The sequence below is a fragment of the Trichocoleus sp. DQ-A1 genome, assembly GCF_039961955.1.
Lineage (GTDB): Bacteria > Cyanobacteriota > Cyanobacteriia > Cyanobacteriales > FACHB-T130 > FACHB-T130.
This window is the reverse complement of the sequence record NZ_JAMPKE010000001.1, coordinates 1-461,373: the sequence shown is the minus strand read 5'-3', so window position 1 is coordinate 461,373 and position 461,373 is coordinate 1. Positions and strand designations below refer to the sequence as shown.

Annotated in this window: 397 protein-coding genes, 8 pseudogenes and 1 riboswitch (1 of these 406 only partly in view); of the genes and pseudogenes, 217 read left to right on the top strand and 188 right to left on the bottom strand. The window is 46.9% G+C overall.

The annotated features are described in order from the left end of the window. Positions 1-1,305, top strand: the 3' portion of a protein-coding gene (locus NDI33_RS02025; protein WP_199302594.1) for a DNA phosphorothioation system restriction enzyme. It extends 93 nt beyond the left edge of the window; 1,305 of the gene's 1,398 nt are visible here — the last part of the coding sequence; its start codon lies beyond the left edge, outside the window; it ends in the stop codon at positions 1,303-1,305. A gap of 202 nt (positions 1,306-1,507) precedes the next feature. Here the strand turns inward: NDI33_RS02025 and dndD are convergent, their stop codons facing one another. From dndD to dndB, 5 genes are read right to left on the bottom strand one after another with little or no spacing between them, the layout of a single operon-like run. Beyond that, positions 1,508-3,493: a DNA sulfur modification protein DndD gene (gene dndD / locus NDI33_RS02020; RefSeq protein ID WP_190678476.1), complete on the bottom strand. Its 1,986-nt coding sequence runs from the start codon at positions 3,491-3,493 to the stop codon at positions 1,508-1,510. Between the two features lie 58 nt (positions 3,494-3,551). After that, complete coding sequence (gene dndC / locus NDI33_RS02015) at positions 3,552-5,111, bottom strand: DNA phosphorothioation system sulfurtransferase DndC (RefSeq protein WP_190678475.1); 1,560 nt, start codon at positions 5,109-5,111, stop codon at positions 3,552-3,554. Positions 5,112-5,121: 10 nt separating this feature from the next. Next, complete coding sequence (locus tag NDI33_RS02010) at positions 5,122-6,069, bottom strand: HNH endonuclease signature motif containing protein (RefSeq protein WP_199302584.1); 948 nt, start codon at positions 6,067-6,069, stop codon at positions 5,122-5,124. Between the two features lie 16 nt (positions 6,070-6,085). After that, complete coding sequence (locus NDI33_RS02005; protein ID WP_190678474.1) at positions 6,086-7,816, bottom strand: hypothetical protein; 1,731 nt, start codon at positions 7,814-7,816, stop codon at positions 6,086-6,088. Continuing rightward, the gene (gene dndB / locus NDI33_RS02000) at positions 7,813-8,901 is read right to left on the bottom strand and encodes a DNA sulfur modification protein DndB (RefSeq protein ID WP_190678473.1); all 1,089 of its coding nucleotides are present in this window, start codon (positions 8,899-8,901) and stop codon (positions 7,813-7,815) included. The genes NDI33_RS02005 and dndB overlap by 4 nt, the downstream gene beginning before the upstream one ends. Before the next feature lie 129 nt (positions 8,902-9,030). Between dndB and NDI33_RS01995 the strand changes: the two genes are divergently transcribed. Further along, positions 9,031-10,632, top strand: coding sequence for a DGQHR domain-containing protein (locus tag NDI33_RS01995; RefSeq protein ID WP_190678472.1), 1,602 nt, complete (start codon positions 9,031-9,033; stop codon positions 10,630-10,632). Positions 10,633-10,753: 121 nt separating this feature from the next. Here NDI33_RS01995 and NDI33_RS01990 read toward each other — a convergent pair whose 3' ends face one another. The 11 genes and pseudogenes from NDI33_RS01990 to NDI33_RS01940 all read right to left on the bottom strand — a co-directional run bounded on the left by NDI33_RS01990 (position 10,754) and on the right by NDI33_RS01940 (position 20,601). Then, positions 10,754-11,797: an endonuclease/exonuclease/phosphatase family protein gene (locus NDI33_RS01990; RefSeq protein WP_190678471.1), complete on the bottom strand. Its 1,044-nt coding sequence runs from the start codon at positions 11,795-11,797 to the stop codon at positions 10,754-10,756. A gap of 202 nt (positions 11,798-11,999) precedes the next feature. After that, positions 12,000-12,470, bottom strand: coding sequence for a DNA phosphorothioation-associated protein 4 (locus tag NDI33_RS01985; RefSeq protein WP_190529799.1), 471 nt, complete (start codon positions 12,468-12,470; stop codon positions 12,000-12,002). 78 nt (positions 12,471-12,548) lie between these two features. Next, positions 12,549-12,695 carry a hypothetical protein gene (locus NDI33_RS01980; protein ID WP_348245612.1) on the bottom strand — a complete coding sequence of 49 codons (147 nt, stop codon included), beginning with the start codon at positions 12,693-12,695 and terminating at the stop codon, positions 12,549-12,551. 145 nt (positions 12,696-12,840) lie between these two features. Then, positions 12,841-13,394, bottom strand: a pseudogene (locus tag NDI33_RS01975) (Uma2 family endonuclease). A 51-nt stretch (positions 13,395-13,445) separates the two neighbouring features. Beyond that, the gene (locus tag NDI33_RS01970; RefSeq protein ID WP_190678470.1) at positions 13,446-13,997 is read right to left on the bottom strand and encodes a Uma2 family endonuclease; all 552 of its coding nucleotides are present in this window, start codon (positions 13,995-13,997) and stop codon (positions 13,446-13,448) included. A gap of 6 nt (positions 13,998-14,003) precedes the next feature. Beyond that, positions 14,004-15,950: a DUF3370 family protein gene (locus tag NDI33_RS01965; RefSeq protein ID WP_190678469.1), complete on the bottom strand. Its 1,947-nt coding sequence runs from the start codon at positions 15,948-15,950 to the stop codon at positions 14,004-14,006. Between the two features lie 247 nt (positions 15,951-16,197). Then, on the bottom strand, positions 16,198-16,944 hold the full coding sequence (locus NDI33_RS01960; protein WP_190678467.1) for an SAM-dependent methyltransferase: 747 nt from the start codon (positions 16,942-16,944) through the stop codon (positions 16,198-16,200). Positions 16,945-17,025: 81 nt separating this feature from the next. After that, positions 17,026-17,679: a Uma2 family endonuclease gene (locus NDI33_RS01955; protein ID WP_190678465.1), complete on the bottom strand. Its 654-nt coding sequence runs from the start codon at positions 17,677-17,679 to the stop codon at positions 17,026-17,028. After that, positions 17,669-19,735, bottom strand: coding sequence for an AAA family ATPase (locus NDI33_RS01950; RefSeq protein WP_190678463.1), 2,067 nt, complete (start codon positions 19,733-19,735; stop codon positions 17,669-17,671). Before NDI33_RS01950 ends, NDI33_RS01955 begins: the two co-directional genes overlap by 11 nt. Then, positions 19,732-19,905, bottom strand: a complete 174-nt coding sequence (locus tag NDI33_RS01945) for a hypothetical protein (RefSeq protein WP_190411017.1) — start codon at positions 19,903-19,905, stop codon at positions 19,732-19,734. Before NDI33_RS01945 ends, NDI33_RS01950 begins: the two co-directional genes overlap by 4 nt. Positions 19,906-20,184: 279 nt before the next feature. Beyond that, positions 20,185-20,601 carry a hypothetical protein gene (locus NDI33_RS01940; RefSeq protein WP_190411018.1) on the bottom strand — a complete coding sequence of 139 codons (417 nt, stop codon included), beginning with the start codon at positions 20,599-20,601 and terminating at the stop codon, positions 20,185-20,187. A 588-nt stretch (positions 20,602-21,189) separates the two neighbouring features. Between NDI33_RS01940 and dndE the strand changes: the two genes are divergently transcribed. Then, positions 21,190-21,597: a DNA sulfur modification protein DndE gene (gene dndE / locus NDI33_RS01935; protein WP_190666860.1), complete on the top strand. Its 408-nt coding sequence runs from the start codon at positions 21,190-21,192 to the stop codon at positions 21,595-21,597. 5 nt (positions 21,598-21,602) lie between these two features. Here the strand turns inward: dndE and NDI33_RS01930 are convergent, their stop codons facing one another. Further along, positions 21,603-22,811, bottom strand: coding sequence for a class I SAM-dependent methyltransferase (locus NDI33_RS01930; protein ID WP_190678462.1), 1,209 nt, complete (start codon positions 22,809-22,811; stop codon positions 21,603-21,605). Positions 22,812-22,822: 11 nt separating this feature from the next. Then, positions 22,823-23,830 carry a PfkB family carbohydrate kinase gene (locus NDI33_RS01925; protein WP_190678461.1) on the bottom strand — a complete coding sequence of 336 codons (1,008 nt, stop codon included), beginning with the start codon at positions 23,828-23,830 and terminating at the stop codon, positions 22,823-22,825. Positions 23,831-24,031: 201 nt separating this feature from the next. Here NDI33_RS01925 and NDI33_RS01920 point away from each other — a divergent pair, with 201 nt between their 5' ends. From NDI33_RS01920 to NDI33_RS01895, 6 genes are all read left to right on the top strand, one after another. Next, positions 24,032-24,307 carry a LuxR C-terminal-related transcriptional regulator gene (locus tag NDI33_RS01920; protein WP_190411022.1) on the top strand — a complete coding sequence of 92 codons (276 nt, stop codon included), beginning with the start codon at positions 24,032-24,034 and terminating at the stop codon, positions 24,305-24,307. A 401-nt stretch (positions 24,308-24,708) separates the two neighbouring features. Next, entirely contained in the window at positions 24,709-25,302 is a 594-nt protein-coding gene (locus NDI33_RS01915) for a PD40 domain-containing protein (RefSeq protein ID WP_190666865.1), read from the top strand. A 385-nt stretch (positions 25,303-25,687) separates the two neighbouring features. Continuing rightward, on the top strand, positions 25,688-27,154 hold the full coding sequence (locus NDI33_RS01910; protein ID WP_190678459.1) for an ATP-binding protein: 1,467 nt from the start codon (positions 25,688-25,690) through the stop codon (positions 27,152-27,154). Positions 27,155-27,315: 161 nt separating this feature from the next. After that, entirely contained in the window at positions 27,316-27,975 is a 660-nt protein-coding gene (locus tag NDI33_RS01905; RefSeq protein WP_190411025.1) for a DUF6391 domain-containing protein, read from the top strand. A gap of 81 nt (positions 27,976-28,056) precedes the next feature. Further along, entirely contained in the window at positions 28,057-28,434 is a 378-nt protein-coding gene (locus NDI33_RS01900) for a photosystem I reaction center subunit IV (protein ID WP_190411026.1), read from the top strand. 3 nt (positions 28,435-28,437) lie between these two features. Next, complete coding sequence (locus tag NDI33_RS01895; protein WP_190678457.1) at positions 28,438-29,283, top strand: DNA-formamidopyrimidine glycosylase; 846 nt, start codon at positions 28,438-28,440, stop codon at positions 29,281-29,283. Positions 29,284-29,344: 61 nt separating this feature from the next. Here the strand turns inward: NDI33_RS01895 and NDI33_RS01890 are convergent, their stop codons facing one another. Continuing rightward, positions 29,345-30,787 carry a methyl-accepting chemotaxis protein gene (locus NDI33_RS01890; protein ID WP_347275945.1) on the bottom strand — a complete coding sequence of 481 codons (1,443 nt, stop codon included), beginning with the start codon at positions 30,785-30,787 and terminating at the stop codon, positions 29,345-29,347. Positions 30,788-31,516: 729 nt separating this feature from the next. Between NDI33_RS01890 and NDI33_RS01885 the strand changes: the two genes are divergently transcribed. Both NDI33_RS01885 and NDI33_RS01880 read left to right on the top strand, forming a co-directional pair. Then, positions 31,517-31,732, top strand: a complete 216-nt coding sequence (locus NDI33_RS01885) for an NAD(P)H-quinone oxidoreductase subunit O (RefSeq protein WP_190678455.1) — start codon at positions 31,517-31,519, stop codon at positions 31,730-31,732. A 497-nt stretch (positions 31,733-32,229) separates the two neighbouring features. Further along, a complete protein-coding gene (locus NDI33_RS01880; protein WP_190678453.1) occupies positions 32,230-34,248 on the top strand; it encodes a right-handed parallel beta-helix repeat-containing protein in 2,019 nt (672 codons plus the stop codon). A 302-nt stretch (positions 34,249-34,550) separates the two neighbouring features. Here NDI33_RS01880 and NDI33_RS01875 read toward each other — a convergent pair whose 3' ends face one another. Then, on the bottom strand, positions 34,551-34,673 hold the full coding sequence (locus NDI33_RS01875; protein WP_190411030.1) for a photosystem II protein Y: 123 nt from the start codon (positions 34,671-34,673) through the stop codon (positions 34,551-34,553). A gap of 120 nt (positions 34,674-34,793) precedes the next feature. Next, on the bottom strand, positions 34,794-35,348 hold the full coding sequence (locus NDI33_RS01870) for a gamma carbonic anhydrase family protein (protein WP_190678452.1): 555 nt from the start codon (positions 35,346-35,348) through the stop codon (positions 34,794-34,796). Positions 35,349-35,474: 126 nt separating this feature from the next. On the opposite strand from NDI33_RS01870, the gene NDI33_RS01865 reads away from it, so the two are divergent. From NDI33_RS01865 to NDI33_RS01840, 6 genes are all read left to right on the top strand, one after another. Then, the gene (locus tag NDI33_RS01865) at positions 35,475-35,984 is read left to right on the top strand and encodes a TIGR02652 family protein (RefSeq protein ID WP_190411032.1); all 510 of its coding nucleotides are present in this window, start codon (positions 35,475-35,477) and stop codon (positions 35,982-35,984) included. A 136-nt stretch (positions 35,985-36,120) separates the two neighbouring features. Continuing rightward, entirely contained in the window at positions 36,121-36,573 is a 453-nt protein-coding gene (locus NDI33_RS01860; RefSeq protein WP_190678450.1) for a VOC family protein, read from the top strand. Positions 36,574-36,877: 304 nt separating this feature from the next. Further along, positions 36,878-37,633 carry an energy-coupling factor ABC transporter permease gene (locus NDI33_RS01855; protein ID WP_190434947.1) on the top strand — a complete coding sequence of 252 codons (756 nt, stop codon included), beginning with the start codon at positions 36,878-36,880 and terminating at the stop codon, positions 37,631-37,633. Positions 37,634-37,676: 43 nt separating this feature from the next. Further along, a complete protein-coding gene (locus NDI33_RS01850) occupies positions 37,677-38,066 on the top strand; it encodes a PDGLE domain-containing protein (protein ID WP_190678444.1) in 390 nt (129 codons plus the stop codon). Positions 38,067-38,085: 19 nt separating this feature from the next. Next, on the top strand, positions 38,086-38,859 hold the full coding sequence (cbiQ, locus tag NDI33_RS01845) for a cobalt ECF transporter T component CbiQ (protein ID WP_190678442.1): 774 nt from the start codon (positions 38,086-38,088) through the stop codon (positions 38,857-38,859). A 25-nt stretch (positions 38,860-38,884) separates the two neighbouring features. Further along, the gene (locus tag NDI33_RS01840) at positions 38,885-39,670 is read left to right on the top strand and encodes an ATP-binding cassette domain-containing protein (protein WP_190678441.1); all 786 of its coding nucleotides are present in this window, start codon (positions 38,885-38,887) and stop codon (positions 39,668-39,670) included. 84 nt (positions 39,671-39,754) lie between these two features. On the opposite strand, the gene NDI33_RS01835 is transcribed toward NDI33_RS01840, so the two are convergent. From NDI33_RS01835 to NDI33_RS01780, 12 genes are all read right to left on the bottom strand, one after another. Then, complete coding sequence (locus NDI33_RS01835; protein WP_190678439.1) at positions 39,755-42,463, bottom strand: CHAT domain-containing protein; 2,709 nt, start codon at positions 42,461-42,463, stop codon at positions 39,755-39,757. Next, on the bottom strand, positions 42,415-44,184 hold the full coding sequence (locus NDI33_RS01830; protein WP_190678437.1) for a ShlB/FhaC/HecB family hemolysin secretion/activation protein: 1,770 nt from the start codon (positions 44,182-44,184) through the stop codon (positions 42,415-42,417). The genes NDI33_RS01835 and NDI33_RS01830 overlap by 49 nt, the downstream gene beginning before the upstream one ends. Continuing rightward, a complete protein-coding gene (locus tag NDI33_RS01825) occupies positions 44,174-46,579 on the bottom strand; it encodes a filamentous hemagglutinin N-terminal domain-containing protein (RefSeq protein ID WP_190678436.1) in 2,406 nt (801 codons plus the stop codon). The genes NDI33_RS01830 and NDI33_RS01825 overlap by 11 nt, the downstream gene beginning before the upstream one ends. A 148-nt stretch (positions 46,580-46,727) precedes the next feature. Then, positions 46,728-49,358 (bottom strand): S-layer family protein, encoded by a 2,631-nt coding sequence (locus NDI33_RS01820; protein ID WP_190678434.1) that lies wholly within the window; start codon positions 49,356-49,358, stop codon positions 46,728-46,730. 161 nt (positions 49,359-49,519) lie between these two features. After that, positions 49,520-50,053 (bottom strand): hypothetical protein, encoded by a 534-nt coding sequence (locus tag NDI33_RS01815; protein WP_190678433.1) that lies wholly within the window; start codon positions 50,051-50,053, stop codon positions 49,520-49,522. A 447-nt stretch (positions 50,054-50,500) separates the two neighbouring features. Beyond that, complete coding sequence (locus NDI33_RS01810; protein ID WP_190678432.1) at positions 50,501-51,037, bottom strand: calcium-binding protein; 537 nt, start codon at positions 51,035-51,037, stop codon at positions 50,501-50,503. A 374-nt stretch (positions 51,038-51,411) separates the two neighbouring features. Next, on the bottom strand, positions 51,412-52,470 hold the full coding sequence (locus tag NDI33_RS01805) for a DUF928 domain-containing protein (RefSeq protein WP_190678431.1): 1,059 nt from the start codon (positions 52,468-52,470) through the stop codon (positions 51,412-51,414). A gap of 32 nt (positions 52,471-52,502) precedes the next feature. Beyond that, positions 52,503-54,764, bottom strand: a complete 2,262-nt coding sequence (locus NDI33_RS01800; protein WP_348245611.1) for a CHASE2 domain-containing protein — start codon at positions 54,762-54,764, stop codon at positions 52,503-52,505. Positions 54,765-54,985: 221 nt separating this feature from the next. After that, the gene (locus tag NDI33_RS01795; protein WP_190678429.1) at positions 54,986-55,981 is read right to left on the bottom strand and encodes a DUF1822 family protein; all 996 of its coding nucleotides are present in this window, start codon (positions 55,979-55,981) and stop codon (positions 54,986-54,988) included. Between the two features lie 23 nt (positions 55,982-56,004). Beyond that, entirely contained in the window at positions 56,005-56,655 is a 651-nt protein-coding gene (locus tag NDI33_RS01790) for a sigma-70 family RNA polymerase sigma factor (RefSeq protein ID WP_190426806.1), read from the bottom strand. 335 nt (positions 56,656-56,990) lie between these two features. Continuing rightward, on the bottom strand, positions 56,991-57,179 hold the full coding sequence (locus NDI33_RS01785; RefSeq protein ID WP_190434979.1) for a hypothetical protein: 189 nt from the start codon (positions 57,177-57,179) through the stop codon (positions 56,991-56,993). Then, on the bottom strand, positions 57,179-57,328 hold the full coding sequence (locus NDI33_RS01780; RefSeq protein WP_190529744.1) for a hypothetical protein: 150 nt from the start codon (positions 57,326-57,328) through the stop codon (positions 57,179-57,181). Before NDI33_RS01780 ends, NDI33_RS01785 begins: the two co-directional genes overlap by 1 nt. 43 nt (positions 57,329-57,371) lie before the next feature. On the opposite strand from NDI33_RS01780, the gene NDI33_RS01775 reads away from it, so the two are divergent. The 12 genes from NDI33_RS01775 (at position 57,372) to NDI33_RS01720 (ending at position 74,475) form a co-directional block, all read left to right on the top strand. Next, positions 57,372-58,073 carry a calcium-binding protein gene (locus NDI33_RS01775; RefSeq protein ID WP_190411048.1) on the top strand — a complete coding sequence of 234 codons (702 nt, stop codon included), beginning with the start codon at positions 57,372-57,374 and terminating at the stop codon, positions 58,071-58,073. A 437-nt stretch (positions 58,074-58,510) separates the two neighbouring features. After that, on the top strand, positions 58,511-59,260 hold the full coding sequence (locus NDI33_RS01770) for a calcium-binding protein (protein ID WP_190678428.1): 750 nt from the start codon (positions 58,511-58,513) through the stop codon (positions 59,258-59,260). 335 nt (positions 59,261-59,595) lie between these two features. Then, a complete protein-coding gene (locus tag NDI33_RS01765) occupies positions 59,596-59,835 on the top strand; it encodes a hypothetical protein (protein WP_190426808.1) in 240 nt (79 codons plus the stop codon). A 677-nt stretch (positions 59,836-60,512) separates the two neighbouring features. Continuing rightward, positions 60,513-61,556 carry a calcium-binding protein gene (locus tag NDI33_RS01760; RefSeq protein WP_190678427.1) on the top strand — a complete coding sequence of 348 codons (1,044 nt, stop codon included), beginning with the start codon at positions 60,513-60,515 and terminating at the stop codon, positions 61,554-61,556. Between the two features lie 9 nt (positions 61,557-61,565). Beyond that, positions 61,566-64,391: an S-layer family protein gene (locus tag NDI33_RS01755; protein ID WP_190678425.1), complete on the top strand. Its 2,826-nt coding sequence runs from the start codon at positions 61,566-61,568 to the stop codon at positions 64,389-64,391. Positions 64,392-64,533: 142 nt separating this feature from the next. Next, complete coding sequence (locus tag NDI33_RS01750; protein ID WP_190678424.1) at positions 64,534-65,319, top strand: peptidylprolyl isomerase; 786 nt, start codon at positions 64,534-64,536, stop codon at positions 65,317-65,319. Positions 65,320-65,603: 284 nt separating this feature from the next. Continuing rightward, the gene (locus tag NDI33_RS01745) at positions 65,604-68,573 is read left to right on the top strand and encodes a peptidase domain-containing ABC transporter (RefSeq protein WP_190678423.1); all 2,970 of its coding nucleotides are present in this window, start codon (positions 65,604-65,606) and stop codon (positions 68,571-68,573) included. Positions 68,574-68,765: 192 nt separating this feature from the next. Continuing rightward, positions 68,766-70,322, top strand: a complete 1,557-nt coding sequence (locus NDI33_RS01740; RefSeq protein ID WP_190678422.1) for an HlyD family efflux transporter periplasmic adaptor subunit — start codon at positions 68,766-68,768, stop codon at positions 70,320-70,322. A gap of 124 nt (positions 70,323-70,446) precedes the next feature. Then, the gene (locus NDI33_RS01735) at positions 70,447-71,115 is read left to right on the top strand and encodes a glutathione S-transferase family protein (RefSeq protein WP_190678421.1); all 669 of its coding nucleotides are present in this window, start codon (positions 70,447-70,449) and stop codon (positions 71,113-71,115) included. A 215-nt stretch (positions 71,116-71,330) separates the two neighbouring features. Continuing rightward, positions 71,331-72,158: a type I methionyl aminopeptidase gene (gene map, locus NDI33_RS01730; RefSeq protein WP_190678420.1), complete on the top strand. Its 828-nt coding sequence runs from the start codon at positions 71,331-71,333 to the stop codon at positions 72,156-72,158. 178 nt (positions 72,159-72,336) lie between these two features. Continuing rightward, the gene (locus tag NDI33_RS01725) at positions 72,337-72,981 is read left to right on the top strand and encodes a Uma2 family endonuclease (protein ID WP_190678419.1); all 645 of its coding nucleotides are present in this window, start codon (positions 72,337-72,339) and stop codon (positions 72,979-72,981) included. A 90-nt stretch (positions 72,982-73,071) separates the two neighbouring features. Continuing rightward, positions 73,072-74,475 carry an amidase gene (locus NDI33_RS01720; protein ID WP_190678418.1) on the top strand — a complete coding sequence of 468 codons (1,404 nt, stop codon included), beginning with the start codon at positions 73,072-73,074 and terminating at the stop codon, positions 74,473-74,475. Between the two features lie 118 nt (positions 74,476-74,593). Here the strand turns inward: NDI33_RS01720 and NDI33_RS01715 are convergent, their stop codons facing one another. From NDI33_RS01715 to NDI33_RS01705, 3 genes are all read right to left on the bottom strand, one after another. Beyond that, positions 74,594-75,346, bottom strand: coding sequence for an SDR family oxidoreductase (locus tag NDI33_RS01715; RefSeq protein WP_190678416.1), 753 nt, complete (start codon positions 75,344-75,346; stop codon positions 74,594-74,596). 112 nt (positions 75,347-75,458) lie between these two features. Next, the gene (locus NDI33_RS01710) at positions 75,459-76,070 is read right to left on the bottom strand and encodes a DsbA family oxidoreductase (protein ID WP_190678415.1); all 612 of its coding nucleotides are present in this window, start codon (positions 76,068-76,070) and stop codon (positions 75,459-75,461) included. Between the two features lie 424 nt (positions 76,071-76,494). Then, positions 76,495-77,586, bottom strand: coding sequence for an EndoU domain-containing protein (locus tag NDI33_RS01705; RefSeq protein WP_242033255.1), 1,092 nt, complete (start codon positions 77,584-77,586; stop codon positions 76,495-76,497). Positions 77,587-77,841: 255 nt separating this feature from the next. Here NDI33_RS01705 and NDI33_RS01700 point away from each other — a divergent pair, with 255 nt between their 5' ends. Then, entirely contained in the window at positions 77,842-79,650 is a 1,809-nt protein-coding gene (locus NDI33_RS01700; RefSeq protein WP_190678413.1) for a tetratricopeptide repeat protein, read from the top strand. A 73-nt stretch (positions 79,651-79,723) separates the two neighbouring features. Here the strand turns inward: NDI33_RS01700 and crtW are convergent, their stop codons facing one another. Then, positions 79,724-80,497, bottom strand: coding sequence for a beta-carotene ketolase CrtW (gene crtW, locus NDI33_RS01695; protein ID WP_190678411.1), 774 nt, complete (start codon positions 80,495-80,497; stop codon positions 79,724-79,726). Between the two features lie 403 nt (positions 80,498-80,900). Continuing rightward, positions 80,901-81,107 (bottom strand): chlorophyll a/b-binding protein, encoded by a 207-nt coding sequence (locus NDI33_RS01690; protein WP_190410163.1) that lies wholly within the window; start codon positions 81,105-81,107, stop codon positions 80,901-80,903. Positions 81,108-81,373: 266 nt separating this feature from the next. Here NDI33_RS01690 and NDI33_RS01685 point away from each other — a divergent pair, with 266 nt between their 5' ends. Next, positions 81,374-82,195 (top strand): SDR family oxidoreductase, encoded by an 822-nt coding sequence (locus NDI33_RS01685; RefSeq protein WP_190430800.1) that lies wholly within the window; start codon positions 81,374-81,376, stop codon positions 82,193-82,195. 108 nt (positions 82,196-82,303) lie between these two features. Here the strand turns inward: NDI33_RS01685 and NDI33_RS01680 are convergent, their stop codons facing one another. Then, complete coding sequence (locus NDI33_RS01680; protein ID WP_348245610.1) at positions 82,304-84,889, bottom strand: CHAT domain-containing tetratricopeptide repeat protein; 2,586 nt, start codon at positions 84,887-84,889, stop codon at positions 82,304-82,306. Positions 84,890-84,991: 102 nt separating this feature from the next. On the opposite strand from NDI33_RS01680, the gene NDI33_RS01675 reads away from it, so the two are divergent. Further along, on the top strand, positions 84,992-85,210 hold the full coding sequence (locus NDI33_RS01675; RefSeq protein ID WP_190528860.1) for a hypothetical protein: 219 nt from the start codon (positions 84,992-84,994) through the stop codon (positions 85,208-85,210). Positions 85,211-85,503: 293 nt separating this feature from the next. Here NDI33_RS01675 and ilvC read toward each other — a convergent pair whose 3' ends face one another. Both ilvC and NDI33_RS01665 read right to left on the bottom strand, forming a co-directional pair. Next, positions 85,504-86,499, bottom strand: coding sequence for a ketol-acid reductoisomerase (gene ilvC / locus NDI33_RS01670; protein ID WP_190410160.1), 996 nt, complete (start codon positions 86,497-86,499; stop codon positions 85,504-85,506). A 168-nt stretch (positions 86,500-86,667) separates the two neighbouring features. Continuing rightward, positions 86,668-87,396, bottom strand: a complete 729-nt coding sequence (locus NDI33_RS01665; RefSeq protein WP_190410159.1) for a DUF3891 family protein — start codon at positions 87,394-87,396, stop codon at positions 86,668-86,670. 228 nt (positions 87,397-87,624) lie between these two features. On the opposite strand from NDI33_RS01665, the gene NDI33_RS01660 reads away from it, so the two are divergent. From NDI33_RS01660 to NDI33_RS01650, 3 genes are all read left to right on the top strand, one after another. Next, the gene (locus NDI33_RS01660) at positions 87,625-88,572 is read left to right on the top strand and encodes a DUF4349 domain-containing protein (protein WP_190678408.1); all 948 of its coding nucleotides are present in this window, start codon (positions 87,625-87,627) and stop codon (positions 88,570-88,572) included. Between the two features lie 178 nt (positions 88,573-88,750). Then, positions 88,751-90,295 (top strand): SagB/ThcOx family dehydrogenase, encoded by a 1,545-nt coding sequence (locus NDI33_RS01655; RefSeq protein ID WP_190678599.1) that lies wholly within the window; start codon positions 88,751-88,753, stop codon positions 90,293-90,295. Positions 90,296-90,433: 138 nt separating this feature from the next. Next, complete coding sequence (locus tag NDI33_RS01650; RefSeq protein ID WP_190410157.1) at positions 90,434-91,375, top strand: ribonuclease III domain-containing protein; 942 nt, start codon at positions 90,434-90,436, stop codon at positions 91,373-91,375. A 320-nt stretch (positions 91,376-91,695) separates the two neighbouring features. Here the strand turns inward: NDI33_RS01650 and NDI33_RS01645 are convergent, their stop codons facing one another. Then, the gene (locus NDI33_RS01645) at positions 91,696-92,049 is read right to left on the bottom strand and encodes a PhoD-like phosphatase N-terminal domain-containing protein (RefSeq protein ID WP_199299647.1); all 354 of its coding nucleotides are present in this window, start codon (positions 92,047-92,049) and stop codon (positions 91,696-91,698) included. Between the two features lie 401 nt (positions 92,050-92,450). Between NDI33_RS01645 and NDI33_RS01640 the strand changes: the two genes are divergently transcribed. Further along, positions 92,451-92,831, top strand: a complete 381-nt coding sequence (locus tag NDI33_RS01640; RefSeq protein ID WP_190410155.1) for a response regulator — start codon at positions 92,451-92,453, stop codon at positions 92,829-92,831. Between the two features lie 24 nt (positions 92,832-92,855). Here the strand turns inward: NDI33_RS01640 and NDI33_RS01635 are convergent, their stop codons facing one another. Continuing rightward, entirely contained in the window at positions 92,856-93,449 is a 594-nt protein-coding gene (locus tag NDI33_RS01635) for a class I SAM-dependent methyltransferase (protein ID WP_190436525.1), read from the bottom strand. A 127-nt stretch (positions 93,450-93,576) separates the two neighbouring features. Next, positions 93,577-94,962, bottom strand: coding sequence for a tRNA uridine-5-carboxymethylaminomethyl(34) synthesis GTPase MnmE (mnmE, locus tag NDI33_RS01630; protein WP_190410153.1), 1,386 nt, complete (start codon positions 94,960-94,962; stop codon positions 93,577-93,579). Positions 94,963-95,021: 59 nt separating this feature from the next. On the opposite strand from mnmE, the gene NDI33_RS01625 reads away from it, so the two are divergent. After that, positions 95,022-96,020 (top strand): mechanosensitive ion channel domain-containing protein, encoded by a 999-nt coding sequence (locus NDI33_RS01625; RefSeq protein WP_190410152.1) that lies wholly within the window; start codon positions 95,022-95,024, stop codon positions 96,018-96,020. Continuing rightward, positions 95,995-97,131, top strand: a complete 1,137-nt coding sequence (locus NDI33_RS01620) for a mechanosensitive ion channel domain-containing protein (protein ID WP_190410151.1) — start codon at positions 95,995-95,997, stop codon at positions 97,129-97,131. Before NDI33_RS01625 ends, NDI33_RS01620 begins: the two co-directional genes overlap by 26 nt. A gap of 79 nt (positions 97,132-97,210) precedes the next feature. On the opposite strand, the gene NDI33_RS01615 is transcribed toward NDI33_RS01620, so the two are convergent. Together NDI33_RS01615 and NDI33_RS01610 are read right to left on the bottom strand one after the other, a co-directional pair. Then, positions 97,211-97,738 (bottom strand): hypothetical protein, encoded by a 528-nt coding sequence (locus tag NDI33_RS01615; RefSeq protein ID WP_242028965.1) that lies wholly within the window; start codon positions 97,736-97,738, stop codon positions 97,211-97,213. An 861-nt stretch (positions 97,739-98,599) separates the two neighbouring features. Continuing rightward, positions 98,600-98,941, bottom strand: a pseudogene (locus NDI33_RS01610) (SulP family inorganic anion transporter); the annotation flags it as partial. Between the two features lie 375 nt (positions 98,942-99,316). Here NDI33_RS01610 and NDI33_RS01605 point away from each other — a divergent pair. The 3 genes from NDI33_RS01605 (at position 99,317) to NDI33_RS01595 (ending at position 103,702) form a co-directional block, all read left to right on the top strand. Then, positions 99,317-101,161: a family 10 glycosylhydrolase gene (locus tag NDI33_RS01605; protein WP_190678406.1), complete on the top strand. Its 1,845-nt coding sequence runs from the start codon at positions 99,317-99,319 to the stop codon at positions 101,159-101,161. A 272-nt stretch (positions 101,162-101,433) separates the two neighbouring features. Beyond that, positions 101,434-102,774, top strand: coding sequence for a MurT ligase domain-containing protein (locus NDI33_RS01600; RefSeq protein ID WP_190678404.1), 1,341 nt, complete (start codon positions 101,434-101,436; stop codon positions 102,772-102,774). 103 nt (positions 102,775-102,877) lie between these two features. Beyond that, a complete protein-coding gene (locus tag NDI33_RS01595; RefSeq protein ID WP_190528801.1) occupies positions 102,878-103,702 on the top strand; it encodes a type 1 glutamine amidotransferase in 825 nt (274 codons plus the stop codon). A gap of 200 nt (positions 103,703-103,902) precedes the next feature. Here NDI33_RS01595 and NDI33_RS01590 read toward each other — a convergent pair. The 4 genes and pseudogenes from NDI33_RS01590 to NDI33_RS01575 form a co-directional block, all read right to left on the bottom strand. Further along, positions 103,903-105,255: pseudogene (locus NDI33_RS01590) on the bottom strand (IS4 family transposase). A gap of 298 nt (positions 105,256-105,553) precedes the next feature. Beyond that, positions 105,554-106,003, bottom strand: coding sequence for a GAF domain-containing protein (locus NDI33_RS01585; RefSeq protein ID WP_190678402.1), 450 nt, complete (start codon positions 106,001-106,003; stop codon positions 105,554-105,556). 156 nt (positions 106,004-106,159) lie between these two features. Continuing rightward, complete coding sequence (locus tag NDI33_RS01580; RefSeq protein ID WP_190534782.1) at positions 106,160-106,984, bottom strand: SDR family NAD(P)-dependent oxidoreductase; 825 nt, start codon at positions 106,982-106,984, stop codon at positions 106,160-106,162. A gap of 528 nt (positions 106,985-107,512) precedes the next feature. Then, positions 107,513-107,698, bottom strand: coding sequence for a hypothetical protein (locus tag NDI33_RS01575; RefSeq protein ID WP_190678401.1), 186 nt, complete (start codon positions 107,696-107,698; stop codon positions 107,513-107,515). A 68-nt stretch (positions 107,699-107,766) separates the two neighbouring features. Between NDI33_RS01575 and NDI33_RS01570 the strand changes: the two genes are divergently transcribed. Next, the gene (locus tag NDI33_RS01570; RefSeq protein ID WP_190678399.1) at positions 107,767-108,651 is read left to right on the top strand and encodes a mechanosensitive ion channel family protein; all 885 of its coding nucleotides are present in this window, start codon (positions 107,767-107,769) and stop codon (positions 108,649-108,651) included. A 64-nt stretch (positions 108,652-108,715) separates the two neighbouring features. On the opposite strand, the gene NDI33_RS01565 is transcribed toward NDI33_RS01570, so the two are convergent. From NDI33_RS01565 to purE, 5 genes are all read right to left on the bottom strand, one after another. Beyond that, positions 108,716-109,921: a 4-hydroxy-3-methylbut-2-enyl diphosphate reductase gene (locus NDI33_RS01565; RefSeq protein WP_190427982.1), complete on the bottom strand. Its 1,206-nt coding sequence runs from the start codon at positions 109,919-109,921 to the stop codon at positions 108,716-108,718. Between the two features lie 99 nt (positions 109,922-110,020). Then, complete coding sequence (locus NDI33_RS01560; RefSeq protein ID WP_339380495.1) at positions 110,021-110,887, bottom strand: SGNH/GDSL hydrolase family protein; 867 nt, start codon at positions 110,885-110,887, stop codon at positions 110,021-110,023. Positions 110,888-110,979: 92 nt separating this feature from the next. Continuing rightward, on the bottom strand, positions 110,980-112,467 hold the full coding sequence (locus tag NDI33_RS01555) for an ammonium transporter (protein WP_347275944.1): 1,488 nt from the start codon (positions 112,465-112,467) through the stop codon (positions 110,980-110,982). A 248-nt stretch (positions 112,468-112,715) separates the two neighbouring features. After that, positions 112,716-114,326, bottom strand: a complete 1,611-nt coding sequence (gene amt, locus NDI33_RS01550) for an ammonium transporter (protein ID WP_190678397.1) — start codon at positions 114,324-114,326, stop codon at positions 112,716-112,718. Between the two features lie 789 nt (positions 114,327-115,115). Further along, on the bottom strand, positions 115,116-115,637 hold the full coding sequence (gene purE / locus NDI33_RS01545; protein WP_190678395.1) for a 5-(carboxyamino)imidazole ribonucleotide mutase: 522 nt from the start codon (positions 115,635-115,637) through the stop codon (positions 115,116-115,118). A 75-nt stretch (positions 115,638-115,712) separates the two neighbouring features. On the opposite strand from purE, the gene nagA reads away from it, so the two are divergent. The 4 genes from nagA to NDI33_RS01525 all read left to right on the top strand — a co-directional run bounded on the left by nagA (position 115,713) and on the right by NDI33_RS01525 (position 118,641). Next, complete coding sequence (gene nagA, locus NDI33_RS01540) at positions 115,713-116,987, top strand: N-acetylglucosamine-6-phosphate deacetylase (RefSeq protein ID WP_190678393.1); 1,275 nt, start codon at positions 115,713-115,715, stop codon at positions 116,985-116,987. 111 nt (positions 116,988-117,098) lie between these two features. Beyond that, positions 117,099-117,785, top strand: a complete 687-nt coding sequence (bchM, locus tag NDI33_RS01535; protein WP_190678391.1) for a magnesium protoporphyrin IX methyltransferase — start codon at positions 117,099-117,101, stop codon at positions 117,783-117,785. 41 nt (positions 117,786-117,826) lie between these two features. Beyond that, positions 117,827-118,249: a hypothetical protein gene (locus NDI33_RS01530; RefSeq protein WP_190678389.1), complete on the top strand. Its 423-nt coding sequence runs from the start codon at positions 117,827-117,829 to the stop codon at positions 118,247-118,249. A gap of 17 nt (positions 118,250-118,266) precedes the next feature. Beyond that, complete coding sequence (locus NDI33_RS01525) at positions 118,267-118,641, top strand: DUF423 domain-containing protein (RefSeq protein WP_190534835.1); 375 nt, start codon at positions 118,267-118,269, stop codon at positions 118,639-118,641. On the opposite strand, the gene NDI33_RS01520 is transcribed toward NDI33_RS01525, so the two are convergent. From NDI33_RS01520 to NDI33_RS01500, 5 genes are all read right to left on the bottom strand, one after another. After that, complete coding sequence (locus tag NDI33_RS01520) at positions 118,638-119,258, bottom strand: dual specificity protein phosphatase family protein (protein WP_190678387.1); 621 nt, start codon at positions 119,256-119,258, stop codon at positions 118,638-118,640. The two genes, NDI33_RS01525 and NDI33_RS01520, sit on opposite strands and share 4 nt — an antisense overlap. A 510-nt stretch (positions 119,259-119,768) precedes the next feature. Then, entirely contained in the window at positions 119,769-120,533 is a 765-nt protein-coding gene (locus NDI33_RS01515; protein WP_190678385.1) for a nucleotidyltransferase domain-containing protein, read from the bottom strand. Positions 120,534-120,810: 277 nt separating this feature from the next. Beyond that, positions 120,811-121,173, bottom strand: a complete 363-nt coding sequence (locus tag NDI33_RS01510; protein WP_190526948.1) for a DUF6717 family protein — start codon at positions 121,171-121,173, stop codon at positions 120,811-120,813. Between the two features lie 393 nt (positions 121,174-121,566). Beyond that, positions 121,567-122,502 carry a nucleotidyltransferase domain-containing protein gene (locus NDI33_RS01505; protein WP_190678383.1) on the bottom strand — a complete coding sequence of 312 codons (936 nt, stop codon included), beginning with the start codon at positions 122,500-122,502 and terminating at the stop codon, positions 121,567-121,569. A gap of 32 nt (positions 122,503-122,534) precedes the next feature. Beyond that, positions 122,535-122,702 (bottom strand): hypothetical protein, encoded by a 168-nt coding sequence (locus NDI33_RS01500; RefSeq protein ID WP_190526749.1) that lies wholly within the window; start codon positions 122,700-122,702, stop codon positions 122,535-122,537. A 123-nt stretch (positions 122,703-122,825) separates the two neighbouring features. Here NDI33_RS01500 and egtC point away from each other — a divergent pair, with 123 nt between their 5' ends. The 3 genes from egtC to egtD all read left to right on the top strand — a co-directional run bounded on the left by egtC (position 122,826) and on the right by egtD (position 126,438). Then, positions 122,826-123,614, top strand: coding sequence for an ergothioneine biosynthesis protein EgtC (gene egtC / locus NDI33_RS01495; protein ID WP_190678381.1), 789 nt, complete (start codon positions 122,826-122,828; stop codon positions 123,612-123,614). Further along, positions 123,604-124,893, top strand: coding sequence for an SUMF1/EgtB/PvdO family nonheme iron enzyme (locus NDI33_RS01490; protein ID WP_347275947.1), 1,290 nt, complete (start codon positions 123,604-123,606; stop codon positions 124,891-124,893). The genes egtC and NDI33_RS01490 overlap by 11 nt, the downstream gene beginning before the upstream one ends. Before the next feature lie 495 nt (positions 124,894-125,388). Then, positions 125,389-126,438, top strand: a complete 1,050-nt coding sequence (egtD, locus tag NDI33_RS01485; RefSeq protein WP_190678379.1) for an L-histidine N(alpha)-methyltransferase — start codon at positions 125,389-125,391, stop codon at positions 126,436-126,438. 289 nt (positions 126,439-126,727) lie between these two features. Here the strand turns inward: egtD and NDI33_RS01480 are convergent, their stop codons facing one another. After that, the gene (locus NDI33_RS01480; RefSeq protein WP_190678377.1) at positions 126,728-127,399 is read right to left on the bottom strand and encodes a DUF4214 domain-containing protein; all 672 of its coding nucleotides are present in this window, start codon (positions 127,397-127,399) and stop codon (positions 126,728-126,730) included. 572 nt (positions 127,400-127,971) lie between these two features. On the opposite strand from NDI33_RS01480, the gene NDI33_RS01475 reads away from it, so the two are divergent. Further along, positions 127,972-128,208 carry a hypothetical protein gene (locus tag NDI33_RS01475; RefSeq protein ID WP_190411381.1) on the top strand — a complete coding sequence of 79 codons (237 nt, stop codon included), beginning with the start codon at positions 127,972-127,974 and terminating at the stop codon, positions 128,206-128,208. Positions 128,209-128,412: 204 nt separating this feature from the next. On the opposite strand, the gene NDI33_RS01470 is transcribed toward NDI33_RS01475, so the two are convergent. Beyond that, positions 128,413-128,631: a hypothetical protein gene (locus NDI33_RS01470; protein WP_190411380.1), complete on the bottom strand. Its 219-nt coding sequence runs from the start codon at positions 128,629-128,631 to the stop codon at positions 128,413-128,415. 298 nt (positions 128,632-128,929) lie between these two features. Further along, complete coding sequence (locus NDI33_RS01465) at positions 128,930-129,535, bottom strand: thylakoid membrane photosystem I accumulation factor (protein WP_190411379.1); 606 nt, start codon at positions 129,533-129,535, stop codon at positions 128,930-128,932. 83 nt (positions 129,536-129,618) lie between these two features. On the opposite strand from NDI33_RS01465, the gene NDI33_RS01460 reads away from it, so the two are divergent. From NDI33_RS01460 to NDI33_RS01450, 3 genes are all read left to right on the top strand, one after another. Then, positions 129,619-130,488, top strand: a complete 870-nt coding sequence (locus NDI33_RS01460) for a FecR family protein (RefSeq protein WP_190678375.1) — start codon at positions 129,619-129,621, stop codon at positions 130,486-130,488. Positions 130,489-131,006: 518 nt separating this feature from the next. Further along, positions 131,007-132,884, top strand: a complete 1,878-nt coding sequence (locus NDI33_RS01455) for an adenylate/guanylate cyclase domain-containing protein (protein ID WP_199302582.1) — start codon at positions 131,007-131,009, stop codon at positions 132,882-132,884. Between the two features lie 15 nt (positions 132,885-132,899). After that, the gene (locus NDI33_RS01450; protein WP_190678373.1) at positions 132,900-133,406 is read left to right on the top strand and encodes a hypothetical protein; all 507 of its coding nucleotides are present in this window, start codon (positions 132,900-132,902) and stop codon (positions 133,404-133,406) included. A gap of 31 nt (positions 133,407-133,437) precedes the next feature. On the opposite strand, the gene NDI33_RS01445 is transcribed toward NDI33_RS01450, so the two are convergent. From NDI33_RS01445 to NDI33_RS01420, 6 genes are all read right to left on the bottom strand, one after another. Next, on the bottom strand, positions 133,438-133,875 hold the full coding sequence (locus NDI33_RS01445) for a hypothetical protein (protein ID WP_190678372.1): 438 nt from the start codon (positions 133,873-133,875) through the stop codon (positions 133,438-133,440). Between the two features lie 504 nt (positions 133,876-134,379). Then, positions 134,380-137,013 (bottom strand): DNA mismatch repair protein MutS, encoded by a 2,634-nt coding sequence (gene mutS, locus NDI33_RS01440; RefSeq protein WP_190678370.1) that lies wholly within the window; start codon positions 137,011-137,013, stop codon positions 134,380-134,382. Positions 137,014-137,189: 176 nt separating this feature from the next. After that, complete coding sequence (locus NDI33_RS01435; protein ID WP_190678368.1) at positions 137,190-138,053, bottom strand: aminotransferase class IV; 864 nt, start codon at positions 138,051-138,053, stop codon at positions 137,190-137,192. 49 nt (positions 138,054-138,102) lie between these two features. Continuing rightward, on the bottom strand, positions 138,103-139,227 hold the full coding sequence (locus NDI33_RS01430; RefSeq protein WP_190678593.1) for an AI-2E family transporter: 1,125 nt from the start codon (positions 139,225-139,227) through the stop codon (positions 138,103-138,105). A gap of 71 nt (positions 139,228-139,298) precedes the next feature. Continuing rightward, complete coding sequence (locus NDI33_RS01425) at positions 139,299-139,745, bottom strand: NUDIX hydrolase (protein WP_190678366.1); 447 nt, start codon at positions 139,743-139,745, stop codon at positions 139,299-139,301. Further along, a complete protein-coding gene (locus tag NDI33_RS01420) occupies positions 139,735-140,181 on the bottom strand; it encodes a hypothetical protein (RefSeq protein WP_190526956.1) in 447 nt (148 codons plus the stop codon). The genes NDI33_RS01425 and NDI33_RS01420 overlap by 11 nt, the downstream gene beginning before the upstream one ends. Before the next feature lie 326 nt (positions 140,182-140,507). Between NDI33_RS01420 and folD the strand changes: the two genes are divergently transcribed. From folD to NDI33_RS01405, 3 genes are all read left to right on the top strand, one after another. Continuing rightward, entirely contained in the window at positions 140,508-141,383 is an 876-nt protein-coding gene (gene folD / locus NDI33_RS01415; protein WP_190678364.1) for a bifunctional methylenetetrahydrofolate dehydrogenase/methenyltetrahydrofolate cyclohydrolase FolD, read from the top strand. A gap of 146 nt (positions 141,384-141,529) precedes the next feature. Next, positions 141,530-142,459, top strand: a complete 930-nt coding sequence (gene crtE, locus NDI33_RS01410; protein ID WP_190678362.1) for a geranylgeranyl diphosphate synthase CrtE — start codon at positions 141,530-141,532, stop codon at positions 142,457-142,459. 104 nt (positions 142,460-142,563) lie between these two features. Beyond that, positions 142,564-143,019, top strand: a complete 456-nt coding sequence (locus tag NDI33_RS01405; RefSeq protein WP_190411370.1) for a divergent PAP2 family protein — start codon at positions 142,564-142,566, stop codon at positions 143,017-143,019. A 59-nt stretch (positions 143,020-143,078) separates the two neighbouring features. Here NDI33_RS01405 and NDI33_RS01400 read toward each other — a convergent pair whose 3' ends face one another. The 4 genes from NDI33_RS01400 to NDI33_RS01385 form a co-directional block, all read right to left on the bottom strand. Beyond that, complete coding sequence (locus NDI33_RS01400; protein ID WP_190678361.1) at positions 143,079-143,687, bottom strand: hypothetical protein; 609 nt, start codon at positions 143,685-143,687, stop codon at positions 143,079-143,081. Positions 143,688-143,746: 59 nt separating this feature from the next. Beyond that, complete coding sequence (locus NDI33_RS01395; protein WP_190678360.1) at positions 143,747-144,076, bottom strand: MgPME-cyclase complex family protein; 330 nt, start codon at positions 144,074-144,076, stop codon at positions 143,747-143,749. Positions 144,077-144,170: 94 nt separating this feature from the next. Continuing rightward, a complete protein-coding gene (locus NDI33_RS01390; protein WP_190678359.1) occupies positions 144,171-144,893 on the bottom strand; it encodes a pyridoxine 5'-phosphate synthase in 723 nt (240 codons plus the stop codon). Positions 144,894-145,245: 352 nt separating this feature from the next. After that, positions 145,246-145,722 (bottom strand): CRR6 family NdhI maturation factor, encoded by a 477-nt coding sequence (locus NDI33_RS01385; RefSeq protein WP_190411366.1) that lies wholly within the window; start codon positions 145,720-145,722, stop codon positions 145,246-145,248. A 612-nt stretch (positions 145,723-146,334) separates the two neighbouring features. Here NDI33_RS01385 and NDI33_RS01380 point away from each other — a divergent pair. Next, on the top strand, positions 146,335-146,727 hold the full coding sequence (locus NDI33_RS01380) for a helix-turn-helix transcriptional regulator (protein WP_242033252.1): 393 nt from the start codon (positions 146,335-146,337) through the stop codon (positions 146,725-146,727). Between the two features lie 126 nt (positions 146,728-146,853). Then, positions 146,854-147,318, top strand: coding sequence for a Fur family transcriptional regulator (locus NDI33_RS01375; RefSeq protein ID WP_190411365.1), 465 nt, complete (start codon positions 146,854-146,856; stop codon positions 147,316-147,318). A 314-nt stretch (positions 147,319-147,632) separates the two neighbouring features. On the opposite strand, the gene NDI33_RS01370 is transcribed toward NDI33_RS01375, so the two are convergent. Beyond that, entirely contained in the window at positions 147,633-150,980 is a 3,348-nt protein-coding gene (locus NDI33_RS01370; RefSeq protein WP_190678358.1) for a pentapeptide repeat-containing protein, read from the bottom strand. Between the two features lie 342 nt (positions 150,981-151,322). Here NDI33_RS01370 and NDI33_RS01365 point away from each other — a divergent pair, with 342 nt between their 5' ends. Further along, complete coding sequence (locus NDI33_RS01365; protein ID WP_190678357.1) at positions 151,323-153,242, top strand: hypothetical protein; 1,920 nt, start codon at positions 151,323-151,325, stop codon at positions 153,240-153,242. 15 nt (positions 153,243-153,257) lie between these two features. Here the strand turns inward: NDI33_RS01365 and NDI33_RS01360 are convergent, their stop codons facing one another. Both NDI33_RS01360 and NDI33_RS01355 read right to left on the bottom strand, forming a co-directional pair. After that, positions 153,258-153,425 (bottom strand): hypothetical protein, encoded by a 168-nt coding sequence (locus NDI33_RS01360; RefSeq protein WP_206753699.1) that lies wholly within the window; start codon positions 153,423-153,425, stop codon positions 153,258-153,260. 15 nt (positions 153,426-153,440) lie between these two features. Continuing rightward, on the bottom strand, positions 153,441-153,944 hold the full coding sequence (locus tag NDI33_RS01355; protein ID WP_190678356.1) for a peptidoglycan-binding domain-containing protein: 504 nt from the start codon (positions 153,942-153,944) through the stop codon (positions 153,441-153,443). 399 nt (positions 153,945-154,343) lie between these two features. Between NDI33_RS01355 and NDI33_RS01350 the strand changes: the two genes are divergently transcribed. The 3 genes from NDI33_RS01350 to NDI33_RS01340 all read left to right on the top strand — a co-directional run bounded on the left by NDI33_RS01350 (position 154,344) and on the right by NDI33_RS01340 (position 159,389). After that, the gene (locus NDI33_RS01350; protein WP_277878940.1) at positions 154,344-154,475 is read left to right on the top strand and encodes a hypothetical protein; all 132 of its coding nucleotides are present in this window, start codon (positions 154,344-154,346) and stop codon (positions 154,473-154,475) included. Positions 154,476-154,523: 48 nt separating this feature from the next. After that, on the top strand, positions 154,524-156,389 hold the full coding sequence (locus tag NDI33_RS01345; protein ID WP_190678355.1) for a DUF3685 domain-containing protein: 1,866 nt from the start codon (positions 154,524-154,526) through the stop codon (positions 156,387-156,389). Positions 156,390-156,626: 237 nt separating this feature from the next. Then, positions 156,627-159,389 carry an MHYT domain-containing protein gene (locus NDI33_RS01340; protein WP_190678354.1) on the top strand — a complete coding sequence of 921 codons (2,763 nt, stop codon included), beginning with the start codon at positions 156,627-156,629 and terminating at the stop codon, positions 159,387-159,389. A gap of 190 nt (positions 159,390-159,579) precedes the next feature. On the opposite strand, the pseudogene NDI33_RS01335 reads toward NDI33_RS01340, so the two are convergent. Then, positions 159,580-159,690 (bottom strand): annotated as a pseudogene (locus tag NDI33_RS01335) (ISAs1 family transposase); the annotation flags it as partial. A gap of 154 nt (positions 159,691-159,844) precedes the next feature. Then, the gene (locus NDI33_RS01330) at positions 159,845-160,174 is read right to left on the bottom strand and encodes a hypothetical protein (protein ID WP_190678353.1); all 330 of its coding nucleotides are present in this window, start codon (positions 160,172-160,174) and stop codon (positions 159,845-159,847) included. Between the two features lie 212 nt (positions 160,175-160,386). On the opposite strand from NDI33_RS01330, the gene NDI33_RS01325 reads away from it, so the two are divergent. Further along, on the top strand, positions 160,387-160,689 hold the full coding sequence (locus tag NDI33_RS01325) for a hypothetical protein (protein ID WP_190678352.1): 303 nt from the start codon (positions 160,387-160,389) through the stop codon (positions 160,687-160,689). A gap of 86 nt (positions 160,690-160,775) precedes the next feature. Here NDI33_RS01325 and NDI33_RS01320 read toward each other — a convergent pair whose 3' ends face one another. The 4 genes from NDI33_RS01320 to NDI33_RS01305 all read right to left on the bottom strand — a co-directional run bounded on the left by NDI33_RS01320 (position 160,776) and on the right by NDI33_RS01305 (position 164,463). Further along, the gene (locus NDI33_RS01320) at positions 160,776-161,510 is read right to left on the bottom strand and encodes a hypothetical protein (protein ID WP_190678351.1); all 735 of its coding nucleotides are present in this window, start codon (positions 161,508-161,510) and stop codon (positions 160,776-160,778) included. A gap of 126 nt (positions 161,511-161,636) precedes the next feature. Next, the gene (locus tag NDI33_RS01315) at positions 161,637-162,011 is read right to left on the bottom strand and encodes a transposase (RefSeq protein WP_190678350.1); all 375 of its coding nucleotides are present in this window, start codon (positions 162,009-162,011) and stop codon (positions 161,637-161,639) included. 350 nt (positions 162,012-162,361) lie between these two features. After that, positions 162,362-162,907, bottom strand: a complete 546-nt coding sequence (locus NDI33_RS01310; RefSeq protein ID WP_190436411.1) for an SH3 domain-containing protein — start codon at positions 162,905-162,907, stop codon at positions 162,362-162,364. A 47-nt stretch (positions 162,908-162,954) separates the two neighbouring features. After that, complete coding sequence (locus NDI33_RS01305; protein WP_190532808.1) at positions 162,955-164,463, bottom strand: UbiD family decarboxylase; 1,509 nt, start codon at positions 164,461-164,463, stop codon at positions 162,955-162,957. Between the two features lie 114 nt (positions 164,464-164,577). Between NDI33_RS01305 and NDI33_RS01300 the strand changes: the two genes are divergently transcribed. Continuing rightward, complete coding sequence (locus NDI33_RS01300; protein ID WP_190678348.1) at positions 164,578-166,323, top strand: NYN domain-containing protein; 1,746 nt, start codon at positions 164,578-164,580, stop codon at positions 166,321-166,323. A 41-nt stretch (positions 166,324-166,364) separates the two neighbouring features. On the opposite strand, the gene NDI33_RS01295 is transcribed toward NDI33_RS01300, so the two are convergent. Next, positions 166,365-167,837: a cyclic nucleotide-binding domain-containing protein gene (locus NDI33_RS01295; RefSeq protein WP_190678347.1), complete on the bottom strand. Its 1,473-nt coding sequence runs from the start codon at positions 167,835-167,837 to the stop codon at positions 166,365-166,367. A gap of 341 nt (positions 167,838-168,178) precedes the next feature. Between NDI33_RS01295 and NDI33_RS01290 the strand changes: the two genes are divergently transcribed. The 3 genes from NDI33_RS01290 to NDI33_RS01280 all read left to right on the top strand — a co-directional run bounded on the left by NDI33_RS01290 (position 168,179) and on the right by NDI33_RS01280 (position 171,035). Next, a complete protein-coding gene (locus tag NDI33_RS01290; protein WP_190678345.1) occupies positions 168,179-168,880 on the top strand; it encodes an SDR family oxidoreductase in 702 nt (233 codons plus the stop codon). A gap of 225 nt (positions 168,881-169,105) precedes the next feature. Then, entirely contained in the window at positions 169,106-170,227 is a 1,122-nt protein-coding gene (gene hppD / locus NDI33_RS01285; protein ID WP_190411410.1) for a 4-hydroxyphenylpyruvate dioxygenase, read from the top strand. A gap of 79 nt (positions 170,228-170,306) precedes the next feature. After that, entirely contained in the window at positions 170,307-171,035 is a 729-nt protein-coding gene (locus NDI33_RS01280; RefSeq protein WP_190678343.1) for an HAD family hydrolase, read from the top strand. A 34-nt stretch (positions 171,036-171,069) separates the two neighbouring features. Here NDI33_RS01280 and NDI33_RS01275 read toward each other — a convergent pair whose 3' ends face one another. Beyond that, positions 171,070-171,693, bottom strand: coding sequence for a CPP1-like family protein (locus tag NDI33_RS01275; protein WP_190411412.1), 624 nt, complete (start codon positions 171,691-171,693; stop codon positions 171,070-171,072). A 464-nt stretch (positions 171,694-172,157) separates the two neighbouring features. Then, positions 172,158-172,439, bottom strand: a complete 282-nt coding sequence (locus NDI33_RS01270) for a hypothetical protein (protein WP_190426037.1) — start codon at positions 172,437-172,439, stop codon at positions 172,158-172,160. A 23-nt stretch (positions 172,440-172,462) separates the two neighbouring features. On the opposite strand from NDI33_RS01270, the gene NDI33_RS01265 reads away from it, so the two are divergent. Continuing rightward, a complete protein-coding gene (locus NDI33_RS01265; RefSeq protein ID WP_190411414.1) occupies positions 172,463-173,197 on the top strand; it encodes a response regulator transcription factor in 735 nt (244 codons plus the stop codon). A 74-nt stretch (positions 173,198-173,271) separates the two neighbouring features. Further along, the gene (modA, locus tag NDI33_RS01260) at positions 173,272-174,114 is read left to right on the top strand and encodes a molybdate ABC transporter substrate-binding protein (RefSeq protein WP_242033251.1); all 843 of its coding nucleotides are present in this window, start codon (positions 173,272-173,274) and stop codon (positions 174,112-174,114) included. Between the two features lie 194 nt (positions 174,115-174,308). On the opposite strand, the gene NDI33_RS01255 is transcribed toward modA, so the two are convergent. Further along, entirely contained in the window at positions 174,309-174,581 is a 273-nt protein-coding gene (locus tag NDI33_RS01255) for a TatA/E family twin arginine-targeting protein translocase (RefSeq protein WP_190411416.1), read from the bottom strand. 132 nt (positions 174,582-174,713) lie between these two features. After that, entirely contained in the window at positions 174,714-174,917 is a 204-nt protein-coding gene (psbH, locus tag NDI33_RS01250; RefSeq protein ID WP_190411417.1) for a photosystem II reaction center protein PsbH, read from the bottom strand. 83 nt (positions 174,918-175,000) lie between these two features. Between psbH and psbN the strand changes: the two genes are divergently transcribed. Continuing rightward, positions 175,001-175,132 carry a photosystem II reaction center protein PsbN gene (gene psbN / locus NDI33_RS01245; RefSeq protein WP_190411418.1) on the top strand — a complete coding sequence of 44 codons (132 nt, stop codon included), beginning with the start codon at positions 175,001-175,003 and terminating at the stop codon, positions 175,130-175,132. Here the strand turns inward: psbN and NDI33_RS01240 are convergent. Then, on the bottom strand, positions 175,092-175,382 hold the full coding sequence (locus NDI33_RS01240; RefSeq protein WP_190411486.1) for a hypothetical protein: 291 nt from the start codon (positions 175,380-175,382) through the stop codon (positions 175,092-175,094). The genes psbN and NDI33_RS01240 overlap by 41 nt on opposite strands. A 101-nt stretch (positions 175,383-175,483) precedes the next feature. Then, a riboswitch (guanidine-I (ykkC/yxkD leader) is annotated at positions 175,484-175,617 on the top strand. A gap of 116 nt (positions 175,618-175,733) precedes the next feature. On the opposite strand from NDI33_RS01240, the gene speB reads away from it, so the two are divergent. The 8 genes from speB to NDI33_RS01200 all read left to right on the top strand — a co-directional run bounded on the left by speB (position 175,734) and on the right by NDI33_RS01200 (position 182,456). After that, entirely contained in the window at positions 175,734-176,927 is a 1,194-nt protein-coding gene (gene speB / locus NDI33_RS01235) for an agmatinase (RefSeq protein ID WP_190411419.1), read from the top strand. A gap of 3 nt (positions 176,928-176,930) precedes the next feature. Continuing rightward, positions 176,931-177,317: a hydrogenase maturation nickel metallochaperone HypA gene (gene hypA / locus NDI33_RS01230; protein WP_199299643.1), complete on the top strand. Its 387-nt coding sequence runs from the start codon at positions 176,931-176,933 to the stop codon at positions 177,315-177,317. Further along, entirely contained in the window at positions 177,301-178,011 is a 711-nt protein-coding gene (gene hypB / locus NDI33_RS01225; RefSeq protein WP_190678341.1) for a hydrogenase nickel incorporation protein HypB, read from the top strand. Before hypA ends, hypB begins: the two co-directional genes overlap by 17 nt. Before the next feature lie 28 nt (positions 178,012-178,039). Continuing rightward, positions 178,040-179,059: an ABC transporter substrate-binding protein gene (locus NDI33_RS01220; protein ID WP_190678340.1), complete on the top strand. Its 1,020-nt coding sequence runs from the start codon at positions 178,040-178,042 to the stop codon at positions 179,057-179,059. Further along, positions 179,056-179,904, top strand: coding sequence for an ABC transporter permease (locus NDI33_RS01215; RefSeq protein WP_190411422.1), 849 nt, complete (start codon positions 179,056-179,058; stop codon positions 179,902-179,904). The genes NDI33_RS01220 and NDI33_RS01215 overlap by 4 nt, the downstream gene beginning before the upstream one ends. Before the next feature lie 106 nt (positions 179,905-180,010). Then, a complete protein-coding gene (locus NDI33_RS01210) occupies positions 180,011-180,814 on the top strand; it encodes an ABC transporter ATP-binding protein (protein ID WP_190411423.1) in 804 nt (267 codons plus the stop codon). 336 nt (positions 180,815-181,150) lie between these two features. After that, positions 181,151-181,930, top strand: coding sequence for a cysteine hydrolase family protein (locus NDI33_RS01205; RefSeq protein WP_190411424.1), 780 nt, complete (start codon positions 181,151-181,153; stop codon positions 181,928-181,930). 70 nt (positions 181,931-182,000) lie between these two features. Continuing rightward, positions 182,001-182,456 (top strand): cupin domain-containing protein, encoded by a 456-nt coding sequence (locus NDI33_RS01200; RefSeq protein ID WP_190532768.1) that lies wholly within the window; start codon positions 182,001-182,003, stop codon positions 182,454-182,456. 219 nt (positions 182,457-182,675) lie between these two features. Here NDI33_RS01200 and NDI33_RS01195 read toward each other — a convergent pair whose 3' ends face one another. After that, a complete protein-coding gene (locus NDI33_RS01195) occupies positions 182,676-183,512 on the bottom strand; it encodes a sulfite exporter TauE/SafE family protein (protein WP_190678338.1) in 837 nt (278 codons plus the stop codon). Positions 183,513-183,588: 76 nt separating this feature from the next. Further along, entirely contained in the window at positions 183,589-184,758 is a 1,170-nt protein-coding gene (locus NDI33_RS01190; protein ID WP_190678588.1) for an FAD-binding oxidoreductase, read from the bottom strand. Positions 184,759-184,968: 210 nt separating this feature from the next. On the opposite strand from NDI33_RS01190, the gene NDI33_RS01185 reads away from it, so the two are divergent. The 4 genes from NDI33_RS01185 (at position 184,969) to NDI33_RS01170 (ending at position 188,218) form a co-directional block, all read left to right on the top strand. Beyond that, positions 184,969-185,490: a hypothetical protein gene (locus tag NDI33_RS01185; RefSeq protein WP_190678336.1), complete on the top strand. Its 522-nt coding sequence runs from the start codon at positions 184,969-184,971 to the stop codon at positions 185,488-185,490. A gap of 149 nt (positions 185,491-185,639) precedes the next feature. Further along, complete coding sequence (locus tag NDI33_RS01180) at positions 185,640-186,269, top strand: class I SAM-dependent methyltransferase (protein WP_190678334.1); 630 nt, start codon at positions 185,640-185,642, stop codon at positions 186,267-186,269. A gap of 181 nt (positions 186,270-186,450) precedes the next feature. Then, positions 186,451-187,836: a DegT/DnrJ/EryC1/StrS family aminotransferase gene (locus tag NDI33_RS01175; protein ID WP_190678332.1), complete on the top strand. Its 1,386-nt coding sequence runs from the start codon at positions 186,451-186,453 to the stop codon at positions 187,834-187,836. A 193-nt stretch (positions 187,837-188,029) separates the two neighbouring features. Next, on the top strand, positions 188,030-188,218 hold the full coding sequence (locus tag NDI33_RS01170; RefSeq protein WP_190411487.1) for a hypothetical protein: 189 nt from the start codon (positions 188,030-188,032) through the stop codon (positions 188,216-188,218). 320 nt (positions 188,219-188,538) lie between these two features. Here the strand turns inward: NDI33_RS01170 and NDI33_RS01165 are convergent, their stop codons facing one another. Together NDI33_RS01165 and NDI33_RS01160 are read right to left on the bottom strand one after the other, a co-directional pair. Further along, a complete protein-coding gene (locus NDI33_RS01165; protein WP_190678330.1) occupies positions 188,539-189,939 on the bottom strand; it encodes an AtzE family amidohydrolase in 1,401 nt (466 codons plus the stop codon). Next, positions 189,936-190,121: a DUF4089 domain-containing protein gene (locus NDI33_RS01160; RefSeq protein WP_190411431.1), complete on the bottom strand. Its 186-nt coding sequence runs from the start codon at positions 190,119-190,121 to the stop codon at positions 189,936-189,938. Before NDI33_RS01160 ends, NDI33_RS01165 begins: the two co-directional genes overlap by 4 nt. A 421-nt stretch (positions 190,122-190,542) precedes the next feature. Between NDI33_RS01160 and NDI33_RS01155 the strand changes: the two genes are divergently transcribed. From NDI33_RS01155 to NDI33_RS01125, 7 genes are all read left to right on the top strand, one after another. Next, positions 190,543-193,908, top strand: a complete 3,366-nt coding sequence (locus tag NDI33_RS01155; protein WP_190678328.1) for a PAS domain S-box protein — start codon at positions 190,543-190,545, stop codon at positions 193,906-193,908. A 70-nt stretch (positions 193,909-193,978) separates the two neighbouring features. After that, positions 193,979-194,440, top strand: coding sequence for a response regulator (locus NDI33_RS01150; RefSeq protein ID WP_190411433.1), 462 nt, complete (start codon positions 193,979-193,981; stop codon positions 194,438-194,440). A gap of 204 nt (positions 194,441-194,644) precedes the next feature. After that, positions 194,645-197,299: a response regulator gene (locus NDI33_RS01145; RefSeq protein WP_190678326.1), complete on the top strand. Its 2,655-nt coding sequence runs from the start codon at positions 194,645-194,647 to the stop codon at positions 197,297-197,299. 590 nt (positions 197,300-197,889) lie between these two features. Then, complete coding sequence (locus NDI33_RS01140) at positions 197,890-199,218, top strand: ABC transporter substrate-binding protein (protein WP_190678324.1); 1,329 nt, start codon at positions 197,890-197,892, stop codon at positions 199,216-199,218. A gap of 121 nt (positions 199,219-199,339) precedes the next feature. Next, positions 199,340-200,251, top strand: a complete 912-nt coding sequence (locus NDI33_RS01135; protein ID WP_190411436.1) for an ABC transporter permease subunit — start codon at positions 199,340-199,342, stop codon at positions 200,249-200,251. An 81-nt stretch (positions 200,252-200,332) separates the two neighbouring features. Beyond that, positions 200,333-201,139 (top strand): carbohydrate ABC transporter permease, encoded by an 807-nt coding sequence (locus tag NDI33_RS01130; RefSeq protein ID WP_242028893.1) that lies wholly within the window; start codon positions 200,333-200,335, stop codon positions 201,137-201,139. Between the two features lie 147 nt (positions 201,140-201,286). Next, positions 201,287-202,387: an ABC transporter ATP-binding protein gene (locus tag NDI33_RS01125; protein WP_190678322.1), complete on the top strand. Its 1,101-nt coding sequence runs from the start codon at positions 201,287-201,289 to the stop codon at positions 202,385-202,387. A gap of 202 nt (positions 202,388-202,589) precedes the next feature. Here NDI33_RS01125 and NDI33_RS01120 read toward each other — a convergent pair whose 3' ends face one another. Then, positions 202,590-204,407, bottom strand: coding sequence for an iron uptake porin (locus NDI33_RS01120; RefSeq protein ID WP_190678320.1), 1,818 nt, complete (start codon positions 204,405-204,407; stop codon positions 202,590-202,592). 526 nt (positions 204,408-204,933) lie between these two features. On the opposite strand from NDI33_RS01120, the gene NDI33_RS01115 reads away from it, so the two are divergent. The 4 genes from NDI33_RS01115 (at position 204,934) to upp (ending at position 209,410) form a co-directional block, all read left to right on the top strand. Continuing rightward, positions 204,934-205,488, top strand: a complete 555-nt coding sequence (locus NDI33_RS01115; RefSeq protein WP_190526853.1) for a DUF2808 domain-containing protein — start codon at positions 204,934-204,936, stop codon at positions 205,486-205,488. Between the two features lie 480 nt (positions 205,489-205,968). Then, entirely contained in the window at positions 205,969-207,234 is a 1,266-nt protein-coding gene (locus NDI33_RS01110) for a GTP cyclohydrolase II (protein WP_190678318.1), read from the top strand. 72 nt (positions 207,235-207,306) lie between these two features. Next, the gene (locus tag NDI33_RS01105; protein ID WP_190678316.1) at positions 207,307-208,542 is read left to right on the top strand and encodes a URC4/urg3 family protein; all 1,236 of its coding nucleotides are present in this window, start codon (positions 207,307-207,309) and stop codon (positions 208,540-208,542) included. Between the two features lie 232 nt (positions 208,543-208,774). Continuing rightward, a complete protein-coding gene (gene upp / locus NDI33_RS01100) occupies positions 208,775-209,410 on the top strand; it encodes a uracil phosphoribosyltransferase (RefSeq protein WP_190678314.1) in 636 nt (211 codons plus the stop codon). A 10-nt stretch (positions 209,411-209,420) separates the two neighbouring features. Here upp and NDI33_RS01095 read toward each other — a convergent pair whose 3' ends face one another. The 7 genes from NDI33_RS01095 to NDI33_RS01065 form a co-directional block, all read right to left on the bottom strand. Further along, positions 209,421-210,080 carry an HAD family hydrolase gene (locus NDI33_RS01095; protein ID WP_190678311.1) on the bottom strand — a complete coding sequence of 220 codons (660 nt, stop codon included), beginning with the start codon at positions 210,078-210,080 and terminating at the stop codon, positions 209,421-209,423. After that, a complete protein-coding gene (locus tag NDI33_RS01090; protein WP_190678309.1) occupies positions 210,077-211,012 on the bottom strand; it encodes an ABC transporter permease in 936 nt (311 codons plus the stop codon). The genes NDI33_RS01095 and NDI33_RS01090 overlap by 4 nt, the downstream gene beginning before the upstream one ends. A 244-nt stretch (positions 211,013-211,256) precedes the next feature. Then, positions 211,257-213,041, bottom strand: coding sequence for a pyruvate kinase (gene pyk, locus NDI33_RS01085; RefSeq protein ID WP_190678307.1), 1,785 nt, complete (start codon positions 213,039-213,041; stop codon positions 211,257-211,259). Between the two features lie 143 nt (positions 213,042-213,184). Further along, positions 213,185-213,688: a pentapeptide repeat-containing protein gene (locus tag NDI33_RS01080; RefSeq protein ID WP_190411447.1), complete on the bottom strand. Its 504-nt coding sequence runs from the start codon at positions 213,686-213,688 to the stop codon at positions 213,185-213,187. A gap of 131 nt (positions 213,689-213,819) precedes the next feature. After that, entirely contained in the window at positions 213,820-215,112 is a 1,293-nt protein-coding gene (locus NDI33_RS01075; protein WP_190678306.1) for a pentapeptide repeat-containing protein, read from the bottom strand. Between the two features lie 33 nt (positions 215,113-215,145). Next, positions 215,146-216,504, bottom strand: coding sequence for a sorbosone dehydrogenase family protein (locus tag NDI33_RS01070; RefSeq protein WP_190678304.1), 1,359 nt, complete (start codon positions 216,502-216,504; stop codon positions 215,146-215,148). 167 nt (positions 216,505-216,671) lie between these two features. After that, positions 216,672-217,889: an RNA ligase family protein gene (locus tag NDI33_RS01065; RefSeq protein WP_347275943.1), complete on the bottom strand. Its 1,218-nt coding sequence runs from the start codon at positions 217,887-217,889 to the stop codon at positions 216,672-216,674. Between the two features lie 80 nt (positions 217,890-217,969). Between NDI33_RS01065 and NDI33_RS01060 the strand changes: the two genes are divergently transcribed. Beyond that, entirely contained in the window at positions 217,970-218,188 is a 219-nt protein-coding gene (locus tag NDI33_RS01060) for a hypothetical protein (RefSeq protein ID WP_190532721.1), read from the top strand. A gap of 279 nt (positions 218,189-218,467) precedes the next feature. Next, positions 218,468-220,336 (top strand): ATP-binding protein, encoded by a 1,869-nt coding sequence (locus tag NDI33_RS01055; protein ID WP_190678302.1) that lies wholly within the window; start codon positions 218,468-218,470, stop codon positions 220,334-220,336. Positions 220,337-220,762: 426 nt separating this feature from the next. On the opposite strand, the gene NDI33_RS01050 is transcribed toward NDI33_RS01055, so the two are convergent. From NDI33_RS01050 to NDI33_RS01035, 4 genes are all read right to left on the bottom strand, one after another. Beyond that, on the bottom strand, positions 220,763-221,443 hold the full coding sequence (locus NDI33_RS01050) for a chromophore lyase CpcT/CpeT (protein ID WP_199302579.1): 681 nt from the start codon (positions 221,441-221,443) through the stop codon (positions 220,763-220,765). Between the two features lie 15 nt (positions 221,444-221,458). Beyond that, positions 221,459-221,875 (bottom strand): hypothetical protein, encoded by a 417-nt coding sequence (locus NDI33_RS01045; RefSeq protein ID WP_190430818.1) that lies wholly within the window; start codon positions 221,873-221,875, stop codon positions 221,459-221,461. Positions 221,876-221,908: 33 nt separating this feature from the next. Next, the gene (locus NDI33_RS01040; protein WP_242033250.1) at positions 221,909-222,778 is read right to left on the bottom strand and encodes an FAD-binding domain-containing protein; all 870 of its coding nucleotides are present in this window, start codon (positions 222,776-222,778) and stop codon (positions 221,909-221,911) included. Between the two features lie 132 nt (positions 222,779-222,910). Continuing rightward, the gene (locus NDI33_RS01035; RefSeq protein ID WP_190678300.1) at positions 222,911-223,594 is read right to left on the bottom strand and encodes an S-layer homology domain-containing protein; all 684 of its coding nucleotides are present in this window, start codon (positions 223,592-223,594) and stop codon (positions 222,911-222,913) included. Positions 223,595-224,288: 694 nt separating this feature from the next. On the opposite strand from NDI33_RS01035, the gene NDI33_RS01030 reads away from it, so the two are divergent. From NDI33_RS01030 to NDI33_RS01015, 4 genes are all read left to right on the top strand, one after another. Further along, positions 224,289-226,085 (top strand): serine/threonine-protein kinase, encoded by a 1,797-nt coding sequence (locus NDI33_RS01030; protein WP_190678298.1) that lies wholly within the window; start codon positions 224,289-224,291, stop codon positions 226,083-226,085. 773 nt (positions 226,086-226,858) lie between these two features. Continuing rightward, complete coding sequence (locus tag NDI33_RS01025; RefSeq protein WP_190678296.1) at positions 226,859-229,072, top strand: polysaccharide biosynthesis tyrosine autokinase; 2,214 nt, start codon at positions 226,859-226,861, stop codon at positions 229,070-229,072. Positions 229,073-230,169: 1,097 nt separating this feature from the next. Next, on the top strand, positions 230,170-231,417 hold the full coding sequence (locus NDI33_RS01020; protein WP_190430324.1) for a glycosyltransferase family 4 protein: 1,248 nt from the start codon (positions 230,170-230,172) through the stop codon (positions 231,415-231,417). Continuing rightward, positions 231,414-232,601, top strand: coding sequence for a glycosyltransferase family 4 protein (locus NDI33_RS01015; protein WP_190678295.1), 1,188 nt, complete (start codon positions 231,414-231,416; stop codon positions 232,599-232,601). Before NDI33_RS01020 ends, NDI33_RS01015 begins: the two co-directional genes overlap by 4 nt. A gap of 691 nt (positions 232,602-233,292) precedes the next feature. Here the strand turns inward: NDI33_RS01015 and NDI33_RS01010 are convergent. Both NDI33_RS01010 and NDI33_RS01005 read right to left on the bottom strand, forming a co-directional pair. Further along, positions 233,293-233,478, bottom strand: a complete 186-nt coding sequence (locus NDI33_RS01010) for a hypothetical protein (RefSeq protein WP_190678293.1) — start codon at positions 233,476-233,478, stop codon at positions 233,293-233,295. Positions 233,479-233,827: 349 nt separating this feature from the next. Continuing rightward, on the bottom strand, positions 233,828-234,229 hold the full coding sequence (locus tag NDI33_RS01005) for a hypothetical protein (RefSeq protein WP_190678291.1): 402 nt from the start codon (positions 234,227-234,229) through the stop codon (positions 233,828-233,830). Positions 234,230-235,299: 1,070 nt separating this feature from the next. On the opposite strand from NDI33_RS01005, the gene NDI33_RS01000 reads away from it, so the two are divergent. The 5 genes from NDI33_RS01000 to NDI33_RS00980 all read left to right on the top strand — a co-directional run bounded on the left by NDI33_RS01000 (position 235,300) and on the right by NDI33_RS00980 (position 242,640). Continuing rightward, positions 235,300-236,700, top strand: a complete 1,401-nt coding sequence (locus tag NDI33_RS01000; protein WP_190678288.1) for an oligosaccharide flippase family protein — start codon at positions 235,300-235,302, stop codon at positions 236,698-236,700. A 125-nt stretch (positions 236,701-236,825) separates the two neighbouring features. Further along, positions 236,826-238,118, top strand: a complete 1,293-nt coding sequence (locus NDI33_RS00995) for an O-antigen ligase (RefSeq protein WP_190678285.1) — start codon at positions 236,826-236,828, stop codon at positions 238,116-238,118. A gap of 105 nt (positions 238,119-238,223) precedes the next feature. Beyond that, positions 238,224-239,321 carry a glycosyltransferase gene (locus tag NDI33_RS00990; protein WP_190678283.1) on the top strand — a complete coding sequence of 366 codons (1,098 nt, stop codon included), beginning with the start codon at positions 238,224-238,226 and terminating at the stop codon, positions 239,319-239,321. A 74-nt stretch (positions 239,322-239,395) separates the two neighbouring features. After that, a complete protein-coding gene (locus NDI33_RS00985) occupies positions 239,396-240,343 on the top strand; it encodes a glycosyltransferase (RefSeq protein ID WP_190678280.1) in 948 nt (315 codons plus the stop codon). A 119-nt stretch (positions 240,344-240,462) separates the two neighbouring features. Further along, positions 240,463-242,640, top strand: coding sequence for a hypothetical protein (locus tag NDI33_RS00980; protein ID WP_190678277.1), 2,178 nt, complete (start codon positions 240,463-240,465; stop codon positions 242,638-242,640). A 284-nt stretch (positions 242,641-242,924) separates the two neighbouring features. Here the strand turns inward: NDI33_RS00980 and NDI33_RS00975 are convergent, their stop codons facing one another. The 4 genes from NDI33_RS00975 to rpmI all read right to left on the bottom strand — a co-directional run bounded on the left by NDI33_RS00975 (position 242,925) and on the right by rpmI (position 245,081). Beyond that, entirely contained in the window at positions 242,925-243,452 is a 528-nt protein-coding gene (locus NDI33_RS00975; RefSeq protein WP_190413797.1) for a tetratricopeptide repeat protein, read from the bottom strand. 97 nt (positions 243,453-243,549) lie between these two features. Further along, a complete protein-coding gene (locus NDI33_RS00970; protein WP_190678581.1) occupies positions 243,550-244,323 on the bottom strand; it encodes a transporter substrate-binding domain-containing protein in 774 nt (257 codons plus the stop codon). 98 nt (positions 244,324-244,421) lie between these two features. Then, positions 244,422-244,778, bottom strand: coding sequence for a 50S ribosomal protein L20 (gene rplT / locus NDI33_RS00965; RefSeq protein ID WP_190413799.1), 357 nt, complete (start codon positions 244,776-244,778; stop codon positions 244,422-244,424). A 105-nt stretch (positions 244,779-244,883) separates the two neighbouring features. Next, on the bottom strand, positions 244,884-245,081 hold the full coding sequence (gene rpmI / locus NDI33_RS00960; protein ID WP_190413800.1) for a 50S ribosomal protein L35: 198 nt from the start codon (positions 245,079-245,081) through the stop codon (positions 244,884-244,886). Between the two features lie 130 nt (positions 245,082-245,211). On the opposite strand from rpmI, the gene NDI33_RS00955 reads away from it, so the two are divergent. Further along, on the top strand, positions 245,212-245,655 hold the full coding sequence (locus NDI33_RS00955) for a late competence development ComFB family protein (protein WP_190526900.1): 444 nt from the start codon (positions 245,212-245,214) through the stop codon (positions 245,653-245,655). A gap of 54 nt (positions 245,656-245,709) precedes the next feature. Here NDI33_RS00955 and galK read toward each other — a convergent pair whose 3' ends face one another. Together galK and NDI33_RS00945 are read right to left on the bottom strand one after the other, a co-directional pair. After that, positions 245,710-246,768: a galactokinase gene (gene galK / locus NDI33_RS00950; protein ID WP_190678579.1), complete on the bottom strand. Its 1,059-nt coding sequence runs from the start codon at positions 246,766-246,768 to the stop codon at positions 245,710-245,712. A 184-nt stretch (positions 246,769-246,952) separates the two neighbouring features. Further along, a complete protein-coding gene (locus tag NDI33_RS00945) occupies positions 246,953-247,426 on the bottom strand; it encodes a tryptophan-rich sensory protein (protein ID WP_190413802.1) in 474 nt (157 codons plus the stop codon). A gap of 688 nt (positions 247,427-248,114) precedes the next feature. On the opposite strand from NDI33_RS00945, the gene NDI33_RS00940 reads away from it, so the two are divergent. The 4 genes from NDI33_RS00940 to NDI33_RS00925 all read left to right on the top strand — a co-directional run bounded on the left by NDI33_RS00940 (position 248,115) and on the right by NDI33_RS00925 (position 251,747). After that, entirely contained in the window at positions 248,115-248,765 is a 651-nt protein-coding gene (locus NDI33_RS00940) for a PEP-CTERM sorting domain-containing protein (RefSeq protein WP_190436301.1), read from the top strand. A gap of 145 nt (positions 248,766-248,910) precedes the next feature. Next, the gene (locus NDI33_RS00935) at positions 248,911-249,525 is read left to right on the top strand and encodes a PEP-CTERM sorting domain-containing protein (protein WP_190678274.1); all 615 of its coding nucleotides are present in this window, start codon (positions 248,911-248,913) and stop codon (positions 249,523-249,525) included. Between the two features lie 135 nt (positions 249,526-249,660). Beyond that, complete coding sequence (locus NDI33_RS00930) at positions 249,661-250,950, top strand: choice-of-anchor tandem repeat NxxGxxAF-containing protein (RefSeq protein ID WP_199302578.1); 1,290 nt, start codon at positions 249,661-249,663, stop codon at positions 250,948-250,950. Between the two features lie 74 nt (positions 250,951-251,024). Continuing rightward, on the top strand, positions 251,025-251,747 hold the full coding sequence (locus NDI33_RS00925) for a PEP-CTERM sorting domain-containing protein (protein ID WP_199302577.1): 723 nt from the start codon (positions 251,025-251,027) through the stop codon (positions 251,745-251,747). Position 251,748: 1 nt separating this feature from the next. Here NDI33_RS00925 and NDI33_RS00920 read toward each other — a convergent pair whose 3' ends face one another. Further along, complete coding sequence (locus NDI33_RS00920; protein ID WP_190678574.1) at positions 251,749-254,106, bottom strand: ATP-dependent helicase; 2,358 nt, start codon at positions 254,104-254,106, stop codon at positions 251,749-251,751. A 238-nt stretch (positions 254,107-254,344) separates the two neighbouring features. On the opposite strand from NDI33_RS00920, the gene NDI33_RS00915 reads away from it, so the two are divergent. Further along, complete coding sequence (locus tag NDI33_RS00915; protein ID WP_190678271.1) at positions 254,345-256,165, top strand: glycosyltransferase family 39 protein; 1,821 nt, start codon at positions 254,345-254,347, stop codon at positions 256,163-256,165. 307 nt (positions 256,166-256,472) lie between these two features. Here NDI33_RS00915 and NDI33_RS00910 read toward each other — a convergent pair whose 3' ends face one another. Beyond that, positions 256,473-257,573 (bottom strand): RuBisCO accumulation factor 1, encoded by a 1,101-nt coding sequence (locus NDI33_RS00910; protein WP_190678268.1) that lies wholly within the window; start codon positions 257,571-257,573, stop codon positions 256,473-256,475. 244 nt (positions 257,574-257,817) lie between these two features. Between NDI33_RS00910 and NDI33_RS00905 the strand changes: the two genes are divergently transcribed. The 4 genes from NDI33_RS00905 to NDI33_RS00890 all read left to right on the top strand — a co-directional run bounded on the left by NDI33_RS00905 (position 257,818) and on the right by NDI33_RS00890 (position 262,329). Then, positions 257,818-258,762, top strand: coding sequence for a response regulator (locus tag NDI33_RS00905; protein ID WP_190678265.1), 945 nt, complete (start codon positions 257,818-257,820; stop codon positions 258,760-258,762). Between the two features lie 66 nt (positions 258,763-258,828). After that, positions 258,829-259,530 carry a bifunctional demethylmenaquinone methyltransferase/2-methoxy-6-polyprenyl-1,4-benzoquinol methylase UbiE gene (gene ubiE, locus NDI33_RS00900; RefSeq protein WP_190678263.1) on the top strand — a complete coding sequence of 234 codons (702 nt, stop codon included), beginning with the start codon at positions 258,829-258,831 and terminating at the stop codon, positions 259,528-259,530. Positions 259,531-259,670: 140 nt separating this feature from the next. Beyond that, complete coding sequence (locus NDI33_RS00895) at positions 259,671-260,900, top strand: DUF445 family protein (protein WP_190532681.1); 1,230 nt, start codon at positions 259,671-259,673, stop codon at positions 260,898-260,900. A gap of 46 nt (positions 260,901-260,946) precedes the next feature. Then, a complete protein-coding gene (locus tag NDI33_RS00890) occupies positions 260,947-262,329 on the top strand; it encodes a serine/threonine-protein kinase (protein WP_190678260.1) in 1,383 nt (460 codons plus the stop codon). 70 nt (positions 262,330-262,399) lie between these two features. On the opposite strand, the gene NDI33_RS00885 is transcribed toward NDI33_RS00890, so the two are convergent. Beyond that, positions 262,400-262,855, bottom strand: a complete 456-nt coding sequence (locus tag NDI33_RS00885) for a hypothetical protein (protein ID WP_190678258.1) — start codon at positions 262,853-262,855, stop codon at positions 262,400-262,402. A 118-nt stretch (positions 262,856-262,973) separates the two neighbouring features. On the opposite strand from NDI33_RS00885, the gene NDI33_RS00880 reads away from it, so the two are divergent. Then, positions 262,974-263,195 (top strand): helix-turn-helix transcriptional regulator, encoded by a 222-nt coding sequence (locus NDI33_RS00880; protein WP_190413812.1) that lies wholly within the window; start codon positions 262,974-262,976, stop codon positions 263,193-263,195. 329 nt (positions 263,196-263,524) lie between these two features. Here the strand turns inward: NDI33_RS00880 and NDI33_RS00875 are convergent, their stop codons facing one another. Next, complete coding sequence (locus tag NDI33_RS00875; protein WP_190678255.1) at positions 263,525-263,920, bottom strand: hypothetical protein; 396 nt, start codon at positions 263,918-263,920, stop codon at positions 263,525-263,527. Positions 263,921-264,253: 333 nt separating this feature from the next. On the opposite strand from NDI33_RS00875, the gene NDI33_RS00870 reads away from it, so the two are divergent. Next, positions 264,254-265,153, top strand: a complete 900-nt coding sequence (locus NDI33_RS00870; RefSeq protein ID WP_190678252.1) for a class I SAM-dependent methyltransferase — start codon at positions 264,254-264,256, stop codon at positions 265,151-265,153. 364 nt (positions 265,154-265,517) lie between these two features. Here the strand turns inward: NDI33_RS00870 and NDI33_RS00865 are convergent, their stop codons facing one another. Further along, the gene (locus tag NDI33_RS00865) at positions 265,518-266,501 is read right to left on the bottom strand and encodes an AraC family transcriptional regulator (RefSeq protein ID WP_190678249.1); all 984 of its coding nucleotides are present in this window, start codon (positions 266,499-266,501) and stop codon (positions 265,518-265,520) included. Between the two features lie 359 nt (positions 266,502-266,860). On the opposite strand from NDI33_RS00865, the gene NDI33_RS00860 reads away from it, so the two are divergent. The 7 genes and pseudogenes from NDI33_RS00860 to NDI33_RS00830 form a co-directional block, all read left to right on the top strand. Further along, the gene (locus tag NDI33_RS00860) at positions 266,861-267,364 is read left to right on the top strand and encodes a cupin domain-containing protein (protein ID WP_190678246.1); all 504 of its coding nucleotides are present in this window, start codon (positions 266,861-266,863) and stop codon (positions 267,362-267,364) included. Continuing rightward, positions 267,364-267,891, top strand: a complete 528-nt coding sequence (locus NDI33_RS00855; protein ID WP_199302576.1) for a cyclophilin-like fold protein — start codon at positions 267,364-267,366, stop codon at positions 267,889-267,891. Before NDI33_RS00860 ends, NDI33_RS00855 begins: the two co-directional genes overlap by 1 nt. Positions 267,892-267,974: 83 nt before the next feature. Beyond that, on the top strand, positions 267,975-269,066 hold the full coding sequence (locus NDI33_RS00850; protein ID WP_190678243.1) for an alpha/beta hydrolase: 1,092 nt from the start codon (positions 267,975-267,977) through the stop codon (positions 269,064-269,066). A 30-nt stretch (positions 269,067-269,096) separates the two neighbouring features. Beyond that, positions 269,097-269,882 carry an SDR family oxidoreductase gene (locus tag NDI33_RS00845; RefSeq protein ID WP_190678240.1) on the top strand — a complete coding sequence of 262 codons (786 nt, stop codon included), beginning with the start codon at positions 269,097-269,099 and terminating at the stop codon, positions 269,880-269,882. Then, entirely contained in the window at positions 269,863-270,207 is a 345-nt protein-coding gene (locus NDI33_RS00840; protein ID WP_190678236.1) for a hypothetical protein, read from the top strand. Before NDI33_RS00845 ends, NDI33_RS00840 begins: the two co-directional genes overlap by 20 nt. After that, positions 270,107-271,168 carry an NAD(P)-dependent alcohol dehydrogenase gene (locus NDI33_RS00835; RefSeq protein ID WP_190678233.1) on the top strand — a complete coding sequence of 354 codons (1,062 nt, stop codon included), beginning with the start codon at positions 270,107-270,109 and terminating at the stop codon, positions 271,166-271,168. Before NDI33_RS00840 ends, NDI33_RS00835 begins: the two co-directional genes overlap by 101 nt. 293 nt (positions 271,169-271,461) lie before the next feature. Then, positions 271,462-271,713: pseudogene (locus NDI33_RS00830) on the top strand (alpha/beta hydrolase); the annotation flags it as partial. A gap of 346 nt (positions 271,714-272,059) precedes the next feature. On the opposite strand, the gene rsgA reads toward NDI33_RS00830, so the two are convergent. The 5 genes from rsgA to grpE all read right to left on the bottom strand — a co-directional run bounded on the left by rsgA (position 272,060) and on the right by grpE (position 277,613). Further along, positions 272,060-273,232 (bottom strand): small ribosomal subunit biogenesis GTPase RsgA, encoded by a 1,173-nt coding sequence (gene rsgA, locus NDI33_RS00825; protein ID WP_190678230.1) that lies wholly within the window; start codon positions 273,230-273,232, stop codon positions 272,060-272,062. Beyond that, on the bottom strand, positions 273,229-273,504 hold the full coding sequence (locus NDI33_RS00820; protein ID WP_190413870.1) for a sulfurtransferase TusA family protein: 276 nt from the start codon (positions 273,502-273,504) through the stop codon (positions 273,229-273,231). Before NDI33_RS00820 ends, rsgA begins: the two co-directional genes overlap by 4 nt. Continuing rightward, positions 273,504-274,628 carry a molecular chaperone DnaJ gene (gene dnaJ, locus NDI33_RS00815; RefSeq protein WP_190526929.1) on the bottom strand — a complete coding sequence of 375 codons (1,125 nt, stop codon included), beginning with the start codon at positions 274,626-274,628 and terminating at the stop codon, positions 273,504-273,506. Before dnaJ ends, NDI33_RS00820 begins: the two co-directional genes overlap by 1 nt. A 101-nt stretch (positions 274,629-274,729) precedes the next feature. Continuing rightward, positions 274,730-276,688, bottom strand: coding sequence for a molecular chaperone DnaK (dnaK, locus tag NDI33_RS00810; protein WP_190427811.1), 1,959 nt, complete (start codon positions 276,686-276,688; stop codon positions 274,730-274,732). Positions 276,689-276,833: 145 nt separating this feature from the next. Continuing rightward, on the bottom strand, positions 276,834-277,613 hold the full coding sequence (grpE, locus tag NDI33_RS00805) for a nucleotide exchange factor GrpE (RefSeq protein WP_190427797.1): 780 nt from the start codon (positions 277,611-277,613) through the stop codon (positions 276,834-276,836). Between the two features lie 839 nt (positions 277,614-278,452). On the opposite strand from grpE, the gene NDI33_RS00800 reads away from it, so the two are divergent. The 4 genes from NDI33_RS00800 (at position 278,453) to NDI33_RS00785 (ending at position 283,786) form a co-directional block, all read left to right on the top strand. After that, positions 278,453-280,444, top strand: coding sequence for a GspE/PulE family protein (locus NDI33_RS00800; RefSeq protein ID WP_190678227.1), 1,992 nt, complete (start codon positions 278,453-278,455; stop codon positions 280,442-280,444). Positions 280,445-280,552: 108 nt separating this feature from the next. Next, positions 280,553-281,659, top strand: coding sequence for a type IV pilus twitching motility protein PilT (locus tag NDI33_RS00795; RefSeq protein ID WP_190413828.1), 1,107 nt, complete (start codon positions 280,553-280,555; stop codon positions 281,657-281,659). A gap of 186 nt (positions 281,660-281,845) precedes the next feature. Continuing rightward, positions 281,846-283,072, top strand: coding sequence for a type II secretion system F family protein (locus tag NDI33_RS00790; protein ID WP_190678225.1), 1,227 nt, complete (start codon positions 281,846-281,848; stop codon positions 283,070-283,072). Positions 283,073-283,198: 126 nt separating this feature from the next. Further along, the gene (locus NDI33_RS00785) at positions 283,199-283,786 is read left to right on the top strand and encodes a hypothetical protein (protein WP_190678222.1); all 588 of its coding nucleotides are present in this window, start codon (positions 283,199-283,201) and stop codon (positions 283,784-283,786) included. Between the two features lie 59 nt (positions 283,787-283,845). Here NDI33_RS00785 and NDI33_RS00780 read toward each other — a convergent pair whose 3' ends face one another. Further along, positions 283,846-284,868: a saccharopine dehydrogenase-like oxidoreductase gene (locus NDI33_RS00780; protein ID WP_190678219.1), complete on the bottom strand. Its 1,023-nt coding sequence runs from the start codon at positions 284,866-284,868 to the stop codon at positions 283,846-283,848. A 365-nt stretch (positions 284,869-285,233) separates the two neighbouring features. On the opposite strand from NDI33_RS00780, the gene NDI33_RS00775 reads away from it, so the two are divergent. From NDI33_RS00775 to NDI33_RS00765, 3 genes are read left to right on the top strand one after another with little or no spacing between them, the layout of a single operon-like run. Then, complete coding sequence (locus tag NDI33_RS00775; protein WP_190678570.1) at positions 285,234-285,443, top strand: DUF2997 domain-containing protein; 210 nt, start codon at positions 285,234-285,236, stop codon at positions 285,441-285,443. A 47-nt stretch (positions 285,444-285,490) separates the two neighbouring features. Beyond that, positions 285,491-285,877, top strand: a complete 387-nt coding sequence (locus tag NDI33_RS00770; RefSeq protein WP_190413833.1) for a DUF1257 domain-containing protein — start codon at positions 285,491-285,493, stop codon at positions 285,875-285,877. Continuing rightward, entirely contained in the window at positions 285,877-286,329 is a 453-nt protein-coding gene (locus tag NDI33_RS00765; protein WP_190678217.1) for a ferredoxin, read from the top strand. Before NDI33_RS00770 ends, NDI33_RS00765 begins: the two co-directional genes overlap by 1 nt. A gap of 110 nt (positions 286,330-286,439) precedes the next feature. On the opposite strand, the gene NDI33_RS00760 is transcribed toward NDI33_RS00765, so the two are convergent. Further along, positions 286,440-289,028 carry a DUF3769 domain-containing protein gene (locus NDI33_RS00760; protein WP_190678214.1) on the bottom strand — a complete coding sequence of 863 codons (2,589 nt, stop codon included), beginning with the start codon at positions 289,026-289,028 and terminating at the stop codon, positions 286,440-286,442. Positions 289,029-289,148: 120 nt separating this feature from the next. Continuing rightward, complete coding sequence (locus NDI33_RS00755) at positions 289,149-289,265, bottom strand: photosystem II reaction center protein I (RefSeq protein WP_190413836.1); 117 nt, start codon at positions 289,263-289,265, stop codon at positions 289,149-289,151. Positions 289,266-289,899: 634 nt separating this feature from the next. On the opposite strand from NDI33_RS00755, the gene glgP reads away from it, so the two are divergent. Further along, complete coding sequence (glgP, locus tag NDI33_RS00750) at positions 289,900-292,533, top strand: alpha-glucan family phosphorylase (RefSeq protein ID WP_190678212.1); 2,634 nt, start codon at positions 289,900-289,902, stop codon at positions 292,531-292,533. 33 nt (positions 292,534-292,566) lie between these two features. Here glgP and NDI33_RS00745 read toward each other — a convergent pair whose 3' ends face one another. After that, positions 292,567-293,331: a DUF429 domain-containing protein gene (locus NDI33_RS00745; RefSeq protein WP_190678569.1), complete on the bottom strand. Its 765-nt coding sequence runs from the start codon at positions 293,329-293,331 to the stop codon at positions 292,567-292,569. 640 nt (positions 293,332-293,971) lie between these two features. Here NDI33_RS00745 and trpS point away from each other — a divergent pair. From trpS to NDI33_RS00715, 6 genes are all read left to right on the top strand, one after another. After that, entirely contained in the window at positions 293,972-294,979 is a 1,008-nt protein-coding gene (gene trpS / locus NDI33_RS00740) for a tryptophan--tRNA ligase (protein ID WP_190678209.1), read from the top strand. Positions 294,980-295,029: 50 nt separating this feature from the next. Further along, complete coding sequence (locus NDI33_RS00735; RefSeq protein WP_190678207.1) at positions 295,030-296,037, top strand: methylenetetrahydrofolate reductase; 1,008 nt, start codon at positions 295,030-295,032, stop codon at positions 296,035-296,037. Then, entirely contained in the window at positions 295,991-297,049 is a 1,059-nt protein-coding gene (locus tag NDI33_RS00730; RefSeq protein ID WP_190678204.1) for an isochorismatase, read from the top strand. Before NDI33_RS00735 ends, NDI33_RS00730 begins: the two co-directional genes overlap by 47 nt. A gap of 137 nt (positions 297,050-297,186) precedes the next feature. Next, on the top strand, positions 297,187-298,533 hold the full coding sequence (locus tag NDI33_RS00725) for an ATP-binding protein (protein ID WP_190678202.1): 1,347 nt from the start codon (positions 297,187-297,189) through the stop codon (positions 298,531-298,533). After that, the gene (locus tag NDI33_RS00720) at positions 298,533-299,789 is read left to right on the top strand and encodes a tetratricopeptide repeat protein (protein ID WP_190678196.1); all 1,257 of its coding nucleotides are present in this window, start codon (positions 298,533-298,535) and stop codon (positions 299,787-299,789) included. Before NDI33_RS00725 ends, NDI33_RS00720 begins: the two co-directional genes overlap by 1 nt. A 110-nt stretch (positions 299,790-299,899) precedes the next feature. After that, positions 299,900-301,174, top strand: a complete 1,275-nt coding sequence (locus tag NDI33_RS00715) for a tetratricopeptide repeat protein (RefSeq protein WP_190678193.1) — start codon at positions 299,900-299,902, stop codon at positions 301,172-301,174. A 198-nt stretch (positions 301,175-301,372) separates the two neighbouring features. On the opposite strand, the gene NDI33_RS00710 is transcribed toward NDI33_RS00715, so the two are convergent. Continuing rightward, positions 301,373-302,143 carry an anti-sigma factor gene (locus NDI33_RS00710; RefSeq protein ID WP_190528560.1) on the bottom strand — a complete coding sequence of 257 codons (771 nt, stop codon included), beginning with the start codon at positions 302,141-302,143 and terminating at the stop codon, positions 301,373-301,375. Positions 302,144-302,150: 7 nt separating this feature from the next. Beyond that, complete coding sequence (locus NDI33_RS00705; protein ID WP_190429200.1) at positions 302,151-302,741, bottom strand: sigma-70 family RNA polymerase sigma factor; 591 nt, start codon at positions 302,739-302,741, stop codon at positions 302,151-302,153. Positions 302,742-303,278: 537 nt separating this feature from the next. On the opposite strand from NDI33_RS00705, the gene phaE reads away from it, so the two are divergent. The 3 genes from phaE (at position 303,279) to NDI33_RS00690 (ending at position 306,421) form a co-directional block, all read left to right on the top strand. Continuing rightward, complete coding sequence (gene phaE, locus NDI33_RS00700; RefSeq protein WP_190429201.1) at positions 303,279-304,193, top strand: class III poly(R)-hydroxyalkanoic acid synthase subunit PhaE; 915 nt, start codon at positions 303,279-303,281, stop codon at positions 304,191-304,193. A gap of 7 nt (positions 304,194-304,200) precedes the next feature. After that, complete coding sequence (gene phaC, locus NDI33_RS00695; protein WP_190528564.1) at positions 304,201-305,253, top strand: class III poly(R)-hydroxyalkanoic acid synthase subunit PhaC; 1,053 nt, start codon at positions 304,201-304,203, stop codon at positions 305,251-305,253. 451 nt (positions 305,254-305,704) lie between these two features. After that, on the top strand, positions 305,705-306,421 hold the full coding sequence (locus NDI33_RS00690; RefSeq protein ID WP_190528566.1) for a Crp/Fnr family transcriptional regulator: 717 nt from the start codon (positions 305,705-305,707) through the stop codon (positions 306,419-306,421). A 104-nt stretch (positions 306,422-306,525) separates the two neighbouring features. On the opposite strand, the gene NDI33_RS00685 is transcribed toward NDI33_RS00690, so the two are convergent. Further along, positions 306,526-306,714 (bottom strand): hypothetical protein, encoded by a 189-nt coding sequence (locus NDI33_RS00685; RefSeq protein WP_190678183.1) that lies wholly within the window; start codon positions 306,712-306,714, stop codon positions 306,526-306,528. 453 nt (positions 306,715-307,167) lie between these two features. Between NDI33_RS00685 and NDI33_RS00680 the strand changes: the two genes are divergently transcribed. Then, positions 307,168-307,704, top strand: coding sequence for an HAD-IIIA family hydrolase (locus NDI33_RS00680; protein ID WP_190678180.1), 537 nt, complete (start codon positions 307,168-307,170; stop codon positions 307,702-307,704). Between the two features lie 15 nt (positions 307,705-307,719). Beyond that, positions 307,720-307,965: a hypothetical protein gene (locus tag NDI33_RS00675; protein ID WP_190429206.1), complete on the top strand. Its 246-nt coding sequence runs from the start codon at positions 307,720-307,722 to the stop codon at positions 307,963-307,965. A gap of 105 nt (positions 307,966-308,070) precedes the next feature. Here the strand turns inward: NDI33_RS00675 and NDI33_RS00670 are convergent, their stop codons facing one another. The 7 genes from NDI33_RS00670 to NDI33_RS00640 form a co-directional block, all read right to left on the bottom strand. Further along, on the bottom strand, positions 308,071-309,702 hold the full coding sequence (locus NDI33_RS00670) for an NAD(P)/FAD-dependent oxidoreductase (protein WP_190678177.1): 1,632 nt from the start codon (positions 309,700-309,702) through the stop codon (positions 308,071-308,073). Between the two features lie 287 nt (positions 309,703-309,989). Continuing rightward, positions 309,990-310,460: a DUF4383 domain-containing protein gene (locus tag NDI33_RS00665; protein ID WP_190413853.1), complete on the bottom strand. Its 471-nt coding sequence runs from the start codon at positions 310,458-310,460 to the stop codon at positions 309,990-309,992. 98 nt (positions 310,461-310,558) lie between these two features. Then, positions 310,559-310,765 (bottom strand): chlorophyll a/b-binding protein, encoded by a 207-nt coding sequence (locus NDI33_RS00660; protein ID WP_190413854.1) that lies wholly within the window; start codon positions 310,763-310,765, stop codon positions 310,559-310,561. A 186-nt stretch (positions 310,766-310,951) separates the two neighbouring features. Further along, positions 310,952-311,332: a hypothetical protein gene (locus NDI33_RS00655; protein WP_190678174.1), complete on the bottom strand. Its 381-nt coding sequence runs from the start codon at positions 311,330-311,332 to the stop codon at positions 310,952-310,954. A gap of 383 nt (positions 311,333-311,715) precedes the next feature. Further along, a complete protein-coding gene (locus NDI33_RS00650) occupies positions 311,716-311,955 on the bottom strand; it encodes a hypothetical protein (protein ID WP_190436200.1) in 240 nt (79 codons plus the stop codon). A 593-nt stretch (positions 311,956-312,548) separates the two neighbouring features. Beyond that, complete coding sequence (locus NDI33_RS00645; RefSeq protein WP_190678168.1) at positions 312,549-313,511, bottom strand: aldo/keto reductase; 963 nt, start codon at positions 313,509-313,511, stop codon at positions 312,549-312,551. 122 nt (positions 313,512-313,633) lie between these two features. Continuing rightward, complete coding sequence (locus tag NDI33_RS00640; RefSeq protein WP_190678165.1) at positions 313,634-314,140, bottom strand: N-acetyltransferase; 507 nt, start codon at positions 314,138-314,140, stop codon at positions 313,634-313,636. A gap of 121 nt (positions 314,141-314,261) precedes the next feature. Here NDI33_RS00640 and NDI33_RS00635 point away from each other — a divergent pair, with 121 nt between their 5' ends. Next, positions 314,262-314,687: a nuclear transport factor 2 family protein gene (locus tag NDI33_RS00635; protein ID WP_190430596.1), complete on the top strand. Its 426-nt coding sequence runs from the start codon at positions 314,262-314,264 to the stop codon at positions 314,685-314,687. A gap of 208 nt (positions 314,688-314,895) precedes the next feature. On the opposite strand, the gene NDI33_RS00630 is transcribed toward NDI33_RS00635, so the two are convergent. The 3 genes from NDI33_RS00630 to NDI33_RS00620 form a co-directional block, all read right to left on the bottom strand. Next, positions 314,896-315,924: a chemotaxis protein CheB gene (locus NDI33_RS00630; RefSeq protein ID WP_339380190.1), complete on the bottom strand. Its 1,029-nt coding sequence runs from the start codon at positions 315,922-315,924 to the stop codon at positions 314,896-314,898. 408 nt (positions 315,925-316,332) lie between these two features. Beyond that, positions 316,333-316,530 (bottom strand): hypothetical protein, encoded by a 198-nt coding sequence (locus tag NDI33_RS00625; RefSeq protein ID WP_190678163.1) that lies wholly within the window; start codon positions 316,528-316,530, stop codon positions 316,333-316,335. A gap of 112 nt (positions 316,531-316,642) precedes the next feature. Further along, the gene (locus tag NDI33_RS00620; protein ID WP_190430598.1) at positions 316,643-317,176 is read right to left on the bottom strand and encodes a vitamin K epoxide reductase family protein; all 534 of its coding nucleotides are present in this window, start codon (positions 317,174-317,176) and stop codon (positions 316,643-316,645) included. Positions 317,177-317,581: 405 nt separating this feature from the next. Between NDI33_RS00620 and NDI33_RS00615 the strand changes: the two genes are divergently transcribed. Continuing rightward, the gene (locus NDI33_RS00615) at positions 317,582-317,989 is read left to right on the top strand and encodes a response regulator (RefSeq protein WP_190412129.1); all 408 of its coding nucleotides are present in this window, start codon (positions 317,582-317,584) and stop codon (positions 317,987-317,989) included. Positions 317,990-318,035: 46 nt separating this feature from the next. On the opposite strand, the gene NDI33_RS00610 is transcribed toward NDI33_RS00615, so the two are convergent. After that, positions 318,036-319,262, bottom strand: coding sequence for a sensor histidine kinase (locus NDI33_RS00610; RefSeq protein WP_190678161.1), 1,227 nt, complete (start codon positions 319,260-319,262; stop codon positions 318,036-318,038). A gap of 417 nt (positions 319,263-319,679) precedes the next feature. Beyond that, complete coding sequence (locus tag NDI33_RS00605; protein WP_190678158.1) at positions 319,680-319,961, bottom strand: hypothetical protein; 282 nt, start codon at positions 319,959-319,961, stop codon at positions 319,680-319,682. A 364-nt stretch (positions 319,962-320,325) separates the two neighbouring features. On the opposite strand from NDI33_RS00605, the gene phaA reads away from it, so the two are divergent. The 5 genes from phaA (at position 320,326) to NDI33_RS00580 (ending at position 325,923) form a co-directional block, all read left to right on the top strand. Then, positions 320,326-321,516 carry an acetyl-CoA acetyltransferase PhaA gene (gene phaA / locus NDI33_RS00600; protein WP_190678155.1) on the top strand — a complete coding sequence of 397 codons (1,191 nt, stop codon included), beginning with the start codon at positions 320,326-320,328 and terminating at the stop codon, positions 321,514-321,516. Positions 321,517-321,852: 336 nt separating this feature from the next. Then, entirely contained in the window at positions 321,853-322,890 is a 1,038-nt protein-coding gene (locus NDI33_RS00595) for a hemerythrin domain-containing protein (RefSeq protein ID WP_190678152.1), read from the top strand. Positions 322,891-323,084: 194 nt separating this feature from the next. Next, positions 323,085-323,807: an acetoacetyl-CoA reductase PhaB gene (gene phaB / locus NDI33_RS00590; RefSeq protein WP_190678150.1), complete on the top strand. Its 723-nt coding sequence runs from the start codon at positions 323,085-323,087 to the stop codon at positions 323,805-323,807. Between the two features lie 83 nt (positions 323,808-323,890). Continuing rightward, positions 323,891-324,745: an alpha/beta fold hydrolase gene (locus NDI33_RS00585; protein ID WP_347275942.1), complete on the top strand. Its 855-nt coding sequence runs from the start codon at positions 323,891-323,893 to the stop codon at positions 324,743-324,745. Between the two features lie 158 nt (positions 324,746-324,903). Beyond that, positions 324,904-325,923 carry an SDR family oxidoreductase gene (locus NDI33_RS00580; RefSeq protein ID WP_190678142.1) on the top strand — a complete coding sequence of 340 codons (1,020 nt, stop codon included), beginning with the start codon at positions 324,904-324,906 and terminating at the stop codon, positions 325,921-325,923. Here NDI33_RS00580 and NDI33_RS00575 read toward each other — a convergent pair. Continuing rightward, a complete protein-coding gene (locus tag NDI33_RS00575; RefSeq protein WP_190426079.1) occupies positions 325,907-326,134 on the bottom strand; it encodes a hypothetical protein in 228 nt (75 codons plus the stop codon). The genes NDI33_RS00580 and NDI33_RS00575 overlap by 17 nt on opposite strands. A gap of 112 nt (positions 326,135-326,246) precedes the next feature. Continuing rightward, positions 326,247-326,735 (bottom strand): DUF6335 family protein, encoded by a 489-nt coding sequence (locus NDI33_RS00570; RefSeq protein WP_190426083.1) that lies wholly within the window; start codon positions 326,733-326,735, stop codon positions 326,247-326,249. 508 nt (positions 326,736-327,243) lie between these two features. Here NDI33_RS00570 and NDI33_RS00565 point away from each other — a divergent pair. Further along, complete coding sequence (locus tag NDI33_RS00565; protein WP_190678140.1) at positions 327,244-328,254, top strand: SDR family oxidoreductase; 1,011 nt, start codon at positions 327,244-327,246, stop codon at positions 328,252-328,254. A 96-nt stretch (positions 328,255-328,350) separates the two neighbouring features. Here the strand turns inward: NDI33_RS00565 and NDI33_RS00560 are convergent, their stop codons facing one another. From NDI33_RS00560 to NDI33_RS00550, 3 genes are all read right to left on the bottom strand, one after another. Beyond that, a complete protein-coding gene (locus NDI33_RS00560) occupies positions 328,351-329,481 on the bottom strand; it encodes a CO2 hydration protein (RefSeq protein WP_190528613.1) in 1,131 nt (376 codons plus the stop codon). A 156-nt stretch (positions 329,482-329,637) separates the two neighbouring features. Continuing rightward, a complete protein-coding gene (locus tag NDI33_RS00555; RefSeq protein WP_190412282.1) occupies positions 329,638-331,149 on the bottom strand; it encodes an NADH-quinone oxidoreductase subunit M in 1,512 nt (503 codons plus the stop codon). A 90-nt stretch (positions 331,150-331,239) separates the two neighbouring features. Beyond that, positions 331,240-333,111, bottom strand: coding sequence for an NAD(P)H-quinone oxidoreductase subunit F (locus NDI33_RS00550; RefSeq protein WP_190678567.1), 1,872 nt, complete (start codon positions 333,109-333,111; stop codon positions 331,240-331,242). Between the two features lie 673 nt (positions 333,112-333,784). On the opposite strand from NDI33_RS00550, the gene NDI33_RS00545 reads away from it, so the two are divergent. From NDI33_RS00545 to NDI33_RS00510, 8 genes are all read left to right on the top strand, one after another. Further along, positions 333,785-334,093 (top strand): carbon dioxide-concentrating mechanism protein CcmK, encoded by a 309-nt coding sequence (locus NDI33_RS00545; protein ID WP_190412141.1) that lies wholly within the window; start codon positions 333,785-333,787, stop codon positions 334,091-334,093. A gap of 132 nt (positions 334,094-334,225) precedes the next feature. Beyond that, positions 334,226-334,567, top strand: a complete 342-nt coding sequence (locus tag NDI33_RS00540) for a BMC domain-containing protein (protein ID WP_190412142.1) — start codon at positions 334,226-334,228, stop codon at positions 334,565-334,567. A 101-nt stretch (positions 334,568-334,668) separates the two neighbouring features. Beyond that, on the top strand, positions 334,669-334,971 hold the full coding sequence (locus NDI33_RS00535) for a EutN/CcmL family microcompartment protein (RefSeq protein WP_190412143.1): 303 nt from the start codon (positions 334,669-334,671) through the stop codon (positions 334,969-334,971). Positions 334,972-335,002: 31 nt separating this feature from the next. After that, positions 335,003-336,679 carry a ribulose bisphosphate carboxylase small subunit gene (locus NDI33_RS00530; RefSeq protein WP_190678138.1) on the top strand — a complete coding sequence of 559 codons (1,677 nt, stop codon included), beginning with the start codon at positions 335,003-335,005 and terminating at the stop codon, positions 336,677-336,679. 29 nt (positions 336,680-336,708) lie between these two features. After that, positions 336,709-337,491, top strand: a complete 783-nt coding sequence (locus NDI33_RS00525) for a carbon dioxide concentrating mechanism protein (RefSeq protein ID WP_242033249.1) — start codon at positions 336,709-336,711, stop codon at positions 337,489-337,491. Positions 337,492-337,593: 102 nt separating this feature from the next. Further along, entirely contained in the window at positions 337,594-338,358 is a 765-nt protein-coding gene (locus NDI33_RS00520; RefSeq protein WP_347275941.1) for a BMC domain-containing protein, read from the top strand. A gap of 296 nt (positions 338,359-338,654) precedes the next feature. After that, positions 338,655-339,578 carry a LysR family transcriptional regulator gene (locus tag NDI33_RS00515; protein WP_190412145.1) on the top strand — a complete coding sequence of 308 codons (924 nt, stop codon included), beginning with the start codon at positions 338,655-338,657 and terminating at the stop codon, positions 339,576-339,578. Between the two features lie 148 nt (positions 339,579-339,726). Then, complete coding sequence (locus NDI33_RS00510) at positions 339,727-340,767, top strand: leucine-rich repeat domain-containing protein (RefSeq protein ID WP_190678135.1); 1,041 nt, start codon at positions 339,727-339,729, stop codon at positions 340,765-340,767. Positions 340,768-340,813: 46 nt separating this feature from the next. Here NDI33_RS00510 and NDI33_RS00505 read toward each other — a convergent pair whose 3' ends face one another. Together NDI33_RS00505 and NDI33_RS00500 are read right to left on the bottom strand one after the other, a co-directional pair. Continuing rightward, positions 340,814-342,346, bottom strand: coding sequence for a mercuric reductase (locus tag NDI33_RS00505; RefSeq protein ID WP_190678133.1), 1,533 nt, complete (start codon positions 342,344-342,346; stop codon positions 340,814-340,816). Then, positions 342,346-343,089, bottom strand: a complete 744-nt coding sequence (locus NDI33_RS00500; RefSeq protein ID WP_190678129.1) for a TVP38/TMEM64 family protein — start codon at positions 343,087-343,089, stop codon at positions 342,346-342,348. The genes NDI33_RS00505 and NDI33_RS00500 overlap by 1 nt, the downstream gene beginning before the upstream one ends. A 454-nt stretch (positions 343,090-343,543) precedes the next feature. Between NDI33_RS00500 and NDI33_RS00495 the strand changes: the two genes are divergently transcribed. After that, positions 343,544-343,765: a hypothetical protein gene (locus tag NDI33_RS00495; protein WP_190436149.1), complete on the top strand. Its 222-nt coding sequence runs from the start codon at positions 343,544-343,546 to the stop codon at positions 343,763-343,765. Positions 343,766-343,886: 121 nt separating this feature from the next. Beyond that, complete coding sequence (locus tag NDI33_RS00490; RefSeq protein WP_190678126.1) at positions 343,887-344,588, top strand: class I SAM-dependent methyltransferase; 702 nt, start codon at positions 343,887-343,889, stop codon at positions 344,586-344,588. 50 nt (positions 344,589-344,638) lie between these two features. On the opposite strand, the gene NDI33_RS00485 is transcribed toward NDI33_RS00490, so the two are convergent. Both NDI33_RS00485 and NDI33_RS00480 read right to left on the bottom strand, forming a co-directional pair. Further along, positions 344,639-345,139, bottom strand: coding sequence for an ureidoglycolate lyase (locus tag NDI33_RS00485; RefSeq protein WP_190436143.1), 501 nt, complete (start codon positions 345,137-345,139; stop codon positions 344,639-344,641). Positions 345,140-345,339: 200 nt separating this feature from the next. Beyond that, entirely contained in the window at positions 345,340-345,762 is a 423-nt protein-coding gene (locus NDI33_RS00480) for a DoxX family protein (RefSeq protein WP_190668246.1), read from the bottom strand. A 198-nt stretch (positions 345,763-345,960) separates the two neighbouring features. Between NDI33_RS00480 and NDI33_RS00475 the strand changes: the two genes are divergently transcribed. The 4 genes from NDI33_RS00475 (at position 345,961) to NDI33_RS00460 (ending at position 350,421) form a co-directional block, all read left to right on the top strand. Beyond that, complete coding sequence (locus NDI33_RS00475; protein WP_190678122.1) at positions 345,961-347,025, top strand: BMP family protein; 1,065 nt, start codon at positions 345,961-345,963, stop codon at positions 347,023-347,025. A gap of 89 nt (positions 347,026-347,114) precedes the next feature. After that, positions 347,115-348,650 (top strand): ABC transporter ATP-binding protein, encoded by a 1,536-nt coding sequence (locus tag NDI33_RS00470; protein ID WP_190678119.1) that lies wholly within the window; start codon positions 347,115-347,117, stop codon positions 348,648-348,650. 62 nt (positions 348,651-348,712) lie between these two features. After that, complete coding sequence (locus tag NDI33_RS00465) at positions 348,713-349,372, top strand: DUF1877 family protein (RefSeq protein WP_190678116.1); 660 nt, start codon at positions 348,713-348,715, stop codon at positions 349,370-349,372. A gap of 8 nt (positions 349,373-349,380) precedes the next feature. Next, positions 349,381-350,421 (top strand): ABC transporter permease, encoded by a 1,041-nt coding sequence (locus NDI33_RS00460; protein ID WP_190678113.1) that lies wholly within the window; start codon positions 349,381-349,383, stop codon positions 350,419-350,421. Between the two features lie 7 nt (positions 350,422-350,428). Here the strand turns inward: NDI33_RS00460 and NDI33_RS00455 are convergent, their stop codons facing one another. Then, entirely contained in the window at positions 350,429-351,625 is a 1,197-nt protein-coding gene (locus tag NDI33_RS00455) for a histidine kinase (RefSeq protein ID WP_190412155.1), read from the bottom strand. Between the two features lie 114 nt (positions 351,626-351,739). Here NDI33_RS00455 and NDI33_RS00450 point away from each other — a divergent pair, with 114 nt between their 5' ends. Both NDI33_RS00450 and NDI33_RS00445 read left to right on the top strand, forming a co-directional pair. Continuing rightward, positions 351,740-353,437 (top strand): DUF2079 domain-containing protein, encoded by a 1,698-nt coding sequence (locus NDI33_RS00450; RefSeq protein ID WP_190678108.1) that lies wholly within the window; start codon positions 351,740-351,742, stop codon positions 353,435-353,437. A 576-nt stretch (positions 353,438-354,013) separates the two neighbouring features. Continuing rightward, positions 354,014-355,204 (top strand): glycosyltransferase family 4 protein, encoded by a 1,191-nt coding sequence (locus tag NDI33_RS00445; RefSeq protein ID WP_190536477.1) that lies wholly within the window; start codon positions 354,014-354,016, stop codon positions 355,202-355,204. A 16-nt stretch (positions 355,205-355,220) separates the two neighbouring features. On the opposite strand, the gene NDI33_RS00440 is transcribed toward NDI33_RS00445, so the two are convergent. From NDI33_RS00440 to NDI33_RS00425, 4 genes and pseudogenes are all read right to left on the bottom strand, one after another. Next, complete coding sequence (locus NDI33_RS00440) at positions 355,221-355,373, bottom strand: hypothetical protein (RefSeq protein WP_190436125.1); 153 nt, start codon at positions 355,371-355,373, stop codon at positions 355,221-355,223. Then, positions 355,300-355,498: pseudogene (locus NDI33_RS00435) on the bottom strand (serine/threonine protein phosphatase); the annotation flags it as partial. The gene NDI33_RS00440 and the pseudogene NDI33_RS00435, both read right to left, overlap by 74 nt. Positions 355,499-355,580: 82 nt before the next feature. Further along, positions 355,581-358,283, bottom strand: a complete 2,703-nt coding sequence (locus NDI33_RS00430) for a TIGR03960 family B12-binding radical SAM protein (RefSeq protein ID WP_190678105.1) — start codon at positions 358,281-358,283, stop codon at positions 355,581-355,583. Between the two features lie 116 nt (positions 358,284-358,399). After that, the gene (locus NDI33_RS00425; protein WP_190429570.1) at positions 358,400-358,738 is read right to left on the bottom strand and encodes an STAS domain-containing protein; all 339 of its coding nucleotides are present in this window, start codon (positions 358,736-358,738) and stop codon (positions 358,400-358,402) included. Between the two features lie 538 nt (positions 358,739-359,276). Here NDI33_RS00425 and NDI33_RS00420 point away from each other — a divergent pair. Beyond that, positions 359,277-359,471: a hypothetical protein gene (locus NDI33_RS00420; RefSeq protein WP_190412161.1), complete on the top strand. Its 195-nt coding sequence runs from the start codon at positions 359,277-359,279 to the stop codon at positions 359,469-359,471. Between the two features lie 156 nt (positions 359,472-359,627). Next, positions 359,628-360,382, top strand: a pseudogene (locus NDI33_RS00415) (aminotransferase class I/II-fold pyridoxal phosphate-dependent enzyme). On the opposite strand, the gene NDI33_RS00410 reads toward NDI33_RS00415, so the two are convergent. Then, positions 360,370-360,753 (bottom strand): hypothetical protein, encoded by a 384-nt coding sequence (locus tag NDI33_RS00410; protein ID WP_190412162.1) that lies wholly within the window; start codon positions 360,751-360,753, stop codon positions 360,370-360,372. The pseudogene NDI33_RS00415 and the gene NDI33_RS00410 sit on opposite strands and share 13 nt — an antisense overlap. Here NDI33_RS00410 and NDI33_RS00405 point away from each other — a divergent pair. The 3 genes from NDI33_RS00405 to NDI33_RS00395 all read left to right on the top strand — a co-directional run bounded on the left by NDI33_RS00405 (position 360,745) and on the right by NDI33_RS00395 (position 361,428). Further along, positions 360,745-360,888, top strand: coding sequence for a hypothetical protein (locus NDI33_RS00405; RefSeq protein ID WP_190678102.1), 144 nt, complete (start codon positions 360,745-360,747; stop codon positions 360,886-360,888). The genes NDI33_RS00410 and NDI33_RS00405 overlap by 9 nt on opposite strands. 63 nt (positions 360,889-360,951) lie before the next feature. Then, on the top strand, positions 360,952-361,023 hold the full coding sequence (locus NDI33_RS00400; RefSeq protein ID WP_190678563.1) for a hypothetical protein: 72 nt from the start codon (positions 360,952-360,954) through the stop codon (positions 361,021-361,023). Positions 361,024-361,218: 195 nt separating this feature from the next. Continuing rightward, on the top strand, positions 361,219-361,428 hold the full coding sequence (locus tag NDI33_RS00395; RefSeq protein WP_190678100.1) for a hypothetical protein: 210 nt from the start codon (positions 361,219-361,221) through the stop codon (positions 361,426-361,428). A gap of 128 nt (positions 361,429-361,556) precedes the next feature. Here the strand turns inward: NDI33_RS00395 and mutY are convergent, their stop codons facing one another. From mutY to NDI33_RS00380, 3 genes are all read right to left on the bottom strand, one after another. After that, positions 361,557-362,681, bottom strand: a complete 1,125-nt coding sequence (gene mutY, locus NDI33_RS00390; protein WP_190678098.1) for an A/G-specific adenine glycosylase — start codon at positions 362,679-362,681, stop codon at positions 361,557-361,559. Positions 362,682-362,711: 30 nt separating this feature from the next. Then, entirely contained in the window at positions 362,712-363,059 is a 348-nt protein-coding gene (locus NDI33_RS00385) for a DUF760 domain-containing protein (RefSeq protein WP_190412166.1), read from the bottom strand. A 355-nt stretch (positions 363,060-363,414) separates the two neighbouring features. Next, positions 363,415-364,374, bottom strand: coding sequence for an RNA polymerase sigma factor, RpoD/SigA family (locus tag NDI33_RS00380; RefSeq protein WP_190412167.1), 960 nt, complete (start codon positions 364,372-364,374; stop codon positions 363,415-363,417). A 729-nt stretch (positions 364,375-365,103) separates the two neighbouring features. On the opposite strand from NDI33_RS00380, the gene NDI33_RS00375 reads away from it, so the two are divergent. Beyond that, positions 365,104-365,748 carry a histidine phosphatase family protein gene (locus tag NDI33_RS00375; protein WP_190436114.1) on the top strand — a complete coding sequence of 215 codons (645 nt, stop codon included), beginning with the start codon at positions 365,104-365,106 and terminating at the stop codon, positions 365,746-365,748. 4 nt (positions 365,749-365,752) lie between these two features. Then, positions 365,753-366,799: a glucokinase gene (locus tag NDI33_RS00370; protein WP_190436112.1), complete on the top strand. Its 1,047-nt coding sequence runs from the start codon at positions 365,753-365,755 to the stop codon at positions 366,797-366,799. An 88-nt stretch (positions 366,800-366,887) separates the two neighbouring features. Here NDI33_RS00370 and NDI33_RS00365 read toward each other — a convergent pair whose 3' ends face one another. Continuing rightward, complete coding sequence (locus NDI33_RS00365) at positions 366,888-368,222, bottom strand: ABC transporter substrate-binding protein (protein ID WP_190678095.1); 1,335 nt, start codon at positions 368,220-368,222, stop codon at positions 366,888-366,890. 435 nt (positions 368,223-368,657) lie between these two features. Between NDI33_RS00365 and NDI33_RS00360 the strand changes: the two genes are divergently transcribed. The 3 genes from NDI33_RS00360 (at position 368,658) to NDI33_RS00350 (ending at position 371,831) form a co-directional block, all read left to right on the top strand. Next, a complete protein-coding gene (locus NDI33_RS00360; RefSeq protein WP_190412171.1) occupies positions 368,658-369,431 on the top strand; it encodes a YebC/PmpR family DNA-binding transcriptional regulator in 774 nt (257 codons plus the stop codon). Positions 369,432-369,634: 203 nt separating this feature from the next. Next, positions 369,635-370,090 carry an orange carotenoid protein N-terminal domain-containing protein gene (locus NDI33_RS00355; protein ID WP_190412172.1) on the top strand — a complete coding sequence of 152 codons (456 nt, stop codon included), beginning with the start codon at positions 369,635-369,637 and terminating at the stop codon, positions 370,088-370,090. A 394-nt stretch (positions 370,091-370,484) separates the two neighbouring features. Continuing rightward, on the top strand, positions 370,485-371,831 hold the full coding sequence (locus NDI33_RS00350; protein ID WP_190678092.1) for an FAD-dependent hydroxylase: 1,347 nt from the start codon (positions 370,485-370,487) through the stop codon (positions 371,829-371,831). On the opposite strand, the gene NDI33_RS00345 is transcribed toward NDI33_RS00350, so the two are convergent. Then, positions 371,797-372,630 (bottom strand): slipin family protein, encoded by an 834-nt coding sequence (locus NDI33_RS00345; RefSeq protein ID WP_190429825.1) that lies wholly within the window; start codon positions 372,628-372,630, stop codon positions 371,797-371,799. The genes NDI33_RS00350 and NDI33_RS00345 overlap by 35 nt on opposite strands. Before the next feature lie 648 nt (positions 372,631-373,278). Here NDI33_RS00345 and NDI33_RS00340 point away from each other — a divergent pair. Together NDI33_RS00340 and NDI33_RS00335 are read left to right on the top strand one after the other, a co-directional pair. After that, a complete protein-coding gene (locus tag NDI33_RS00340; protein ID WP_190678089.1) occupies positions 373,279-374,688 on the top strand; it encodes a hypothetical protein in 1,410 nt (469 codons plus the stop codon). 356 nt (positions 374,689-375,044) lie between these two features. Next, positions 375,045-376,451 (top strand): CHAT domain-containing protein, encoded by a 1,407-nt coding sequence (locus tag NDI33_RS00335; protein ID WP_190678086.1) that lies wholly within the window; start codon positions 375,045-375,047, stop codon positions 376,449-376,451. Positions 376,452-376,462: 11 nt separating this feature from the next. Here NDI33_RS00335 and NDI33_RS00330 read toward each other — a convergent pair whose 3' ends face one another. Further along, complete coding sequence (locus tag NDI33_RS00330; RefSeq protein WP_190678084.1) at positions 376,463-378,052, bottom strand: glycoside hydrolase family 57 protein; 1,590 nt, start codon at positions 378,050-378,052, stop codon at positions 376,463-376,465. A gap of 212 nt (positions 378,053-378,264) precedes the next feature. On the opposite strand from NDI33_RS00330, the gene NDI33_RS00325 reads away from it, so the two are divergent. Both NDI33_RS00325 and NDI33_RS00320 read left to right on the top strand, forming a co-directional pair. Then, a complete protein-coding gene (locus NDI33_RS00325) occupies positions 378,265-379,029 on the top strand; it encodes a hypothetical protein (RefSeq protein WP_190412178.1) in 765 nt (254 codons plus the stop codon). Between the two features lie 203 nt (positions 379,030-379,232). Further along, entirely contained in the window at positions 379,233-380,471 is a 1,239-nt protein-coding gene (locus NDI33_RS00320) for an EcsC family protein (RefSeq protein WP_190678081.1), read from the top strand. A 145-nt stretch (positions 380,472-380,616) separates the two neighbouring features. Here NDI33_RS00320 and NDI33_RS00315 read toward each other — a convergent pair whose 3' ends face one another. Then, positions 380,617-380,841 carry a hypothetical protein gene (locus NDI33_RS00315; RefSeq protein ID WP_190428854.1) on the bottom strand — a complete coding sequence of 75 codons (225 nt, stop codon included), beginning with the start codon at positions 380,839-380,841 and terminating at the stop codon, positions 380,617-380,619. A 237-nt stretch (positions 380,842-381,078) separates the two neighbouring features. Between NDI33_RS00315 and NDI33_RS00310 the strand changes: the two genes are divergently transcribed. Beyond that, complete coding sequence (locus NDI33_RS00310) at positions 381,079-381,870, top strand: cobyrinic acid a,c-diamide synthase (RefSeq protein ID WP_190428855.1); 792 nt, start codon at positions 381,079-381,081, stop codon at positions 381,868-381,870. Positions 381,871-382,075: 205 nt separating this feature from the next. Here the strand turns inward: NDI33_RS00310 and petA are convergent, their stop codons facing one another. Together petA and petC are read right to left on the bottom strand one after the other, a co-directional pair. Then, positions 382,076-383,065: a cytochrome f gene (gene petA / locus NDI33_RS00305; RefSeq protein ID WP_190412181.1), complete on the bottom strand. Its 990-nt coding sequence runs from the start codon at positions 383,063-383,065 to the stop codon at positions 382,076-382,078. 175 nt (positions 383,066-383,240) lie between these two features. After that, a complete protein-coding gene (petC, locus tag NDI33_RS00300; RefSeq protein ID WP_190412182.1) occupies positions 383,241-383,780 on the bottom strand; it encodes a cytochrome b6-f complex iron-sulfur subunit in 540 nt (179 codons plus the stop codon). A gap of 236 nt (positions 383,781-384,016) precedes the next feature. Between petC and NDI33_RS00295 the strand changes: the two genes are divergently transcribed. Next, entirely contained in the window at positions 384,017-384,334 is a 318-nt protein-coding gene (locus NDI33_RS00295) for a DUF3067 family protein (RefSeq protein WP_190678078.1), read from the top strand. A gap of 552 nt (positions 384,335-384,886) precedes the next feature. On the opposite strand, the gene tatC is transcribed toward NDI33_RS00295, so the two are convergent. The 5 genes from tatC to NDI33_RS00270 all read right to left on the bottom strand — a co-directional run bounded on the left by tatC (position 384,887) and on the right by NDI33_RS00270 (position 392,538). Further along, complete coding sequence (gene tatC, locus NDI33_RS00290; protein ID WP_190412185.1) at positions 384,887-385,690, bottom strand: twin-arginine translocase subunit TatC; 804 nt, start codon at positions 385,688-385,690, stop codon at positions 384,887-384,889. Between the two features lie 235 nt (positions 385,691-385,925). Then, complete coding sequence (locus NDI33_RS00285; RefSeq protein WP_190678075.1) at positions 385,926-388,190, bottom strand: transglycosylase SLT domain-containing protein; 2,265 nt, start codon at positions 388,188-388,190, stop codon at positions 385,926-385,928. Beyond that, the gene (locus NDI33_RS00280; protein ID WP_190436084.1) at positions 388,187-388,396 is read right to left on the bottom strand and encodes a hypothetical protein; all 210 of its coding nucleotides are present in this window, start codon (positions 388,394-388,396) and stop codon (positions 388,187-388,189) included. The genes NDI33_RS00285 and NDI33_RS00280 overlap by 4 nt, the downstream gene beginning before the upstream one ends. Before the next feature lie 755 nt (positions 388,397-389,151). Beyond that, the gene (locus NDI33_RS00275; RefSeq protein ID WP_190678072.1) at positions 389,152-391,383 is read right to left on the bottom strand and encodes a transglycosylase SLT domain-containing protein; all 2,232 of its coding nucleotides are present in this window, start codon (positions 391,381-391,383) and stop codon (positions 389,152-389,154) included. 48 nt (positions 391,384-391,431) lie between these two features. After that, positions 391,432-392,538, bottom strand: coding sequence for a class I SAM-dependent methyltransferase (locus tag NDI33_RS00270; RefSeq protein ID WP_190678069.1), 1,107 nt, complete (start codon positions 392,536-392,538; stop codon positions 391,432-391,434). Between the two features lie 145 nt (positions 392,539-392,683). Here NDI33_RS00270 and NDI33_RS00265 point away from each other — a divergent pair, with 145 nt between their 5' ends. Continuing rightward, on the top strand, positions 392,684-394,159 hold the full coding sequence (locus NDI33_RS00265) for a leucyl aminopeptidase (RefSeq protein WP_190678066.1): 1,476 nt from the start codon (positions 392,684-392,686) through the stop codon (positions 394,157-394,159). A gap of 101 nt (positions 394,160-394,260) precedes the next feature. On the opposite strand, the gene NDI33_RS00260 is transcribed toward NDI33_RS00265, so the two are convergent. After that, positions 394,261-394,452: a hypothetical protein gene (locus NDI33_RS00260; protein ID WP_190428861.1), complete on the bottom strand. Its 192-nt coding sequence runs from the start codon at positions 394,450-394,452 to the stop codon at positions 394,261-394,263. A gap of 900 nt (positions 394,453-395,352) precedes the next feature. On the opposite strand from NDI33_RS00260, the gene hpsE (NDI33_RS00255) reads away from it, so the two are divergent. The 19 genes from hpsE (NDI33_RS00255) to NDI33_RS00165 all read left to right on the top strand — a co-directional run bounded on the left by hpsE (NDI33_RS00255) (position 395,353) and on the right by NDI33_RS00165 (position 416,227). Continuing rightward, complete coding sequence (hpsE, locus tag NDI33_RS00255) at positions 395,353-396,381, top strand: hormogonium polysaccharide biosynthesis glycosyltransferase HpsE (RefSeq protein WP_190412193.1); 1,029 nt, start codon at positions 395,353-395,355, stop codon at positions 396,379-396,381. 124 nt (positions 396,382-396,505) lie between these two features. After that, positions 396,506-397,483 carry a hormogonium polysaccharide biosynthesis glycosyltransferase HpsE gene (gene hpsE, locus NDI33_RS00250; RefSeq protein WP_190412194.1) on the top strand — a complete coding sequence of 326 codons (978 nt, stop codon included), beginning with the start codon at positions 396,506-396,508 and terminating at the stop codon, positions 397,481-397,483. A 185-nt stretch (positions 397,484-397,668) separates the two neighbouring features. Next, entirely contained in the window at positions 397,669-398,838 is a 1,170-nt protein-coding gene (locus NDI33_RS00245; RefSeq protein WP_190678063.1) for a glycosyltransferase, read from the top strand. A gap of 74 nt (positions 398,839-398,912) precedes the next feature. Beyond that, a complete protein-coding gene (locus NDI33_RS00240) occupies positions 398,913-399,779 on the top strand; it encodes a glycosyltransferase (protein ID WP_190678060.1) in 867 nt (288 codons plus the stop codon). Positions 399,780-399,819: 40 nt separating this feature from the next. Then, the gene (locus NDI33_RS00235; protein WP_190678058.1) at positions 399,820-401,124 is read left to right on the top strand and encodes a hypothetical protein; all 1,305 of its coding nucleotides are present in this window, start codon (positions 399,820-399,822) and stop codon (positions 401,122-401,124) included. A gap of 148 nt (positions 401,125-401,272) precedes the next feature. Further along, entirely contained in the window at positions 401,273-402,688 is a 1,416-nt protein-coding gene (locus NDI33_RS00230; protein ID WP_190678055.1) for a glycosyltransferase family 87 protein, read from the top strand. Between the two features lie 571 nt (positions 402,689-403,259). Beyond that, positions 403,260-404,240 (top strand): decaprenyl-phosphate phosphoribosyltransferase, encoded by a 981-nt coding sequence (locus NDI33_RS00225; RefSeq protein WP_190678052.1) that lies wholly within the window; start codon positions 403,260-403,262, stop codon positions 404,238-404,240. 67 nt (positions 404,241-404,307) lie between these two features. Then, complete coding sequence (locus tag NDI33_RS00220) at positions 404,308-404,892, top strand: YqeG family HAD IIIA-type phosphatase (protein ID WP_190412200.1); 585 nt, start codon at positions 404,308-404,310, stop codon at positions 404,890-404,892. 45 nt (positions 404,893-404,937) lie between these two features. Then, positions 404,938-405,285: an SMR family transporter gene (locus NDI33_RS00215; RefSeq protein WP_190412201.1), complete on the top strand. Its 348-nt coding sequence runs from the start codon at positions 404,938-404,940 to the stop codon at positions 405,283-405,285. 308 nt (positions 405,286-405,593) lie between these two features. Beyond that, a complete protein-coding gene (gene rfbF / locus NDI33_RS00210; protein ID WP_190412202.1) occupies positions 405,594-406,367 on the top strand; it encodes a glucose-1-phosphate cytidylyltransferase in 774 nt (257 codons plus the stop codon). 53 nt (positions 406,368-406,420) lie between these two features. Continuing rightward, on the top strand, positions 406,421-407,635 hold the full coding sequence (lhgO, locus tag NDI33_RS00205; protein ID WP_190536455.1) for an L-2-hydroxyglutarate oxidase: 1,215 nt from the start codon (positions 406,421-406,423) through the stop codon (positions 407,633-407,635). 11 nt (positions 407,636-407,646) lie between these two features. Then, entirely contained in the window at positions 407,647-408,696 is a 1,050-nt protein-coding gene (locus NDI33_RS00200) for an SDR family oxidoreductase (protein WP_190412204.1), read from the top strand. Beyond that, positions 408,683-409,924 carry a class I SAM-dependent methyltransferase gene (locus tag NDI33_RS00195; protein WP_190412205.1) on the top strand — a complete coding sequence of 414 codons (1,242 nt, stop codon included), beginning with the start codon at positions 408,683-408,685 and terminating at the stop codon, positions 409,922-409,924. The genes NDI33_RS00200 and NDI33_RS00195 overlap by 14 nt, the downstream gene beginning before the upstream one ends. Then, entirely contained in the window at positions 409,921-410,469 is a 549-nt protein-coding gene (gene rfbC, locus NDI33_RS00190; RefSeq protein WP_190412206.1) for a dTDP-4-dehydrorhamnose 3,5-epimerase, read from the top strand. The genes NDI33_RS00195 and rfbC overlap by 4 nt, the downstream gene beginning before the upstream one ends. Positions 410,470-410,573: 104 nt before the next feature. After that, positions 410,574-411,515, top strand: coding sequence for a hypothetical protein (locus NDI33_RS00185; RefSeq protein WP_190412207.1), 942 nt, complete (start codon positions 410,574-410,576; stop codon positions 411,513-411,515). A 313-nt stretch (positions 411,516-411,828) separates the two neighbouring features. Next, positions 411,829-413,106, top strand: coding sequence for a DUF4910 domain-containing protein (locus NDI33_RS00180; protein ID WP_190412288.1), 1,278 nt, complete (start codon positions 411,829-411,831; stop codon positions 413,104-413,106). 31 nt (positions 413,107-413,137) lie between these two features. Further along, complete coding sequence (locus NDI33_RS00175; RefSeq protein WP_190412208.1) at positions 413,138-413,863, top strand: SDR family oxidoreductase; 726 nt, start codon at positions 413,138-413,140, stop codon at positions 413,861-413,863. A gap of 164 nt (positions 413,864-414,027) precedes the next feature. Then, positions 414,028-415,371 (top strand): glycosyltransferase family 87 protein, encoded by a 1,344-nt coding sequence (locus NDI33_RS00170; RefSeq protein WP_190678049.1) that lies wholly within the window; start codon positions 414,028-414,030, stop codon positions 415,369-415,371. A gap of 310 nt (positions 415,372-415,681) precedes the next feature. Further along, positions 415,682-416,227 (top strand): hypothetical protein, encoded by a 546-nt coding sequence (locus NDI33_RS00165; RefSeq protein WP_199302573.1) that lies wholly within the window; start codon positions 415,682-415,684, stop codon positions 416,225-416,227. A gap of 44 nt (positions 416,228-416,271) precedes the next feature. Here the strand turns inward: NDI33_RS00165 and NDI33_RS00160 are convergent, their stop codons facing one another. Continuing rightward, positions 416,272-416,970 (bottom strand): hypothetical protein, encoded by a 699-nt coding sequence (locus NDI33_RS00160; protein ID WP_190678046.1) that lies wholly within the window; start codon positions 416,968-416,970, stop codon positions 416,272-416,274. 563 nt (positions 416,971-417,533) lie between these two features. Here NDI33_RS00160 and NDI33_RS00155 point away from each other — a divergent pair. From NDI33_RS00155 to NDI33_RS00145, 3 genes are read left to right on the top strand one after another with little or no spacing between them, the layout of a single operon-like run. Then, positions 417,534-418,334 carry an alpha/beta hydrolase gene (locus NDI33_RS00155; RefSeq protein WP_190412211.1) on the top strand — a complete coding sequence of 267 codons (801 nt, stop codon included), beginning with the start codon at positions 417,534-417,536 and terminating at the stop codon, positions 418,332-418,334. Further along, complete coding sequence (locus NDI33_RS00150; RefSeq protein WP_242033248.1) at positions 418,319-422,035, top strand: response regulator; 3,717 nt, start codon at positions 418,319-418,321, stop codon at positions 422,033-422,035. Before NDI33_RS00155 ends, NDI33_RS00150 begins: the two co-directional genes overlap by 16 nt. A gap of 2 nt (positions 422,036-422,037) precedes the next feature. Further along, positions 422,038-424,425 carry a response regulator gene (locus NDI33_RS00145; RefSeq protein WP_190412212.1) on the top strand — a complete coding sequence of 796 codons (2,388 nt, stop codon included), beginning with the start codon at positions 422,038-422,040 and terminating at the stop codon, positions 424,423-424,425. A 22-nt stretch (positions 424,426-424,447) separates the two neighbouring features. Here the strand turns inward: NDI33_RS00145 and NDI33_RS00140 are convergent, their stop codons facing one another. After that, entirely contained in the window at positions 424,448-425,116 is a 669-nt protein-coding gene (locus NDI33_RS00140) for a hypothetical protein (RefSeq protein ID WP_190412213.1), read from the bottom strand. Between the two features lie 62 nt (positions 425,117-425,178). Beyond that, entirely contained in the window at positions 425,179-426,135 is a 957-nt protein-coding gene (locus NDI33_RS00135; RefSeq protein ID WP_190412290.1) for a glycosyltransferase, read from the bottom strand. A gap of 471 nt (positions 426,136-426,606) precedes the next feature. Here NDI33_RS00135 and NDI33_RS00130 point away from each other — a divergent pair, with 471 nt between their 5' ends. Then, positions 426,607-428,163 carry a serine/threonine-protein kinase gene (locus NDI33_RS00130; RefSeq protein WP_242033247.1) on the top strand — a complete coding sequence of 519 codons (1,557 nt, stop codon included), beginning with the start codon at positions 426,607-426,609 and terminating at the stop codon, positions 428,161-428,163. A gap of 123 nt (positions 428,164-428,286) precedes the next feature. Continuing rightward, positions 428,287-430,263: a serine/threonine-protein kinase gene (locus NDI33_RS00125; protein WP_190678043.1), complete on the top strand. Its 1,977-nt coding sequence runs from the start codon at positions 428,287-428,289 to the stop codon at positions 430,261-430,263. A gap of 25 nt (positions 430,264-430,288) precedes the next feature. Here NDI33_RS00125 and NDI33_RS00120 read toward each other — a convergent pair whose 3' ends face one another. The 7 genes from NDI33_RS00120 to NDI33_RS00090 form a co-directional block, all read right to left on the bottom strand. Then, the gene (locus NDI33_RS00120) at positions 430,289-431,359 is read right to left on the bottom strand and encodes an LOG family protein (protein ID WP_190678040.1); all 1,071 of its coding nucleotides are present in this window, start codon (positions 431,357-431,359) and stop codon (positions 430,289-430,291) included. A gap of 375 nt (positions 431,360-431,734) precedes the next feature. Continuing rightward, positions 431,735-432,058 (bottom strand): thioredoxin, encoded by a 324-nt coding sequence (gene trxA, locus NDI33_RS00115; RefSeq protein WP_190412216.1) that lies wholly within the window; start codon positions 432,056-432,058, stop codon positions 431,735-431,737. Between the two features lie 314 nt (positions 432,059-432,372). Beyond that, positions 432,373-433,536 (bottom strand): GuaB3 family IMP dehydrogenase-related protein, encoded by a 1,164-nt coding sequence (locus NDI33_RS00110; RefSeq protein WP_190412217.1) that lies wholly within the window; start codon positions 433,534-433,536, stop codon positions 432,373-432,375. A 45-nt stretch (positions 433,537-433,581) separates the two neighbouring features. Next, complete coding sequence (locus NDI33_RS00105; RefSeq protein WP_190678037.1) at positions 433,582-433,938, bottom strand: hypothetical protein; 357 nt, start codon at positions 433,936-433,938, stop codon at positions 433,582-433,584. A gap of 62 nt (positions 433,939-434,000) precedes the next feature. Continuing rightward, positions 434,001-434,612, bottom strand: a complete 612-nt coding sequence (locus NDI33_RS00100; RefSeq protein ID WP_190678034.1) for a hypothetical protein — start codon at positions 434,610-434,612, stop codon at positions 434,001-434,003. Positions 434,613-434,801: 189 nt separating this feature from the next. Then, the gene (locus tag NDI33_RS00095) at positions 434,802-436,925 is read right to left on the bottom strand and encodes an SPFH domain-containing protein (protein WP_190678031.1); all 2,124 of its coding nucleotides are present in this window, start codon (positions 436,923-436,925) and stop codon (positions 434,802-434,804) included. 171 nt (positions 436,926-437,096) lie between these two features. Then, positions 437,097-437,789: an OB-fold-containig protein gene (locus NDI33_RS00090; protein ID WP_190678028.1), complete on the bottom strand. Its 693-nt coding sequence runs from the start codon at positions 437,787-437,789 to the stop codon at positions 437,097-437,099. Positions 437,790-438,398: 609 nt separating this feature from the next. Here NDI33_RS00090 and NDI33_RS00085 point away from each other — a divergent pair. The 5 genes from NDI33_RS00085 (at position 438,399) to NDI33_RS00065 (ending at position 445,107) form a co-directional block, all read left to right on the top strand. Further along, complete coding sequence (locus tag NDI33_RS00085) at positions 438,399-438,638, top strand: hypothetical protein (protein WP_190678024.1); 240 nt, start codon at positions 438,399-438,401, stop codon at positions 438,636-438,638. 102 nt (positions 438,639-438,740) lie between these two features. After that, complete coding sequence (locus NDI33_RS00080; RefSeq protein WP_190678021.1) at positions 438,741-441,197, top strand: endonuclease MutS2; 2,457 nt, start codon at positions 438,741-438,743, stop codon at positions 441,195-441,197. A 143-nt stretch (positions 441,198-441,340) separates the two neighbouring features. Further along, positions 441,341-441,931, top strand: a complete 591-nt coding sequence (locus NDI33_RS00075; RefSeq protein WP_190536439.1) for a DUF3038 domain-containing protein — start codon at positions 441,341-441,343, stop codon at positions 441,929-441,931. Positions 441,932-441,972: 41 nt separating this feature from the next. Then, positions 441,973-443,622, top strand: a complete 1,650-nt coding sequence (locus tag NDI33_RS00070; RefSeq protein ID WP_190678018.1) for a DUF4335 domain-containing protein — start codon at positions 441,973-441,975, stop codon at positions 443,620-443,622. A gap of 531 nt (positions 443,623-444,153) precedes the next feature. Next, on the top strand, positions 444,154-445,107 hold the full coding sequence (locus tag NDI33_RS00065) for a tetratricopeptide repeat protein (protein WP_348245608.1): 954 nt from the start codon (positions 444,154-444,156) through the stop codon (positions 445,105-445,107). Between the two features lie 57 nt (positions 445,108-445,164). Here NDI33_RS00065 and NDI33_RS00060 read toward each other — a convergent pair whose 3' ends face one another. Further along, the gene (locus NDI33_RS00060) at positions 445,165-447,189 is read right to left on the bottom strand and encodes a hypothetical protein (RefSeq protein WP_190678013.1); all 2,025 of its coding nucleotides are present in this window, start codon (positions 447,187-447,189) and stop codon (positions 445,165-445,167) included. A gap of 67 nt (positions 447,190-447,256) precedes the next feature. Between NDI33_RS00060 and NDI33_RS00055 the strand changes: the two genes are divergently transcribed. After that, positions 447,257-450,523, top strand: coding sequence for an alpha-mannosidase (locus tag NDI33_RS00055; RefSeq protein WP_190678010.1), 3,267 nt, complete (start codon positions 447,257-447,259; stop codon positions 450,521-450,523). A gap of 12 nt (positions 450,524-450,535) precedes the next feature. Beyond that, the gene (locus NDI33_RS00050) at positions 450,536-451,084 is read left to right on the top strand and encodes a GAF domain-containing protein (RefSeq protein WP_190437237.1); all 549 of its coding nucleotides are present in this window, start codon (positions 450,536-450,538) and stop codon (positions 451,082-451,084) included. Positions 451,085-451,570: 486 nt separating this feature from the next. Here the strand turns inward: NDI33_RS00050 and NDI33_RS00045 are convergent, their stop codons facing one another. Further along, positions 451,571-452,041, bottom strand: a complete 471-nt coding sequence (locus tag NDI33_RS00045) for a regulatory protein RecX (protein WP_190437231.1) — start codon at positions 452,039-452,041, stop codon at positions 451,571-451,573. Positions 452,042-452,238: 197 nt separating this feature from the next. Further along, positions 452,239-453,000 carry a Mut7-C RNAse domain-containing protein gene (locus NDI33_RS00040; protein ID WP_190437229.1) on the bottom strand — a complete coding sequence of 254 codons (762 nt, stop codon included), beginning with the start codon at positions 452,998-453,000 and terminating at the stop codon, positions 452,239-452,241. A 389-nt stretch (positions 453,001-453,389) separates the two neighbouring features. Here NDI33_RS00040 and NDI33_RS00035 point away from each other — a divergent pair, with 389 nt between their 5' ends. Together NDI33_RS00035 and NDI33_RS00030 are read left to right on the top strand one after the other, a co-directional pair. Beyond that, positions 453,390-454,769, top strand: a complete 1,380-nt coding sequence (locus tag NDI33_RS00035; RefSeq protein ID WP_190678007.1) for a VWA domain-containing protein — start codon at positions 453,390-453,392, stop codon at positions 454,767-454,769. Beyond that, the gene (locus NDI33_RS00030; RefSeq protein WP_190678004.1) at positions 454,751-455,749 is read left to right on the top strand and encodes a DUF6569 family protein; all 999 of its coding nucleotides are present in this window, start codon (positions 454,751-454,753) and stop codon (positions 455,747-455,749) included. The genes NDI33_RS00035 and NDI33_RS00030 overlap by 19 nt, the downstream gene beginning before the upstream one ends. Before the next feature lie 224 nt (positions 455,750-455,973). On the opposite strand, the gene NDI33_RS00025 is transcribed toward NDI33_RS00030, so the two are convergent. From NDI33_RS00025 to NDI33_RS00015, 3 genes are all read right to left on the bottom strand, one after another. Beyond that, positions 455,974-456,540: a DUF4126 domain-containing protein gene (locus NDI33_RS00025; RefSeq protein WP_190678001.1), complete on the bottom strand. Its 567-nt coding sequence runs from the start codon at positions 456,538-456,540 to the stop codon at positions 455,974-455,976. Between the two features lie 11 nt (positions 456,541-456,551). After that, the gene (locus NDI33_RS00020; protein WP_190677998.1) at positions 456,552-457,277 is read right to left on the bottom strand and encodes a pentapeptide repeat-containing protein; all 726 of its coding nucleotides are present in this window, start codon (positions 457,275-457,277) and stop codon (positions 456,552-456,554) included. 118 nt (positions 457,278-457,395) lie between these two features. Continuing rightward, positions 457,396-459,888, bottom strand: a complete 2,493-nt coding sequence (locus NDI33_RS00015) for a glycoside hydrolase family 15 protein (protein ID WP_190677995.1) — start codon at positions 459,886-459,888, stop codon at positions 457,396-457,398. A 308-nt stretch (positions 459,889-460,196) separates the two neighbouring features. Between NDI33_RS00015 and NDI33_RS00010 the strand changes: the two genes are divergently transcribed. Beyond that, positions 460,197-460,979, top strand: a complete 783-nt coding sequence (locus NDI33_RS00010; RefSeq protein ID WP_190677992.1) for an SAM-dependent chlorinase/fluorinase — start codon at positions 460,197-460,199, stop codon at positions 460,977-460,979. 288 nt (positions 460,980-461,267) lie between these two features. Here the strand turns inward: NDI33_RS00010 and NDI33_RS00005 are convergent. Beyond that, a pseudogene (locus tag NDI33_RS00005) lies at positions 461,268-461,373 on the bottom strand (IS1 family transposase); the annotation flags it as partial.

Here is a 461,373-nt window from a genome sequence, read left to right as displayed (position 1 = left end):
AGCTGGTTTGCCAATCAAGGCAGAGGAACGCTGAAGATGGCGACGGGGAGTGGAAAGACGATTACGGCGCTAGCGATCGCTACCTCACTTTATCAACAAATTGCCTTGCAAGTATTGGTAGTCGTGTGTCCCTATCGACATCTGGTGACACAGTGGGCGCGAGAATGCGAGAAATTTGGACTACAGCCAGTTTTAGCTTTTGAGAATGTACGCAACTGGCAGAGTCAGCTATCAACGCAACTCTACAATCTGCGTTCTGGCAATCAACGGTTTCTCACACTCATTACAACAAATGCCACCTTGATGAGTGAAGGATTGCAATCTCAACTTAAATATTTTCCAGACAAAACGCTAATTGTAGGAGATGAAGCGCATAATCTCGGTGCAAGGCAGTTGGAGAAGAGTTTGCCTTCTAAGGTGGGGTTAAGACTGGCGCTGTCGGCAACACCGGAACGGTATTTTGATGATGAAGGAACGCAATCTTTATTTGATTATTTTGGCAGAGTTTTAGAGCCGGAATTTACGCTGAAAGATGCAATTCAACAGGGGGCGTTGGTGCATTATTTGTACTACCCTATCCTGGTAGAACTAACAGAGGCAGAAGCCCGTGCTTATGTAAAATTAACCGCTAGGATTGGCAGGGCGCTGTTGTTCCAGGAACGCGAGAACGGTGCTAGCAAAAGCAATTGGGAAGACCGTGAAGAACTCAAGCCATTGTTGATGCAACGGGCGAGATTAATTGGCGCTGCTACCAACAAGTTAACTGCTTTGCGCCAGTTAATGAGTAAACGCTTGGACACGACGCACACTTTATTTTATTGCGGAGATGGTTCTGTAGAAAGCACGCGCCAATTGAAAGCCGTTGCTAAAATTTTGGGAGATGAATTGGGATACCGAATTAACACTTACACCGCCCAAACTCCATTATCAGAAAGAGAAAATTTGCGGCGTCAATTTGAGACGGGAGATTTACAAGGTTTGGTGGCGATTCGCTGTCTAGATGAGGGTGTAGATATTCCAGAAATTCAGAATGCTGTAATTTTAGCTAGTAGCAGCAATCCGCGCCAATTTATTCAGCGTCGAGGACGAATTTTGCGCCCTCACCCAGGCAAGCAACGCGCCACTTTATTTGACATGATTGTACTGCCACCAGAGTTAGATCGGGAAACTTTGGAAGTAGAACGCAATTTATTAAGAAAGGAATTGCGGCGATTTGTAGAGTTTGCTGACTTAGCGGATAATGCGGGCGAAGCTAGAGTAAAATTACTGGCTTTACAGAGAAACTACGATTTGATGGATATGTAATGCTTTGGCTCAACAATATAGCGCTTCTCGTTTAGATGGACGACAGTTTAACCCCACCCCTGCCCCTCCCCGCAAGGGAGGAGGGGAAATAATTCAAAGCCTCTCTCCTAGGAGGAGAGAGGTTTGGAGAGAGGTCAAAATTGTAGTGCTTAAAAGTGAGAACCGCTATAGTATCCTAAATTTCTATATCACCAGAAATATATCACCAGAAATAACCGGGTACTACGGTTGTCTGCCGATCGCTTGTGTCATACTTCAGCAGATACTCGTGAGCGATCGCATCCAATTCTCGCAACCTTTCGGCTTCAGTTTTGCCAACTTCAGTATCAGTCGATAATAGAATCACCTGATGACTGGCAGAGGGAAAATATCGCTCAACTAAATTCTGTCGGTGAGAAGAATCTAGTCGCCCCAGCGGTGTGTCGATTGCTACAGGTAAGTGGTGTCCGGCGACTCGTGCTAATCCCCATAAGAAAGCGATCGCTAGTAATTGCTTTTCTCCGGCTGAGAGGCGATGCTTTGGTACGGGTTGTCCCTGCGGATCGTAAATAGAAAGGCTGAAGGTTTGAGTGTCAATGGCTACGCGATGCACTAGGTCAGATTTGTGCAGAAGATAGCGGAAACACTCGGTTACTTCTATTTCTAATTTATTGAGTTTTTTCAGGGTTAATTTTTCCCGAAATAGCTTGAGAGTCGCTTGGACTTTGGCGACGGAGACGATAATGTGCTGATTATTCTTTAGCTTGATATTGTCTTCGCTATAGTCTGCTAATTCTTTTTTGGTTTTAGCGATCGCTCTCATTAATTCTTCACAACGGCGGGTAGCCATTTCATGAGCAACTTGAGCTTTTGCGACTGCATTATTCGCTTCTCTAACAGCGTCTTGTAGTTGTTGATACGCTTCTGGAGAAGCAGCAGTGGCTATCTGTCTATCGAGAGCATCTATCTCAATTTCTAGGTTTTCTAGTTCTTCTAGTTTTTCTTTGGCTCTAAATTTAGCAGTATTGATGCCAAAATTTAAGAAGTTATCCAGTTCCTTAATTTCTTCTAATTCTGCTAATAACCAGGGACTTTCATTGTTCGCAATTTCTTCCTCAAGTTGTTGATTTTCTTGGTCTAGGAAAAATTTTATTTTGTCAAGTTGCTCGGAAACTAATGACAATTCGGCAATATAATTTAGGAGACGATAGTCTCGTTCTACCAAAACATCCCGTGCGATTTTTTTCTGTTGTTGGCGGCTTTCCTTTTCGGCTTGGCATTTAGCTTGTTCAAGCAAGGGAGAAATTAAAGTGAGGGGAAAGCTATCAGCAGCTAATTCTCGCAGCGCTTCCCGCGTTTTTTCTGCCTGGGTTGTGAAATGGTCTTTTTGTTTTTCTAGACGGTTGCGATCGCTGGCAATTTTCCCCCCTTCGTAGAGAAATTTTTCAGAGGCTTCGCGCTGCTTTTCTTCAGCCCTATCTAACTTAGTTTGCAGAGAAATTTTTTCTTCTTTTGCAGCTTGTAATTCATCTTTTTGTACATTAAATCTTTGTTCAATTTCTTCTAACGTAGCCAGTTCTTTTGCGCTAGCAATTTCTTTGCGCTTACGGCTAACGAGGATATCTAAATCCGCGGATAGGCGTTCTGAGAGTTCTAAGCCTAATAGCGATTGAATTGCCCCTACAACTAAAGGGGGTGGAGTATCTAATTCGGCAAGTTCTTTTACCTGTTCACCGTCAAACAAAAATAGATTAGAAATTCCCAACGGTAGCAGGTTCTCGATGTATTCATCCCAGGTGCTGGCAAGGGCTTTATCGGGCCATTCTTCATCTACTAGAATACCAAGGGTATCTTTTCCCTCTTTGGGGTCTTTTTCCCAATATCTGACAACTCTTAAAGTAGTAGGTTTGTCGTCTTGAATGACTTCAAAAGCTAATTCAATTCTGGCTTTTTCTGTGGGTGGGGTGTTGCGGTTGACTGACTGGGTAAGAAAGTCGTTATAGCTTAAGTTGCCGCGTGTAGAACATTGGGCGCGAGAACCGTATAAGGCAAGGCGAATGGCGTCCATGAGGGTCGTTTTCCCGCCGCCGTTCATGCCGCCAATTAAGATAATCGGGCGAGTATTTTCATCCGTTTCGGGGCGGAGGTTGATGACTTGTCGCCCTAGATAAGGGCCGAAATTTTGCAGGACGAGTTCGAGAAATATCACAGCTTATTGAGAATAGGTAATCGGTAACAGCTAATGGGTAATCGGGAATAAACAGCACTTATTCATTAGCGTCATCTGCTTTTGGCAATGGAAATTTCATGCTTGCCCAAGTTAGCTGTTTCACTTTGTCAATATCTTCTTCGACAACAGCATTTTTCAAGTCCCGCTTTTCGTGGGCATTTTGAATTGCATCTTCTTTCGATCGAGAACTGCTTTCAAAGCATTTGTCCAATTTCTCGTAGACGCCGCGCCGCGATTTGACATGAAATTGGCGTTCTGTATCTAGCAGTTTCGCCATCAGTTCTAGGTGCATTTCATCATTGCAGATTTCTTGTAGCACTTCCCACTCGTCAGTACCTAGGAGTTTCCTCTCAGCACCTGGACGAATGTCTTGGAACGATTCGCCTGTGACTTCTTCGTAAATACGCGGCAAACTGTCATCAAATTCGTGTTTTTCTTCTAACCAAATGCGGCGAATTTCGCTTAATTCATCCTGGGTAATTAGGGTGATATCGCGCATTTCTAGAGGTGCAGTGCGGCGAACTTGGGTTTGTGCTTCTAAGACTCGTCTCAACCAATGTTCTCGCCAGTATTTTGTATAGGGGCCAGGAATTGGTTCAACTGAGGTTTCGCCGTCTACATTGCGCTCAAAAAGTTGAACATCGCCCCAAATTCTACGAAAATCCCTTTTGTTGCGATCATTGTGAATATCTAATTCACGGCGTATATCTAAAAGAGGCTGTAGCCACTCTTTTTCTTCATCATTCTGGATCATTGCCTCCATTGATTTATCTTGACTAACCATTGTACAAACCCAGCAGCCAAAGCGAGAATCCCCACAGCTAGGGGTAGAAGTATCCACAACTAGAGGACATTCATTATCTGCTGTTGCACCTCGATACATGGAAAATAAGTCTTTATTGCTATATCCCCAAGGGTTTGGCGACTGATTAAGGTAAATCCATACTTCATCGTTGCGCCAGTCCTCAATAGGGGTATATGCAAGAGCGTTAACTAAACTTGATCTAGGGCTAAGACGATCGCGAACTCGTCCTTTTTCATGTTTTGCCATTACGGTAGCGCGTTTGTTGCTTTCAGCTTTACGCATACCCAAGACAAGAATTACCTCACCACTGGCACGAACCATGTCACGAATAAATCGGTTAGCAGGCTGTATTTTTAAGCGCTCTGTACACCAACGAAACCGCATTCGAGGTGCTGGATATCCCTTCCCTATTAAGCACACCCAGAAAGTTTCTTTAATCTCTGGATAGAGCAAGTGGGGTTCTATAGGCATTTCTTGTTCTTGTGCAGCAACCTTCATCTGTTTTAGGGAATTGCTAACCCAAGCAGAAACTATTGGATTCTCTACCAGAGTATCTGTTGTAATAACATGAATTGTCTTAGCGCGTTTCTCTGGTGGGAGAGCAGAGACTGCATTCCAAATTAGCTGTACGACTGCCGTACTATCTTTACCCCCGGAATATCCAATTACCCAAGGGATCTCATCCGAACAGTAAAGTTCTTGAATTTCAGTAGTTAAAGATTGAATATCTTCAACTAGATCCGCAACTGTACTTCTATCTTGTTTTTTGGCTGATTCTTGTTTTGTAGTCATTTGTCTCTCTCTATTGACGCATTTGTTCCGCAACTTTCCTACTTACTAGACGGGTGGAGCCTATAGGATCGTGTTCTGAGCATATAACACGCAAATTTGTTGGATTCATAGCGCCTTCAGGATGCTTATGAACTACTGTCAGTTGAGCATTATCTACGGTCTTATCGCAGCCATCCTCGTACTCACAGCGTCTACGCACAGACAGAAGTCGAACAATCCAAAATGGATGAGGTACGCTTTGTTTTCCAAGTTTTGGATGTTCTACTATACGCGGCTTGATTGCAACGTCATATATAGATATTCGATCGCTTTTATGAGAGTTGCACCATCCACAGGCTAGACGAAGGTTATCTTCCTCTTTTCCACCTTTGGAAAAAGGTACAGCATGGTCAACTTCAACGGAAATATTACGTCGAGACAGACCATGCAAGGTTATGTAATCAATGAATTGGGGTTGAGGTGGTTCTGGATAGTGATCGTATTCCAAAAACTTATTTTCAGACCATTTGGTAAATTTATATCCACAAATCCAACAACGGGGTTCTGTTCCAGAAATATCCCATAAAAGCTTTTTAGTATCTAAGCTAATAGAACTACGATTCTGAGGACTTCTACGCTGAACTTCTTTATCTATCAATCTCGAAATATATTTTGTAAGTGTTTTGCGCTCCTGCTCAGAAATTCCAGTAAAAATAAAAGGTACTCTTTTTTGAACAAATCCGACTATATGAGCATAGCCTTGAGTAGATTTAGTAAATATTTCAGGATCGCAAATTGACTCAATGAACCATTGCGTCCACAGTATATGTATATCAGCCCTAAGTAGAGAACCCCGACCACTCATAATAAAGTCGGGGACTCTCTGATTAGCGATTTTACTTAGAACCTGTATGTCCCAGTAGGCTTCCAGCTTATCTGCTGTAGTGTTAAGGAAAGAATAAATTTCTTCAAACTCCATGAATTTACTAAACCTTTTATCCTAGTGGCAATCGATAGCGCTCTTTGCTAGGTAATTTAACTGGGTCTTTTCTATACTCTAACCACTCCTTTGACCATCTTTTCCGAATACCAGGAACATCTTTCTTTACTCCGGTCAAGTTCCAATCCCGATTAAAGTAGTCTGTATTAACGCCCTTTAACCAGTCATCTACAAGTGTAGGTACTTCCTGTACATTATCTATTCCTATACGTCGTTCACATAAATATTGGAAGAAATCAGATGCAAGAATTGTTAAAGACGTTTTATTGAAAATATTTGACTGTTTAGGATTGCCCCAATAATGCCATGCTTCATCATTATTTTTATCGGCTAATTTATCACGTACTGTACTCCAGAAGGATATAAATACATCCCGCCATGAACCATTAAGCTTGTGCCAGTATTCAAAAGAATTTTTGCAACCTTCGGCTTCCCATTTCTCTACAATTTTTGAGGTAAATAAGTAATCACGTTTCCATTTGTCAGCATAATCAACATTTTCATGGAAAAGTTTACCTCCCTTTAAATCTCGAAATATTTTAACTATAGATGCAAGAACATTCCACTTCAATCGCTCTTTGGTATCAGAAGCAAGCCCTCTTTCAACTAAATTGAAAAAAGGACTAACTGGGTATCGGGCAAGAAATGTTACAGCTCGTGATTCTTCAAGCTTAATACCAGCATTTTCAAGTCGATCTGCCACTCTCCCCAATTCTTCAGAAGAAAGGCTAGTAGATACAATTGTTCCGAGAAGTGCAGGTTTGATAGGAGTTGCTTTCTGATTGACAACTACGAACTGAAAAACCTGCTCTGCTGGATCAGTATTCATGAGAAGTGAAACTGGAAGCTTTCGAGCTGCTTCAACTTCAATTTTTCGTTGAACTTCCTCTGGCTCAACTCTCTCGTTGAAGAGTGCTTCTTCTATAGAGTTTTTGTAAAAATCTTCGTTCACTAACTTTTTTGCTGATGTAATTGCTGCACGCAATCTATGTTGCCCATCAACAACAACTATTGGCTGGAGGAAAGAGATCAGTGCGTCTTTTGAATAATCAAGGAAAGTATCATCATTAAAGGTGTCTTTTATTTCCTCTAAAACTGAAATATAAGCTGTAACTTCTTGCCAAAAATCCTCAATATGAGATTCTTCACTGAAGGCTAGCCCTACATCTTCATCATTGTCTACATTTTCACTAGATTCCTGTTCATCTAATGATTCAGATGTATCTTCCTGAACGCTATCTTCAATTTTTGCACGTTCTTTTAGTTCTCTAATAAGGCTGTCAGAGACTTGATTTTCAATAAGTCCAGATACCCGACGCTCTAAATTAGATTTAACCCTTTTTAGTAATTCTAGTAAACTTAATTCTTCTAAAAATTCTGTAGTTATAGCTAAAAAACCATGTTGGATAGCATCAATGGAACCCTCTTCACTAGGTTCAAATTCTACTTTTGACCAATCGGGCTGGCGCAATGCACAAAGCAAAGGATTCTGGATTATGTTTTTCTCATTTCGATAAAAATCAGCAATCTCATTAATACGTTTCTTACTCTCTTCTCGCTGAAACCCTGTAGTTTCTTGAGTTCCAATTTTCTTCTTTTGGGGTACTCCTGCCCACATATCAATCTCTATTGCAGAAGCACCAAAAAGCACTAACCAGTCACCAGAATCAGTTTGTCGAATACGAACTGCCTTATATTTGAATTCTTGCTGTTTTCCTGTACTCATTTCCCTCTCCTTATTAAACGGGCATTCTCTAACCGTTCCTCTTCCGCTGTAAGCGGCAAATTCAGGTGCTTTTTAATATAAGCACTCATCTGAGTGACACTGGTGCGGGATTTAGAAATCCCACCACTAGACATAATTATCCCTTCCCAATCAGGGTTAGAGCGCGACCAGTCGATTTGTTGCAAACCTTCTAGATGTGAGTCCCAGTTTTCCGGATAAAGCGACAGCAAACTTGCTCCAACAGCGCCTAAACTAGCGATCGCGATCGCGTGACTATGCACGTAATCCCGTCGGATTTCGCCTGCACTGACCTTCCCGTGTAGAACTTGCTCCCACGCTGGGATATAGCGACTAACTGCATTCCAGTAACGGACTGCTCGTTCAATCTGCTGTTCAGTCTCCTGGCGATCCGTTAGCAGGGCAAGAGTAGCATTATAGATGCTGTTGAGAGTAAATAGCTTGCCGGAACGAGTAGGCAGCGTACTGCGTTCCGTATCCGTCAGGTTTCTAAAAACCTGGACTTGCTTGACTACTGACCTCACCCAGTTTGTTTTCTCGTCCCGATGATCGTAAAGAATGTTTAGCGATGGATCGGCATCGACTGCATAGCGGTTTAAATCAATAAACATCTGCTGCGATCGCTTTAGACCAATATCTAAAAAGAAGATAACCGCGATCGTTTCATACCCCAGTTCGGGATTTTCCTTCAGCGCCATTTCCAACGCCGCCCGTCGATGTTGCCCGTCATGGATGGCAAACCGCGCATCCATCGGCACCTTCAAGCGTCCAATTTTCCGTGCTTCTGTCTCTGTACCTATCGGTTCAAAAGTGATATCTGCGTCAATCGATGCCGTAATTGCCGAGAAAATGTAGTTAGTCGGATTGTTCAATATATATCGGGCAATTTCTGGCACGCGGGTGCGGTTAAGCGATCGCGTTGTCCTCATTTCCGGCGGCATTTCCCCATCGTCCAACGGGAACAGCTTGGGGATAAATCGCACCGGACACATCGAAACGTAGTATTCTCGCTCTGCCTGAATTCCCCGAATCACAGGCAAAACGTACTCAAAGGAGGGGGTAAGCATAAATACCCAGCCTTATTTAGTTTTGGACACAATCTCAGTATACATAAAGTTTTTAAAAACTAAGTTTGACATAACAAGTTTTGACTGATAGTTTTTAAAAATTAATTGAATTCCCCGCTCAATCTGCCTATGAACAGCCCCAGCAACCCTACAACTGACCTTGCCACCCAGATTTTGGAACGGGAAAACCAAGAAAAACAGGCGATCGCGCTCCTTTTAGATAGATATCTGGCGCGGAACGACCAATTCCTGGTTCAGAAGATAGAAATGGGCGGCACGGAGGCGTATATCGGTTCGGCAACTCTAGAATGGTTCGCCAGTCGCGTTCGATTCGCGTCTCGCCTACCGCTTTTCCGGCAAAAATTCGACCCAGAGAAAGACAATGTGGAAATCGACGCCGAGAGTATTGAAGAAATTCAGCAACGACCCCTAGATTGGTCGCGTCAAGCGCCCTTGACGCAGTATTTAGCAGCTCGAAAAACTCACAAATTCCCGCCAGTTCTAGTAGTTGTCAATCAACCTTGGGTAGACAATCCTAATGCTGCCGAGTGGGATGCAAGCGGACGGGCGATTAAATCTGCTGCTGATTTTATGGCACTAGATAAAGACGGCAAAGTAGGGTTGTTGAACGTTTCCCCAGATGTCACGATTTTTGCCTTGGATGGTCAACATCGACTGATGGGAGTGCAAGGTTTAATGGAGTTGCTTCAAACGGGAAAACTCCCACGATATAAAAAAGATAAAAAGCCTTCAGGAGCTGTTATTACAATTGACGATCTCAGGCAGAGCTATGAGATAGACCCGGCTTATTTGCAAAACTTAGCTAAAGAAAAGATAGGCATTGAATTTATTTCAGCAGTCGTGACTGGAGAGACACGGGAACAGGCACGACGACGAGTGAGATCCATCTTTGTCCATGTCAATCTCATGGCTGTACCTTTAAGTAAAGGTCAGATGGCACAGCTAGATGAAGATGATGCATTTTCAATTGTTGCCCGAAAAGTTGCTGTCACCCATCCTCTACTAAAAGATGTTGACGGGCGCAATCCTCGTGTCAATTGGGATAGTGCAACAGTTGCTGCTAAGTCAACCGTTTTAACTACCCTGCAAGCGCTCAAAGAAATGTCTGAACGCTACTTAGAATATAAATTCCCCAAGTGGAAACCTGTGGGCAAAAAGGGTCTAATTCCGATGCGCCCTGATGATGGAGAACTAGAGGAGGGAATTGAGGAATTTAAGCAACTTTTCGACTATTTAACCACTCTGCTCAGTTTTCAAAGGCTAGAAAATGGCGCAGAAACCCCGGAAATGCGCCGCTTCAATTTTGAAAAAGGTGGGGGGGAAGGAAATATACTTTTCCGCCCAGTTGGGCAAGTTGCCTTAGCTCAAGCTTTAGGAATTTTGGTTTTTAAAAAGGGATTTTCGCTAAAAACTATTTTTGCAAAGCTTCAGAAATACGATGCGGATGATGGCTTCAGCGGCATGGAGTCTCCTAATTCTCTTTGGTATGGCGTTTTGTACGATCCGAATAAAAAGCGCGTTTCAGTTGCCGGAAAAGACTTAGCTGCAAGATTAATTGTTTACTTGCTGGGTGGTGTTGATGATGACATGGAACGTGCAGAAATTCGCCGCGCGGTAGCTGAAGGAAGAACAATCGAAGATAAAGCAATGGGATTTAATGGCAAGTTTGTAGAGCCAAGGCAGGTAGGATTACCGCCAATCTTATCTTGAGCTTTGCCTTCTAGATACGGCTTTCGTGTAACTGAATGAGTTCCTAAGTTCCAGACGCGACTAATTGCGCCTGGAACAAACTATCAAAATTGTTTTGACAGATTACTACTGATTTTATGACTCAACCAGATTTGAGATAAATGAGTTCTGCTTCTACGGGTAAGTGATCTGAACCTGTTGTCAGTAAAACTTTGCTAGAGTGAGAACCCCAATGTTTTGAATACCCAATATAGTCAATTCTGAAGAGAGGATAATTTAATTTTGAAGTTGAGTTTTTAATCAGGAAGCTTAGTTCCCAGCCATGAGGCCAAGTAAAGCCAAAACCTAACCCTGATGTTTGGAAGGAATCTTGCATAACTGTTCTTAAATAATGATAGTCTTGCGACTGGTCTGTCATATTAAAATCACCAGCCACAATAAATGGCTTGGTTTCTTTCTGGAGCCGCTGCACTAAATCCTGAATTTCTGCCGAGCGTTTTGTGTAATCATAAATCGGGACAGTGAGGAAAGGCAAAATTTTCTGAGGACGAATCCAGGGAGAGATAACTTGAATGTTATAAACAACTACGTCTTGCTGATTAATTTGGGTAATCGCTCGTTGCTGAATTTCTTGATGACCCGCTAGGTGTAAATTTTCGGAGAATAAAATTGGATATTTGCTGAGGATTGCCACGCTTTGGGCATAAACTTGGTAGGGGTAGGATGTCTGTAAGCGAGGAAAGGCTTTTTCAGTATGTCTGCGAACAATTTCTTGTAAACAAATGATATCGGGTTGTTGTTGTTGAATTAATTTAACTAAATTTTGGGAACTAGTTTTATGCCAACTGTTGTTTAAGGATAAAATTCTGATATGAGGCTGGGAACTGTTTGATCGTAAAGCGTGAGGATAAAAGTATTTCAGATGCAACCAACTGACCAGAAAGATGCAAGCAATCGATGAAATAATCGAGAACCATCGTTTTTTTATAATTGAAAATGCCAATAGTGGTAAAATTAAGATCGGTAAAAAAATAAAAGGGATAAAGGTGCTAACAAAGCCAACAAGCCAGAAGTTCTCCCAAAATATTAGTCTCAGCAGGAAATACAAGACAATGAATCCTGAGTAGGCGTAAGCCAAAATTTGAGTGACTAACCTCAAAATTCGGCAAAATTTAATCGCAATCATTTCCTGGCTTGATTAAATTATTTTGTGTATCGTTGGATGTGTAAAAGATTTTCCCGACGAACCACGTTAGCGTTTGCGTAGCGGCACGGATGCGCTTAGCTATGCGCGTTAATGCTCGCTAAGTACACGAGGGAGAGAAAAAATTTAATGATTCATGTAAATTAGCTAGATAAACTTGTCGGACGTAATAATAAAAGCTAACTTAAGTGAGAAACCTGCTGAGATCGAATTCCCCTTCTACTGGTTCTTCCTTATTACGTTCAGAACTAAGGATTAATAAAAGGGTGGCTGTATAGTCTACTGTTCCCCGCAACTCATCTTGTATAATCTCTAACCCTCCGTTGGCATATTCTTCAAAAATCCGGATACGTTGCTCTTCAGAATTTTCATCAGTCGGGGAGAGAATTTTTATGTCTTTAGTTTCAGCGATCGCTAATAACTGGATTACCCGGTCGGTTCCTCTAGATACAAAAACCTCTAGCGCGATCGCACCCGGTTCCCTTTTGGAGATTTCCCCTAAAGGCGATCGCTTTTTCCGCTTCGCCCCCAAGGCTGCTGCAAACGCGATCGCATCAGCGTAGGTTTGGAAAGGGCCAGTTGTGCTATCAGATGCGACTAAGGCTTGCACCAAATCAGCTTTATCTTTCGCAATTCTGATTCTATTTGCACCCATTGTGTTAATATTTTTTGCTTAAATACTCATAACGAATTGAAATAGCGATCGCTCTGTTCATCTTCTAAGCTAAAATATTCATTTTTTGCCTTGGGAACGTTTCAATCTTTGCTCCAGATATATTTTTCCCAAGCTAACCAACTCCTTGCCAAGCCTAAAAATTGTTCCCCCAAGCTCAAGAACACCTTTCGGCTTTTTGAATTCGGTTTCTTGAGGCAAATCCACTTTTTCCTTTTTCTTGGGCTGACGAGGCGCTGGGTCAAATCCTTTAGGCTTTTGAGTCATAGTCTGATTAGAAAATAAGACTTTGCACAATGAACTTTCTTTATATTATCTGCCGAACCGATGCAGATACAGAGCGATCCTCAGATTAGGGAAACAGTTGATTCACTGGAACTTCAATCTCTGGAAAGGCAAGAGGGGAAAAGATGGCATCTCCATCTAAAATAGTTTCTTGTTGATAATTTGCTTTTCCCGGTTCGCGGAAAACGTAAACTCGTCGCGTGTTCACATCCAGAACCCAGTAATCAGCAATCCCAGCTTTGGCATAAGTGCGTGCTTTCAGCTTGCAATCTCTATTTAGAGTAGAATCTGCCACTTCAACTAACAGGAAGATATCATCGGGTGTAGGGTGACGCTCAAGATGCGGGGATCGATACGAACAACAGCAATATTGGGTTCGGGTTCTGAGTTGGGGCGCAGCGTAATCGGTAACTGCATCCGCAGGAACGCTTGATTTGTCAGTAGACTGTTGAGATAGTTGAACGCCCGTTGCGTTGCAGCAGCATGGGGAGGTTGTTGAGGACTCATTTCTAGAATCTGTCCTTCTAGGAGTTCCACTTGCTCGTCAGTTGTCAGAATTTCTGCCTCGATCATGCGTTGGTACTCATCTACAGTCCACAAGCGTATACCAGTTACAGTCATAGAATTTTAGCTGTAAAAATAGCTTGATTGAGTGTTATTAAAAGTGGGCGTCTAAACAAACAAATCGTCTACTGCCATCAACCATCCCGGCACAGCGGGTTCAGCTTCAGCCACCTCACCACGACGGTAAACTTGCGGCTTTGAGGGGTTGCTAGCACGATACACCTTGACAACTTCCGCCTTGAGTACATCTACATCCCATACCACCAGCGTACCCGCCGCAAAGTAATCCCGGCGCTTGGCTGCCATTTCCGCTTCTGCTGCCTCACCGTAATCATTCACGCTTCTCACTTCAGCAGCAAAAACGGGTGCCCCTTCTAAGAACTTTCCGCCGCTAGGGTTGCCGATGTAGAATGCAGCATCAGGGCTGAAAGAGCGGCGGTTTGGAAGATTGACAATAAAGCCAACATTATCAGGCAAAGCATAACCACTTTTGGTGCTGCGTTCGTAATCGCGTAGGCTAACATATATTTCACCTCCTGCACGTCCTGGCAGAAAACCTGTCGCCGCCATCAGTACCAATTCTCCGTTTACAATTTCCGCTTTGCCATTTTCCGGTATGCGGTATAAAGCTTCAATTGTTGTTTCTGTTTTTAAATTCATTGTGAGTTACCCATTTGTGCTGATGGTGAGAACCTGCGGCGGTGTGGAATCTGGAGGATAGAGAAAATCTACCTGTACAAGTCTTTTGTCACCTGGCGGCATCTTTAGCGTTACCAATGGTTCTCCCGCTTGTCCGCGTCGCTGTACCAGATGCACGTAGCGCGTCTTTTCCACTCCATTATCATCGTTGTAACGCAACCTGACTGTGCCTCGAAAAAACACTTGCTTAGTGAGGGGATTTAAGAACAAAAGTCTATCGGTTCCTCCCTCATCCTTCAGGGGTGTTTGCACGGATACAGTAACAGTTTGGGTTTGATTAGTAGAGTTTTTCAGCGGCAAAGTGAGATTGTATTCCACCCCATAGTTGCTGTGGGCAAAATACGCCGTATCGGGATAGCGAACTAGCATCGGGGCGCTTTGAATTTGCTTTGTGCCGAGGGTAATGAGATGCAGAGTGCCTAATACATAAGAAAACGCTTTCCCCGGCTGAGGAATCGTTAAATCTGAGGAATTAGAACCATCGGTCATTTGTGCTTGCCATTGTGCCCCTTGGGACACACCCGCCACGCGGCTAAAAACTGTAGGTTCTCTGGGAGGATCTAACGGTGTGGGAATTGGATCGCGCTTCCCCGCCAAACCGCCTGTATTCAGCAGCTTTTGCCATTCAGCCAAGGTAGGTGTCCTCTCGCTACCATTGCCATTGCGGGGGGCATTCATGGCTAAATTGGCAACATAAATCGGGCGATCGCTCGACAACCGTATCATTGTGGAGCGACCATTGGATGAAGGAGCCTTCACCGGAATTGGCTGATTCATCAGCATTTGGCTTTGTCCCGGTGGAATTGTCACCTTTTGGGAGAATTTCTCCTGCCTAATTCCTCGCAGCACATCGTTCATCGTCCGACTGCCAGGGCCAGAGTAGACGGTGCCGTTAGGATTATCTTGAATATCTGGCAAGGAAATAAACGGCGCATCGGGAGTGGAAAGGTAACTTGCTGCTTGCAGCACTTCGACGGTGGCAGGTTGATCGCCGGGATTGTGCAAAATCACGCCTTGGTAGAGGGTGCGCGTTTGCGAGGAATTTTCCGCCCTGGCGATGTGGTGAGAAAATAAATCAAATCGTCCCTGGAAGGGGAAATTTAAATGCGCTTCCGGCACCTGTTTGCCTGCTGGGGGGAAAGTAGACAGCAGAATGCCTTCAGTTGTCACGAGTTCGGGACTGTTGCTGTTAAAGGTGGGAACTGCATCGAGTTTTCCCGGTAAAGTCCGCACCTCCATCGGTTGCACTTCCACCCCGGCAATATACTGCGGTGGAATCGTATAAATGTTTAACGCCCGACACATCGACGCTGCCACTTCGCCTCTGGTGGCGCTGCGATTGGGGTTGAGTTGTTTGACGTTGGGATAATTGACGACAAGGGTGCCCACGGCGGCGGAAGCGATCGCATTTTGGGCATAACTTGGAATCTGCGCCGCATCGTTAAAATACTGCCCCAGCGTCTGACTGACATTTTCCGGGATGGGATAATTTGCCGCACCTGCTATAACGCCGATTGCTTGCACTCTGGGAATGGCTTGACTCGGTTGAAAAATCCCGCCTGGATAACCCGAAAAAAAGCCTTTTTGATAAGCGGTAGCGATCGCTTTATTCGCCCAGTGACTAGCAGGCACATCTCTAAAAGCTGTGCTGCTACGCTTTACTGGCGCATTCGGGAAGGCATTCAACATCAGCACCGCCGCCTCAGCGCGTGTCACCGTTGCTTCTGGGCGAAAGCTGCCATCCGGGTAGCCTGTCACTAACTTTCTTTGGGCTAACTGAGTAATGCAATCTTTCGCCCAATGGCTTTGAATGTCAGAAAAAGCGGCAGTACTGGGCGTTGATAAACCCAACAGAGACACAAAAAGAACGGAAGTAACGGCAGGATTTGTCAGGAATTTGAGAGTTTTAACCATTAAAAGGCTTGAATGTCAACGAAAGTCTTTGAAGTATTTTTAGACAAATTTGTTGCCAGCGGATAGCGATGCGCGATCGCCCTGTATCTACAACGCTGATTCAGTAATCCTAGGGAGAATCTCTTTCCTGCTATAGGAAGGCAGTAATTTTCCCCTTTTCCTTGCAGGGAAGAGGACTGGGGGGTTAGGTTTTTGATTGCTAAATCAATGTTGTAGTAACATTGCAGGAGTGCTCCACCGACTAATTTTATTTATAAACTACGCAGCCATACATAAAAACTGGCTCGCTAGCCTCAATTGGTTTTGCCGATAAGTCAGCCTGCCACGCCTCAACTGGCAGGATACCATGCTCAGTTAATTGCCAGCGTCCCAGCAGCGCTCGGATCGTTTCGGGATTACGCATATAAACATGCGCCCCCATCGAGTCCAATAGTTCTAGCATTTCCGGATACACGATCCCCGCTTCACCATCAAAATCCAGCGCCAGGAAACTACCCGCCGGTGCCCAATCATAGAGTTGATCGAGCATCTGGGTCATAATTTCATCAGGGATAAAGGCTGCAACACCGACAAAAACCATACCTAAACGCCGAATTGCCCCCAGCACTTGTGCAACAACCGCTCGATCGAGCGTATCCAGGTTTGTCGCATCGCAGAAGGTGTAGCCAGCGTTCGAGTTCTCGGCTAAAATCTCTTGACCCAGTTTGATATTTGCTCGATCGATATCGGTATAAAGAACCTTTGCTTGCGGTACAACTTCATGCACATTCCCACAAGTTGGTAATCCGGAACCAAAAACAATAAATTGGTTAATTCCCTGAGATTCGATATAGCGGGATACCTGACCAATGTAGTCTCGTAACTTGCGAAAAACGGTTGGGAAATCAGGATATACTCCGGCACAAACTTTGGCTGCTTCCACATCAATTGGGAAGTAATGAGAACCGCCAAGCCAATAATCAATTATCCGGGCTGTGTTGGGAGAAACTTCCATTCTTACTCCTTTGGCGGATAAATTTTAAAAATAGCGATCGCTATTTTTAGCCTCTTCTGTATGAGAAGCCTTTTTAGCTGATTAGCTAAATGATTGTAGCAGCCAGCGAGTAATTGCCCCATCATCCTCAGATTGGCTGCGTTGCAGTGCTTCTTCAACGAGGGAAAGTGTCAATCCCGGTAATACCAACGACTCTTGGATTTCGCCACTCCGCCCATCGGAAATTGAGAATGCGATCGCATCATCTGCACTCGCATCAACGACCCAATATTCTCGGACTCCTACACGTTCATAAATTAACCGCTTCATCCCCAGATCGTCATTCACGGATGATGCCCCAATTTCAATCACTAAGGCAGGCGGTTGAAACTCATTCAAATTGATTGGCGAGTTTGTTCGTGGTGGTAATTGAAACTCAGCGCCGATATAATAAGACAAATCCGGTTGAAATTCGCCTACCCCTCTTTGGCGGAAAGTGGCATTGTTTAACTCTACAATTCTAATATTTCTAAGTGTAGCAAACATTTTAACAACGCTAGAAACAATAGAATTTTCCCTAGCATGAAGTGGTCCAACTGCTGCCATTTCGATCCTCATGTAGCCCCGATCGTAATAAAACCTACCATTTTTATAAGCAGGATTATCAGCTAGTGCAATAAATTCTTCCCAAGGTGCTTTTATCCAGGTATCTGTCACTAAATTCTGTTGTACAGCCGATGATGAACTAGAAATCATAATCCACCTCTACAATCTCGGTATATTCAAACTCGTTAGGACTTTGCCTAACTAAATCGTAATCGTTTCCGTTTAATTCAATCGAATCTTTTTCGCATTCCGGCTTAGAAGAGTAATAAGTCAATACATATTGCCTACCAATCCGAGTAGCGATTTCTGCGGCTACTTCACCGCGCCATTGAGTTTTAGTGACTAAAACCACTAACTGATTTGCTAATCTGGGAATTGTCTTCGCAATTTGCCGCCGATAAATTTCATCCAAACTTCCGAAGGGAGAATCCATTACGATTGGAAAGGTGCTGCTATCTGGTACCATCAGCATTTCCTTATGGCTCCACTCGCGAACCCTATCGATAATGCTACCGATAAACGATAAGCTGAGAATTTGATTTTCTCCCGTAGAAGCGGCGACGGGTGACTCTGAACCGGCGGTATTTTCTACTAATGTTAGCTCATACTTTTCACTAAGTTTGGGGATATAGGGGGTAAAGGAAATCTCACTAAAAATTTCTTGTACCCGCTTTTCTAGCTGCACGCGAAACTGTTGATCCAAACGCGATCGCACTTCGGTTAATCGCTCAATTGCATCCTGGGTTGCGGCGATTCTGCGCTGGGCTAGAGCTTGCTTTGCCTCATTCATCTCATGTTTTGCAATTTGCTTACCTAAGTTTTCAACTTCAGTTTGAATATCTGCAATTTTTTGTCTATTTTCCCCTTCTTCTAAGGTTAACTCTCGGATTTTTGTTTCAATTCCATCTAATTGCTTTTGAAAATCGCGGATTTCTTCACTAGGATCTTTTCTTAACTTATCCCTAATTTCATCTAGTTGCGTCTCTAGTTGAGAGATTGTTTGTCTAAACTGATTGATATTTCCTTGCTCTGTATCCACCTCTTCCCAAAATGCTGGTGCTTGCTTATCAATTTCATCTACTTGGGCACTCATACGAATTGCGGTTTCCTCAACAGCCGCAATTCCCGCTTTATCCAACCAGCTTTCAACACTTTCATAAGCAGCCGTTCCCTCAGGCAATTCCGTACCGCAAATACAGCGTTGTTGAGATAATAAATTTGTGACAAACTGCCGATCAATTCCAGATGGTAACTCGCCTCGCTGTCGCAAATTATCAATAATTGCTCGGAATGCTGCTGTTGTCTCGGATAATAAAACTGTGTAGCCTTGGGTTGAAATAGCCCGTTTTAATGCTTCCTGGCTTCTTTTGAGATTTTGTTGATTTACGGCTTTCTGTTCTTCCAGAGATTTTCGTTCTTCTTCTAAACTTTTAGCCGCATCGAGTTCCCGTAACTGATTGCTAATTTCTTTTTTAAGCGTCTGTTGAGCTGCTAACTCTTCCCCAATTTCTGTTTGACGATTAGATAAGCGATCGCTTTCTTTTTCTCTCTGCTCTTTCTTCTTTAACAACTGCTGAGTTTGAGAGTCGCCAATCGCTTTTAACTCAGCTTCTAGCATTTTTCTTGCGTTTCCCAGATGATTGATAGCACGAGTTAAAACTTCGACTCCCAAAAGTTTTTTCGTCGCTTCGGCGATTTCCTCTTTTTTTTCGGAGCGGACAATTTGCTCGATTCGCTCTCCATCAAAAAAGAAATACTGATGCAAACTTTCGGGTAATATTCGCCCAATAATATCTTCCGGATGCTGGGTAGGCAATCTCCAAATTCCATCATCCCCGGCGATTTGCATATACAGCTTGCTTTCGCCTTTCTCGATGGTTGCACCCTTATAAGCGCGACACTCGCGTTTTGCTCGGTAGCGTTTATCGTTATGCTCCCAAGTAACTTCCACCCAGCATTCTACTGAAAAGCCTGGTTTGGCTTCTGCAAGCGATCGCTTATTTACTAACTGCTCTTGTGAAGCAAAAGCGGCACTAAATTTCTCGTACAATACCCACGTAAATGCATTTAACAGCGTTGTTTTTCCCGCACCATTATTGCCGTGGATAATCGTAGTATTTTCTTCCTCTCCACAGGAAAGCAAAATTTCTGGAGTCTTACCATAAAATTGCCGAAAATTGCATAATTTGATGGAAGTTAGCTTCATCGCACCACTTCCTTCACAATTGTCAAAATATCATCATTGATATTGCGCGGTTGTTTCATGTAGAGCTTATCTTTCTCCGCCTGTAATACTCGCTCAATGATTTGATAAACTTCTGATGGAGCTGTCGTAATTGGCTCCTGTACTTCATTTAAATAGGGTTCTTTTGTCATTTGGCTTACCACCCTGCAAATCAACTCTATTTTATTTTTAAACGCTTTAGGTAGCAAAAGTTAACCGCAAAGGTACGCACAGAGGAATTATTGCTCTGTGCGTACCTTTGCGGTTTCCTTCGCGTCCTCTGCGTTTAAAAAGAATTAAAGGAATATAGCTTTTGGAAAGCTACACCACAAGGCACTCTAGGAATGCTCTTAGAGTGCCGTATAGTCATTATTGAATCACTTCTCCCCAGCCCTCCCCACTGGCAGGAAGATAAATTGAGCTTAGATTACTTATAAGGGGCAAACATCTAAAGGTGTTGCGTTAGTACTCGAAGCAGTCGCAGTTCGCCGTTTTCCCGGAATCGCTAAAGTCCAGACTAAGTTGCCTCCGTCGAACTTTACGCTAAAGGCATTGTATACACGTCCCGACAAGAACGATGTTGTCTGCCCACGATTCTCCGGGCTGGGAGTGAATTTGTTATACACGCCAACCGGATTGTCAACAGTTGCGCTGTTTTCATTTTTATAACCAAAATAAGCAATGTAAGGTCCAGTAGGGCAAGATACGACACCCTCCAGAACTGGAGTCAGTGGCTTATTAGCTTGAGTTACTGGGATGATCGCCTCTTCAGCTGCTGAGGCTGCTGTTGCGAAAGCAACCAACGTTGCTGTAAATGTAGCTGCTGATAACTTGTTGAGTATGTTCATAGAATTAAGGCTTTTAAAAAGCTATGGTGTAAAAGGTTGCGCGTAGCGCCAAGGATGAATTTTTAAAGCATTCCTCAAACTTTCAGGATTAAAGTAGGGTTTGCTAGCTGTTGAGCAAGTTTACATTAATTACTCAACCTCTAATCAGAGGGCTTTGATTTACATATAACTGTTGTTTAAGGTGGAATTATAGTGGCTATTTTCATTGATACAGGTAGAGGGAAAATCAATGAATTGTCATTTCATCGTGTAACTTGATGGCTTTAAGTAACTGTTCTATATTCAGGAATTCGGTAAAATACTTAAACTTGAGGTTAAGTGTCCGCATTTTTCCTCTGGTTACATACTTACGTAGAGACTTGTTGTCATCCAGATAAGCGCTTATGCGTAAGTTTCACCTGCCACCCATTATGTAAATTTACAGATAATTCTGTCATCCTTAAGAAATATTTGTTTACAAAATATTTACTTGCGCCCGGTTTAATCTAAAGAATTAGAAGAGGCTCCGTGCTTAGCACTCCTTGGAAGCGATCGCTTTCGGGCGAGTAAGCCTCACGTTTTATCGTTTAAGGCTCTATTTAAAGACTGATGGAACCACCCATTGACCGCATTCGCCTGTCTCAAACAGCCAAAGATCAGTTAAGTAAGCTCAAGCGCAACACTAAAATCGATCAGTGGAATATTCTTTGCCGCTGGGCATTTTGTCGCTCTCTCGCAGAGCCAACAATCCCTTCGCCGGTGCCAATTCCAGCAGATAGTAATGTCGAAATGACTTGGCGCGTCTTTGGAGGAGAATTGTCTGATATTCTGTTAATTGCCTTAAAGCAGCGCTGCTACAACGATAGATTAGGAACCGATCGGGAGACTTTGGCGACTCAATTTCGCCTGCATTTGCATCGCGGGATTGGTTATTTAGCAGGCGATCCGAATATCAAGAAAATTGAAAATTTAATTGAAGTTGCTGAAACAATTAAAAATGAAAAAGCAAATTTTTAATTGTTTTATGGCATCGTCAAACCTTTGAGCTTTAGCTTTCTCTCTTCCTCGCTTAGCCCTTTGCACTGCACCAGTACGCCAAAACCCCCCAATCCGGTTGGATCGATGAGCTGGTGTAGGGCGTCACGACGGCGCAGTACATCCATAATGCTTTGCTGCTCGGCAATCGGGCGATAGCTATGGGAAAGGACAGCAATGCGATCGCCCAATCCCAGCGCCATCAGAAACAACGCCTGTTTCGTAAAACCCACCCATGCCAAGCCGCAGCGATCGCCCCAACGCTCCAAGGCAGTAAAATCCACATGAGCGGTGATATCCTGTTGCCCAATCTGCACGTAAGGATCGTTATGGTGCCGATGCTGGTAATAACACTGAAGCGTCCCCTGACTCCGCTGGGGATTGTAATATCGAGCCGCTGGGTAGCCGTAGTCAATCGTCAACAAATACCCGCGCTTCAGCTTATCGGCAACTGTACTCAGCCAAGCACCAGCGGCTAGATTAATCTCGCTGCGATAGCCATCTGCATAGGCAGCAGAGGGCAACTCAAGCCCCACTAAATCAAAATACTCAGTCAGTTGAGGCGTAGAAAGTTCGCCGATTACTTCCTCAAAATGGGTTCCATCCGGCATGGTGACATAGATTTCTTGGAGCTTCCCTTGCGCGATCGCAAACTGATGCACTGGCAATGCATCCACCAACTCATTAGAAAAAAAGCAGCCAGTTATCGAAGCGCTAGGTATCTCCTCCAGAGAACACCACCTAACGGGTGTAGCGCCTTGCATTTGGGCGAATATTGGGGCTAATTTCTGCAACACCTGCTGCTGTTGGGAAATTAGCCCCGCTGCCTTTTCAACGATCAGGTACTCTAAGGCATGAAAGAATGCTGGATGATGCTGGTGTAAATGCAGCAGAATATCTGCTGCTAGGAGTCCTTGTCCCGCCCCCATTTCCACAAGCGTAAATTGCGCCGGACGTCCCAAAATGTCCCACATTTGGACAAATTGCTCAGCCAGCAGTTCGCCAAAGTCGGCACCCAGATTGGGAGCGGTAAAAAAATCACCTTCCGGCCCAATGTTGACGGCGTTTGTGGCATAGTAGCCGTAGTCCGGCTCGTACAGCACCCACTCCATATACTGAGCAAAGGTAATCCGCTGGTTGGGACTGTTGGCAATGCGCTCACCAATCAAGCTCAAGAGCGATTCAGACTCGTGCATCAACGATTCTTTCAACCTTCAACCTTTACCGTTTTGAGGAAGTCTTCCACTTCAGCCGCCGTTGGCTGTGCAGCGATCGCTCCCGGCTTCATTGCGGTGATCCCACCCACTGCATTTGCATAAGTTACCACCTGCTTTGCCATTTCAGCATCAGCGAGATGTTGAATACCATGCTTGCACAACTGATCGATGAACCCGGCAAGGAACCCATCCCCCGCGCCTGTGGTATCTACCACCTTGACGGAAAAAGCTGGCACCTTGTCTTCATTCCCACCCAAGCAGTAAGCACAGCCTTTTTCACCGCCGGTCACTAAAACGCCCTCTACTGAATCCAGACGGTAAGCGATCGCGCCAGCATCGGTGGTTTCAAATAACCATTCAGCTTCTTCGTCAGTGATTTTGAGGAAATCGACGTGCTTGATCAGTTCCTGAATCATCGGCTTGGAATCGCTGGGATCGGGCCAGAACATATCGCGCCGATTCACATCTAGCACAATTTTGACATTGTACCGATCTGCTAGTTCCAGGGCTTTCGTAATTGCCGCTCGCGCATCAGGATAAGCTAACTCCAGACTTCCCAGGACGAGAAAATCAGCGTTTTCAAACAAAGCTTCTGGCAATGCAGACGCTTGTAGGTGCGTATCGGAAAATTCTGTCGTGTCACGAGTTTCTTTTGCAGAAGTGGAGCTAACGCCAAATGCGGCAAATTCCCGTTCGCCCGATAGCGATCGCACTACATAAACTTGCCGCGTCGGTGCGGTGTCATGGCGCTGCACGCCCGTACTATCCACACCCACTTCCTGCAACAACTGCACCAATCGATCTCCCGGCTGATCCTTACCTACACAGCCGATAAATCCAGAAGGGGTTCCCAACTTGACCAAAGCACACGCCACATTTGCGGGTGCGCCGCCCGGATAAGGCGTCCAAGATTCGACATCTTCAAGCGATCGCCCCAGTTGATCGGCTAGACAATCAAACAAAATTTCTCCGAGGCAGAGAACGCGGGGATGGGTCACAACTGCACTCCTTGTCAACATGAACTCAGCCTACCAGAGCCTCTACCCCCTAGATCCGGATATTCACAGAAGCTCAAGATGATCCCAGCCTTTTTGAGGTGGGAGATATTGTCTCAATCCCAGTCACGAACGGGCTTACCCCCAAAGGATCTTCTAAAATTAAAGAGATAGTAAGTAGATATAACTAAGGAAAAAATACTTATGGCTGGTAGCGAGACTTATACCCCCGCGACACTCTCCGAGCGAGAACTGCAAATCATTGAGCTAGTTGCTGCTGGCTTAACGAATCATGACATCGCCCAAAAGCTGGAAATCAGCAAACGAACCGTGGATAACCACATCAGCAATGTATTGACAAAAACCAAGACTGACAATCGGGTGGCGCTGCTACGCTGGGCTTTGCAATGGGGCAAAGTTTGTATCAATGAAGTCAACTGCTGTACCTTGCCCACACCGGCGGATGAAGTGATTTCCTAAGCGAGCAACCGGGAAACCCTGCGATAAAAGACAATCGTCATTAGTCATTGGTCATGGGTTGTTGGTTATGGGTTGTTGGTTATGGGTTGTTGGTCAGTCAATTATTGCGAATTGTACGGATAAGCGAATTCATGGCGAATTGTCAACTGCTTTTCAATTCGTCAATAGCTGATTCGCTAGCAAACGAATCAATCAGGGTCGCGGATTAAATAACCTACATCCCTTCACCTCGTAGATTGGGTTAAGCGATCGCGTTACCCAACGCTACATTCAGTACTTTGGTTGGGTGGTCGTAACATCAAACGCCACATCGAAAGGGCGGGGGGAATCTCCGCCCTTTTGACGTACTTCCCCGACCAGACTGAAGTTATTTAATATCTATTCCGAAAAACTAATGACAAATGACTAAACACAAACGTTATCTGCCAGTTTTAGCAGTTGGTTTATTTGCCGCCTTGAGTGGATGTCGCGATCGCGGCTTGCTCACTCCGCCTCCGCAACTGCTGGGAGCCTCCCTCAACAGCTTAGCCGCCGAACAAGAACCCCGCTTTTCTTACGATGGTCGCTACCTCGTCTTTACCTCAAGCCGCCAAGCCCATCGCGGCGTCTATCTTTACGACGTTCAGCGCCGTCGCCTTATCCCTCTCCCCGGACTCAACCAATCGGGTGTCATCCACGAACAGCCAGATATCAGTGCCGATGGTCGCTACATCGTCTACATCTCCGAGGAACGGGGCAAACCAGATGTCTTTGTTTATGACCGCCAAAGCCTGCAATCTGAGGTCATTACCGACAATATTCTCGGTGAAGTCCGCCGTCCCACCATTAGCGGGAACGGTCGATTTATTGCCTTTGAATCCAATCGTTCCGGGCAGTGGGACATTGAAATTTACGATCGTGGCCCCAGTGTCGAATTATCCTTACCCACCAGTCGTTCGGCACCTCTAAACAGCCCTGAAGCCCCCGCCTCAACCACACCAGCGGCTCCCAATTGATGGACGCATCCCACTAAAGTTAAATAGCAGGGGTTGACCTGCTGTAGAGACATGATTAACCGCGAGTCTTCTGCAACCCTTCTAAATTTGGCTGACTCGGTAACTTTACGCTTCGTTTGTGATAAATAAACCGATGCTCTAGAAGTTCTTGTATCTGCGATTACGTTCCAACTTAACACTGACGATTGCTTTAGGCATAAGTCCGAAAAAACAATCGCGATCGCGGACGATTTTTTACAATCAGAATATTGATTGAAAATCACTTATTATAAAAATAATTTTATTTAATAAATTTAACTAAATAAATTATCGCAAACTAAATTTCAACGTAGCTAGGGAAATTTTTCCAAAAAAAGTGAAATGTTCTTGTTGATGAATGCTCACAATGCTTAAGGAAACAGAATCAGCTTCTTCTTTGGAACAGCCATTAACCGTCTTACTCGTTGACGATCAAGCTCTGGTCGGTGTAGCAATACGTCGGATGCTTGCAACTGAAGAAGATATCATTTTTCACTATTGTAGTGAGCCGACTCAAGCAATTCAAATGGCGACAGAAGTTGCTCCAACAGTCATCTTACAAGATTTAGTAATGCCCGAAATTAACGGGTTACTGTTGGTGCGGTTTTTTCGGGCTAATTCCGCAACGCGAGATGTTCCGATTATTGTACTTTCAGCGAAAGAAGATCCAGCAGTCAAAGCGGAAGCCTTTGCTCTGGATGTAAATGACTACTTGATAAAACTGCCAGACAAAATTGAGCTAATCGCTCGTATCCGCTATCACTCCAAAGCTTATATTAACTTTATCAAACAGGCTCGGTTGCACGCCCAAGTAGAAGCACAAGTCGAAATGCTCAGCGAGAAATCTCGACAACTGACTGAAGCCTTAACACAACTGCAAAATACTCAAGCTCGGCTCATTCAATCTGAAAAAATGGCGAGTTTGGGTCAACTGGTTGCCGGTGTTGTCCACGCCATCAACAACCCAGTTAATTTCATCTACGGCAACCTCACTTATCTAGATGAATATACTCAAGCTTTATTGGATTTGTTGGTAGTTTATCAGCAAGAATATCCTCAGCCGTCTTTAAGGATTCAGGAACAAGCAGAAGAAATCGATCTAAATTTTCTAATTGAAGACTTGCCCAGAATGTTGTCTTCCATGAAAGTAGGCGCTGACAGAATTTGTCAGATTGTTTCGAGTTTGCGTAACTTCTCGCGCTTAGATGAATCAGCCATGAAGCCGGTCAATATTCATGAAGGAATTGAGAGTACCTTACTAATATTGCAGCATCGACTGAAAGCTAAAACAGAACATTCGGGAATTCAGCTCCTCAAAGAGTATGGAAATTTACCCCCGGTAGAGTGTTATGCCGGACAACTCAATCAGGTGTTTTTGAACATTCTCAGCAATGCGATTGATGCCTTGAATGATTATGACAAAGAGCGATCGCCTGATGAAATCCGCAACCATCCCAGCCGGATCGTCATCCAAACCTCAATTGTCAGCACTCAGGGTTCGGCGGTCAGCGAACACACAACTGACAATCAAACAAATAATCAACAGGACGCACACGGCACAGTGGTGCCCCTAGTTGCTGATAAAGTAGCGATTCGGATTATCGATAATGGGCCGGGTATCGCTTCCGAAGTAAAGTCACGCATTTTTAATTCTTTTTTCACCACTAAAAATGTGGAAAGAGAAACAGGGCTGGGATTAGCCATCAGCTATCAAATTGTCGTTGAGAAGCACGGTGGAAGCTTGCAATGCTTTTCAGAGCCAGGAAAAGGAACAGAATTCGCAATCGAAATTCCCATTCAGCAGCCTGCTCATCAATCTACCTTGCTGGAGTAGCCTTTCAACAACTCAACCGACAAAACCCCAACGTGACCGGCTTTTGAGCGCGAGTAGCAGGAGTGGCAATCTCACAAAAATTTGCAACGGCTCAAAGGCGTAAACGCTAAAGTTGAAAAACATCCCAGTTAATCTATCTGCTTTTGGAGTAGTTCTACTCTATGACTACTGCTTCTGCTTCTTCTCAGACTGGCAACTTCTGGAGCTTTGACTGGAGCTTTGACTCCCCAGCTCCTCAACCGACACAAGATGCCGATCTCCTCAGAACCCTGAACTTTGTTCCTGGGCTAAAGGAAATCCTGATGCTGCGTCAGGTTCATGCCTTAGAACACGCCACGGTTTGGGTCTTGAGCGACACCTGTAACTCCCCGAACGCCAGGGGTGTATCAACCTCCAGGCAACTAGATAACAACACTCTAGGAGGTCTTTCCACCGACCAAGGATTTTACCTCTACGGTCAAGTCAACAGCGCTGATTTGCATCGTGCTGTTCGCACTGCCCTCCGGCGCATTACCCGTGGAGAATGGAACCTCGCCGTGCATCCGCGTTGCGGCACGAATTTGTCAGTCGGGATGCTTGTCACCGCCGGACTCGCCTTGGGTATCCATCTCGTCCTGCCTCGTGGCCCCATCGAGCAACTTTTGGGTTTAGGCATCGCTACCACCGCTGCTGCCCAATTAACGCCCGATCTGGGCGGTCTTGCCCAACAATACATTACAACCTCCATTCCCTTTAATTTGGCGATAGAAGACATTTCGGCAACGCCTGACATCTGGGGTCGTCCCGCTCACTTCGTCCGACTGCGTTGGATCGAACAGTAATAAAACTTAAAGACTGGGAGGCTCAGCAGCTCCCGATCGAGTAGTACGCTGTACCTTAATGACGTAAGGGAAAAAACACTTATGGTTCAACGTGGTTCAAAAGTTCAGATTCTCCGCAAAGAATCTTTCTGGTTTCAGGATACTGGGACTGTTGCTTCCATAGACCAGAGCGGCATCAAATACCCAGTGATTGTCCGTTTCAATAATGTCAACTACGCTGGCGTTAATACCAACAACTTTGCCATGAACGAAGTGGTAGAGGTTGAAGCACCCAAGGCAGCAGGGAAGAAACCCACTACTGCCGCTTCCGGTGGCAAACAAACCACCATCGACGAGCGGACTCGCAGAACAGGTCAGGGCAACCGAGTTCTTGATGGGAAGGCCAGCGCTGCACCAGAGTCTGGAGAAGGTAGCTCAGTTGTACAAGGCTCTCCCAATCAGGGAACTGACTCACGTTAAGTTGTGCCAGAACTGCCTGAAGTTGAAACAGTTCGCCGGGGTCTAAATAAATTGACCCTGAATCAGGAAATATGGGGTGGCGATGTGTTGCTTGAACGCACAATTGCCCACCCCCTTTCCTCTGTAGATTTTTTGGCTGGGCTTGCCGGTTCAGTTATTACTCAGTGGCACCGGCGTGGTAAATACCTGCTGGCAGAACTCTCCTCATCTGCCTGGTTGGGCGTTCACCTGCGAATGACGGGTCAGCTGCTATGGCTTGACTCGCAGGAATCACTCCAGAAACATACGCGAGTGCGGCTGTTCTTTACCAGTGAGAAGACCAGTGAGAAGGAGTTGCGCTTTGTTGACCAGCGAACCTTTGGCAAGATGTGGTGGGTACCGCCAGGAACACCGCCAGAAAGCATCATCACTGGTTTACAGGTTTTAGGTCCCGATCCCTTTTCCACAGCGTTTTCCGTGGAGTACCTGGCGCTGGCACTGCAAAATCGCCGCCGTCCCATCAAAACCGCTCTGCTAGATCAATCTCTGGTGGCTGGAGTCGGCAATATCTATGCTGATGAAGCGTTGTTTCTCAGTGGTGTGCCACCCAAAACCCTTTGTGCCGATCTAAAATTAGCGCAAATTGAGCGTTTGAGAGGGGCAATTATTCAAGTGTTGCAAGCCAGTATTGAGGCTGGGGGAACGACTTTTAGTAACTTTCTCAACGTGCAGGGCGTTAACGGCAACTATGGCGGGGTCGCCTGGGTTTATAACCGCACGGGTGTCCCCTGTCGAGTTTGTAGCACACCGATTGAGCGCATTAGATTAGCCGGACGCTCCGCGCATTTTTGCCCCCAGTGTCAGGGCTAGAATGTCAGCCCTATAAAATGCAGATGAGCAGGGGTGCCGGGGCGAGGGAGTTATCAATTAGCTAGACAATTGACTTCAGGTTTAGGGCTGCTTCGTTGAGGTTTTGGGTGCCCGCTTTGGTTTGCCCGATCCCACTCGCCGTTTCTTTTGCTCCCTGGTTGAGGACGTTCATGGCATCAACGACTTGTTGAATCGCGATCGCTTGTTGTTGGGCACTCAAGGCAATTTGTTGGCTGTTTGTAACTACATGGTTGATGGCGTTCGTCATCCCCGTGAAGGCATCCGCAGTTTGATGAGAGAACTGTACCCCGGCTTCCACCGTCTTCGTGCCCTCCGCTGTCACTTTTACGGTTGAATTAATCGCGCGTTGGATGTCAACGACGAGGGTGTTGATTTCTTGCGCTGACTTCTTGCTTTGATCGGCGAGTTTCCGAATTTCCCCCGCCACCACCGCAAATCCCTTGCCATGTTCTCCAGCCCGAACCGCCTCTACAGCAGCATTCAGCGCTAGCATATTTGTCTGGTTCGCGAGATCGCTTACCAAGTTTGTAATGTTGCTAATTTGATGAGTTTGTTCGTTCAGTTGCAGAATTTGAGCCGCGATCGCTTCTACCTTCTCGCTGAGCGTCGCCATCCCTCCCAGAGTTTGCTGCACGGCTTCGGTTCCCCCTTCTGCTAATATCAGAGCCTGACGCGCTCCCGCAGAGGCTGCTGCGGCTTGTTGCGCCGATTGCAGGGAAGAAGTCCCCAACTCATCCATCGTTGTAGTAGTTTGATTCACCGAACTGGCTTGAGAGACAGCGATGCGTTCTTGCTGTTCAACGGTGCTAGCGATCGCTCTGGAAGAGTGCGCGATCGCATCGACGATCTCATTAATCTGCTGGCTGATGCGCGAAGCGATTAACGAACCAATTCCCAAAGCAAATATTGCAGATAATGCTGCACCGAGCCAAACTACTAAAGTGAGCCAGTACATAGCGGCATCTTGTTGTTTAGCTTGTGCTGCCAACTGATTATTTGCTTGCCTAAGCATATCCTCACGCCACTCGTTAATTTCGAGCATCCGTACAGATTTCGTTAACTCAACAGCCTCAGCAATTTTACCGCTATCGAGCAAGTCGAATATCTTTCTAGACTTCTCATCAATTTCCTGACCTGTCTCCACAACTTTAGTCAAAATTTCTCGCTGCTGAGGGTCTTGAATTCGTCTATCTAAAAATGTGGATGCCTCTCGAAATAACTCACTTCCTTCTTCGTATGTTTTCTGGTAGCTTTTATCTCTAGGAAAAACTACATGACCTCTGGTATTCCGTAACATTACTGATATACCAAGAACCATTTCGTCTATTTGTATAATAGTGTTTTGTATACCTTTGACCTTTTCCGCAACTTTAGCGACTTTGTTAATGTTGTACTGCACCACTCCTGCCACGCCCATTGCCAATAAAATCGGAACAGAATATCCTAGCAAAATGCGGGATTTCAGTTTTAATTGCTTATTCACAGAGTTACTCCTTCCTTGGCTGCTGGCTGCTACTTGCCTGTTTGAGCGTTATTTACTTAGTGAGATGATCTAAGATAACTTGGTTTAACTTAAAATTAAATAACCATTTAAAAAATATTTTATGCTTGAAAAAACTACTTTGCTCGTACATTCAAGAGCAGCATATTTATCAATTTAGCCCATCCTATTACTAGAAAGTTACAAATAATATCAATGATTTTTGTATCTAAATTCGGTTATTATTGCACGAAGTCAGAAAAGACACGTAGGCGATCGCATTCGCGAAGCGGCTCTTAAATAGCTAGCAATTAGCAAAAGAAAAAATAAGGCAAAAAGAGATTGATAGATGCACCAGTTGAATTGGATTTATATATAGATTCCCTCTTCTAGCCTCAGCCGCTTGGATGCAGTTTAAGCTGATTTAACATATAGCAATCCCCTATTAGATGCAGTACAGTTTAACCCCAAGCCTGCCCCTCACCGTTCACTCAGAGAGGTTCAATATTCCACCCTCTCCGTTCACACAGAGGGGTTGGGGTGAGGTTCCGAGTGTAGATTGCACTCAAATGAGAACCGCTATCAGCAGATTTTGGCTAACGCATTAGCTTTTTTGAATCGGATGCAAAAATAGCTAAGACAAGGTTCTGAGCTAATCTGCTTCCAGATGATTCGCTTGCCTTCATAGAAACTAAAATAGGGATGAACTAGAGACAAAGGTAAAACAAAAACATGGCAGTTAAAAGCGGCGATTTGGTTCGTGCTGTGCGAGAAAAATTGGAAAACAGTCTGGAAGCTCAAGCTAGTGACTCGCGCTTCCCTTCCTACATATTTGAAACCAAGGGTGAAGTTGTGCAATTGCGGGGTGACTACGCCCTTGTCAAATTTGGTCAGGTGCCAGCACCAAATGTCTGGTTGCGTGCGGATCAGCTAGAACCATTTAAGTAAACTCAACGGTTAGCTACTACCTTTTAAGTAGACGCACCATCTAACTAAGGTTTCAGCTTGCGGAGAGCCGATTCCAAATGGGCGGGTTGAAACTGTCCCTATTGACAGCTGACGTGCTGTACGGGCATTTTTCACCCGCCCTTGCCCTCAACGCTAACGGTTGAGCGCTGATGATTACAATAGAGCGATTTGCTACGAGCAACACCGCTTCGCTACCGCGCCTACCAACTTTCGATAAGCAAGAACAACTCTTCAGTAAATTCTCGTTCTGAAGACGCTGAAGTTTTTCTATCGTCCGAATTTTTACGGATTCCAGTAAAGCCCCAGAGGGCTATGATGTACCGCATAGTACGCTCTTTTCTAATCGTTTATTTAAGCACTTTTACTAGCGACCCATCTGGAGAAAAGGATGTTTTTTCACTTTAATTTTTCTCATTTTTTACCTATATTTTTAATGCAGAATTGATAGGATTTTAGTATAAAACTAATTTAACTGATTGAAACGTTATAGTTTTATGATGAATTATTTAAACAAAAATGTTCGGATTATTAGAAAGTTATTTTCAATTTTTATTACAGTATTCTGTCTAGTCTTGATTAGTAGCAAAGCAAACCTACCTGGTTCAGCCTCTGCACAAGACTCAAAAGTTTACTATGTATCGCCCTCTGGAGCAGATTCCAATTCGGGAACTTTATCTAAACCCTTTCAAAATATCCAAAAGTGTGCCAGTGTAGCGACGGCTGGATATACTTGTTTGATTCAAGGCGGGATTTATCGAGAAACTGTTATCCCTGCTAATTCTGGAACTGCTGGAAAACCTATTACTTTTAAAGCTTATCAAAACGAACAAGTAACAATTAGCGGTGCAGACCCGATTTCTAATTGGACTCTGCACAATCACCCCAGCGGAAAAGTCTATAAAGCAACAATGAACTGGGATTTAGGTGAAGGGAATAACCAGGTTTTTGTAAATGATGAAATGATGGTCGAGGCTAGATGGCCTAATATTAACAAAAACCCAGCACAAATTACTAGTAAAGACAAAGCGATCGCTGATGGTGGTTTAATTAGCAACCCAAATGCTGCTGATAATTCACGAGTCAGCGGCACAATTTTAGATGAGGCTTTAAGTGACTTTCCTACTGGTTTTTGGAATAACGCCAAAATTAATCACGTTCCGGGTCCAAATTGGGCACCCCATACCAGCACGATTACCAGTCACACCCCTAAAACTATTAATTTTAGCGACTATCAATATTATGCAAACTCTCTAGGCTATGCTCCAAAAGCGGGGAATTATTACTATATTTGGGGTAAGTATGAAGCTTTGGATGCTCCAAAAGAATGGTTTAAAGATGCTTCGGGAAACTTATATCTATGGACAATAGATGGAAGTAATCCGGCAAGCAAACGTGTAGAAGTCAAAAAAAGACAATGGGCATTTGATATTAACAATAAATCTAATATAAACGTAGAGAATATAAATATTTTTGCGGCAGGTATCCACTCAAATAATAGTTCAAACATTTTAATTAATAAAGTCAAGCTTTTGTATGGTTCTAATTTTGCAGTAATTCCCCATCTTTGGTATGACCAAGGAGCGCCAGCTATTTTATTGGGAGGAAATAATAACGAAGTAAAAAATAGCGAAATTAGGTATGCGGCAGGATCGGGAATTAGAATCGAAGGCAATTCGAGTAAAATTACTAATTCTATTATCCACGATACAAATTACTCCGGTACTAGCAGCGCCATCCATATTAAAGGCGCAGGCAATGCAATTATGTACAACACTCTATTTGATTTAGGAACTCCGGGCGCGATCAATATCAATGAGTTGACGCAGGGCAAGGTGATGTACAACGAAGCATTTAATATGGGGCGGCAAAATAGCGACGGAGGTACGGTGCAGGCATGGGGACATGATGGCAAAGGGACTGAGATTGCCTATAATAAAATTCACGATAGTCAAGCAGAATACAACCCCAGTTTGCATTATTTTGGCAGCATGGGAATTTATTTAGACGGCAACAGTTCTAACTATGTAGTGCATCACAATGTTCTGTGGAATATTCCCAAGCATGGGATTGCGATTAACAGTCACGGCACTCCCTGTCTAAATACAAATAGGCAAGTGTATAACAACACTGTAGATGGAGAGATTTGGTGGGAACCGTCTGGATCTAATATGAAAGGCACTATCCTCAAAAATAATATTGCTAAAGAATTTAAAGATACCCAGTCCGCAGGGGGGATGACAGTGGAAAACAATATTGTCATGGAAAAAGATGCGGCGGGTCAAATCACTGTTCCCGATGTACAGTTTGTAAATAGAAGCAACCACGACTATCAACTCACTGCTACTTCTGCGGCTGTAGATAAAGGTGCGGTCATTTCTCCTTACACCAATGGATTTGTAGGGAAGCAACCAGATATTGGCGCTTTTGAATACAATAAGAAACCGTGGACGGCTGGTGCCGCGATCGCTCAAGAAGATTTGTCTGTCTTGAAGTGACACTCTCCGCATTGATAGGGCGGATATTCTTCGTTCAATGATTCGGCTTGCCAATCTCCTGTTCGCGAAGCGGCGCGTCAGCGCGAGCATTCGGATCTAAAATCCCTCGGAACCTCACCCCCAGCCACTCTCCGTGGACGGAGAGGGAGAATAAAATATTGAACTCATCCACGAAGAGCGGGAAGGGGCAGCGGTAGAGTTAGGTCGTACTCCTTATCCAGTCTTCTCTACCAAGAACCCCCTCGATCCTCTCTGACTAAGGGGAACAAGGGGGTTACTGCTAATTACTTGTATTGTCTCGTTCAGGATCTGTTGAGAAAACCCTGAATTTGTTTCAGAGCATACGGAAGAATATTAAACCCTGCCCAGCCTGCTGCTGCGATAATTGGCAGCAAAACGATTAACACGCGCCAGTCAAACTCCATTGAAGTTTCCTCTCTTATTGCTTAAAGATTTTTGAACAATTCTCATATTTTATTTTTAGGCATCGGGGGACAGTTTGATACATCCCTTGACTTATCCGGACTCCTTAACTTTCCCAGACATCAATGGGACGTCGTAAATCCCAGATCCGTCCCCTTGCCTGCATGAACCAAAGCTAGCTTCTCGTAGCGCCTCGCGTGTTCGAGCAGTTCTGCCGTCTCAGCCTCAGAAAGTTCGCGCACCCGCTTGGCAGGCATCCCCACCATCAGCGACAAAGGGGGCACGTCCTTCGTCACCACACAACCAGCACCGATAAGACTCCCAGCACCCACGCGCACGCCATCTAGCACCACTGCACCAATGCCAATCAGGCAACCGCGTTCAATATGAGCCGAATGAATCACAGCGCGATGCCCGATGGTTACATGATCTTCCACAATGGTTGGCTTGCCCGGATCGCCGTGCAAAATCGCCCCATCCTGAATATTCGTCCGGTCTCCAATTTCAATGCGTTCTACATCTCCTCGCACCACAGCCCCGAACCAGATGCTGACCCCTGCACCAATCTTTACCCAACCCATGACAACGGCATTCGGGGCGACAAAGGCAGCTAAGGAGAGATCGGGGCTAGGCCAATAGGAATTATCGGCACCGAAGGACGGGTTTAAATTACTCACAAGATGTGCTCAGTGACTCCACAAAATAACCACACTCTTTATGGTGAGGGCGAAGCTTCACCTACACAGATATAATAAAGCCACTGGCACCGTTGGACAGATACATAGAATGCCGATACAGACTCCATGATGAATCCAGGCTTACAGTACCCTATCTTTGGCCCGGAGATTCACTGCCCCCATTGCCGCCAAACGATTCCGGCCTTGACGCTGACGGATACTTATCTGTGTCCGCGTCATGGTGCTTTTGAGGCAGATCCGAAGACTGGTGAACTGATTCATTTACAGTCTGGGCGTCACTGGCGTCGGTGGAGTGATGAATGGTACCGGCAACATACCCATCCGGATGGGATTCGGTTTGAGATTCACGAAGCCCTAGACCGGCTGTATACTCAAGGCTACCGAGCGACGCGAGTCATTATTGCCAGTCGTTATCGGGAGTTAATTAGTGCTTATCTGGAACGCAGCACCCCTTGGCGGGGGCAGTCAGATCCGCCGAAACCCAGGCTGTACGGATTGCCGGTAGAGTTTAGCCCGGAACCGGAAGAAGAACCCTGTTGGGAAGTGATTAATTTCGATTTGGAAAAAGAACCGGGTATCCCTGTGAGATATCCTTATTTTCGGTTGTTTGAATAATTTCGTTCGTGATTAGTCATTTGTGATTAGTCATTGGTCATTTGTGATTAGTTATTGTCAATTGGGTAAAGACTGGCAGACGATCGCGAAGGACTAAACACTAAGGGCTAAAGACTGATCGCAAAGGACAAAAATCATGCATCATGTTTCGATCCGCACGGCAAATATTCATCGCGCGATCGCTTTCTACGAACATCTGGGATTTACTGTCTGCGAACGCTTCACCGCCGGGATCACCCTCGCCTGCTGGATGGAGGGTAGTCTCGGACGCATTGAATTAATCCAGATTCCACAACCAAAACCCGCCCCCGATGCTTTTGGAGATGAGCATTACGTCGGGTATTACCATTTGTCTTTTGATATCACCGATACCGCATCTGATTTGCCGAGTTGGTTAAATTCTCTAAAAGAACGCTTTGATGAGGCAGCACAGACTTCTCCAGAGCAGTTCTTTCCCCTGAAGGTACTTTTAGAGCCAACGCAGCAAATGATCGGCTCAAGCGTCTACGAAGTTGCTTTCATTGCCGATACCGACGGCTTACCCCTGGAATTTATCCGCGTTTTGAGCAGCAGAGGCTCGGCAAATTAAGTGTTATTAATTGGGGAAATGATGTTGCAGGGTAGCCCCTACAACATCATTTTTTGATTTCGCAATGTCCTGACGCGCAAATGCGATCGCTTATACACCTTGCGATCGCAGATTTTCTGAATCTCAGTCTTAGAGAGGAGGAGTATTCCTTCAAATTATGCCAAAAGTAACAGATTTCTTCACCATACAATGATTCACTTAAAAATCCTCAATGCCCCCCTATCGCATTGCTTTTTTTGAAAAATTTATGTTTTATTAGAGGGTTGGATTTATTAAATAATCTGGCAGTAAAGGACAATTTTTAATGATAATTACAGCCCCGCTCCCTAGTATTGTCTCCTCTGGCTTACTGCACTGGATAATACAGCCGCAGTTAGCCTTGCACATTCCAGATGGCTTCTTGAGCTTGCCCGTTAGCCTCGTGACATGGGTACTCGCCATCGGACTGATTGCACTCGCCCTCAATCGAGTGCAGGCTGACTACCAGGAACGGGCAGTCCCGCTGATGGGTGTGTGTGGAGCCTTTATTTTTGCCGCCCAAATGATTAATTTCCCGATTCCAGGGGGCACCTCCGGACACCTGCTGGGTGGGACGCTCGCGGGAGTTTTACTTGGCCCGTGGGCGGGATCGCTCGTCATGGTAGCGGTCTTCATCGTCCAGGCAGTCTTGTTTCAAGATGGTGGACTGACTGTACTAGGAGCCAACATCACCAATATGGGACTCATTGGCACCTTTGCGGGTTACTACCTCTACAAAACAATTCGGTTTGCCTTAGGGCGGGATAACTGGCGGGGAATGTTAGTGGGGACGGCAATTGCAGCTTGGGCAAGCGTGTTTATTGCCTCGATTTTGACAGCAGTACAACTAGCTTTGTCCGGAACAGTGCCCTTTGGGGTAGCCGTAGGGGCAATGGCATTTTGGCACGTCCTAATCGGCATTGGAGAATCACTGATTACCGTCGTAGCAGTGAGTTATGTATGGCGATCGCGTCCCGATCTGTTGTTCGATCCACCCCGCCGAGCTGTTTCCACTGCATCTCGTTCGCTGTCACAGCGTTAAGCACTGCGTGCATCTAGTTATATAGGGAAGGGATAAAACGTTTATGAGTAGCAACCTCTCACGGGAACGCAACCGGGCTTTTGTCATCACTGGGTTGGGCGTTGCCCTGCTGATTGCAATTTTTCTGTCTCCATTCGCTAGCTCAGATCCAGACGGATTAGACCGAGTTTCTCAGGATCTAAAGTTTGAGGATAAAGCAGCCGAAGAAGCACCTGCTCAAAAATTACCCTTTTACGCTGTTTTTGAAGAATATGCCCTCAGAGGCGTACCAGAAGGACTCGCCACACCCTTAGCCGGTTTGATTGGAACCTTAACAACATTTGGTTTGGCTTGGGGGATTGGGAAGTTGGTGGTTCGCAATTCCGTTTCATCTTCCTCAGACTATGAAATCCCCTCGTCCTCAGATAATCCAGATGGCCCCCTGGATAGATAAGAACTAAAGCGTAAAGCGAATGCTGCTGCACATTATTGCCGTTCAACTAGATGCCGATAGCGATCGCAAAACTCCCTGGCACTCATTAGCACCCCGGACTCGAATCCTGTGTACGCTACTGCTTGTATTTGCGATCGCCCTGACGCCAAACGGACGCTGGTGGACTTGGGCAATCTATGGGTTAGGCGTGCTAGGCGTCATCCTGCTGAGTCGAGTCACTTGGAGCATCCTGCTGAAGCGAATCGCCGTTGAATTTGCTTTTATTGGCGTTGTACTGCTGGGCACTTTGTTTCGGGACGGCGGCGAGGTGCTGTGGTCTTGGGGAGTGCTACGGATTACCACCGTCGGGCTGATGGTTTTGGGTAGCGTGACGCTCAAGGCGCTGCTCTCTCTGATGATGCTAAATGTGCTGACTTTAACCACTTCGGTTGCAGCGCTGCTGAATGGATTAGTCGCCTTGCGAACCCCACCGCTGTTGGTGGCGATTCTGGCATCCATGTATCGCTACATCAGCGTCCTGATTGGGGAGGTTAACGCCATGCGTCGGGCAGCAGCCTCTCGCAACTTGATGGGCAGCAACCACTGGCAACGCCAAGTCATTGGCAACATGATGGGAACGCTATTTATCCGTACCTATGAGCGGGGGGAACGGGTTTATCAGGCAATGCTATCGCGGGGTTATCAAGGACTACCGCCCGTCGAGAAGGTGCCGTCGGGCGGACGCCGCGACATTGTGGCTTTAACCTTAACCGTAATTTTGGCGCTACTGGGACAAGTTGTTTATTTATTCTAAAAATTTTTAATTTTAAATTTTTGCTATGCACCATAATCCAATATTTATCCAAAATCTTAGCTATATCTACCCCGACGGAACTCATGCACTCAGGGGAATTAATTTATCGATTAAAGCAACGGAACGGGTGGCATTAATTGGAGCCAATGGTTCGGGAAAATCCACTTTGCAGTTACATCTGAATGGAATTCTCTTACCCGAAGAGGGAGAAATCATCATTGGAGAATGGCCTGTCAGAAGGGAGAATTTGCAAAAAATTCGGAATTTTGTGGGACTGGTATTTCAGAATCCAGATAATCAGTTATTTATGCCCACAGTTTGGGAAGATGTTGCCTTTGGCCCAATGAATCAAGGCTTGCGAGACAAGGAACTCACTGCACGAGTGCTTCAGGCGATGGCAGCGGTGGATATCGATCCAGAACGCTATGGACAGAGGAATACAGATAATTTATCTGGAGGCGAAAAGAAGCGGATTGCGATCGCAGGCGTGTTGGCAATGAACCCCCAAGTGTTGGTATTTGACGAACCCTCGGCTCAGCTAGATCCCCGTTCTCGTCGCCAGTTGATCGAGTTGTTAAAAAGCTTGCCGCTGACGCAACTGATTGCCACCCACGACTTAGATTTAGCCTTGGAGTTATGCGATCGCACGGTAGTCTTGAGTCAGGGTCAGGTCGTCTACGATGGTGCAACGGAGCAGGTGATGAGCGATCCTGATTTCTTAGTTCAGCACTCTCTAGAGTCGCCTCTCTGCTACAGTCGCCCTTACTGCCAGCTTGAAGATGCGCCGGTTAAAGAGCGCGTTCTGGTTTGAAATTCAATACTTTTCTGTGAATTACCGATAGTTCCCCACTGCATTCAAACAAGATATTGCTATAGATTTGAAATCTTCCCGCAACTATAGCCAATTCCCCACTAGCACGTAGGGTGCCCAGTAACGGGGATGCTGGTATCGGGGATTCTGCAACAAAGACAGCTGGGCAAACCGGAGTGCTTCCGCTTTCGTCTCCTTGGTATTCGTTAACTCTTGATAAAACTGACTCATCAGAAGGGCGCTACTCTCATCGTCCAGCGACCAGAGAGACGCGAGGGTACTCCGCGCCCCAGCGCGTACCGCAACCCCAGCCAGTCCTAAAGCCGCCCGTTTGTCCCCGGTAGCAGTTTGGCAAGCACTGAGGACGAGTAATTCGATCGCAGTTGGTCGGTTCGTATCTCTAATTCGGAGTAAATTATCCAACTGAGTGACATTAATCCGATTATCCCAAGTCAGAATAAATGTCTCCTCAGCTTTAGAACTGAATTGACCGTGAGTGGCAAGATGTACAACTGGGAAGGAAACCGCATTCATTTCTTTTTGGAAAGCGGTACTAGTAAATTCCTGATTGAGCAGTACCGTAGTGGGCACTACAGATTTAATCTGATTTAATTCCAGCGTCACATTGTTGAGCGCAGCAAACCCTTGGCGAGATTCAGTAATTCCGGCAGTTAAAGCTTTGATTTTTCCCCGTTCTAAAGATTTGGGGCCGAGTAACTGCAACCCTGGAGTTAATGCAACGCCATACTTTTGGACAAGGTATTGTTGACCGTCGTAGAGTGCCGCCATCGGGATATTTCGCAAGGAACCATCTAGGACAAATACCAAAGTTTTAATGTTGCTCGCGAGATCCTGCGATGCAGGTAAAATCAACCAATCATAGACTTGCTTGGATAAAGCTTGAGTTTCTTTCAGCGTGTAAGGTTTGGTCAGTTGCTTTCGCAAGTCTCCGACAATTCTTTCTACTTCACTCTGGTTGATATCAGTTTTGTAGTGGCGTAGCGGTTGTTGAGGTAACTTGAGAATGACTTCTAATCGGTCTGCCAAAATAATCGGATAGATGACTGCGGCGGTCGGATCGTCTTTATCGATGACTTGGTCGATTTGGACTGTTTTGCCTTGCAAACAGGCGGTGCGAAAGAAATTATCGAGTTCAGCAAGTTGCAGCGATTCAATTGTGTTACGGGCTAGTTTGAGATTGTCTTGACTCGGCTTTGAAGTTCCCTCTGTTTGCAATAGCAACTCGACAAGCTGCCGATAGATAGGCTCAACTTCTTCTCGAAAAGAAAACTGAACGTCAGGATTAATGGTAACTAAATCGCTGCGGAGAGATTGGAGAATATTCACCGCTTCCGTGTAAGCAGTGATCGCGTCTTTGGTTTTTCCCTGCGCTTTCAATAAGCGTCCTAATTGCCATTGCCAGCGATAGGAAATATCTGAGACGTTAATTGATTGGGCAAGAAGTAACGCTTGCCGAGTCAAGTCTTGGGCATTCTGCAATTGCTGAGTTTGTTCGTATAGTCCGCCGAGATGTCCCAGCGCATAAGCTTCTGCCCTGATATCTTGGATACTTTTGGCTTGTTGAACTGCATTCGCCAACACCTGACCGATTTCTGTCCAGGAGGAAGTATTTGCAGTGTCAGCTTGTTTGAGCCGCGTCAAACTTTGGGCAAAATTAATCTTGGCATAAACAGCCGTGCGACTGGGGGGTAAACTCGCAATTTCCGCTTGCATTTGGGAACCCAACGCCTTGGCAGCGCTCAATTGCTTCGTTTCCACCAACAAGCTCAATTGATTGAGTTTGGCTTGGTTGCGAGTCATTGGGGAAGGAGCGGTTGATTCAGCTTGTTGATAAAACTTTAAAGCTGCTTCCGTATCCTGTTGCGATCGCGCGGTATTTCCTAAACCCAGGAACGCTGCACTAATCTCTGGGGGAGAGTTGAGTTGCTGGGCGACATCCAAACTTTGCTGCAAAACCTGCCGGGACTTCTCTAAATCACCAACGACGCGGAGGGTGTTACCGAAAGAACTGAGAGCGATCGCTTTCATCGGATTGGGTTGATTCGCCAGCGTCTCCTCTACCTGAGTTAACGCCTTCGCAGCTTGACGATAACGCCCTAAAGATTGCAGCGCTAAGCTTTGGTTAATTAAGCTACCCGTAATTCCCGCCTTGTCGCCTGCTTGCGTATAAATAGCCGCCGCTTGTTCCCAAGTTGTTAAAGCTTGTTCCGCTTGTCCGAGTGCCAATTGCAGCTGTCCTTGGATGTTGAAAGCTTGGGCGAGAACCGGCAAGTGGTCTTTGTTGGGATTTCTCGCTTCTAATAGTTTCAGGCTGTTTGCGATCGCTTCCGTTGCCTCCGTCCACTGTCCGAGTTGTTGGTAAGCTAACGACAGAAAGCTCAACGTAGAAGCTTGATTTAGGATATCTCCTTGCGTTTGAAAAGTGTTTGCCGCTTGTTGCCAAATCCTTACCGCCTCAACAAACTGCCCAGTTTCATAAAATTCTCGTCCCTGTTGTACTTGAGTTGTATTGGTTAGTTCGGTAACGTCTAATGCAATGCTTCTCGAATCGGGGAAACCTAATCCCCTAACCCCCTTCCCTACAAGGGACGGGGGAATCGCTCTTTGTCCCTCTCCTACTAGGAGAGGGGTTGGGGGAGAGGTATCCAACAGCAGCGAATGAGAGTGTACCTTTTGACCCCAGGAAAGCAAAAGGGTCAAAGTTAATCCCAAAAGCCCGTACTTTAGAAAAGATTGTACTGCACGGAAAAGTACAGACCGTTTTCTTGCCATGTTCTTTCCCTCGAAGAGAGATTCACTAAAGGAATTCCCCAGTCCAGGCGGGCGCTGAAGCGTGGTGATTGCCGCCACTGCAATCCTAACCCAACCGATAAAAGTCTATTGGGTTCAGGATCTTCTCTGCCCGAACTGTTCCAGGCGGTGCCAAAATCGACGAACGGAATGATTTGGAGAACGCCCTGCACTTGGGGGACGCGCAGCACTGGGTACTGAAGTTCTGCACTTAGCAAGACGCCGTTATCCGTCAGCAGAGCATCCTGACGATAACCCCGAATGCTTTCTAAGCCGCCTAAACCAAATTGTTCTAAAGGGACTAGCGTTCTATCTGCTAGTTGCACGTTGCCACGCACCAATAGCAACGTTTCTGGGGCGAGGAGGCGTACCCACTGGGCTTGCCCTTGCCATGAATAAAAGCGGCTATCGGGACCAGATTCGTTAAGGGTGGCATCAAAGGCACCAAGTCCGATATTAAATTGCGATCGCAAGGCAATGACTTGGCGAGTCCCGGTTTGCGTCCATTCCTGAAACAATCGTAATGCTGATATCCGGGTGCGTCCCTCGTCATCAGCGCCCGCCGACAGGGGAAACGGAATCTCTAGCAAAGAAGTTTCGCTTTCCCGCCGAGATGCTGTTAAACCGACGGTGAATTGTTGGGTGGGGGTTTGAACAATTGGCTGGCGCAGGGTCAATTCGTAGTAGCGCGAGGCGGCATAAATATCGAGACGGTCGAAGGGTGGCTCAATCACATCGCTGGATGTGGTGCCGTAGCTGACGCTGAACGTGCCATTGTAAGGATTAATTGGCAGTGTGTAGGAAGTATCAAAACTATCGCTGCCATCTGTATTGCTGTAGGCAAGGCTTAAACCATCTCCCAAACCGAATAAATTCGCTTCATTCACTTGCAAGCGACGTCGGAAGCTGCCCACGCTGGGAGAACGACCGTTATCGATGCCGATTTGGGTGCTAAAGGTCTTCGCCTCTGTTATCCGAACCTCCAGCAAACTGAATCCCGGACGGGTTCCAGCGGAGAGTTCCGCAGATAAATTGGCAATCAGCGGATTGAGTTGCAGCAGTTGTAATGCTTCGAGAAGACGCTCTCGATTGAGAGGCTTTGATGTGGCGACAGCCAAACGCGATCGCACGTAGTTGGAATTTAACCGTCGCGTGCCACTAATTTTAATGTCTTCTAAGCCGCCTTCGACAACCTGAATGGTGACGACGCCGTTCTGAATTGTTTGGTTGGCGGGAATCAGGGCACCTGACGTAATATACCCTTGGTTGACGTAAAACTCGGTGACAGCAGTTCGAGCTTGCAGCAGTTCGGCAAAGGAAATTGGTCGATTGGTAAACGGCTTGGTAATTTCCGCTAGCTTTTCGGAACTGAAAGCTGTATTGCCGATGAATTCAAACTTTTCCACCGTAATGTTGCCAGGAACCGTCTCCCCCGGTGTCTCCTCGTCTGGGGAAGGCTGGGTGGGGGACTGGAGTAAGTCTTCTGGCGGCGGTAGTGGGGCAGGCGTTTCTGGGGACGGAAGCGGGGAAGGGGAGGGAGGTGGCGGTTGAATGATGTCTTGTGGCGGAGGGAGTTGAGGTTGAGCCGAGTCAATCGTTTCCGGAAGCGATCGCGCTGCTTGCGCCGTCAAGCAGATACTCAGGATTGCTAAACCCAGCCGAAGATACAATAAGCGATCGCCCCCAGAAAAATTACGGTACATGGCACTTAGCGGTTGTTAGCCCGGAATGAAGAGAGGAGTACGGAACAGCAGCGGTGAGAACGACTTCGCCTCGATCGTTTTTCACCCAACCTTGTGCTTCTACCAACGGCTCTTTTGTCAAGTTTGACTGTATGGCAACATCCTTTTGGGAGTGAGTGGAAGCTGGTGCAACCTGACGCCAATCTGTCCAAACGGCGTTGCTAGTTCGGGTTTCGCTAGGATTATCTGGCAACCCTCCGCTTCCCGTCACGGTGAAAGAACTCGCAACGTTGCTGCCACTCGCCGGACAAGTTTGCGCCACCAATCCAGAAGCATCGACCAATTCTGCTGGTAAAGTCGCTAACCCGCGACTGGGATCGACATCCAGGGTATTAATTTGTACGGTGCCATCGACCCCAAATTCCGAACTCGCAGTGATGTCACTTTGGGAGGTTGGGCGCGATCGCAACTGGCTACCAAAGATACTAGAAGTGGTGATGTTGATACTCCCTCCCCGACCTTGGAAGGCATTGGCGGTAATATCGCTATTTTCAGCTGGGACAGCGACGATGAATTTGGCATTAATGTCCACATTCCCACCATCTCCACCTGCTTTTGCAGTGCCTGCGGTGGTGGAAAGGTTACTATTGCGGCGCAGCAATAATAAGTCTTGCACTCGCAATCGAATATTCCCGCCGTCACCGGATACAGTTTGGGCGTTGAGGGTCGCCCCATTGTCTAGCAGGATAGAGCCAGAGTCAATTTCGAGTTCCCCAGCTTTTCCTAACCCTTGACTGCCCACAGAGATTTGTCCCCGATCCCGAACCGTTAACAACTGAGTTTTAACCGTCAGACTTCCCCCATCTCCGGTCGAAAATGCCGGAAGATTACTGCTATCGGAGGGGGAACCATCTCCGTCTCGGATGACATCGGCAGGGTTGCCGGTTCCAGCAAACAATCTGCTGCGAAGCTTTCCATTTCCTGAAGTCCCAATCAGTTCTACCAACTCAGAGGCATTCACCTCCACATTTCCCCCGAAACCTGCCCCAAAAGTAGCCGCAGAGACTTCTGCCCCATTTCGGATCGTCAATTTCCGAGTGGTAATCGTTAAGTTTCCAGCTTTCCCATTGCCTCTAGAAGTTTGAACCGACAATCCACTGGGACGGCGATCGCTCGGTGCGGTGCCACTCAGTTCCACCCGATCGGTGGCATAGACGTTGATACTTCCTCCCTGCCCCGTTCCGGAACCACTCGCTGATATCCGCGCCCCATCCCGAACTAGCAATTGCCGGGTCGTAATTGTCACGTTTCCCGCATCTCCCCCTGCATCTTTAACATCACTGGCGAGTTTGCTGGGTTTTTGACCATCCGCTGAGGTGCCGATCAGTTCTACCGAATCAGAGACATTGATGTCGATAATCCCTCCTTTCCCCTTGCCGGTGGTTGTTGCAGAGACCTGAGAACCCCCTTGAATGGTTAGCCGCACAGCTTGGATAAAGATTCCTTGCCCATTTCGATTCCCCAACGTATTTGCAGAAACTTTTGACTCATCGCTAAATGTCACCTGTCTGCCGGAAAGCTGGATCGCCCCGCTACCTTGACTGCTGACATCAATCGCTGCTTGATTCGTGAGGGATATATCTGCTTGGACGACGCTATCTAGAAATTTCAAGCGCCAACGATTGCCTTCGACATTCAGCTTTACGGTTCCTGGTTCTGCGACTCCTGCCAACTCGACTCGACCACTCCGCGCTTGTAAAAGCCCGCCCTTCCAACTCACATCACCGCCTAATAACAACAAAGTCTGATTTTCCGAGACTTTCAGGGTGCTAGCAGAACCCACGATTGGTTTAGGCAGTTGTGAAGAGATAAACCCGCTAGGGTCGCCAACCATCGTCAGTAAGCTACTCGATCCCCCTGGATTGGTGGCGCTAAACTGACTACCATCCGCCCATACCAAAGCATCCAGAGTTGTGGCAACAAAAGAGCCTCTGGTGGCACTACCGACATTGAGTTGAGCCTTTGGCCCGAAGTGAATGCCACTGGGATTGATCAAGAAGAAGTTGACCGGCTGATCGGTAAAAATTGAGCCGTTAATCAAGGAGGGAGAACCCCCTGTAACACGGGACAGAATATTTTGGATATTGGCGGCGCTGCTAAAACCCGCTACCTCGCCTGCGTTGAGGCTAAATTTTCCAAAGCTGTGGAACAGATTACTGCCGACGGTTTGACCCGCTGATTGAGGAATAACGTAATTAGGACCCGTTAAGGTTTTTACCAAGCCGAGGCTGCCATCAAGGGTGATATTTTGGGCGATCGCGCGATCGCTCCCAGCGGCGATCGTACCCAGCGCGATCGCGCTTCTTATCCAACAAGGGTGGCAATGCAGCGATCGAAGCACTCTGCGAATTAACACGCTTGGCTAGCATTACCTTGACGGTAAGGTTTCCGTATATTCACGCAATAGCCTAACACAGCCTACCCATTTAGATGCTCACGTTTAACCTTTTTCCATAAAAGTTGAACTAACTTGCTAACACTGAATCATCAAGACGCGATCGCAATTAGCGAGGACACTGGGACGCTAACGCTAAACTCTTAGGGGAAGAAGAAACAGCAGCCATCAGCACGACTTCACCTTGATGATTTCTCCCCCATCCAGTCGCTTCCACGAAAGGTATCGCCGGGGAATGAGTCTGAGATTTAGCAACCGCAGTTGAACGAGGGGAAGCTTTTGCAGCGTGCGAGATCCGATTTGGACGACTTGTTTGAGAAATTCGCCAATCTGTCCAAACGGCGCTGCTGCTTCGGGTTTCGCTAGGATTGTCCGGCAATCCACCGCGCCCAGTCAAGATGAATTCACTTTGTGCAAGCCTCCCACCCGTCGGACAAGTTTGTGCCACCAATCCAGACGCATCGACCAATTCTGCGGGTAAAGTCGCTAACCCGCGACTGGGATCGACATCCAAGGTATTGATATTGACTGCGCCATTTACACCAAATTCCGAACTCGCCGTGATGTCACTTTCTGGCGTCAGGCGGGGGCGAAACTGGGTGCCAAAGATGCCAGAGGTGGTGATATTGATATTCCCTCCCCGACCCTCAAAGGCATTCGCAGTAATGTCACTATTTTCTTCAGGGACGGCAACGATAAATTTGGCATTGATGTCCATATTGCCGCCGTTTCCGCCTGTCTTATCAGTGCCTGCGGTGGTGGAAATGCTACTGCCGTGGCGTAACTGCAATAAATCCTGCACCTGTAGAGTAATATTGCCCCCATTTCCCGATTTGGTTGTCGCGGTAAGGGCGGCTTGGTTGTCTAAAAGAATCGAACCTGCCTCGATTTCTAGATTGCCTGCATTTCCCGTCCTTTGGCTGCTGACATTGACTTGAGCGCCATCTTGGACAATTAACTGCCCCGTCGTAATTTTTAAGTCTCCCGCAGTTCCAGTCCCTGATGTTTGAGTCAGCAAGCTGCTGGCTTGCCCATCTGCCGATATTCCTACCAACTGCACAGACTTCTTGGCGGTGATGGTCAATTTTCCTCCCTGACCCTCCCCTAAAGTTCCCGCCGATACCAACGCTCCATTCTGGACAGTCAACTGTCCCGTTTCAATCGTCAAGTCTCCCGCTGCGGCGCTACCTGCCGTCCCCACCAACAAGCCGCTTCTGAACTGACTATTTTTGGATGTTCCCATGAGTTGCACCGAATCTGCGGTGACGCTCACCGTTCCGCCTTTACCTGTCGCCCCGCCAAAAGTAGAAGCGGAAACTTGTGCCCCGTCCTGGGCAATCAACTGTCCGGTTTTCACGGTCAAGCCTCCAGCAGATCCGGAGCCGCCTTGAGTCACCGCAAATAAACCGCTAGGATTCCCTTTTGCGGAGGTGCCAATCAATTGTACGGACTCTTGTGCGGTGACACTCAATTTTCCGCCCTGACCTGCATCAACCGTAGAAACTGAGACCTGCGCCCCATCTTTGAGAGTCAGCTGACCTGTTTTCAGCGTCAAGTTTCCGGCGGCTCCCGCACCTTCAGTTTGAGTAAACAAGCCGCTAACATCTACCCCATCCGCTGAAGTGCCAATCAATTCCACAAACTTTGCCGCAGATACGGTTAATGTTCCCCCCTGACCCGTGCTGAAAGTAACACTTCCTATCTGTGCCCCATCTTTGACAATCAACTGTCCCGTTTCAATTGTTACGTCTCCAGCCGCTCCATCTCCGATAGTCTGCGTTAACAAGCGGCTTCCTGCTAACACTTCGAGGGACTCCTGTGCAGTTACGGTAATCGTCCCCCCTGGTTCTGACCCGATGGTATTCGCCTCAATTTTTGAGCTATCGGTGAGCGTAATCCGCTTGCCTGAAAGCTGGATAGCACCGCTACCCTCACCACTGGTATCAATGAGCGCTTTTTTTGTTAGGGAAATATTTGCGAGTTGCACCCCTGCCGGAAAATTCAAATGCAGATTGTTACCATCAACATTTAGCCCTACAGTTGCTGCTTGCGCCACTCCTCCCAACTCGACGCTACCGCCGGGAGCTTTTAACTGCCCTGCTTGCAACTCTATATCCCCACCCACTAACAACAAACTCCGACCATCAGGAACTTGTAAACCTATCTCAGAAGATTGAATGACAATCGGCTGAGGGGCAATTTGATTAAATAAAAAAGCCGAAGGATTGACCGTTAGAACTGGGGGAACATTCGGCGCAGAAGCACTGAAAAAACCCTGAGTGTCAAACGCAATTGCATTCGCTGTCGTCGCTACAAACGAACCACCGATATCCAGAGAAGCCTTTGAGCCAAAGAGAATCCCATTGGGGTTAATTAAAAATAGATTGGCATCGCCAATTACCCCCAGCGTTCCCAGAATCTCGGAACGACTTCCTCCTGTCACCCGACTCAGTATGTTTTTAATCGCTGGAGGAGGAAGAAAATAGGCGGCTCCAATTTCTCCAATATCGAATTGTTTAAAACTATGAAACAAGTTGGAATCCCGTGTTGCACCGCTAAAGATAAATTCAACCGGAATGCCAGGAGCAACAGGTACCACTACAGAACTTTCCGTTCCTAAGGTTTCATCGGGTACGATTTGGGCACATACGCGACTGACTTTGAAAAGCGCCCCTACTATCGCCAACGAGCATACCAGCCCCAACTGCAAAGTCTGCTGGAGCCAGCTTTTAGGGTTCACGGCATTTGTCTCCATTCCGGTAAGTGAAAAACTGAGTAAGGTATTTCACTGCAACAAAGCTTATAAGATGTCTAGAAAGTTTTCGCTCTTTCCTAACCCGGCTTAAAAAGGGAAATTGAGCGTTTAAATACTCCCAGATTGACCCGAAATTTCAATGCTACCTATTCGGTGAAGCTCAAGTTCAAACTTGACTCGAATAAAGTTGCAAAATTTACGCGATCGCTCACCAAACTACTAGGGTCAATTTTTAGAGTTTGGCTGACTAAGTTGCTATTTGCTAAAGCGAACCCAACCAGAGGTCGCTCGTTAAGCATTGCGCCTACGATATGTTTGAAATGGGCAGGAACGTTAGGAGTCGGAGTAGCGGGCACATAACTTTTGATGGCATCCTGAGCTACATTGAAGTCTTTAATGATGTCAAAACCATCAGCACTTTGGACATAATAGCCAACTCCCGGCTGTATGCCCCAGCTAATAACGTTGGTAAATATAAAAATATCACTGCCAGCATCGCCCGTGAGAGTGTCAAAGCCAGCACCTCCAACTAAGGTATCATCGCCAGCGCCACCGATGAGATCGTCAATGCCATCGCCGCCATAGAGGTCATCCTTTCCTTCAAAACCAGTAATGGTGTCATTTTCTACACTCCCCTTTAAATTCGGGTCATTTCCAGAAGTGCCGTTGATAATTGCCATGTTAATTCCTCTTTATTAATATTTTTGTTGGTAGTTTAGTGTAAAAAAAATACAATGATAAACGCCCGCTTTTGTACAAATTCACTCAGTTAAAAACTCTATCATTGTGCGGCTAAATGCGAGATTAGTTGTATAGCAATTCAAGGGTTGGAGGCATTGAGTGACAATTTGCCATTGGAATTAGACTAAGGGCATAGAACTGATTGAAACTAATCTCTTGAGCGACAAGTTTTAAACTTTTATTTTATAAGTCTAACTGTTTTTAGGACTTGTTACCAGGCGCTTGTTTTGGCAAAACATATTTGTGATAGCTCGTTTAAGTGTCACCTAATTGAGTGACACTTAACTGAGATAATTCAATCTTATCTGGCATATTTATCTGAGCGCTAGAACAGTGATAGCTAAGCGTTTTTACTAGGTCATGTCTAGCGCTCAAATTTCGGAAAATTAAAACAGCAACGATTGTGTGAAAATCGCGTTGAATCCCGACTCAAATTGATTTACATAACTTATGCGATCGATCAAAAAACCACTAACGTCAAGCGTTGGAAATGTGCTGACAAAGCCGCTATTTGTCAGCGCGCCAAGAACATCCCCTGGAGGTATGATGGGTGGGCCTGTAACGTGTTTAAAATGGGGAGGAATACCAGGCTCAGAAACAAATGCTTTGATAGCATCCTGATCTGGATTAAAGTCTGTAATGGTGTCAAAACCATCCGCACTCTGAACATGGACAACGCCGCCCGACGGTGGAGTGTGGTTAATATAGCCTTTAAATACAAAGATATCAGCGCCAGGACCGCCTGTGAGAGTGTCAAAGCCAGCACCTCCAACTAAGGTATCCTTGCCTTCTCCACCGTTGAGGGTATCTATGCCATTGCCGCCATAGAGGTTATCGTTTCCGGCAAAACCATTGATGGTGTCATTTTCTGTGCCTCCCGTCAAATTAGGGTCGTTTCCCAAAGTGCCATTGATAAGTGCCATATTAATTAGTCCTTGAAAAAATTAGTGGTTTGGCTCTGATTTTAGTGTTGAAATATACAACACTGAAGTTTCCTACCTTTTTAGGAACACATTTATCTACAAACCGAATTTTTAGCTTCCGGATTCTTTAGTATTTTTTGAACAAAAGTGAAATTTAGTTATGTAAGCAGGGCTGAAGCTAACAGCATCGATTGATAGGAATCTTGTTTTAATGGTGAGCTAGCCCTTCAGATACCCGGCTTCTCTCTTGAAGTCGGGTATCTCGCCTTCACGAATCATTGAGGAGTGCGATCGCTTCGATGTCAAATCCGGTGAATTACCGCATAATCCGCGATCGCCTGCCAAAGCCTTGAGGCCACATTAGACTTGTTTGTTTACTGTTGTTGAGCGGTGCAGCAATCAATTACAGGTTCTTGAGCGATCGCTTCCAAGCCACCAGAGTTTAATAAAGTTACCCAATCATTCGTGAGGGCAGCATCGTTGGGATTCGCACTCCGGAGTTCAGCAAGAGCAGTGAGGGCATCATGCCAGATTCCTTGTTTGGCATAAAGAACCACACGTTCCCGTGGGGTTGCTTTCTGTAACTGACTCATCAAAGTGGCAGAAGGTGCAATCCGCTGAACTGACCCTTCAACCAAGGGCGGAGCATCCGGATCGCAATTAATCATAAAAAACCAACGGTACATCTTGCCCACTTTTAGCGGCGCTACTGTAGCCGGAAGACGCACTTTGACTACACCAGGCTGCTTTTGGGATGCGATGAACTTGGTTTGATAGACATTGTTACCTTGGTCATCCTGTAGGATGAATTCCACAGGCAGGTCGGGTGTGAGCGCATAAGGAATGTAATACCAAAAGGTAGGAGCCTCAGAAGCCGTTAATGCCCATACGGACTCAAAGGTTTTTAAGGGTGAGTTCCCAGATTCTCCTTCATTCAAACTTGTCTGAGTCGCAGGCACCAAGGCAGTCAGAGGCTCCTCGCCGATCGCGGCTGGACACGTACCACGGCTAGCCCCTCCTCGCTGTCGTCCAGCGGGGGCGCTGCGGTCTGCTGGCGGTGGTGGCGCGTTGAACAGCAGGGTGCCGGGGCTACGGCTAGCGCCTCCTTGCCGTCGTCCAGTGGGGGCGCTACGGTCTGCTGGTGGTGGTGGCGCGTTGGACTGTACGGTTAAGACTTCTGCGAAAGCAGGTTTTACGGGGATTTGCGTCAAACTGCCGATAAAAGCAACTAGGAAGAGGGTAGGCCATTTGGCACCGCTTGTATTAGGAGACCTCTCCCCCAACCCCTCTCCTGCAAGGCGAGGGGAGTTCGGCTCCCCGTTCCCTGGTAGGAAAGGCTCATGGGGGCTTAGGTTTTTCAGGTGCAAGATATAAGGTTTGGCACGCTGCGCGATCGCTCTGGCAAGGATTATCTGTTTAAAAGGGAACTTCATATAGCTAGTCGAAGGAATTTTAAGGTGAGTGACTATCGTCTAGCTCGAAAGGTTGCATACACGGCTACGCTGGTGCTGCTCGCTACCAAGGCTAGCGCTGGTGGAACCAAAGGCACCCAACAACCGCTTTGTATTAACAGTGCCAAGCATAAACCATACAACAAGATTTGTGCGGCGGCGATCGCTATCCCTAAGTGGACCGGGGACTTCAGATAGCAGACGAACAACCCTCCCAGTAAAGACCAGCCCCAAATCCAAAAAACTTCGCCCCACTGAGGCCACACCCATAATAGCGATCGCCCATCTTTCACTGCACTAATCATTTGACTCACCATTTGCGCTTGCACAAATACTCCCGGCATTTGCTTTTCAGCCCACTGACCTTGACTGTAGGGTGTGAGCCAATAGTCATGAAAACTGTTAGCACTCGTGCCGATCAAAACAATGCGATCCTTGATGGAATTGGGATCGATCTGACCGTTGAGAACTTCTCTGAGGGTCACTCGATCCGCAATATTTTCCGGGGAGCGGTGGGAGCGATAATTCAGCAGCACTTGATGACCCCAGGCATCGGTTCCTTGGTAGCCACCTGTAAAACTCTCCAAAGGCTTAAAAACCACCTTACCCAGTTGCAAGAACCCCTCTGAATTAATTGTCGGTACAATGCCTTCTGCCGCTAAATAACGGAATGCTAATTGGGCGCTGAAGGCGTAGTAAGCCGTACAGGGAGAGGCAGGGTCTGGTTTCAGCGATAACAGATGGCGACGAACCACTCCATCGGAATCGACCATGAAATCACTAAACCCTAAACGTTCTGTTGGGATTTCTGGCGGTGCTGGAATCCCCGGTTCACCCGCCTGGGGATCGCTGACTTTGCAAATACCAATTAAGCGATCGCTTTGGCGTAACCGATTGGCTAAATCTTTCTGACTGGGTAATGCTGGAAAATCTCGATAAATATCTAAGCCAATCGCTCGCGGTTTATACTGCTCTAGTTTCTGCAACAGTTGATTGAGTGCCGGATCTGACAACGACCCACGCCTCTGTTCTGGATTCTGAGCTTGAACATCTGCTTCAGTAATGGTAATCACCAAAAGGCGCGGATCTGGCTTTTCATCGGGTCGCCTGGTCAGTATTTGGTCAAAAGCTTTTAGTTCTAATGATTGCAGCATTCCCTGATGCCGTACCCCCGCAATCAATGATGCGATCGCTACGCTGGCAAGCAACGCTACCCGCAGTCGTCCCCGCCAGGTTTGAGCTTGAGTCTGGGAGGTTCGGGAGGGGGATGGTAGTGGGGAATCGAGAATCGGGAATTCTTCTTTCCTTTTTCCAACAATTCCTTGCCAAGTCGGTGGCAACACGGCCGGATTTTGGCAAACGATTGGCAACCAAGTCGCGCAAGGAAATTTAGCTTCTAGTCCTTGCAATCTTTCCCGTGCTTCCCGTACTGCTAAATAAAAAGACTCACCACGAGCAAAGGCTTCGAGAAAAGACTTCAAAAATTCTTGTGCAACCTTATCCGGTACGGGTTCCCGCATCACAATAATTTGCGGAATATGTAAAGAAGCCAAATCTTTTGCCAAACCTAACCCATCGCAAGAGTTAAAAATCGCGATTTTTAACCCGCGTTCAACCGCTTTTTTTAATCCATATTTAAGTTCTTCTATTGATAAGCTTTCTGTTTGATTAATATAAATTTGTCCCGTCCCGCCATTCTTCTGGCTATAACTATGACCCGCAAAAAATAAAATATCCCAGCCTTGTTTCCAAAGCTGTTCGGTTAATTCTTCCCGTTGTGGTTCTACCAGAAATCTGATTTCTGCGTTGGGTAATTGCTCTAATAAAATCCGATCGGCTTGGGTATTAATTCCCGTACTATTCCCCAAAATTGCTAAAATTCTCACCTTCTCGATAGGCGATGAGAGTTGTTCTACACGTTCGTAGACTGGAGCGCTTAAAGCAATTTCGGCTTTTGGGTAGCGATCGCATAATTCCCAAAGATGCCAAGGTAATTTCCGTAGCTGAACGTCTTCAGTTTGAATAATGAACCGAATTTCATCGGCAGGAACTAATTGTTCTAAGAGTTTTTCTCGAATTGCCCGAAACGGCTCCGAATTCAGCCAGACATTTAAGCGATCGCGCAATACATTGGCTGCCAAACTACAGTCATCAATCTTGGCAACATTAGTCGGTTGACTAATTTTTGCTTCTAGTCTGTAGGGCACTCCCAAACGACGATAAGCCGTTGTCCAGATGGTGTAGTGTTGGGGAATTTCTGGAGCGGGAGGTAACATTCCAACGCTTTCTATCGAAGGGCGTTCACCATCGTTCCCAATTTGTAATGAGACTGGGAAACCTTCTTCAAAAGAACCACTCCATAGTTTTATAACAACTAATTTAACCATTTTGACGGTAGGACGATTAGTTTTCAGCAATTAAATGTAAGGGTTGTTTCCAGATAACTGGAAAAATTGCTCTTGGATTACAAGAGGTGTCTCAAGTTTACAAATAATCGCTAAATAACAAAGTCTTCTTGAATGCTGGCATTCCCCAAAGCGACTCTAACGCTAAACTGTTCTCCAGAATTGCCACTAAACTCTAATTGAATGTAATCATCTGCATCTCTTGACTCGGCTTCTAGAAAAGTAGAGCCAGATTCATCGAGGACAATCAATTGGAGAGAAGGGGGTAGATAAGCTTGATTACCCCTAGGATGCACCTGAAGAAGAATATTCGTTTTCTCCTCAGATTCTGGATTGATTTCAACAACTAAAGCGACAGAAAGGTCGGCAATCTCTACCCCTAAGTCTATCAATTTTGCTTTGCGAACGGCAGCTTCTGGCTGTTCCAAACTGGGAGCAAGTACATCGCCTCTAAAACTAAAGGCTAGATTTGATTCAGGCGGAGTTAGCAAGGTTTCAACGGTTTGCCAACCGGCTTCAAAAACATTGTTGAACCACTGGCTCAAGTTGGCTTGGGTTCTGCGGAAAGCAGGGGTGAGGGACGATGCAGCAGCTGTAATCGGATGCATTAATTCCTGCAAGCGATCGAGTAAATCTTCAGGCGATCGCAATTGACCGATCGACAACTCTGAGGTAGTGACGCTGGGGGTAAATCCCAACACACTTGCCTCTCGCATCGATTCATCGATTTGAACCATCACATAGCCAATTCGATCTGACCAAACTTCGGGGGGAATGTGGCAGATTTGTTCGGTGCTTCTCAACGGACGACATTCTAAGCGACCGAGTCCCCGCACTTCCAGGTCAGCTACATCAGAACATAAGCGTACGATGGGATTCCAGCTATCACTGGCTGCAAGATTGGTGGGAATCCCCATCATCTGCAAGTAATCATTGACCACACAGACAGATAGGGTATTCAACAGAACTTGCTCTGCTTTGTGCGGCGTCGGCTGCTGAGTGGCAAACTGCTGTGCTATTGTGCGTGCGGCTTGGGTAATCGGTAACGGTAGGGCAAAATCTTCTAGTTCGTGGGGGTTAAAAGTCATGGTTGGGAGGCTCCGTTCTTTATTTATAGATATCCCTCCGATTCACCAAATTTACGCAAGCGAGGGATACATTGGCGCTGATAAAAACTGCTCAATGTGGAAATGGGGAGGTTAAATTCCGCTGAAAGCTCTTTCCAACCAGCTTCTGGGGGTAAGCGTCGCAAGATTAACGCTTGAGCATTCACTTCGGGACGACCGGCAATGTGCGTGCGGCGCAACTCACCTTGAGAATCGGCTTCCACCCACTTTATGATGTCGTCCAACAAGGGGGGAACATCCGGAGTGGCTTCCAGACTATCCACCGGGTCAGTCGTTTCACCGATATCGCCCGACTTTGACCTTTTGGCTTGACCTGTAACGGTTCTCGATTCTTGTTTTTTACCGTCAATATAGAAATCTTGAAGCCGCCGTTTCAGGTAGGTATTCAGCCAGGTGATGACACTGCTGCGATTCGGGTCATAAGCTTCGCCGGTATTCCCTTCACAGATGTTTTGACAGAAATACACCCAGGTCTGTTGCAGTGCATCTTCATAGTAAGGCGTATATTCTTTCCAAAGCTTGTGTGCGATTAAGCGGATCACCCTAGTTAAGTTTTTCTGGCGCTGGGCACTTCCATGCGGGTGCATACAGGCTTCTTTCACCAGATAGCGAAGCTTTGACTCTAGTCCATCCATAATTTGCGATCGCCCCTTCGGTTGATACAGCGCCAATTTTGTCTGGAAGCGTATCTATTTAAGATAACTTTCCCCTTGATGTCTACTCCATACAGTTAGAGATTACGGATTCTCGATGGCTGATGAGTGAGGATTCCGGCAGGTGGCAAGGAAGAACTAGGCGCGTAATTATGCGTTCTTCAAGGATAGCGATCGCTCTGGTTGAAAGTAAATAGCCCAACTGTCGCACGATTCAGTGACACTCATTTGAGCGATCCAAGATATGTTTCAACGTCAAAAGCAATTGTTAACGCCGCTTTGAACAACATTTATCTACAGTGCCAAAGCTGAAAAGCCTATGTAGGAAGGGTTTTCATTTCCTCTCTCCCCACTGAGCTGAGGCACAACCACCCATATTTGCCAATTTTATGTAAACGTTTGTAACGACCTGCATAATTGGCTCTACTCAGGCTGACAAGTGCATAGAGGTCAACGAAATGCAACGGGGAGATTAACAACCCAACTTCTGGTTTCCCACGCATCATCACCAGCCTCCAGTCAACAGAGCAACGAGCGATGTCCGAAAGCTCTCTAGAAGTGCAACGGCGAACAATAACACTTCTTGAACATACAAACCTTTCGGACATCCGCCGCCACCAATCAACCGATTCAAGCGATTGATTGATTCCAACACACCAAACAACACCAATTCTCATCCTTACTAAAGAGCAAAGATTATGGCGATTATCAACGGCACCATTTACAACGACACACTCAACGGCACCGCTTACAATGATTCCATTTACGCCAAAGACGGGAACGATACAGTTTATGGCGGAAGTGGCAATGACTACATTGATGGCTGGTATGGCAACGACAACCTCTATGGTCAAGATGGCAATGACACCATCCTCGGTTACTACGGCGATGACTACATCAATGGCGGCTACGGCAACGACAGTCTCTATGGCGAAGTAGGCAACGACCACATGGATGGCTGGTATGGGGATGACTACCTATCCGGTGGTGCAGGCAACGACACGATGCTGGGCTACTATGGCAACGACAGCCTGTATGGCGGCACTGGCAGTGACAAACTCTATGGCGAAGCCGGTAAGGACTACCTGAATGGTTATGGCGGCACGGTTGGTGAATACGATACCTTGAGTGGTGGCAGCGAAGGTGACACCTTCGTTCTGGGTACCGCTAGTAGTGTCTCTTACCTGGGTGGTGGCTACGCAACCATCACTGACTTCAAGTGGAATGAGGGCGACAAGATTCAGGTCAAGGGCAGCTACACTGACTACACCCTGAGTAAGAGCTATGACTTCGGAGGCACCACGGCGCTGGATACAGCAATCTATAAGGGCAATGACTTGATTGCGGTGGTTCAGGATACGACCAATGTTTACGCTTCTGCTGACTTTGTCAGCGTCTAGGTTGACACATCGGGATAACTTGACTCGATAACTTCACCTCCCCTCAGAGACATGAATCTCTGGGGGGCTTTTTTCTTTTCTGTTTACGCGATCGCTACCCTTACTTGAACTGTATGGTTGCACAATTTCATGTAAACGTTTGTAACAACTTGCATAACTAGCGCTACTCAGGCTGACAAGTGCATAGAGGTCAACAAAATGCACCAGGGAAAAAACAAAGTAAATTCTGGTTTTCCCAGCAGCATCAACCGCCTCCAGTCGATAGAGCAACCAGCGAGATTCAAAAGCTCTCTAGAAGTGCAACGGCGAACAATAACATTTCCTGAGAATACAAACCTTTTGGACATCACTGACCACCAATCAACCGATTCAAGCGATTGATTGATTCCAACACCCCGACCAACACCAATCCTAAGCAATCCTAAAGAGCAAAGATTATGGCGATTATTAACGGCACCGCTTACAACGACAACAACACCTACAACGGCCCCGGCTATCCTTTCAACTATCACGGTCAGATCATCGGCACTGCCTACGACGATTCTATCTATGCTGGAGCCGGTGACGATATTGTGAAAGCTGGCGCAGGCAATGACTACGTAGATGGTTGGACTGGCAACGACAGCCTCTATGGTGAAGATGGTAATGACACTATCCTCGGCTATGACGGCGATGACTACATCAATGGCGGCTACGGCAACGACAGCCTCTATGGTGAAGCAGGCAACGACCACATGGATGGCTGGTATGGGGATGACTACCTATCCGGTGGTGCGGGCAACGACACGATGCTGGGCTACTATGGCAACGACAGCCTGTATGGCGGCACTGGCAGTGACAAACTCTATGGCGAAGCCGGTAAGGATTCCCTGAATGGTTATGGCGGCACGGTTGGTGAATACGATACCTTGAGTGGTGGCAGCGAGGGTGACACCTTCGTGCTAGGTACCGCTTACGGTGGCGTCTCTTACCTGGGTGGTGGCTACGCAACCATCACTGACTTCAAGTGGAATGAGGGCGACAAGATTCAGGTCAAGGGCAGCTACACTGACTACACCCTGAGTAAGAGCTATGACTTCGGAGGCACCACGGCGCTGGATACGGCAATCTATAAGGGCAATGACTTGATTGCGGTGGTTCAGGATACGACCAATGTTTACGCTTCTGCTGACTTTGTCAGCGTTTAGGTTGACACATCGGGATAACTTGACTCGATAACTTCACCTCCCCTCAGAGACATGATTCTCTGAGGGGCTTTTTTTTCTGCTGAGGCAATGACTACCCCTAACTGAACAATATGAAAGGGACATCAAATGACCCTAAAGAGGGCGGGATTGCACAGGTAAAGTGCCCAAATATATTGCTGTACCTGCCGATTAGCAGAATAATTGTAAACGTTTGTAAAGCTTTGCAAAACTACTGCACTTGTATCTGACAAGTCTATAGCGGTTCCTTTAGAACCCAATCTCATTGAGACCGCAACCAGGGTACAAACCTCGATCGTCCCGGAAGGTATAAACCAATGAAGGCGCAGTGGAAAAGAGTATTCGTTAAAACAACTGTTTGGCTAGTTACTGAGATTATTCTGAACCTCTTGGGACTCGATAACCTAGCTGATTACAACGAATTTATTCTTGAGCAAAAGAAAATGATGGCAATGAACCATTTATTTGCGCCAACTCTCACTAATAAACTTTGCCTCTATTGGCTTGATTGTGACTCTGCGTTCCAGATGCCACTGGGCTTAGCACCTAAATTCTAAGGAACCTAAAGACAATAGAAGTTAAGAATATTAGGCAATTCTACATTTTGAGAATAAATTTTGGGTTAACGAGTGCCATTGATTTATAGAAATTATACTACCAATCTAAAGGTAGAGCAGTTGGTCAATTGCAGGCAAAATTCAGTTGTAAAAATAAGCTAAGAAGGTATCAACAGCTAAAATAAATGCTTTATATTATTAGTAATTAGGGTAGATTAATTTTAAAGGATTTTGAGCTGTTCTGCTTTCGCTTTCTAATGCTTTGCATCGTCTAAGGGCTGGCGCGTCCTTGACGGTTCGTTAAAAAATATCGGACCAATCAAATCGGGTTGCTATAGGAAGGAATTGGTAATTTCCCGCGATTGACTGCACTTTACTCAATGTTTTGTTTTTTTGGAGACAGGGTAGCTTTGGCTTGATGCCTAAATTTTAGTTTTACGAGAGAGTAGCCGTTCCTCTAATTTATCCATGTTAAGGAAAGGCTGAAATGATGGCACGAATAAACCCGTTTTATTAAGGTTTCCTCAAGCTGCTACGATAAAAATCACTTCCCTGAGTTTTTGAGGCGATCGCGTTTCTTTTCTTTACAGCAATCTTCAAAATTTTTTGCTTTCGGCAAACATCTGCTCTGAATCAAAACTTACTTTCATATCTACCTGTTCTGGAGGGATGAAGTTATGGAATTTGAAGATGCGATCGTTGACGAGCAAGAAGGGACAGGGATTCCTATATTTCTAGCTACCGAAGGCAGCGGTGACTACGATCTTCCAGGAGGACAAGGTAACTTCAACGAGTGGGAACAGAACTTTGACGAACCCTGGTTTGCTAAGGCTGATGTCAAGTTTGTGGACGGGCAAGCGTCTATCCCCCTGCAAATTTTTAACGATAATGTCGTTGATGGAAATGACACTCTAGTATGGACCATTAAGGACTCAGCTCCTTTTGGGTTTACGCAGGAGACCTATACATTCAAGGAAAACGATGCCAACAATCCGAACAACGGCGTTGTTCCAATTCAGTTAAGCCTCAACTCGAATATTAAAACTGCCGTGATTACCATCGAAGATGCTAACAGTATTGTTACTCCCATCTTCGGTAATGCCGCCAACAACTCTCTATATGGCGATCAGGGGGATGACGTTGTTTATGCGAAAGCCGGGAAAGACTACGTCAATGGCTGGAACGGCAACGATAGCTTTTACGGTGAAGCCGGGAAGGACACGCTACTGGGTGGTTTTGGCAACGACTATCTGAATGGGGGCTACGGTAAAGACAAGCTGTACGGCGAAGCGGGAAATGATATTTTAGATGGTTTAAATGGGAATGACAGCCTTTATGGGGATGCTGGCGATGACCTTCTGATGGGCTGGTCTGGTAACGATTGGCTATCTGGCGGCGACGGGAATGATGTCCTCAAGGGTCAGGTTGGCAAGGACACTCTCGGCGGCGGTTTTGGCAATGACAGGCTGACGGGTGGTGAGGGGGCGGATAAATTTGTCTTTAATTCTCCGGGGGAGGGAATTGATAACATCCTGGACTTCAATTCCCTAGAGGGGGATAAGATTCAGATTTCTGCTAGTGGTTTCGGCATTGGGAAAGGTCAATCCGATAAGTTCAGCTACGACAGCAGCACAGGTGCTTTGTTCTTTGAGCAGACACAGTTGGCGTCTGTGCAAATCGATTCGGGTTTTGTCCTTACCTCAGACATGATTATTGTTTAAAGATCGTGCGTGCAAAATGGCACGCTATTCTGGGAAGCGATCGCCTTTTTCATCCTGACAGACGTCTGGATACGTTTTTACTCAGGTAAATGGTTGAATCCGACCCAGTTACGGGGTTTGTGTATGAAACTGCGTTCTCTGTCATTTTGGCTTTTTGGCAGTCTTTCCGGGTTCTGTCTGATGACAACCAGCCCCATGCAGGCGCAAATTGTCGAGGATTCAACCCTACCCCAGCCTTCCATCGTTACTCAAAGTGGGAACACCAGAATAATTACCGGAGGTACGCAAGCTACCTCCAACTTGTTCCACAGCTTTGAGGAATTTTCGATTCCGACTAACGGCAGTGCTTACTTTAACAATGCTGCCAATATTCAAAACATCATCAGCCGCGTCACGGGTTCCTCAGAGTCTAAGATTGACGGCTTGATTCGAGCCAACGGAACCGCCAATCTATTTCTAATCAACCCCAACGGGATTACTTTTGGCTCGAATGCGGCGCTGAAGATTGGCGGATCTTTTTTGGCGAGTACGGCGACTAGCCTCAACTTAGCTGATGGAACTTCGTTCAGCGCCACGAATCCCCAAACGACACCGCTGCTGACAGTCAGCGTCCCAATTGGTTTGCAATTTGGAAAACCAGCCGCCAGCATTCAAGTGCAGGGGGCGAAACTGCAAGTGCCGTCTGGGAAAACCTTGGGGCTAGTGGGTGGTAACTTGACGCTCGTGGGAGGAAGATTACAGGCGGCGGGGGGACGGATTGAATTAGGCAGCGTGGCTGGAGCATTCACACCCGCTTCCCCCGTCCAAGTTAACCTCACCCCAACTGCCCAAGGCTATGCGCTGGGGTATCCGAATATCCAGAACTTCCAAGACATCCAGTTTCAGCAAACGACGGTAACGACCAGCGGCAATGGGGGAGGCGATATCCACGCCCAAGGTAGGCGGATCGCGCTTACAGAGGGTTCTCAGATGCTGGCGAATACCTTGGGTTCAGCACCCGGAGGGACTTTAGCGGTCACTGGCTCGGAGTTGGTGGAAATTAGTGGCAGTTCGCCTAGTGGCGATCGCAGTGGTTTATTTGCCAGGGTTAATTCAAAAACAGCCACCGGATCTGGGGGAAATCTGACCGTTGAAACCGGAAAATTCATTGTCCGGGATGGGGCGCAAGTCTCCACTTCTACTTTCGGTCAAGGGCAGGGCGGGAATTTAACGGTGCGGGCGACCGATTCGGTAGAAGTCAGTGGCAGATCGAGCGATCGCGAAATTGGGAGTGGATTGCGGGCTACAGTCCAAGGGGGAGCGACAGGGGATGGGGGAAATCTAACCGTTGAAACTGGACAATTGATTGTCCGAGATGGAGCCGAAGTAACAACTTCTACTTTTGGGCAAGGGAAAGCCGGAGATTTGACCGTAAAAGCGACCCAAGTGCAAGCGATGGGTTATGGTTTCGACGAAAACAATACGCTCAGGCAAAGCAGTTTGCGTGCCCAAGTAGAACAAAACGCCACCGGAACTGGAGGAAATTTAACTATAGAGAGCGATCGCTTGAGCGTTCAAAATGGGGCACAAGTTGCAGTGACGACGCTTAGCAAGTTTAGCCAAGCCAAGGCAGGCACTTTGACCGTTCGAGCTTCAGACGTTGAACTGGCGGGGGTTGCGGTTTCCGCAGACGGTCAATTGCTGACAAATCAGCTCGGTTTGCCTTTTCCGAGCGGCTTATTTTCCGGCAGCGGTATCGGTTCCCAGGCAGATGGAGGAGCCTTAAGCGTTGAGACTGAACGATTGCTCGTCCGCGATGGAGCCGTCATCCAGACTTCTACTTTAGGTGCAGGGGATGCAGGAAATTTAACCGTTCAAGCTTCCGAGTTTGTGGAATTAGCGGGTACTGCTAAAGGCAGTCAGTTTCCCAGTAGCCTGCTCGCTGTTTCTGGCGGAATTCCTGGATTTCCAGGGGTTTTTGACGCCACAGGTCGCGGGGGAAGTCTGAGGGTTAATACTGGAAAGTTGACGATCCGGGATGGGGCAGCTGTAGCCGCAAGTAGTTTTAATCCAGCGAACGATGCCAAAGGTGCTGGCAACCTTGAGCTGACTGCTCAAAGCCTGAGTTTAGATAACCAGGCAACGATTACGGCGGCAACTGCATCCGGCAATGGGGGAAATATGGTGCTAGTGCAGGATTTGTTGCTGCTGCGCCACAACAGTAAAATCTCAAGTACCGCAGGCATTGCAGGTGCGGGTGGCAATGGCGGCAACATCACGATTAATAGCTCATTCATCGTCGCCGTCCCTGGGGAAAATAGCGACATTACTGCCAATGCTTTTACTGGCAATGGGGGGAGTATCCAAATTACGACTCAAGGCATCTTTGGAATTCAGTTTCGGGAAGACGAAACTCTCTTGAGCGACATCACCGCCAGTTCTGAGTTTGGCGTGGACGGTGTGGTGGAAATCAATACGCCGGATGTTGACCCCAGTCGCGGTGTAGTCGCTTTACCGACCGACTTAGTGGATGCCTCTGGACTGATTGCATCCAGTTGTGGAGCCACGGTCGGGCAACAAAAAAGTGAATTGGTCGTTACCGGACGCGGTGGAATTCCACCCAATCCCGGCGAAACCCTCAGCAGCCACCTCGTTTGGAGTGATTTGCGCCTGATAACTCAGCAAGCCGGAAATCTTCCGAATCCTGCGGTTGTTCCCAGCCGTCCGGCTACCGGGGAGAGTTCCAGGCAGTTGATGGAAGCCCAAGGATGGGTGAGGAATAACTTTGGCGAGGTCATTCTCACCGCGCGATCGCCCACAGGGGTGCCTCACGCCACTTCCTGCGCTGGCTCCTAGAGAGGCGTACAAGTAAAGTTTTGTAACATATTGCATAATTCCTGATTTTTCGGCTGATACATCCTTAGAGATTTGCAGATTTTGTCAGAGCAATCGCGCTCAAAATATCAGTCGCAAACCAGAAATTCAAAGGGACTCAGGTATGACTACAGCTTTACAAATCGGTAATCGCACCCTCACAGCTGAGGAAATCATTCCCCTACTGGCTAGCTACCAAATGTTTCCTCAATTGCTGCGTGAGAGCATTATTGATAGCGCGATCGCTTCTTTTAACTGTACGCCTGAAGAAATTGCTCATGCCTGCGGGAATTTCTACCAGCAAAATCAACTGACTTCTGAAGCCGAACAGCAAGCTTGGCTAGAGCGCTACAGGATGAGCCAAGAGCATTTAGAAGCCTTGACAACCCGGAAGTTAAGAATTGAAAAATTTAAACAAGCGACTTGGGGTAACAAACTAGAATCTTATTTTCTCAAGCGCAAAGGTCAATTGGATCAAGCCATTTATTCGTTGATTCGGACGAAAGATCCAGGCATTGCCCAAGAACTTTATTTCCGCCTTTCCGAACAAGAGCAATCTTTTAGCGAACTGGCGGCTGAGTATTCCCAAGGGCCTGAAGCACAAACGGGTGGAACTATCGGCCCGGTAGAGATTGGGACTCTCCACCCACATCTGGCGAGACTGCTATCGGTTAGTCAAAAGAATCAACTTTGGTCGCCCAGACCTTTAGGTGAATGGATGGTCATTGTGCGCCTAGAAAAGTTAGTTCCCGCCCAATTAAATGAATTCATGCGTCAACGATTGCTGCGAGAACTTTTTGAAACGTGGGTGCAAGAGCAAATCGGGAACCTACCCGAAGCAGATAAAATTTGGCTGGGGGCTGCAACAAATCGTAAAGTTGAACCAAGCGGTCAACTGGCAGCGGCGTAAACGAGCGATCGCTAAGTAGAGCATCGCTCTATTTAGGTGTTAAAAACAACTTCAAGAATACGCATTTTTCTTGCATTGAACTATTCTGATAAACTACAGAAGAGTGGTGCTAAACCTGTCAAAATGATTCAAACGGATCTGAGGCATCACTTATTAAAATATTCTGTTTTTTTCAGCAAAAGCATCGGTTTTAATTGTAATAGATTGTAAATATTTGAATAAGGAGGGTGGCTTTCTTTCCCATCAAGTAGCAGCTTGGATGGAGAGCGTAGCCGCAAAACGGGATGACCCATACGGCAATTAGTATCAAAGAAATTCTCGCTGGTATATCTCCGTTTAATCAACTGCCATCGGTTGTCTTAGAAAGAGTTGCAACAAAATTTCAATTTTTGCGCTACCGCATGGGACAGGCAATGTTTGTGCGAGAAACAATGCCAGCGCAAATTGCCATCATCTATCAAGGGCAAGCCCGCCTTTTAGGTTATGACCCCCGGAGCCAAGCACCTGTCACCCTGAAATTATTAGAACCCGGAGAAATTCTCGGATGGGTTAGCTTAATTCGGGGAACAGCTTGCGAGACAGCGATCGCTTCGACAGAAACCATTTGTTTAATCCTCCCAGACGCCGATTTTTTAGCTTTATTAAACCAGGAACGCTCATTTGCGGCTGCTTTTGAAAACCGTTGTTCTTTGATTGAAGTCTTCGATCTGATTGGGGAAGAATTGGCGCGTCAAGCTGATGGGACAACCAATCTCAAGGAACTCACTTTAAAAGCGGTTTCAGACGCAACGATTCTCAACTTACCCCCCGGAAAAACTCCCCTCAGCAAGATAGATCCTAACTGGGTATGGCTGGTGAGTGGCGGAACCGCCGCTGATTTCCCCGTAGGGAGCCGCTTAATACCGAGTACACCCGGAAATTTACACGTAGAAGGCGCGAGAGGGGTTCGTTTATTGGGCTTGCAGAAGTCAATCCTGTTTCCCTCGGAATCGAAAGACGCGATCGCATTGGCATCGGCGTCTCTTGCCCCTACAACTGACTGGGAAGCGATTCCCTACGCGCCGGAACAACCTCCATCTGGTGAAACGGCGACGACTTATAAACACGAGAAACACCCCTACATCTACGGGAGAGGTCGTCTGGATGCAACAATAGCTTGCTTCCAAATGCTGTCTCAGCACTTGGGGATACCTTTCCGACGGGATGTCATCAAGAGAGTCTTAGTCAATCACCTCAAGCACACCGAGAACTTATCTCTGCAATTTTGCGGTGCGGTGGCTGAGTTAACGGGGTTAAATACGCAATTAATTAAAGTGCCTGCGGCTGCGGTGTGTCGCTTGCAAGCTCCCGCCATGATTAGCTGGCAAGATAGTTTTGCGATTCTTTACAAAATTAGCGATCGCGAGTTAGTGCTGGCGGTGCCAGAAGTTGGCATCTTACGCAAAAAACCCGCCCAATTTATGGAAGCGTGGGGGCCAGAAGGGGAAGTTCTGCTGCTCCGACCCACAAAAGAAGCTTCTAAAGAGCGGTTTAGCCTGCGTTGGTTTTTACCTTCTATCTATCGCTACCGCAAGGTTTTAATAGAAGTTTTAATTGCTTCCATTTTTGTACAAATCTTTGGTTTAGTAAATCCTCTGATGACTCAGGTGATTATTGACAAAGTTCTTGTACAAAACAGTATTGATACTTTATCTGTTTTAGGCATTTTCTTAGTCGTAGTCGCTGCCGTCGAATCTGTTTTGACCAGTTTACGCACGCATTTATTTGTTGATACCACTAACCGGATGGACTTGGCTTTAGGCTCAGAGGTCATCAGTCACCTTTTACGCCTGCCTTTGTCCTATTTTGAACGGCGACCTGTCGGGGAACTTGCTACTCGCGTTCATGAACTCGAAAATATTCGCTCCTTCTTAACTGGAACTGCGTTAACTGTAGTGTTAGATGCCATCTTTTCAGTCATCTACATTGCGGTGATGTTAATTTACAGTGGAGTGCTAACGCTAGTCGCCTTAGCGACAGTGCCATTGTTTGCTTTGCTAACACTTGGAGTGTCACCGATCATTCGGCAGCAGTCGCGGGTGAAAGCCGAGCGTAACGCCGAAACTCAATCTTATTTAGTGGAAGTTCTGTCAGGAATCCAAACAGTTAAAGCGCAAAATTTGGAACTGCGATCGCGCTGGCAATGGCAAGAGCGTTATGGTCGTTATATCAGTGCTGGATTTAAGACAGTTTCTACCTCTACTACTGCCAGTTCAATTAGCAGTTTTCTGAATAAACTCTCCAGTTTATTAGTGTTATGGGCTGGAGCTTATTTAGTCTTAAAAGGAGAATTAACATTAGGACAATTAATTGCTTTCCGCATCCTTTCCGGTTATGTAACCAGTCCGTTATTGCGATTAGTACAACTGTGGCAAAACTTTCAAGAAACCGCTTTATCTCTTGAGCGACTGGGCGATGTTCTCGACGCCAATCTCGAAGCAGATGAAACCGATCGCCACAACATTCTCATGCCAGCCATTCAAGGAAGCGTGAAGTTTGAAAATGTTTCTTTCAGCTTCAATCCTAGCGGCGCTCTTCAGCTAAGTAATATTAATCTGGACTTTCCAGCAGGGCTATTTATCGGCATCGTAGGACAAAGTGGATCGGGTAAAAGTACCCTGACAAAACTTTTACCCAGACTCTATGAGCCAAGATCGGGGCGGATTATCATTGATGACTACGATATTAGTAAGGTAGAACTTTATTCCCTGCGGCGTCAGATTGGAATGGTGCTTCAAGATACTCTCTTGTTTGATGGGACAGTGCAGGAAAATATTGCGCTGACGAATCCAGATGCGAGCGATGAGGAAATCATTGAAGCCGCCAAGGTAGCTTTTGCCCACGACTTTATCATGGCTTTGCCGAACGGCTACAACACTCGCGTCGGAGAACGGGGTTCTGCCTTATCGGGAGGACAAAGACAGCGAATTGCGATCGCGCGTACCGTTTTACAAAATCCTCAGTTACTGATTTTAGACGAAGCGACCAGCGCTTTGGACTACAACGCCGAGCGACAAGTCTGTTTAAATCTAGCCTCGACATTCCGCGATCGCACTGTATTTTTTATTACCCATCGTTTAACTACAATTAGAAATGCCAGTCTGATTTTGATGATGGATCAAGGTGCAGTCGTTGAACAGGGCACTCATGATGAATTAATGGCTCTCCGAGGTCGCTACTACTGTCTGTATCAACAACAAGAAGCGCAACTATAGAAATCTGAATGGGAATTGCTAATGGTTAATGGCTAATTGCTAATGGGTAGCTAATCACTCTCCCTTTCCCACTCTCACCCTCTATTATTCAGTCCGCAAACACAGCACCGCTTCGCTAACACTCTTCAGTCCTCAACTCTCAGTCCTCAGTCCTTAACCCTTAGTCCTCAGTCCTCAAAACTATTGTCAGCTATGCTTCAACAAAATGGAAAACAATCTAACCAGCATCTATCTTTAGTACCCAACACAGTTCCAACTCCTAATCCTAATCAGGAAGTAACACCACCCGCCTCTACCTCAAACAACTTCGATCAAGCTGTTATTCTTCAACAATCCCCGACTTGGTCTCGTGCGATTGTTTGGGGAATCATGGGAATGACAACTTTTGTGATAGTTTGGGCTTCTGTATTCCAAATTGAAGAAGCCATTCCTGCGACTGGCAAACTGGAACCTCAAGGTGCTGTTAAGGAAGTTCAAGCTCCAATAGCAGGGGTAGTGAAAGCAATTTACGTCAAGGATGGGCAACGAGTAAAAAAAGGGGATAAACTGCTGAGTTTAGACTCGCAAACGGCTCAGGCTCAGTTGACTTCCCTAAATAAAATTCAGACAGCATTAAAGCAAGAAAATCAGTTTTATCGTTCGCAAATAAAAGGCGCAGATTTCCCCGCAGCGATAGATGGAGAGACGGCTCAACTAAAACTGCCATTAGAGTTAGTCTCTCTGACTAAAGTGCGATCCTCTTTAGCGTCAGAAAATCAACTGTATCGCGCTCAACTAAGAGGTTCTTCTAAAGGAACAAGTCTTAGCTTAGATCAACAGCAGCGTTTTCAATCGAGTATAGCAGAACTCAATTCTCGCGTTGCGACTGCTAGGTTGGAAGCTGAGCAATTGGAAAAGCAGCTAAGTCAAACTCAGGTAGAGATAGCGAGTTCTAAAGACCTATTAGAGGTGAATCAGGGGATTCTCGACGATATAGAACCAATCATGAAGCAAGGAGCAGTTTCCCGCGTGCAATACCTGAAGCAGAAGCAGGATGTACGCACTCGCAAAGCTGAGGTGGATCAACTGACTCAGGAACAGAAGCGGTTACAGCTAGCGATCGCGCAAGCGAATGAAAAGCTGCAAAATACCATCGCTTTGACTAAACAAGATTTGCAAACCAAAATTGCTGAGAATGAAAAACGTTTGGCAGAAATTGACGATCAGCTAAACAAGGCAATTGTAGAAAACAACAAGCGCCTTGCAGAAATTGACAGCCAAATGAGTCAAGCGGAACAAAATTTAAAATATCAAGAAATTAAAGCTCCGGTAGATGGAACCATCTTTGAGCTAAAACCTCATGGGCCAGGTTTTGTTACTAATTCTACCGAACCCGTTTTAAAAATCGTTCCAAGTGACAGCCTAGTTGCTAAAGTTTTTATCACAAATAAAGATATCGGCTTTGTGAAAGAAGGAATGGAAGCAGATATTAGAATTGATTCTTTTCCATTCCGAGAATTTGGCGATACGAAAGGTCGTTTAACCTGGATTGGATCGGATGCTCTACCACCCGAACAAATTCGCCCTTATTATACGTTTCCTGCCAAAGTTAGCTTAAATAATCAGTCTCTTTTAATTAAAGGTCGAGAAGTCCCGCTGCAATCAGGGATGTCGGTAAGTGTCAACCTGAAGGTACGTAAACGCACAATCATGAGCATTTTCACTGATTTATTTATGGATAAAGTTGAAGGCTTAAAGACGGTTCGCTAGTGTTTCTTAGCAGAAAGATGGAATAGGGAGAGGGAAGTCGGCGATAAAGTTGCAGACGCGATCGCGCTCGTTGCCAGACCAGGGAGTGAGTATCCTAGGAAATAAGTTCTGGAGAGGTATCCTCATGCTGAAGCTTTATCACACCCCCCTTTCCGCCAACTCAAGGCGCGTATGGGTGGCGCTACTGGAGAAAGAAATTCCCTTTGAGCTGGTATCGCTGAATATGGATGGCGATCAATTTCAACCAGAATTTCTAGCGATGAATCCCTTCCACCACATTCCAGTTTTAGTGGATGATGGCTTTAACGTCATAGAATCCTTAGCCATCCTTGACTATCTAGAGGCAAAATATCCCACTCCTGCCTTGCTTCCTACGGATGTCAAGGCGCTAGCAACCGTGCGGATGGTAGAAATGGTGACTGTCAACGAACTGTTACCTGCCATAAACCCATTCGCGAATCAAATGATGGGCTTGGATGCAGACGCACAGCAGTTGGAGCAGTCAAAGCAGAAGATTCTGACAGTATTGAACTTTTTTGAGAGTTTACTGGGCGACGATCGATACTTTGCGGGTAGCCCTAGTCTCACCCTCGCCGAGATTGTCGCCGGAACGATGGTGCCGTTATTGCCTATGCTAGGCGTATCGCTGGATAACCATCCCAAACTGAGTGCCTGGTGTGAGAACTTGACGCAGCGTCCTGCATGGCAAAAAACCCAGCCCACTCAGGAGGCAATTGAAGCCTTTAAGCCTCGATTCAAGGAGTTGATGGCAGCGCGGCAGAACCAGTCTTAATACCAGTTGGTAGCTGTAACCGTGAACCGATTTAGATGCGAGAACAACCGTGGAGCCTCCCGCCCTAGGAATGGTTTCAACAAAGTTAACTTAAGATAATAAATACCTGACAAATTAACAGGGAGAGTCCTTCCTCAGTCGTCAATCACCCCAGAAGCAGGCGGGAGGAGCGATCGCTTTACCCTGTTGACATCCCACCACTCGCCATCTGTCAAATGAACATCCTGAACAATCTGCTTTTCCAACCCGCTCAACCTCCCCGCGAGAAAAAACAACGTCGTGGCGTTGAAATTAAGTCACAGCGTGAAATTGAAATCATGCGACAGGCGGCGAAGATTGTGGCAACCGTGCTGAAAGAAATTCAAGAGATGGTGCAGCCTGGTATGACAACGGCGGATTTAGACGCTTATGCCGAAAAGCGCATCCGCGAAATGGGGGCAACACCCAGTTTTAAGGGATATCACGGCTTCCCCGCTTCCATTTGCTCCAGCATCAACAACGAAGTCGTACATGGCATTCCCAACGCCAAAAAAGTCATTCGGACTGGCGATGTCTTGAAAGTTGATACAGGTGCTTATTTCCAGGGCTATCACGGTGATTCCTGCATTACCATCGCCGTGGGTGAGGTGACACCAGAAGCGGCTAAGTTAATCCGCGTGGCAGAAGAAGCACTCTTCAAAGGAATTGAACAAGTTAAAGCTGGAGCCTACTTGCTCGACCTTGCAGGTGCCATTCAAGACCATGTGCTAAGCAATGGTTTTAGTATTGTGGAAGACTTCACCGGACACGGTGTTGGGCGGAATTTGCACGAAGAACCGTCTGTTTTTAATTTCCGTACCCGTGAAATGCCAAATGTCAAGCTTCGGGCTGGAATGACTTTGGCAATTGAGCCGATTTTAAATGCTGGTTCAAAGTTTACCCGCATCTTATCCGACAAGTGGACGGCAGTGACGGTGGATAATGCCCTGTCAGCTCAGTTTGAGCATACCGTGCTGGTGACGGAAGATGGATATGAGATTTTGACCGACCGCTCGAAAGTTTAACGCATCGTTACATTGATTGACCCGCAGTATAAAATGCTGGGACTATACAAACAAAGCTCGCCTATGCGGGCTTTGTTTATTTTTATAGAATAAGTTGATAAAGCGATCGCATCTTGATACAAATTCTATTCTCATCTCTAAAATTCGAAATTTAAAATAGCTATGAGCAGGTGGCAATATGTACCAAACAGCACAAGAATTAGAAGCACAAATGCCAGATGCTACAAAACTTTTGAGCGATGAACCAGAAATGGAAAGTTCTTTGCACTACAAGCAACTAGCTTTATTGGTGAGTTGCTTAGAATGGCTTTGGCGCGATCGCAATGATTTTTTTATTGGCGCTAATCTGACAGTTTATTTTAGTCGGCAGCAATTGCGAAATCGAGACTTTAGAGGACCAGACTTTTTCCTGGTGAAAAACACAGAAAAAAAAGAGCGACCATCTTGGGTAGTGTGGGAGGAAGAAGGCAAATATCCCGATTTAATTATCGAATTACTGTCCAATACGACTGCTAGCATTGACCGAAATCTCAAAAAAGAGTTGTATCAAAACCGCTTTCGCACGCCAGAATACTTTTGGTTCGATCCCGAAAGTTTAGAGTTAGCAGGTTTCCGGTTGGTAGGAGAACAATATCAAGCGATCGCGCCCAACCCTCAAGGCTGGCTGTGGAGTGAGGTTCTAGATTTGTATTTGGGTATAGAAGCCGGAAAATTGCGCTACTTTATCCCAGAAGGTTCTCTAGTTCTTACCCCAGAAGAGGCAGCAGAACGACTAGCAGAACAACTGCGATCGCTTGGTGTCGAGCCGGATACTTTAGGTTAGAGCGATCGCGTGAAACAATGGCAAGCTAGGATTTTATTGCCTAGACGCGCTTAGGCGTTCAAGATCAAGTAGCGATCGCCCAAAGTCCCCATGAATCAAACTGATTTAGCTTTTACCCCAGCGATAGAACAGGCGCGGCTCATCCGCAGCAAACAAGTATCACCGCTAGAGTTGGTGGAACTTTACCTGGAACGCATTCAGAGACTGGATTCCCAACTGGGGAGTTATTTTACCGTCATGGCAGATATGGCGCTTGCCGATGCCCAGGCGAAGACGGAAGCATTGGCAGGCAACACAGAAGAATTTCCGCCCTTTTTTGGGGTACCCATTTCGATTAAAGACCTCAACCCCGTTGCTGGTGTTCGCTGTACCTACGGAACAGCGGCGCTGATGGACAAAATTGCCGCTTATGATGATGCGGTGGTGACGCGGATTAAGCTGGCGGGGTTTACGATTCTCGGTAAGACGGCGACTTCTGAACTGGGTTCTTTCCCTTATACAGAACCTCCGGCGTTTCCACCCGCCCGGAATCCGTGGAATCTCGACTATACACCAGGGGGATCGAGTGGGGGCGCTGCGGCGGCTACGGCGGCGGGGTTGTGCGCGATCGCTCAAGGTTCTGATGGCGGCGGTTCGGTGCGCGGTCCCGCCGCTTGTTGTGGTTTAGTCGGCATTAAACCCTCCAGGGGTCGGGTGTCTTATGCACCTGTGGGCGATCATCTAAATGGCATTGCAACCAATGGCTGCTTGGCGCGTAACGTTGCCGATGCTGCCGCCCTTCTGGATGTCATGTCTGGTTATGTCGCGGGCGATCCCTACTGGTTGCCCGACCCAGGAACGACTTTTCTTGCCGCAACTGCCCAAAAATTGGGGTCTTTGCGGATTGCTTTTTCTACAACAATTCCCCCGATAGGCGAAGCCGATTCGGCATCTGGGCAAGCCGTCCAAAAAACTGTGCAATTGCTAGAAGAAATGGGTCATACCGTTGAACCCGGTTGTCCAGATTTTACCGATTTAATCAAACCTTTTTCCAAAGTTTGGCAAGCTGGTGTAGCGGCGACGGGGATTCCCGGCGACTACCTGGAACCGATGAATCGCTGGATGTTAGAGCAATCCGGTTCTGCGGGTGAATATCTGCAAGCGGTTACTCAGATGCAAATTATGGCACGGCGCATTGTTGCCTTTTTTGACAACTATGACGTTTTGGTAGTGCCAACTTATATGCATCAGCCAATTCGGATTGGCGAGTGGGCGCACCTGAATCCGGAGGAAAGATTGCAGAAAATCATTCAGTGGATCGCTCCGTGTCCCCCATTCAATGCCACCGGACAGCCTGCAATCTCACTTCCGACTGGTTTTGACGCCAACGGGTTGCCAATCGGCGTGCAGTTAGTGGGACGCCCCGCTGACGAAACCACGTTGATTGCCCTCGCGGCACAACTAGAAGCTGCAAAACTTTGGAGCGATCGCCGTCCTGACTTTGCCGCGCAATAAAATCGATATCTGTATCTGTGTCTCGTTCCCTATCTCAGATAGGGAACGAGTGCGAAGGTTCCTTGACCAATGACCTCGACCTGGCGCTGCTCTACGCCGATCCTTTCGGTTAAATTCGTTAGAGTTCCTGAATCCGCGGACGAATCAACAACTCACCAATATTGACGTGTTCAGGTTGGCTCACCACGTAAAGAATCGCGTTGGCAATGTCTTCCGCTTGCAGAATATCCGCACCCGGAGCATAAAAACCGCCTTGTCCGGTCACAGCTTTTTTGGTTGCCTCGTGCTTGATCGAATCGGTAAGTTCAGTCGCCACCGCCCCTGGTTCAATGTCTGTCACCCGCACGCCATATTCAATTGCCTCTTGGCGCAAACTATCGGAGATGGCGCGCACCGCAAATTTGGTTCCGCAATAGACAGCCCCCCCTTTAAAAGCAAAGCGTCCAGCCACCGATCCCAGATTCACAATATGACCGTGCTTGCGCTTAGCCATGCCGGGAAGGACAGCATGAATGGTGTAGAGGAGTCCCTTCAGGTTCACATCAATCATCCGCTCCCACTCATCCACACGCCCTTCCAGCATCGGTGCCAGAGGCATTAAACCAGCGTTATTGATCAGGATGTCCACGCCACCCATTGTTTCCAGTTCCTCCCCAAGCTGTGCCACAGCTTCCCGATTCGTTACGTCCAACGGTTTGATCATCGCCTGACCGCCTGCACGTTCAATTTCCTGGGAAAGCTGTTCGAGTTGCTCTGTGCGGCGTGCCGACAAAACGACTTTCGCTCCGTTCTGAGCCAATATTTTGGCGGTCGCTGCGCCGATGCCGCTACTAGCACCCGTAATCCAAGCTCGTCCTGAAAGGATTGCCATATTTTATCTCCTGTAATGACTAGAGTTGTACTTTACCCATCCCGATGGGGATGAATTTGTCGGTTAGGGAATTCACGCCAATGGTTAGAAAAATGGGCAGTTTAGGCGATCGCTATTTTTGACTAAGATTGCCCTCCAATGCCTGATCAATGGCTCGTTCCAAGCTTTCTTGACTTAACAAACCCGGCAAAATGCGATCGCCAATCATAAATGTCGGGACTGAGGTAATACCGACTTCTTTGCGAGTCTGTTCTAATGCCTGCTGATGAGCTGTTTTATACCTTCGAGTTTCCAAGGATTCTCTAAACTCTTTTTCATCCAGCCCAATTTCTCCCGCTAACTGCGTCAAAATCTCGATATTGCCAATATCCCGATCTTCTTGAAAAAACGCTCGGAGAAGACGGTCATTGTATTCGTTAGCTTTACCATGTTCTCTAGCGTACTGATAACCCTCGAACGCTAGATGTGTATGTGGTTGTGGCGAGATAGTTGGTAGCTTGATCTCAACACCCATTTTTCTTGCTAGCGGATAGACTGACTGCTTCCACACCGTTTGAAGATAATCGTCTTCCGGTTTCAGCGTCGCCTGTGGTGATGGTCGAAGCTCAAAGGGTAGCCACTCAACTTCAACGTCCTTTCCCTGAATGGCTGCTTCTAGGGGGAATTCGGCTAGAAAACAGTATGGACAAACGTAGTCAGAAAAAACTTTGATTTTAAGAGTCATGGCAAATTTCTCTTAACAAACGGTGGCGCAGTGCGATTAACTGCCAATCTTGCTGGTTCAAGCGCTAAAAGAGCGATCGCGTCTTTACTTCCGAGGTACTGGACAAGCATCAATAATTGCTAGGTGCTAGCTGGCAGCGAACCGAACCAGGGTTAGCCATGTCTGCGCCTTCAACTCAAGCCCAAGCAATCCATTCGTTTTTCCAATCTTCAATGATGTCTGCATCCCATTCAATATCCCCCTCAAATCCTACTGGCGCTATTTCCGCCCACCTTCCATCTGAGGTATCAGTTGCAGAATATTGATACTCCCCCTATCCTCTCAATTTATAGAAGGATTTAGGGGGAGCAAAACGGGACAAATAGGTTCTAGAAGACGTGTGTGTATACGCTATGAGCAACGGGGCGGGGATGAAGTTATTCAATTAACTTTTGCACGCTTTTCCCCCAGGAGTCGCATCAGGATAAAAAGTAACGATTGCATCTCGACTCTTGACAAAAACCGCCTTATAAGATTTTTTCGTTTCATCATCCTGCACTGTTAAAATGCAAGCTCCCTGAGCATTTCCCTGCGCTTTCAATGCTTTTGTCGCATCTAATAACATTTCTTTGGCATCGCTGACGAGAGCGTATCCTTTGATATTATCTTTCCAAGTTTGACCATCCTTTTTGATGAATACTCCCAGAGTATAAACTAGCCCTGGAACCACCTCTTCTTTGTTCAAATTATTCGCAAGTCGTCCGCCAATTCCTTGTTCTTGCAGTTCTCGATATCTGCCAAAAAAGTGTAGCCCGCCAATCTTCGTTGCCCCTTCGAGTTCACCACAAAAGATATGTTCAAAGCCGCCTCTTGCAGACCAAGCAGCCGTTAAATCGTCGAGAAATTCTGCTTCTGTACTGCGGACGGCACGCAGTTCCCCACCCACCGCTTGTTGAATTTCACGCAGTACATCTCGATTTTCTGACATCAATTGTTTGAAAGCACTTGCTGGAACTTTGCTGCCAATCGACCCGCAGGTTCTCAACACTGCTTGGTCAAAAGCATTGAGTTGGGGTAATGGCGGTGTGATGTCTGCTTTTTGCCCGCGTGGAAAGCCATGAAGCTCTGGAGTATTAACACTATCAAAAAAGGGTAGTACCGATGTCGATGCCTGCGTTACCGTGCCGGAGTTCGGTTCAGACATCGCATCTGTTGTGGGGGAAAAATTACCACAATCAGCACTAACCCAGCGACGTTCTGGCTTAGCACCAGGGACTGCAAGCTGAATAAACTTTCGCTTTGGAGAATTGAAGCCAATTGCTTGATAACGCTGACCGTTTGAGACTTGGATATTACCCGGATTTATCCCGTTAATTGCTCGTGGTGCTACACAAGTGCGTGTAGCGGTGAAAGTTCCAGAGGGCGGGACTTGAGCGTAAGCAGCATCGATTGATAGTAGCGGAATGATTCCGAGCAAGAAAATGGCAATTTTGAGCATTGGGCTTGCGCCTAAACTAATAAAAAAATTACGTTGCATAATTGTTAAGGCAAGAATCCGTAGGATTACGTTAATAGATGAGGGCGTTGACAGAGTATATTTAAGCGTTTTTTATAAAAATCCGGACATTTATTGCCAGCTCCCGAAAGGATAAGATAATCATACTTTTCTAATTTTTTTAAACCTGGTAAGAGTTTATTTTACTTTACAGATAAAGTGTTAAATATTAATTTTGAAAAGGGAATAAATGGTCGCGCTTATGCTATTCTTGAAGTCTAAAATTAAGCTCTCGCTATGGCAGACTACGGCAATTTAAAGAAGGCGATCGCATTGCTAGGGCAATCCCGCAGAGAGAAAAAGGCGAACCAAAGATTTTTTACTTTTAGTTTATTTCTGTTAAGTTTTTATTATGTAAGTGTTAGTTTTTACTGCTCCAAGATACTGGCGCAGCCAGCGCCGCAGCCACCCCTAGAGTTGAAGGACATTGATTACTGGGGGAGTTTGTGTGACTTATTGGGGGACGAGAAGAAATATGCAGAAGCCGTCGCCGCTTGCGACCAAGCGATCGCCCTCGATCCCAAAAAGCCGAAAATCTGGACTGACCGAGTGGATGGGCTGCTAGGACAAGCAAAATACACCGAAGCCCTGGTTTCTGCTGATAAGGCTATCCGCCTCAAACCCGACTATTCCCTAGCTTTGGCGGCTCGGTGCATTGCCCTCGCCAACTTAGGCAAATATGAAGACGCGATCGCGTCTTGTGACAAAGCACTCAGAGGCGATGGAAATTGGGAGAACAATACGCCGCTGATCGCTTGGTATAACAAAGGCTTAGCGCAAAGGAAGTTGGGACAGAACGCCGAAGCGATCGCTTCTTTTGACCAAGCCTTAGAAATTAAATCAGATTATTCCTTAGCTTTAGCGGATCGATGCGCTGCACTGTCTGCGTCTGGGCAATATTCACAAGCGATCGCGGCTTGCGATTTGGCGCTGAAAAGTGATGCTGATTGGGGCGCTGGGACTCCAGCCATCGCCTGGTACAACCGAGGTGTGGCGCTCAAAAAATTAAGTCAGTACCAAGAAGCGATCGCTTCTTACGATCAAGCTTTGGCGCTGAATCCCACAGACGCCACCGCTTGGACTGAACATGGCGTTTTGCTGTCACTGGTGGGTAAGTACGCCCAAGCACTCCCCTCTCAGGAAATGGCGGTGAAATTGAGTCCCACGTACTCTGTAGCGCTGGCGAACCAGTGCGCGACGCTAAACAAAGTCAGCAAGTACGAAGACGCCGCCGCCGCCTGCGATAAAGCATTGCAAGGAGATGGAAGATGGGGTGAGGCGAGTCCATCATTAGCCTGGGATCAGCGGGGAAATGCTTTAGCTGGACAAGGCAAGTACGAAGAAGCATTAGCCTCTCACGATCGCGCCATCGGTCTTAACCCTGATTACCCGGAAGCTTGGAACAACCGCAGCGTTACCCTGTGGTTTTTGGGAAGATACTCCGAAGCCATCGTTTCGAGCGATCGCGCCACCAGCCTTAATCCTAACTATGCCCAAGCTTGGTTCAACAAAGGCAGGATACTTAGGACAGTAAAAGATTATCCCAAAGCACTCGCCGCTTACGATCAAGCGATTAAAAGTAGCGATCCGAACTTCAATCAATCGCTGCTTGCCGATATCTGGGCGAACCGAACGGTGGTGCTATGGCATTTGGGAAGAAACCCCGAAGCCCTCGCCTCAAGCGATCGCGCGATTAGCCTCAATCCTGAATTATCACAAGCTTGGTACAACCGAGGCGTCGTGTTAGTCGCTTTAGAACGGTATGAAGAAGCGATCGCCGCTTACGCCCAGGCGATTCGCATTACGCCCAATGATGCGAATAGTCTTGCCGGTCGAGGGGTTGCCCTCTTGTTGTTAGATCGGTTAGAAGAAGCGATCGCTGTCTTTGATGAAGTGTTGAAACTCGATCCAAAAAACACTTTAGCGTTGGAAAACAAAACCCTAGCAACGCAAAAATTAGAAGAAAAGAAGTTGGAAGAACAAAAATTGGAAGAGAAAAAGAAAAATAGTCTCCCACCACCTAAAAAATTACCGATTAAGAAGTAATAAAAAAGGGGCGTATCTAATACGCCCCTTCTATCTATTTACAATGGCAATTGGCAGTACAAACGGTGATTTGTCAACTAGAGGTCTGATTCATTCTGTAAGCTTCTGGTAGCTGCCACCAAGGAAGATGAGGATGTTCGTGATGTTCCTCGTGGTAGCCAAAATGATAACAGGTGATAAATGACCAGAAAACTGGCAGAGCATTGGTTTTGGCGCGATGAGGATCTGTATAACCCTCTTGTGGCTCTCGATGAGGCAGGAAAGTACCGAAAAAGAATAACTGTACCGAACTTAAAATTGAAGGAATCACCCAAAATAAAGTCAAATTCAATTCGGGGATCGGCAGGGTGAAAGCAATCAGGTTATAGAAAGCCATTAAAGCAAACAAGCGTTTCCAGCTCCAATAACCTTTCATAAAGTGAAAGTACCAGGCAAAAAAGTTTTTATGCTGACTGTTATGAAAATCCGGATCGAATTCGCTTGCTGGGTGCTGGTGGTGTACCCCATGCTTTTTCAATAACTCGTCAAAAGAAAAGAATCCATACAACAATAATACCAATGAACCTATCAAGTTATTAATCTTACGGTTTTCAGGAAATACCACTCCATGCATTGCATCATGGGCGGTAATGAATAATCCTGTATACAGAAACATTTGCCAAACGATCGCGGGGATTCTCCACACTGTAGGAATTTGCGACCAGTCAAGAGACATCAAGAAAACCAGACTGCTTGCCCAGATGCCAATAATAGTAAAAGCAATTACAAGTCCAATAATTGGATTTTCACTTCTTTGTATTCGCGGAAGTTTCGCTTGTTGCAGAGGTGCGTGTTCGAGCTGAATCATGCTTGTATAAATTTGTAGCTTTCCTTTCGAGCAAAAATTTAGGAGCTAATAGCGAAGCGATCGCTACCTTATCCTGAAGAACCTGCGATCGCGCTTGGTTTACAACGATACTCATCCTTCAAAAATCGGTTGAGTGCAAGTCCCTCTGGGAAGAAAACCTGTTGATGCTCGGTAGTTTGGATGAGATAGCGCTTCCTTTTTGTTAAATACTGTAAAAATAATATAACTATTGTAAAGGATAGCTGGTACTGCGATCCGAACCAGAGACGTTTAACCGCCGCCTCTGACTGCACCTCAGTCGCAAGCTCATCGAGTGCTTGACCGTCCGGCTCGCAGATGAAGTTTTTATCTACAACTGCCAGCCAGACGAGTCTTGCAAGTCAATCATTAGCGGGTACAGACATTAGCGGGTATAGGAAACCAGGTGCAGCACGTCCCGAACGACGCTGTAGCCTGCGAAATCCCAAAGTAGGTAAGCTAAAAAGCCGATCATCGCCAAGCGTCCGTTCCATAGCTCAGCTTGAGGATTCCAGCCAAACAGAAAGGCATTACGGTCTTTGCCATTGTAGGCGCTAGCAACAGGTGGTAAATCAGTAGGGCGAGTCTGCATCGTTTACATTCCTTAACAAATTGATTACGCATACATCCTAACTACCCCATTAATCTCTGCTCTCTGTCTATAGTCCCAAACTGCATTTAATTCTCAAGGAAGATGTAAGGGGTTTTAGAGAAAGTAATTTATATCACAAAGTTCATCGGATTTATGTGAGCAGAACTACAGCAGTTTTTATTAAAAACTCTGACGAAAGCTAGAGGATTTCCCAGTTTTTGTTGAACAAACTTAGAGAGCAAAGCACTATTATTTGAAATAACCGTATGGCTTCCACAGTACTAATTACAGGTGCTTCTCAAGGCATCGGCAAAGCAACTGCTCTCTTGTTTGCCCAGAAAGGATATGACTTAGTAATGGCGGCGCGTCAGGCTGACCGCTTGGAAGCGGCAGCACAGGAAGTGCGATCGCTCGGTCGAAAAGCCCTAGCTGTTCCCACCGATGTGAGAGACCCAGAACAGGTGAAAAGCCTGGTTGAGAAGGCGCTGGAAGAATATGGCGCTATCGATGTGCTGATCAATAATGCAGGTCGTTATATATCCGGGCCAGCAGACTCGTTTTCCCTAGACGATTGGCACCAGACGATAGACCTCAACCTGTGGGGATATATTCATACGATTCACGCCCTATTACCTCATTTTCTAGAGCGAAAACAGGGCACGATTGTTAATCTGAGTTCTATCGGCGGCAAAGTCCCCGTTCCTTATCTTGTGCCTTATAATACCAGCAAGTTTGCGGTAACTGGATTGACCGAAGCGCTGCACTCAGAACTCGCACCCAAAGGCATTCATGTTTGTGGGATTTACCCGAATCTAATCAAGAGTAGTTTGATGGAACGGGCAATCTTTGGAGGTAAGAATGTAGAAGATGCCCAAGCGCGTCGAGATCAGCTCGATCTGGTGCTGAGTACCCCAGTGGTGGAGAAGCCGGAGGATGTGGCAAAGGCAATTTGGGAGGCGGTGAAGCATCAGCGGGCTGAGGTGTTGGTCGGTTCCGCCAATCTATCGAAAGCCTCTTACAATATGTTTCCCGGCTTTATGCAGTGGGTGTTTCGGAAAACCTTCCAGCTCAAAGATAAGGAAGCATAGCCATATCGCCCCTCATTCAGCAATCTGGGAAGAACCCCTCCCCGCAAAGGCGCTGTCTCGTCTTTGGGCCTTTGCGCGAAAAATATTTGTATGTACTAACCGCGATAGTTATCTGGGTTCCCCAATTAAGGTGAATCCTGCCCAGTCTTTAGGATTGGGATTTTGTTGCTTGATTTTGAGCATGGCTTGGCGCAAGGCTTTGGCTTTATCGTCGTTCTGCTTCAACTGCTTGTAAAATTCACTCATTAACGCACCTGTGGGAGCATCTGGCTCAGACCACAAAGGCACGATCGCAGTCGGAACACCCGCTGCAATCAGAGAAGTAGACAAACCAATTACTCCATCGCCAGTTGTTTTACCCTTGCCGTTTTCAACAGCAGTGAAAACGACTAATTCAGGACGCAGGTGTTGCCCTTTGGGTTGGGCAAAAGATTCCAGAATTTCAGCAGAAGTAAGTAAGCCATTATCGGAACCACCGGGAGAAAGTGCGATCGCACCGGGTACACCTTGGCGCTTCACATCATCCAGAATCGCATAAGTTCCGAGATGAACGCTCTTCGCTTTCCGCATCTGTTCCAAAACCGCCGCCTTTGTCGCCTGGTTGCCAATTAGCAAAGATTTTGTCTTGAGAAAATCAGCGATTTCTAAGGCTTGCTGTTCTGCATTTGCTAGCGGCGGTAACGCTTTCGGTGCTTGCCCCAGTGCTGGTGCAATTCGCGGCATCACGGGATTTCCGACCACCAGACGATTACCCCCAGACGTTTTTCCTCGTTGTTCTTTGGTTAAAGCAAGTACCTGAATTGCCGGTGCTGTCAGAATGGTATGTTTATCGATCAGGGAGTTGCCATAAACATCCACTAAAGCCGCAAACGGAATCCGAAACATTTCTTTTTGCGGAATAAAGATAACACGGGCATTTGGGTCTTCTGGCAATAAATCGGCAATTGGTTTAATTAATAGTTGATGCAGTTGCAGCAACGGTTTGGGCTGAATGATTGGCGCTTTCGCTGGTGAGGAAGTTGCATTTCCGGCTGGCGCTTGTCCTGAACTTTCTTTGGGTTTCGGAGGATTGGCAGGCGCTTGCAATCCTAGAGATTCAGGAATTTTGGCAATTACATTTTCGATGGAAGAGACGGGGAAAATTGTATTTTGGGCACCCAGTTCGATGCGACGAAACGTCACTTCCCCACTAGGCGGAATCACCCAAACATAAAGTCCTTCATCGGGAATAATTGAATATTCAACGAGTGTGGCGTTTTCTTGTTTGGCGATTTTTTTAATTTCTTCAATCGTGGGGAAAGTCAGCTTCTTCGGTGCGGGTTTTAAACCCGCTCCCACGGGTTCGGTAGATAACCGCAGCCGCAATAAATCGACAATCGACCTGATCCGCCCTTGTTCAGCCATTTCTAAGGCGGCAATCGGCTGTTTTTGAGCAATTAAAACTTGTTGCAAGCGCTGATAAGTCGTTGTTTGCGCGTCCAAATAGCGATTGGTGCTGCCTAAGTTGGCACGGATAGCATCCCAAGTTTTAACTGAATTGAGTAAGGTTTCTTTGGCTTCTTCTGGTTTACCTGATTTGAGAAGCGCGAATGCCAAATTATTCAGCGCCGTCCCTTCTGCCAAGCGATCGCCTGTTTTCCTCGCCGCCTCTAGGGGTTCTTGATACAGCGCGATCGCTTGCTCAAATTGCCCCGCATTTTGGTAAGTTTTTGCCAAATTATTCAGGGCAATCAGTTGCAATGCGGCATCACCACTTTTTTGAGCGATCGCAACTTGCTGTCTTCTGACTTCAATCGCTTCTGGATATTGCCCCTGCGCCTCGAAAGCGTCCGCAATACTGTTGAGAAAATACCCTTCTTCCGTGACGTTGCCGCTTTTCCGAGCAATTAGCAACTGCTGCTGATAAAAGTCAATGGCTTCCGGGTATTGTCCCAAGGTGCGATAAGCTTCTGCCAGGTTATTGAGAGAATCCAGCACTGCATTCGGATTGCGGCTTTCTCGTGCCGTCGCGAGCTGTTCTTTGTAAAGTGCGATCGCTTCTGGATATTCTCCCTCTGATTCGTGAGCGATTCCCACATTCCCTAGAAAAGCCGCTTCTCGTTTTGGGTTGCCGATTTCTTGTCTCAGCTTTTGCGCTGCATCGCGAAAATCTTTCGCTTGTTTTTCATCCCCCAGATAGAAGTAAGCATTGCCCAAATTATCTAACGCCTTAGCCGCGCCCGGTTGATCGCCGATGCCTTGCAGAATGTCTAAGCTCTGGTAGTAGAATGCAAGCGATCGCAAATATTGCCCTAACGTGAAGTAAGTTTCGCCAATATTCAACAGCACATTCGCTTCACCCGGGCGCGAACCGATCTCTTGGTAGAGTTTGAGTGCCCTTTGCAAAGACTTTAAGGCTTCTTGAAATTGTCCCGTTTGATGCTGCCGAATTCCTAGTTGCAGCAGTTTGTCTGCGTTGAATTCGCTAGCGCTTTGCCTGTCAGATGTCTGGGATCGATTATCAATGGTGACGGGATCTGGTTTAACAACCTGTTTCGTTATGGCTGCTTTCTCTGTACGGGCGGTTTGTAAGCTTTTCCTGACACCACTGATAAAATCCTCGTCTCCTTGCGCCTGGGAATTCTTCAGGATATTTTCTCGTTCCGATGCTGCTGATAAGGGGGGTAATAAATAGAAAGGCGCGAGTAAAGACAAGACAGCCGCCCAAAACAGATAAAATCCCTTTTGACTGTTTAACTTTTCCTGTTTTTGAGGGAACAATAGAAGAAAGTACCTTAGAAAAATTTTCATACGATTGTGGATAAAAAGACAGTTACGCCATTGGTGATTATTTTAGCTTTGATGTTTATTGGTTTTGGCGATCGCGTTCTGCCAAAACCCTTAAGTACAGCTAGTTTCAACACCCGAACCGCTTTGAATAATTCTTTACTGGGATTATTTCCTACCAAGAAACCCAGAAATGTTTACGAGCGAACCGAAAAAGCCATTGAACAAGAGGAAAAAGGAACCAAATAGTTAATCGGTAATGGGTTAGTGGAAAATGTTCATTCCCATTATCCATTACCGATGACTGGTACTTCCGAGCGCATTTATAAAGAAAAAGGAAAGTTGTCAGGGAGCCGGTTTTTCTCCATATAAAACTTTACACATAATAAATAAGCAGCAATCCTTCCCGGTTAGTGCTGTAATCGTTGGGGGAATCTTAAATGAGGCATCATAAAGAATGAATTGGTATTGCACAAACTTAAAAACCCGTTTTCTTTAAAGAAAACGGGTTTTTAATCAGGGTTATTTTCCTGTCTAACGGCTTATACTTTCTTCAACCAGCTAAACATTGCCCGTAAATCTTTGCCAACTTCCTCAATAGGATGTTCGGCTTCCTGACGCCGCATCGCTGTAAATCCGGCTTTTCCAGATTGATTTTCTAGCACAAATTCACGAGCAAATTGACCCGATTGAATTTCTTGGAGAATTTTCCGCATCTCAGTGCGGGTTTGGTCGGTGACAATCCGAGGGCCACGGGTCAAATCGCCATACTCAGCAGTATTGGAGATACTATCGCGCATTTTGGCTAAACCGCCTTCCACAACCAAGTCAACAATCAGTTTGACTTCATGGAGACATTCAAAATAAGCCAATTCCGGCTGATAGCCAGCAGCAACAAGCGTTTCAAAACCCGCTTTAATCAGCGCACTTAAGCCGCCGCAAAGCACAACTTGTTCGCCAAATAGATCGGTTTCAGTTTCTTCCCGGAAAGTCGTTTCTAAGATTCCGGCACGAGTACCGCCGACACCTTTCGCGTAAGCCATCGCGCGATCGCGTGCTTGTCCAGTGGCATCTTGATACACCGCAAATAAACAAGGCACACCTTCACCCTGTTCGTAAGTGCGTCGCACCAAATGTCCTGGTCCCTTCGGTGCTACCATCACTACATCTACATTCTCAGGCGGGACAACCTGACCAAAGTGAATATTGAAGCCGTGGGCAAAGGCTAATACCTTTCCTTCGGTTAAATGAGGCGCAATTTCATTGGTATAAACTGTTCTTTGTGCCTCATCAGGCAGCAGAATCATAATGAAATCAGCCGCTGCGGCAGCATCAGCGACCGTGTGGACAGCTAAACCAGCTTCTTTCGCTTTTTGAGCCGACTTACTACCCGGATACAGCCCGACAATGACATTCATGCCACTATCTTTGAGATTGAGGGCGTGGGCGTGACCTTGAGAGCCATAGCCGATGATAGCAATGGTTTTTCCGCTTAATAAATCTAAGTTGGCATCGTTGTCATAATACATCCGGGCCATAGGGGCAACTCCTTGGAGCAAGCATCTTGAGTAGTGCAAACTCTTAATTCTATCAAACTACGTCAAGATCACCCTAGGCTTAGAAAATTGGTAATGGGTAATGGTTAGTAGTCGCGAGTCCTTGGTTTGTTGCGACTGACTCATGACCAATTACCCATTATCCATTCGTCAAGACTTCACTAACGTCCACTCTAAAAGGTCGATCGGTGCTTCTTGAAGTGCGTGCGTGAGTTCATCATTTGAGTCGAATTTCACTTGGCTGAGATAGCACGCTTCCACATTTACCGTAAACTTTTCCTCTTCAAAAGGCCAAGGTTTCACGGTGAGATTCCCATCGCTACGCTGCACCACATCATAGCGCTTTCCGTCTGGCCCCTTGCTGATTTCCAAAGCCCGCTCACCAGCAGGCAACTCGTGATTGCAGAGGATGAGTGAGAAGCGATCGCACCATTGCATAAATGCATAAGCTTTATCGGCTTCCTTTTGGGTAATCTTCAACCCCTTAATCCATTGCTTTTGATGCTCTTTTTGCTCATCCAGAAATTTGTCCAATTCTGGCGACTCTCCCCGTTTCCCTTCATTGAGAAAGCTGGTATGCATCGAAATCAACAAAGCAACCCAGCGCCCTCGGTAGCGGGAATTCTGCGTCAGTGTAGCCAGCTTTTTGAGATCCGTTTTCTTGTCGAGGGTAAAGTCCAAGGGTGCCCCCGCTTCGGTGAGGTGATTTCCTTCCCACTCGCGTTCTAAGTCGTCGTGATGGGAAATTGCCGCTACCGTCTCGATCAAGCGTTCTGGGCGATCTTTTTGGTGCCAGTGACCCGCTATTTGAGCAGCTAGCAAGGCATGGGCGCGATGATAAATGACTTCCCAACCATTTTCAACTAAGTTAGCAATCACGAAAAACAGTCCTTTTTTCCTCGAATTCTCGATCTAGTGTGAAGTAAATTAACAAAGCACGTATCTAGCTTAGGGAAGCCGTTAGATGCGATCGCGCTCATCGGATTAGAGAAAGTATCGTCGCCCTTTCCTATCACCGCAACACCCTGTGTTGCATAAACCGCAACAATCAGCGTGCCCCTTTTTTCAGTAAGGCATACTGGCAATAACTAAATTGGGGGTTATGCAATGAACGGCTCACTTCATCCAAAGCTAAAACCTTCTTTATTCTTAAGCGCCTTGCTGGGAGGCATCGTTTTAACCAGTTGTGCCTCTTCTTTTGAACAAAAGACACAACTGGCGCAACTCGCGCCTACCGCCCCAAATTCAGAGCCAATGGCAAATTCAGCAGCCGAAGCCGGAGCCGTTCGCTCCCAAAACATAGCAAGCCCTGCTGGGGCGAAGGCTCAGGTGCCGAGACAGCGCCCCCAATTGATCAAAAACGCCGAACTATCGGTGAGTGTCAACTCCATCGAAAAAAGTATTGAAATCGCCTCAAAAATTGTTAAACAACAGCAGGGCGACTTGCTAGGATTCCAAGATCAAAAACCCAAAGACGAAAACGCCCGTCACACTGCATCCATGCAAATTCGGGTTCCTCAAGAGCAGCTCGAAACCAGTCTCGATTTCTTAGCAAAACTGGGAACCGTACAGCGCCGCACCCTCACCGCTGAAGATGTTACCGATCAACTCGTGGATAACGAAGCCCGACTGCGGAACCTGCGGAAACAGGAAAGCACCTTACTCAAAATTATGGAACGCTCCGGCTCAGTGGGGGATGTCTTGAAAGTTGCCAACGAACTCAGCAACGTGCGGCAAAATATCGAACAGCTGGATGCACAACTGAAAAGCTTACGCAGTCGAGTCGCCTACTCTACCATTACCCTAACTTTGGAAGAAGCTGTTGCAGGTATTCCCCCAGCGCGACCTTTAGGTTCAGACGTTCGGGAAACCTGGAACCAGGCAACGCACTCTTTGGGCGAACTCACCACCAGCTTGATCCGGTTGGCGATTTGGTTAGCAGTTTTCAGCCCATTTTTGCTGGTGTTAGTGGCGGTTCCCGTTGGCTATCACCGCTTCAAGCATCCGCGATCGCAATCAGCCCCTCAACCGTCCGAACCCCCGCACGTCGGTTAATCTGCGGGTTTGTCAATCTTAATTTTAAGAATTGGGGAAACTGCTATTCGCCCCGAAAGACCGTTAAAACAGGACGAATCCAGAACGACACAGATTTATTTGTACTTAACGGTACGACACGTTTGCTGCTGGGGATGGCAAGATGGAAGGCGAAGCGGAAGCGTTGCTAGACAGCTGTATGCCAGAATTGCGAGTATCAATTGCTCAGCACTATCACGAGCGGACTAAATACGATCCCCAGACGCTCGCCTCTAAGAGCCAGGGGCTGGACTGGGAGCGTCAACCAGTGCCTTTTAAAGACTACAAAATTGGCTCAACCTATGACCTGAAGCCCTATTTAACAGAAATACCAGAGGCGTTAGTCGATGAGGGCGAAAAAACCCAAGCATGGCGTCGCCTGTCGCGGCTGCTGTTTTGCAGCTATGGCTTGACGGCTAAAGTAATGACAATGGGAAATCCGATGTATCTGCGGGCAGCCCCCTCCGCCGGGGGATTGTACCCAGCGGAGATTTATTTAATTTCCCGTGGGACGCCGCTTTTACCACCCGGACTCTATAACTATCAGCCTCAGAGCCATTCTTTAATTCATTTTTGGGAAAGTGATGCCTGGAAAGCGCTGCAAACAGCTTGTTTTTGGCATCCGGTGTTAGACAGTATCCAATTGTGCCTCGTCACCACAGCCGTCTTCTACCGTTCTGCTTGGCGCTATCAAGACCGAGCTTATCGGCGGATTTTTTTGGATACGGGGCATCTGCTGGGCAATATTGAGCTGGCGAGTGCCCTCAATGACTACCGCCCTCACTTAATTGGGGGGTTTGCGGATCGGGCAGTGAATGAGTTACTTTACCTCGATCCAAAGGAGGAAGGAGCAATTTGCGCGATCGCTCTGGCAGACTTGCTGGATGTGAAACAAAACTTGCCCCTCAGTCCGACTGCATTGCCCTCTGTCACCCAAACGGACTATCCTAATATCCCCGATGGTGAATTGCTCGGCTACTGCCACCAAGCAACGCAGATTGAGGAAACCCAGCAGATAACGGGCAAAACGCCCATCTCACAAGATGTCCTGCAACCGCCAACTCCCGATGATAAATACAACTTTCCCTTCTGTCTCAAGGTTTCAACCGTCACGACGCCAATTGATTGGGCAGCAAATTTGCACGACTTGGAAACAACCATTCTCAAGCGGCGCTCGACTCGTGCCTACACGGGGGAAGATCTAACTCTAGAGGAACTGAAAGCTTTATTAGATTTCACCTACCAACCCCAGCACTACATCGACCAAGGTTTAGATAGCTCTCCAGACTATTTTGATTTAAATTTAATCGAAACCTTTATCGCCGTGTCTGGGGTAGAAGGACTGGAGGAAGGCTGCTACTATTACGCACCGAAAGCTCAGGAATTGCGGCAAATCCGCTTTAAAAATTTCCGCCAGGAATTGCACTATCTGTGCCTGGGGCAAGATTTGGGTAGAGATGCGGGAGCGGTGCTATTCCACACAGCAGATTTGAAAACAGCTGTGGCGCAGTATGGCGATCGCGTTTATCGTTATTTACACATGGATGCCGGTCATTTAGGGCAACGGCTGAATTTAGCCGCCATTCACCTTGGTCTAGGCGTCAGCGGCATCGGCGGCTTCTTTGATAACCAGGTGAATGAAGTCTTGGGTATCCCTGCTGATGAAGCGGTTGTGTACATCACCACCTTAGGGCGTCCGAGATAAAGGCAAGTAAAAGGCAAAAGGAAAAAGAAAAAATCGTTGTAAATTTTAAGATTGCCCATTGATTTTTTCAATCTCAAATCTAAAATTTCTTTTTCCTTTTGCCTTCGTTAATTAGGCATTTCATAGAGGAAAAAGAAGATGGCATGGAACCCAGAAACGGTCGAAAATAAAATTGGCCTCCGTTTCAAAGACAAGAACCTACTCCGCCTCGCCCTAACCCACACCTCCTTTGCCACCCAAATCGGCGAATCTGGGCAAGACAATCAGCGGTTAGAATTCCTCGGCAAGGCGATTCTCAACTTCGTGGTTGCTGACTACCTTTACGAACGCTGCCCCTATCTAGAGGTCAGCAAATTCTCAGTTTTGCAAGACAAGCTCGTTGAGGGAGAAAGGCTGACCAAGCTTTGGTTCCAATTAGGGTTAGGAGAAGACCTGTTGCTGGGTTCGGGTGAAGACTGGAACCTGCTGCGCCAGAAGGTGAATAACCCCTTTAAAGATGCATGTGAAGCGTTATTAGGTGCAATGTACCTCGATCGTCGTTTCTCGCAGACGCAGAAATGGATCGTCAAGCACTTAATCGCTCCGGTTCTGGAGCATCATCTTCAAAACTTGAAGGAGCGTAAGCAGCCGAATAAACAGTTAGAATTTTTGGGCGACGGGATCATCAATGCTGCTGTCTCCGATTACCTGTATCGCAAATTTCCCCACATTCGTACAGGCATTCTCTCCACTTTGCGAAAGCAGCTGATCAACTCTCACAAGTTAGCTCAATTGAAGTCTCATCTGAGGTCGGAAGACTCAATTTTACTAGGGCGAGAGTCGGAAAAAATTGGCAGTTTATCGTTCAAGGCAATATTAGGGGAAGTCTACAATTACCATGAACGTAGCTTCTCTGATACGTGTAATTGGTTTAAGCGCTTTATCCAAGAAGATGAAGTTTTTACTCTGGCAATCCCGTTACTTCTGGAAGACGGAAAACACAAGGAGTGGATTATCAAGAAAGTCATGGGATATGAAGGTCAGCGATACAAAGAAGGCGTAGAACGCTTTAATCAGCTGATGGAGCGGGAAGTTTCTTAAAAAGTCAGGACTTACGCACGAGTAACGGAAAAATGAACCGCGTTTGCGGAGCCTGCGCGTTAGCGCTTAGGCACGAAGGAATAAGAGTTTGAGAGAGTTTTTGCGTAAGTCCTAAAAGTGCTAGATACTGTTAGCGTAGCGGCGTACTTGCGGACTGATCGACTTATTCTCTGTTCCAGGAGCAGTCTGGAAGAGAAAATATAGAGCGGATATACGACTTTTGTAGTGCGGAAACTGCCTTGTGCGGGGGCGCTGTAGATGTTGATATCAGATAATCTTGGAAGGGGACTCGATAGAATATCTGCTGACCTAATGGCAAGTCAGCCAGGTAAATCCGTGTAAATCCGTGCTGTGAAATCGCTGTTTTCCAGGGCAGCAGGTCCCACAACCCGCTGCACATTCCGGAATGACTCGGTTGTCGAATATTTCACAATCATGCGTCCAGGGCGATTACAACGGCTCCATACGACGGCGCTGTTACCTGTGATGTCGCCGCTAGCAACCCCAAACGGGATTTGCGGACGCATCTTATCCGATGTCACAATAGCAGGGGCAGCGACTTGTGCTTGTCCAGATTTTGATAATAAATCTGCGGCAACGATCCCGCCTCCAGTCAGGGTACAGCCAAGTAGAAACCGACGACGGTTCAGCCGCGATCGCAGTTTTCCTTCCATGAATTGAAAATTATTAGTTATAACCGATACATAGAGTTGAATAAAAATCGGAACCCAAACACGACTCTGTATGCTTACGTATAAGGATGTTGACCGGAATTTGGCTTCTCCGTATTTAGACGGATATTTACATAATCTTTACAGCTTTTCTGGAAAAACTCGGAGGAACTTTGAAGATTAAGCAAAGATGTCCGTTGATTGATAATCGGATTTCACAGCGATCGCTTAAAATATAACGGAAAGAAACCGGAAAAATTACGTGTATTTACGTAAACAATTTTTAGACTCATAAGCGAAAATGAGCGGAAGTAGATAAGTTTTATCTAACCAAAGGCAATTCGACTTGGGGTGCGCTGATTTTTTTCCCGCGAACATTTGAACCTCGTAAGTAGGTAGGAGTTATGACTACAGTTCTGGTGGTGGAAGACAGTCACACGCAACGGGAGATGATCTCACGCCTCCTTCAAGAGAGCGGGCTGAGTGTTACTGTGGCTTGTGACGGTGTCGAAGCGCTGGAGCAAATGGAGGGCAATTGTCCGGATTTAGTGGTGCTAGATATTGTGCTACCCCGGATGAATGGCTACGAAGTTTGCCGTAAAATTAGAGCCGACTCCAAAACCCAGAAGGTAGCTGTGGTGATGTGTTCAGCCAAACGGGAAGAATTCGATCGCTACTGGGGAATGAAGCAAGGCGCAGATGCCTATATTTCTAAACCTTTTGAACCCCACGAGCTAGTCGGAACCGTTAAACAATTGCTGCGAGAAACAAGTGTGAGGAACTAAGTTGGGCAGAGGGTGAGCAATGCCTTACTCTCCTTGTCCATAAGTTCGTTGATAAAGCCGCGATCGCACGCGGTTACACATGATTTCGTCTAAGCAAAGCCATCCCCATTCTGGCTTCAAGTGAGGTCGCTTGTTTGGGGTAATAATTATCATTGAATGGGCAATTAGACCTAGTTGGTAAACGACGATCGGCAAACGTGACTCTGGCAGCAAATGCATCGCAAAGCTGCACACAATCAAACTATAATGCCGGTTGTTGAGAATTCCAGAGGCAATGTCCTCAAAAGTATAGGGTTCAGCTTCTTTACCCGTGCGATTTAAATAGGCATTGTAGGTATAGGGATCGATGCCATCAATGTTGGTACATCCTAAACTTTGCAGCGCTAAAGTTACTTCGCCGCTGCCACAAGCTAAGTCTAATACTTTGTGAAAATCTAGCTGCCACTGACTGGCTGCAAGTTGCAAAACTTTTTGAATGGCGGATTCTTGAGGATTTCGGTATTCATCTCCAAATTGTTCGTAGAAACCTTGGACGCTATATTGTTCGTATCCTTTCCGAATCGCTTGGCGCTGGTTAGAAGAGGTAGATTTTCCTGAGTTTTGCTTGTGCTTGTGCATAATATTAAATTGTCTGTATTGTGATTATGCCCTCAGCTTGAATGGGGCTATACAAACAATTAGCCCTACCTACGGGGGCTACAGAATAATGCATTTTGGTAATAGAGACTTCTGAAAAACTCATTACCTATTTCCCAATACAAAATCGGCTAAAAATGCGATCGAGAACCGATTCTGTGACTTCCTCTCCGGTGATTTCTCCTAAAGCTTGAATGGCACCCCGCAAGTCAATTGTCCAGAAGTCGAGAGGGAGTTGATCGGTAATCGTAGCCAGCACTTGTTCCAAAGAAGTTTTAGCCCTCGTTAGCGCCGCTGCTTGCCGCTGGTTAATCGCTAAATCCAAGTCGGCTGCCTTGAGGTTGCTGGTGTGTACGGCATCCAAAATGGCTTCTTCTAGGGCGTCAATGCCTTGGTTATGGGCGGCTGCGGTGGGTACAACCCGGTGAATAGTGTCTGGGAGGGAAAATTCTGGAATCTCCCCAACCAGGTCAACTTTGTTAATCACTAAAATGAGGGGGCGGTGTTGTACCTGTTCGTAGATTTCTCCATCAGCGGGCGTCCAACCGGCTTGGGCATCAATGGTGAGTAGTACCAAGTCAGCGGCTTGGGCGGCATCGCGCGATCGCTCAACCCCAATCTTTTCCACGACATCAGCGGTATCCCGAATCCCGGCAGTATCTAGCACTTGCACGGGAATTCCACCGACGACCAGAGTCGATTCTACAACGTCGCGAGTGGTGCCGGGAAGGTCGGTGACGATGGCGCGATCGCTCCGACTCCAAGCATTCAGCAAACTCGATTTCCCGACGTTGGGACGCCCGACAATTGCCACTTTTAAGCCAGTGCGGAGGAGTTCGCCTTGTGCGGCAGTTGCCAAGATTTTTGTAGTTTCTGCCAATATCTGCTCGATTTGGGCGATGATATCCGCTTCATCCAACGGTGGCAAGTCTTCCTCAAAGTCGATTCGGGCTTCAATTTCTGCCAAGATGTCGAGGCAAGTGGTACGCAGGGAGCGAATCGGCTTTTGCAACTTCCCTTGCAACCCGGCAAGCGCTGATTGAGCCGCTTGAGGCGATTTCGCTCCCACGAGATCGGAAATACTCTCCGCCTGCGTCAAATCCAAACGCCCATTCAGAAACGCCCGCAGGGTAAACTCTCCCGGCTGTGCTAATTTTGCCCCCGCCTCCAAACACAGCTGCAATACCTGCTGCACTGGCATAATTCCGCCGTGGCAGTGGAACTCTACCACATCTTCGCGGGTGTAGGAGCGAGGCGCTTGCATCATCAACAACAGTGCTTCATCTACCACATCATGCGTCTGGGGATGGCGCACATATCCGTAGAGGATGCGGTGAGATTCCCACTGCTGCTTCCCTGGTGCGTGGAAGAGGGTACGCGCGATCGCGATCGCTTCCGCTCCCGATACGCGCACGATCCCCACACTCCCCTGCTGGGGAACAACAGCGGTAGCGATCGCGGCGATTGTTCCCCCCTGCACAAACGTTTCAGACATCTTGCCTTGAGATTCGGGTTAAATGAAAAGCTTATCAATTTCCATTCTGCTGTAATAAAGTGGAAGAATTACCAGAATTCTCAGAAGTTGTGCAATTAGTTTCTTCCCAGGCTCTTGAAGCCTATCAAAAAGTCGTTAAGCCTTATGAGGGTTTATTGGGAGTTGTCATTGGGCTAGCGATCGCTGACACTGCCATACACTTAATCCCGGCTTTTTTTCAGTCGGGTTTAATCGAATTTGCAGTTAGTTTATCTCTCGCGATCGCTGCCTGTTGGTTGGGTTCTCGCCTGTTTAAGCGGGTTTTTGATATCTATCTCTTAGATGCTGCGATCAACAGCGGACGTAAAATCAATAGCGAACTGCTAATTCTGGCTAAATTAATTGCTAATTTCATTATTGTATTTTTGATTATCGTTATTTTTGCCGAAACTCATAAAATTAATATTTTTGGTTTAGTAGCCAGTTTAGGGATTGGCGGCTTAGCTGTTGCCTTTGCTGCTCAAAAAACTTTGGAACAAGTATTAGGAGGCATTGTCATTTATCTCGATCGTCCCTTTGTTGTCGATGACTATATTGGCTTGCCAGATGGGATTTTTGGCAGAGTTGAGTCAATTGGCTGGCGTTCCACCAGAATTCGCACCTCTGGCAAAGGAACATTGGTAATCGTACCGAATAGTTCCTTAACACAGGTGAATATTGAGAATTTTTCGGGTGCCAAGAAAGTTATGGCTCTCATCTACTTAAACTTCGACCGAAAAATTGAGAACGAAGAACGTGCCTTAATTCGTCAAGTCATCTTAGACAGTACAGAGGATATTTTTGGAATCGACTCGCGCAACACCGAAGTTACATTTAAAGATTTGAGCAAGGATAGCGAGAGCAAAACGCAAGCACAAATCACTTTTTTTATCTTAGGTTCTAGCGAAGTGTCGATGGGATTGCGGCGTCAACTCCTCGATATTGCGAGTCAAAATATTACAGATAAATTGAAATATTACGGGATTGTCTTCGACATTGAAGAACCAACAATTTATGTGGATTCACCCATTACTATCTAATCTAAACCTTGCCGATATTCGTTATCAGGTTCTTCAAATTGATATTTCCAAACCCCTTATTTTCTTGCTGTTTGTCCTCCTGTCTTTGCTATTGGGACGATACACACCTGGGATCAGCAAATTAATCGTCCGCCGCTTTGCATCGGAGAAAGTAACGAGTATTTATGAAGACTTAATCGAGCCAATCAAACACTTGTTTAGAGTGGCGGGTACATTTATCCTTATCTCTCTTTCTCTAACCTGGATTGAAGATTATCAATCCCTTTATAAATTAATCAAACCTTTTGTAGATTTAGCTGTCATTGTTAGCGTAGCTTGGTTAATATCCCGGTTGTTTCGGCAGTTTATCCGAATTTATGGAATTGATATACTTGGGAAATTTAGTCGAGATTTTGATGAACTGATTTTGGTAATTGAGACTTTAGTAAATGTTGCGATCGGCTTCATCGCCATTCTGGCTTTTGCTCAAAGTCAGCAATTCAATTTAGTTGGCTTGATGGCAAGTTTAGGCATTGGTGGATTGGCGGTGGCGTTTGCGGCTCAAAAGACTCTAGAGCAGCTTTTAGGGACGATTGTTTTGTATTTAGATCGCCCTTTTGTTCCTGGGGATTATATTCGTCTGCCTTCAATTGGCAATGTACCTGGAGGTTTGTTTGGTCGCGTTGAATCGATTGGTTTGCGCTCTACTAAGATTCGCACGGCGGCTAAAAGTACGTTATATATTGTGCCCAATTCCACATTGGCAAATTTAGAAATTGAGAATGTGACGATGGGCAAGAAGGTAATGGTTTTACTTTATCTAGATTTTTTTGGGTTACTAGAAGATCGGGAACAGGCGCTAGTACAGCAAGTCATTAATCAGAGTACAGACTCTGTGTTCGGGATCGATCCAGGTAGTACAAATATTACTTTAATAAATAATGCGGAAAAGCAAACAACGAGAGCGAGGGTAACGTTTTTTATTCTGGGTTCCAGTGAAAACTCGATTCAACTGCGAAAGCATCTACTGGAATTGGCGAACGAAAAAATCTCCAAGCATCTGCTCGAGTATGGCATAGAGTTTAAGATGCAGGAACCAACAATTTATGTTGAGTCACCAGTGACTATTTAATGACGCCTATACAGTTATGGCTAGATAGGTCATCCTAGAGACTGCCAGCGCGTTAGTCATCTTGCAGGATGCTCCTCTTTCAAGCGGTGATGGCTGTCCACTCTATCGACTGATTGTTGGGAACCTCAAATCGAATAGCAGTAGTCGCCCAGTTTTTAAAATCAGGTGCCATCCGAGTCAGCTTTTGCAGAATTTCATCGCTCACCCACAACACTAGCGGAAAAGCGAACTGCTTGCGGAACTGATTCCGGACGAGGTTCGTCGAGGTAAGTACTTGATTAATGTCCACCACAGACTCTAGACCGAAGACCATCAAGGCTTGCGGCTGCCGATCTTCAATTGTTTTTTGAATCGTTGTATAAAGCGTCTTTACCGAAGGATGCAGGACGAGTTCTTGAATTTCGACCGTGGAGATTTCTTTTAGCAGCTTTGCCATTTGCTCTTGTAACTGGGGATAGTTACAAGACACCAAAATCAGCGAGAACTCACCTTGAGAAAGCGCGATCGCCTTGGCGAGTCTTCTGAGCGAGCGCTTGTGGTTTGCCTGAACATCTTCTGAATCATAAAGGTCAGTCATGGCGAGTACCAAAGGGAGTTTAATTAACATTTTTTCAATCTAAGTTTCTTTTTGCTTCCTTATATCGGGTGATTTTGGGAGCGTTCGGTCGATCGCGTCCTAACAGGACAATGACTGCTATCTTTTCGCTTCGTGATCTCTATCACTTAATTTAAGTGATCTCAGCTTGCCTGTCCAAAGGTAGCTAGAACAGTGCTGAGCTTGGATTGAGAGTCCTATAGGGGTTGTTGAATGTATGCGTACACCCGGTTATTTGCTACACAGGGGCATTCGGCTTTTCCCTTAACAAGGAATAAAATGTAATAAAACTTAACATATCGTTATAGTTCTTAAAGTCACAAGTGCTGGCTCTGGACATGGAATGCCAACGGCTCGATCGGACAACACTACGATGTGCTAAGAGCGCTCTTACTTTGCTGGATGTTGGCGGCATACGAATGTCCTAGACCTTACGTATTTTATGAAAAGCCGCAACTCTAATTTTTGAAACTACCTACAGCTTGTGTCTAAGTGAAAGAGCTTTATGCAGAAAATCCATAAGGATTGATTGCCACTATGCAAACATTGCACACCTACCTGATAAAACTACCGAAAGAATGAGAAATTGCTGACAAAGCAACAGCAGCAGACTCGGCTCTTTTTGAGCGATTTAGAAACAAATCTGCCTCTTCCTTGGCTGTATAAATGAAAACTGTAGCAGAGGAGACAGCAGCTTTGGGGGATTTATTAAGTAATCTTCAGCTTTCTTAGCCAAAACCAGCCTTATAGTAGATGCGAATACGCAAAAATTAGTAGATTAAGCGATAGCGAAGCGCCGACCTGTCGGTTCGCCTTTCCACATTTGAACGTCAAGAAAGCGATCGCGCCTCTACTTCAAGAAGGCTTCTGTTCCCCTGAAAGACGGGTTTTCCCACCAGAACGGACATTGATGACGGTACGGGCGATCGCGCCGGTAGCCGGAATTCCCATGAGTTCGCGATCGCTATTGTGTTTTTCACTCACGGTCATCCCATCCGCCACGACGGCTGATAATAAAGACTCGATCCTGCCGAGTGCTGCGAGTACCAAAGCCGGATTGATCGGTTCTCGAATTAATCCAAAATCATTCCAGTAGGGAATCCCTTGCGGCATCGGCAAGGATTGGGGAATAGCTCCAATTGTGGGCACCTTGAGATGGAAATAAGATGCGATCGCGATCGCTAAAACCAATCCTATTAATGAACCCGGTATCGTGCGATTATTACTCCAATTTTACTCTCGTCCCTGAAGACATTTCCCCTTGTTTCTACTAACCAGTCAAAAAGTTTAACGCTGCCTAATTGCCGGACGATGTAGGGTACATTTTGCGGATACCCAGGTATTGAGAAGGGCAGGTACAAGACCTACCCCGCCATCCTTTCAATCATCAGCCACTTCAAAACTTGTATGCTGGTTGCACTTGCAGCATCCTTAAAGGGAGCGATCGCGATTTTCAATTCCCAATGATTTCCATGACACCACAACCTTTACCCAGTCAACTTGCTGCAACCTTTGCCGAAATGCCCAAGTCATGATTTGTGGTTCCATAATATTTGGGGAAGTTTTCGTACACCCTGATTGAGGTAGAGATTGAAATACGCTGTCAAACGACTTTTTACGAGCTTCGCAGACGGGCTAGTTTGGTTTAGCCGTGCCTTTGGGCGTCAAGCTTGGTTTATCTTCCTGGTTGCCTTTAGCTTCACCATGACGCTGGTAAACCCTGCCGCATTTGCTCAGACAAAATTTTTCGATGTGGAAGGACTTTGGGCGCAACCCTGTATAGAACAGTTGGCACAAAAGCAGATTATTAGTGGCTACCCGGATGGAAGTTTTCGACCAAAGGCACCCGTAACCAGGGGTGAGTTTGCCGCGATGGTTGGCAAAGCTTTCCCCAATACAGCGGACGTTCGTAGCGGCGGTCAGTTTGCGGATATCCCAGCAAATTCCTGGGCGATAGATGCAATTCGTAAAGCCTATCAAAAGGGATTTATGTCGGGTTATCCGGGTGGGGTGTTCAAACCGAACGAAAAAATCCCGCGATCGCAAGCGTTGGTATCTTTGGCGAGTGGTTTGAAGTATTCGCCTACTCAGGCAGTGAGTAGCACTTTGACGGGGGCATTTACCGATGCAACGGCAATTCCTAGCTATGCGCGGACTGCGATCGCTGCTGCGACCGAAAAACAAATCGTGGTCAATTACCCCAACGTCAAGACACTCAATCCCAATCAGCTAGCCAGTCGTGCAGAAGTTGCAGCTTTCTTGTGTCAAGCCACCGGAACTTCTGGATTAGTCCCTTCCCAATACATTGTTAGCGCTGGGACGCCGCCAACCGCACAGTCCGAAGAGATTCGGGGGGTGTGGCTGACAAATATTGATAGTGACGTGTTGTTTGAGCGCGATCGCCTGACCAAGGCCCTGCAACGCCTTGATGAGCTAAATTTCAACACCGTTTATCCCACCGTTTGGAACTGGGGTTACACCTTATATCCCAGTGCGGTAGCCCAAAAAGTCACCGGGCGATCGCTCGATCCCACCCCAGGCTTACAAGGACGAGATATCCTCAAAGAAATCATAGACCAGGGACATCAAAAAGGCATGGGAGTCATCCCCTGGTTTGAATTCGGCTTCATGGCACCTGCTGATTCTGACCTCGCCAAACGCCACCCCGAATGGCTACTCAAAAAACGCGACGGTTCTCAAACTTGGAAAGAAGGAACGCATAACCGAGTTTGGCTGAATCCAATGCGTCCCGAAGTGCAGAATTTTATCCAAGATTTAGTCGTCGAAATTGTTAGCAAATACGATGTTGACGGCATTCAATTCGATGACCACTTCGGCTTTCCCGCCGATTTTGGCTACGACGCCTTTACCGTAGAACTGTACAAGAAAGAAAACGGTGGGAAATCTCCTCCCGCCAACGCCCAAGATCCTCAATGGATACGCTGGCGGGCTGACAAAATTACTGCCTATCTGAAACAGTTGTTCAAGGCCGTCAAAGACCGCAAACCCAACGTTATTTTTGCCCTTTCTCCCAATCCCCAAGAATTCTCTTACAACTCCTTTCTAGCCGACTGGCAGAAGTGGGAACAGCAGGGGCTGATTGAGGAACTGATCGTCCAAATCTATCGAGATGATCTGAGCCGCTTCATTGGGGAATTAGAGCGCCCAGAAGTCAAAGCAGCAAAGCGCCATATCCCCGTCGCCATCGGCATTCTCAGCGGCGTGAAACCTCACCCGGTTAAGGCTGCACAAATTCAGGAGCAAGTTGCAGCGGTTCGTCAGCGCGGATTTGCCGGGATGTCATTCTTCTTCTATGAAAGCTTGTGGAATATGACCCCCGAAAAGCCAGACCTCAGACAGGCTGCCTTTAAAGGACTCTTTCCTACGTCCGTAGAGCGACCAAATCTTTTGGACGGGTGGAAAGCATCTCGTTAGGAATTAAGACTAAATAACCGGGAATCATTGACGTTTTGTAGGGGCATGGCAATCAAAAAGCCCCTACGCGGTTTATAAATCCCCTGAGAGTTTGTATCGCCGGTACGGACAAGAAATTTGTTTTTCTTAGCTGTTGGGTACTATTACTCATCATTGACAGGGGATTTACAGCCAAGTACGGTAGAATGCTGACGAGCAAAGCACAGCTCAGTAAGTAGCAGTAAAGCCGCGACGAGAGCGTGCGGCTGTGTAGCCGGGGCAGGAGTGTGGTGGTGAAAATATCGCTTTTAGATAGGTTACGGCTGGGCGTAGCAGTTGGGACAGCAAAGACAGTGACGCGGCTGGTGCGCCTGCTGCGTTTGGGAGCTGCTAGTGTTTTACCGGGAGAAATTGCCGGACGCATTCAGCCGCAGCTGTTGTCCCTGCTGTCTGGTCAAGTAAAGCACGGTGTGATTTTCATTGCGGGGACGAATGGAAAGACAACGACATCGTTGCTGTTGCGGACAATGCTGGAACGTCAGGGATGGCGCGTTGTTCACAATGCAGCGGGTGCCAATCTCGTGAATGGATTAATCACGGCACTGCTAACCAACACCAATTTAATCGGACAGCTCAACGCTGACTATGCAATTTTAGAGGTAGATGAAAATATTCTGCCGAAGGTTTTGCCGCCGGTTCAGCCAAAATTGATTTTGTGTTTGAATTTATTTCGGGATCAGCTGGATCGGTACGGGGAAGTGGATATGATTAGCCAGCGTTGGCAGAAAGCGATCGCCCAATCCAAAGATACGGTAGCGATCTTAAATGGCGATGACCCCACCTTGTCTCATCTGGGTCAGCAGTTATCGCAACGAGTTTTATTCTTCGGTTTAAACGAACCTGAAGCTTATCTTGACGAAATTCCTCATGCAGTAGATTCTATATATTGTCCCCGGTGCGGACATTCTCTCGATTATCAGGGCGTCTACTTATCTCATCAGGGCGATTATCGGTGTCCTAGCTGTGGCTTTGAAAAAGGCCCCTTGGCAATCGATAGTCGCCAATGGCCTCAGATTCTGATTGGGATTTACAACAAATACAACACGCTGGCGGCTATTTTAGCGGCGCAAGAAATTGCCGTTGATACCGCAAATATCCTGGACACGATTAAAAACTTCCATGCAGCTTTTGGACGGGCTGAGGAATTAGAAGTCGCCGGGAAAAAGGTGCGGATTTTGCTATCAAAAAATCCCGTGGCGCTGAATGAAACCATCCGCGCAGTAAATCAGCAAAGAAGCCACGGCGGTTCTTCCACAACACTGATGGTACTAAACGATCGCACCCCAGACGGTACTGATGTCTCTTGGATTTGGGATGTAGACACCGAAAAATTGGTAGAACAGGGAGGAACGGTGGTAGTCAGCGGCGATCGCGTTTACGATATGGCGCTACGCCTGCAATACAGCCAAGCAGACGAGGAACATGGCTGCAAACTAATTGTGAAAGAAGATTTACAAGAAGCGATCGCCACTGCTTTAGAACACACCGCTACCGGCGAAACCCTGCACATTCTACCGACTTACTCAGCGATGCTAGAAGTCCGAGGTATTTTGACTGGACGAAAAATTCTGTAGATGTTAAACGCTCTCGGTACGCAGAAAGTAGCCTTCCTTTGCGTACCTCTGCGATTTCCTTGGCGCTACTTTGCGTTAAAAATCAAAAAATTTGACTGTCACCATGACCGAACAACTTGAACTCACAATTGGCTGGCTTTATCCGACGCTGATGAGTACCTACGGCGATCGCGGTAATGTCATCTGTTTACAACAACGCGCCCAATGGCGGGGGATCAAAGTCAACGTCATGCCCTTAGATCGGGACGCCCCGACCGAGCAATTTCACCAAGTCGATGTAATCGTGGGTGGCGGCGCACAAGACCGACAGCAGGAAATCGTCATGCGCGATTTGCGCCAAGGCAAAGCAGAAGCGATCGCTCAGAAAATTGAAGCCGGAACGCCTGGGGTATTTACTTGCGGATCGCCCCAACTCCTGGGACACTACTACGAACCCGCCTTAGGGCAACGGATTGAGGGATTGGGTTTATTGGATTTTGTCAGCAAGCATCCGGGGCCAGATGCCCGTCGCTGTATCGGGAATGTCGTGTTTGAGATCACGGCGTCGCGATTGGCGGAGGATTTGCGAAAGATGTCGGAGGATGCGCCTCTGGTCATTGGCTTTGAAAATCACGGCGGACGCACTTATTTAGGTGAGGTGGAACCCTTGGGACGAGTGATTAGCGGTTATGGGAATAATGGGGAAGATGGGATGGAAGGGGCATTTTATCGGAATGCGATCGCGACCTACTCTCACGGTCCTCTTTTACCCAAAAATCCCTCGATTGCTGACTGGCTCATTCAAACTGCACTTGCAGAAAAATATCAAACGCCAATTTCTTTAAAACCCCTAGATGATGTCTTGGCAATGCAGGGGCGAGAAGCGATGTTTAAAAAGTTGGGCGTCAAGGTGCCAGCGGTTTCTGCACAGCGGGGATCGAGAAATTAGTACGGTTCTGACTTGAACTCGGAACCTCACCCCCAACCCCTCTCCGTCAACGGCTATCCATTAGTCACATCTTTCTTAACAAAGGGACAAACAAGATAGGAAGGGATTTCCGAGAAGTAAGTTGGTAGAGATAGTGACAATTCAGGAAATTCATGGTGCTACAAGATTTGAATGGAGGACAACAAGCATGAATAGAAAACTTAATGGAGTAATTTCCAGGTAGCCGCGATATCATGTAATCGCCGCAATCCTCGCCAAATGGTTTGAATTCCCGGCTCCCCATCGCTTTTTCGTCCTAAAAAGCCAGCCAACATTGCAATCATTCGCACGGCTTCTCGCAAACAAGGTGGCTGGGTGGGTGGAATGGGATTTTTATTAATAGTGGCGCACAAAGACTGCCATTCATAGGTTTCTAAAACTGTCTCACAGGGCTGCATTGGATTGCATCTGGCTTCATAAGTTAGCCATAACAAACGCCACGCTACAATTGTATAGGTGGCTAGTGCCATCTCAATTCTCCGAACCGTTTCCAGTTGTAATTTCTCAATTCCACAACCACTTTTTAATGCGTAGTGATAGCGTTCTATCAACCAACGGTAAGTGTACCAGCGAACGCAACGGGCTGCCTCCTCTAGCCGATTAATCTCCAGGCTAGTCATCAATAACCAACTAATTGGCTGAATTCCGGATGGCGGGTTTTCTTCTGATGCCAGAATTCCTTGTAACTTCACAGGTTTGAGCCGGGAACGCCCAATGTAATGTAACGGGACAAGGATATCGAAACTTGTGAACCGAAGTGTGAGTATGGCCTTTCTTGCTCTAGATTCTGGACTACGTTTAACTTCGACCGTGAGTTGACCACCAGGTGGAATTTGACGAATGGCAAGATGAAGCTATTTGGCACAATGGTCTACTTTTCGATTATGAGTCCCGCAAATTAATAAATGGGAATTTTCCGGACGTTTCTAGTTAAATAAGTCGAATATATCGGCTTCTGAGTCGGCAACTGTCACCACTTGAATATCTGCTGGGATCAACTTTTGGGTGATTTCTAATCCATCTAACCAGCGTTGGCTTTCTTTTTGTTGTGTTTCCCGTTGACGACGTTTTTTGGCGATGCCTAGATTTTCGAGTTCTCTGACCCACACCTGCTGGTCAATAATTCCCAGTGGGACTCCCTTACTTGTCGCTGCCAGTGTTGAATGTACTTTTAATCCCGATGATTTTCGGTTGTCCAGATAACCAGTCCCTCTGGTGGCTGGGTGGTCTGTTAAATCTATGTTGGTCGTGTCCTGGATTGCCAAGATTTCTTGATGTTCTTTGATTCTTTCAATTGTGCTGGCTGTATGCGCCTTGCGAATATCACGCGGCTGAAAATAAGGTGATTTCCAAAAATCATATGCGGCGCTGGTTGCTGCTATATTTCCACAGGCTTGGGGGACGCTACTTGCTGGTTGTGTTGCCAAATCTTCGACGATGCGTATAAGACGCTTGTTTCGACGCGCGTCTCCTAAGTTGGCCTGGGACAATTCTTTGGCTGCCCACTTTTCCATGTTGCCATCACCCGCTACTTTTGTGTTCCCTCAAAACTATACCTATCAAGCCTTTGAGTATTATTTTAAGGAGTTTGTCCCTTTGTTAAGAAAGATGCGGATAATGGATAGCCCGCAAGCGAGGAGAGGGGATAGGAGCAGAAGGGGGAATCGGATGGGGAGAGGGGATTGGAAGAAGAGAGGGGATTGGAGTGGCGTAGAAGCTTTGGTTCTATGGGTTCATCTTGGGTCATTTGCTCATCTTTGATTCGTTGCTTATTTCAAGCCAGCGCGATCGCTTTTCCCTGCAAATTATCTTCTACTTCATGGTTGTCTGGTATTGATAAACCAGTGGAGCAACTTCAGAGGCGTAAGCAGCCAAAACACGTTCTGCCTCTTCGTCAAATAAGCTGCCGTCAGTACGATTCCAAGCTTGTAGCGCTCCCAAAAGCTTGCCTTCGTAGTAGAGAGGTACGGCTAAAGCTGTCTCAATTCCCAGCGCTTTAGCATGATCTTGCCGGACTCGGCGATCGCCCTCAGTACGACAAACTAACACGGGTTTGTCGCTCTGAAATGCCGTACCACACAATCCGGAAGTCGCTGCGGCAACCCTTTTGTCCAACACCCACTCAGCGTGCTTGCCTACTGCTGCCGCATAGTAGACGCTTTCCCCTTCGGACTCAGCTAGCACCACGGAGGCTGTTTCAGCATTGACAATTACTTGGATGCGTTCGGCAATGCCATCTAATATCTGGCGATTTTGACTCATCGTTAACATCTCTTTATCTGCAATCAGTCTATCCAAATACAGTTAGGTTAAATGGCACTAACGCTCGGAGCCTGGAAATAAATTTCATAGCTAAAGTAGAGACACGATTAATCGCGTCTCTACTCTGGAATCAGATTCGCCTGTTAACAACAGACTTTAACGCGAAATTATTCCAGCCTCTCGGAGTCTGTGGTAGCGCTTTTGTTTATACTTCGACAGGGGTGCTGCCAGCAGTAAAACTTTCTCTAGCAGCCAAGGTGCAATGCGATTGCACCACACAGCTAAATGACTTTGCCATCCCACTAAAATTTCTGGCGATTCCTTTTGCAGTCCAGTGACGAGTGCTTGAGCAACTTTCTGAGAAGTCGTGGGCACTACCCAGCGAAACCACTTTAATTCTCGCACCATGTCAGTGTCGGTCAAAGATGGCAGCAAAGCCATCACCCGGATATTGTAGTCAGCGAGTTCACCGCGCAAGGCTTGGGTAAATCCCAAAATCGCAAACTTGGTGGCTGAATAAGTCGCCATTGTCGGCGCGGCAATTTTGCCCATCAAGCTAGAAACGTTCACGATGGTTCCTTCCCGTTGGGTTGCCATACGTCGAGCAACCAGACGAGTCATCGTGTACATTCCCATTAAATTAATCGCGATTTCTTGCTGCACATCTGGGAGTTGAGATTTTAAAAAGGGCGCTTGGTGTGCAACTCCCGCACAGTTGACGAGCAGATGAATCTGACCATAATCTCGCCAAGCTTGGGCGATCGCAATATTCACTTCTACTATCTGAGCCAGATCCAAAGGCAGGATCGCGGCTTCTACGCCAAGTGCTTCAACTTCGGCGGCGACTTCCGCTAAACGATCGGCATCGCGTGCCACCAGCAACAGGCGTTTGGCTCCTTGTTGCGCGAGTTCAAGCGCGATCGCTCGCCCAATTCCACGGGAAGCTCCAGTAATCAGAGCCGTCTTTCCTTGAATATTCATAACTTAAACCTTCTCCATTTGAGGTCTCACCGCGCTGACAAGAGCTAGTGCCGAGTAGAGGTCTGCAAGTAGAGGTAGCATCCTCCAAGCACACAGTGAGGAAAACAGTAACTCGTTAATTAGAGATGAGTTGAACTGAACTGTTGGGAGCCAGACTCTCAGAATTTTTGCAGGGAACCCATTTTTATCGACAAAACTGAGAAATCTCTTTCCGGAAAACTTCAGCTAAATAAGAGTTGGACTGGCTGTACGTAAGGGGAACACAAGTTAGTAACTAGATGAAATTGTCCGATACATTTTGAATCGTGAAACAAAAGGATTCCTCCGCCGTCTAGGAAGATTTGGTGTAGAGCCGTCAGAGAAATACAGTTTCAAACAATTCGGCAATCAGTGAATGGGCGAACAGCCAAGTGTGATGTAGAGCATGGATGGCACGTCTCCTAAAATACGAGCATTGACCAGAAGCAACTCTTAAGCACACCTTAGCAACTGCATCAACGAATCGCAATAATTTTTAATAAATTCTTCTTAACATTCCGTTACAAAACTGCCAAATGCTTTGCTGAAGCCATATTTGGAGTGAGCGATCGCTTCAGGGAAGTCAGGGTTTTGGCGCGAGCGATCGCCAGCAACTTCCTGTTTACCTGTGTTGTAAAACACACTGAGCGCCCGAAGAAAGCCAACCAAAAAGCGATCGCTCACGCCAAAACCCAAGCGAAAAAACCGCTCGGTTTTGAGATATTTGATATTCTGGCAAAAGTTTAAGATGATCCCTTTCGCCTATGGCTGCTTTGATTAAAGAAATCCAACAGAGCTTATTAAACCTGATGGGTCAAACTATTGAGGCGCTACCAGGAATTTTGATGGGGATCGCAATCCTCTGTTTAACCCGGTATGGAGCGAATCTAGTTCGGCGGCTCGTCCGTGGCGTTGGCAGGCGTGCCCTGAAAAACCCATCACTGCGCCTGCTGCTCGTGCAGACCAGTTTTGTAGGAACCTGGGTGGTAGGGATTCTCTTCGCCTGTGTTGTTGCCTTCCCAGACTTGCGGCTGGGCGACATCATTGGTTTGCTGGGACTCAGCTCGGTAGCGATTGGCTTCGCCTTTCAAGATATTTTCAAAAATTTTCTGGCAGGAGTGCTGCTGTTGCAGGAACCGTTTCGGTTGGGGGATCAAGTGATAGTAAACGGTTTCGAGGGAACGATTGAAGAAATTTCCCTGCGCGCCACCCAAATTATCACCTATCAGGGAGAGCGCATCGTCGTGCCAAATGCAATTGTCTTTACCAGTCCGGTGCAAGTGCTGACGGCGATGCCCCACCGCCGGACTGATTTAGAAATTGGCGTTGATTACAATACCCCTTTACCCTACGCCGTCGAAACCCTGCTCAACGCCGTGTTAAAAGTCGAAGGCGTCTTATCGAAGCCAGCACCGGAAGTAGATGGATTGGGCTTTGGTGATAGCTCGATGAACTTGGTAGTCCGCTATTGGACATCGCCGCACAAAGTAGATGTGCGCCGCACGAGAACCAAGGTGATGATCGCGCTCAAACAAGCTTGCGATCGCGCTGACATTAACATTCCTTACCCCATCCGCACGCTTTACAACTACAATCAGCAGCAGTTTAACGATGCTTCCCCAGTTGCAGATGGTGCCCAAAAAAGCTGAAAGTTTTGAGTTTTGAATTGAAGAAAAACTCAAAACTCAAAACGAATTCATCCCCTAATTTTTGTTAAACCACCGCAGCCACTTTCAGCTCAAAAATCCTCTCGATCGTATCCTCTACCACCTTATCGGGAGTTGAAGCTCCAGAAGTAACTCCTACCACGATGGGACCAGCGGGGAGCCAATTTTCCTGAACTTCCAAATCGCCATCCAGCGGCTTATGCTCCACACGATTGCCAGGGCCAATTCTCTCGGCGCTATCGATGTGATAGGAAGGAATTTTCCGCTCAATGGCAATTTCTTGTAAGTGCGTCGTATTGGAAGAATTGAACCCCCCAATCACTACCATGAGATCTAGTTTTTCATCTACTAGCTGAAACATAGCATCTTGCCGCTCTTGAGTCGCATCGCAGATGGTGTTGAAGCTTTGGAAATGCTCGTTCAACTCGCTTGGCCCATACTTTCTCATCATGGTGCGCTCAAATAGCTTGCCGATTAGCTCGGTTTCGCTCTTGAGCATCGTGGTTTGATTAGCAATACCAATCCGCTCTAAATCGGTGTCGGGATCGAATCCCTCTGAGCAAGCGCGGCTGAATTTTGTCATAAATTCGTCGCGACTCCCACCATTGAGAATGTAGTTAGAGACATACTCCGCTTGTGCCAGATTCAGCACGATCAAATACTTGTCAGCAAAAGAACTGGTGGCGACAGTTTCTTCGTGATTGTATTTGCCGTGAATGATCGAGGTATAAGCTTTTTTCTTGTGCTTTTCGACCGTATTCCAAACTTTAGAAACCCAAGGACAGGTTGTATCGACAATCTTGCAACCCTTGTCGTTGAGCAGCTGCATTTCCTGAACGCTGGCACCAAATGCCGGTAAAATCACCACGTCACCCGCATCGACAACGGAGAAGTCTTTTTCCCCTTTCTCTACTGAGATAAACCCTACTTTCATGTCGCGCAAGCGCTGATTCACAGAAGGGTTGTGAATAATTTCATTAGTAATCCAAATCTGCTCGGTCGGGAAGTGCTGGCGGGTTTCATAAGCCATTGCGACGGCGCGTTCCACACCCCAGCAAAAACCAAACGATTCGGCTAACCGGATGGTGACATCACCGCGTTTCAGGGTGTAGTTGTTTTCCCGAATTTCCTGAATGAGATGGCTCTGATACTCGGATTTGAGGACACCAGCGACTTCCTCTTGATGACCAAAGCCCTTGCGATGGTAGTTCTCAGAACTGTTTAATGACCGTTTGAAGGCTTTTGTATCCATGCAGCCGTTTCCTCTCTCATTCTGGTGGTTCTCCTCGTCGATCATAAAATGCCTGGACGCTCAGCTGGCGTTACCCAGCAAAGTCAAAGCCAGGAATTTTTAATTGGCTTTGCTGGGTTCTGTTTCCACCTGCATGAAGAATTGAAGGGCATAGCGCCAAATAACATAGCCTTGGGGACTTAGGTGCAAGCCATCCGTCGTCAGTTCGGGCTGTATATTGCCGTTACTATCGGCAAACAGGGGATAGAGATCGAGATAGCTGACAGATTCCGAACGAGCGATCGCGCCCAGTTGTCGGTTTAGTTCGCGGATGCGACTGCTAGGGATAGCAATCAGGCGATCGCGTCCCACCCAGGTTGACTTTTTACCGCCGTGGGGCAAAATCGACTGCACAACAATCTGTGCTTGGGGATGAACCCGTCGCAGATAGCGGATAATCTGTCGCTGGTTCGCCAGAATTCTCCGATCCCCCACCCCTCGGATCAGGTCGTTAATGCCAATCATCACCAAGATCGTTTCCGGCTGAGTTTCGTCCAACACATCCAATCGGTTGAGCAAACCCCCCGAAGTATCTCCAGAAATTCCTTGATTGAGCCAAGTGCGCTCTGTTGGCAATAGCTCCGAAGGAAACCACAGACTGAGCGAATCCCCAGCCAGTACGGTTAAATGTTTGGGATTTTTGGTTGCGGCTACCTCCGCTTCTTGCCTGAGCAGCGTCACCCACTGAGCGTAATTCAGCTGGTGGCGCGGCCCTAACGCGGGTGTGGAAGGTAGTGTTTTCGTCAGCAGGCTGGTAGAGACGTCTTCTGGGATCGGCTCTACAGAGGTAGCATCGCTAGCTTGTAACCTAGCTGATAGCCACCGATCCCGATTCAGCAACAAAATTACTGTTAGCATCAGCAACCCGTTGGTAGCTAGGGACAAAAGCGCCCAAGCCGGAAGAAAGGTTTTCGAGCGAGTGGACACACTAAATCAGATTCAGCACAGGTTGAATTTAATCTTAAATTGCTAGCATCCACAAATCGAGCGATCGCCTAGCTGCCAATGGAAATTGCCAATTATTCGCCTTTGAAGCTCAGTCCAGTGGCAAAATCCTCTCCATAACCTTCTTCACCATGCTCGTTGATGTCTAAACCTTGGTCTTCAGCGTTAGGTTTGACTCGCAAATCCATCGCCAAACTTAAAAGTTTGAGGATAGCAAAAGTGCCCACCCCGGCAAACACATAAGTTGCTAAGACACCGACAATCTGTTCCCATAATTGGACGGGATTGCCGAAAAATAAACCGTTGTCTCCTGCTGAGTTAACGGTTGTCGTCGCAACCAGACCCGTCAGAAGCGCCCCTATCGTCCCGCCAACGCCGTGGATAGGAAAGGTATCCAAAGAATCGTCAAACTGCAACTTGGCTCGGAGACTGACGGCAAAGAAACAGCAAACAGAGGTAACGGAACCGATGAAGATGGCTCCGAGCGGATTCACGTATCCGGCTGCCGGGGTCACGCCAACCAGTCCGCCGAGGAAACCGCTGGCAATGCCAATTGCTGTCGGTTTGCCTCTGAGTAGCCATTCCAGGATGACCCAAGTGAGACCGCCGGCTGCCGCAGCGACCATTGTGGCGACGAAAGCTACCGCTGCTAGGGAACCTGCTGTTAAAGCACTCCCGGCATTAAAGCCAAACCAGCCAAACCAGAGCATACCGATTCCGAGTAGCACGTAAGGCACGTTATGGGGTGCGTGTGGTGTCACCATGAAGCTTTTTCGCGGCCCAATCACCCAAGCGGCGACGACAGCAGAGACGCCAGAGCTGATGTGTACGACGGTTCCTCCAGCAAAATCTAAGGCTCCAAATGTACCGATCCAGCCTTTGCCCCAAACCCAGTGAGCTAAGGGAGAGTAGATAAAGGTAGACCAAAGCAGGATGAACCAGAAGTATGCCTTGAAACTCATCCGCTCCACGATAGCCCCAGAAATTAGGGCTGGAGTGATGATGGCAAACATCATCTGGTAAACCATGAACACTTGATGGGGAATCGTGCCAGCGTAACCGACCGGATCGGGTTGGTCGAAGGCGACGTTATTCAAAAATAGCCAGTTCAGGCTGCCAATGAAGGGATTGGCACTGAAAGGAGGATCGGCTCCAGGGGTCAAGGAAGTGGGTGCAAAGGCGAGGCTATAGCCCCACAGAGTCCAGGTAACGCCGACAACTCCCATGAGGATGAAGCTCATCATAATGGTGTTGAGGACGTTGCGCGATCGCACTAATCCGCCATAGAAAAAAGCTAACCCAGGCGTCATCAGCAGCACTAGGGCTGATGAAATTAGCATAAATGCGGTATCGCCTGTGTCGATTTTCGGAGCCTCAGCCACCGCTGGCGATGCTTCCTGACGCGAAGCATCGGTTGGTTCCCCAGGAACCGTTGCGGGAGCGGACAATTCCGGGGAAGGACTCACCGAAGGCGATGCGTCTTGGGCAAGCGCATTTCCTACCATTGGGCCACCCAGAAGACACAGCGCCAGTATCCAAGTAATGAGAACTTTCTTGATCACTGATTTGGTTCCATCAACGCGATCGCTTTGTTAAGCAAATGAATCTGATTGCACCAATTTCAATCAGGTCAATTCTGTATCAAAGTATACAAATTAGCGGAGTTGCCCATAAATATTTCACCCACAGATAGACGACAAAAATGAAATCCGCCCTACTCGCAACTCTATAGAGTTGGGAATAGGGCGGACTCTATGGGGAAAGGAGAAAACTCAAAAGAACAAAATGCTTTCTTTTGGTTTATCTGTCGTTACTTGACATATTCACCGGGCGGAGTCGGCATTCCACCATGCTTACCAGTATCAGAAAACCCAGCAGAGCTTCCTTCCTTAAGGAATCCACTGTAAGCTTCCATGCCATGTTCTCCGATATCCAAACCTTCAAACTCCTCTTCTGGAGTGACTCGGATACCGAGGGTCGCTTTCAACGCCAGCCAGAAGATTGTACTGAGTAGAACGGTTATGCCTCCCACTGTGACAATACCAATCAGTTGAGTGATCAACTGTCCGAGACCACCACCGAGCAATAACCCCTTGGTTGGGCCAAGACCCTCACCGTACCAGGAATAGACACCAGGGCCAGCAGCAAATAAACCCACTGCCAGAGTCCCCCAGATACCACAAACCAGGTGAACTGAGGTCGCGCCCACCGGGTCATCAATTTTGATTTTGTCAAAGAGAGTGACAGCGAAAACGACTAATACTCCGCCAACCAAACCGATGATCAAAGAACTGCCAATGCTGATAAAAGCACAGGAAGCTGTCACCGAAACTAAGCCAGCCAAAATGCCGTTGATAATCATCGACAGATCCGGCTTACCCAGGTACAACCAAGCTGTAATGGTAGCGGCAATTCCACCCGCAGCACCCCCCATGTTGGTTGTCAGGGCAATGTGAGTAATGGCGTTTGGATCGGCAGCCATTGTGGAGCCAGGGTTGAAACCAAACCAGCCCAACCAGAGAATCAAAGTGCCCAAGGTGGCAATGCTCAGGTTATGACCAGGGAAAGCAACGCTTTGCCCATCTTGATATTTACCAAGCCGTGGCCCTAAGAATGCGGCTCCCATCAAAGCAGCCCAGCCACCCACTGAGTGAACGACCGTGCAACCCGCGAAATCCCAGAAACCTCTGGTTTGCAGCCAGCCACCGCCCCAGACCCAGTGTCCGGTGAGCGGGTAGGCAATCCCGACGAGTAAGAGGCTGAAGATTAAGAAGTCAACAAACTTAATTCGTTCTGCAACCGCTCCAGAAACAATCGTGGCGGCTGTTCCGGCAAATACTAGCTGAAACAAAAACTTAGCAGCTAAGGGAACGCCAGCCCATTTCAGAGAGCCAAAAACACCTTGATAGGCATCGTTGGTGGCAGGGCTGTTATCGGCTCCGCTCAAAAACCACCCGCTCAAACCAATGAAAGGATTGCCGTCCCCGAACATCAAGCCAAAACCAATCGCCCAAAACGCGACGGTTGCTAGAGCAAACACAATCAAGTTTTTGGCGAGAACGTTGACCGCGTTTTTCTGGCGGCAGAAGCCAGTTTCTAGCATACAAAAGCCAGCATTCATGAAAAACACCAGGAAAGCCGCGATCGCTACCCATAGGGTGTCTAGCGCTACCTTCAACTCGGCTGTTGTCGGCCCCTCAGCCGCCGGAGCATCCTGGGCGACTGCTGCATAACCCCACACCATCACAATCAAAATGGCGATAGGAATGCAAGCTTGCCAACTTGGAGTCAGCCGCTTAATGGCAATTTGCAACTGCTTAAACATCGTGGCAGTCCGGGGAGATTGGACTTGCCAATTAGAAGACAATCGCTTCTTTTTGGCTTTCGATTTCTTCTTTTTGAGCGTTAATTTAGGCATCATCACTGCACTTTCCTCAATCAGTCCAACACATCCATCGGTTTAGTCAAAAATCAGTAAATCCAGTCATTTGAAGTGAGTATATGACAAAACCTTACAGGCAACTCGTTAGGGATTTTTTCCTTTATCAACATCTAGACGGGATGTCTAATTTGTCCGGGAAATTTTAAGATTTTGTATTTTCCGAGGCGGGATATTCTGTATCGAAAGTTACATTTTTAGATTCTGGCTCTGGCATCTCAACCCGCAGAACTCTCCTGGAAGTATAAATCGCGGGAGTTTGAGCGAACTTGGAGCTAAATTAGTTTATATCCATCTATGGGGGGATGACCCAAACAAGAGCCTAAATTTATTAAGCGAATCCATTAAGACTTCAGAAGCTTAAATTTCTCCAGAAATCCCATATTATAGAAACTTAAATTAAGCAATTACTTTATTAAATAAATGCTTTTTTAGAAACTTTTCTAGAAATTAAATGCAAGTTTTTTTATTTTATATTTGATGAACAGATAAAAACTGTTACTAAAATAGCAAAAACAAGGTTATCAATTTTTTTTGGCACAAGATTAAATTTGACTTTGATCGCGAAACATTCAACGAATAGATTTGGTCTAAATCTCAAAGAAACCGCTCCTGTCGCCCCTCCAGTTCCGCTAAAAATGAAATCAGCAGTTTTCTTGACGCACCTCGCTATCGGTAAACAAAGCGATTGGCATCAAAAAATTATTCTTGAGATTTCAATCGTTTCTCCTCTCTGCCAAGCCTAAAAAAACAACTGACTCGCCCTTAAAATTAGGGCATCTTCTCCAAATACTGCTTATAGCCGATTTCATCCAGAAGCTGCTGCTTCTCCATCACGGAATCATTTAAACTGCGGCGATATTGCTGCACTCGTTCGAGTAATTCTGGCTGGTGGGATGCCAAGATTTGCACAGCCAACAAACCGGCATTTTTCGCATTGCCAATCGCAACAGTCGCGACGGGAATTCCCGCTGGCATTTGCACGATGGAATAGAGAGAATCAACGCCCTGTAGGTGACGGCTGGCGACTGGCACCCCAATTACTGGCAAAGGTGTCAGAGACGCTACCATACCGGGGAGATGGGCAGCGCCACCGGCACCCGCGATAATCACTTTGATGCCGCGCTGGTGGGCTTGTTGGGCGTATTCCACCATCCGTTCCGGGGTACGGTGGGCAGAGACGATAGCGACTTCGCAGCCGACGCCAAATTCTTCACATATTGCGATCGCGCCTTGCATAGTGGGCAAATCGGAATCGCTACCCATAATGATGCCAATTAACGGTTGAGTCATTTTTTCGGGAGTTATTCAGTTGGTTGTTAGATAAACTGGTGTCTGCTCGAATTTAGGTATCTTGTCGCAAAAGTGATGACAGACGCAACAACGCTATCCATGAGTGTCCCAATCGTGATTCGCAATGCTCGATTCCGAGGCTACGAAAGCTTACAGCAGATTTGGATTCATCAGGGCAGGATTGAGCAAATTCTGTCAATGGACACTGTATTCAAAATGGTTCCACCTGCGGATTTGCAAGTGCTGGATGTAGAGGGAGATTGGGTGTCGCTGGGTGGTGTCGATTTGCAGATTAATGGGGCGTTGGGATTGGCATTTCCAGAATTGAATCTGGAAAATTGCGATAAGCTACCGGAAATTTGTAAATTTCTATGGAATCAGGGCGTTGATGGATTTTTACCAACCATCGTTACAACATCGGTTGAGAACATTCAGCGATCGCTCTCCATTTTCTCTAATTTTGCCGCTTCCCAGCACCAAGATCGAACCACTGCCGCAATTTTGGGAGTGCATTTGGAAGGGCCATTTCTCAATCCCCAGAAACGAGGCGCACACCCTGCCGAGTACCTATTGCCGCTAACGATTGACAACGTGAAACGGGTTTTGGGGAACTATGCGGGGATAGTGAAAGTGATTACTTTGGCACCAGAATTAGATCCAACTGGGGAAGCGATCGCATATTTGCGAAGTCTTGGTATCACCGTCAGTTTGGGACACTCCCAAGCCACTGAAGCCGAAGCGCAGCAAGCTTTTAAACTGGGGGCGTCGATGGTGACTCATGCCTTCAATGCCATGCCGGGATTACATCACCGCGAACCCGGCTTATTGGGAGCCGCTCTGGTTCATCCAGCCGTACACTGTGGTTTAATTGCCGATGGTCAGCACGTCTCGCAGACGATGATTCAGCTGCTGCTACGCGCCAGTTCTATCCCCTTAAACCAGGGGCAGCAGGGGGCGCTATCCGAGCAAAGTCTTTTCCTAGTTAGCGACGCCTTAGCCCCCTTGGGACTCCCCGATGGCATTTACCCGTGGGATACGCGGCAGATAGAAGTTAAAAACGGCACCGCCCGACTGCCAGATGGAACCTTATCGGGAACAACATTACCGCTGCTAGTCGGAGTGCAAAATCTAGTCCGTTGGGGGATTTGTGAAGTCGAGACAGCGATCGCGCTTGCCACAGAATCCCCCCGTCGCGCCATCGGGTTGCTCAAAGAACCGTCAAAACGCGATCGCCAAAAAAACAACAAAACTAGCCCCTACCTCAGCCAGCCCGCTCATCAACTACTGCGCTGGCATCTAGACGAATCAACGAATGGACTCACCTGGCAGCGCTTATTACCCAATCCCTAAAATAAGCAATGCCTCTCCTCTTCCTCTCTTCCTCTGCGTTCTCCGCGTCCTCTGCGGTTCGTATAAATGGTAAGTTTAACCGTTGGGAACACTTCGATAAAATCCAATTTCATGAACGCAGCAGACGATAAAACAATTGTCAAAGACTATTTCAACTCCACCGGCTTCGATCGCTGGAGACGCATTTACGGCGATGGTGAAGTTAATAAAGTCCAACTAGACATCCGCGAAGGACATCAGCAGACAGTCGATACCGTACTTAGCTGGCTGAAAGCCGATGACAATCTCGCCACCCTATCCATCTGTGATGCGGGTTGTGGCGTCGGTAGCCTCAGCATCCCCCTCGCCGAAGCGGGTGCCAAAGTCTATGCCAGCGATATCTCCGAAAAAATGGTCGGAGAGGCTAAGGAAAGAGCCGAGGCAGTTCTAGGCAACGCGAGCAATCCTACTTTCACCGTGCAGGATTTAGAAACATTGAGCGGCAAATATCACACCGTGATTTGCTTAGATGTTCTCATTCACTATCCTCAAGACAAAGCCGCCGAGATGATTTCCCATCTCACTTCTATGGCAGAATCTCGGATAATTCTCAGCTTTGCGCCGAAAACTTTAGCCCTCAGTTTGCTCAAAAAAATTGGTAGTTTCTTCCCCGGTGCCAGCAAAGCCACTCGTGCTTATTTGCACCGAGAAGCTGATATCGTCAAAATTCTAGAAAGTAATGGTTTTTCGATTCAGCGGCAAGGAATGACGAAGACTCGATTTTACTTTTCTCGCATACTGGAAGCCACGCGAAAGTAAGGTTAAGATCGCGGCTGTATTGACAACATCAGCTGGGCACCATGAAGCTCATCAAAAAACTGTCTGCGGGCTTGCTACTAACATTCGGCGGTATTTTGCTAATGATTCCGCTCATTGTTTTTGCCATGCCGAATCCGAATGCTAGCCCGGAGGATAAACAGGAAGATGGAGACGCAGCCATCGGGGGTCTAGTTTTAGGACTCCCAGCGGTAGCCCTTGGAGGTTGGCTGGTGTGGGGATTGCGGAAACAACACTCGAAAGAAACAAGCGATCGCCTCCAGTCTACCTTTTATCAGCTACTGAAAGAAAGCGATGGAAATATCACCACTTTACAGTTTGCGATGGAGGCGAAGCTAACAGCTGCGGAGGCAAAGCAGTATTTAGATGATAGAGCTAAAGAATACGATGCTAACTTTAAAGTAAGTGAGGAAGGAGGAATTTCTTATTACTTCCTGTTGAGATAAGAGTAGTTGAAATTATGATGACGCAGATTTTTTTATGCATCGCATCTATTTTAGGCGGATTGTCCGTCGCTGCTGGTGCTTTTGCCTCCCACGCTTTGAAAGAAAAACTCAGCGAACGGGCAGCAGAAATCTTTGAGACGGGTGCCCGTTATCAGATGTATCACGCATTAGCTTTGCTACTGGTGGCATTATTATTAAGTCGCGCCGAGGCAGCACAGTCAATCCTTGTGGCAGCTGGGTATGCCTTCATCGTTGGCGTCGTCCTTTTCTCAGGCAGTCTTTATGCTTTGAGCCTGACGGGTGTAAAGTGGTTGGGACCAATTACTCCACTAGGAGGCGTAGCCTTTATTGTGGGATGGGGTTGTTTAGCAGTTGCTGCATTCAGATTTTAAATAGTTAGCCTTTTCAGCAAGTCCCGCTGAGCTTTACTAAACTCAATTCCAGAACGTTTATTCTTGATCAGTGCTTCTGCTTGGTTCGCATTATTCACAAGCCCCTTGGCAACAAGTGTAGCAGCAACAACTGTTGCTGAACGTCCATGCCCAAGGGCACAGTGAATATAAATATTTCCCTGCCATGCACAGATTTTATTAACCAATTTTTGGAATACTTGATAATCTGGCACAGACGCATCTAATGTAGGAACGCAGATATAATATCTTCCTGAAAGAACGTTTTTGGGTTCTGGGAATTCGGCTGTTAAATCAACTATTAAGCTGATATTAGCGGGCAATTCCTTAGCAAATACTCTACGACCCAGCCAGATGCCAGGTACTATCTCGTTACAGCATTCCTCTTTCTCAATCAGTCTTTGAAGATACCAGCTTATCCAGGTTAATAATAAGTAGGGCATTAATAAGCATATATTCAGCCATCCCATCGTTCCATCTGACCGTTTTCCAAATACTTTAGCTCCCAACCATCCGTATGCTGCTCCTACTGCAATAAAACTAACACCAATCCATAGAATTAGCCATCTAGCATTACCAAATCTCAAGCCAAATGCCATTAGGTAAATACCACTCAGAAAAAATATTAAACTATACTTCATTATTTGTTGGCAATAGATGCCATTCTCAACAGCACTAATAGATTATTCAGTCAAAAACTTGTTAATTTTATATTTCGTTACCTCAAGCCAACCTACGCTTACTTGTACAAACTATCAGACTCGTAATATTTGTCATACTCTGGACCTGATGCATCTTCCCAAGGTCTACTATTCACAGATTTGTATCGCGCCCCGCAGTTTTCGCAGCGGTAAAAGCTGCGAGAAGGTTGACGAGTAGGCATAATCAACGAATAACACTTTAGCTTCCGCTTCCTACAAGTTGGGCATCGGATACCAATCAATTGAATCAGCCAGCCCAACCCAGCACTAATCAAAATTGCTAGTGGAAAGGCAAGAATTACACCGATAATAAAGATGAAATTATCCAAATATTTCCTGGAAAGCCAAGAATTACACCGATAATAAAAGTGCTAACATAATCAGCCAATAAGATGCCATCAATTACCTCTAATTATTAGTAAAAGACGCTAGGCGCAACCGCACCAGTAAATCGTTCAGCGCATCTTTACTAGATGGGGATTCGGGCAGGTGACTACTTTGACTAGCTTTCTCTAATTCGCCGCGCAAACGCTCAAATTCCCTTTGATGAAATGCTATATCAGCATCTTCCAAAACAGATTTTTCTGCTCCTGCTAGCTTTCGTTCAATCAAGTCGGGAATGTAAGGCAATTTAAAGACTTCATTTAAGTGAACCAAATTCGCTTCTACAACACCCGTTCGCATCAAATGAATGCTAGTTAATAGCACTCGATAAACATACAGTAACGGCTTAACACGATGCGGATTCTCTTTCTCAAAAAGTCGCCATTGTGTATTTGCGAAGCCGAGATAATGGTGAGAGTGGTGGCGGGTGATGCAACCTTTGGCAATTTCTTTTAATTCTTCATGTTCTGGTGTCGTGTGGAGAATTAGCGGTGAATATAGCTGCTCTAATACATAACCGTTCTTTTTAAGAAGTAGCGAAAAGAACTTTTTGACATCGTGAGTTACAAGGTCAATTTCCAGCTTGTCCCGTACTTCTGAAACTTCTATCGTTTCACGCCCAATATCTAATCCAACTACCTCCGACACTGGCAGAATGTGTGACCCGCGCAAGTCATAATCAGAATCGGGAGATGGAAAGCCATACAGATGTGCGCCGCTGGTTGTTGCGAACAAAAGCGGATAAGGTTGCTCAGAAATGACTGGGAGTAGTAGCTGTGCTATTACCATAATTTATTAATGGGTATTGCCGATAGTTAAGAAGTAAGCTTATAGTATGAATCAACTGCTACAAAATCCGGGTAAATACACCCTTAAACTACTCAAATCGTGGTTTAAGGGTGTTTTTTAGCTGAGTTAAGGTTTCAGGATTGACAGAAGAAAGAGCTATCGCATTGAGAAAAGATATGCAATATGTCATTTAAACATTAGTTGAGCTTCACTGCCGTCCAATCCAACCTACTAATGGTTCATGATTCGTTGCTCTCTCCTAGGAACCTCTTTTTGATTACCCATTCGCTTGCTCGTGAAGCTTTTCCGCTTTGCAGTAGAGTTTCCTCGGTGCTTCATTGAAGTATTTAAATAAAGCGGGACATAACCATCCTTCCTTGTTATTTAACTCCCAGCGATACCAATTGCCACCATACTCTTCTCTTACCAAAGTTAGTTCCGCCTGATATCCGGGAAATGGGTTTCCTGAGAACAAAAGCTTAAAACCTTTCTCAGCATTGGGAATCTCTTTAACCAGAAGATCGATCATCTCAGGAATCCCGCTGACAAAAGGCTCTCGTACAAGTCCGACACGCTCATCATCAAACACCCAAGTGTGTTCGTAGCGATAGGGGAAAATCACCATCATTGCGTTAGACATTGGTTCAGCCTTGCAATAGATTTTATGTAGCGTTACAGGGAAATATTTAAACAATGCTGGACTTAGCCAGCCTTCTAAATTTTTGGCTTCCCAGCGATACCAGTTACCGCCGTACTGTTCTCTCACCCAAACCAGTTCTGCCTGATACTCTGAAAAACCGATTGGAGAAAACAAGAGTTTAAAACCTTGAGCAGCATTGGGAATATCTTGAACCAGACTGTCAATGATTGCAGGCATCCCGCTGACAAAGGGTTCGCGGATAAGTCCGGCTGGCTCATAGTCAAATACCCAATAGTCTTCATGACGATAGGGAAAAATTACCATCATTGCATTAGGTATCATCTGAATTTCCTCTTTTTTTTTGACGTCTTTAACATCTTTGAAATTCAATTTCTAAACCATACTTCGACGTGCTTTAATCAAAAAAGCATTTGCCTTTTCATAATCCGGACGTTCTGGCAGCGATGTTGTGGCAAAGGCGTCATCAAACTGGCGATGCAAGCTGAGCCGCCAAGCGTTAACTTCCTCCCAAGGCATCTCCCCGTTGCGGATAGCCAGCAGTTGTTGTCGGTGTTCTTCGACGCGAACTGGGACAAAACCCTCTTGCAGCACGGTGATGCCCGACAACAACAGGCGGATTAGATGCATCGCGTGCTTCCACTTAAATTCCCCCTTTGTACGGATATCTTGTTCAAGTTTTTTGAACTGTGACATCACATATCCGTTATATGTCTGGTAAACTAACTGAGAGAGAAAAATAGACCGAATTCCTAACAATTCTTCAGCCAGGGGCATCACCATTTCTACACCTGGTGTGTAGAGGCACTCTAAGACATTCGGATTTGCTTTGAGTGCCAAGGTCAAAAATTTCTGGAGTTCCCAGTAACACTCCTCGTTCTCTTTATTTTCTAACTGCTCCGGAATCCCGTAGAGTGACCACTGGATATCGGCAGGTGGTAAGTAAATGCCGCGTCGGTCAATATCAGAGTTGGAATTCTCTAAACCGTAAGCTCTAGAACCGACGATACAGCGGTAAATAACATACTCGTAAAGGTCAAAATCGGCAAGAACAGCTCCTGGTAGTAGCAGACCTTCTTGTTGCCAAGATGAGCGGATGGTGAGTTCTGAGCGCCGTAGAGACGCTTCTCCCCCGTCTGGAAACTGCACGCGATAGGCGTGGGAGTTGTCAATGGGTGATTTGATAATAACGCCGACGGTGCCGCGCGATCGCGCAATTTCACCCGCAGCATCTTGAATCTCAACACGAGTCACTATCTGGGTTCCAACGGGCAAAATCAGATTGGGGTTAAAGGCTAAACTCTCTGACAATTATTGCTCCCCCTTTGGACTGGTATTCTCCTCTACGCTGCCATAGCCAAAGATGGCGTGTCTACAATATGAAGTATTGTCAAAAATATGAAAGCGATCGCTCTTGCATTTGCAGTATAAGTTGCTACTTTTGGCTGCGGATTCTCTTGGACGACTGATGGTTCAACAAAAATAAGCTTTTCATCTGGAACGACGTTCATCTAACGAACGTCAAACTCATCGGTTTCTCAGCAATTTCCTATCGCCAATTCACCCCAAATCTCAGCCTTTTTTAAGGTTTGGAGCTTAATCTCAACCATTAATGTAGGAGCAAACCCTAGAAAATGTGCCGTATACTTGGCTACCTCGGTTCGCCTATTCTACTGGACTGCCTTTTGTCCAAACCGGAACACTCGCTGATTGTCCAAAGCTATGAACCCCGCGAGATGACCTCTGGTGTCGTTAGTGCCGATGGCTTTGGAATTGGCTGGTATCACGCCCAAAAAGAGACCGATCCCTTTATCTACAAAAATTTGCTGCCCATTTGGGGGGATACGAATGTCTCCAACCTCAGCCGTTATATCGAGTCGGGATGCGTCCTTGCCAATGTTCGCAGCGCTACTACTGGTCAGTCAGTAGATTTAAGTAACTGCCAGCCGTTTCGTTCCGAGCGTCTCTTGTTCACACACAATGGTGCGATCAAAAACTTTCGCAAGACACTGTATAAACCGATTCGGAGCCGACTAAGCGATGAAATTTACCAATCTATTGACGGCACGACAGACTCCGAGCATATGTTTGCCTTATTCCTGAATGAATTGGCATCTGATCCTGGGATGAGCTTGGAAAAAGCACTTTACAAAACGTTGATGACTTTAACCGAGTTAGCTGATGCTTACCACACACCAATCTCTGCCAACATAATTGTCACAGATGGACATCGGATGGTTGCCTCGCGCTTTGCTCAGGGAACAAATGTTCCCTCACTGTATTGGCTGCGGGACGATCCTATCTTTCCAGAAGCAGTAGCGATCGCATCTGAACCATTGTTTACTGGCAACTGGATCGGGTTCCCCGAACAAAGCATGATTAGTGTGGGAGAAAACCTTGAAGTTCAAATCCATCAACTCTGAAGTAGCCAGAGCGAGTACCCTTGATGAGCGGCGGCAACAAATCAAACAATCGATGCAGCGCTGCCGCGCCGGTACTTTAGCACTATTTGAAGGCATCAACTACGACACCTTCTGTCGTCAGGTGCATCCCGACTTTAGCCCGATTGGCTGGCATTTAGGGCACATTGCCTACACCGAGGCTTTGTGGCTGCTGGTTCGTACTGCGGGTAAAACGCTCGAACTTCCCTTTGGAAAGGGGGGACAAGAGATCGCCCATTATCAACGCTTATTTGCGGCTGATGGCTTACCCAAAATGCAACGGGTTTATTTACCCCTGCTCACTGAAATTCGCTGCTATCTGCACGCAGTCAGAGAACAGGTATTCGATTACCTGGAAGTCGCGCCTTTAGATGAGCAAGAACGTCTTTGGCGCTGGTTAATCCAGCATGAGAGCCAGCATAGTGAAACTATCTCTTTCGTGCTGCAATTACAGCGTCGAGACGCCCAATTCCACGGAGGAAGTCGTGCTAACCTACCGGAAACGTGCAATCACCCCATCTTAAAGGAGATGGTTGAAATTGCGGCGGGTGAGTTTGAGATGGGCAACGAATCCATCGAAGCTTTAGACAACGAGCGTCCAGTTCACCGAGTTTACTTGGATACCTACTGGATTGACCGTTATCCCGTCACTTGCGGACAGTACCGGGCGTTTATGGAAGCGGGAGGATATCAAAATGCCCGATGGTGGACAGAAGCTGGGTGGAAATGGCTGCAAGAAAATCCCGTGAATCAGCCCCTATACTGGGCACCTGACACAGCTTGGGATAATCATCCAGTCTGCGGCGTTTCCGGGTACGAGGCACAAGCGTATGCCCGATTTGTGGGGAAGCGACTGCCAACCGAGGCAGAGTGGGAAAAAGCAGCCAGTTGGGATGCGATCGCACTGTGTCGCCGCACATATCCCTGGGGCGAGGCGGAGTTAGATGCCCTGCGATGTAACCACGACAACTCAGCGGGGCAAACGACACCCGTAAATGCTTATCCCTCTGGGCAGAGTGCCTATGGTTGCTACGATATGCTCGGCAATGTCTGGGAGTGGACTTCTACCTGCTTTGATGGCTATGACGGTTTTGTCAGTTACCCTTACGTTGGTTATTCCAAGACTTATTTTGATGGAGAGCATCAGGTATTGAGAGGTGGTAGCTGGGCGACTCGTCCCGCCGCTTTGCGCTCTAGCTTCCGTAACTGGTATTATCCGAGCGTCCGTCAGATTTTGTCTGGATTTCGCTGTGCGAAGTAGCTATATCTATAGCGGTTTTCATTCAAGTGCAATAACTCGGAACCTCACCCCTAGCCCCTCTCAGTGAACGGAGAGGGGAGAATATTGAACTTCTCTGGGTAAATGGGGAAGAGCTGGGTGGGGTTAAACCGTACTGCATCCAATCGGTATTTCTCCCTCTAATTGATGGGAGCTAGGGGAATCTGACCGAATTTGCTTGACTCGATTCCCCCAACCCCCGATAAATTAGGAGCTAAGAAATAGTGGTACATGGCGTTTCAATCATGTATCAACACAGCCCGATTTTTTATTTACTGAAATAAGCTGCCGATTTATCAGGAAAATGTATAACAAGTAGCCTGAGTCTAAATACATCTAGCTCAGGCATGATTTTATTCAATATAGCTTTGTGTTTCACTAGCTGACGGTTATAGCCAACTATTTTGACCCTCGCGATCGCGTAAAAGCGGATGCCGCAATGATTCGGCTGTTCGCGCCCACACAAACGGAGGATAAATGACAATTTCTAAAACTGCAAGCGCTAAAACTGCTTCCCAATCTACGATAGAAAAACGCTTGCAGATAGAGCATCTACTCAGCGCCACGGCACAGTTACAAAATCAAGAAATTGACGGAACTGATGTTGTTAAGGGTTTAAGTGAGACTCCCAAATCTCTGACGCCGCGCTATTTCTACGATGACAAAGGCTCCCAACTATTTGAGCAAATTTGTGAGTTACCTGAATATTATCTAACGCGCACAGAAACAGCTATTTTACAAAAGTGCGCGGGTGAAATTGCTCAGTTGACGGGGGAAAGCGAACTGGTAGAACTGGGAAGCGGTAGCTCAACAAAAACCCGGATTCTGCTAGATGCCTACCAAGAAATCGGCTACCCACTGCGCTATCTGCCAATTGACGTGAGTGCTGGCATTTTAGAAAGTAGTGCCAGGGAATTGCTAGTTGATTATCCCTCCCTCCAGGTTCACGCTTTAGCCAGCACTTATGAATTGGCATTGACACGACTGGCACCGACGCAATTGCCTAGTCGAACGATCTGTTTTTTGGGTAGCACCTTGGGTAATTTAAATCCCCAAGAATGCGATCGCTTCTTCACCCAAATTGCCGAGGCTCTGGAAGTGGGTGAGTATTTCTTACTCGGAATAGACCGGCAAAAACCAAAACATTTGTTGGATGCAGCCTATAACGATAGCCAAGGCGTGACCGCTGCGTTTAATCTGAATATCCTGCACCACCTGAATCGGCGCTTTGATGGCAATTTTGACCCTTCTCAGTTTGAACACTGGGCGTTTTATAACGAATCCGAGCATCAAATTGAGATGCATCTGCGGAGTATGCGATCGCAAACTGTCACACTTAACGCCCTCAATTTAACGATTGAATTTGAAAGCGGCGAGACTATCCTAACGGAAATTTCTCGCAAATTTAACCTCGACGCCCTGCAACAGGAACTTCAGACAAGAGGTTTAAAAACACTCCAAATTTGGAGCGATCCGAATCAGTGGTTTAGTTTATTGCTTTGTCAACTACAACCGCCTACCAGTTGAAAGCAGAACAGTGGAACCCCTCCCCTAACCCCTCCTCGTCAACGGAGAAGGGAACATGAATTGAGGGGAGAGAGATTTTCATAGGTTAGGAAACGCCAGGAAACCTAACACCTGCATGGTTTACAAAGAAAGCTAACCCATCCTACAAATAATTAATCCCGCTTATTTCATCACCCACATCATTGCTCGCTTGTCTAAAAGTTGTGAGCAAGCAATTCAGATCCCCAACTTCGATAGAGAAGTCGGGGATCTTGTCTTCACAAATCATTTAGGGTCGCTAGAGAAAAGTTTATTGACCTCTTCTCGATCTAGCTTCTCGACTTCTAGAAATATCCTGACGGACTCGATTGAGCGACCAACCATCTGCTAAACGTCTTTTGTAGGTTCTTAATCCTTCACGATCGGCATTACGACCTAGCTCAGTTTGATAAAGTCGGTTAATCGCTTGTTCTGCTTCTGAACTATCAGCAATGTCACGACGGACTTTCTCCAGTGACCAACCGGATTCTACCCGTTGTCTATACATCCTCAGTCCACGATTATCCGCCTGACGACCTAACACATTTTGATAAATCCGATTAATGCTGTTGTAAACGTTTGACCGATTGCGGCGATAGTCATAACTGCCATCCCGGCGATCGCGTCGATAGTCATAATCGTCGTTACGGCGATCGCGTCGATAGTCATAATCGTCATTCCGGCGATCGCGTCGATAGTCATAATCGTCGTTACGGCGATCGCGTCGATAGTCATCATCTCGGTCATAATCGTCTTGCCTTGACGACTCTCCTCGATCCCAACAAATCCCCAAAAAACAGGTTTGCTCCCTCCGTCCTCTGTCAGGCTCAGCAGCCGCAGGATTTGCTGATAGGACGACTGGAGCAATTATCAGTGCAGATAATACAGTAACCGTAGCAGCAGATCTGAGAGAGCGTGCTGTGGTGTGCATTCCAATTTTCATAATTTTCCCCTCAAGGAAATTTAAAAGTCAGAGAATATTTTTCTTTGTGGCATATATTCGCTCTATTTTCCGGGTCTCAACTTCCTACGATGGAATAACCCAATTGGGTGAGATCGGTTAAATTTCGCCAGAGAAATTTTCCTCGAAACAAGCCAAGGTCGAGTTCAGAGAACCGCCTTAAGACAACTGGAAAATCTCTAGCATAGCGATCGCGCGGATACCGGATTAAGCTAGATAAATAAATACGATCGCAAATCGTCTAATTTTGTTCCCGCTGCTAACCCTAAAATTGGGAAAAGGCGAGCTTTTCAACTGGACAAGGAACGACAGCCAGATGAGAGCGATCGCATCCGGTTAGCAGATAGTAATCCTTCTGTTAAATTCCAACGGTTTAGATCCCCGATTTCTCTCTCGAAGTCGGGGATCTCTCATTCAGAAATCATTTAGGATTGCTAGATAAAGGCAGACCCAATGAAACAGCAAAAAATAACGACCGATTTTGTGTAGAACTTTTACTTCTCAAAACTTTATCAGTTCAGTATTATCTATTCCTCTGACTGGAGAAAATCTCAATGCCGAAAGCCAGCATTTGTGTTAATGCCAAAACACCCGAACAAGAGTTAGTTAAGGAATGGATTAAGAAGTGGAAAGGCAAGATCCGATATTTGTCCAATAACGAAGGGTGCGGCTGCTGTATTGACCTGTATCAGGTAGATGCTCCAGCCGAGGTACTGAATGAACTACCCGCAAAAGTCTTTGCCTCTAGTGAATGGTCAAATTGGTCGCCAAAGTCGCGAACAACTCGCTAACAGGCGCTACCAAAGACCGGCTTATGGTAGTAGATGACCCTAATCATTAGTGCAATCGTCGATTTTTAATTCCTACTACTTGGTAGCGAATAGACCAATGGAGATAAGGAATAATTTTCTTTTTCAAAAGTCAATAATTTCAGAGAGAGTCGCAGTAATTACGATTAAAAAAGGTACCGAATAATCAAGATTTACATTCAGAAGCTAAAATTCATTAACCAGCGCCAGACGTCCCCGACGAACCGCATAAAGCATTCGGTTCAGCAAAAGTTGTTCATCTTCGCTGAGAGAATTTTCAAGCAGTGCTGTTCTGAGTACGCAACGGTCTGTAATTGTTATCTGACCTGATTCAGCAACTTTGGCAGATAAGTCAATGATTGCAGACGGTAAAAGACAGGCTTGAGAAAAAATCGAAGAATTCATGGTTAAGATTGCTGCTATTTGATACTCAGGTTATTGGTTCATAACAGCACCTAACTCAATCTATAGCTAGAGATTTAATATAATTTAGATTACAGCTCAAGATAGAAGTTTAGTATTTGCACAAAACTTTGAATCACCCCTTTTGAGCAGGAATCGAGTTTTTTGTTACTGAAGAAACTGAAGAAGTGAGAGCAAACGAACACTTTGCTAAATTTGTCAAGGATTTTGTCTTGTGAGTTGAGCGATCGCGCCTGTCGGAAATTGAAACAGTCAAGATTCTCCACCCACAAAACTCCACTTACTTCGCTAACTCCGTATTAAACTCATTCACGAGTCGCCGCTTCAGCTCCACCGATTCTGAGCGAGGTAACAAGTTAAACACTTCACGGAAAACATCGTCTACTTTCTCAAACGCCACCGTACCCTTTTGGTTGAGGACAACTTCGCCCTTCTGGTTTAGCAAGACTGTTTGGGGGACGAGGCCTTCGTAGTAGTAGCCCGGTTCCGTAGGTGTAAAGTTGGATTGTACTGGAATCGAATCTACGTCGATGGGGATGAAATCAGCGGCTCGACCATAAAAAGCTTGAAGCTGCGAAACGACGATTGCGTGTTGCTTGCAATCGCTACTGTCGTCCACGTAGAACACCAACAATGCCGGTTTACCTCCTTTAAGAGAATCTGCCAATGCCACTCGCGGGGGAACCAGCGAGGCATTGCCGCCATAGAGGAGAAAAACATTCCCGTCAAAGTTGTCGTCGTTGATACCTGCTAAAGCTGATGGCGTCCCCAGCAGGCAGCTGAAAGAAACAACCAGTGTCAAGAGGCAACTCAAAAAAAACTGCCGCCAGGAACGGCGAGAAGCTGTCAGAATCCTGATTTGAAATTGTTGCAAGCGAAGAATCATACCAAAGTTGCTGTAGAAACCTTTTTTCTTTCAGTAGTCCTTAAATCGTCTTTGCGTTCACCCGTTATGGCTCCCGATTCTCTATGAAGTTCCCTGTTTTTCCAGTCACCCTACTAGGATTATCCCTGTTAGCCGGTAGCTTAGTCCTTACTTCCTTATCGTTTATCTCCGAAAGTGTTCGAGCTGCGGTTAGTCCACGCTCGATAGAAGTCAAAGAAACGAACGGTACGGTAACAACTCAAGGAAAGCCAGTGAAAGTTGGCGATCGCTTGCAGGCATCCGGTAGTCTCAGCACCAACTTCGACGCCAGTGCTGTTTTGGCGATGGAAGATGGCATCGGTACGGTTCAGATTTCCGAAAACACCAACGTGCAAGTCAAGACTTTAAAGACAAGTAAGGATGGTAGCAAACAAACGCGCCTTTATATGGATAAGGGACAGGTCAGCGCCAAAGTGCGATCTTTTACTAACCCTAACTCTAGCTTTGAAGTGGAGACGCCTGGGGGCGTTGCTGGGACGAGAGGCACAGAATTTGGCGTCACCGTCGGTTCCAATGGGAAAACTGGGCTTTCAACTATCCGAGGCAAAGTAGCCTTTAGTGCGCGAGGGAAAACTGTGTTGGTAGAGCCGGGGTATTCTGCTTTAATTGTTCCGGGACAGGCTCCAACGATTCCCAAGGTGACAACGGGTGACACGAGACTGAAATTACAGGTTCTATCGGTGACAGGCGATGGTCAAGTTAGAGTCACTGGAACGGTAGACCCAATCAATTTAGTGTTAGTGAATAATCAGATTGTGGATACGGGAGGCGAGGGACAACTCGATACGGTGGTGCCAATCCCGTCTAATCGGCAGCTGAGATTAGTCGTGCGGAATCCTTTGGGCAATCAACAAGTTTATGAATTGGAAATTCCGAATAGTGCGGGGACATCGGAGAATCCTGTGAATCAATAATTTTTATCGGATAGCCTTTTCCTCTCCTTTTTAGTCGGAAAAGACGAGGCAGCAACCCACGAATTCGCGTTCTCAATCTGAGCTTGGGAACGCGAATCAATTGGCAAAATCCTCCGCACGAGTGAGGTGAAAATTCTCAAGGGCATGAGTTACTGGAGAAGTCGTCAAAGAACTTGAAAGCGCCAATACTGTGACGCGATCGCATCAGGACATACGCGATCGCGTTTTGTCTGAGTGCAGATTATAGCGGTTCTCATTCTTAGTGCATATATATCGGAACCTCACCCCCAACCCCTCGACCTACACCCAGAGGGGGGAATATTGAACCCCTCGTTGCAAAGAGGGGGAAGATTGAACCTTTCCTCGTTCGCGGCAAAGGGCAGGGGTGGGGTTAAACCGTACTGCATCCAAGAACAGAGAATTGCTATAAATTCAGTATTCCATCAGGGGCATTTACCATCCGGTGAGCGTGCGGAACGCTTGGGAAAAGTCCGTATGTTTCCAGGCAAGCAATCACGATGGTTGATGTTTTTGATGGAATCAACGTGTTAATCAAAAATTGGTTTAAAAAAAATCAGCGTTTTATTTCTAGCAGTCAATCAATCTTTCCGGGCGCAATGGTCGGTTTATTGTCTGTCGGGTTATGGCAGATAGGGGCATGGCAACCCCTGGAACGGCTTGTATATAGTGCGCTGTTTCAAGCTCGTAGCGCCAGTATATTACCGCAGACGAATTGGGATCGTCGGGTCGCGGTGATTGCGATTGACGATGCGAGTTTAAAGAAATACGGGAAATTTCCTTGGTCGCGCGATCGCTATGCCCAATTGTTGCAGAAGCTAGAACCAGCCTCTCCAGCAGTCATTGGTTTCGATGTGTTGTTCGTCGATCCAGGCCAAGGGGATGAGAAATTTGCCAAAGCGATCGCTAAATCTGGCAATGTCATCTTGGCAACGGCTTGGGACAATCGCGGGCAACCTCTGGAAATATTACCCGAATTAAAAAAAGCGGCACTTGGGGAAGGTCAAATTTGGCACAATCCCGACGCAGACGGCATTAGCCGACAGGCAGCCCTCTTTTTTGGCACCAAACCCGCTCTCGGTTTAGCAATGCTGCTAGAGGCACCAGAGGCGGTATCCCTGCCTCATCTGGCTGAGGTTCAGAGGCGTAAAGATGTCTGGATTAACTGGCCTGGGCCAACCCAAAATGTCTCCACCTATTCTTATGCCTCAATCATGGAAGGCAAAGTTGACGCGACAGCCTTCGCCAACAAGTTTGTTTTAGTCGGTGTCACGGCAACCGCTATCGATCGCTTGCGATCACCTTACAATCAAAATCCTCCTACGGCTGGAGTTTATCTCCATGCGGCGTTAATTGATAACTTGCTGAACGACAAGCTGCTGCACACGCTGCCTAAAACAACAGTAATGCTCTTGTTGTTGGGGATTGCCCCGATTACTAGCTGGCTGTTGTTAAAACAGGGAGTGTGGGCGCGAATGGCGATCGCTATTTTGTTACCGAGTGGTTGGGTAATCTTTGCCCTGAGTGCCTTCATCGACGATGGCTGGTGGTTGCCCATCGTCGCACCTGTGGGAACCGCGATCGCTGCTGGGATCGGCGTTCAGCTGCGAGAACAATATGAAAAGCAACAACTGATGAGTTTGTTTGCCAAGCACGTTGCGCCAGAAATGGCTGACCTCATTTGGCACCGGAAAGACGAAATCTTCCACAAAGGGAAGCTACAAGCCCAAGAAATGATGGTCACGGTTTTATTTGCCGATATCCGGGGGTTTACCAGTATTTCCGAGAAACTACCGCCGGGGGAATTAATCGAGTGGCTGAACCTGTTCCTAGACGCCATGACAGATTGCATCATGGATCGTGGCGGTGTGATCGACAAATATATTGGGGATGCAATTATGGCGGTTTTCGGGATTCCGTTTTCGCACACCACGCCGGAAGAAATTCAACAGGACGCCCTAAATGCGATCGCGGCAGGAATTGCGATGCAAGAACGACTCAAAAAGCTCAACCAGCGCTTCCACAACGCTAACAAGCCTACGATTGAGATAGGGATTGGCATTCACACAGGGCCAGTGGTTGCCGGAAGTGTGGGAGGTTCCCGACGCCTGAATTATTCAGTCTTGGGGGATACCGTCAATGTTGCCGCCAGACTGGAACCGATGAATAAAGAAGTAAAAATTCACAACCCCTACCAAATGATTGTCAGTGGCAGTACATTTGCTTATGCAAGCGATCGCTATCACGGGCCTGCTGTCCGCGCCATTCAACTGCGGGGACGAGAACAGGCAACAATTATTTACTGCATCCAGGGAGAGAAGGTCAACTTGGCAGATCCAGCGGAAGCGATCGCACCCCCACTGAATATTTCAGCCTAAAGCGGCACACCCAGCGTGAAATTTCTTTTAACTTCACCGTTTGAAGAGGATTTGTGCATCTACTCGCGATTAGCATATATCTTGATTAAACCCACTTTTACACAACCAATCGCTGACAACAAACTAACAGCTAATTTTCAAACTTTTCCTAGAGTCAGTAAGTTGATTATATTAGCTGCGGTTAGTTGGATTATTTGGAATTTGCAAGCGTCAAGCGTGCAAGCATCGCCCTGTTCCGAGCTACTGAATATATCGCAAAGACCCGGTTTTAATACTCGTCAGGAAGGCAATTTAATCGTTCTGGGACGCCTGCCTAAATATCACTATGTGGTCGTGGTTCCCTCCGGAAGTGAAGCCACGCTGGAACAAGTGCGTCAGTGCGTACCCGATGCATTGATCGCCAAGTCAAATTTAGGAAATTACATTTTAGCGGGGTCATTTCCCGACCAATCCAGTGCGAAAAGTATCTATTACGCATTGCGATCGCTGAGACTAGATGCACGAATTATATACGTTCGATAGCGATCGCCAGTAACCTTCCCTACTTTCCGCTCTATTGATTGGGTGTAACGCCTTGAGCCAGCTTCACCATAGAGCCAGATGCATTGGTGCGATAAATCCAGCGGTGTTGCCCATTCGTCACCGTGACTTGCCACCCAGGAACTTGCATATCGGTGCAAAGCACCTCCAAGTTATTAATATCTAAGCAGTCATCAGACCAAGTTTGCGGTTGAGTTTGGACAATGTTTAGCGCCGACTTTGGCAACCCTGAATGTTGAGACACGTCCTGCAAAACCGCATTCTGAACCGATGTTAATAAACTAACCCCAGAACGAGGATTTGAAATCGTAACTTTGCGATTGGGGAGCGTTAGTGTAGCGGTCAAAGATAAAATGCCCGTCAACACCAAAGCCTGAACAATTAGACTTAGCTGGCTAGCCTTTTGAGCGATAGTTTCTGTGGGAGAGGCAGGGGTAGTAACTTCTTCCATAGCAAACATTGACAGGGGTGCTGTTATTACAAAGGGCATTAATTGTATTGGTAGAATATGCACCCAGATGCTTATAATTTCCGGAAAAAGTTAAAGGTTCCGGCAAATTAAGTATGAATTGACTTGCAGATTGCTTTTCCCTAATTCCTGAAGCGAGCCTTCTCGTTAATGCTGCGAATCTCCTTTTGGAGATGCCACCTTTCGGAACGCTAACTCGTTTAGAGTTGCTACGAAAAGTGCTAATGCGTACTGGTTGATAGGAATTCAGACACTAACACCCTGCAAATAAGTTCCCTAATTAATCTTTTTTTAGTAGAACTACGGTGTCCGATCCCTAATACTAATGTGCGCCCTCTAGGTGCCTAAATGAAACCCAGAAACTACTGAATTGTTAGCAATTTTGTATAAAGATTTACTGATTTCAGTCCCCCTTGATTATTTATCAAGTGGACTGAGTATGGAGAAAATAATCTTGCCAAAAAAACAGAAGTATGCATTTCCTCCCTAGAAGGTAGATGATTCCTCTACCTGCCCGCCTTGGCGCAGCCCGATAGCAATTTTGCTATGCTTTTCAATTTGGCTCATCACCTGCTTGGCGCGTTGAATCACGGGTGCGGGTAAACCTGCCAGCCGACCTGCTTCGATACCATAGGAACGGTCAGCACCTCCCGGTTGCACCTGATGCAAAAAGATAATCTGGTCGGGTAACTCCTTCACCGTCACTTGGTAATTTGCCACATTCGGCAAAATTGAAGCAAGTTCGTTCAATTCGTGGTAATGAGTCGCGAAAATCGTCCGCGAGAGAATTTCACTGGCAAGATACTCCGCCACCGCCCAAGCAATCGAAAGACCATCAAATGTTGCCGTCCCCCGACCAATTTCATCTAAGAGAACCAGAGACTTCGCAGTCGCATGATTGAGAATATTCGCCGTCTCGTTCATCTCCACCATAAAAGTCGATTGACCCGTCGCCAAATCATCTACCGCACCGACACGAGTAAAAACGCGATCGCATATTCCCAAAGTCGCCGCTCTTGCTGGCACAAAACTACCAATTTGCGCCATCAACTGAATTAACCCCACCTGCCGCAAATAACAACTCTTCCCACTCGCATTCGGACCCGTCAAAATCACTAAATCCGGTCTTTCCTCTTCTTCCCCTTCTTCCTTCGCGCTCTTGGCGTCTTTGCGGTTCAATAACTCCCCCCTCCCCAACCCAGTCGAATTCGGCACAAAAAACCCAGGTGGCAAAGACTGCTCAACCACCGGATGACGCCCATCACTAATCCGAATTTCCCGACCTTCCACCATCTGAGGGCAGCAATAACCCTGATAAACCGCCACCTCAGCCAAACCGCACAATACATCAGCCGCCGCCACCGCACGAGAAATCGTGCGAATTTGTTCTGCGTATTGCCCCACCTCTTCCCTTAAAGAAGTGAAAATCTCATATTCCAGGCGATTTAAGTCATCCCGCGCCGTTAAAATCCGCGCTTCTCTCTCCTTCAACTCCGGAGTAATGTAGCGTTCCTCATTCGTCAGAGTTTGTTTGCGGATGTAGTTATCGGGAACTTGGTCGGCTTTCGTGCGAGAGATGCTGATGTAGTAGCCAAATGTCTTATTAAAGCCCACCTTCAGCGTTGAAATTCCGGTTCGCGCCTTCTCCGTCACCTCCAAATTAGCAACCCATTGCTGATCCTCTTGGGCAAGACTTCGCATTTCATCCAACTGGACATTCACATTGGGGCGAATCAAACCGCCTTCCTTGATATGGATGGGAGGCGCGTCTACCAAATGGGCGCTGAGTCGCTTTGCCAGTTGTTCCAATTCTGGCGGTACCTTCTGTAAAGCTCTCATAAACGGAGAGCAAGCATCCGCCACCAGTTCCGCTAATTCCGGTAATTTTGCCAGAGAATCCGCTAAAGCAACTAAATCCTTCGCATTCGCCGTGCCGGAACCAGCGCGACCCGTTAGCCGTTCTAAATCGTAAATTTGTCGCAACAGTTGGCGCAAATCTTGCCGCAAGAAGCTATTTTCGACTAATTCTTGAATCGTATCTTGCCGCGCTGCAATGCCTTTGAGATCCAGTAGCGGTTGCAGCAACCACCGCCGCAAGGCACGTCCCCCCATCGCTGTGCTAGTTCTATCTAAAGCCCAAAGCAGGGAACCGTGAAAGGTGCCATCCCGCACCGTTTGCGTAATTTCTAGATTGCGGCGGGTTTGGTGGTCGAGAATTAGATAATCGCTGAGGGTGTAGGTGCGGAGGAACTGGAGAGGAACGAGGTTTTCTTTCTGGGTGTCTTCTAAATATTCCAGCAAACCACCCGCAGCGCGGACAGCAAGAGGGAGGTGTTCGCAACCGAGTCCTTCTAGACTTCGCACTTTAAACCGCTGCAATAGCCGATGTCTCGATTCCCCTGCTGTAAAAGGAGTTTGCGATCGCAACGCATAACAGAAAGATGGCGGCAAACAACTCGGTAAATGCTCGGAAGTCTCCCCCGGTCGCAGCAAACTGCCCAAATCTGGCGCATTTGTTGGCACCAAAACTTCAGAAGGCTGCAAACGCATCAATTCTTGCGTCAAATGCTCTAATTCGCTCGATTGGGTTGTGAGAAATTCCCCAGTAGAAATATCTGCATAAGCTAAACCCCAATGATTCCCGGCAATCACCACCGCCGCCAGGTAATTATTGCGACGCGCATTCAGCATCCCTTCTTCCAGCAACGTACCGGGGGTGAGAATCCGCGTCACTTCCCGCTTCACCAGCTTTCCAGGGTCAGTATCGGCAGAGTCTTCTACTTGGTCGCAGATTACAACTGCATACCCCTTCTCCACCAGTTGAGTCGTGTAGCGTTCCCAAGCATGGTGCGGCACTCCCGTCATCGGCACCCGACCAATTTCTCCGGCTTGCTTGCTGGTGAGGACAAGTTCTAATTCTCTCGATACAGCGATCGCATCCTGAAAAAAGGTTTCAAAGAAGTCTCCCACCCGATACAGCAGCAGCGCATGAGGATACTTATCCTTCACTTCTACGTAATGGTGGTACATCTTACTCAGCTTGCTGCGATCCACCAGTCGTGAGTCAGCGTTACGGATTTTGGGTTCGGTCGGGGTAGATGCCGAGTCAGGAACGTTCATGGAAAGTCAGTGCTACGCCAAGGTCTTTAATGACTTTACCGCAGGTATCTCTTGCCGTTGTTTGCAGTTTGTTAACCTGAAATCTTGTACCTAACGTCTTCACCCGCCAGGAGATGTAGAGGCGCAATTAATGGTGTCTCCACAAAAGGAAGTTGGCGAGATCCTAAAAATCGTTCCTACTGGTGCGTAATTTCGCGAAATTCTTTCAAAAAGCGTCGAAATAGAGGATGATTTGCCGAATCATATTCATAAGGATGAATACTTGCTAATGGCTTCAATTCCATCATCGTCGCAGCCAGGAAAGCAGCGTCAAAATTCCCTAATTCCTCTGGTCGCACATCCCGTTCAACCACTTCAATTCCTAATTCGCCTGCAATGTCAAGCAGTGTAGCGCGGGTGATACCAGGGAAAATATTCGGAGTCAGCGCAGGCGTAATTACAGTATCCTTTTGCAAGAGAAAAAGGTTAGCTACCGCAGCTTCAGTAATTCTGCCTTGTTGGTCAAGCAAAATCGCATCATTAAATCCAGCCACTTCCGCCGCACGACGAGCTAAATAACTGTTTACATAAGTTCCACAGAGTTTCCACGCCACTGGAATCGCACCCCCCGAAACCCGTTCGTAAGGGGAGATGTGGCAAGTCAGAGATTTATCAACATCCCGTGGAATCGTCACTGCCAAAATGGTCACATCGACTGGCATTTTATCGTTAAAGTTCAGTTGAGGCACCGAGCGATAAACAATCGGTCGGATATAGTAATTTGTTGCCGGAACTGCCTCTAAAAGTGCCAAAATACCTGCTTTCAGGTCTTCATTCGACCAAGAAAACCCCAAACCTATATGTGCAGAACCATTGCGAAGGCGGTCTAGATGTGCATCTAAGCGATGAATGTAATAGCGATCGCGATTCCAATAAGCCATAATCCCATCAAAAACGCCGATCCCTAAATGCAGAGAATGGCTAGCAATAGAAGGCGCAGCATTTTCCCGTTCAACTAACTTTCCGTTGTGCCAAACTATCGGCGTTGCTTCAAGAAACATTTATTAGTCTTGCCTTCTCAAGCGGCATTTGTACCAATTAAAACAGTCATCAACTCCCGGCATCACTCGCTAAGCTCTTAGACGCTATGACGGGCGAAACATTTAAGGGTGTAGAGTCAGATTCAATCTCCTCTATCTCGTTCCATTTTCCGTCGCGCAAGCTATCTGCGGTACTTTTAATGAAACTCGCTAAAGGTACGGCAATTAATAACCCCAATAGCCCTCCCAGCTTCGCTCCTATCAACAGCGAAAGCAAAATCCAAACAGGATTTAAGCCAGTAAAACCACCTAAAATGCGAGGTGCGATGAAATTAGCATTGATTTGATCGATAGCGGCAGCTACAGCGAACACTTCCACCCCTAGCCAAAAATTTTGTAATGCTACTAGCAGACTAACAATGCTGATACCGATTCCGGCACCAAAGGGAAAAAGAGCCAAAAAACCAATTGCAATTCCAAACAATAATCCTAACGGCACTCGCAAAGCCAGAAATGCCAGCGTGATCACACATCCGCTCCAAGCAGCGAACGTCGCCTGACCGATAAAATAATTGTGGAAATCTTCGCGGAGAGCTTGCCTTACTTGGGAACTAAAGCTAGCCGGAAACCACTTAAAAATTCCGTCCCAGAGACGATCCCCATTTAAGATTAGGTAGAAAGTTAGAACCACCGTTAGCAGAACATTGACAGCACTGCCAATCGTATCAAAGGCAAAATTAAGAATTCTACCCGTTACGTTTTGAAGTTGACTGGATAATCGGTCTGTTAGTTGAGTAACGATTCCGCCTAAATTAATCGGAAGTTGCTGAGTTTCAGCCCAAATTTGAAAAGCTTGGAGTTGTTGCCTACCCGAATCAATCCAACTAGGCAATATATTAGCTAGTTCGTTGAGCTGTTGCCAAATGATCGGAACTAAGGTAAGTCCCAAACCTACCAAAATTAGCAACGCCACTAGGGAAACAGCGACGACCGCATTGTTCCGTTTAACTTTTTGTTGCTGTAAAAACCGGATAGGATAATCTAATACAAAAGCCAGCAAGAGTGCGGCAACAAAAACGTTAACTAGAGGTTGAAAATATTGCAACACGAGCAGCAATAGCCAACCATTGAGAACGGCGAGGGGAAATGCCAATCCTAAAACGACCCATCGCGGTAACTTGTTTGCTGATTGCATCATGTTGAGGTTTTGAAATCGGGATTCATAACAATTAAAAAGTTATGCCTCTGGCTACACAGTCACTCTGGCTACGCAGTCAATTGAGGAAACTTGTCCATAAAATCCAGCAAAATTTTTTGGTGAGGAGGGCCTAACGGTCTTACTTGCTCAGCTTTTTCAGAGTAACCCTCACCGCGTTGAATTTCTTCAGGCGTTAATAAATCCATATCCCAACCTTCTCCTAGCACTAGCTGGTTAAGTTCTACGGGAAGCGGTGCCTGATAGACATGGCGAAGAACGTAGGTATCGGGATAATAGCCAAATAATGATAACGCGGGCGGTGTATAGCCAATTTCCTCCAGCAGTTCCCGCTTGATAGCGTCGTCTGGAGTTTCCCCTGGTTCGATGTGTCCGCCAAAAAATGCCCAGTGTCCGGGGTAGAGAATACCGGGGATGTTGTCGCGCAGCTGGAGGAGAAATTTGCCGTGGCGATAGAGGATGGCGATCGCTACCTCAACAATAGGTTTATTGTTCATAAGTTCCTTCCGGTAGTAAAGGCGCTCCCTTCTTCGCTGGCTTCCGCTCTAGCTGTTCCTGCTGCTGAAGAAAAACTTCTCCTAAATCTTTCCCCGCTAAGGGAATGCTTTGATACTGCACTTTCCCCTTGATTAAAACTTCATCTCCTCTATCGGGGAGACTCTGGCTGGTGAAAACCCATATTTTTCCCGTCGCATCTCGCAATTCATAAGCGCCGCTTCCCACAAAAGGCGCTTGAGATGCTACCTTGCCTTCCAGATAAACCGTTGGGTTGCCCTCATAACTCTGTTGAAGATCGCTAATACTGGTGATCGGGACACTGCGGTTGTTAAACAGACCCAATCCAGACTGAGCCACATGACCGCAGCCGAACAACCCACCCAAAAGTAGTGTGGTGGTGCTGAATTGCAATACCCGGATTTTGACTGACCTCATATCTTGCATCGGGGAAATCTCAAGTTTCTCACTATTTCGGTATTAATACTTATCCCTATCCAGATGGCTCTGACTGGTACAAATATAGTGAATCTTCCAAAGATTTACAGTCGGGCAGGACTGTCTCAAATAAGATTAAACGCAAAGAAGGCGAAGGAGATCCCCCCAAGATGCAGCTACAAGGCAAAAGGAAAAACGCGATCGCGTTCCATTTCTCTCATTATCCTTTGGCAGTAAGGGTGGGAAATCTGCGAAACTATCCTATGACAGATGCGCTCTGTTTCATCCTCAAAGAATGAATTCCTGCCCACATTCCTGACACCACAATGGACGAATCAATCGCCCAACTATTAGACGGTAAAGCCCTCGCTGAACGAATTTACGGACAGCTACAAGAGCAAATTCAGCAAATACAAACCACTGCGGGACGCCCGCCGGGACTCGCAGTGCTGATGGTTGGAGATAATCCAGCCAGCGCTGCCTACGTGCGGAATAAAGAACGCGCCTGTGCCAAAGTCGGGATTGCCTCCTATGGCTCCCATTTCCCGGCGGAAACAACCGCTTCAGAACTAGAGCAAGTCATTCAAAACCTGAATCAAGATGAGCGGGTTGATGGAATTCTCGTTCAGCTGCCCCTACCTAACCACCTAGACGCTGTTTCCCTGCTGCATCAAATCGATCCAGATAAAGACGCCGATGGACTGCATCCCCTTAACTTGGGGCGGCTGGTACGTTCTGAAGCTGGTTTACGCAGCTGCACGCCAGCCGGAGTCATGCGCCTGTTGCAGGAATACCAGATTGAGGTGAAGGGAAAACAGGCAGTAGTCGTAGGGCGGAGTATCCTCGTGGGCAAGCCGTTGGCTTTGATGCTCTTAGACGCAGATGCCACCGTTACCATCGCCCATTCGCGATCGCACGATCTCCCAGCCATTACCCGCAACGCTGATATTCTGCTGGCAGCCGTGGGTCGTCCAGCGCTGATTACCGCCGAGATGGTCAAACCTGGCGCTGTCGTCATTGATGTTGGCATCAATCGCGTCACCGACGACGCCGGTAATTCTCGTTTAGTGGGAGATGTCCACTTTGATTCCGTCAAAAAGGTCGCGCAGTTTATCACCCCAGTTCCCGGCGGGGTTGGCGCGATGACCGTCGCCATGCTGCTGCAAAATACAGTCTGGAGCTACAGCCAGCGCTATCTCTAGTTTTGATTGAATGAAGACGGTTTGAGGGGCGAAGACTCTGGACTAATTCCATAACTCAACACTCATAACTCATAACTCATCACTTTTTGTGACCCAAAGCCCCGTAAAATTGTTACGGAAACGACTGTGCTACAAGGAATCACGGGATGTTAGCGACAGATGACCTTCATGCTCCCAAAGGTGAATCGGCGACCTTTGACCTTTCAACCTACCTGACTCAACAACAGGCTCTGGTAGAAGCAGCTCTGGATAGTTCCCTCCCAGTCACGTATCCAGAGAAAATTTATGAGGCGATGCGCTACTCGCTTTTGGCTGGAGGCAAGCGCCTGCGTCCGATTCTTTGCCTTGCCAGCTGCGAACTGGCTGGAGGCACCCTAGAAATGGCGATGCCCACTGCCTGCGCCCTGGAGATGGTTCATACCATGTCCTTGATTCACGATGACTTACCGGCGATGGATAACGACGACTACCGGCGGGGCAAATTGACCAACCATAAGGTTTATGGTGAAGATATTGCCATTCTGGCGGGGGATGGTCTACTGACATACGCCTTTGAGTTCATTGCCTCAAATACCCAGAATGTACCGGCAGAGCGAGTTTTGCAGGTGATTGCTCAGTTAGCCAAAGCAGTTGGTGCTGCCGGATTGGTGGGCGGTCAAGTCGTTGACTTGGAATCTGAGGGAAAGCCGGATATTCAGGAAGAAACGCTCAATTTCATTCATACTCACAAAACAGGGGCGCTCCTAGAAGCTTGTGTGGTCTCCGGCGCGATTTTAGCGGGAGCAGAATCAGCGGACTTGCAACGGATGTCTCGCTATGCCCAAAATATTGGGTTGGCGTTTCAGATTGTGGATGACATTTTGGATATCACGGCGACTCAGGAGGAGTTGGGTAAAACTGCCGGGAAAGACATCCAAGCACAAAAGGCAACTTACCCGCGACTTTGGGGACTGGAGGAATCAAAAGTTCAGGCTCAGCAACTGATTGACGCTGCTAAAGGAGAACTGGCAATTTTTGGAGAGAAAGCCAATCCCCTGATTGCGATCGCAGATTTCATTACTACTCGCACTCACTAGAAAATAAGCAGGACGATCCGTTTGTTTCATCCTGAATTCTCGACCCCCCACTCCTTAAAGCTCATCCGAACCATGCTGCTCGTTTTTACCCAACGCAAAACAAAATGCAGGACTTTGCCCACATCCTAGAAAACCATGTGCTACTGGTTGCGACCGTAGCTTGTTTAATCGCTCAAGCATCCAAGCTGATCATCGACTTAGCCCAACATGGCAAGGTGAATGTGCGCGTCTTAGTCACCACTGGCGGGATGCCAAGCGCTCATTCAGCATTGGTAACAGCGCTGGCAACCGGCATTGGACAAACGGTGGGGTGGGACAGTATTGAATTTGCACTCGCCACCATTTTTGCCGTTATCGTCATGTACGATGCCGCTGGCGTCCGTCAGGCTGCGGGTAAGCAAGCTCGCATCCTGAACCAAATCATCGATGAGCTATTTCAAGAACATCACAAGTTTAACGAAGATCGTCTCAAGGAGTTACTGGGACATACGCCGTTTCAGGTGATTGTCGGATCAGCTCTGGGTATCGCTGTCTCCTGCTTAGCAGGGCCAGCCTATTAGTCATTGGTTATTAGTGATTAGGGTGCAACCAGGGACCAATGACTCACCACAACGATTGGCTATTTACTCACCACTGACGATCTAAGCAGTGTCACTCTGCGGCTATCGACTAGCATCACCAAAAAACCGCGATCGCTCAATCTTCTCAAAGCCGAATTTGCCTCATTTGGATTGGTTGTGTAAACTGCCAGTAAATAAGGACGTTGGGCATAGGAAACCAAGCCTACATCGCCGCCCAACATCTGCCGTACTTGAGCCGCTACTTCCGGTTTGCTTGAATAATCCACCAACACCGCATAACCAGCACCGAGTGCCTGCGGTTTATAGGTGGGTGCATTTGGATTTGCCGGTGCCTCTGGAGGTCGGAGAACGAAAGCCGATAGCCCAACAATCTCATTCAGATAACGTGCCCAACCGTTGGCATCTTCCACGCTCCTGAAGCCACCAATCCGCGTCATCGTATCTTCAAGATATTTACAAGTTGACGTACTTGTGTTGTTAGGTAACGTTCGTTGGATTTGCTCTTGACTTTCCCTCGTTTGGCTTCCCACTAATACCAAATACTCGCCTTGGGGAGGCGGCTGGCAAGTGGGAGGCGACGATTGAGCAGACGCAACTGCACCCGGCAAAAGAAAAAAGGCAAAAGGCAAAAGAAAGATTTTTTTCATGTTTTCAGTTTTTCCTTTTTGCTTTTTTCCTTAATTTTTAACTGTTTACTTTTGCCTTCTCAGGAAACGGATGCGAGGGAAGCAAGTGGATTAGGGATACTTTGGGAAGGTGCCTGAAATTCCCCGCTCAGCACAAACTCTAACCGCAGCTTTAACCAGGTAATAAATTGGGAATTCCTAGAAATGACTGCCACAGCAGGTTGAGGGCACTGAGCCTTAATTGCTGCCATTTCCGGTGCCTCTAAAAATGCCGGTTGCTTGACTAGCCAAAAATCAATTTCTTTTTCTTGTTCGTGGTAGTTACGGGTACGCTCTTTGAGGACTTCATCCAAGGGTTCTTCTTCAAGTAAAAAGCGTTGGCTAGCCAGAACGTAGTAGTAATTTTGCATCTTAATAGGTTGTTAATGGGTAATGGGTTGTTAGCAATCGGTGATGAGTCATTAGCGAGTGACTGAAGACTCATCACTCATGACACTTCAGTTGTTACCAATGACCGAACATTGCTTGTTTCATCTCTCGAACGGCTCGTTCTATTCCGACAAGAGCTGCTCGACTAATAATGGTATGACCAATATTGAGTTCTTCCATCCCTTCAAGGCAAGCAACAGGGTAAACGTTCCAGTAGGTAAGACCGTGACCGGCGTTGATCCGGATGCCAGCAGCACGCGCTTGCTCACATCCTTTGGCTAACACGGCTAATTCCTTCTCTCGACTGGTTTCATCTGCTGCTTCGGCATAGCAACCCGTGTGCAGTTCAATGAACTTCGCCTTAATAATCGCAGCTGCCATAATCTGACCGGGATCGGCGTCGATGAACAAGCTGACGGGGATTCCGGCGTCTTGCAACTTTGTCACCATTTCCCCAATTCGGTCGATTTGACTGGAAACATCCAATCCGCCTTCTGTCGTCACTTCTTCGCGTTTTTCGGGCACGAGGGTGACGTAATCGGGTTTGATGTCGAGAGCGATCGCGACCATTTCGTCGGTGGGTGCCATCTCTAAATTTAAATGAGTCCGCACTGTCTGCCGCAGTAATCGCACATCCCGGTCTTGAATATGCCGCCGGTCTTCCCGCAGATGCACCGTGATCCCATCGGCACCGGCAAGTTCTGCCAGCACCGCTGCTGCCACCGGATCTGGTTCTACTGTCCGTCGTGCCTGCCGAATGGTGGCAATGTGATCGATATTGACGCCAAGTGTAGGCAACGGAACCTCTCCCAATGTTTTAGAGTCTTCCGCAATTGATTTTAACCTGAAACGCTGGAAGGCTATCTTTAAAAAGGAGTTAGGACTGAGGACTGAGGGCTGAGGAGTTAGGAGTTAGGACTGAGGACTGAGGGCTGAGGAGTGAGTGAAAGACGGCTGAGGAGTTAGGAGTTTAGGATTGAGGGCTGAGGAGTGAGTGAAAGACGGCTGAGGAGTTAGGAGGCTGATCTGCTATCTATGTATCTATAGCAATAGTAATCCCATATTAGTTGTGAGATACCAGTGGTTTAGATCCCCGACTTCTTAGAGAAGTCGGGGATCTCGCTTTCACGAAGCATTTAGGACGGCTATATCAGCCGATTAACTCAAAGAAGGCATCATCCAGCTCATAGCCCAGCATTTTAGCCATTGACTTTACACGAGAGGTACTGGGGATTCCCATCTGCTTCATCCATTGTGTCAGGACAAAGATTTTTTGCATCACAAAAATCTCTAGGGCTTCGGGATTGTACTCAATCCCTTCTGTCCGATTGAACTGGTGTGGCACGAGCATAGCAGTGTAGCGGGCGAGTTCACCGGATTTCCAATCCAGCAGAAAGGGCATCCAGGGATATTGGGCATCTAAGCGAATAAACCATAGACGGACTTCTGGGATTTCGGAGAGTTCTCGTGGATCTTCCGGTTCGCGGGGATAGTCAATCTCAAAACGCAGTTGCTGTTCCGAGGATGCGATCGCTCCCTCTTGGAGCAACTTTTCGATCGCCGACTGCACCGGCGACAGATCCAGAGTTTGAATTAAGTCAGAATTGAGCGCGATTGCTGTCGTCATTGAACCATTGTTAAGGTGACACACTTTGAATGCCGACAATAGCGCTGGCTAGCGCTGGCTTCTCTCTACATTGTTGCAGCCTTGCTCCGTCACGTCAGTCCCGGCTCTAAATTAGTTGTCCCACGCTTTGTGTCGGGCTAGTGGCAATTCGCCTGATGTCCTTTGATAGCTTTTCCACCGTCATTTCCCTTTTTGACCAGGGTAGAAAGGAGCTTTAGCTGTAAGATGTCGTTAGCTTTTTGTTATCCCCGCTGTTATAACTGCGTTAACAGACATTTTGTTTGGCGATATTCTCTCAGCGCGATCGCACTTAATCTCACTTAATCGCACTTTAGTCTTATATTCTTTCAGCAACCATACGGCGTACAGGTTTGCAATCTTTACAATACAGGCAACTTGAGTCTTCGCTTCCAGGTTTTTCAGCATAGAGCGGATACGATGCATTCAGCAAAAAATCTGGGGGATTCATCCATCTCCGAAATCCATCTCAATTTTCCTGTAGCAGCACTATGTCAGGAAGTAAGTATTTTCCACAAGGCTTTGTGAAGATTTGATAAAGATCGGGCATCTACTCCTGATACTTTGCGTGAAATTACGAGTTCTGATCGTTAAATGAAAACCAAAGAACAAGGAGAGGCCATGATCCCCCAAGAAATGCTCAAGCACCTTGTAGAACAAGTTGATTCTGTTAGTCCATCCAAAGGGATTCAAAAATCTGATCAGACGGTGGATGAAGTAATCTTTGAATCTGATGTTGACGGAACCCACTATTATCTGGTGCGTTGTCGCCCCAAGTCAGAACGCGGGATTAGCCTCAGCCCCCAAGAACAGCGGATTGCCCGATTGGTAGCACAGGGTCTTCCCAACAAGTGCATTGGAAATCAATTAGGCATCACTCATTGGACAGTTGCTACCTATTTACGCCGGATTTTTGGCAAGTTAGGTGTCACTTCTAGAACCGCCATGATCGCCCGGCTTCTAGAAGAAAATTTACTGCAACAATAGAATCAATTAATCGGCTGCACTCGATAGTGCTGTCCTAGAATATTGGGACGGTGGACATTCCGAGAATGGCTAGGTTAAAGTGGAAATGAGTTTGGATTAGCAGGCAAGCGTGTTAAAGTCTAAAGTATGCAAAAAGAAGCGGCAGCGGTCAAACCTATTCGCTCGTTAGAGGATGCCTTAAATCGTTGTCAAGCGCTGGGTATGCGCGTGAGCCGTCAACGCCGCTTCATTCTGGAATTGCTGTGGCAAGCGAAAGAACACCTGTCGGCGCGAGAAATTTATGACCGCTTGAACCACCAAGGTAAGGACATCGGTCATACATCCGTGTATCAAAATTTAGAAGCGCTATCGGTTCAAGGCATTATTGAGTGTATTGAGCGTGCGGATGGTCGTTTGTACGGCAATATCAGCGACGCTCACAGTCACGTAAACTGTCTGGATACCAATCAGATTTTAGATGTTTATGTAGAACTGCCTGAAACCCTGCTTAAAGAAATTGAACAACAAACAGGGGTTCGGATTAGTGAATATTGCATTAACTTCTACGGGTACAAATTACCGGAATCTGGGTCTCAAGCGGAGAACGGGTAATCAGTAGACGGTAGAATCCACTTTTTAATACCGATTGCTGCTATATCAATAATTTTTTAAACCGTTTGTAGGGACGGAAAATTTTGCGTAACTACAGGCTGATTAAAGTTTAGTGAAAAACGCTTGTAGCAGGCTGTCTAGTTTGATTCAGTGGGCTAACTGAGGGCGGGAAAACTGGAGATTAAATCGCTGCTCCAAATTTCCTTTACCTAACATTTACAAATAGACCCACTAGCGCTAGTAAGTGGAATTGGGCGTTAGCGAAACCCAACGAATACTTCATACGGTTTTAGAGTTTTTAACATCCTTAACAGCTAATTGCTTCGTTGAGGGTTTTCTACTAGCGCCGTCTCATCATCGTATTGGGAATCTACCTTAGGAGCTTCTTGGAATGCTAAGGGTTCCCCTAGGGTAGAAGAAGTTTCTGCAATCACCGTTTCATCGTCTTCATCCTCCATAGGTTCTTCCGGCAACATCGGTTCTCCTTCGGCACTTTCTATCAGAAACACTGTAGGTTCAGAATCTGCACTGCCTTTGTCCTGAGCGCTTCCAGCCTGTTTGAGACGGGGTAATCTTTGAATGTATGCCTGGAACTCTTCCAAGGAAAATAGGGCACCATTTTTCCGGGCAAAGTAGTGGTTCTGGTCATCTAACTGGGCTTGAAACAGACAGGCATGAGTGATGTTCGCTAACGTAAGATTGGTTCTTTGCAGGTTAGCGCCCGTTAAGTTTGCCCCTTCAAGCCTTGCTCCAGCAAGATTGGCTCCTGATAAGTCAGCACCGGAGAGATTCGCCCAAGACAAATTAGCTTGCTGGAGGTTGGCACCTGCTAAATTGGCTCCTGCTAGCTCAGCCGCTAACAGATTGGTTTGCCAGAGGTTAGCCTCTGCTAACAGAGCATGATTCAAACAGGCAGAGCGTAGCTGTAATTGACTGAGGCTGTGCCGCGCCCTCTGCCAAAAGGCGGTGGGAGATAGGACAACAGTGCGACCTATTAAAGTCAGCAGTGCTTCGGCGTCAAATTCAGATGGCAGGTCGGGGTTGCCGCAAGGCCAGAAAGAAATCTGCGTTGCCCGATGACCGAGATGTGCTTCGCGCATCTGCTTTGCGATCGCGCTGAGCAACAAGAAGACATTCAGCCCAACGGCGGCATCGATTTGCAAGATTTTTAAGGGGTTGTGCAACGCCTGCAACTGGGTATGACACTGGTGGGCGATTCCTTCATCTAGCCAGCGACCTCGACAGTAGGTGCGGTAAAACCGATAGAGGCGTTCAAACAAAACATTGAAGCTAAACTGAGCCGGGTTGCGCTCAAAAATCCGCCGCAGTCGCTCAATTACCATGTCTTCGATTTCAACTGACAATACGCCATAACCCAGTAATTGATAAAGATGCTGGGCTACATTAACCGGCGAGTGGATCGCAAAGGTGAATTCACCGTAGGTATCTTGGACTGGTAGGGTGAGGGCTTGCAGCTGAGTGGCAATTTCTTCAGCGCAGAGATATTCTCCCAGGTTGCGGTGAGAAAACTCGATCGCTGAGTGATGAGTGTGGAAGAAAAAGGCTGGCAGGGTGTCATCTGACGGCTGTAAGCGGGGGTTTATCGGTTTCTGTGACTCCGTCACCATTCTGGTAAAGGTCGCCTCTACAGCGGATTGGGGGGCTTGATGGCGACCTGTTTGCAGAATGGTCAGTGCCGCCACTTGCATCTGGTGGCGTAGGTCTTGGGGGCGTCGGTTTTGCAGGAGATGAGCGATCGCATCATTGCTGCGGTAAGCATGAGCCAGACCTTCCCGAATCACAAAAGGCATGGAACCGCTGCCAGCTTCGGGGTATGCCAAAAGCCAGCGGCAAATCCGGTCGTAAATTTCAAACTTCGCTTGGGGTAATGTCAGGTGAAAGATCGTGTCGTTGAGCAGTCCATCTCGATGCAAGATACCCAGTAGATAGAGCATCAAAGGCTTGCGGACGAGGGCGGCGAGTACGTTAGCAGCGCCTGGGGTGCCAACGGGACGAGTCGAAAAGCCGCCTCTTTCTTTGACAAAGGCGAAATATCCTTGAGCGATCGCTTTCGATTGCAGTTTCGACCACTGCTTGAACCACTCCCGGAACTCCTCGTGTTCCATTGGCTGAATTGCAATCCGCCGCCGCAAATCGTGAGGCAAAGGTATCAGAGTAGAGGCAAGATCGAAATATTCTCCTTCTCTTCCAGTTGTCCGGCTGGTCAGAATAATCTTGTGGCGGGGCGTGCCCTCAAAAGACGCCATTGCTTCCCCTTGAAACTGCATCAGCTGGTTCAGGAAGGCATGGTAATGACGCCCTGCGTGGCTTGAGCGGGGCAATTCATCCAAGCCATCCAAAATCAACAAGCAAGGAGGATGCATTGGTGAAAGCCAACCATCTGCATCTGTAAATCTGCCCCAAGGGAAGGCAGAGTTCAGGGTTTGCTCCAAAGTTTGCCCCAAGGTAGCGTCCTTGAGTCGGATGAACGCTGGCATCCATCTAGGGTAAAGCTCCTGAGCAACGGTTGATGCCAATATTTGGCAAAAACTGGTCTTGCCCGTGCCCGGAAGACTCTCGATCGCCGCAATGCTGGTCGTATCATTTAGCTGAGCCGTGACCCACTCCATTAAATCCACGGGTTTCGCAGGTACGGCGTTAGCGGCAAGCGGTGTCGTGGTCGGATCTGACTTGGGATTTTTCGTCTCTAACCGGGTGGAGCTTTCTTCGAGCAGCACTCCCTTCAAAGGGACGTATAAATCCTTTAGGGCAAAAGGTTCTGCCAGTAACGGTTCGCTCAAAGATTGTAGAAGGCTGGCTCGATAGCGTTCTCGTTCGAGGTTCAGCGAAAATTGTGGCGTGTTTGGGTCTGAGTTTTGATTTGGCTCAAAATTCAAAGTGGTGGAGAACCCAGAACGCTTCCGCTCCGGGTTTCCCGCACCAGGAGTATCCTGCCAAGTTGATAAATTCCCTAGCTGGACAAATTTCTGTAGTTGTGCCAGCGGCAGGGCATTTTCAGCGATCGCGGCAAGTAAATATCCTGGGAGTCCGTGAACCAGGCGTTGGGCGATTAGCTTGGCTTCTGTTTCCTCGGCACCATTAGCGATCAACCAGGCAATGCCCGTACTATTCATCTGCTGCACGAGAAAGGAGTCGCCCACCATACTCAGCGCTTGTTCTGCCTGACTATCGGTGAGGCGTCCGGGACGCAAAGTTTTCAGTAAGGCTTGCAACTGGGGATCGGAAAGGGGCGCATCCCAGACCTGCCCGTACAAGTCTTCTGACTCACCTGGGACGCCTGCACGAGACAACCACGGTCTTCTCAGTTGAGATTCTTGTTCTAAAATTCCTTGTAAGGCGTTCAGGTAAGCAACTTGGAAAGTTAGCCAGGTTCCTTCGTTGCGCTTCAGGGGCTTTTTTTGACTCAGGATACGCAGCAACCCCACACAAAGTTGGGAAGCTACGCCTGCCACTTCCCAAGCTGCTCTCAAAGGTAGTTCTAAGACTTCCGCTAAGACACTAATATCAAAAGGTGTCAGGCTCTTGAGTTCCATATCCCGGACAATGCGAAAGGCAATCCCGGCAATCTGAGTGCCTGGGTGCCTCAAGGTTGCCAGTTCAATGTTGCGTTCCGCCAGCCAATGCCGAATGCTAAGGCTCATCCCACCTCAATTCTAGGAAATAACTCAATATGCCACTTATTAGTCATGTTATCGGGAGTGTAGGCGGCTGGTGTGCCGACCAATCGTGATGAATGGGGTAGAAGCTGTTTTTCATCATCCCTAATTGAGTTGAATTTCAGGATAACTTATGTAAGAGCGAAGCACGGGTGCAAAAAATCAGCTCGATCTCTAAATTCACTCACAAAAGCTTTACCCCTACAAACTTAAAGCTTTTATTATCAGTTTTAGACCCTTTACGCTGACGGCGATTCGGCTCCGGATCGATGTCATCAAGCAGGAGCAGCAAAACGAGGACTCAAGGGTAGTGGTAGTGAGATGGTAGTGAAAAGACAATTACATGAATTTCAAGTACGCACGGCAAACCGATTGCGGCAACGGCAGGGACGCAAACTGGTAATTAGAGTCGTCTCGAATGCCAGCGCATCTGCCACCAAGCTCCGGGACGAGGATGCGGAGCAAACTGAAGCCCCTGCCTCAGCGATGCAGCCGCCTCTGACACCGCTGAGACGGCGAAATAAGATTTGGCAGTGGTGGCTGTTGTGGCTGAGTATCATCTTCGGGTTGGGTGGGACGGCACTCGCGGCTTTCTTCTTGCTGGCAACGATTCCTCCCCAAGTTAACTGTAAAAATATGTCGCCTTTGGCTCCGGAAATGGATCGGTTGACTTGCGCCCAGCAGGCGGCTCAGTCGGGCAAGTTAGAGCAGCTGGTGGAGGCAATGAAGTTCGTCAAGAGCTTGTCCCCCGATAACCCGGTGTATCCAGAAGCGACTCGGCTGATGGAAGACTGGTCGCGATCGCTCTTGGCGATCGCCCGTCAGAGAATTGACCAAGGAGATTTAAAGGGAGCGATCGCCATTGCCCGCCAAATTCCCTCCTCTAGCCCCCTGTATCCAGAGGTGCAAGCAGCAATGAAACAATGGCAAGGGGATTGGCGGCAGGGTCAGGAGATTACCAAAAAATTCTTAGCAACTTTAAAAGAACAAAAGTGGTTTGAAGCTTCTTTGCAAATACAAGCTTTGTCTCGTCTCGATAACCGCTACTGGGATCAAAAACAACTCGATAAACTGATCGATCGGATGAGTCAGGAAAAAAAAGCTTGGCAACAGCTAGAAGAGGCGCAGACATTTGCCGAAGCCAAGACACCTGAGGGATACGCGCCAGCGATCGCCCTGGCAGGAAAGGTGAACCCCAACACCTATGTCAAATCAAAGGCAAAAGCCGAAATCAATCTCTGGAGCCAGGAGTTGCTAAAAATAACTGCCGAGCATTTCGAGAAGGAAGAGTTTGACCGTGCCATTACCGCCGCCCAGCTGATTCCTCCGAAGGCTTCAGTCTATAAGGAAGCTCAAGATTGGATTCAACTGAGTCGTTCTTATGCAGTTGCTCAGGAAAATAAAATCCTCAGCTTCCTAGAGGCGCAAGCGGCGCTGCGTCAGATTTCCCCAAAAAGTCCGCTTCGCCAGCAAGCACGAGTGACCGAGGCGCTTTGGGAATCTAATTTACAAGATCGGCTGCAAATGCAATTTGCCGAAACAATAGCCAGCTTCGATCAACCGTTGGCATTTGAATTTGCGATTAGCCAAGCCCAAGCGATCGCGCCCAAACGACCCGGACGCATCGAAGCCCAAACTCAAATTGCCCACTGGCGAAAGCAAATTCAACAAATTCAAGACCGAATCGCCCTTGCCCGATCCAAACAGCTGGCAACACCGGGAACTCTAGAAAGTTTGAGGGCGGCGGTTGAGGAGGGAAGCCGGATTAAGCTGGGTCAGCCTTTGCGGATAGAGGCGCAAACCTATATCGCCCAATGGACTAAAGCTATCCAAACGATGGAAGACCGACCGAGCCTAGATTTAGCGAAAGGTTTGGCTCAGCAGGGAAATCTCCAGGCGGCGGTTGCAGCTGCCTCCAAAATCGCTCCTGGACGTGCTTTGTACTCTGAGGCACAGGCATCGCTGAGCGATTGGGTAACGCAAATTCAAATCGCTGAAGATACGCCGATTCTTAACGAGGCGAACGCTTTAGCGGCTGATGGGCGGCTCACTGCGGCAATTAATAAGGCTTCTAGGATTCGCTACGGTCGGGCACTTTATCGAGAAGCGCAAGGAGCGATCGCTCGTTGGGCATCTGAACGAGAAGCCATTTTAATAGAAAGACAAAAGGCAGATGAACTTCAGCAGTCTATCGAAGACAGTTCCTCTGAATCTCAAACGAATAGTGAGCTGGAGGGGAATTATTGACGCTGTCGATCTCCCTCACCGAGAAGGGACAGTAAAGTTTCCCAAGGCTTGGATAATTCCCCCCAGCCTCTCATCCTGGGGCGAAATCAACAAAGGCTGCATAGGCAGCCTTTGTTTGTTTCGCTGCTTGACTTTTTCAGCATTTTCTCTTTTATTGGCACTCTCCAGCAGGAGCGTGCCCATCGTTCTGTATCTGCTTTAAGCTGCAATCATCGCTTCCCAAGTCCGAGGGCCAACGATCCCATCCGGGCTTAAGTTTCTCGACTGCTGGAAGGCGATAACGGCTGAGCGCGTTTGCGACCCATACACGCCGTCAATTCCGCCTTTATAGAGTCCTCGATCTTTTAATACTGTCTGAACTTCTGTCACCACTGCTCCCTGACTACCGCTTTTTAGCATCGGCGCGGGTGAGGGAGAATAGCGGGCAAGGGGATTAAATTTTGCAGGCGCTGTGTTTTCAACGGGCACAGTTGGTCCTTCATTACGCCCCGTTGGATCGGGAATCAGCTGCGCTTGTCTTGTTGGCTGTTCATAGCTCCCACCGTGCATATCGATGGGCACTTCATTTATCTCAGGGTTGATCTGAGAAGCACTAATCCCGGCAGCGTTTGCACTCATCCCGTTCAAGAGCAGCGGGAGCGAGGCAACCGCAGAAAGAATGCTCAGGGATTTGATAGTTGACTTAAAAAATTTTGCTGTCATCAGCGTCAGTTCCTCTTTCAAAAACACAAGATGCTAATAAATGCACCGTTTGTGGCTTAGAAAGCCTCCTATTTGTGGTTCATCCAAATCTTCTTGCTTTGAATGATTTCCAGCTTTTGTATGTCTTCGTTAGCTTATAGGAGATGTCGAGTCTGAGCATAGTTCTATAGTTAGAGCTTCTAGGTGCTAAATATCTGACTATAGAAATAGCAGCTCGATTTTTAATACAAGAACTAGATGATGATGTTTCTGTAGTAGCAGGGGGAGCAATACCCGCCCTAATCGCATTTCGTGGGTCTTGTCCACTATAAAATCTACAACTTTTTCTTTAGCTTGAACTAAAAAGAGGGGAAGATTAAATAGGACGATTTAAGATAAATTTCCCAAAAAAATAGTTAGATGACAGCGATCGCGCTCTGTGGAAAATACAAGGGAAAGTACAAGCGTGGCGAACTGACTTTTTCTGCGCGAGGCGTTATCCTCGCTTCCAAGGTACGCGATCGCGCTTTGTTCGTATCGCCCCTGGAATGAGTAATCTGTTATAGCAGGGAGAAAGCGGTGTGAAGCAGGAGGTTGTTGATGAGCGATCGCGTAGCGGATACCCTTGGGACTGTTCGCCGCTTCAAGTTGATGCTAATCGATGATGACCCGATTTTTCGGTTGGGTCTTAGCACCGCTTTGGCGTCGTTTCCCGACCTACAAGTCGTTGCCGAGGCGGATAGCGTTGCTGACGCTTTGCAGACGTTGGCAGCTGGAGTTGGTACAGACAACGCTCCAAATCTGGTGATTTTAGAACTAAACCTAGGTCGCTCTAACTTGTCTTTGGGGGGATCGATCGGATTGCAGCTGTGCCAGGAATTAAAGACGCAATTCCCGAAATTACCGATATTCCTTCTCAGCCAACGACTCACGCCAGAGGAACTGATAGCAGCCAGAACCCTAGGCGTCGAGGGCTATTGCCCCAAAGGCACCGATCTCTCGGTTCTGGTGCCAGCGCTTCGTCAGGTAGCCGTTGGGGAAGTTTACTGGTCAGAACTTGTACAGACGCAAAACGACGCGCCTGTAGAAGCCTCAGATGTCATACAAAGTCGTTCATCCTTGCTCTGGCAAATCCGTCAGTCGGGACTACGGCAAATCGATACCGCGATCGCCCAGGTGACAAACCAGGTACAAAATCCCAATCTTTCGACACTAGATTGGTTCATCCTAACGGGACGGCGACGAGAATTGCGGACAGCCCGTTGGCTGGTCAAACAGCTGTTACCTGTGGCGACGACCGGCGCAAGAAATCAGGTGGCAGGGACGGGTTTTACTGACCCCCCTGGGGAAAACTCGAATGACCTCCTCAACCCACCTAGATCGGGAAGTCGCGATCGCCGCAGTGGGATTCCTCTCCCTACCCCGGAACCGAGGAGAAGAAATAATCCCTCGTTAGACTCAACACTCGCGACTCAGTCCTCAGCACTTTCTGAATCCTCGATCCTCAGCCCCCTGCTAGACGCTACTTTAAATAAACTTCAATTTGGGCTAAAAAATCTGACTGGCTCTCCGTTGGAAATTGATATTCTGCTGGAAGAAAAGAAACGGGAATTGCTTTATCTGATCTTGCGTAAATTCGAGGATGTCTTAGAGGAACTGCGCTTTTCCCAGCTACAGCCGGAAGCGATCGCTCTGAAGCACTCGCTGATTCTGCGGGATTTGTGGCAAGCGTCTACCACTGATTTTTTTGGCAAATATTGCACAATTCAAGTCGGAAACCTTGAAGTAGATATTGTCAATACATTGTTACAGGATGCAACAATTATTCAACAATCTTTTCTAGATAAAATTCCTCTGGTTGCCGAAATCATCAACTATTTGCTTTTTCAAACTTCGCTGATGATTGATAATGTTTCCTACTCTTTTGGGACACCGGAAGCGCGGGATCGAGCAGAAATGATCTTGGAGAATTTATTAATTCAAATTGCCAATAGCGTTGTCCAACCCCTGCTGAACTATTTCGCAGATGTGGAAGCAATTAAGCAGATTTTTTACGATAGACGGTTAATTTCATCGCGGGAAATTGCTCGATTTCGGAACAATCTATCGTGGAAATATCGTTTAGAAAGATATGTGGGTGAGCCAACCGCAATTTTTGAAAGCCGATATCTTCTGCTAGCGCTAGGTGTAATTGGAATCAAAAAAATCTCTATTTATGCCCCCCGCACTGATGAATTGCAGCAACTCAGGGGTGCCCAACTCGCTTGTACGCTAGCGCTAGAAACTAGAGATGCGATCGCGCCACGTCTGCGCTCAACGGTTGCCTTCCTAGGTAGCGGTGTTGTTTACGTCCTCACGCAAGTAATCGGCAGAGGCATTGGCTTAATTGGACGCGGCATCATTCAAGGCATTGGCACAACGTTACAAGAAACTCGGTTTGGCAAAAATGGCGAACGCCAGAAGTAAAAAAGGCAGGTGAAAAAGGACAAGTAAAAAGGGTAGGGGTGCAGGGGCATTCTACGTCGTTCTCTGTTCCTTCTCCTCGATTTCCATAAGATTAACTCATAGGAAGATATACTCAGGCTATTCCTGAAGGTTAAACAGTTTTCAACCGCTGCTCCGATAAAATTTAAACACTTGAATTAGGCAATCCGATCGTGAGAGATTGCGATTGCCACCACAATCTCAGCGTTCAGTATAGAGATGAAGGGAATCAATGATGCAGCCCAAGAGATGATAGCAACCTACGATTTACGTCTGGTTGTGCTTTCGATGGCGATCGCGATCGCCGCTTCCTACACGGCGCTGGATTTAGCGGGACGAGTCACGGCGGCTCAAGGACGTGGGCGGAAGCTGTGGCTAGCAGGAGGTGCGATCGCGATGGGAAGTGGCATTTGGTCGATGCATTTTATCGGAATGCTCGCCTATTGCCTGCCAATCTCAATGGCTTACGATTTCCCCACGGTCTTGGTTTCGATGGGAGTCGCAGCGATCGCATCCGGCGCAGCTTTGTATATCGTTAGCCGCGAACAAATGGGTTGGCGAAGATTACTCGCAGGTGGCATTTTCATGGGCTGTGGCATTGCCGCGATGCACTATACAGGCATGGCGGGGATGCGGTTAGAAGCGACCGTTACCTATGACCTTAGACTGGTAGCAGTTTCGATGGCGATCGCCATTAGTGCTTCCTGGATCGCCTTGTGGTTAGCTTTTCATCTGCGTACAGCGGCGACATTAACCGGGAACTTGCGAAAGATCGGCAGCGCGATTGTCATGGGATGCGCGATCGCAGGGATGCACTATACCGGGATGGCAGCGGTAAGCTATCAATCAACCAATCCCTCCGGGATGGAGTTGTCCTTGATTATGGGCAATTCTTGGCTGGCAGTTGAAATTGGAATTGCCACGACGATCGTGCTAGCGCTAGCGCTGCTGGGTTCTGTCTTCGATCGACGGCTGAAAATTCAGCTTGCCAGAGCAGAGGCACTGCGGGAAAGCGAAGAGCGATTCCGGGCTTTAGCGCAGAATGCCTCTGACATTCTTGTGATTGTTGCAGCTGATGGCACAATTCGCTACACCAGTGCCTCCATTCAATCGATTTTGGGCTACGAACCGGAAAATTGGCTCTCGAAAAAAGCGATTGAAATCGTTCATCCAAGCGATCGCTCTCAGGCAGAGAAACTATTAGCAGATGCACTGAATTCTCCAACTAGCAACTCTCCAACTAGCAAAATTACCGCACAGTTTCGCATCCAGAAAGTCGATGGCTCTTGGCGAGATTTTGAAGCGATCGCCAATAATTTACTAGATGTGAAGAGTGTAGCGGGTATCGCGATCGCTTACCGCGACATTACCGAGCGCCAGCGATCGCAGGAGTCGCTGCGGGAAAGCGAACAACGATTTCGCCTGATGGCAGATATGGCTCCCGTGATGTTGTGGATGTGCGATTGCGACAAAACTTGTAATTATTTTAATAAAGGCTGGCTCGACTTTACTGGCAGGACTTTAGAAGAATCAATCGGCATGGGTTGGACGCAAAGCCTCCATCCTGACGATCTTCAGCAGTGTGTAGAAACATACCGCACTGCCTTTGATGCCCGCGAAAATTTTGAAATGGAATACCGCCTGAGGCGCTTTGATGGCGAGTATCGCTGGGTTTTCGATCGAGGCGTTCCCCGGCTGACTCCAGGCGGGAGCTTTGTCGGTTATATCGGCTCTTGTATAGACATTACCGAGCGCAAGCAAGCCGAACAAGAGCGCGAAAAACTGCTCGTTTACGAACAACAGGCGAGAATGGCAGCTGAAGAAACCAACCGCCTGAAGGATGAGTTCTTAGCAACCCTCTCTCACGAGCTTCGCACCCCCCTCAACTCAATGCTGGGATGGACTCAGTTGCTTCGGACTCGGAAGCTTGACGAAGCGATTATTGTGCGGGCAATGGAGACAATTGAGCGTAATGCTCGGTTGCAAACACAGCTAATTGAGGATTTGCTGGATGTTTCGCGGATTATTCAGGGGAAATTTCGCCTTTATGTCCGTCCGCTGGAGCTATCCTCCGTCATTGAAGCTGCGATCGCGACCATCCAACCGGCGGCTAGTGCCAAGTCGATTCGATTGGAGTCTTTTCTTGATTCCTCCGCAGGGCTAATCTGCGGCGATCCCGACCGCTTGCAGCAAGTTGTATGGAATTTACTGTCGAATGCAGTGAAGTTTACACCCAAACGGGGGCGAGTCGAGGTGCGGCTGGAGCGGAGCAACTCTTGGGTTGAGATTCAAGTCAGCGACACCGGACAGGGAATCGCTGCCGACTTTCTCCCCTATGTGTTCGATCGTTTCCGTCAAGCTGATAGCTCCATCACCCGGTCATACGGCGGACTGGGACTGGGGTTAGCCGTCGCCCGCCACTTGATAGAACTGCACGGAGGTACCGTCTCTGCCCAAAGTCCGGGAGAAGGAAAAGGCGCAACCTTTACAGTGAAGCTGCCGATCCTCGCTGTCCTCATCGAGCCAAAGGATATCGAGCAGGGATTCTGGACAAGGGACAACGAAGGACTCTCAGAGTGTCCTCCAGGACTCAACGGATTGCGAGTGCTGGTAGTAGATGATGAAGCCGATGCCCGTGAGTTGCTGACGGTTATCTTGCAACACTACGGAGGCGAAGTGATGGCAGTTGCATCCGCAAAAGAGGCAATGGCAGTCTTAACTGACGATGCTTCGGATTGGCGTCCGGATGTCCTGGTGAGCGACATCGATATGCCGAACGAGGACGGCTACACTTTTATCCGCAAAGTTAGGGCGCTGGATGCACAACAAAAGGGAATTCCAGCTTTGGCTCTGACAGCGTATGCCAGAGAAGAAGATCGCTCGCGGGCTGTCAAAGCTGGCTTTCAGACACACGTCGCGAAGCCAGTGAAACCATTAGCATTGGTGGCAGCGATCGCCCATTTATCCAGACGATGCGGATAAATAGGCGAATCTTCTCCAGACGCAATCAATCTCGTCTAGAGACGGGGAGTTTAACTCCACCCCTGCCCCTCCTCCCTTCAGGGTGGTTTCATACAAGAAGAGAAAAAACTTGGTAGAGTTGATTGGCTAAAGCGCGTTGCGCCTGAGGGATAGTTCGGAAACCAAGAAATCTGGCGATGGTAATGAAAAAATTGTGTAAAATCGCCCAATTAACCGGAGCATTGCCACCGCGTCGGGGTGGAAAGTCTTCAGCGAAGGTAACATCTCTAACCCAATGGAGCCGGTTTTCAATACCCCAATGTCCAATGGTGTCGGCTAGAAATTGGTTGGCACACAGGGATTGAGTGCTGATGTAAAACTGACAATCATGAAAGTGTTGACCATCTTGAAAGCCCTCTCGTTCGACAAGGTTCCATCAAGCCGCGTCGTACTGCTTCACTCATTGCTTGGGCTTTCTATAACAAGCCTTCTTCGTAAACCTGCATCAGCGCTAGTAACTCGGAACGTTGTGTTTGTGTAAGTGTCCCCGCTTGTTGGCTGTCCAACAGTCTACTCAGACTTTGGTCTTGATCCGGTTCCATCTGAAGCTGCGCTAAAGCCATCACTTCATCATCAGATAAAGCTAATACTGGTTTAATTGCTTCCGACTGTAGACCAAGTGGTGATAGTGAAAGCTCAATTGTATCTGCCAGGACATCAGCGACATCTCGGCTGCTCAGTTGTGCTAGTCGCTCAGCTCTACGGTAAACCTCATCTGGCAGGGTAAGAGTGACTTGGGTACTCATAAGAATATTCTGTGTAAAAGTTTTCTTTATTGTGGCAAAGGAGAGCGATCGCGCCAGCTTCTCATTTGAGCAGCTTCAGCTCCTTCTGAGCTTAGCCTTGATGAAGGTTGACCAAGAGTCATGATATCCCAGCCATAGATAGTGACTATATTAAATTTACTAAATATCATGCATTTTAGTAGAAGCTTTCCTATCATTAGAGAGAAAGACAAATGTCTGTTAGAACTTTATCAGAACTAATACAATCACTATCAATTACTTTAAGCGAATTCAATAATCTAAAGACAGATTTAACTCAAAAAATAGTTCACTTAGACGCGACTATTTATTTGGATATCACTACTCGATTAGGACACTTTGAAAACAAATTAATAGCTGATTTACAAGAACTTAAAGATTATGAAGAAAAAGTTATTAATTTAGGGGACGAAGAAACTCAGAATGTGATGGCGCAAAAGCAGAGTTGGCGACTGATTGAACTCATAGATAAATTCAGTGTTTTTCGACGTGATTGATATAGCTTTTTCCCTAGGCATACCCAAAAGGAAAAACTTTGATAAGTATATTTTTAATATGCTACTACTTAATCTGATTAATCCCTCTAGCTCTTTAGTTGATTCAGCAGAATATCAATATAATATTCTGTTAATTCAGATGCGTCTTTAGGTAGGTTTTTTACTGCTTTATCCTTAATAATTTTTAGTGCCTCCTCATAAGGTTTAATGTTATCAGGTATTGCTTTAACCATATTGGCTTTTATTACAGGTCGCCGCACATTATACTTTAGGCAAAGATGGAGCCAAGTCAGACATTGAAAGATATCATCACAAAGTATATATTTCAAATCATTATGTAAATTGCATTTATCTAAAGTAGAGCTGCTAACTCTCAAAGCTAGTAGTTGACGCTGTCTAATGTCAGTTAACCATTTTTCAGCTTTTTGAGAAGCATCATAGCTTCTAAAGTAGACTTCTATATCGTTTACGGTTTGGTCTAATTTATTATTAAAATCGGCTACATTTACTTTAGAGGCATCCAAAGCATTTAGACTATTTTTTACATAATCTAACTGTTGTTTTATTTCAGGCAACAAGTGATTTCTAACTTCTTTCTCTACTTTTTTGTTTACTTCTTTTGTTAAGTTACCAACCAATGGAGGAACTAAAAAAGGTATAGGAATTGCAATTACAGCAACTATAGTGCCCATAAATCCGGAATCAAAACCTCCATTAATGCATTTGCAACTAATGTATGCAGCAAAAGTTATCGCTAGACTACAAATCAAATATATTAATCCAGCAACTACTGCCGTAGAAAACACTGTAGACCGTGCCACAATAACACTCCTATCTGGAGAAATACTTGGGATCACTTGACTAAACTAATATTGTCTACTGGCAATAAACTCACTTAGAGCACTACCAGTAGATTTGTTTTGAGATTTTAGAGTTTTTTCGATGCTCTAAAGCTTATCCATCTCCACAATCTTTTGTAGGAGTTTAGGGTTCTCTACCATTGCCTTGCGTATACGTGTTAGCATATACGCTGCTGTGTTTTTGTTGACCTCAATCTCCTTTGCGAGCTGACGCACAGTAATACTTTTTGGTGAATTCAGTATAAGGGTAATCGCTAGAAACCATTTCTGTAAGTCTACATAAGTTTTGTGGAAAAGAGTGCCAACTGTAACGCTATATGAAGTAAAGCAAGTATTACAGTGGTATCTGCGTTGATTTTTCATTGCTGTAGCATTTTTCGATTCGCAGTAGGGACACTTTGGCTTTCCACCCCAGCGAATTTGTTCAAGAAGGGTAATGCAATCTTCGTGATTTCGTGTCATCTTAAAACTCAGAACTCTGAGCTTTAAGATGGATTACAAATTCAAGTGTTCAACTGCCTACTTGCGTCTGTAAGCCGTTTGGGATATGCGATCGCCTGTAATTGCTAAAGCAAAACCCCAAGACAGTCAACCTTGGGGCTTTGTGGGTCTATTCTCAATAAAATTTACTTAAGCGATAGAAAAGACACAGCAGGCGATCGCGATCGCCTCAGACTTCCTCCTACGCGCCTCTTCAAGCTTGAACTACCGTAAAGCTTGCGATCGCAACAATTTATCAGCCCAAGCTGCATCTGGGTCTGATAGCGATCGCACTAGCCCATAAACCTAATCTATTGCACCTCGCAAAACAATTAAGAACAGGTTGTGCCTACACCACATTGATCGTCACTTTTCAGCCAACCTTTAACACCTCGATATTCAATCTCCGCCCATTCTCCCTGACAGCCTATTAATTTAACATCGGTTCTACGTGGAACTCGTGCAATTTTTCGGCTTTGCTGACTGGGACTAACATAAAGATTAACGCCATTAGTTTCATAGCCCCTCGTTGATGTGCCTAACATGGGCAAAAACACCCAGCCAGTTCCCTGAAAGCCGCCAATTTCTCTAAAAGCATTCGTAATTTTTACCCAATTTCCAGAGGAAGCAATGATATCAACTGACTCGTATGTGGGAATTTTTCCCAAGATTCGACTATTACTACTTGGGCCGCTACGCACATTTAAACCTTGCGGATCTTTGTCGATAACGACGGCAGAAATATCGCATTTTTTTTCATTAACTGGTTGCGCTAATACGCTAAGATTAGCCGTGCCAGTATTGATAACCCAACTCATGCTAGCTAGCGCTAATCCTAAGGTTAGCTTTGATGCTGTCTTGTTCGCCTTTTTAGCCATAATTTTCCCGATTATTTAACACCAGCGTTAGTGCTGGTGCCAAACAATTACTTCATATCGTAGCCGAACAATTTCGGATCAACTTCTCCTAATTGCAAGTCGGCTAAACCATACTCTGCCCAGCGTCGTTCCACCATCGCCGCCACATCTGGATCGGATTCCAAAGGTTCGCCCCATTCATGTTCGGTTTCAGGAGGAATCTTCGTAGTCGCATCAATTCCCATGCGTCCGCCTAAACCAATTTTTTCACTGGCGAAATCCAAAGTATCAAAAGGCGTATTCGGCAAAATGAAAACATCACGCACCGGGTCAACTTTAGAACTAATTGCCCACACCACTTGACGCGGATCGCGGATGTTAATGTCTTTATCTACCACAATCACAAACTTGGTGTAAGTAAACTGAGGTAAAGCACTCCAAAAAGCTAAGGCTGCACGTCGCGCCTGACCCGGATATGCCTTATCAATGGAAATAATCGCCGCTTTATAACTCAACGCCTCCATTGGGAGGAAGAAATCAACAATTTCTGACACTTGTTGCCGCAAAATCGGCGTGTAGATGCGGTTTAGCGCGATCGCCATCATCGCTTCTTCTTTTGGTGGACGACCGCTAAAAGTTGTCATATATATTGGGTCTTTGCGGTGCGTCATACACTGGAAGCGAATCAATGGCGAATCCTCGACACCGCCGTAATAGCCCATGTGATCGCCAAAAGGGCCATCTGACAACACTTCCCCCGGCGTAATCGTGCCTTCTAGGACAAATTCCGAGTCGGCTGGCACTTCTAAATCTACCGTCTTACACTTCGCCAACTGCACCCCAGAACCGCCGTAGAGTCCAGCAAACAGCCATTCTGATAAATCGACTGGAATCGGTGTTGCAGCTGCCATGATGATCAGAGGGTCAACACCGAGTGCGATCGCAACTTCCAACTTTTTCCCCCGTTCCGCCGCCTTGCGTAGATGTCTCGCACCACCCCGCACCGATAGCCAATGCACCGTCATCGTGTTGTGCGATTGCAGTTGCAGTCGGTACACCCCCACATTCGGCGTACCCGTCTCGCAATCCTTGGTAATGACCAGCCCTAGCGTGATTATCTTCCCAGCATCCCCAGAATAAGGACGAATTAACGGCAATTGGTTCAGATCCAGATCATCACCTTGGATAACCACTTGCTGACAGGCTGGGAAAAAATCGCGCCCCGGTTTCGCCTTCAGCACATCAAATAGCACCTTGCCAAACTCCACCGCCTGAGAAATCTTCTTCGGTGGCTTCGGCTGTTGCAACATACTCAGCTTTTTGCCCAGTTCCTCCAACTCCAACGGATGCTGCATATTCATCGCCCAGCAAATCCGTTCAACTGTACCCATCAGGTTCACCGCTACTGGATAAGCTGACCCTTTTACATTTTCAAATAGCAGCCCAGGGCCACCGCGTTGTAACATCCGGTTAGAAATCTCAGCAATTTCCATATCTGGGTCAACTAGGGCATCGATTCTCCGTAACTGCCCTCGTTCTTCCAGTAGCTTGATGAATCCCCGCAAGTCTCTTGCCATAGTAAAGATTAAGAAGTATAAAGCACTTTCTTTTATTATGAGGGGAATCCTAAACCTAAGAGCGCTCCCTAGAGACTTTAGGGATACGCCGCCTGAATATAACCCAAAAAAACTATGCCAGATAACGTTCGTGTGGCTTCGGTCAATGATTCTGCTGTTATTAATGAAATTAGCTTCTGTATCTATCAATCCATTATTTTCATTCAGCAACAGCAGCCAAAATTATTAACTGAAAAGTACCGGAATCTTCCCTGGAGTGATGCTCCTTACCAATCCTCCTTCCTCTTAAAATTGCAAACAGAATTCAACAAAGCACCTGATAGAGACACACTAATTAAAACAGTACAAAAGTTACTGCGATTAATCTTAACTCCTCAATGTTTAGAATTACCGATATCTAGTAAATTAATAGAAAAACTTCGTATCTTAATCGATTCATCATCTGAAATAGCTCCCAGAAATGGCTCAGCCTTTTCACATCCAGCAGAAGCGCCACGAGTGCTGATTCCAGAGCAACATATCGCGATTTTGCTTTTGGATGCCGAAAACTTACAACTCGATACCGAAACAGAAAAATTTTTAACAACCGTCTGTACTTACTTTATCCAAGTTAAAATTGCCTTTGCCAATTGGCGGCGCATGGGTAAATTAGATGCGGAATTGCATGAACGCGGCTATGATTTAATTCACGTTCCTGCTGGTAGAGATAACGCTGATGGAAAAATGATAGCAGTTGGCTTATCAATCCGGGAACACTACCCAAAAGTTAAGGAAGTCTTAGTTTGTTCATCAGATACGGTGATGACCAATCTTTGCAACCATCTTCAGAAATACGGATTAACGGTATATCGGGTTTTTCGACAGGGTTCTAATATAACCGTATCTAACTATAAAACAGGTGAAATTGAAACTTATACGCCCAAAGACTTACCAGTTATCCCACCATTAATGCAATGTATTAGTTATTTAAAAGCGTTGCTTGTCGAAGAACAAGAACGGGCTAAAATTCAGTGGGTAAAGTTATCTGCCCTATCTCAGCTATTTTACGAAAAGTACGAAATTACTATCAATCAAGTTGTTGATACTTATAGTCCCGGTAAGACTGATAAAGATATTTTCATAGATAAACCCTCTGATTTTGTAGTACATCAACTCCCCGAAACTGCTGAGATATATATCACTCTATTTAAAATCGGTCAAATGACCAAAACGACTAAACAAGATCCAGAGTTAAAAACTGATAAAACTCAAGCCGGGAATCAGACTTTAGTTGAACCCCAAAAAGCGCCAGAAAATTCTAAACTTGAACAGCAATCAGACGATAAACTTCAAGCTTTATCTACTATTACTTCTCTAGCAGAACTAGAAAATGCAGTTTTTAAAATTATTCAGGCAATGCAAGTCCAGTCCCTAGATGCTCAAATCTCAATAATGGCGTTGGGTGGAGAGTTTAGGAAAGTTTATGGTCAATCCCCTACTGCATTGGTTAAAAAATTAAAACCAGGTACTAATTTTACCCAATTTTTACAGTCATGCTCTAAATTAAAAGTTGAGAAAAATGGGCAAGGTTATCAGGTAGCGATCGCTCACGCTTCTTTATCTAAAATCACATCCTGTCTTGAGCTGGAACAAGTGTTATTAAATATGTTAAATAGTCTAGCGTCTGAATCTTTAAAAAAATATATTCCCCTAGAAACTTTAGGAGGAGAATTTCATAAGAAATACAATCAACCAATAACTGAAATTATCAAGCACTTAAATTTGGAAGGTAGCTTCACTCAATTTTTACAGTCTTGTAGCTGCTTCAAGGTAGAGAAAATAAATAAAGGATATCAAGTAGCGATCGCTCAGAACTCCTAAATCAAAACTTAATCCATTGCCTATCTTAAGCGAATTAATTCTTAGATGCCAAAAAGGCTTTGAATTCGTTGTCTGATTCGGATTAAAGGAGTCTGTTCGGAGACTTCTTCTGCCAGTATTCCCAAATCTCGTAACGCCTGTTGTCGTTCTGATAACTTTTGGGCAATCTGATCGGCTAACTCCTGATGGGTGACTAAAAGCTTCTGTAAGTCGTTGCGATCTACTACAAACAAAATCGAATCTTCCAAAGTGCGAACTGTTGCCGAACGAGGAGTTCCTAGTAACAAAGAAATTTCTCCAAAAAACTCGCCTTTGTGAAGCGTGGCAATATATTTCTCGGCTTTTTGAGAAAAGACTTCTACAGAGCCAGTCAGAATAATATAAAATGAATCGCCGGGGTCATTTTCTTGACAGACAGCCTGTCCGTTCGGAAACAGTTGTCGGTATCCGTACTCAATCAATTGCCGCAGTTCTAAATCCGTACATGACTCAAAAAAGGTGACTCTTCGTAACAAATCGCGCAGCGTCCAGTTATCGGGGGATTTGGCAAGAACTTTGGGGTTGGGTGTGATGGTGTTATTGTGCGAATTGACTTTGCCATTAGGAACATCTGTCGCGCTGGTTTTATGAAACCGATGCGTTATTTCTTCTAAATTGCGAATGTGGATATCCCTCTGGGGAAAAGGAATGGAGATTCCCCGGTCGCGAAATTCATTCTCAATCGCAAAGTTTAAAGAACTTTTGATGGGATCGCTACCCTGCGGTCGATCGATCCAAACTAATAGCTCAAAATTTAAAGAACTTTCCCCAAAATTTTTAAACCAAACTTTAGGAGCAGGAGAAGATAAAACGCCTGGTTCCATTCGAGCAGCCGCTAAAAGTGCTTCTGTGACTAAGATGGGTTCGCTCCCATAGGCAACTCCAATCGGGATATGGATGCGACACTTGGGGTCCTTATAAGTCCAGTTAATAATATGGTTTTCTACAAATCGAACATTGGGAACGATGACAAAAACGCCATCCAGCGTCCGAACAATTGTAGAACGAATAGAAATATTTTCTACAGTTCCTAAAAGACCATCAACTTCAATAAAGTCTCCGGCTCTAATCGGTTGTTCAAAAAGTAGCGTCAATCCGCTGATAAAGTTGCTGGATAAATTCTGTAATCCGAAGCCCAACCCAATCCCAATCACTCCAGCGAATACTGTTAGAGAACTCAGGTTGATGCCTGCTGTTTGCAGGACAATCATAAATCCGAAACCGGCTAAAAGGTAGCCGATGACCGCTGCGATCGCTTCTCGCGTTCCTCGATCCAATTTCACCCGCACCAGAATTTTCCGCTTAATCCACTCGCTGGTAGCGCGAGAAGCAATAAAGACAGCGATCGCTAACAAAATCAGTTGGACAATCGAACCGAGGGAAAGACGGGTGTTGCCGATTTCAAAAACCGGGGTTGTAAATAGCTGGGATAAGCCAGCAAATATTTCCCCTGTCTCTTTGACTATCCAATCCATGATTTACTCAACCTGAAGCAGGAACTCTCACGCACCTTGTCCATCACAGCCTCGATTTTTACGAAATGTCAAGGTTTTTTCTGGATAGTCTGCCCATTTTCTCGGTTTCTGCTTTGAGAGGCTCTACCAGGAAATGCCTACTGGATGGGCTTGCTACCGTGCTTAGGTGCTGCTATGGGGTTCCACCCTCTTCCTAGGCTTTCTCGGTGATTGCTGGAAGCAAGAGCGTCCTGAGAGCGTTCTTAGGCGTCTCCTCGCTCTGCAAACGAGAAATCACTGGTTTGAGCAGAATCAATCGCGGTCAGTATGATGGGAGAAGATGTAAAGAAATGTAAAGGAATATGCAAGATAAAGTCGTTGTCATCGTTGGTGCCACTGGCGGCATTGGTTCCGTCTTAACTCGCAAACTGGCACCGATGGGGGCGCGGTTGGTACTAGCGGCAAGAGATAGCAGCCGGTTGGAAAACTTGGCATCTGGACTCCCCCAAGTCTTAACCGTACCGACAGATATTACTAAACCGCAGCAAGTGGAGACGCTAATGGAAAAAGCGATCGCCCACTTTGGTCAAATTGATGTTTTAGTCAATGCGGCGGGCGCTGGCGTCATGAAGCAGTACAACCAGTTAGAACCCGCAGATTTAGACGCCATGCTTGATGTGAACTTAAAAGGCAGCTTCTACACCTGTCAGGCAGCTGCGGAGGCGATGAAGGAGCAGAAAAGCGGTCATATCTGCAATGTGGTGGGGATTCTGGGCAAGCACTCAATGGCGATGGCATCGGCTTACTGTGCCTCCAAGTTTGGCGTCGTCGGTTTCAGCAAGTGTATGGCAGATGAGCTGAAGCGCTTCGGCATCAAGTTCACCCTGTTCTATTTTGGCGGCGTTGATTCTCCTTTTTGGGACAATGTCAGCCTGAAAGTTGATCGCAAAAAGATGCTCAGCCCTGAAACTGCGGCTGATGCGATTTTGTTCGCGCTCAGCGCCGATCCGCAAGCGGTGCCGATGGAAATTAATATTCAACCAGAAAGCCACCTGTTTTTCTAAATCGTCATCGCGAACTGAGTACACCACGTATAAAATCTGCTGTTTTTTACTGACTCTGTGCCACTCTTTCCATCTCCACTCACTACTCAACAGGGGCAGGGAAACCCAGCGCCTACCGCACTCAGCGCTTTATCAAAGGAGGGATTCTTTCTCAAGAATGACCTGTAAATGCCAGGAAGAGGGCAAAATTTACACTCAGGTAGAGCTGCTCAGACTGGATAAACCATGAAAATTGACCATGTTCACTTCTATGTTGAAGATGCCAAAGCGTCGCGCGACTGGTTTGTGCTACTGCTGGGCTTTCAAGCAGTAGCCGCTGGGGTAAGCGACCACACTCGCACAGAAGTGGTCAAAAGCGGCTCAGTCTATTTTTTGCTATCTTCACCCCTGACATCGGCGAGTCCCGTTGCCCAGTTTCTGCACCAACATCCTCCCGGTGTTGCTGACATCGCTTTTAGCGTTCCTGATGTGGAAGCGGTGATGACGAAGGCGGTCAATGGAGGCGCTAAGGTGTTGCAACCCATCCAAGAACAACCGGGTAAGGTCTTTCTGAAGTGGGGCAAGATTGCCGCTTGGGGTTCTTTGAGCCATACCTTGATAGAAAGGCAGCCTAAGTTTGTTGAGCGCCAAGATAGAGGTTTTATTTGCACTTTTCCCCAGCTTGACTGGGATGGCGGAAAAGCCTTATGGGATGATGATTCCGAGCGGTTAGATGGCAGGAGCAACACCGGCTTCGCGTTTGGCGGCATCGATCATGTGGTGCTGAATGTGGCGGCTGGGGACTTGGATCGGGCAGTTGCTTGGTATGAAAAGACGCTAGCGTTTATACCGCAGCAGTCGTTTGCGATTCAAACCGAGCGTTCGGGACTGCACAGTAAGGTGATGCATCATCCGGATGGTTGGGTCAAGTTACCGATTAATCAACCCGCATCTGCGAATTCCCAAATTCAGGAATTTTTGGAGGTGAATCAGGGGCCAGGAGTTCAGCATATTGCTTTGCAAACGCCCAATATTGTGAATGCGATCGCCTATCTCCGTCAACGCGGTCTACCCTTTCTGCAAGTCCCCCGCACCTACTACACGCAACTGCTTCACCGGCAAGGACTTCAGCTATCGGAGGCTGAAATTCAGGAAATTGCGGTGCAACAAATTTTGGTGGATTGGGAGGAAAACTCTCCCGAAGCGTTGCTACTGCAAATCTTCACTCAACCGATTTTTGAACAACCTACTTTCTTCTTTGAGTTAATTGAGCGCCGCTTACAGGCACGGGGTTTTGGGGAAGGCAACTTTCGCGCTCTTTTTGAAGCGATTGAACGAGAGCAGATGAAGCGAGGTAGCCTGTATTGAGGAACCTATCGGCAGGCAGGTAAAAAAGGGGTAATTTGTGATTAATCTTAATCATATAGATTAACCCCTGCGTCTAAAAATGTTAAGAATTATCAGTGACTTCGACGGCCCAATTATGGACGTTTCGGAGCGATATTACCAAGTTTACCAGTTTTGTTTGGAACAGACGCGGCGGGAAGACCAGTCAGTGCGTCAGATGTCTAAGGAGGAGTTTTGGGGTTTGAAGCGATCGCGCGTCCCAGAACGACAAATCGGCATCCTTTCCGGTCTCGATGAAGAGCAAGCCCAAGCATTTGCGGCACTGCGGCGTCAAACCGTGCATACCATGCCCTATCTAGTTTATGACGCCCTGGCACCCGGAGCCGTTGACGCCCTGGAAAAAGTACAGCAAGCAGGCGTCGATTTGGTGGTACTAACCATGCGCCGTCAACGAGAGTTAGATTACGCTTTCGGTCGTTACGACTTAGCGCGATTTTTCCCAGAGAATCGGTGCTACCACCTGGCAAACGACTACGTGAAGACTCGTGACATCGACGACAAACCGCTGCTGATGGAACGCGCGATCGCGGAACTTCCTCCCGCCTCTGATGTGTGGATGATCGGGGATACCGAGGCTGATATGATTGCTGCAAAAAACCACGGCGTTAAGGTCATCGGGGTTTTGTGCGGGATACGCGATCGCGCTCAGCTTGAGCAATACCAGCCAGACTTGATCGTAAACAACCTTGGTGAAGCCGTAGATTTCGTGTTGAGTCAGCCGCTGCCTGAAGAATTAAACATAAAAAATGAAAAATTAAAAATTCTCTAATTAACTCTTAATTTTTCATGTTTAATTCTTAGCTTTAGCGCAGAAAGCTACTAACCAGCCAGAGAATAATAAACGTCACCACCGTGACGAATTTATCTGGCGTCAATCCGATATTGGAAATTTGCGTCATCAGCACATTATCGAGCAGCGTTCCCAATCCAATTCCTACGAACAACCCCAGCAGCGTCAGCAGGAAAGCGCGACCAAATTTCCGCTCTTTGCGATTGACCAAAAATAAAGTTAATCCAGCCCCTAACGCCATATTCAATGGCAGCATCGAATCATTGGTGCCTGGATAGGCTGTAATGGCGCTCAATGCCAAGAACAAACCGCTAGGCCACGCCACCTCCTGTAAGGAAGGCGTATCAATCAGATTTTGCAACCAAGCTGGGGAACGGTTGACCGGCACAGGAGTAAAAGTGGGAGGAGGCGCGATCGCCCGCTCTGGGAACCGAATCCGTTCCGGAACCTTAATTTTTCCCTCTTGGCGCATCCTCAGACGTTCCATTAAAATCGCATCGTAGGCCGTCTCCATCGCTTCCAGAAGCTCCTTCTCGCCATGATGCTCTTGAAGAAGGCGCTTGCGGGTCTCCTGAATTTCCTCAAAAGTTGCGTCTTCTGACAGTCCAAGCTTTTCGTAGGGATTTTGCTCGCTCATCCAAAACCTCCCAGAGATCTATTATTTTTAGCAGTCTTCATCGACTCAATCGTTTCTGGCAATCTAGCTCCCTATCTACACTGCCAGTTCCTCAGGCTAGAAGAAAGTATCGTTAGCCAGCCGTTCTAACCTATGTAACCTAAAACTCCCTAATTCCCGTTGCGAAAAGAAGATCTCCGACCCCATGAGAGCGCGATTGGAATACTTTCACGCTGATTGGAGAAGGTGCTACGGCTCTTGAAGGATGGAATGGTCATAAATTACTACATTTGGCAAAGTATCTATACATTTCCCGTGAAGTTTTGTCATACTGGTTTTTTGTTCAAAGCCGTTCAAGTCCTTGAAATCACTGCCTAATCGCAGTTGACCCTTAGCCTTGAGTGCCTACATTCATCCTATCCTCCAAGTTAGTTTAGCTTGATCCTTGAACACAAGCGCTTCTCTCGAAAGACACTTTTATTCGTTTACCAGCTAACCGTCAGATGATTTATCCGGATTCGCTCGGCAAATTTAATTTTTTTAGACAAAAAAGACTTACAACAAACCGCCAGACTGCCCATCGTGGAGACTTGACGATTACGAGATATTTTCACTAACTGGGGAGAGCGACGATAATTGTCTAAAATGCTCATTACGTCATTAAGCTTGGGAATATTAATAAGGTAAGGAAGCGATTTTTCGCCTTCCAAAGCGCTTATTTCCCCGACTCGACCTGTTTGCTTAAAATACCGCTGTCCGTTAATCATAATCCAGTTCTTAGTGGAAAGTTATGGTCCTGGCTTCCGCAACTCACAAGATTCTTGTCGTGGATGACGATCCGGCCATCCGGAATCTCATCTATCGCTTCTTAAGTCAGCAAAATTATCAAATGGAGTCTGCTGAAGACGGCAAGACCGCCCGCGCCGTGTTTGATCAATTCAACCCAAACCTGGTGATTCTGGACGTGAATTTGCCTGACGCGAATGGCTATCAACTCTGCAAAGAATTGCAAAGCCGCACCGACGTATTAGTACTGCTGCTAACGAGTCGCGCCGACGAAAACGATAAAATCCACGGCTTCTCCCAGGGTGCGGATGACTACATTACCAAGCCTTTTAGCTTGGGAGAGTTAGGCGTCCGCGTCGGGGCGCTTTTAAAGCGCCATCGGCCCCTGAAAGTCGCCGAACAGCAACGCCTCATCTTTGACAAACTGGTGATTGATCCAGTGCGTCGAGAGGTGAATCTGAGCGATCAACCAGTACCTCTGACCGCCTTAGAATTTAATTTGTTGCATTTCTTGGCGAGTCATCCCGGTCGGGTTTGGCGTCGAGCCGAGTTAATCAAAGAAGTTTGGGCTTCTGACTACATTGGAGACCCACGGGTTGTTGACGTTCATATCGGGCAGATTCGCAAGAAGATAGAAATCGATTCTACTCAGCCTGAGTTAATTCAAACAGTTCGGGGCGTCGGTTACAAATTTGAAGTTCCGGGTAAACCCGAACTCAATGGCAAAGCGGAGCGCTGAAACGAATGGTTCAAGAACATCAAAGCCTCAAATCATAGTTTTTGCTAAGGAAAAAACGCTTGAGTTCTTTTTTGATGCCACGCAAGTGTCCGGAGAATGCCAATCGGTTCGCTATCCTACCCCCTCTCATCCTGCTAAGTCTGGTTATGAGTTTTCTGCTGGGGGCTTGCAGTGCCCCAGCTATTTCCCCAAAGGCATCTGAATCTACATCTACCACGCTGACTGTTGCTGCTGCTGCTTCGTTGAGCGAAGCTTTTACAGAGATTGCCACATCCTTTCAAGCTCAGCTTCCTACCTTTACCGTTCACTTTAATTTTGCCGCTTCTGGTTTCTTGCAAAAGCAAATCGAACGGGGTGCCCCCATTGATGTATTCGCGAGTGCAGCAGCTCGACCGATGGATGCTTTAGAAACGCAGAATTTGTTGCTTCCCCAAACTCGCAAGACGTTTGCTCGTAATCAATTAGTCCTGGTGGCAACTACTGCTCAAACCCCTTGGCTGAAGAAACTATCTGACTTAAGGGATAGTCGTCTGAAACGTTTAGCAATCGGTAATCCAGCTACAGTGCCAGCGGGAGAGTACGCAAAAATAGCTCTCGAAAAAGAAAATCTTTATACCAAACTGGAAAAAGAAAAAAAGTTAGTCTTTGGTGACAATGTGCGTCAAGTTTTGACTTATGTGGAGCAGGGAAATGTTGACGCCGCCCTTGTCTATGCAACGGATGCGGCGATATCGAAGAAAGTGAAGGCGATCGCCCGAATTCCCCCTGAATCAACTCGACCTATCAGCTATTGGATAGCGGTTGTCAAGCAAAGTCAAAATTCTCAGCAGGCAAAAGAATTCATCGACTTTGTTACTAGTAACAGAGGGCAGCAGATATTGCAGAAATATGGCTTTCTACCAGTCGCTGACAATTAGCGTCTACCCCCTTTCCTGTTCTATAGCAATTCTCTATTGGATCCACTACGGTTTAACCCCACTCCTGCACTCTCCCAGCGAACGGGGAGGGGTTCGATATCCCCTCTCGGTTCATAAAAGGGGGTCGGGGGTGAGGTTCCTGTATATTCCACTAAGAGTGAGAATCGCTAGCGTGGCAACGAGAATTGCCAGTTTTAGCTGTGTTGCGATGAGCTAGTTGCGGGATTCTCTGACTTTCCGTTTGCTACTTTCTCTGAGTCAGCCTGGGGAAGTGTCTTGACAGCTTGTTCTATCTGCTCTGCTTCCTGCTTGAACTCAGTTTCAAATTCTCTGGATGCTTCCTGGAAGCCGCGAATTGCCTTGCCCATACTGCGACCAATTTCTGGCAACTTTTTAGGACCAAAAATCAAAAGAGCCACAACCATAATCAGCGCCATTTCCGGCAGACCGATGCCAAAGATATTCATAGGATTTTTCGTGCAAAAGGTTAACTTTAGTATAGAACCGACAAAAAAACCCGGTCTAGCCGGGAAAGCATCAGTGTTTTTTAATCGTGGCGTTATGTAAAGCCCAAGGACTTCGCGCCAGATTACAGTCGATTAACGCCCTAGGCTTTTCCAATCGACATCAACACCCTCAACGAGGAGTGAGGAATTGTAAAGTTGCAGAATAATCAGTAAAAAGACCAAAAATAGCACCATAAAGACGCCCATCAATGGCGTAGTGCCCCACCCCGGAGATACTTTCCCATATTCAGAGTTAAGGGGTTTGAGGACATCTCCTAACCAAGTCCGTTGTGCCATAGCTTTCCTAGGATCAATCTCGACAGAAGTTTTTAACGTTTTGTAATATTGTATAGGAACTGCTCTCATAAATTATCTCACCTATGGAACCCGCAACAGTTCTTAGCATTTCTATCGCTACCTTTCTCGTCGCTATCACTGGTTTCACCATCTACACTGCGTTCGGGCCTCCTTCTAAGGAATTGAGCGATCCGTTTGAAGATCACGAAGACTAAAGCTTTCCGACGACTGACCCGTGTAGGGCGATCGCTCTCCTAAGGGGTAGGCGCAACTACACAAGATTGTCCTAATTGGGCGCTGATGATGCGCCAAGCCTGGAGTCGTTTGCATCCAGGTTTGGCTGCGGTGTCCGGTACGATTTGAGCCTTCTCGGTAGCAAAATCCTGCTTGTAGGCTGTGATGCGAGCGTTCATCTAGGTAGCGATCGCTTGACTCTGGATTCCCCCCTGGGGGGAATCCGCCCAATTGTAACTTTGATTACATTCTCCCTTAAAATTTATTGATATCTATACATTTAAGCTTTCAAAGTTCATCCAACAAATATTGATAGCTATCGGGTAAAAAAAATTAATAGCTTCTAGGGTTCCGGTTTAAGTCTCAAGATTTAAACGGCTGGTCCGAGAGAAGCGAATCAGTCATAGAGTGTTTTTAGAAATTGAAACACGGACTGGTTACACGGCGGGAGAAAAGCCCGGGAGGTACATAGCAGAAGCTTATCTGTTATGGCTTACCCGGGCTATTGTTTTTGCAAGTCTTCTTTGACTTGGGAGAAAAAATAGAGCTTTTAGACTGACGAAACATCCCATTTTTCCAAACATGACTGACATAAATTCTCAAAACTCGAATTCGGATTTTCAGCCGCCGTCTACTGAAGCGAGTCGCGCCTTAGAGAAAGAAACCCATCTGCCAATGACAGGCTGGCAACAGGAGGTTGCAAAAGGGTTAGAGTTTGGATTAGAGGCAGCAGAAAGTATACGCGATCGCTCTATTTCTACCTTCTCTCGCGGCGAACTTCCCCACTACGCAGGTATTAACACCTTCCTGAAAGCACCTTATATAGAAGATGTGCGAAAAGTGGGTGAATACGATGTTGCAATTGTAGGCGTACCGCATGATTCTGGCACCACCTACCGACCTGGAACCCGGTTTGGTCCTCAAGGAATTCGGCGGATTTCGGCTTTGTATACGCCCTATAACTTTGAATTAGGCGTTGATTTGCGAGAGCAAATTACCCTGTGTGATGTTGGAGATATTTTCACAATTCCCGGAAATAACGAAAAGTCATTTGACCAAATTTCTAAAGGAATTGCTCATATCTTTAGTTCTGGTGCTTTCCCAATTATTTTGGGAGGCGATCATTCAATTGGCTATCCCACAGTGCGGGGAGTTTGTCGCCATTTAGGCGATAAAAAACTGGGGATTATTCACTTCGATCGCCACGTCGATACCCAGGAAACAGACCTCGATGAGCGCATGCACACCTGCCCTTGGTTCCATGCCACAAACATCAAAAATGCCAATCCAAAAAACCTCGTGCAATTAGGAATCGGCGGCTGGCAAGTGCCGCGTCAAGGTGTAAAAGTCTGTCGAGAACGAGCCACAAATATTCTGACAGTTACAGACATCACAGAAATGGGTTTGGATGCAGCGGTAAACTTCGCTCTAGAAAGAGCTTTAGACGGAACCGACTGCGTTTATATCAGCTTTGATATTGACTGCATTGATGCCGGTTTTGTCCCAGGAACGGGTTGGCCTGAACCAGGTGGATTATTACCCCGCGAGGCTCTTTATATGCTGGGCAAAATTGTTCAGAAAGCACCCGTTTGCGGGCTTGAGGTGGTGGAAGTATCGCCCCCTTACGACATCAGCGACATGACATCTTTGATGGCAACGCGAGTGATTTGCGACACGATGGCGCATCTAGTGCTGTCAGGACAGTTACCTCGAAAAGAAAAAGCCGCATACATTCACCCCTACGCCCAACCAGAATTAGTTGCAGAGTGGAGTTGAGCCTTGCACGAAACTGACATGACAAAGGCGCTCATTTTCACAGTAAAAGACTGGTGGGAATCCCAGACTGAGCGCCCCCAGATTACCCAGATTCACTTAATTGTTGGTAAGTTCACTTGTGTCGAACCTGTCAGTCTAAAATTTGCTTTTGAAGTACAGACTGGCAACACCTTTTTAGAAGGGGTAGAACTGGTAATTCAGGAAACACCGCTGATTGCCTTTTGTCACCGCTGCCAACAAGAATATGCACCCCAAGTTGGATTGCAATACGGCTGCCCTGAGTGTGACTCACCGATGGAGGATATTCGCTCAGGTAGAGAACTAAAAATTGACCGAATTGAGTATAGTTTTGACGAAGTACAGAAAAACGCTTATGCATCAAACATTTGACGCTGCATTAGGAATTAACTTGCTCCATGCTAATCAGAAAGGAGCCGATCATAATCGGGCGCATTTCGATAAGTGGGGGATTACTTGTTTCAATATTATGAGTAGTCCTGGGGCGGGTAAAACAGCACTGTTAGAGCGATCGCTTGCGGTTTTGACGGATGATTTAAAAATCGCCGTAATTGAAGGGGATATGACGACGGAGTTGGATGCCGACCGTTTGCGTCAATCTGGAGTCCCTGTAATTGCAATTAATACGGGGCGTTCCTGCCACTTGGATTCCAAGATGGTAGCTGGAGGAATTCATCAACTAGAACACCAATATAATCCTTCGGATTTTGATTTAGTGCTAGTTGAAAATGTCGGTAATTTAGTTTGTCCTGCTGAGTTTGAAGTAGGAGAACACGTTAAAGTTGCTTTGTTGAGCGTGACTGAAGGAGAAGATAAACCCCTCAAGTATCCGGTGATGTTTCAAGAAGCGGATTGTTTATTAATTACCAAGATCGATTTGGCTCCTTATCTCGATATTGATATTAATCGGATTGCAGCCAACGTCCGTCAGATGAACCCTCATGTCACAATTATTGCGGTTTCTGCCAAGACGGGTGAGGGATTAGAAAATTGGTTTGATTGGGTAAAGTCGCAAGTTTTAAATCAACGTTCATCTGCTGCGGCAACAGAAATGCTACCCGCCTAATGAGCCTGCTAGTAAAGAGTGAGACTCAATGAAGACCCGCCAGTTACTTTCTCTATTCTCGGTCTTTTTGCTCAGCCTCGTCATTACGGTTAGTTGTGCTAACCCCCAGCAAACCGCTACATCCTCAAAAACTGAAACAATCCAAATGGGTTTCAGTGTCTGGCCTGGGTGGTTGCCCTGGCAGGTGGCTCAGGAAGAAAAGCTGTTTGACGCGAACAAAGTTAATGTGAATTTGAAGTGGTTTGATGGCTATTTAGATTCCATTAACGCCCTCAATGCTGGTCAGCTCAGCGCGAATACCCAAACCTTGAATGACACGATCAGCTCAGTGGCTGCTGGTTCCGATCAAGTGATTGTATTAGTTAATGACAATTCAACAGGCAACGATAAAATTATTGTTCGGGAAGGTATCAATAGTATTGCCGACCTCAAAGGGAAAAAAATCGCTGCTGAAGAAGGAACCGTCGATCATTTCTTGCTACTTCTCGGACTGAAAAAAGCGGGTTTAACCCAGGCTGATATTACTTTTCAGCCTTTAGAAACCGGCGCAGCCTCAGCTGCTTTTGTTGCGGGTCAAGTGGATGCAGTTGGAGTTTTTGCACCGTTTACCAGCAAGGCGCTAGAACGTGCTGGAAGTAAAGAATTATTCAGTTCTAAAGACTTTCCGGGAGCAATTCCCGATCATTTAACGGTCAGCCGAAAACTGATTAACGAACGTCCTCAAGACGTGCAAGCTTTGGTCAATACATGGTTCGATACCTTGGCGTTTATCCGCACCAATCCTGACAAAGCTTACGCCGCGATGGCAAAACGGGCTGGGGTCACGGTTGAGGAATACAAGAAATACGAAGCCGGGACGAAAATCTTCAGCATTGAAGACAACTTGAAAGCATTTAGTCCCGGTAATGACATGACCTCTTTGAGTTACGCCGCTCAAGAAATTAGCAAATTTTTAGTTGAGGCTAAGTTAACTCAACAGACTCCGAATCTTACCCAAATATTTGACGATCAGTTTATCAAAGCCTACGCGGCAAAGCAAAAATCATGAACCGCTACGCTGAAGATTTGCCGGAAAATAATTCCGCTCGTCCTCGTAAAATGTTATCGCCTAGCGTCTTCTGGCGCATTGGTGAGGAGATTCCTAAAAAATTGGCATGGACTTTAATGGTTCTGTCAATTTGCATCCCGGTTGCTCTTTGGTGGATAGTCTCCAATGCTGGGATAGTCGCACCTTTATTTTTGCCGACTCCCGCTCAAGTTTGGGGCGCTTTTCAGAGGCTTTTAGCAACTGGCGATTTGCAAAAAGATATTGCCTATAGCCTGTTTCGCGTTCTGAGTGGCTTTTCTCTGGCGGCGCTGATTGCAATTCCCTTAGGGATACTGATGGGAACTTTTTCCAGCATTCGAGCGCTGATGGAACCGATTATTGGCATTGTGCGTTATATGCCAGCACCGGCTTTTATTCCCTTACTAATTTTGTATTTTGGTCTGGGAGAAGAACCAAAAATTCTGCTGATTTTTATCGGAACGCTATTTTTTAACACGCTCATGGTGATGGATGCGGTGAAGTTTGTACCGAAAGAGCTATTGGAAACTTCCTACACCTTGGGCGGTCAGCGAAAGCAAGTTTTATTGCAAGTAATTTTTCCCTTTATTCTTCCGAGTATTATCGATGCGGGTCGCGTCAATATGGCAGCTTCTTGGAACTTAGTCATCGTGTCCGAGTTGGTGGCAGCGACAGAAGGCTTGGGTCGCCGTATTAGTGTCGCCCAAAGATTTCTCAAGACCGATGAAATTTTTGCGGGACTGATTGTAATTGGCTTGATTGGTTTGACGATAGACCTTTTGTTTCGATTGTTACTGCGCGTGTCTTGTAAGTGGGCTAATGATTAAGAAAAGAAGTAAGCAGTCATTGGTTTTGAAGGATTCGTTCGGTGCTAGTGACCAATGACGATTAGAGTGGGCAACTCAATCTAAAAACTTAAAATTATCACTCATTATGCATTTGCAAGTTTCTCAACTCCATAAACAATTTCCAATTCGACGCGGTTCGCTCGTTGCTCTCAAAGATATCAATTTGCAGATTGAAGAGGGAGAATGTATCTGTGCGGTAGGTGCTTCGGGTTCTGGTAAGTCAACATTGCTACGGTTGATTGCTGGATTGGATACTCCCACGGCGGGGGAAGTTTTGGTCGATGGGGTGCGCGTGACGGGACCTGGCCCTGACCGGGGAATGGTGTTCCAAAGCTATACGCTATATCCGTGGATGACGGTTGCAGAGAACGTGGGATTTGGTTTAAAGCTGCAAGGTGTCTCCTCGGTAGAACGACGGCGACGGGTGGCTTATTATCTGGACGTGGTTGGGTTGTCTGGGTTTGCGAAGTCACTTCCAAAGGAACTTTCAGGTGGGATGAAGCAACGGGTCGCGATCGCGCGTGCTTTAGCCTCGCAACCGAAAATTTTACTGATGGATGAACCGTTTGGGGCGTTGGATGTGCAGACGAAAGAAGCGATGCAGCAATTTTTACTAGAAGTCTGGCAACGCACGCGGACAACAATATTTATGATTACTCACGATGTTGAGGAAGCAGTGTTTCTATCTCAACGCATCTATGTGCTGAGTTCGCGTCCAGGTACGGTTAAAGAAGAATTAAGTATAAAACTCCCAAGCGATCGCACTTATGACATTAAGTGCAATCCTCTGTTTCAGGATTATAAGGATCGGGTAATGGAACTCCTCCGCGCCGAGGAAGACAAAACTTTACTAAAAAGTAGCTTTCAAGAGTTACCGATGGTGGTTTAAGCAACAAGATCGTTTCATTCTAGTTCCGGAACCCCACCCCAACCCTCCTGAATAAAATTTATTCCTTATCTTCCCTCTGCTGGCGGGGAGATAGAGGGGGGTACGGAGAAGGGGAATTTTGCCTTTTGGGATTAAAAATTATTTCCGATCTTACTCTTGCTGGTGGGGAAGTGAGGAGGTTGTGCAAGTAAGCAGGAACAGGTCAATCGGGTATGCCCAAACCTTCTGTAAGTTTATAACTCGCGCATTTTCCCGTGAAGTTAAGAAATCAAAAAATTTAAGAGTCCTGGGCAGAAAAAGTAGTATTCCTCAAGATTGCCCCCTTGCACTCTCCCTATGAATCGACCCCTCCGTACCTTGGGCGTGCCGCCGAATGCTTGGGCAGTTGATGCGGAAATTGCTGATATCACGCGCCCGCCTTTAAAACCGCAAGTTGTCACCCTAGCCACAGAAACCAAGACGCTACGCCTGGATTTGGCAAAAGCCGCAATTTTGGTGATTGATATGCAGAATGATTTCTGCCATCCAGATGGCTGGCTAGCCCACATTGGCGTAGACGTGACACCCGCCCGAACTCCCATCAATCCGCTTAAAACGCTGTTGCCAGAATTGCGAACGGCAAACGTTCCGGTGATTTGGGTTAACTGGGGGAACCGCCCCGACTTACTGAATATCAGCGCTAGTGTACGCCATGTCTATAATCCCACCGGCGATGGCGTGGGTTTAGGAGATCCGCTGCCCGCGAATGGTTCGCCAGTGCTGATGGTGGGCAGTTGGGCGGCGGCGGTGGTGGATGAATTGGAACCAAACCCCGAAGATATCCGCGTCGATAAGTACCGGATGAGCGGTTTTTGGGATACACCTCTCGACAGCATCTTGCGGAACCTGGGAAAAACGACTTTGTTCTTTGCCGGAGTCAATGCAGATCAGTGCGTGATGGCAACGCTGCAAGATGCTAACTTTCTCGGCTATGACTGCATTTTGGTGAAAGATGGTACTGCTACCACATCCCCAGAGTATTGCTGGCAAGCCACCCTTTATAACGTAAAACAGTGTTTTGGTTTCGTGGCAGATTCTCAAGCTATCGTAGAAGCAATTAAGTTGGCTAACCGCTAATGCTAATCGCCAATGGTAACGAACAATTAGCCATTAGCCATATTGCTCTCTTTTAGAGGAGAAATGCCCGATGGACTCGTCCCGTTGCATGATTCCGATCGTCAAGTCTCCCAGAGACTATCAAGCCTTTCGCATCAGTCCTGAGGATAGTAATCGGTTAGCGATTGTCTTCGATCCGGCAAGCGCTAACGTTTCATTAACGTTTTGTGTAGAAATTTTTGATGTTGGTGGGAAAACTCCTCCCAATCGTCACCAAATGGCTGTGGAGATGTTTTTTGTCCTCAAGGGGCAAGGGCTAGCGACTTGCGACGGCAAAACCGTCCCGATTTGCCCTGGAGACAGCTTATTAGTACCGCCGACGGGGATTCATAAAATTGAAAATACAGGTTGCGATCGCTTGTATACGCTGTGCTTTATGGTTCCCAACGAGGACTTTGTGGAACTGATTCGCAGCGGCGTCCCCGTCGAGTTGGATGAGGAGGATTTAAGAGTTCTGAATCGTTCAGATGCGCTTGTCGCTTGCTAAAGGTTTAAGAGAAAGAAACGGTTTGTCTGCTTAGTTATTAGTTACGAGTTATGAGTGAAGGCGAGATCCCTGACTTCTGCGAGAAGTCGGGGATCTGAACCGCTCGTATCTGATAACTAAACCAGGCTCGTTATCAATACAAATAAATTCAATAAATAGAGAAAGGTACTTATTGTAATTTAAAGTTTAAACTTATCTAAAAACTGTTTTTAGATAAGTTTAAACTTTAAAATCGTTATAGTTTTGCCATGCTTGCCAAAAAACATAAATAGATAAAATCCCTAGCAAGGTGCGAAAGGCTAAACTGACGACTTCATCGGGCAATTTGGGGAGAAACCGCGTACTTATTTGCGCCCCCAAGAAACCACCACATCCTAAAAGAAGTCCTTCAACTAACAAAACATTGCCTCTGAAAGCGTGTCCTATAGTCGCTGATATAGCTGTAATAACGATGACACCTAAACTGGTTTGAATGGCGACTTTGATGGTTTCTCCTAAAAGTAAAATTTGCAGCGGCACCATAATTACACCGCCACCAACACCAAATAAACCTGCGAGTATCCCAGCAGCGCTGCCAGTGGCAATTCTGGCAAAATTTGGATTGAAGAAGATGTTTGAATTTTTAGGGATGGTATCGTGGCTACCTGGAGTTTTTAGTTCCTGTTCTTCTTCCTGCTTCTTCTTGATTGTTAGCTGCTTGCGTAGTTCAACTAAGTAAATATTTAAAAGTAGCAATAATCCAAAAGCTGCTAGCAGTAAATAAGGACGGAATTGGGTAGCTAAATAAGCACCAATTTGTGCAGTGACTACAGCAGGAAATCCAATGGCAATCACTCTTTTGAAGCTGAATAACCCCATCCGCCAGTTTTGGACACTGCCAGAAATTGCCGTAATTAAAATTGCTAGGCTACTGGTGCCAACCGCTTGCACGGGTGTGTATTTCAAAGCGACTAATAAGGGGACAAGAACCGTACCACCGCCAATGCCTAAAAATCCCGCGAGAATTCCGGCAAAGAGTCCAGCGATCGCAAAAATCAATAAACTCGTGGTTGTCATAGTAAAAACCCCTGACGATTGAAGTCGCGGCTATACAAACAAAGCCTGCCTACGCAGACTAATAGGGATTGTATCGCTACAACTGTAGCGGCGATAATTGGGTGAGAACCTCGTCTTCTTGACCTGCTGCCCAACTAGCAAAATGCTTGGCTAAGGATGGCACGAATACCAAGGGATTTGAGAATCCGGAGAAGAGATAAGCGCCGTCTACGTTATTGAGTGCCCCAACTAAGGGAAGGCGATCGCTACTAAACGCAACCAAGCAGTGATGCCACTTTCCGGGTAGATTTTCTAGTGCAGGTAAGATTTTACCAACCGCAGCGCGGAGGTTCGCTTCACTTTGGGCCGCATCAATTTTAGCGTTGGGAGCGGTCAGAACTCGGCTAATTTGACCGATGCGTAAACTGCCATCTTGGAACTGAATCGCACCGGCATCTAGAATCGGTGGAACAGGCTCATAATCGGGTTCATCCCATAAGCGATCGTGTTCAGGGATAGTTGCTTGGGCTTCTAGTTGAAAGCGTTTGATCTCTGCTGGCATCACCGTTGTCTGCAACTGTACATCAATGGGTGGCGTTTCGATGAGTTCGGTATGGGTGAAATACAAGCGGATTGGAATCTCCGCAGCTTTGAGTAGCTGCCGACTCATGGCACCGGCACAAATAACGGTTTTGGCAGCGTGGTAGGTTGCAGTTGCGGTTTTGACTCCCTGAATCTTTGAGCCTGTGCCGAGTAGTTCCACCACCCGATCGATTTGCACCTCACCCCCAGCGCGGCGAAAAGCTTGAGTGTAGCCTTGAGTTAGTTTTTCGGGTTCAATGTGACCGTGACGAACCGTTAAAGCAGCTGCGATCGCATCTGGATTGAGTAGCGGTTCCATCTCGCAAGCTTCTGCAACGCTGAGTAACCGAGGCGGAATTGCAAACTCAGCGTAGTTGGCAGCAACTTTCTCCGGCTCGTCATCAGTACCAATGGTCAAAATTAAATCTAATTCGCGGAACTGGGTATCGGTGTCTAATTCCTCAGATAAAATGCGGTGACGCTCAATCCCCTCAGCACATAACTGTCGCGTCAACTCAGTCGTCCCTGACCAGTAGGCAATTCCACCATAACTATAGCGGGTGGCACCTTGTAGTGAGGCGTGTTGCTCTAACAAAAGAACCGAAAAGCCTTTGATTGCCAGTTCGTAAGCCAGCGCCGCGCCTGTAATGCCGCCGCCGACAACAATCCAGTCGTAAGTTTTCATCATTGCCATTGGTCATTCCTGCGTAAGTTCTGACTATTTTCCTTCCCCGCGCACACACGCTCTGTAAAGCTCTGTAACCCTAACGAGCCTTGGTTTTGCCTGATTTCTGGAAATGCTTTTCGTCGATTTGAAGAACCAAAAAGCAGGCAGTTGAAGGGTGCTAAGTGCAGATGCCGACAACTCGTCTTCAGTTCAAAGGAAGGTTAACACATGGCATTCGGTCTTCGTAAATTTAATTACAAATATGTTTCAACGCTGGCGCTACTCGGTGCAAGCGCATTTTTATTGTTGAACTCCCAAGCATGGGCAACAGCACTCACTAACAACGCTTCCGGTATTCATGTTTCTAAGACTAACGTAGGCAATACTACTCTACAAATTGCCGCCCAACCCCAAACCGGCGTCAACCGGCGCGTACAATTTGCACGGGGGAGAAGCTCTACTACGATTAAGGGAGCAGTGCCCCTAGGCAAAAAAGACATCTATACTTTCAGGGCACGGAAAGGTCAAACAATTATTACAGAAATAACCTGGGAAGGCGATCGCGTAGGTGCCGATAACAACGACGAAGGACTGTCTGGCTTCACCTTCGTTTGGCCTAACGGAGAAGTGATGGAACACCCACAAAATATTTATTTCGAGGCAACATCAACAGGCGATTACCGGGTTGTGGTTGCACAGCCTTATAAGCTGACCAATTCCAGATACACATTTAAGTTGACGATTGAATAAGGAATCGGGCTTAAATAACGTATAAAGTTCGTGTTCCCTAGGGATATGGTATTGCCATGCCCCTAGGGTATTTTTATAGCCGCCCAGCACAGCCACTCAGCACTCGGTCAGCAGCTAGTAGATAATAAGAAATTTCTATGGAGTTACAAATGCAAAGCTGTCCCTGTTGCTGGAATAAGCGCTTATTTGCGTGGTTGCTATCCAAAGGCAACGCTGGATATGAAAAACTGGTAAGCGATCGCAAGCGCGATCTATTTTCTGACTTGCACGGCGATGTGTTGGAAATTGGCCCAGGAACGGGTGCTAACTTCCCTTATTATCCAAAAGACATTCGCTGGATTGGCATTGAGCCGAACCCGTATATGCATCCTTATCTGCGAAAAGAAGCCGAACGAAATGGCTTAAACAATCCCGATATCCGCAGTATTAGCGCCCAACGACTGGAAGCTGAAGATAACAGTATCGATGCGGTTGTTAGTACCCTTGTCTTGTGTTCGGTGCCGGATTTAACAGCAACTTTCCATGAAATCTTGCGAGTCCTCAAACCCGGCGGGCGCTTCTTGTTTCTCGAACACGTCGCCGCACGCCAAGGTACTTTCTTGCGACGGGTACAGGAGGGTGTGCGTCCAGTGTGGAAATTTCTTGCCGATGGTTGCGACCCAGATCGAGAAACTTGGGTAGCGTTAGAAAACGCTGGTTTTGACCGCCTCAATTACGAAAAGTTTGAGATCGATTTCCCCATTGTTAGCCCTCAAATCGCCGGTGTCGCGACCAAGTAGCAGGATTGTTTGGGAAAGTAATTGAAGTGCTTGGAGTGCGCTCTTTGTGTAGCCCCAGGTTCGCCTGAAACTCAAGTTCAAGGCTCATCGCTCAAGTCCATTGAAATAAACTAAAATTCTTAGGCAGTCTTCTCTTAGAAGACTTGATTCTGTTAGCCAGGAATTAAGCTCCGGGCGGGTAATGCGACTGGTGAAAGATGTGACAACCAACTTATCGTTAGCGTCGAGCTTAAAGTCGCCTGTAACAAGGTTGAAAGTTTATCCTAGATTGCGTCTGCATATTAGCTTTGCCGACCTTGCAGCAAGTCTTTTTTCCTTTCTTTACTTCCCAAACAGAGAGCAAATCATCCGAGAGATTCAATTTGATTGGCTGGGGCGAGAACTTTTAGAAACACAATACGATCGCGTCAAAATTCTCCCTAAGCCTGGATTTAAGCGTAGATGGGACGAAGAAATTGATGAGTGTAGAAAGGTTCTAGTTACGCTTTCAGTCAGAACAGCTCTCGACCTGCTGCTACAGTCATTAAACCTTCCTGCTGGATCGGAAGTCTTGATGAGTAGTGTCAATATTCGGGATATGGTTGAAGTGGTGAAACGGCACGGGTTAGTGCCGATACCCGTTGATATTTCTTTAGATACGCTTGCACCCGATCTCAATTTACTGGAATCTCTGATTTCGGAAAAAAGTAAAGTTTTGATTGTGGCACATTTATTCGGCTCGATTATCGATCTAAAGCCTTATGCCGAACTGTGCAAGAAATACCAGATTTTCTTAGTAGAGGATTGTGCCCAAGCTTTTGCTGGTGACAAATATCACGGTTATCAGGATGCGGATGTAAGTTTATTTAGTTTTGGCCCGATCAAGTCCTGTACCGCGCTTGGGGGAGCGATCGCTATCATTCGGGAGCGAGCGATCGCTCAAAAGATGCAAGATATCAATCAACAGTATCCCTGCAAGAGTGAGCCTTGGTTTTTTCAACGCATTCTTAAATATTTGTGCTTAAAGCTTTTTTCTATTCCTTGGTTGTATTACCACGTACTTGTTTTTTTTAAATCCTTGGGAAAGAATCTCGACTCTGTAATTAACTCTTTGACACGGGGGTTTTCTCAAGGAGACATTCTGGAAAAAATTAGGTATCGTCCTCCAACTCGGATGCTAGTTCTTTTAAAACGGAGATTAAGAACCTGCGATACCCAATGGTTTGAAAGACGGTCAAAAAATGCCCGCAAATTTCTGTCTCTTCTCAAACCCGAAATTCCTTGCCCCGGAAGCCAAACTGAGTACAACTCGTTTTGGGTTGTTCCCATACTGGTTTCAAATCCCCCATCGGTGATGGCAAAGCTTAGAGAGCAAGGTTTTGACGCCACTCAAGGAAATACCAGTTTGACCTTTATAGATATAGATATAGATAACGCTTCGTCAGGTGACAAACCAGCGACTGAAGCAGCTGGGAATGCACAACGGCTGATCCAGCATGTGCTTTACCTGCCGGTGTCTGAATCTTTACCGGAAAATGACCTAGTGTGTCTTGCACAATTAATCAATTCCATGAAGTGTGCCCCATGACAGCAAAAATGTAAGGGCGACTAGGCGGACTGAATACGCACATATCCCCAAGCTTGAGGCGGTGGGACTAAATTCGCATACATCAGGATGCTCCTCCCAAAGCATGATTTTTATTATGAAATTGAAATTCTGTCAAGATAATTAAAAAAGATGTTATATTAGTTTACATAGGTTCACACGAGGTTACACATTCATGCGATACACCAATAAAGAAGGGAATACCCTAACCCTCGATGAGTGTATGACTGCCGACAGCTTCTTTATGGAGGCTGATGTGTATGTCGGCGAACCACTAGAGATGCATTTCGACGAAAAACAAGAGCTAAAAGCAGGCAAGAAACCGAAGAAAGCAGTAGCAGCCAATCCAAGCGATCGCACATAAACCGCTCCCTACGAAGGTGTAATGGCTTTACTGTTGCAGAAACTTCAAAAATTAAAGAATTCTGGAAGTGTTACAGAGTGGTTGTTAGAGCGATTGACACCCATAGCAAGATCGGGGGTTTGAAAAAGCTCAACACGGCTAAAACACTTTCCTAAACCGGATATCTCTTCTCTAGACATTAACCTCGGCATACACAACCGAGGTTTTTTCTTGGGATACCCTTTAACTTTTGGGCAACGATAGATCAGAAACCCCCGTACCCCGACGTTATCAGGGATGGGATTTCTAAAAACTGAATCTCGATAACGAGATGTATCGGGTTAAGCGCGATCGCCATTTGCAATCGGTGCTGAAATGATACCCTGTGCCTCCAGTACCGCCGCCACCCGGAGAATCAGCGTCTCGTTGTAAGGTGCGGCGATGATTTGCACTCCTAAAGGCATGGCATCGGGGCGATGAATGGGGACAGAGAGAACCGGCAAACCAATAAAAGATAGGGGTTGCGTGAAGAGTCCTAGGTGGGGACGGACTAGCACCTCCTCGCCAGCGATCGCCATTTTTTCTTGTCCAATCGGAGGGGCAATGCAGGGAGTGGTTGGGGCGAGAATGATATCAACCTCGCTGAAGATTTCCCGAACGCGATCGCGGTACCATTGCCGAAATCTTTGCGCCTGAATGTACCAGCTTGCCGGAATCAGGGCACCGGCTAGAAAGCGATCGCGGGTTGCCGGATCGAAATCTTGAGGACGCGATCGCAAGGAAGCTAAATGCAGATTCGACCCTTCACTCGCCGTAATCACATACGCCGCCGCCCTTGCCCGATGGGGTTCCGGGATGGTGACAGTTTCTTGCACGCCTAACGCCCGCGCGACATTAGCAACCGCTTCCAACGCTTCTGGTTCTGCACCTTGGGCAAAATAAACATCCGCCACGGCAATTCGCAACCCCTCAATGCTCCGTTTGAGGTACGGCAAGCACGGTTCTGGGGGGCGAGTTGTACAAACCGGATCTCTGGCATCTGCCCCTTGCAAGACATCAAAAACGGCAGCTAGGTCGCGCACAGAACGGGCAAACGGCCCAATATGATCGAAGCTACTCGAAAACAATCCCGCGCCTGCTCTTGACAAACGCCCATAAGTCGGCTTAAAGCCGAAAACCCCGCAAAATGCCGCAGGAACGCGGATCGAGCCGTTCGTATCCGAACCCAGCGTCAGCGGCACTAACCCAGATGCCACAGCCGCCGCAGAACCTCCAGAAGAACCTCCGGTAACGCGAGTCAGATCGTGGGGGTTTGCTGATGTACCGTAGTGGCTGTTTTCAGTGACAAAGCCGTAAGCGTACTCATCCATGTTCAACGCCCCGACTAGCACGGCACCCGCTTGTTTGAGTTTGGCGACGGCGGTGGCGTCTTGGATCGCTGGAGGATTTTCGGCGTTAATTTTTGCGCCTGCGAGGGTGGTTAAACCCGCGATATCGAAGAGATTTTTAACGGCGAAAGGTACCCCTGCTAAAACACCCGGATCGTCGCCTTGAGCGATCGCGCGATCGATGGTTTCGGCGTCTGCAATTGCCGTCTCAGCCGTAACAGCCGTAAAACAGTTCAGCGTCTGATTCTGGTCGGCAATTCTCGCCAAGGTAGCAGCAACGACGGCTTTTGCTGAAACTTCAGAATTCCGCACGGCATAGGCAATTTGAGTAGCGTCAGGATAGGCTTGGCTCATGGTTGAAACACGGGTGCGGCTTCGATTTCATCGGGCAGAGGAAACTCGTTGACGAGTTGCGCGATCGCGGCAATTTTACTCAGATTCTCCACCACACCTGGATGGTGTTCTGGAGCCAGTGGCAAATCAATTAATTTTGCCATCAAATTGACATATTCTTCAGCGATGTCGTCAGTGGTCATTGCGGAAAAGAGAATGGCTAATGGTGCGGATTACTTGGGCAGATCCCCGATTAGTTCGATGAAAGCATACTAACTTTCGCGGAGGGTTTGCATAAGTTTATTCAGATGCGAACTCTATGCGCCAAGTATTTTTTTGTTTTCATGTCGTTTTTATCAACTGAGTTTAATTTAAATTTTATGAATAAATTTCCAGAGCGATCGCATTGAATGAACGAGATTCGCGTGAATTTAGACACTAAAACCCAAAGATACCGGGAAAAAGTGGCGAGTTGCGATTTTGAGCGCGATCGCTGCTAATCATTACGAATCATAACAACTCAATAAATAATCCATAAGGTGAATGCCAAAAAATTGTCATCTACCTTAGGGTTAAAAAAGCCTTGGTGATAGGTGCGCTTTGGATTTCGATCTTGAAAGGTTCATGCTGAAAGTAACACGCTCCCAACTCTTGAGCTATGGCGTGGTTGTATTGAGTGTGGTGGTAGCTCTGCTACTGACACTCCTGTTACAGCCACTGATGGGACCGCTCATTTTCCCCTTCTTTTATGCAGCAGTGTCGATTAGTGCCTGGTATGGTGGCATGGTTCCGGGGCTGCTAGCTGCAATTTTATCGGCTTTCGTTACCAATTTCCTCTTCTTAGGGCCGCTCTATTCTTTAAACGTTGCCAGCACGAGCCTTGTAGTGCGACTGGGTGTATTTATTCTTGTGACGTTCCTGATCAGCTCGCTGAACTCAGAACTACACACTGCAAAACAGCGGCTAGAGACGAGTCTGCTGAAGCTACAGGCAAGTGAGAAGCGCTATCGTCGCCTCATCGATACTGCCAACGAAGGCATTTGGACAATCGATACCCAAGGACAGACAGACTACGTCAACCAGCGGATGGCGCAAATGCTGGGATATAGCGTGGAGGAAATGCGCGATCTCTCAATTTTCGACTTTGTGGATGAAGCATCGCGCGGAGAGGCACTGCAAAAAATACCACAACCCAACCCAGGCGTCACTGCTCAATATGACTGGCAATTTCGCCGTAAAGACGGCTCGAATCTCTGGGCAATTGTATGCACCAGTCCAATTTTCAGCGACATAGGAGAATTCCTCGGCACCCTTGCCATGATTACCGATGTCAGCGATCGCAAGCAAGCAGAGTTTGTCCTACAGGAGTCCACCCGTCGCGTTACGAACATCCTAGAGAGCATCACTGATGCGTTTGTCGCCTTGGATCGCCAGTGGCGGATCGCTTATGTAAACCATGAAACGGCGAGGCTCAACGGGCAAAAGCCGGAGGAAATCATTGGCAAAACTCACTGGGAGCAATGGCCTTGGTCAGTAGGGACGAAAGTTGAGAGAGAATATCGACGGGCAATTGCCGAGCAGGTGGCTGTCCATTTCGAGGTGTTCTACGAGCCGTTAAACATCTGGTTGGAGATCCATGCGTATCCTTCCGAAGACGGGCTGGGCATTTATTACCGGGACATCACCGAGCGCAAGCAAGCGCAGGAGGCGCTGCAAAAAAGAGAAGATGAACTCCGCCTGATTACAAATGCCTTGCCCGTCCTGATTGCCTATATCGATTCAGAACAGCGCTATTGCTTTCACAACAAAGCCTATGAAGAATGGTTCGGGGATTCTGGCACGCAAGTGAATGGAAAGCACGCTCGGGAGGTTCTAGGCGAAGCCGCTTATGAAGCGACTCGTCCGTATATTGAGACGGTCTTGTCAGGAAAACAAGTTACTTACGAAACCAAACTCCCGTATAAAGATGGTGGTACCCGCTACATCAGTGCCACTTACATTCCCCAGTTTGACAGTCTTGGGCAAGTTGAAGGATTTGTCGGCTTAGTCAGCGATATTAGCGATCGCAAAGCGGCTGAGGAAGCGCTGCGTCGCTCGGAAGAACGCTTCCGTAGACTGTTCGACTCTAACCTGAGCGGCATTGCCTTCTGGAATTTGGATGGTTTCATCACCGAAGCCAATGACGCTTACCTCCGCTTGGTTGGCTACACCCGCGAAGAATTTACCGAATTGGGAAAAATCAGTTGGAAAAACCTAACGCCCCCAGAGTACCAACACGTAGATGAGCGAGCGATCGCAGAGGTTCTAGCAACGGGAGTTTCCAATATTTACGAGAAAGAGTACGTCCAACGGGACGGCAAGCGAGTGCCGATCGTTCTGGGGATTGCCTTGCTCAACGACTCCCAACAAGAGGGTGTAGCTTTCGTACTGGATATTAGCGATCGCAAACAAGTGGAGGCAGAACGCGCCCTGCTGTTTTCCTTGGAGCAAATCGCCCGTGCAGAAGCAGAAGCCGCTAGAGAGGAAATCTCCAATATTCTCGAAAGCATCACCGACGGCTTTCTTGCCTTCGACAACCAGTGGCGCTTCACCTACCTCAACCACGAGGGAGCCAAAACTTTGGGTCATTCTCCTGAAGAACTTCAGGGCAAGAACTTGTGGGAAGAGTTCCCAGAACTTGCAGACACCAACTTCGGTCAGCTTTACCAGCGGACAGTTGCCGAGCAAGTACCGATGGAACTGGAAGACTATTACCCACCATTCGACGCTTGGTTTGTCGCCCGCGCTTACCCGACTCAAGCCGGAGGACTATCGCTATACTTCCGGAACATTAGCGATCGCAAAAAAGCTGAAGCCGCATTAATCGAAAGTGAGGAACGCTTTCGCCTAATGGCAGACACAGCTCCCGTCTTGATTTGGATGTCTGGTTTAGACAAGCACTGTGACTACTTCAATAAACCCTGGCTAAACTTTACCGGCAGGGCTTTGGAACAAGAGATGGGCAACGGTTGGATGGAAGGAGTCCATCCCGACGATCTCCAGTTTTATTTAGATACTTATGTAAATGCGTTTGATGCTCGTCAAGATTTCAAAATGGAATATCGTCTCAGACGTTTTGATGGGGAGTACCGATGGCTTCTAGACATTGGGATTCCCCGATTTACACCGGATGGCAGTTTTGTGGGTTATGTCGGCTCGTCTATCGACATTAGCGATCGCAAAGAAGCTGAAGCATCGATTCGACAACTCAATGAAAAATTAGAAAAACGAGTCCAAGAACGGACTGCTCAACTAGAAGCCGCTAATAAAGAACTTGAATCTTTCTCCTACTCGGTTTCCCATGACTTGCGGGCACCACTTCGCCATATTAGCGGTTTCGTGGACTTGCTCCTAAAACGGCTGGGTTCAACCACCCTCGATGAAACCAGTCTGCGTTATCTCAAAACGATTGCCCAGACCACTAAACAAGCCGGAGTTCTCGTCGATGAACTGCTCGCTTTTTCCCGCATGGGGCGCACTGAGATGCGCTATGCATCGATTAATATGGATCGGCTGGTTCGAGAAGTCCAACGCGATCTAGAGCCGGAAATCAATCACCGGGCGATAACTTGGCAACTTGACCCCTTACCGGAAGTCCAGGGCGACCCTTCCATGTTACGGCTGGTACTCCGCAATCTAATGGCGAATGCTGTTAAGTACACGCAGACACGCACCCATGCCGAAATAGAAATTGGCAGCACTGACAATGAGTCTGAAGTTGTCTTTTTTATTCGGGATAATGGCGTAGGATTCGATATGCAGTACGTACACAAACTTTTTGGCGTATTTCAGCGCCTGCACAGCGAGCAAGAGTTCGAGGGGACTGGCATTGGATTAGCCAACGTCCAACGAATTATCCATCGTCATGGCGGTCGAACCTGGGCAGAGGGTGCAGTAGAGGGTGGAGCAACTTTCTACTTCTCATTGCCAAAATTGGCAGGAAAATCATGAAAATTAAAAAGGCAAAATTAAAAATTAAGAATAATAAATTTTTTAATTTTTAATGGATACAGGGGGATGAATGAAGGAATTGAAACGAATTTTGCTAGTTGAAGATAGTCCCAACGATGTTGAGTTAACACTCGCAGCCCTAGAGGAAAACCATCTAGCGAATGAAGTGGTGGTCGTGCGCGACGGGGAGGAAGCGTTAGATTATCTCTATCGACGGGGGATTTTTAAGCTGCGGATTGAAGGGAATCCGGTCGTGGTACTGCTAGATCTAAAATTACCCAAAGTGGATGGGCTGGAGGTGCTAGCACAGTTGAAGTCTGACCCTACGATGAAAGTAATCCCAATCGTCATGCTGACTTCTTCACGGGAAGAGCAAGATCTGATTAGGAGTTACGATTTAGGGGTGAATGCTTATGTTGTGAAGCCAGTTGATTTTCATGAATTTGTGAACGCCATCAAGGAAATCGGGCTTTTTTGGGCAATCGTCAATCAGCCACCACCTGGTTCTTTACCCATTGCCTGTACTGTCTAAGCAGGTAGAAGAAATTAAGCATTCATGATGGAGTTTATTCATGAAAACAAGGGATTATAAACGAAAAATTTTTAAGTTATGAGTTTTAAATTTGGAATCAAAAAAAAATCTAATCACTCAAAATCAAAACTTTCGTTTTCAGCTTTAAGCAGTAATGTTGATTTCCACGGTTGCGCTGAATAATCAAAAAAAGGTTTGAGTCCAGTGAAAGTACTGCGTATCCTCCTACTCGAAGACAGTCTGCTAGATACAGAACTCATCTATGCGAATTTAAGCAATGGTGGGATTGACTGCGAGTTGGTGCAAGTAGAGACGCGCACTGACTTTGTTACAGCACTAGAAACAGACTCTTTTGACTTGATTCTCTCAGATTACTCGCTGCCGTCGTTTGATGGCATCTCAGCGCTGAAAATCGCTCGCTCCCTTTGTTGCGACGTGCCATTTATTTTTGTCTCGGCGACGATTGGGGAGGAATTGGCGATTGACACTCTGAAAAACGGTGCCACAGACTACGTGGTGAAGCAACGGCTAGAGCGACTGGTGCCATCAGTCATGCGAGCTTTGCGAGAAAGCCAGGAACGCAGCGATCGCAAAGCTGCCGAACAAGACCTGCACAAAAGCCACGAGCGGCTCAAGCTTCTCTCTGAAACGGCAAGCAAGTTACTGTTGAACGATCGACCGCAAGAACTGATCGACAACCTATTTCAAGAACTTTCTTCTCATCTAGGACTTGAAGTTTATTTCAACTACTTGGTCGATCGGGAAAAACAACTTCTGCATTTAAACTGTTGTGGTGGAGTTTCCGAGCAAGTTTCCCAAGAAAGAGAGTGGTTGGATTTGGGTGAAACTGTGTGTGGACGTGTCGCTTTAGAGCGTCACCACATCGTCGCAGAGAACATTCAGCAATCGACAGACCCGAAAATAGAAATGGCGCGATCGCTAGGGATGACAGCTTATGCTTGTCACCCGTTACTTGCCCACGGTCAGCTCATGGGAATCCTTTCTTTTGGCACCCGCAACCGCATCCGTTTCGAGCCGGATGAAATTGAATTGATGAAGGTTGTTTGCGATCAGATAGCGATCGCATTAGAACGCGCCCAAATGTTAACCCGTCAACGGCAATATACCAGCCGTTTGCAACGCCTCGCAGAGGCATCCGTTTCCATCAACTCAACCCTATCTCTCGAAGAGTTGCTACGGTTGATTACGGAGCAGTCCCGCGACATTATTGGGGCACATCAGTCAGTCACAAGCTTGACGCTAGACGAGAACTGGGCACAGGCGATTAACTCAGTCTCTCTGTCAGATAAGTACGCGCAGTGGCGAGATTACAGTGAAACAACTGATGGTTCTGGCATCTATGCACTGGTCTGTAGCATGAAGCGCCCGATGCGGATGACGCAAGCCGAACTAGAAGCACATCCAGCTTGGCGAGGTTTTGGGAAGGCGGCGGACAACCACCCACCCATGCGGGGTTGGCTGGCTGTTCCCCTGATCGGTCGCAATGGACAAAATATCGGTTTAATTCAGCTTTCCGACAAATACGAGGGGGAATTTACCGAAGAGGACGAAGCCATCCTGGTACAAATGGCTCAGATGGCATCGGCGGCGATTGATAATGCACAGCTTTACCAAGAATCTCAGCAAGCGAATCGCATGAAGGATGAGTTCTTGGCGATACTTTCTCACGAGTTGCGATCGCCGCTCAACCCAATCCTCGGTTGGACGCAACTACTCCGCACCCGAAAGTTTGACCAAGCTACCACCACTCGTGCGATTGAAACTATCGAGCGCAATGCTAAGTTGCAGACACAGCTCATTGATGATTTGCTGGATGTCTCGCGGATCATCCGCGGAAAAGTCGGTCTAAATATCTCCCCAATCAACCTAGTCTCTACCCTTGAGGCAGCTATCGACACGGTGCGTCTGGCGGCTGACGCGAAATCGATTCAGCTTCAGTCTTTCCTCGATCCATCTGTAGGGCTGGTTTCGGGCGATTCCAGCCGCATACAACAAGTTGTTTGGAATTTGCTCTCAAACGCGATTAAGTTTACGCCGGAAGGCGGTCGTGTTGAGATAAGACTGTCAATGGTCAGCGGTCAAAAGTCATTCGCCAACGAACGCGAACTCATGACAAATGAAGGACTCAGGACTTATCGCAACTATGCCCAAATTCAAGTCCTCGACACCGGGAAGGGCATCCGTGCTGACTTTTTGCCCCATGTCTTTGATTACTTCCGACAAGCGGATGGCTCAACGACTCGGAAGCACGGTGGACTGGGACTCGGTTTGGCAATCGTGCATCATTTAGTAGAACTGCACGGTGGGACTGTCTACGCAGAAAGTCCGGGCGAAGGACAGGGAGCAACTTTCACAGTAATATTGCCACTTATCAAGAGTGAGGCGAAAAAACTAACAATGGAAGAAGATGTTTTATTGGGTTCTGAATCCTCCGTCGGCAGCGCTTTACTCGATGGCGTGCGAGTACTGGTTGTGGACGATGATACTGACACGCGGGAATTTCTGACCTTCATGCTGGAACAATATGGCGCTGAAGCGATCGCAGCGGCATCGGCACAAGAAGCATTTGAGCGAATCCCTCAAGTCAGACCGGATGTTCTGGTGAGTGACATTGGGATGCCGGACGAGGATGGCTATTCTTTGCTTGGGAAAGTGCGGAAACTGGATGCCACCCAAGGAGGAGAGACTCCGGCGATCGCGCTGACTGCCTATGCGAGGGAAGAAGACCGCACGCAGGCTCTCTCGGCAGGCTTTCAGATGCATTTGGCGAAGCCAGTTGAGCCAGATGAATTGGCGAATGTGGTTGCAAAGCTGGCGGCAAGCACTTCAAATCGATAACTGCTAATTCTAATAGATGAATATCAATAGAAATTGTGGTTTGTACAATTGGGTAGTTTTTCGCAGCGATCGCTAGTCTTAACCCTTAGAGTTTTTCATAGCGATCGCTAGTCTTAACCCTTCCAAGGTTAATCAAACTTTTTTTAAATTTAATAAAACTTAATCTTATATTAACGAGGATTTTACCACTTTTAGGTCTGCAACTCAAACCCCCCAGGAAAGTTTTTTGTTTATAGCTTGCTATTTCTTTGGAAGGTTGATCTCTCATTAATAAGAAATTAATTTACTGATATCAAAGCATTTTTATCTATCGGAAATAAACAGTTTGTACTCCTAGCAGAACCAGAGACGATCTCAGTTCAGCCTAGGATACGTTTCTGCAAACTTTGCCTTTTTCAAAGGAATCATCTGCATTGATGACAAGCTGAAATGTCTGTAGCACGAGCTATTTTTTTCGGGCTTCTTATCAGAGTATTAAGCAATTTTAAGCAAAGTGAGTAAGCTAGCCATCAAATAAGCCGGTTGAGAAAATTTAATTGTCTTTATTTGTTTCCCAATCAACTATTAAACCTTTGCTTGATAAAGCAACAATGTTATATCGCCAATCGGTAAACAAACTGCGAAAATTCCTACCAAACCTCCGCTCTTTGCGTCGCTTTGGGATATCTATTCTTCTTTTCTTGGGCATCGTATTGTTTAGCTGGTTCGTGATGGCTCAGCAGCCAGTCACGCTCAACCTGTTGCTGCCTGCCCCAGATGCCCCACCCTTGCAGCGGATGATCAAAGACTTCGAGGCAGAGAATCCAGGCATTCGCATCAACATCGTTGAAGGTCCTAACGCTACAAACTTGGTTGAAGACCTCTATACCTCTGCTTTCATCTTGGGAGAATCTCCTTATGACCTGGTGGTCATGGATATCATCTGGACGCCAAAATTTGCGGCGGCGGGTTGGCTGCTAGACCTCAGCAACCGGATTTCCCAAGACGAATTGGCAGCATTTTCACCCAATGATGTCGAAGGGGGACGTTACGAAGGCAAGCTGTACCGACTGCCAATTCGTTCTGATGCGGGGATGCTCTACTACCGGAAAGACTTGCTAGCAGAAGCCGGATTGCAGCCGCCAGAAACTTTTCAAGATTTGATGGCAGCTTCCAAAACCTTGCAGAAGGCAGGAAAGGTAACATGGGGCTACCTCTGGCAAGGTCGCCAATACGAAGGAGCGGTGGCAATGTTTATGGAGGTTCTCGAAGGCGCTGGTGGCTTCTGGGTGAATCCCGACACGTTAGAAGTTGGGTTAGATCGACCGGAATCCTTAAGAGCCATTGAGTTTTTGCGTAGCACCGTTCAGGAGGGGATTGCCCCGCCTGGGGTGACAACCTACCACGAAGAAGATACCCGACGCTTCTTCCAGAACGGTCAGGCAGCGTTTTTAAGAAGTTGGCCTTATGTCTGGCCTTTAGCGAATGAAGAGACTTCGCCCATCAAGGGAAAAATCGGGATTAAACCAATGGTTCACGTCCCCGGTCAAAGTGGGGCGGCTTGCCTAGGCGGGTGGGGTTTTGGAATTTCTAAATCCTCTCGACATCCAGAGGAAGCCTGGAAAGCGATTCAATACTTTACCAGTGAAGAAACACAACGGCGATTCATATTGAAAGAGGGCTATCTGCCCAGCCGACGGGCATTATTTACAGACCCACAGATTGTCGCTAAATACCCCCACTACCCGCAGATTTTAGAGGTAGTGCAAAGAGCCGTCTTACGTCCGCCGATTGCACAATATGCCCAAGCCTCTGATATTTTGCAACGCTACCTCAGTGCCGCACTCACCAACCGAACGAGTCCGGAAAGAGCAATGCAATCTGCCGCCAATGAAACGCGCCGACTCCTCAACGCGGGTCAAGCGAAACCGTCGGCATAACCAGGCAACCCTGTAAAAGGCAAAAGTAAATCAAAACAATATTTGCGGTTTCTTTTGCCTTTTCACCTTGGACTTTTGACTTTTTTAAGAGTTAGCCTTTTGAATTTTTACCTTTGACTTCATGATGAACCTGAATACAATCCGAGGTCGGGAACAACGCACGGGCTGGATTTTACTAATGCCTGCCTTGCTTGTCCTGTTATTGGTCTATGGCTACCCGATTGTCCGGGCATTCTGGTTGAGTTTGTTTACGAAGAACCTAGGAACCGAGTTGCAACCTGTCTTCGTGGGTCTGGATAATTACGGGCGGATGGCGGGGGATGGTCGTTTCTGGCAGAGTTTCTGGACAACAACAGTCTTCACTACCTCAGCCGTCATTATCGAGCTATTACTAGGGCTGGGAATCGCTCTGGTTCTGACTCAGAAATTTCGGGGAAGAAGCTTGGTGCGAACGACAGCTATCTTACCGTGGGCATTACCGACTGCTCTGATCGGTCTTGCCTGGGGTTGGATTTTTAACGACCAGTTTGGCGTTGTCAACGACATTCTCAGACGAGTGGGTCTAATTGAAGGTGGGATTAACTGGCTGGGAGATCCAACCCTGGCATTGATGGCGGTGATCTTTGCCGATGTTTGGAAAACCACGCCGTTTATCAGCATTCTGCTCTTGGCTGGGTTGCAGTCGATTTCGCCTGACCTTTACGAAGCCCATTCGATTGATGGAGCAACCCCTTGGCAAAACTTCACTAGAATTACGCTACCGTTGCTGATGCCGCAAATCTTAATTGCACTGCTATTTCGATTTGCCCAATCTTTCGGGATTTTCGACTTGATTGCGGTGATGACGGGTGGCGGGCCTGGAGGTTCGACGGAAGTGGTCTCGCTGTACATCTACTCCACCGTGATGCGCTACTTAGACTTTGGTTATGGTGCGGCGCTGGTGGTAGTGACCTTTACGTTGCTGATTGTAGCAGTAGCGATCGCTAGTTTCTTGCTCAGTCGCTCTCGTGCCAAAACTTCAGGAGCCGCTTAAGTTATGACTGTCATTCCCCAAGAACGCCCAACCGCTCCAACCCCAACCAAGGGGAAAAAGTTTTCCTGGAAAAAAATCTTAATGCCCCTGGCAGTTGCCCTGGTAGTAATCTTCTGCCTAGCGCCAGTTTTATGGCAACTGCTGACTTCATTCAAAGTCAATGAGGATATTGCCGCCGTTCCCACGGTCTATTTTCCCACTCGATACACCCTTGCTCACTACATTGAGTTATTCGTTCGTCGTCCATTTTGGCGCTACATCTTAAATAGTGCCTTCGTCTCGATTACTTCCACTGCTCTGGCTTTAGCGATTGGGGCACCCGCTGCTTACGCTCTGGCACGATTGCATCTTCGGGGCGGCAAAGTTATCCTCGCCGGTGTCCTCATCATTACTTTATTCCCTGGAATTTTGTTGTTCTTGGGACTGTTAGAAATTGTCCAGGCATTTCGCTTGGGTAACAACTATTTGGCGCTGATAATTCCTTATACCGCTATCAATTTACCGTTGACGATTTTAGTGCTGCGAAGCTTTTTCGAGCAATTGCCAAAAGATTTGGAAGATGCCGCTAAAGTTGATGGCTATAATACTTTCCAAATGCTGACGCAAATCTTACTGCCGATGACGGTTCCGGCTTTGGTCACGACTGGGATTCTCACCTTTATTTTTGCTTGGAACGAGTTTATCTTCGCCCTCACCTTTATTACTCGTGAAGATATGAAGACGATTCCGGTTGGGGCGGCTCAATTAGGCGGTGCGTCCCTATTTGAAATTCCATACGGGCCAATTGCTGCGGCAACGGTCTTGGGAACTTTGCCCCTAGTTTTACTGGTGTTGTTCTTCCAGCGCAAGATTGTCCAAGGTTTAACAGCGGGTGCTGTTAAAGGATAAAGGGATGAATTTTGAGTTTTGAGTGATGAATGAATCACTCAAACTTTAAAAATCATCCCTTTGATTCAGGCTGAGCCAGAAACCGAGGTAAAAAAACTTTCAACCTTCAACTTTCTGCAACTTTCAACCTTCAACCTGTTTAAAATCATGGCTAGACTCGAACTCCGAAACTTAAATAAAACCTATAATCCGAAAGTCATCCCGGTCAAAGACGTTAGCTTGAGCGTAGAAGATGGTGAGTTTCTCACGTTACTTGGACCTTCTGGATGCGGTAAATCTACCATTCTGCGGTTGATTGCAGGTCTAGAGGAACCCACACGCGGTCGGGTCTCCATCGGGGATAAAGATGTTACAAACTTGCGACCGGGCGATCGCGACATTGCAATGGTATTTCAAAGCTATGCCCTTTATCCTCACATGACGGTTTACGAGAATATCGGTTCTGGTCTCAAACTGCAAAAAACACCCCCGGAAGAAATTAAACAACGGGTGGCAGAAGCTTCAAGAGTATTGGGATTAGACGAATTAATGAGCCGCAAACCGGGTCAAATGTCTGGCGGACAACGGCAGCGGGTCGCCCTAGCAAGGGCTTTGGTACGCCGTCCTCATGTCTTTTTATTAGATGAACCCCTCAGTAACTTGGATGCGCTGTTGCGGGAAAACGTTAGGGCTGAAATTAAGCAACTATTTGAATCTCAACACGTTCCGGTTGTTTACGTCACCCACGACCAGACAGAAGCGATGACGCTTTCTAGTAAAGTGGCGGTTCTCAACAAGGGGGATGTGCAGCAACTTGACCCCCCCGAACGTATTTATAATAATCCGGCGAATCTATTTGTGGCGGGGTTTGTGGGCAGTCCCCAGATGAATTTGTTAACCCTGCCTTGTCAGGGAAATTCCGCCATGCTAGGGAATTCTAGAATCCCGCTGCCGGAAGTTCCAACCGTGCCGCCGCAGATTGTGTTGGGGATTCGTCCGGAAAATGTTCGCATTGCCCAACCTGAAGATAGAAACACCGTTCGGGGTCGGGTGTTTTTGGTAGAAAACTTGGGGATGAACAACTTAGTAAGCGTACGGGTTGAGGGTTCTGCTGGCGAACCCACGACAATTCGTACCTTGTTACCGACGGATCGGCGCTGGAGTGGCGAAGATATAACACTGGCATTGCCACTTCAGAATATCCACTGGTTTGATGTGCAGACGGGGGATGCTGTTTTTAGACGGCAACCGCTTGCGGTTGGGCGTTAGGCAACACTAAAGGTTCATTTTGCAATCAGAAAAAATTTTTGTTTGACTCGGTCAAAGAGCCAGGGGATTGTTTCCCTGACTCTTTGCTATGCCCCTACATCTGCGAAGACTCTACAGAGCTTGCCTGTGCTATGCACCGCTACGCTAACAAGAGATCGCGTTTCGGTAATGCTCAGAATGGTAACAGGATTAAAACACTTTCTTAAAACACAAAACTGGTGCGGACGGTGCCGACATAAATTAGATCGTTGTTAGCATTGTGTTCGGGATTTGTAATTACAAAAAATCCTGGGGTAATCGCAATATTATCAGTGATTTGATAGCGGTAAAAGGTCTCTAAATGTAAGGAGGTATCGGGATCTTCGCGCCCAACAACATCATTTTCAATCGCTTTAGGCGGTTGACCAATCACGAATCCGAGCAGATTACCCAGTCCACCGACATCGGGCAAAGCAAAGCTTAAAGCCCACGTAAAGATTTTGGCATCGCTGCCTTTATGTGGATCGGATTCGGCACGAGCATTAATTAACCCTGTCCAGCCGGAAATGTTGAAGTTAGGAGAGACTTGATAAGAGGCTTGTAATCCATAAGCATTGGTAGAAAGAGCCGCACCATTAAAGGGGTCTTCGGCGTTACGACTGCCTTTGCCAGTGACGATGTTATAAGAATGAATATAAGTCAAACCCACACTCAGACTGTCTGTAGGATATAAAGTGACTTGAGCGATCGCGCCGTAACGACCCCCAAATAGACCCGTTTCCGCTTGATTGGTGTTCGATGCGAGATATCCCAAAGACAGCCGCACCGCTCGACTAATGCGATATTCTAAACCAAACCCCGTGCCTCCATTCAGGCCAAATAGCTGCGATTCTCCGGCAAAGTTAGAAACGGCAGCAAGAAGAGAATTGTTGACATAGGGATTGAGGGTAGGCGTAAAATCACCAAAGCCAATCCCGATCAGTCCAAAGTAAACGATCGCTTGCTCTGTCACCGGATACCGATAGAACAGTGCGCCAAGTTGAATGTCATTCTCGTTGTTTCCGGTGAATGAGAGTTTGGCAAAGTTGGTTCCCGTGACTTCTGCAAAGTTAGGCGTATTTTGAGCCGCTAATCGGGTTCTCAACAAGTCTTGACCAGAGAAACTGGTATCAAAATTCAATTCAACTCGGTTGCTGAGGACAACATTCGCATCGACATCCTGGTTGTTGATTTCGCCGCCACCCACTCCACTGACGGCAAACAGGATTTCTCCCCGAAGTCTGGTTGTCGTGGAAAAGCGTTGTTCTTCTAACTGAGTAACGGATGCCTCTAAGTTACCGACACGAGTTAACAAGGTTGCGAGTTCTGGTGCAAATTCGGTTTGTAATCGTTGCAGCGTCGCTAAATCTTCTTGGCTGGCAAGTTCGCCAGTTGAGGTTTGAATGAGTTGATTGATTCGATTGAGACAGGCATTTAACCCGGCGGCAAATTCATAGCGACTGAGTGCGCGGTTGCCTCTAAAGGTGCTGTCGGGATAACCTGCAATGCAACCATAGCGCTCGACTAGGGATTCCAGCGCCTGGAATGCCCAGTCTGTCGGCTGCACATCGGAAAGTTGAGTGACGGAAGTGACTTGCTCCATCGAGTCAGCTTCTAGCTCATCTAGGCTGGTTGGCTCCAAGTCGTCAGGGGTTTGCGCTATTGTTGTCGCTTTTTCGCTTAACTCTGTTTCAATAACTGATTCAATAACTGGCGCTTCCGGTAAATTTGGATTGAGATCGGCAGGAGTCGGCTCAGATAGAACGGCAACTGAACTGACATCTATGCTGATATCTATTGGTGCAAGCTCGGTGCTGTTTGCTCCTGGTGACTCCTGGGTTTCTGGGGTAGATGAGGCAATTGTTTCTAAGGAAGTGGTATTAGGTTCGGTATTGGCAATTGCTGTGGCGATCGCTTCTATAGCAACGGCACGATTGCACAATAGCAAAGCGACACCCCAGATGCCTATACCAAGTCCTAAAGCCCGGAATAGCTTAAACATAGTTCCTCCGCACACCTGTATACACGCTGGTGAAAGCGCTGAGTCGGCAAAGACAACCTGTGAAAAACTCCCTAGTTTTTCAAAATCTTTTGTAGTTAGGTTAAAACTCGGTTGTTCTCAGCTTTGCTCAACCGCGCTTTAAAAATTAATCTGTAGCTTGATTTTATCTATTATTTTCCGATTTTTAGCTGATTTGATGCAGTTATTGACATTCTGTAAACTTAGAAGCGGCGAATGAGAACTGCACAAATCTGAAGGGAATTATTAGGAGCGATCGCTCAAATCTTAAATGAAGGTTTAAAATTATATGTTCAAGGCTGAGCTACTTTTAAAATTCTTTGCTATAAAAAAGGTAAGAAAGATAAAGCATCCTTCTTAGGTAGCATTGTTACTTATCATTTTCATGAATAATTGTTGAAGATGATATACGCGATCGCTTTGCCGTAAATGGCTCTCCCTTTAGAACAGCTTTCCAAGTTCCTGAATCGCATCTACCAGACACTCGCAACCCTAGGAGGTCACAACAATGAAGCGTCTTAAGCAATTGTCTCTGGCATTAATTGCAGGCACTCTTACCTTTGGCGTCGGCGCTTCTGGAGTAAACAATCCATCAGCGCAGGCGATTCAATTCTCAAATGGCAGAAGTTCTTTTGGTGTTCCTTTTCAATTAAGTAATACCAGAACGAGTCAAGCCAGCGTCCGGTTCAGAGGCGCAAGCTATTACTTCACTTTTAACTTACCAAAAACGGCGTCTCAATCTTTAAATCGAGTAACAATTCGTCAAAATGGTGGCAATTTAGTTGAATTCGATTCTGCCAGAACTAAAGCGTTTCTCAATGAGGAACCCAAAGAGAATTGTAAGTTGGGCGAAGTAAAAGTTGACAAAAAAACTCAGGAAGTTGACCTAGTATTCGATCCCCCAATTCAACCCGGTCAAACTGTAACGGTTGCCATTGGACCCTTTGAAAATCCTAGTGTTTCTGGGATTTATAACTTTGGCGTGTCAGCGTTTCCTACAGGCGATAAACCCGAAAAGCAATTTTTAGGTTATGGTCCTTTGCGCTTTTTTGATGCTCGGTAAAGTTTGTATTATCAATAAAGCCAAGCCGCAACCGCTGGGGAGTTTTCTCTAGCGGTTTTTTCGGGAATATTCTTGACAATATAGTAATTCTCGGTTAAGCATGATTTCTCTGTATGGGCGTTGTATTGTAGTGCGGGGATCGTCTGCCGCGATCGCGCCGATCGAGCTTACTCATAAAGCCTAACTAGCGACGAAAATCCTCTAAAAACCTCAGGAGAAAAGTTAAGCACAAACGTTTGTATGGATGAATTCATGGAAGTATAGCGATAGGATTAGATTTCTATTAAGTTAATTTAAAAATCTGGAAATTGTATAAGTTTGTAGCAAATAATACTAAATGAAAGGGTAGCAACCACAAACAGATTTGGCTGTGCAGGATACTCCGAGAGCCAAAATCCCCTTGCTATGATGAGAGCTTATTTCCAATTCCCTGCGTAGATTGCCCTAGACGACATCTTGAGTGCATCTTGTGAGCTATTTATGGAAAACCCAAAAAAAGTATCTTCGCATAAGCATATTGTTTTAACATCCCATCCCGGTAAATCGGGTAAAAAATCCGTTTCCGTTCATTGGGGAGAAAGCGATCCGATTAAACGAGGACCCATTATTGGGACATTAGCGAACCCAAATCAACGGAATGCAATTGGCACGCATTCGGGATCTTATGCCGTTTATCGGGCACTTGCGATCGCATCTGGCGCACTCCAGGCAAATCACCGCGCCGATTTAACCAATACCTCTCCGGTTGTCCACATTGGGCCATATCCCAGTTGGGCAGATGCGAACAAAATTGTCTCACTCGATCCATTTGGAGCAATTGTGGGTGAAGTTTTCCCTTCATTTTATGAAGAGGGGTACGATATTCGGCCCACCATTGCTGTCACCAAAGCTCACATTAATATGCCGGAATTGCAAGATTCTGTGGCAAAAGGGCGCTTGCAAGTTGACGGTCAAATTATCAAAAATAACGGTAATTTAGTCGTCACAAAGGTCGCAATCGATCCAGTCTGGTATTTACCAGGGATTGCCAAGCGACTCAACATTGAAGAAAGCGATTTACGTCGCATTCTCTTCCAGCAAACAGGCGGGATGTTCCCAGAATTAGTAACGCGCCCAGATTTACACGTATTCTTACCACCGATTGGCGGCACGACGATTTATCTGATTGGCGATGTCGCCGCAATTACAGATCCCAACCGACTGCTTGCCGTGCGGGTACATGATGAATGCAACGGTTCAGATGTGTTTGGTTCCGATATTTGCACTTGTCGCCCTTATCTGGTGCATGGCATTGAAGTCTGCGTCCAGACAGCACAAGCAGGCGGCGCAGGGGTGATTGTCTATTTCCGCAAAGAAGGTCGTGCCTTGGGCGAAGTAACTAAATTTTTAGTTTACAATGCCCGGAAGCGTCAGGAAGGAGGCGATCGCGCAGATGCCTATTTTGCCCGGACTGAATGCGTGGCGGGACTTCAAGATATGCGGTTTCAAGAACTGATGCCGGATGTGTTGCATTGGCTAGGAATTACGCGAATTGACCGCTTGGTGTCGATGAGTGATATGAAATACAACGCGATTACAAATTCTGGTATCGAGGTAATCGAACGCATCCCAATTCCCGATGATTGGATTCCAGAAGATGCGTGGGTGGAAATTGCTGCCAAGCAAGCCGCTGGTTACTACACGCCGGGAGAGGTGCCCACTGCGACAACTCTGGCAGAAATTAAGGGACGGGGTTTAGGAGATTAGGTTTTTTAACGCAAAGGTACGCAAAGGTTTACGCAAAGGTACGCAAAGTTAATCTTTGCGTTTTTATTGTTTATGAGCAATTCTGAACGGGAAGCGATCGCATATTTGAGGAGTCCGGCGGCAATTCGGGAAAGATGCGATCGCCTCTTTCTTTTAGGCTGTGAAGACAAGCTTCGTTACTTTCGAGTTGATTTAACGCAGTTAGACAAATGCGCTGATTATGTCATCGGGGTGATGCGCGATGATTATCCCGATCTCGATATTCCTTTTCACAGTCGCTGGCGACATTTTGAAGTCGGAAATGTGCCTCGTCTTTTGGAACTTGAACAAGCTTTAACGAGACTGACTGGATTAGAAAAAGCGAAAGTTAAGTTTGATTTAGCGATTGTTAGCGTTTTACTGGATGCAGGCGCGGGTACCGATTGGCAGTATTGCGAACCAGAAACGGGACAAGTGTTTCGGCGTTCGGAAGGCTTAGCCGTGGCTAGCTTCCGAATGTTTTTCCAAGGTGCTTTCTCTAGTCACTCGAAATCACCATTACAGGTAGATGCCGATGGACTCCTACAGTTAACAGAAGACGCTTTAGTGCAGGGTTTCCAAGTTAGTGAAAAAAATCCGCTGGTAGGGGTGGAAGGGCGCGTTCAGCTGCTACAGCGTTTGGGACAAGTCCTTACTCAAAATCCTAAGTTTTTTGGCACCGAAAGCCCGCGTCTTGGCAATCTAGTCCATTATTTGTGGGATAACAGCAATTACGGACAATTGGCTGCGAGTACGGTGTTGAGTGCAGTTTTGGAGGGGTTAGGGGAAATTTGGTCGGGGAGACTTGCGATCGCTGGGGTAAACTTAGGCGATGTGTGGATTCATTCAGCTTTATCGGGAGATAAGAAAAGCGACAATTATGTGCCGTTTCACAAACTCTCCCAGTGGTTAACTTATTCTCTTTTAGAACCCCTTCAGGAACTCGATTTAAAAATCACTGGACTAGAGGAACTTACAGGTTTGCCCGAATATCGTAATGGCGGTTTATGTCTAGATACTGGATTGTTACAAGTCAAAGATTCAGCAGTTTTGCAGGAACGTCATCCAGTAGGTTCTGAGGTAATTGTAGAATGGAGGGCTTTAACGGTTAGTTTGTTAGATAAAATTGCGGCAACGATTCGACAAAAGCTGAATATGACTGCTGATGAATTACCCCTAGTAAAAGTTTTACAAGGAGGAACTTGGAGTGCGGGGAGAAAAATTGCCGCACAATTACGAGAAGGCGGCGTTCCTCCAATTGAAATTGCGAGTGATGGAACCGTGTTTTAATAGAAATTAGCTGGTGAATATAGCAATGCTCTATTGGATGCAGTTTAACCCCACCCTTGCCCCTCCCCGCTTACGAGGAGGGGTTAAATATTCCCTCTTCTCCGTTTACGGAGAGGGGTTGGGGGTGAGGTTCTTTTATATATTGCACTCAAGTGAAAAGGAATTTTTGCTTATTTTTTAAGCCTGCGTAGGTAGGCTTTGTCTTTGTGCATCTTTCGAGAGGAATTTATTAATGAATGCTGAAGTCACTGTAATCGAACATCCCTTGATCCAACATAAATTAACCCTGATGCGGAAAACGGAAACTAGCACAGGAAAATTTCGCAATCTCCTCAAAGAAATCGGGATGTTGTTAGCTTACGAGGTGACGCGAGATTTACCACTGAAATATGAAGAAATTAAGACGCCTATTGCCCCCATGTTGGCACCGATGCTGGCTGCGGAAAAGAAGATGGTAATTATCTCAATAATGCGGGCAGGACAAGGGATTTTAGATGGAATTTTGGAACTGATTCCTTCAGCAAGAGTCGGGCATATTGGTTTATATCGCGACCCGACTACTCATGTAGCGATTGAGTATTATTTCAAGGTTCCGAATGATATTGAACAGCGAGATATTTTGGTTGTCGATCCCATGTTGGCAACCGGAAATTCAGCCGTCGCGGCAATTGACAGAATTAAGGAAGTTAGCCCGATGTCAATCAAGTTTTTGTGCTTGCTGGCAGCACCAGAGGGGATTGCACACTTACGCCGCGAACACCCAGACGTGCCTATTTATACGGCTGCAATTGACGAAAAATTAGATGAACACGGTTATATTGTCCCAGGACTTGGGGATGCAGGCGATCGCTTGTACGGGACAAAGTAGCGATTTGCACTTAGGATTTGATGATTGAAATCAATTCGGAAATCTGGTTAACGACAAAAGTTGGGTTGAGTGGTAAACATTTTGCGCGATCGCCATAGCCATAAGTAGCCCAACAAGCATCTAATCCAGCATTTTTAGCAAACATTAAGTCTACATGACTGTCGCCAAATACTAAAACTTCCTTACTTTGGATGTCTGGATAAATTGGCTGGATGACTGAGTGGAATAATCTTGCATCCGGTTTGGTTGGTGTTTGTCCGTCATCGCCAATAACTAGATCGAAGTCAGTATTAATTTTTAGCTTTTCTACAGCAAGCTTTAAAAACTTAGTGTGTTTGACGCTAACAATTGCTAAGTTCAAACCCTCGGAAGATGCAGCTTGAATCACTTGCTTCACTCCCGAAAATAAATTGATTTTTAATAAACCTTCTGTTTGATAAAAGTGTCTGTAAGTTTGAATCCATGTAGGAATTTCTTCGGGCGCGATCGCTGGGTGGAAAATCGGGAAAGCCTCGGCAAGCGTAACGCCAATGACTGAGCGAATCTGTTCTTCATCTGGCGGGTCGATGTTAAATGTCTGGAAGGTTTTAATAACGCAGGATATGATAGCCGGATGCGTAATGGCTAAAGTGCCATCAAAGTCAAAAATAATTAACTGATATCGACTCATTGTTCGCGACTTTCGGGAATGTAAGGAACACCGAGGGCTGCGGGAGGGGTTGATTTTCCAGCTAATCCCACTAGCGCCAACAGCGCAATGATATAAGGCAACATTACTAAAAATTGATAGGGAATATTCAGATTAAAGGCTTGAATTCGCAGTTGCAAAGCTTCTGTAGCACCGAATAACAAGCAAGCTAAAGCCGTGCTGACGGGATGCCATCTGCCAAAAATCAAAGCTGCAAGGGCAATAAAACCTCTTCCTGCACTCATATCCTCTACAAAGAATCTGACGTGAACTAATGTTAAATAAGCTCCTCCTAAACCGGCGAGACAGCCGCTGAGAGTGACTGCAACATAGCGCACCTTGGTGACAGAAACGCCAGCAGTATCCGCAGCACGGGGATATTCTCCAACGGCGCGTAAAGATAAGCCTAAACTTGTACGAAATAGTAGGTATGTACTCAGGGGAACTAACAGGAATAATAAGTAAATTAAGGGGTCTTGATTAAAGAGGAGATTCCCAATTATCGGAATATTCTTTAATCCGGGAATGCCGATGATTTGAATTCCTGGTAGTTGCTGCGCCTGACCGCTATTAAATAAGACACGCGACCAGAAAGAAGTTAATCCTGCTGCTGTAAGATTGATGGCAAGTCCAGATACTAATTGATCGACCCGCAAGGTAACGCACAGATAAGCATGAAGCAGTCCGACCAATCCCCCGACGACGATTGCTAACAGCATTCCCAGCCAAACATTGCCAGTAAAAAATGCTCCTGCTGCACTCGCAAATGCCCCGGAGAGTAACATTCCTTCTAGTCCAATATTTAGCACTCCCGATCGTTCGGAAAAAAGTCCACCAAGGGCAGCAAAGGCTAATGGTACTGAGAGGCGCAGGCTAGCAATTAGATAGTCGGTGAAAAAGTTGAGAGTGTCCATGCTGGATCGGGAACCTCTCCCCCAACCCCTCCCCTGCAAGGGAAGGGGAGAAAGATCCCTTGCAGATAAAAAATTTCTTCTTCCCGCTCCGATTAGGAGCAGGAAGAGAGATGCGAAGGGGGCTGGAGGTTATGTTTTTTGTTGTCTCGTGTAGGAAAAATTAAATCCTTACTTTCTTTACCTCATTGTGAAGGTTTGGGGGAAAGCGCGATCGCTTATGAGAGATAAACAGACGCGATCGCACTTAAACTGGCAGTGCCGGAGTCGTCTGAGAAGTCCCTGCCATCGCACCAGAGTAAACCAGACCCCGTTGCATATCTAGGGTCAAAATCGCCCCATCCCGAATCATTTCCGTCGCCTTCTTGACGCCCACAATGACCGGCACCCCAAGGCGTAAGCCAATCACCGCCGCATGACTGGTTAGGCTTTCATCCTCAGTAATAATCCCAGATGCCTTGCGAATTGCTTCCACATAATCGGCATTTGTGCCCGGTACTACCAAAATTTCCCCATGATTGAAATTGCCCACCTCTCTGGCAGTGCGAGCCACTCGCGCTCGACCGCTCACCGATCCCTGACCAATCCCAATTCCCTTGCCAAGAATGGATGTCACCACCTCAACTTTAATCAGGTCGGTTGAACCAGAGATACCTTGGAGCGTCCCGGCAGTCATTACCACCAAATCTCCTTCAGCCAGCAGCTGTTTCTCCAGCGCCACATTGATTGCCGCTTGGAACGTCTGACCCGCAGAAGGCAAATCCAGCACTAGAAGCGGCTTCACGCCCCACACCATCTGCAACTGCCGCGCCACGTCTACATGGGGAGTCACTGCTAGAACGGGCGTTGAAGGTCGAAACTTAGAAACATTTCGGGCAGTGGCACCGCTTTTGGTCAACGACATAATCGCAGCTGCCCCTAGCTGCTCAGAAATTTGACCAACCGCCTGACTAATCGCATTCGTGATCGAGCGAGTCGTACCCCGGACGTTCCGGGCGATTTGTTCTTGCTCGATCCGCACGGCAATCCGCGCCATCGTCTCCACCGCTTCGACGGCGTATTTACCCACCGCTGTCTCGTTGGAGAGCATCACGGCGTCGGTTCCGTCCAAAATCGCATTGGCGACATCGGAAATTTCAGCACGGGTGGGACGGGGATTGTTCACCATGCTGTCCAACATCTGAGTTGCCGTAATCACCGGAATCCCCAGTTGATTCGCCGTGGCAATCAGCCGCTTTTGCAGAATGGGGACATCCTCAGCAGGCAATTCAACGCCTAAGTCACCACGAGCCACCATGACACCATCGCTAAGCGAGAGAATCGCTTCCATTTGGTCGATGGCTTCGTGCTTTTCAATCTTGACAACCACCGGCACTTGCTTACCAGCACTAGAAATCAGCTCTTTAATTTCCAGCACATCCTGGGGGTTGCGGACAAAGCTCAGCGCTACCCAGTCAACGCCTTGGTCAAGACCAAACATCAAGTCTTTACGGTCTTTGTCAGTTAGCGCCTTAATTGACAGATAGACGCCGGGGAAATTCACTCCTTTGTTGTTAGAAAGTGGGCCGCCGACGACAACGCGACAGTGCAATTCCCGCGCAGTGGGGTCTACCTGCTCGACCCGCATTTCCACTTTGCCATCATCCAAGAGAATCGTTGCCCCGTTTGGAACTTCATCTGCTAGAGGTTCGTAGGTGACAGAGCTAATTTCTTGGGTGCCTGGGACAGGGTGACTGGTTAGGATGAAGCGATCGCCCTTATTCAGGACGATAGACCCCGTTTCAAACCGTCCCAAACGAATTTTCGGGCCTTGCAAATCTTGCAAAATGCCCACCGGCTGATTCAGTTCAAAAGCCATCTGGCGGATCAAGCGAATGCTCCGCTGATGGTCTTCATGAGTTCCATGAGAAAAGTTGAGGCGCAGGGTCGTCGCACCCGCTTCAATTAAAGCGCGTAAGACCTCTGGGCTACTGGTAGCAGGGCCAATCGTTGCGACAATTTTTGTCCGGCGCTGGGGATTTCGCAGTTGCATGGGGCAAAATTCAGGGACAGAAGAGGACTGCGTGTAACAGGAAAGCAAAGGGATACTATCACATTTGTTCCAACTCCTATTAGGGCTTTGGAGCTGGTTCCCCTCTCTACTGTGTGGGTATTATACTAAAAAGCTTATTGATTTTACGGGTTTATCGGGTCGCTTCGGTCTTGGTTGAGGGGTTTCCCGGTCTCAGGTGCCGGTTTCTTTTGACCCTCAGCAAGCGGCTTGTAAACTAGACCGGAAGGCATAATTGTCCCGGTGAGATCGGCACCTGTCACGTCAAATGCTTCCTTCGCTTTGACTCCTTGTAGACTCGCATACTGCAAGTTCGCAAACCGCATCTTCGTACCGCTGAGGTTCGCGCCATTAAGAACCGCATTGTTCAAATTCGCATTTTCCAAGGTGGCTGCTGTAAGATCGGCTCCAGCTAGCACGACACTGGTGAGATTGGCATTGAGTAGATTGGCACCCTTCAAGTTGGCACCGCTGAGGTCATACCCAGTTAAGTTCACATTGCTCAAGTCACAAAATTGGCATTCTTTATAAATTAATAATCTCTGAACGTGTTCTGGATTCTCTGCTTTGACCGGCACTGCAAAGCAGACAGGCATCAACAGGGCAACAGCGAGGATTCCTGGTTTCATGGGAGGCTAGCCAACTGAGGAAATGAGTATCGATTGAACTGCCAAAACACCCTCTTGGTAGCCATGCGCGATCGCGCTATAGAATGCACAAAATCAGAACAAAAGAGTCAATGGGGATAGAATGCGATCGCTCAATATCCATTCAATCCAATGACACCTTTGAGCTTAGCATCCTTCCAGTTGGCACCCGTCAGGTTGGCATTCGCTAAGCTAGCTTGACCCAAATCTGTTTGAGTCAAGTTGGCATAACTCAGATTAGTATTTCCTAAATTGGCACCCCGGAGATCGGCACTGCTGAAATTGGTGTAACTCAAATTGGCTCCTGTCAAAATAGCATTCGTCAGATTGGCACTTTCTAGATTCGTACCCATCATCGACGCACCGCTTAAATTGGCAGACCGCAAATTCGCCCCGCGCAAGTTTACACCGCTGAGATTAGCACCGTTGAGATTGGTACTATCCAGATAAGCATCCTGGAGGTTAGCACCCGCTAAATTAGCGTTGGTAAGATTGGCAAGCGGCAGTTTGGCATTGGTTAAATCAGCATCGTTAAATTTAGCACCCGTCAAATTGGCACGATTGAAACCAGCACCCGTCAAATTGGCACCCGTCAAATTGGCACCTGTGAGCGTAGCACTTTGCAAATTAGCTGCTGTCAGCGATCCTTTTTGCAGATTGGCACCCGTGAGAATTCCCCCATTCAAGTCAGCATTATTCAAAGAAGCCTGACTCAAATCAGCATTGCTCAAGTTGACACTATCCATATTGGCAGTCTCTAACTGGGCATTATTCAACTTGGCACCTGTAAGATTGGCACCGGCTAAGTTAACAATTTGCATCTGAGCATCTTTTAGGTTTGCCCCGCCTAAATTGGCACCCGAAAGATTCGCTTCTATCAAATTCGCTTGTCCGAGATTTGCACCGACTAACTGAGCAAAATTCAGTTGAGTTTGGGCTAGCTGGGCACGCTCTAGCTTAGCGCCCGTGAGGTTCGCTGCATATAAGTTTGCCCCCCGCAATTTAGCGTCTGTTAAATCAGCAACAATCTTATTCGCCGCCGCCAATTTTGCCTGTCTCAAGTTCGCTTTTTCCAAATTAGCGGCAATTAGTTTGGCACCGTTGAGCTGGGCACCCTCTAGCTTAGCGCCCGAAAGGTCAGCCGCCGTTAAATCCGCACCGTCAAGCTGAGCATTCCTCAAGTCGGCGTTTCTGAGATTAATCCCCCTGAGTTGGGCATCTTTTAGGTCACATCCAGGGCAAGTTTTCAGCGTCAGTAACTTCTGCAAGTCTTTGGAGTTTGCCGCTTGGGCTGGGGTTGGTAAGCCAAGCGTTAACACTCCGACGGCTGAAGTCGCAGCTAAACAAACCAAGCCCGCGAAGGCGGGCTTAAGGACAGCAAATTGATTAACGAGTTTTGGGCGCATGGGGCAGTTCTTTGAGCCGCGATTAACAACTACTTAAGAGCCACGATACTGGATGCGGTAAATCCGGTTATTGGCTTCTTCCGTCAGCAGCAAACTCCCATCAGGTAGCACGAGTAACCCCACCGGACGCCCCCAGGTGGTGGGAACAGAGGGGTCAAGCAGGAACCCAGTGAGAAAGTCTTCATAGTAGCCCTGAGGACGCCCGTTAGAGAAGGGGGCAAAGACAATTTTGTAGCCGGTGCCTTGGTTACGGTTCCAGGAACCGCGAAAGGCGACAAAAGCGCCATTGCGATATTTTTCTGGAAAGGTATTACCGTCATAAAACTGCAATCCCAAAGCAGCCGAGTGGGCTTGGAACAGAACGTCGGGCGTCTTTGTTTTCGCTACCAGGTCGGGACGTTTGCTTTTTCCGTTGACCAGATGACGCGGGTCAAGGAGATTTGGTGCCAGGTAGGCGTAAGGCCAGCCATAGAATTCTCCCTGTTGGATGCGGGTTAGATAGTCGGGTACCAGGTCGTCGCCCAGTCCGTCTCGTTCGTTCACGGCGGTATACAGTTCGCCAGTGGTAGGGTGAAAGTCGAGTCCGACTGGGTTGCGTAAACCGGAAGCAAAAGTTTGCTGGTTGGAACCGTCTAGGTTCATCACCTGTACAGAGGCGCGGGGGATGGGTTCTTCTGAAGCGTTGGATGCCGACCCAACTGAGACGTAGAGCTTTTGCCCATCGGGTGAGGCAACGACGTTGCGCGTCCAGTGCTGGTTGTAGCCGCCGGGGGTTAAGTTAGCGATTTTTTCGCCGGTTCCGGTGAGTTGTTGTTGTCCTTGAGTGTAGGGATACCGCCGGACTTCGCCTGTGTTGCCGAGGAAGAAGTATCCGCCCGCAAAAGTCATGCCAAAGGGGATATTTACCCCATTTTGGGAACTGGCAAAGGTTTGGCGGACATCAGCGACGCCATCGCCGTTAGTGTCGCGCAGCAAGCGAATCTGGTTTTGTCGCGTTTCGGTGACTAACACGTCACCGTTCGGGGTGAGTGCCAGCCAACGGGGTGCATCTAATCCATCGGCAAAAACGTTGACGACGAAACCAGCCGGGACTCGCAGGGTGGGGTTTTCTGGGATGGGCACCACATTGGGCGAGTTGGAGGCACTGTCGCTGGCGTAGGGTTTGGGTAAGTTATCGAGGGTGATGCGAATCGGTTGGGGTGTGAGTGGTTCGGTTCGCACCACGTTGTTGGTCTGCGCCGCTTGGGAAAGCTGTTGGTTCGGCTGTGCCGGAGTTTCTGTCGGTTGTTGGCTTGGTTGGGTTATCTGGGGGTCGAGGGATGCCTGAGTTGAGTCACAGGCGGCTGCTGTAGTCAGGATGAGCAGCAGCAGCAAGAAACGTATCGATTTCATGTCAAAAGGTGGGAACTCTAATTCCAGGGTAGTCATTGAAGACTAGAGTGCGATCGCGCTCATGCGAAGCGAGGCGTTAGCCTAGCGCAGAAAAAGTCAGTTCGCACTCTTCGTTTCAGAGCGAATATTTAGTTAGCCGCTGCTCACCCTACACCTGTTCCTAAATATTATTTTTTGAAGTAATTATTTATCAATTTTTTTGATTCCTGCTCCAATTGTTCGATTAAAGTCTGTTGACTTTTCTCAGGTAAGCTTTTAAAAATGCTTTCATAAGATTCGTTAAATGTTTCTATTACATCATTCACAAATAATTGAAAAACTTTGTCTATTGCTTTTGGGTCTTTACCAGAAACCCGGCCTACTTTTGATAGAGTATTCATCAATCTATTTTCTGTAACCAATGCAAGCATCGCCTCATGGAGCCATTTGTCATCACTCAAATAGGGAGGAGATGTTGCTAATTTTTGGCCGCTCCATTTTTCTGCGTGATGGAATCGGCTCTCTTCAGCGAATTTTGGGATTTTTCTCTTCAAAATCGGCCTAATTTTTCCCTTGGGAGTATCTATATAGATCGACTTTACAGGTTTAATGACAATCCCTTCCGCCTGATTGCTAAACGGCAATTTGGGTAAACCTAATAAGGCAGGAATAGTAGAATCAAACTCTATCTTCTGTGCAAGCGCTTGTTCGTATTTTCCAGTAAATAGCGGTTTAGCACCCAGCATTTCTACTTGCTGAAATAATTTCAGCGCTTTCTCATAATCTATGTAATCTCGTTTTGCAGTTCTATTATTTTCTTCAATAGCAATATCAAAAGCACAAAACTCAATTTTAGGTGAATAATAGATTCCTGTTTGGACAGCCTGAACACTAGGAACAGGAACTACGTCAGGATGGGGATATTCTCCGCCAAATAATTCCCCATACACAGAAACTCTAAACGTTTCCGGATGTTCCAACTGGATAATTTTGAATATATCTTTGGCTTGTTGGGCTAATTTATATCTAAGCGTTTGATATCCAAAAAAGTCTTCGTCTGGCTGCAATAATTCTTTTCTCTTGGCAAAGCGAACGTCTGATCCGTCTGCGATTATACAGAAATTCGCCCCGTGAATTTTTTCAGTTACCACCCAGGCAGTTTTCTTGAAAATGCGATAATCTGATTCTGTTAAATTCCAATTATTCGAGCTTTCCGGTATTTTTTCATAGCTGATATGCGTCCAGCCGGTGAAGTTGCTTTCTTGTTTGTCCATCGGTTTTATTTTTTTGGAAAGAAGCTGAGAAAATGCGATCGCGTGGCTAGTTGAGGGATGCGATCGCGATTGAGCCGCTTGTGCCTTGAGTGCTATGTAACTCAGATCACTCGAAAGGCTGAGAATTTTCACACGTTACTCATCGAAGCGATCGCTCGGCGGGACGGAAAGGGGTGAGATATTAAATATCGTAGAGTTGACGCCCAACAACCATGCTTCCCCAAATCCAACTACTCCCCGGTGCTATCTCTGAAATCCTAGCCTCTGTCAGCGAAACTGGTATTCTGACTCTGGCTGACCGTTATGGACTGATGGCAGCTGCTCTGGATGAGTCCTTGGATGAAGAAGAAAGAGGTTGCGTCAACAGACTGCTGCGTTCTGTACTCAAAGGACGGGTAGCAGTAGTGGCTGACCTCTCCGCTGCTGCTTAATCTCGAAGTCAGGAAGTGTGCATTGCTGCTGCCAGAACAATGGGCGTTGAACTCAGCAGCGATCGCATTCTAAAATTTTGAATCAAAAAAGGTGTCTACTGAAGAAATTACTTAGGTGAATGCAAGCTGCAAAACTGATGGAATTCAGTGCCTTCTAAATTCCTTAAGATAAGTGTTTTCCTTAGAGCAGATTGCTACTTAAGTAAATTTTGGAGAACCTTTAGCCTAATTTCAAGGTATAGCCAACTATAATCAAATATAATTCACACAAAACCTTAAATGTATCTTTCAGAAGTTCAAATATTTAACTACAAATCTTTTGTAAAATCTGAACCTCTAGAATTTTTACCAGGGATTAACATTATTGTTGGACAAAACAATTCAGGCAAAACAGCGCTGCTAGAAGCGCTGGCCTTAAATTTTATTGACGTACCACACCGCAGTATCAAAACATTACCCACCCCATTTTCACAAATAAACTATGTTTCAACAGTTCAAGTTAGATTGAAAATTGAAAAAACAGAATTTTGCTCTATTATTGATAACCACTTGCTTCCTCTATCAATTCCTAAAGCAAGTGATGATGAAAATTTAAGTTTTGATGCAACAACGCATAGGTTTCGGCAATGGTTATTTGAACCAAGCCCTGTGGAAGTGAGTTTATTAATACCTTCAATAAACGCTCGCCTTAGCCATGTAGACAACCCCCTTAATGATATAAATTTTGGTTATCAGCCAAAACCTCCAAACAATGAAGGCAGGTATTCATCAATTGATATTAAACGAACTAAAGATGATAGTTTCGGCTCCTATGGACAAAGCTATTGTGAAATAGAAAGACATAGCGGAGTCAAATTATTCAATCTATTTAGAAGCCGTATATACCGATTTTATGCAGAGCGCCTAAATGTTGGTCTCTGCAACTTTGGTAAAGAATCGAAGCTACAACCAAACGCATCTAACCTTGCCGAAGTTCTTAATGTTCTTTTGTCAAGGAATCCAGCACGTTGGGAAAGGTTCAATCAGCTTGTATCGGTAATCTTCCCAGATATTAAAAGAATTAGTATTGAACCCAAGCAAGCTAATCAACTAGAAATTATGGTTTGGCATATAGATCATAATACAGAAAGAGAAGATTTAGCTTTTCCGCTTTCATCATGTGGCACTGGAATAGGTCAGGTATTGGCTATTCTATATGTCGTTCTTACTTCATCCCAAGAGCCGCAAACTATTATCATTGATGAACCACAGTCATTTCTACATCCAGGAGCAGCTAAAAAACTCATAGAAATTATCAAAGAATTTCCAGAGCATCAATATTTCATTGCTACTCATTCACCAATGATTATTGCTGCTGCAAATCCCTCTACTATCGTGAAGCTTCGATATGTTGATTGCGAAACAAAAACATCGGTGATGAACTCAGAAGATGTCGAAGAACAGCGCTCTCTTTTGGATGAAGTTGGAGTTAGGCTATCCGACGTTTTCGGAGCAGACAATATTTTATGGGTAGAAGGCCCAACTGAAGAGAAATGCTTTCCAATGATACTACAAAAATTGGCAAAAATGCCCCTTAGAGGTACCCAAATTCTCGCCATTAAGAATACTGGTGATTTAGAAGGAAAACGCGCTCGCATCATATTTGATATCTACGATAAGCTGAGTGGTGGAAAAAGCTTATCGCCTCCCGCAATTGGTTTTGTGCTTGATAGTGAGGGTAAACCGGAAAAAGATATGGAGGGTTTAGCCAAGAGAAGCCAGAATCCAGTGAAATTTTTGCCAAGACGTATGTACGAAAATTATCTGCTTCACGCAGAGGCAATAGCAGCGGTAATCAATCAATATGATAAATCCAGGAAAGAACCTCTTACTAGCATAGAGGTTCAGGAATGGCTTGACAAAACGAAGCAGGAAGGGCTTTATCTACCGAGAGGTGTTAGCTGGGAGACACTCCCAGATGAGCAATGGTTTTCTAAGGTTGATGGGGCTAACCTTCTGAAGGATTTATTTGCTGAACTCTGTGATACCCGATTAGAATTTTCAAAAACAACGCATTCTCCCAAACTTACAGAGTGGTTGATTGAACACGATCCCAATTCCCTTTCTGAGTTAAGCAAGCTTTTGCAGGAAATATTTGATTCCAAATAAAAGACGGCTATATTGAGTACGTCAGAATATTGAAAGCAAAATGCGAGAATTTTAAAAAGCCTGCCTAGCATAAAATGAAATAAAGCAAAAGTTATACTTGTAAAAATATTACACAATATTAAATCTAATACAGAGCCAACTTTGTGGATGTTGTGAACAATATGACAGGGCATTTCAAAACATTTTTCACCCTGCAAAAGTAATTGTGACTGTTGGGTGGAATCTATCGGGGTTTTCACCTTTGAGCTACATCCGCTTGGGTTTTGGTATGGCAATGCCATGCCTCTACAGGTGTATTGCACATGATCGAGAACTGCTATAGAACCTCTCCCTTATAAGGTGAAGAAAATTCCCCCATTCCCGCGCTAACGCTAACGTAGGGAAGGGGATTGGAGTTAGGTTTTTCCCCATTTACTTAGCACTGTTTCACCGACTCGCGCTTGGCTGAACCCACCGAAACTGATAAGGTTCACCTTTTGACCCCCAAACTTGATTCCCTGCGGCATCAAAAGCCCGATCTAAAGTGTCCATTCCAGTAGAATGCAACACAATTCGATTTGTTACTTTCACTGCGCCTTTGTAGTCGCTGGGACAACCTACCTTCGGCGTCTCGCCGATGTAATTCTCACCGTCAGGTTTTAAAAATACGCTGCATTTAGCAGCACCAATATCGGTTAATTTGATGACACGCTTTGCTTCTGGTTTACTACATAGACCAATCAAAGTTTCTGGTGTTGGTGGCTTAAATGATTGCGATTCTATGCTTTGGTTATCAGCACTGGGGGCAATTTTTAGGAGTCTCTGCCGATAGGGCTTGGCAAGATTCTGAGACATGGCTTGTTCTTGGTAGAGGAAAACTACCTTGGGATTTTTTTTAGTATTTTCTACGCTGACTTTGCAGGTAGTCATTCTCACATTTGGGGCTTTGGGATTGGCTTGCGCTTGTGCAGAAGTATCCATTACTCCGACTAAATGCGACACTACTTCCCCAACTTGTTGCTGCATTGGTATCGATTGGATATTCGTTGCTGGACGCGAATAAGCCGCTGTGCCAGTTGAGGAGACAAGGGCGATCGCTATCAAACTCCTAATTTTTGTATTCTTCACAATAGTCTCCCAGTGCTAATCAAAAACATAACGTTCGGCAACGCGCCAGTAGCGAGAAAAGCGTTTAAGGTCAATATATCCGTCGTATTTCACAAACGGCTCAACAGGTAACACTTCGATAGGCAGCGATTCCTCAATTTTGTCGCAAATGCCGTCAAAACGGGGGCTAGGACTTTCTGCTGTAACGATTCCATCGGCACTGTGTTCCTTGGCAAAAGCGATAACTTCAACAGCGACATCCCCACGTCGAATCGTTACTGGAAGTTCTAGCAAACATTCATAAATAAAAGTAATCCGCTTGAGACTCAGCTGCCACTCTTCAATCAAAGCATCGTCCCAAACCCATATCGCGGGGCTTTCAGGGTATGCTTGCAATGCGGGATTTCCAGGACTTAAACAGTCTCCATGCACCCAAATTATCGGCTGTTTCATTAATTCAAGACTCACGCACTCAAAACTCACGCACTACCGACGCTTCTTCCCGCGCTGAAAACTCTTGCTACCGCCACTTCGATCGAAACTTTGAGATTTAGGAAACAATCGCTTCTCTAGTTCATCGTAGCTGCCCTCGAAGTCACAATGACCGTACAGGGGGCATTGGCGGCAATAGACGCCATCCGTATAGCGTTCTAAGTTCTCCCGGTTAAAGAAATAAGGCTTTTGGCTAAAGGTGCTGGCAACCCACTGCCAGGAGAGATTATTGCTGGCTGGATCGCCATCCAGTAAGTGTTGCAGAAACCATCTTGCCCCGACTTGCCAACGAATCCGCCGCCAGTGAACTAGGTAAGCGGCTAGCCACATTCGCCCGTGGTTGTGCAGGTACCCAGAGGAGTGCAAGTCGCGGCTAAAACTGTCAATACAGACCATGCCAGTGCTACTTTTGTCAACATCTTCCGGTAACTTTTCGGCATAGTCTTTGGCTGTGTAGCCTGTCTTGTAAGACTCTTGATCTTCCCAAATGTCGTTTCCCAGCTTGGCATAGAGACGCTGCCAGTAATCGCGCCAGCCGAGTTCGTTGATGAGTTTTTGTGCGTCATCTCGGTTTTCCACTTTGTTCAGCACAGCATCCCGCACTTCTGCCAAGCTCAAGACGCCGTAGCGGAGATAGGGTGAAAGGCGCGTGACTGCGCCACTAAAAGAATTGCGCGTTTTGGCGTAACGGGCGGGATCTACTTGACTTAAGAAGGCTTCTGCGGCTTTACGTCCTCCTACGGTGGTAGCGATCGCGTCATCGCGTTCGGCGGCGGGGGGGAATTGTTCGCGCAGATAGGTAATTAACTCGTCGCGGCTGGCAAATTCTCGCCGCATATCTCGATTATTTGGCGTGGCGTTCATCGGTTAGCGATCGCTCCAAACTTATCGCTCCAAACTTATCGAGTGTAACAAGCGAGCCGCCTTCTTGCGCTCTTCAAAAGCAAAAAAGCCGTTTTCTTAAAGAAAACGGCTTTTTCGGAACTTATTCCGAACTTATTGGATTGGTAAACTCGCTGGCGAAGGTAAATCTTCTTCCAACAGCGGTGCGGGTGCTTCTTGTCGTTCCAAAAATTTACTCAAGGCGTAAGCCATATCCCCTCTTGTCATCGGATTTAGGGGATTCAGATTGCCTAGTTCATCGGTATTGGCAAATCCCTCATAAAGTGCAGTTGCCATCGATTTTTTAGCCCAATCCGGTATATTTCCTGAATCTGGATATTTCGCAAGAATTTTCGCAACGGTGTCATTCGGAAACTGAAATACACCGTGAGCTTGGGCAAAGATGGATAAAGCTTCAGCGCGATTGATTTTTTGGTTGGGGAAGAACATATCTCCCCGATATCCCTTCATAATGCCAGTTTTTAAAACTGTCTGAATATCGTTATATGCCCAGTGGGAAGAAGGTACATCTTGAACTGAAATAACTTCTTGTTTGGCGGCACTCGCTCGTTTATCAAGTTTAAAAGTTTTGACCAAAATTGAGGCAAGTTCTGCACGACTGATGAATTGTTCTGAACGAAACTGTCCATCAGGATATGCAGTCATTAATTTGGCAGCAATCACCTGTTCGATGGGGTCAGATGGAGCGTCTGAAGCAGGTTGTGTTTGAGCAGAAACAACTGCTGGAAAACATTGTAGAAGCCCCAATAGAGAAAGAGTGCCCAGGATCTGACGCATAATTAAAATCACTTCTCAGTTGCTAACTTCACTGTATAAACACTGGAACCAAATCTTCATCGCCCATTCGGGTCAATCCAAATGGGGATGTTGGCAATAATGGTGACGAATCTGTATTTTGCAAAGTTGCAAGCAGTGCTAAGACCGTGGATGCTTCCGAGGAGCCGTTGCAAAAAGTGGCAGGAGCGGGCGGGGCGACGAGCAGCGCGAAAAGCGCATAGCGAAGAAGGCGATCGCAACAATCAGCCTAGACGCTCCCAACCTAAACAATCGCAACCTCTCGAATTATTAACTTCCTTAGAAATCGCCACATTCGCTTCTGATAGCTGTGTCATAATTACAATCCTTAGATATCAAGTTCTTAACTAGGTGTAGCTCACTCACTTTATTTTTATGAACTTTCACAGCGAAAACAGAAATTCCTACTCCTAAGCTGGTGAACTAGGATGAGAAGGGACAACTGGGAAAACGGGAAAGATGAAGTCTCAAAAAAGGCGTACACCCACTTCCTTTATCTGCCATCCCTGGTTTGTTCGGATTGCGCGATCGCTTTGGCGTATGCCGCAGTTAGCGGCTACTCGCTCTGGCTTATGACCGCAAGTTAGCGGCTACTCGCTCTAGCTGCTCCCGCTAACTGCAACTGCTCGCGTAGCGGTTGCATAGAATCATTCAACCTGCGTTCGTTCTCTCACACATGAGCAACTTTCCAGACTTATCCAGCCACGGTTATCAGGTCGTCCGAGAATTAGGACACAACCGCGCCGGTGGTCGAGTAACCTACCTGGCGCTCAACCTGAAAACACGGCAACCCGCCGTCATTAAACGATTTCAGTTTGCTAAAATCAACGCTACCTGGTCTGACTACGACGCCTACCAGCGCGAAATTCAAGTGTTGCAGGGGCTGAATCATCCCGGAATCCCCCGCTACCTGGATTCCTTTCAGACTTCCGATGGCTTTTGTATGGTTCAGGAGTATAAAAAAGCACCGTCTTTAGCCGTGCCCCGTAGCTTCGATCCTGATGAAATTAAGAAAATTGCGGTTTCTTTATTAGAAATTCTCGTTTATCTGCAAAATCGCATTCCCACTGTTATCCATCGAGATATTAAACCCGAAAATATCTTGGTCGATGGCAACATCAATGTTTTCTTAGTTGATTTTGGTCTGGCTCGAATTGGGGATGGGGAAGTGACGATGAACAGCGTGGCAAAAGGAACTTTAGGGTTCATGCCGCCCGAACAATTATTTCATCGCCAACTCACTGAAGCCTCAGATTTATATAGTTTGGGAGCAACGCTGATTTGCTTATTAACTGGAATCAAATCTGCTGAGATCAGCCAGTTAATTGATGATGATTATCGAATTAATTTCAAGCATCTCGTTCCCAAACTCAGTCTGCGGTGGATTGACTGGTTGCAAAAGATGGTGGAAATCAAACCAAAAGACCGCTATCCTAACGCAGCGATCGCGTTGGAAGCACTCAAGCCCATCTATGTGATTCGGGTACCCGAAGCGAAACTGAGTAAACCCATCTTAGAATTTAAGGCAAGAAAATTAGGTGAAAGGGTGACTCAGACAATCGCAGTTACGAACTCGATTCCTGATACCCTTCTGGAAGGAAATTGGGAAGTGGCACCCCACGAAAGCGATCCCCCCCATACACCAGATACTCACACTTGGATTTCTTTTGATTCCGTTAAGTTTGAGAACAATCAGGCGAAGTGTAAAATCAATGTGAATACCAGCCGGTTGATGGCAGATAAGACCTACGAGCGACATCTGTTATTACACACAAATTCTCTGCCAGAAACTCACGATATTACTGTTAAGATTCAGACTGCCCCGGTTCCGATTGCGAACAAAAAACTACCTTATATCGCGCTCGCTTTACTGGTGACACTTGCTGCCTCGGCGGCTTGGATTGAGGGAATCGCTTGGGGCGGAACGATTGCCCAAGTTGGGGCGATGGGTGTGGTCATGGCTGGGTTTATCACGCTGTTTGTCGCTGCATTTGGTGTGGCAGCAGCGGCTACGGCGGCGGCTGGGGCTGTGTTTGTCGCTAAGCTTCTATCCAGGTATAAAGTTAAGTTTGCGGGTATAGACACGGTTGTAGCTTTGTTGGTTGCGGGAATTGTCGCTTTTTTTGTGACGGGTTTTGGCGAGCAATTTAGAGCGGCAAATTCGGCGGCGGTTGGGTTTGAAGCGGTGGATTTTGCTGTATTTATGGCTGGTTTTGGGGCGCAGAGTCTGGCAGTTAGTTGTTTGAAAAGAGGATTTAGTCCCAATCTCGCGATTGGGGTGTCGCTATTAGCAATGGCGTTAGGCATGACTTTAGGAGTTGGCTTCCAAGTTGGATTGCTAAATCCTTTGGTGATGGGCGCTGTTTTGGCAGTTGGTTTACCTTTGGGAACCATCTTGTTTTATCCCCCTTTTGAGCGGGCAAGGTTAATTGGTAACTATCGCAAGTTTGAGCAACATTTGATTAAGCCGTAGTCAGGCAATTTGGCTCACGCCGCGTGCAACTTTTTTTAGGGAGTTTAGGCAAAGGCTTTCAACCTGTCAAACAGGTTGAAAGCTTTAAGGTAAGAGATTTATCTTCAGGAGCGGGGACGGTTTCATTCACACACCAAGGATATTCATGCCGTGAATCCTGGCAATCATCCGATTTGTTAAGGCTGGTGGTAATCTCTTTGGCTAAAGAATAATCGGATGTTTATACAGATATCTCAGGATTTTGAGGGTGATCGCACAAAGCAGAAATATGTTCCCAGATATTTGTGCCAAATTAATCTTCCAGTCACTCTGGCAATCGTCCCAAAACTGCCTCCGATAGGACCTAAAATATTTCCGACTCAATTGTTTGAGTCATTCTATAGCGATCGCGCAGTTAATCCTGCTTTAAGGTGTAAGCTTAAGGTGCTTTCATCCAAAGCGATCGCACTTCTACTCTTTGCCATAGTCCGGTTGTCCGTCAGCATCAAAAAAATTTCGCAGCCCGCTTTTGTTAATCCCTCTTATCTAGAGCTACCAGCCGAATGCTACTGCATACAGCTTTAAGCTCATCCTTTCATTGATTAACAGTTTTTTTTATCACTCCAACTTTTACTAGCCTTGTTAGGATACAATTGTCGGCTGAGTAAGAACTACCAGATGCTGCCTCTCGATAAGCGAGGAAATAGTCTACACTGCAAGGACTCGCTTCTGGGAGCGGCTAATACACCTGCCTCCAAAACAACCTTATTACCACTCTCCTACACGAGCCTCTTATGGAAACTAGACAATACACAGAAGATATAGATTTTAAAAAATACTGGCTTATCCTCAAACGGCGTTGGCTACCCGCCAGTACCGTCTTTATATTTACAGTTGCACTCGCCGCCGCATTTGCGTTCTTAAAAAAGCCTACCTACGAAGCCGAAGGGAGGCTTTTGTTTAAGAAGCAAAATACGACTTCTGCCTTAGTCACAGAGGCGGGAGCAAAAATCGGACAGTTGGAACCGCTCAATGTCTTGAATACTCCTCTGGATACAGAAGCCGAGATAGTCCGTTCTGAGCCTCTGATACAAGAGACGATAAATTCTCTAAACCTAAAAGACAAAAAGGGAGATCCCCTAAAACCTGCTGATTTCCTAAAACAGCTTACGGTAAAAGGGATCAAAGGAACCGATGTTTTGCAGATATCCGTTAAAGGCAAAGATCCCGAGGAAGCTGCAAAGATAGTCAACAAACTGATGGATTTGTATCGCGAGAAGAATGTACTTAATAACCGCGCTCAAGCAGCGGCGGCTCGCGAATTTATTAGTAAGCAGCTACCGAAGACTGAAGCCACTGTTCGTCAAGCAGAAGCCGCTTTGCGTAGTTTCAAAGAACAGAATAACATTGTAGCTCTAGAAGAAGAAGGAAGCTCAGCCGTAAAAGCGATCGCAGAGCTAGACAGCAAAAAAGCGCAAACTCAAGCTGAGCTTGAAGATGCAACTGCTAGAGTCGCCGCCTTCCAAAGTAAGATAGGACTGAATTCACAGCGGGCTATGGCTCTAAACTCGCTCAGCCAATCTCCCGCAGTTCAGCAAGTGCTGATAGAACTCCAAAAAATTGAAGGCGAGTTGACAGTTGAGCGCACCCGCTTTCAGGATGAAAACCCCAAAATAATTAATCTCGAAAGCAAACAAGCGGCATTAAAAGCTTTACTACAGGAACGGGTAGGAGAGATTGTTGGCACCAACCAACAAGTATCCGAAGCAAATTTACAAATTGGGGAACTTGAACAAAAACTGACCGCAGAATTAGTCAATGCAGAAGTGCAACGCTTAGGTTTGGCTAATCAAGTGACTTTTTTATCTCGCGCTCAGGAGGCGTACAAACAAAGAGCGAACATTTTACCTAGATTGCAACAGGGTCAGCGGGATTTACAACGGCAAGTAGAAGCCGCGCAATCTACCTACCAAATTCTTTTGAAAAATCTTCAAGAGGTACAGATTGCGGAAAATCAAAATGTAGGCAACGCTAGTTTAATTTCCGCCGCTACAGTTCCAGAAAAGCCCGTAGGTACTCGCAAGCTAATAATCATAGCTGCCGGAATTGTTGCAGGCAGTCTACTTTATGTAATTACTGCTTTCCTTGTAGACCTGAAAGATCCAACTATCAAAACTGCCAAGGAGGTGCGGGAGTTATTTAAATATACTGTCCTGGGAATGATTCCTTCTTTGAAGAAAAAAGTTACTTTTCGCAGTAAGAAACTAGAAAGAATTCTTCCGCAGCTTCCTGTTAGAGATCATCCACATTCGGTTATCAGTGAAGCTTACCGTATGCTTCAGGCAAACTTGAAGTTTCTCAGTCCAGATCAAGAGCTGAAAGTCATTGCGGTGACAAGTTCTGTTTCCAAAGAAGGCAAGTCTACAGTTTGTGCCAACTTGGCTATCGCTATGGCTCAACTAGGAAGACGAGTTTTATTAATAGATGCGGATCTGCACCATCCCATGCAGCATCATATCTGGGACTTGACTAATGCAATTGGTCTGAGCGATGTCATCGTTAATCAAGCTGAGTTTGAGATGGCTGTGCGAGAAGTGATGGATAACTTGGATGTGCTTCCTTCTGGGGTGATTCCTCCTAATCCATTGGCTCTTGTTGACTCAAAGCGGATGGCTGGATTAATTGACAATTTTTCTAAAGACTACGATTTTATAATCCTTGATACGCCTCCAATTGTTCTGGTGGCAGATGCTCTGGCAGTAGGCAAGATGACTGATGGTATGTTATTGGTAGTTCGCCCAGGCGTGGTTGATACTGTCAGCGCTGCTGCTTGTAAGCAATTTTTGGTACAGTCAGGTCAGAAGGTCTTGGGCTTGGTCGTCAATGGTGTGATTGTGGAAAACGAACCTGATAGTTATTTCCACCATGCCAAGGCATACTACAAGGAAGATGCCAGTACGCCAAAAATGCTGACAGCGAAGGCTCCTAAAAATAGCGATCGCGTTTAAACAAGCATTAATCGATTACTTCTAGCTCGAACCATAAGCGTACTGTTGTAAGGACGTTATATACGCTTATGGCGAATCCTCTTCTCCTAACCGTGTTCGGGGTAGGAGAATTTTGTTATGGGAAAAAGGCGAGTCCCCTTTCCGTGTAGAGAAGACCGCTGATATACACTTGCTTAAATGCGTTACGTTGATACCCCTCACCAATAGGACAACTAAGCAAATTCGCTCTTGCAGGCTGCTACTGCGGATCGGCAAAGAAATATCTTCTAGTAGAGAATATTAAATAAAATTGTATTTTTGCATAGTGGCTGTCAAATTACACTTTTAAATACAGACTTCATTAGCAGTTTATATCCGATGCCTCGGAAAGTTAATTGTAAAGTACGAAAGTACAATTTATACAATCGAGCGGTTTTACGTATAAACTCAGTTCGCATCTTCCATAAGGAGTATTCATAATTCCTACTTTTGATAGTAGTAATAGGCTTCGGAAAGTTAATCGTAAAGTACAATTCATCTAACTAAGTAATCTTACGTATAAACTTAGTCCGCATCTTCCATAAGGAGTATTCATAATTCCTACTTTTGATAGTAGTAATAGGCTTCGGAAAGTTAATCGTAAAGTACAATTCATCTAACTAAGTAATCTTACGTATAAACTCAGTCCGCATCTTCCATAAGGAGTATTTTATAACTCCTACTTTTGATAGTAGTAGTAGGAGTAACGAGTTCTCTTCTAGAGTGGTATTAGATTTAGTAAAAGCTTAGGAATGGCTGGGTCAGGGTTTTTCGGGTTTGGGAGAAATTATTGGGCAGTGTTAAAATTGAGCCATTTTTTGCCTTCATAGCGTCTTGAACCTCATTATAAAGTTGCCATGAAGTCAAGTGGGAAATTTGAGAACTTTCTGTAAAATCTGGCAAATTCAATTTACTTAAGTAGGGTTTTACAGTAATCTAAGCAATTATGAGGAAGAGAATCTCAGACTCTCAAGTCAGCTAAGCAATCATGCTGAAATAAATCTACTGACAGACTGCTTAATTAATCTTTGCCACAACAAAAAAACAACCAATACACCTAGCTATATATAGGTATTGTTATGCGTAAACCTGTTTTGACTATCTTCTACCAGTTCAATCCGAGTAGCATTAGCATCGGGGGTATACAAACAGTCATACGCACTTTTGTTAAATACGCTCCTAGCGAGTTTGAAATCCGGCTGGTAGGCACGGAGAACGATCCATCGCAACCCATAGGAGTATGGAGAGACGCCCAGTTGGCAGGCAGAGAGATCCGCTTTATGCCCTTGTTTTTTATAGAAAACGATAACTTTAAAAAATTAGTACCAACCACTATTAAATATACGGCTGCCCTTTTAGGTCGGAATTTGAGTTCGGATTTCATGCACTTTCACAGGCTGGAACCCACACTTTTTACTCGCAACTGGTCAGGAGAAAAGACTCTCTTTATTCACAACGATATTCAAAAGCAAATTAATTCTGCGGACAAAAAAAATGCGATTCTGTGGCAACGTTTTCCAGCAGCATATTTTGCTATCGAACGCTATCTTGTAAGTCAGTTTTCTCAAATCTTGTCGTGTAATACTGAATCGGTGCAACATTACCAGCAGCATTACCCAGAGATAGCAGAGCGCATTTCCTACGTCAAAAACACAGTAGATAACGAAATCTGCTACCCATTGACCTTAGATGAACGAGAGAAAGGTAGGCGCACACTTGCACAGCAGATGGGTTTAGCGGAAGATACACGCTTTATTCTATTTGCTGGTCGCCTTCACGCCCAGAAAGACCCCGTCTTGCTAGTCCGCTCCATTGCTGCCCTGAACGATTCAAATGTTCACCTCCTCATAGCAGGCGATGGAGACTTAAAGGATAAGCTACGTTCTGAGATTTCCCGCCTTGGATTGTCCGGACAGGTAACGCTGCTGGGACCATTAGCCCAGGCAGAACTTGCACAGTTGCAACGTGTATGTAGTGTTTTTGTACTAACGAGCGCCTATGAAGGTCTTCCTATGGTCGTTCTCGAAGCACTTGCCAGTGGTACGCCAGTGGTGACAACCCAATGCGGCGAAACTCCAAACCTACTCACTACTGATAGTGGAGTGGTGTGCGAGGAGCGATCGCCAGCCGCAATTGCAGATGCCTTGCGGAAGGTACTGCACAACGGTGGAGATTATCCAATCGAGGCGTGCGTTAAAGCTGCCAAACCTTACAGTGCCAAGACTGTCGTGGGTGATATCTACAGCGATATGCTAAGCCGCTGGCAACAGCGGAATTTGTCTACTAGCCAGATTAATCAAAAAACTTTTACCGGGGTTTCGCCATGAAAATTGCCGTAATTGGAGCAAAAGGGTTGCCTGCTAAACAGGGTGGTATCGAGCACCACTGTGAAGAAATTTATTCACGGGTTGTGGAACAGGGTCATGAAGTGGATTTGTTTGCCCGTTCCTCATACACTGGAGATGTTTCGCTCAGCCACTATAACGTTCATGGTGTGAAGGTTGTTTCCATACCCAGCTTGAATATCAAGGGAATGGATGCTCTGTTGAGTTCGGCGCTGGGAGCGATCGCTTGCAATGCGAAGCGTTATGATATCGTTCACTTCCACGCTTTAGGACCAGCCCTCTTTACTTGGCTACCCAAACTTGCTTCCTCGGCAAAAGTTGTTGTTACCTGTCATGGCTTAGATTGGCAACGTGCCAAATGGAACAAAGCTTCTAGCGACCTAATCCGTCGCGGCGAACGTGCTGCTGTCCGCTTCTCTGATAGCATGATCGTCGTCTCAGAGGAACTGCGCTCATACTTTAAGGAAACTTACGGTAAGGAGACAATTTATATTCCTAACGCACCCTCAAATATGGGTGATTCAGACCCTACTTTTAGCTATGGAACTTCGCTAGGTCTGGAACAGGGACGCTATATTCTATTTTTAGGTAGACTCGTACCGGAAAAGTGCCCCGACTTACTCATCAAAGCCTTCCAAAATCTTCAGCAAGAAGGATGGAAACTCGTCATGGTGGGCGGTACCAGCGATACCAATGAGTTCACCTCGGAGATCACCGAGATGGCGGCGAATAACAAGAACATCATATTCACAGGTGAACTTAGAGGTCCCCGTCTTGCAGAAATCCTTCGGGGTGCGGGATTGTTTGTACTTCCTTCTGAGTTGGAGGGATTACCTCTATCAATGTTGGAAGCAATGCAGGAAGGTGTTCCCGTACTCGGTAGTGACATTCCCGTGCATCAGCAATTGATTGGCAAAAACCGAGGGATGCTTTTCCAGGTAAAAAATGTAGACTCCTGCCTCCGCAGCTTGGAATGGGCAATCAATCACCAGAATGAATTGGCGGTAATGGCTAAAAACGCCCAGAGTTATGTGCAAGCACACTATACCTGGAACCAGATTACTAGCGAAACATTGGAGTTGTACAGAACACTCACCGCCCTTGCTCCACTAGACAACGAAAACGGCAAACGAATTCCAGTTCCATCAGACCTGGTCAAGGCTTAAAAGCGCTGTTGCATTTCTAAATTGTCAATATAACTTAATATTTTCCTGCCAGGTGATAGGGGCGCACAAATAGCTGTACGCCCCTACTATTTTTTGTCTTTATATTATCTTTATATTTTTTTTACACAAAATAGCCATTAACACTCACTTCACCAGTGTTATAAGCGCGACACACATATTTACATTCAATTACGTATTTACTAGCAGCATTCAGTTAAAAAACTTAGCTTTCAGGACAAAATCAGAAAAACATCCTTTAATTTATTTGTAAAAAAATATACTTAAAGCGTCTCCGTATGTTTTCGGGTTTATAAAGGAGTTCTTTACAAAAAATTCAAAAAATTCACTGATGTCAAGACCCTGTAGTGTTTCATATCCTAGAGGGGTAAACAAAACTATTTACCAAAATGAACGCCTTTATCAAGAAACTAATTTCTACAAGCGTCATGTTTCTCTTCACGGCTGCTGGTTTCGTAGTATTGGCATTTTCGGTAGTCTTGATGACGGTTGAATCCCTCGTCTCGTACGTGTTGTCACAAGTAACAGCACTACAAAATCATTCTTTAACAGAACGTGTTACTAGCGTGAAAGAACCGTCTTCTGTTAAAGGCTAATGCCTTGGTACTTTTCGGGTAAATTTAACCAGTATTCAGGGGCGAATTGCGTGTACGGGCGCGGAAGATAAAGCAGCCTACTCCTTGGAATCGTCAGGAGTTCCGTAGTAGATGCCCCTGCCATTGGTACCAACGAAAACCAAGCCAAACTGTTGCCAACTCGCCTCCATCGCATTTGGCTCGCCAGCGATGGGATTTTGGCTAGAACCAATGCTTATCCAAGTTCTGCCTCTGTCGAGAGAACGGAAGATCCCCTCGCCCATACCAGAAATTTTTCCATACAAATAAAGCTCTGGAGTTGTCCTTCCGGTCTGCGGTTTCCCAAAAGTAAACAAATGCGCCTTTTCTACTGAAGGCAGCTTAGCGAACGTTTTGCCACCGTCTGTGGAGTTAAATAAACCTTCCTAGTCTAAGCTGAGCCTGACTTCAGTTTTCGCATCTGGAACTGTTTTCAGCGCATACGAATAGTAGTCACTCTTAATATTGGGAATCGATGAGTTGACAATGCTAAAGGCTAAAGGATGCACCTTGGTCAGTGCTGCGGTAAACTTTGCTGTCGCTGTAATAGTAAAAAGTATTTCTATCTACTTTATTCGCCACCAAGGGCTGATCTCAATACCAGGGACCTTCTGAGCAATTTGGTAGTCCAGACACTGCACTCCCTGAAGCGCCGCTATTAGTGGTGCGTAGGGGTAGAGCTTTACTTACAGCTACAACGAACAAGTTTGGATTAGGTGCCGATATCGCTACGCGCAGCGGCATTGATGCCGGAAACGACCCAAGCTTCTTCCAAATTAATCCACCGTCTGTTGAAGTTGCTCCTGTAGAAGTTGAGTTCCACCTTGAACCGCCAACGCGGACGAGATGCCAACGCCTTTGGTAAGCGTTGGAGATAAAGTTGCGACTTTCGCCCATTGTCGCGCCTGCATTCGAGGATCTCCACACCCCATCGTGCCGCGAATCAAAGAAAATAATGTTGGAGTTAGCCGGATTGAGAGCTAGTCTTTTTCCCACCCAGCCATGCTCAACATTACTGTCTATCCCTAAGTTTATGTTTAGTTTAGTCCAGTTTTTACCTCGCTCTGTGGACTTAAAGATTGATCTTTTGGGTTGCCGCTGGGAGTATTTACCTGCTGCCATGTAAACGATATTTGGGTTGATGGGATTCTGTTGCGATCGCTTCTTCCCCGTAATATGTTTTCTCTTTCATTGTGAAGCTGTCATGTAATCGAATGCAGGTTTTATCTTCGGCATTCCAGCGATAAAAGCCACCAACGTCGGTTCTGATCTAAACCAGATCCTTTTGTGCGTTGTAAGTATAAACACCTGTAACAAACCCTCTACTGCCTATCGACACGTTAGCCCAGCGACGTAGGAAGTGGGTGCCATCAGTACGGACACAAGATCCGCGCCTACAATCGGCTGTTGGTTGCTACCTATTGCTACTAGCAGTACACCCAAGCATAGTGCCAATAAACACAGGAGCCACAGCCCGATGGAGAAGTTTTAATATCATGATTGCCTAAACACTGGTAAGATTACAGACATTTTGCAGAGAATAATGTAAGTTATCTATTTCATAAAGTTGAAGTTCTAATGAAGAATTATCAAGCCTTCCATAGCTCAATGCCAAATGTGTAAATATTCAGTGTCTTTATAAAAGCTTTAAACTTTGGGGGGGAATTCTCACAAATCCACACTGTTGTCTGTGGTAAATTAAATTTGCTTGCTTAAAAAGAGATTGGCACCCAAGTACGATCGCTTTAACTGTTGCTGAGATATTTTTGCCAATCTGTACTAGCGTTAGTAGCAATTGACTATTTATTCAATGAAATATGCTGACGACCTTAGAAGGCCGTCTACTGATGCAGTAGCGATGAACCAAGGCAAACTAAGGAGAAAAATGTGCTGGAGCTGAGCCACCTGCTCAAAAAATTGATGAGCATTCTACCGATTTTCCCGCATCTTGCGCCGCTAAAGACTCCCAAGCTGCGATCGCTATCTATAAATCTCTTTTTCTGGAAGTCTTCATTGGTAGAACATCAAGGATTTCTCCGTAATATTTGCTACTTTGAGGGACAAGCATGAACCTGAAAACGCAAGTCATGCGGGGAGGAGTCTACCTGGTACTGCGTCAGGGGCTGGGAGTATTCATCAGTCTGGCAGGAGTGATGCTAGTTACCAAAGTCATAGGACCGGAGAAATACGGTCTCTATGCTGCCACCATCAGTATATTTTTGTACCTTCAGATGCTCAGCCAGCTAGGCATTGAAGTTTATCTGGTGCGGCGGGAAGGGGAAGAGGAACTCGGAGTATATCACCAAGCTTTCACCCTGCTGTTGCTGCAAGCGTTTACAGGAATGCTTTTAGCTTTTTTGGCGCTTCCCTTAGTAGAAAGCTGGGTGAATATCCAAGGGTTTCGCCCGGTAGCGCAAGTCTTGTTTCTGGGACTTCCCGTCGTTCTCCTCAATCAAGTCCCGATGGCTCGGCTAGAGCGCAATCTAGATTACAAGCGGGTAGCTTTAATTGAACTTCTCGGTCAGTTAGTTTACTACGTGATAGCCTTTCCAATGGCTTTTCGGGGAGCCGGAGTTTGGGCGCTGGTGGCTGGATGGTGGCTACAGCAAGTTCAAACTCTAGCACTACTCTACTGGAGTGCCGGATATCGTCCCCGCTTTGCTTGGAATTGGGTTTTAGTTAAGCAGATGCTGGGATACAGCATCGGATTTTCCACCTCAGTCTGGGTGTGGCAACTACGTACTCTGATCAACCCCCTGCTAGTAGGTAGATACGCTGGTGCCGAGGCAGTGGGATATGTAGCCCTAGCCATCCGGATCATCGACATTCTCAGTTTCGTAAAAACCGCAACGTGGCGGATTTCCATTGCCACCTTGGGGCGCTTGCAGGGAGATCGAGAGCGGTTACGGAGAGCTGTCACTGAGGGCATGGGCCTTCAGATATTAGCTTTAGGACCCCTGCTCGTAGTAGTCAGCTGGGCTTTGCCTGTGCTTATTCCATTGGTGTTTGGCGATCGCTGGCTTCCCGTAGTGGCGATCTATCCTTATATCGCCTTGAGCAATCTGACCAACTCCATGTTTAATATGCATTCCTCAACCCTCTACGTTTTGCGGCGGAACTGGGAAGTTACAGTTTTTCACATCGTGTATATGGCTCTTTTTGTAGGAGCAGCATTCGTGCTGTTACCCCGCTTGGGATTAGTGGGATACGGCTGGGCTGAGGTGGCGACTTTAGCGAGTTATATTGTCATCCACTTCTACCTAGTGCGGGACATTGGCAGTCCTGACTATCGATTGGCTGGCTTGTGGTGCGGGACCTTTGGAATAGCTTTGTTTGCCTACCAGTTAGGATGGTGGGTAGTTTTGGGCTTAGTAGTCGTGGCATTGTTGCCCAGTACCCAGCAGAAGCTGAGAGATTATATTAAAAGTATCAAAGGAGTAAAGCAGGAAAAATCATCCGAAGCTTAACGCCACCTTCAACAAAAACTGCATCATCCTAGAAACTTGTCAAAAGTCATTTTCTCCCCCCTCACCCGACTGAAAAGACCTAGACTTGAGTTTAATTCTAGATACTTTTACCACCCTCTAAAGTCGTGAATCCACTCCTAAATTTCGCTGAAAAGAGATTCTCGGTTCTGGCGCTGCTAGTGTTCTCAGGATTATTAAACTTTGCTAGCTTAAACAATGCCTCGGAGGGAACAGCTGGCTACGCTGTTTATGTTTCTTCCGTGTTTGACAAGATTATATCGCTGCTACAGATGGGAGTCTATGCAGGGACAATCTTTTTTATTTTTGCCCGGTTCAAAAGTGTTGTTCGTCCAGCTTTGAGAGACGTTTTCTTATGGGGTTTAGTCGCAACAATTGTAATCTCATTTTTTTGGTCTGATTTCCCGCCTATTTCTAGAAAAGCTGGCCTCAATGTATTACAAACAACCTTGTTTGGACTGTATTTGGCTTCGCGCTATACCTTGAAAGAGCAAGTACGCATAATAGCGTGGGCGCTGGGTATAGGAGCAGTAATTACCGTAATGTACACCCTAGTTTTTCGGGGAGGTGGAATAGAAAGTGGAACTCATGCAGGAGCTTGGCGGGGGCCTTTGTTACACAAAAACCTCTTGTCTCGCCTGATGCTGGTACCAGCATTGTCTACCTTACTTGTGGCTCTGAACGTTCGCAAATATCGTTACTTGGTATGGGGTGTCTGTGGTATTTGCGTTGGCGTGATTGTACTTACAACTTCAAAAACTGCTTTAATCATCTTCTTGACTTTGATAATTCTCTTGCCTTTTTACAGCGCTTTACGGTGGAGCGACAACTTAGCTATTCCCTTCTTCATTACATTGATATTAATCGGTGGAAGTCTAGCTACATGGGGCGTGGCAAGTTGGGATAACTTGCTGTTTAGCTTAGGCAAAGATCCTACCCTCAGCGGTCGTACAGAGATTTGGGATGCTGTAATAGAAAAAATCTGGGATCGGCCTTGGTTAGGCTATGGTTATCAGGGATTTTGGCTGGAGGGAGGAGAGTCGGAATATGTTTGGCGTGTACTTCGCTATAAGGTATACCACGCTCACAATGGCTTTTTAAACTTGACAGTTGATCTCGGCTTTGTAGGGCTATTCTTCTTTGGGATTAGTATTATTTTCACCTATTTTAGAGCCATAAAATGGGTGCGTTCGACTAAAGAACCAGAAGATTTATGGCCCATAACCTACGTGACGTTTTTACTAATGTATAACTATACCGAAAGTACAATTGTAGAACCGCACTCTCTGTTTTGGATATTGTATGTATCAGTAACTTTATCATTGAAGCGCCTCCCAATGTCAAATATTAGGCCATTTGAACCAGAGGAAAGAAAGGAAGGATTAGTTGAAACAACCTAGTAAGGTTCGCAATAAATTTACCAACTTTTTCAAGTAACCCTTCCCTTAACTCCTCCCCAGAGAGCGGAAATTAGGGAATAGAAGTATTTTCAACCTCAAATAAAAATGTCTAGCCTAACAATTTTTCTTACTTCCCTATATGGCGGTGGCGCTGAGAGAGTCCTCGTTAATTTGGCTCGTGGTTTTGTCGAGCAAGGCTTAAGCGTAGACTTAGTTTTAGTGAAGGTGGAAGGACCTTATCTGTCTCTAGTACCGCCAGAGGTGAGAATTGTGGACTTGAAAGGTAAGCGGCTGCTGTCAAGTCTCCCCGCCTTGGTACGCTATCTGAAAGAAAATAAACCTACAGCTTTGCTTTCGGCTTTGGAAGATACGAATATAGTAGCTTTGTTGGCTCGAAGGCTGGCTGGTGTATCTACAAGAGTGGTAGTGAGCGTACATAACACCCTATCTCAGGAGGCGCAAAACTCTAAGCAGCTGAAAAGGCGAATTGCACCTTACTTGGTACGCTGGTTTTACCCGATGGCTGATGCAGTTGTTAGTGTGTCTCAAGGGTCGGCTGATGATTTGGTGCATCTAGGATTAGCAAAAGAACAAATCAAAGTTATTTACAACCCAGTTGTTACCCCGGATCTGTTCAAAAAAGCCAGTGAACTTGTGGAACATCCTTGGTTTGAGCCGGGACAGCCTCCGGTGATTTTGGGTGTGGGACGCCTGGAAAAGCAGAAAGACTTTCCTTCTTTGATTCGCGCCTTTGCTCAAGTGCAACAACAGCGTCCGGCGCGGCTGATGATTTTAGGGGAGGGAACGGAGCGATCGCAGCTTGAAGCTTTGGTGCAGGAATTGGGTATAGCATCGAATGTGGCTTTACCTGGGTTTGTGGCAAATCCCTATGCTTATATGGCATCTTCAGCAGTATTCGTCCTATCTTCTTTATATGAAGGATTGCCTACTGTACTCATTGAGGCGATCGCTATGGGGACCAGGGTAGTTTCTACCGATTGTCCTAGCGGGCCAGAAGAGATTTTAGCAAACGGAAAGTACGGTCAGTTAGTCAGTGTTGGAGATGTCAAAGGTTTAGCAGAAGCGATCGCGACTACCTTAGATAAGCCTTCTGACTCGGAAGCACTGCGGCTAAGAGCTGATGAGTTCTCCCTGGAAAAGTCTGTAGCACAGTATCGGCATGTATTGGGTATTGATTCATAGGCATTGCTGTGTTCTTCCCAAGCTTGCTGCTATTGTCACTACTCAAACCAGACGCTCATAACAACACTAAAAGCATGAACAGCAACCCTAAAGTTAGCATCGCCATTAATAACTACAATTATGCTCGTTTCCTATCACAGGCAATTGATAGCGCCCTAAGGCAAACCTATCCCCACGTCGAGGTAATTGTGGTGGACGACGGTTCTACCGACAACTCACGAGAAGTTATTGCCAGTTATGGCGATAAAATTCTCCCGGTGCTAAAGGAAAATGGGGGACAAGCTTCAGCTTTCAATGCAGGCTTTGCGGCGAGTAAAGGAGATATTGTTTGCTTTTTGGATGCTGACGATACTTTTGTACCTGAAAAAGCAGAAAAAGTAGTAGAAGCATTAGGCGATCGCCCAGATTTAGGTTGGTGTTTCCATCCTCTTAAATTTGTGGACGAAAAGTTAGTGGAAATAAATGATAAAAAACTTAAAACCAGTCCCGATTTATTCCGCGAGTACGATTTGACACAGTTAACTAAAAGTGGCAGATTCTACAAAAACTTTCCTTACCCCTCTACCTCTGGTCTTTGCTTGAAACGGTCACTTTTACAACAAATTCTGCCAATGCCGGATAAAGCAGGAAGCACTTTGCTTAATGATGCTTTTTTGATTTTTAGCTCATTAGGGCTAAGTAAAGGGATCGTTTTGGATAAGGAATTAAGTCTTTATCGGGTACATGGGAAGAACGCCAATGCTATCGGAAAAGAGACTAAGGGGAAATCAAAAGACTATCAGAAGCGAACCGCCAAGATCAATATCCTTTTAGGCTATTGGATAGGAGTCAAATTCTCATCATTTTATGAGTTTTCTAACCACATGATGGCGACAGGAATGGGTGTGTATCTCCGGAATGGAGAAATGGATGCGGAGTTTAAAAAACTTGTTAAAAATCATCTTGCCACCGTAAAACCGATAGATAAACTAAAAATCTATATGAGAGCTTTCTATAATTTTGTAAAAAATCCTAAATATTAAACTTAAGCAATATAACTTCTCGTACACCATTAATTTACTGGGAATGAAATCGGGAATGAACAGAGACTTACACAAATAATTGATTGGTGTTCATCTGTGTTTATCTTTGGTTATAAATTATGAAAATACCAAAATTTATCGCTTTGACTGGTTTGCCTATTTTGGTGGGAATTATTGCTGCGTGTGCCACTAGCAACCAACAACCGCAAACATACAAAAGCCTTGGCATAGCATCTGTAGCCGCAGCACCCATCTACTCGATCGGGGGAAATGGATATCGCTGGGCTAACGTTTCTATAGGTGGAGGTGGGTTTGTTACAGGTGTCTACCCCCATCCTTTAGAAAAGGATCTTGTTTATATCAGAACTGACGTTGGTGGTTTTTATCGCTGGAATGCAGCAGATAAAAGTTGGATTCCTTTAAATGACAGCTTTCCACTTGCCCAAAAAACTTATTACGGGGGAGAAGCACTAGCCGTCGATCCAAATGATGCGAATATTGTCTACATGGCGGCAGGCAAATACTCCCAGTGGGAGCCGAAGGGGTCAATTTTCAAGTCTAGCGATCGAGGAAAAACTTGGACTAAGTTGAAGATAGACTTAGGGATGGACAGCAACTCCGAAGAGCGGTGGGCAGGAGAAAGGTTAGCTGTCGATCCGTCTAACTCTAAAGTAATCTTTTTTGGTTCGCGGCACGATGGGTTGTGGAAGTCGTCTGACGCGGGGGCGACATGGGCTAGAGTTACTTCTTTTTCCCCAAATCTGACAAAAGGAATTGGAATTTTAGGCATTGCGTTTGACAAGCGATCGCCCGGTTTAGTCTACGCGAATGTCTATGGAGATGGAATCTATAAATCTACTGACACGGGTAATACTTGGAGCAAAATCCAGGGAAGCCCGACACAGGCACAGCGAATGGCTGTTTCCAGCAACGGTATTCTCTACGTTACGCACAAATCAGGAGTTAGCAAATATGCTGGTGGAACCTGGAGTAACATCACTCCAGGTGGCAAGCCAGCGTTTTTCAATGCCTTGGGTGTTAACCCAAGGAATCCCAATCATTTAGTCGTATCTTTAGGTCAAATAACTAGCAAAATCCTCTATAGTTCCTTAGATGGGGGAGCGACTTGGACAGAAAAAAAGGCAAATATAAACCACACGGTTTCTTGGTGGCATGATGCCATGTTTGAATCGTGGGTTTCAGCAATTGAATTTGACCCGAAAGTGCCGGGAAAAGTTTGGTTGACGAATGGTTCTGGAATTTGGCAAACAGACAATATCAACGCCAATCCAGTGACTTGGGCTAACTATCAGCAAGGACAAGAAGAGATAGTCGCTTTCGCCCTAGCTGCACCTCCAAAAGGTGCTGTGTTATTAAGTGGTGTAGCCGATGTAGACGGTTTCAATCACAACAATGGGCTTAATTCTTATCCATCGAAAAGGATGGGCGGTATCGGACCTTGGCCTCAGCATACTTACGGTATTACCTACTCTGAAAGCGACCCGTCGCGGGTGGTGCGGGTTGGTGGTGTGGAGTGGGAACCAATCCACAATGGCGGAACAACTTCGACAGACGGCGGATTGACTTGGAAGAAGTTTGGGTCATTTCCCTCAAAGGCAATGCCGTTGCGCGTAGCTATATCGGCAAATAACCCAAACAATTTTGTCGTGACTCTCAGTGAGGCTCAGCCGATACAGACAACTGATGGCGGCGCGTCATGGGGTAAAGTGTCGGGGCTACCTAATGGGGCTAAAGGCCCCTGGTATTGGGGTGAGCCGTTGGCCGCAGATAAAGTAGATGGCAACACGTTTTACTATTACAGCGAAGGCAAAGTTTATCGCAGTACTGATAGGGGCGCATCGTTTCAGGTTGTTAACTCATCGATTAAAAGCGAGTATTGGGCAGATTTGTGGTGCAGGCTGAAAACAGTTCCGGGTGTGAAAGATGAGGTGTGGCTTAGTCTGGACTGGAATGGTTTGTACCGTTCAACAGACGGTGGCAAGACTCTGACTAAGCTGCCTTCAGTAGAGAGGGCACATTTGTTCGCCTTCGGGAAACCGCCGGATGGCAGCACGACTCCGGCACTTTATCTGTATGGAAAAGTTGCTGGCATGGGCGAGGGAATTTTTCGGTCTCTTGATAGAGGCCAAACTTGGACGAGCATTGGCTCTCAAGAGAATCCTATCGGTGGTGAGCCAAATGTGATGGAGGCGAGTTGGCAGCAGTTTGGGCTGGTGTTTATCGGTACCAATGGTAGGGGCATCTACTACGGAAAACCAGATGGTTCCTCTGGATAGGCGGCTTCATCTTCCACGCGGGCGATCGCACTCCGTCACTGAAAGTTTGCTTTTTCCCGTTCCCAGCCTCCAACTTGAAACGCCTGTAATGAGGCTGAGCCTCATTACAGGCGTCAGCTTTTTTAATTAACTTTGCTTTGTATAGCGTCCCATCAGTTCTACAGCCTCCAAAATATGACCTTGCTACGGATAAAGCTGTAGGGGCACAAAGGTTTGCGCCCCTACAATCGTTACGTTTTATTTGAGTTCCGCGGGAGGCAGAGCCTCAGGGATGACAAGGCGTTTTAAGTCGAGGGAACCAACCGTTTCCGCAAGGATTCGGCGCGGCGCTTGGCGGTGCCATTGTCAGGCTCGTGCTTCAGCGCTTCCTCATAGCTTTCCAACGCCTGAGCAGTTAACTTCTTCTTCTCGTAAACATGACCCAGATTATTGAGCGCCGTGACATAATTTGGAGCTATTTTCAAAGCTTCTTTGTAGTTGCGAATCGCTACGTCGTACTGCTCTTGGGAGAAGTAAGCAAAGCCTAAGGCATTGTAGATAGGCGCGAGGTTTTCCTCTTCGGCATCCTCAGCTTTGAGTGCTTTTTGAAGCAGCGAGATTGCCTGGGTGTAAAGTTTTTTATCTAAATAGATGCTGCCGAGTTCGTAAAACTCTTGGGTTGTGCATTTGTCGTTTTGCACCTTATTTTGCAGCCGGGAGAGGACACTTTCAACTTTGCGGGTTTTGAAAACCTGGCGCACAACTGCCCAACCGGCAACGGCAAGCAGTACCAGCAACAAGGAGAGATAAAAAATTGCCAGAGAGTTATCCATTGCCCTTCAAATACAGAGATTAATTTGCTTTCTCTATTCATTATGGGACGTGATTGCGGCGGAGGTAGATCGCCACAGGTGCCCTATCGGAAGTTTTCTAAAATCGGTTGGTATCGCTCTGGGGGAGTCCCCAATACTTAACCCGTTCTTGCAGCCAGCCTTCTCGTTTCCAACGCGCGATCGCATCATTTACCCGTTGCCGCAATTGATTGTACTGCAACCCTTTGGGCATCACTACTGCTAGCGGCTCCCCCGACAGGCGTACCGGCAGCAGTCGGTACTGGGGGTATTCCTGCACCCAGCCGCTGAGAATGCTGGCATCGGCGGCGAAGGCATCGGCGTTACCCGATTCCAGGAGCGATCGCGCCTGTTCGTAGGAATCGACGCCAATTAGCTGAACTTGGGGGATCAGATAGCGCACCGTAGAAATCGTATCCGATCCTTTCAAAACGGCGACTTTTCTCTGTTGCAGATCGTTAAGCCTTTGTAAGGATGCGTCCTGAGTGACTACAGCGGTGCCGTCTAGGTAGTAAGGAATGCTGAAGTTGACCAAGCGATCGCGCGAAGCATTTTGTGTCACCCTCGCGATCGTCAGATCGACCGTTCCATCCACCACCACCGAGAGCCGCTCTCGATTCGCCACCGGCTGCAACTTTACCGCATCGGGTTTATCTAGGAGTTCTGCTGCTAAACGCTGGGCAATGTCAATTTCCAGCCCTTGCAGTTTGCCTTCCCCATCCCGAAAAGCCAGGGGACGGACATTGTCTTTCACTGCAACAATTAGGTAGCCGCGCTCCACAATCTCTTGTAGCTCGGCAGCAACCGCTAAGTTTGGCGTTTTTATACTAGCAAAGAGCCAAAGAAAAAACATTCCCAGGCGGTGCCTGGGAACGAGGCTGGCAACAAACGAGTGGCGAGCTTCATTCATCCCACCCTCTGGGAAGGACAAAGCCCTACATCCTTCATCCTTTACCCTTGAGCCTGTGTAGCGAGTTGCAGCACTTTGTCAAAGCCAGCGGGATCGAGAACAGCCATCTGCGCCAGCATCTTGCGATTAATCTGGACATTTGCCTTTTTCAATTTGCCCATCAGCTGGCTATAGCTAATGCCGTGCTGACGTGCTGCGGCGTTGATACGGGTGATCCAGAGGCTGCGGAAATCGCGCTTGCGCTTCTTGCGATCGCGGTAGGCGTTACGCAGCGCCTTCATGACCTGTTGATTGGCTGTCCGGAACAAAGTTGAATGAGAACCTCGGAAGCCTTTGGCTAGTTTGAGAATTTTTTTGCGGCGTTTGCGAGCAACGTTACCGCGTTTTACCCGTGTCATGGCTAATTATTAGTTGTTATTGATCGGTGGTCAGCAGTCATTCGTCATTCGTCATTAGTCATTAGCAATTGACTAGAGACTCATCATAGAAAGCAAATTGCTTCCTTACAAATAGGGCAGCATCAAGCGCACATTTTCTTCATCGCGTTCATGCACCAGAGCCATTTTAGAAATCCGCCGTTTCCGGTCAGAACTCTTGTGCTGTAGCAAGTGACTTTTGAAGGCTTTGCGGTGGACGATTTTGCCGCTGCCGGTGGCTCTAAAACGCTTTGCCGCTGCTTTACGGGTTTTCAGTTTAGGCATGGATGGTCTTTAATTCGACACAATCTATAAAGTTAGCACTATTTAGGCTAATTAGACAAGTTATAAATTTCAAATCTAAGGCAGAATCATAGGATTGCCGTTTGAAATGCGATCGTCAGGGAGAGATGCAATGAGTCTAGAAAAGCTCACGATAGGAACAATTGTCGAACAAGCTTTGCAGGACGGATATATGACGCCATCTCTAGCACAAGAGATTGGCAGCATCTGCGAAATTTCGGAAATTTCTGTTGACGACTACATCGCTTTAGATCGCTTATTCGGGCAACTTTTAACCGATGAAGCGATCGCGATTCCCGGAAAACAGTTTATCAATGTGATGGAAGCATTGGTGCTAATAGAAGCGAGCGTGCAGGTGCTAAAAATGGAAGTAACCAACCCTTGCCTTCTGGATCTGGGAGAGATTGCTGCTTATGCGCTCAATCGACTGCCACCCCTCTATGCCACCACTGAGGAAGGCGCTAGCTTTCAGCGTCAGCGTGGCAAGGAGGAACTTCGAGAGTTAATTACCCAGAAAGTTAAAGAAGCGATCGCGCGATCGCCGATGCCAGGATGATTCGGCTGCTCGCCCTTCCCCTGAGTGTATAAAGTGTATACCGCTAGCTTCGCCTTACTGAACCAGAATCCGTCCGGTGTAACCCGATCCGTTGTAGCGTTGAAGTACATTTTGGGCGATCGCTTCTGCCTTCCCAACCTCCACCAAAGCAACGCAAGCACCTCCAAACCCAGCACCTGTCAAGCGTGCGCCGAATACACCACGGGTTTCTTGCAACATCCTCACCAGCGTATCCAACGCCGGTACGGAAACTTCGTAATCGTCCCGCAAACTGGCATGAGAAGCATTCATCAACTCGCCAAAGCGCTCCGCAGAGACTCCCTGTATCGCCTCCAGCACCCGATTATCCTCTGTAACCACATGAAGAGCGCGACGCCGCAGCGGTTCGGGTAAAGACTCTACAGCTTGCGGATCGGTGATATCTCTGAGCGCCTTCACTCCCAACAACCGCGCTGCTTCCTCACAATCAGCGCGTCGCTGGTTGTAGCCACTTGCCGCCAGGGTACGAGGCACGCCGCTATCGATTACCACAATTTCTGCTCCCTTTGGGAAAGGAAGAACTTGACGTTCCAGCGTGCGCGTGTCCAGAAACAGCATCGAATCGGTGTCAGCAAGGCTCGACGCCATCTGATCCATAATTCCGCATTGCACGCCAGCATAGTGAATTTCCGCCTGCTGTGCGAGTTGGGCGATTTGCACATCATCGAGAGTGAGTGAAAGTAGCGATCTCAATCCTCTGAGAGTCGCCACTTCCAGCGCCGCACTGCTAGACAAACCCGAACCGATGGGAACGGAGGATGTAACGTACACATTAACCGGCGGGATAGTCTTACCTTCCTGCTCTAAAAGTCGGATACACCCAAATACATAACTTGCGAAACTAGACGGCGTATGAGTGCTTTCTAAAACGTCTACTTTTTCGTCAAGTTCCGCAGAGTAAAAGTGGTGCTGTTCATCTTTGCTAAATCCCAATTGTACCGTCGTTTTTTGGGGGATAGCTGTTGGGAGGACAAATCCATCGTTATAGTCCGTGTGTTCGCCTAGTAGATTTACTCGTCCTGGTGCGCTGGCTTCGACTTCTGGTTCTGTACCGAATACTTGTTGAAAATTCATCATGGTTTGTTGAGAGAAAGTACCTAGCGATGTTTATAATCGCAACTTCTGCCCCCCTTCAGAAGAAGGAGGGCAGAAATTGCGAGAGCTTTTATCAAACGAAGTCTGTCTTCGCTGACTGTCGAGAGGCAAAGTTTCGGGTCTTTACAAATAGATTTCAAACCGGCTGAGAAGCCTTTCCTAACTATATAGACTCAGGATTCAGTTGAATCATCTCCCAAGTCGTATAGGTTCCAACTGGACTCCAAAGCACATAGGGGAGTAATAAAAGAGCCGATAATCCAGAAATCGGTAATACAAACAATGCTAAAAGAACCCCTAAAATAACGCCCGATCCCCCTAATAGCGTACCGACTGTAAGGCTGCGGAGTCTGAGCGTGGTAGGAATGTAAGCGACTGTGACAATTTCCAAGAGTAGGTAAAGTGCCATCAACAACCAAGTTTTGAGGCTACCTGGATCTTGTTCCCAAATTATGGTTGCTGATAAAGCTCCGCCTGCAAAAACAATCGTCCAGATAAACGGAATCAGAGGCTCAAAGACAAGCCAACTAGGTCGGGTCAAGTTTTTGACCCATTGAGTATCGCGCGGTCTAAACAAGAGACTTCCTAGCGCAACGAATAAGGTCACGCCCCCAATAATCATCATTGAATTAATCATTTTTTTACTCTCTGCGATCGCCTAGCGTGCCAAATGGTTTATCGCTATACTTGCGCTCCCGATTGAGCTGAAGCAACCTGTACAAATCGATCGTGTCAATTTCAAGAATGACTTTAATCAGTCTTTGGTGTGAGAGTGTGGGTAATTTTGACTGTTATTCGCTTCAAAGCACTCTTTATCTATCAAAAGATAGATTCAAAATTTCAATCTATTCTAGATATAGAACTTCCAGTTTTTTCTACTATTTCTGTGGTGGTAGATGAATCTCATAAATGAAGGGAGTTTAAATAAAGTATTGATTATGCATCTTCCTTAAGTCTGGCTTGTTTTATCTAAACCAAAACTTCATAAATTCTCAGTAGAACTACTTAAAGCCAGACCGACCGAATCATGAGGTCTTTAGGGGTTTTTTCGTTTTCTTGGCTCTTCAAAGTTTATTGTTTTGATAAAGATTCAGTATAACTACTAGCATTTTTCCTAAAAAATATGTGAAACTTTCATGACAAGCGAAAACACTCTAAAAAACCTGGCGATTGCCAGATTACCAGCCTAAGTAATTTCCGCAAATATTTATCGCTTCTGTTGAGCGCCAAAGATACACAGTTGCCCTTGGTAAGACAATTGTGGCGATCGCACTTTGGATCATTTCCAATATCAAAATTAAGCTTTACGGAGGGAGGGTTATTTCATGTCTATTTCAACTACTTGGAATAAGTTATCAATGGCTGTTGCCGGTGCAACATTGATTGTAGGAACATTTCATTCGGCTCCTGCGAACGCCATAACATTTAAATTTCAAGGGGATGCTGAAGACGCAGGCTCAGTTGAAGGCAGCTATACCGTCGCCGATGATATCCTCAAAACCTTAGTTAGCGATGTACGGATACAAGCTCCTTTCCTACAGGTAGAGAATCCTTTGGATTTTTTTTCCTTTACCGTGAATGGCAATAACATCTTTAGTGGCAAGCCATCATACTCATCTTTAACATCTTTAATTCCGGTAAATGGAGTCTTTGCTTTCAGGGAGGTTTTGAGACTAGACGTTATAGATGATCGGGGCCTATTTTTCGCCTTTAAGCTAGATGTCGCAACCGCTGATGAAGGACTGATAGAACCGGTTGACCAGTGTTTAGTTAAAGAATGTCAAGGATTTCTGGGTTTTGCCCTTGGAGGTGGAATCAACTCTCCACCAGGCGTTATCGGAGGTGGCTTTGTTCCGCATAAACCTGTGAATGATGTCGAATCCGTACCAGAACCAACGGCAGCGATCGCGCTAGGTATCATCGGCGCTTCTATGCTAATCCGCAAAAGAAAATTATCGTCCTCGCTACACGCCTAAACTAGATTTCAATTAGCAATATTTGCCAGAATTAACTGCTTTGCTACAGCTGGCAATCCCTAAGAATTTGGCAGATTCATGACGATTGCATAGGCAGTTAAAAGCACCGAGTTTATCAACATTCAACTTTACTGAGGCTCGTTTTATGTCTACTTCAACAATGTGGAAGAAATTGTCAATAGCTGTTAGTGCAGCATTTTTGGCTTTGGGAACAGTTAATTTGGCTCCTGCGAACGCCATAACATTTAACTTTCAAGGGAATCTTGACGGAGACTCAGTCGAAGGCACCTACACCGTCGCCGATGAAATTCTAGACTTATTAGTCAGCGATGTACGCATAGGAAATTATCTAGATGTCAAAAATCCTTTTGATTTTTTCTCCTTGAGCGTGAATGGCAATAATATCTTTAGTGGCAAGCCATCAGACTCATCCTTAACATCTTTAATTCCAGTAAATCAAGTCTTTGCTTTCAGAGAGGTTTTGAGGCTAAATGTTAAGGAGACAAATTTGGACTTTCAGCTAAGTGTAGCAACGGCTGATCAGGGGCCAAGAGAACCTGTTTCCCAGTGTTTAGTTAAAGAATGTCAAGGATTTACGGTTTTTACGGCTCCAGGCGTTAACGGATATGGATTTGTTTCCCATAAACCCGTGAATGTTGTCGAGTCCGTACCAGAACCAACGGCAGCGATCGCGCTAGGTGTCATCGGCGCTTCTATGCTAATCCGCAAAAGAAAATTATCGTCCTCGCCACAGGCCTAAACTAGCTTCCAATTAGCAATATTTGCCAGAATAAACTGTTTTACTACAGTCTGCACATTCTGGCAAATTTTTGGTAATTGCAAAACAAGTAACTCCTCTTGTCGCTAGTCACTCCATTTCAAAAGAGAAATAGCTATGAAATTACACTTGAGCATTCCCACAGCATTGATGGGCTTATGCCTCAGCTTTTTGGCAGCGGGAGAGGCGCAAGCTGCCAGCTTTACCTTTACGAAAATTGCGGATACAAGCGATCGCTTCAGTTCCTTTCTGTCATCTCCCGCCTTAAATAATGCTGGAACCGCCGCCTTTTTGGCTGGACTAGATACAGGGAGAATAGGTATTTTCACGGCCAATGGCTCCACAATTACCACGATTGCCAACACCAATAATTTCTTTAGTAGCTTTCGTACTCCTCTCTCCATTAATGATGGAGGAACCGTCGCCTTCAGCGCTGTCCTAGCTCAGGTAGCCACAGGTATTTTCAAGGGGAACGGAACAACAACGCCCACTCCTGTCGCCCTTGCTTTCCCTCAATCCGACTCGAATGGTATTGAGTCACCCTGGATTGATGATGACGTTATTGTCGCGAAGGACTACTTTAGTGATTTTTATTCGCCCTCGATTAATAATGCCGGAGTTGTAGCTTTCATAGAGAGACTTTACCGGGGCGAACGTATTCTCACCAGCGAAGGAAAAGTTATCGATACTATCTTTTATGGCAGCGTCAATTCTCCCTTCATCAATGATGAAAGAACTGTAGCCTATAGAATTGAAAGTGGGAATCCTAGCACGGTAATTGTTACGAGTAACGGCACTACAAGGACTATCGTTGCCAGCATTGGAAATAATTATCCTGAGGATTTTGCCTTTGGTTCCCCTGCCCTCAATAATGTAGGAACCGTTGCATTTTATGCTCCCCCGGCTATTGATCCAAGCAATGATTGGTATACTCCGCCAGAGCCATTTGTGGGAGGAAAAAATGCAGCTTTGTTCGCTAGCAATAGCAAAACAACAACCTTAATTGCAGACACGAGCGGCTCCTTGAACGGCTTTCTTGGCGTTCCCTCAATTAATGATGTGGGAACTATTGCCTTCTTTGCTGAACTGGATGCAGGCGGGACAGGGATCTTCACTGGAGCCGATCCCCTAAAAGATAAGGTAATTAGTACTGGTGATACTCTATTTGGTTCCACCGTAACGTCCCTTAGTTTTTCGCGGGAAGGATTAAATAATGCTGGTCAGGTGGCATTTCTTGCCAGTCTTGCGGATGGCACTATCGGCATTTTCCGCGCCGATCCGGGAGTGTCTAGCGAACCGCCAAAGGATGTTCCAGAACCCGCTTCAGGTTTGGGTTTACTCGCATTGGGTGCTTTGGGTGCTGGTTCAGTGATGCAGCGTCAACAGAAACAGCAGATCGACGACTAATCATAGATAGCGATCGCATTCCACTTTTACCCATTCCCACTTGCAACTTCTACAATTTTTGAGAAATGGCTTGTATGGCTACCTTCAGAAAAACACTTTCAGCCTTAGTCTTCAGCACAGTCTGCTTTTCCTTATCTGCACTGATGGCACCTAAAAGCGTGCAGGCTGCTACATTGACTACATTAACTTTTGATGAGCTGCCGACTCAACCAGCGGATGATTTGAGTTTTAAGGGCGTTACATTTGACTTTAAAGTAAATGGAGAAAACTCAACTGCTGCCACCTACAATGTTGAAAGAAAATTGAATCTCGGAGGTTTGTTCGGCGTTGAAGAAGCATTTTATTTCCTTGATTTATCACCCCCCGTCTTAGAGATTGGTGCGCCAGGAATTTTAACACTTGACTTTGCCATGTCTACTTCTAATATTATGTTCGACGTGGCGAAGCTAGGGGATTTTCGCTTTCAGCCTCTACCCAAATTAACCGTCCAACTTTTTGACGAAGACTTCACTTCTCTTGGCATCACAGAGGTGATTCTGGATAAAACATTCGTAGACGACTTTCCTTCCCCACTCAGAATTAGTGTTTCCGGCACTACTTTTACTTACAGCGGCACCCCTGTAAAACGGGCAGTTGTAGATTTCACTAACGAATTAGGTTCATGGGGATTTGACAACCTTAGTTATCTAACCACCGATCGAACCGCTTCGGTTCCCGAACCAGCTTCTGTATTGGGTTTACTGGCATTGGGTGCTTTCGGTGCAACTTCACGACTTAAGCGCAAACAAAAAAAGTAAACTAACTCGGCATCCTAGACAGAGCAACCACCGATTTAGGAAAGCGACTCTTTAACGCGGGTATCACCGGACACGGTTTTTTCTCCTGTAAATTGTCTTGATTATTCCAGTTGAAGGTGTTCCAGCGGAAAGGTCCCTTTTGAGCAGCTGCCATCCAGAGTAGGCGCTTCGCTCGTGTCATCGCCACGTAGAGGAGGCGGAATTCCTCTGCGTTTTTGAGCTGTCCCGCTTGTTCCCAGGCTGCGGGTGCTGGGGGTAAGGGATATTGACCGTGGAGACTGGCGCGAATCTGCGCCCTAGCGACCTCTGCTAGGGTAAAATCGCCCAGGAATTGGGCAGCAGTAGGCACCCAAGGACTGCCGGGAATACTATCTTCGTGCAGAAACGGCATAAAGACATAATCCCAGTCCAGTCCCTTGGCTTTGTGCATCGTAATGATGGTGAGTTGACCGGCGCGGACATAGCGGGCGTCTGTGTCTTCAGTTTCTACGGGTTCAAAGCGTTCGGAATTCACAATTTCGCTTAAGACTTCCAGAGTGGAACTCATGGAACTGTTGCCGTAGGTTTGTTGGGCGATGCGTTCGGCTAATTTATCCGCTGTGGCGAGTTCGGACGGGTCGTATTTTAAGGTGAGAGCGAGAAAGGTAGGCAATTGGTAGTGGGGCAGTTCCAAGCGGGCGCGAAGCAAACTGCGACAGTACCGCGCCGCCTGATGCACGGGTGGCGTTTGGGGAGGATCGAGCGGGCCGGGATAGAGAAATTGCTCTGGAAAAGTGGCGAGGGCGTTGAGGTCTTGGGTGGGAATCAGCTGGCGCTGTACGAGTACCTCTAGTGCGGCTTTTATATAGTCGGGGGAGTGGGGGCGATCGAGAAATTGTAAGAGGGCGAGGATTTCGGTGGGGACGTTAGAGTGGCGATCGCTCTGGGAAACATCGTACACCTCAATCTTGTGCTGGCTTTGCAGATAACTCAGCCTTTCAGCCACAAATCGGGCTTGCCGATTTTCCCGCACCAAAACTGCTGCCCGACCTTTGGGATTTTTCTCAAATAATTCGATCGTCCGTTCTCCGATCAGCTGGACGGTATGGTAAATGTCGCGGGGGGTGTAGATTTCCAATCCTCGACCCGTTGGTTCGGGGTTGGCGTCAGATTGGGGATCTCCTGCGGCAACGGGATGAATGGTTTGGGGACGAAAGGGCAGTTCAGTTGGGTTTTGGGAGGATTTTGACGAAGTTGTTCCTCTACGGTCGGGTTTGCCTCCATAGGTGTGATTCACCCACTCCAGGACGAAGTTCGCGGCGTCAACAATGGTCTGACTACTCCGACCCGCCCGATCCATCGTTGCCAAGCGTTCCTGGGCTTGGCAGGCTTCGCAGAAGCGACGGAAGTATATCGGATCGGCAGGGGTGAAGGTGGAGTTAATTGCCTGGTTGGGGTCTCCCACGCGCACCAAGTTGAGGGCTGGGGAATGGCTTGCGGGTTGAGCGGCGAGAATTTCTAAAAGTCGGCTTTGGAGGGGGCTAGAGTCTTGGGCTTCATCTTCAAAGACGGCAAAGACTTGGTTTTGCCAAAGTTGGCGGGCGCTTTCGTTTTGCAGCACCCGCAGGGCACCGAGAATCATTTCGTCGTAGTCGATCAAGTCGCGCGATCGCAATAAAGCTTGATATTGTTCGTACAACCCAGCAGCGACGCTCAAAATTCCATAATCATCCGGCGTCTGTCTTGCCAGTTCCCACAAATTTTCCGGCAACAATCCAGAGCTTTTTGCTTCGTGAATGACTGTGTTAGCAAGACTGGGCAACACTTCGGTGCGTAAAACTGCCTGACGGCGCAACCGCTCGGTTTCTTCCCCATCAAATTGCAATCCCTCCAGCAGCGTGGAGTAGCGCTGAGGATTGTGGGAAATCCATCGCTCTACGCAGTCTCGAATCAAGCGGTGGCTTTGGTTTGGAGAAACCAAAGTTACCGTTTCCAAATTCAAACCCGATAGCTCTGGATGACGGGTGGCAATATTCAGTGCCAAACCGTGCAACGTATGAACAACAAAGCCAGTTTGCGGTAGTCGCAAATCCTCCCGCAGGCACTGCCGAATCTTGGCTTTAATATTTGCCGCAGCCGAGCGAGTAAAGGTGACAACGACTAAATAGCGTCGAGTATGCAATTGGTAACGAGCGATCGCTAAAGCCGCCGCCACTGCCATCCCAGTCGATTTACCCGCACCGGGTACGGCAGAAACCGCTAAAGGGCCACCTCGCCAGTCAGCCATGCTTTGCTGCCCCGCTCGCAACCCATTGCGGAGTCGCTGCATTGCCTGTTCGCGCACTGCTGCTAGCGACACCTGAGCCAAATCCGGCACCATTTGGGCTGCTGTACCATCTGGGTGAATAAGATTATCGTCATTCATGGCTAATGGCTTGTGAGAGTTTTGAGTTTTGAGTTGTGGAGTCGCGGTTTGTCGCGTCTAAGGTTTAAGTTTTGAGGTTTGAGTTGTAGAGTCGCGGTTTATCGCGTTTGAGGTTTGAGTTCCAAGAGAATTTTTTAGTTCAAAATTTAACACTTAAAACTTTTTACTAATTAGCAGCTAACAACAGAAAAACATGAATCGCCTAAAGTTCTTTCTACATTATTTAGCGCTAGCTGGGGTAATTGTCTTGGGCGCTGCTTTGCGGTTTTGGCATCTTGACCTGAAACCGCTGTGGCTAGATGAGGTGATTACAGGGTTATTTAGTTTGGGACGGACTTACAATGATGTCCCGCTCAACGTAGTTTTTCCCCTATCAACCTTAAAGCAAATTTTTACCCTGAAGCCAGACGTTAGCTGTGCTGAAATTGCTCATACACTTGCAACTCAGTCTACCCATCCTCCCCTATTTTTTTGCCTGATGCACGGCTGGCTAAAAATCCTCAGCCATGAGTACGGACACGGCGCTACCGTCCCCCTACTTCTCAGCACTGACTTGCGATCGCTCCCTGCAATTTTCGGAGTCGGCGCGATCGCGGCAATTTACTGGCTGGGACGCATCGCCTTCTTCCCCACTGTCGGTTTGATGACCGCCGCAATCATGGCGGTTTCCCCTTTTGGCGTCTACCTCTCCCAAGAAGCACGGCACTACACCCTTCCGGTGCTGTTGATTACCTTGGCACTGGTAGGATTCATTCAAATTCAGCAAGATCTGGAAAAAAATCGGCAGACGGGATGGCGCGTTTGGCTTGGCTGGGGCGTTGTCAACAGTATTGCCTTCTACGTCCACTACTTTTTTGTCTTAGCTTTCGTGGCGCAGCTGGTGACGCTCCTGACGATATTTTACTGGCGGCGGCGATCGCTTAAAATTCACACCTGGGTTGGGCTGAGTCTGACAATTTTGGGGATTGTACTCAGCTTTCTGCCTTGGTTGCCGGTACTACTGGGACATTCTGGACGTTCGGAAACCAGTTGGCTTCCGTCTCCCCATAATGTTGCGCCCTTATACCAAACTTTGGTCGGTTGGCTGCTGATGGCGATCGCCCTACCCGTAGAAAGTCAGCCTTTATGGATTGCAATTCCATCGGGGCTGCTGATGCTTCTATTTGGCTGTTGGCTGGGAAGGCAAATTTATAATTTTTTTAAGGGAAAGAGGCAATTAACCGCCTCTGGAGGGCGCACGCAGGTCAATCCAAGTCGTTTTAAAACCCTCTATTCCTCAGCAATTTTCGCCTTGGGTAGTTTCACTTTTTGCGTGCTGCTGCAATTCTTAGCCATTGTCTACCTGCTGGACAAAGACATCACCATTGCCCCTCGCTATCACTTTGTCTCTTACCCAGCTTTGTGCGCCCTTTTGGGAGCTATCCTCACCATCGGGACTGTGGCAAAAGAATTGCCGACTGAAGATGCCCAAGAAAATTTTGATGGAAATGCACGAACTCAGCACCAAAGCCAAGATCCATACTTACTCCTGAGTCCTCAGTCCTCAGTTGTACTGCTAGTTTGCCTTCTCAGCAGCGTCTTTGTCGTTTTTAACCTAGCATTCCTAAAGCCCTTTAACCCCCTGCAAGTCTCCCACCACATGAACTTAGAACCGACCGTTCCTCTAATGGTTGTGGTGGGATACAACGATTCCCAGGATGTCGCTTTGGGGTTAAGCTTTGCCCTTGCTGTCGATAAAATCCGGGCACCTCGCGTCGGTGATTTTGAGCCGGAGGGCGAAAAAGCCTACTTTGCTTTCTTAAACGCGAAACCTAGTTATGATGCCCTTTGGCAAAATCTCTCTGCCATCCAAACTCCTTTGAAATCGCCCCTGAACTTGTGGGTAGTTGCCCCTGGACTCAAGCGGGTTGATTATCCCCAATCGTTGGCACTTGCCGAGTCAACGAGTTGTACGATTGACTCTACTCAGCACTACCGAATCGGGGTTCCTTATCAGCTATATCGGTGTCGTTAGCTTTTGAGTTTTGAGTTTAGGACTTACGTACTAGGAACGGCAAAATGAACCGCGTAAGTGTTGCGAAGCGCGATCGCAATCCTAAATGATTATGAAGTCTTGGCTCTCTCTTCTTACTCTTCCTAAGCGCTAACGCGAACGCGAGGCTAACGCCAACGCTGTTCCTAAAAAAATTTACAACTCAAATAGGACTGCTATATCTTCGCTTTAGACAAGAATAAGAGTTTGAGAGAGTTTTTGCCTGAGTCCTGGAATTAAAGAATTCTCCTGTAACTCAAAACTCAAAACTCTGATTAGCCATTGGCAACTATTCTTCAATCTGCCATAAATCCTTAGTCATGTCTTCATCGACAATTTTCTTCGGACGCAACACTAGGAGGATTTGTCCCAAGATGGGGACAGTAGGAGCATCGGGGAACCAGTGAAGTTGCAGCTCTCCTGACTGGTCAACGATAAAATAGCTGCTGTCATTCCATTCTTGTCGAGATCGATCGATGAGAACTAGAATTCCTTCCGGTTTGTTGGTATGTTGGCTGGGCAACTGGCTGCTGTTGCAGAGAATGACGACCGGGTCTTGTGCGTTCAAGACGACTTGCCAACCGGGTAGAGACACCCAAGATCCACTCCAAGAAGTTTGCACTAACCGGAACGGCTCAATCTGTTCTACTGGGGGAACCAATTGCAAGTCTGCGGGTGTCAAGGGCAAGGCACCGGCGACGGGTATCGTCCGAGGTAGTTGTTCGTCCTCGTCCAGTCGGTACAGGGGTAAAGTAGGGGCGCGACGAGGGGTAGCCCCAGCGACTCCTTCGGTTAGCAGCTGTTCGATTTGATTTCGGGCAGTTTGGCTGTGGGCAAACATTAAGCCGCGTGCAATAAAACGCGATCGCTCTTGCAAATTACTTAATTGTTTTGCCCGTCTCCAATACTGATAAGCAACCGCGTCTCCAGGATGGTCGGTAAACCCCTGCGGTAGAGTCCGCATCCGGGACAATTCTTTCACATCTTTGGCGACTTCACGGGCAACATCGGCGTCGAGGTTTCTGGATCGGATAAAGTCTGCCGCGGCGACCCGTTCCGGCTCAGTCAGAATTCGCAATTCGTATAAAATATCACTGCCAGTGCGAGAATAGTGCGATCGCACTTCTTCTACTGCCCCACCGTTCACCAACGACGTATAGACTTGTGAACCTACAATTACTTGATTCTGATGTATTGGCTCAAAGCCAGTTGCCTCAAAAATCGCTTGGGTACTGTAACCAGCTTTTTGCAATTTGGCACAGGCGTGTCCCCAGTCAACCCAGGTTCCTTCTTTACGTCGGAGCGAGAACAGCAAATCTTCAACATTCACGTTCGCTGACTCTGGTTGAAGGCTACGATCGGGAGTGTCTGCGGAAGGTGTTTCAGTCATAATGACCTCAAAAAGCTTTTCATCGCTATCAAGCGACCAGGAACGTTTTTAAATGTATCGCGTTCGGGTCACGAATAAATTTACATGGCAAGTTTAGTTTGATGTCCGGTCTGTTTGACGCAAACCAGGAATTCCTAGTTATGTCATTTGTCCCGAAAGCGCTACTAAACAATCGGTCTTAAGATAGATGTTTTGTGTATCTGAATTTGCCTTAACAAGTTGACCAAGAGTTTGTTGTATCGTTATGGACAATGCTATTCCAGAGCTTGATAGTATCAGCCGTCAGTTAATGAGCCTAGAACGCCCCAAGAAGCCCAAAATGTTGGTGGTAGACGATGAGCCAGATAATTTAGACTTGCTCTACCGCACTTTTCGACGAGATTTCAATGTGCTGAGAGCCGAAAGCGGTATTCACGCCCTGGAAGTGCTGGCGACAGAAGGGGAAGTAGCCGTGATTATCTCCGATCAGCGGATGCCAGAAATGAAGGGAACGGAATTTTTGAGCAGAACCGTGCCCAAGTTCCCGGATACGGTACGAATCATCCTCACGGGTTTTACCGATGTGGAAGATTTGGTAGAAGCGATTAATTCTGGACAAGTCTACAAGTACATTACCAAGCCTTGGGACCCCAACGAATTAAAGGCGGTAGTCCAGCGGGCAGCAGATACCTATGAATTGCTAAAGCAACGCACGGAGGAACTGCATCGCGCTCAAGCACAAACGGCACTGCTGGCAACGATTGTACAAGTGGCTCAGGAGTCTCCTAATGTAGAGGCAACGCTAGAACCCATCGCCAGTGCCTTTGGCAAAAATTTCGCAGCAGATGGCTGTATTTTACAGCAGGTAGAAGGCAATCAGCTGGGAGCGGCAGGAACTTATAGTGCTGTAGGCGACACGGAAAACTGGCTGGAAAAAGACCCTCTGGTACAGGATGCGATCGCCTCTCGAAAACTTCAGGTTTGGGTAAATACTCCGGGAACGACTCTTCCAGCAAGTATCGAACAATACCAAGCTTCCGGTCTCCAGGCGCATCTAGCGATCCCGATCATCTATCGGAGCGACGTGCTAGCGTTGCTATCCCTCCAGTGGAAACGACCCTGTAAACTACGCGAAGATGAGTTGAAATTCATTCACTTATCCGCCCAGCAGATTGCTCTGGTTCTAACCACGACCCGCACTCATCAGTAATCGTTAAGGGCTAATGGTAATTTCCTAATTAGCCATTAGCCCTTACCTGTTAGCAACTGAAACATCATGACCTCTGAGCATATTCAAGCCATCTTTGACCGCATTGCACCCGTTTACGACGAGCTTAACGATCGCTTAAGTCTGGGACAGCACCGCGTATGGAAGCTGATGACGGTGAAGTGGAGTTATGCAAGTCGGGGAGATATTTGCTTAGATGTCTGCTGTGGGAGTGGTGACATCGCCCAGCTACTGGCGCGACAGGTGGGAGAGAAGGGTCAAGTATTTGGGGTAGATTTTTCACCGGCGCAATTAGCGATCGCCAGAGAGCGGTGCGAAAATAGGGACACCCAAAAGGAGTGCCCTATCACCTGGATAGAAGGAGATGCCCTCAATCTCCCCTTCCCCGACAACTATTTCGACTGCGCCACAATGGGTTACGGACTTCGCAACGTCACCAATATTCCCCGCTGTCTTGAGGAATTGCACCGCGTCCTCAAGCCGGGTGCCAAAGCCGCTATCCTAGACTTCCATCGTCCCAGCAATCGTTTCATGCGAAGCTTTCAGCAGTGGTATCTCGATACCATCGTCGTCCCAACCGCCAAAGAAATGGGATTGACGGAAGAATATGCCTACATTAGCCCTAGCTTAGATAAATTTCCCACAGGCAGCGAACAAGTGGATTTAGCTAGGAAAGCGGGATTTACCGCCGCTACCCACTATCAGATTGCGGGTGGGGTTATGGGCGTATTGGTAGTAACCAAAGCCTAAGATGGTAGTAGGGGGCAGCAGATGAGTTTTGAGTCATGAGTGTTGAGTTATGAGTTATAAATTGGGCCTAACTCAACACTTAAAATTCAACATTCATAACTTCCCTGAAAACGTAACCCCTGCCTAATTGGATCGCCGCCTTGAATTGGTCTAACCTCTGGCTTTACGTCAGTCCTCCGATCGTTGGTGCAATTATTGGCTATTTCACCAACGATATCGCCATTAAAATGTTATTCCGCCCCTATCGGACTCTTTACATCGGTGGGCGGCGCGTCCCTTTCACGCCTGGATTGATTCCCCGAAATCAGGAACGCCTAGCCAACCGGGTTTCTGACACGATTATGGGGTCGTTGCTGACGCCAGAAGAATTGCAAAAGCTGGCGCGACGACTGCTGCATACAGAACGGGTGCAAGGAGCAATTCTTTGGTTACTCCGATTGGCACTAGAGCAGGTCAAACCCGATGCCGAACAGAAAACCGCTAAAATTATGGCGGGAATTCTGCGGGATCTCCTGGGGGAATCGTTTCCCCGGCTGCTGAAAGTTTTAGCCCGCCGCGAGGATTTTCTGGAAGTCCAACTCAACCAAATTTTTGATAAGGTTTTGTTGGAATTTCAGCTCAGTGACGATCAGGCAAAGAAGCTTTCTGACTGGATATTGCAAGTGGTGCTACCACCAGATATTGTGCGGCAAGCTTTGATAGATTTCCTGACTGACCGCAATATTCAAGTCATTGATGAAGGCTTTCGGGCAAAGACGAGTGGCACTTACTGGGTAGTGGCGAATTTGTTTGGTCTTCGCAACACTCTGACGCGCCTGCGGACGTTTTGCCTGGATGAAAAAGAGGAAACAAATCAGCGGATAACAGAGTTGATTCTCTCTTTGGGAATTCGAGAACGTTTGCAGGAATGGCTGCAAAATCTCTCTTTACAAAATTTGCCGGTTTCGACGGTGCGCCAGTTGCGGAAAACGATGCGCGACAGCGTCCGCAGTTATATTCAAGAGCGGGGCGCTGATTTGTTGCAGGGATTGAGTGACTCTGTGGACTGGGAAAATATTGCTAAGTTAATCCTGGGTCGGCTGCGAACATCGCCTGCTGTCAACGCTTCCTTAGAAGTGGTTAGCAAAGAATTGGCTTTAATTTTAGAGCGCTATTTGGAGGAGGATCTGGAAAAAATTGTCGCTCAAGTAATTCCGATTTTGTCGATCGATCAGGTGATTATTGACCGAGTCAAGGGAACATCGGCGGCGGAATTAGAAATGGCAATTCAAGGCATCGTAAAAAGTGAATTGCAAGCAATTGTTAATTTAGGAGGCATCTTAGGGTTTGTCGTGGGTTTGTTACAGGGGGTTTTGCTGTTGCTGCGTTAAACTGTGCAAAAATTAACACGGTTCGTCTTGGAGTCTTTCGTAAGCTATGGCTTGGGCAGCTGGGCAGAGGTTATACGGCGATCGCTATATCATCGAAAGACCCCTGGGTCAGGGTGGTGTTGGGATTACCTATCTTGCTAAAGACAGAAAAGGCAATCAAGTTGTCATCAAGACGCTGAAGGACGATGTCCTCAACAACCCAGAACTCGCTTCTTTCCGGGATAAATTTCAGCGGGATTTCCGAGATGAGGCGCTACGCTTAGCCTTATGTCGTCATCCGCATATCGTGCAGATTGACAATGCTTTTCAGGAAGGCTCGCTTCCCTGTATGGCGATGGAATATGTGGAAGGGGAAGATTTATGGAAGTGGGTGAACAGGTGGGGACTGCTGTCGGAAATAGAAGCACTGCGCTACATTCAGCAGATTGGTGAAGCGCTTACCGTCGTTCACGATAAAGGGTTGCTGCATCGGGATGTAAAGCCGCACAACATCATGCTGCGTTCTGGGAAATTAGAGGCAGTTTTGATTGATTTTGGGATTGCACGGGAGTTTATCCGGGATACTACCCAAGCTCATACTCAAGCTTTAACCCACGGTTTTGCACCGATTGAGCAATATGCTGAGGAAGCGAGGCGAGGCGAGTATACGGATGTCTACGCCCTCGCTGCAACTCTGTATTATTTACTCACGGGAAAGCGCCCGACTCCGGCTTTTGCCAGAGCGGCGAAAGTTCCCTTAGAGGCACCGAGACAAATTAATTCTAGTATTAGCGATCGCGTTGAGCTGGCAATTCTCCTGGGAATGGAGTTTGAACCAGAGAATCGTCCTGCTTCCGTGCAAGCTTGGTTGGATTTATTCAATTTCAGCAGTCTGAATCAAGATGCGGCGACGTTACCCATCCGAAACGTTGAACCAGTCATTACTACGTCTGACACCACGCTTCCTACGACAATGTTTGTCTCTTCAGACGCTTCCCACAATAGGCTGAGTCCGGAGGTGGGGGAAAATTACCGTCAATTGCGGGATTTATTAGCAGCAGGGAAGTGGAGAGAAGCCGATATGGAAACGGCGGCGATTATGCTGAAGGTAGCCCGTCGGGACGAAGAATGGCTGGATTACGAACACATTGAATCGTTTCCAGGGCAAGATTTACGCACCATCGACACTCTCTGGGTAAACTACAGCAACGGACGCTTTGGCTTGAGCGTCCAGAAGCGGATTTACAACGAGTGTGGGAAAGATTTTGTCACGTTTGGCGATCGCGTGGGTTGGCGCGTCAACGAAACTTGGTTGTGGTGGAATGACCTCAATTTCACTTCCGATGCTCTCCCCGGACATCTTCCGGGATGGCGAGTCGGGGGTTCGGGGGGTGTTTGGGGTTGTTTTGTAACGGTTGGCGAGTCGCTGCTGGCGCGTCCCGATTTGTAAGGCGAATCAACTCAAGAGCGATCGCTTTGTTTTGAAGCAGCTGGTTCGCAAGATTTCTGGAAATTAATTCTTAAACAAGTTGAATTTGAAAATTTTCCATTGCTTGTTTTTTCTGGGCGTAGAGACTCCGCAACCTCCGCAATTGAGCCTCTGACAGCACAGATTTAATGACGCTCAGCAATTCCCCCCATCTGTACATTTCTGCCAAGGAAGGGGCTGTGTTTAGTTTCTGCTCGTAAAAATTTACCCAAAAGCCGGGGGCTTTATATTGATGCTTTCTCCAACGCTTGCGCCATCTGAGGAAATCTTTGGCAGTGGGTGTCTTTGCGCCTAAAACGGGTGGCAGATCCGCATAGCTGACAAACGTACTCACGCCTTTGCCAACAACGTGGATGACATATTGCCAGCAATCGATCCGATATATCTGTTCGGGGTTGAGGTTAAGCAAAAGCGCGATCGCTTCTTTCGTCACAAACCGAGCCAATTGATGAACAACCCTTGCTTCAGGCTGTGAGCTTGATATCATAATAATTAACTCCAATATCATGGAGTTTTTGTGGAATTAGCGATCGCTCTTCAGTTTCCGACGCCAAAGGGCGATCGCTTTTTACTGGATAAAATATTTTAGTCGAAATTTAAACTCTATGTCAAGAACAGAGTTAATAAAGTTGCGGATTAGGGAGTTTGCCGCCAAGGAAGGCTGGACGCTGAAGGAGGTTTCCGAACGTTCCGGAGTCTCATACAGCACCATCAAAACTTATGCAGTGTCGCCGGGAATGGTGATGGCTGACTTAGCGGCTTTACGAAAGTTAGCGCGAACTTTTGATGTGTTAATTGAAGATTTGTTGGAAGTAGTGCAAGAATAAGCGATCTCGTAACATTCAATAAAGTTTAAGTGAGCGATCGCTTTCTTGATACTGTGCCAAAATGAACCCAAGCGTCTCGGAATTATAGGAAATGCCTTGGGTAGCAGGACAAAAACTACATGATGGTAAGTACGCCATCGAGAAAGAATTAGGCGAAGGTGGCTTTGGTATCACCTATCTTTAGCAAGATAGGTGATACCAAAGCCTCTAAGTAAGCAACATCCAGATTCATTTTAGAAGCTTTGGTTCGCTAAAACACTATAGTTTTCCTATGCTGTTGCTAGTAACTTAGGGGTAAGTAAAAATTAAAACTTTCAGCAGAATTTATGCTATTCCTTTAAATTATCAACAGAAAATTCCTCAGCAATAATCTTCCAGCTAATCCATGCTTTTGGTTCTAGCAATACTCCTTCCACACCATATTCTTCATAAGCTTTATTAGGTTCAGGCTCACTTACCTTATCAAAAACTTTCTTAGTTTCTTTGAATCCATCTTTTTTGGGATCTCCTGCATAAATAGAGAAAGTTCTTTGGGATGACACTACATTTTTAAATATTAAGCAACAGGGAGCTGACATTGTATGGCTATTTGCAAAGGGATGAGGAGGATAAATTTCTAGACCAGAATGTATATCGATCATTAGGTCGTTGCCCACAATATTAAATCCACTAATATTACTTTCAGTGAAGTGGATGTCATCATAAAAGCCTTTAACTAATACCATTATTGAACCTTCTCCAAACCTGTAGTAAAAACGTACTGGTGATCTATTTCACTTACCTCCAGCTTGGATGTACCAGCAGGACATCTTCTTTGGATGCGATCACTTAATTTCTATCTTAATGGGGACGTGGGTTCTTCATTTTTAATTGTGGAAATGTCTTCTCTCGCGTCGAGACTGGCAACTTGTAGCCAAAAGTAATTTATAGCGGTTTGTAAGATTTGTAAAAGACGAGTGATGGGAAGCGATCGCTCTCTCTTGTCATCTAGTTTTCACAAGCGATCGCTTCTGGCAAGATAAGGAGAAGCGTCACATTCACAAAGGTCATCAGTTGCTATGCGTTTGAAGCGAATCCTTGGCTTTTTGGTGTTGTGTGCGGGTGTTAGCAGCCTCTTCATCTGGCAGGAAGGGCGATCGCTACCCGTCTCCCAAGCTCAACCTCCACCCTTGCCGGAGGGGGTGCGATCGCAGACTGATGTGCCTTATGTGCCAACACCTAACGAGGTGGTGACAGCAATGCTAAAGATGGCTGACGTCACTCAAGATGATGTCGTCTACGATTTAGGTTCTGGCGATGGCAGGCTGGTTATCGCAGCCGCGAAGGAATTTGGCGCGAAGGGTGTCGGTTTCGAGATTAACCCCCGACTAATTGAGGAAAGTAACGAAAAAGCTAGATTAGCCAGTGTGAGCGATCGCGTGAAGTTTGTCGAGCAAGATTTGTTCCAAACTGACCTCAGCGAGGCTACCGTGGTGACGCTTTACCTGTTGCCTAAAGTTAACCTCCAACTGCGACCGAAACTGCTGCGCGAACTCAAACCCGGAACGCCCGTTGTATCTCACCAGTTCGACATGAAGGAATGGAAACCCGATCGGACTGAAGTGTTGCGGGTCGGTTCTCGCATTCATAGAGTTTTCTATTGGGTGATTCCCGCACAGGTAACAGGAACCTGGCAATGGAATATGCAATCCGTTGGCAGCAAAAACCCCTACACGCTGCAATTACGTCAACAGTTCCAAGAAGTTACGGGAACGGTGAGAATGAGCAATGACGAAATACCAATTACTGAGGCGAAATTAACCGGCGACCAACTTAGCTTTAAAGTTACACAGCCGAAGCAAGGGAAGCTAGTAACCATGCAGTTTAATGGGCGCATTTCTGACAACACCATTATTGGAAGCGTGGATATATTAGGCGGTGCCAAAGTAGATAGACGCAACTGGTCAGCCCGACGCTAATACTAAATTGGTCAAATTCCTTTGATGCAAGAGTTTTAAATTTTACTCTAACGCGAGCAACGAAAGAGCGATGATTGCCCGAATTAGAGGAGTTAGATAGATTGTATGAGTCTAATGAAATGATAGTTAGCCTGCTTCGTTTCTCGGTGGGCGCGTACCGTAACATTGTCTGTAGAGTGTCATCCTTAGACCTCCTGCATGAATAGGAAAGCAATGTGCCAGTTAGCGATCAAGGTAAAGGAGAATCGGGAAAACTTTAGGAAGAAGGACGGCAAGAGGGAGTTAAAATGCCCTATAACGAATTAGAACATCTATCCGGTAGAAACTTTTAGCGACTTCTGGCAAGATTAGGAGTCTTGAAGAGTCATATTGAACCAGCAGTCTCCCTGGCAGCTTCTCGCAGCCGCTCCACATCACGCATCGGTGGTGCACCAAAGAGCCGCTTGTATTCCCGGTTGAAGTGCGAGGCGTCATCATAACCCACATGGTAGGCAGCACTGTTAGCGTCAAGGTTTTGCCCCAGCATCAGACGGCGAGCCTCTTGAAGCCGTAGTTGCTTCTGAAACTGTAAAGGACTCATAGCAGTGACTGACTTGAAGTGATGGTGGAAGCCTGAGACACTCATGCCAAGCTCTCGTGCGATGCTTTCAATCCGAAGCGGCTGGTTAAAGTCTTTGCGAAGTCGATCGACGGCTCTGGCGATGTGGTGGGTGTAGCCACCTAGAACGGCAATCTGACGCAGCCGATTTCCGTGCGTTCCCATTAGGAGTCGGTAGATAATTTCCCGTTTAATCAGGGGTGCAAGCATATGGGCTTCCGCAGGAGAATCGAGAAGCCTGACAAGCCGCACCACAGCATCCAACAGGTCTGCATCCAACGGACTCACGTCGATCGCTTTTACACTAGCACCCCGTTGCGCTGAGGGATAGCCTGCCTCAACCATAGCTGAGCCAACGAGGGTAGGGTCGAGATCGAGACGAAGGCCTAGGTACGGTTTTTCCTGAGTTGCTTCTAGAATTTGGCTGGCAATCGGCAGTTCGACTGTCCCCAGCAGATAGTGCATCGGATCGTACTGATAGCGATCGCTGCCTAGAAGGACTTCTTTACTGCCCTGAGCGATCGCACAAAAGGCAGGAATAGAGACACTATGAAAGCATTCCGAAGGAGACGAGGTGCGATAGAAGTGCAATCCTTTCAGCAGCTCGATCGCTCCATCTTGACGAATCGCTTGGGCAATTCGCTCCCTTAGTTCCTCTCGGTTGGCTTGCGCTCGGTCTGCTTCACGCTTTGCCTGAGGGTTATTCATCAACGCTCTATCGGACTTTTCACTCGTTCTTGCAGCGTTCATTTCTGATGTCCGTTCAAATCGATTTATAGACACATCAAGGTCTAGAAAGGGGTTGGCAGCTAAGCCTGTAAAGAATCTAGCGTGGCTTGAATAGAAATGGCTGTAGGTTTGCAGGATTGTACAACGATCCTAGACGATCGTCCTATTGCTTGCCTTTCAGGATTCCTAGAATGAGGTTAAAGCAATGAAATGTGATTCCGGCTGCTTGTAAGCGTCTGGATTTTTATTCAAAAGAAAACTCAGGTTTGATTGGTCAATCGCTTCTGGCGATTGCACGAGAAGCATCCTTAAATCCACGGTAGGCATTGGTCGCTGTGGGAAAGCTTTGCACGGCTAAGCACAAACATGGAGGAACAGAAATGAAACGGCTCACGATGCCTGTTATGGCATTTTCCTTATTGGCTTTGGGGTTTGCACAGGCAGGTCATACACAAGTTTCATCTGGCGATCGCCCACAGACTGTAGAAATCACACGGAATGGTTCGCAGCCTTCCACTGAAGGGTCAGCCGACTATTTCACGGGTTCTGTCCGCATCAATCCCCTGTTTCCAGTACACGATCCATCACACACATCTGGCGCAAGTGTCACCTTTGAGCGAGGTGCCCGAACTGCATGGCACACCTATCCCTTGGGGCAGACGCTCATTGTGACGGCTGGAGTTGGCTGGGTTCAGCAGTGGGACGGTCAAATTCAGGAAATTAGACCTGGTGATGTCGTCTGGATTCCACCCGGTGTGAAACACTGGCACGGAGCTACAGCCACTACAGCCATGACTCATACTGCCATTCACGAGGCGCTCAACGGCAGCCCTGTGGACTGGATGGAACAGGTCAGCGACGAGCAATATGGAGGACGATTTTGATGCTTTCGAGGTGGCTTCCCACTAGAGGAAAAAACGGTCAGAAGCGAATGCTGGTTTTGGTTCTCGCTTTAGCAATGTCCCTGTGTTCCTCAGCCTGCCGTGCCGACAACAGTATGACCAGAAATGCCCCGTCAGAGATACCAACTGAACTATCAATCGAGCAGGCAAACAGGATGAAGATCAACATCAGGGTCGGAAACGAAGTCGTGACAGCCACGTTGATTGATAGCAAAACCACTCAGGATTTTATTTCCCTGCTGCCATTAACGCTGACGCTGGAAGACCACGCGAACACCGAAAAAGTTAGTGATTTGCCAAGACGATTATCAACAGAGGATGCACCTCCGGGCAGCGATCCTACGGTTGGAGATATTGCTTATTACGCTCCCTGGGGGAATTTGGCGATGTATTACAACGATTTTGGATACTCAAACGGACTCATTATCCTCGGAAAAATTGACGGTGACATCGAGGCATTGAATGTGCTTGGTTCTTTCAAAGTGACGATCGAGTTGCGATCGCAGTAAAGAGGGTACGAAATGAAACTGCTTGCGACGGCTATTGAGCCAAAGTGAACCCGCTAAATAAACCCACACATACGAACAAATCAATGAAACACCGCGTTCTAATACCAACCCTCTTGATGAGTGCAATCTGTGCCACGGCGGCATTTGCGCTCGACAAAACACACGTCTCACGTAAGAAGATATCCCAAGCACCCGTGCAGCAGTCCGCTGTGGTTGAGGGGGTAGACAACTTCTATAAGAGCGACAAGGTGACCATGCAGAAGGTTACATTCAAAAACCAATACAACATACAGGTTGCTGGGACTCTCTTCATCCCCAAAGCCTTGAATCAGAACGCCAGGAATCCGGCAATCATTGTCGGGCACCCAATGGGCGCAGTCAAAGAACAGAGCGCAAATCTGTATGCCCAAAAGCTGGCTGAGCAGGGATTCGTCACCTTGTCCCTCGATTTGTCTTTCTGGGGCGAGAGTGAGGGGCAGCCTCGCAACGTTGTTTCGCCGGATATTTATGCCGAGGATTTCAGTGCTGCGGTCGATTTTCTGGGCACTCGACCATTCGTTGACAGGGATCGGATTGGCGTTCTCGGGATTTGCGGCAGCGGGAGCTTCGTCATCAGCGCCGCCAAGATCGACCCGCGCATGAAGGCCATTGCGACGGTCAGCATGTATGACATGGGTGCAGCCAACCGCAACGGGCTGAGGCAGTCTACGACCCTCGAACAGAGAAAGAAAGCGATCGCAGAGGCGGCTGAGCAACGCTATGCGGAGTTCACGGGCGGCGAGACCAAATACACAAGCGGGACTGTGCATGAACTAAATGAGAACTCCAGCGCCATTGAGCGTGAGTTCTATGACTTCTACCGCACTCCCAGAGGCGAATACACCCCCAAAAGTTCGTCGCCGAAACTTACAACGCATCCGACACTTACCAGCAACGTCAAATTCATGAACTTTTACCCGTTCGATGACATTGAGACGATTTCGCCTCGTCCCATGCTGTTCATCACGGGTGACAATGCCCATTCTAGGGAGTTCAGCGAAGATGCCTATAAACGCGCAGCCGAGCCAAAGGATCTCTACATCGTTCCGAACGCGGGACACGTCGATTTGTATGACCGGGTGAACCTTATCCCCTTTGACAAGCTCACATCCTTTTTCACTCAACATCTGAAATAGGGTGAAGCAAGAAACAAGGTAAACAATCCCATGAACAACCAAAACTTTACAGGCAAGGTAGCCTTTGTCACCGGAGCAGGAAACGGCATCGGTCGAGCTACAGCGCTGGCGTTTGCACGCGAAGGCGCGGCGGTGGTGGTCGCTGACATTTCAGAACAGGGCAATCAAGAAACAGTCCGCATGATTGAGGAACTCGGTGGGCAGGCGGGAGCTTCGCTGCTGCCGAAGGCAATCGCCATCAGGTGCGACGTGACGCGAGCCGAGGATGTGAAGGCGGCTCTGGACAAGACCATCGAGACTTTCGGGCGGCTGGACTTTGCCTTTAACAACGCTGGTGTGGAACAGAAGATAGCGGCGACTGCGGAACTGGATGACGCAGATTGGGACCGCATCGTCAACATCAACCTGCGCGGCGTGTTCCTGTGCCTGAAGCACGAAATCCTGTTGATGCTTAAGCAAGGAAGCGGCGCGATCGTGAATACCTCTTCAGGTGCTGGAGTCAAAGGCTTCAAAGGTCAAGCGGCTTACGTGGCTGCAAAGCACGGCGTGGTCGGACTGACCAAGGCGGCGGCACTCGACTACGCCGCGCAGAACATTCGCATCAATGCTGTATGCCCCGGAATCATCGACACCCCGATGATGGATCGCTTCAGCGGCGGCACTTCCGAAGGACGAGAACGAGTGATCTCGCAGGAACCAATTGGCAGGATGGGTCAACCCGAAGAGATCGCCAATGCCGTCGTCTGGCTGTGTTCGGATGCGTCCTCTTTCGCCGTCGGGCACGCCCTGGTCATTGATGGCGGTCAAACGGTGTAGTGATGTGCAGCGCCAACCCGATCGAACCCTAAACGCACGACAACAAAGCATTGTCGCCATCGTCTCCTTCACCGCCAACGGCGATGACTCATATCGCTACTCAGGAGGTACTCGACGGCAAGCCCTTAGACTGGATGGAAAAGGTCAGCGACGAACAATACCAGGACAGATTCAAGACCGAGTAGAAGTAAACCAGCTTATCTTCCAGATTGGAGCATCAATTTATGTACAACGCCAAAGCTTACTCCGCAGTCAGTGCAACATCACCACTGGCCTCCGACACGATCGCACGGCGCGATCCAACCGAGCACGACGTTCAGATTGAAATTCTCTTCTGTGGCATCTGCCACTCCGACCTCCATTCAGTGCGGGACGAGTGGAGCGATTTCATGTCCACAACCTACCCGATCGTTCCCGGTCATGAGATTGTTGGACGGGTCACTCAAGTCGGTTCAGCAGTGACCAAGTTCAAATCGGGCGATCTAGTGGGAGTTGGCTGCATGGTCGATTCGGATGGTCACTGTCCCAATTGCAAGGCTGGCTTTGAGCAGTTTTGCCAAAATGCGATCTTCACCTACAACTCTCCAGACAAGCACAAGACCGCTCCAGTTACCTATGGTGGCTATTCCAATAGCATTGTTGTCGATCAAAGCTTTGTGCTGCGCGTTCCCCCAAACCTCGATCTAGCTGGAGTTGCACCGCTCCTGTGTGCAGGCATTACCACGTATTCGCCACTCCGTCATTGGGGAGTTACAGAGGGTAAGAAAGTAGGTGTGGTCGGTCTGGGCGGATTGGGGCACATGGGCGTGAAGCTTGCTCATGCAATGGGAGCGCACGTTGTTGTCTTTACCACGTCCCCCGACAAGAAAGAAGACGCGCTCCGCCTGGGTGCCGATGAAGTTGTTGTTTCCCGCAATGCTGACGAGATGCAAAAGCACGCTGGTAGCTTCGATTTTATCCTCGATACCGTCGCTGCCAAGCACGACATTAATGCTTATCTCAACCTGCTGGACCTCGATGGTAACATCACCCTGGTTGGTGCGCCTGAAAAGCCTCTAGATGTCGCGGCATTTAGTCTGATTATGAGTCGCCGCAGTCTTTCTGGCTCTATGATCGGCGGCATCGCCGAAACCCAAGAGATGCTCGACTTTTGCGGTGAACACAATATCACCGCCGATGTTGAAGTCATCCCCATCCAGAAGGTCAACGAAGCCTACGAGCGACTGCTCAAGTCCGATGTGAAATATCGCTTTGTAATTGATATGGCTTCTCTGAAATCTGAATAACCGAGGTGAAACTTCGCAGGAGTACCAATGCAAACGCGCTTACGAGCGCTTGGTGAACAAGGACGCGCGCTATCGCTTCGTCATCGACATAGCCCCGCTGAAGGCAGGCGCGTCGAACCGAAGCTAACCCGCTAGATAAACCCACACATACGAACAAATCAATGAAACACCGCGTTCTAATACCAACCCTCTTGATGAGTGCAATCGGCGCAACGGCGGCATTTGCACTCGACAAAACACACGTCTGGCGTAATAGCCCCCAAGCACCCGTGTAGCAGTCCGCGGTAGTCGAGGGAGCAGACAACTTCTATAAGAGCGACAAGGTGACGGTGCAGAAGGTTACGTTCAGAAACCAATACAATATGCAGGTTGCTGGGAATCTCTTCATTCCCAAAGCCTTAGATCAGAACACCAAGAATCCCGCAATCATAGTCGGGCACCCAATGGGCGCAGTCAAAGAACAGAGCGCAAATCTGTATGCCCAAAAGCTGGCTGAGCAGGGATTCGTCACCTTGTCCCTCGATTTGTCTTTCTGGGGCGAGAGCGGTCGTCGGATCGAGCGCCCGTTTGCGACCACCTTCCGTGGAAGCTCAACTCCGGAGAGCGCCGTGACAACGAGTAAGCCTGACGAAATCCCCGAAGCGGTTCTTTGGCTTGATTCGGATGCGACTTCGTTTGTAATTGAACATGCCGATGTCCGTCGATGGAGGATTTGTACACTCCCAAACTGAGGACGACGCTTCAGGGGCGACACTGGCACTAATTTGACAACAGGATGGTTGTCTTTCGAGATCGTGATTTCTTCACCACGAAGTGCCACCTCAATTAATTTGGGCAGAGGTTGAGATGCCGCAGCGAGATCGATTTGCTGCATAAATCTAACCCTCTTTTTTATTCATCTTCCATCTTTTCTAAAAAATCCGTGTCTTGATACACTTGGTCAAGTGCCTGCTGTTGAGTCCGCCGGGAAGGACGACGGTATTTTTTTGCTTCCAACCGGGGTTCGTATTGACTGTGCCCTTTACCCTTCGTTTTCATTTTCAGGGTGGCGTCGGGATCGGCTTGTTGGTTCAGATGAGTAGAAAGAGCGATCGCATCTTTCAGAAAATCTAGATAATGCTCGTAACGTTCCCAATCCCCTCGCACCGCACAATTCGGCTCATCCCGATGCAGGCAATCACTAAATTGACATCGGGCAACCGCTAAGCGCTGGCGTGCTTCTGGGAAATAATGCACTAACTCTTCCGGAGTCGCATCCAAGTCTGGTTGGTTGAATCCAGGGGTATCTGCAATGAATCCGCCTGTCGGTAATTCAAACAATTCAACGTGTCGCGTCGTATGACGCCCTCGGCTGAGTTTGCCGGAAACTTCTCCGACGCGCAGATTGACGCTGGGAATAAGATAGTTTACGATGCTCGATTTCCCGACGCCAGAAAGACCCGCAAAAATAGTAATTTTATGATTTAGTTGATGCTGGAATTCTTCTAGACCTTGACCTGTGTGGACGCTGATAAATATCGGTTGGTAGCCCCATCCTTGCAAGCGATCGCGCCATTGGTTGAGTTGGTCAGTTGTCACTAAATCGCTTTTATTTAAGCAAAGGCAGACTTCTAAGCCAGTAGACTCTCCTTTTACCAGAAAACGACTCAATTGATAGGCATCCAACGTAGGTTCTTCTAGGGCAAAAACGAGAAGAATTTGCTGAGCATTTGCCACTGGAGGACGATCTAGTTCGCTTGTGCGGGGGAAAACTTCAGCGATCGCTCCCCGTCCACCTGCCCAGTCAGCTTCCTCAATCAGAACGCGATCGCCTACCATCACCTTCTGACCTATTTTTTTCAGCCTTGCGCGACGAGTACACAGGAGAAAGGGAGTTATCAGCGAGGTGTCAGCTTCCAACTCCAAACTACTGAGGTCTAGTCGCACTTGATAAAAATTCGCCTGCACAGCCACCACCGTCCCAATTAACGGCGAAGATTCTTCCAACCGATCAACCGGATCTGGAAATTTCTGCTCCCTCTCCTCTCCTGTCGGCGGTAGCGACGGAGGTGGTACAGAACTCATAGGGAAGCTGGACGCCGCACCCTCAGGGCAAAAAAGCCTGTGCGGTCTTCAGACGCAATGAATCGCGTCTCTTCAATTGTGTAGCCCGCCATCGCTAAACTATCAGGAACCTGCTCAATTGGCTCACCCGGATCTAGCCACACTTCTAATAAGGTGCCGGGTGCCATTTGTTCCAGGCGGAGTTTAGTGCGAACGAAATTAATCGGGCAAGGCGTCCCCCGCAAGTCCAGCTGAGCGTCCGGCACATCCGTTGCAGTCGCTGGATTGTCGATCACTTGAACAACCCTCCTAAAAATCCTTCTAAACCGCCTTTCCCAGTGCGATCGCCTTTGATTTTAGCCAGCTTCTCCAGCAGTTCCCGTTCTTCAGCCGTAATCCGATTGGGAATATCAATTCCTACATTAATCAGGTGATCTCCCCGGCTGACTGGGTTCCCTAGTTTGGGTACGCCATGATTTTCTAGCGTCAGCACCGTATTCGGTTGCGTTCCCGCCGGAATTGTTAACTCTACCGGCCCATCTACTGTATTCACTTCCAGACGGCATCCTAAGATCGCCTGCAAGTAGCTAATCTTAATCTCTGACAGGACGTTAATCCCATCCCGATGAAACTCTGCGTCTTCCTCAACAAACAAATAGACGTACAAATCTCCCGGAGGCCCACCGCGCAGACCAGCGTCTCCTTCTTTAGAAACGCGTAGCCGGGTTCCATTATCTACCCCTGGAGGGATAGTAATTTTAAGCTTTTTCGTCTCCTGTTTGCGACCGACGCCTCCGCAAGTTTCACACTTGTCCTCAATTACCTGTCCTTCACCGTTACAGGTGGGACAGACAGAGACTTGGGTAAAGCTACCAAAGGGAGTCCGTGTCGCACGACGCACTTGACCGGAACCACTGCAAGTCGGACAGGCTCGCGGTCGCGTTCCCGGCTTGGCACCTGCACCGCTACAGGTAGCACAGGTTTCTAGATGGGGAATCCGGATTTCTTTTTCACCCCCAAAGACGGCTTCCCGAAATTCCAGCTTTAAATCTAACCGCAGGTCGTCGCCGCGAACGGGACCGCTACGTCTGCGAGCAGCCGTTTGACCCCCGGCACCCCCAAACCCACTGAAGAAGCTTTCAAAAATATCGGCAAAGTTACCAATATCGCCTAAGTCTGGGCCAGCTCCGACACCAGAAGCGACTCCGGCTTCTCCATAGCGATCGTAGCGAGTCCGGGTTTCTGGTTCCGAAAGGACTTCGTATGCTCGATTGATTTCTTTAAAGCGTTCTTCCGCCCCTGGCTCTTTATTGACATCCGGGTGATATTTCCGGGCCAGACGGCGATAGGCACGCTTAATTTCCTCTTTGTCTGAGTCACGGGAGACCCCGAGAATTTCATAGTAGTCGCGGGCCATAGAACGCTGCTTCTTTAGGGGTTAAGGGTTAGGGGAACGGAAAAATGAAAACTTTAGATATCCTTCAATTTTTCATTTTTCCTTTTTTATTTTTATTTGATTTAGTCAACTGGCTCGTAGTCAGCCTGAACGGTATTATCGTCATCAAATCTAAAGTCATCGTCATCGGGTGTGGAGTCAGGCGCTTCACTAAACTCTGGAGATATGCCACTTTCCAGGCTTTCGTAATCATCCGGTGTCTCGCGTCCGCTGGCTTGCTGGTACACGGCAGCACCAATCGCAAACAGTGTCTGCTGAAAATCGTCGATCTGTTGTTTGATCTCCTCAACACTAATTGAGGGGTTAGCCAGCGCCGCTCGCACCGCTGTAGCCTTCTTATTTGCCTGCGTTTTGATATCCTCTGCAACCAGATCCCCATTGTCATTCAACGTCGATTCATAGCTGTAGAACAGGCTATCAGCCTGATTTTTCAGCTCCACTACTTGCATCCGACGCTGGTCTTCTTCGGCATAGGTTTCAGCTTCGTGCCGCATCCGTTCGACTTCGCTGGCACTCAAGCCGCCGGTATTGCTAATCCGGATACTCTGCTCTCTCCCAGTGCCTTTGTCTTGAGCCAATACTTTGAGAATTCCATCAACGCCGATTTCAAAGGACACTTCAATTTGAGGGATGCCTCTGGGAGCGGGGGGAATTCCTGCTAGGAGGAATTTGCCAAGACTTTTGTTATCTTTCGCCATCGCCCGCTCACCCTGTAAGACGTGAATTTCCACGCTGGTTTGTCCGTCGGTGGCGGTGGAAAAAACTTGGGATTTCGTCGTGGGAATTGTGGTGTTGCGCTCAATAATTTTTGTAAACACTTCTCCCAAGGTTTCAATGCCCAAGCTTAGGGGGGCAACATCCAATAGCAGCAGATCCTCGACTTCGCCGCTTAAGACGCCTCCTTGGATCGCTGCTCCCAGCGCCACTGCTTCATCCGGGTTGATCGACCGATCGGGTGCTTTGCCGCCAAAAAACTTCTTAATCGCATCTTGAACGGCAGGAATTCGAGTTGAACCTCCCACCAGGATGATCCGGTCAATCTCATTGGCTGTCAAACCGCTGTCTTTGATCGCCTGAGCTACAGGCTCAATGGTACCTTCCACCAAATGGTTGACGAGTTCTTCAAACTGGGCGCGGGAAAGTTCCATCTCTAAATGTTTTGGCCCGGTTTCATCGGCGGTGATGAATGGCAAATTGATGGAGGTGCTGCCCATGCTGGAAAGTTCGATTTTGGCTTTCTCTGCTGCCTCTCGCAACCGCTGGAGAGCCATTTTGTCGGTTCCCAGGTCGATGGAATCTTGCTGTTTGAAGTTTTCGATCATCCAGCGGACAATGCTGTTGTCAAAGTCATCTCCGCCTAGATGGTTGTTTCCAGAGGTAGCTTTGACTTCAAAAACGCCGTCACCCAATTGGAGTACGGAAACGTCGAAGGTACCGCCCCCTAAGTCAAACACCAGAATGCACTGCTCTTCATCTTGTTTATCCAAGCCGTAGGCAAGAGCAGCTGCCGTGGGTTCGTTGATGATCCGTAAAACTTCCAGTCCGGCAATGGTACCGGCATCTTTTGTCGCCTGCCTTTGGGCGTCTGTGAAGTAAGCAGGTACGGTGATGACTGCCTGGTCTACCTGTTCGCCAAGAAAGTTTTCTGCATCCTGCTTTAGCTTTTGCAGGATCATCGCTGAGATTTCTTGGGGGGTGTAGTTGCGTCCCCGAATTTGGACATCGACGGTATCATCGCGACCTTTGATACAGGTGTAGGGCACGCGCGATCGCTCTACTTCGGTGTCATCCCAGCGGCGACCGATAAAGCGTTTAATGCTGTATACCGTATTTTCGGCATTGGTGACAGCTTGCCGTTTCGCTAGCTGACCAACTAGGCGATCGCCGCCCTTGCCAAATCCCACGATACTTGGGGTCGTTCTCCCTCCTTCTGTGTTAGAGATGACGATGGGTTGACCCCCCTCTAAAACAGCCACGCAACTATTGGTCGTGCCCAAGTCGATGCCAATGACTTTTCCCATAGCTAGCTGTAGTAAAGGTTTACAGGATTTGTTAAGTAGCCGTCGAATTGCTTGTCCGAAATGGTTCGGACCCGGCACCAGATTTCCATCAATTTGATTGTAATTTCTGACGCCTTCAACCGTCGATGCAGTTCATCAAACTCCATTAACTTTCGCCAGAAAGCGGATGACCTTCCTCTGAGGTTACCACGGGCTCCATACCAGCAGCAACTTTGACTAGGGCGTGGCGCAAGACGCGATCGCCCAAGAAATAGCCGCGCACCAGCTGTTCGATCACAGCTCCTTCTGGATATTCATTCGTTGGTTCCCGCATCACGGCTTCGTGGAGATTGGGATCGAAATCTTGGCCCTCCGGACGCATGGGAGATACTCCGATGCGCTTGAGAGCGTCTGCCAGCTGTTTGTAGACACTCTGGTAGCTTTTGTGGATGCTCCATTCTCCATCAGTTTGCGGCTTAATCTGCGATCGCGCCCGCTCAAAATTATCCACTACGGGCAGTAACTCAGTAATGGTGGTGCACTTGATCTGCACCTCCGAGTCTTCCTTCTCTTTGAGAGTCCGCTTGCGGAAATTTTCAAAATCTGCGGCTATCCTCATGTACTGAGTTTTGAAAGAGTCACACTGTTGCGTGCGCTCTTCCACTTGCGCTTTTAAAGCCTCCACTTCCCGCGTCAATGCTTCTACAGCCGCTGTGTTGCTGGCTGCTTCTGCGTTACTTTCGTCTCCGCTGGCTCCGGAGGTTGCACTGGCATCTGATACCGCATCAGATGTTTGGCTTGTGCCATACACTGACGCCTCCCCTAATGGTTCTCCATTCAAGGTTCCCGTTTCAGATAATGGTTCATTCCCCATTTCCTGTGCCACCGCCTGGTTATCAACCATTGGAGGTGAAGTATTGTCTTGCTGATTTTCTTCCTCGTTCATTGGGCTATCATCCCAGCTAAGAGACTGCTCGCGCTCATTTTAATGGGTAGTCCTGTCGATGTCGCCACTACCACCTCCCCTTCTGTATCAGGTTGGTGTCTCACCACTCCCTGAGTTAGGGATGGAGAGAACCGGCGCATTGCCACAAAACTTTCCCCTTTCTAGAATCATAGTGTGCCCAGGCATCCTACCAATACTCTTTAAAGCTTTTGGCTTAACTTTCTGACAAGGCTTGGGTGGGAAAACCGTATCAACACGCCAACCCTACCTTAACCCTACATTGTGCCAAGCTATGCCATCTGCTGGCATTTGCACAGAAATTTCTTTATAGAAGCAATTGCCTACTTTCCGATTGTAACGTCATCTTCACGAATTTCAGGATAGCCATTGAGCGAGTGGGCGTGCCAGACATCAGAATCTAGACAGTAGACGATGTATGAATCGCAAAATAAATTAAGACAATCCTACGCCTAAGACTTGGTTAAGGCTATTATCGTGAATGTTCCCTACCACGTTCAGCCTTACACGCTCCTTGTCATTAACCAAGTCGTGTCCGAGTCTTCTAAGGCTCCGGCAGGTCTTCAATCTTAAAACTTACAGCATCGTTGTACGGATATTACTGCTTGCGGCTAGTGAGGAGCAAATTGGCTTATCGCGTCAATTTTGCCTTTAAAATCGCCACAACGGCTCAACATAAATGATGAAACGGTCTGGTGGTACTGCGGGGGCGCAAGCCCAAGTCGGTTATCTAAACCGTAAAAATTTAGTTTTTGGCTGACGATAGCAATTTTGCTTCATGGTTTTGGGAACAATTTGTAAAGAGGTATTCTCACGGATCTATGACTCAATCCTCACCACGAAATCGCGCCCTTGCTGTCCGCAATGAGTTTTCGCCCTTCGGCAACCAGCTGATTCAGGCAGGCTATGTTGACACCGACCAAATGCGGCAGGCTATGGTAGAAAGCCGCAAGTCTGGTAGACCCTTAACCGAGGTTCTAGAAACGATTACTGGGCGATCGCTTCCCCCAGATTTGCTACGTCAGTATAAAAAACAACAGCTTTTTGAACTCAAAATTCTTTACGGAGTTGAATCTCTAGATCCGGAAATCAGCCAAATTCCCACTTCTCAGATTGGGTCTTTGATTGAAACCCTGATTCCGATCGATATCTGTAGTCGCTATAAACTAGTACCCTTAACGAAAAATGACACCCAGCCATCCTCGGTACTGGTGGCAATGGTCGATCCAGATAATTTAGCGGCTCAGGACGATCTCAACCGCATCTTGCGACCCCAGGGCATCGCCTTGCAGCGAATGGTGATCACGCTGGAAGACTGTTTGAATCTAATTAACCAATACAAGGATGAGCAAACCAGGAAAGAGGAAGTAGCGCGAATCCAAAAGTCTGTGGATGTCTCAGACGTTCTGGATAATTTGAACGACTTAGGCGATGCGCCTCCTGAAATTGAAGATGACCTGAATGTAGAGGATGCTCAGGGCGCTCCCGTCATCAACCTGGTTAACAGAATCCTCCTCAAGGGTCTGCAAGAGCAGGTTTCAGACATTCACATTGAACCCCAAGAAGAATTCTTACGCATTCGCTTCCGGAAAGATGGGGTGCTACAACAAGCCTTCGATCCGTTTCCGAAAAAAATCATCGCAGCCGTCACAGCTCGCTTCAAAATCATGGCTGAGCTAGACATTGCCGAGCGACGGATGCCCCAGGATGGTCGTATCCGGCGGGTGTTTGAAGGGCGTAAGGTTGACTTTCGGGTGAATACCTTACCCAGCCGCTACGGCGAAAAGGTGGTCTTGCGAATTCTCGATAACTCTTCCACCCAGCTAGGTTTGGATAAGTTAATTTCCGATTCAGAATCGCTAGAAATTGTCAGAGAAATGGCAAGCCGTCCCTTCGGCTTGATTTTAGTAACCGGGCCAACTGGGTCTGGTAAATCTACCACCTTGTACTCGGTTCTGGCAGAACGGAACGATCCGGGAATTAATATCAGTACGGCAGAAGACCCGATTGAGTATGCCTTGCCTGGGATTACTCAGGTACAGGTAATTCGAGAGAAGGGAATGGACTTTTCCTCGATCTTAAGAGCCTTCATGCGCCAAGATCCGGATGTAATTCTGGTGGGTGAAACGCGGGACAAAGAAACAGCGAAAACCGCAATTGAAGCAGCACTAACCGGACACTTGGTACTGACAACCCTGCACACCAACGATGCAGCCGGTGCGATCGCTCGCTTAGACGAAATGGGTATCGAGCCATTCATGGTATCGGGTTCGCTGATTGGCGTTCTGGCGCAACGCTTGATGCGGCGTGTTTGTAGCGATTGTCGCCTTTCCTATTCACCCACTTCACAAGAACTCGGTCGATTTGGTTTATCGGCTTCTGGGGACGGGGATATTACCTTCTACAAAGCCAATACTTTACAACCCGATGAAGCGAAGGAAGCCAAAAGCAGAAATGCTCTGTGCCAAAAATGTAATGGCATTGGCTATAAGGGACGTGTGGGTGTTTATGAAGTCATGCGCGTAACCGAACGCTTGCAAAATTTAATCAGCCAAGGTGCCCCCACCGAGCGCATTAAAGAAGCAGCCGTGGAAGAAGGGATGAAGACATTGCTGGCATACAGCTTAGACCTGGTACGCCAAGGTTATACCACTCTGGAAGAAGTAGAACGGGTGACATTTACAGATTCTGGTCTAGAGGCAGAACTCAAAGCCAAGCGGAAGAGCGGTCTAGAATGTGTCACTTGCACTGCTGAGTTAAAGCCAGAGTGGCTAGATTGTCCTTATTGCATGACGCCTCGCTTTTCCGAATAAATTTCAATCGTCAATCGCTAATGGCGAATGGCAATCACCCAAGCTACGCCCTTAGTCAAGGAAAAATTAGCAACTGAGAAATCAAGAATCACCCCAGGAGACAGCCTCATGGAATTAATGATTGAAGACTTGATGGAGCAACTCATTGAAATGGGCGGCTCAGATATGCACATCCAGGCAGGAGCGCCGGTTTACTTTCGCATTAGTGGGAAACTCAACCCCATTGGGGACGAACCGCTTCCTCCCCAGGAGTGTCAGAAACTCATCTTCAGTATGCTGAACAACACGCAGCGTAAGGAATTAGAGCAAAACTGGGAACTTGACTGCTCTTATGGGGTTAAGGGATTGGCTCGCTTCCGCGTCAATGTGTACAAAGAGCGGGGTTACTATGCGGCATGCTTAAGAGCGTTGTCTTCTAAAATTCCGAACTTCGATCAATTGGGTCTCCCAGACGTCGTGCGGGAATTGACTCACAGACCGAGAGGAATGGTGTTGGTGACGGGGCAAACGGGTTCTGGGAAAACCACCACCCTTGCTGCGATGCTCGACTTGATCAACCGGACGCGGGCAGAACACATTCTAACGGTGGAAGATCCGATTGAATATGTTTACCCGAACATCAAGAGCTTGTTTCACCAGCGTCAAAAAGGCGAAGATACTAAGAGCTTTGCGAATGCGCTGAGAGCCGCGCTCCGGGAAGACCCCGATATTATCCTGGTAGGGGAAATGCGCGACCTAGAAACCATTGGTCTGGCGGTATCAGCGGCTGAAACAGGTCACTTGGTGTTCGGCACTTTGCACACCAGCTCAGCAGCAGGTACTATCGACCGGATCTTGGACGTATTTCCTCCAGAGCAACAGCCCCAAATCCGCGCTCAGTTGTCTGGTTCGTTATTGGCAGTCTTCAGCCAATGCTTAGTGCCCAAACATAATCCGAAACCCGGTGAATATGGTCGGGTAATGGCGCAGGAAATCATGCTGGTAACACCAGCGATCGCTAACTTGATTCGAGAAGGAAAATCTGCTCAAATCTACTCTGCTATCCAGACGGGAGCAAAATTGGGAATGCAGACAATGGAACAGGCTCTAGCTGGTTATGTCAAAGCTGGTGCCATCTCCTTTGAAGCGGCGATGGGCAAATCATCTAAACCTGAAGAATTACAGCGTATCCTGGGGACATCGCCAGCGACGGGGGCAAAAGCTGGCGCTCGGTAGGTTCGAGGCGGTGTAAAGCCTATTGCAATAAGCTTGTGTCATGCAGGTAGACCAAACCGAATAGGTTTCGGTCTGGACTACCTGGCAGCACTCAGCAGAAATTGTCAAAAACCTCCCCGGAAGACACCCTCCAATTACAAAAAATTTCCTTTGAAAAGCCATTTTTCTTTCATTTAGAGGTGAGGTATGCCAACCTATATTGCTGATGTTCGAGACTCTAAAGGAGCCGCAAAGAAAGACAAAATTGTTGCCGACTCCCTGGGGAGTGCCCGCGACGCCCTGCGCGAAAAATGGGTTTCTGTTGCAAATATCAAAGAAACTCAAACCTTTGACCTGAGCAAATTAAACCTAAAAGAGTTTCAAACTTCTTTAGCGAAGGTTACGGTCAAGGATAAAGCCGTCTTTTCTCGTCAATTTGCCGCGATGGTCAACGCGGGTGTGGCGATTGTTAGATGTTTGGGCGTACTTTCGGAACAATGTAGCAATCCTAAGCTTAAAAAAGCGCTGGTGGAAATTAGCTCAGAGGTTCAACAAGGTGTGAATCTCTCGGATGCGATGCGTAAACATCCGGAGTGTTTCGATAATCTATACGTCAGTATGGTGCAAGCAGGAGAGGTCGGCGGTGTCCTCGATGAGGTACTCAACCGATTAGCCAAAGTCCTAGAGGATATGGCACGCCTGCAAAACCAAGTCAAAGGGGCAATGGCATACCCCGTGGCAGTGGGAATCTTGGCAATCATTGTCTTTATTTGTATGACCGTGTTTTTGATCCCAATCTTTGCTGGCATTTTCAAAGATTTGGGGACAGAATTACCGGCTCTAACACTGTTCATGCTGTGGATTAGCGAAATCCTCAGAAGTTGGAGGATCATCATCCCTATCATTACTGTCATCGTTGCCTCTTTTGTTTACAGACAGTATTACAAGACGCCAGTTGGTCGTGTGACGATGGATCGCTTTTTCTTGAAAATGCCGCTATTGGGCGACTTGAATGAGAAATCATGTGTTGCTCGCTTTTGCCGCATTTTTGGAACCTTGACTCGTTCTGGAGTGCCTATTCTCACTTGCATGGATATTGTGAGAGATACGGCGGGTAACCAGGTAATTGCTAACGCGGTGGAAGCAGCGAAGCAAGACATTCAACAAGGTGGGATGATGAGCTTAGCTTTGCAAAAAGAGCAAGTTTTTCCAATCCTGGCAATTCAGATGATTAGTATTGGGGAAGAGACAGGTCAGTTAGACGCCATGATGATGAAAGTGGCAGATTTCTATGAAGATGAGGTTGAGCAAGCGGTGAAAGCACTCACCAGCGTTCTCGAACCCATCATGATGGTGGTGTTAGCGGGGATGGTCGCGGTGATTTTGCTTTCGATGTATCTCCCCATGTTTGCGGTGTTTGACAAACTAGGCTAATCAGTTTCAGGTTTTGGATTTTTCTCATTCCCAGACAAAGCTGGGAATGAGATTTGGGATGGAGGGCTTATGGTACTTAACGATGACCTAATCTCCCATCTAAGATTGAAAATTTAAAATCAAAATATGTTTGTTAAGCAATCCTATTACGAAGCTAGCTTGGCGGAGTACAGTAACCTGTCTGGAGCGATCGCATTGCTCAAGCAGCACCGACCTTATCTGGAGATGATTCCTAGTATGCGCCGGTCTGAGGAGAGCGCGATCGTCATTCCTTTGCCGGTGGTGCGGATTCGCCATGCCTTATCTAAAGCAGAAAGCGCTAGCGTTGTCACATCTAGAGGGGAAGCCATTCGCTTGCCCTGTGATGTAGCAATTTTAATGTGTGACCCCGAATGGAAAATCAAAATGGGGGTGGAGATTTTTGTCTTCATCCACCGTCCCCAAGAAGACTTCTCCGACTTGTTGAGTCGCTGGCGACAGACCCAAGTGTGGCTGGACAAAGAATATGAGTGGTTGATGCCGCTTCGCCATCAACACATTTTCAGCGAGGGCGCTGACAAGCTATATCCTTTGTTTGTTGTATTTCCAGAGACGCCAGAACGAATTAAGCGAGGCTTAATGGGAGCCTGTCTCCCCTTTGTCATCCAGACCCCAATGTTGGATGTTGAGGAACAGGCACAGGAATCTTTTTTGCCTGAAAGTCCCAACGTTTGACGGTTGAAGCAGGTTGAAGTGTAATCAACCTGCTAACGTACCCATTTTCAACCTGTTAACTACTTGACAAACTGCGGCATGACTTCGGCGGCGGTCAACAAACCGTAGATGCCTCGACGATGGAGTGCGACTCCGGCTTTGAGATAGCCGAAGGCAGGGCCGCAGACATTGGCTGCCATACTGGTTTCATCGCCAAGGGTAAAGGTATGGGTAGAAATCTTGCCTTCAAAGGTGCGACCTGTCACTTGGACATTCGTGCTGAGTGGTTTTTTGGGATTGCGGGTATCGACGACGCCGCCGACCGTAACGCGAGCGCGCGGACAAATTCCAGCTAGCTCTAGCATCACATCATCAGCGTGTTCCATATTCTCCAGAGCCAGGATGCCGTTGGTTTGATCCAGCAATGCTTCCACTTCGGCATCACTCATGGCTCTGGCGCGCTCCACATCGTAGCCGGGTAGATGGGCAATATCTTCCCGAATTGTCGCTCGGTAGGCTTCCCAATTTGCAATCCCTACCCCAAACGTAATCTTGACGCTATGGATTTCGGCATAACTTTGGGCAGCAAGAGCCGCGGCTGCCGTCAACAACCCAGGCGTCGCCCCACAGCCAGTCAGATAAGTAATTCCTGCTGCAAGAAGTTCCTCTTGCAGATCCAATAGCTGCTCGACAGCGCTGGTACGTTTCAGGGCGTCTACCAGAACCCCCCGCCAGCCAGATTGAATAAATTGCCGCGCGACGGACGCCATAAAGGTGTTGGGCAGATTAGGCAGTGCCAGGAAATATCCATCTACTGGCTTAGCTCGTTCGATTAAGTCTTGGATGCTCTGGCTGCTGAGGGTGCCTGTCGGCTCTAAATAGCCAAGAGAACCCCTTGTTTGGTAAATCGCAATGCTGGCATCTGGATCTAACCCTTGGGCGGCGTAGGTATAGCCTTTCTGGTCAGCAGCTGCAACCCAGATCATCTCGCGTTTTGGCGCAAGCACTCTGGCGGCAGCCTGCCCCAGTCCACCAAAGCCTAAGACGCCCACTCGAATGGGGGTTGGGGAGTTGATTGAACCTGTGACTTGCTCTGCACTCATAGCGTCTTCTTGCAATTGAACAAACTTTAATTATCCAGGCTCCTGGACGCGCCGGTTCGTTCACTTTTGAGAGCTTGAGCGATCGCTCAAGAAGTCTGTTGGCTTTTTTGCTCAATTTCGGATAATTTCTCTATCTTGACGCAGATGTAAAGTTAAGCGACACTGACAAATAATCAAAGTAAGACTCGCCTAATTAATTAAGTTTTGTTACGTTTTAACTCGTTGTGACTCAATTGCTCAACATTTGAGCAACATTAATTTATTAATATCCCAGCGAGTCAGTTCTAAGAAAGATGTCTTATTCGGCAGCATCAGCAGTATGGTTCGTGCCGCCGCCTAACTTGAGCAATCCCTAACCAATGAGCATGGAAACGCTAGAGTTTATCATTTATCCGGATGGTCGGGTGCAGGAGAAAGTCACCGGAATTACTGGGAAATCCTGTGCCGAAGTGACTGCCGCTATTGAAGCCCAATTGGGTCTGGTACTAACTCAGGAACCGACTTCTGAATTTTTTGCCTCAGTGATTCATCAGAGTGCGACGGCGGCAGCCGGGGCAACTTATAGCGAGTGGTAAGGTAAGTTTTTTTTTGAGTCCAACTTAATTTATTTGAAAAAATCGTCATGTCACACTTTAGCAACATCAAAACTCAAATCCGCAATCTTGTCTCGTTAGAAGCCGCTTTGACCGACTTAGGAATAGATTGGAAATCTGGCCCGCAAACAGTGCGCGGCTATCGCGGTCAAACCCTTACGGCTGATGTTGCCATTGAGCAAAAAAATGGTTATGACATCGGTTTTCGTTGGAACGGTCAGGAATACGAACTTGTTGCTGACCTACAGTATTGGCAGCAAACGGGTTCTGTAGAGCGGTTTCTCAACCGAGTGACTCAGCGTTATGCTTACCACACGGTTGTCAAAGAATCTGCAATGCAGGGCTTCCAAGTTGCCGAGCAAAAACAGAATGAAGATGGTTCAATCCGCCTAGTAGTGCAGCGCTGGAGTGCCTAATGTCTGATTACCCAACTCCTGAACAGCCAATTCCCGAACGTTCTGGCTTGGAGCCAGAGTTAGGTGGTATTTGGCGGGATGCCCCGGAACGTTCGGGTTTGGAGCCGGAGTTGGGTGGCACCCTGCGGCAAAAAGGCGTCTATGTTGATGAAATAACCTGTATTGGCTGCAAGCACTGTGCCCATGTTGCTCGCAATACTTTTTATATTGAGCCAGATTATGGGCGATCGCGTGTAGTTCGGCAGGATGGAGACTCGGAAGAAGTCATTCAAGAAGCCATTGACACCTGTCCGGTCGATTGTATCCACTGGGTCGATTACACGGAATTGAAAAAGCTTGAACAAGAGCGGCAATATCAGGTGATTCCATTAATCGGATTCCCTGCTGACCATGCGATTACGGCTGTGAAGCAGCGGCAAAAGAAGGTTAAAAAAAGCAACCGAAACCCATAGACTAAAGGTTCGCTGGTATAAAAAATGCCCGTCTGTACGGACTAAATAAATAAAACCCCCAACAGATGCCTGCTATTGGAGGTTTTATTTAAAGCGTTGCACTCTCGCTTCTAACGAGAAACCCCTTGCACGACTGGACGCACACCAGAGCCAGGGAACGGTTCTGGAGTACCCAACCAGTTAAAGTCATTCAGCCGAAAACTGATGGAACCCAGCTGCAAAACAGGGTTGTAACGCAGGACAATGTTGTAGGTGCGGCGGCTGTATTCCAGAAAGTAGTCGGTGCTGATGTTCTCCTTAGTATTTAAATTGACCGAGGTTTGAAAACCCAGGCGAAACGGGCCATAAATCTGTTGGGTAATGCCAGCGGAAAGGACGTTGGTATCTACGAGGCGGTCAAATAAGAAAGGTGATATACCACCACGAGCAACTTGAGAGTAGGTAACATTAAACCCGGTGTAATCTAAAAAAGGTCGGGAGAAATGACCGAATTGCCCTTGCACCCCAATGCTCCCGCTCAAGGATTCCTGGCTATCCCCACTACTGTAACCACTATAAACGCCAGTGACGCCCGTCGTTAATTGTACATAGGGAACAACTGGCACGGGTGTGTAGCGCAGTCCTTCGGTGGGGGTGGCAGGCAACCCTTTACCCCGCCAAAGTAAAAAGTTGCGGTTGAGGGAGGCACTGGCTTGATAGCGACTGAGACTGACGCGATTGTTGGTGTGCCCTGGTTCGAGCAAGTCTAAACGGTCTGTATCTGCGTTGATGAACTGGGCACCCGCTTGATAAGTGAGGTTGATGCCAGTATTCCCTAAGGGAATGACCGGAGAAGTCAGAACTGCGCCTAAACTACTCTGGACCGTTTGATAGCCGAGGGAGCCGTTGAACAGGCGATCGCGGTAGCTATATTCTAAATTTAAGGTATGGGGTAGACGGGTGCCGATAATCTGGCGCAGCCGCAGGCTCGCTCTTAGCTGGTCGTCTGCGATCTCTTCGGGATCTAGACTGGTGAAAACAGCCGACCCTCTCAAGGTTGTGGTGGGACTGAGGGTGGCATCTAGTCTAGTCCTGAGACCAAACACGGAGGGATCGAGGAAGCTCCCCTCAGAAACCGCTTTTTGAAGAAAATATTGCGGGGTGACGCGCAATCGCACGCGGTTGGTAGAAATCAGTTGAAAGGTTCGTTCCGCAAACACACCACCTCGGTCTTCAGCATCATACCCGAAGGTGACGAGACCCGGTTCGGTTTCGCTCCGGTCAATCACTCTGCGATCTTGAAAAATTGGAATCGAAAAACCCTGGTCAAAAACGACGCGGGAGCGGGTGGTGGTAATTTCATCTACCAGGGGCGAAATCCGCCTAAATCTGGCTGTATCTGCCCGTACCTCAAGTTCTGGTGGCGAAAAGGGGTCGTTGGTTAGCCGAACATTGGTGGCAAAGGCTCCTTCGGAGTCGAAATCTACCCGATCGGCTTGAAAGCGCAACCGGTTAATTGCGCCCCCTTGCTGAAACGACTGCTGGTTTTGGATGTTCTGACCAGCCCCAAAGACCAGTCCGTAGCCGCCGGGACTGGTGATATTCGAGACGGGTTGGTTGGCGGTAATGCGATCGCTTAACGGTCGTACTGAGGCAGCCGCAGCACTGGCATCATTGGGTAAAGGACTCGAAAAATCTGCCCCTGCTGAAGGCTGGTAAATCTCGCCACTGGCATTTAAGAGGAAACCGCTATCCTGGGCAAAATAATACTCAACGCGATCGCCCCGCAGCACTTGTTCGCCTCGCGTCATGGCGACATTCCCGTCGCCCACTACAACGCGATTCGGCAAGTTTACCTGTAGCCGATCCGCATCTACTACCGCACCCTGGTAGCGCAAGACAACATCGCCTTCTGCTGTAACGACTTGTCGATCTACATCGTATTCTTGCTGGTCAGAAGTTAATTCCACAACGCCTCCCGTACCGCCAGAAGTCGTAGGCGGAGGTGGCGTCGTACCGGGGGCGGGGGCGGGTGCTGGTTGATTTTCTGGGGTGGGAGGTGCGGGTGCTGATGCCGGTGCCGGTGCCAATTCTTCTTCAGGCCAAGGCTCACCCTCCGACACGGGCGCTGGAGGAGCCGATTCTATCGGAGTTTCACTCGGCGAAGATTCCAGAGCTTCCGGAGATTCTGAGGGTTCTGGAGGCTGTTGCTCGACACTCGGCAGCTGCTTTTGCAACATAGGAGTTGCCGTGCGTTCTTTTACGTTTACAGCCTGACTTCCCGCGTTCTGAGTGCTAGGTTCTGACTCTTGATTTTCTACCGACGAAGCACCAAATTCAGCAACGTTCGGCAAATCCTGGTCTGGGTATGCGTAAGGGCGAAGCCGTTGTGCTGATAATGCAGGGTCGTCGTCATTCTGGTCTGTCTGCACAGATGCTTCTTCCCTACCATTCCGATTCCGGACGATTGAATGACCCACTGAAATTGGGGCACCAAGGGGGGCAGCTTTTCTGGTAGGGATAGAAATTACAGAGAGCGAGGAAGAAGACTCCGGCGCAAACGTTTCCGGCTGCGTCGGGGCAGCAAGGATCTCAGGTTGCAGGGTTCGCTGGGAATCCGATGCAATTGTTTGAGCGGAGACAGCTAGAGGAGTGACATCCTCTGGCGGCAACGTGTTGATAATCGCAGGCGGTGGGGGCGGCGGAACTGGTTGGGGCATCTTCTAGCAACAGGAGTTGAGCGGACAGCACCAATGCCTATCCTCAACTGCACTCTGAGTAGGGTGCCTCGCAGTGGACTGCTGCCCCGACATCGGCCTGAGGCATAAAGCGATCGCTGTTTATTCCAGATCCCGGCGTTTTGGGTTACGGGAAGGATCGCTGGACAAAAATCCAAACACAAAGAGCAGGCTGAAGAAGGCAACGACTATATAAACGACAATTTTGAGAGTCACCATACCGATATCTACTCCAGACGGGAAAGGCTGAATGTTGCTGCCTTAAAGGCAGAACAACTTTCTCATAATACCGAAATATTGCTTCATTTTTGCCTTGAGTCTGGAGTGATTGTTGACCTCAAGCGGTCAGTCCAGCCGTCGTTTGAGCTGCTTAAACTGCTCTGACGATTGCCAGAGCGCGAAGTTTCCCTAGCGATCGCTTAGTTGTTATACCACGAGATCGCACCCGGTTCCTGGGTTTTAACTTTTCCCTAGCTCAAAATCAAGGAAATTGGAGAACCTGGGAAATACTGAAATCCTTGCTAGGGTGCGATCCCAGATAGCTAAGGTGTTTGGACGCCAGGAGGATAAACACGCGAATGCCACTAATGGTGCCCAAGGGCAGCGTTGCAAGAGACGCGATGTTCACCGCTTTTAGGCGATCGCTCCCGTGCTAGGAGCGCTTTTCTAAACAAATTTTCTCAATATTCCCTGGAAAAACTAGGATTTTAGATTGAAAGCGGCAGCTTGCTAAGGGCAGCTAGCTGGATAAAGGGATCAACATTTCCAGTCCAAAAAAAGAGTATAAAGAGCATCCAACTTGTAGCGGAAGTGAGTACACAATAGCTCTATTAAGACTTTAGAGGCTTTGTCAATGCAGCCGATTCGGACATTTAACGTTTCCCCCGCCTTGCCGTCAAGACTAGAACCCTTACGAAAACTGGCATATAACCTGCATTGGGATTGGAACTTTGAAACTAAAGAGTTATTTCGCCGCCTAGACCGCGATTTGTGGGAATCCAGCCGTCACAATCCAGTGCTAATGCTGGGAACTATTTCTCAAGCGCGGCTACAAGAAGTTGCTGAAGATGAAGGCTTTGTTGCCCACATGGAACGAGCCAGCCGCCAGCTAGACGACTACCTGCAAGAACGGACGTGGTATCGCAAACACAGGAATGAGGTGAACGGTCAGAGGACTGAGAAGAAACAAGAAAATTCTTCTGCTTCCTCGCTCAGTCCTCCGTCCTCAGGACTCAGGACTCAGGAGTGTTATGCCTATTTCTGCGCGGAATTTGGTCTAACCGACTGCCTGCCCATTTACTCTGGTGGCTTGGGCGTTCTCGCGGGAGACCATCTGAAATCAGCCAGTGACTTAGGCTTACCGCTGGTTGCCGTCGGCTTACTCTATCAGGAAGGGTATTTTGCCCAGTACCTCAATGCCGATGGTTGGCAGCAGGAACGCTATCCGGTTAACGATTTCTACAATATGCCGTTGCACCCGGAGCAAAATCCTGACGGTTCGGAACTGCGGATTTCTGTAGAGTATCCAGGGCGCACCGTCTATGCCCGTGTCTGGCGCGTGCAAGTGGGAACTGTGCCCCTATACCTGCTCGATACCAACATTGAGCCAAACAATCCCTACGACCACGACATCACCGACGAGCTGTATGGTGGTGACTTGGATATGCGGATTCATCAGGAGATGATGTTGGGCATCGGGGGCTTCCGGATGCTGAAGGCGCTGGGATATAAACCCACTGTTTACCATCTGAATGAAGGTCACTCAGCGTTTCTGATTCTGGAACGCATCCGGATGCTGATGCAGGAAGAGAAACTGGATTTTGCCGCCGCTAAACAAGTGGCGCAAGCAAGTCAAGTTTTCACGACTCACACGCCTGTCTCTGCTGGGTTCGATTTGTTCCCCCCGGATAAGGCTCTTTATTACGTGGGGCACTATGCCGATATTTACGGACTTTCCCACGAAGAGTTTCTCGGCTTAGGACGGGAGGACACTGGGGATTTGGCGTCACCGTTTAGCATGGCAGCACTGGCGATGAAGACATCGAGCTTTGTCAATGGGGTTGCTCAGCTGCACGGGTTGGTGTCGCGGAAGATGTTTCAGAGTCTCTGGAAAGATTTTCCACTCAATGAGGTGCCGATTACCGCGATTACGAATGGAGTCCACGCCCGCACTTGTGTAGCGAAGTCAACGCAGGAGCTGTATGACCGCTACCTTGGCCCTCAGTGGTCTGACGCGCCAGTAGACGATCCGTTGTGGGAGCGGGTGCAGTCGATTCCGGATGAGGAGTTGTGGCGCAATCACGAGCGTCAGCGGTCAGAACTGGTGGTGTTTGTGCGCGATCGCCTAGTGAGAAAGTTGCGCGATCGCGGTGCTTCTCCCTCTGAAATTGACCAAGCGCAGGAAGTATTAGATCCAACGGTGCTAACAATCGGGTTTGCGCGTCGTTTTGCGACTTATAAGCGAGCAACTCTGTTTTTGCGGAACCTAGACCGGATCAAGAAAATCTTATTGGGCGATCCAAATCGGCGGGTGCAGTTCGTGATTGCTGGAAAAGCTCATCCCAAGGATATGCCTGGGAAGGAACTGATCCGGGATATCATTCATTTCTCGCGGGAAGAAGGAATGAATGCCAGTGTGGTGTTTATCCCGGACTACGATACTTATGTTGCCCGGTTAATGGTGGCGGGTTGTGATGTTTGGCTGAACACCCCCAGGCGTCCGCGAGAGGCATCTGGCACCAGTGGAATGAAGGCGGCGATGAATGGTTTGCCAAATCTGAGCGTGCTGGATGGCTGGTGGGATGAAGCAGATTATGTCCGCACTGGCTGGCCCATCGGTCACGGGGAAGACTATGAAGACCTCAATTATCAAGATGATGTGGAAGCGAATGCTTTGTACGACTTGCTAGAACAGGAAGTCATGCCGCTGTTCTATAACCGGGATGGAGCTGGAATTCCCCGTAAGTGGACTGCCAAAATGAAGGATTCGATTCGGTTGAATTGTCCGTTCTTCAATACGTCGCGGATGGTGCGGGAGTATGCAGTGCGGGGATATTTCCCGGCAAGCGATCGCTACTCTACAATGACCGCAGACAACTACGCCCCCGCCAAGGATATAGCCGCCTGGAAGCAACGAATCTTCGAGCAATGGTACAACATTAAAATCGAAGAAGTTGATGTCTCAGAACCGGCTGGGATTATGGTCAACCAAACCGTTAGCGTCAAAGCACGGGTTAATCTGGGGGAACTCAGCTCCGATGATGTTCAAGTTGAACTTTATCAGGGTGCAGTTGGTGTCGATGGGGAAATTGTCAACGGCATTCCCGTAGTGATGGATTACCAAGGCAAAGATCAACAAGGATGTAGTATTTACACTGTTGATATTCTTTATACCTCCAGTGGTTTGCAGGGTTTCTCTTTACGGGTTTTGCCAAAACACGACAATCTATCAAGCCCCTACGAATTGGGACTGATTCTTTGGGCTTAGAAAGTTTTGAGTTTTGAGTTATTAATTCAAAATTTAAAACTCAAAACGATTCTTGGGGACGACAATATATCCGGTGGTGTCATCTCCCAGCACCAGATTTCTTTCTAATCCCCAGTACCACCAGTGAGCGCCCACATAGGCACAGATGAGGCTATCTAGCTTATCTTCTAAGGCTTTAAAGGTTGCAAGAGTACTGGGGATTTCTGCAAGCATCGAACCCCAAAGATGGAGAATCGGCACAGAGGATGAGGAGACATTTAGGGCAGGGTGGAAAGTTGGTAAGCTATTGACAATATACTGGCGGAGTTTGATTAGTTCTAATTGACGCTCTGCCAGCTTGCCTTTTTTGTATTTAAGAATCCGCTCTAAGCTGAATAAATTTACGATGGCTGGGTGGGGAAATACTTCGATTTGATAGCGTCCCGGTTGTTGGGGTTCGATCGTTGGTGCGTGAGCAAATCCACGGGATTCGAGGCTGAGTCCAAATCCTACGGTGCGTTGGGCGAAAGGGAGTCCTAGATTCGCTGGGTAGCAACCTGCGTGATAGCGACCAAAATATTTGTGGGTAAGTTTATCAGGTAGTCGTGTCCCAGTGGTGTTGGGAATCAGTGTCGGGGCATCGACGGCAATCATCGCCGGTTCTGCTGCGGGTGCCCAAGTATCAATCCAGTTGAGAATTTCTTCTATTGTTTCGAGTCTATCTAAATCCAGCAGATGCAACTGCCCATCTTCCCATGCGAGGCAGCATAATCCACTGGGTTGCGATCGCCATCCCAAATCAATGCCTAAAAATTTCATCACACTGAAATTTTATTATCTATGGTCATCTTAAGGGATTTATGGAATCCTCTGCTTTGTTTTTCTTTATGTCCTCGGTTGGCGTTTTTAGGAATTTATTTAAAAATGCTTTGAAAATAAAATAGGATTACTGTGTTAATTTTATTAGATTGAATTGAGTTTTAAAAAACTAGCTTTTCTATCACTTTTTTCCGCCTATGTAATCTACTAAAATTTTGCTTTAAAATAAGGATAAAATATTTTTTTAGCTATACTTGAACAACTCTCAAAAAATGAATTTTAGCGAGTCTATACTACCCGAAGATGTAATCATTTTGGTTGTCTATTTTGTGCAGCCAGAATCTCTAGATGCAGTTCTGAAATTTAGAGAAATAATCTGCCAGTAAATTTACCAACAAAACTCCTGAAAAGCGCGATCGCATTCTGAGTAGGGTTGGTTATTTTCCATCCCAGCAAAAAAACTGATTATGGGTAAAATGGAGCGTTTAGGTAACGAATAATTGCAAAAGACGCGATCGCTCCTTTACTTCTGGGCTGTTAAAATAACGCCGCGCTGATGCCATAAAATGTCAAACTAGATAGATAAGTTTTGTTAACGCAGGCATCAAAACTGCGCTTCTAGATAGCTAAATTGAAATTCATGGTTAAGCAACGCGTTCTCTCTGGGGTTCAACCAACGGGTAATCTGCATCTGGGTAACTACTTGGGAGCAATCCGCAACTGGGTAGAAGGGCAGAGTCAGTACGAAAATTTCTTCTGTGTGGTGGATTTGCACGCGATTACCGCGCCCCACGATGCCAGTACGTTAGCTGAAAATACTTATAAAATTGCTGCTTTGTATTTGGCTTGTGGGATTGATTTGGAAGATTCTAGTATTTTCGTACAATCCCACATCCCGGCTCACAGCGAACTGACTTGGCTGCTTAACTGTATTACTCCCCTTAACTGGCTGGAAGATATGATCCAGTTCAAGGAAAAGGCACTTAAGCAGGGGGAAAATGTCAATACTGGCTTGCTAGACTATCCAGTGCTGATGGCGGCAGATATTTTGCTCTACCAGGCGGATAAAGTGCCGGTGGGAGAAGACCAGAAGCAGCACTTAGAATTAACCCGCGATATTGCGAATCGGTTTAATTACCAATTTTGCCGGGAAAAGCCGGTGCTGAAACTGCCAGAGCCGCTGATTCGGACTGAGGGTGCTAGAGTAATGAGTCTGACGGATGGCACTCGGAAGATGTCGAAATCCGATCCTTCGGACATGAGCCGAATTAACCTGCTCGATACCCCAGAGCAAATCCAAAATAAGATTAAACGCTGCAAAACTGACTCAGTGCGCGGTCTAACTTTTAATGATTCGGAACGACCCGAAGCCCGAAATTTGCTGACGCTATACATGGTGCTTTCGAGCAAGACGAAGGAAGAAGTCGCAGCCGAGTGTCAGGATATGGGCTGGGGACAATTTAAGCCCTTGCTGACGGAAACCACGATTAACGCCCTGAAACCGATTCAGGAAAAGTATCAAGCGGTGATGGATGACAAAGGCTATTTGGAGTCCGTGTTGCGCGATGGTAGGCAGAAAGCGGAAGCGATCGCGTCCGTTACTCTCGCCCAAGTGAAAGCTGCCCTCGGTTATTCGGTTCCCCTTTAACCAGATATAAGTTATCAAGGATGGAAGCGATTAGTGATTGATGCTTCAGAATGAGTTATTTAATTCAAAATTCAGCAGGAACGCGGGAACCCCGCCCCTACAAGACCAATTTGCGTACTGCTGTGGAATCGGGTGAATTTTTAGTGACCGCCGAGGTTGCCCCTCCCAAGGGCGGCGATCCTTCCGAGATGCTGAAAATGGCGCAAACCCTCGAAGGTCGGGTTCATGCGGTCAATATTACCGATGGCAGTCGGGCGGTGTTGCGGATGTGTTCGATGGCGGCTTCAGTGATATTGCTCCAGCATGGAATCGAGCCGATTTGTCAGATTGCTTGTCGCGATCGCAACCGCATCGGATTGCAAGCTGACTTGATGGGTGCCCATGCGTTGGGAATTCGCAATATCTTAGCTTTGACTGGCGATCCTGTAAAAGCTGGAGATCATGCCGATGCCAAGAGTGTATTTGACCTAGAATCCGTGCGGTTGCTGGGATTAATCAAAAAAATGAATCTCGGCTTGGACTGGAACGACAAACCCTTGAGTGATGGGGCGACTGACTTGTTCGTGGGTGCGGCTATCGATCCGCAATTAGCTAGCTGGTCGGGGTTGCAAAGTCGATTTGAGCGGAAATTAGCAGCAGGGGCGCAGTTTTTCCAAAGTCAGCTGATTTGCGATTTTGACCGCCTAGAAAAATTTATGGATCAAATCGCGGCTGGCTGTGGAAAGCCAATTTTGGCAGGAATTTTTCTGCTCAAATCTGCTAAGAATGCCCAATTTATCAATCGATGCGTGCCGGGAGTAAATATTCCCGACCACATTATTGAGAGACTCGCCGCTGCTTCAGATCCCTTGCAAGAAGGGATGTTAATTGCCGCCGAACAAGTCAAATTAGCTCGTCAACTCTGCCAAGGGGTTCATATGATGGCAGTGAAACGAGAAGATTTGATTTCGCAAATCCTCGATTTAGCCGGAATTCCACCGCTGACTCCGGTGGCGACAGCAGGAGAAAATAATGAACACACAAACAACAAAGCAGTTGCCGATTCCGCCTCACTTTGATGCCAAAAAGGTCGGGGAAGTCTGGCGGGTGCCTTATCAGCAACGGGCAGCGGATGCGAGGGAGTGGGCGAAAAAACACCAGATTTCAGCGGCGGCTGAGGACAAAACTCGCATTTGCCTATTGTTAATCGATGTCCAGAATACGTTTTGCATCCCCGATTTTGAATTATTTGTCGGTGGGAGAACGGGTACGGGTGCGGTAGAAGATAATCGGCGGCTGTGTGAATTTATTTATCGGAATTTGGGAGTCATCAGCGCGATCGCTCCCACAATGGATACTCACACGGCGATGCAAATTTTCCATCCCGTCTTCTGGATTAACAACGCCGGAGAACATCCCACCGCCGCCGTGACGATGATTACACCGGAGGATGTTCACCAAGGTGTGTGGAAGGTGAATCCAGCCGTTGCCGGGATTGCTGGTGTCGATTACACCGAACTTTCCTCACACGCTTTGCATTATGTCAAACATTTGAGTGAAGCCGGGAAGTATCCGCTGACAGTGTGGCCTTATCATTCCATGCTGGGTGGAATTGGTCACGCTTTGGTGTCAGCGGTAGAAGAGGCACTCTTTTTCCACTGTATTGCCCGGAATAGCCAAACGCAGTTTGAAATTAAAGGCGACAATCCTTTAACTGAAAATTATTCTGTCCTCCGGGCGGAAGTTTTGGAAAGTACAAATGGACGCCCGATTGCTCAGAAAAATACCAGCTTGATTCAACAGTTACTCGCGTTTGATGCGGTGATTATTGCTGGTCAAGCCAAGAGTCACTGCGTTGCCTGGACAATTGATGATTTGTTATCAGAAATAACAGCAAAAGACGCTAATCTTGCGAAAAAAGTGTATTTGCTAGAAGATTGCACCTCACCTGTTGTCGTTCCTGGAGTGGTGGATTATACGGATGGAGCAGAAGAAGCTTTTGCCAGATTTGCAGCAGCGGGAATGCATCTGGTTCAATCAACTCAATCCCTGGAAACCTGGGCTGACTTTCCTAAAATTGGGAATGGGTAAGTGAGTTTTGAGTTTTAGAGTTTTGAGTAACAAGAGAGTTTTGAATAACAAGAGAGTTTTTTAATCTGAAAATTAAACCTTAAAAATTATTACCAATTACCGTTCACCAATCGCCAATCACCCCTTACCAATTACCGATGACTAGCAGCAACGATGCAATTCAGGCACTGCGCGAGGCTCTCCGATTTTCTCCGGATAATGTACCCTTGCGACAACATCTTGCAGAGACATTTTTGAGCCAGGGTCAGGCAGAGGAAGCCGAGCAAGAATACCGCCTCGCCTTAGCGCGATCGCCCGAAAATCAGCAGTTGAAATTGGGGTTAGCTCGTGCCTTCTATCAACAAGGAAAACATCCCCAAGCGCTGGTAATTGTGGAAGATCAAATAAAGCGCTTGGATTGTCCAGCCGGTGCTTTTCTGCTTCATGCGCGTCTTCTTCTCAACACGGGGGCTGTAGAACAAGCTGTCCGTCAGTATCGTAGGGCAGTCGAAATCGATCCTGCTGTCAAAGATGCTGATTTTGCCGAAAGGTTGGGAATTGGGGCACAGGAGGACGTTCAAGAGGTCGTAGACGGGAAAATTCGGGCAGGGGTGGGAGACTTTCCAAACTCAGAAGAAGATAATCCAGTCGAAAAACCCGCGATCGGATTCCGAGATGTTGGCGGTATGGAAGCGGTCAAAGACGAAATTCGGATGAAAATTATTTATCCCCTGAAACAGCCGGAACTGTACAAAGCTTACGGGAAGGCAATTGGGGGCGGAATTTTAATGTACGGCCCTCCGGGTTGCGGTAAAACTTACCTGGCTCGTGCGACAGCTGGCGAAATTAATTCTAGTTTCCTCTCTGTCGGAATTAACGATGTATTAGATATGTGGTTGGGCAACAGCGAACGCAACTTGCACGACCTTTTTGAACAAGCCAGACGCAACCAACCTTGCGTATTATTTTTTGATGAAGTTGATGCTTTAGCTGCCAGTCGTGCGGATTTGCGACAAAATTCTAGCCGCATGGTAATTAACCAATTCCTGTCAGAATTGGACGGCGTGAGGAGTTCTAATGAAGGGGTATTAATCCTAGCTGCAACGAACGCCCCTTGGCACTTAGACTCAGCCTTCCGTCGTCCGGGACGCTTTGACCGCATCTTGTTTGTACCGCCGCCTGATGCAGAAGCAAGGGCGGCGATTTTGCGCTTGCTGTGTCGGGGTAAGCCAGTGGAGGATATTGACTACAACCACTTAGCCAAGAAAACTGAGAATTATTCAGGCGCAGACTTAATGGCAGTGGTGGATGTGGCAGTAGAAAGGAAGTTAGCAGAAGCAATGAAAGCTGGTATCCCGAAGCCACTGACTACCAAAGATTTAGCCTCGGCGGCAGGAAGCGTGAAACCTTCGACAAAAGAATGGTTTTCAACGGCTCGTAATTATGCCTTGTATGCGAATGAGAGCGGTTTGTACGATGACATCCTGAAATATCTGAAACTCTGATGGGCGTACATTTGGAGCGTGCCGAAATCCTCATGGCTCAATCGCGTTATGAGATGGCGGCGCAGGAATTGCAGCAGGAATTAGCAGTCGATCCAGATAGCGCCCAGGCTTATGCGTGGCTAGGCTGGTGCTTGAGGTTTCTCAAGAAGTACGAGGAAGCAATAAAAGAAGCTGAGCAAGCAATTAAGCTGGCACCAGATTGGGAGAATGGTTATTACGTTCTGGGTTGGATTCTCTGCGATCGCAATCAGCTTCTGGAAGCTGAGAACGTAACCAAAGAGGCAATTCGCCTAAATCCTGAAAATGCCAACCATTTCATCCTACTATCAAACATTCGAGTTAAACAAAAGCGATGGCAGGAGGCACTAGAAGCAGCGACGCAGGGGCTTAACATAGAGCCAGAGAATGTTGACTGTTTGAATAACAAAGGGATTGCCCTATTCGAGTTGGGTCGAACAGAGGAGGCAATCGCTACGACTGAGCAAGCGATCGCGCTTGACCCGGAGAATGCCCTCAACTACAACAACTTGGGATGGATGATACTGAATCGGGAAGGAAGCCCCACGAAAGCTTGGGAGTATTTCCGCCAAGCACTCCGACTCAACCCCAATTTGGAATCTGCACAGGATGGACTCATCCAAGCGATCAAGTTAAAAAACCCACTATACAGACCAGTTTACAGGTGTGTAATATTCCCGTACCGCCGTTTACAACTAGGCAGATTTTTGAGCGGGAAAGCTTTGTTGGGCTTCTTTGCCTGCTTGTGTTTGGGATTCCGTATATTGCTGAATCTTGCTGCAACTAATCCCAATCCTTTGATTTGGTTAGCGCTGATTGTTTCGTTTTGGTTAATCTTTTTGCCTTGGTTTGTAGACCTCTTGATAACCCTATTACTCAAATTGAAGTTTAAGCAATCCTATTGGCTCACGACTTTAGTTTGGGCAATACTAAGCGCATTTTATTTGTGGTTAATGACCGGAAATTCTAAAACTCTGTTTGCTCCCGTTTTATTTGGATTGTTGCTTCTGCCTGTATCGGCAACATTCCGATCTTCAGCAGGGTGGCACAGCAACCTCATGGTGGGATATACAACCATCATGGGGTTAGTTGGGCTGGCAGGGCTAGTTCTTCCATTACCAGGGCTACCTTTTGTAAGTGTTGACGTTTGGTTCTGGTTGACTTGGTTCATCGTTCTCGCATTGGGAACGCTTTTTTCCTTTTTTTTGAGCAGAAGAAGCTCTCCCAAGTTAAAGTAGTGCCTGAAAAAGAATGGTTTTTGACTGCTCGTAATGATGCCTTATATGCGAATAAGAGCAGTTTGTACGACGACATCCTGAGATGACATCCTGAAATATCTGAAACTCTGATGGGCATACATTTGGAGCGGGCACAGCTGCTGATTGAGCAGTCGCGGTATGAAATGGCAGAGAAAGAACTGCGACAGGAACTGGCAATGGAGCCAGATAGCGCGATCGCGCATACTCTGCTCGCCCTGTGCTTGAATTATCGCCAAATGTACTCGGAAGCCACCCAGATGGCTCAGCGAGCGATTCGCTTGGCTCCCGATTGGGGGTACGCTCACTACGTCTTGGCCTATATTCTGTGCGATTACAACCAGCTTCTAGAAGCGGAAACGGTACTCAAAGAGGCTTTGCGGCTGAGTCCCGATAACCCCAGCTACTTCGCCCTACTCTCGCGCATCCGATATAATCTACAGCTTTGGCACTCAGCACTTGAAGCGGCAACCCAAGGGCTTGTCGTTGACCCAGAGGACGTGGAGTGCCTAAATTACCGAGCGATGTGTCTGATGCAACTCGGTCGCTTACCAGAAGCTCAGGCGGTCATTGAGAGTGCGATCGCGCTTGACCCAGAATATGCAGGAAACTATGCCAACCGCGGCTGGATACTCCTGGCGCAGGGAGGATATCCCGCTAAAGCGTTAGAGTGTTTCCGCGAAGCGCTGCGGCTTCAACCAACCTTTGAGTGGGCGCGACGGGGAATCGTCGAAGCGCTCAAGGCAAAGAACCCGCTCTACAGGCTGATGCTGCGCTACTTCTTGTGGAGTTCTAGGCTGAGTAACGGAGCTAGGTTGGGCTTCAGTATCGGCTTGTACTTTGCCTTCCGCCTGCTAGTGAGCGGCGTCGCTGCAACGAGCTTTAACCCCTTGCTGTGGTTCGTAGTGATTGCCTACTGTCTGTTTGTCCTGCTTACCTGGATTGCTGACCCCTTATTCACCTTATTGCTCCGGTTTGACCGCTTCGGGCGATTAACCCTTTCCGAACAAGAGGTTAAGAACTCAAATTTAGTCGGGGCAGTATTTCTAAGCATCTTAATGGCAATTGGTTTGTGGTTGGTGACTAAAAACACCAACATCCTCATCGTCGCCCTCTCACTAGGACTCTTGTTGCTACCGATAACCGCGATGTTAAATTGTCCGGCAGGATGGCCCAGACAGTTCATGGCAACCTACACGATCGTTTTAGCGATCGCATGGCTGGCGGCTATTGGTCTATCATTAGCCGAGCCGCCTCTGGGAGAAATTGGCGTTCAGTTTGCCGGAATTTCCCTAGCTTTTTTCTGGCTTGGTTCGATACTTTCGAGCTGGTTGGCAACTGTACTGATGGGCGTCAAACCAAAGTAGTGAGTGCGAGCATCTCAAGTATGTTTTCTTTACCTGAAAACCCTTCTCGAAGGTATTCCCCATAGGTTTTTAGAGCGGTTAAAAGGTTAAAAATATTTGCTCAACACTTTTAAGCTCAACACTTTTAAGCTCAACACTTTTAAGCTCAACACTTTTAAAATACCTCCGAATATTCCAGCGCTCGTTGCTTCCCCTCTGCTACAAACTACTTTCGACCATAACTGCGGGACCGACTGGCTGCGGAGGTAGGCTAGAGGGTTCTAAGGTAACAGCTAAGGTTGAGGTTGTAGCACCACAAGCACCGACGGGAATGGAAATTTGCTCTAAAACAGTTCCCCCCTGACTTGCCCCAAAATTTGCACAAGGTATCTTTTTCTCGTCAACAATTGCCCAAAGTCGATAAATTTGACCAGATGGGACAGCCGGAAGATTTTGAAAGGCGATGACCGCTTTTTGTTCGTCCAGATTAACGAGAATACTTCCAGACGCTGTATTTGCTTTTTCTGTACCTGTGAGCGTATATAAGCGGGTATTCCGCTGTTGTAGCACCTCAAGGGCATCTTTCTGAGCCTGCACCGTTTGAAGTTCTTGCCGCAGCCGAGATTGCACTATCTTTAGATTTTGGCGCAGACGATAATTGTCAAAAGCCAAAGCTAGGGCTAACAGTGCTACCAAACTAGCAAAAAGTTTGCTCCAAGGAAAAGAAACCTGTTTTGGAGCGGGTTCGGGGTTAACTGTCGGATTGGCAGCTTCCAGAATCGTCGAACGCAGATGTGGGGGAGGTGTGACTTCAGGAAGGGCGTAGGGCAAGAGTTCAAGCGATGTCTGCAACCGACTCACTTCTTCAGCCAGTTGCGGATTTTTTTCGAGAATTTGCCTCAATTCCTCCGCTTCTTCAGCGCTAAGATCGCCGAGGACATAACCTGCCATTAATTCTTCTAAGTTTTCGGGATTTAAAGGTTCGGTCATGGTGCAACTATTTTAGAAAATCTTGTAACGTTTGCCTCAATTTCAGTAGTCCCTGACGAGCGCGAGTTTTGACCGTCCCTAAGGGGATATTTAGTTGAGCCGCAATTTCCGATTGACTGAGACCCTGGTAATAGGACATTTCTAAGATTTGACGCTGATTTTCTGAAAGTTGCGCCAAGGCGTCCCGAACTTGCTGCGATCGCTCTCCTAACGAAGCTTGCTCAAAAGGGCTTGCAGAGCTGATTTCAGTCGTCATTGTTTGACGCCAACGCTCTAGAAATTTGTGGGTGGTGCCACGAGAGCGAAGTTTGTCAATCGCACGCGATCGCGTCATAACGGTTAGAAAGCTGCTAAGAGAACCACGAGCGGGATCGTAAGTATCAGTACGCCACAGATGCAGAAAAATCTCTTGAGTGAGGTCTTCTGCTTCTTGGGGATTTTGCAAAATTTTTAATGCTAACCCATAGACAAGAGCGCCATAGCGGTCGTAGAGAGTGCCCAGAGCAGAGGATTGACCAGCTTTAAGTGCTTGAAATAGCTCTGTATCCATCCGGGGCGTTGTATTTGTTGATTTGCCATCGAGAGAGTCAGGATGCATGCGTTCTGGAGAGTAGGTCTAAGCCAATCACTCTTCAGAGTCAATTGCAGGACTTGATTGCTCTGCATCTCTCACAGGAGATAAATTCTCTTTTTCTTTAATACGATCTAAAAGATTAATTGGATTTATTTCAACAAAACTGCTGAACGCCTCCGTAATTCTACGAGTAGTGGAATCCAAAATCTCAGTAAAATCATAAGATTTGAAAATACTGTTAATTTGTCAATGAGGTTTCTACTTAATTATGTCGCCGAGCAAGCTTTGAGTTTTTGAGGAGCATCGAATGGAATGGTTCTGGACAATCGCTGGGGTGCTGACTGCGCTCTTGGATGCGATCGCATCCAAGCTTCCAACAGATACCCCCTTGGTTTCTGGGCTTTTTTGAGTTGGTTCATCATGCCAGAAAACCAGGCAAAGCCTTACTAGCAGTTTTACTTCAACCTCTTTTGGTATACATCTGGGGAATCCATCTTGAGCTAAAAGTACAAGGAATTCAGATGATTGCCCATTAATGTCACCAATCGTTGAGTAAAGGCAATGGAAAGAAACGATACTCCCTGGCTAGAGCAATCCGAGAAGCTGGTGAATATATGGGTTGAGACGGAGAAAATGTGGAAAAGCTGGTTCGATCTCATGAGGTCTGTTACAACTCCGGAAACACTCGTCAATGCTCGCGCAGAGGTCAAGGACGCCCAGCCGCTTTTGGACACTCAGGCGGTCTTTGTGCGTTTCCTGGAGAGATTGACCAGCTCCAGTAAGGACACAAATTTTTTGGTTGAATTGGGCAAGGATTGGCAACCCGTCTTCAACAATTACGCTGATTTGTGGCAAATCTACGAAAAGAATCTGCAAAACTTAGGTCAATTTTGGGCAGAACCACTGCGGCAACCACTAGAGATGGCGACTCAGGCGATGAGCGGCGATCATGCAAGGTCGCCGTCCACCAACCTCTACTGGGACTATCAACAGACCTTTGGCAACTTTCTTTTAAGCCCAAGCCTGGGATATACCCGTGAGTTCAACAACAAACTGCTGAAAAGCTTTGATGCCTGGACAAATTTCTATAAAGCAAGCTTTGACTATCAGTTAGTGCTGATCGATGTTTGGATGAGAGCCTTTGAGCAGCTGGTGCGATTGGCATCTTCCCAGGAAAAAGGCGAAACGCTTCAGAACTGGCGGCAGTTTCAGCAAGTTTGGAGTAAGGTATTTGACCAAGCATTCGCACAGACGTTCCGTTCAGAAAATGCCCTTCAGATCCAGGGTAAGTTCTTGAATGCAGCCATGACCTACAGGCTCCACCAGCAACAGCTAATGGAAGTGTTTCTGAAGATGAATGACTTGCCAACTCGCAGCGAAGTCGATGAGATGCACCACAGCATCTACGAACTGCGGAAGGAAATTAAAAGCCTGAAAAAAGCTTTAGCAGAATCCCAACGCCGCGAAGTGTCTTGAGGATGCAATGCACGAGTTTACCGAGCTAACCGAAAAACTGTTTAAGGGTGCCCATAACTTAAGTCACCTGCGCGAGGAGGACATTCAGATTGGGGTGACACCCAAGGAAGAGGTTTACCGCGAAGATAAGGTGGTGCTGTACCGCTTCACTCCCAAGGTGGAGCCTTCACTGAATATCCCCATCCTGATTGTTTACGCTCTCGTTAACCGTCCCTACATCGTCGATTTACAGGAAGGGCGATCGCTTGTTGCTAACTTGCTCAATCTTGGTTTGGATGTTTACCTGATTGACTGGGGCTATCCGAGTCGAGGCGATCGCTTTTTGACCCTTGACGACTACATCAATGGTTATATCAATGACTGTGTGGACGTAGTACGCGATCGCTACAATCTAGAGCAAATCAACCTGTTAGGAATTTGTCAGGGAGGCGCTTTCAGTCTCTGCTACAGTTCCATTTACCCGGAGAAGGTAAAAAACCTAATTACTATGGTCACTCCGGTGGATTTTCACACCCATGAGGGACTGCTCAATGTTTGGGGTGGAAGCACTCTGGGGTCACAAGCTCTGGATGTGGATTTAATGGTAGATACTCTGGGTAATATCCCTGGCGACTTCATGAATTTAGAGTTCTTGATGCTAAAGCCATTTCAGTTAGGAATTCAGAAGTATATTGACTTTCTGGATACTATCGATGAGGACACGTTGCTTAACTTTCTCCGCATGGAAAAGTGGATTTTTGATAGTCCTGACCAAGCTGGGGAAGCTTATCGACAGTTTATGAAGGATTTCTACCAGGGAAACAAACTCATCAAAGGCGAGATCGAGATTGGCAAGAAGCGAGTAAATCTGGAGAAGATTTGCATCCCAGTTTTGAACATTTATGCCGAGCAAGATCATCTAGTTCCCTCGGCTTCTTCCTTGGCTCTTGAGAAGTATATCGGGAGCGAAGACTATACCGTGCGCTCCTTCCCAGTCGGGCATATCGGGATGTATGTGAGCAGTAAGGTGCAGCGAGACCTTCCTCCCACGATTGTTGATTGGCTGAAGGCGCGAGTTTAGAACAGTTGGCATCTAGCAATTCTCTATTGGATGCAGTAAGGTTTAACCCCACCTCTGCCTCTCCCCGCGAACGGAGAAGGGTTCAATATTCTCCCCTCTCCGTAAACGGAGAGGGGATGGGGGTGAGGTTCCGAGTGTATATTGCACTAAGAGTGAGAACCGCTATATATAAGCTTTGCGGAGCGCTTTTCGGAAGGCTTTGCTAACGCTTTACAGCAGCTGGCGATCGCGCGATCGCAACCCTCCACACCCCCACCTCTTAGGTCTGTGCCGCCTATACCGCAAGCGGTATAGGCGGCACAGAATTTTAATTCGCTAGCATATATGAGCCAGGTTTTCAGTTCCTGGTCAATTAACACCTCAAGACATTCGGACTAGGGTCTAAATACTTCTCCCGATGCCGTCAGTTGTTTCTTGCAACGGCTCAACCCTAGAACATTCCTAATACCCGATGTCCGAAGCCTCACCCAAGCCAGTCAATCAACTGCTAGCTGCTCTGCCAGATGCTGAGTACCAAGGCCTTGTTCCCAATCTAGAGCACGTCTCGCTCCCTTTTAAGCAAGTCCTTTACGAGGTTGGTGAACCAATTAAATACGTCTATTTCCCCGATCGGGCAATCGTTTCTTCCCTCACCACGATGGCAGATGGCTCGATGGTCGAAGTTGCTTTAGTGGGAAATGACGGAGTGGTCGGTCTCCCCGCCGCTTTGGGAGATAACATCGCCACTACAATCGCAATGGTGCAGGTACCAGACTCTGCCATGAGGATGAAGGCAAGCGTGCTGAAAACCGAGTTTCAGCGGGGTGCTTCACTGCAAAGTCTGCTACTGCGCTACATGCAGGCGCTGCACGCCTTCGTTTCCCAAAATGCTGCCTGCAATCGCCTCCATTATCTGGAGGGGAGACTGGCTCGTTGGCTGCTGCTCGTCTGTGACCGTGTAGAGTCAAAGGAGTTGCCCATGACTCATGAATTTATGAGCCAGATGCTGGGTGTACGACGTGCGGGTGTCACGGAGGTGGCTAACGCTCTTCAACAGGCAGAACTGATTCGCTACACTCGTGGCAAAGTTACCATCCTAAATCGGGAAGAATTGGAAGCGGTTTCGTGTGAGTGTTATCAAATCATCCAGGGCGAGTACGCTAGGTTGCTAGGCACTAAGAACGGTTGAGAGTTGTTGTTAGAGGAAGAAGCGATCGCTTCTCTCTCTAGCTGCTCTCGCAGCTCAATATTGATGAAAGTTCATGAAAGCCGTTATCTCGCAACCTGTCTAGGCTAGATGAGCTTACTGGTGTTAGACACTGACACCGCCAGTACCGCTAACCCTACAGCTCCCAGTACAGCGCTCGCATCCCACCTTGCGGTTAGATGAGTTTCCTGCCCAGTGGAGTAACTGTTCGCCCGTGAGTTCTTGGTGACATCTCCTGCACCAACCTGAGTACAGGTATGGTGTAGGCTTCGCAACCAATCCGGCTATTGCTTTCACTAAATCGTCCCCTTGCTCAAAAGATTTAGCTAATCAACATCAGTTTTGTTCGCTTTACGGGCGATCGGGTTGCTGTCAATACATCCTCAGCGGAATCAACCAGTACGAATTGCAGTTCGCGCCGCACATCTTCCGTTAACTCAAGTTAACGCTATAGCAAATTATCGATTTCTAACTTTATCTTTAGGATGATTTATCTAATGATTTATAGATAAGTTATAGAGAACCAAACGTGAGAATTATCACATTTTATAAAAAACAGTTTCCCTCGCCTTTGTATTTTGAATAACACATTAATTTAATATTTCACTTGTTTGGAAGATAGGTTGATATGGCGATCGCTCTTACTCAGTGCATACCATTAGCTAGAGGATAAAAAATGAATCGCAGCTTAAGATGTCTGATAACACAGGAAATTTCATCAAGGAACGATGGGCTTATTACTAATAGACATGGATGGCACGCTCCGCGAACCACTCAGCGGACACCAATACTTCCAACATCCCAAAGATCAACGCATTATTGAAGGTGCTGATATTGCCATTCGCGCCCACAAAGATGATTGGATTATTGTTGGCATCACCAACCAAGGTGGAGTTGCCGCAGGTCATAAGTCTATGCAACGGTGCATCCAGGAACAGCAATACACGCTTGAGTTATTCCCTGAGTTGAGAGAAATTTACTTTTGCCCAGACTTTGAGGGTAAAAAATGTTTCCGCGTCACTCATCACAATGTTCATAACCACAGCCAAACCAAGTGGTCTGGACAGTATCGCAAACCGCGATCGGGTATGTTGCAACTAGCAATGGTGAGACACAAACATACTCCGCAAAATTCGCTTTATGTAGGCGATCGCCCGGAAGATGAACAAGCTGCCCAACGATTAGGTGTACCCTTTCAATGGGCATGGGACTGGATCGCACAACATCAAGAAGCGATCGCTCCCAACCTGACAGAAGCACGGTAACAAGAGAGGATACTCATGGAACGAGAGATTACAGATAGCGACGGCATTACCTGGACGTGCATTCAAGCCTATTCTGGGCTTGACAACAATGCAGAAAACCGGGATGCGGCGCAGGTTAAAGGGCAGGAGGATACCTACTGGGTCGTTTGTACGCCCAGTGGTGGCGCGAAGTCGGTGCGGCTCAAACTTCAGGGTGAATGGGAAAAATCCTACTCTGACGAGATGTTGCTCGATGAAATTCAAGCACAGCAGGAGGTATGATCGCAGCAAAATTCGCTGTATGTAAGCGATCGCCCCAAAGATGAACAAGCTGCCCAACGAGTAGGTGTACCCTTTCAATGGGCATGGGACTGGACCTGTGCAACATCAAACTCTAGTCTTAAGTATTCTCTTGGCAGCATCGATACCTGATAAAGCAGCACCTTCCATAAAACCTTGCCACTCGTAAAAAGAGTTAGCGTGTTCGCCAGCAAAGTAAATATTTTTAAACGGTTTACCTTCATTACCTGCAATTGTTGTGAAATAACCGGGGTGATTGCAGGTGTAACTGCCCTGGAATAGGGGGTTAGAAGGCCAGTGTTCTAGATGCACTAAAAAATTATTGCCGTTGCGTGTGGCTGCCTTTAAAGTGCCAGGAAAAACGCGGTTGAGGTCATTGAGAAAAGACCCGGTTTCCTGCTGAACTTGATTAGGATTAATGTTTTTGCCTCGATTTCCACCAGAGTAGTCGGTCAGCACTGCTCTATTATTAGTTGCATTTTGTGGGTTTGTTTCCCAAGTGTTTTGATGATTTGATAAATCTGAATAGGATGAGCCGTCACTGCCAAGAGCAACCCAAGGGCGACTATTAAAGCCAACCATCATCTTAGCATTGGTTCCATAGCGCAAATTATTAATCGCAAATAGTTTCTCGGCAGGCAGTTGAAGACCTTTTAAATCAACTTGGCGCAAAGTTGAGAAGGGAATCGCAAAGACAACTGCATCATATTTGGCAGATGAGGCATCATTAAATGTTAATTCTACTTTGCCTGCACTATCAAAGCGGACTCCTACTAACTGCTTGTTATAGTTAATTTGTCCTTGCAGTCGGCTACGCAGACCTTCAACAATTTGCTGGTTGCCGTTAATGACGTGATAGCGCTCGTCGCTGAAGACACCAAAGGGTGTAAACTTCGATCGCTTGTCGGCGTGAATGAAATAGAGAAAACTGAGGCTGCTTTGCTGGTCAATTTCTAAACCGTACTCGGCAATATAAGCAGCTTTGATAACACCTTTGATTAGGTTTCCGGCATTACGGCTATCTAGATAGTCTCGCAGACTGAGCAAGTCGAGCTTTTTGTCAGCATCAGTATAATTGTCGGCGGTGGGCTGTGCAGATAGCGATCGCAAGTCGGTACGCATAGCGGCAACAAAATTGCGGAATTCATCCACAACCACTGACTCTGAATAGCGCTGACCGTTGAAATAGTAAAAAACTTCTCCTGGTTGTTTTGATAAATCTTCTGTCTTGAGGTTAAACTCCCGCACGTATCCCAGCATTGTCTTGTGCAAGTTGTCAATCAACTCGCCGCCTCTTTCCACAACCTGACCGGTAAAATTAACATTCCCAGCAAAATCGCCTCCCAGAGAATAACAGCGACCGCCACTTCTATTGCTTGCTTCAAATACGGTAGCGTTAATCCCGTTTTTCTTCAGTTCGTACCCGCAAGCAAGTCCGGCTAAACCAGCCCCCACAATTCCAACTCTTACATCTGCTGGTACAGGAGCTGCGAGGGTACGGTGAAGCAATCCTGAGCCTACTCCTATTGTCGCGCCGATCGCACTCAGCTTGCCCATATCAGTAAGAAATTCGCGCCGATTCGTGCGCCGTACCGCCATCAATGCCTCTAGAGATGCAATTCGCTCAATTCCCTCGTTGGTGGAGATATTTTGCTCTTGGCAATAGCGAGCAATGCGGATAGCACGTGCTAAGTTGTCGAAGAGTGGGGAACGACTCATAATAGCTTTTTCTCCTCACGCAGAGATTAATTAACGTCCTGTGCAACTTTATACTCAGAACCCTCGTTGTTATCGGGGGCTTTCTTAAAGTTACACGTTGCGCGATCATCAGTTGAGTGATTCAAGGACGTAAAGCTATCTCTTGCATTGATACTGAAACCAGCGCAAAAAAAGTAGTCCCACAAGGACTACTTTTGCATTACAGAATCAAAGCCAAGGAGGGCAGATGAAATAATTTCCAGCCGTAAGCATTAGAACACTGTCTCTACTTCGAGAAGGTATTCTGGTTACGCGCTAGGTTGAGCATTCGATGAACTTGGCATAGCGATTTCTGCTGACTTCACAAATCCAAAGTAGAAAGCGATCGCAGCAGTTAAAGCATTGAGCCAGATATTATTTCCAAAAAGTGGTGTAAGCCCAAACAGCGTATTTGCAAAGGGCAGCAATCCTAAAATAGCACCTGCTGCATAAAGGATAGCGAAGATGCGATTGAACACAATTGCTCCGCTTAAGCTAGTAAATGCCGCAATTCCCCAAACACCCACTAAAACGCCAATTGCATTATGAAAATAGTTGGTGGGGAATACTCCGAATATATAGCCGAAACCTGGTTCGGAGGTAAAGTTCTCAGAAGGAGTGACAAAACCAGGCATAAATCCAGCTAAGCCAAGTGACAAGAAAAGGAGACCTAGGATTAGAGCAGCGTAACGAATTGAAGAAACTGAAGATGTTGATGTTTGCGATGTTGATGTTTGCATGGCAGTATTTTGGTTTTTTAAAATTTTGGGTGTGGGCTAAACAAGTGTTTTGCTGCTGTTGGAGAAATACAGACAGCTTCTAACTGACCATTCAACTTCTAGCGAACCAGGTGGAGTACATCCCGAAGAACGCTATAACCAGCCATATCCCAAAGAAGATAGGCAACAAAACCCAGCATTGCTAGGCGACCGTTCCATAGCTCTTGCTGTGGGTTCCAGCCAAAAATCCAGGCATTGCGATCGGAACCGTTATATGCTGGAGCGACCGTAGGGGTTTTAGCAGTATTGATGGTTGAGTTTTTCATAGTGAATCGTTCTCAATGACGTTGTTTTGATTTCATGCTATCGAGTAGATTTGCTAGTATTGTCTACCGTTAGGATTGCATTCTACCTATATCTAAAGATTCGATTTGTAACGTTCAACTGTTAATATCGGCACAAGAAAAAGCATCCTTATTTACCGATAAAATTGGGGAGAAAAGCCCGAACTTTTATTCCGGATGATTGACTTCAGGATCGAGCGGAAGTTGAATTGGGTCAGTATCGGGTAGCGTTCCTTGAGCATCGCTACTGGGTACGTCGGGATTGTTGTGAAGATTAACCCGACCTTTTTCCGACTGCTCGCCATCTGCTGCATAAGAGCCTGCAATCGTTGAAGCTCCAGCAGTTTTGGCATCGCCTGTGGTTATGGTTGTGGATGAGAAATTAGAAGCAATGGGATGCGCGATCTCTTCTCCCTCTGGGTTTGTGCTGACTCCTGCTGCAATGTTTGCATCTAAAACAGCACTTCCACCTGCATCGGAGAATGCAAAAACTTGAGCCTGTTGAGATGCGCCAACTTCTTGATTTGGCTCACTTGCTTGATTCGGCATGGATGCATTACTCTTTTCTAATTTATCGGTGAATCTCTTAGAACAATTACTGTGGTATCAACCTCTCCCCTTCCACTAGCTTCACTCGCGATCGCCATCAGCCACAACTAGGGCGAAATACACAAGCCAGAAGCAGCATTTCAGTCAGAGCAACTAGCACTTCAGTTCGTTGTATAGAGCGGCGAAACTCAACAGACAAACCTTGAGTTGGGTTTCTTCCCTCAACCCAACCTACAAAATTAGCTGAGATCGCATACGTGTTTGGTTTTGCGATCGCTAAATCTAGCTCTCAACCCAGAATCCTTGGAGCAGCGGGATAGAACCGAGCCGAGCAGTTCATTTTCATCAAAGACTTGCCTAATTTTCAGGAATCTTTAATCTTTTTAACGAGAATCAGTTCCTTGATTCGGAGCGCCTACCACCTTAGGAGAAGCTCCTGGAGCTTCAGGTTCCGCACCGGGACTGGTTTCAGAATCGGCTTGTTGACTCGTCATACGATATCTCTCATCAAGCGGAGTGTCCCCCTCTTCTGTGGTTGGTACAGTTGTTTCGCTTCCAGGATTATCTTGAGGGTCATATTTAACCTCATCTTGCCGATTGTCTTGAGGATTTTCTATTGTCATAAACTGCACCTTATAAATTGGGCTATTCTACTAGGATATTCTTTAGTTTATTAAGGGTTTTCTATCTCCGGTTAGGACTGCCTCTATGACTAATTTAATAGGAGATATTACTGGGTAATTAGCCAAAAAGTATGATAAAGCACAATTAGAGTTAACATTTGCTATTTATTTGAGCGAGAAGCAAGACTTGCCATCAAGCAAATTGTGATTCTTATAGGAAGGTGTGTAAAATAGCTGCTTTGATGAAAGCTGTCGATCTAAAAGCTATCATTTGCAATGGACGGTTGTAGAGATTGTCATCGATCCTCAAGCGTTGCGATTACAACTGTTTACCCCATTTCGCCGACGTTGGTACACCTACCCCTGTCCGATGTTCTTCGTATCGAACTGTTCGATGAGAGGTATGTGGTGCTATTGCGCTATCAACACGAGCGGTTGTGTATCATCCGTACCCGTTATCAAGACTATATGATTGGCTCCAGATTACGGCTCGTTGAACAGGAGTGGCTAGTCACAAAATTGTCTGCATTACTGAAACAGATGTAGGGTTGCGATCTTGAGAAATAGCAATAAACTTGCGATCGCGTCTTCGATCACGTTGGCATCAATTGCTGAATGCGCTGTGGTTCCTCTCCCAGCCAATCTAGATGCTGGGCAGTGCTGTCGAAAATTGATGAAGTTTTGAATGGCTCAAACTCGCCTCGTGATGCGGCTTCTGCCGTTTTTGCTAACAGCGATCGCACCTGCTCGTCATTCATTGGCTGAAATGTCCGCATCGCTTCAAACGCCTGATCGAGAATCTCCATACTGTCAATTCCCGTAATCACAACCGATGTCGGCAGATTCAATGCATAGTGCAGACACTCAATTGGCGTTACCGTATTTGACCGTAACAGAATCCCGTTTGCCATGCTTTTCATCCCCAGAATGCCAATGTCCTGTTTAACCAGTTCTGGCACAACTAGCTTCGCAAAGCTTCGGTAGTGTGCATCCATCACATTCAGCGGCAACTGAGCCGCATCAAATTTAAACCCGTTACTGGCTGCAACTTCCAGCATATGCAGATGAATCTGGGGGTCTTTGTGCCCGGTGAAGCCAATATATCGGACTTTGCCAGCTTCCCTCGCCTCTATCAAAGCGGCATTTGCCCCTTCTGGGTCGAAAACTCGATGCGGGTCCTCGAAGCGAAGGATTTCGTGGTGTTGGACGAGATCGATGCAATCAACTTGCAGACGTTCCAGTGATTCGTCTAGCTGTCTTGCAGCTTCTTTCTTGGAGCGACCGTCAATTTTCGTCATCAGGAATACTTTGTCTCGGTAGCCATCGCGCAACGCTTTCCCCATGCGAATCTCGCTGACTCCGCCGTTGTAATCCCAACTGTTATCCATAAAAGTGATGCCACGATCGATCGCAGCGCGAACAATCCGGATACCCAGTTGCTCATCAACGTTCTTCAATCCGATGTGCCAGCCACCGAGTCCGATCGCAGAAACGCGCTCTCCTGTACTGCCGAGAGTTCGGTATAGCATTTCTGAGTTTGGCGTACTTTCTGACATGTGTTCTCCTTATCTGCCAGCTATTGCTTAAGTGCATATAGCTATGAGCAAATTCAAACGCAAGGAAAAGTTCGCAACATCTTGCTAGAGGCACACGAGAGCTGGATCTTGTAATAGCGGTGTTAGCCCTGTACGCTAAATGACTTATGGAATGAGACAACTCCACTGGGTATCCGTGCGCCGAATGAAATCGCTTGAAAGTATTCAGGTGGAACATCGGGTAGAACAAGATTTGGCTGGCTCTTGAAACCAAAACGGTTGTAGTATTTTGGTTCGCCAAGCAATACACATCCACCTGCACCAAGCTCCCGTAGAGTAGTCAACGCCTGCTTCATAAGCTGTGACCCGATTCCAATGCCTTGATGTTCCGGAGCGACAGAGATCGGACCGAGTCCATACCAATCCTGACTCCCATCGGAAATGGAAACCGGGGACACAGCAACATGACCAACGATTTGTCCATTCACCTCGGCAACGAGAGAAACTGTCAAGTTCCCTGAGTTACGCAAGGCATCAACAATCAACTGCTCAGTGTGGCTAGTATGGGCGGCATTGAGAAATGCGGCAGTGGTCAATGCTTTGATGTCCGCCACATCAGAAGTAACTTCTTTTCTGATTGTTAGATTCATTACGGAGGATTACTTGATTGATTGTGTTGCAAAATTCATAAGCGATCGCGGAAGCTAGCCGTTAGGGTTTGCATGGGTGTGTAGCATTCAGTTTTTAATCTCGCTCTTAGGAGGGGCAGCCATGTCTTCTATCGAGGACAACAAAATAATTGCTCGACGGTGGTTTGAACTCATCAACGAACACAAGATTGAGGAGATATGCGAGATGACTGCCCCGACTTGGAGGATGCATGGTGGTCCGCCAGAGCTTATCCCTGGACCGGACGGGGTTCGCGAACTCTTTCGGACAATGGGTTCTATCGAGCAGAAATGGACGATTGAAGACGTAATTGCTGAGGGTGACAAAGTTGCCGTGCGTGCGATCAACACCTGTGTCCAAGACAGTTTCCTTGGTATACCCGGTCGCGGTCAGCCTCAGACATTCACGGCTACGTTCATTCATTGGATTGCTGACGGCAAGATACTGGAAACTTGGCGAAACGCTGACGATCTCGGACGGATTCTTCAGCTTGGGGCACGGATTGAGCCGGGAACGTCTGAGCAGTAGCCTGAGCAGTAGCCGTGGAGGTAGACTCGATAGTTCAAAAGGTGCCTAGCGTATTTTTCAGTACTGCGATCGCGGGCGGTAGCCTGAAGGATGGCGGTTCAAAAGTTATTTGCCTGATTCAATATCTCAGTGAATTGTAGATAGGGCGGTGATTTAATCGTGTCGATTTTTGGCAAACTTGGGCGATTTGTAAGCTTTTGGTTGGTCGCTACTCATACCCATCCAGGTTAATTATCTTCTCCTGACTTAGGGTTTCGTGGCTCATCACCGCCTGCCTAACTAGGCTAGCTCGCCTATTTGCTTGTTCGGATTTTTGCAAAAAGCGTTCCGCCATCTCACTATCGTTCGTTTCGCCCAGATGTTTAGCCATGTGGCTCATTAACATTTCGCTCTCCTCGATCCCGCGAAGTGTTTTCCAAAGTGAGGCTTCAATAGACTCCGTTACTTCTACAAGCAGAGAATTTAGGGAATAGGCATGTCCTGTATGGCAACGGAACCGGATAATGTTGCCTTCTTTCAGTTGCAGAAGCATCCCGTGGCACTCTGGACAGGTATAGGGAGAGAGCTTCCCAAGCTTCATGATGCCGCTCTCAAAAGCATTGTCTTCCCGCGCTACTTTGACTTCAATGTCCATCTGCTCAGACACCAGATGTCCTCCTTTCTTCTCGACGGCTTCGTTTGTCATCTCAATCAATAAAGCGCCCATTTCTGCGACGGGGACGCACCAATCAACCTCTACCGCTTTCATCGCTTGGATAGGCATGGAGGCGTGAAGTGCATCAAAAGGGTCTTGGACAATCGCTTTCCCGCCTTGCTCCTTCACTGCGTACAGCCCAGATGCCCCATCATCAAGCATTCCAGTAAGAACCACCCCGATCGCTTGATTTCCATAGCTCCGAGCGGCGGAGCGGAATAAGACGTCAATCGAGGGACGAAAGCGATTTTCTTTCGGGCCCTTCGTGACTCGGACATACCCCGATTCGACAAGCAGATGGTGATCGGGGGGAGCAACATAAACCCGTCCCGGTTTGATTGCCTCTTTGTCAATTGCATGGGCGACTGGCAGCGAGCAAACCCGATCCAGAATTTGGGGCAAAACACTTGGATACGCTGGGGCAATATGCCAAACAATAAAAATAGCACCCGGAAAATTGGAGGGGAGTTGAGCAAGGAGCTTTTTCAGGGCTTCCATCCCTCCCGCCGATGCTCCAATGACGACGATCTCAGGCTTTATCACTTATCTTCCTTGACTAAAGGCGATTACCTTGCGGAATTCATGATTTTTAGCGAGAGTAGAACGCATCTACTCACTCAAGTCCAGTCGTTTATGAATGGTAAAAATAGTAAGTGGTATCCTCTTGTGACTGCTAACAGCAAAAACTTATAGGCTGCTTGCGCTTGTTCGTTTCTTCCAGCTTATCGAAACTTGCCTTTGTCTAGCAGGGGAAAAATGGTCGCTAAGAGCAACTGTCTGATTGTTGGTCAATCTAGGCAAAATTCTCTTCTCCTCCTGAGAAGACAAAACTAAGCCTGTAATGCTCTTTCTATAAGCATTACAGGCTTAACCAATCGTATCCACTGCTCATTTAACGCCTTAAATCAGCGATCGCTCAACCACCATCTGATGAAATCTCCTCAATTCCGGTCAAAGTTTAGTGACGGGTTTAAGATTTGCCAGACCCCTATGAAATAGGGCATCCTGTACAATCAATTCCGGCAAGACATCCTTGAACATTTGCACCGTCTGCTGAATCCGCTCGAAATCTTCGGGATTGTCTAAGCGATCGCGTAGCGTCTCCGAAAGAGAATCGCGCACTTCTCGTTCACCAAGCGCAACAACCAACTGATTTATCCCTTACCGATCATTCTGTAGCGGCACAGCACAAATACGCCCCTACGCAAGGAATTGAGCTTTTGGGGCGCTTTGGGCTTTCCTGGTATCGATGACTGTGCGTTTACTGTGCGTCGTCTGCGGTGTTCTTGTCGCCCTGTCCCAGCAAGGCGCGAGTAGCGGCAATCACTTCAGGCGCTGCCAGCACTAGAGACGTTAACGAGCAAACCGTCGCCACCTGGCAGTACTCGCAAAAGGCTTTGTTCTCGCTCCACTCTTCACGAGCTAGCTCAAGATTAGTCACCACGTCAATCAGGATTTTGATACCCATTGCAATGGGTAAGAGCGGGTTGCGTCTAGCGCGATCGAGACCACCCGCAGCCGCCAGCCAAGCGGTGATGGCGTAAGTAAGCACCATTATCGGGCCATCGGGTGAGTTAAATCGGCTGTATGCATAGTTAGATGCGTCAACGCGGTCTGCATCGAAAAGCGTTTGTCCGGGAGGATCGGGTAGATGGCTAATAATCCCGGTCTGATATAGGGTAACAAGCTGTCCCATCGAACCCCCTAGCATAGACAAGCCGATAATCGCTCGGCGACGGCTCATGTGAGGGTTTTGTCCTTTCCGCAGTTCCTGACTTAGTTGTTGTGGCTCCATGAAGCGCAATCCTCGATAACGTATGCGTTGACGGTCGCATCGGCTTGCACGAAGCTTTCAACCGACGAATAGAATACGCAGTCTGCATCCAATTCGGCAGCAATCGCGCCCAATGCTGCCGATGCTGATAGTCGAATAAATTGCTTACCATTTTCACGAATCGGTTTGATGCCTACCTCTGACGCTGGAGGTAGTTATAAAATGTTACACTTCATCTCTTTTTGTATTCAAAATTACAAATTGGCTTAATATTTAGATTCCTTTTTCTTCTCACGATTTTCCGTTGGTTTAAGTGAAACTCCCCTTAGGTAAGAGGTTAGCTAGTAAGCAAATAACTATTATTTAAAAGATTGGAAAATTTAAAAGCTTTTATAAGCATCTTTCCCCAAATGGAGGGTCGATTTTATGGTATCGTCTCAATCTCAAGCTAAACGCATTTTATTGGTAGATGATTTAGAGGATAATGTATCCCTCCTAGAGGAGATTTTGGCGGAAGAAGGGTATGAGATTGATAGCGCTAGAAATGGTAAGTCAGCGTTAGCCAAGATAGAAGCATCGCCACCGGATTTAGTGTTGATGGACGCTATGATGCCAGGAATGGATGGTTATGAAGTAACTCGGCGGATTCGGGAAAATCCGCAACTCCCTTTTATTCCGATTCTGATGATTACGGCAAGTGAGAGTGCTAATATCCCTCAAGGATTAGAGTTAGGAGCGAATGACTTCATTCGGAAGCCGATTGATTTTGAGGAGTTAATGGCAAGAATTAAAGCATCTTTGCGATTGAAAAGTATCGTTAATCCTGCTCAATAATTTCAAGAATTATACAGTTAAAAGAAAAACCAGATAAAACCAAAATTCAAGAAATTGATTCCAGGGTTTTCACTTCTAGGGGCAAGATGACGGTGAAGGTGGAGCCAACGCCAACCTGGGATACCAGCTCGATTTTGCCTTGCATTAGGTTTACCAGTTGGGCGACAATTGCTAAACCTAAGCCAGTGCTATCGGGCATGCGATCGCGAGTTCCAGCTTGAAAGAAAGGGTCAAAAACCCGCGCCTGGTCTTCAGGAGCAATGCCAATACCAGTGTCGCTCACTGCAATAGACCAGCGGTTATCAGATAACATCTGACACGTTAATTGGACACTTCCTGTCTCTGTGTAGCGAATTGCGTTGCTTAAAAGATTCGTGACAATTTGCTGCAATCGCAAGGCGTCTGTCAGCACTTTTTCAGGAGCGCGTGCAGCAGAACTATCGGCACTAGCCGAATCACAATCAACCACCATTTGTAGCTCTTTGGCTGCTGCCAAAGGCTCCAACATTTCAACTACATTGTTGATTAAAGAGCGTACATCTATTAGTTCTGGGTGCAGTTCTATCTTCCCTGCTGAATACCGGGAAATTTCCAGGGTATCGTTGATCAGGCGCAGTAAGTGCCTGCTATTGCGTAGCACGCGCTCAATGTGTTCCAGATTCGGGAAATTGTCTTGAACTTCAACATTCTTTCGTGAAGAGCGTAACATCAGCTCCGAGTAGCCAATAATTGAATTCAGAGGATTTTTCAGTTCGTGGGCTAGTTGAGAGAGATTATCCTGATTCGCTTTTACCAAGCGAGTGAGTTCTTGATTGGTTAACTCTACCTGACTTTGCACCTGCTGTAGTTCTTGCAATCGCTCCTCTACATAACTTTTGAAGCATTGGGCGATCGCTTCGTCGATGGTCGCGTCAATTGCATTGTAGGTTCGCATCACTTCCGGAACCGTACCCTCTAGTAAATCTGCCTCTAAAGTGGAAAAGATCGTCTGGCGCAGTAGACGATACTCTCGCGCAATTTCAGTGGTAGCGAAACCTTGTTCAGCCCGCAGAACACCATGATGCAAACTGTTCTGGACGATGGACTGAATATCGTTTTCTTGGGAGCGGGAAAGTACAGTTGCCATCGCTTTTAGCACATCAGGAATATGATTCCGGATCGCCGATCTGGGTAAATCGTCAGTGCTGGAAATCTGCCTATCCAAACGGACTGCTTCAACCCAGTTTTTGGCGATCGCGTCTATTTTTCCAACAAGCAATTGGCTAAAATCCATGATGGCAAGAGGCGTGAGGAGGAATCGGTCAAAACCTTCTTGGCATCATTCTACATTGAGCGATCGCGCAGTTTACTTGTCGGGTAACTGGACTTTAGGAAATCTTTCCAAAGTTCAGCTTCGGCCTTTGTATTCAAAAGTACAAGCTTGCTTAACATTATGTCCTTTCTGTAGGTAGAGGATTAAATAAATTAGCAGGTTTATTTTGGTTTGTGGCTTGTTTACTAGATTGAAAGCTTTGATGATAAGAAGCGAATATAAAACTTTTTTCCAAAACTGTTTTATAGTAAAAAAAGCTCCCAAGAAATACCTTGGCGAGCTTTATTAATCCTTAGAGGATGTTTGCAAAGTAAATTGTTTTACAAACAAACTCTAAAAAAACTGAAAACACTCGTATCTCAAAAACAACTCTAATAGTCACTCAGATTTTTGGCTCTGTGTACTCCGGATCGTATTAAAATATCCCTCCCACAATTGCTTCTGAGTTTCGATTGACAGACGAGCCAGCAAAGCCTGAAATTGCAGAGAACTTGCCAGCACTTCTTCCTGAAATTTCAAAGTTTTCTCGAAATTCTCGCGGTAACTGGGTGTATTGAAACCTTGCATAGCCGGCATGGTAGAAGTCCAGCTCTTGAGAATACCACTCTGCAACTCGCTTAACTGTCTGGTAAACTGCTCAAAATTATTTGCCCAATCCATTAGTGTTACTCCTGTTACTTTCTTATGTAATACAGATGGTTTGTCCACTATTTTAATCAAATAATAATTGGTGATTAGCTCTAATGGATGATTTATAAATAAACTAAATTTTTTAAGTTAATTGTAAATATAATTTACAAAAAAGCGTCTTTTGAATTTCGGCGTTACGGTCTTGGGAAAAATCCCTTTGTTGCAGAATAGGGGTTAATTTATTTGCGGGAAGCTATCACAATGGCTGGCTTTAGTTCGACTTTATTGTAAATGGTGAAACCTTCCTGAAACTAATGAAAGTAGCCTCAAGGAATATCCCGCCTTAAGTTAGTAAAGTTACAAGACCTGACATTGTAAAAAATAATGAGGATGTATGCAAGAAGCCTATATTGTCTCGGCAGTACGGACACCGCTCGGTCGGTTCGGAGGTGCGTTAGCGGGTTTTTCCCCAGTAGAATTAGGTGCCCACGTCATGCAAGCAGCGTTGGATCGGGCGGAAGTTTCGGGGGAAGCTTTAGACCTATATATCTTTGGTAATGTACTCAGGGCGGGACACGGGCAGTCTTTGCCCCGTCAGGCAGCTTTCAAAACCGGGATTCCCCAGACGGTGAATGGGTATGCAGTGGATATGGTGTGTTCGTCGGGAATGATGAGCGTGATGAACGCCGCCACCGCTATCCGCTCTGGCGAAGCGGAAATCATACTTGCTGGCGGCATGGAATCCATGTCCCAGGCAGGGTTTTTCCTATCGCATCGAGGCAGATGGGGGTATAAAATGCTACTGGGTGCGCCAGAGCAACTCAGCGATATTTTACTTTACGACGGTCTTACCGATTCCACGACCGGCGAAACGATGGGAGAGCAAGCTGAGCGGCTGGCAGCAGCTTACCAAGTGACGCGGAAGGATTTAGACGAAGTAGCGCTATATTCACAAGCTAGGGCAGCGATCGCAACCGAGAACGGCTGGTTCAACAAGGAGATTGCACCAATAAGAATAGAGGGGAAAAAAGGTTTGCAACTCGTGGACAAGGATGAGGGAATTCGCCCCGAAACCACCTTGCAGAGCCTTGCCAAGCTAAAACCTGCTTTTAGAGAAGATGGGGTGTTCACGGCTGGAAACAGCAGTCAGATATCCGATGGAGCCGCAGGTTTAGTTTTGGCAAGCAAAACGGCGGTGGAACGCTTTAAACTCAAACCTTTAGCTCGCATCCTTGGGGGAGCGTCGATAGGTGGAGAAACTTGGCGCTTCCCGGAAGTTCCGATTCTGGCAGTCAACAAGCTTTTAGACAAGCTCAAGATGAGAATCTACGATTTTGACTTGTTCGAGAACAACGAGGCTTTTGCTCTGAGTAGCGTGCTGTTCAACCGGAAGCTGGGCATTCCTTACGAGAAGCTGAATGTCTATGGAGGAGCGATCGCGCTGGGGCATCCCATCGGTGCGTCGGGGGCGCGAATTATCGTCACGCTGCTCAACGCCTTACAGGAGCGAAATGGACAGATGGGACTGGCATCGGTGTGTCATGGAACTGGTGGCGGAACTGCGATCGCAATTGAGCGGCTTTGATAATTGACACTTCCAAGGTTTTTACAACGTATAGCCGTAGAATTCTTGGTTCAGTAACTCAACTCAGCTTTTCGTGGACTAAACCAAAACATCTAACCTGGGCTAGGTGGAAGAGAACTGGATCAACGACAAAATCAATATATTCAAGGTTTTTTTCGCTTGAAATAACCCATTTCCAGAACTAAGGTAATGGTGTTCGTTCGGGTTCTCAAAGCAAGGGGTGAACAACGCCTCTAAAAGCTCTGTGAGTAATATTTGCGCAACTCGTATTGAGCTACATTACCTCTGCGGTGAAGCGGGTATCAATCAGATTATTTTCCTACAGGATAACAAAGCATGGTTACAACAATAGACGATACAAAGCGGATGGCGATCGCTGAAAGATTGGCAGACTTGAAAGCCTTTCTAAATTTAATCATCTCTAACGAGCAAAAACTCATAGATTCTTGCCCTTATGAAGATGTCCGTGAGCGTCTGCAAAATATGCTTTCTGATGACCAGAAACACCTGGGCATCATAGACACTGTAATCGTTCAATACGGCATTCAATCTGAACCGAGTGCTGCAACCAAGATATTTATTCCGCAGTTTGAGCAGATGATGTCAGGTGATGAGTTTACCTATTATCAAAAACTCATTCACCACGAACTGATAAAGCATGGTCAAGCCATGAGTGGAATCATGATCCACAAAGCCGCTCAAGTTGTAGGGGCTGATATTGAACTGGCAATTGGGCCTCTCAATACTGTTAACTTCGAGGGTCGCGCTCACCAAGAACAGCTCAAGGGGATGCTCGAACAGGTGGGAGTCCGCGAAATGACTGGTCAAGACGCGCATCAGGGACTCTGGGCAAGGGTGCAAGATGCAGTTGCTGCCCTATCTGGTGTAGCTGGCAGTGTGCTTACGCAAAACACTGACAAGCAAGATATGAATATCCAGACCCTTATCCGGCTGGATCATGAGAAAGTGAATACACTTTTCACTGAAGTTGGAGCGACGAAAGATCCTCAAAAGCTCCAAGAGTATTTCGGGCAAATCTACAAAGATTTATTAGCACACGCTCAAGCAGAAGAAGAAGTCGTGTACCCGAAAGTACGCTCTTTCTACGGCGATGACAACACTCAAGAGCTTTACGATGAGCAAGCGCAAATGAAGCAGATGCTCGATGAAATTAAGGCGATTGACCCTGCTAATGCCGACCATTTCAGATCAAAAATTAAAGACCTAATGGAAGTGGTTGGCGACCACATTCGCCAAGAAGAATTTACGATGTTCACGGCAATTGACAAAAATTGTAGCACTGAACAGAAAGAGCAAATGGCTACTGAATTCAAAGCTGCCAAGAGCAAGATTCAGCAAGAAATGTCAGCCTAATTGCAATAAAAGTCAGCATCTTGCTGTACTGATTACATACACAATTCGCGATTTGTAGGGGCATGGCATTGCCATGCCCCTACGTAGGAAATTGGGCGTTAATAAATCCATCCTCCCAACCTACAACTGCAAATATTGGCGCTAAGCGGCGAAGACACTGGAATCAGTAATAGAAATAAGGGTGAAAGTGGCTCATGGTGTCTTTGGGACTGGAAGATAAAGTCGTCTTGGTAACGGGTGGTAATCGAGGGATAGGAGCCGCTATCGTCAGTCTCTTGGAGGAGCTGGGAGCTAAGGTAGCTTACACCCACCGCAGCGCTACCAATGGTCAGCATAAAGCGATCGCAATTCAAGCTGATGTAACCGACAAAGCAGCGATGACGGCAGTAGCAGAACAGGTTGAACAGAAACTAGGGTCAATTTACGGGATTGTGGCGAATGCTGGGATTACCCAAGACAACTTTTTTCCCAAATTGACAACCGAAGACTGGGATGCCGTAATTAACACTAACTTGAAAGGCGTTTACAACACCTTGATGCCCGTTATCCCCAAAATGTACGAGCGGAAAGAAGGCTCTGTGGTTTGCATCAGCTCGATTTCGGGTGAACGGGGAAACATCGGTCAAACTAACTATGCCGCAACCAAGGCGGCTGTGATTGGTTTAACCAAGTCCCTCGCTTTAGAGGCGGCTCGTTATGGGGTACGAGTCAACGCTGTATCACCGGGATTTATTGAGACTGATATGGTTAAGTCGGTGCCAGATAAGGTGAAAGAGCGCATTGTGTCCGAGATTCCGCTTCGTCGCTTCGGTAAACCGGAGGAAGTTGCTTGGGCAGTTGCATTCCTGCTTTCACCGAGCGCAAGCAGCTACGTCACTGGCGAAGTTGTGAGAGTCAACGGCGCTCATCACACTTAAGGGCGATAGCGATCGCATTGGGTTGAATGAACATTCAACACTAATAATTAAACTTCATTATTTAGATGGGATTGGAGCCAAGCGTGAAAACAGAGGTTGAAGAGCGGCGAATCAATGTGAGCGGTTTAAGCATCCGGTACTTTAAAGCAGGCGATGATGGTCTACCGTTAGTGCTGCTACATGGAGATAGTGCCAGCGCTCTTGATTGGTCTTGGGTGCTTCCCAACCTGGGAGCTACCTATCGCGTCTATGCGCCGGACTTTCCCGGTTTCGGTGATAGTGCCAAACCATCCCTTGAGTACACGCCAGAGTTTCTTAAGCAGTTCTTGGTCGATTTTCTTGACGCGCTGGGAATTGAGCGGGCGGTGCTAGTGGGCAACTCCCTAGGCGGTCAAGTTGCGTTACGCTTTGCCCTATCCCGTCCCGAACAAGTCGCAGCTTTGGTGCTGGTAGATAGTTCCGGGCTTGGTTACGCTGTCACCCCGTTGCTGTCTCAGTTAACTTTACCTGGGTATGGGGATGTAGCGATCGTTGGGTGCCAAACGCCTCCTGGTGCTAAGATGCGGTCTTGGTTACGGGCGACACTGTTCTTCGCCCACCCCGCGCAGGCTCCCGCGGTGTGGATAGCAGAGCAAGAGCGAATGTCTCAGATGCCCGGTTTTCTTCAAGCTACTCTGACCTCGCTGCGCGCCCAGCTGAATGTATTTGGACAGCATCAAGTGTTTCTCGACTCTCTAGGAGAGTTACCGATGCCGACTCTAGTCGTGTGGGGGACGGAGGATTTGGTTCTTCCAAAAGAGCAAGCTCACGACGCGGTTAGCCGCCTAAAGCAAGGACACCTTGCCTTAATCCCGGATTGCGGTCACTTACCCCATGTCGAACGCCCGGAAATTTTTAGTGACCATTTGAGCCAGTTTCTTGCTGGAGTTGCTGCTTAGAGAACTGTCAACCCTGCGGCTGATGTAGGCACGCTGGCTCTGGCTTATTTATTGGGTAGAAGTTGAACTCGTAGATTTCAATTAAATCAAGCATTTCTAGATTGACTTCACCTCCAGAGGTGAAGAATTTTTAATGAGGACTTTAAGGAGTAGCATTGATGCAACTGAAGCCAATTAATCAGCAGGTCGTTGCAGTCGTGGGAGCGAGCAGCGGCATCGGGCGGGAGACAGCCCTCCAGTTTGCCAAGAAAGGGGCAAAGGTGGTCGTTTCCGCTCGCAGTGAATCGAAGCTAGCATCCTTGGTGGAAGAGATTCAAAGCTTCGGCGGTGAGGCAACTGCTATCGTCGCCGATGTGACGGTATTCGAGCAGGTCAAAGCGATCGCAGACCGTACTGTAGAGGTGTATGGGCGACTCGATACCTGGGTGCATTGCCCCGCGATTGCCGTTTATGCCGCCTTCGATAAGACAAAACCAGAAGAGTTTAAGCGCGTTATTGATGTCGGATTGGTCGGGCAGGCATACGGTGCGATGGCGGCGATACCCCATCTCAAGCGTGAGGGGCGAGGGGCGCTGATCCATCTCTCTTCCGTCTTGGGCAGGCGCAGTCTCCCGCTTCAGAGTTCCTACTGCACCGCAAAGCACGGTATGGAGGGATTTATTGAAGCCCTGCGTGTCGAACTGCAACATGAGAAAATACCTATCAGCGTGACGAGTGTCAAACCCGCCGCCGTCAACACACCTCTGTACAACAATGCGCTCACCAGGTTAGGTGTGAAGCCAGCCAGCCTACCGCCTTTTTACGAACCCAGCTTAGTAGCTGACGCGGTTCTCTACGTTGCCGAACATCCAACTCGTGACTTTCTGGTTGGGGATGCGGCTAGAACGCTAGATTTGCTTCAACGGATTTCGCCGGGACTGGTAGATGCCATATTGCAGCGCGTTGCCTTCAAACTCCAGCGCACCGACGAGCCAAAGTCAGACGATGCGCCAAACAATCTTTATGAATCTATCCCAGCCAATGACCGGGTTAAGGGAGATTTTAGCAACTTAGCGATACCGAGCGTTACCGATTGGCTGGATAAAAATCCCGTTCTCAAGTGGGGTGCCTTGGCAGGTGTTGTCGCACTCGGAGCGGCTCTGTTAACCCTGCCAACAGAAGTCACTCTCCCTCACTAGCTGCTGTTGAGCGTTCGGCATCTTCAGTCTCTTCCTGGTAGTCCGTTGCTTCTGCTTCTTCCGACAGTGGCGAAATAATTAGCGGGTTGCTTGCCGAATCGCCTAAATTAACATAGGCATCTGGAGCTGGCATCGATGGTGTATCTGGTGTATCAATGTTTCCAGTGATTTCTAGGTCTATTGGTTTGGTGTCGGGATCTGGGGTTGCCATAAACTGCTCTTAGTTAGGATTAATCTAGATTGATAATTTTTTTCTGGGAGTTCCCTGATTGCAAGGGTTTACTGGAATCTCACTGAAAATGCGATCGCGCTCCACACAATACTCAATGCTCCGGATAATCTTCCGCAGACATGGGGTCTAACTCCCATCGACCAGCGTCCCGTGACTCCAAAATCTCATTTGTCTGAAGAGATACCCCGTCGTCATAATCAAGCCCAACAGCAACTCCGAGTTCGTCAACAACATTCTGATCGGGAGTAGCAACAGTTCCCCCTACTGCTTCGTCACCAACCGCTTCCGCCTGATCCCAACGAGCATCGATATCTCCTCCAGTTAGTTCTGGGCCAGCCGATGTGTACTGTTCCATGCGATCGCGCATGGTTCGCCCACCAATTTCTAGTCCTGGCTCTTGGGCAACACCCGTTCCCAAGGATTCAGTAATTGCCTGGGGTAAATCTGAAATAATTGGTTCGCCAGTATCTTCTACGGGGATATCTGAAACTAGGTCAGTATCTTCAATGGGTATATCTGAAAGATTTCCTTGTTTGCGTGTATTGCCTTCGTTGTCTGCTTTCCTAGTTTTATCAGCCATAATGCTTTATGTGAATCCTGCGAATACCTATAAATGCAACATATCTAAAGATGAGAGTAGCAAAATCCACAAATAGGATGAAAATTTATTATTCCTGCAAACAAAAAACTTTATTCATCGTGAATTTAAAGCTCTATGTATCTACGGGCACTTCGTAGCTTAATGCTAAACCATGCTTTGGGTAGAAGTTGAGTGAAGGCATAGTAATTATTCTGCTTAGAAGCACATAAATTTGTCTGAATAGTTATCAGTAGATTGAGCAAGCGATCGCGGCTTACAATATGCCCCTTTTAACTGATGAGGAATCAGGCAAGATCCTAATTTTTGATTTTTACAATATCCAGAGCGCTTTTAACTCTGCTTAAGTACAATGTTTGTTTCTCTATTGCTTAGTATGATGTAATTATTGAAAAGTTAATTTTGTAGATTCCAATTAGACCAAACGTTCTAGAAAAACTTTACCTTTAAGGTGAATTTTTTGGCATAAAAACTTTAAGGAGTAGCATTAATGCAACTAAAACCAATCAATCAGCAGGTTGTTGCCGTCGTTGGGGCGAGCAGCGGCATCGGGCGCGAGACAGCCCTTCAGTTCGCCAAGAAAGGGGCAAAGTTAGTTGTCTCAGCTCGTAGTGAGTCGAAGCTAGCATCCTTGATGGACGAGATTCGTAGCCTTGGTGGTGAAGCAACGGCTGTGGTAGCTGATGTGTCAGAATTCGAGCAGGTGAAGGCGATCGCAGATCGTACCGTAGAGGTATACGGGCGGCTCGATACCTGGGTACACCTCCCTGCCGTGGGCATCTTTGCCACATTCGACAACACCACACCAGAAGAGTTTAAGCGCGTTATTGATGTTAGCTTGATGGGGCAGGTATACGGTGCAATGGCGGCGCTACCCCATCTCAAGCGAGAGGGACGGGGGGCGCTAATCCACATTTCTTCAATGGAGGGTGTGCGAAGTCTCCCTTATCAAAGTGCATACTCCGCAGCCAAGCATGGGATTGAGGGATTCCTCGAAGCAATGCGCGTCGAGCTACAACATGAGGGCATCCCCATCAGCGTGACGAGTGTAAAACCAGCGGTCATCAATACACCTTTTTGGAACAATGGTCTCACCAAGCTAGGCGTGAAGCCGTCAGGGATACCGCCCTACTACGACCCTAGGCTGGTCGTAGACGCAATCCTCTATGTTGCCGAACATCCCACTCGTGATTACTTGGTTGGGGATGCAGCGAGAGCGCTAGATGCACTACAGCGGCTCTCGCCGGAACTGGCAGATACCTTGTTGCTACTCATCGGCTTCCAAGCCCAACGAACCAATGAGCCGAAGTCCTCAAGCGATCGCAACAACCTTTATGAGCCTGTCCCCGACGATACTAGAGTGGATGGAGATTTTAGCAATCTGGTGATACCGAGCTTTACTGACTGGCTGGCTAAGAATCCGGCTCTCCAGTTGGGTGCGATCGCTAGTACCGTTGCCTTAGCTTTGCTCGCGACACAAGTTTTCAAAAATGAAGAGTGAATTGAGTGCTGTGTCGATCGTGTTTTAAATATCTGTAAGGGCATGAAACTACCATGCCCCTACTTCTCAAATCAACATTAACCAGTAATCGACTCTTTAACCATTCACGTCATTTAAGCGCGAGGTGATAAACCGATCCATCCATTTCGCTAAATAAGCTTGATTCGCTGCTTGCTCAGAGGGATCGGTGGTGTCAATGGGGTGGGGTGCCAGTCCCAAAATTGCGGCAGTCGTCACGCAAAACATCGACTTTTGGAAACTGATGCAAATTTGCACCCGCAAATCATCTTCTCCCCGAAGGCTGCGACGGTATAACTCGTATAAATATTCGGGTATAAAATGACGCATATCTTGCATCAGTTGCGTCGGTGGAATTCCAGCACCGCCAACCGGCAGTGGATCGGCATAGAGAGCGCCGTATTCAAATCTACTTTGATCGGGAGAAATTTGCTGAGCCTGGGCATTATAGGAAACCGTTCCTAAGAAAGGCGTCCCTCTAAAGAAAATCGTTTCCACATAGGGCACAGCGACATCAGGTAAAAAGGTTAACCCGGCTGATTTGGGAATGATGTCATAAACCTTGTCTTGAATTTTTACTGAGTAAGTAATTGGCGAAGCCGCCGCTGCGACCAAACCCGCCAGGATATGTTCTACCACATCAGGGATTGATTTGATTTCTCCTCGGTCATAGCGGTCAGATAAGGTGAGAAACATTTCGCTCATCACCTCCCAGAATTGACCGAGAGCGCTGTAATAAACTTGCTGACGGACTTGTTCGAGCAAAAACTCTGGAAACAGTTTGTCCAGACCTCTAATGGGCAAGTTTGTTTTAATTTTGGCTTCGATTGCGGTTCTCGCGTGCTGGTAGAACTCCGGTGAATCTAAGTAAGCATCCATACTACCGCCACCGTGCCATAGCATCACCTTCATCACGTACTCGGCGTACTCATAATTAATCCGGTCGTGCCACCAATGGCGCAGCAACTTCTTAAAAGTAATCTCGCCATTGAAGTATTTAAAGAAGGGAAACAGCACTAAGAATTGATGATCGGCAATGTAGAGGAGATTTTTATAATAAGCATCCAGGACGATTCCATAGCTTTTGAGAATGCCGACAACTTCTAATACATTCTCTGGCGTATCCTCAAGTAAAGCTTTTCCAGATTGCAGCCGGTTAATATACGCGGCTAGAGGGTGATTTGAGAATTTTAAAGCGGTGCTTGGCATGAGACTTATTCGTAACCGTAAAATGTGTATGAAAAAATTAAAAGAGGAAATATTTTCAGAACTGCCTGCTGATTGACTCCCCCGACTCCTTCCCTAAGAGGGGAGAGGAGTCATTTTCCCGCTTCCCTGGTCGGGAAGAAGATTGGGGTATTCGGTCTATTCGGTTTTGATATCCACCGATTTAGCAATCGGAGAAACTTCCGCGACCATACTCGATCGGTTGAGCATGGCTGTCATCGTGGATTCACTCCAACGCACCATCCAGTTAGGCTGTATTCCCAGGATGACAATCAGAACTGCTAGAAGCATCGCCGGGTAGCGATCGCTCCACTGGACGGGTGGCAAATTCATAGCTTTTTCAGACAGGCGTCCGAAAAAGGCGCGGTTAACCAAAAGCAAAAAGTACACGGCGGTTAAACCTGTTCCCACCAGACACAGGAGGGTTTGAACCGGAAACACGGGGAAACTGCCCCGGAATACCAAAAATTCTGAAATAAAACCTACCATGCCGGGAATCCCGGAACTTGCCATGACCCCGACTATCATCAAGCTACCAATTAGGGGCAAGCCGCGCTCTGGATTGAGCAAACCCTTGAGAGTTTCTATATCGCGGGTGCCTGTCTTGTTATAAACGACACCTACCACCAGAAACAGGAGCGATGAAATTAAGCCGTGGGCAATCATTTGGAAGACGGCTCCCATCAGGCTTAGGGGGGTGGCGGCGGCTGCTGCTAACAGGATGTAACTCATGTGAGCAATGGAGCTATAAGCCACCATTTTTTTCATATCTTTTTGAGCGATCGCATTGAATGCACCATACAACGCGCTCACGACCGCCCAAGTCGCCAACCAAGGTGCCACAACCGCCCACGCTTCAGGGAACAAACCCAATCCAAACCGCAGTAACCCATAGGTTCCTAACTTCAACAACACACCAGCCAACAGGACGGAAACCGGCGTTGAGGCTTCTACGTGAGCATCCGGCAACCAGGTGTGGAAGGGAACTAAAGGAATTTTGATGCCAAAGCCTACCAAAATTCCTGCCAACAGCAGAAATTGTGTTCCCAAGGGTAGGGACAGGGCATACAATTTTTCAAATTCAAACGTCGAGGCACCACTAAGTAGCACTAACCCAAAGAAAGATGCCAAAATTAGAATTCCAGAGACTGCCGTATAAATAAGAAACTTTGTGGCTGCGTAGCCTCGCCGTTGTCCTCCCCAGATAGCAATCAACAGATACAGCGGAATCAGTTCTACCTCATAAAAGAGGAAAAACAACAGCAAATCCTGCGCTAAAAAGGCACCAGAGACAGCCCCATTCAACAATAAAATTAGAGCGTAATAGAACCGAGGTCTCTGAATAGAGTCATTCGTGCTGTAAAGAGCTATTCCTGTTAAAAGACTATTTAAAACGAGCAAAGGCAAAGACAAGCCATCCACACCGAGATGGTAGGTCAATCCTAAGGTGTCAATCCAAGGGATAAACTCAGAAAACTGTAACAGTCCCTCTGTATATTGAAACTGGCTCACTAGGAAAATAGACCAGATAAAGACACCACTAATAACAGCCAGAGCCACTTTCCGGGGGACTTGCGGGTTCATGGTTCCGGGCAGAAACCCGATTATCGCAGCGCCTATTACCGGCAACCAAATCAAAGCACTGAGCATACTAGGGAACGGGTAATTTTTAATGGGTAGTTGGTAGTTGGTCGTAAGGGTAAGAGGGAATGGATTGGGGATTCCATTACCCATTCCCTCTTACCAATTACCTAAGGACAACTCGGAACTCAAAACACTTAAAATGGGCCAGAGTATGAGAATGCTTAAAACGCTTAATCCTACGAGGATGGTGAGTAAATAAAACTGGGACTGACCTGTAGCGTTGTACTTTAAGCTTTGCCCGCTGAAAATTGTGGCAACGCCAACCAAGTTAACGAATCCATCTACTACATAGCGATCGATCCAAGCATTTAACCGCGAAAGTCGGTCAACTGCAAAAACCACACTCACGCGGTAAAGTCGGTCAATATAAAAATCGTAGGCGAACAAGTCTTGCAGAAATCTGAAGGGAATCCGAACGGATCTAGACCAAGTTCTGGGTAGATAAATCACGCTTCCTAGAACTGTGCCAATTAAGCCGGAAATCACCAGTAGCAGCAACGCTTGTTGGTTGAGATATTCCCAATCAGGCAGCAGTGACAAGCGCTGCATCATCACAGGGACGAGCAGTGTGACTACGATCAAAGACACCATCGGCACAGCCATCGGCCAAGGAACCTCTGGTGCCCTGCGAGTTTTTGCCTGGGGTTCGCCTAAGAAAACCAGACGAAACACGCGAGTTAAATTTACGGCGGTCAGGCAGTTAACTAAGAGCAAGACTGCTACCAGCCAGGGTTGGTTTGTGAAAAAGTCATCAATCCCCAGGCGCAGTGCCCAAAAGCCTCCCAAGGGCAGGAGTCCGACTAATCCAGCGCTGCCGACCAAAAAGGCAGTGGTGGTTGCTGGCATCCGCGACCAGAGACCGCCCATTTCCGTAAGGTTTTGGTTGTTGGTGGTGATGATGATGGAACCGATACTCATGAACAATAACGCTTTGGCGATCGCGTGGGCAAACAGCAACATCAGGGCAAAACCCGTCCATTGCAACCCGACGGCGATAAACACCAAACCCAAGTAAGCGCTGGTGGAATGGGATAAAGCTCGTTTAATATCAATTTGCGCGATCGCCACCAACGAAGCACCAATCGCCGTCATTGTGCCAATCGCCACCAAGGCCGCCGAAGCCACCGGGGAAAGGATTAAGATTGGCTGGAGTTTAATCAGCACATAAGCACCACAAGCCACCACGACCGAGTTTCGCAAGATTGAAGCCGGGTTAGGCCCTTCCATCGCCTCATCTAGCCAAAGATGCAGCGGGAATTGGGCACATTTTCCCACCGGCCCAGCAATCAATGCCAATCCTAATAACGTGGATGTTAATGGCGATAAGGTAGCCGTTTCCGCCCACTCATATAAATCGGGAAAATCCAAGGTTCCTGCTACAGTTGATAGCGCTACCACCCCCATCAATAGCAAGATGTCTCCCACCCGCTTGGTTAGGAAGGCATCTCGCGCGGCTGTCACCACTAGCGGCTGAGCATACCAGAACCCTACCAGTAAATAAGTGGAAAGGGTCAGCACTTCCAACAAGGCATAGGTGAGAAACAAAGAGTCGCTAATGGCTAAGCCACTCATCGCCCCTTCAAAAAATCCCATCAAGGCAAAGAAGCGAGCTAATGCCCAGTCTTTCTCCATATACCCCAAGGCAAACAGTTGCGCCAGGAGGCTTAAGCCCGTCACTAGCTCCATTGCCCCAACACTCACGGCTGAGATATCCAAAGCAACGGTCAGATCTAAATCTGCCACCTGTAGCCAATGGAATACAAGCTTTATCGGCTCTTGGTTCCAGGTACTTCTGAAGACAATCGTGCCGTGTACAAACGCCAAGATAGTCATCAACAGGTTAAAGTAAGCTGCTGGGCGTGGGCCTGTCCGACGAATAAATCCAGTTGACCACGGCAGGGTAAGAACTGCCCCCAGTAATCCATAGAAAGGCACCCACCAACTTGTCTGGGTGAGAAACTCTGTCATATTAGGAAAGCCCTTGCTATTTTCTTCATCAATCGACTTGCTCACCAAGAGGCACTCGGAAGTAGTTCCCAGGCAAACTATGGCGATCTTGTAAACGTCAGATTAATAGGTTTATTTTTTTTTCAGTATGACGTTTTTTTGCTGTAAATTAACACTTGAGAACTCCAAAAATTATTTATACTCATCTTGAACTCTCCTCATAGCTATTAAAAACATCGGTATGTTTACCTACTATACCTATGTTTATAAAGCAAATTTGAAAAATTTATACCTTGAAAAGCTTTAGCTTATTAGTGTCTAATTTTGACACGGACTAAGCCCTAGGAAAGTCTTCATTTTTTTTTGAAAATCCCCCCCAGTGCGGTTTACAGGAGATAATCCTGTAGACTATTCAAAAGTAATAAAGAAATTATAAAACATAAGGAAGCATTCCAGAAACGGATAAGCTTTTATTGAACAGAAACGCCATTTTGACGACCGTTAAGTTTTCTTAAACTCTTTAATATAAAAATATCATAATAGTTTATATTGTCAAGTAAGCCTCGCTTCTCTATGCTTAATGATGCGAGGCTAAGCGATAGTTCTTGAGATGAAAGAATGGGTGTCCTCGTCCAAATTTTACAAGAAGTACAAATTAAGGCGAGTGTAGGTCCCACTAGGTAGGAGATAATAAATGCCAATTGCGGTTGGAATGATTGAGACCAAGGGCTTTCCAGCGATTGTAGAAGCTGCGGATGCGATGGTTAAAGCGGCTCGAGTTACACTGGTAGGCTATGAAAAAATTGGTAGTGCCCGGGTAACGGTAATTGTTCGGGGGGATGTGTCTGAGGTGCAGGCGTCAGTATCCGCCGGAGTGGATGCAGCCAAGCGCGTGAATGGCGGAGAAGTTCTGTCCACTCACATCATTGCGCGTCCTCATGAGAACCTGGAGTATGTGCTACCGATTCGATACACGGAAGTTGTCGAACAGTTCCGGACGTAAGGAGGGTGAAGACGCCAGCAGCGCTCCGGTGGCGGTGTTCCCTTATATATTTTTAGGTCGCGTCTCAACTCGAAACCCCGAAAAGTCCAAATTTTCAAGTCAAAACACTTAAATTAAGCGAAGGAAGAACTGATGGCAATTGCAGTTGGAATGATTGAAACACTAGGCTTTCCTGCCGTTGTGGAAGCTGCGGATGCGATGGTAAAAGCTGCCCGCGTCACGCTAGTGGGTTATGAAAAAATTGGCAGCGGTCGCGTCACCGTGATCGTTCGGGGAGATGTCTCGGAAGTACAGGCTTCTGTATCGGCGGGCGTTGATTCCGTGAAGCGAGTGAATGGCGGTCAAGTACTGTCCACTCACATTATTGCGCGTCCCCACGAGAACCTGGAGTACGTTCTGCCCATTCGTTACACGGAAGCTGTTGAACAATTCCGGGAAAGTGTTAGTGGCATTCGTCCTTTCAATAGGCCGTAAGATTAGGTCATGGGTAAGGGGTAATGGGTCATCGGTAATGGGAAAAGACCTTTTTCCCAATTACCAATTACCTTGTTTCCTTTTTTCCCCAATTACCGATCATGCAAATTGCCAAAGTTCGTGGCACGGTTGTTAGCACCCATAAAGAGCCTGGCCTTCGAGGCGTCAAGCTATTGCTGTTGCAATTTATTGATGAAGAGGGGCAGATCCTACCCCAATACGAGGTAGCTGGCGATCAGGTAGGCGCTGGTATAGATGAGTGGGTTCTGGTTAGCCGTGGGAGTGCTGCCCGGATTGTAGATGGCAGCGAAAAGCGTCCTCTCGATGCGATGGTGGTGGCGATTATTGACACGGTCAGTGTAGACAATCGCCTCCTGTACAGCAAGAAAGAACAATATCGTTAGTTACTTTGTTCAGTTAGTGAGGTTTAGAGATATGGCAGCCCGCAGCTTTGCGGCTCCCCCGACCCCTTGGTCAAAAAGTTTGGCGGAACCGAAGATTGACGCAAGCGCTTACGTGCATTCTTTTTCCAACATTATTGGAGATGTGCGGATTGGCCCTCAGGTGTTAATTGCACCGGGAACTTCGATCCGAGCTGATGAAGGAGCGCCATTCTACATCGGCGAAGGCACGAATATCCAAGATGGTGTCGTGGTTCACGGTTTGGAACAAGGTCGAGTCATTGGGGATGACAATCAGGAATACTCGGTGTGGGTCGGGAAGAATGCTTCCTTAACCCATATGTCTTTGATTCACGGCCCCGCTTATGTCGGGGATAATTGCTTTATTGGCTTCCGCTCTACGGTATTTAACGCTAGGGTGGGCAAAGGCTGCATTGTGATGATGCACGCCTTGATTCAGGATGTAGAGATTCCTCCAGGAAAGTATGTCCCTTCGGGAGCGGTGATTACCAATCAGCAGCAAGCTGACCGCCTATCGGATGTGCAAGCACAAGATACCGACTTTAGCCGTCATGTCGTTGGGATTAATGAGGCACTAAGAGCTGGCTATCTGTGTGCTGGAGATACTGCGTGTATTACACCTATTCGGGATGAGATGAGTCAACCCAACCAAGGTGGGCGCGATCGCCGTGCAGCTACACCAGCTTCGACGAGTGCCTCTTTTAGCGGTGACTTGGCACAACAAGTGCAAAGCCTGCTGAATCAAGGCTACAAGATTAGTACCGAATATGCGAACGAACGCCGCTTCCGCACGAGTTCCTGGACGAGTGGGAAAGCAATCGAAGCCCGGTCAGCCTCGGAAGCGATCCCAGCGTTAGAAGCGATCGTAGCCGAACACCCAGGGGAATACGTGCGCTTGATTGGCATCGACTCCAAAGCCAAGCGACGGGTGCTAGAGCAAATTATCCAACGTCCCGGCGGGCAGGCACCCACACAAGCCAAAGCAACTAAAACTGCTAACACTAAATCTAACAACGGTAGCGCTCAATCACCGGCTAACACCGCTAGCGCACAGCTCGGCGGCGACTTGGCACAACAAGTGCAAAGCCTGCTGAATCAAGGCTACAAGATTAGTACCGAATATGCGAACGAACGCCGCTTCCGCACCAGTTCCTGGACGAGTGGGAAAGCAATCGAAGCTCGGTCAGCCTCGGAAGCGATCGCAGCGTTAGAAGCGATCGTAGCCGAACACCCAGGGGAATACGTGCGCTTGATTGGCATCGACTCCAAAGCCAAGCGACGGGTGCTAGAGCAAATTATCCAACGTCCCGACGGCGCACCTATGGCGAAGGGTGCCAAAACTGCCCCAGCCAATAGTTCAACAGCCAATAGTTCAACAGCCAGCGCTCCGCAGATTGAAAACAGTTCTCTGTTAAATTCAGAAGCGATTGAGCAGGTGCGAAATATATTGGCTCAAGGCTACAAGATTGGCACGGAACACGCCGATGAGCGCCGCTTCCGCACCAGTTCTTGGCACACTTGCTCTCCGATTGAAACAAATCGGGAAGTAGAAGCGATCGCTGCTTTGGAAGCTTGCATGGCTAGCCACGCCGGAGAGTACGTGCGCTTCTTTGGAATTGACCCCAAAGCCAAGCGTCGCGTCAACAAACCGTTGCTGATTCAACAGCCAGCGAAGAGCGGTAGCCGCTAGAACAAGGATGAAGAATGTAAGGATGAAGAATGAAATTTTTCATTCTTCATCCTTTAGCAGGGATGAAGGGTAAAAAAGAAAAATTCAATTCTTGTTCCTTCAGCCAAAAGTTATTTCGCCACTCCTTACTTTCTAGCCCCATGCACTTGCCGCTACTGCCGCCACTTGGCAACTCTCAAGTTTATGTGAAAGGGGATGTAAGCATTGATGACGGCGCTGCGATCGCTCCGGGAGCGATCCTGCAAGCAGCTCCAGACAGTAAAATTATCATTGCTGCGGGTGTCTGCATCGGCATGGGAACTATTCTTCATGCCTACGAAGGCACCATAGAAGTGGAAACAGGGGCAGTATTGGGAGCTGGCGTCCTTGTCGTCGGCAAAAGCAAGATTGGTGCGAATGCCTGTATCGGTTCCACGACGACGGTTTTTAACAGTAACGTGGAGTCTTGGCAAGTCGTGCCACCGGGTTCTCTGTTCGGAGATAACACTCGTCAAATTGCCGATACTCCAACTGCTGATACCCCAACTGCCGACACCCCAACTGCCGCTTCCAGCGAGGCTGTTTTAGATCCGCAAGTCAACCAAGAGGACGTCCCCGCAGCATCCACTGGCGAGGAAACTCAAAATGGGCAAGCGATGGCTTCTACTCTCTCCACATCCAGCAGCGAAGACACCCCGAACGAGCTAACGCCGTCATCTCCAACCGCTGGGACTCCAGTCTATGGACAAGCGAACCTCAATCGGCTGCTGACGACTTTGTTTCCTCACTATAAATCCGCCAACCACCCCCCCAAAGACACTCAAAGTTCATAGTTTTGACTTTTGGCAGTTATCAGCACTAGCAATTATCAACTAATCTGTGACTGTGGGCATACTAAAGTTAGGCGCAAGAATAGTTTCTCTGGGAGGTCATCGGTGGAGGTACAACAGCCAGGACTGGCTCGATTTGAGCGGCAAAGTCAATCCAAAAGCTTTAAAGACACTGCTTTGGGCATGGTTTCGACTCAGAGTTTCCCTGCGATCATCGGCTGTGCCGATATGATGCTGAAGTCCGCTGGGGTAACGCTCATCGGGTTTGAGAAAATTGGTAGTGGTTACTGTACTGCGATTGTCCGAGGTGGCATTGCCGATGTCCGTTTAGCCGTCGAAGCGGGTGCCCAGACTGCCGAACAGTTTGGTCAGTATATTTCCTCTTCGGTGATTCCTCGCCCCCTGCCAAATTTGGAAGTCATTTTTCCGCTTGGGAAACATTTATCCCAACTTACCGATAACAACGGTTACAGCCGTCTCAGCAATCAAGCAGTTGGTTTATTAGAAACGCGGGGCTTTCCGGCGATGGTTGGAGCTTGTGACGCCATGCTCAAAGCAGCAGAAGTGTATCTGTCTTCCTACGAAACGATTGGCGGTGGTTTATGTACCGCGATTATTCGGGGTTCTGTGGCAGATGTCGCCGTGGCTGTCGAAGCGGGGATGCAAGAAGCCGAGAGGATTGGGGAATTTAATTCTTTAATGGTGATTCCTCGACCGTTGGACGACCTGGAGCAATGCCTGCCTGCGGCGGCTTGTTGGATAGAGGAGAAACCCCAACCCCTGAAATTGCCAGTCGCTATCAAGGAACAGGAAAAACAGCTGGTGGAATTGCCAGATTTAGCTAAGCTACCAATTCAGGTTCAAGAATAATTTAAATCTTAGATTGTGAATGTAGCACTCAGTAGAGAGGCTGAAAATTTCAGCCATAGGGAAAGCGTTGCACATTTATGACTCTGATGTTTGGGGGAAATCAGCCTGCAAAACACAGGATGAAAATGAATGATAACTTCCCAAATCAAGCATCAAGTAAATGTACAACGCCTTTAGGAAGGAAGACTGTTACTTTGTTCAGTGATTCAATCATAACCTTGAATCTTCATGGATAAAAGGTATTATTTGCGATAGGTACAATAGAGTTTTATCTATAACTGGCAGGAGAAGGGCGTTTGAAGCAGGCAACGCTACACCAGTTGAAGGTTTTTGAGGTGGTTGCTCGCCACGGGAGCTTTACCCGTGCGGCAGAAGAACTATTTCTCACCCAGCCTACTGTCTCTATGCAGGTGAAGCAACTCACCAAGGCTGTTGGGACACCGCTGTTTGAGCAGGTGGGCAAGCGCCTTTATCTTACAGACGCCGGACGCGAACTGATGGTAACGTGCCGGGAAGTCTTCGAGCGATTAGCTCAATTTGAGATGACTCTGGCTGAAATGAAAGGGCTGAAACAGGGAAATTTGCGGTTGAGTGTGATTACAACCACGAAGTATTTTATCCCGCGTTTATTAGGGCCATTTTGCCAGCGTTATCCGGGAATTGATATCGCCCTCCAAGTGACGAATCACGAGCGGATTCTGAGCCGTATGAGCGAGAATCTAGACGATTTGTATATTCTGAGCCAAATACCAGATCATCTGGATATCCGCTGCCACCCGTTTCTAGAAAACCCGTTGGTGGTGTTGGCACCTATCAATCATCCACTGGCTCAGCAAAAAAATATCCCTCTCTCTAGTCTGACGGGTGAGCCGTTTATTATGCGCGAGGCAGGATCGGGGACGCGCTCATCAGTGCAAAATTTATTCGAGCGGCATGAGGTTGCGGTGAAAGTCCGGTTGGAGTTGGGGAGTAATGAAGCGATCAAGCAAGCGATCGCAGGTGGCTTAGGGATCTCTGTCTTATCTCGCCACACGCTAGGGCTGGATGGTGTCAGCAGCGAACTCACTATCCTTGATGTGGAGGGTTTTCCCATTAGCCGTCATTGGTATATCGCTTATCCGGCTGGCAAACAACTCTCCGTTGTCGCTCGCACGTTTTTTGATTATCTCTTGGAAGAAGCGAAGCGAATTGCGGGTGAGACACCGGCAAGTAGTAATTAGATTTTTCAGGAAGCGTTTGCTGTGGAGACTTAGTTGGAATTAAGCCGGTGATAGGTGTATAGAGACACGAATTGCTGAAGTATTGGCGCAGCTTCAGTTATAGGCGACCCAATTGAGCCTATCCAACGCCGCTTAGGTAAAGGATGAAATGATGTCGCAGATGGAAGAAGTTCGACAGCTAATTCTAAATTCTTTAGATGAAACAGAACTCTCTCTGGGAGGCAAACAGCTCGCATCTCTACCAGCAGAAATTGGGCAATTGCATTCTTTGACAAAACTCAATCTGAGTGGCAACCAACTGGCATCCTTGCTAGCAGAGATTGGGCAACTACATTCTTTGACATATCTCAATCTGAGCTTAAACCAGCTTGCATCCTTGCCAGCAGAGATTGGGCAACTACATTCTTTGACATATCTCAATCTGAGCTTAAACCAGCTTGCATCCTTGCCAGCAGAAATTGGGCAACTGCATTCTTTGACATATCTCAATCTGAGCTTAAACCAGCTTGCATCCCTACCAGCAAAAATTGGGCAACTGCATTCTTTGACATATCTCGATTTGAAGTACAACCAACTGGCATCCTTGCCAGCAGAAATTGGGCAACTGCATTCTTTGACATATCTCGATTTGAAGTACAACCAACTGGCATCCTTGCCAGCAGAAATTGGGCAACTGCATTCCTTGAGAGAGCTAGATTTGGGTGACAACCAGTTCGCATCCCTGCCACCAGAGATCGGGCAACTACATTCCTTGACATATCTCAATCTGAGTGACGATTCCATTCAAGATTTATCGCTGTTAGCCAACCATCCCAATCCAGAACTGAGGGTTGATTGTTTTGGTGTTGAGCTTCCTCGCCGCTACTGGACGCACCTGAATCAGTGGCAAGCCGAATGGCTGCTGACAGAAACTAATGCGGAAGTGCGGCGAGTGTTGATTCAGCAGATTGGCTGCGATCGCATTTGTCAGGAGTTGGCAACGCAAACAATCGATACCTGGCGCGAATACACCCTGCTCAAAATTAATGCAGATATTGATGTCGAACCCATCCATCTGCTGAAAATGACCTGTCCCAGCACGAACCACCTTCACGTCCTGCGCGTTCCACCCACCCTTACCTTTGCCAGAGAAGCGATTCGCTGGGTAAACTGGGACGTTGACCCAGAAGCATTTGCCGTCGAAACCTAAATCGACTCCTACATGGGAAATTTGCACTTGAACGTGAAATTAACAGCTATCTCGTCCAAGCCAACCAATTAGAAAATAACTTCTTCACAAACGGCGTTAGACGAGTGCGGTTATAAGCATCTGCTGCCTTGCGAATCGCTTCGGCTTGCGTGGGATAGGGGTGAATAACCGTAGCAAGCGTTTTCAAGCCAACATTTCCTACCATCGCTAAGGTGACTTCGCTAATCATGTCACCTGCGTGTCTCGCCACAATGGTTGCACCTAAAATTTTATCGGTGCCTTTCTTGACGTGAATTTTGGCAAATCCTTCTTCTTCGCCGTCTGCAACTGCTCGATCCACCTCACTCAATGGAATGAAGTAAGTATCCACCTCCATTCCTTTTTCCAACGCATCTTTCTCGTACATCCCCACATGGGCAATTTCTGGAGCAGTGTAGGTACACCAAGGCATTGTCAGCGTACTAAGTTTTTTGCGCCCAAAAAACAAACTATTCTGAATCACAATCCGGGCAGCAGCATCAGCAGCATGGGTGAATCTCCATTCCATACAGATATCACCAGCAGCATAAATGCGAGGGTTTGTTGTCTGAAGCTTGTCATTGACAATTACCCCTTTTTTGGTGTCATATTGTACGCCTACCGTCTCAAGATTTAAGCCTTCAACATTAGGCGCTCTCCCAACTCCAGTCAGGATTTCATCAACTGTTACTGAAGCTTCTTTTCCATTCGCTTCGTAATAAATAACTTTTCCAGCGCTGCTTGTTTCAACTCGCTTAATTTTGGACTGCAATATTAACTTAATCCCCTCCTGAATAAACGCCTGTTGCACAATTTCGACTGCATCAGCATCCTCTTTGTCAAGAATATGGGCATTTTTATGTAACAGCACCACTTCTGAACCAAGCCGCTGGAACGCCTGAGCCAGTTCGCAGCCGATAGGACCACCGCCAATTACTGCTAGTCGTTTTGGTCGTTCTGTGAGGGAAAATACGGTTTCGTAAGTGAGATAACCTGCCTCTTGTAACCCTTCAATCGGGAGATTAGCTGCACGCGCACCTGTAGCAATAACTGCTTTTTTAAAACGTAATTTCTTTCCCGCGACTTCGATAGTGTCAGAACTAGAAAACCGAGCATCTCCCAAAAATACATCGATACCCAACTTTTGAAATCTTTCCGCAGAATCGTGATGACTAATCCCGGCACGAATTCGCCGCAGCCGCTCCATTACGGCAGAAAAATCAACTTCTGTCCCTTCAGGAACGCGAACACCAAATCGCTCTGCATCCCGAATATCTGCAACAACACGAGAAGAGCGAATCATGCATTTCGAGGGAACGCAACCCACATTGAGGCAATCTCCACCCATCAAATGCCTTTCAATTAACGCGACTTTAGCGCCTAAACCGGCTGCACCTGCGGCTGTCACCAGTCCCGCAGTACCCGCTCCAATTACAACCAAATTGTAACGAGGTGCAGGTTCGGGATTCACCCAATCAGGCGGATGTACGTGAGCCACCAAAGTTTGGTTATAGACATCCATTGGTGACACAGTAACCCGTTCAACTCCTAGCTGTGGCATTATAATTCCTCCTGATTAACGCTTTCTTCTAATGCTTTTCGAGCGATGCGCGTAACATAAATCGTCACAGCAACAGTGGCAATAAATCCAACGATGCGAACTACCCATTGGACTGTTTCAGTTTCGGGATTTTTGGGCTGTACTGCTCCAATTGTGGCAATACTACCAGCTAAAGAACCGATATAAACATACATAATCGTTCCTGGAATCATGCCAATAGAAGCTAAAAAATAATCTTTCAGGGAAACTTGGGTGATTCCAAAAGAGTAGTTTAAAAGGTTGAAGGGAAAGATAGGTGAAAGCCGAGTTAAAAGAACAATTTTGAATCCTTCCTTGGCAACAGCTTGGTCAATGACTTTAAACTTAGGATTGTTTTCTATTTGCTTGGAAACCCACCCACGAGCCAAATAACGCCCCACTAAGAATGCAGCAGCGGCTCCGAAAGTGGCTCCGATGAAGACGTAAATTGAACCTAAAATTACACCAAAAACCACACCCGCTCCCAAGGTGAGGATGGAGCCAGGAATGAACAGTACCGTGGCTAGGATGTAGATAACCATAAAAGTCACGGGTGCCCAAAATCCCAAGCTGTCAATCCACTCTAAAGCGCTTTTCAACTGTTCCTGGACATTAAAATATTTAGCTGCAAAGATGAGAGCAGCGATAAGAGCAGCAACTAGAAAAAACCCAAAAATCCGTTTTATCTTTGAACTGGAGGGGCTTTGTACTGATTCATTCTCCATAACCTACCTCACTAACACAGATATGGAAGCTGGCACTTAAAGATTAAACTAATTTTTACAATCAAATTTGGCTAACAAATGATTTTTACCTGAGAATTGATAATGATTTTATTAAAAAAATGTTAGATTTTTCTAAAAATAAGCTTAAAGTGTCCCGCAAAAAACTACTTCTTTAGAAAGATGTGAAAAATAAAAAGTAGAACTAAACAAAAGCTAGAATGGATGAAAGCTGAGATGTGAGAGGAAGTATATGAGACTATAAAATACTAGCTTCACCCAGATGCGATCGCTTGCGTCGGCGATTCAGTTATACCATTTCCATTTTGATGTACTACATGAAGCTCCTCCTAACCACCCAAGAGAATAAACGGAGAACAGATGTGTAGTATCAGCACCTTGAATTGGAATTGACTGTACGTAAAAAATCTAAGATGTTAACCGGAGACCTAAGGACATGGATGAGGAAATCATTAAACAACTGAATATGGAAGTTGAAGCGATGAGCTTCAACGAGTTAAACGAACTTGGCAATAGAGCAGTTAGTTTAGGGCTGATTTTGGGTCACGGCTATCGAAGTAACCAGTACGAAATCCTTCGCAAAAATGAGGTAGTCATGCTACCACCCAAAGAAGCAGCCGCTTATCTAAAAAAATTGATTGGAGAAGTTGGGGGCTAAATGATAATAGGGAATGGGAGTAAAATTGGGGATAGGAAAAGTGCATCTACCATTTACTTCCTAGTAACAGCTATCAATGACCCGAAATTAGCAATTATCAGTTTTTTATAAATTTGCAGACATGACAAATCAGCATGTATTTATTTTCGAGGGAGAACGCGCCGGAAATTATGATAAAGAAATTCTTTTCTGGGTGCCTGGATATGAGCTGATACACGATTTGTTGCAGGCGGTGCTTCAAGTGCGCCTCCCGGAAGAGTCCTCACTGTTAATTTCTGGTTCGGGTTCGGGTAAAGAACTTGAGATTCTGGGTAAGGCAAATTCTTCATGGCGGCTGCTGGGAGTAGATCCGTCTCCGGAGATGATGAATATTGCTAGCGATCGCATCCAGAAAGCCGGACTCCAAGAGCGCGTCAGCCTGCATCAAGGCATTGTGTCTGACTTACCTGAAGATATTTTGTATGACGCCGCCACGTTGATTCTAGTCATGCATTTTTTCCCCGATGACGGAACCAAGCTAGCAATGCTTCGCAGTATCGCTCAACGGCTCAAGCCAGGTGCTACTTTTGTGCTCGTGGATTCATACGGGGAGTCGAATTCGGGTCAAGTTGAACGAAAGTTTGAAATCCTGAAGAATTACGTTCTCAAAAAAGGTATTCCTCCAGAGCAGGTACAGCAGAGGCTCGAAAATCTTCCCAAAAATATCCACTTAGTGCCGGAAGAGCGGATCGTTGCGCTGCTTGAAGAGGCTGGTTTTGGGATGGTGGAACGCTTTTATAGTGCCTTACTCGTCGGTGGTTGGATTGCGAAACGTGGGGAATAAATAGCGCGTTGTATTAGTTCATTAGATGAAGGATAAAAGGAACAAATTCCCTAATTAGTGACAATCTCAAACTCTAGCTGATGACTTTCCTGAAAGTTATGGGTGAAATGATCGACTACGTTTGTATCGCTGAGTTCAAGATTGTAGAAATCTACAAATTCATGATCAAAATATGGCCCAGCGTGCCAAGTTCCGACTTCTAACTTGATAAAGCAATTCCCTGGAATACGGAAAGCTGTAATATCTTCTAATGCAGGTTCGTCAGTATTAGGATTCGGAGGCGCAACCGCAATTAACCAGTCTTTCCCTTCCAGCGAACCCAGACATTGAGTGCATTGGACGTGGCGCGTGATTTTGTGAAACTTGCGACCTTTGTGTTGCAGCCGCATAATGTAAAACCGGGGAACTCCATTTTGCAGGTTTAACTGCGCTTCTTCGGAATCATAAAGTTTGCCGTCAACACTTGCAGAGATTACTTGACCATAACACCGAAAATTTTCTGGTGTTATCAATTCGGCGTGTAATTGTTGCACTGTTTTTGATGTATTCATATCAAACTTGTTTGTATTTTCATCATTTTAATGGTCATTTTCATCCGAAAAAACCTAGGAAAGCAAATTACCCACAAACTGGAAGTTTGGGGCTATACAAACCAATTCCGCCTACGCGGACTTAATTTAGCCTGCGGAGGCAGGCTTTGTTTGTGTAGCTTTGTTTGTGTAGCCGCGATTTCAATTGCCAGGTATTTTGCTTACTCAGTTTTGGGTTTGTATGGAATAATTGAAGCTTGCTTCTCCCCATCACTTGGTCTTGTATACCACCAAGCCCAAGCAATTAAGACTGCTTGGAAGGGAAGTCTTATTGCTTGGAACCAAGGTGAGTTTGGAATAGGATTGAGGTCGATACTATTCACTGCCATATTGATATTGGCAGGAAAAACAAAGATAAAAAGAGCAAGCAGTCCCCAAGCAGCCGCATGACTTACGGGAGGAACTAATAACCCAATCCCGCCCAGGATTTCAAAAAAGCCGCTGATATATACCAGTTCCAGAGGGTAAGGAAGTTGCGACGGCACGAGTTTAACAAATGGTGCTGGGATGGCAAAGTGCGCTATGCCGACGCCGATGATACACACACACAGAATCACTCGCAACAGTTCTTTGTTCTTTTTGATGTATTCCATCTCACCCTATACAGACTAACGATTAGAATTTGCTGACAAATTTTGTCGCTTCTTCAGTTTATTCAGTTTGATGTTACTTTGTTTTCAGCCAACAGTTGGAAAAATAGACTGGCGTTAGCATAGCGATCGCATCCCGGAATCGCGCAAAATAAGGAACTACATTAAGACTATCTCTCTGAGGGCGATCGCATGATGGAATATAGTCGGCGCAAATTTCTCCTGTACGGTTCAGCTACCTTGGGTACCAGTTTGTTGCTGAAGGCTTGCAATGGCAGTCCTACCCCAACAGAAACAGCAGCTAGCGGGGATACTTCTGCTAAAACGGGTAAGGATTTAAAAGTTGCCATCGTTTTGCCAGGGATTATCACAGATAAAGCTTGGAACCAGGCTGGCTATGAAGGCGTGACAACTGCTAAAGAACAGCTAGGAGTTGAAATTGCTCACGTTGAGAAGGTGGAACAAGCGGATCAGGCAGAAGCTTTGTCAGATTTTGCGCGTCGTGGCTACAACTTAGTGTATGCCCACGGGGGACAATTTGATGCGGCGATTGAGCAGGTAGCAGCGCAATTTCCGAAGACGTTTTTTGTCGGTGTCAATGGTACGGTGAAAGGCGATAACATGGCGTCTTTGCGAATCGATCATTTGCAAACCAGTTATCTGTGCGGCATCATAGGTGCCTTGATGACAAAATCAAATAAAATGGCTTATCTAGCGGCTCAATCTTTTCAAGCAACTGATGAAGAATTGCGGGGATTAGAGTTAGGCGCGAAGTCTGTTAAACCAGATATTAAAATCGCTGCCAGTTATACGGGCGATTGGAATGATGCGGCTAAGGCGAAGGAAGCGACGCAAGCGTTGATTTCTTCAGGCGTTGATGTGATTTATCAGTGGCTGGATAATGCTTCTCCTGCGGTGCTGCAAACCGCCGCTGAGAAGGGAGTTTTTGCTTTCGGCAATACAACAGATCAGATGGATGTTGCGCCAAAGGCGGTATTAACCAGTGCGGTGAAGCGAATTGACTTAGCGATCGCATACTTAGCCGATCTTGCTTTGAAGGGCAATCTGAAAGGTGAGATTTATAAAATTGGTTTGGAAAATCCTGAGATTCTCTATCTTGGTAAATTCGGGGCAATGGTGCCAAAAAATGTAGAAGAAAAAGCACTTAATACGAAGCAGGCAATATTAGCTAAAAAAGTTACATTTGAGTCGTGTAAAGAGGGAGGAAAAGATACTCGGTGTGTGAAGCAAGCTTAATTCAGTTGATATCTCTTCGCCTATCACCCGCCGGGGAATTAATTCCCCGGCGGTATATTGGCTAAGCCAATTACCAAGAAATATTAAAAATGACCTATTTACGTCTTGAAGGTATTACCAAACGGTTTGGCACCTTTATCGCTAATAACAACATAAACTTGAGCGTTAGTTGCGGATCAATTTATGCTCTGCTAGGCGAGAACGGAGCTGGTAAAACTACTTTAATGAATATCCTTTGCGGACTTTATCAGCCAGATTCCGGTCAAATATACTTGCAAGATAATCCAATACAAATTGCTTCAGCAAGTGACGCGATCGCGCATGGAATTGGCATGATTCACCAGCACTTTATGTTGGTGCCGCAATTGTCAGTAACCGAAAATATTATTCTTGGAACCAGCTTCGATTTGCGGCTAAATATAAAAGAGAAAGCGCAGGCGATCGCGCAACTCGCTCAGTCTTATAGTTTAGATGTAAATCCATTCGCAAAAGTGGGGGATTTACCTGTAGGAGTTCAGCAACGGGTAGAGATTCTCAAAGCACTTTACCGCAACGCCAAGTTGCTGATATTAGATGAACCAACAGCGGTGCTGACGCCGCCAGAAGTAAAGATATTAGCGGCTATCTTGCGCCAACTTGCTAAAGAGGGACATACGATTATTTTTATCAGCCACAAGCTAGAAGAGGTGATGAATCTCTGCGATACTATCACCGTGTTGCGGCGGGGTGCGGTGGTAACGACAACTAAAACCGCAGATACGAATACTCAAGAATTAGCACGATTGATGGTAGGGAGAGAAGTCTTATTTCATCTAAATAAATCTGCTCATTCTTCTGGTGAAGTACTGCTAGAAGTACAAAAGTTGCAGGTTCAGGATGAGCGGAATTTGCCAGTTGTGAAAGATATATCCTTTCAACTCCACGCAGGCGAAATACTGGGAGTTGCGGGGGTTGATGGCAATGGACAGCGAGAGTTAGCAGATGCGATCGCGGGTTTGCGTGCTATTACTTCGGGTAGAATAATGAACCGCATTAGGGAAGCCATGCGCGTTAGCGCTTTAGACGCCAAGAACACAAGGGAAAGAGGAGAAGAAAGAATTACAGCTTATATTCCAGAGGATAGGCAGAAAATGGGTTTGATAATGGGATTTAGTATTGCCAGAAATCTCATTCTCAAAGTTTTTAAATTTCTGCCATTTTGCCGCCGTTGGTTCCTCCAGTATGAGGTAATTAATCATCATGCGGTTGAGGCAATGCAAAACTTTGATATTCGCGCTGAAAATCCATCGATTAAAGTTAGCCAATTGTCCGGCGGCAATCAACAAAAAGTGGTGTTAGCACGAGAACTTTCTGGCAACCCAGCTTTAATTGTGGCAATGCAACCGACACGCGGTTTAGATGTCGGTGCGACTGAATACGTGCAGCAACGCTTATTAGCTGAACGAGAACGAGGTGCGGCAATTTTGTATATTTCTACCGAATTAGAAGAGATTATGGCAATGAGCGATCGCATTGCCGTCATGTATGAAGGACAATTCGTGGATATCTTAGATGCTGCCACTGCAACGGTGGAACAAGTTGGCTATTTGATGACTGGTGGTATTTCGGCGGGTATTGAAGGGTAGCGATCGCAATCAGTTAATATAGTACAAACTTACTAGATTGCGTTTCTAGGGGATAGCCAACTATGGGCATAGAGGCAAAATTCAAGCAAGTGTCTCCATATCTGTTAGAGAAGCTAAAAGAATACCCAGACTTTGCAGAGGTGTTCTTTTATGCAGAATTGCTACCCGACTCTGATTACTGGCGAGAGTATCCGATTGATCTAAATAATCCTAGCGAGGTTGCGGATTATGAAGATTTCATAAATTGGGTTGGAGAGACGTTGCAAAAATTAGAGGAGGAAAAGCCAGAAGAGTCTGAAAAAATGAAAATAGAAATTCCTTTAATTATTGCAGAGGGGAAAACATTACCTTTAGATATAGGTAGAAAGTGGCGTGAGTTACATTTTGTACTCACAGGAAAAGATTACTCTATTACTCTGCCTTTTTTAATAAGTAAAAATGAAGAAGATAATTTACCTTCAATTAATGCAATTTGGGGCGGCAAAAAAATAGAATACAACTTTGATTATGGATTATTACGATACTTGACAGATGATGAAGTTAAGCAAGTAGCAAAGGCTTTATCAAAGTTTTCCCCTGCAATGATCGGGGAAAGATTCAAACTTAGAGGCTGGAAAGAAGATTTTTTTGATTATTTATTCCAGTATACGTACAATCCGCTAGTGAAGTATTACCAAGATGCTGCTGAGAAGGGAAATGCGATGTTTCTCTACTTAACATAGGTAATTTTATGCAAACTAATCGGATTCAACCTGTACTGCTGCCAATTTTATCGCCAGTAGTAGCGATCGCATCCGCCCTCATCGTTGGTGCTATCCTCATCTTGCTGGCAAAGGCGAACCCCATCACCGCCTACGGCATTCTCTTTAAAGAATCTCTCGCAGATTACTACGGCTTTGCTAATACAATCGCCAAAACCGCACCCTTATTATTAGCGAGTTTGGGGGTGCTGGTGCCTTTGAAGGCGGGTTTGTTTAATATTGGCGCTGAAGGGCAAATTTACATGGGGGGACTCGGTAGCGCCTTGGTGGGGTTGTATCTGCAAGGATTACCCGCATTGATTCACGTACCCCTGGCGCTGCTGGGGGGATTTTTATTAGGGGGAGTGTGGGGATTAATTCCGGGTTATCTGAAAGCAGTGCGCGGTGTCAATGAAGTGATTACCACGCTGTTACTCAACTACGTGGCGCTGAACTTTGTCGGATATCTGGTAAATAATCCCTTAAAGGCACCAGGTGCGCCGAGTGCTTATTCAGCGCTCATTGCCGAATCCGCCCGATTACCCATCATTCTGCCCCAAACTCAAGCTCATGCAGGGATTTTTATCGGTTTACTCGCTACAGGAATATTGTGGGTATTGCTGACGCGATCGCCTTTAGGATACCAAATTGAAGCCGTCGGGCAAAATCCCACAGCCGCCCGTTACGCCGGGATGTCGGTAGAACGCACCATCATCGCTGTAATGGGATTTGCTGGAGGATTAGCGGGATTAGCGGGTGCAGGCGAAGTCATGGGTCTAAAATATCGATTATTTGACCGTTTTTCACCGGGGTATGGATTTGACGCGATCGCGATCGCTCTCCTCAGTCGTGGTAATCTCGCCGGTATCGTCCTTACTTCCCTATTCTTCGGTATCCTCCGCAGCGGCGCAAACGTCATGCAACGCAGCGCCAACGTTCCCGTCACCGTCGTTTACGCCATCCAGGGTTTAACCGTTTTGTTCATTGCGATTAGTTTTGCAGTTGAACGTCAAATTAAGCTAAAGAGTTAATTTTTAATTATCTGTAAACTGGTAGCGTGAAGTGAAAAATACTGCCCTTATCGAGATTTGAGTCTACCCAAATCTGCCCATAATGCGCCCGAATAATCCGCTGGCATAAGCCAAGACCAATCCCATACCCGTCTCTTTCTTGATCTCGCTCTAGGCGATAGCGATCTTCAAAGATGCGCTCTTGATTCTCCGCAGGGATACCAAAACCCGTGTCGCCAACGCTCACCTGAATTTTCTGAGTCGTGCGGTGCAGCATTGCAACTTGAATCTTGCCACCTTCCGGCGTGTACTTAATCGCGTTATCCAGAAGGTTGACTATCACTTGGCGCACCCGTTCTTCATCCGCATAGACATAGGGCAAATCCTGGGGAATATCGGTTTCCAAAGATTGAGATTTCCCCTGACACCGAGCTTTCAGTGAATTAATGACCTCATGACAAAGTGCCCCCAAGTCCAACTTATGCGGTTGAATATGCAATTGGGCACTCGTACCCCTGGCGGCTTGCAGAATATCTGCGATCATCCGATCCATCACGCGGATTTGGGTACGAGCCTGCTTGCTTAACTGCTCGGTCAGTGCTGGTGTTAGCTTGGCGTGTCTGTTGCTATTGTTTGAATTTAAGCTTAATTCCAAGGTTTCCATTGCTAGAGAGGCGGCTGTGAGGGGACTCCGCAGGTCGTGAGCTAACATAGCGAGTACCCGGTCTTTGAACTGTAGCTGCTCTAGCAGTTCTTCTTTTTCTTTCTTGAGGCGAAAAATTTCGTCAGACAGTTGAATCAGTTCTGCGGAATGAGCAACAGACCGAATCGCTGAGGTTTCTGCGGTGGTCGGTGAATCTGTCTCCCGGTCCTGTGCTAAAGTCTCCTGATATTCTTCGGCACACAGCTGCCAGCGAGGCCAACAATTCTTCAATTGAGCGATCAAATTACTCCCAGCTAGCGTCTGTCGGGGTTCCGGATGAATCTTGATCAAAGCTGGGGTTGCCACCAGTTTAAAGTGTTCGGCTAAATACGGCTGCTCTCCGACCTCGACCATCTGAAGTTCAAAAGGAACCTCGGTCTTTAAGCTCTCCAGATACGTTTGGATTTGCTGGATCTGTTTACGCGAACTCGGACGTTCATCGACAAACAGCAGTAGCTGTAGCGATGCTTCAGAATGGGTAGGTTTTTCAAGAGCTGCCTTTATGTAATCTGGTTTCAGCACTGGGAACCAACCGATGACACTTTAATTCTTAGGGGTATTGACTGAGAGTGGACGAGAAGCGAAGATCCGCTTTCAATTTAATATCTATTTAACATTTATAAACGATTGTGAGTGATGTTGTTGAAATTACACAAGCAGCCAGCGTTACGGATGGTGATGGGTGCAGCGATCGCATTTTTTTTGTTTGCTCTCTTTTTGACCCTGCATCGGCACTTCACCTTTTATTCCTCCTACGATCAAGGCATCTTTAACCAAGTCTTCTGGAACGGCATTCACGGTCGCTTCTTTCAGAGTTCTCTTTCCTCGCAGCTTTCTACCAACGTCGTTCACAATGGCGAAGTCCCAGAAGTTTTTTATCACCGCTTAGGGCAACACTTCACCCCAGCCCTTTTGCTGTGGCTACCCTTGTATGCCCTATTTCCGTCACCCGCAACGCTCACTGTTTTACAAGTTACGCTCGTAACCGCTGCCGGTTTGGTTCTATACGTCCTTGCTCGACAGCATCTGGAACCGGGGATTTCTGCCCTAATTACTATCAGTTTTTACGGCGCTAACGCCGTTCTTGGCCCTACCTTAGCTAATTTCCACGATATTTGCCAAATTCCCCTCTTTACCTTTGGATTGCTCCTGGCAATGGAAAAGCGCTGGTGGTGGCTATTTTGGGTGCTGGCGGTTTTGATTTTGGCGGTTCGGGAAGATTCGGGCGTGAGTCTGTTTAGTATCGGGTTTTACATGGTTCTGAGCAAACGCTATCCCAAGGCGGGTCTTGCGGTCTGTACTCTCAGTTTTGCTTACATGATTGTCCTCACCAATCTGATCATGCCGCTGTTCTCCGAGGATATTTCTCAGCGGTTTATGATGGAGCGGTTTGGGCAATATGCGGATGGCGAAGAAGCTTCTACCCTGGAAATTATCTGGGGAATGGTAAGTAACCCTTGGCGGCTTATCGTCGAGCTGTTTTCACCCTTCTTTGGCACGATTAAGTATTTATTAGGTCAATGGTTGCCCCTGGCTTTTGTGCCAGCAATTTCTCCTGCTTCTTGGATGGTAGCGGGATTTCCCCTCTTGAAACTTTTATTAGGTAAAGGACAGTCGGTTCTCGCCATTAATATTCGCTATGCGATGACAATCGTGCCGGGGCTATTTTACGGGGCGATTCTCTGGTGGGCAGGGCAAAGCGACTTTAGAATTTGGATAAGAGATTTTAAAGGGGGGCGAAAAGCTCAGACATCAGACATTGGTGAGGCTGAGGTGCAACCTCATCATCCCAAATCAGTATCGCGGTCGTTTCGGCGCTTTTGGGTTATCTGCCTCTGCCTTTCAGTATTTTTTACATTCACCTCTAACCCCAATCGAACTTTTTACTTTTTGATTCCAGATTCTATTCAACCTTTGGTTTACGTCCCCGTAACGCGGCAGTGGGAACATGTTAGCCAAGTTCGCCCTTTATTGGCTCAGATTCCGCGTGACGCCAGTGTAGCGACTACCACCCATCTCGTTCCCCATCTTTCGGGTCGCCGCGAAATCATCCGCTTTCCGTCTTTGCAACTCCGCAATGATGCTGGTGAAGTGGTGAATGTGGATTACATTATTGCTGATTTGTGGCAAGCGCAGCAGTATCAAGCTGCGTTCAACGAAGAACGGGGATTATTGCAACAGAGTGTTCCCGCGATCGATCGGCTGTCTGGTAGTGGGGAGTACGGCATCATTGACTTCAAAGATGGCGTTATTTTAATGCAAAAGGGAGTTGCCTCAAACGCGCAAGCGATCGCGGCTTGGCAGGCATTTCGCCAACAGATTTCTCTAACTTAAATTCGTCTTTTGTCCCATCTAGCGGCAGACTATGCGATCGCACGTACCGAGCAATTCCTTATCAGCACGGCAACATCCGCATTCCCACGGAAGTCAGAGATGTTCCCAAATGGCAATATAGATGGCAAATAATGCTTTCTTTTTCACTATTAAACCAATGGGGAAGAGCATCGTTCTGGGGTGCTTAATTAATCTGAGAATTATTGTGGAAAAACCGGATAGGCAATTGAAGTGTCTTTTAGAGTTTATTTAGGGGAAAACTTTGTTCTTGAAATGTCTATTCGCAGTACCTCAAGAGCTAGCGGTAGGCTGAAAGCGATTGAGGTATAGAGCCAGAAAAAGGATAAATTCTTGGCTTCACATTTCATAATTTATTCTTTTCTTACTTCTTATTGTATTAACTGTTTATCCCTCAAATAAAAGCAACAATAGAAATAGATTGAGTGTTTATGTTTGCTCAGGGTTAAAAGATTATTTAAATCTATCACACCCTCATTGTCCCAACTAGGAGACTATAATTTTTAGAACTATGTCGATCTGTAGCGATTTGTAACTGAATTGAGGGGATTGGGGGAAATGAAGATTCTAGTCCTGACTTGGGAATTTCCGCCGCGCATTGTCGGAGGAATTGCCCGCCATGTAGGGGAGTTATATCCAGAACTGATAAAACTAGGCCATGAAGTCCACTTGCTAACAGTGGAGTTTGGTCACGCGCCGCTGTACGAGGTGGTAGATGGCGTCCACGTGCATCGGGTGCCAGTGGGCTACGGTTATGATTTCTTTCACTGGGTCGTGAATTTGAACCAGAGCATGGGGATTCATGGCGGGAAGCTGATGATGGAAGATGGCCCGTTCGATTTGATCCATGCCCACGATTGGTTGGTGGGAGATGCCGCGATCGCTCTCAAGCACAATTTTAAAGTGCCGCTGATTACTACGATTCACGCCACAGAATTTGGTCGTTACAACGGCATCTACAACGACGACCACCGCTACATTAGCGGCAAAGAAAAACTTCTCGCCTATAACTCTTGGCGGATTATTGTTTGTACCAACTATATGCGCCAAGAAGGAGAACGAGCGCTAGAAACTCCTTGGGACAAAATGGATGTGATTTACAACGGCATCCGACCGGAAAAGAAACCACGCTGGCACGAGTTTGATGCGTTGAACTTCCGTCGTCAGTTTGCCGACGATCGGGAGAAAATTGTTTACTATGTAGGTCGAATGTCCCACGAAAAGGGCGTTTCCGTGTTGTTGAATGCTGCCCCGAAAGTCCTTTGGGAAATGGGGGGTAATGTCAAATTTGTGATTATTGGCGGCGGCAATACTGACCCCTTGAAGCAGCAAGCTTGGAATTTAGGCATTTGGGACGACTGCTATTTCACCGGCTTTATGTCAGATGCTGACCTAGATAAATTCCAAACCGTTGCTGACTGCGCCGTATTTCCCAGCCTCTACGAACCTTTTGGCATTGTTGCCCTAGAAAGCTTTGCCGCCCGCGTGCCCGTTGTGGTATCAGACACGGGGGGTTTACCGGAAGTCGTGCAACACACGAAGACTGGGGTTGTTACCCAGACGAACAACTGGGATTCTCTCGCCTGGGGCATTTTAGAAGTGCTAAAAAATCCAGGTTACGCCAAGTGGCTAGTTGACAACGCTTATGAAGATTTAGAGCGTCGGTTCAGCTGGTCGAAGATAGCGAAACAAACTGAAGCAGTTTATCAAAGAGTGGTGCAAGAGCGATCGCACACTCACTGGGCTTAATCATCATTGGACTTAATCAAAAGTTGAAGGTTTGTTCTTCGTTCCCAAACTTAGCCAGAGAACCAGAATTTGGATACTCTGGATCGCAACTATCGCTAAAATTCAACAATTCCAGCCATCCGAAGCTGACCGGCTTGATTTGCCTGCCAGACTTTCCCGCTGGTTCCATCCAGGCAAATCAGCCAACCTTCATCGTAAACTCAGGTATCGATACAGACAGATGGCGTAACCGAGATTGACTGGCACGCTACTTCTTTGGCTGGTGTGTCCGCCAGCAACCATCGTTTTGCCAGACGTTCCCAAGAACAACATAAACTCAGGTTGTTCGGATAGCGGTAGGGGAATGTCGCCAATGGCAGGAATCCCGATTCGGCAATCAATCCTTCAGAAGCAGCTGACGTCGGTGAGCGTGCAACAGCTGAAACTCCCGCCCCGTCACTTGCTCCAACATCAAGACGATATGCTCCGGTTTTAGTACAGTTCCATCATTTTGACAACTGCCCAAATAGCGCAGAACAACGCCTTCTGCCGCTTTTTCTTGGCAGACTAATGGGATATTGCCCTTCGCTTCGCTGGCGCGTCTTTGAGGCTCATTGACCTCCAATTCAAACAAGCGATCGCGCAGATTTATCTGTTTCTTCTTCCCAGACTTCGTCGTTTGCTCAATTAAAATGCTCTCAGTGGCTTTAATCGCCTCTACCCAGCTTTGCCACTCCTCTGGTGACGCAGACTCAACCGCTGCCACCGCAATCAAATACTCGGCTTTTTCCAACAACTGAGTCGCGGAAGGAGCCTTCAAATCAACATCTGCCACCCGATAAACCGGGATATCAGACGGCAACTGGGCAGCTAACTTCTCCTGGAATGTCGCCACATCCATCGCCTGGGTTAGCTCAAAGTCCACAATTTCACCTTCACTGGTTGATCCCAATGACAGCGCACTCGCTGGAGAAATGCGGGGACTGGGATGAAACCCGCCCGTAAAAGCAACTGGCAATGCCGCCCGACGCACAGCACGGTCAAACAGGCGCACCAAATCTAGATGACTCACCAGCGCCATATCGCCCAGCTTACCCAACCAAACCCGCAACCGCTGCACCCTATCTGTATTCGGCGTGAAGTGTCCGGCAAATTCTGGAATCGGCAGCGGCTTGATAACAATATTGTGCCCAAAGTCAGACCCGCAAATGCCACAGTGAGAACAGCCTTCAAACGAGCAATCCGGCACTATCGCAGCTTCTAAAGCCCGTTTCAGGTCAGCGATTAGCCAGTTCTTATCAATTCCCGTATCGATATGATCCCAAGGCAACGGCGCATCGAATTGGGGATTGGGAATTGCGGATTGGGAATCGTCAATGGGTAGCGGTTGATTCCGATTCTCCACCCAGTTCCATTCGCCATTTTCAACAAGGCGGTATTTCCAGGTTAAGCCGGATTCTGCGATCGCGTCTCCCCAAGCCGCAAAAGCCCGCTCCACACTATCAAACCAGGCATCCATCCCCGCACCCAGTTCCCAAGCACGACGCAGCACTGATGCCAGACGCCTATCGCCCCGTCCAATAAAATCTTCCATCGCCGAAAGTCGCACATCGGTGAAGTTTACCTTCACCCCCCTCATCCCGCGAAACTCGTCGCGGAGAAGTTTCTGCTTCTGTTGAAACTCAGTTGTAGAGACAGAGTGCCACTGGAAAGGCGTGTGAGGCTTCGGCGTAAAGTTAGAAATCGTCAGGTTGAAATGCAGACGCTTTCTGCCTTCAGTCCGACATTCTTGGTGTAGCCAACGGATAGTTTCGGCAATGCCGACCACATCTACATCCGTCTCTCCAGGCAGACCAATCATAAAATACAGCTTAATTTTTTCCCAGCCCTGCTCGTAGGCGGTTTTCACCCCTCGCAGCAATTCTGCGTTCGTCAACCCCTTGTTGATAATGTCCCGCATCCGCTGGGTTCCCGCTTCCGGCGCGAAAGTCAGCCCACTTTGTCGCGTCCCGCCCAGAATATTCGCGATATCTTCATCAAATCGGTCTACCCGTTGACTGGGTAAAGAGAGGGAAATATTTTCATCTTTGAGGCGATTTTTGATTTCCATCCCCACCGCCGGTAGAGATAGATAATCCGAACAACTCAAGGAGAGTAGGGAAAACTCGTTATATCCCGTCGCCCGCATTCCCTTTTCAATTGCCTCTACGACTTCCTGCGGTTCCACATCCCGCGCCGGACGAGTCAGCATTCCAGGCTGGCAGAAGCGACAACCGCGAGTACAGCCGCGCCGCACTTCAATGGTCAGTCGGTCGTGGACTGTCTCTACATAAGGCACTAGCCCGATGGAATAAGCTGGCAGGGGGGCAGCAACTCGCCGTAAAATCCGCTGGGGTACATCCGGGCGATTGGGATGGACTGAGCCATCTTCTGCCATGTCGTAGAACTGCGGCACATATACGCCTGGTACTTGTGCCAAATTCAGCAATAGTTGTTCTCGACTGAGGTGAGCTTTTTTGGCTTTTTCCACTACCCAGCCAATTTCTGGCAGCACTTCCTCGCCATCTCCCAGAGCCAAGAAATCGAAAAAGTCTGCGTAAGGTTCGGGATTCGAGGTTGCGGTCTGTCCCCCAGCAAAAATCAGGGGATAATTCCAGAGAAAATCTTCACTTTCCCCTGCGTCTGTGCTGGTGAGCCTTTCTCGCCACGTCAGAGGAATCCCGGCTAAATCAAGCATTTCCAGGATATTGGTGGCTCCTAGCTCGTAGCTGAGACTAAAGCCCAAAATGTCAAAATCTGTAAGACTTCGCCGCGATTCCACGGCAAAAAGGGGCGTCTGTGTTTCTCGGAGTTTCGCCGCTAAATCTGGGGCTGGTAGATATGCGCGATCGCACAGCTGCCCCAATTGAGCATTCAATATGTTGTAGAGAATAATATGCCCAAGATTCGATGCACCCACTTCATAGATTTCTGGGTAGGTCAGAACCCACCGTACTGCCGCCGCTTCCCAAGGTTTGTGGACGGCTCCTAGCTCGTTTCCCAAATAACGAGCTGGTTTCTGTATCTCTGCTGTAAGTAGTTTCTCGACTGCGATCGCCACTGCAAAACGCTCCCTGCTTCCAGTGCCTCAGATTCAACCCTAGCACCAATTCAGGATTAGCACTCAGCAACAGCGCTCAACCTCTCAGTTTTTCCTTTAGAAGTATTTCCTTGTTCCTATACCCCAATGTTTGCTTCCAAGGCGGCAGGACTTTCTAAAATTTCAAAGACTCCGTCAAGTTGAGCCAGTTCAAAAATCATCCGAATGGAGGGCGACACTGAAGAGAGGCTAAACCGCCGTCCTAGACTGTGTGCTAAACGGTGAGCCGAAACAAACGCCATCAAGCCAGCACTATCGAGGAACTCTACTTGCGCCATATCAACTAGCACAATGGATTGATCGGGTGAAGAAACAGCTGCTGTCAGTTGACCTTGGAACTCAACCGCATTCGATGCATTGATATGACCTTGGGGGCGAATAACTGCAACGTTGGGGCGAACTAGCGTATTTTGCATGACAATATCCTGTTTCAACTCTAAACAAAAATTTGTGTAATAGCTTCGACAATAAACGGTAAATATGATATTGCCTACCCCCTTTTAGGTAATTTGCTAAATCTTCATTAGTTACCTCCTTTTATATAAAGTTTTCAATAAGATTGCCTGAGAACGTGTTCTTTAATACGGACTTTCTAGAAGTTCTATATTAAGAAAATTCTTCTATCCATCTTTTACAATCGCTGCATCTAACCAAAGACAGATGTATTCTTTGTATAATCCTATGCGAAGCGCATTTCTGCAAGGCAGGGGCTTAGGTCTTCAAACAGACATCTGCGGCTATTCTTCACACGATTAAAACTCATCAACGATAATATTATTGCTATAAAGCATCAACTCCGAAGCTTCATGGAGTTGTCGGAAATTATTTAAAAAATCAGCGGCAATTGGGGCGAAACTCACAGTGATTTAGATCACTTTACAGTCTACTTTTAGATCACTGGTTCATCTATATATTCAAACGATAATTTTTAAATGCGGAGTTCTATCGGTTTTTATGAGAACTACATACGCGATTCGTCAACTGGTAGAAAAAGCTCTCTATATTAAGAAATTAACTCCAGATATAGAGAACGAAATAAATTATGAATTGACCAGAATGGGTCACATTTCTGACGTTGATTATGAGGCACTGGAATTACTCATGTCAGAGATGGATGCCGGTCGGATTCAACTGGTACCTAGTGCATGAAAGACATTAAAAATTTAAGGCAGATTTAGTCGATGGCACGAGACAATACTTGTGCCGTTGGAATCTTTGTAAACCAATCTCTCATCCGTTTGACTCACCTGGCGGTCAACTGTCTAATTGTTTGCACTTGCTCTTTTTTTCAGTTGTTAAATCGTCGTGCAGTTTGCCAAACGTTTAGAAAAGACCCCGTCCTACCTATTTGCCAAGATTAATCGCAAGCAGCATGAAACGGTCGCCAAAGGGTGGACATCATCAACAGTGGAGTTGGCGCTCCAGACCGCCCGACGCCAGCACATATTGTCCAGACGATGCATGAGGCGATTAACGAGCTTTCGACTCATAACTATCCCCCCGATCGGAGAACTAAAGAATACCGCAAAGCTGCTGCGGATTGGATGGAACGCCGCTTGGGTGTCGCTGGCTTAAATATAGAATTTCAAAGTTTATCTAAGTCTTACAAGATGACCGCCGGGTGGGTTGGTTTTGTTGTGGGGAATCCTACCGAAATTAAGGGACTGGGACAAGTTAAAACCAATGTAGATTCTGGCATTTTTAAGGCAATTCAACGAGCAGCGATCGCTGCCTATGAAATCTCACAAGAAGAACGCCAAGCGGTGATTTCAGTTTACCAAAACAGTCGTAATATCATCGTTGACGGATTGCAATCTTTAGGATGGCCCATTGAGTCTCCCAAAGCAACCCTCTCTATTTGGGTACCCGTTCCCAAAGGTTATACTTCAACGGAATTTGTCACCCTGTTACTGGAGAAATGCGGTCCGATCGTGCCCCCTGGAAACGGGTCTGGTGCTGCTGGGGAAAGCTTTTTTCGGATTGCTCTCACCGTGGCAGATGAACGGATGCACGAAGCGATTCAAAGCATCAGAGATGCTGAAATTCGCTACGAAGCCTGAAAATCACTCTGATTGGCTTGCCAAACTTGGCGGACAAACCAACTGAGTTGCCGATGGGCCTCAGAGGCGTCTGCTGTCGCATCTGGGGCGTCCAGTTGCATTAACAGGGGAATCACCTCGGTATCCAGTGCTGGTCGAAACAACGTTACAGGCCATACTAAATCGGCACCCTGACGCAAATCGTACAGCGTTGGTAACACGTTGGCATTATCGTCTGAAACGATAGTAAGCATCAAAGGACGCACCCAGCATATCTGCCGTGAATCGACAACTTGTATCACGTCAGCGTACAGACGAGTATTTTCATGGTCTAAACAAACAATCTGACAAGGCTGAAAGTTAGGGGCGGAACCGCTTGAGGCTTGCTTCACAATCAAGAATGGCTAGTGCGAGTTGCTTCTTTATTGTACGAAGTTGGTTGGGTGGTCTCAGAAGCACCGGCGCTTATAAATCGCGGCTATACAAACGAAACCCGCCGTCGCGGGTTAAGAGGGCGATCGCTTTGACTTTAGTTCGGTTGATTTACCTCTGAAGGTGATGAGAAAGCCGAACCGTTATACAAGCAAGCATTGGAAATGCGAAAACGCCTGTATGGAGAGAAGCACCCTGATGTAGCTAAAACCCTCAACCACCTAGCTTAGCTCTGCGAATTTCAAGAGCGATATGATAAGGCTGACACCTTTTACAACCAAGTTTTAGAGATTTTAAGGGCTGCTTAGGGACAGAGCATCCAAGAACCATTAAGGTGCGTAAAAAGCTGGAACGTTGCCACTCCTATGCAGATGAGCGATCGCTTCAAAATTCAATAGAAACAACTGAGGATTAAATCAGCTGTTATGGAAGAACTATTAGACCTGAAAGAATTACTGCTAAAGGGTGACATCCAAGGATCGTTAGCGATTGTAGAAGAAGCCTACTTGAATGCTATTGATGAGGCTTCCCTAGAGGTAGAAGAAGGACGTTATGAGCTAGAAGAATTAGAACAACTCATTAATAAAAAAGAGATTCTAAATCGTGCCTTGGCTTTAATCTTACCGCCAGCGTAAAGTCGTCTGGAAGTCAGAATGATACTAAAAATTTTATAAAAAAGAAAAAGATTGAGTGCGATCGCACTATTCCCTCTTCTCTTTGCGTCCTTTGGGTTTTTGCGATTCGTAAATCGAATTAGAAAATTCTAAGCCTGCCGCAGGGCATCGATAATTTGGATGTTCGCTTTGGGAAAGGGAAACTGATCGATTTCGTCCAGTGTCACCCAGCGGATTTCATCGGATTCGATCGGTTGAGGAATGCCTGTGAGGTGGCGACAGTGATGGACGTTGAGGGTGACGCGGAAGTGGGTATAGGTGTGGTCAATGGTGATGAGATGTTTGCCCACTTCAATTTCAATGCCCAATTCCTCCTGAATTTCTCTTTTAATGCATTCCTCGACGGTTTCACCAGGCTCTAATTTGCCGCCAGGGAATTCCCAAAGACCGCCCAGAAGACCGTTCTGGGGTCTACGATCGATAAGAATTTCTTTCTGCTCGTTCCAGATAACGGCAACGCCAATATTTTTGTGGGGGATGGGGGAGGAGGTTTCGCGCATGGGTAAAGTTGACTGAATATTCAAATTGTATGCGCGACAGTGGGACATCCAGGGACATCTGTTGCAGGCTGGGTTGTGGGGAGTGCAGATAGTGGCTCCCAAATCCATCAGCGCCTGATTAAAATCTCTGGGCTGTTCGGGGTCGAGGAGGCTCTCTGAGAGCTGCCAGAGCGGTTTTGTTGCTTTTGTTGGTGGCATTGGCAATGCTACCAGCCGCGCTAAAACCCGCTTGACGTTGCCATCTAGAATCGCCACGGGTTGATTGAAGGCGGCGCTGAGGATACCCCCGGCGGTGGTGCGTCCAATCCCGGATAAAGCTAAAACGTCTGATAGGTGGGTAGGAAAAATTCCGTTGTGACGTTGGATAATTTCCTGAGAGGCTTTGTGCAGATTACGGGCACGGGCGTAGTAACCGAGTCCCTGCCAAGCTTTGAGGACTTGCTGCAAGTCAGCAGCGGCGAGGGTTTCAATTGTGGGAAATTGGGCTAACCACCGCTGGTAGTAAGGAATAACTGTTTTTACCTGGGTCTGCTGGAGCATGATTTCCGATACCCAGATGGCGTAGGGGTCGGGGTGGTGACGCCAGGGGAGGTCTCGACCGTTTTGGGAGTACCAGGCTAGAAGCGATCGCCTAAACTCCAAAATAGCAGAACTCGGCAGACTGACTTCCCAGTCTGCCGAGCCGCTTTGTTGCTGCAATTGCAGTACAATCATCGGAACTGGCGCTGATGCCGCTCAATTTGCCTATTCAGCATCAGATACATTGACTTCAGTAGCACCTGTCAAGGCATTTTCAAAGGTCATTCTTTGTTCGGCGTTCCGCAAGAAATAGCCGCTAATCATCGCCGAAGCCAGCATACGCCCTAAGTTTTCACGATTGGTGGTGATCGTTACACCAAAATGTTCTGGTGGTAGATGCCCCAACAGCCCGACAATATTGCGTTCCATCACCTGAAACACTTCCTGAGAAGCGGGTTTGGAAAGCTGAGTAATCGTCTCTGGACTCATGGATTGGACGTATTGCCAAAGCAAGTTGCCGCCTTCCGACTCACCTTCAAAGAACTCTGAGACTCGATTTGACGGGTTGTTCACTTTGTTTCTCCGTACTTTCTAGAGGCAGCTACTCTCAAATCCTTGTACCAGGGTAGATCGCTGCTCAATACTTGTTCTATCGATCGACTCGGAAACTAGCTCCGAGAGTTGTAAATCCTTCTAATACCCTTAATTTAGCAGGCTCCTTCCGGGGTCACAGTGGGCAGAACCGAACTTTAAACGGCGGATTCTTTTACCTTTATTAAGTGCTGAGAAAGTTCATACTCAAAACTTAAAACTGGCTACTCAGTCCTCAGTCCTCAGCCCTAACTCCTCAGCCCTGACTCCTAATCCCTGACTCCTCAGTCCTCAGCCCTCAGTCCTCAGTCCTAACTCCTCAGTCCTAACTCCTCAATTAGCTAGCCGCAATATATTCCCGCATATCGGCTTTGCGCTTGCGAAGCTTGGAGAGGGCTTCCCGTTCGATTTGCCGTACTCGTTCCCGACTGATGTTGAGAAGTTCGCCAATTTTTGCCAACGTCATGGCTTGTCCATCGGCTAAACCAAACCGCAGCGCTAATACCTCGCGTTGTTGAGGCGTTAAGTCTGACATTAGTTTTTCTAAGTCAACTTGGAGGGAAGATTGAGTTGCGAAGTCTTCTGGGGAAGGGCCGGTGTCTTCCAGTAGTTCTACCAGTTCTGTATCCTGATTATCTCCGACACGCAGATCCAAAGAAAGGGGCTGACGCGCCCGCTCTAGGTACTCCCGAACTTGCTTGGGGGTCAATTCTAGTTCGGCGGCGAGTTCGCCGACTGTAGCAGCTCGTCCCAGGTTTTGAGCAAGTTGGCGCTGAGCTTTCTTAATTTTGTTGAGTTTTTCGGTGATGTGAATGGGGAGGCGAATGGTGCGTCCTTTTTCTGCGATCGCGCGAGTAATCGCCTGCCGAATCCACCAATAAGCATAAGTGGAAAATCGGTAGCCTTTGGTGGGATCAAATTTTTCGACGCCCCGTTGCATTCCCATTGTGCCTTCCTGGATCAAGTCCAAGAGGTCTACGTTACGTTTGATGTACTTTTTGGCAACCGAGACGACGAGCCGCAAGTTGGCTTCGACCATCTTGCGCTTGGCGATTTCACCCACTGCGATCGCCTGCTGTAACTCTTTCTCTGACAACCCAGTTGAAGAAGCCCACGCCTCGTCGGTTGGCTCGTGTCCTAACTGCAACAAGAGTGAATTTTTTACTTCCTGCAAGGTAGCTAAGCGCTGTACTTGTTTTCCATAAAGGATTTCCTGCTCGTGAGTAAGCAGGGGAACGCGCCCAATTTCTCGCAAGTAAGCACGGACGGTATCTGTAGAGGTCTGAGCAGTTTTCATAGCGCTGAGTCTTGAATCAGAGCGATAATTTAAAGCGATCGCAATTGTAAACTATTGTAACCTTTCTGAAAGATGCTGTGTCTATCCCAAGAGGGGGGTTCCCGTGCCGTTTCCTTCAACATCAGCTAGTAAAAGGGTACCCACGAATCCATCGGATAATTGCATCTTGAGAAACAAAATGAGAAAAATCTTGCAGATGCTTACTGACACTCAGCGACATTGATAGGTGGGGGTAGGACGATGCTCGCGGCACCTTGGTCTCCAGGAAAAAGTATTACGAAGCGTTAGCAACTCCAATTGAGCAATTGCTCTCATCAGTGAGGGACGCGATCGCGGTATTACATTATTGCACCAGGTCTGAGAGCGAAAAGCCGAAAAATAGGGATTTTCTTAAGCAAAAGGATGACTTTCTGGGCGCAAAGTGCCAGAAAACCTGGTAATCGCAGTTTGAGGAGAATCCGGTCTGTCTATTCCGCTTGGAAAACTTGGGAGAAACGACTGAGATTGATTTTGCAGAGTATATTAAATTGGCAGCTTGCTCAAGAGGCTGCGATCGCCATCGCCTTATACCATTTTGGATTTTAGATTATAGAAGACGAGCTAGCGATAGCGAAGCGCTGACTTGTCAGTTCGCGTCTGAAGCCAGCAGCCACTTCCAACAATTGATTGGCGGCGGCCTTTAGGTAAAATCGTATCCGGCTTGCTCTTTGCTCATTATTCCCTAAACCGATGACTCAAACCGTCTGGATTGCAAGACACGCCAACCGCCTCGACTTCGTGAACCCCGACTGGTTTTTAACCGCCGAACGTCCCTACGATCCACCCCTGTCTGAGGACGGCGTAGAGCAAGCCAAACAACTAGCGCAGCGCCTGAAGGGAGAAAAGATTGCCCATATTTTTGCCTCACCCTTTCTGCGAACGGTACAAACGGCGCACCAAGTTGCACAAGTGCTGAATTTACCCATCAAACTTGAGTCTGGCTTAAGCGAATGGTTAAATCCTCACTGGATGCCAGCGATGCCTGAAAGAATGTCAATGGAAGCATTGCACGAGCAATTTCCCCAAATTGACCTCAGTTACACTTCTCGCGTAATCGCGAATTATCCCGAAACTGGGGAAGAAGTAATGGAACGCTCTGGGGAAGTCGCAAGACGCCTTGCATCTGAGTTTTCCGAAGATATCTTATTGGTGGGTCACGGTGCATCAGTGCTGGGTGCAACTCTCGGTATCCGGGGGGGTACAGCCGAAACTGAAGTAAACGCCGCGCTGTGTTGTTTGGTTAAGCTGGTGCGCGATGGTGAAGAATGGGTGATGGAACTCAATGGAGATGTTTCTCACTTGAGTCAAACTGAAAAAGTCATCCGGTTTAATTAAGGTCATGGGATTGTTATTAGCAGGGGATATCGGGGGTACTAAGACGATTCTGCGCTTGGTAGAAGCGTCTGATTCTGGGGAATTATTGCAAACTCTGTATGAGGAGATTTTCCCCAGTGGCAATTTTCCCGATTTAGTGCCAATGGTGCGGCAGTTTTTGACGGCGGCGGCGGAACAACTAGGCGAGACGCCGAAACCGGAAAAAGCGTGTTTTGCGATCGCGGGTCCTGTTGTCAACAACACCTCTATCCTGACAAATCTATCTTGGTCGCTTGATAGCAAACGGCTGGAGCAACAACTGGGAATCGCTGCGGTTGGTTTAATCAACGATTTCGCCGCAGTTGGCTATGGTGTCTTGGGTTTAACTGAATCAGACTTGTACACTTTGCAAGCTGGCAAGCATCAGGAAGACGCCCCGATTGGCGTGATTGGTGCGGGTACCGGCTTAGGACAAGGGTTTTTAATCCGCTTAGCATCCAACGCCCATAAAGTTTTCCCCTCGGAAGGCGGACACGCTGACTTTGCACCTCGCTCGGAGTTAGAATTTCAGCTGTTGAAATATCTGCTCGATAAGCACAATATTCAGCGAATTTCAGTCGAGCGAGTGGTTTCCGGTCTAGGCATCGTCTCAATTTACCAGTTCCTAAGAGATCGGAAAATTGCTGAGGAATCGTCAGAAATTGGGCAGATGATTAGAAACTGGGAACAAGAGATCGGGCAGAAAGACAAGACGATCGATCCCGCTGCGATTATTGGTAAAGCTGCTTTGGAAAAGCGCGATCGCTTGTGCGAACAAACGATGCAAATCTTTGTGGAAGCTTACGGTGCCGAAGCCGGGAATCTTGCCATCAAACTATTACCTTATGGCGGTCTTTACGTTGCTGGTGGCATCGCCGCCAAAATTCTGCCGTTGATTCAAGAAGGCAGTTTCCTCCATGCCTTTCTGAACAAAGGTCGCGTGAGTCCGTTACTCGAAAGAATGCCGGTGCATATTGTGCTAAATCCGCGAGTGGGACTGATTGGAGCCGCCGTCTGTGCTGCTAGATTGTAGCCAGTGTCAATAATGGGAAACGCTTTCGGATTGCCAAGAGGGGATACTTTGGCGTCTTTACAAATTTGCTGTACCGAAAGCGTTTAAATTACTTAAAAATCAAATCTAGCCGCTGCTGGGCGTTTTTGAGTGCTTCCTGGGGCGAACTTTTGCCGAGTAAGACAGATTCCAGCGCTCTGCCGACATTTTCGGAAACCCGATTATAACCCGTGAAGATAGGACGCGATCGCCCATACTTTGCCTGCTCTAAAAACACTTTCACCGCCGGTTGTTCGGCGACAAAGGCTTGATATTTGGCACTTTGCCGCGCCTTCAGATTTACGGGTAGGTAGCCGGTACCGAGTGCCCATTCGGTCTGAAATTCCTCTCCCGCAACATATTCAGCAAACGTCCATGCCGCTTTTTCTCGGTCTGGGGTTGTTTTTAAAATAAACAGATTCTCGCCCCCCGTCGCCGTAGCTTGTTCTTTTTGTGCTGGGATGGGGAAAACGCCAAAATCAACGCCAGTGGCTTTCAGTTGCCCCAGCGTCCAAGGGCCAGTCAGTTGCATTGCGACCTTTCCGGCAAGGAAGTTATCGGTTTCATAGCCTCGTTCTGGTAGAGACAGAATGGTTGAGCCGTCTTCAATTAAATTGCGCCAAAATTGAAGGGCAGCGATCGCGCCTTGATTGTTGGCTAAAGCGATCGCAGAAGCTTCTTGCCCTTGAGCATTTCCCAACTCACCGCCGCCACTCCACATAAATGGCAACCAAAGGAATACTGCAAATTCTCCCTTTCCTAAGGGCAAAAACATCCCGTGTTGGTCGATGCGCTTGTCGCTATTTGTATCGCGGGTTAAAGTACGAGCAACTTGCCGCAATTCGTCCCAAGTTTTGGGCAACTCGGTGATTCCCGCTGCCTTAAACAAACTGGGACGATAAAAAACTCCGACATTATTCGTCCCAAACGGCACCGACCAAGTATGACCCGCGTACTGCATTGATTCAAACAACGCGGGGTCAATTTCGTCGCGGACGGGGGATTGCGCCAGCCAATTTTCCATAGGCGCGATCGCATCCAATTCTACTAACTGACCCGTCAGGGTTGCGTTAAACCACAACAGATCCGGCGGCGCATTTCCCACTACCGCTGCCAAAATCTTCGGTAACTGCTGATCCGCTTGTCCCACATAAAGGGATTCCACCTGAATCTTCGGATGCGCCTGATTGAACTTGTCCACCAGCGACTGCAACACATCCCGATTCGGCGGCGGATTCACCCCTTGCCACAACGTCAGTCGGATGACATCCGCGGCTTCCGAACGCCCCGACTGTAGCTGACATCCTGCCAATCCTAACAGAACAATGCTTAATAGCAACCCCCGGCTCAAAAAACTCCACAGTTTTTGGAAAAAATTACTAGACCCGTTAAATCCAACTGACATAATTGAATGCCCAATTTTGAACCGAAACAGCTTTAAAATACTCATCATCAGCGACTAAAAGCCATCTTTTTGCTTAAAAACAATTGGTTTTTGCAAATATTTTTTACACTTATAATTTTCTTGCTTAAACTAAAACATCTGCTTGATTGATTTAAAGTAAAGCTTTAGCTATTGGCTACGCAGGGTATAGAAACAAGATTAAGAGGATGTCTGAGAAGTGTCAAAAGTTGATTTTATCCTCCCAGTCCCCCTTAAAAAGAAGGGATAAGTTTCTCAAAGACCCCCAATTTATCGGGAGATTTAGGGGGATCTCTACCGTTTAAGCATCTCGATTATGACTTTTCAGGCATCCTCCTAAGCAGACAGGCTTGGTATGAAGTACGGTTGATTTTTGTTTATCCTATGTTTGGACGATCGTATAAATAATTTCAGTCTATGGCTGGACATAGTAAGTGGGCAAATATTAAGCGTCAGAAGGCGAGAGTGGATGCAGTGAAGGGCAAAACCTTCACCCAGCTAGCTCGCGCGATTATTGTGGCAGCTCGCAGTGGTATACCCGACCCAGCAGGTAATTTTCAACTCCGCACGGCGATTGATAAGGCGAAGGCGGCTGGGATTCCGAATGAGAATATTGAACGAGCGATCGCGAAAGGTGCAGGGACTTGGGGAGCGGATGGCGCTCAGCTAGAAGAAATTCGCTACGAAGGTTATGGTTCCGGCGGCGTGGCGATTTTGGTGGAAGCGCTCACCGATAATCGCAATCGTACCGCCGCTGATTTGAGAGCGGCTTTTAGCAAAAATGGCGGGAATCTCGGTGAAACAGGCTGCGTCTCGTGGATGTTTGAGCAGAAAGGTGTCTGTATCCTGCAAGGAGTGGTTGACGAAGAGGAGCTATTGGAATCGTCCCTGGAAGGGGGTGCTGAGTCCTACGAACTGACACAGGAGGAGGATACGGAGGGAGCCGACGTGTTTACCTCTGTGGCAAATTTGGAGAACCTAGAGCGAACCTTAAAGGAGAAAGGCTTTAAAGTCACCGAGGTGGAACTGCGCTGGATTCCTAACAATACGGTGGAAGTTGGCGATTCACAGCAGGCGCGATCGCTCCTCAAATTAATTGACACCTTGGAAGGACTCGATGATGTGCAAAACGTTACCGCTAACTTCGAGATGGCGGATGAGCTGATGTCTCTGAGTTTAGTGAATGGCTAATTGATGGGAATTCTGTTTTCCCTGCCTTAAGAGCGATCGCGTGTATCTACATCTGTCTTCAGGCGCGATCGCTATCTCTGTCTTAAGCGAGGTTAATCTCCGGTCGCCAGCTTATTAAATCTTAATATTGAGGCAAAACGAACTTGTTTCAGCGGCTCAGTTCCCTGAGCTGTCATTAAAGCAAAACAATCGGAGATTCATAAATGACATTTACTACCAACGACACCAGCAAACAAGCCTTACAAAAGTTTCAGGGCTTTGATGTAGATACTCAGCTTGCCATCCTGTGGTTCGGCTACCTCGACATCAAAGACCAACTGACACCAGCAAATGCCACTTCTGCCCAAGAAGAAGCTGCCGCCTTGTACCATGCAATCCTGGCAATGCCCAAGGAAGAACAGCTACAGGCGCAACGCGACATCGCTTCACGAGCCGATACTGATATTAGCCGTGCCTATAAAGCTGTAAGTTCTAGCTCTAAGCTGGATGTGTGGCTGCGGTTGGCACAAGGCATGGACAAAGGTGAAATCATTACGGTGCCTTCTGACTATCAACTGCCCGAAGAAACCAACGATTTTGTTGCTCAAATCAAGCAACTGGACTTTGAAGAGCGGATTAATTTCACCCGCAGTGCTGTAATCGAAATGGGTGCTAAGTAGTCTGAAGTTGTGCCCTTTGAGAGTATGAAATCAGTCTTAAACATTGCACCGATTTTCAAAACATCTCTTCTAGAGACCGCTAATAAGAAAGAGGAAGCTACTTCAGATGCCTAACCTTTAGCAAGCTTCCTCGTTATGCATCCCCCACTAAGTGCAAAGCAATTAGTGGGGTAATTTTTTATTCTACCAAACTGCATCCAGAGCATCGGTGTGTTGTCCTCTCCCTAACCCAATACTTGTTGGCGTCCAAAAACCGAATTCCCAGCCACCAAGGGCAAGGAAAGAGCCTGGGGATTCGGTTGTTTACTAGACATCGCGCTTCTCAACTTGATTGCTCCATGTGTTCGCGTCACAATAGTAAATATTCTTATTGTTTTGACTAATTTTGTTAACAATGGCGCTGGAACAGACCGTTCAAACAATTTCGTCGCCGCAGACATCGGCAGCCCAGCAAGGCTTTGACTACGACTTAGCAATTGTGGGCGGTGGAATTATTGGGGCAACTCTCGCTTGTGCCTTAAAAGATTCTGGGCTGCGGGTAGCGTTAATTGAGCGATCGCCCCAGTCTGCTGCTGTTGCCATCGGACGCGCTTATGCCATCTCCCTCATGTCGGGGCGCATTTTCGAGGGTATGGGGGTTTGGGATAAAATACTGCCTCAAATCAATGCATTTCAACAAATTCGCTTATCTGACGCCGATTATCCCGGCATCGTGCAATTTTCTCCCCAAGATTTAGGGACAGAAAGGCTAGGGTATGGGGCGGAACATCGGGTGCTGCTGACGGCTTTGCAGGATAGCTTGAGAGATTGCCCGAATGTGTCTTGGTTGTGTCCGGCGGAAGTGGTAAGTGCAGACTATCAAGCTGACGCGGTAGAGATCGAAATTGCTGTCAGAGGGGAGATCCCCCACTCTAAAATTCAATCTTCTCAAGCCTCGGAGATCCCCCCCAATCCCCCCTCAAACAGCGGGGGCGATCAGGGGAAGCAAACATCCAAAATCAGAACGCGCTTGCTGGTAGCGGCGGATGGGGCGCGATCGCCCATCCGCGAAGCCGCTGGTATCCGCACCCAAGGATGGCATTACTGGCAATCCTGTGTGGTGGCAACGATTAAACCAGAAAAACCCCACCAGAATATCGCCTACGAACGCTTTTGGCCGAGTGGCCCGATGGGGGTTCTACCGCTACCGGGGAACCGCTGCCAAGTTGTTTGGACTGCCCCGCATACAGAAGCGAAAGCTTTGAAGGAAATTGACGAAAAAGAGTTTTTGGCGGAACTGGAACGACGCACTGCTGGACTGTTGGGGCGTCTAGAACTAGAAGGCGATCGCTATGTTTTCCCGGTGCAATTGATGCAAAGCGATCGCTACACGCTTCCCCGACTCGCCCTGATTGGCGATGCTGCCCATTGTTGCCATCCGGTAGCGGGACAAGGCATGAATTTGGGGATTCGGGATGCAGCAGCGATCGCTCAAGTTTTAAAATCTGCCCATAATTTAGGGGAAGATATCGGGGATATACAGGTACTTAAACGTTACGAACGCTGGCGTAAACAAGAAAACCTAACAATTTTAGGCTTTACCGATTTCTTAGATCGGATGTTTTCTAATAATTGGTTGCCAGTGGTAGCAATTCGCCGCTTGGGTTTATGGATGCTGCGGCGAATTCGTCCCGTTAAGACCTTTGCTTTGCAGCTAATGACAGGGCTTAGAGGGCGTCATCCGGAACTGGCTTCTCGGTAAAAATGACCTCTGGTTGAAAAGGACGTACCTCGGCTTGATTGCCATTCGAGATTCCAGTGGTCAAATTCTTTGCTGCTTGAATGATATCGGACGGCATCATAATCACTGTCGTCGTATTATTTTCTGCCCCAATTTCTGTCAGCATTTGTAGGCGTCGCAGCTCTAATACAGCGGGGTTTTTCATAATCATTTGAGAAGCTTCGGCTAACTTAATTGAAGCTTCCTGTTCTGCCGCTGCTTTAATGAGCCTGGCTCGTTTTTCTCGAATAGCTTCCGCTTCTTTTGCCATTGCCCGTTGCATCGCTAGGGGAATTTCCACGTCTTTCATTTCCACCCGTTCAATCACAATCCCCCAAGGTTCTGTGATTTCATCGACTATTTCTTGGACTTTGGTGTTAATCTTATCGCGGCTTTGTAAGACATCATCCAGGATATTTTGACCAACCACATTCCGTAAAGTCGTCAATGCGATTTGGTAAACCGCCATATTGTAATCTTCAACCCGATTGATAGCCTTTGACGGGTCAAGAATTCGGTAATAAAGAACAGCATTTACTTTAATCGTCACGCTGTCCGCCGTAACAGTTTCTTGGGGTTCAATATTCACCGTTTTGGTACGGACATCGATCTGCATTTTTTGATCGATCCAGGGAATAATCCAATACATCCCTGGCCCCATAACGCCCTTTGTTCTACCCAGTCGAAAGATGACGCCGCGTTCGTATTCTCGATCTAGTTTAAGTCCAGAAGCTGCTAGAACGAAAAAGAAAACTAAAAGTGTGCCTAGAGTGGTGCCCATATTTGGCAAAAGGAAATCGTTACTAAGCCCATTCTAGACTCGCTGACAGAGTTATAGCAGGATACCGATTACCAGCCGGATCTGGCAAACCAAAGCAGCAGTATGGATGCCACGCTAAGAGTAATAAATTGCAAAACAATTATTTGAACTAACCACCGAATTGTTAAGATAATTTTCATAACCTTCTCCTCACTTATAACTGGCTGAAAAATCGCGGATGTCTCCAATATTAGCGATTGATTAATGGAGACTTGTGATGAAAGGGTTGCCCAAATGTGACAACTTTTGTCCAGGTTTGTGATGATTGTCACTTCCGCCTCTTCTCAGCCACTGAATTTGGCTGTGTCGAAAACAGGAATTCCCAAAAGCAGGAGCGTTTCGGCATAGACCTTCCTGCGAACAATCCTTCCCGTACGCTACCACTGCATTATCACAATTTTCTTTTTTAGCACGATGGTTGCCTTTTCCCCTAATCCCCTAATCATCATGGATTTATGAGGAATTCTAAGTAAAATAAAATCTGGCGAACCGGATTGGTCTTGCCTGGTTGCAGCCATATTACCGATTCGTCAACTTGCTTAGTATAGATTGCGAGTTTTTCCAGAGAATTCCATACTTTTTTAAGGAATATACTCATCTGACAGACTTATGGAATCAAAACTCGCTATCAGAAAGCCTCCCGTCCGCCACCGCTGGTTTGAGAGATTGATGGCAATCATTGCCACGATCAACTTTGCTTTTGTGTTGTTTGATCTCAGTTACATACCCTGGCGTGATTTCTACCTTCGGGAAATTTCCAGTCTCATTCAGGTGTACGATCCAATTAAAGGAATTGAACCGCATCGAGAAACACAAGCTTATCTCAATCGGGTGAACGAACTGGAACAGCAAGTGATGCAGACTGGGCTAGAGTCAGCAGAGGTAGAAAGCTTGCTACAGGACTTGCGTAGCCGCAGTAATGAAATGATTGAAGATAATCCATTTGCGCTGGCGAAGAAAAGCGGTGCTTTAGAAAAAATTAAGAATCAAGTGCGCGATCGCGTGGGTAAGGAATCTGCACATCAAGCCTTTAATGAATTTTGGAGTCAAGCTTATCTTTCCCAAGCCGGTTGGCAGCAAGAACTCAACTTCTTTAATACAGAAACTCGCCCTTTGATTCAGACTAACTACTATCGCAGTTTGGGAATCAATGGAAAATTTTTTGATGAATTTTGGTTGCTTGACTTACCGTTTACAATTTTATTCGCTCTAGAATTTTTGGTTCGCACTTTCTATATCAGACGCCAATATCCTAACTTTAGCTGGCTACAGGGAATGCTGCGGCGATGGTATGACCTGTTTTTGCTGCTACCCTTGTGGCGGTGGCTGCGAGTCATTCCGGTAATGGTTCGCCTCTATCAATCTGAATTACTAAATTTTGAGCCTGTACGGCAGCAAATTAACCATGATTTTGTAGCTAACTTCGCTGAAGAATTGACTGAAATTATGGGGATACAGGTAATTAACCAAATGCAAGGAGCGATTCAACGCGGCGATCTCGCACGCAGGCTGTTTCATCCGGGGAATAGCCGCCCCTATATTAATATCAATAACACTAATGAGGTGCAAGCGATCGCAACTCGCCTAATTAACCTCAGTGTCCATAATGTTCTCCCCCAAATTCAGCCTGATTTAGAAGCTTTAGTACATCACAGTCTAGAAAGTAGTCTCAAGCAATTTCCGGTTTTTCAGCAATTCCAAAATGTTCCGGGTTTGAGCCGTTTACCTAGCCAGATTAGTGAAAATCTCGCTAAAAATTTATCTCAAACTGCTTACAGCAACGCCCTGAAAGCAGTTGAAGATCCAGTCGGGACAGAATTAACGACTCGGTTAATTGATAACTTTGGAAAAGCTTTAGAGGTGGAATTACAGAAAAAAGACAACTTTAAGGAAATCGAATCTTTACTTGTAGATATGTTAGAAGAAATCAAAATTAACTACGTCAAAGGCATTGCCGAAGCCGGAATGGATAAAATCTTAGATGAAGTGGAACAATTGCACCAAATTGTTCGGCGATAGATTAAGAATTTACCAGTTTTTTTCAAACTTAGGCTGGAATGAGCTAGGGATACGGTATTGCCGTATCCCGGAGAGTGGCATCTACGCAACTCAGATGTTGCTATATTTCTTATCTTCTCTCCGGAAAACGAGGGAATAGAGAGAGAAGGGAAGGGAGAAATCCTATTTGCGATGCTTAAAGAGAGGATAGAACCCCTTCCATGTAAATTTTTACAATTGAAATGCTCCCAAATAGTAGAACTTTGGCTGTCTTTGCTGTTACTCGAAAAAATATGCGCTAACACTATCTATATCCACTCGTGAAGTGCATCGCTTAAGCTTAATCTTCCAGTCATCTCAAAATTAGCGAGGCCGCTATGAAATCAATCGTGAGTAGTGTTAGCTTGTTGCTAGCAGTACTACACCTGGTAGGAATTAGCACAGAACGGGTACAGGCACAAGCAATCATTCCAGCACCCAATACTACTGCCACCGTATCTGGTGCGGAAGGGAAGATTCTTCTGGCACAAGCTGCTACCCCCACCAAATTAGACAACGCTTTCGACCGAGAAAATTTAACGGAGATAGTGCCGCAAATTGAGCAAACGTGGGAAAAACAATATGAAGATTACTTTCGGCTCAATTTCTCTGACGAGTCAATTACAGCAAAGGATGTCGCCGATACTCTAGGCAAAATCGCGGTTCAAACGGGTCAAAAGCCTGCTCTAATTTATGTAGTGCCTAGAGCAAAACAACTAGAACTGGTGTTGATTACTCCGGGGAATCAACCGATTCACAAGCGCATCTCGGAAGCGAAGAGTGAAGTCCTGCTCAAAGAAGCGGCAAAGTTTAGAGAAAATATCGTAGATCCCAGACAGCGGAATAGTACCCGCTACCTGCCAGCAGCGCAGCAGTTATATCAGTGGATCGTTGCGCCACTGGAGGCAGATTTAAAAACAAATAAGATAGACACGCTAATCTTTTGTGTGGGTGCTGGTCTGCGGACGATACCGCTGGCAGCATTCCATGATGGGCAAAAGTTTCTGGTGGAAAAGTATAATATTGGGCGCATTCCTGCCTTCAAGCTGACAGATACCCTGTATGTGTCTCTGAAGAATTCGCAAGTTCTAGCAATGGGTGCGTCCAAATTCAAGGAGCAAACTCCCTTACCTGCGGTGCCAGTGGAGTTATCTGCGATCGCGCAAAAGCTATGGCAGGGTAAATTCTTCTTAAACCAACAATTCACCCTGGCGAATCTGCAATCGCAACGCGCCTCAGAACCTTATAAAATTATTCACTTGGCGACTCATGCTTTCTTCGAGCCGGGAGACCCGAGCAACTCCTACGTTCAGTTATGGGACGCGAAACTAACACTGGATAAGATGCGGCAATTACGGTGGAACTCTCCACCCGTGGAACTGTTAGTCCTGAGTGCTTGTAGAACTGCTCTCGGCGATAAACAAGCAGAATTAGGCTTTGCGGGGTTAGCCGTTAACTCTGGAGCGAAGTCTGCTGTCGCCAGTTTGTGGTCTGTTAGCGATGAAGGAACCTTAGCGCTGATGACAGAGTTTTATCGGCAACTGAAAGCTGCGCCGATTAAAGCAGAGGCGCTCAGGCAAGCTCAGATAGGGATGTTGCAAGGGAAAGTACGCTGGCAAGATGGTCAGTTGCACAGTTCTAGAGGGGAGATATCCCTGCCGCCAGAACTGGCAGGAATTCAGAACGTGAATCTATCGCACCCCTACTATTGGGCTGCCTTTACCTTAGTCGGCAGCCCCTGGTAATTTTTGATGAATTAGAGAGGTCGATAGACGCGATAGTTGATTTCGGGGAAGATGTTGTCTATTTCCTCGACTTTTTCTAGCCAACCGCTGTCGATTTTGCCATCTTTGATTTCGTCGTAGAGCTTGTGGAAGCGCATCAAGTGCGATCGCGTTCTTCTCACCGCATAAGGCACCATCGTTCCGGTTCGCATAATAAACGCCCAGTCAGAAGATTGTGCCAGCAGCACTTCCCGCGCCGCTTGATTGAGCGCTTTCCACTCCAGCTCATCCGCTGGTTCCCGCCGCGCCAGCTCGATCATCCGCTCTGCTGCCTTATGCAAGTGCGGGTAAATCCATGCGTTCGTTTCATTCAGCCAATACTCGTGGAAGCCTTTATAACCCCAACTCGACTGAGAAGGACGGCAGACTTGCTGCGTAGGATTCTCTTGTAAATAATCAGCCAAATGCGTCATCCGATACGTGCCTTGGTCATACCAAGACTTGCGGAACAGATAATCGATAAACCAAGGACCTTCGTACCACCAGTGACCAAACAATTCCGCATCGTAAGGCGAAACGATGATTGGCGGACGCTGCATAACGTGGTGCAAATGCTCAACTTGCCGCTCTCGGTTATAGGTAAAGTTAGCAGCGTGTTCAGCAGCCTTTTCCCGCGCCCAATAAGGGTCATAAAGTTGCTTATCGCCCAACCCTAAACCGCGCCCAGTAATCTTGTGATATTTGATGCCCGTATTCTTCCGCTGACCGTTGGGCATGATGTAGGGCTTAATGTATTCGTATTCCGCTTCCCAGCCCAAATCTTTGTAAAATTCCCGATATTCCGCCGCACCGGGATAGCCTACTTCCGAAGACCACACCTGTTGCGAAGACTCGTGATCTCGACCAAAGGCAGCAACTCCGGTTTCTGTAAAGATAGGCGCATAAGAGCCAAAGCGGGGACGGGGACGGGCGTAGAGAATACCATGTCCATCCGTCAGGAAGTAGCGCAATCCCGCATCAGCGAGCATCCGCTCTAACCCTTCATAATAGGCGCATTCCGGCAACCAAATCCCTTTAGGAGGACGCCCAAAGTTTTGCTCGTAGTGTTCTACTGCGACCTGAATTTGTGCCCAGACTGCCTGAGGATACATCTTCATCAGCGGCAGGTAGCCGTGCGTTGCGCCGCAGGTGATGATCTCCAGGTTGTTACTATCTAAAAATTGCTTAAACGCCGTTACCAAGTCGCCGTCATAGCGTTCCCAGGTTTGACGAATCTCGCTAAATTCATGAACGTAATGTTCGGCAAGATAGCGAATATGACCGTTATTCGCATTATGCTCAACTTCTAGTTCAACGAGTTCTTCCAGTTTCGCTAAGTGGTCATCGTAGCGCTCTTGCAGTAGCGGATCGCGCAGCATCGACACCAAAGGCGGTGTCATGCTCATGGTGATCTTGAAGTCAATGCCGTCCCGCTTTAAGCCTTCAAATACGTGCAGCAGAGGAATGTAGGTTTCGGTGATGGCTTCAAACAGCCACTCTTCTTCCAGAACGTAGTCACTTTCAGGATGCCGCACGAAGGGCAGGTGGGCATGGAGAACAAGAGCAAGATAGCCGATGGGCATAGTAATTCTGGGGTCTTAGATGGACATGAAATTGAAGCAGGCTGGGCAAAATTGAATTTATTTTAAGATTTTACGGCGAAAGCGAGTCAGCATTCGGCGGGGATTCCCAATAAGTTCCGGTGGTGGTTCGCCTATCCTGGTAATTGACGATCGATTTGCCTGCTCTGTTTTGAAATCAGCGTAAAGTTCAACCTGTGCTAAAAAAAGTAACTTTGACACTTAGCCTGTTAACCGGCGCTCTTTGCGTTGGTGGCTCTTTTCAATCTACGTTCGCCACTCCCCTTATTGTTGCCCAAGAAGCACCTGTCCAAACACCCGCCCCAGAACCAAAAGTCGCTCCATCCGCACCAGCTTCAGAAGCCTCCCCGGCAGCCTCCCCAGCACCGACCACTCAACCAGCGTCGTCTGAGGTAAAGCTGACTTTAGAAGATTTGCCTGCTGGGTTTCAGGAACTCCCACCGGATGTAGCCGTTGAGATTGCCTCCAAATTGGATGTTCTCAGACAACAACTAACGCAAGCAAACATGAAGCCGGAGAACTTCTTTGCTTTCGTTAATCCGGAGAACTACCAAATCGTTTTGGGCTTCACTGGAAATATGCCAAATCAGCCCGAACAAGCTAATTTTGATGCGGGTCTGCAAGAAATGCAGAACCCTCAGAAGCAACAACAGATGTTGAGCCTACTGCGGGAGAGACTCAAAGCATACCAGGGACTAGAAGTTGTAGAATACAAACCCCTGCCGGAACTGAATAACTTGGGGAATGCTTCTAGTGGGATGACGCTGGCTCTGAAGATACAACAGCAACCTGTGCGGATGGATATCGCTGCTTTTCGCCGAAATTCGACAGGAGCGCTAACAGCGGTGATGTACGTCAATGGGAAAAAGCCTGCGGTGCAGGTAGGAGATGTGGTTCGCAAGCTAGATAGCCGGATTTTGCAGGTGTCTCCTGCTGCCAATCTGCCTCGCGCCCGCTAAAGATCGATAGAAAGCGCTAGCAATCTCTCTTATGCGATAGAAGGCGATAGAAGGCAATCGCGTTTCCCAACCAGATTTAAATCCCTTTCGGGGACTTAAATCTGGTTGAAAGTTCGCGGTTTTTCTTTCCCCCGATACAGGCGGAATCGAATTTGAGTGAGATATGCTCGCAGATAAACCCACCGGGCAATAGGAATTAAACGATGGATGACAAGCCGGGAATCGTGTCTGAAGAGACAGAAGCAAACTCCTCAACTTCTGACTCAAAAACAGACCATGCGGAATCTTTAACGCAATCCACGGATGTAAAGAAGCCATCGTTCTTCGATTCAGTTGCGACTGCTGGGCAAGCAGTGGCGAAAACAGTAGCCGGAGTCGGCATGGCAGTTGGTAACACTGCCTTCCAGACAGGGAAAGCTGTGGCGACAACAACGACTGGGGTAGCCCAAGCGGCGGGAAAACAAGCGCAAAAATTGCTCGAACAAACCACACAAGGCGCAGGGCGTGCAGTGACTTTTGTGGGCGACAACTCATTTTTGCGCCACGTCACGAGGGCGTTACCCACGAATTGGTTGCTGGGGATTATCAATCAAGTTGATGTGGTAAAAGCTGAAGCTGATGTTAAAAAGCTACAGCAAAAGTATCCCGACGAAAAACCGAATCAGATTGCTCATCGTCTGATGATGGAGAAAGCGGTTTATGGAGGCGGGATGGGACTGGCGACTAGCTTGTTGCCGGGAGCAGCATTGGCGTTGCTGACGGTTGATTTGGCAGCAACGACGCTATTGCAGTCAGAGATGGTTTATCAGATCGCGGCGGCTTATGGATTAGATTTGAAAGATCCCGCACGTAAGGGTGAAGTGCTGGGCATCTTTGGTTTGTCGTTGGGCGGTTCTCGTGCAATTAAGGCGGGTTTGGGTTTGTTAAAAGCGACGCCAGTGGCGGGTGCGGCAATCGGTGCTAGCGCAAATGCGACGATGATCTATGCGCTGGGGTATGCGGCTTGTCGCTTTTATGAGGCACAGCTGCATTCTGAGGCATCAACGGAAAAGCTGGTAGAGTCTCAGGCAGCAAGCGAGAAGTATTTAGAAACAGCGATCGCGCAACAAGCGATTATGGATCGGATTCTGGTTCATATCATCGTGGCGAGTCATCCGGGCAAATCTTGGGAAGATATCTTACCGTCGTTACAAGCTGCCAAACTTAGCCCTGCTTCTCTAGAAGCGATCGCCAATAACATCAATCAACAACAGCCTTTAGATACGCTTCTAGATCAACTCAATCGGGACTATGCGTTGCCGCTGTTAGCTCAGTGCCATACAATCTCCCAACTAGATAGCGCAGTGACACCAGCAGAATCCCAAGTCATTGAAAAAATCACCCAAAAATTTGATATTGACGTAGAAGCAATTAAAAAAATTGCCAGTTCGATACAAGGCTGACAGACTTTACTAACGCTTGTGCGCGATCGCTCTCATCGCCCCAGTCTGCTTCAAAAAGCGAAGATTGGGGAACGAATCTCGTGCGTTTTTGTCTGTTGAGTGTTAGTCAGGCTTTTGATCTGGGAATCCTAGGAGGGAGACGATACTAAATTTCTCTCCTGCGATCGCTGCTAGCCATGACGAAACAGTGGAATTTTCGAGAACAAACCAGCGCCGGGGAAGAAGCACGCACTAGCGTTGCAGCTTTGATGAACAACAAGGCGTGCAACCAGGGGTACGACTTCTCTGCTCGGACTGGATTCTGTAGCGCTACGTCAGCATCAATAAGTTTAAGTTTGATTGCCTTATCTCTTGCATCTGAAAAACTCACCCCTCAGCTTCTTTTCCTTTGTAATCAAAGCAGAGAATTACTTCTCTTTCCTGGCAGGATAAACGTTGCAGGAAACGCTTCCTGGTACAAGAGATGAGATTTAGGAACTCCAAGTAACTAAATAGGCAGGTAAAAATAAATTTAAAAAATTAATTATCAACTCAACTTAAGAAGTGTTCGGTTGTTTGGATTTTTTGATGATTAGGTTTGTATACTTACTGATATTTTTTTTTGGTTATGACTGAACAAATCTCTCAAATAGCGGCGATGTTTGAACTTGGAGAATCAGAAAGTATTCTTGATAAACTCCCTCCAGAAGCAAAAAAATGGGCGGAAAGCTTGCCTTGGAGCCAGCGCCGTTATGTGCTGTCATTGTGTCATCTAATGTGTGCGGCTACTCCAGAAATGCAAGCCGAATTTCTGGATGATTATACGGCTACTGGCTTAGTTGCCAAAAGACTTCAAGACAAAAATACTCAGCAACGAGTCCAAGACTATTTAACACAATTTCACCTTAAGTTAGACTTAAATGAATCAGTTTTAAGAAGTTATATTAGACAGTTTTATATTCATTCAGCTCAAGATGTAAGTAGGCAACCCGAATTGTACTTAGAATCAGCTCTGCGGCTGGTTCTAAGTTCAGAAGAACGCAACAACGTATTTAACTACATCTTGGGGTTTGAACTGATTAAAATGATGTTTAAAATGAGCTGGTTGCAGCATGAAAGACTCTACCAGCTACAAATTAATCAAGAAGAGTTTTTAAATACTTATATAAAACCAATTCAACATGCTCATCGAATTAATGCAATCGTCGTTCCTAGTCCTAATAATCGTTTTTTTGACAAACGTAATTATTTTGTACAAAAACCTGTAATTACGGAGAAGAAGTTAATACAGCTAGTTATCGCTACTTTTAATACGGATTTAGTTACTCATTTTGGTTTTACAATTATTCGACATCTCAACTCTTTAGTTTTTGACTATGAATATATCTTTGAGGATGAACAAGAAGGTGTATTTAAATAATCCTAATTTGCTTTGGGCTTAAAACTTTATTAGGTTGATCGCGTTAGCCAAGCACAGGGTATGCAGTGCTATAGCCTGGGATGACTGAAACCTCCCTACTCCATAAAGTTGCAAAGGTAGAGGAGGCTTGCAAGTACGTTATTTTTGAGCGCAAAAAAAGACAGGCATTTTGCCTGTCTCATAATGATTCAGTACAACGCCAAACTTAGAAATTCATCTCAGCAGCTTGCACTCTTTCAACTTGCTTCTTCTTCAAGACTAGCAAGACTTGACACAACATGATTGCAGCAATAAATGCCATCAACCACTTGATCCGGGTGGGGCTTTGCAAAACGATTTCGGCGTCCATTTGACCAAATCCACCGACGTTCGGATTGGAGGTCAGCGCTTCGCCAGCTTTAACTTCCTGTCCTTCGGAGACAACTAGCTCTGGACCTGCGGGAATTGTATCAACAACCGCATTGCCTTCTGCTGGTTGGATGGTGACTTCAGAGCCACCTTCTTCAGCTTGGGTAATGGAAGTGATGCGACCCGCTACGGAAGCGCTATAGACGGAATTGTTGCTCTTTTCACCTGTGGGGTAAACCTGACCGCGACCCCGGTTGCCACCCACGTGAATCGCGTATTTACCGAAGAAAACTTTCTTATCGGTCTGTGGATTGGGAGACAGAACGGGGAAGATAATTTCCTGATATTGATCGCCTGGAATGGGACCAACGATGACAATATTTTCTTTGTCTTCGCTGTAGGGTTGGTAGTAGAGTTCCCCAATTTTTTCCTTCATTTCTTCAGGAATTCTATCTTCGGGGGCAATTTTGAAGCCTTCTGGCAACATTAACACAGCACCCACGTTCAAGGGACCTTTGCTACCATCTGCTTGCACTTGCTGCGTGTTGGTGTCGTAAGGAACTTTTACGACAGCTTCAAAAACGGTGTCTGGGAGAACCGATTGAGGAACTTCGATTTGTGTGGGTTTGGCACCGAGGTGACAGTTAGCACACACAATCCGCCCCGTTGCTTCGCGAGGGGTTTCAGGATAGGTTTGCTGTGCCCAGAAGGGATAGGCACTGGCTGATTGGGGAAGGACTAGATCGCTGGCGAGGAATATTGACACGGTGGCGATCGCAACCAGGACGGTTTTGCAAATCGCCTGTTTGCCTATTTTGGATATCGCCGATAAAGAAACTTTTCTCATCTCTCAAGAAGGGATTCTGGGTCGAATTTCAAACAATATCTATCAGTTCTTTGTCCTTAGGTTTCGTTCTTAGTTTTTTGTCCTTTTCATCCTTCGTTTTTGGTCGGTTACAAATAACCGATGACCCATGACGACTAACTGATGACTGATAACTAAGCACCGATGACTAATGACCTTATGTCCACCAAGGATTTTCGCCGGTACGGAAGTCGGTTTCCGTCCAAGGCGTTAATGTAACCTTGTCCTCCGCCACGGTAGCGTGAACCAGTGCCAGAGACAGCGGTGCTGGTCCCCGTACCACCTTGCCGGTGCTGTCATACTGGGAACCGTGGCAGGGACACATAAACTTGTTCTCACCAGAATTCCAAGGAACAACGCAACCCAAGTGGGTGCAGACGGCGTTTAAGCCGTAATTGTCAATGGTTTTCTCCTCGGTCACGACAATGTAGGTGGGGTCGCCTCTGAAGCCTTGAACCAAGGTGCGATCGCCTGGATTATGATTAGCTAAAAAATCACTCACAATGACATCGTTGCCGATGGCATCTTTGGCAGTTAGACCACCACCCGTTCCACCACTCGAAGGGGGGACAAAATACTTAATAACGGGATACAGTGCCCCCAGAGCTGTTCCTGTAATGGTCCCAAAAGTGAGCAAATTCATAAATTGACGACGCCCCATATCGGGAACGTCTGACGAGCTAGAAAGTTGAGCCATGAGTAACGTCTGAGTGTATAGCTATGTGAACAACCCTGGGCTAAGTCCCAGATTTTGTTAAAACTTGCCTAATAAATATATACCAAGCAAGTCGCAAGCCTGTTCGCCACAAACCCTTTTGTAGAAAGGTTTACAGCCTTGCTAAGGGTATTATTACATTCTTTTGCACCGTATCATTAATTTAAGAAGCGCTCCCTTTATGACGAAATGTAAAGAAAAGTAATTGCGATAAAACTATGACAGGACAAGACCTTCGCCAACTCCTGATCGACAAGTGGGGACGCTCATACGATATCCAGATCAGGCGGACTCAGGGCAAAATTTTCCTCCAGGTAATGTGGAAATACTTAGAACAGGCGTCTTTTCCGCTGTCGGAGGCAGACTACATAGCGCACTTGGAGACTGTCGCCAAGTATCTTCATGCTTGGGGTGGAGCTGACCAAGTACAACATTATATTGAACAAACGCGCGATCGCCCTCGACTCGGTAAAGCAGTCAGCATCCCCCTAGACCTCGGCGAGCGAGCCTCGGAGTGGATGCTCGAACAGTTTTAGGAGCCGTACGTGCGATTCCCACTCAATAGAACGACAGCTTCCTGTTAGCACTATTGTCGCATTCACTGCATACCTAAACTATCTTTTGATTCGCAATAGCGGCACCTGTTGCCGAGTGCTTTGTCAATTATTTTTTAAAAGATTTTGATGTATGGGGTTTTTGGGTTGGGAAGCTTCTACTTCTCAAATCAACGTTGACGAACTTATTGCAGAATGGGTAAATTTCTGAATGGAAATTTATTTACCACAGCACCACAATTATCCACGGGCAAGGTGTAAAACGAACCCTCTTGCAAGCTCGCTTCAGCCAAGACAAGGCAAAGCCAAGGGTTTCAATTCGCCCTCGTCTTTGTAAGGTATTTTCGTCTGAAAAGGTTTCTCAAGACAAAATTGAAAATGTTCAGCTCAGCCATTTCACCCTTGAGGTTCGTCGAGTGCAACGATTCAGGGCAATTCCCAATACAGCAGCACTCCAGAGAGTCGAATATGAGGCAGTTCAAAAATTAACCCGTCCAGGTTGCATAGTCCAGGTTGCATAGTATTTTGACGACCTCAGCGCCCTACGAGCTTAACCAAGCCAATCCCGCTGTAGTAGAGTCCCAAGACGGCACCTGCGAGCAGGCTTTGGGTGAGGGGGTCGGTGGAAGGCGTCAGGATGGCACCCAAAATTGCTGCTCCCAGGATCACAAACCGCCAGCCAGATAGCATTTGCCCAGAAGAGACAATTCCCAAAAAGCCGAGTAGCAGCTGAACGATCGGAATTTGAAATGCCAATCCGGTGCTAAACATCAGCAGCAACACGAATTCAAAATATCGGTCAATTGACCACAGCTGCTCGACGACATCTGCCCCGTAACTGATGAAGAAATTCAGAGCGGCTGGAATTAATGCTACATAGGCAAATGCCAGTCCCCCCACAAACAAGACACCCGACCCTAAAACAACGGGTCCTACTAAGCGGCGTTCGCGGCGAGTGAGTCCTGGGAGAACAAACAGGATGAGCTGGTACAGGATAAAGGGGCTGGCTACGAGCAAGCCACTGTAACCGGCAACTTTAATGGAGACAAAGAAGTATTCTCCCGGTGCCAGCTGGAGGAACTTGACGCCCTGCGCCGGTACTTCCAGCAGTTGGACAATTGGCTTGACAAACAGGAAGCAGCCAATAACACCTAAGGCAACTGCAATCAGCGCATAGAAAATCCGCCGCCGCAACTCCTCCAGATGGTCGAATAGAGACATCTCGATCTCAGCGGGCAGCTCATCAAGGTATTCATCTTCTAGATTGCGGTTCGCTGATTCCGGCTCCAGGCCTGGATTTAGCTGGGATGCGGTATCGACTTCTGAAGGAAGCGTCATCGGTCAAGTTTGATTTGAAGATTTCTTGACTATTGTATCCGGGTCATCCGTACCGTGCGATCGCGCATGGCTCACCGACCCTTAAAAATTGAACAAAGCACAGAAATGGAAATCAACGCCACTCTTAAAAGCTGGTAATGGGGAATCGGTCATCGAAAATGGGTTTTTACCAATTTCCAATTCCCAATTCCCTAAAAAGCGATCTTTAATCGCGCCTAAGTGCAAATTCCAATTTTTAATTTTTGAATGCGGTTGGCTGACCTTCGGAGTATTTTGCTACCTGCTGGGAGATTTTCGGATTGTACAGGCGTAAGTAATTCCAGTAGTTGCCAAACACATTTTTGACATAACCCTGCGTTTCATCAAAGGGAATGGCTTCGACGAATTCATCTGGATCGCTGACTTTTTTGCCTTGGAGCCACTTTGACAGATTACCAGAACCGGCATTGTAACTTGCGATCGCTAACATGGAGTTATTTTTGTAGCGATCGTGAATTTCATCCAGATACCAGGTGCCTAATTTAACGTTGTCGTTGGGATTTTCCAGGCTATATTTCTTGAGGCCAATGTTTTCGGCAACCCATTTACTGGTTTCCGGCATCACCTGCATTAAGCCAACCGCACCGGCAGTGGAACGGATTTTTGGCTCAAAGCGGGATTCCTGTCGGATCACAGAGATCACGAGCAAGGGATTGAGTTGACGTTGTTGAGACCAGTTTTCAATCGCTTCGACATAAAGCGTCGGATACAAAGCCTGCCAGTAAGCAATTTGTTGTGTTAGAGCTTTGTACTGTGCTTGCTCCTCCGGGTTCTCACGGTCTTCTAAGCTGGAGATTTTAGCAATTCCTTGCAAGTGGTCTCCCATATTGAGCCGAAGCAAACCATCGGTAAATTGTTCTGCCACCGTTGGGTTGACCCGGTTTTCAAACTCCGCTTGCCAGAGCCTCCAGGCATCTTTGCCTTGACCCATTTGGTAAAGTTCTTGTAAAGCAGCAGAACCCACGGGCAATGACGGTCGCTTGGCAGGCCATTCTACTTTCGGATCTCGCTGACGCACGCTGTTAAAGTCTCCCACATCCCAGCCCAGCATGACGGCAGACCGCCAAGCATAGTAAGACTGGGGATACTTCGCCACGACGTTCTCAAAAGCTGCTTTCGCCTCCTGCTTGCGTCCCAGCTTGTTTGACCATTTACCCACCCAAAAAGCCGCCCGACGAGCTAATTCGCTATCAGGATTCTGAGTGGCGATCGGCTTGGCGATTTGCAGCGCCTCTTGGTAATTTCCACCCCGCGCCTTCGATTGAGCTAATTTCCACCGATATTCTGCCGCGGCATCGGTATTGCCATACTTGGTGAGTAATGATTGACGCGCTTCGGCTGCGGACTCAGAACTTTTAAGACTATCGAGAATTTTCGCTTCTAATAGGATGGCTTCGCCAGCTCGGTCGGGGAATTGACTGATAACTTGGTCGAGATAAGGAACCGCCTCGATAGCGGGACCGATTTTGGCGATCTGGATGAGCGCGGTTGCACTTTCGTTCGCATTTGGGAAGTCTTGCACCACCTCTTTATAAGCGCGGAGGGCTTTAACTTTCTTCTCGGCGAGATCGAGTCCCCTAGCGACCCGGTAGGCGTTGTGGGGGGTGCGGGGGGCTTTGGCATAAGCAGTACTGGCTTGACCGTATTTCCGGTTTCCCCAGTAGCCTAAAGCGATCGCTTCCCATACTTCTGGCTTGAGTTGCTCTGCTGGCAAACCTATCAACTTATCTAGCACTGAAGTAATTCCTGGAGTGTCAAAGGCATACTTTGCCAGCGACACCATCAATTTTGCTTGGTTGGGATTGTCTTTGAGTAAGGCGTGGGCGATTTCCAGACTACGGGGATGACTGGGAAATTTCTCAACGGCTTCTTCCCAATATTTCGGTTCCGTCTTCCCCAACACATATAAAGCTTCGACTGACACGGGATCTTGAGAATGGTGTTTTAACAAACCTTCCCAAGCTGCCTTGGCTTTTCGGGTGTTGCCGGTGAGTTCGTAAGCTTGCGCTCTCCGAAGAGCAATGTGTCCGTCTAGGACGCGATATTCAAACTCTAATCCTTTTAACCATTCCAGTGCTTTTTCTCCCTGTTTGGAGGCAATCAGATCGCTTGCCAGGAGATAACGGGCGCGGCTGCGGTCGAGGGATCTTGGCCCTGTCGCGATCGCTTCTAGTTGTGATGCCCGCTTTTGTGGGGGTAGCGAGATTAAAGACACAATCGCAGAGTTGTCGATCTGATTTCCCGACATCAAGAAACTGCCGTACCCATGCATCGGCACCCAGCCAACTACTTTTTCCAGCCAGACGCCATACTTAGTTGGCAAAAAGGTGGCTCCCAAAAGGATTGCGCTTAGTCCCACACCCGCAGCGATCGCGACTTTGTTTCTCCGTCTAGATTGATAGGGGCGAGAAAAACTAAACTGTGACTTTCTCCGAGCAAAAATCGAGCGTGACTTCCTCATGTAACCTCCTGGCGGCGGACATTGCTCTCTCCATCTGGCATTTCAGTAACGTCGATTTCGTTATTTGCTTTTTCCAGATGGAAGACCAAACTGGTCGTATTATTGACAAGCCATCCTTCTAGTAACTGGCGGCTCGTTGACTCTTTATCGCTAATAGGTAAAAATCCTTTAGAGAAAAAAGAATGGAAGGAAAGCGTGACTGACACGCCGCGTTTGCACTTGAGGGAGATCCCCTGACATTTGGATGATTTAAGGAAGCGATGGAATTGACCAGCATTCTAAATTTGAGCGATGAGAAGATCGCGAGTATTTTGCAGCCCCTGATTTGAGAGCCTAATTTTAAAGTTGGTAGCCGTGCCATCATACGCTTGGGTTCCGGTAGCCTGATTCGCGGTCATCATGCTTATGGAACTAAACAATAAACGTTGAAATTAGACAGCTCTTACAAAGCAGTCGCTGCTGGTGCCCGATTAATGAATGAAGCACAAGCGCAAAACTCTTTGAATTCGCTGGTTATTGGGTGATACAAGCTCCCGCGCTGACTGCTTCACTCAGCAGCCATTGACATGGAACTCTATCTAAACCAGGATAATCGATTTAAGCGAACAGCCGAAGATTAGTGATCCCCGTCAGTGGGCGCGAGGAAATTTTAGGCAGCAAGCGATCGCTTCTATGAGAACAACAGTGTTCAAAATTGATTAACACAAATTCATGAAAAATTTATATTATCCCCTCACATCTGGGAGAAAATCCCCCAACAGAGAGTAGACACGCGGATGTTTCAGCAATCACTGGATAGCCGCAGATATTACCTGCTAGAAGCTGCCCAGAAATGCTTAAAAATTCTTCAAGTTTTCAGGATATATGAAACTTCTTGCAAAAATGACAAAGCCAGACGAGAGCAGGCTAAATAAAATTGTGCTTTTACACGAGTTAAAAGATTTTTGCAAGAAGTCTTTGATTAATTTTTGAGTGCAGTTGGCTGACCATCCGAATATTTGGCGACCAACTGGGCAACCTGTGGATTGTACAATCTAAGGTAATTCCAGTAGTTCCCAAACACCTGTCTGACGTAGCCTTTAGTTTCCTCAAAGGGAATTTCTTCGACAAATTCATCAGGATCGATAGATGGCCCTTTCTCTTTTAGCCATTTCGATACATTACCGGGACCCGCATTGTAACTGGCAACCGCTAACAAGGAATTATTGTTGTATTCCTTGTGGGTAAAATCTAAAAACCAGGTACCCAGCTTCACGTTATCGTTGGGATTTTCGGTGTTAAATTGCTTGACGCCAATTTTATCCGCCACCCATTTGCCGGTTCCGGGCATGACCTGCATTAAGCCAACTGCACCCGCAACCGAACGAATTTTTGGCTCAAATCGGGACTCTTGCCGAATCAGGGCGGTGACAAGCAGGGGATTGAGCTGGCGCTGTTGCGACCAGTTTTCGATAATTTCCAAGAACGGGAACGGATACAAGGTGTGCCAGTAAACTGGTTGTTTGCGGATTGCTTTGTATTCAGCTTGCTCTTCGGGTGTTTCTCGGTCTTCTAGAGTCGAGACCAGGTTCATTCCTTTCAGGTGGTTGCCCAATCCCACCTGCATGATGCCGTTAGTAAATTGTTCGGCAACGGTTGGCTGCATCCGGTTCTGAAATTCTGCCTGCCAGAGCGTCCAAGCATCCCATTTTTGACCGAGCTGGTACAATTCCTTCAACGTTTCAGACCCGGCAGGTAGGATGGGATGCTCGTCAGGTCGCACCACCTGCGGGGACAATTGACGCACGGTGGTAAAGTCTCCGACGTCCCAGCCCAACAAGACGGCAGATCGCCACGCATAGTAAGACTGGGGGTATTTCGCTAGTACGTGTTCGTATGCGGCTTTTGCATCCTGCTGACGCCCTAGTTTTGCGGCCCATTTGCCGACCCAAAAGCCAGCTCTGGGAGCCAATATATGATTGGGGTTTTGGTTGGCGATTGGTTGCGCCCATTGCCAAGCCCCTAAGAAATCCCCTAGCGTCGCCTTGGCTTGGGCGACTTTCCAGCGGTATTCTGCCGCGACATCGGAACTGCCATGTTTAGTCAGGAGCAATTGACGAGCTTCTGCGGCTGATTTGTCGCTGTTGAGACGATCGAGGATTTCGGCTTTGGCGAGGAGTGCCTCACCGGCTTCGTCGGGAAATTTGCGGATGACGATGTCGAGATAGGCGATCGCTTCCGGTGGCTGGGATGATAAAGAAGCCAGCCGCCTCAAAGCGAGTCCGGTTTCTTTGGCATCGGGAAATTGCTGAATCATCTGTTGATAAGCAATTTTCGCTTCGGTTCGTTTCTCGCCGAGATGGAGTCCGCGCCCAATGCGGTAGGCGTGGAGGGAGGTGCGGGGGGCTTTGGCGTAGGCTTGTCCGGCTTTGCGGTACTGACCGTTTTCCCAATAGCTATAAGCGATCGCTTGCCAATCTTCTGGCTTGAGTAGCCCTGTACCTTGCTGTTTGAGCGCCGCTTCCTGCAAAGTCACCAGCCGATCCAGAATCGGGAGAATGCCGGGGTCGCTTGGAGCATTTTTGGCTAAATGTAAGAGTAATCTGGGTTGATTGGGATTCTTACTCAGGGAAGAACGCACAATTTCCAGGGTGCGCGGATGGCTTTTGAACTGAGCGATCGCTTGTTCTCGATACTTAGGATTCGTTTGCCCCAACACAAACAACGCTTCTGCGGCGACCGGATTATCGGGATAACTTTCGAGTAAATTCTGCCAAGCTGCGGTAGCTTTTGCTTTGTCCCCGGCAAGTTGGTAAGCTTGGGCGCGTTTCAGGGCGATGTAAGGGGCAAGAACCGGATAGTCTGCCTCCAATCCTTCCAAAGACGCGATCGCTTTTTTAGGCTGCTGTTGTTGGAGCGAATCGTTCGCCAACAGATAGCGGGCGCGATTGCGTTCTGGGGATGGGGTGCCATTGGCGATCTCTTCGAGTTGTGCGACCCGCTGTGCCGCCGGTAGCGACGCCAATGGCAAAACAGAATTCTTGGATTGGCTCCCCGGATTCAAAAGGGTTTTATCGGGGGACTGACCGTTCGGGGTTAATTTCTCCAGCCAACTGGTTAATTGCGGGACTGACAGCGTTGCTCCAGCGACTAGCGCTAGTAGTCCGGCTCCAACACTTAGCAAAATTTTATTTTTCTGTGCAAGCTTTAGCATCGATCCTTATCCTTACCAACCCAAAAAGGGCAACAACCTTGTATTCCGTTAGTACCGTCTACAGAGAATCCAACGCAGCTCCATCGGAGGGGTTTCTTGGATGGGAAACACGTCACGTCCGCTCGTCCAGGATACAAACCAATTAGTTGGGGGCCATGCCTCTTGCGGAAGGTGAGCGCGCTCATAATCAAGCACAGACTCATCTGACAGCATTTCCAGAGGTAAGTCCTCCATCGCTCGCTTCAGCTCCGATCGCGTCATGATATACGATGCCGCTACCTGTGACATTTCCCGCACCCGATCGTTTGGCTCATATCCATCCACAGCTAAGAAGAGGTTGAACAGCAACAGACCGCTACCTTGGATAACATCGCACATTTTCGCCAAGAGTAAGCGGACTTGATCGTTATCCCGGAAGTGAGACACCACTTCCGCCACAATTGCAAATTTGTAATAAGCGGGTCGCATTCTCACCAAGGGGTCGAGGATATCACCCTGGATGACTCGAATCGGTAAATTTTCCGCCACTGCCGCATTTAACACTTGTTCCGCCAAACCAGGAGTCAATTCTAAAGCATCAACCGGATGGCCTTTTCGCGCCAAGGGAAGGCTATTGCGACCTGTTCCTGCTCCCACATCAAGAATTGGGTTCCGAGCCGGATCTCTAAATTGGGCAGCCGTTGCCATGACTTTCGCGTCTGGGTGACTACCAAATAGGGGCGGCTCTCGGTTCTGAATCCACTGCTGGTACTCCTGGGCAACCGATAAAATCCTGGTTGAGACGTTACAGGTGAGGCTATTTAAGGAAGTAGGATCGGGTTGGTACTGAATGACTAATCGAGCATGAGGAGAAGCCAGAAAACCTTCTTGAATATTAGATGCAATCAAATCGCGCAATTTTTGCAGTTCTTCAGGAGAGAGTTGGCGACCAATCGCCTCAAACAGCCGCACTAGCCGATTGAGTGCATAATCTAGCATTGATGGCACGCAGGGCATCGTCAGTTCACCGCGGGCAGAGGAATGATGATTAAACTGTCTCTGGATATCTTGCTGTAGCACGCTCGGATCGGGGCGGGCTACCGACTGGTTGCTAGGAACTGGCGCATTGGATGGCGACGAAAGAGGTTGGGGTTCTCCCCTAGCTTTTGAAACCATCAATCCGCTCCTAAGTCCAATCGGAAAAAGTGTATTCCTATAAAGTGTATCTACAGGGGACAAGTTACGCGGGTGGGCAGACGAGTCTTGTTGATGATTTTTGAGCAATACTGTTACAGGTAGTGCTTTAAGGTAAGAGCCGGGGATGGATATTCGAGCGATTGATACGCCGCGTTTGGACTGGGCTGGGGACGCTCTCGCCCTTGGTTTTTTTGAGGATGCGGTAGAGGTGACAGACGATTTAGCGGTGCTGGATGAGAAGTTTGCCGGTACGCTGAACGAACTGATTGCAGAAACAGAATTTAAGGGAAAAGAAGGGAGTAGTGCCGTCACCCGCGTGGGTGCAGGTAGCCCGGTTCGGAAAATTATTCTGGTAGGACTGGGGAAAGCAGAGGCTTTTCAACCGGATACTCTGCGGCGAATTGGTGCGGCGATCGCGCGGTTAGCGAAGAAGGAAAAGAGTAAAATCCTGGGGATTAGCCTGCCGGTGTGGAATCAGGCACCCGATGCAACGGCTGGCGCGATCGCTGAAGGGATACTGCTAGCTCTTCATCAGGATAATCGCTTTAAGTCAGAACCGGAGGATAAGGATCCGCAGCTAGAGCGGGTGGATTTACTCGGATTGGCAGGTCAGGAAGAAGCCATTAATCGCGCTCAATTCCTATCTTCGGGGGTGATTCTGGCGCGGGAACTGGTTGCTGCACCGCCGAATGAATGCACTCCCATAACGATGGCTCAAACCGCACAAGCGATCGCGTCTAACCACAACCTCCAGTTGGAAATTCTGGAACAAGAAGAGTGCGAAAAATTGGGCATGGGGGCGTTCCTCGGTGTTGCCAAAGCTTCCGATATGCCCCCTAAATTCATCCATCTCACTTACAAGCCAGAAGGAACACCCCGCCGGAAAGTGGCTATCATCGGCAAGGGTCTGACTTTCGATTCGGGTGGTCTGAACATTAAGGGCGCGGGTAGCGGCATCGAAACCATGAAAATGGACATGGGAGGTGCTGCGGCTACCTTCGGTGCGGCGAAGGCAATTGGTCAACTCAAACCAGATGTTGAAGTTCACTTTATCTCAGCCGTCACTGAGAATATGATCAGCGGTCACGCCATGCACCCAGGCGACATCCTCAAGGCATCCAATGGCAAAACGATTGAAGTGAACAACACGGATGCGGAAGGTCGATTGACTTTAGCCGATGCGCTGGTATTTGCGGAAAAGCTCGGCGTTGATGCCATTGTCGATTTAGCCACCCTGACGGGTGCTTGCGTCATTGCCCTAGGCGATGATATTGCTGGGTTGTTTACCCCCGATGACACAGTTGCTCAAGAGTTGCTGCAAGCATCGGAAAAGGCAGGGGAAAAGCTGTGGCGGATGCCGATGGAAGAGAAATACTTTGAAGGCATCAAGTCTCCGATTGCCGATCTGAAAAATACCGGCCCTCGTCCGGGTGGTTCGATTACGGCTGCCTTATTCCTAAAGCAGTTCGTCCAAGAGACACCTTGGGCGCACCTCGACATTGCCGGTCCCGTCTGGGCGGATAAAGAGAACGGTGTCAACAATTCCGGTGCTACGGGTTACGGTGTCCGCACTCTCGTTAACTGGGTCCTGAGCCACTGATATCTCAGAGACATCCCGATTATCCAAGGCTTGGTAATCGGGAATGGTGAGTTGTCGTAGGGACACAGGCAATGCCTGTGTCCCTACGACAACTCAATCACTCATTCGTTCCCGTCTTTTGTTTTTTGCTTTTCACCCTCAACAGCTTGTTGAACAGCAGGGCTATCGAGAATCTCTTTTGCCATATTCATAAATTTCAGGCTGTCTGGATGAACGGTGCGCTTGAGCTGCGGCACTGGTTCTGGCTGCGACTGAGATTGTTCCGGTGTAAATTTGCGGTTTTCTGAATTCATCAAATACTTGCGCGACCTACACCCCAGTTTGTTCGGGATTGAGAACTGAGCCAAGCAAGAGAATGCTCAATACTCAGCACATTTTGAGGGGAGAAGCCGCACCCTCCAACTCAAAGACATTAAAGATTTACTTTTCCAAATATTTTAACGGAACGAGCCTAATTAGGTCGTGTCTCCCGCCAGGGTGAAGTAGACGGCTTGCCGTGTCCCACGTCCAGGGATTCGCTAATTTCTGCTGTACCCTTGGAGTCGGTCACTGCTGAACCCAGACTCACTGCCAGAGGATGCCTGCGGGCTACCCCCAACACCACGAGAATTTAGGCAATTTATCTGCTCGCTCCCCACGGTGAAGTATATGGGTATACCCAAAGGCTCGATTGCCGAATCCCATTTATGTCTTCTTACAGATGATATTACGTGCGCATCTCTTTAAAATATGGACTGACAATAAAAGTCGTTTTTGGCGATCCTTTTAATCTAACTTTATCTAAACTTCACAAGAGTCCCCACAAAACCCGGAAATTTAAAGCTTGAGTAAAGATACTTAACCCATGTGTAGATGAGTTCGTAAGTATTGGGTAAAATCTTATGAAGCTTTAAGAAAGTTTTCCGTAAAAACCCCGATCCAATGGTGTAGATTTAACCAAGATAACTGAGGTTGACTGTAACGAGAGAGCGATCGCTCAACCCAGCAACCGCTTCGCTGTCAGTCTACTTAAGCATTATCGCGGGGAAGATTTAGTAGGCCTTCTACAAAGCTCGACGTACCCCACGCCATTCAGGGGAAAGTGCAAGAGCAGTAGGTACTACTAATCTGCATCGTTTTGAAGTTGGTGTTCTCACCCAAGCTCTACTAACACAACATCGGCATCTATCTACTCAAAAAACCGGTCAAAACTTATGGTTGACGTTACAGTAGCCATTCCCACCTTTAATAGTGAAAAGCGTTTACCCGAAGTTCTCGATCGACTCAGAGAGCAGATCAACACCGAACACTTTTCGTGGGAAATTATTGTTGTTGATAACAACAGCACCGACAAAACCGCAAAAATTGTTCAAGAATATCAAGCCAACTGGTCAGAAGTTGCTCCGCTACACTACACGTTGGAAGTTGAGCAAGGAGCTGCATTTGCTCGCCAACGGGCTGTTGAAGAAGCCAGAGGCACTTTAATTGGCTTTTTAGATGATGACAATCTGCCTGACTCTAACTGGGTTGCTGCTGCTTATGCCTTCGGTCAAGCGCATCCAGAAGCGGGTGCCTACGGTAGCCAAATCCAAGGAAATTTTGAAATCGAGCCACCTGAAAATTTTAAAAAAATTGCTTGTTTCTTGGCATTAGTGGATCGAGGTGCGGAAGCCAGCCTTTACGAACCACGCAAGAAGATCCTGCCTCCAGGGGCAGGATTAGTGGTTCGCAAGCAAGCTTGGCTTGCGAACGTGCCTAAGCGCCTCGTCCTCAATCACAAGGGGAGAGAAGCTAAGTTAGCAAGCGAAGATTTGGAAGCCACATTGCATATTCAGCGCGCGGGTTGGGAAATCTGGTACAATCCCGAAATGCGTGTTTACCATCAAATTCCCCGCTGGCGATTGGAAAAAGATTACCTAATTTCTCTCATCCGTTGCGTGGGTTTAAGTCGGTATCACATACGGATGCTCGGTCTGAAGAACTGGCAAAGACCTGTAGCTTTTCCAGCTTACCTGCTCAACGATCTCCGCAGACTAATGCTCCATCTGATTAAATATCGAGGAGATCAAAGAGATTTGATTGCGGCTTGCGAGCGGGAACTACTGTTATCTAGCTTGATTAGTCCCTTTTTCCTTTTCAAAAATAAATACTTAGAACTTGGACAAGCTAAAATATTTGGCTTGAGAGAAGACATTAATTCTTTACCGGGACTAGTAGATCGCAAAGTATCTACTGCCCCATAAGAAAGGTTGGTTAAATTTAAAATTGGACTGGAGACAACAATTAGCCGTGGGGGTTGACGCTAGCTCAATCCACGGCTACTCTGAAGGCAACTTCTGAACCCCAATCAGGGCTGGGCTTGTAGATATGTCTAAGGTAGACTTTACTGTAGCAATTCGCACTTACAACGGGGAAAAGCTTCTACCAGCCGTTTTGGAGCGATTGCGATCGCAGGTAGGCACCGAGCAGATTTCTTGGGAAGTGGTTGTCGTCGATAACAATAGCACTGACAACACCGCCAAAATCATTCAAGAATATCAATCTAACTGGCCTCAAGCATATCCGCTCATGTATTACTTTGAGCCACAGCAAGGCGCAGTGTTTGCAAGACTACGCGCCATTAAGGAAGCAAGAGGTACTTTTATTGGTTTTTTGGATGATGATAATTTTCCGAACCCAAATTGGGTAGCAGCAGCCTACTCCTTCGGGAAATCTCATCCAAAAGCAGGTGCTTTTGGAGGTCAGATAAAAGGCGAATTTGAAGTTTATCCGCCAGAAAACTTTGAAAGAATTCAATCTTTTTTGGCACTGAAAGAAAGAGGTTCAAAACCTAATCTATACGACCCGGAGAATTTAAGCCTTCCTCCAGGAGCCGGATTAGTTGTCCAAAAGCAAGTGTGGCTAGACAACGTTCCCGCTCAACTTGTTCTTCAGGGACCAGTTGGGTCATCCTTGGCAGCCAAAGGAGAAGATTTTGAAGCGCTACTCTACATCGGACGCGCTGGTTGGGAAATTTGGTACAACCCCGAAATGTGTATTTATCATCAAATTCCCAAGTGGCGGTTAGAGAAAGATTACTTAATAACCCTGATTCGAGGGGTAGGCTTAAGTATTTGTCAGCTACGCATGATTAATGCTAATAATTGGCAAAAGCCAATTATTATTACCAGAATCCTTTTAGGAAACCTGCGTAGAGCCATTCTTCAACTAATTAAATATAGAGGTAAGTTGAAAACTGACCTGGTTGCTGCTTGCGAAATGGAATTTTTCTTGAGCAGTTTAGTGAGTCCATTTTATTTTTTGAAAAAAAGTATGCAAATAAAATTTCTAACGGGGAAAAATTAGTAGAAGTACAAGAATTACAACTAAGTAGTTCGAGGAATTTTGTTAATTGATTTTATTAAGCTCATAACCGTTGACTTTTAATAAGGTTCAATTAATCAAACGAACGTCTATTGAACTAAACTTGACATAGACGTGCTAAGTTTCGCCTGGTTGAACTGGTTTTTCAAAGGGTAGCTGCATCAACCATGTCAATTTTCAAGAAAAAAATCAAGGTTTTGCTCTATGGAAATGTACATGGAGCTTATCGTTGCGAAAATTTGCTCAAGTTTTTGTTGGATTCTGGATACTATGTTTCCTTCGTCTATCCAGATTTTTACCTCCGAGGAAGAGGAAGACAAACCTTTTTTACTCAATTTATTCGCAAAGTTTTCTCTAAATTTTATCTTATAGAGCTTTTTGTAAAAGCTGCTTTGGCAGACGTAATCTACGTATTGCCAATGAGCGCTAATTTTATTCAAAGTGCTTTGTGGGTGTCAAAAATCTTTAAAAATAAAGTGGTCATAGAACCATACATATCGATGTATGACACTTATGTAAGAAATAAAGATGACATTCAAGAAGGAAGTAAAGCAGCCAAAGAAATATTGAAGAAAGATATCCTAGCGTTTACAAAAACAGATTATATCATTCACCTGTCCGCTTATGAACTTGCTTACTGGGCAAAAGTTTTAGACGTTGAACTCGATCAAAATAAAGTTTTTATTGCTCCTTTATTTACCGAATCTAGACTAAGCCTTAAAAGACAATTTATGGGGGATGGTATCCTAAATATCTGCTGGTGGGGAACAATTCTTCCTCTACACGGAGTAGATAATATATTACAAGCCATGAAAATTTTAAAGGAAAAAGAGATACCGTTTACTTGCAATTTATTTGGTGCTTATGGATCTGGATATGCAGAACGGTTTCATGCCTACGAAAAGAAAATCAAGCAAGAGGAACTAAGCGATCGCGTTTTTCTTAGAAAAGATTTAAAGTTTTCTGATGGCTCTCTACCTAAATATTTAGTAGAAAATTGCGACCTAGCCTTAGGTGTATTTGGTAATAACGAAAGGGCGCGTAATAGTGCAACCCCCAATAAATTAGTCGAATCCCTTGCAATGGGAATACCAACCTTGAATATGAACTTTCCTGGTTTAAAAGAATTCTTCGACCCAGAAGTAGACTTTTGGACTTGCGAACCGACAGGTGAATCAATCGCTCAAACAATTCTTACGATCGTCAATGGTACAGCCCCTCCTGTGGACTGGGAACAGACTCGCCTGAAAGCGTTGAATACTTTTAGCCTAACTCGATATCAGGAGGTTGTGACTAAAGTCTTAGATAAAGTTGAAGATGACTTGCAAAGAGAATAGGTGTCAAATATATTAAGTAGCCAGTACATAAAATTACTTAATATAGATACGGGTGCGAAGCGGAAGATTGATTTATGAAGTTAAGTATTATTATTCCCTGTTTTAATGCAGCAGATACCCTTGCGATTCAACTTGAAGCATTGGCAAACCAAGACTACTTTGACTCATGGGAATTAATTATCTCCGATAACGGCTCCACTGACGATTCACTAGCAATTGTGGAACAATATAAAGAACGGTTACCCAATCTCCGCATCGTTGATTCATCTAAACAGCAAGGGCGTTCCTTTGCACGTAATACGGCTGCAAAAGCGGCGACTGGCGACGCACTGGTGTTCTGCGATGCTGACGACGAAGTGGCTCCTGGATGGGTTGCTGCTATGGGGGAAGCGCTCTCGAAGTATGAATTCGTAGCAGGTCGCCTTGAATATCAAAAGCTTAACGAGCCTTGGGTACAAAAAGTTTATACACTTAAGCAGCGAAATGAGCTTCTTGAATACAAATATCCTCCTTATCTGCCCTTTGCAGGTAGCTGCAATCTTGGTGTTAAACGCTCTCTGCATGAATCTATCGGCGGTTTTGATGAAAACATGATCCGACTGCAAGATGTAGACTATTGTTGGCGGATCCAACTTGCCGGGATAAAACTTCACTTTGTAAAAGACGCAGTTGTTCATTACCGGCTCCGCAGCACTCTGAACGGTATGTACAAGCAGGCACGCCTGTGGGGAGAGTATGATGTTTTTCTATATAAAAAGTATCAACCCTTGGGTATGCCCCAGCTTTCATGGAAGACCAGTGGAAAAGCTTGGTTGCACTTGTTAAAGCGCCTTCCAAAAGAAGTATTCATTAAGGAAACCCGTAGTAAATGGGTAAAAGATTTGGCTTGGCGCATAGGACGTTTACAAGGTTGCGTCAAGTACCGGATTTTAGCCTTCTAAGAATTGCAATTATTGTCTGAGATACAGGACAGAATCTTAAATGTTTTCAAGAATTAGAGTTGGAACATTTCTAACCTTTTGGATACTTTACCTTTTCTCCAGTTTGTCTCTTTTTTTTACCGGAGTACTTGGAGTCAAGCGTTCCGACTTACTATTTCATTCAGATTATCATCGAGTTATTACTCAACTAACCACGTATAAAATTAATTTTTGGCGCACTCATACTCATCCTTTATTTATTCTTGTCTTTAATCCTCTAGGATTTTTACTCAAAAAAATAATTGGTTCTGGGGAAATTGTTGGCATACTATTTAGTACCTTTTTTGGAGCTGTTTGCGTTGTTTTAACCTTAGTTTTTTTCCAGAAACTGGGGTTTAAGCCTTTTCACGCCATTCTCTACTCAGCTATCTTAGGATTATCTACATCTCATATATTTTTCAGTTCGGTTCCCGATACGTTTATTTTCGCTGCCTGTAGTCTGATAATTATTTATTTGCTGGCAGTTGCTTACCCAGGCAGCTTAATCTACATGGTTCTAGCAACTATTTTTGCGCTCGGCATGGTAATAAGTAACGTAGTGCAGGGGATTATTGCCTATTTTTTCAGCATCTATCAGGGTAGGTTTAATAAAAAAGTTTTTACAAAACTGATTATTTTCATCGGGTTAGTTTTGTCTGGTGCTATTGCTTTGAACCTCTTGCAGAAGTTGATATATCCAAGTGCCGATCTATTTTTTATTCCAGGAAGTTATTACTCTAAAGAGGGAGATTATGTAAATTTGCCCGATCAATCTAGCAGTATTTTTTCGAGAATCCTAAAATTGCTAGGATATATTTTTATATTCAATTTTATTGCCATTAAGCCGCATATATGGAGAACTATTGAAGATAACCCACCTTCTTGGGTAAAACTTAATTCTGCACCTGCACCTTGGGTGAACTTCGATCCTCCATCTATTACAGCACTTTATATACCAGGCATTATCGCTTTTTTGCTGTGGACAGTTTTACTCCTTTGGAGTCTTTATGCCTTTATTAAGTTTCGCGCCGATAAAATGCCGATAATGAGGAGTTTAATTTTTTGTATTTTATTTAATTTTTTACTACATAATATTTATGGAAAAGACTATGAGCTGTTCTTGTTTACTCCGAATTGGACTTTTTTAGTATTGAGTTGGATGGCTCTTTCTCTAAAATTCTATAGTCATGCAGAAGGGATTAGCTCAAAAGTATTAAATGCCTTGTTATTACTGTTTGTAATCACCCAACTTTTAAACAATGCACAATTCGTTGACACGTTAGTTTCCTTGTATCAACAATCAAATTTAAGCTTGAACAAAGTATAACGAGTTTCGTAGTCAAGATAGGGCATGTTTAAGTAGTGCGAATTTGCCGTAAGCTAGCTTGAACTGATTAAAGGAGTTGATAGGGCTAAAAAAGCGAACTAACAAAAATATCAAATTTAAATCTAGTTAAGGAGTATAGAAGAAGCATATGTATTTTTTGCTTATTTTAGTCAATTTACTGAACTATTGGCGAAGATTAAATCCTTTAACTCGAAACCTCTTGGTCTTTACCTTTGCTAATATTGTTGTCGTAAATTTTATATTAATAACCCTGTTTTCTACAGAGTGGAAAGACCTAGGATTATCTAGAACTGAAATCTTCTTGCGGTACGGGCGAACCATCAATGATTCATGGGAACCCATGCTAGAAGCGTTCAACTATATTCAATCTGAGCATCAGCAATTATTATACGCTAAAGTTTTTTTTGAAGAACAAACAAAATTTCAGTATCCCCCTAGCTCTCTGCTAGTCTTCTATTTTCTAAAAATAAATGTAGTTGAGGGATTTCTAGGAAATATTGGATTATCCATATTTAATAATTTAAAATTTATTTCATGGAATTTTATTATTTTAACGATTTTTTTTGTTATTCAAATATTTAATTTAAGTTTAAAAAAATACAAATGGAAAGAAAACGTAGCCATATCCAGATTCGAGCGAATTGCTATCAATTTTTTCCTAGTTTGTTTAAGTTTGAGTTTTTACCCAGTAGTGAAAGCCTATACATTAGGGCAAATTCAGTGTTGGCTTAATGCTTTGTTTGCTGTGCTTTTTTGGTGTTGGATGACAGATAGGAAAAAAATCGCAGGCATTTTAGGAGGAATAATGTGCCTGATTAAGCCCCAGTATGCTCTGATTTTGATATGGGGAATTTTGCGTAAGCAATGGAGCTTTACTCTGGGATTTATCGCCACAAGCTTGCTTGGATTGATAGTTTCAATATCCTTAATCGGCTTTGCAGATCATGTTAACTACTTAAGCGTATTATCATTTATTTCCAAGCACGGCGAAACTTTTTTTACAAACCAATCAATTAATGGTGTTTTAAATAGATTGCTATTTAACGATCCCATTCTTAACTTTAATCATAATTCTTTCCCGCCCTATAACCCTTGGGTTTACTTGGGAACAGTACTAAGTTCAATCGCTTTAATTTCAGCGGCTCTATTCTTGCCAATGCTAACGAGTGAGAAAGGAAGTATCACGGATTTCTCTATTATTGCATTAACCTCTACAATTGCTTCTCCAATTGCTTGGGAACATCATTATGGGATTCTTTTGCCAATTTATGCTTTTTTACTTCCTTATTTATTAACCAAAAAAGTATTAGGAAAGTTTACGATTTATTTCCTGGCTATAAGTTATTTCTTAACCAGTAATTATTTTGCGATCGCTAAGGATTTAGCGTACAAAAAAATAGCTTTTCTCCCCTTAAACATTTTTCTGTCTTATCTACTGGCTGGCGGTTTGATGGTTTTAGTATGTCTATACATTTTAAGGGGTACGAAATATGAGATAAATGAGAGTAACGATAACCCTCAAAATAACGTAGTTATGGAGTAGTAATAATTAGTAGTGAACTGCTGCAAATAACCTTTAAAATTATCAGAGCCTACTTAACATAACTAGTTATCAACGATTGTGCAACTTACCTGCGTATTTTTCTCGGATGCTCTTACCAAATTAGGAAGTTAGGTGAGAAATTGCCTTCTTTGCCAAATCTTTATATAAAAGAATGCATATTTATGGAGTCTTGATAGTTTATTAACGGTTTTTCGACTAAAATCATTACGGAATAAGCGATTAAATTTTATCTTATTTAATCTCGGCTTAAACTGATACATCTAGATAAAAAAGCTACTTTCGGTGAGAATTACGAGGTTATTGCATGAAAGCAGCACTGCTTACTGGAGGACTTGGTACTTAGGAGAGTAGAGTAAAGTGGGTATTGAGTTCTAAAGTCGGAAATCATTGACTACATACAGATGCATCCACAGCTTGGGAATAAAAGTCATTTAAACCGTGGTGTTGTTGACTGTAGTATTTACTACAAGCTGGGGTACTTTAAAACGAAGTTTTGCAGTGAATCTGCCTAAAAAAAATTATTTCTATCAGAAAAAAGGTTTAAAAGCAAATGAAAATTCCCGGATTTCCCAGTGATAAACAAAATTCAACTCAGCTAGCTGATAATTCTATAAAATTTCCTTATATTAAAGCTTTAAGACCACGCCAGTGGACAAAAAATCTGATTGTTTTTGCAGCGCCCTTGTTTGCTTTCAGTATTAATCTGGAATCTTTGCTAGCCTCTTTACTGGCGTTTGCTTTGTTCTGTTTGACTTCGAGTAGTTTCTATCTACTCAATGACATTGCAGATGTAGAAGCTGACCGTCTACATCCAGTCAAGAGTAAGCGACCCATTGCCGCAGGCTTAGTCAGCGTACCAGTGGCGATGGTAATGGCAGTCTGTTTGCTGGGTACTGGTTTAATTGTCGGCTGGTTGCGATCGCCCTACTTGGGAGCAACCATCACCGCATACGCACTGCTGCAAATTGCCTACAACCTGCGGCTGAAGCGGACTGTGATTTTGGATATTATTGCGATCGCAATGGGTTTTGTCTTGCGAGCCTATGCAGGTGCTGCTGCAACAAACATTGTTTTATCCCCCTGGTTTCTCCTGTGTACTGCTATGCTGGCTTTGTTTCTGGGTGTGGAAAAGCGCAAAGCAGAACTGCGGCTATTGTCAATTAGAGGTGGCAAGACCCGGTCTGTATTGAAGCGCTACTCGTTGCCTCTACTCAGCCGCATGGAAAATACAGTGACAACCGGCGCAGTCATGACCTACGCGATCTGGAGTTCCGGACCTCAAGTTCGTGGAGCATCAACACCTTGGATGTTACTTACATTACCCTTTGTTTTATACGGGGTTTTCCGCTATCAGCTACTGAGCGATTCGCAAGAAATCGCTCGGAGAAGTGATATCGATGACGAAGGAGGACAAACTGAGCGTCCGGAGGAAATTTTATTAAAAGACGTGCCGATTCTCCTGACGGTACTCTCTTGGATCGTTACCAGCTTTGTCATTCTATTCCTGAAACGTCAAGGGCTAATCGAGTAATTTTTGAGTTGTTAGTCTCTGAACTTGTTGTGGCTGAACTTGTTGTGGCTGTGAGTGAAATGACCAAATGTTAAACCGAGTGTCTCTGTTCTTTTCCCGCTCTGTTAAACAAAAATCTAAAAAACCGGCTGTCAACCAGGGGCCTTACAGTTTTCCGAGAGAGGCGTACAGCTTGGCAGCCATAGAGCTTGACTGGCTAAAGCTTTGCGGAATTCAAGGGATTATTATCGATTTAGACAACACCATTGTTTCTGAAGACGATCGCTACGTGTCTCCTGGTGCCGAAGCTTGGATCGAACAGGCAAAATTACAAGGATTTCAATTTTTCATTCTCTCGAATGGCAAGCGCCGGTATCGGGTAAAGGCTTGGTCCCATCGTCTAGAGATTCCAGCAATCAACCCAGCCAAGAAACCCTTTCCTTTTGCCTTCCGTAAAGCCATCAAATATATGCGGCTTAAACCAAAACAAGTTGTCGTTATTGGTGATAGCCGTCATACAGATGTGTTAGGGGCATGGCTAAGCGGCTGTGCGAGCATCCAAGTTGCCACGCTTCCTCATCCCTTTCGATGGTGGGAAAAACTCCTGGGAAAACGAGTCCAAACGCCGTGGCCTAACGACCGCGAGCTTTGGGATTTTGATTCTTTTTATTAAGCGATGGCTTAAGCAAGCTGAATATCCAAGAAAGTGTCGTTGTTTATGTTAGCTAATCTTCTATTTCCTTTTTTAATCTTGCTGACCGTTGGCTTAAATACTCTCGCACAAACATTGTTAAAATTGGGAGCCGGTCAAAATCCCTTAAATCTTTACTTGCTGGGTGGGATTTTAGTTTATGGTCTCAGTACAGTTTTCTATATTTTAGTTTTGGGGAAGTTTAATTTATCAGTTGCTTATCCAGTGGTGATTGGCTTAACGGTGGTAGCAACGACGATTGCCGGAGCAGTTATTCTCAGGGAGAAGGTTTCTCCGGTTGATTGGGTGGGAGTGGGATTGATGATCAGTGGAATTTGCGCGATCGCTTTTGGCAGATTGTCTTCAATAACATAGTTAGTATTCTATCGGCAACCTTCTAGGCTACTGCTCTAGCCTACAAGCTTGAATCGCAAAATTAGTCGATTTTGCGATTTTTTTGCTGTTTTTATGAGTTAAAAATTTAAAACTACTAGAGGCTCAACTTTTTAAAGTTTTAATAAAGACCCTCTATTTGTTTACTGTATCTTTACAGATATCTCAGTATTTTCCGCTTAGAATATTTAATTAGAGAAAATTGATTTTTTCGACTAAGAATGCATTTCTATTATACATGAATCTATCTAAAGGTATAGATTCATTTTCATGAAAAAAGAGGCGATCGCATGAAAGCAGTGATACTAGCTGGAGGGCTTGGAACTCGACTCACGGAAGAAACCACAATCAAACCAAAGCCGATGGTGGAGATTGGTGGACGACCTGTGCTGTGGCATATTATGAAAATTTACGCAGCTTATGGAATCAACGATTTCATTATCTGCTGTGGTTATAAAGGCTACGTAATTAAGGAGTATTTTGCCAACTACTTCCTACATATGTCCGATGTCACGTTTGATATGCGGTTTAACCAAATGAATGTGCATTGTGGCTATGCCGAACCCTGGCGAGTCACGTTGGTAGATACCGGAGATCAAACGATGACCGGAGGACGCTTAAAGCGAGTTAGAGAGCATATTGGGAATCAAACCTTTTGCTTTACTTATGGAGATGGCGTAGCGAATGTCAATATTCAAGAGCTAATAGACTTTCATCGAGAGCAAAAGTGTTTGGCAACCTTGACTGCAACTCAGCCACCGGGACGTTTTGGAGCGATTTCTTTAGAACCCGATCAACATAAAATTACCACTTTTCGGGAGAAGCCTGAAGGGGATGGTGCTTGGATTAATGGGGGTTACTTTGTTCTAGAGCCGGAAGTCATTGATTATATTGAAGATGACTCCACAATTTGGGAGCAAGAACCCCTGAAAAAATTATCTCAAGATGGACATCTGGCTGCTTACAGACATCCTGGTTTTTGGCAACCAATGGATACTTTACGAGATAAGAACTACCTAGAAGAACTTTGGAAGAGTGGGAATGCTCCTTGGAAAGTTTGGTAACAAATTTTTAGGATAAACACTCATCCATTTCAGTTGCAGGGGCAAGAATTCTTATGTATGATTTTGCAATTATTGGCGGCGGGATTGTTGGACTTTCTACAGCAATGGCTTTAGGCAAACGCTATCCCTCTGCCCGTATAGTGGTGCTGGAAAAAGAGAGCCAGTGGGCTTATCATCAAACCGGCAATAATAGTGGCGTGATTCACGCTGGCATTTATTACAAACCAGGAAGTTTCAAAGCTAAATTTTGCCGAGAAGGAAGCCGCTCAATGGTAGAATTCTGCCGAGAGCATGGCATTGCACACGAAGTCTGCGGCAAAGTAATTGTGGCAACGGAGGAAAAAGAGCTGCCACGATTAGAAAGCCTCTATCAACGCGGCTTGGAAAATGGGTTAAAAATTAGCAAGATTAGTGCAGAGGAAGTCAAAGAAATTGAACCTCATGTCGCCTGTATCGCGGGTATTCGGGTGTACGCAACGGGGATTGCCGATTACAAGCAGGTGGCTCGGAAATATGCTGAGCTAGTTGAAGCCCAAGGTGGAGAACTTCGCCTCAATACCAAAGTTGAGAAAATTGTTGGAACGGGGGAGAATCAGGTACTTGAGACAAATAACGGCACGTTTGAAACGCGCTTTGTCATCAATTGTGCCGGACTGCATAGCGATCGCGTTGCCAAATTAGGAAACGTCGATCCACAAGCGAAAATCGTCCCTTTCCGGGGAGAATACTACGAACTCACGCCACAAAAACGCTATCTCGTCAAAACCCTGATTTATCCGGTTCCTAACCCAGATTTTCCCTTCCTAGGCGTTCATTTCACCCGGATGATTGATGGAAGCGTCCACGCAGGACCCAATGCTGTTCTCAGCCTCAAGCGTGAAGGCTACAAAAAGACAGACTTTAATCTGCGGGATTTTGCGGAAGTGATGACTTATCCCGGTTTCTGGAAATTGGCAGCAAAACACGCCGACGAAGGCATTCAGGAAATTATTCGTTCCTTCAGTAAAGCCGCCTTTGTGCGTAGCTTGCAAAGGCTGATTCCGGAAGTGCAGTCGGATGACCTAATTCCCACCCACGCTGGGGTTCGCGCTCAAGCTTTGATGAACGATGGCAAGTTAGTAGACGACTTTTTAATTGTTAAAGGCGATCGCTCCGTCCACGTTTGCAATGCGCCTTCCCCCGCGGCTACCTCTTCCCTGGAAATTGGCAAAGCAATCGTAGAGCAAATTCCGGAACCCCAACCCCTACAAACAACTGTTAGCGTTTAGGAATTGAACGAATGAAAGTATTAGTAACAGGAACAGAAGGCTATCTCGGCTCGTTACTCGCGCCCCTTTTGATGAAACGCGGACACGAAGTGATTGGGGTAGACACCGGCTTCTACAAAGTAGGTTGGCTGTATAACGCCACCGATTTAACTGCCAAAACTCTCAACAAAGATTTGCGGCACATCACACCAGAAGACTTAGAGGGTGTCGAGGCAATCGTTCACATGGCAGAACTTTCCAACGACCCCGCCGGACAACTCTCACCCAATATCACCTACGACATTAACCATAAAGGTTCAGTTCGCCTTGCCAATCTAGCGAAGGCAGCGGGGGTGCGGCGCTTCGTTTATATGTCTTCTTGCAGCGTCTACGGCGTCGCCACAAAAGATGATGTGACTGAAGAATCTCCCGTCAATCCCCAAACTGCTTATGCAGAATGTAAAACCTTCGTAGAAAGAGATGTCAAACCACTCGCCGATGACAATTTTTCTCCGACCTTTCTGCGAAATGCCACCGCTTTTGGGGCATCCCCCAGAATGCGTTTTGATATTGTTTTAAACAACTTGGCGGGCTTAGCTTGGACAACGAAAGAAATCAAAATGACCAGCGACGGAACTCCCTGGCGTCCGTTGGTTCACGCCCTTGATATCTGTAAGGCAATTATCTGCACCCTAGAAGCGCCCCGTGACATTGTTCACAACCAAATTTTTAACGTCGGGGACACCGCTCATAACTATCGAGTTAAAGAAATTGCGGAAATTATTGCCTCAGTCTTCCAAGGATGCCAGTTAACCTTTGGAGAAAATGGCTCGGACAACCGCAGCTATCGAGTTTCTTTCGAGAAGATTAACAAAACCCTACCGGGATTTAAGTGTGAATGGGATGCCCGACGGGGTGCCCAGCAGTTATTCGATTTGTTCAAGCAGATTGATCTGACTGAAGACATCTTCTTGTTCAGAGGGTTCACTCGCTTGAAGCAGCTAGAGTACCTGATTCGCACTCAACAAATTGATCGAGATTTTTTCTGGAGTAAGGAGTTATTAAATCATGGCGATCGCTAAGTGTCGTTTTTGCAGCAAATCCCTTGAGCATACCTTTGCCGATCTAGGGATGTCACCCATTGCCAATGACTACCTAACACCAGAACAGCTGCGTCGGGCAGAAAAAAGCTACCCACTTCATGCCTATGTTTGCGAAAGTTGCCTTTTGGTGCAGCTAGAAGAGTTTGAATCTCCCGATCATATCTTTGGGGATGGAGACTACGCTTACTTTTCTTCTTACTCAGACAGTTGGTTGCGTCATGCCAAAGCTTACACGGACTTGATGGTAGAAAGGTTTGGGTTTGACAAAAATCATCAAGTCATTGAAATTGCTAGTAATGACGGCTACCTGTTGCAGTATTTCCATGAAAAGGGAATCCCGGTTTTAGGAATCGAACCAGCGGCAAATGTAGCAAAAGTCGCAGAGGAAAAAGGAATTCCCAGCTTAGTCAAGTTCTTTGGGGTGGAAACAGCTAAGGAACTGGCAGCAGAGGGGAAGCAAGCCAATCTGTTGTTGGGCAACAACGTCCTCGCCCACGTTCCGGATGTGAATGATTTTGTAGCGGGAATGAAGATAGCCTTGAAGCCAGATGGCATCTTGACAATGGAATTTCCCCATTTGTTACAGCTGATGCAGCAAAATCAGTTTGACACAATTTATCATGAGCATTTTTCCTACTTCTCCTTCTTAACCGTCGAAAAAATCTTTGCCGCTCACGGTTTGACCTTATTTGATGTCGAAGAAATCCCGACTCACGGCGGTTCGCTGCGAATTTACGGCAAGCATGACAATGCGGCTGAGCCAGCCATGAGCGCTCGCGTCAATCAATTAAAATCCAAGGAAACTCAGGCAGGCTTAGATAAGATAGACACCTATCTGACCTTTGGAGAAAAAGTCAAAGAAACCAAGCGCAAGCTACTGACTTTTTTGATTGAAGCGAAACAACAGGGGAAAGCGATCGCAGGGTATGGTGCCCCAGCCAAAGGCAATACCCTCCTAAATTATTGTGGAGTTCGCACAGACTTTGTTGATTTTACGGTAGATCGCAGCCCTCACAAGCAAGGAACCTTTCTACCCGGCACTCATATCCCCGTCCTCAACCCCGACGAAATCCGCGAAAAACAGCCTGACTACCTGCTAATTTTGCCTTGGAACCTCAAAGAGGAAATTATGCAGCAGATGGCATTTATTCGAGAGTGGGGAGGCAAATTTGTAGTCCCAATTCCAGAAGTGCAAGTTTACCTATGATATTCACCGAAACCAAACTCAAGGGTGCCTTTATTATTGACATAGAGCAACGAGAAGATAATCGAGGATTATTTGCTCGGACTTTTTGTGCCAATGAATTTGCAGATCGTGGATTAAAGCCAAACGTTGCCCAATGCAACCTATCCGTGAACTACAAAAAAGGGACGTTGCGGGGTATGCATTATCAAGCAGCCCCCGCCAGCGAAACAAAATTAGTTCGCTGTACCCGTGGTGCCATATACGATGCAATCGTCGATATGCGTCCAGAATCGCCCACGTATTTGTGTCATGTTGGCATCGAACTAACCGCTGAAAACCGACGTGCCCTGTATATTCCTGAAATGTTTGCCCACGGTTTCCAAACCCTAACCGATGACGCCGAAGTGGTATATCAGATGAGCGAGTTTTATACACCAGGGTATGAGCGCGGGCTGCACTATGACGACCCCATCCTGGGGATTGAATGGCCCTTACCCGTCAGTGAAATTTCCGAAAAAGATTTATCCTGGCCTTTGTTCAGCTCTTATGTTCTTGTCGGGGCATAATTTTTTTCTAACTATTGAGCGAGTTGTTCGATACAGAACTACCCGCTCAATGTTTGGATAATGTAGAGTGAATGGAGCGCTACAACCCTTAAGGAAATAGCAAAGTGAACACAATCTTTTTCGATTCTGATGTTAACGATGAGGTGAGGCGAAAACATCTTTTCAACGGACAGATTTTCGTCTTCTCACCCCGTCCAAGTGCGATCGCGCTGTGCGAATTAGCTCGCGAACTTACCCAAGAAGCGTTTGGTTCTCTAGATCCACGAGAAGCACAATTTAGCCTCCCCGTCGAAAAGTTTGTGGAGATTGTCGCTCCGCTCAAGCCCAGATTTATCCATCACCCCAAGTCAAAGCAGCTGATTCGGGAACTGCTAGAGGATCTTGGCTGCGAAATGAACAAAACCTATTTCGACGTTCCGCGCATGAGGGTTGTGTGTGATGGCACCTACCTCAACGCAGGGGTTGCTTATCCGCTGCACCCGCATCGTGACACCTGGTACGCTGCTCCCCTCTGCCAGATGAACTGGTGGCTTCCCATCTACGACTATGAATCCGAGAGTTCGATGGCATTTCAGCCCCGCTACTGGAGCCAGCCAGTAAAAAATGGCTCTAGCGAGTACAACCACTATGAGTGGAACCGGGAAGGGCGGAAAAACGCCGCCCAGCACATCAAGAAAGATACCCGGAAGCAGCCCCGCCCATTAGAACACGTCGATCTCGATCCGCAGATCCGAGTCGTTACCAAACCAGGCGGAATCATCCTCTTCTCTGGCGCACAGCTGCATTGGACAGTGCCCAACACCTCCGGACGTACGCGCTTTAGCATCGACTTCAGAACCGTACACCTCGACGATGTTATCGCTAAGGACGGCGCACCGAATCTCGACTCCGCGCCTCAGGGCACTACGCTCAGAGAACTCATGCGGGGTAGCGATCTCGCTCGCATTCCTGATGACATCATTGCGCTCTACGAGAACGAGCCACCACCCAGTGAGGAGGGGCTTGTGTTCCAACCTCCGGCGGAAGTCCTAAACTCTGTTCGTTAGAAGTTAACGAGCATTCAGCGAACACTTCCAGATCCAGATGATGCCCTCTTCGGTTTAGGATCTCCCCCAATCCCTTGTTAAAAGGCAATTGGGGGGATCTCCGAGAGCTGAAATGACCGACTCAGATGTATTGCCATCTGATGCAGCAACTAACAATCCTGTAAAGGTCGCTAAAATCAGTGCTAACTTTACGGATGCTGAAGCTAGTATTAAGGACGTTCGAGTTGCCCTTGATTTTTTGCAAAAGAGGCTTAAAGCTGTGAACCTCACCGATCTAAAGAGAGTTCTTAACCCTGATGATATTGGCAACGAGATGTACCAGGTGATCTCAAAGCTATATCCGATTTGCCGCAGTATTACAGGAAATGGCTTTCGAGAAACTCTCAAGATTATTCAAGAACTCATTCCTTTAGAAATTCACGAGGTTCCGACGGGAACGGAAGTGTTCGACTGGACGGTTCCGAAGGAGTGGAATATTAAAGATGCCTACATCAAAAATTCCCAAGGTGAGCGAGTTGTAGACTTCCAAAAATCCAACTTGCACGTTGTCAATTACAGCGTGCCGGTTCGGAAAAAAATGCCCTTCCAGGAACTGAAAGAACACCTGTTTACCCTACCAGACACTCCTGAGTGGATTCCTTATCGGACTTCTTATTATAAAGAAACTTGGGGTTTTTGTTTGAGCCACAAGCAATTTTTAGAACTAAAAGATGAAGAGTATGAAGTCTGCATTGATTCATCTTTAGAACCAGGAAGCCTGACTTATGGCGAGTATTACATCAAGGGAGAAAGCCCAGACGAAGTTTTAATCTCCTGCCATGCTTGTCATCCATCTCTGTGTGACGATAATCTATCGGGCATCGCTCTAAGTGCCTATTTAGCAAAACATCTCAGCTCGATTTCTCTGAGATACTCTTACCGATTTCTATTTATTCCGGGAACGATTGGTTCCATTACTTGGCTGTGTTTAAATGAAGCCCAAGCCCAAAAAATTAAACACGGATTGGTACTAACATGTGTGGGAGATCCAGGCAAAGTTACTTATAAGAGAAGCCGCCAAGGTGATGCCCAAATCGATAGAGCCAGCCTTCACGTTTTAAAGCATTCGGGGCAAGAGCATGAGATTATAGATTTCTTCCCCTATGGCTACGATGAGCGGCAGTATTGTTCGCCGGGGTTCAATCTGGCTGTGGGTTGTTTTATGCGATCGCAGCACGGTGAGTTTCCCGAATACCACACATCGGCAGATAATCTAGATTTTGTGCAACCGCAATATCTGGCTGACTCCTTCTCTAAATGTTTGTCAATTTTCCACGTTTTGGAAGGCAATGGGACTTACTTAAATCAAAATCCTAAATGCGAGCCGAGACTGGGAAAAAGGGGTCTATATAAAGGAATTGGCGGGCAGAAAGAGGGGGCACTGAATGAAATGGCAATTTTGTGGGTTTTGAATTTAGCCGATGGCAATCATACCTTGCTAGACATAGCAGACAGGTCGGGTTTAGCATTTGATGAGATTAAAAGAGCAGCAGATGCTTTACTAGAACATGATTTATTGAAAGAGTGTTTGAAATCAGCAGCCGTCGGCTGAGATTAATCTAAATCCTTGCATCCAAAATTGAATGTCAGCCTTAAAAGACCAAATTGCAGTTGTAACGGGAGCGAGTAGCGGAATTGGCAAAGCGATCGCTCTCGGTTTGGCAGAGCAACGAGTCACGCTTTGCCTGGTGGGACGTAATTTAGAAGCGCTAGAGGCAGTTGCCGAAACTGCTAAAGCAACTGCATCCAAAGTTCTGCTGTATCAAGTTGATCTGACACTAGACGAAGACATTCAGCAGCTAAAAACTCGTCTTGAGCAAGATGTAGGAGAGATTGATCTGCTCGTTCATAGTGCTGGTGTCATCACTTTAGGACACATGAAAACCGCCTCTCTGGAAGACTTTGACTGGCAGTACCGCGTCAATGTTCGCGCTCCTTATGCGCTGACACAAGCTTTGCTCAGTGCGATCGCACTTCGTCAGGGTCAGATCGCGTTCATCAACTCGACCGTGGGTTTGAATGCTAGAGGCGGTGTGGGACAATATGCTGCAACCAAGCACGCACTGAAAGCGATCGCTGACAGCCTGCGAGAAGAAGTCAACGCAGATGGCGTGCGCGTTCTCAGCATCTACCCCGGACGCACTGCTAGTCCCATGCAAGCATCGGTTCAAGAGATAGAAGGTAGAGAATATCATCCAGAACGACTTCTGCAACCAGAAGATGTAGCCGCCGTGGTACTCAATGCCCTCAGTTTGCCCCGCACCGCCGAAGTAACTGACATCAACATTCGACCTTTGAGAAAAGCTTAAATTTCCTTCAGGTTCATAGAATCAAAGACACATTTGGGTAATAACCAAAGGCTTAATAGGCGTCATAATCCTCAACTTTATGTTTTCACGAGCTGAGATATCATTTGTCTGACCTTATCTTCAGAACTTTTTATAGCATTTATAGGAGTTAAATCAGGTTTTCTATGAAAAATTACTTGATTTTCATTCTTTTAATCTTAGGGGCAGTTGGGCTAAATAGCCTTGCTGATAAATACTTAAAAAAGCGATGGAATTTATGGTTAGGCTATGGATTCCCTGTCTTAATTATGATGTTATTTTTATGGAATATTTCTAATCCACCTGCACAAAATTTATTTGCTGACTTTGACAAAGCTTATTACCCAGCGGGTCGTCTTGTACTAGAAAATCCCCCAGATTTATACCTACCAGATAAAAATTGCTTAGGACAACCTGATTGTCCGGCTGGGACTTTTGTAAATATTCCAATAATTGCCTATTTATTTACTCCTTTTTCATTGTTAAGTAAGCAAAATGCCCACATTTTGCTGATGTTTTTAAGTGGCATTGCGATTCTCTTCACTTACTATTTACTAATCAAGCTAGGCGAACTAACAACCGAAAAACAAAAAATCGCCCTACTCGGACTATTTGCGATCAATGGTCCTCTTTATTACAATTTGCGAGAAGGAAATTCGACTCATTTTGTCTTGTTGTTGCTAATCGCAGCTTTTTTTTGCATCCAGGCTAAACGCGAAATTTGGACGGGTGCGCTCTTAGCGATCGCTGCTTTGATTAAAATTCCCTTGTTCCTTTTTGGTGTTTACTTTGTAATGAGAAGTCGATGGCGAGTAGTGGCGGGGTTTAGTGCAGCGCTACTGGCAATTGTCGGAGCATCAATCCTTTTGTTCGGTTTCGATTTACATCAGACTTGGTTTGAGATGTGCATTCAGCCTTACGCTGGAAAGCCAATCGCCGCCTACAACAGTCAGTCACTTGATAGCTTCTTAGCTCGTTTGCTAACTGACGGTGGTCTTACTAAGTGGCTGCCTCTAGAGGTAGGATTGGGGTTCAAACTGGTGCGGTACGCATTGCTCTCACTGCTGTTTGGTGCGACTATTTGGATTTGCTGGCGCTCAAAAAAACCTGTCACATTAGAAGAAGAAAATTTAGAGCTTTCTGTTGTCCTTTGTTTAGCACTGCTTACAAGTCCTATCTCTTGGACTCACTACTATCTCTTGTTGCTACTACCTTTATCTCTCTATCTAGGCAACAAATTAGCAGTCCCTAATAAACAGCTTTGGTCTAGCCTAATATTATTAGGCATTTTATTGATATCGTTGCCTGTTACCTATACTCTGGCTTACTTCAAACCAGGAAATGCTCAATTTCTGAGTTATTTAGTATCCAGGGTGTTTATCTCTCATTACTTCTTCGGCGGCATCTTACTACTGGGAGTCTTGTTGGCTGCTCGATGGCAGAATTCAAAACGCTTTCAGCAATCTCAAAGTAGTCTTGGTTCTCTGTAACCCTGCTTTGTGACCATGCTTTATGGCATTAATTCTTAAGGTGTCAGTATGATTGTTTTTGTTATACCGCTCAGAAGTCAGCAATCTTCAAATTCTTGGGAGCGCGTTCTTAAGTTATTTGCAAGATGTATTAAGTCAATCTCAATCAAACTTCACCAGATTTTAGGGTGATTTTTGTTTGTCACAAAAACCAAAATATTGAGTTGAATCATCCTCACATTACCTACATTGAAGTAGATTTACTACCGCCAGATCCAGCTTTAAAAACTGCGGCTATGGAGAAATAGACAGCTCCTGATTTGGCTGATAAGTGTTTAGACAAGTTGCAAAAAGTGATGGCAGGTTTCATCTATGCTCAACAGCTAAAACCCTCTCATATAATGCTATTGATGCCGATGACTGTGTAAGTAAGCATTTGGCAGAATTTGTCAATCAGCATCCACAATCTAATGGATGGTTTGTAGATAAGGGCTATGTATATCAGGAGGGTAGCCAACTCATATATTACAAAAAATATGCTTTCAATAGCTCGTGTGGAAGCTGCCGAATTGTCCGGTACGATTTGTATAATTTGCCTGAAAAGATGGAAGATGCCAAGCTAACTTCTCTTATTCGTCTTGATTCTCATAAATCAACCGAGATCAAGCAGGGAGAAAGACTTAAGGAATTACCCTTTGAAGGTGCTGTTTATATTATCGGAAATGGAGAAAATCTCTATCCAACAGGTTTCGACACTTTATTTGGTGCTAAGGCGGGAATCACGTTAAGCCTCCGCTCTTGGATAAGAGAAGCCTTCAATTATCGATTTATAACGAAATCAATTCGTAGCGAATTTGGCTTGTATAAACTGAATTAGAAATTATAAATAAGCCTTACAAGGAAAAATAGTTATAAAGCAATTTATTCATTTGATAGGTTGCGCGATCGCATCACTTCTTTTTCGCAGACGTCCCAAAAATAGAGAATAATATTCACTAAGCCTAATATTTTGCTTCCATCTTCTAAAATAACTGGAGTTCCTTCACCCTTAATAGGCAATAAGTCTGCCATACCTGAGATTATAAATAAACTAAAACCGACTAGCAACAGAATATAGGGTGTTGATAATATTCTGCGCCAAAATGCAACGATATAGCTCACTAAACCAAGACCGTATAGGGAATACATAATCACCTTTGGGATACCCACTAATAAATCCAGCGTCAAAGTGAGCCGAAATATATCATCCAATAGAAAAATAGTCAGCGCGATCGCAGAGAAGAGGATAAAGGGATCGCCTTTGTGACTATGACGAATTCTTTTTAGTAAGGTAAAGCTAAATAAACAGATCGTTAAAGAGATGCACCAGAGGATTTCTGAAAAGTGAGTGAAAAGAGCCAGGTAAGGGATGTCTTTACGAAAAGGTTCAGCAAATAGAAGTTTTATGAAATTAACTCTGGCATAGTAGTCTGAACCGTAGTAGGTGCCTGCCATTTTGACATAGACTGTCATTCCCAGAAACAGTAACAGCACTAGACCATTAAAAACGAGAACGGAGCGGTCTTCTATGATTTGTTTGTTGAGGTCTTGCCAGATTTTTTTTATTTGATGATTCCGCATTTTTATTCAAGCTAGTTGTGATTATTTTATAATAGAAAAACACAACGGATTTAGATAGTTAAGTTTTTGTACATCTTTATGTATTTGAGTATAAATAAATTTTAGCAAACGAGTCCAGGGAACCGGGAAATATGTTTGATTTATCTTTGGACTGAAGCTTTCTGTATTTCAAGGAATACAGTAGACGAATAGATAGCTTGAGCATCTGAAAAGAGTTGGAAGAACAAAGGGTTGGGAAGACAATCAAGCGAAATTATGTAATCTAGTCCTTGGGTCAGCTTAAATTATGTTCGTTTTATCGCTACTGTTTATTTTTGCACTAGGCTTAGGATGCCTCAACCTAAAATATTTAAAGGATCGTTAGGTTATTGTCTTTAGTTCCGGCTTGGGAACCGCGTTAAGAAAGTCGGTATAGTAATTGACAGCTTCTCGCATGGCTGCTGTTACATATCTGAGCTTTTAGGGAACGCTAAAATATAACCTCAATGAGGTAAGTCTTTTAGTTTGGTTTCGGTACAGTTTTTGTCTTGCATTAAGGGAATAAAGAGAAGGAGTAACTACCTATGGCAACGAGCATCATGCAGCGTAATAATGTCCAAATGCTGGGTGATGGCAGCCAGACAATTATCTTTGCCCACGGTTTTGGCTCGGATCAGACGGCTTGGCGACATCAGGTAGCAGCCTTCGCGCCTAATTTTCGCATTGTGCTGTTCGACCATGTAGGGGGAGGTAAGTCAGATTTTTCTGCCTATAGTCCGCGCCGCTACAGCAGCTTATACAGCTATGCTGAGGATTTGCTGGATTTATGTGCCGAGTTAAAGTTAACCAAGAGCATCTTGGTGGGGCACTCGGTCAGTGGGATGGTTAGTTTACTGGCAGCATTAGTCGAGCCTGATTGCTTTAGCCAACTGATCTTTCTAGATGCGTCCCCCCGTTATCTCAACGATGACGGATATGTTGGTGGCTTCGAGCAGTCTGACTTAGATACACTCTATGCAGCCATGTCAACCAACTACTATGCTTGGGCTAGCGGTTTTGCGCCGATCGCAATGGCTACTCAGGATAAACCTGAATTGGCAGCGGAGTTTGCTAATACGCTAGCCGCTATCCGTCCAGATATCGCGCAAGCGGTCGCTAAAGTGATTTTCCAGTCTGACCACCGAGATGATTTACCACGATTGAATGTACCGACTGTGATTTTACAGGCAAGCGATGATATTGCGGTACCGCCTGAAGTTGGTCAGTACATGGCAGATAAAATTCCTCAAGGTAAGCTGATGAATATCGCTGCTAGAGGACACTTACCGCATATCAGCGCTCCCGACGTGGTAACGAGTGCAATTGCCCAATGTATCGCCGCTTAAACTTAAATCTTCTTCGATCGCGGTTGCTGCTTTGTCCTCCTGACCGACTACCGACCTTTAGAGCCGTCCTAATCTGGCTAACCCTCTTTTTCGTAGGACTGGGCGTGCTGGATGGATGGAAGCCTATGCAGATGGTCGCCCCAGTCATCTTGACAATATGCACGCTTCTGCCCCTACCAGCGGTGCAAGTTGCACCCGCCGCAGGGCTTTGCATTCTGTTGCTGGGACTGCTGCATGGCGATTGGCGGCTAACCCGCCAGTCACTTGAGCTTGGCAGTGTGGCTGTGTTCGGAACATTTGTAGGCTCTTTTCTGCGGGGAATCGAGTGGCGGTTGGCGTCCCAATCGGTGCTGAGTACTCTTACTAATACCGATACCAGAAATTCTCCCGATATACCGATCCGGCAAGCCCTGATCTTACTGCGGGAGTTTGTTTGTGCCGACGCAGCGATCGCGCTACGCCAACTTGATGATGTCACCGCTGAAGCCTTGGTGTGTATTCCCCAGCAAGCGCTGCCAGATCAACTGACAACGCCCACCTTGTTTGAGAAAGCGATCGCTCAAAATCGCTGTCTCTACTATCCAAACTACCCTGCTACTCCCGGTGCTTCTCATGTCTTGGTCGCTAAAGGGACTCAATCCCTCGCCATCCTTCCATTTCAGTATCCCGGTAGGGGCACGACTTTATCAGCGCCCCATAGCGGTGCAATTTTGCTGATTTGGCATCGCCAGACCAACATCTCCCCACGTCTGCGCCAATTTATTGAGTCGCTACTTGGCGAGTTACGCACCCTTCTACAGTTCAGCGATACCACCTTGCGGCTGGAGAATCTACAAGCCCGCTTCGGTGCCATGTTAGAGACAATCCATCAGGGAGTGGTATTTGTAGATGAAAGTGGGGAGCAAGGGTGGATCAATCAAGCCGCTGCCGAGCAACTGGGACTCACCCCAGGAGCTGTAGAACCCCCCGTGCTAGCTCAGGCGATGGCATTGCTACGCACGAGCGCTGATAATCAACAGGAAATCGTGGCGCAGGCAGCAAAGTTTTTTTCCCAACCTCAAGCAGTCATTCGCAATTGGATCTGGGTGTTCAAAGGCGACACGCCAAAAACCCTGAGTATCTCTAGCACGGCGACGCGGGTACACGACGTGCCCGGTCGCCTCTGGATATTCGATGATATTACCGAGCGATATTTCGCGCAACTGGCACTCGTCGAGCGTACTCAGGAGTTATCCCAGGCGAATTTGGAACTGGAAAAGGCAAAAGCAGCGGCTGAAGCAGCGACTCGCATTAAGAGCCAATTCCTCGCCAATATGAGCCACGAAATCCGCACCCCGATGAATGCAATTATCGGCATGACGGGACTGCTACTCAACACTGAGTTAACTCCTCAGCAGCGAGATTTTGTGGAAACCACCCAAAGCAGTGGCGATGCATTGCTAACGCTAATCAACGACATTCTTGACCTTTCTAAAATTGAGTCAGGCAAGCTGGAATTAGAAAAGCATTCTTTTAATTTGCGAGTTTGTGTTGAAGAAGCCCTCGATTTATTAGCTTTCAAAGCAGCCGAAAAAAATCTGGAATTAGCATATTTAATTCATCCAGGAACCCCACTCTCGATTGTGGGAGATGCCAGCCGGTTGCGCCAAATTTTAGTAAATTTGCTTAGTAATGCGGTCAAGTTTACTCAAACTGGAGAGGTAATTGTATCGGTCAGTGCAAACGAGGCGATCGCTCAGGAAGAATCGGAAATCAGTCACGAGCCAACCCACGCATTGCCCGATTACCAAATCCAATTTGCGGTTAAAGACACCGGCATTGGGATTCCCGCCAACCGGATAGACCGCCTGTTCAAATCTTTCAGTCAAGTCGATGCTTCCACAACTCGCCAGTATGGGGGAACCGGGTTGGGACTCGCGATTAGCAATCATCTGAGCGAAATGATGGGCGGTCAGATGTGGGTCGAGAGTATGGGAGCGATCGCGGGAAATCCTCCTTCTAACTGGCAACCTACAATAAAAAAAGCTCCGGGTGCAAAGAGCAACCCTGAATTTCATTCTCCCCTTCAAGAAGGCGAAAGCGTTGCGGCAAAACCGCTAGGGCCTACATCCCCTGCTACGCTCTCGGTCGCTAACAGCCCTCATCCAGACGTAGGCTCTACTTTTTATTTCACCATTGTTGCGGCATCAGCTCCCAATGTCTCTGCGATCGCTTCTCAAAATCCTCAACCTCAGTTAGATGAAAAGCGGCTCCTAATCGTGGATGATAACGCTACAAATCGCCAAATATTGACGCTACAAGCCCAATCTTGGGGAATGCTGACTTGGGCGGCTGAATCTGGTTTTGAAGCCCTCGACTGGTTGAACTTAGGGGAACCGTTTGATATCGCCATTCTGGATATGCAAATGCCACACATGGATGGTCTGACTTTAGCGGCTAAAATCCGTCAGCTGCCTAACTATGAAAAATTACCCTTAATTGTGTTGACCTCCATCGACAGGCCAGAAAGGAGTCATGATGTCCAAGCCGTCGATTTCGCGGCATTCCTCACCAAACCCGTTAAACAATCCCATCTCTATAATGTCTTGAGCCATATCTTGGGCGAACAGCCGATCCCGGTGAAACCCTCGCGCCCAAATCTACCGGCAATCAATCCCCAACGAGGGGTACAATTTCCCCTGCGGATTCTGTTAGCAGAAGACAATATTGTGAATCAAAAGGTAGCCTTGTATTTACTATCACAGATGGGCTATCGAGCAGATATTGCCAGTAATGGATTAGAAGTGCTAGAAGCTCTACATCGCCAATCCTATGACGTGGTACTGATGGATGTGCAGATGCCAGAAATGGATGGATTGACAGCGACTCGCCGCATCATTGGGGAATGGTTGCCTGCTTCTCGTCCCCGCATCATTGCCATGACAGCGAATGCGATGCAAGGAGATCGAGAAGAATGTCTCAAGGCAGGCATGGATGACTACCTAAGCAAACCGATCCGAACCGAGGAACTCATCCAAGCTTTGAGCAAGTGTCAGCCTTTAAGCGAGGCTGAGAAACCAGGATTGTTAGCGAAGCAGCACGTTAGCGAAGCCAAGAGCGATCGCGCCTTAGTCCAGACTGAGGCAGAAATAGACAGTTTAGTGCAGACTGAGGCAGAAATAGACAGTAGAAGAATTCCCCCCGTCATCCCGTCACCCCCTCACCCCTCTCTTCCGACTCCCCAACTCAGTCCTCAGTCCTCTGTCCTCAGTCCTTCTATCGACAGTGGGAGAATTCCCCCCGTCATCCCGTCACCCCCTCACCCCTCCCTTCCGACTCCCCAACTCAGTCCTCAGCCCTCTGTCCTCAGCACTTCTATTGATGCCAAAGTGTTGCAATCATTTCGCAAAATGGTCGGTGAAGATGCCGAGGCGATTTTAGGAGAGATGATCGATTGCTACCTCGACGATGCGCCAAAACTCTTAGAAGCGATCGCGATCGCAGTTGCCCAAGCAAATGCACCCCAGTTGCAACGCACCGCTCACACCCTCAAGTCAAGCAGTGCCACCCTAGGTGCCACAACCCTCGCCCAACTCTGTAAAGAGTTAGAAATCATGGCTCGGACTGGAAATATTCAAAATGCATTAGACAAATTGCCGCAGCTTGAAGCTGAGTATGAACAAGTTAAGGCGGATTTGCACTCTCAACGCCAGCCAAATTAGCTATGAACACCACCGACGCTAATCAACATACTCCCCTCATCCTCGTCGTAGATGACGACAAATTCATGCGGCTTCAACTTCGCCGAGCGATGGAACAAGCCGGATACGAGGTAGCAGAAGCAAGCGACGGAGAGGAAGGTTTAGCCGCCTACACGCGCCTACACCCAGATATTGTGCTGCTGGATGCCATGATGCCAGTGATGGATGGTTTTACCTGCTGTCATCTATTGCGTACCCTTCCAGAGGGTGATTCTCGTGGAGAGAAGTTTGGCGATTCTCCTACAGCGACGGGAACTGCTGAAAAAAGTCGCCCCCCTAGAGGATCGCGGAACACACCCGTATTGATGATTACGGCTCTTGAAGATCAAGAATCGGTCGATCAAGCATTTGAGGCGGGTGCCATTGATTACATTACCAAGCCGATTCACTGGGCAGTTCTGCGCCAGCGCGTGCGTCGTGTCCTCCAAGCTAGCCAAGCAACAGAGGAATTGCGACAGCAAACTGAGCGGGCACAACTGAGCGAGGAGCGACTAAGGTTAGCCCTAGAAGCTGCCCACATGGGCACCTGGGACTGGAATATCCATAGCGGCAAAGTTGTTTTCTCCGCAACCGCAGAAGCGAATTTTGGTCTGACCCCAGGTTCCTTTGACGGCACCTATCAAAGCTTCCTCACCAAAATCCATCCTCTAGACCTAGAATTAGTCACTCAAGCTTTAGTACGCCCCGTGGAAGAAGGGGCGGACTATGACATCGAATACCGGATTATTTGGTCGGATGGTAGCGTTCATTGGATAGCCAGCAAAGGTCAAGTTTATTACGACCAAACCGGCAAACCCATCCGTGTGAACGGCATCAACATGGACATCACCGAGCGCAAGCACTCGGAACAAAAAATTTGCGAACAAGCGGCTCTACTGGATATCGCCACAGATGCAATTCTGGTTCAAAATCTAGACAACCAAATCTTATTTTGGAACCAAGGTGCGGAACGTCTCTATGGCTGGAAGCAAGAAGAAGCCCTCGGCAATAACACTGCTGAGCTGTTGCATAAGCAAATTTCACTAAAACTTCGAGCCGCCCAAAAAACTCTCATCGAGGAAGGAGAGTGGTATGGGGAGTTGTATCAAATGACCAAATCTGGTCGAGAAATCATTGTTGAAAGTCGCTGGACGCTCGTGCGCGATGAGGCGGAAAACCCAAAAGCAATTCTGATTGTCAACACCAATATAACTGAAAAAAAACAACTAGAAAGGCAGTTTCTCCGCGCTCAGCGCATGGAGAGCTTAGGAACGCTGGCTAGCGGCATTGCCCACGATTTAAACAATGTGCTAGCGCCTATCTTGATGTCAGTTCAACTTCTGCAAATCAAGATTCAGGATCGCCAGAGTCAACAGCTGCTTTCCATCCTCGAAACGAATGCCAAACGTGGAGCTGATTTAGTTAAACAGGTGCTTTCTTTTGCGCGAGGCATGGAAGGCGAACGGACAAATCTCCAAGTCGGGCACCTAATTTACGAGATTGCGAAGATCGCAAATGAAACTTTCCCTAAATCAATCGAGATTCATACGCATATCCAGACAAGAGAGCTGTGGCCTGTTTCTGGCGATGCTACTCAACTACATCAGGTACTGATCAATCTTTGCGTCAATGCTCGTGATGCCATGCCAGATGGCGGGACGTTGAAGATTTCCGCCGACAATACAGTAATTGATGAAAACTATGCCAGGATGAACTCAGGTGCAAAAGTGGGTGCCCATATTGTGATTAGTGTCTCTGATAGTGGAGTGGGAATGCCTACTGAGATGCTTGATAGAATCTTTGAGCCATTTTTCACAACTAAAGAAATTGGCAAAGGTACGGGTCTGGGTCTTTCAACTGTTCTTGGCATCATCAAAAGCCACGGTGGTTTTTTGAATGTATATAGCGAAGTGGGAAAAGGCACAGAATTTAAGATCTACTTGCCAGCAATCGAGGGAGAATTAACATCGCAAGCTCTAAAAAAACCATCTAATCTGTTAACTGGAAACGGCGAGTGTATTCTGGTTGTTGATGACGAAGCTTCAATTTCTCAAGTGACTCAAGCATCTCTAGAAACTTATGGCTATAAAGTTTTAACTGCGAGCGATGGGATTGAGGCAGTCGTACTGTATGCCCAGCATAAAACGGAAATTAGTGTTGTACTCCTCGATATGATGATGCCGTCTATGGACGGGCCAACAACGATTCGCACGCTACAAAAAATTAACCCGCAAGTTAAAATTATTGCGGTTAGCGGACTCTTATCTAACGATAGGGTGAGTGAGCTGGCTCGCGCTGGGGTCACAACCGTTTTGTCAAAACCCTACACTACAGAAGAGTTGTTGAAAGCCTTACATGAGATAATTATCTAATGCAAGACTTAACAGCAACTGCTCAACTGATGCCATACTTCCTCTGCATGACTTCCTGACGACAAACGTGCCAAAAGTAAAATGCGATATTGAGGATTCCCAGTAACTTCGTGCCATCTTCTAGCATTGCCGGAGTACCATTTCCTTTGATGTGCAAGATGTCCACTAAGCCAGAAATGCCAAATAAGATACCCGCAATTATCAGCAATACATAAGGCGTTGATAAAAGTTTGCGCCAGAAGCATAAACCATAAGCGATCGCGCCAGTACCGTATACTAAGTACATCACCCCTTTGGGCACCTTAGCTACATCTCTCAAAATTAAGGTAATCCGAAATAAATCGTCGGCTAATAAAACAAAAATCCCAATCGCAGAACATAAGATAAATAGATTTGCTTTGCGATTGGGAGAAATTATGTTTAGCAAGCTAAAGCTAAACAAACAAACTGTACCTGAAAGGCACCATAACACTTCAGAGACACTCGTTAATAAGCCGTAGTAGGGTCGTCGGATTGAGAAGGGATCTGCAAAAAGAAATTCAATCCCTTGACCTTTTCCCAGAAATTTTGCGTAAACTGACAGCGCCAAAAATACTAATACAGTTCCGCCATTCAAGAAGAGGATCAGGCGATCGGCTTCTATTTGCTTCTTACTTTCTTGCAAGATTTTATTAAATACGTGAAGCTGCATTCTTATTCAAATCAGTTATCACCTATTTAACATAGCTGATAACTGATTGTACCGGCTACAGTTTAAATAGAAGCCGTTCTGTAGGTTACAACTTCTTGAGGCACGGTAGGAGCCTGAGTATTGATTTTTCTGGAATAAGTAACTCTCGCTAAAGAAATCCAAGCGGCAAGCGAAAACATGGCTGGATATGCCATCTTGAGTGCCATTAAGATTTTTCCTTGCTTGAGTCCTACCAAACTCCAATGCAGTTTGAGAAACGCCTTAATTTCCTCAAGTTTCGGAATAGACGAGCGATATTTTTCATGCACTAACGGGTAGATTCTTTCCTTGATTAAGATATTGGTTTCTAACCGTTTTTGCAGTGAAAACTTCTGATTGCATCCACCCGGCCATAATGTCCGGAAGGTAAGGTACTGATTAACAAATGCGGCATCCCCATATTGGGCAATTTTAACCCAAGAGTCGATGTCATCGCAGTTACCATCTAAAGCCGAATCCCAACCGCCTGACTTGATAAAGGCATCTTTTTTGAAAGCAACTTGAACGGGTGTCCCAAAAGGAACCACTTCCATCAACATCCCGTAGTGGATATCCTCTTGTTTCACGTAAAATAGTTTGCCAGGACCGCTCGGCTTGGTGCGGGTAACTTCTTCACCGTTGACATCAACTTGAACGGCTTGACACGAGCAAATCGCTGCTTGAGGACGTTGAGCGATCGCTTTTACCATTTCCCAGACACAGTTGGGTGCCAGATAGTCATCATCATCCAGCGGTTTGATCCAGTCTCCGGTTGCCACGGCAACCCCAGCATTTACGGTAGCGGAGTGACCGCTATTGACTGGGTTGCGGTAGTAAACTACGCGATCGCCCAAGCTGCGGACATATTCTTCGGTACCGTCCGTGGAACAGTCATCTGCTACTACCACTTCGCAGGGCAAAGTTTGCGCGAGCGCTGATTCAATCGCCCGCCGCAGCAGCGGTAAACGATTATAGGTTGTAATTACGATGCTAAATTTCAGCATATAGAGCAGCTCCTGAGCCGTTATAAAGTTATTTGTTATCAGCGCAGCTTTCTACTTAAGCCACAAAAGTCAGGTACTTTTTCAATCCATTAGTTTACTTTTTCAGCCTTTAGGGGGATGAATTAGCCGATTTTACTTACGTAAGTACACTAACATCTACCCGTAGATAGAGAATAGACTTGCAAAATTTATCCGTATAAACACTTATCTTAAGCAATTTTTTTGAAGAAAGCATCAAGATAAGGTGAAGAAAATGTATATCCCGGATAATCTTCTTAAAGTTTTCGTAAAGATATCGGCAACCCGCTATCAATTCATCGGTTTGTATCATTAAATACAAACAAATTTCACAAAAGACGCGATCGCTCGAAAACCCGATTTTACAGTATCAACTATAAACTCACCGTGCTTTTAAGGATGATAACTTCGGCAGGTTTTGGGGAACTCAGTTAAGGAAAGAAGTTTCTATTGCTGTTAGAGACGCTGCCGCCAGTGAGTCGGAGCGATGTCCCATCATCTGCTTTTACAGGCAGCTATAGTGGGAAAAGTGCCAAAGCCTACAGCACGCTGCGCTTACCGCGTAGCGATACTTGTAGGGGTTATCGTCGCCTAACCATCATGAGCGAATTCCCAGATTTTTCCGATTTAGGCTATCAAATCGAAAGAGAGCTAGGGCACAACCCTTGCGGGGGTCGAGTTACTTACCTGGCAAGCCGTACCAATACACAGCAGCGCGTCGTTATCAAGCAATTTCAGTTTGCCCATTCGGGTGCCCGCTGGTCAGACTATCAAGCTTATGAGCAAGAAATTAAGGTGCTACAGCAGCTGAACTCACCCAGCATTCCCCAGTACCTCGATTCCTTTGAAACTCCCACTGGCTTTTGCCTGGTTCAAGAATATAAACCGGCTCCCTGTGTCTCTACATCGCGTCACTTTACCCCAGAGGAAGTCAAGCAAATTGCCATTGCCCTGTTAGAAGTTTTAGTCTACTTACAACAGCAAAATCCCCCGATTATCCATCGAGATATTAAGCCGGAAAATATCTTAGTGGATGAACAATTGAAGGTTTACCTGGTAGATTTTGGCTTGGCTCGCATCGGAGGTGGGGAAGTCGCCGCCAGCAGTACCGTCAAAGGCACGTTGGGATTTATGCCGCCAGAACAGGTGTTCAATCGCCAACTCACCCAAGCATCTGACTTATATAGTCTCGGCGCGACGCTGGTTTGCTTGCTTACCCAAACCAAATCTACGGAAATTGGCAATTTAGTTGATGAAGCTTATCGGATCGATTTTAAGCAGATGGTGCCGCATCTGAGTCGGCAATTTGTAGACTGGCTCTCAAAAATGACGGCACCCAGCCTCAAAAATCGCTTCGAGCGTGCAGCGGATGCCCTAGAAGCTCTGAGGTCGATTGATGTTCGCCGCCGCGTACTCAAGCCAAGTGATATTGTCCGCTATGCCAAGGCATTCGGAACTCTAGACCGTCCCACAAAAACTAAGATTCTTGCCGCTGGATTAGTGTTAACATCCCTGGGGTTTGCCACGGTCAAACACAGACCCAGTTTAGTTAAAGCGGATCTCGTCAGGCAGTTGTTGGAAACTAACCACTGTGACAGATGCGACTTAAGCTATGTTCATCTGAGTCGAGCCGATTTGAGTAACGCCTATCTAACGGGTGCCAACCTTCGAGATGCCTATCTCAGGGGTGCTAACCTCATCGGTGCCGACTTGACGGGTGCCGACCTCAGGAATGCTTACTTGGCAGTTGCCGATTTAACCATTGTTAAGTTCAGGGGTGCCAACCTCGAAGGTGCCGACCTCCAGGATGCTTACTTGGGGAGTGCCGACCTGAGAGGAGTCAAACTCAGGGATGCCAATCTGGAAGCGGCTGACCTTGAGGGTGCCGACTTGACGGGTGCTGACCTCAGGGGAGCGAACCTCAAAGATGCCAACTTAGAGGGTGTCACGATAACCGGAGCCAAGCTGACAAACACCATCATGCCCGATGGCTCGGTTCATCGATAGCTTAATGCAAGTGGTTCCAACGAGCAATCTGGATGATAGCAAAAACAGAGCGATCGCATCCGTTACTTTTGCAGCCATCTGTTATAAAAGACTCACCACCTACATCTATCGATAGGTAGGCTCATGGGTAATTTAGCAGACTTTTCTAGCCAAGGCTATCAAGTAGAACGAGAGCTAGGACAAAATCGCGCCGGGGGTCGAGTCACCTACCTGGCAACGAGTACAAAAACCCAGCAGCACGTTGTGATTAAGCAGTTCCAGTTTGCCCAATCCGGTGCTAGTTGGTCGGATTATGATGCTTACGAGCAAGAAATTCAACTATTGCGCTGTCTGAATCATTCCAGCATTCCCCAGTACCTCGATTCCTTTGAAACTCCCACCGGCTTTTGCCTGGTTCAAGAATATAAACCGGCTCCCTGTGTCTCTACATCGCGTCACTTTACCCCAGAGGAAATTCAGCAAATTGCTGTTTCCCTATTAGAAGTTTTAGTCTACTTACAACAGCAAAATCCCCCGATTATCCATCGAGATATTAAGCCGGAAAATATCTTAGTGGATGAACAATTGAAGGTTTACCTGGTAGATTTTGGCTTGGCTCGCATCGGTGGTGGAGAAGTCGCCGCCAGCAGTACCGTCAAAGGCACGTTGGGATTTATGCCGCCAGAACAGGTGTTTAATCGCCAACTAACCCAAGCATCCGACTTATATAGTCTCGGCGCGACGCTGGTTTGCTTGCTTACCCAAACCAAATCCACTGAAATTGGCAATTTAGTAGATGAAGCTTATCGGATCAATTTTAAGCAGATGGTGCCAAAACTGAATCCACAGTTTATCCGCTGGTTGGAAAAAATGACGGCACCCAACTGTAAAAATCGCTATCCCAATGCTGTCACTGCTCTGGAAGCACTCAAGCCGATTGATGTAGTCCGCCGTGCCACAATTCCCAAGATTCTCCTGCATCCTACAAAACAAGGGGTACTCGCAGCTGTAGCATTGCTAACCCTAAGTTTTGTCACTCTCAACACCGTGATTCGTCTATTCCAAGAACACCAAATCACGCAATTGAGAAAACAGCACCTTCGGCAGTTGCTCAAAACAAAACAGTGTCGAGGATGCGATTTAAGCGGTGCCAACTTAGCTGGAGCAAGTCTGAATGGTGCCGACTTGAGCGAAGCCAAGTTAATAAAAGCGAACCTGAAGGGTGCTGAACTCAGAAATGCAAAGTTGAATCAGGCAAACCTGGCGGGTGTATCCCTCAGCAGTGCTGACCTGAGGGGAGCCAGTTTAGTTGAAGTGCAGTCAAGTTCCGGTCAATCAAGCCGGACTGATTGCGCCGATTTTAAAGATGCTAACCTGAGCCAAGCTAACTTAAGTGAAGCAAATCTGAGATGTGCCTCCCTATACAACGCCAACCTGGGTAGTGCCGAACTCAACGGTGCTGAGTTAACAGGAGTTGACCTGAGGTATGGCAATTTGAGAGGAGCAACTCTAAAACTGGTGCGCCTCAACACTGCCAATCTAGGAAGTGCCAGCCTCACAGATGCTAACTTAAGCGGTGCTGACTTAGGCGGTACCAACTTAAGGAACGCTAACTTAAGTAGTGCCAATCTTAATGATGCAGCTTTAGTGGGTGCAAGCTTATACGGTGCTGACCTCAGTAATGCCAATCTCAGTCATGCCAACCTCAGCACAGGGAATCTGAAGGAGGTCAACCTCAGTGGTGCCAACCTCAGTGGTGCCAATCTCAAAGATGCAAACTTAAGGTTGAGTCAGCTATTCGGTGGCAATTTAATCGGTGTAAACCTAGAGTCGGCTGATTTGAGTTTTGCTAAGCTGAGTGGCACCAACCTCAGCCGCGCCAACCTAAAGTTCGCTAATTTGAGTTATGCCACTTTAACGCAGGCCAATCTGAGGGGTGCCAATCTCAACCAAGGGAATCTGAGTCAGGCGAACCTGAGCCAAGCGAACCTGGAGTATGCTGATCTGAGTTACGCTAACTTAAAACAGACCAACTTGAGCCGTGCCAACTTGAACCAGACCAAGCTGCACCAGACTGACCTGACAAACACAAGAATGCCCGATGGTAGCATTCACAAGTAATCAACATTTAAGTTGACTGAACCCATTACTTAAGCTCTGGATGCGCTGCTACAGAGGGTGGCGGAGTTACCATCTGGTTAATCGTAGAAATCATCTGGTACAAGCGCCCCAAATCCCGTTGGTTGAAGTACAAAACCAGACGAGGCAAATCCAAGGTTTCATCGACTGCTTCTTGGGGTAATGCCTGAGTTTTTTCAATTCTTCCCTTCACCAAGATGTCGCTGAAATCAGCATTCAGCTGTTCAACCGCTGCATCCGATATTTCCGACTTAAGACGCAGAACAAATTTATCCTCAACATAGCGGCTAGAGTGATAAACCCGGTAAAAGCGATTGATCGCTTCACAAGCGACCTCTAAGTTATCTGTAATGGTATACAGGTTTGGATCGTCATGACTCACTAAACCGGGTTCGACTAAATGCTTGCGAACATAAGCATCCCAGGACGACCAGTAATCGCCGCCAGGACGGTCAATTAAGACCATCGGCACAGGACCATATCTTCCCGTCTGGCAAAGCGTCAAACACTCCAAGGCTTCATCCTGCGTGCCAAAGCCACCGGGAAAGAGAGCGATCGCATCGCTTTCTCGCAGGAAAAACAGCTTCCGGGTGAAAAAATACTTAAAAGGAATCAGCTTGGGGTCGCCTTCAATAAACGGGTTTGCTCCCTGCTCAAAAGGTAGCTGAATATTCAAACCAAACGATTTTTCAGCTCCCGCGCCTTCGTTTCCCGCCTGCATAATCCCCCCACCGGCACCCGTCATCACCATATAACCGAGCTGGGTGACACGGCGAGCAAACTCAACCGCCATGAGGTATTCGGGACTATCAGACGCAAGGCGAGCCGAACCAAAAATCGTTACTTTGCGGACGTGTCGATAAGGATAAAAAACTTGAAATGCCCGCTCCATATCTTGCATAGAAGCGCTCAAGATTTTCCAGTCCAGCCGGTCGATTTCCTCCCCAGCCAGTCGCACCAGCACTGACAGCGCCCGTTGTATCCATTTTCCGTGTTTCAGGTTCGGTAGCTGGTGAATTAGATCGGCTACGTCTGATTGCAGTGACTCAAGGGCATTAGAAGGAGGAGTGATGGTCATAATTTATGCAAGCACCAGCGGCACTCTATTCTAACGGGATTCGCCCCAGCATCGCCGCTACTGGTATCATCCTATACGATTTTCTCCCCAACCGGCTTTCAGCGCCTGTCTAACAGAAAGGTTGAAGCTTCCATTAAGGGGGCGGAACTCCTCAAAAAAACCCGTTTTCTACAAGAAAACGGGTTTTTTCAGATCGTGCATATCTTTCGTTATTTAAAACAACCTACTGAATAGTTCAAGAAGGCGAGTAAAAAAGACAAATGACAAGCAGAACTGTCAACTCAACTTAGAGAGTCTGGGTTGATAAGCAGCGATTTCCCGCAAAAATAGGTAACTATGCTGACGGTTTATCCATTCTTGCTGGGAAAAAGTTGGTTAGAGATACTTTTCCAAAGTATTTGCCAAAGTGGTTTTGGGAACCGCTCCCACCACCATATCCACCCGTTGACCGCCTTTAAAAATCATGAGCGTGGGAATGCTGCGAATCCCATACTGGCTGGCAACGTTAGGGTTTTCATCGGTATTGAGTTTGACTACTTTTACTTGACCGTCGTACTGCTGGGCAATTTCATCCACCACAGGCGCAACCATCCGGCAAGGTCCGCACCAGGGTGCCCAGAAATCTACTAGAACGGGAACTTCACTGTCAAGTACTTCTTGTTTAAACGAAGCGTCTGTAACTTGTGCGGCTGATGACATGCCTAGAAATCCTTAAGCGTAACAGTTTCTAATTTTTAGCAAATTCTACCATAGGCAAAACAGACATTTTCTGACTCAAAAGGTATACATTTAGACATAATTGACGAGTCAGTGGGTTTGACTGCTGGCTGGCTGGCGGTGATTTTAACCCCAGAAAAGGAACCGCCCGAACAGTAGTCCGGGCGGAGTGTGGTGTGAGGAGTGAACGGAAACATTCGTCTCCGCTTTCTCTATTCTAAGCGACAGCTTTAGATTTTCCAGCCCTCTAAGCAGGAGTCCGGAATTTCTTAAGGAACGCAAATGAGTCAGTGAGTTTATTTACCCATTCCCAACTGCTGTGCTTTCTGGTAGACCTTCCCTTCGGTCAGCAAAGAGGGTGCGATAACGACTTCAACTTGCTGCATCTCCTTGATATCTTTGGCTCCCAGCGTGCCCATACTGGTTCTCAAGGCTCCCAGCAGGTTATGGGTGCCATCATCCAGACCAGCGGGGCCGCGCAGGATTTGTTCGCACGTTCCCGTCGTGCCGACGCGAATGCGTGTACCACGAGGGAGAACGGGGCTAGGTGTTGCCATCCCCCAATGATACCCCCGTCCGGGTGCTTCTTTGGCTCTGGCAAACGGAGAACCAATCATCACGCCGTCAGCACCGCAGGCAAGCGACTTGCAGATATCGCCGCCAGTGATTAAACCGCCATCGGCAATCACGGGGACATAGTTGCCGGTTTCGTGGAAATAGTCATCGCGAGCGGCTGCACAGTCGGCAACCGCGGTTGCTTGGGGAATCCCTACTCCCAAAACGCCGCGAGAGGTACAAGCGGCACCGGGACCAATCCCCACCAGCACGCCAGCGGCACCCGCCTTCATTAAGTTCAGCGTCACGTCGTAGGTGACGCAGTTCCCTAAAATGACCGGGATGGGCATTTCTTGACAGAAGTGAGCCAAATCCAGGGGGGTCACTGACTCAGGCGAGAGGTGAGCGGTGGAAACCACCGTCGCTTGCACAAAGAACAAGTCTGCACCCGCTTTTGCCACCGCTGCGCCGTACTTTGTCGCTCCCGCTGGTGTGGCGCTGACGGCTGCGATGCCGCCTTGTTGCTTAATTTCTTGAATCCGTCGTTCGATTAATTCTTCCTTAACGGGTTCTGCATAGAGTTCTTGCATCAGCGCGACAAACTCTTCTTTGCCCACAGAGGCGATGCGATCTAAAATCGGCTCTGGGTTTTCATAGCGAGTTTGAATTCCTTCTAAGTTGAGGACGCCTAATGCCCCCAGTTGAGAGAGTAAAACTGCCATGCGGACATCTACTACCCCATCCATCGCACTGGCAATAATCGGTATTTCTCGCTCGATGCCGCCGATGCGCCAGCGGGTATCTGCCAAACTGGGGTCTAGTGTCCGATTTCCAGGCACTAGCGCGATTTCATCGATGCCATAAGCTCGGCGAGCTGTCTTACCCCGCCCAATTTGAATGTCCACTCTTAACTTCCCGTTCCCAAGACTATTTAAGTTAGAGTATCAAATTCAATGGAGAATTTGTTTGGGGCGGGTGGTTAAGTTGGGTTGGGCGATCGCATCCTTGGTTGAGTCTAGTGGGATTATGGAGCGATCGCTTCTTTGTTTCAGGTTCAGTGATTTCTCGTGTTTATTTTCATCCTCATCATTTTCGTTGTTGTTGAGCATCTGGGACAGGTAGCCGAGAATCGCTGCACCTGTGGCAATCCCGCAGATACACTGCTGACTCAACGGGGAGAAGAGGTAACGGAGATGAGCGCAAAAATGCAAATGGAATGCTAAATCGCTTGGTGCAAAAGCTACGAAATCACCATTACTTTGTGTAGAGGGATGCCCTAGAACTACTGGTGCAAGGGAAAGGGGCATGAAGTTTGCAAAAGCGCGAACTGACAAGTCAGCGCTTCGCTATCGCATTCTCAAAAAAGCGCTCAGCACCGATTATTTTGTACAAAGTTCACATCATTAATGCGCCGCAGTATTTTGCCATCCTTACCCAGTACCCGCATTTGGCAAGAATGATTAGCGCCTGGTGATATGAGGACAAAAACACCGTTAGTGGCTTCGTCGCGCAGAATCTTCCCGTTATCAAAGGTGATTTCAACAGCAGCAACTTCCGGCGAGAGTACCTTACCGTAAGTGAGGGCGTAAGTCTCACCAGTTTTATCGTTCGAGTAGTTGCCGCTTCCATACCACACCAGCTGCTCTGGTGGTAACGGTGGGCGATCCAGAAAGAATTCAGCGCTGTCATTACCGATCTGTTCCCAGCCACTTTCTTTACGCACAAGCACGCTGTGACCCAATATCTGTGGCGACGCTTGCTGGCGATCGCTGCTGGGGCAGATGGCGCTATAGAGTACCACTACACCCTGCGACCATTGACGGGTACCCAGTACGCGAAAGTCTTGAGCTTGGGTTGTGGGAGAAGGGCAGAGGTTGTTTTGGCGTATAACTTGTTCTGGGGTAGCTGCCACACGCTCAGAACTACAGCTAGAGGCGAAAAGCGCCAACAACCCGATTAGGGGGAGGATTAACCGTCTCATTGTCGTGTGGCTGGATTCGCCTGGGTAAAATTCCCTTCAAACTTGGCTCAGCCGTTCGTGAGTGGCATCTTCCCAAAGTAGAGTGCATATGCCAATCCTTCTCGGACAAGAAGACCTAAACGCCTTCCCAATTACGGAAAAGAGACGCGATATATCGCGTCTCTACAGGAGAGGGGTTGGAAAGACGGGTTAACTGCTTTGCATACCGTCTTGGTTGTTATTTTGGCTTGGCTTTTCTACTGAGGAAATCATAGCGGTAAGGGCTTCTGGCGGGATACTGCCATTGTTGCTACGAACCAGATTACTAACTTGACCAATTAATGAGCCTAATTTGCCATCTTCAAGCAAGGTGTTAATTAAGGCTAAACCGCTGGTGGATAGTAACATTTTGTTGATGTCACCGGCACCGTTGCCGTTGCTGCCATTTGCGCCGGGGAAGGAGTAAATTCGGGCATCGCCGATCACTCCTGGTTGAGGTCCCAATGCCTTGACAATTTCTGGCAGTTTATCTGCTAAATCGGGCCAAATTGTGGTAATAATCTTGGCTGTGAGGTTAGCATCGCTAATTGTATTTTGGGCAGAAATTTGGGCTTGAATCCCTTCAGCCTCGGCTAAAGCTTTGTCACGGTTAGCATCGGCTAGGGTGCGAATTGCTTCCGCTTCTAGTTCCGCTGCTTGTTGGGCAATTTCCGCTTGCCGCTTGCGCCGGAAAGCGTCAATCTCGACAACGTTGCGATCGCTAATACTCTTCTCTTGGGCTTCTCGTTCGGCGGCAATAATTGAAAGCTGTTTATCCCGTTCGGCTTTTTCAATCGCGCTTGCAGTCGTTACAGATGCCTCTGCTCTCGCTTGTTGTGCTTCGGCGACAAAGCTTTCGCGTTTTTTGTTGGCGACTGCGATCGCTACCTCTTCTTGGGCAATTCTTGACAGTTTTTCAGACTCCGCTACCTGCACTTGCGCTTGCAATTTCGAGGATTCTACTGTCTGTAGACGAATAATTTCCGCCATTTCTGCTTCTTGTTTTTGCAGTGTTTGCGCCACTTTGAGTTGTTTATTGCGTTCCTCTAGGGAAATATCCGCCTCAATTTGGCTTTGTTGTACTGCCAGTTTTTTGTTAATTTCTTCCTCCTGAATGATGCGTTGACGGGTTATTTCCGCAACTTCCGCTTCTTGTTTTTGCAGTGCTTGCGCCACCTTGAGTTGTTTATTGCGTTCCTCTAGGGAAATATCTGCCTCAATTTGGCTTTGTTGCACCCCCAATTTCTTGCGAATTTCTTCTTCTTCAACGGATTTAAGCTGCAAAATCTTGGTACGCTGCACGGTTGCAGCTTCTCTGTCTTTCGATTCTTGTATTTCCCGCTGTTTTTGAGCTTTGAGTGCTTCTACTTGTAACTGTTGCTCTTGTTTGGCGTTTTCTTTTTCTTGCTCGATTTGGAGCGATCGCTTTTGGGCATCCAGTTCTTTCTGCTCAATGGTAACTTGAGTCGTTAATTCAACTTCTCGTTTTTGTTGAATCGAGCGTTGAATTGTTTCAGTCCGCAGTCGCACGCCTTGAGCATCGAAGAAGTTATTCGTATCGTAGGTATCGCTTTCTTCAATTTCTGAAATGGCAATATTGTTCAGCGTCAAACCTACTTTTTTCAAATCTTGCTGAACTAAATTTAAAACAGCATCAGCAAAACCAATCTTGTCTGAATCAATTTCGGCTAGACTCTTATTTTTTGCTGCTGCCCGAATCGCATCGTCCGCCCGTTTTTCTAGGGCATCTTTAATATCTTCCGGCGTAATTTTTCCTGCTCTAGACAGCCTAGCCGCCGCTGTTAAAACATCTTGTTCGTCGGCATTAATGCAGACATAGAATGTTACCCGCATATTTGCCCGGAGGTAATCTTGGGTACGAACTGCCAGCTTCCCAGTGCGCTCAACGTCAATCGAAATTTCTCGCAAAGGGACGCGGGTAAGCTGATGAAATCCAGGTAAGACAACACAACCACCATACAGAATGACGGATTTACTTTTAATGAAAACACCGCCAGTTCTCACAAAAGCTTCGTTGTTGGGTGTAACAACATAAACTCGCGTATACGCCCAGATGCTAAATAACAGTAATAAAACCAAAGCACCAATAATTCCAGGGAAGATAATTCCACTTCCCAGTTGGGCAATCGTTGGTTGTATTGGGGCTGGAAGAGTCTGAGCGATTAAAGTAGACTCATTTTCGGGTAAACTCGCCTCGGTTTGCCATTGTTGTTCCGAGAGTTCAGATGTGGTAGCAATTGGTAATGATTGGATGAAGGTAAGCCAAAATAGCATAATTTTGAAGAAATTGGTTGTTAGCTGTTAGTTTCTCTAGCAATTGAAAGTTGCGGCTATACAGATGAAACCTATCTACCTAGGCAAGTTGAAATTCTAAATTCAGGGTTAGCGTAAGCGCATAGATAGACTTTGCTTGAATCGCGGCGAATCCTATTCTTTATAGATTTATTACTTGATTTTGGATGCATTTTCTAGCCAATGCTCTTGATCGGGACTATCTTTAGCGACGACTAAATAGTGGTGTTCCAAACGTTCAATGACTAAGACTTTTTCATTGCGACGCGGGAGAACCGTTGCCCAATCAGGTAAAGTGGCGCTGATGGTGACAAGATTTCGCGCTGAATCGATGACATCTACCTGACCAATTTTGCCTCTGTGTTTATGGGGAATAAAGGCAGAACTTACCGTACCGAAACAACCAATTAAGCGATCGCTACTGGCATCTTCCCCAAAGGCAGCAAAGATTTTTCCCAGAGGTCGAGAAATCAACCCCCCTAGAAACAAGCTGATTGCCATTGAACTTAATAACACCACTCCCCCTAACCCAAAAAAACGGTAGGGGATGCCACCTGTGAGGCTACCAACCCAAACATTGAGCATCCAGCCGATGACACCCCAGAGGCTAAAGTCAGTTCCTAATAATAGGATGAGCGGCGCTTTGCCAATGCCCAACCATCCCAGTATTTCCAAGGAGTTGAAGTCACCATCCGTGTCGGTGTCTACGTCTATAACATCTACGTCGGTATCTATGTCAGCATCTACGTCGGAGTCTCCTCCACCGGAAACAATCACCAATAGGAATAAAAGGACTCCCATCCCTAGAAACATCCAGTAGGGTAGGTTGGCTGAATTAAACAGCATGAATGCCTAGTGTCCTTAATTGAGTTGAGTTAGAAATTCCATCGTTTCAAGACTTACGCAAGAAAGTCCTTAATAGAGAAGTTCGTCTTTGCGCTTCATCGATTAATTAAGCTGACTGCACTTCGATCATCTCAGAGCGGTATTGGCGATTCAGCTCACTTTTTGGCTCACTTTTTAGCTCAGTCCGCCTGAAGCTGAAACTCTAGGTTTCACCAAATGTAAGTTGTAACCAGCCCAATATGGTTCGCTAAGAATAGTTTTCACCTCTTGACTTTTAAGACAATCGCTACGCAAGTTTTGGATTGTTTGCTTTAAGGGAACCGTATTGATGATAAGCCTCGCTCAAACGGCTGTCTTAAAGTCGTACATTGGGCGATCTGAGATAAAACATCACCAGCCTAGCCGCAATTCCTGAAAAACAAAAAAAACGATAACTTTTTTTTAATTTGTATTTTCTATAAAAAGAATTTAGGGGTTAAATCAAAGTAATTTTATAAATAACATCTCCCTAAAGGAAGATTTTAAGAGCAATAAACTTCACTAAAGGGATAGAGGTCAGCAGCTAAAGCCTGTTTTAGGTTGAAGCAATTATCTTCATCAGGAACGCAAATGTCTGCATCTACCAACAAGTCAGCGCTGGCTTGCTATTTCACAGTGATGCAAATGCCGATGAGGCAGCGCGACTTGCAAGCACTCACTGAAATATTTGATGATTTTGACACAGAGGAGCTGATGCACTTGGAAGCGATCGCTCCCTTAGAGTCAAGCGGAGTTCTGGAACCTTGGGAGGAAACTGGGTGGGCGACACTTACCGAAAGCCAGTATGAGATGGAAGGTGCCTTTGCGTAAAGAAAGCGGCGATGGCAGATGTTTGTTCTCGTGCGGTCAGTTAATCAGAGCTTAAAATTAATATAGATAAGCACTTGAATATTTAGATATAGCTTTTAAGCTTTGATTCAATCTGAGACCTTAGAATTACTCGAATGGCCCCGCCTGTGTCAGCATTTGTCTACCTTTGCTGCCACTAAATTGGGCGCGATCGCTGCCAATCATCTGCAAATCCCAGCGACTCAGCCAGAGAGCCTGCAACTGATCGCCCAAACTCAGGAAGTTTACCAGTTGGAGAATCGTATTTCTCCAGGGTTGAGTTTTGAAGGAATTCAGGATATCGGAGATTCTCTGGAGCGGGCGGAACTTCAAGGAATTTTAGCAGGGGAAGAGTTGCTAGCGATCGCGACCACCCTGGCTGGAGTCAGGCGTCTGCGGCGCATTATTGACGATCAAGAAGACGTGCCAGTGCTGAAGGCGCTGGTTGCCGATATCCGCACCTATCCAGAATTAGAGCAGGAAATTAACCACTGTATCGATGAGCGGGGAGATGTAGCAGATAGGGCAAGTGCCAAACTTGGCGGAATTCGCATCCAACTGCGACAGCTGCGCTCTCGCATTCATCAGATATTACAGGGGATTTTGCAGCGCCAAGCTAATGCAGTGCAGGAACAGACGATCAAACAGCGGGGCGATCGCTTCGTGATCCCCGTCAAAGCACCGCAAAAAGACGCCATCCCCGGCATCGTCCACGACACTTCCGGTAGCGGCGCGACGCTATTTATCGAACCGAACGCGATCGTGCAATTGGGAAATCAATTGCGGCAGGTACGGCGTCAAGAACAAGTGGAAGAGGAAGCCATCCGCCAAGCGTTGACGGTACAAGTGGCAGCCGTGAAGCCAGATTTAGAGCAGTTGTTGGCAGTGGCAACCACTTTGGATTTGGCAACCGCTAGGGCACGATACAGCTATTGGTTAGAAGCGAATCCTCCTAGATTTATCGAACGCACCGCGCCAGAGGGGCAGGGGAACCGGGAAGAGGAGGATGGAGAATCCCCAGCCGAGAATCAAAAATCGAAAATCGAAAATTCGATCACCCTGCGCCAGTTGCGCCATCCTTTATTGGTCTGGCAGCAGCGGCACGAAAACGGGGGTGCAGTCATACCCGTAGATTTACTGATTCAGCCGGAGATTCGGGTCGTAACGATAACAGGGCCGAATACCGGCGGCAAAACTGTTACCCTAAAAACTCTGGGATTAGCCGCACTAATGGCAAAGGTGGGGTTATTTGTTCCGGCGCGGGAGCCGGTAGAATTGCCTTGGTTTGATTTGGTGCTGGCAGATATTGGGGATGAGCAATCTTTAGAGCAGAGTTTATCGACTTTTTCTGGACATATTCGTCGCATCAGCCGAATTACCGAGGGAATGACCCCGAATTCCCTTGTTTTGCTAGATGAAGTGGGAGCGGGAACCGATCCGGCAGAAGGGAGTGCTTTAGCGATCGCGCTTTTACAATATCTGGCAGACCATGCCAATCTCAGCATTGCAACCACTCACTTCGGCGAACTCAAAGCGCTCAAATATGAAGACGAACGCTTTGAAAATGCCTCGGTAGAATTTGACGATCGAACCCTCAGCCCCACTTATCGCCTGTTGTGGGGAATTCCAGGACGTTCTAACGCCCTGACGATTGCGCGACGCTTGGGATTGAAGGGGGAAATTGTCGAACAAGCGCAAACTTATGTGGGTGGCGCTTCAGAAGACATCAACCAAGTGATTGCTGGACTGGAAGCCCAACGGCGCAATCAAGAAACTAAAGCCCAAGAAGCCAGTCAGTTGTTGCAGCAAGCAGAGCGTTTTTATCAGGAGGTGTCGAGAAAAGCCGCCGCTTTGCAGGAACGGGAACAGCAGCTCAAACTGTCCCAGGAACGCGCTGTGCAGGAAGCCCTGATTCAAGCCAAAGGAGAAATCGCCCAAGTCATTCGGCGGTTACAGCAAGGTCCAGCTACCGCTCAAGATGCCCAAAGTGCAACCAACGCCTTGAATGAAATTGCCGAACGTCATCTGTTGCCCTCGCCGCCCCCCAAACCCAAGCCGGGATTTAAACCAAAAACAGGCGATCGCGTCCGGATTCCCCGCCTAGGACAAACCGCCGAAGTGCTGAGCAATCCCGACGCAGAGGGTCAGATGAGCGTGCGATTTGGGTTAATGAAAATGACCGTCTCCCTCGAAGATATCGAATCTTTGGACGGTCAAAAACCCGATCCCATCGCCAAAGCCAAACCGGCGGCGACTCCAAAAGAGCCACCCGCACCTCCCAAACCACAACCGACAATTCGCACCTCCAAAAATACCGTCGATATTCGGGGGAGTCGAGTGCCGGATGCCGAGATGGCATTAGAGAAAGCGATCGCGCAAGCAATGGATGCAGGCTGTTTGTGGATTATCCACGGAAAGGGAACCGGAAGGCTGCGAGACGGGGTTCACGAATTCTTGAAACAGCATCCTCTCATCGAGCGTTTTGAATTAGCTGGCACCCCAGAAGGTGGCACGGGGGTCACAATCGCCTATATTAAGTAGCGAATTACTAATGGCGAATTGTTTAAAAACAGTCAGCCATTCGCCATGAGCGACGACAGGAAACTTACTTAAAACCGCGATAGTCTGGTTTCAAGACTCGTAACGGCGAAGTTATTACCAGTTGCGTCACCTAAGCTAAAAATATGCCCTCCATCGTGAAGACACCAACGACGCCAACCCCCCGCTGGGAGGATTTACCCCTTGCTTCCGCGCCAGATCCCGTACAGTTGGACAATATCAAAGCCCAACTGGATTTAATTTTATTGGCGCTCGAAGCATTGGCAGGCATCGGTTCCGACGCGATACTCCAAGCCGCAGCTCAATTGAATTTAGAGTCAATGGTGGCAGATCGGGTGGCTTTGTGGCGATTGCGCCAGTCTAACCCCATGCGGAAGAGTTCGGGAGGGCGGAAGAAGTTAGATGTGGAGGAAGCGCGATCGCTTGTTTTAATCGTCTGTCACCTTGCCGGACAGCAGCAAGAGCTAATCCGACGTGCCGTTGCCTTGCTCGAACAGCTAGCCGAGCAAAACCGGGAACCCCACGAAGCTTCTTTACTAGGAGATTATCTTGATGCCTTCAGCAACACTTACCAGGAACGCATGGAGGAAGAAGACAATGTATCGTCCGACGCTTTGAGCCACTTGGCCTTGAAACTTCTGATCGATCTCCTGTTCTACAGTAGCCCCAATGGTCATCGGCGTCTCTGGTTAGCACTTTTGGATCGCGCCCGCTAGCAATTCACACTTAGCAATTAGCAATCCTCTGAATTAGCAAAATGGTTTTGCGACGCTTTACACCCCCCACCTGCACGTTGGAAATCCAGGCGAAAGATTCGCCCCTGTCTCGCTGGGCAGGACAACCCGTGCTGAAGCATCTACGATTTGAGCTAAGCTTTGACGATCCGCGACAGCCAGAAGATCGACGAGTGACGATCCGCGGAAATCGCGCTCAATTAGAAAGCCTTTGCGAAGCCGTTAGCGTTTACGTGCAGGACTTCCTTCAGCAATCCCCGCGATCGCAGCCGGTGGCGCATCAAATGCCCGTAGGCGAGCCGATGATGGCTGCTGCTGCCCCCGCCCAAGCGGCAACCATTCTTTCGCCGCCTGAATCCTCCACTCCTCAAACCTTTGTCCCTTACATACAACCGAGGGGACTTTTGTCCCACGACCTATTTTTGGGGCATTTGGCGACGGAAGAAACGGGACCTGTCGTAACGCTGAGTGCGCTGCAACTGTTCGACTTAGCCACGGCTTTGGATGAATACAATGCTGAACTGGTGGCATTGCCGACCCTGAACCGTACCCAGTGGTTGAAAAATCCGCCCATCTGGACTCGGACGGCAGCCATCTTTCTGTTGGGGGTGGGGATAACAGCAGCCACGCTGAAGCTATTGCAGCCTAGTCCCACTATCATCTCTTCTGCACCGGCACCTACACCCTTACCCAGTACCCCGGCACCAGTGCCCGGTACCGAGGTGTTGCCGGTTCCGACAACACCGCCAACGACGGGAGTGCCGACGCCTCCTGCTTTGTCTTCCCCATCGCCGACTCCGACGGGGTCTCCTTCGTCAATTTTGTTATCTCCGGCTCCTGTAACCACGCCGACACCTTTCAGTGCCAGAAGCCCAGGGGTCGTCGTTGTTCCTCGGAATCCGCCTGGAAATTCCAGCCCCGTTTTCAGCAATCTGCCCCCGATTCAACAACGTTCTGCTCCAGAGGGAAGAGCCATTTTCCAGCCCCCTCCTCCCAGGAACTTCCCGCCCATCCCCAAACCCCCGGCTGAACAGCCAAAATCGGCGATTCGCAATAATCTCCCGTTCGAGCCGATCCCCAGTAGCGGTGGAGTGACAGCGCCGCGAATCGGGCAATCGGGTTCTGCTCCTGGTTCCATCGCCTCAAGTTCTGAGGGTGCAAACCAGTCTGCATCCCCCAATGCCCCCGGTATTCCTGCCGCGCCTCCCCCGCTTCCCAATCTGCCGTCGCTTGCCAGCCTTCCTGCTGAAAGCTCGGCTCCGAATAACAGCGAACTGAGTCCCGGTGCGACTCGCGGCAGCGTTGCCCCACCGGCAGCGAAACGCGGCAGCGAATCTGGAAGCGATCGCGCCCAAACCAGTAGCGATCGCGCCCAGAATGACCGGCTATTTGACACGATTCCTCAAGTCGCACAAGTGCGGGACTATTTCCAACAGCAATGGAAACCGCCCGCCGATCTGACACAGCCGCTGCAATACTATCTCCGGCTCAATCCGGATGGCTCCATCGAGCGCATTCGCCCCCTAGGAGAACTGTCAGTCAAGTATATTGACCGTACCGGGATGCCAGTACCAGGGAAACCGTTTGTTTCTCCCATCGAAGGCGAGCGCAACGCCCACATCCGGGTAGTTCTTGGCCCCGATGGCAAAGTGGAAACGTTTCAGGAACCTTAAGTGGGTTGTCGATCGAGAAAAATCGAATGCTTGAGAAACCGGGTTTTAAAAAACCCGGTTTTTTTCTAGCAAATTAATCTAGCAATTCTCGATCAGATGCCCTAGTGGGGCTTAGACATTTTCTGGCTCCTGAAGGGGCTGAAAAGCTTTCAGAACAAGGGAAAGAGGTCAACAACATAAAAACGCCTGAAACCCTAGTAAATACTAGATTTATTCCCATTTGAGCTGAAAGCATTTCTCTATCTCGATTTGAAGCCATTTTTGCCTCAGTTTTTGTCTAAGTCCCGCTAGGGTTTAACCCCACCCCTGCCCCATACACTGGAAGACTTCTCCCCACACCCCTCCAAGTGAAAACCGCACTATATAAATTTGCTGACATAGCAGAAGATTTTTAAAGCCTGAAAATTCAGGCTTTAGTTCAGATTTTCTGGAGTTTCCGGCGTTAATCCCCAAAAATAACTAATTTTTAGGTGGCAGTGCAGAGAGAAATTAAGCAACAATAAATCCATCTATTGATAGATGAATCGCCCTATGAGAGAAGAACGTCTTGAAGCCTATCTCAATCTGATCCAAGTGCTACTCAGTTCCTCTAGTGGCGAGGAAATGGAGATTTTGCAGACGAATCAAGCGCTCATTGATGCCGGGTTGGTGCAGACAATGGAAGCCGTAGCCGCAATGCTGGCAGAACGGGGCGATGGAGAAGCGGCAGAGTGGTTGCGGAATGTTGCAGCGCCAATGGTTACAGAAATGGGCAACTCATCATCGACACCCAGTGTCGTCAAGCAGATTCCCGAATCGCCTCTGCAATTCTTAACGGAGGTATTGCAAGCAACCGCAGATAGTAATGGCGATCGCAAAGTAGTGTATCCGCTGTTACAAGCAAATCTCGCTCAACTGAATGAGAAACTGGCTGAGATATTGCATAGTTGGGCAATGACAATTCTGCCGCAAGTTGAACCCCAAGAAGCAAAATTCATTGCGGCTACAATTGGCGGATTCAGCAACCTGATGGCGCAATTTCCGCTGGGAGACAAGGCGAAAAACTTAGAGATTGCCATCACCGGCTACGAGATCGTGGTTACAGTTTTTACCCGCGAAGCCAGTCCCAACGAGTGGGCAACGACGCAAAATAATCTCGGCAATGCCTACCGCAATCGGATACAGGACGATTTGGCTGACGAAGATAGATGGGCAGTACGTGCCGATCATCTAGAAAGAGCGATCGCGTGTTACGAACAGGCATTGCAAATCTATACCCGCAAAGCCTTTCCCCAAGATTGGGCAATGACGCAAAATAATCTCGGAAATGCTTACCGCGACCGAATACAGGGCGATCGCGCTGGTAATCTAGAACGAGCGATCGCGTGTTACAAGCAAGCATTGGAAATCTACACCCGCGAAGCAAGTCCCGACGAATGGGCGACTATCCAAAATAATTTAGCGCTGGCTTCCGAAAATTGCGAAGCATCTAACGTGCCAATTTAAACCGTAGGAGAAGGGCAGGCACAGAGTAGGGACGGTGAGATTCCGCCTCTATCGCCCTCAAAATTTCTTCACCCAGCGCCAAACCTTCGTGAGGAAAGTCTCTAGCCACAGCATCGCCTTATCCAGCCATTCCAGTAAATACTCTAGGGGGTGCTTGACGTATCCAGCGGGAGTTACCTCAGCCTCGATCCAGTCTGGCGAATGGGTGGCAAAGCTTGTGCGATTGCTTTGCGCGATCGCTGGCGCTAGAGTTGGAAGCGCCCCTTCGGTTTCCCCCCTTGGCGTCTGGAAAGCAGGCGTTTTGGTAGTTTTGCCGTCTTTTTTGCGGGATTTTTTGGTTGTAGAAGGAGTTGGTTTTGGACGCGCTGCCATTTGCTCAGGCGCAGGAGTTTTGCGGGGCATCAAAATCGTCTGCTTGAAACTCAGGCGAAGCTTAATCGACCTCCAAACAGAATTCTCAGCAGGCATCTCCGGCTGGTTGGCTCCGGGGAGGGCAGTCCGGGTCTTCTTACCCGGCAGATGAGCTGAGGGTCGTTCTTTGCCTGCCACCCTTGGTAGAGGGCGATTAGGGGCGGTTGGCGTTGACTGCTTGCTGGCGGCGGGTGCATCTGGCTTCCCGAATAAATCATTCATGGTTAGCCAGGGATCTGCAACGCCTGTTGTGGTTAATTCTGGATGGTTGCGTTGAGCCGATGCTAAAGAGGTAGAAGCGCCACCGGATATCTGATTCGTTTGGCTGTGGGGATCGGAATCGATTTCTGGGGTTGATTCCCAGGGTAATTTCCCATTGTGCCTGCCAAAAAAGTAGTCAATTGCTGCCTGAATCAGTCCTTGGATATTATTGTGTGCTTGGGCGTCTGTAACATCGGGAGACGCCGGTTGTCGCATCGGCTGGGTGAATACAGCTTGTATCCGTTGTAAAGGCGATCGCTCATTTGCTTCTATTTCCCCAGCATGGGGTGTCAGCTTTGCCAAAAAGTCTTTTTGCCGGACTTCGATTGCAACCATCGTCCGATCGAGGAAGATTAATGGCTGAAGAAGTAGGGAGGAAGAAGGATGAAGGGCTTTGCTGTTTCCGAAGGGTGGAAGACTTCCGATGTTCTCTCTAGAGGCGTTCAATCGCGTTTCAATTTCCTCTTCTCTGGTATCTTGCCACCGCACCAGCATTGATTCTTGGAAGAGATTGGCAGCGATCGCAACCGGCCCTTTTTGCACCCAAGCGATCGCTCCCCAGAAGAGACGCACGGGGGGTAACAGATGGCGCTGATTGACAGGAAGGTGCAATTGTGCTGCAATTCCTTTGGCCAACGCCTGCGCTAACCGCCACTGACGCCAGTAGTTTGCCAATTCCCAACGAATTCGCTGTTGTAATGTTTGCTGTTGTTCAGGGGTAAGAATATCTAAAATTTGATTCTCGGTGGTGACGAGTACCACGGAACGGGTAGCGAGTTGCGTAGCGACTCCCCGAACCACAATTTGATTTTGTAGCGCCGCTGCCAAGGATTTTCCGTTGCTTATTCCCGCCGCTGCTTTAGGCTGTAGCGTTTGCACGACAACAGTTTCCGGAAGATTGAGCGGGCGAAGAATCAAATTTGAGGAGCTAGAAGGACTCCCACTCGCACCGTTATGATTGAAAAATTTGAATCCAAAATATGTTGTAGAGACGCGATTAATCGCATCTGCAACTTGGTTGAAAAACCCCGTGTTACTAGAAGCTACCACAGAATTTGCAGCCGGATTTAACAGCAATTCTGATTCTTCCTGACCCGCGATCGCAAGTAGCACTTGCTGAATTGGCGTGTCTGTTGGTGGCGGGGTTGGCGGCTTTTTAGGACGTGCCCGGTCTTTTTTCTCAGAATGTAATTGAGGTTTCTCTTGCGTCGCTTGTTGTAACTGACGCCCCGCTAATTGAGAAGTTTGAGCCAGCAAGTACACCGGATAGAGGAGAATTTGCGCTCCCCAAACCGCTGCGACTTTCAGATTTCGCACAGCGCGATCGCTCTCATCCTTCAACTGGCGAGATTTTCGGGAGAGGAAATTAAATAATTTGCTTTTATACCGACCATTGGGAGGGGAGGACATTTTGCGAAATGCTAAATGTTAATTGCTAATTGCTAAAAATAGTAGATGCCCTGATTTTATCGAAAAGATGACCGATTCCAAGACACCTTTTGTAACGCCCTCATGCAGCCTCCTGAGCGAAGCGATTGAGAAACTCTCTGCAATGACTCAGGTTAACGTTCAGACCTGCTGGCGCTACTGTACCGCAGACCTGACAGCAGATACCGTTCGCCAATCTGATTTCGGGGATGATTGGTCATCTGCGGAGTTAAATGCGAGGGGACATATTGCTTGGCAAGCGGGACAAAAGGTGTTGTGGCTTAGTCAAAAATTCATTGTTCCCCAATATTTACAAGGTTATGCTTTATCGGGGTTGGCGTTGCGGCTGGTGTTAACTTGGTGGGCAGAAGACGCGCAAATTTTTGTCAATGGCGTCAAAGTGCAAGCGGGAGACTTATTTGATTGCTCAACAAGGGTACTGCTGAGTCCGTCTGTTACGCCGGGTGAGGAGATTACCGTTGCTTTGCGCCTGGTAAGTCCCGGACATGATGATGGGGCGTTAGTGCGATCGCGCTGCATATACGAATTTACCACCGACGATCGGATTGAACCCGGTTTTGTGGCTGACGAGTTAGCTGTCTTACAACGGTATTTAAAAACCTTTGAACCGGAAAAACTGGATATCTTGGCAGATGCTGTAGCTGAGATTGAGTGGACAGCGCTGCCTGATGGACAAAAGTTTGAGCGATCGCTTTCCACCCTCCGTCAAACTCTGCTGGACACTCTAGGGTCAACAGAATCTAAAATCCAACATCTAAAATCTAAAATCTGTTTGCTCGGTCATGCTCACTTAGACTTAGCTTGGCTATGGCCTGTCAGCGACACCTGGGAAGCTGCTCAACGCACTTTTGAATCGGTTCTCAAACTCCTGCAAGAATTTCCCAACCTGACCTTCTGCCATTCCACACCCGCACTTTATGCTTGGATTGAGCAACATCGCCCGGATTTATTCGCCGCCATTCAACAACAAGTTGCGGCTGGACGCTGGGAAGTTGTAGGCGGAATGTGGGTGGAACCGGAACTAAATATTATTAATGGCGAATCGATTATCCGCCAGTTGCTCTATGGTCAGCGTTACGTCTTAGAAAAATTTGGGCAATTAAGTACAGTCGCCTGGTTGCCAGATAGTTTTGGCTTTTGTGCCACGCTGCCCCAATTTCTGAAATCTGCCGGGATTGAATACTTTGTCACCCAAAAATTGCGCTGGAACGATACCACCAAGTTTCCCTATGAAACATTTTGGTGGCGATCGCTTGATGGTTCCCAAATCTTCAGCCTGATGTCTGCTCCGATTGGTGAAGGCATTGACCCGATGAAGATGGCGTCTTATGCCTGTGATTGGGAAACCCAAACCAGTTTAAAAGAGAGTCTTTGGCTTCCAGGTGTGGGGGATCATGGCGGTGGCCCTACCCGCGATATGTTGGAAGTCGCCCATCGTTGGGAAAAATCCCCCTTCTTTCCTCGTTTAGAATTCACGACATCTGAGCGTTATTTGCAGCAGATTAGCACTCCGAATCCCAACTCAACACCCTTCCCGGTTTGGGACGATGAACTCTATCTAGAATTCCATCGGGGTTGCTACACCACTCACGCCGATCAAAAGCGCTTTCAGCGTTGCAGTGAAGGCTTACTATACCAAGCAGAACTTTTTGCTTCCTTGGCGAGTATCAGCATCGGTGCGCCTTATCCCAAGCAAGAGCTGGAATCTGCCTGGAAAAAGGTGCTATTTAACCAATTTCACGATATTCTCCCTGGTTCCTCCATTCCCCAAGTCTTTGTAGATGCGAATCAGGCTTGGCAAGAGGTAGAACAGGTGGGTGCGGAAATAGTACAGCAAGCGTTAAGGGCGATCGCAACTTCTATTGCCCTTCCCCCACCGCCGCAACCAGACGCCCTCCCAGTTATCGTCTTCAACTCCCTGAACTGGCAACGCTCGGAAGTCGTTACCGTCCCCTTACCGGCATCTGCACATCACTGGCAAATTTACGACTTAGAAGGGAAACTACTACCATCCCAGCTTTCTGAAGGCACGACGCTGTTATTTCTTGCCGAAAATACCCCATCGGTGGGTTATCGCCTCTTCTGGCTATGTCCTCAAAACCTAGATCCTCAAGCCGAATTACCCTCAAAAAGGCAACAATACGGGCATCCTAGCACTAGCTTTCCGGATTCTAATGCGACTAATCCAGATAATATCAGATATAGGGGAAAAAATTGCATCGTAGAAAATGACTTACTGCGGGTAATCGTTGATTCTCAAACAGGCGATTTAAGCAGTGTTTTTGACAAAATTAATCATCGAGAGATCCTCTCTCAAGTCGGAGGAAATCAACTCCAAGCCTTCCAAGATAGCGGTCAATATTGGGATGCTTGGAACATTGACCCCAACTATGCCCAACACCCCTTACCTCCCACCCAGCTAAAGTCAATTGAATGGGTAGAACAGGGGACAGTACAAACCCGTCTGCGCGTTGTGCGACAGCTAGGCGAGTCGAAATTTTGCCAAGATTACGTGCTGCAAGCAGATTCGCCGCTACTGAAAATCATTACGACTGTAGACTGGCAAGAACGCCACGTACTTGTAAAAGCCGCTTTTCCGCTTACCTTGACGGCAGATTCTGCCACCTACGAAATTCCCTGCGGCGCGATTGTGCGAAGCACACGCGACGCTAACGGGCGTTCTACTCAGCCTCAAACCCCCGCAGCAACCGCCAAATGGGAAGTTCCTGCCTTGCATTGGGCAGATTTAAGTGAAAATGACTATGGCATCAGCTTGCTGAATGATTGTAAATACGGTTACGATGCCCAACCCTCACAATTACGCCTTACCCTGTTACGAAGTTCTACTTGGCCCGATCCAGAAGCAGACCGAGGTTGGCATCAATTCACCTATGCCCTCTATCCTCATCAAGGTAGCTGGCAGTCAGCGCATACTGTGCGCCGAGGCTATGAGCTAAATTTACCGCTACAAGTGATGCTGCTGCCATCGGTAGGCGAACAGAATTCGTCCTTACCCCCCGTTGGTCAATTGTTAGACTTGCAAGCTGAGAATCTGATTTTAATCGCGTTGAAGCAGTCAGAAGATAGCTTGCAGCAGTGGATTTTGCGCTGTTATGAGTGCCACGGGGAAGAGGCACAGATGCAGCTGAATAGCGATTTGGATTTAGCGATCGCGCACCCGGTGGATCTGTTAGAACGCCCCATTGAGGCACCGGAAATGTTTGCTCCTGGAAAAATTGCTAGCATCCAGCCTTGGAAAATCGCTAGTTTTGTAGTGAAACGAACAGACGGCTGAGAAAATAAGCTGATGAGCAACCAAATACCGCCAGTTCTCGATAAAATTTTGAGCCATGACAGTACACCCGATGCTGTCTTTTCTGCCTTAGTGCCAGCTTTGGGTGAAGTCTTGCAGTGCGATCGCGTTTTTCTCTACCTGCGCGATCCCCATACCTCCATCGGTAAAGTTCCTTACTGCTGGCGTCGCACTCAAGAATATCCCAACATTCTTGACGCTGACTGGAAGAAAGAACCAGAATCTTTGCCAAAAGAAGATCCGCTTTTTGCTGCGGCACTGCATACACAACCTTCTGTCTTTGTCGAAGATGTAGAGACAGCGAATCCGGAAGTCGTTAACAAAGCTTTTGAACAAAAAGAATTTGGACATCGAGCATTAGTTCACGCTCACCTGTGCAAAGATAATTTGTTGTGGGGAATTCTGCAACCTTGTATCTTTGGTCAGCCTAGAGTATGGACGCCGGAAGACCGCTCTATTATGACCACAGTTACAGAGAAATTAACACCCCTTGCTGTTGCCTATATATTGGCAGCGAAGTCTTCCATAGCTGCGAAGGGATAAATTCTCTAGATACTAACACCGAAATGTAGAGACAAGGTTTATCGCGCCGCTACTAAATATTGCTTGTCTCCATATCTGAATATAAATGAACCTGAATGTAGGGGTGTAGAATTCTACACCCCTACTCTTTACCTAGGTTCCTTACCTCGGTATATAATTGCCAAAATTGTTACACTTGCACAACTCATAAAACTAATTAAGTTTCCATACATTAAAACCAAATCGTTTCGATAATACCCATAGAGAACCCCATTAAGCTGAATAAAATTAAAACCGAGAAAAGTAATTAAAGACAAATTTTTAGAACTCTTAGTTTGAACAATCCTTAAGGCTTGTGGAATAAATAAGCTGGCGTTAAACACCATACCCAACCCAAAAAACAAGGTGACAATATCTTTCATATAGATACAAACTAAAGGTGATAAAAAAATGCAAATTAAAAGTTTTTAAGATAATCTAGCAATACCAAATTACCAAACCGCTCCGTTACTCATTTTCTACTTGTTGTCTCTGCCATTGCTTCAAAACTTCAAAAGCATTAAAGCCTCTATATTGCAAGTAATTTAATAGCTTGGCTTTGGTTTTTTGGTCGATAATTTGAAAATCATCAATTTTATACTTTCGCATGATCTTTGTTTTTAAACCATCCAGATCGTCTGTTTCCTCACTTCCCTCTGCTTCGATTTGTTCGTTCCAAACTTGCTCGAATACCTCGGAGGAAATCCCTTTTTCCATACATTTGCGCCTTACCATAGATTTCCCATATTTGCCTTGAGAGTAGGCAATCAAGTTGGCGACTAAGCGCGTGTCGGATTGATAGTCTCTCTCTTGCAAATAATTGATAGCCTCGGAGATTTCGTTTGGCTCAAACCCCTTTAATTGTCCTTTCTTTAAAAGTTCGTAAGCACTGTAATCTCGGCGGGAGATCAGGCGAAAAAAATAGTCAGCGCAACTCATTTATCAAACAGTTATTATGTTTATTGATTTTAACACATACAAAAGTTTAATTGTTGTATGGCAGTCTAGAATAATGTATGTTCAAAATATATTTTTAGGCACAAATACCCAAAAAATAATTATTTAAAGAATGAAATAAATTGTTAAGATTTGCCTTAAAATAATCAATGCGAATCGCAAAAAGCCAGCTTTTATACTCAATTCGATTCAACTGGCTTCGAAAAAATTATTCCTTGGATAAATTGCTGCATTTGTTCATAATGCGTGCCTTTCCAATAAACACGATCGCATTCACGACAGCGGCTAAATTCATCAATAGATTGTTGGATATTGGGTGGCACTTGGTCAAGAATCGATTCCTTATCCACAGGTTCTAATAAACCATTGCAACGCAAACATCGTTGCAATGGTTTGACGAATTCAATTAGAGCAAAGCGTCCCATTATCTCGCCCACCTGTCGCTCTGGATTAGTTTCTCTGACATAATATCCATGTGTTACCAAACTACGCATCAATAGACCCTTATCGCGAGTCAAGAGAATTCGTTCTTCAGACGCCGAAATTTGGGCTAACTCTAGATCGTCATAGTCATTTCGATACAGGGTATCAAAACCCAACATTCGTAAAGATGTTGCTAGTTTCCCTAAATTAATATCGAGAACGAAACGAGGAAATTTTAGCGGTTGAGGACGAACGAGAGAGACGCTAGATGTCTTTTCAGTCGCCGCAGAAATTGGATAAACATGGATGCGATCGCTATCCGTCACAATATAGGAAAAATCGACGGGTTTGCCGTTGACTTCGATATAATCCACTTCCGGATGAGGGACGCCAAAAGATTCGATTGTGTCCTTAATTGAGGCTCGTTCCTCAAAAACATGAGTAATGGTTACGCCCCTCTTTTTCCGTGGCAAGAAATCATTCAATTCTGCGTAAAAATTAAAATCTGCTTTAGCCATATTGAGAAATTAATACACCGTAGTTCAGAACCCCACCTCAACTCTCGTAAATAAAATTTATTCCTTGTCTTCCTCCACTTGCGAGGGAATAGAGGGGGTACGGGGAAGCCAAAATCTTGAAATTCTACTTCCCCATGAAAAAAAGTTTTTCTTTACCTTTCCCCTGCCTGCGGGGGGATAGTTGTAGGTCTTTGCAAATTTTCACAAGTGAGATGCTTGCGATCGCTGGTTGCCCTCTTGTGGCAACTCAATTTGTTGTAGTATATTTGTAGTACGTTTAAACAAGTGGTCGAGTTCTTGAAGCCACTGGAGAATTCATCAAAGTAATCAGAGCGTTCCTAAACATCTGCGGGGATACGCTCCAGCTTTGTAATGCAAGGAGTCAAATTATGGATGCAACTCAACCAGCCATCTTGAATATTATTGTGCATCTGCGCTCTTGTAATGAGCCATTTCTCCTACGTTATAACGGGCAACCCCCACGCTGGAGCGATGAATCTCTGCATCGGGAAGCTTACGAACAAAATCCAGAATTGTATGCGCTTTTAGCTCTCATCACTCATGTTACAACGGGGCAGCGCCTGCGGATTTTGTTTCAGTTGCTGCAACGCTCTCGTGTGGGGATGTCGAAAGAAGCACGTCAAACAAGCGATCGCGTCATTAATTTCTTGTTGGCAATTTTGCACCCCGACCAAGTTTTGACCGTCTTTTTAGCACTGCGACGGGTACGAGCGAATCACAAACATACCGCGAGGGCGATTCTCCAGTACATCCTCAATCATCCCCAATTTGAGGATATGGCTTTGCGCCGTCGTCCTGCGGTTGTGGATGCGATTGAACACGCGCTGGGGAAGAATGTGGCGAGGGGTTCTGTGAAAAAGCTGTCGGATGCAACGGTTGATAAAAGCGATTTGCGCCGCTATCTGTTGCGTTATGCCCATCATCCAGAATCGGTGAAAGCAATTCTACCTTTTCTGTATCATTCTCCTCTGGGAACAGGTTTAATGCCTGCGGAAGGCGAAGTTAAATATACTCTCGTTCATCAACAATATCGTCAATTTGAGGTACAAACAGAGCGTCCCAAGACAGTAACGGCAACCAATCGCGGTGATATTTCCGCAACCTTGGTGCATTTGTATCGGGGTGGAAAATCGCCGGAATTAATGTCAGCTTTGCAGCATTATGTCGAACAAGCTGCGGTAAACCTGCCAAAATTTTCAGGTCAAATGGCTTTAGTGTTGGATGCGTCTGCTTCGACAAGAAGTTATGGCGATCGCGAATACTGTTCTCTAGCGCAGTCAGTCGCCCTGAAATTGGTACTCGAAAAATGCTGCGCGAACCTCAAAGTCCATACACTTGGGGGAGTTGGCGAATTACCCATGCCAGAAGGTTACACCGACTTGGCAGGTGCTTTACTGGATGCTTTAGAAGACTCACCCGATTTAGTCGCCATTGTCTCTGATGGTTATGAAAATATGTATCCGGGAGACTTGGAAAGAGTCGTCGCCACCTTGCCGCAATTGGGTATTCATACCCCAATTGTCTTCTGTCATAGCAAGTTTACGGCGTCGGATGACTTGGAATTGAGACGACCTGCGGCTAATCTCCTCCAAAGAGAATTCTGGCATCAAGACGATTTTGAAGACTTACTAAATTCGCTATTTGCAATCGCGGGTGCAAAGCAAACCGAAGCTTCTTTGCAGGAATTCCTCCGCCAAAAACTCACATTCCAAGAAAAGGAGTTAGCCACATGGACTACCAGCAATTAGAGTTATTTATTCCCAACAAAGTCGATCTCTCTCCTTATCATTTTGGAATTCCTCAACAGTCTGGAGCCTTGACTGTTGTCCCTATCTTCAGCCCAGATTGTCCGGGTCAATTTACCAGTCCCCTGTCTGGGTTGAAACTCAGTCGAGTTCACGGCTATGGAAATGTAGAACTCCATAATCCATCAACGGGCGTGGCAATCGTTCCCTTGCACATGGGTTATATCCAAGACCAAGCCCAAAATCATGCTTTGTGTCGGTCAGCATTTATTGCTGCGGGACAGAAACTCATGTTTAAAGATGCCTGCTGCGTGCAATCCGGTCAAGGCGGTTATTTGGAAGGTCGAGAACAATGGTTCTTCATTCTTCCCCTGCAATTGCGCTTTCAAGCATTGAAACTCCGGGGTCAGGAAGACTACAGCAAACTCTGGAAAGAAATTGAGCGTCTAAATCAGCGGTTTGATTTACCTCAACGCGGTCACTTAGAGCAAATTCTCAGTAAAAAACGCACCTTTCTGACGCAATATCAAAGCCGATTTGAATTGCTTCCCCAGCAAACCGGGGCGTTGTTCTTGATTCGGAATCAGTTAGTTGGCGTGGAAATTGCTCCCACGGCGGCTTACTTCCGGGAAGTGTGGATGCCTCTGGTTTGCTTCTGCTATGGTGTGGCGGCGATGTATACCCAAAAGCACGTAAAAGCAAGCGACAAACCCGTGCTTCCTTTTGCAGCCAGCAATCTGCAAGAACTGCGCCAGCAGTTGCACAAAAGCCGTCAGGAAAAACAGTTACAAGTCAGCAATTGGCTAAGTCAAACACCCGCAGAAAGATTTCAGCTCAAAGAAGAAGAACGCTTCTTGAGTCTGCGGCTGCATACCTGTAAAGGGAAAAACTTTGCGGGTCAGTTGGTCGAAGAGTCTGGACAACTGGTGTATGCTTCCTTGTTTGCTTTAGCAATTGAATCAAGCCAACGCTTGACAGAATAGAGAAGCACTGAGTTGTCAATTCGCTCAATTTGTACTACAATACATTACAGTTGGAACTGAGTTAGGCATTGGTGTTTACTTGATGATTCCAAGTCATGGTTAAGAAACGCCACCGCGCTAACCGCTTGTCCAACTGTAATTTCCTGCCATATCTAAACTTTATACAGAAAATTTAACCCCCTTCCCGGTCCGGGAAGGGGGTATTATTATGTCCTTTGCACCGCTCAAGACTCTCTGGGATTGGGTAGCCTGAGATATCCTTTCCGCCAAAACAAAATCCCACAACTGATTACCAAGGCGACAGTCACGACAGGCAACCAAATCGCCAGGATGGATAAAATAATCGCACCCCCTGCTTCCAGGGTGGAAACCACCCCATTACCGAATCCTCCGGTGAGTGCGGTTGAAGAAAAGCGAACCATACCCGTCAAGGCTTGCACGATACCCGCCGAACCTCCACCCGCAATCACGGCGATTGTCCACTGAACTAAAGGATCGTCGTGGGGAAAGATGGCAGCAGTCAAGAATGTGCCGACTGCGATCGCAGTTGGTGTAGAAACGATATCCAGCAAATTATCTATCCACGGAATGTAATAAGCGGCAATTTCAACACAAGTCGCTATAGCAAATGTCAGCAACGCTGGATAAGTTCCCATCCACTCAAAATTCGGTGCCAGTGGCAGATGTCCAAAAAGTGCTGCCATGCTCATCACTAGCGGCGGGACAAAAATCCGAAAGCCACAAGCCGCACTCAAACCAATGCCAATTGCAATGCTTAATAATGTATCCATACTACTCAAATTCAATCATTCGATAGGGTTGCTCTCGCCAAATCTGCTTCAATCACCTTGGCCTCTTTCAAGTTGACCCCACTCAGGTTCGTTCCACTCAAATCTGCGCCTCTTAAGTCGGCAAGTTCTAAATTTGCTCCCCTTAAATCGGCTTCACTGAGGTTCGCTTCACTCAAGAAAGCTTTCCTCAAATTTGCCCCTCGTAAATCTGCCAGCCGCAAGTTAGCCTTCGCTAGATTGGTTCTCGTTAGGTTAGCTGCACTCAGATTTGCTTCGCTCAAATTCGCTTCACTCAAATCTGCCTCACTTAAGTCCGCTTTACTTAGGTTTGCTCTGCTTAAGTTCGCTAAATTCAGTTTTGCCCAACTCAGGTTAGCTTCGCTCAATAAGCACTCACAAAGCCAAGCATCTCTCAAGTTAGCATTGATAAAATACCTTTCTCCGGCTGCATAACGCCGCTTCAGATCATCAGCAGCAAATTTGATTAAAATGGCACTTTTGTCTTCACAATAGCACCATTGCGCTCCGACTAATTTAGCCGCCGTGTTGACAGCTAATTCGTCTTTTTTAGGCAATACCACCCCATTACAACCATCCCATTCACCGCCGAGAATAAAAGCAATTTCTTGGGCAGCATATAAGGAGTCGAATAAGAGCATATCTTGCGTTACCCGGCCTCCAGAACTACTAATCCGGTTGCTGGAGAATGATAATAAATTTCGGATTAAGTCTTTCATCCGGTGTTTTAAGCAATTTTATTCAAGGGGCATTCAAATCGATAAAACTTTTGTATATCCTTTAATTACCCTAGCTAACACAACCGGAGCGGACATCAATCAATAGACATATTCAGATTTAAGAATGTGAGATAGTTTCATTCCAGTTGTTCCCCCCGTTGTTATCCCAATGATTTCCATCGGTGAAAGCAAAATTTAAAGTAGTTCCTACCGGAGGGACAGAGAGTGTTGTCTCCCAGAATCCATCCTCTCGCTGGATCATCAGGTTGTCAGTAACTCGCTGCCAATTATCGTATCCCCAGTGTAATTTGACTTGTTCTGAATTTGTCAATAACCCTTTGTAATAAATCCTTAAAGCTAACCCTTGTTTTGCATTAGCTTCGTTATAATCTACCGCTTTGCCTTGATGCGGTTTAGATGAATTGACGACATAGCGCTGATAAACAATCTCCGGCATATCCATTACTTTGCCAGTATAATTTGATGCCAGCAACGTGATGTATTCTCCCATCGACCAGGAAAGGGGAGTCATTGATTTAGTGGGAGTTCCGGGAATATAACCAGAGGGTGCATTGAGATCCCAAACTTGCTCGGAAATCATGTAAGAAGGATTGGCAAAGGCACGCATTGTTGCCAGGTAAGAGTCTGCTTTGTTACCACGTGCGATCGCAAAGTGACCGCGTTCTCCGGTGAAAATAGGCCACAAACGCCCGATTCCCGCACCTGTATAATCTGCACCTGTTGATGTTTCTCCATAACCGTCGTGATTGTAGCGAAACCAACCCTCTCCTTTGCCAGGAATTGTTTGTTTGATGGTTGAATCAATCGCCGGAAGGGAGGAGAGAATATAGGGATTATTTGCAGCTTTTACTCCATGACGCACCAATTCTAAAAAGCTGCTATCAACGATAGAACGTTCATCCCGATCGCCGCCACCGTTGCCAATGTGTAAAATGTGTCCGTCATTGGGATTTCCATTATCATCAATGCGTTCAAAATATTTGCCATTGCCAATCGAACCGCTAGTCGTAAACGTCCAGTTTTCTACCATACCTTGCCAGTAGTCTGCTGTTGTCAAATAGCGTTTCTCGCTGGTTGTGTCACCGTTAACTTTAGCGATATCTGCGGCACAAACTAAACCCGCAATTTCCGCAGCAATCGTGCTGGGAGAATAGCCTGGGTTTTCTTCCCAACGTTCTTGTCCCGTAACTGGCCCATTTTTCACAATATAATCAGCAGCTGGCTTGATGTGTTTGATATAGGTGTCTGCATCCGTACGACCAAGTTTCCACGCCAAGATAATTGGGAAGGCCGTCTCGTCCATTTGAATGCCATTCCAGTAAGGGGTTCCATCTGCAAAGGCATTCTGGAGAAAATGTCCATCTGGTTGTTGCAAAGTGCTTAGCAACCAATCCAAGGCTTTTTTGGGGGTAGCGGTGTCACCTGCAACCATTAAGGCGCTGGCAAATTTATACAAGTCACGAGGCCAAATCAGGTGGTAGCCGCCTGACATTTCGATGCCGGATGGAGTGCAAATTGAGTAGTTAGAGTTCCCCCACGGATTCCCCAAACCTGCAACCATTGCACCCGATGCTTTGTCAGTCGCTGCCTTCAGTACCATTGCCGCAACATAATACTGAGTATCTGCGGTGCCGCCAAAGGTATTTAAATGATTGGTGTAGCTGTTCCATTGCGCGTTGTAAGCGGACAGCATTGTAGAGAAATTATCTTTTAGGGTTCCTGCGGTTTCTGCTTCAGCGTTTTTGTCGCTGTTGCCAAAGCCAAGTACCAGGTTAAAAGTGACTGATTTCTGGTTGGCATAAGGACTGAGATCGAACATTGCCATCTGTGCAATGTTGCCATTGGTTGCCTTCTCATAAGTCCAGTTCATCGTATTATCAACTTCACCGCCTTTGAGGTCTTGCCAGCCGTCGCTGTGTCCGACGAATGCAGAAGACATCATCCCGCTTTTAAAAGCCAGAGAACTGGCCAATGCCGATGCTTGATTGCTAGTGGAATTTTTAGCAATCAGCATTTGAATATTTTTGTAAGTAGTGCTGTAACCTGTAGTGGCTTTTCCGTTATTGTCAATAGCTGGATGATACAAAGTATAAAGATTAAAATTATCCAGCGTTCCACTGAGTGCGGTAAATGTTATCTGCTGAATTAAAGTATTGCGATTAGGGTCGGTGAAAATTGTCTTGTCGATTTGGTATTTGCCGTTTTTCGCTGTATTAGTAATCTTCCAAGAAAGCGATCGCGTATTATTCAAACTAACCTGGCTGATAGTATCCTGCTTCTCTTCATCAACCCAAGTTTTTGCCGTATCCCCTACTAAAAACTGCCAGTCTACTGTCGCTGCTTTGTCAGTCGAAGGATAAAATATCTGGCTAATGATGCCATTGAAACCTGTGAACCACACTTTTGAAGTTGGGTTTTGGGCAGTACCCAGAAAGGTGAGGGTTGAAGGCGACCAAGCTGGACAAGTGCCGGGATGACCAAAGGCTTCCTGTTGGGTCATGGCACCTAGAAAAGAAACTTTACTTTCTAGGATAAAAGTTGTTAACAAAATGACAATAATGGCACTTGCAAACCAATAAATTCTTTTCAATTAATTCGCCTTGAGAACTGGGTGAAGTTGACTTGATTAGTCGAATATAGCAATCTTATTTGATTGTTTGGCGAACCGCCTTAGCGAAGCCATGCGCGTTAGCGCTTTAGGCGCAGAGGGCGCAGAGAGAAGAGGTATAGAGAGAATTTAGAAGTTAAACAAATATTGATAGGAAATAAATTAAAGGGTGCGGGTTTATTCGCATCGATAGTTTCTGGCGATCGCTCGGAAATCATACCAAGGCGGTAAGCATTCAAAAATGCCCGTCGATAGGATGAAATTGCAAAGAGCAACAGCTAAGAAACTTTATGTTAGTTCACATCATCGCTGATTACGGCTTTGGCGATCTCGCCTTTGCGGAAGTAGTGCAGCGTATCAGGTTCTATCTACCGGATGCTGAGCCAATACTCACCCCCGTGCCTGCTTTTGCCACCCTGGCTGCTGGCTTCTGTATCGCCCAGTTAGGTTTGAATGAAGCCCCGGCTGGAACAATCATTTACCACAACGTTGCGCCCCGCGAAGATGATGAACAGGCGCGTGTCGGGAATGCCGGTGAACGTCTGGCTTTCGCACGCCTCTCGACGGGTGTGCGGGTGATCGGAGTTAATGCTGGCTATGCCTTCTCCTTTGTCCGCGATGTAGCAGAATTGAGCTGGGCTGCTGTTGCTGCGGAAGGTTCGCAGTTTCGTTCTCGTGACTTGTTTCCGCAAGCGGCGGCGGCGATCGCGTTGGGACAACCAGATGCGCTAGGGGATAAGATTGAGCCTTCGGATATCCCCGATGTGCCGTCGAATCGAATTGCCTATATTGACGGCTATGGCAACTTAAAAACAACGATTCAATATGATGCGAGTAATGGCAGCGATCGCGCGAATATCCGTTTGCGGATCGGTGACATCGAGCAAGAAGCGACAATGAGCGATGGCAGCTTTGCCGTTGAACCCGGACAATTAGCCTTCGCACCGGGTAGCAGTGGTTGGACAAATGCCCAAGGCGAAGAAACACGCTGGATCGAACTGTTCTTACGCGGTGGCAATGCCTGGGAGTCCTTCAAGCGTCCGTCAGTGGGCACGCAGATAGAGATTATCTGACAATTTTTCTGGGATTGGGCAAATAATCCCATTGAAACCTCTCCCTAGCCCTCTCCTAAAAGGAGAAGGAATCGGAATAAATGTTTTTTATTTTTACGGGCAATAGGGGAGTTGATAGCCCCTCTCCGCTTGCGGGGAGGGGTTGGGGTGGGGTTCCGGATGCTGAGGAATTATGTCTAATTCGCCGGACATAATCTTAACCAAGAAGTTCTATTCAACCTCAACCCTCAGCCCTCAGTCCTCAGCCCTCAGCCCTCAGTCCTCACTCCTCCGCCCAATGTGGTAGTGCTAAAGAAGTAATGATGCATTGTAATGATGGATGAAGTACCAAATTGCGCCAAGGTGATTCTCTAATGACTTTGAAAACGACAGGGTTTTGCGGACTAATCGAGAA

Excerpts from the sequence above, each read along its gene's own strand:
- NDI33_RS01295 (WP_190678347.1), bottom strand. The coding sequence starts at position 167,837 with ATGGATTGGATAGTCAAAGAGACAGGGGAAATATTTGCTGGCTTATCC.
- NDI33_RS01795 (WP_190678429.1), bottom strand. The coding sequence starts at position 55,981 with ATGACTTTTAACCCCCACGAACTAGAAGATTTTGCCCTACCGTTACCG.
- NDI33_RS00440 (WP_190436125.1), bottom strand. The coding sequence starts at position 355,373 with ATGGAACCAGCGGGAAAGTCTGGCAGGCAAATCAAGCCGGTCAGCTTC.
- NDI33_RS00350 (WP_190678092.1), top strand. The coding sequence starts at position 370,485 with ATGGCGCTGGAACAGACCGTTCAAACAATTTCGTCGCCGCAGACATCG.
- NDI33_RS01875 (WP_190411030.1), bottom strand. The coding sequence starts at position 34,673 with ATGGAGTTTGACTGGCGCGTGTTAATCGTTTTGCTGCCAATTATCGCA.
- speB (WP_190411419.1), top strand. The coding sequence starts at position 175,734 with ATGACTGACATAAATTCTCAAAACTCGAATTCGGATTTTCAGCCGCCG.
- psbN (WP_190411418.1), top strand. The coding sequence starts at position 175,001 with ATGGAACCCGCAACAGTTCTTAGCATTTCTATCGCTACCTTTCTCGTC.
- dndB (WP_190678473.1), bottom strand. The coding sequence starts at position 8,901 with ATGCTTACCCCCTCCTTTGAGTACGTTTTGCCTGTGATTCGGGGAATT.
- NDI33_RS01480 (WP_190678377.1), bottom strand. The coding sequence starts at position 127,399 with ATGAAAATTGGAATGCACACCACAGCACGCTCTCTCAGATCTGCTGCT.
- NDI33_RS01715 (WP_190678416.1), bottom strand. The coding sequence starts at position 75,346 with ATGGCAATCCTTTCAGGACGAGCTTGGATTACGGGTGCTAGTAGCGGC.
- egtD (WP_190678379.1), top strand. The coding sequence starts at position 125,389 with ATGACAATTTCTAAAACTGCAAGCGCTAAAACTGCTTCCCAATCTACG.
- NDI33_RS00555 (WP_190412282.1), bottom strand. The coding sequence starts at position 331,149 with ATGCTCAGTGCTTTGATTTGGTTGCCGGTAATAGGCGCTGCGATAATC.
- NDI33_RS00835 (WP_190678233.1), top strand. The coding sequence starts at position 270,107 with ATGTACAACGCCAAAGCTTACTCCGCAGTCAGTGCAACATCACCACTG.
- NDI33_RS00665 (WP_190413853.1), bottom strand. The coding sequence starts at position 310,460 with ATGCAAACATCAACATCGCAAACATCAACATCTTCAGTTTCTTCAATT.
- NDI33_RS01115 (WP_190526853.1), top strand. The coding sequence starts at position 204,934 with ATGAAGCGTCTTAAGCAATTGTCTCTGGCATTAATTGCAGGCACTCTT.
- NDI33_RS01635 (WP_190436525.1), bottom strand. The coding sequence starts at position 93,449 with ATGCACAAGCACAAGCAAAACTCAGGAAAATCTACCTCTTCTAACCAG.
- NDI33_RS00230 (WP_190678055.1), top strand. The coding sequence starts at position 401,273 with ATGTATTTTTTGCTTATTTTAGTCAATTTACTGAACTATTGGCGAAGA.
- NDI33_RS00345 (WP_190429825.1), bottom strand. The coding sequence starts at position 372,630 with ATGGGCACCACTCTAGGCACACTTTTAGTTTTCTTTTTCGTTCTAGCA.
- NDI33_RS00470 (WP_190678119.1), top strand. The coding sequence starts at position 347,115 with ATGACCTATTTACGTCTTGAAGGTATTACCAAACGGTTTGGCACCTTT.
- NDI33_RS00615 (WP_190412129.1), top strand. The coding sequence starts at position 317,582 with ATGGTATCGTCTCAATCTCAAGCTAAACGCATTTTATTGGTAGATGAT.
- NDI33_RS01070 (WP_190678304.1), bottom strand. The coding sequence starts at position 216,504 with ATGAAATCGATACGTTTCTTGCTGCTGCTGCTCATCCTGACTACAGCA.
- NDI33_RS00160 (WP_190678046.1), bottom strand. The coding sequence starts at position 416,970 with ATGCGGAATCATCAAATAAAAAAAATCTGGCAAGACCTCAACAAACAA.
- NDI33_RS01955 (WP_190678465.1), bottom strand. The coding sequence starts at position 17,679 with ATGATTTCTAGTTCATCATCGGCTGTACAACAGAATTTAGTGACAGAT.
- NDI33_RS01685 (WP_190430800.1), top strand. The coding sequence starts at position 81,374 with ATGGCTTCCACAGTACTAATTACAGGTGCTTCTCAAGGCATCGGCAAA.
- NDI33_RS00355 (WP_190412172.1), top strand. The coding sequence starts at position 369,635 with ATGACATTTACTACCAACGACACCAGCAAACAAGCCTTACAAAAGTTT.
- NDI33_RS00030 (WP_190678004.1), top strand. The coding sequence starts at position 454,751 with ATGGACTACCAGCAATTAGAGTTATTTATTCCCAACAAAGTCGATCTC.
- NDI33_RS00550 (WP_190678567.1), bottom strand. The coding sequence starts at position 333,111 with ATGACAGAGTTTCTCACCCAGACAAGTTGGTGGGTGCCTTTCTATGGA.
- NDI33_RS01420 (WP_190526956.1), bottom strand. The coding sequence starts at position 140,181 with ATGAGGTCAGTCAAAATCCGGGTATTGCAATTCAGCACCACCACACTA.
- upp (WP_190678314.1), top strand. The coding sequence starts at position 208,775 with ATGAATGCTGAAGTCACTGTAATCGAACATCCCTTGATCCAACATAAA.
- grpE (WP_190427797.1), bottom strand. The coding sequence starts at position 277,613 with ATGAACGAGGAAGAAAATCAGCAAGACAATACTTCACCTCCAATGGTT.
- phaA (WP_190678155.1), top strand. The coding sequence starts at position 320,326 with ATGCAAGAAGCCTATATTGTCTCGGCAGTACGGACACCGCTCGGTCGG.
- NDI33_RS01855 (WP_190434947.1), top strand. The coding sequence starts at position 36,878 with ATGATAATTACAGCCCCGCTCCCTAGTATTGTCTCCTCTGGCTTACTG.
- NDI33_RS01530 (WP_190678389.1), top strand. The coding sequence starts at position 117,827 with ATGAAGCTCATCAAAAAACTGTCTGCGGGCTTGCTACTAACATTCGGC.
- NDI33_RS01655 (WP_190678599.1), top strand. The coding sequence starts at position 88,751 with ATGCCAGAATTGCGAGTATCAATTGCTCAGCACTATCACGAGCGGACT.
- NDI33_RS00765 (WP_190678217.1), top strand. The coding sequence starts at position 285,877 with ATGTCTGATTACCCAACTCCTGAACAGCCAATTCCCGAACGTTCTGGC.
- NDI33_RS01645 (WP_199299647.1), bottom strand. The coding sequence starts at position 92,049 with ATGGAAGGAAAACTGCGATCGCGGCTGAACCGTCGTCGGTTTCTACTT.
- NDI33_RS00510 (WP_190678135.1), top strand. The coding sequence starts at position 339,727 with ATGATGTCGCAGATGGAAGAAGTTCGACAGCTAATTCTAAATTCTTTA.
- NDI33_RS01430 (WP_190678593.1), bottom strand. The coding sequence starts at position 139,227 with ATGCAATCAGCAAACAAGTTACCGCGATGGGTCGTTTTAGGATTGGCA.
- NDI33_RS01740 (WP_190678422.1), top strand. The coding sequence starts at position 68,766 with ATGCTTCAACAAAATGGAAAACAATCTAACCAGCATCTATCTTTAGTA.
- NDI33_RS01040 (WP_242033250.1), bottom strand. The coding sequence starts at position 222,778 with ATGAACGCCACGCCAAATAATCGAGATATGCGGCGAGAATTTGCCAGC.
- NDI33_RS01195 (WP_190678338.1), bottom strand. The coding sequence starts at position 183,512 with ATGACAACCACGAGTTTATTGATTTTTGCGATCGCTGGACTCTTTGCC.
- NDI33_RS00755 (WP_190413836.1), bottom strand. The coding sequence starts at position 289,265 with ATGGTGACTCTCAAAATTGTCGTTTATATAGTCGTTGCCTTCTTCAGC.
- petC (WP_190412182.1), bottom strand. The coding sequence starts at position 383,780 with ATGGCTCAACTTTCTAGCTCGTCAGACGTTCCCGATATGGGGCGTCGT.
- NDI33_RS00215 (WP_190412201.1), top strand. The coding sequence starts at position 404,938 with ATGTTAGCTAATCTTCTATTTCCTTTTTTAATCTTGCTGACCGTTGGC.
- NDI33_RS00845 (WP_190678240.1), top strand. The coding sequence starts at position 269,097 with ATGAACAACCAAAACTTTACAGGCAAGGTAGCCTTTGTCACCGGAGCA.
- NDI33_RS01315 (WP_190678350.1), bottom strand. The coding sequence starts at position 162,011 with ATGACACGAAATCACGAAGATTGCATTACCCTTCTTGAACAAATTCGC.
- NDI33_RS00575 (WP_190426079.1), bottom strand. The coding sequence starts at position 326,134 with ATGGCAACCCCAGATCCCGACACCAAACCAATAGACCTAGAAATCACT.
- NDI33_RS01355 (WP_190678356.1), bottom strand. The coding sequence starts at position 153,944 with ATGACAGCAAAATTTTTTAAGTCAACTATCAAATCCCTGAGCATTCTT.
- rfbC (WP_190412206.1), top strand. The coding sequence starts at position 409,921 with ATGATATTCACCGAAACCAAACTCAAGGGTGCCTTTATTATTGACATA.
- mutY (WP_190678098.1), bottom strand. The coding sequence starts at position 362,681 with ATGATTGTACTGCAATTGCAGCAACAAAGCGGCTCGGCAGACTGGGAA.
- NDI33_RS01865 (WP_190411032.1), top strand. The coding sequence starts at position 35,475 with ATGATGAATCCAGGCTTACAGTACCCTATCTTTGGCCCGGAGATTCAC.
- NDI33_RS00730 (WP_190678204.1), top strand. The coding sequence starts at position 295,991 with ATGAACACACAAACAACAAAGCAGTTGCCGATTCCGCCTCACTTTGAT.
- NDI33_RS01360 (WP_206753699.1), bottom strand. The coding sequence starts at position 153,425 with ATGGGCACGCTCCTGCTGGAGAGTGCCAATAAAAGAGAAAATGCTGAA.
- purE (WP_190678395.1), bottom strand. The coding sequence starts at position 115,637 with ATGACTCAACCGTTAATTGGCATCATTATGGGTAGCGATTCCGATTTG.
- NDI33_RS00955 (WP_190526900.1), top strand. The coding sequence starts at position 245,212 with ATGAGTCTAGAAAAGCTCACGATAGGAACAATTGTCGAACAAGCTTTG.
- NDI33_RS00880 (WP_190413812.1), top strand. The coding sequence starts at position 262,974 with ATGTCAAGAACAGAGTTAATAAAGTTGCGGATTAGGGAGTTTGCCGCC.
- map (WP_190678420.1), top strand. The coding sequence starts at position 71,331 with ATGAACATCCTGAACAATCTGCTTTTCCAACCCGCTCAACCTCCCCGC.
- NDI33_RS00120 (WP_190678040.1), bottom strand. The coding sequence starts at position 431,359 with ATGACCATCACTCCTCCTTCTAATGCCCTTGAGTCACTGCAATCAGAC.
- hypB (WP_190678341.1), top strand. The coding sequence starts at position 177,301 with ATGCATCAAACATTTGACGCTGCATTAGGAATTAACTTGCTCCATGCT.
- NDI33_RS01995 (WP_190678472.1), top strand. The coding sequence starts at position 9,031 with ATGAACAGCCCCAGCAACCCTACAACTGACCTTGCCACCCAGATTTTG.
- NDI33_RS01280 (WP_190678343.1), top strand. The coding sequence starts at position 170,307 with ATGTTAAGAATTATCAGTGACTTCGACGGCCCAATTATGGACGTTTCG.
- dnaK (WP_190427811.1), bottom strand. The coding sequence starts at position 276,688 with ATGGGAAAAGTCATTGGCATCGACTTGGGCACGACCAATAGTTGCGTG.
- NDI33_RS00970 (WP_190678581.1), bottom strand. The coding sequence starts at position 244,323 with ATGTTTTTTCTTTGGCTCTTTGCTAGTATAAAAACGCCAAACTTAGCG.
- NDI33_RS01340 (WP_190678354.1), top strand. The coding sequence starts at position 156,627 with ATGAAGGGAATCAATGATGCAGCCCAAGAGATGATAGCAACCTACGAT.
- NDI33_RS00395 (WP_190678100.1), top strand. The coding sequence starts at position 361,219 with ATGGAAGAACTATTAGACCTGAAAGAATTACTGCTAAAGGGTGACATC.
- NDI33_RS01810 (WP_190678432.1), bottom strand. The coding sequence starts at position 51,037 with ATGGCACTTATCAATGGCACTTTGGGAAACGACCCTAATTTGACGGGA.
- rfbF (WP_190412202.1), top strand. The coding sequence starts at position 405,594 with ATGAAAGCAGTGATACTAGCTGGAGGGCTTGGAACTCGACTCACGGAA.
- NDI33_RS01705 (WP_242033255.1), bottom strand. The coding sequence starts at position 77,586 with ATGCAACGTAATTTTTTTATTAGTTTAGGCGCAAGCCCAATGCTCAAA.
- ilvC (WP_190410160.1), bottom strand. The coding sequence starts at position 86,499 with ATGGCCCGGATGTATTATGACAACGATGCCAACTTAGATTTATTAAGC.
- NDI33_RS01970 (WP_190678470.1), bottom strand. The coding sequence starts at position 13,997 with ATGAATTTAAAAACAGAAACAACAATTGAAGCTTTATACCGCATACCG.
- nagA (WP_190678393.1), top strand. The coding sequence starts at position 115,713 with ATGACAGACGCAACAACGCTATCCATGAGTGTCCCAATCGTGATTCGC.
- NDI33_RS00075 (WP_190536439.1), top strand. The coding sequence starts at position 441,341 with ATGCCCTCCATCGTGAAGACACCAACGACGCCAACCCCCCGCTGGGAG.
- mutS (WP_190678370.1), bottom strand. The coding sequence starts at position 137,013 with ATGAACGTTCCTGACTCGGCATCTACCCCGACCGAACCCAAAATCCGT.
- NDI33_RS01275 (WP_190411412.1), bottom strand. The coding sequence starts at position 171,693 with ATGAGCGAGCAAAATCCCTACGAAAAGCTTGGACTGTCAGAAGACGCA.
- NDI33_RS01325 (WP_190678352.1), top strand. The coding sequence starts at position 160,387 with ATGTCTGTTAGAACTTTATCAGAACTAATACAATCACTATCAATTACT.
- NDI33_RS01830 (WP_190678437.1), bottom strand. The coding sequence starts at position 44,184 with ATGTACCGTAATTTTTCTGGGGGCGATCGCTTATTGTATCTTCGGCTG.
- NDI33_RS00050 (WP_190437237.1), top strand. The coding sequence starts at position 450,536 with ATGAGCAACCAAATACCGCCAGTTCTCGATAAAATTTTGAGCCATGAC.
- NDI33_RS00420 (WP_190412161.1), top strand. The coding sequence starts at position 359,277 with ATGAGAACTACATACGCGATTCGTCAACTGGTAGAAAAAGCTCTCTAT.
- NDI33_RS00760 (WP_190678214.1), bottom strand. The coding sequence starts at position 289,028 with ATGCCCCAACCAGTTCCGCCGCCCCCACCGCCTGCGATTATCAACACG.
- NDI33_RS01520 (WP_190678387.1), bottom strand. The coding sequence starts at position 119,258 with ATGGCATTTGGCTTGAGATTTGGTAATGCTAGATGGCTAATTCTATGG.
- pyk (WP_190678307.1), bottom strand. The coding sequence starts at position 213,041 with ATGCAACTGCGAAATCCCCAGCGCCGGACAAAAATTGTCGCAACGATT.
- NDI33_RS01135 (WP_190411436.1), top strand. The coding sequence starts at position 199,340 with ATGATGAACCTGAATACAATCCGAGGTCGGGAACAACGCACGGGCTGG.
- NDI33_RS00155 (WP_190412211.1), top strand. The coding sequence starts at position 417,534 with ATGGCAACGAGCATCATGCAGCGTAATAATGTCCAAATGCTGGGTGAT.
- NDI33_RS01210 (WP_190411423.1), top strand. The coding sequence starts at position 180,011 with ATGCATTTGCAAGTTTCTCAACTCCATAAACAATTTCCAATTCGACGC.
- NDI33_RS01445 (WP_190678372.1), bottom strand. The coding sequence starts at position 133,875 with ATGGAAGAAGTTACTACCCCTGCCTCTCCCACAGAAACTATCGCTCAA.
- NDI33_RS00180 (WP_190412288.1), top strand. The coding sequence starts at position 411,829 with ATGTACCAGGTGATCTCAAAGCTATATCCGATTTGCCGCAGTATTACA.
- NDI33_RS01815 (WP_190678433.1), bottom strand. The coding sequence starts at position 50,053 with ATGGCAATTATCAACGGCACTTCTGGAAATGACCCGAATTTAAAGGGG.
- NDI33_RS00985 (WP_190678280.1), top strand. The coding sequence starts at position 239,396 with ATGAACAGCAACCCTAAAGTTAGCATCGCCATTAATAACTACAATTAT.
- NDI33_RS00240 (WP_190678060.1), top strand. The coding sequence starts at position 398,913 with ATGAAGTTAAGTATTATTATTCCCTGTTTTAATGCAGCAGATACCCTT.
- trxA (WP_190412216.1), bottom strand. The coding sequence starts at position 432,058 with ATGTCATCAGCCGCACAAGTTACAGACGCTTCGTTTAAACAAGAAGTA.
- NDI33_RS00560 (WP_190528613.1), bottom strand. The coding sequence starts at position 329,481 with ATGCCAAGCACCGCTTTAAAATTCTCAAATCACCCTCTAGCCGCGTAT.
- rpmI (WP_190413800.1), bottom strand. The coding sequence starts at position 245,081 with ATGCCTAAACTGAAAACCCGTAAAGCAGCGGCAAAGCGTTTTAGAGCC.
- NDI33_RS01965 (WP_190678469.1), bottom strand. The coding sequence starts at position 15,950 with ATGGTTAAAACTCTCAAATTCCTGACAAATCCTGCCGTTACTTCCGTT.
- NDI33_RS00225 (WP_190678052.1), top strand. The coding sequence starts at position 403,260 with ATGAAAATTCCCGGATTTCCCAGTGATAAACAAAATTCAACTCAGCTA.
- trpS (WP_190678209.1), top strand. The coding sequence starts at position 293,972 with ATGGTTAAGCAACGCGTTCTCTCTGGGGTTCAACCAACGGGTAATCTG.
- NDI33_RS01905 (WP_190411025.1), top strand. The coding sequence starts at position 27,316 with ATGACTACTGCTTCTGCTTCTTCTCAGACTGGCAACTTCTGGAGCTTT.
- NDI33_RS00490 (WP_190678126.1), top strand. The coding sequence starts at position 343,887 with ATGACAAATCAGCATGTATTTATTTTCGAGGGAGAACGCGCCGGAAAT.
- NDI33_RS02005 (WP_190678474.1), bottom strand. The coding sequence starts at position 7,816 with ATGAGTACAGGAAAACAGCAAGAATTCAAATATAAGGCAGTTCGTATT.
- NDI33_RS00840 (WP_190678236.1), top strand. The coding sequence starts at position 269,863 with ATGGCGGTCAAACGGTGTAGTGATGTGCAGCGCCAACCCGATCGAACC.
- NDI33_RS01790 (WP_190426806.1), bottom strand. The coding sequence starts at position 56,655 with ATGGATGGACTAGAGTCAAAGCTTCGCTATCTGGTGAAAGAAGCCTGT.
- NDI33_RS00045 (WP_190437231.1), bottom strand. The coding sequence starts at position 452,041 with ATGAGTTGCGCTGACTATTTTTTTCGCCTGATCTCCCGCCGAGATTAC.
- NDI33_RS00335 (WP_190678086.1), top strand. The coding sequence starts at position 375,045 with ATGAAATCAATCGTGAGTAGTGTTAGCTTGTTGCTAGCAGTACTACAC.
- NDI33_RS00620 (WP_190430598.1), bottom strand. The coding sequence starts at position 317,176 with ATGGAGCCACAACAACTAAGTCAGGAACTGCGGAAAGGACAAAACCCT.
- NDI33_RS00140 (WP_190412213.1), bottom strand. The coding sequence starts at position 425,116 with ATGCAGCTTCACGTATTTAATAAAATCTTGCAAGAAAGTAAGAAGCAA.
- NDI33_RS01775 (WP_190411048.1), top strand. The coding sequence starts at position 57,372 with ATGGCGATTATCAACGGCACCATTTACAACGACACACTCAACGGCACC.
- NDI33_RS00945 (WP_190413802.1), bottom strand. The coding sequence starts at position 247,426 with ATGATTAATTCAATGATGATTATTGGGGGCGTGACCTTATTCGTTGCG.
- NDI33_RS01110 (WP_190678318.1), top strand. The coding sequence starts at position 205,969 with ATGGAAAACCCAAAAAAAGTATCTTCGCATAAGCATATTGTTTTAACA.
- NDI33_RS00940 (WP_190436301.1), top strand. The coding sequence starts at position 248,115 with ATGTCTATTTCAACTACTTGGAATAAGTTATCAATGGCTGTTGCCGGT.
- psbH (WP_190411417.1), bottom strand. The coding sequence starts at position 174,917 with ATGGCACAACGGACTTGGTTAGGAGATGTCCTCAAACCCCTTAACTCT.
- NDI33_RS00775 (WP_190678570.1), top strand. The coding sequence starts at position 285,234 with ATGGAAACGCTAGAGTTTATCATTTATCCGGATGGTCGGGTGCAGGAG.
- NDI33_RS01660 (WP_190678408.1), top strand. The coding sequence starts at position 87,625 with ATGAACGGCTCACTTCATCCAAAGCTAAAACCTTCTTTATTCTTAAGC.
- NDI33_RS00595 (WP_190678152.1), top strand. The coding sequence starts at position 321,853 with ATGGTTACAACAATAGACGATACAAAGCGGATGGCGATCGCTGAAAGA.
- NDI33_RS00220 (WP_190412200.1), top strand. The coding sequence starts at position 404,308 with ATGTTAAACCGAGTGTCTCTGTTCTTTTCCCGCTCTGTTAAACAAAAA.
- NDI33_RS01205 (WP_190411424.1), top strand. The coding sequence starts at position 181,151 with ATGAATCGACCCCTCCGTACCTTGGGCGTGCCGCCGAATGCTTGGGCA.
- NDI33_RS00340 (WP_190678089.1), top strand. The coding sequence starts at position 373,279 with ATGGAATCAAAACTCGCTATCAGAAAGCCTCCCGTCCGCCACCGCTGG.
- NDI33_RS01690 (WP_190410163.1), bottom strand. The coding sequence starts at position 81,107 with ATGCAGACTCGCCCTACTGATTTACCACCTGTTGCTAGCGCCTACAAT.
- NDI33_RS00610 (WP_190678161.1), bottom strand. The coding sequence starts at position 319,262 with ATGGATTTTAGCCAATTGCTTGTTGGAAAAATAGACGCGATCGCCAAA.
- NDI33_RS01915 (WP_190666865.1), top strand. The coding sequence starts at position 24,709 with ATGACTAAACACAAACGTTATCTGCCAGTTTTAGCAGTTGGTTTATTT.
- NDI33_RS01710 (WP_190678415.1), bottom strand. The coding sequence starts at position 76,070 with ATGACTCTTAAAATCAAAGTTTTTTCTGACTACGTTTGTCCATACTGT.
- NDI33_RS01475 (WP_190411381.1), top strand. The coding sequence starts at position 127,972 with ATGCCGAAAGCCAGCATTTGTGTTAATGCCAAAACACCCGAACAAGAG.
- NDI33_RS01160 (WP_190411431.1), bottom strand. The coding sequence starts at position 190,121 with ATGACCACTGACGACATCGCTGAAGAATATGTCAATTTGATGGCAAAA.
- NDI33_RS00705 (WP_190429200.1), bottom strand. The coding sequence starts at position 302,741 with ATGCATCCTGACTCTCTCGATGGCAAATCAACAAATACAACGCCCCGG.
- NDI33_RS00150 (WP_242033248.1), top strand. The coding sequence starts at position 418,319 with ATGTATCGCCGCTTAAACTTAAATCTTCTTCGATCGCGGTTGCTGCTT.
- NDI33_RS00565 (WP_190678140.1), top strand. The coding sequence starts at position 327,244 with ATGCAACTAAAACCAATCAATCAGCAGGTTGTTGCCGTCGTTGGGGCG.
- NDI33_RS01290 (WP_190678345.1), top strand. The coding sequence starts at position 168,179 with ATGCAAGATAAAGTCGTTGTCATCGTTGGTGCCACTGGCGGCATTGGT.
- NDI33_RS00285 (WP_190678075.1), bottom strand. The coding sequence starts at position 388,190 with ATGAGGAAGTCACGCTCGATTTTTGCTCGGAGAAAGTCACAGTTTAGT.
- NDI33_RS01570 (WP_190678399.1), top strand. The coding sequence starts at position 107,767 with ATGGCTGCTTTGATTAAAGAAATCCAACAGAGCTTATTAAACCTGATG.
- NDI33_RS00245 (WP_190678063.1), top strand. The coding sequence starts at position 397,669 with ATGTCAATTTTCAAGAAAAAAATCAAGGTTTTGCTCTATGGAAATGTA.
- NDI33_RS00060 (WP_190678013.1), bottom strand. The coding sequence starts at position 447,189 with ATGTCCTCCCCTCCCAATGGTCGGTATAAAAGCAAATTATTTAATTTC.
- NDI33_RS00525 (WP_242033249.1), top strand. The coding sequence starts at position 336,709 with ATGAAATTTTTCATTCTTCATCCTTTAGCAGGGATGAAGGGTAAAAAA.
- NDI33_RS01515 (WP_190678385.1), bottom strand. The coding sequence starts at position 120,533 with ATGGTAATAGCACAGCTACTACTCCCAGTCATTTCTGAGCAACCTTAT.
- crtW (WP_190678411.1), bottom strand. The coding sequence starts at position 80,497 with ATGATTCAGCTCGAACACGCACCTCTGCAACAAGCGAAACTTCCGCGA.
- NDI33_RS00485 (WP_190436143.1), bottom strand. The coding sequence starts at position 345,139 with ATGAATACATCAAAAACAGTGCAACAATTACACGCCGAATTGATAACA.
- NDI33_RS00650 (WP_190436200.1), bottom strand. The coding sequence starts at position 311,955 with ATGACAATAGAAAATCCTCAAGACAATCGGCAAGATGAGGTTAAATAT.
- NDI33_RS01015 (WP_190678295.1), top strand. The coding sequence starts at position 231,414 with ATGAAAATTGCCGTAATTGGAGCAAAAGGGTTGCCTGCTAAACAGGGT.
- NDI33_RS01055 (WP_190678302.1), top strand. The coding sequence starts at position 218,468 with ATGTATCTTTCAGAAGTTCAAATATTTAACTACAAATCTTTTGTAAAA.
- rplT (WP_190413799.1), bottom strand. The coding sequence starts at position 244,778 with ATGACACGGGTAAAACGCGGTAACGTTGCTCGCAAACGCCGCAAAAAA.
- petA (WP_190412181.1), bottom strand. The coding sequence starts at position 383,065 with ATGAGAAAAGTTTCTTTATCGGCGATATCCAAAATAGGCAAACAGGCG.
- NDI33_RS00990 (WP_190678283.1), top strand. The coding sequence starts at position 238,224 with ATGTCTAGCCTAACAATTTTTCTTACTTCCCTATATGGCGGTGGCGCT.
- NDI33_RS00975 (WP_190413797.1), bottom strand. The coding sequence starts at position 243,452 with ATGGATAACTCTCTGGCAATTTTTTATCTCTCCTTGTTGCTGGTACTG.
- NDI33_RS00690 (WP_190528566.1), top strand. The coding sequence starts at position 305,705 with ATGTCCGAAGCCTCACCCAAGCCAGTCAATCAACTGCTAGCTGCTCTG.
- phaB (WP_190678150.1), top strand. The coding sequence starts at position 323,085 with ATGGTGTCTTTGGGACTGGAAGATAAAGTCGTCTTGGTAACGGGTGGT.
- dndE (WP_190666860.1), top strand. The coding sequence starts at position 21,190 with ATGGAACCACCCATTGACCGCATTCGCCTGTCTCAAACAGCCAAAGAT.
- NDI33_RS00055 (WP_190678010.1), top strand. The coding sequence starts at position 447,257 with ATGACCGATTCCAAGACACCTTTTGTAACGCCCTCATGCAGCCTCCTG.
- NDI33_RS00720 (WP_190678196.1), top strand. The coding sequence starts at position 298,533 with ATGGGCGTACATTTGGAGCGTGCCGAAATCCTCATGGCTCAATCGCGT.
- NDI33_RS00500 (WP_190678129.1), bottom strand. The coding sequence starts at position 343,089 with ATGGAGAATGAATCAGTACAAAGCCCCTCCAGTTCAAAGATAAAACGG.
- NDI33_RS01350 (WP_277878940.1), top strand. The coding sequence starts at position 154,344 with ATGACAGCGATCGCGCTCTGTGGAAAATACAAGGGAAAGTACAAGCGT.
- NDI33_RS01950 (WP_190678463.1), bottom strand. The coding sequence starts at position 19,735 with ATGAAGCTAACTTCCATCAAATTATGCAATTTTCGGCAATTTTATGGT.
- NDI33_RS00655 (WP_190678174.1), bottom strand. The coding sequence starts at position 311,332 with ATGCCGAATCAAGCAAGTGAGCCAAATCAAGAAGTTGGCGCATCTCAA.
- NDI33_RS01945 (WP_190411017.1), bottom strand. The coding sequence starts at position 19,905 with ATGACAAAAGAACCCTATTTAAATGAAGTACAGGAGCCAATTACGACA.
- NDI33_RS00235 (WP_190678058.1), top strand. The coding sequence starts at position 399,820 with ATGTTTTCAAGAATTAGAGTTGGAACATTTCTAACCTTTTGGATACTT.
- NDI33_RS00085 (WP_190678024.1), top strand. The coding sequence starts at position 438,399 with ATGTCTGCATCTACCAACAAGTCAGCGCTGGCTTGCTATTTCACAGTG.
- NDI33_RS01920 (WP_190411022.1), top strand. The coding sequence starts at position 24,032 with ATGGCTGGTAGCGAGACTTATACCCCCGCGACACTCTCCGAGCGAGAA.
- NDI33_RS00640 (WP_190678165.1), bottom strand. The coding sequence starts at position 314,140 with ATGAATCTAACAATCAGAAAAGAAGTTACTTCTGATGTGGCGGACATC.
- NDI33_RS00475 (WP_190678122.1), top strand. The coding sequence starts at position 345,961 with ATGATGGAATATAGTCGGCGCAAATTTCTCCTGTACGGTTCAGCTACC.
- phaE (WP_190429201.1), top strand. The coding sequence starts at position 303,279 with ATGGAAAGAAACGATACTCCCTGGCTAGAGCAATCCGAGAAGCTGGTG.
- NDI33_RS00010 (WP_190677992.1), top strand. The coding sequence starts at position 460,197 with ATGTTAGTTCACATCATCGCTGATTACGGCTTTGGCGATCTCGCCTTT.
- ubiE (WP_190678263.1), top strand. The coding sequence starts at position 258,829 with ATGACCTCTGAGCATATTCAAGCCATCTTTGACCGCATTGCACCCGTT.
- NDI33_RS02010 (WP_199302584.1), bottom strand. The coding sequence starts at position 6,069 with ATGGAGTTTGAAGAAATTTATTCTTTCCTTAACACTACAGCAGATAAG.
- NDI33_RS01030 (WP_190678298.1), top strand. The coding sequence starts at position 224,289 with ATGAGCAACTTTCCAGACTTATCCAGCCACGGTTATCAGGTCGTCCGA.
- NDI33_RS01080 (WP_190411447.1), bottom strand. The coding sequence starts at position 213,688 with ATGAAACCAGGAATCCTCGCTGTTGCCCTGTTGATGCCTGTCTGCTTT.
- NDI33_RS01075 (WP_190678306.1), bottom strand. The coding sequence starts at position 215,112 with ATGCGCCCAAAACTCGTTAATCAATTTGCTGTCCTTAAGCCCGCCTTC.
- NDI33_RS00035 (WP_190678007.1), top strand. The coding sequence starts at position 453,390 with ATGGATGCAACTCAACCAGCCATCTTGAATATTATTGTGCATCTGCGC.
- NDI33_RS00980 (WP_190678277.1), top strand. The coding sequence starts at position 240,463 with ATGAAAATACCAAAATTTATCGCTTTGACTGGTTTGCCTATTTTGGTG.
- NDI33_RS01025 (WP_190678296.1), top strand. The coding sequence starts at position 226,859 with ATGGAAACTAGACAATACACAGAAGATATAGATTTTAAAAAATACTGG.
- NDI33_RS00605 (WP_190678158.1), bottom strand. The coding sequence starts at position 319,961 with ATGGATTGGGCAAATAATTTTGAGCAGTTTACCAGACAGTTAAGCGAG.
- NDI33_RS00020 (WP_190677998.1), bottom strand. The coding sequence starts at position 457,277 with ATGAAAGACTTAATCCGAAATTTATTATCATTCTCCAGCAACCGGATT.
- NDI33_RS01900 (WP_190411026.1), top strand. The coding sequence starts at position 28,057 with ATGGTTCAACGTGGTTCAAAAGTTCAGATTCTCCGCAAAGAATCTTTC.
- NDI33_RS01035 (WP_190678300.1), bottom strand. The coding sequence starts at position 223,594 with ATGCGTCAGATCCTGGGCACTCTTTCTCTATTGGGGCTTCTACAATGT.
- modA (WP_242033251.1), top strand. The coding sequence starts at position 173,272 with ATGCCACGCAAGTGTCCGGAGAATGCCAATCGGTTCGCTATCCTACCC.
- NDI33_RS00465 (WP_190678116.1), top strand. The coding sequence starts at position 348,713 with ATGGGCATAGAGGCAAAATTCAAGCAAGTGTCTCCATATCTGTTAGAG.
- NDI33_RS01700 (WP_190678413.1), top strand. The coding sequence starts at position 77,842 with ATGGCAGACTACGGCAATTTAAAGAAGGCGATCGCATTGCTAGGGCAA.
- cbiQ (WP_190678442.1), top strand. The coding sequence starts at position 38,086 with ATGCTGCTGCACATTATTGCCGTTCAACTAGATGCCGATAGCGATCGC.
- NDI33_RS01370 (WP_190678358.1), bottom strand. The coding sequence starts at position 150,980 with ATGAGCCTTAGCATTCGGCATTGGCTGGCGGAACGCAACATTGAACTG.
- NDI33_RS01785 (WP_190434979.1), bottom strand. The coding sequence starts at position 57,179 with ATGATGCGTGGGAAACCAGAAGTTGGGTTGTTAATCTCCCCGTTGCAT.
- NDI33_RS00025 (WP_190678001.1), bottom strand. The coding sequence starts at position 456,540 with ATGGATACATTATTAAGCATTGCAATTGGCATTGGTTTGAGTGCGGCT.
- NDI33_RS00885 (WP_190678258.1), bottom strand. The coding sequence starts at position 262,855 with ATGATATCAAGCTCACAGCCTGAAGCAAGGGTTGTTCATCAATTGGCT.
- NDI33_RS00295 (WP_190678078.1), top strand. The coding sequence starts at position 384,017 with ATGACAGGACAAGACCTTCGCCAACTCCTGATCGACAAGTGGGGACGC.
- glgP (WP_190678212.1), top strand. The coding sequence starts at position 289,900 with ATGCAGCCGATTCGGACATTTAACGTTTCCCCCGCCTTGCCGTCAAGA.
- NDI33_RS01150 (WP_190411433.1), top strand. The coding sequence starts at position 193,979 with ATGAAGGAATTGAAACGAATTTTGCTAGTTGAAGATAGTCCCAACGAT.
- NDI33_RS01985 (WP_190529799.1), bottom strand. The coding sequence starts at position 12,470 with ATGGGTGCAAATAGAATCAGAATTGCGAAAGATAAAGCTGATTTGGTG.
- NDI33_RS00570 (WP_190426083.1), bottom strand. The coding sequence starts at position 326,735 with ATGGCTGATAAAACTAGGAAAGCAGACAACGAAGGCAATACACGCAAA.
- hpsE (WP_190412194.1), top strand. The coding sequence starts at position 396,506 with ATGTCTAAGGTAGACTTTACTGTAGCAATTCGCACTTACAACGGGGAA.
- NDI33_RS00195 (WP_190412205.1), top strand. The coding sequence starts at position 408,683 with ATGGCGATCGCTAAGTGTCGTTTTTGCAGCAAATCCCTTGAGCATACC.
- NDI33_RS01460 (WP_190678375.1), top strand. The coding sequence starts at position 129,619 with ATGAAGTTCCCTGTTTTTCCAGTCACCCTACTAGGATTATCCCTGTTA.
- lhgO (WP_190536455.1), top strand. The coding sequence starts at position 406,421 with ATGTATGATTTTGCAATTATTGGCGGCGGGATTGTTGGACTTTCTACA.
- NDI33_RS00670 (WP_190678177.1), bottom strand. The coding sequence starts at position 309,702 with ATGAGTCGTTCCCCACTCTTCGACAACTTAGCACGTGCTATCCGCATT.
- NDI33_RS01175 (WP_190678332.1), top strand. The coding sequence starts at position 186,451 with ATGCGACTGGTGAAAGATGTGACAACCAACTTATCGTTAGCGTCGAGC.
- NDI33_RS00780 (WP_190678219.1), bottom strand. The coding sequence starts at position 284,868 with ATGAGTGCAGAGCAAGTCACAGGTTCAATCAACTCCCCAACCCCCATT.
- NDI33_RS01565 (WP_190427982.1), bottom strand. The coding sequence starts at position 109,921 with ATGGATACAAAAGCCTTCAAACGGTCATTAAACAGTTCTGAGAACTAC.
- NDI33_RS01045 (WP_190430818.1), bottom strand. The coding sequence starts at position 221,875 with ATGAAACAGCCGATAATTTGGGTGCATGGAGACTGTTTAAGTCCTGGA.
- NDI33_RS01000 (WP_190678288.1), top strand. The coding sequence starts at position 235,300 with ATGAACCTGAAAACGCAAGTCATGCGGGGAGGAGTCTACCTGGTACTG.
- NDI33_RS01805 (WP_190678431.1), bottom strand. The coding sequence starts at position 52,470 with ATGAAGTTCCCTTTTAAACAGATAATCCTTGCCAGAGCGATCGCGCAG.
- NDI33_RS01990 (WP_190678471.1), bottom strand. The coding sequence starts at position 11,797 with ATGATTGCGATTAAATTTTGCCGAATTTTGAGGTTAGTCACTCAAATT.
- NDI33_RS01060 (WP_190532721.1), top strand. The coding sequence starts at position 217,970 with ATGCTTCCCCAAATCCAACTACTCCCCGGTGCTATCTCTGAAATCCTA.
- NDI33_RS01155 (WP_190678328.1), top strand. The coding sequence starts at position 190,543 with ATGCTGAAAGTAACACGCTCCCAACTCTTGAGCTATGGCGTGGTTGTA.
- NDI33_RS00875 (WP_190678255.1), bottom strand. The coding sequence starts at position 263,920 with ATGGTATTAGTTAAAGGCTTTTATGATGACATCCACTTCACTGAAAGT.
- NDI33_RS00065 (WP_348245608.1), top strand. The coding sequence starts at position 444,154 with ATGAGAGAAGAACGTCTTGAAGCCTATCTCAATCTGATCCAAGTGCTA.
- NDI33_RS01800 (WP_348245611.1), bottom strand. The coding sequence starts at position 54,764 with ATGTTACCTCCCGCTCCAGAAATTCCCCAACACTACACCATCTGGACA.
- NDI33_RS00915 (WP_190678271.1), top strand. The coding sequence starts at position 254,345 with ATGAATCGCCTAAAGTTCTTTCTACATTATTTAGCGCTAGCTGGGGTA.
- NDI33_RS00125 (WP_190678043.1), top strand. The coding sequence starts at position 428,287 with ATGGGTAATTTAGCAGACTTTTCTAGCCAAGGCTATCAAGTAGAACGA.
- NDI33_RS01725 (WP_190678419.1), top strand. The coding sequence starts at position 72,337 with ATGTACCAAACAGCACAAGAATTAGAAGCACAAATGCCAGATGCTACA.
- NDI33_RS01400 (WP_190678361.1), bottom strand. The coding sequence starts at position 143,687 with ATGAAAAAAATCTTTCTTTTGCCTTTTGCCTTTTTTCTTTTGCCGGGT.
- NDI33_RS00675 (WP_190429206.1), top strand. The coding sequence starts at position 307,720 with ATGGAACGAGAGATTACAGATAGCGACGGCATTACCTGGACGTGCATT.
- NDI33_RS00450 (WP_190678108.1), top strand. The coding sequence starts at position 351,740 with ATGTTGTTGAAATTACACAAGCAGCCAGCGTTACGGATGGTGATGGGT.
- NDI33_RS00100 (WP_190678034.1), bottom strand. The coding sequence starts at position 434,612 with ATGAGACGGTTAATCCTCCCCCTAATCGGGTTGTTGGCGCTTTTCGCC.
- NDI33_RS01255 (WP_190411416.1), bottom strand. The coding sequence starts at position 174,581 with ATGAATATCTTTGGCATCGGTCTGCCGGAAATGGCGCTGATTATGGTT.
- NDI33_RS00785 (WP_190678222.1), top strand. The coding sequence starts at position 283,199 with ATGTTTGTTAAGCAATCCTATTACGAAGCTAGCTTGGCGGAGTACAGT.
- NDI33_RS00735 (WP_190678207.1), top strand. The coding sequence starts at position 295,030 with ATGAGTTATTTAATTCAAAATTCAGCAGGAACGCGGGAACCCCGCCCC.
- NDI33_RS00645 (WP_190678168.1), bottom strand. The coding sequence starts at position 313,511 with ATGTCAGAAAGTACGCCAAACTCAGAAATGCTATACCGAACTCTCGGC.
- tatC (WP_190412185.1), bottom strand. The coding sequence starts at position 385,690 with ATGACGCTTCCTTCAGAAGTCGATACCGCATCCCAGCTAAATCCAGGC.
- NDI33_RS01500 (WP_190526749.1), bottom strand. The coding sequence starts at position 122,702 with ATGAACGTCGTTCCAGATGAAAAGCTTATTTTTGTTGAACCATCAGTC.
- amt (WP_190678397.1), bottom strand. The coding sequence starts at position 114,326 with ATGATGCCTAAATTAACGCTCAAAAAGAAGAAATCGAAAGCCAAAAAG.
- galK (WP_190678579.1), bottom strand. The coding sequence starts at position 246,768 with ATGAATTTTCAACAAGTATTCGGTACAGAACCAGAAGTCGAAGCCAGC.
- NDI33_RS01940 (WP_190411018.1), bottom strand. The coding sequence starts at position 20,601 with ATGAACATACTCAACAAGTTATCAGCAGCTACATTTACAGCAACGTTG.
- NDI33_RS00275 (WP_190678072.1), bottom strand. The coding sequence starts at position 391,383 with ATGCTAAAGCTTGCACAGAAAAATAAAATTTTGCTAAGTGTTGGAGCC.
- NDI33_RS00270 (WP_190678069.1), bottom strand. The coding sequence starts at position 392,538 with ATGGTTTCAAAAGCTAGGGGAGAACCCCAACCTCTTTCGTCGCCATCC.
- NDI33_RS00105 (WP_190678037.1), bottom strand. The coding sequence starts at position 433,938 with ATGCCCCTTTCCCTTGCACCAGTAGTTCTAGGGCATCCCTCTACACAA.
- NDI33_RS00925 (WP_199302577.1), top strand. The coding sequence starts at position 251,025 with ATGGCTACCTTCAGAAAAACACTTTCAGCCTTAGTCTTCAGCACAGTC.
- egtC (WP_190678381.1), top strand. The coding sequence starts at position 122,826 with ATGTGCCGTATACTTGGCTACCTCGGTTCGCCTATTCTACTGGACTGC.
- NDI33_RS00425 (WP_190429570.1), bottom strand. The coding sequence starts at position 358,738 with ATGCAAAATACGCTAGTTCGCCCCAACGTTGCAGTTATTCGCCCCCAA.
- NDI33_RS01470 (WP_190411380.1), bottom strand. The coding sequence starts at position 128,631 with ATGAATTCTTCGATTTTTTCTCAAGCCTGTCTTTTACCGTCTGCAATC.
- NDI33_RS01380 (WP_242033252.1), top strand. The coding sequence starts at position 146,335 with ATGAAAACCAAAGAACAAGGAGAGGCCATGATCCCCCAAGAAATGCTC.
- NDI33_RS01885 (WP_190678455.1), top strand. The coding sequence starts at position 31,517 with ATGGCAGTTAAAAGCGGCGATTTGGTTCGTGCTGTGCGAGAAAAATTG.
- NDI33_RS00865 (WP_190678249.1), bottom strand. The coding sequence starts at position 266,501 with ATGAACGCTGCAAGAACGAGTGAAAAGTCCGATAGAGCGTTGATGAAT.
- NDI33_RS01095 (WP_190678311.1), bottom strand. The coding sequence starts at position 210,080 with ATGAGTCGATATCAGTTAATTATTTTTGACTTTGATGGCACTTTAGCC.
- NDI33_RS00905 (WP_190678265.1), top strand. The coding sequence starts at position 257,818 with ATGGACAATGCTATTCCAGAGCTTGATAGTATCAGCCGTCAGTTAATG.
- NDI33_RS00445 (WP_190536477.1), top strand. The coding sequence starts at position 354,014 with ATGAAGATTCTAGTCCTGACTTGGGAATTTCCGCCGCGCATTGTCGGA.
- NDI33_RS00460 (WP_190678113.1), top strand. The coding sequence starts at position 349,381 with ATGCAAACTAATCGGATTCAACCTGTACTGCTGCCAATTTTATCGCCA.
- NDI33_RS00265 (WP_190678066.1), top strand. The coding sequence starts at position 392,684 with ATGGATATTCGAGCGATTGATACGCCGCGTTTGGACTGGGCTGGGGAC.
- NDI33_RS00260 (WP_190428861.1), bottom strand. The coding sequence starts at position 394,452 with ATGAATTCAGAAAACCGCAAATTTACACCGGAACAATCTCAGTCGCAG.
- NDI33_RS01735 (WP_190678421.1), top strand. The coding sequence starts at position 70,447 with ATGCTGAAGCTTTATCACACCCCCCTTTCCGCCAACTCAAGGCGCGTA.
- phaC (WP_190528564.1), top strand. The coding sequence starts at position 304,201 with ATGCACGAGTTTACCGAGCTAACCGAAAAACTGTTTAAGGGTGCCCAT.
- NDI33_RS00170 (WP_190678049.1), top strand. The coding sequence starts at position 414,028 with ATGAAAAATTACTTGATTTTCATTCTTTTAATCTTAGGGGCAGTTGGG.
- NDI33_RS00365 (WP_190678095.1), bottom strand. The coding sequence starts at position 368,222 with ATGTCAGTTGGATTTAACGGGTCTAGTAATTTTTTCCAAAAACTGTGG.
- NDI33_RS00910 (WP_190678268.1), bottom strand. The coding sequence starts at position 257,573 with ATGACTGAAACACCTTCCGCAGACACTCCCGATCGTAGCCTTCAACCA.
- NDI33_RS00680 (WP_190678180.1), top strand. The coding sequence starts at position 307,168 with ATGGGCTTATTACTAATAGACATGGATGGCACGCTCCGCGAACCACTC.
- NDI33_RS01615 (WP_242028965.1), bottom strand. The coding sequence starts at position 97,738 with ATGTTAATTAAACTCCCTTTGGTACTCGCCATGACTGACCTTTATGAT.
- NDI33_RS01185 (WP_190678336.1), top strand. The coding sequence starts at position 184,969 with ATGGCATTCGGTCTTCGTAAATTTAATTACAAATATGTTTCAACGCTG.
- NDI33_RS01170 (WP_190411487.1), top strand. The coding sequence starts at position 188,030 with ATGCGATACACCAATAAAGAAGGGAATACCCTAACCCTCGATGAGTGT.
- NDI33_RS01010 (WP_190678293.1), bottom strand. The coding sequence starts at position 233,478 with ATGGGCGAGGGGATCTTCCGTTCTCTCGACAGAGGCAGAACTTGGATA.
- NDI33_RS01525 (WP_190534835.1), top strand. The coding sequence starts at position 118,267 with ATGACGCAGATTTTTTTATGCATCGCATCTATTTTAGGCGGATTGTCC.
- mnmE (WP_190410153.1), bottom strand. The coding sequence starts at position 94,962 with ATGTCTGAAACGTTTGTGCAGGGGGGAACAATCGCCGCGATCGCTACC.
- NDI33_RS01125 (WP_190678322.1), top strand. The coding sequence starts at position 201,287 with ATGGCTAGACTCGAACTCCGAAACTTAAATAAAACCTATAATCCGAAA.
- NDI33_RS01745 (WP_190678423.1), top strand. The coding sequence starts at position 65,604 with ATGACCCATACGGCAATTAGTATCAAAGAAATTCTCGCTGGTATATCT.
- dndC (WP_190678475.1), bottom strand. The coding sequence starts at position 5,111 with ATGACTACAAAACAAGAATCAGCCAAAAAACAAGATAGAAGTACAGTT.
- NDI33_RS00370 (WP_190436112.1), top strand. The coding sequence starts at position 365,753 with ATGGGATTGTTATTAGCAGGGGATATCGGGGGTACTAAGACGATTCTG.
- NDI33_RS00745 (WP_190678569.1), bottom strand. The coding sequence starts at position 293,331 with ATGAAATTTTTAGGCATTGATTTGGGATGGCGATCGCAACCCAGTGGA.
- NDI33_RS01650 (WP_190410157.1), top strand. The coding sequence starts at position 90,434 with ATGGCATGGAACCCAGAAACGGTCGAAAATAAAATTGGCCTCCGTTTC.
- NDI33_RS01930 (WP_190678462.1), bottom strand. The coding sequence starts at position 22,811 with ATGCACGAGTCTGAATCGCTCTTGAGCTTGATTGGTGAGCGCATTGCC.
- NDI33_RS00310 (WP_190428855.1), top strand. The coding sequence starts at position 381,079 with ATGACTGAACAAATCTCTCAAATAGCGGCGATGTTTGAACTTGGAGAA.
- NDI33_RS01585 (WP_190678402.1), bottom strand. The coding sequence starts at position 106,003 with ATGAGTCAAAATCGCCAGATATTAGATGGCATTGCCGAACGCATCCAA.
- NDI33_RS00530 (WP_190678138.1), top strand. The coding sequence starts at position 335,003 with ATGGCAGCCCGCAGCTTTGCGGCTCCCCCGACCCCTTGGTCAAAAAGT.
- NDI33_RS01180 (WP_190678334.1), top strand. The coding sequence starts at position 185,640 with ATGCAAAGCTGTCCCTGTTGCTGGAATAAGCGCTTATTTGCGTGGTTG.
- NDI33_RS01720 (WP_190678418.1), top strand. The coding sequence starts at position 73,072 with ATGAATCAAACTGATTTAGCTTTTACCCCAGCGATAGAACAGGCGCGG.
- NDI33_RS00580 (WP_190678142.1), top strand. The coding sequence starts at position 324,904 with ATGCAACTGAAGCCAATTAATCAGCAGGTCGTTGCAGTCGTGGGAGCG.
- NDI33_RS01860 (WP_190678450.1), top strand. The coding sequence starts at position 36,121 with ATGCATCATGTTTCGATCCGCACGGCAAATATTCATCGCGCGATCGCT.
- NDI33_RS00725 (WP_190678202.1), top strand. The coding sequence starts at position 297,187 with ATGACTAGCAGCAACGATGCAATTCAGGCACTGCGCGAGGCTCTCCGA.
- NDI33_RS01620 (WP_190410151.1), top strand. The coding sequence starts at position 95,995 with ATGTGGATTCACCCATTACTATCTAATCTAAACCTTGCCGATATTCGT.
- NDI33_RS01330 (WP_190678353.1), bottom strand. The coding sequence starts at position 160,174 with ATGAGTACCCAAGTCACTCTTACCCTGCCAGATGAGGTTTACCGTAGA.
- NDI33_RS00380 (WP_190412167.1), bottom strand. The coding sequence starts at position 364,374 with ATGAAAACTGCTCAGACCTCTACAGATACCGTCCGTGCTTACTTGCGA.
- NDI33_RS00870 (WP_190678252.1), top strand. The coding sequence starts at position 264,254 with ATGCGTTTGAAGCGAATCCTTGGCTTTTTGGTGTTGTGTGCGGGTGTT.
- NDI33_RS01220 (WP_190678340.1), top strand. The coding sequence starts at position 178,040 with ATGAAGACCCGCCAGTTACTTTCTCTATTCTCGGTCTTTTTGCTCAGC.
- NDI33_RS00495 (WP_190436149.1), top strand. The coding sequence starts at position 343,544 with ATGGATGAGGAAATCATTAAACAACTGAATATGGAAGTTGAAGCGATG.
- NDI33_RS01300 (WP_190678348.1), top strand. The coding sequence starts at position 164,578 with ATGCCAGATAACGTTCGTGTGGCTTCGGTCAATGATTCTGCTGTTATT.
- NDI33_RS01465 (WP_190411379.1), bottom strand. The coding sequence starts at position 129,535 with ATGATTCTTCGCTTGCAACAATTTCAAATCAGGATTCTGACAGCTTCT.
- NDI33_RS01345 (WP_190678355.1), top strand. The coding sequence starts at position 154,524 with ATGAGCGATCGCGTAGCGGATACCCTTGGGACTGTTCGCCGCTTCAAG.
- dnaJ (WP_190526929.1), bottom strand. The coding sequence starts at position 274,628 with ATGGCCCGCGACTACTATGAAATTCTCGGGGTCTCCCGTGACTCAGAC.
- NDI33_RS01130 (WP_242028893.1), top strand. The coding sequence starts at position 200,333 with ATGCCCCTGGCAGTTGCCCTGGTAGTAATCTTCTGCCTAGCGCCAGTT.
- NDI33_RS01580 (WP_190534782.1), bottom strand. The coding sequence starts at position 106,984 with ATGAATATTCAAGGAAAGACGGCTCTGATTACTGGAGCTTCCCGTGGA.
- crtE (WP_190678362.1), top strand. The coding sequence starts at position 141,530 with ATGTTAGCGACAGATGACCTTCATGCTCCCAAAGGTGAATCGGCGACC.
- NDI33_RS01425 (WP_190678366.1), bottom strand. The coding sequence starts at position 139,745 with ATGAACAATAAACCTATTGTTGAGGTAGCGATCGCCATCCTCTATCGC.
- NDI33_RS00935 (WP_190678274.1), top strand. The coding sequence starts at position 248,911 with ATGTCTACTTCAACAATGTGGAAGAAATTGTCAATAGCTGTTAGTGCA.
- NDI33_RS01910 (WP_190678459.1), top strand. The coding sequence starts at position 25,688 with ATGCTTAAGGAAACAGAATCAGCTTCTTCTTTGGAACAGCCATTAACC.
- NDI33_RS01215 (WP_190411422.1), top strand. The coding sequence starts at position 179,056 with ATGAACCGCTACGCTGAAGATTTGCCGGAAAATAATTCCGCTCGTCCT.
- NDI33_RS01595 (WP_190528801.1), top strand. The coding sequence starts at position 102,878 with ATGACCGAACAACTTGAACTCACAATTGGCTGGCTTTATCCGACGCTG.
- NDI33_RS01435 (WP_190678368.1), bottom strand. The coding sequence starts at position 138,053 with ATGTTTCTTGAAGCAACGCCGATAGTTTGGCACAACGGAAAGTTAGTT.
- NDI33_RS00320 (WP_190678081.1), top strand. The coding sequence starts at position 379,233 with ATGGATGACAAGCCGGGAATCGTGTCTGAAGAGACAGAAGCAAACTCC.
- NDI33_RS00790 (WP_190678225.1), top strand. The coding sequence starts at position 281,846 with ATGCCAACCTATATTGCTGATGTTCGAGACTCTAAAGGAGCCGCAAAG.
- NDI33_RS01750 (WP_190678424.1), top strand. The coding sequence starts at position 64,534 with ATGACTACAGCTTTACAAATCGGTAATCGCACCCTCACAGCTGAGGAA.
- NDI33_RS01190 (WP_190678588.1), bottom strand. The coding sequence starts at position 184,758 with ATGAAAACTTACGACTGGATTGTTGTCGGCGGCGGCATTACAGGCGCG.
- NDI33_RS00715 (WP_190678193.1), top strand. The coding sequence starts at position 299,900 with ATGGGCATACATTTGGAGCGGGCACAGCTGCTGATTGAGCAGTCGCGG.
- NDI33_RS00040 (WP_190437229.1), bottom strand. The coding sequence starts at position 453,000 with ATGGCTAAAGCAGATTTTAATTTTTACGCAGAATTGAATGATTTCTTG.
- NDI33_RS00635 (WP_190430596.1), top strand. The coding sequence starts at position 314,262 with ATGTCTTCTATCGAGGACAACAAAATAATTGCTCGACGGTGGTTTGAA.
- NDI33_RS01265 (WP_190411414.1), top strand. The coding sequence starts at position 172,463 with ATGGTCCTGGCTTCCGCAACTCACAAGATTCTTGTCGTGGATGACGAT.
- NDI33_RS01760 (WP_190678427.1), top strand. The coding sequence starts at position 60,513 with ATGGAATTTGAAGATGCGATCGTTGACGAGCAAGAAGGGACAGGGATT.
- NDI33_RS00855 (WP_199302576.1), top strand. The coding sequence starts at position 267,364 with ATGCTTTCGAGGTGGCTTCCCACTAGAGGAAAAAACGGTCAGAAGCGA.
- NDI33_RS00800 (WP_190678227.1), top strand. The coding sequence starts at position 278,453 with ATGACTCAATCCTCACCACGAAATCGCGCCCTTGCTGTCCGCAATGAG.
- NDI33_RS00360 (WP_190412171.1), top strand. The coding sequence starts at position 368,658 with ATGGCTGGACATAGTAAGTGGGCAAATATTAAGCGTCAGAAGGCGAGA.
- NDI33_RS01835 (WP_190678439.1), bottom strand. The coding sequence starts at position 42,463 with ATGGCAAGAAAACGGTCTGTACTTTTCCGTGCAGTACAATCTTTTCTA.
- NDI33_RS00930 (WP_199302578.1), top strand. The coding sequence starts at position 249,661 with ATGAAATTACACTTGAGCATTCCCACAGCATTGATGGGCTTATGCCTC.
- NDI33_RS01090 (WP_190678309.1), bottom strand. The coding sequence starts at position 211,012 with ATGGACACTCTCAACTTTTTCACCGACTATCTAATTGCTAGCCTGCGC.
- NDI33_RS01840 (WP_190678441.1), top strand. The coding sequence starts at position 38,885 with ATGCACCATAATCCAATATTTATCCAAAATCTTAGCTATATCTACCCC.
- NDI33_RS00710 (WP_190528560.1), bottom strand. The coding sequence starts at position 302,143 with ATGACCGAACCTTTAAATCCCGAAAACTTAGAAGAATTAATGGCAGGT.
- NDI33_RS01405 (WP_190411370.1), top strand. The coding sequence starts at position 142,564 with ATGCAGGACTTTGCCCACATCCTAGAAAACCATGTGCTACTGGTTGCG.
- NDI33_RS00145 (WP_190412212.1), top strand. The coding sequence starts at position 422,038 with ATGAACACCACCGACGCTAATCAACATACTCCCCTCATCCTCGTCGTA.
- bchM (WP_190678391.1), top strand. The coding sequence starts at position 117,099 with ATGAACGCAGCAGACGATAAAACAATTGTCAAAGACTATTTCAACTCC.
- NDI33_RS00505 (WP_190678133.1), bottom strand. The coding sequence starts at position 342,346 with ATGCCACAGCTAGGAGTTGAACGGGTTACTGTGTCACCAATGGATGTC.
- NDI33_RS01310 (WP_190436411.1), bottom strand. The coding sequence starts at position 162,907 with ATGGCTAAAAAGGCGAACAAGACAGCATCAAAGCTAACCTTAGGATTA.
- NDI33_RS01510 (WP_190526948.1), bottom strand. The coding sequence starts at position 121,173 with ATGTCTAACGCAATGATGGTGATTTTCCCCTATCGCTACGAACACACT.
- NDI33_RS01270 (WP_190426037.1), bottom strand. The coding sequence starts at position 172,439 with ATGATTAACGGACAGCGGTATTTTAAGCAAACAGGTCGAGTCGGGGAA.
- NDI33_RS01385 (WP_190411366.1), bottom strand. The coding sequence starts at position 145,722 with ATGACGACAGCAATCGCGCTCAATTCTGACTTAATTCAAACTCTGGAT.
- NDI33_RS00200 (WP_190412204.1), top strand. The coding sequence starts at position 407,647 with ATGAAAGTATTAGTAACAGGAACAGAAGGCTATCTCGGCTCGTTACTC.
- NDI33_RS01455 (WP_199302582.1), top strand. The coding sequence starts at position 131,007 with ATGGTTGATGTTTTTGATGGAATCAACGTGTTAATCAAAAATTGGTTT.
- NDI33_RS00175 (WP_190412208.1), top strand. The coding sequence starts at position 413,138 with ATGTCAGCCTTAAAAGACCAAATTGCAGTTGTAACGGGAGCGAGTAGC.
- NDI33_RS00770 (WP_190413833.1), top strand. The coding sequence starts at position 285,491 with ATGTCACACTTTAGCAACATCAAAACTCAAATCCGCAATCTTGTCTCG.
- NDI33_RS00850 (WP_190678243.1), top strand. The coding sequence starts at position 267,975 with ATGAAACACCGCGTTCTAATACCAACCCTCTTGATGAGTGCAATCTGT.
- NDI33_RS00095 (WP_190678031.1), bottom strand. The coding sequence starts at position 436,925 with ATGCTATTTTGGCTTACCTTCATCCAATCATTACCAATTGCTACCACA.
- NDI33_RS01140 (WP_190678324.1), top strand. The coding sequence starts at position 197,890 with ATGTTATATCGCCAATCGGTAAACAAACTGCGAAAATTCCTACCAAAC.
- NDI33_RS01120 (WP_190678320.1), bottom strand. The coding sequence starts at position 204,407 with ATGTTTAAGCTATTCCGGGCTTTAGGACTTGGTATAGGCATCTGGGGT.
- NDI33_RS01960 (WP_190678467.1), bottom strand. The coding sequence starts at position 16,944 with ATGGAAGTTTCTCCCAACACAGCCCGGATAATTGATTATTGGCTTGGC.
- NDI33_RS00890 (WP_190678260.1), top strand. The coding sequence starts at position 260,947 with ATGGCTTGGGCAGCTGGGCAGAGGTTATACGGCGATCGCTATATCATC.
- NDI33_RS00660 (WP_190413854.1), bottom strand. The coding sequence starts at position 310,765 with ATGAAAAACTCAACCATCAATACTGCTAAAACCCCTACGGTCGCTCCA.
- NDI33_RS01850 (WP_190678444.1), top strand. The coding sequence starts at position 37,677 with ATGAGTAGCAACCTCTCACGGGAACGCAACCGGGCTTTTGTCATCACT.
- NDI33_RS00795 (WP_190413828.1), top strand. The coding sequence starts at position 280,553 with ATGGAATTAATGATTGAAGACTTGATGGAGCAACTCATTGAAATGGGC.
- folD (WP_190678364.1), top strand. The coding sequence starts at position 140,508 with ATGGACGAATCAATCGCCCAACTATTAGACGGTAAAGCCCTCGCTGAA.
- NDI33_RS00860 (WP_190678246.1), top strand. The coding sequence starts at position 266,861 with ATGAAACGGCTCACGATGCCTGTTATGGCATTTTCCTTATTGGCTTTG.
- NDI33_RS01395 (WP_190678360.1), bottom strand. The coding sequence starts at position 144,076 with ATGCAAAATTACTACTACGTTCTGGCTAGCCAACGCTTTTTACTTGAA.
- NDI33_RS01770 (WP_190678428.1), top strand. The coding sequence starts at position 58,511 with ATGGCGATTATTAACGGCACCGCTTACAACGACAACAACACCTACAAC.
- NDI33_RS00920 (WP_190678574.1), bottom strand. The coding sequence starts at position 254,106 with ATGGTGCCGGATTTGGCTCAGGTGTCGCTAGCAGCAGTGCGCGAACAG.
- NDI33_RS01765 (WP_190426808.1), top strand. The coding sequence starts at position 59,596 with ATGAAGGCGCAGTGGAAAAGAGTATTCGTTAAAACAACTGTTTGGCTA.
- NDI33_RS00330 (WP_190678084.1), bottom strand. The coding sequence starts at position 378,052 with ATGCCCATCGGCTATCTTGCTCTTGTTCTCCATGCCCACCTGCCCTTC.
- NDI33_RS01375 (WP_190411365.1), top strand. The coding sequence starts at position 146,854 with ATGCAAAAAGAAGCGGCAGCGGTCAAACCTATTCGCTCGTTAGAGGAT.
- NDI33_RS00545 (WP_190412141.1), top strand. The coding sequence starts at position 333,785 with ATGCCAATTGCGGTTGGAATGATTGAGACCAAGGGCTTTCCAGCGATT.
- NDI33_RS00540 (WP_190412142.1), top strand. The coding sequence starts at position 334,226 with ATGGCAATTGCAGTTGGAATGATTGAAACACTAGGCTTTCCTGCCGTT.
- rsgA (WP_190678230.1), bottom strand. The coding sequence starts at position 273,232 with ATGAGTTCTGTACCACCTCCGTCGCTACCGCCGACAGGAGAGGAGAGG.
- hppD (WP_190411410.1), top strand. The coding sequence starts at position 169,106 with ATGAAAATTGACCATGTTCACTTCTATGTTGAAGATGCCAAAGCGTCG.
- NDI33_RS00090 (WP_190678028.1), bottom strand. The coding sequence starts at position 437,789 with ATGCTGTTTAATTCAGCCAACCTACCCTACTGGATGTTTCTAGGGATG.
- hpsE (WP_190412193.1), top strand. The coding sequence starts at position 395,353 with ATGGTTGACGTTACAGTAGCCATTCCCACCTTTAATAGTGAAAAGCGT.
- NDI33_RS01640 (WP_190410155.1), top strand. The coding sequence starts at position 92,451 with ATGACTACAGTTCTGGTGGTGGAAGACAGTCACACGCAACGGGAGATG.
- NDI33_RS00535 (WP_190412143.1), top strand. The coding sequence starts at position 334,669 with ATGCAAATTGCCAAAGTTCGTGGCACGGTTGTTAGCACCCATAAAGAG.
- NDI33_RS01020 (WP_190430324.1), top strand. The coding sequence starts at position 230,170 with ATGCGTAAACCTGTTTTGACTATCTTCTACCAGTTCAATCCGAGTAGC.
- NDI33_RS00375 (WP_190436114.1), top strand. The coding sequence starts at position 365,104 with ATGACTCAAACCGTCTGGATTGCAAGACACGCCAACCGCCTCGACTTC.
- NDI33_RS01105 (WP_190678316.1), top strand. The coding sequence starts at position 207,307 with ATGAGCAATTCTGAACGGGAAGCGATCGCATATTTGAGGAGTCCGGCG.
- NDI33_RS01165 (WP_190678330.1), bottom strand. The coding sequence starts at position 189,939 with ATGAGCCAAGCCTATCCTGACGCTACTCAAATTGCCTATGCCGTGCGG.
- NDI33_RS00070 (WP_190678018.1), top strand. The coding sequence starts at position 441,973 with ATGGTTTTGCGACGCTTTACACCCCCCACCTGCACGTTGGAAATCCAG.
- NDI33_RS01305 (WP_190532808.1), bottom strand. The coding sequence starts at position 164,463 with ATGGCAAGAGACTTGCGGGGATTCATCAAGCTACTGGAAGAACGAGGG.
- NDI33_RS01200 (WP_190532768.1), top strand. The coding sequence starts at position 182,001 with ATGGACTCGTCCCGTTGCATGATTCCGATCGTCAAGTCTCCCAGAGAC.